General features: G+C 59.7%; 319 protein-coding genes, 8 tRNA genes and 7 pseudogenes (1 of these 334 only partly in view). 204 read left to right on the top strand and 130 right to left on the bottom strand.

The annotated features are described in order from the left end of the window. The 5 genes from FPK30_RS08185 to FPK30_RS02865 all read left to right on the top strand — a co-directional run. Positions 1-210, top strand: a 210-nt coding sequence (locus tag FPK30_RS08185; protein WP_222102857.1) for a hypothetical protein, incomplete at its 5' end; no start/stop codon positions are given. Between the two features lie 201 nt (positions 211-411). Next, the gene (locus FPK30_RS02850) at positions 412-1071 is read left to right on the top strand and encodes an SDR family oxidoreductase (RefSeq protein WP_186279348.1); all 660 of its coding nucleotides are present in this window, start codon (positions 412-414) and stop codon (positions 1069-1071) included. 194 nt (positions 1072-1265) lie between these two features. Further along, entirely contained in the window at positions 1266-2018 is a 753-nt protein-coding gene (locus FPK30_RS02855; RefSeq protein ID WP_144085224.1) for a tyrosine-protein phosphatase, read from the top strand. A gap of 69 nt (positions 2019-2087) precedes the next feature. Continuing rightward, positions 2088-3026 (top strand): aldo/keto reductase, encoded by a 939-nt coding sequence (locus FPK30_RS02860; protein ID WP_144085225.1) that lies wholly within the window; start codon positions 2088-2090, stop codon positions 3024-3026. A gap of 195 nt (positions 3027-3221) precedes the next feature. Then, positions 3222-3473, top strand: a complete 252-nt coding sequence (locus tag FPK30_RS02865; protein ID WP_045923847.1) for a hypothetical protein — start codon at positions 3222-3224, stop codon at positions 3471-3473. 182 nt (positions 3474-3655) lie between these two features. Here FPK30_RS02865 and FPK30_RS02870 read toward each other — a convergent pair whose 3' ends face one another. After that, on the bottom strand, positions 3656-4474 hold the full coding sequence (locus FPK30_RS02870; protein ID WP_144085226.1) for a nitroreductase family protein: 819 nt from the start codon (positions 4472-4474) through the stop codon (positions 3656-3658). A gap of 106 nt (positions 4475-4580) precedes the next feature. Next, complete coding sequence (locus tag FPK30_RS02875; protein ID WP_144085227.1) at positions 4581-4946, bottom strand: DUF4235 domain-containing protein; 366 nt, start codon at positions 4944-4946, stop codon at positions 4581-4583. A 65-nt stretch (positions 4947-5011) separates the two neighbouring features. Between FPK30_RS02875 and FPK30_RS02880 the strand changes: the two genes are divergently transcribed. Continuing rightward, entirely contained in the window at positions 5012-5722 is a 711-nt protein-coding gene (locus FPK30_RS02880; protein WP_144085228.1) for a histidine phosphatase family protein, read from the top strand. Between the two features lie 97 nt (positions 5723-5819). On the opposite strand, the gene FPK30_RS02885 is transcribed toward FPK30_RS02880, so the two are convergent. The 3 genes from FPK30_RS02885 to FPK30_RS02895 all read right to left on the bottom strand — a co-directional run bounded on the left by FPK30_RS02885 (position 5820) and on the right by FPK30_RS02895 (position 9204). Next, a complete protein-coding gene (locus tag FPK30_RS02885) occupies positions 5820-6860 on the bottom strand; it encodes a LacI family DNA-binding transcriptional regulator (protein ID WP_144085229.1) in 1041 nt (346 codons plus the stop codon). A 77-nt stretch (positions 6861-6937) separates the two neighbouring features. Beyond that, positions 6938-8686 carry a glycoside hydrolase family 13 protein gene (locus FPK30_RS02890; protein WP_144085230.1) on the bottom strand — a complete coding sequence of 583 codons (1749 nt, stop codon included), beginning with the start codon at positions 8684-8686 and terminating at the stop codon, positions 6938-6940. A gap of 284 nt (positions 8687-8970) precedes the next feature. After that, complete coding sequence (locus FPK30_RS02895) at positions 8971-9204, bottom strand: hypothetical protein (RefSeq protein ID WP_144085231.1); 234 nt, start codon at positions 9202-9204, stop codon at positions 8971-8973. 42 nt (positions 9205-9246) lie between these two features. Here FPK30_RS02895 and FPK30_RS02900 point away from each other — a divergent pair, with 42 nt between their 5' ends. From FPK30_RS02900 to FPK30_RS02950, 11 genes and pseudogenes are all read left to right on the top strand, one after another. Beyond that, a complete protein-coding gene (locus tag FPK30_RS02900) occupies positions 9247-10611 on the top strand; it encodes an ABC transporter substrate-binding protein (protein ID WP_144085232.1) in 1365 nt (454 codons plus the stop codon). Positions 10612-10778: 167 nt separating this feature from the next. Beyond that, positions 10779-11633: a carbohydrate ABC transporter permease gene (locus FPK30_RS02905; RefSeq protein WP_144085233.1), complete on the top strand. Its 855-nt coding sequence runs from the start codon at positions 10779-10781 to the stop codon at positions 11631-11633. Next, on the top strand, positions 11630-12469 hold the full coding sequence (locus FPK30_RS02910; RefSeq protein WP_420809426.1) for a carbohydrate ABC transporter permease: 840 nt from the start codon (positions 11630-11632) through the stop codon (positions 12467-12469). The genes FPK30_RS02905 and FPK30_RS02910 overlap by 4 nt, the downstream gene beginning before the upstream one ends. A gap of 3 nt (positions 12470-12472) precedes the next feature. Then, complete coding sequence (locus FPK30_RS02915; RefSeq protein WP_144085235.1) at positions 12473-14713, top strand: hypothetical protein; 2241 nt, start codon at positions 12473-12475, stop codon at positions 14711-14713. A 56-nt stretch (positions 14714-14769) separates the two neighbouring features. Then, complete coding sequence (locus FPK30_RS02920; RefSeq protein WP_144085236.1) at positions 14770-15891, top strand: glycoside hydrolase family 172 protein; 1122 nt, start codon at positions 14770-14772, stop codon at positions 15889-15891. Positions 15892-15907: 16 nt separating this feature from the next. Then, positions 15908-16507, top strand: coding sequence for a DUF624 domain-containing protein (locus tag FPK30_RS02925; protein ID WP_144085237.1), 600 nt, complete (start codon positions 15908-15910; stop codon positions 16505-16507). Positions 16508-16736: 229 nt separating this feature from the next. Next, a complete protein-coding gene (dnaK, locus tag FPK30_RS02930) occupies positions 16737-18635 on the top strand; it encodes a molecular chaperone DnaK (protein WP_144085238.1) in 1899 nt (632 codons plus the stop codon). Position 18636: 1 nt separating this feature from the next. Next, positions 18637-19362: a nucleotide exchange factor GrpE gene (gene grpE / locus FPK30_RS02935; RefSeq protein ID WP_232345834.1), complete on the top strand. Its 726-nt coding sequence runs from the start codon at positions 18637-18639 to the stop codon at positions 19360-19362. Between the two features lie 145 nt (positions 19363-19507). Next, the gene (locus tag FPK30_RS02940) at positions 19508-20512 is read left to right on the top strand and encodes a DnaJ C-terminal domain-containing protein (RefSeq protein ID WP_144085239.1); all 1005 of its coding nucleotides are present in this window, start codon (positions 19508-19510) and stop codon (positions 20510-20512) included. A gap of 52 nt (positions 20513-20564) precedes the next feature. Next, complete coding sequence (locus FPK30_RS02945) at positions 20565-21095, top strand: heat shock protein transcriptional repressor HspR (RefSeq protein WP_024627809.1); 531 nt, start codon at positions 20565-20567, stop codon at positions 21093-21095. 202 nt (positions 21096-21297) lie between these two features. Continuing rightward, positions 21298-22848: pseudogene (locus FPK30_RS02950) on the top strand (DEAD/DEAH box helicase); the annotation flags it as partial. Between the two features lie 289 nt (positions 22849-23137). Here the strand turns inward: FPK30_RS02950 and FPK30_RS02955 are convergent. Both FPK30_RS02955 and FPK30_RS02960 read right to left on the bottom strand, forming a co-directional pair. Then, positions 23138-23210: transfer RNA gene (locus FPK30_RS02955), tRNA-Ala, on the bottom strand. 83 nt (positions 23211-23293) lie between these two features. Beyond that, positions 23294-23977 (bottom strand): VTT domain-containing protein, encoded by a 684-nt coding sequence (locus FPK30_RS02960; protein ID WP_101431836.1) that lies wholly within the window; start codon positions 23975-23977, stop codon positions 23294-23296. Positions 23978-24189: 212 nt separating this feature from the next. Here FPK30_RS02960 and FPK30_RS02965 point away from each other — a divergent pair, with 212 nt between their 5' ends. Continuing rightward, positions 24190-25584 carry a GH1 family beta-glucosidase gene (locus tag FPK30_RS02965; protein ID WP_144085241.1) on the top strand — a complete coding sequence of 465 codons (1395 nt, stop codon included), beginning with the start codon at positions 24190-24192 and terminating at the stop codon, positions 25582-25584. Between the two features lie 65 nt (positions 25585-25649). Here the strand turns inward: FPK30_RS02965 and FPK30_RS02970 are convergent, their stop codons facing one another. After that, positions 25650-27206 carry a dolichyl-phosphate-mannose--protein mannosyltransferase gene (locus tag FPK30_RS02970; protein WP_144085542.1) on the bottom strand — a complete coding sequence of 519 codons (1557 nt, stop codon included), beginning with the start codon at positions 27204-27206 and terminating at the stop codon, positions 25650-25652. A gap of 223 nt (positions 27207-27429) precedes the next feature. On the opposite strand from FPK30_RS02970, the gene rsmI reads away from it, so the two are divergent. Beyond that, entirely contained in the window at positions 27430-28383 is a 954-nt protein-coding gene (rsmI, locus tag FPK30_RS02975; RefSeq protein WP_144085543.1) for a 16S rRNA (cytidine(1402)-2'-O)-methyltransferase, read from the top strand. Here the strand turns inward: rsmI and FPK30_RS02980 are convergent. After that, positions 28362-28700, bottom strand: coding sequence for a variant leucine-rich repeat-containing protein (locus FPK30_RS02980; protein ID WP_260804381.1), 339 nt, complete (start codon positions 28698-28700; stop codon positions 28362-28364). The genes rsmI and FPK30_RS02980 overlap by 22 nt on opposite strands. Before the next feature lie 104 nt (positions 28701-28804). Continuing rightward, positions 28805-29416, bottom strand: a complete 612-nt coding sequence (locus tag FPK30_RS02985; protein ID WP_144085242.1) for a hypothetical protein — start codon at positions 29414-29416, stop codon at positions 28805-28807. 294 nt (positions 29417-29710) lie between these two features. Between FPK30_RS02985 and metG the strand changes: the two genes are divergently transcribed. Beyond that, positions 29711-31582, top strand: coding sequence for a methionine--tRNA ligase (metG, locus tag FPK30_RS02990; RefSeq protein ID WP_144085243.1), 1872 nt, complete (start codon positions 29711-29713; stop codon positions 31580-31582). A gap of 227 nt (positions 31583-31809) precedes the next feature. Continuing rightward, positions 31810-34830, top strand: coding sequence for an HAD-IA family hydrolase (locus FPK30_RS02995; RefSeq protein WP_144085244.1), 3021 nt, complete (start codon positions 31810-31812; stop codon positions 34828-34830). Positions 34831-35155: 325 nt separating this feature from the next. Here FPK30_RS02995 and FPK30_RS03000 read toward each other — a convergent pair whose 3' ends face one another. Next, on the bottom strand, positions 35156-36220 hold the full coding sequence (locus tag FPK30_RS03000; protein WP_144085245.1) for an alpha-arabinofuranosidase: 1065 nt from the start codon (positions 36218-36220) through the stop codon (positions 35156-35158). Between the two features lie 198 nt (positions 36221-36418). Here FPK30_RS03000 and FPK30_RS03005 point away from each other — a divergent pair, with 198 nt between their 5' ends. From FPK30_RS03005 to gndA, 3 genes are all read left to right on the top strand, one after another. Beyond that, the gene (locus FPK30_RS03005) at positions 36419-37375 is read left to right on the top strand and encodes a TatD family hydrolase (RefSeq protein WP_144085246.1); all 957 of its coding nucleotides are present in this window, start codon (positions 36419-36421) and stop codon (positions 37373-37375) included. Between the two features lie 175 nt (positions 37376-37550). Then, a complete protein-coding gene (locus FPK30_RS03010; protein ID WP_144085247.1) occupies positions 37551-39872 on the top strand; it encodes a KUP/HAK/KT family potassium transporter in 2322 nt (773 codons plus the stop codon). 112 nt (positions 39873-39984) lie between these two features. Next, positions 39985-41451 carry an NADP-dependent phosphogluconate dehydrogenase gene (gndA, locus tag FPK30_RS03015; RefSeq protein ID WP_144085248.1) on the top strand — a complete coding sequence of 489 codons (1467 nt, stop codon included), beginning with the start codon at positions 39985-39987 and terminating at the stop codon, positions 41449-41451. Between the two features lie 69 nt (positions 41452-41520). Here the strand turns inward: gndA and FPK30_RS03020 are convergent, their stop codons facing one another. After that, a complete protein-coding gene (locus FPK30_RS03020; protein ID WP_186279349.1) occupies positions 41521-42555 on the bottom strand; it encodes a LacI family DNA-binding transcriptional regulator in 1035 nt (344 codons plus the stop codon). Positions 42556-42853: 298 nt separating this feature from the next. Here FPK30_RS03020 and FPK30_RS03025 point away from each other — a divergent pair. After that, positions 42854-43402 (top strand): annotated as a pseudogene (locus FPK30_RS03025) (carbohydrate ABC transporter permease); the annotation flags it as partial. A gap of 128 nt (positions 43403-43530) precedes the next feature. Then, positions 43531-44415 (top strand): family 43 glycosylhydrolase, encoded by an 885-nt coding sequence (locus FPK30_RS03030; RefSeq protein ID WP_232345831.1) that lies wholly within the window; start codon positions 43531-43533, stop codon positions 44413-44415. Here FPK30_RS03030 and gnd read toward each other — a convergent pair. The 3 genes and pseudogenes from gnd to FPK30_RS03045 all read right to left on the bottom strand — a co-directional run. Continuing rightward, positions 44405-45316 (bottom strand): annotated as a pseudogene (gnd, locus tag FPK30_RS03035) (phosphogluconate dehydrogenase (NAD(+)-dependent, decarboxylating)); the annotation flags it as partial. The gene FPK30_RS03030 and the pseudogene gnd overlap by 11 nt on opposite strands. A gap of 54 nt (positions 45317-45370) precedes the next feature. After that, positions 45371-46048 carry a gluconokinase gene (locus tag FPK30_RS03040; protein WP_101431849.1) on the bottom strand — a complete coding sequence of 226 codons (678 nt, stop codon included), beginning with the start codon at positions 46046-46048 and terminating at the stop codon, positions 45371-45373. A 36-nt stretch (positions 46049-46084) separates the two neighbouring features. Further along, complete coding sequence (locus FPK30_RS03045) at positions 46085-47530, bottom strand: GntP family permease (RefSeq protein WP_101431850.1); 1446 nt, start codon at positions 47528-47530, stop codon at positions 46085-46087. Between the two features lie 232 nt (positions 47531-47762). Between FPK30_RS03045 and FPK30_RS03050 the strand changes: the two genes are divergently transcribed. Further along, entirely contained in the window at positions 47763-48539 is a 777-nt protein-coding gene (locus FPK30_RS03050) for a FadR/GntR family transcriptional regulator (protein WP_198199088.1), read from the top strand. 29 nt (positions 48540-48568) lie between these two features. On the opposite strand, the gene pgl is transcribed toward FPK30_RS03050, so the two are convergent. The 3 genes from pgl to zwf all read right to left on the bottom strand — a co-directional run bounded on the left by pgl (position 48569) and on the right by zwf (position 51926). Next, positions 48569-49360 (bottom strand): 6-phosphogluconolactonase, encoded by a 792-nt coding sequence (gene pgl, locus FPK30_RS03055; protein WP_144085252.1) that lies wholly within the window; start codon positions 49358-49360, stop codon positions 48569-48571. Between the two features lie 80 nt (positions 49361-49440). Beyond that, positions 49441-50448 carry a glucose-6-phosphate dehydrogenase assembly protein OpcA gene (locus FPK30_RS03060; protein WP_144085253.1) on the bottom strand — a complete coding sequence of 336 codons (1008 nt, stop codon included), beginning with the start codon at positions 50446-50448 and terminating at the stop codon, positions 49441-49443. Further along, a complete protein-coding gene (zwf, locus tag FPK30_RS03065) occupies positions 50445-51926 on the bottom strand; it encodes a glucose-6-phosphate dehydrogenase (RefSeq protein ID WP_232341936.1) in 1482 nt (493 codons plus the stop codon). The genes FPK30_RS03060 and zwf overlap by 4 nt, the downstream gene beginning before the upstream one ends. A gap of 233 nt (positions 51927-52159) precedes the next feature. Between zwf and FPK30_RS03070 the strand changes: the two genes are divergently transcribed. Beyond that, positions 52160-52825 carry an HD domain-containing protein gene (locus FPK30_RS03070; RefSeq protein ID WP_045923884.1) on the top strand — a complete coding sequence of 222 codons (666 nt, stop codon included), beginning with the start codon at positions 52160-52162 and terminating at the stop codon, positions 52823-52825. Here the strand turns inward: FPK30_RS03070 and FPK30_RS03075 are convergent. From FPK30_RS03075 to FPK30_RS03090, 4 genes are all read right to left on the bottom strand, one after another. Continuing rightward, positions 52804-53685 (bottom strand): hypothetical protein, encoded by an 882-nt coding sequence (locus tag FPK30_RS03075; protein WP_144085254.1) that lies wholly within the window; start codon positions 53683-53685, stop codon positions 52804-52806. The two genes, FPK30_RS03070 and FPK30_RS03075, sit on opposite strands and share 22 nt — an antisense overlap. A gap of 82 nt (positions 53686-53767) precedes the next feature. Further along, a complete protein-coding gene (locus FPK30_RS03080; protein ID WP_144085255.1) occupies positions 53768-54763 on the bottom strand; it encodes an ATP-binding cassette domain-containing protein in 996 nt (331 codons plus the stop codon). Then, the gene (locus FPK30_RS03085; RefSeq protein ID WP_144085256.1) at positions 54760-55995 is read right to left on the bottom strand and encodes an FtsX-like permease family protein; all 1236 of its coding nucleotides are present in this window, start codon (positions 55993-55995) and stop codon (positions 54760-54762) included. Before FPK30_RS03085 ends, FPK30_RS03080 begins: the two co-directional genes overlap by 4 nt. A gap of 101 nt (positions 55996-56096) precedes the next feature. Next, positions 56097-57569, bottom strand: coding sequence for a DHA2 family efflux MFS transporter permease subunit (locus FPK30_RS03090; RefSeq protein WP_144085257.1), 1473 nt, complete (start codon positions 57567-57569; stop codon positions 56097-56099). 160 nt (positions 57570-57729) lie between these two features. Between FPK30_RS03090 and FPK30_RS03095 the strand changes: the two genes are divergently transcribed. From FPK30_RS03095 to FPK30_RS03100, 3 genes are all read left to right on the top strand, one after another. After that, positions 57730-61224 (top strand): SNF2-related protein, encoded by a 3495-nt coding sequence (locus FPK30_RS03095; RefSeq protein WP_144085258.1) that lies wholly within the window; start codon positions 57730-57732, stop codon positions 61222-61224. 72 nt (positions 61225-61296) lie between these two features. Then, the gene (locus FPK30_RS08190) at positions 61297-61470 is read left to right on the top strand and encodes a hypothetical protein (protein WP_180335336.1); all 174 of its coding nucleotides are present in this window, start codon (positions 61297-61299) and stop codon (positions 61468-61470) included. Beyond that, on the top strand, positions 61467-62237 hold the full coding sequence (locus tag FPK30_RS03100; RefSeq protein WP_144085259.1) for an MIP/aquaporin family protein: 771 nt from the start codon (positions 61467-61469) through the stop codon (positions 62235-62237). Before FPK30_RS08190 ends, FPK30_RS03100 begins: the two co-directional genes overlap by 4 nt. An 83-nt stretch (positions 62238-62320) precedes the next feature. On the opposite strand, the gene FPK30_RS03105 is transcribed toward FPK30_RS03100, so the two are convergent. Together FPK30_RS03105 and FPK30_RS03110 are read right to left on the bottom strand one after the other, a co-directional pair. Continuing rightward, complete coding sequence (locus tag FPK30_RS03105; RefSeq protein ID WP_045924232.1) at positions 62321-62737, bottom strand: hypothetical protein; 417 nt, start codon at positions 62735-62737, stop codon at positions 62321-62323. A gap of 236 nt (positions 62738-62973) precedes the next feature. Further along, positions 62974-68412, bottom strand: a complete 5439-nt coding sequence (locus FPK30_RS03110; RefSeq protein ID WP_144085260.1) for a Spy0128 family protein — start codon at positions 68410-68412, stop codon at positions 62974-62976. A gap of 205 nt (positions 68413-68617) precedes the next feature. Between FPK30_RS03110 and FPK30_RS03115 the strand changes: the two genes are divergently transcribed. Then, positions 68618-69868, top strand: a complete 1251-nt coding sequence (locus FPK30_RS03115; protein WP_186279350.1) for an MFS transporter — start codon at positions 68618-68620, stop codon at positions 69866-69868. Positions 69869-70023: 155 nt separating this feature from the next. Here the strand turns inward: FPK30_RS03115 and FPK30_RS03120 are convergent, their stop codons facing one another. From FPK30_RS03120 to FPK30_RS03145, 6 genes are all read right to left on the bottom strand, one after another. Beyond that, a complete protein-coding gene (locus FPK30_RS03120) occupies positions 70024-70392 on the bottom strand; it encodes a TIGR02328 family protein (RefSeq protein ID WP_144085262.1) in 369 nt (122 codons plus the stop codon). Between the two features lie 113 nt (positions 70393-70505). Beyond that, the gene (locus FPK30_RS03125; protein ID WP_144085263.1) at positions 70506-71246 is read right to left on the bottom strand and encodes an SDR family oxidoreductase; all 741 of its coding nucleotides are present in this window, start codon (positions 71244-71246) and stop codon (positions 70506-70508) included. A gap of 1408 nt (positions 71247-72654) precedes the next feature. Beyond that, positions 72655-73506, bottom strand: a complete 852-nt coding sequence (locus FPK30_RS03130) for an AraC family transcriptional regulator (RefSeq protein ID WP_144085264.1) — start codon at positions 73504-73506, stop codon at positions 72655-72657. A 133-nt stretch (positions 73507-73639) separates the two neighbouring features. Continuing rightward, positions 73640-75079, bottom strand: a complete 1440-nt coding sequence (locus FPK30_RS03135) for a sugar porter family MFS transporter (RefSeq protein ID WP_144085265.1) — start codon at positions 75077-75079, stop codon at positions 73640-73642. Positions 75080-75121: 42 nt separating this feature from the next. Continuing rightward, on the bottom strand, positions 75122-76180 hold the full coding sequence (locus FPK30_RS03140) for an aldose epimerase family protein (RefSeq protein WP_144085266.1): 1059 nt from the start codon (positions 76178-76180) through the stop codon (positions 75122-75124). Then, complete coding sequence (locus FPK30_RS03145) at positions 76177-79566, bottom strand: DUF5107 domain-containing protein (protein WP_144085267.1); 3390 nt, start codon at positions 79564-79566, stop codon at positions 76177-76179. The genes FPK30_RS03140 and FPK30_RS03145 overlap by 4 nt, the downstream gene beginning before the upstream one ends. 307 nt (positions 79567-79873) lie before the next feature. Here FPK30_RS03145 and FPK30_RS03150 point away from each other — a divergent pair, with 307 nt between their 5' ends. Continuing rightward, positions 79874-80620, top strand: a complete 747-nt coding sequence (locus FPK30_RS03150; protein WP_144085268.1) for an SDR family oxidoreductase — start codon at positions 79874-79876, stop codon at positions 80618-80620. An 18-nt stretch (positions 80621-80638) separates the two neighbouring features. On the opposite strand, the gene FPK30_RS03155 is transcribed toward FPK30_RS03150, so the two are convergent. Next, a complete protein-coding gene (locus FPK30_RS03155; protein ID WP_144085269.1) occupies positions 80639-81259 on the bottom strand; it encodes an isochorismatase family protein in 621 nt (206 codons plus the stop codon). 353 nt (positions 81260-81612) lie between these two features. Here FPK30_RS03155 and FPK30_RS03160 point away from each other — a divergent pair, with 353 nt between their 5' ends. Beyond that, entirely contained in the window at positions 81613-82383 is a 771-nt protein-coding gene (locus tag FPK30_RS03160; protein ID WP_144085270.1) for a GNAT family N-acetyltransferase, read from the top strand. A 26-nt stretch (positions 82384-82409) separates the two neighbouring features. On the opposite strand, the gene FPK30_RS03165 is transcribed toward FPK30_RS03160, so the two are convergent. Together FPK30_RS03165 and FPK30_RS03170 are read right to left on the bottom strand one after the other, a co-directional pair. Further along, positions 82410-84683, bottom strand: a complete 2274-nt coding sequence (locus FPK30_RS03165) for an ATP-binding cassette domain-containing protein (protein ID WP_144085271.1) — start codon at positions 84681-84683, stop codon at positions 82410-82412. Then, positions 84680-85117, bottom strand: a complete 438-nt coding sequence (locus FPK30_RS03170) for a MarR family winged helix-turn-helix transcriptional regulator (protein WP_144085272.1) — start codon at positions 85115-85117, stop codon at positions 84680-84682. Before FPK30_RS03170 ends, FPK30_RS03165 begins: the two co-directional genes overlap by 4 nt. 615 nt (positions 85118-85732) lie before the next feature. Between FPK30_RS03170 and FPK30_RS03175 the strand changes: the two genes are divergently transcribed. Both FPK30_RS03175 and FPK30_RS03180 read left to right on the top strand, forming a co-directional pair. Then, positions 85733-86182, top strand: coding sequence for a MarR family winged helix-turn-helix transcriptional regulator (locus FPK30_RS03175; protein WP_144085273.1), 450 nt, complete (start codon positions 85733-85735; stop codon positions 86180-86182). Between the two features lie 63 nt (positions 86183-86245). Beyond that, positions 86246-87679: an MDR family MFS transporter gene (locus tag FPK30_RS03180; RefSeq protein WP_144085274.1), complete on the top strand. Its 1434-nt coding sequence runs from the start codon at positions 86246-86248 to the stop codon at positions 87677-87679. A 607-nt stretch (positions 87680-88286) separates the two neighbouring features. Here the strand turns inward: FPK30_RS03180 and FPK30_RS03185 are convergent. From FPK30_RS03185 to FPK30_RS03195, 3 genes are all read right to left on the bottom strand, one after another. Further along, a tRNA-Ser gene (locus tag FPK30_RS03185) sits at positions 88287-88374 on the bottom strand. Between the two features lie 126 nt (positions 88375-88500). Beyond that, positions 88501-89943, bottom strand: coding sequence for a catalase (locus tag FPK30_RS03190; RefSeq protein ID WP_144085275.1), 1443 nt, complete (start codon positions 89941-89943; stop codon positions 88501-88503). Positions 89944-90264: 321 nt separating this feature from the next. Then, on the bottom strand, positions 90265-91707 hold the full coding sequence (locus FPK30_RS03195) for an Nramp family divalent metal transporter (RefSeq protein WP_218971711.1): 1443 nt from the start codon (positions 91705-91707) through the stop codon (positions 90265-90267). 176 nt (positions 91708-91883) lie between these two features. Here FPK30_RS03195 and FPK30_RS03200 point away from each other — a divergent pair, with 176 nt between their 5' ends. The 3 genes from FPK30_RS03200 (at position 91884) to FPK30_RS03210 (ending at position 95873) form a co-directional block, all read left to right on the top strand. Beyond that, a complete protein-coding gene (locus tag FPK30_RS03200; RefSeq protein WP_144085276.1) occupies positions 91884-92642 on the top strand; it encodes a metal-dependent transcriptional regulator in 759 nt (252 codons plus the stop codon). Between the two features lie 103 nt (positions 92643-92745). After that, a complete protein-coding gene (locus tag FPK30_RS03205) occupies positions 92746-94689 on the top strand; it encodes a DUF6541 family protein (RefSeq protein WP_144085277.1) in 1944 nt (647 codons plus the stop codon). 467 nt (positions 94690-95156) lie between these two features. After that, positions 95157-95873 (top strand): glycosyltransferase family 2 protein, encoded by a 717-nt coding sequence (locus FPK30_RS03210; protein WP_144085278.1) that lies wholly within the window; start codon positions 95157-95159, stop codon positions 95871-95873. A gap of 84 nt (positions 95874-95957) precedes the next feature. On the opposite strand, the gene FPK30_RS03215 is transcribed toward FPK30_RS03210, so the two are convergent. Together FPK30_RS03215 and FPK30_RS03220 are read right to left on the bottom strand one after the other, a co-directional pair. Further along, positions 95958-97394 (bottom strand): DUF2142 domain-containing protein, encoded by a 1437-nt coding sequence (locus tag FPK30_RS03215; RefSeq protein ID WP_186279351.1) that lies wholly within the window; start codon positions 97392-97394, stop codon positions 95958-95960. Positions 97395-97487: 93 nt separating this feature from the next. Then, positions 97488-98891 carry a DUF2142 domain-containing protein gene (locus tag FPK30_RS03220; protein WP_144085280.1) on the bottom strand — a complete coding sequence of 468 codons (1404 nt, stop codon included), beginning with the start codon at positions 98889-98891 and terminating at the stop codon, positions 97488-97490. Between the two features lie 103 nt (positions 98892-98994). On the opposite strand from FPK30_RS03220, the gene rfbB reads away from it, so the two are divergent. From rfbB to FPK30_RS03255, 7 genes are all read left to right on the top strand, one after another. After that, positions 98995-100014 (top strand): dTDP-glucose 4,6-dehydratase, encoded by a 1020-nt coding sequence (gene rfbB, locus FPK30_RS03225; RefSeq protein ID WP_144085281.1) that lies wholly within the window; start codon positions 98995-98997, stop codon positions 100012-100014. Between the two features lie 116 nt (positions 100015-100130). Further along, positions 100131-101588, top strand: coding sequence for a sugar nucleotide-binding protein (locus tag FPK30_RS03230; RefSeq protein ID WP_144085282.1), 1458 nt, complete (start codon positions 100131-100133; stop codon positions 101586-101588). 135 nt (positions 101589-101723) lie between these two features. Beyond that, positions 101724-102623 (top strand): glucose-1-phosphate thymidylyltransferase RfbA, encoded by a 900-nt coding sequence (rfbA, locus tag FPK30_RS03235; RefSeq protein ID WP_024628093.1) that lies wholly within the window; start codon positions 101724-101726, stop codon positions 102621-102623. Positions 102624-102686: 63 nt separating this feature from the next. Next, on the top strand, positions 102687-103514 hold the full coding sequence (locus FPK30_RS03240) for an ABC transporter permease (RefSeq protein ID WP_082067665.1): 828 nt from the start codon (positions 102687-102689) through the stop codon (positions 103512-103514). Continuing rightward, the gene (locus FPK30_RS03245) at positions 103515-104738 is read left to right on the top strand and encodes an ABC transporter ATP-binding protein (protein ID WP_144085283.1); all 1224 of its coding nucleotides are present in this window, start codon (positions 103515-103517) and stop codon (positions 104736-104738) included. Positions 104739-104755: 17 nt separating this feature from the next. Then, entirely contained in the window at positions 104756-106408 is a 1653-nt protein-coding gene (locus tag FPK30_RS03250) for a glycosyltransferase family protein (protein ID WP_144085284.1), read from the top strand. Further along, complete coding sequence (locus FPK30_RS03255; protein WP_144085285.1) at positions 106395-110486, top strand: glycosyltransferase; 4092 nt, start codon at positions 106395-106397, stop codon at positions 110484-110486. Before FPK30_RS03250 ends, FPK30_RS03255 begins: the two co-directional genes overlap by 14 nt. A gap of 12 nt (positions 110487-110498) precedes the next feature. Here the strand turns inward: FPK30_RS03255 and FPK30_RS03260 are convergent, their stop codons facing one another. After that, positions 110499-111527: a glycosyltransferase family 2 protein gene (locus FPK30_RS03260; RefSeq protein WP_144085286.1), complete on the bottom strand. Its 1029-nt coding sequence runs from the start codon at positions 111525-111527 to the stop codon at positions 110499-110501. A gap of 324 nt (positions 111528-111851) precedes the next feature. Here FPK30_RS03260 and rpsF point away from each other — a divergent pair, with 324 nt between their 5' ends. The 4 genes from rpsF to rplI all read left to right on the top strand — a co-directional run bounded on the left by rpsF (position 111852) and on the right by rplI (position 113639). Next, on the top strand, positions 111852-112148 hold the full coding sequence (gene rpsF, locus FPK30_RS03265) for a 30S ribosomal protein S6 (RefSeq protein WP_015021308.1): 297 nt from the start codon (positions 111852-111854) through the stop codon (positions 112146-112148). A 124-nt stretch (positions 112149-112272) separates the two neighbouring features. Further along, positions 112273-112890, top strand: a complete 618-nt coding sequence (locus tag FPK30_RS03270; RefSeq protein ID WP_045923912.1) for a single-stranded DNA-binding protein — start codon at positions 112273-112275, stop codon at positions 112888-112890. A 36-nt stretch (positions 112891-112926) separates the two neighbouring features. Continuing rightward, a complete protein-coding gene (rpsR, locus tag FPK30_RS03275; RefSeq protein WP_015021310.1) occupies positions 112927-113175 on the top strand; it encodes a 30S ribosomal protein S18 in 249 nt (82 codons plus the stop codon). Positions 113176-113189: 14 nt separating this feature from the next. Further along, positions 113190-113639, top strand: coding sequence for a 50S ribosomal protein L9 (rplI, locus tag FPK30_RS03280; protein WP_144085287.1), 450 nt, complete (start codon positions 113190-113192; stop codon positions 113637-113639). A gap of 125 nt (positions 113640-113764) precedes the next feature. On the opposite strand, the gene FPK30_RS03285 is transcribed toward rplI, so the two are convergent. The 3 genes from FPK30_RS03285 to FPK30_RS03295 all read right to left on the bottom strand — a co-directional run bounded on the left by FPK30_RS03285 (position 113765) and on the right by FPK30_RS03295 (position 116143). After that, the gene (locus tag FPK30_RS03285) at positions 113765-114112 is read right to left on the bottom strand and encodes a phenylpyruvate tautomerase MIF-related protein (RefSeq protein WP_101431892.1); all 348 of its coding nucleotides are present in this window, start codon (positions 114110-114112) and stop codon (positions 113765-113767) included. Positions 114113-114220: 108 nt separating this feature from the next. After that, a complete protein-coding gene (locus FPK30_RS03290; protein WP_144085288.1) occupies positions 114221-114727 on the bottom strand; it encodes a GtrA family protein in 507 nt (168 codons plus the stop codon). 78 nt (positions 114728-114805) lie between these two features. Continuing rightward, complete coding sequence (locus tag FPK30_RS03295; protein WP_144085289.1) at positions 114806-116143, bottom strand: MFS transporter; 1338 nt, start codon at positions 116141-116143, stop codon at positions 114806-114808. A 213-nt stretch (positions 116144-116356) separates the two neighbouring features. Between FPK30_RS03295 and FPK30_RS03300 the strand changes: the two genes are divergently transcribed. Beyond that, on the top strand, positions 116357-117013 hold the full coding sequence (locus tag FPK30_RS03300; protein ID WP_144085290.1) for a histidine phosphatase family protein: 657 nt from the start codon (positions 116357-116359) through the stop codon (positions 117011-117013). A gap of 81 nt (positions 117014-117094) precedes the next feature. After that, positions 117095-117955 carry a hypothetical protein gene (locus FPK30_RS03305; RefSeq protein WP_232345830.1) on the top strand — a complete coding sequence of 287 codons (861 nt, stop codon included), beginning with the start codon at positions 117095-117097 and terminating at the stop codon, positions 117953-117955. Between the two features lie 51 nt (positions 117956-118006). On the opposite strand, the gene FPK30_RS03310 is transcribed toward FPK30_RS03305, so the two are convergent. The 3 genes from FPK30_RS03310 to FPK30_RS03320 all read right to left on the bottom strand — a co-directional run bounded on the left by FPK30_RS03310 (position 118007) and on the right by FPK30_RS03320 (position 121015). Further along, the gene (locus FPK30_RS03310; protein ID WP_186279353.1) at positions 118007-119005 is read right to left on the bottom strand and encodes a DUF805 domain-containing protein; all 999 of its coding nucleotides are present in this window, start codon (positions 119003-119005) and stop codon (positions 118007-118009) included. A 121-nt stretch (positions 119006-119126) separates the two neighbouring features. Continuing rightward, a complete protein-coding gene (locus tag FPK30_RS03315) occupies positions 119127-119915 on the bottom strand; it encodes an ABC transporter permease (protein ID WP_144085292.1) in 789 nt (262 codons plus the stop codon). Then, positions 119912-121015 (bottom strand): ABC transporter substrate-binding protein, encoded by a 1104-nt coding sequence (locus tag FPK30_RS03320; RefSeq protein WP_144085293.1) that lies wholly within the window; start codon positions 121013-121015, stop codon positions 119912-119914. The genes FPK30_RS03315 and FPK30_RS03320 overlap by 4 nt, the downstream gene beginning before the upstream one ends. A gap of 314 nt (positions 121016-121329) precedes the next feature. Between FPK30_RS03320 and FPK30_RS03325 the strand changes: the two genes are divergently transcribed. From FPK30_RS03325 to FPK30_RS03385, 13 genes are all read left to right on the top strand, one after another. Next, positions 121330-122334: a LacI family DNA-binding transcriptional regulator gene (locus tag FPK30_RS03325; protein ID WP_186279354.1), complete on the top strand. Its 1005-nt coding sequence runs from the start codon at positions 121330-121332 to the stop codon at positions 122332-122334. A gap of 226 nt (positions 122335-122560) precedes the next feature. After that, on the top strand, positions 122561-123871 hold the full coding sequence (locus tag FPK30_RS03330) for an MFS transporter (protein WP_144085295.1): 1311 nt from the start codon (positions 122561-122563) through the stop codon (positions 123869-123871). A gap of 35 nt (positions 123872-123906) precedes the next feature. Further along, positions 123907-124773 (top strand): MBL fold metallo-hydrolase, encoded by an 867-nt coding sequence (locus FPK30_RS03335; RefSeq protein ID WP_144085296.1) that lies wholly within the window; start codon positions 123907-123909, stop codon positions 124771-124773. A 435-nt stretch (positions 124774-125208) separates the two neighbouring features. Beyond that, complete coding sequence (gene nrdD / locus FPK30_RS03340) at positions 125209-127605, top strand: anaerobic ribonucleoside-triphosphate reductase (RefSeq protein ID WP_101431959.1); 2397 nt, start codon at positions 125209-125211, stop codon at positions 127603-127605. 69 nt (positions 127606-127674) lie between these two features. Then, on the top strand, positions 127675-128397 hold the full coding sequence (gene nrdG / locus FPK30_RS03345) for an anaerobic ribonucleoside-triphosphate reductase activating protein (RefSeq protein ID WP_144085297.1): 723 nt from the start codon (positions 127675-127677) through the stop codon (positions 128395-128397). A gap of 56 nt (positions 128398-128453) precedes the next feature. Beyond that, positions 128454-129980 (top strand): glutamate--tRNA ligase, encoded by a 1527-nt coding sequence (gene gltX / locus FPK30_RS03350; protein ID WP_144085298.1) that lies wholly within the window; start codon positions 128454-128456, stop codon positions 129978-129980. Between the two features lie 68 nt (positions 129981-130048). Next, positions 130049-130121 (top strand) — tRNA-Glu (locus tag FPK30_RS03355). 41 nt (positions 130122-130162) lie between these two features. Next, positions 130163-130234 (top strand) — tRNA-Gln (locus FPK30_RS03360). Positions 130235-130549: 315 nt separating this feature from the next. Further along, positions 130550-131725 carry an NAD(P)/FAD-dependent oxidoreductase gene (locus tag FPK30_RS03365; protein WP_101431902.1) on the top strand — a complete coding sequence of 392 codons (1176 nt, stop codon included), beginning with the start codon at positions 130550-130552 and terminating at the stop codon, positions 131723-131725. Between the two features lie 281 nt (positions 131726-132006). After that, positions 132007-133059, top strand: coding sequence for a cytochrome d ubiquinol oxidase subunit II (gene cydB, locus FPK30_RS03370; protein WP_144085299.1), 1053 nt, complete (start codon positions 132007-132009; stop codon positions 133057-133059). A gap of 61 nt (positions 133060-133120) precedes the next feature. Then, the gene (locus tag FPK30_RS03375; RefSeq protein ID WP_232341915.1) at positions 133121-135091 is read left to right on the top strand and encodes an ABC transporter ATP-binding protein/permease; all 1971 of its coding nucleotides are present in this window, start codon (positions 133121-133123) and stop codon (positions 135089-135091) included. A gap of 67 nt (positions 135092-135158) precedes the next feature. After that, on the top strand, positions 135159-136970 hold the full coding sequence (gene cydC / locus FPK30_RS03380; protein WP_144085300.1) for a thiol reductant ABC exporter subunit CydC: 1812 nt from the start codon (positions 135159-135161) through the stop codon (positions 136968-136970). A gap of 260 nt (positions 136971-137230) precedes the next feature. Then, positions 137231-138724, top strand: a complete 1494-nt coding sequence (locus FPK30_RS03385; RefSeq protein WP_101431906.1) for a cytochrome ubiquinol oxidase subunit I — start codon at positions 137231-137233, stop codon at positions 138722-138724. Positions 138725-138971: 247 nt separating this feature from the next. Here the strand turns inward: FPK30_RS03385 and FPK30_RS03390 are convergent, their stop codons facing one another. Continuing rightward, positions 138972-139931: a polyprenyl synthetase family protein gene (locus FPK30_RS03390; RefSeq protein ID WP_144085301.1), complete on the bottom strand. Its 960-nt coding sequence runs from the start codon at positions 139929-139931 to the stop codon at positions 138972-138974. A gap of 228 nt (positions 139932-140159) precedes the next feature. On the opposite strand from FPK30_RS03390, the gene FPK30_RS03395 reads away from it, so the two are divergent. Continuing rightward, positions 140160-141629, top strand: coding sequence for a metallophosphoesterase family protein (locus tag FPK30_RS03395; RefSeq protein ID WP_144085302.1), 1470 nt, complete (start codon positions 140160-140162; stop codon positions 141627-141629). Between the two features lie 8 nt (positions 141630-141637). On the opposite strand, the gene FPK30_RS03400 is transcribed toward FPK30_RS03395, so the two are convergent. After that, complete coding sequence (locus tag FPK30_RS03400; RefSeq protein ID WP_045923929.1) at positions 141638-142426, bottom strand: IclR family transcriptional regulator; 789 nt, start codon at positions 142424-142426, stop codon at positions 141638-141640. A gap of 151 nt (positions 142427-142577) precedes the next feature. Here FPK30_RS03400 and leuC point away from each other — a divergent pair, with 151 nt between their 5' ends. The 9 genes from leuC to FPK30_RS03445 all read left to right on the top strand — a co-directional run bounded on the left by leuC (position 142578) and on the right by FPK30_RS03445 (position 154567). Beyond that, positions 142578-143981 carry a 3-isopropylmalate dehydratase large subunit gene (gene leuC, locus FPK30_RS03405; RefSeq protein WP_045923930.1) on the top strand — a complete coding sequence of 468 codons (1404 nt, stop codon included), beginning with the start codon at positions 142578-142580 and terminating at the stop codon, positions 143979-143981. Positions 143982-144033: 52 nt separating this feature from the next. After that, positions 144034-144720 (top strand): 3-isopropylmalate dehydratase small subunit, encoded by a 687-nt coding sequence (gene leuD / locus FPK30_RS03410; RefSeq protein ID WP_024627605.1) that lies wholly within the window; start codon positions 144034-144036, stop codon positions 144718-144720. 114 nt (positions 144721-144834) lie between these two features. Further along, entirely contained in the window at positions 144835-145794 is a 960-nt protein-coding gene (locus FPK30_RS03415) for a CPBP family intramembrane glutamic endopeptidase (protein ID WP_144085303.1), read from the top strand. 168 nt (positions 145795-145962) lie between these two features. Continuing rightward, positions 145963-148476, top strand: a complete 2514-nt coding sequence (locus FPK30_RS03420) for a CPBP family glutamic-type intramembrane protease (protein ID WP_186279355.1) — start codon at positions 145963-145965, stop codon at positions 148474-148476. 187 nt (positions 148477-148663) lie between these two features. Next, the gene (locus tag FPK30_RS03425; protein WP_186279356.1) at positions 148664-149632 is read left to right on the top strand and encodes a CPBP family intramembrane glutamic endopeptidase; all 969 of its coding nucleotides are present in this window, start codon (positions 148664-148666) and stop codon (positions 149630-149632) included. Positions 149633-149771: 139 nt separating this feature from the next. Further along, positions 149772-151103, top strand: coding sequence for a UDP-N-acetylglucosamine 1-carboxyvinyltransferase (gene murA, locus FPK30_RS03430; RefSeq protein WP_144085306.1), 1332 nt, complete (start codon positions 149772-149774; stop codon positions 151101-151103). A 14-nt stretch (positions 151104-151117) separates the two neighbouring features. Then, positions 151118-152011 carry a lysophospholipid acyltransferase family protein gene (locus FPK30_RS03435; protein WP_144085307.1) on the top strand — a complete coding sequence of 298 codons (894 nt, stop codon included), beginning with the start codon at positions 151118-151120 and terminating at the stop codon, positions 152009-152011. A 112-nt stretch (positions 152012-152123) separates the two neighbouring features. Then, positions 152124-153125, top strand: coding sequence for an NAD(P)H-dependent glycerol-3-phosphate dehydrogenase (locus FPK30_RS03440; RefSeq protein ID WP_186279357.1), 1002 nt, complete (start codon positions 152124-152126; stop codon positions 153123-153125). Positions 153126-153418: 293 nt separating this feature from the next. Then, positions 153419-154567 (top strand): D-alanine--D-alanine ligase family protein, encoded by a 1149-nt coding sequence (locus tag FPK30_RS03445; protein ID WP_186279395.1) that lies wholly within the window; start codon positions 153419-153421, stop codon positions 154565-154567. An 87-nt stretch (positions 154568-154654) separates the two neighbouring features. Here FPK30_RS03445 and FPK30_RS03450 read toward each other — a convergent pair whose 3' ends face one another. After that, a complete protein-coding gene (locus FPK30_RS03450; protein ID WP_232341916.1) occupies positions 154655-155530 on the bottom strand; it encodes a mechanosensitive ion channel family protein in 876 nt (291 codons plus the stop codon). Continuing rightward, positions 155527-155979: a GNAT family N-acetyltransferase gene (locus FPK30_RS03455; protein ID WP_144085309.1), complete on the bottom strand. Its 453-nt coding sequence runs from the start codon at positions 155977-155979 to the stop codon at positions 155527-155529. The genes FPK30_RS03450 and FPK30_RS03455 overlap by 4 nt, the downstream gene beginning before the upstream one ends. Before the next feature lie 195 nt (positions 155980-156174). Here FPK30_RS03455 and FPK30_RS03460 point away from each other — a divergent pair, with 195 nt between their 5' ends. Further along, positions 156175-156852 (top strand): sugar O-acetyltransferase, encoded by a 678-nt coding sequence (locus FPK30_RS03460; RefSeq protein WP_144085310.1) that lies wholly within the window; start codon positions 156175-156177, stop codon positions 156850-156852. On the opposite strand, the gene FPK30_RS03465 is transcribed toward FPK30_RS03460, so the two are convergent. Next, complete coding sequence (locus FPK30_RS03465; protein WP_144085311.1) at positions 156812-157621, bottom strand: ABC transporter ATP-binding protein; 810 nt, start codon at positions 157619-157621, stop codon at positions 156812-156814. The genes FPK30_RS03460 and FPK30_RS03465 overlap by 41 nt on opposite strands. A gap of 372 nt (positions 157622-157993) precedes the next feature. Between FPK30_RS03465 and FPK30_RS03470 the strand changes: the two genes are divergently transcribed. The 4 genes and pseudogenes from FPK30_RS03470 to rsmD all read left to right on the top strand — a co-directional run. After that, positions 157994-159019 (top strand): helix-turn-helix transcriptional regulator, encoded by a 1026-nt coding sequence (locus FPK30_RS03470; protein ID WP_144085312.1) that lies wholly within the window; start codon positions 157994-157996, stop codon positions 159017-159019. 124 nt (positions 159020-159143) lie between these two features. Continuing rightward, positions 159144-159338 carry a 50S ribosomal protein L28 gene (gene rpmB / locus FPK30_RS03475; protein WP_015021347.1) on the top strand — a complete coding sequence of 65 codons (195 nt, stop codon included), beginning with the start codon at positions 159144-159146 and terminating at the stop codon, positions 159336-159338. 100 nt (positions 159339-159438) lie between these two features. Beyond that, complete coding sequence (locus tag FPK30_RS03480; protein WP_144085313.1) at positions 159439-161916, top strand: ATP-dependent DNA helicase RecG; 2478 nt, start codon at positions 159439-159441, stop codon at positions 161914-161916. 10 nt (positions 161917-161926) lie between these two features. Next, positions 161927-162532, top strand: a pseudogene (gene rsmD / locus FPK30_RS03485) (16S rRNA (guanine(966)-N(2))-methyltransferase RsmD); the annotation flags it as partial. A 25-nt stretch (positions 162533-162557) separates the two neighbouring features. Here the strand turns inward: rsmD and trmD are convergent. Continuing rightward, entirely contained in the window at positions 162558-163508 is a 951-nt protein-coding gene (trmD, locus tag FPK30_RS03490) for a tRNA (guanosine(37)-N1)-methyltransferase TrmD (protein WP_144085315.1), read from the bottom strand. A 281-nt stretch (positions 163509-163789) separates the two neighbouring features. On the opposite strand from trmD, the gene FPK30_RS03495 reads away from it, so the two are divergent. Continuing rightward, on the top strand, positions 163790-165193 hold the full coding sequence (locus FPK30_RS03495) for an MFS transporter (RefSeq protein WP_144085316.1): 1404 nt from the start codon (positions 163790-163792) through the stop codon (positions 165191-165193). A gap of 30 nt (positions 165194-165223) precedes the next feature. On the opposite strand, the gene FPK30_RS03500 is transcribed toward FPK30_RS03495, so the two are convergent. Then, positions 165224-166240: a YdcF family protein gene (locus tag FPK30_RS03500; protein ID WP_144085317.1), complete on the bottom strand. Its 1017-nt coding sequence runs from the start codon at positions 166238-166240 to the stop codon at positions 165224-165226. A 356-nt stretch (positions 166241-166596) separates the two neighbouring features. Between FPK30_RS03500 and FPK30_RS03505 the strand changes: the two genes are divergently transcribed. Genes FPK30_RS03505 through FPK30_RS03515 form a run of 3 tightly spaced genes read left to right on the top strand, consistent with a single transcriptional unit; the run spans position 166597 to position 169618 of the window. Beyond that, entirely contained in the window at positions 166597-167415 is an 819-nt protein-coding gene (locus FPK30_RS03505; protein WP_144085318.1) for a (Fe-S)-binding protein, read from the top strand. Continuing rightward, on the top strand, positions 167412-168917 hold the full coding sequence (locus FPK30_RS03510) for a LutB/LldF family L-lactate oxidation iron-sulfur protein (protein ID WP_144085319.1): 1506 nt from the start codon (positions 167412-167414) through the stop codon (positions 168915-168917). The genes FPK30_RS03505 and FPK30_RS03510 overlap by 4 nt, the downstream gene beginning before the upstream one ends. Continuing rightward, positions 168914-169618, top strand: a complete 705-nt coding sequence (locus FPK30_RS03515) for a LutC/YkgG family protein (protein WP_045923943.1) — start codon at positions 168914-168916, stop codon at positions 169616-169618. The genes FPK30_RS03510 and FPK30_RS03515 overlap by 4 nt, the downstream gene beginning before the upstream one ends. A 91-nt stretch (positions 169619-169709) precedes the next feature. Here the strand turns inward: FPK30_RS03515 and rimM are convergent, their stop codons facing one another. From rimM to FPK30_RS03540, 5 genes are all read right to left on the bottom strand, one after another. After that, positions 169710-170315, bottom strand: coding sequence for a ribosome maturation factor RimM (rimM, locus tag FPK30_RS03520; protein WP_144085320.1), 606 nt, complete (start codon positions 170313-170315; stop codon positions 169710-169712). Then, entirely contained in the window at positions 170312-170545 is a 234-nt protein-coding gene (locus FPK30_RS03525) for an RNA-binding protein (RefSeq protein WP_015021362.1), read from the bottom strand. The genes rimM and FPK30_RS03525 overlap by 4 nt, the downstream gene beginning before the upstream one ends. A 35-nt stretch (positions 170546-170580) precedes the next feature. Then, complete coding sequence (rpsP, locus tag FPK30_RS03530; RefSeq protein WP_144085321.1) at positions 170581-171039, bottom strand: 30S ribosomal protein S16; 459 nt, start codon at positions 171037-171039, stop codon at positions 170581-170583. 217 nt (positions 171040-171256) lie between these two features. Continuing rightward, positions 171257-173572 (bottom strand): glycoside hydrolase family 31 protein, encoded by a 2316-nt coding sequence (locus FPK30_RS03535; protein ID WP_144085322.1) that lies wholly within the window; start codon positions 173570-173572, stop codon positions 171257-171259. A 28-nt stretch (positions 173573-173600) separates the two neighbouring features. After that, positions 173601-174980: an SLC45 family MFS transporter gene (locus FPK30_RS03540; RefSeq protein ID WP_198189626.1), complete on the bottom strand. Its 1380-nt coding sequence runs from the start codon at positions 174978-174980 to the stop codon at positions 173601-173603. A gap of 159 nt (positions 174981-175139) precedes the next feature. On the opposite strand from FPK30_RS03540, the gene FPK30_RS03545 reads away from it, so the two are divergent. Continuing rightward, on the top strand, positions 175140-176162 hold the full coding sequence (locus tag FPK30_RS03545; RefSeq protein WP_186279358.1) for a LacI family DNA-binding transcriptional regulator: 1023 nt from the start codon (positions 175140-175142) through the stop codon (positions 176160-176162). 17 nt (positions 176163-176179) lie between these two features. Here the strand turns inward: FPK30_RS03545 and FPK30_RS03550 are convergent, their stop codons facing one another. Beyond that, positions 176180-177250 (bottom strand): endonuclease/exonuclease/phosphatase family protein, encoded by a 1071-nt coding sequence (locus FPK30_RS03550; protein ID WP_144085324.1) that lies wholly within the window; start codon positions 177248-177250, stop codon positions 176180-176182. A 30-nt stretch (positions 177251-177280) separates the two neighbouring features. After that, the gene (gene ffh / locus FPK30_RS03555) at positions 177281-178897 is read right to left on the bottom strand and encodes a signal recognition particle protein (protein WP_144085325.1); all 1617 of its coding nucleotides are present in this window, start codon (positions 178895-178897) and stop codon (positions 177281-177283) included. A gap of 1069 nt (positions 178898-179966) precedes the next feature. Between ffh and FPK30_RS03560 the strand changes: the two genes are divergently transcribed. Next, positions 179967-181097, top strand: a complete 1131-nt coding sequence (locus tag FPK30_RS03560; protein ID WP_186279359.1) for a glycoside hydrolase family 172 protein — start codon at positions 179967-179969, stop codon at positions 181095-181097. A 119-nt stretch (positions 181098-181216) separates the two neighbouring features. On the opposite strand, the gene FPK30_RS03565 is transcribed toward FPK30_RS03560, so the two are convergent. Both FPK30_RS03565 and cysS read right to left on the bottom strand, forming a co-directional pair. After that, positions 181217-181465, bottom strand: coding sequence for a LacI family DNA-binding transcriptional regulator (locus tag FPK30_RS03565; protein WP_144085327.1), 249 nt, complete (start codon positions 181463-181465; stop codon positions 181217-181219). A 4-nt stretch (positions 181466-181469) separates the two neighbouring features. Continuing rightward, complete coding sequence (cysS, locus tag FPK30_RS03570; protein ID WP_144085328.1) at positions 181470-183047, bottom strand: cysteine--tRNA ligase; 1578 nt, start codon at positions 183045-183047, stop codon at positions 181470-181472. 91 nt (positions 183048-183138) lie between these two features. On the opposite strand from cysS, the gene FPK30_RS03575 reads away from it, so the two are divergent. Continuing rightward, positions 183139-183864 (top strand): type 1 glutamine amidotransferase, encoded by a 726-nt coding sequence (locus FPK30_RS03575; RefSeq protein ID WP_144085329.1) that lies wholly within the window; start codon positions 183139-183141, stop codon positions 183862-183864. Positions 183865-183866: 2 nt separating this feature from the next. Here the strand turns inward: FPK30_RS03575 and FPK30_RS03580 are convergent, their stop codons facing one another. The 9 genes from FPK30_RS03580 to coaD form a co-directional block, all read right to left on the bottom strand. Next, positions 183867-185813, bottom strand: coding sequence for an ABC-F family ATP-binding cassette domain-containing protein (locus FPK30_RS03580; RefSeq protein WP_144085330.1), 1947 nt, complete (start codon positions 185811-185813; stop codon positions 183867-183869). A gap of 63 nt (positions 185814-185876) precedes the next feature. Continuing rightward, positions 185877-186536: a sugar O-acetyltransferase gene (locus tag FPK30_RS03585; RefSeq protein WP_144085331.1), complete on the bottom strand. Its 660-nt coding sequence runs from the start codon at positions 186534-186536 to the stop codon at positions 185877-185879. Positions 186537-186566: 30 nt separating this feature from the next. Continuing rightward, positions 186567-187121, bottom strand: coding sequence for an acetolactate synthase small subunit (ilvN, locus tag FPK30_RS03590; RefSeq protein ID WP_144085332.1), 555 nt, complete (start codon positions 187119-187121; stop codon positions 186567-186569). A gap of 14 nt (positions 187122-187135) precedes the next feature. Next, a complete protein-coding gene (locus FPK30_RS03595) occupies positions 187136-189076 on the bottom strand; it encodes an acetolactate synthase large subunit (RefSeq protein ID WP_144085333.1) in 1941 nt (646 codons plus the stop codon). 217 nt (positions 189077-189293) lie between these two features. Continuing rightward, positions 189294-190055, bottom strand: a complete 762-nt coding sequence (gene rnc, locus FPK30_RS03600) for a ribonuclease III (protein ID WP_144085551.1) — start codon at positions 190053-190055, stop codon at positions 189294-189296. Positions 190056-190197: 142 nt separating this feature from the next. After that, positions 190198-190392 (bottom strand): 50S ribosomal protein L32, encoded by a 195-nt coding sequence (gene rpmF / locus FPK30_RS03605; RefSeq protein WP_015021378.1) that lies wholly within the window; start codon positions 190390-190392, stop codon positions 190198-190200. 64 nt (positions 190393-190456) lie between these two features. Continuing rightward, positions 190457-191077: a YceD family protein gene (locus FPK30_RS03610; RefSeq protein WP_144085334.1), complete on the bottom strand. Its 621-nt coding sequence runs from the start codon at positions 191075-191077 to the stop codon at positions 190457-190459. After that, positions 191074-191766 (bottom strand): SPFH domain-containing protein, encoded by a 693-nt coding sequence (locus FPK30_RS03615; RefSeq protein WP_144085335.1) that lies wholly within the window; start codon positions 191764-191766, stop codon positions 191074-191076. The genes FPK30_RS03610 and FPK30_RS03615 overlap by 4 nt, the downstream gene beginning before the upstream one ends. Further along, positions 191763-192272: a pantetheine-phosphate adenylyltransferase gene (coaD, locus tag FPK30_RS03620; RefSeq protein ID WP_045923959.1), complete on the bottom strand. Its 510-nt coding sequence runs from the start codon at positions 192270-192272 to the stop codon at positions 191763-191765. The genes FPK30_RS03615 and coaD overlap by 4 nt, the downstream gene beginning before the upstream one ends. 62 nt (positions 192273-192334) lie before the next feature. On the opposite strand from coaD, the gene FPK30_RS03625 reads away from it, so the two are divergent. Then, the gene (locus tag FPK30_RS03625) at positions 192335-192646 is read left to right on the top strand and encodes a DUF3039 domain-containing protein (protein ID WP_024627652.1); all 312 of its coding nucleotides are present in this window, start codon (positions 192335-192337) and stop codon (positions 192644-192646) included. Positions 192647-192671: 25 nt separating this feature from the next. On the opposite strand, the gene FPK30_RS03630 is transcribed toward FPK30_RS03625, so the two are convergent. Then, the gene (locus FPK30_RS03630) at positions 192672-193691 is read right to left on the bottom strand and encodes an aldo/keto reductase (protein ID WP_144085336.1); all 1020 of its coding nucleotides are present in this window, start codon (positions 193689-193691) and stop codon (positions 192672-192674) included. Continuing rightward, entirely contained in the window at positions 193691-195037 is a 1347-nt protein-coding gene (locus FPK30_RS03635; RefSeq protein ID WP_144085337.1) for a nicotinate phosphoribosyltransferase, read from the bottom strand. Before FPK30_RS03635 ends, FPK30_RS03630 begins: the two co-directional genes overlap by 1 nt. Before the next feature lie 106 nt (positions 195038-195143). Here FPK30_RS03635 and FPK30_RS03640 point away from each other — a divergent pair, with 106 nt between their 5' ends. The 9 genes from FPK30_RS03640 to FPK30_RS08275 all read left to right on the top strand — a co-directional run bounded on the left by FPK30_RS03640 (position 195144) and on the right by FPK30_RS08275 (position 213595). Then, positions 195144-195782 (top strand): Pr6Pr family membrane protein, encoded by a 639-nt coding sequence (locus FPK30_RS03640; protein ID WP_186279360.1) that lies wholly within the window; start codon positions 195144-195146, stop codon positions 195780-195782. Positions 195783-195848: 66 nt separating this feature from the next. Beyond that, positions 195849-196613, top strand: a complete 765-nt coding sequence (rph, locus tag FPK30_RS03645) for a ribonuclease PH (RefSeq protein WP_015021386.1) — start codon at positions 195849-195851, stop codon at positions 196611-196613. A 35-nt stretch (positions 196614-196648) separates the two neighbouring features. Further along, the gene (gene rdgB / locus FPK30_RS03650; RefSeq protein WP_144085338.1) at positions 196649-197335 is read left to right on the top strand and encodes an RdgB/HAM1 family non-canonical purine NTP pyrophosphatase; all 687 of its coding nucleotides are present in this window, start codon (positions 196649-196651) and stop codon (positions 197333-197335) included. Positions 197336-197511: 176 nt separating this feature from the next. Continuing rightward, complete coding sequence (locus FPK30_RS03655) at positions 197512-200466, top strand: hypothetical protein (RefSeq protein WP_144085339.1); 2955 nt, start codon at positions 197512-197514, stop codon at positions 200464-200466. Positions 200467-200855: 389 nt separating this feature from the next. Further along, a complete protein-coding gene (locus FPK30_RS03660; protein ID WP_232345828.1) occupies positions 200856-203759 on the top strand; it encodes a hypothetical protein in 2904 nt (967 codons plus the stop codon). 49 nt (positions 203760-203808) lie between these two features. Beyond that, the gene (locus FPK30_RS03665) at positions 203809-204102 is read left to right on the top strand and encodes a hypothetical protein (protein ID WP_143243343.1); all 294 of its coding nucleotides are present in this window, start codon (positions 203809-203811) and stop codon (positions 204100-204102) included. Between the two features lie 69 nt (positions 204103-204171). Next, positions 204172-207033 (top strand): hypothetical protein, encoded by a 2862-nt coding sequence (locus tag FPK30_RS03670; RefSeq protein WP_260804400.1) that lies wholly within the window; start codon positions 204172-204174, stop codon positions 207031-207033. A 1357-nt stretch (positions 207034-208390) separates the two neighbouring features. After that, complete coding sequence (locus tag FPK30_RS08270; RefSeq protein ID WP_260804401.1) at positions 208391-210247, top strand: hypothetical protein; 1857 nt, start codon at positions 208391-208393, stop codon at positions 210245-210247. Positions 210248-211762: 1515 nt separating this feature from the next. Next, positions 211763-213595, top strand: a complete 1833-nt coding sequence (locus FPK30_RS08275; RefSeq protein WP_260804402.1) for a hypothetical protein — start codon at positions 211763-211765, stop codon at positions 213593-213595. A gap of 53 nt (positions 213596-213648) precedes the next feature. Here FPK30_RS08275 and FPK30_RS03685 read toward each other — a convergent pair. Beyond that, positions 213649-213729, bottom strand: a tRNA-Leu gene (locus FPK30_RS03685). A gap of 40 nt (positions 213730-213769) precedes the next feature. Next, positions 213770-213842 (bottom strand) — tRNA-Thr (locus FPK30_RS03690). A gap of 122 nt (positions 213843-213964) precedes the next feature. Here FPK30_RS03690 and FPK30_RS03695 point away from each other — a divergent pair. From FPK30_RS03695 to FPK30_RS03790, 20 genes are all read left to right on the top strand, one after another. Next, positions 213965-215089 (top strand): mannose-1-phosphate guanylyltransferase, encoded by a 1125-nt coding sequence (locus tag FPK30_RS03695; protein WP_144085343.1) that lies wholly within the window; start codon positions 213965-213967, stop codon positions 215087-215089. 129 nt (positions 215090-215218) lie between these two features. Beyond that, positions 215219-216916 carry a glucose-6-phosphate isomerase gene (pgi, locus tag FPK30_RS03700; RefSeq protein WP_024627418.1) on the top strand — a complete coding sequence of 566 codons (1698 nt, stop codon included), beginning with the start codon at positions 215219-215221 and terminating at the stop codon, positions 216914-216916. A gap of 221 nt (positions 216917-217137) precedes the next feature. Next, positions 217138-217509: a 50S ribosomal protein L19 gene (gene rplS / locus FPK30_RS03705; protein WP_024627419.1), complete on the top strand. Its 372-nt coding sequence runs from the start codon at positions 217138-217140 to the stop codon at positions 217507-217509. A gap of 145 nt (positions 217510-217654) precedes the next feature. Then, positions 217655-218419 (top strand): signal peptidase I, encoded by a 765-nt coding sequence (gene lepB, locus FPK30_RS03710; protein WP_144085344.1) that lies wholly within the window; start codon positions 217655-217657, stop codon positions 218417-218419. A gap of 7 nt (positions 218420-218426) precedes the next feature. Further along, positions 218427-219134, top strand: coding sequence for a ribonuclease HII (locus FPK30_RS03715; protein ID WP_144085345.1), 708 nt, complete (start codon positions 218427-218429; stop codon positions 219132-219134). Positions 219135-219183: 49 nt separating this feature from the next. Then, positions 219184-220305 carry a LacI family DNA-binding transcriptional regulator gene (locus tag FPK30_RS03720; protein WP_144085346.1) on the top strand — a complete coding sequence of 374 codons (1122 nt, stop codon included), beginning with the start codon at positions 219184-219186 and terminating at the stop codon, positions 220303-220305. Between the two features lie 102 nt (positions 220306-220407). After that, the gene (locus FPK30_RS03725) at positions 220408-222021 is read left to right on the top strand and encodes a xylulokinase (protein ID WP_144085347.1); all 1614 of its coding nucleotides are present in this window, start codon (positions 220408-220410) and stop codon (positions 222019-222021) included. 64 nt (positions 222022-222085) lie between these two features. Beyond that, positions 222086-222778: an L-ribulose-5-phosphate 4-epimerase gene (locus FPK30_RS03730; RefSeq protein WP_144085348.1), complete on the top strand. Its 693-nt coding sequence runs from the start codon at positions 222086-222088 to the stop codon at positions 222776-222778. Positions 222779-222809: 31 nt separating this feature from the next. Beyond that, positions 222810-224324 carry an L-arabinose isomerase gene (araA, locus tag FPK30_RS03735; protein ID WP_144085349.1) on the top strand — a complete coding sequence of 505 codons (1515 nt, stop codon included), beginning with the start codon at positions 222810-222812 and terminating at the stop codon, positions 224322-224324. Between the two features lie 243 nt (positions 224325-224567). After that, positions 224568-226559 carry an LPXTG cell wall anchor domain-containing protein gene (locus tag FPK30_RS03740; protein WP_144085350.1) on the top strand — a complete coding sequence of 664 codons (1992 nt, stop codon included), beginning with the start codon at positions 224568-224570 and terminating at the stop codon, positions 226557-226559. 193 nt (positions 226560-226752) lie between these two features. Next, positions 226753-227580 (top strand): hypothetical protein, encoded by an 828-nt coding sequence (locus FPK30_RS03745; RefSeq protein ID WP_144085351.1) that lies wholly within the window; start codon positions 226753-226755, stop codon positions 227578-227580. 581 nt (positions 227581-228161) lie between these two features. Next, the gene (locus FPK30_RS03750) at positions 228162-229241 is read left to right on the top strand and encodes a class C sortase (RefSeq protein WP_186279361.1); all 1080 of its coding nucleotides are present in this window, start codon (positions 228162-228164) and stop codon (positions 229239-229241) included. A gap of 129 nt (positions 229242-229370) precedes the next feature. Beyond that, positions 229371-230219, top strand: a complete 849-nt coding sequence (locus FPK30_RS03755) for an aldo/keto reductase (RefSeq protein WP_186279362.1) — start codon at positions 229371-229373, stop codon at positions 230217-230219. 54 nt (positions 230220-230273) lie between these two features. After that, a complete protein-coding gene (locus FPK30_RS03760; RefSeq protein ID WP_232345826.1) occupies positions 230274-231071 on the top strand; it encodes an HNH endonuclease family protein in 798 nt (265 codons plus the stop codon). A gap of 205 nt (positions 231072-231276) precedes the next feature. Further along, positions 231277-233271 (top strand): family 43 glycosylhydrolase, encoded by a 1995-nt coding sequence (locus FPK30_RS03765; RefSeq protein WP_144085354.1) that lies wholly within the window; start codon positions 231277-231279, stop codon positions 233269-233271. A 122-nt stretch (positions 233272-233393) separates the two neighbouring features. Then, positions 233394-234719: an ABC transporter substrate-binding protein gene (locus FPK30_RS03770; RefSeq protein WP_144085355.1), complete on the top strand. Its 1326-nt coding sequence runs from the start codon at positions 233394-233396 to the stop codon at positions 234717-234719. Positions 234720-234741: 22 nt separating this feature from the next. Further along, positions 234742-235746, top strand: a complete 1005-nt coding sequence (locus FPK30_RS03775; RefSeq protein WP_420809427.1) for a carbohydrate ABC transporter permease — start codon at positions 234742-234744, stop codon at positions 235744-235746. Beyond that, the gene (locus FPK30_RS03780) at positions 235743-236711 is read left to right on the top strand and encodes a carbohydrate ABC transporter permease (protein WP_144085357.1); all 969 of its coding nucleotides are present in this window, start codon (positions 235743-235745) and stop codon (positions 236709-236711) included. Before FPK30_RS03775 ends, FPK30_RS03780 begins: the two co-directional genes overlap by 4 nt. 25 nt (positions 236712-236736) lie before the next feature. Next, positions 236737-238887 (top strand): beta-galactosidase, encoded by a 2151-nt coding sequence (locus FPK30_RS03785; protein WP_144085358.1) that lies wholly within the window; start codon positions 236737-236739, stop codon positions 238885-238887. A 49-nt stretch (positions 238888-238936) separates the two neighbouring features. Further along, positions 238937-239995, top strand: coding sequence for a LacI family DNA-binding transcriptional regulator (locus FPK30_RS03790; RefSeq protein ID WP_144085359.1), 1059 nt, complete (start codon positions 238937-238939; stop codon positions 239993-239995). Here FPK30_RS03790 and FPK30_RS03795 read toward each other — a convergent pair whose 3' ends face one another. Then, positions 239996-241567 (bottom strand): MDR family MFS transporter, encoded by a 1572-nt coding sequence (locus FPK30_RS03795; RefSeq protein ID WP_144085360.1) that lies wholly within the window; start codon positions 241565-241567, stop codon positions 239996-239998. 328 nt (positions 241568-241895) lie between these two features. Here FPK30_RS03795 and FPK30_RS03805 point away from each other — a divergent pair, with 328 nt between their 5' ends. The 5 genes from FPK30_RS03805 to FPK30_RS03825 all read left to right on the top strand — a co-directional run bounded on the left by FPK30_RS03805 (position 241896) and on the right by FPK30_RS03825 (position 246837). Continuing rightward, positions 241896-243044, top strand: coding sequence for a phosphate ABC transporter substrate-binding protein PstS (locus FPK30_RS03805; RefSeq protein ID WP_144085362.1), 1149 nt, complete (start codon positions 241896-241898; stop codon positions 243042-243044). Continuing rightward, the gene (gene pstC, locus FPK30_RS03810; RefSeq protein ID WP_144085363.1) at positions 243041-243994 is read left to right on the top strand and encodes a phosphate ABC transporter permease subunit PstC; all 954 of its coding nucleotides are present in this window, start codon (positions 243041-243043) and stop codon (positions 243992-243994) included. The genes FPK30_RS03805 and pstC overlap by 4 nt, the downstream gene beginning before the upstream one ends. Beyond that, positions 243991-244971, top strand: a complete 981-nt coding sequence (pstA, locus tag FPK30_RS03815; protein WP_144085364.1) for a phosphate ABC transporter permease PstA — start codon at positions 243991-243993, stop codon at positions 244969-244971. Before pstC ends, pstA begins: the two co-directional genes overlap by 4 nt. A gap of 31 nt (positions 244972-245002) precedes the next feature. Then, a complete protein-coding gene (pstB, locus tag FPK30_RS03820; RefSeq protein ID WP_144085365.1) occupies positions 245003-245782 on the top strand; it encodes a phosphate ABC transporter ATP-binding protein PstB in 780 nt (259 codons plus the stop codon). Between the two features lie 68 nt (positions 245783-245850). Beyond that, on the top strand, positions 245851-246837 hold the full coding sequence (locus FPK30_RS03825; protein WP_144085366.1) for an AEC family transporter: 987 nt from the start codon (positions 245851-245853) through the stop codon (positions 246835-246837). Between the two features lie 4 nt (positions 246838-246841). Here the strand turns inward: FPK30_RS03825 and FPK30_RS03830 are convergent, their stop codons facing one another. Continuing rightward, a complete protein-coding gene (locus FPK30_RS03830) occupies positions 246842-247057 on the bottom strand; it encodes a hypothetical protein (RefSeq protein WP_144085367.1) in 216 nt (71 codons plus the stop codon). A gap of 690 nt (positions 247058-247747) precedes the next feature. Here FPK30_RS03830 and FPK30_RS03835 point away from each other — a divergent pair. Beyond that, positions 247748-249025: a hypothetical protein gene (locus FPK30_RS03835; protein ID WP_144085368.1), complete on the top strand. Its 1278-nt coding sequence runs from the start codon at positions 247748-247750 to the stop codon at positions 249023-249025. Between the two features lie 922 nt (positions 249026-249947). Then, positions 249948-251348 (top strand): NCS2 family permease, encoded by a 1401-nt coding sequence (locus tag FPK30_RS03840; RefSeq protein WP_144085369.1) that lies wholly within the window; start codon positions 249948-249950, stop codon positions 251346-251348. A 191-nt stretch (positions 251349-251539) separates the two neighbouring features. Here the strand turns inward: FPK30_RS03840 and FPK30_RS08280 are convergent, their stop codons facing one another. The 4 genes and pseudogenes from FPK30_RS08280 to trxA form a co-directional block, all read right to left on the bottom strand. Further along, positions 251540-253468 carry an InlB B-repeat-containing protein gene (locus FPK30_RS08280; protein WP_260804407.1) on the bottom strand — a complete coding sequence of 643 codons (1929 nt, stop codon included), beginning with the start codon at positions 253466-253468 and terminating at the stop codon, positions 251540-251542. 126 nt (positions 253469-253594) lie between these two features. Continuing rightward, positions 253595-255355 (bottom strand): annotated as a pseudogene (locus tag FPK30_RS08345) (RCC1 domain-containing protein); the annotation flags it as partial. 286 nt (positions 255356-255641) lie between these two features. After that, on the bottom strand, positions 255642-256649 hold the full coding sequence (locus FPK30_RS03850; protein ID WP_144085371.1) for an aggregation-promoting factor C-terminal-like domain-containing protein: 1008 nt from the start codon (positions 256647-256649) through the stop codon (positions 255642-255644). A 149-nt stretch (positions 256650-256798) separates the two neighbouring features. Beyond that, positions 256799-257143 (bottom strand): thioredoxin, encoded by a 345-nt coding sequence (trxA, locus tag FPK30_RS03855; RefSeq protein WP_144085372.1) that lies wholly within the window; start codon positions 257141-257143, stop codon positions 256799-256801. A gap of 171 nt (positions 257144-257314) precedes the next feature. Between trxA and FPK30_RS03860 the strand changes: the two genes are divergently transcribed. The 19 genes from FPK30_RS03860 (at position 257315) to FPK30_RS03950 (ending at position 279823) form a co-directional block, all read left to right on the top strand. Further along, positions 257315-257944, top strand: coding sequence for an NUDIX hydrolase family protein (locus tag FPK30_RS03860; protein WP_144085373.1), 630 nt, complete (start codon positions 257315-257317; stop codon positions 257942-257944). A gap of 23 nt (positions 257945-257967) precedes the next feature. Beyond that, positions 257968-258825, top strand: coding sequence for an alpha/beta fold hydrolase (locus FPK30_RS03865; protein ID WP_144085374.1), 858 nt, complete (start codon positions 257968-257970; stop codon positions 258823-258825). Continuing rightward, positions 258822-259859 (top strand): NAD(+) diphosphatase, encoded by a 1038-nt coding sequence (gene nudC / locus FPK30_RS03870; RefSeq protein WP_144085375.1) that lies wholly within the window; start codon positions 258822-258824, stop codon positions 259857-259859. Before FPK30_RS03865 ends, nudC begins: the two co-directional genes overlap by 4 nt. Before the next feature lie 81 nt (positions 259860-259940). Beyond that, positions 259941-261545, top strand: coding sequence for a L,D-transpeptidase family protein (locus FPK30_RS03875; protein WP_144085376.1), 1605 nt, complete (start codon positions 259941-259943; stop codon positions 261543-261545). 39 nt (positions 261546-261584) lie between these two features. Continuing rightward, positions 261585-261998: a glycine cleavage system protein GcvH gene (gene gcvH / locus FPK30_RS03880; protein ID WP_101431993.1), complete on the top strand. Its 414-nt coding sequence runs from the start codon at positions 261585-261587 to the stop codon at positions 261996-261998. 10 nt (positions 261999-262008) lie between these two features. Further along, entirely contained in the window at positions 262009-263199 is a 1191-nt protein-coding gene (locus FPK30_RS03885) for an App1 family protein (protein WP_144085377.1), read from the top strand. A 7-nt stretch (positions 263200-263206) separates the two neighbouring features. After that, on the top strand, positions 263207-265630 hold the full coding sequence (locus FPK30_RS03890) for a S9 family peptidase (RefSeq protein ID WP_144085378.1): 2424 nt from the start codon (positions 263207-263209) through the stop codon (positions 265628-265630). 66 nt (positions 265631-265696) lie between these two features. Continuing rightward, positions 265697-266740 (top strand): 3-isopropylmalate dehydrogenase, encoded by a 1044-nt coding sequence (locus FPK30_RS03895; protein WP_144085379.1) that lies wholly within the window; start codon positions 265697-265699, stop codon positions 266738-266740. Positions 266741-266770: 30 nt separating this feature from the next. Then, a complete protein-coding gene (locus tag FPK30_RS08350; protein ID WP_415873697.1) occupies positions 266771-267745 on the top strand; it encodes an NINE protein in 975 nt (324 codons plus the stop codon). Then, positions 267742-268953: a lipoate--protein ligase family protein gene (locus tag FPK30_RS03905; RefSeq protein ID WP_222102858.1), complete on the top strand. Its 1212-nt coding sequence runs from the start codon at positions 267742-267744 to the stop codon at positions 268951-268953. Before FPK30_RS08350 ends, FPK30_RS03905 begins: the two co-directional genes overlap by 4 nt. Positions 268954-269077: 124 nt before the next feature. Then, positions 269078-269797, top strand: a complete 720-nt coding sequence (locus tag FPK30_RS03910) for a Crp/Fnr family transcriptional regulator (RefSeq protein ID WP_024627458.1) — start codon at positions 269078-269080, stop codon at positions 269795-269797. Positions 269798-269838: 41 nt separating this feature from the next. Continuing rightward, on the top strand, positions 269839-272100 hold the full coding sequence (locus tag FPK30_RS03915; RefSeq protein WP_144085381.1) for a transglycosylase domain-containing protein: 2262 nt from the start codon (positions 269839-269841) through the stop codon (positions 272098-272100). A 136-nt stretch (positions 272101-272236) separates the two neighbouring features. Next, positions 272237-273607, top strand: coding sequence for an NADH:flavin oxidoreductase/NADH oxidase (locus FPK30_RS03920; protein ID WP_144085555.1), 1371 nt, complete (start codon positions 272237-272239; stop codon positions 273605-273607). Positions 273608-273615: 8 nt separating this feature from the next. Continuing rightward, positions 273616-274359, top strand: a complete 744-nt coding sequence (locus tag FPK30_RS03925; protein ID WP_144085382.1) for a polyprenol monophosphomannose synthase — start codon at positions 273616-273618, stop codon at positions 274357-274359. Positions 274360-274578: 219 nt separating this feature from the next. Next, a complete protein-coding gene (locus FPK30_RS03930) occupies positions 274579-275436 on the top strand; it encodes a DeoR/GlpR family DNA-binding transcription regulator (RefSeq protein WP_260804409.1) in 858 nt (285 codons plus the stop codon). 82 nt (positions 275437-275518) lie between these two features. Next, complete coding sequence (gene galT / locus FPK30_RS03935) at positions 275519-276802, top strand: galactose-1-phosphate uridylyltransferase (protein WP_144085384.1); 1284 nt, start codon at positions 275519-275521, stop codon at positions 276800-276802. After that, entirely contained in the window at positions 276799-278061 is a 1263-nt protein-coding gene (gene galK / locus FPK30_RS03940) for a galactokinase (RefSeq protein ID WP_144085385.1), read from the top strand. The genes galT and galK overlap by 4 nt, the downstream gene beginning before the upstream one ends. A gap of 114 nt (positions 278062-278175) precedes the next feature. Further along, positions 278176-278448, top strand: a complete 273-nt coding sequence (locus FPK30_RS03945) for an ACT domain-containing protein (RefSeq protein WP_144085386.1) — start codon at positions 278176-278178, stop codon at positions 278446-278448. 10 nt (positions 278449-278458) lie between these two features. Next, a complete protein-coding gene (locus tag FPK30_RS03950; protein WP_144085387.1) occupies positions 278459-279823 on the top strand; it encodes a PFL family protein in 1365 nt (454 codons plus the stop codon). A 15-nt stretch (positions 279824-279838) separates the two neighbouring features. On the opposite strand, the gene FPK30_RS03955 is transcribed toward FPK30_RS03950, so the two are convergent. Then, positions 279839-280492 (bottom strand): tRNA (cytidine(34)-2'-O)-methyltransferase, encoded by a 654-nt coding sequence (locus tag FPK30_RS03955; protein WP_101432005.1) that lies wholly within the window; start codon positions 280490-280492, stop codon positions 279839-279841. Between the two features lie 111 nt (positions 280493-280603). On the opposite strand from FPK30_RS03955, the gene FPK30_RS03960 reads away from it, so the two are divergent. The 4 genes from FPK30_RS03960 (at position 280604) to FPK30_RS03975 (ending at position 290302) form a co-directional block, all read left to right on the top strand. Beyond that, a complete protein-coding gene (locus FPK30_RS03960) occupies positions 280604-281596 on the top strand; it encodes an HhH-GPD family protein (RefSeq protein WP_415873699.1) in 993 nt (330 codons plus the stop codon). Positions 281597-281626: 30 nt separating this feature from the next. Next, positions 281627-282292, top strand: coding sequence for a hypothetical protein (locus FPK30_RS03965; RefSeq protein WP_144085389.1), 666 nt, complete (start codon positions 281627-281629; stop codon positions 282290-282292). A gap of 194 nt (positions 282293-282486) precedes the next feature. Beyond that, on the top strand, positions 282487-286053 hold the full coding sequence (gene rpoB / locus FPK30_RS03970; protein ID WP_232345823.1) for a DNA-directed RNA polymerase subunit beta: 3567 nt from the start codon (positions 282487-282489) through the stop codon (positions 286051-286053). Positions 286054-286141: 88 nt separating this feature from the next. Next, a complete protein-coding gene (locus FPK30_RS03975; protein WP_144085390.1) occupies positions 286142-290302 on the top strand; it encodes a DNA-directed RNA polymerase subunit beta' in 4161 nt (1386 codons plus the stop codon). A gap of 173 nt (positions 290303-290475) precedes the next feature. Here the strand turns inward: FPK30_RS03975 and FPK30_RS03980 are convergent, their stop codons facing one another. From FPK30_RS03980 to FPK30_RS04000, 5 genes are all read right to left on the bottom strand, one after another. Beyond that, a complete protein-coding gene (locus FPK30_RS03980; protein WP_144085391.1) occupies positions 290476-292887 on the bottom strand; it encodes a transglutaminase TgpA family protein in 2412 nt (803 codons plus the stop codon). Continuing rightward, positions 292884-294131, bottom strand: a complete 1248-nt coding sequence (locus FPK30_RS03985; protein ID WP_144085392.1) for a DUF58 domain-containing protein — start codon at positions 294129-294131, stop codon at positions 292884-292886. Before FPK30_RS03985 ends, FPK30_RS03980 begins: the two co-directional genes overlap by 4 nt. A gap of 3 nt (positions 294132-294134) precedes the next feature. Then, complete coding sequence (locus tag FPK30_RS03990; RefSeq protein ID WP_232341924.1) at positions 294135-295649, bottom strand: AAA family ATPase; 1515 nt, start codon at positions 295647-295649, stop codon at positions 294135-294137. Continuing rightward, positions 295642-301116: an Ig-like domain-containing protein gene (locus FPK30_RS03995; RefSeq protein ID WP_144085393.1), complete on the bottom strand. Its 5475-nt coding sequence runs from the start codon at positions 301114-301116 to the stop codon at positions 295642-295644. The genes FPK30_RS03990 and FPK30_RS03995 overlap by 8 nt, the downstream gene beginning before the upstream one ends. Before the next feature lie 132 nt (positions 301117-301248). Beyond that, positions 301249-302754, bottom strand: coding sequence for a serine/threonine-protein kinase (locus FPK30_RS04000; RefSeq protein ID WP_144085394.1), 1506 nt, complete (start codon positions 302752-302754; stop codon positions 301249-301251). Positions 302755-302909: 155 nt separating this feature from the next. On the opposite strand from FPK30_RS04000, the gene FPK30_RS04005 reads away from it, so the two are divergent. The 7 genes from FPK30_RS04005 (at position 302910) to FPK30_RS04035 (ending at position 317217) form a co-directional block, all read left to right on the top strand. After that, a complete protein-coding gene (locus FPK30_RS04005; protein ID WP_198192000.1) occupies positions 302910-307385 on the top strand; it encodes a PD-(D/E)XK nuclease family protein in 4476 nt (1491 codons plus the stop codon). Continuing rightward, positions 307382-311422: an ATP-dependent DNA helicase gene (locus FPK30_RS04010; protein WP_144085396.1), complete on the top strand. Its 4041-nt coding sequence runs from the start codon at positions 307382-307384 to the stop codon at positions 311420-311422. The genes FPK30_RS04005 and FPK30_RS04010 overlap by 4 nt, the downstream gene beginning before the upstream one ends. Before the next feature lie 175 nt (positions 311423-311597). Then, positions 311598-312290, top strand: coding sequence for a GNAT family N-acetyltransferase (locus FPK30_RS04015; protein WP_222102859.1), 693 nt, complete (start codon positions 311598-311600; stop codon positions 312288-312290). Continuing rightward, complete coding sequence (locus tag FPK30_RS04020) at positions 312277-313584, top strand: MFS transporter (RefSeq protein WP_101432017.1); 1308 nt, start codon at positions 312277-312279, stop codon at positions 313582-313584. The genes FPK30_RS04015 and FPK30_RS04020 overlap by 14 nt, the downstream gene beginning before the upstream one ends. A 29-nt stretch (positions 313585-313613) precedes the next feature. Continuing rightward, entirely contained in the window at positions 313614-314351 is a 738-nt protein-coding gene (gene dapB / locus FPK30_RS04025; protein ID WP_144085398.1) for a 4-hydroxy-tetrahydrodipicolinate reductase, read from the top strand. A 40-nt stretch (positions 314352-314391) separates the two neighbouring features. Further along, positions 314392-315297: a 4-hydroxy-tetrahydrodipicolinate synthase gene (dapA, locus tag FPK30_RS04030; RefSeq protein ID WP_144085399.1), complete on the top strand. Its 906-nt coding sequence runs from the start codon at positions 314392-314394 to the stop codon at positions 315295-315297. 66 nt (positions 315298-315363) lie between these two features. Next, a complete protein-coding gene (locus FPK30_RS04035; protein WP_144085400.1) occupies positions 315364-317217 on the top strand; it encodes a ribonuclease J in 1854 nt (617 codons plus the stop codon). 86 nt (positions 317218-317303) lie between these two features. Here the strand turns inward: FPK30_RS04035 and FPK30_RS04040 are convergent, their stop codons facing one another. The 5 genes from FPK30_RS04040 to FPK30_RS04060 form a co-directional block, all read right to left on the bottom strand. Beyond that, positions 317304-318371, bottom strand: a complete 1068-nt coding sequence (locus FPK30_RS04040; protein WP_144085401.1) for a 2,3-butanediol dehydrogenase — start codon at positions 318369-318371, stop codon at positions 317304-317306. 204 nt (positions 318372-318575) lie between these two features. After that, positions 318576-319460, bottom strand: a complete 885-nt coding sequence (locus FPK30_RS04045; protein ID WP_144085558.1) for a carbohydrate ABC transporter permease — start codon at positions 319458-319460, stop codon at positions 318576-318578. Positions 319461-319493: 33 nt separating this feature from the next. Further along, positions 319494-320432 carry a carbohydrate ABC transporter permease gene (locus tag FPK30_RS04050; protein ID WP_144085402.1) on the bottom strand — a complete coding sequence of 313 codons (939 nt, stop codon included), beginning with the start codon at positions 320430-320432 and terminating at the stop codon, positions 319494-319496. Positions 320433-320542: 110 nt separating this feature from the next. Beyond that, complete coding sequence (locus tag FPK30_RS04055) at positions 320543-321844, bottom strand: ABC transporter substrate-binding protein (protein WP_260804413.1); 1302 nt, start codon at positions 321842-321844, stop codon at positions 320543-320545. Between the two features lie 190 nt (positions 321845-322034). Then, the gene (locus tag FPK30_RS04060; protein ID WP_260804414.1) at positions 322035-323105 is read right to left on the bottom strand and encodes a LacI family DNA-binding transcriptional regulator; all 1071 of its coding nucleotides are present in this window, start codon (positions 323103-323105) and stop codon (positions 322035-322037) included. Positions 323106-323481: 376 nt separating this feature from the next. Between FPK30_RS04060 and pepN the strand changes: the two genes are divergently transcribed. The 3 genes from pepN to FPK30_RS04075 all read left to right on the top strand — a co-directional run bounded on the left by pepN (position 323482) and on the right by FPK30_RS04075 (position 328254). After that, on the top strand, positions 323482-326097 hold the full coding sequence (gene pepN / locus FPK30_RS04065; protein WP_144085404.1) for an aminopeptidase N: 2616 nt from the start codon (positions 323482-323484) through the stop codon (positions 326095-326097). 97 nt (positions 326098-326194) lie between these two features. Continuing rightward, complete coding sequence (gene glmM, locus FPK30_RS04070) at positions 326195-327571, top strand: phosphoglucosamine mutase (RefSeq protein ID WP_144085405.1); 1377 nt, start codon at positions 326195-326197, stop codon at positions 327569-327571. 29 nt (positions 327572-327600) lie between these two features. Continuing rightward, on the top strand, positions 327601-328254 hold the full coding sequence (locus FPK30_RS04075) for a peptide deformylase (RefSeq protein WP_144085406.1): 654 nt from the start codon (positions 327601-327603) through the stop codon (positions 328252-328254). Between the two features lie 14 nt (positions 328255-328268). Here the strand turns inward: FPK30_RS04075 and FPK30_RS04080 are convergent, their stop codons facing one another. Beyond that, positions 328269-328952 carry an SOS response-associated peptidase gene (locus FPK30_RS04080; protein ID WP_144085407.1) on the bottom strand — a complete coding sequence of 228 codons (684 nt, stop codon included), beginning with the start codon at positions 328950-328952 and terminating at the stop codon, positions 328269-328271. 227 nt (positions 328953-329179) lie between these two features. Between FPK30_RS04080 and FPK30_RS04085 the strand changes: the two genes are divergently transcribed. Next, positions 329180-330298: a zinc-binding dehydrogenase gene (locus FPK30_RS04085; RefSeq protein WP_144085408.1), complete on the top strand. Its 1119-nt coding sequence runs from the start codon at positions 329180-329182 to the stop codon at positions 330296-330298. Positions 330299-330412: 114 nt separating this feature from the next. On the opposite strand, the gene FPK30_RS04090 is transcribed toward FPK30_RS04085, so the two are convergent. Genes FPK30_RS04090 through FPK30_RS04100 form a run of 3 tightly spaced genes read right to left on the bottom strand, consistent with a single transcriptional unit; the run spans position 330413 to position 332562 of the window. Then, complete coding sequence (locus FPK30_RS04090) at positions 330413-331543, bottom strand: glycerate kinase (RefSeq protein WP_144085409.1); 1131 nt, start codon at positions 331541-331543, stop codon at positions 330413-330415. 27 nt (positions 331544-331570) lie between these two features. Further along, on the bottom strand, positions 331571-331774 hold the full coding sequence (locus FPK30_RS04095) for a hypothetical protein (protein ID WP_144085410.1): 204 nt from the start codon (positions 331772-331774) through the stop codon (positions 331571-331573). A gap of 50 nt (positions 331775-331824) precedes the next feature. Further along, positions 331825-332562, bottom strand: coding sequence for a DUF4391 domain-containing protein (locus tag FPK30_RS04100; protein WP_144085411.1), 738 nt, complete (start codon positions 332560-332562; stop codon positions 331825-331827). A gap of 150 nt (positions 332563-332712) precedes the next feature. On the opposite strand from FPK30_RS04100, the gene FPK30_RS04105 reads away from it, so the two are divergent. Together FPK30_RS04105 and FPK30_RS04110 are read left to right on the top strand one after the other, a co-directional pair. Then, positions 332713-333747, top strand: coding sequence for an alpha/beta hydrolase (locus FPK30_RS04105; protein WP_232341927.1), 1035 nt, complete (start codon positions 332713-332715; stop codon positions 333745-333747). Between the two features lie 113 nt (positions 333748-333860). Further along, positions 333861-334064, top strand: a complete 204-nt coding sequence (locus FPK30_RS04110; protein ID WP_024627492.1) for a hypothetical protein — start codon at positions 333861-333863, stop codon at positions 334062-334064. 75 nt (positions 334065-334139) lie between these two features. Here the strand turns inward: FPK30_RS04110 and FPK30_RS04115 are convergent, their stop codons facing one another. Further along, complete coding sequence (locus FPK30_RS04115) at positions 334140-335510, bottom strand: sugar porter family MFS transporter (protein WP_144085413.1); 1371 nt, start codon at positions 335508-335510, stop codon at positions 334140-334142. 320 nt (positions 335511-335830) lie between these two features. Between FPK30_RS04115 and FPK30_RS04120 the strand changes: the two genes are divergently transcribed. Continuing rightward, on the top strand, positions 335831-336787 hold the full coding sequence (locus FPK30_RS04120; RefSeq protein WP_144085414.1) for a nucleoside hydrolase: 957 nt from the start codon (positions 335831-335833) through the stop codon (positions 336785-336787). Between the two features lie 51 nt (positions 336788-336838). Further along, on the top strand, positions 336839-338227 hold the full coding sequence (locus FPK30_RS04125) for an MFS transporter (protein ID WP_024627495.1): 1389 nt from the start codon (positions 336839-336841) through the stop codon (positions 338225-338227). Positions 338228-338425: 198 nt separating this feature from the next. On the opposite strand, the pseudogene FPK30_RS04130 reads toward FPK30_RS04125, so the two are convergent. From FPK30_RS04130 to FPK30_RS04160, 6 genes and pseudogenes are all read right to left on the bottom strand, one after another. Beyond that, positions 338426-342014: pseudogene (locus tag FPK30_RS04130) on the bottom strand (RCC1 domain-containing protein). A 526-nt stretch (positions 342015-342540) separates the two neighbouring features. Continuing rightward, positions 342541-346140 (bottom strand): RCC1 domain-containing protein, encoded by a 3600-nt coding sequence (locus tag FPK30_RS04135; protein ID WP_144085416.1) that lies wholly within the window; start codon positions 346138-346140, stop codon positions 342541-342543. A 564-nt stretch (positions 346141-346704) separates the two neighbouring features. Then, positions 346705-350142: an RCC1 domain-containing protein gene (locus FPK30_RS04140; protein WP_222102860.1), complete on the bottom strand. Its 3438-nt coding sequence runs from the start codon at positions 350140-350142 to the stop codon at positions 346705-346707. A gap of 375 nt (positions 350143-350517) precedes the next feature. Beyond that, on the bottom strand, positions 350518-354219 hold the full coding sequence (locus tag FPK30_RS04145; RefSeq protein WP_144085418.1) for an RCC1 domain-containing protein: 3702 nt from the start codon (positions 354217-354219) through the stop codon (positions 350518-350520). A 259-nt stretch (positions 354220-354478) separates the two neighbouring features. Continuing rightward, positions 354479-355378, bottom strand: a complete 900-nt coding sequence (locus tag FPK30_RS04150; protein ID WP_332460634.1) for an RCC1 domain-containing protein — start codon at positions 355376-355378, stop codon at positions 354479-354481. After that, positions 355299-357773, bottom strand: coding sequence for an RCC1 domain-containing protein (locus FPK30_RS04160; RefSeq protein ID WP_186279370.1), 2475 nt, complete (start codon positions 357771-357773; stop codon positions 355299-355301). The genes FPK30_RS04150 and FPK30_RS04160 overlap by 80 nt, the downstream gene beginning before the upstream one ends. Here FPK30_RS04160 and FPK30_RS08195 point away from each other — a divergent pair. Continuing rightward, positions 357742-358101: a hypothetical protein gene (locus tag FPK30_RS08195; RefSeq protein WP_198199090.1), complete on the top strand. Its 360-nt coding sequence runs from the start codon at positions 357742-357744 to the stop codon at positions 358099-358101. The genes FPK30_RS04160 and FPK30_RS08195 overlap by 32 nt on opposite strands. A 501-nt stretch (positions 358102-358602) precedes the next feature. On the opposite strand, the gene FPK30_RS04165 is transcribed toward FPK30_RS08195, so the two are convergent. The 7 genes and pseudogenes from FPK30_RS04165 to FPK30_RS04195 all read right to left on the bottom strand — a co-directional run bounded on the left by FPK30_RS04165 (position 358603) and on the right by FPK30_RS04195 (position 377633). Next, a complete protein-coding gene (locus tag FPK30_RS04165) occupies positions 358603-362319 on the bottom strand; it encodes an RCC1 domain-containing protein (RefSeq protein ID WP_144085421.1) in 3717 nt (1238 codons plus the stop codon). Positions 362320-362716: 397 nt separating this feature from the next. After that, positions 362717-366497, bottom strand: a pseudogene (locus tag FPK30_RS04170) (RCC1 domain-containing protein). 340 nt (positions 366498-366837) lie between these two features. Continuing rightward, positions 366838-370275, bottom strand: coding sequence for an RCC1 domain-containing protein (locus tag FPK30_RS04175; RefSeq protein WP_144085423.1), 3438 nt, complete (start codon positions 370273-370275; stop codon positions 366838-366840). Between the two features lie 620 nt (positions 370276-370895). Continuing rightward, positions 370896-371561, bottom strand: a complete 666-nt coding sequence (locus FPK30_RS04180) for a TetR/AcrR family transcriptional regulator (RefSeq protein ID WP_186279371.1) — start codon at positions 371559-371561, stop codon at positions 370896-370898. Positions 371562-371568: 7 nt separating this feature from the next. Beyond that, positions 371569-372336: an ABC transporter permease gene (locus FPK30_RS04185; protein ID WP_186279372.1), complete on the bottom strand. Its 768-nt coding sequence runs from the start codon at positions 372334-372336 to the stop codon at positions 371569-371571. A gap of 5 nt (positions 372337-372341) precedes the next feature. Then, positions 372342-373313, bottom strand: a complete 972-nt coding sequence (locus tag FPK30_RS04190; protein ID WP_186279373.1) for an ABC transporter ATP-binding protein — start codon at positions 373311-373313, stop codon at positions 372342-372344. Positions 373314-373814: 501 nt separating this feature from the next. Then, positions 373815-377633 (bottom strand): RCC1 domain-containing protein, encoded by a 3819-nt coding sequence (locus FPK30_RS04195; RefSeq protein WP_232345821.1) that lies wholly within the window; start codon positions 377631-377633, stop codon positions 373815-373817. Between the two features lie 323 nt (positions 377634-377956). On the opposite strand from FPK30_RS04195, the gene FPK30_RS04200 reads away from it, so the two are divergent. The 3 genes from FPK30_RS04200 to FPK30_RS04210 all read left to right on the top strand — a co-directional run bounded on the left by FPK30_RS04200 (position 377957) and on the right by FPK30_RS04210 (position 380434). Next, complete coding sequence (locus FPK30_RS04200) at positions 377957-378256, top strand: NAD(P)-dependent oxidoreductase (RefSeq protein ID WP_232345820.1); 300 nt, start codon at positions 377957-377959, stop codon at positions 378254-378256. Between the two features lie 793 nt (positions 378257-379049). Then, entirely contained in the window at positions 379050-379868 is an 819-nt protein-coding gene (locus tag FPK30_RS04205; RefSeq protein ID WP_222102862.1) for a hypothetical protein, read from the top strand. A gap of 137 nt (positions 379869-380005) precedes the next feature. Next, positions 380006-380434 (top strand): hypothetical protein, encoded by a 429-nt coding sequence (locus tag FPK30_RS04210; protein ID WP_144085429.1) that lies wholly within the window; start codon positions 380006-380008, stop codon positions 380432-380434. Between the two features lie 82 nt (positions 380435-380516). Here FPK30_RS04210 and FPK30_RS04215 read toward each other — a convergent pair whose 3' ends face one another. Continuing rightward, entirely contained in the window at positions 380517-380711 is a 195-nt protein-coding gene (locus FPK30_RS04215) for a hypothetical protein (RefSeq protein WP_144085430.1), read from the bottom strand. A gap of 380 nt (positions 380712-381091) precedes the next feature. Here FPK30_RS04215 and FPK30_RS04220 point away from each other — a divergent pair, with 380 nt between their 5' ends. Both FPK30_RS04220 and FPK30_RS04225 read left to right on the top strand, forming a co-directional pair. Next, positions 381092-381622 (top strand): HU family DNA-binding protein, encoded by a 531-nt coding sequence (locus tag FPK30_RS04220; RefSeq protein WP_144085431.1) that lies wholly within the window; start codon positions 381092-381094, stop codon positions 381620-381622. A gap of 185 nt (positions 381623-381807) precedes the next feature. Next, complete coding sequence (locus FPK30_RS04225) at positions 381808-382806, top strand: hypothetical protein (protein WP_186279375.1); 999 nt, start codon at positions 381808-381810, stop codon at positions 382804-382806. A 552-nt stretch (positions 382807-383358) separates the two neighbouring features. Here FPK30_RS04225 and FPK30_RS04230 read toward each other — a convergent pair. The 4 genes from FPK30_RS04230 to FPK30_RS04245 form a co-directional block, all read right to left on the bottom strand. Further along, positions 383359-383937, bottom strand: coding sequence for a hypothetical protein (locus tag FPK30_RS04230; protein ID WP_144085432.1), 579 nt, complete (start codon positions 383935-383937; stop codon positions 383359-383361). A 1094-nt stretch (positions 383938-385031) separates the two neighbouring features. Continuing rightward, positions 385032-386438, bottom strand: coding sequence for an MFS transporter (locus tag FPK30_RS04235; protein WP_144085433.1), 1407 nt, complete (start codon positions 386436-386438; stop codon positions 385032-385034). After that, positions 386435-386884, bottom strand: a complete 450-nt coding sequence (locus tag FPK30_RS04240; RefSeq protein ID WP_144085434.1) for a MarR family winged helix-turn-helix transcriptional regulator — start codon at positions 386882-386884, stop codon at positions 386435-386437. The genes FPK30_RS04235 and FPK30_RS04240 overlap by 4 nt, the downstream gene beginning before the upstream one ends. 257 nt (positions 386885-387141) lie before the next feature. Next, the gene (locus FPK30_RS04245) at positions 387142-388164 is read right to left on the bottom strand and encodes a LacI family DNA-binding transcriptional regulator (RefSeq protein WP_144085435.1); all 1023 of its coding nucleotides are present in this window, start codon (positions 388162-388164) and stop codon (positions 387142-387144) included. Between the two features lie 241 nt (positions 388165-388405). Between FPK30_RS04245 and FPK30_RS04250 the strand changes: the two genes are divergently transcribed. The 4 genes from FPK30_RS04250 to FPK30_RS04265 all read left to right on the top strand — a co-directional run bounded on the left by FPK30_RS04250 (position 388406) and on the right by FPK30_RS04265 (position 396739). Next, entirely contained in the window at positions 388406-389329 is a 924-nt protein-coding gene (locus tag FPK30_RS04250; RefSeq protein ID WP_144085436.1) for a carbohydrate ABC transporter permease, read from the top strand. After that, positions 389326-390294 (top strand): carbohydrate ABC transporter permease, encoded by a 969-nt coding sequence (locus FPK30_RS04255; RefSeq protein ID WP_144085437.1) that lies wholly within the window; start codon positions 389326-389328, stop codon positions 390292-390294. Before FPK30_RS04250 ends, FPK30_RS04255 begins: the two co-directional genes overlap by 4 nt. A 104-nt stretch (positions 390295-390398) precedes the next feature. Beyond that, complete coding sequence (locus FPK30_RS04260) at positions 390399-391754, top strand: ABC transporter substrate-binding protein (protein WP_144085438.1); 1356 nt, start codon at positions 390399-390401, stop codon at positions 391752-391754. 1067 nt (positions 391755-392821) lie between these two features. Beyond that, entirely contained in the window at positions 392822-396739 is a 3918-nt protein-coding gene (locus tag FPK30_RS04265; protein WP_144085439.1) for a YobI family P-loop NTPase, read from the top strand. Positions 396740-398047: 1308 nt separating this feature from the next. Here the strand turns inward: FPK30_RS04265 and FPK30_RS04270 are convergent. Further along, positions 398048-398120 (bottom strand) — tRNA-Arg (locus FPK30_RS04270). Between the two features lie 167 nt (positions 398121-398287). Between FPK30_RS04270 and FPK30_RS04275 the strand changes: the two genes are divergently transcribed. Further along, positions 398288-399313, top strand: coding sequence for an endonuclease/exonuclease/phosphatase family protein (locus FPK30_RS04275; RefSeq protein WP_144085440.1), 1026 nt, complete (start codon positions 398288-398290; stop codon positions 399311-399313). Between the two features lie 8 nt (positions 399314-399321). Here the strand turns inward: FPK30_RS04275 and FPK30_RS04280 are convergent, their stop codons facing one another. Both FPK30_RS04280 and xseA read right to left on the bottom strand, forming a co-directional pair. Continuing rightward, positions 399322-399657 (bottom strand): exodeoxyribonuclease VII small subunit, encoded by a 336-nt coding sequence (locus FPK30_RS04280; RefSeq protein ID WP_144085441.1) that lies wholly within the window; start codon positions 399655-399657, stop codon positions 399322-399324. Positions 399658-399752: 95 nt separating this feature from the next. Then, a complete protein-coding gene (gene xseA, locus FPK30_RS04285; protein WP_144085560.1) occupies positions 399753-401027 on the bottom strand; it encodes an exodeoxyribonuclease VII large subunit in 1275 nt (424 codons plus the stop codon). 507 nt (positions 401028-401534) lie between these two features. Between xseA and FPK30_RS04290 the strand changes: the two genes are divergently transcribed. From FPK30_RS04290 to FPK30_RS04300, 3 genes are all read left to right on the top strand, one after another. Further along, positions 401535-407015: an acyl-CoA dehydratase activase-related protein gene (locus tag FPK30_RS04290; protein ID WP_144085442.1), complete on the top strand. Its 5481-nt coding sequence runs from the start codon at positions 401535-401537 to the stop codon at positions 407013-407015. 83 nt (positions 407016-407098) lie between these two features. Beyond that, on the top strand, positions 407099-407752 hold the full coding sequence (locus FPK30_RS04295) for a sugar O-acetyltransferase (protein WP_144085443.1): 654 nt from the start codon (positions 407099-407101) through the stop codon (positions 407750-407752). A gap of 515 nt (positions 407753-408267) precedes the next feature. After that, complete coding sequence (locus tag FPK30_RS04300; protein ID WP_306820996.1) at positions 408268-408897, top strand: TetR/AcrR family transcriptional regulator; 630 nt, start codon at positions 408268-408270, stop codon at positions 408895-408897. A gap of 69 nt (positions 408898-408966) precedes the next feature. Here FPK30_RS04300 and FPK30_RS04305 read toward each other — a convergent pair whose 3' ends face one another. After that, positions 408967-411246, bottom strand: a complete 2280-nt coding sequence (locus tag FPK30_RS04305; RefSeq protein WP_144085444.1) for an alpha-L-rhamnosidase-related protein — start codon at positions 411244-411246, stop codon at positions 408967-408969. 170 nt (positions 411247-411416) lie between these two features. On the opposite strand from FPK30_RS04305, the gene FPK30_RS04310 reads away from it, so the two are divergent. The 4 genes from FPK30_RS04310 (at position 411417) to ileS (ending at position 420392) form a co-directional block, all read left to right on the top strand. Then, on the top strand, positions 411417-412826 hold the full coding sequence (locus FPK30_RS04310; protein WP_260804422.1) for an MFS transporter: 1410 nt from the start codon (positions 411417-411419) through the stop codon (positions 412824-412826). 207 nt (positions 412827-413033) lie between these two features. Then, positions 413034-415361, top strand: coding sequence for a glycoside hydrolase family 3 N-terminal domain-containing protein (locus FPK30_RS04315; RefSeq protein ID WP_144085445.1), 2328 nt, complete (start codon positions 413034-413036; stop codon positions 415359-415361). Between the two features lie 137 nt (positions 415362-415498). Continuing rightward, on the top strand, positions 415499-416773 hold the full coding sequence (locus tag FPK30_RS04320; protein WP_144085446.1) for a glutamate-cysteine ligase family protein: 1275 nt from the start codon (positions 415499-415501) through the stop codon (positions 416771-416773). A gap of 274 nt (positions 416774-417047) precedes the next feature. Then, positions 417048-420392 (top strand): mupirocin-resistant isoleucine--tRNA ligase, encoded by a 3345-nt coding sequence (gene ileS / locus FPK30_RS04325; RefSeq protein WP_186279377.1) that lies wholly within the window; start codon positions 417048-417050, stop codon positions 420390-420392. A 145-nt stretch (positions 420393-420537) separates the two neighbouring features. Here ileS and FPK30_RS04330 read toward each other — a convergent pair whose 3' ends face one another. After that, complete coding sequence (locus FPK30_RS04330) at positions 420538-421485, bottom strand: aldo/keto reductase (RefSeq protein WP_144085447.1); 948 nt, start codon at positions 421483-421485, stop codon at positions 420538-420540. 166 nt (positions 421486-421651) lie between these two features. Here FPK30_RS04330 and FPK30_RS04335 point away from each other — a divergent pair, with 166 nt between their 5' ends. Then, positions 421652-422620 carry an SPFH domain-containing protein gene (locus FPK30_RS04335; RefSeq protein WP_144085448.1) on the top strand — a complete coding sequence of 323 codons (969 nt, stop codon included), beginning with the start codon at positions 421652-421654 and terminating at the stop codon, positions 422618-422620. 8 nt (positions 422621-422628) lie between these two features. Here FPK30_RS04335 and FPK30_RS04340 read toward each other — a convergent pair whose 3' ends face one another. After that, the gene (locus tag FPK30_RS04340; RefSeq protein ID WP_121913983.1) at positions 422629-423480 is read right to left on the bottom strand and encodes a patatin-like phospholipase family protein; all 852 of its coding nucleotides are present in this window, start codon (positions 423478-423480) and stop codon (positions 422629-422631) included. Positions 423481-423548: 68 nt separating this feature from the next. After that, positions 423549-424334 carry a glutamate racemase gene (murI, locus tag FPK30_RS04345; RefSeq protein WP_144085449.1) on the bottom strand — a complete coding sequence of 262 codons (786 nt, stop codon included), beginning with the start codon at positions 424332-424334 and terminating at the stop codon, positions 423549-423551. A gap of 67 nt (positions 424335-424401) precedes the next feature. Here murI and dapF point away from each other — a divergent pair, with 67 nt between their 5' ends. Continuing rightward, positions 424402-425367, top strand: coding sequence for a diaminopimelate epimerase (gene dapF, locus FPK30_RS04350; protein ID WP_144085450.1), 966 nt, complete (start codon positions 424402-424404; stop codon positions 425365-425367). Here dapF and FPK30_RS04355 read toward each other — a convergent pair whose 3' ends face one another. Then, entirely contained in the window at positions 425368-425976 is a 609-nt protein-coding gene (locus FPK30_RS04355) for a vitamin K epoxide reductase family protein (protein ID WP_144085451.1), read from the bottom strand. Between the two features lie 71 nt (positions 425977-426047). On the opposite strand from FPK30_RS04355, the gene FPK30_RS04360 reads away from it, so the two are divergent. Beyond that, complete coding sequence (locus FPK30_RS04360) at positions 426048-426935, top strand: PHP domain-containing protein (RefSeq protein ID WP_144085452.1); 888 nt, start codon at positions 426048-426050, stop codon at positions 426933-426935. Positions 426936-426999: 64 nt separating this feature from the next. Here the strand turns inward: FPK30_RS04360 and FPK30_RS04365 are convergent, their stop codons facing one another. Together FPK30_RS04365 and FPK30_RS04370 are read right to left on the bottom strand one after the other, a co-directional pair. Then, positions 427000-427239 (bottom strand): DUF3107 domain-containing protein, encoded by a 240-nt coding sequence (locus FPK30_RS04365; RefSeq protein WP_144085453.1) that lies wholly within the window; start codon positions 427237-427239, stop codon positions 427000-427002. Positions 427240-427328: 89 nt separating this feature from the next. Beyond that, positions 427329-428963, bottom strand: coding sequence for a phosphotransferase (locus FPK30_RS04370; RefSeq protein ID WP_144085454.1), 1635 nt, complete (start codon positions 428961-428963; stop codon positions 427329-427331). A 103-nt stretch (positions 428964-429066) separates the two neighbouring features. Between FPK30_RS04370 and FPK30_RS04375 the strand changes: the two genes are divergently transcribed. Next, complete coding sequence (locus FPK30_RS04375; RefSeq protein ID WP_186279378.1) at positions 429067-430557, top strand: ATP-dependent helicase; 1491 nt, start codon at positions 429067-429069, stop codon at positions 430555-430557. Between the two features lie 45 nt (positions 430558-430602). On the opposite strand, the gene FPK30_RS04380 is transcribed toward FPK30_RS04375, so the two are convergent. Next, entirely contained in the window at positions 430603-432240 is a 1638-nt protein-coding gene (locus FPK30_RS04380) for a zinc-dependent metalloprotease (protein WP_144085455.1), read from the bottom strand. A 94-nt stretch (positions 432241-432334) separates the two neighbouring features. Here FPK30_RS04380 and FPK30_RS04385 point away from each other — a divergent pair, with 94 nt between their 5' ends. Both FPK30_RS04385 and FPK30_RS04390 read left to right on the top strand, forming a co-directional pair. Next, entirely contained in the window at positions 432335-433201 is an 867-nt protein-coding gene (locus tag FPK30_RS04385) for a S16 family serine protease (RefSeq protein ID WP_144085456.1), read from the top strand. Between the two features lie 51 nt (positions 433202-433252). Beyond that, the gene (locus tag FPK30_RS04390) at positions 433253-433669 is read left to right on the top strand and encodes a DUF3052 domain-containing protein (RefSeq protein ID WP_144085457.1); all 417 of its coding nucleotides are present in this window, start codon (positions 433253-433255) and stop codon (positions 433667-433669) included. 118 nt (positions 433670-433787) lie between these two features. Here FPK30_RS04390 and FPK30_RS04395 read toward each other — a convergent pair whose 3' ends face one another. Continuing rightward, positions 433788-435332 (bottom strand): MDR family MFS transporter, encoded by a 1545-nt coding sequence (locus FPK30_RS04395; RefSeq protein WP_144085458.1) that lies wholly within the window; start codon positions 435330-435332, stop codon positions 433788-433790. A gap of 131 nt (positions 435333-435463) precedes the next feature. Between FPK30_RS04395 and FPK30_RS04400 the strand changes: the two genes are divergently transcribed. The 9 genes from FPK30_RS04400 (at position 435464) to FPK30_RS04440 (ending at position 446024) form a co-directional block, all read left to right on the top strand. Further along, a tRNA-Val gene (locus FPK30_RS04400) sits at positions 435464-435537 on the top strand. A 101-nt stretch (positions 435538-435638) separates the two neighbouring features. Further along, the gene (locus FPK30_RS04405; protein WP_186279379.1) at positions 435639-437354 is read left to right on the top strand and encodes a DivIVA domain-containing protein; all 1716 of its coding nucleotides are present in this window, start codon (positions 435639-435641) and stop codon (positions 437352-437354) included. Continuing rightward, positions 437351-438625 (top strand): 1-deoxy-D-xylulose-5-phosphate reductoisomerase, encoded by a 1275-nt coding sequence (dxr, locus tag FPK30_RS04410; RefSeq protein WP_232345819.1) that lies wholly within the window; start codon positions 437351-437353, stop codon positions 438623-438625. The genes FPK30_RS04405 and dxr overlap by 4 nt, the downstream gene beginning before the upstream one ends. Then, on the top strand, positions 438622-439851 hold the full coding sequence (ispG, locus tag FPK30_RS04415) for a flavodoxin-dependent (E)-4-hydroxy-3-methylbut-2-enyl-diphosphate synthase (RefSeq protein WP_180335377.1): 1230 nt from the start codon (positions 438622-438624) through the stop codon (positions 439849-439851). Before dxr ends, ispG begins: the two co-directional genes overlap by 4 nt. A 101-nt stretch (positions 439852-439952) precedes the next feature. Then, positions 439953-441605 carry an alpha/beta hydrolase family protein gene (locus FPK30_RS04420; protein WP_144085565.1) on the top strand — a complete coding sequence of 551 codons (1653 nt, stop codon included), beginning with the start codon at positions 439953-439955 and terminating at the stop codon, positions 441603-441605. 15 nt (positions 441606-441620) lie between these two features. Next, the gene (recO, locus tag FPK30_RS04425; RefSeq protein WP_144085460.1) at positions 441621-442343 is read left to right on the top strand and encodes a DNA repair protein RecO; all 723 of its coding nucleotides are present in this window, start codon (positions 441621-441623) and stop codon (positions 442341-442343) included. 3 nt (positions 442344-442346) lie between these two features. Beyond that, on the top strand, positions 442347-443141 hold the full coding sequence (locus tag FPK30_RS04430) for an isoprenyl transferase (protein ID WP_144085461.1): 795 nt from the start codon (positions 442347-442349) through the stop codon (positions 443139-443141). A gap of 166 nt (positions 443142-443307) precedes the next feature. Continuing rightward, a complete protein-coding gene (locus FPK30_RS04435; protein ID WP_144085462.1) occupies positions 443308-444738 on the top strand; it encodes an amidohydrolase in 1431 nt (476 codons plus the stop codon). An 89-nt stretch (positions 444739-444827) separates the two neighbouring features. After that, on the top strand, positions 444828-446024 hold the full coding sequence (locus FPK30_RS04440) for an MFS transporter (protein WP_144085463.1): 1197 nt from the start codon (positions 444828-444830) through the stop codon (positions 446022-446024). Between the two features lie 240 nt (positions 446025-446264). On the opposite strand, the gene FPK30_RS04445 is transcribed toward FPK30_RS04440, so the two are convergent. The 4 genes from FPK30_RS04445 to FPK30_RS04460 form a co-directional block, all read right to left on the bottom strand. Beyond that, positions 446265-447788 (bottom strand): glycoside hydrolase family 32 protein, encoded by a 1524-nt coding sequence (locus FPK30_RS04445; RefSeq protein WP_144085464.1) that lies wholly within the window; start codon positions 447786-447788, stop codon positions 446265-446267. Between the two features lie 50 nt (positions 447789-447838). Then, complete coding sequence (locus FPK30_RS04450; RefSeq protein WP_144085465.1) at positions 447839-449131, bottom strand: MFS transporter; 1293 nt, start codon at positions 449129-449131, stop codon at positions 447839-447841. Positions 449132-449391: 260 nt separating this feature from the next. Then, the gene (locus FPK30_RS04455) at positions 449392-450465 is read right to left on the bottom strand and encodes a LacI family DNA-binding transcriptional regulator (protein WP_144085466.1); all 1074 of its coding nucleotides are present in this window, start codon (positions 450463-450465) and stop codon (positions 449392-449394) included. Between the two features lie 61 nt (positions 450466-450526). Next, complete coding sequence (locus FPK30_RS04460; protein ID WP_144085467.1) at positions 450527-450862, bottom strand: MTH1187 family thiamine-binding protein; 336 nt, start codon at positions 450860-450862, stop codon at positions 450527-450529. Between the two features lie 198 nt (positions 450863-451060). On the opposite strand from FPK30_RS04460, the gene FPK30_RS04465 reads away from it, so the two are divergent. The 9 genes from FPK30_RS04465 to dnaE form a co-directional block, all read left to right on the top strand. Continuing rightward, on the top strand, positions 451061-452578 hold the full coding sequence (locus FPK30_RS04465) for a glycine--tRNA ligase (RefSeq protein ID WP_144085468.1): 1518 nt from the start codon (positions 451061-451063) through the stop codon (positions 452576-452578). Beyond that, a complete protein-coding gene (gene dusB, locus FPK30_RS04470) occupies positions 452565-453743 on the top strand; it encodes a tRNA dihydrouridine synthase DusB (RefSeq protein WP_144085469.1) in 1179 nt (392 codons plus the stop codon). Before FPK30_RS04465 ends, dusB begins: the two co-directional genes overlap by 14 nt. Before the next feature lie 231 nt (positions 453744-453974). Continuing rightward, positions 453975-455147: a cell division protein FtsZ gene (gene ftsZ / locus FPK30_RS04475; RefSeq protein ID WP_045924073.1), complete on the top strand. Its 1173-nt coding sequence runs from the start codon at positions 453975-453977 to the stop codon at positions 455145-455147. Between the two features lie 18 nt (positions 455148-455165). Further along, entirely contained in the window at positions 455166-455633 is a 468-nt protein-coding gene (locus FPK30_RS04480; RefSeq protein WP_029677902.1) for a cell division protein SepF, read from the top strand. Positions 455634-455674: 41 nt separating this feature from the next. Next, positions 455675-455959 carry a YggT family protein gene (locus FPK30_RS04485; RefSeq protein ID WP_045924075.1) on the top strand — a complete coding sequence of 95 codons (285 nt, stop codon included), beginning with the start codon at positions 455675-455677 and terminating at the stop codon, positions 455957-455959. A gap of 91 nt (positions 455960-456050) precedes the next feature. Then, the gene (locus tag FPK30_RS04490) at positions 456051-457358 is read left to right on the top strand and encodes a DivIVA domain-containing protein (RefSeq protein WP_144085470.1); all 1308 of its coding nucleotides are present in this window, start codon (positions 456051-456053) and stop codon (positions 457356-457358) included. 12 nt (positions 457359-457370) lie between these two features. Then, complete coding sequence (locus tag FPK30_RS04495; protein WP_144085471.1) at positions 457371-457901, top strand: signal peptidase II; 531 nt, start codon at positions 457371-457373, stop codon at positions 457899-457901. Continuing rightward, on the top strand, positions 457898-458827 hold the full coding sequence (locus FPK30_RS04500; protein ID WP_144085472.1) for an RluA family pseudouridine synthase: 930 nt from the start codon (positions 457898-457900) through the stop codon (positions 458825-458827). Before FPK30_RS04495 ends, FPK30_RS04500 begins: the two co-directional genes overlap by 4 nt. A gap of 43 nt (positions 458828-458870) precedes the next feature. Then, positions 458871-461373 carry the 5' portion of a DNA polymerase III subunit alpha gene (dnaE, locus tag FPK30_RS04505; RefSeq protein ID WP_144085473.1) on the top strand. Its footprint extends 1055 nt past the window's final position, so the window shows 2503 of its 3558 coding nt (coding positions 1-2503); the start codon lies at positions 458871-458873; its stop codon lies beyond the right edge, outside the window.

Consider the following 461373-nt stretch of genomic DNA (forward strand, 5'->3'; position numbering starts at 1 on the left):
CCCATTCCGAACCCGGAAGCTAAGACCCAGCACGGCAATGGTACTGCACCCGGAAGAGTGTGGGAGAGTAGCACACCGCCGCCACTAAACGTGATTAAGGGAGGCATCTCCAGGACAATATCCTTGGAGATGCCTCCCTTTTTCATATCCGCAACAGACCTGGGCTTAAAGATTCATGCCTTCTCGCAAAGCCACATTCCAAGTAACTGAACGCGGTTAAGCGGAATATGAAAAAGCTGCTTCGTACTCATGCTGACTTGTATTTGAGCGGCCTGCGATTTGATATTCGAAATCACTGATCCGGAAGCTCTGGCTTGTTTTGCCGCCTGTTGTTTCTGGTCCAGGACATCTAGAATGAAAAGCAGCCGAATCTGGCGCACAAAAACACATATGCGAAGAAAGCGGATAAACATGGGCAAAAGAATCATTCTTGTAGGAGCCACAGGCAGAGTAGGTGCATTGACCTGCGCTGATCTGGTAAAAGCCGGTCATGAAGTGGTTGCCTGCGCACGAGGGGCCTCGAAGATTCCCGCCAGCCAGCAGGTGAAACCAATGACTCTGGATTTGCATGACCCGCTTTCCCAGGTAACCGACGCATTCCGCAAGTCGCATGCGGATGCTGTCGTCTTCACTGCAGGATCGCGTGGCAAGGACATCAACCAGATTGACGCCCTGGGAGCCATGAAGACCATAGAGGCCGCTAAAGCGGTCGGCATCACGAGGTATGTCATGCTGGGAGCCATGTATGCAGCCGATTGGCTGCGCTGGGAGCAGCCCCAGGTCAAACCTGCCATCGACGCCCTTGCTGACTATTACGTGACCAAGAACATGGCCGACCAATACCTGATCAGCTCCGGGCTGGACTACACCATTATCGAGCCAGGCAGCCTGACCGAGCAGGAAGGTACAGGAACCATCCAGGTCGAGCCAGACGGGCCCGGTCCCATACCGATCGCCGATGTGGCACAATGCCTGGCCGACTGCATCGACCTGGAGCAGACCATAGGCAGGATCTACAACATCATCGGAGGCAGCACGCCCATCAGCAAGGCCCTGACTGCAAACCAGTAACAGAACCCGCCAATTCCTCAAGAGCAACGTCCGCCTACAGACTATAGCGTGTCTGCAGAGCAACAGGAATGGTACCTTGGTTGCATTGCTTGTTGCCTTTATGCTGTTGATCGCGCGCTGGCGCATTGCGTCCCAGTGACCTTTATGAAGGTGGGGTTGACGTGGGGACTGGGCGCAACCGAAGGAGGTCGTCAATGAACATCACCAATTTTCGGGATCTGGGTGGCATGCGGACCATCCACGGCCGCCGGGTCCGCCAGCACAAGTTCATCCGATCAGGGCAGCTGGTCGGCCTGGACGAAGATACGAAGAGGGAGTTGGTCGACCGCTACCAGGTGACACAGGTTGTGGATTTCCGCCGGCCCTTTGAGAGACAAGAAAGTCCGGACGACAGGATCGATGGTGTGACCTTCACCAACATCGATCTGCTGGAGCAAAGTGGCACCAGCGGCACCAGTTTGGACGATTTCGCCTCGCTGGGTTTGGCGGATCAGGTCAACGGCCACATGTTGAATGTCTACCATGACCTGGTGATGAATCCTGCGGCCCAGCAGGGGTATGGGAAGTTCCTGCGCATCGTCGTGGACAACATCCAGGGGGCTACGCTCTTCCACTGCTTTGCCGGCAAGGACAGGACCGGGTTCGCCGCGGCCTTGGTGCTCTGGCTGCTGGAGGTGGACGACACCCAGGTATTCGCGGACTATCTGAAGACCAACCAAGAGAGGGTCGCGGCCAACAATCAGCTGCTGGACCGATTCCGCGCCAAGGGCTTCGACCAGGATTCGTTGGACGCGCTAGAGATTGCGCTCTGCGTCAAGAAAGAATACCTGGCTCATGCCCAACAGACCATGATCGAGGCCTATGGGGACGTCTTTACCTATGCGCGGCAGGCCCTAGGGTTCGGGCCAGACCAGGTGGAGGCCCTACGTCGCAACCTGCTTGAGTAACCGCATAAGGCTGGAAGGCGGCTGGAGCGGGTAGACTCGAGTCTAGACGTTAATTGCGAGGAGGACATTGTGCGATACATGAACTTAGGACGGTCAGGGTTCCGGGCCTCCCGTGTGGCCCTGGGGGTCATGCGGATCGATCAGAAGAGCCGCGAGGAAGCGCGGACCATTGTGGAGACGGCCATGAATGCGGGCGTTGACTTCTTCGACACTGCAGACTGCTACCATGCCGGGGCCAGCAGCCGAGCCCTGGGACAGGCTCTGAAGGATCTGAGCGTAGACCGTGACAGCGTGGGCATCCAGACCAAGTTCGGCATCTTCCGCAACCCGGACAGCGACCAGATCACCCGCTACGACTTCTCCAAGGATCACCTGCTGAAGGCCCTGGATGAGGAGCTGGTCAACCTGCAGACCGACCATGTCGACTTCGTGCTGCTGCATCGTCCCGACACCCTGGTCGACTTGGACGATCTGGCCGAGGCCTTCAATGAACTGCAGACCAGTGGAAAGGTTCGGCACTTCGGCGTCAGCAACGTCAACCCCATGCAGGTGGAGCTACTGCAGAGCGCGGTAAGCCAGCGGCTGGAGGTCAACCAGCTGCAGTTCGGCCTGGGGCACACCGGCATGGTCGACCAGGAGATCCACGTCAATATGGGCGACGATCCCAGCCTGGATCATGATGGCGGTCTTCTGGCCTATTCGCGGCTGAAGTCCATGACCATTCAGGCCTGGAGCCCCTTCCAGACTGGTTACTTCGACGGGGTCTTCCTGGACAATCCCCGCTATCCCGAACTCAATGCAGAGTTGGACAAACTGGCCAAGCAGCATGGGGTAGCCAAAAGCGCTATTGCTGTGGCCTGGATTCTGCGGCATCCCGCCGGCATACAGGTGCTTCTGGGATCTATGAACCCCGGGCGCATCACGCAGATGGCCGCTGGTGCGGATGTGGATCTGACAGCCCAGGAATGGTACGATCTCTACCTGAGCGCCGGTCACGACCTGCCCTGATCTGTGCTCTAGGGTCGCTCACGTCCACCCGGCTTTAACTGCTTCGGGTTATGAACGATTGCGCCCTGCCAGTCTGATCTTGCATCATCGGCTTGCGTCATCTGGCAGGGCCTGTCTGGCCGGGCGTTGGGCGCTATGAGTGTATAAGTGCGCAGAAGGAAAGTCAGATCGGTTTCGAGGTAGTCGTACGCTGTCATGCATTATTTCACCCCACGACGTTGCGCTGCTACGTCCAAGATCATGTATCACGATCGGGCCAAGGCCCAGCAGGCCGCCGACCGCAGCATGGTCGAACGCAACGTTCTTCTGTGGGTCTACCGTTGCGACTACTGCGGAAGATGGCATCTGACCAGTCATGAGCCGGGCTCCTACCAGCGCACGAGGATGGGCTCGCGAACTTTGAAACCGCATAGCCGCAAACGTGGGTACAAGCCTCGTCGCAGGTGAGGCAGTCATTGCCGAGTTGATGCTGATTGACTCTGCCGGCCCCTAACAGCAAGATCGGATTCCGCTGATCTCGCTGTTAGGGGCCGATTGGGCTTTGTCTGTTCACCTAAGGCCGGTGAACTAGGCTGGTGAACATATCAGGTGAACTCTGCAGTTGTCTGGCCAGCAGGGATTTCGTTGCCCTAGCAGGCTGGGTCGAAGCCCTGTCGGCGAATCGAATCCAGCATGGGTTCATGGCCGGAGGCGGGATTGCGAACCTTGTCAGCCATCATGGCGCTGAACGAGCGGTGGGGGTCGTCCAGGTGCCGGATGTCGCGATAATAGCGGGTGACCGTCTGATCGAAGTCAGCCAAGGCATCCTTCATGTCTGCATCATCGTCGGCCCGCTGATAGGTGTTGGTAAAGATTTGCGCCTGACGAGGCATCCTGGGCTTGGGATCCGGATCCTGGGCCGGATGGCCGATGGCAAGACCCAGCACCGGATAGACCAGTTTGGGCAGCTTCAGCAGATCAATCAATCTGTTCGTGTCATTGATGACGCTGCCCAGAATGACGCCGCCCAGGCCCAGCGCGTTGGCGGCGGTCTCCATGGCGTGCAGGGCCAGGACTGCGTCGTTCTGTGACTGCAGGAAGACATAACCAGTGTTGAGCAGGGTGGTGTCCGGATCCAGATCATCGGCGAATCGCCGGACCAGATCGGCATTGCGGCGCTGGTCGGCCAGGAAGATGTAGAGCAACGGGGCTTCGGCTACATAGCGCTGATGAGCCATATCGGCGATAGCCAGCGCCTCATCATGATCCGTGATCCTGACGGCCGACCATTCATGGAAATATCGGCTGGTCGCTGCATGCTGGGCCGCCTGCTCCAGCAGGGCGATAGTCTGGTCGTCAACCGGTTCGTCGGTGAATCCGCGGATGGAGCGTCGCTCAAGCAAGGTCCGTATGGTGGGATTGTCGGCCGGATTCGAGGCCGGGGTTTTCTGTGAATTTGATAAGGTCATTTTGACATTCTGGCCGTCAACGCCTGCCAATGCAAGACCTTGTCGTCAAAATCACGCAATCAGCGTTATCAGGACCAGCCTGGTTATCAGTCAGCGTCCTGTGCTTTCAGCTCTGATGGCGGCGATCGATCAGAGCCTGGGAACCACGCTCGAACAGGCCTGAGACCAGAGCGATAACGGCTGCCGACAGAACGCCGAAGAGAAGACCGTCAGTAGCACTCTCCTGATCCTCTTCAGGGCTGTCCACGCCTCCATTGCGCTTGCGGACCAGCCCGCTCCAAAAAGCCTGGAAGAGCTTGCCAGCCAGCAGTGCGGCGATGCTGGGAAGCGCAAACTTGACCAGCTTGTCTGTCAGCGATTCCGGGTCCGATTCAATCGAGTTGCGCATGTCATTCACCTTGCCATCCACCTGATGAAGCATGCCGACCACTTGGTCGGCCATCCCGCCAGGTTCCCGTCCTGAGTCCGTCATGGGTCCATTATCCCACACGCCTGGGTGTCTGGGGCGTGACCGGACCGTGGGTTAAACTGCTATCCATGGACATTGCGAAGAATACGTCGGGCAATGATGCCTCGACCGAGAGCGAAGGCTACGCTGTGCTGCTGCGGCATGGTCAGACAGTTTGGAGCGAAACCGGACAATATACGGGGCGCACTGATATCCCCCTGACTGACCAAGGGTGCGAACAGGCCAAAGAGGCGGGTCAAAGGCTGGCTAAGGCCTTCCCCAACGGGTTTGACCCTGACTGCATTTTTTCCAGCCCCCTGCAACGAGCCAGACAGACAGCCGAGCTGGCCGGTTTCCCTGATCCGGCGCCGATGGATGAGATCTTGGAGTGGGATTACGGTCCGGCCGAGGGGCACCGTCCTCAAGACGTGGTGGCCAGCCTTGGCCGTGACTGGAAACTGTGGATTGATGGTCCGCATGCTTTGGGCATCGATGAGCTGGCTGGCGACCGGGTGGTCGATCTGCCTTCGGGCAGCCCCGTTTCCGTACATGTGACTCAGGGCGAAAGTCTGGATCAGGTAGCTGCCCGTGCGCGTGGGATCGTCGAATGGCTCGAGCCCCTGGTTTGTTCGGGGCGGCATGTGCTCCTAGTAGCGCACGCCCACATCCTGCGTATCCTGACGACGCAGTGGCTTGACTTGGACCCCCATAAGGCCCAGCTGTTCAGGATGAATACGGCGCATTACGGTGTTCTCGGCATCTACCAGGGCAAGCGTGTGCTCAGGCAGTGGAACGCGTGATTGAGCTGAATATCGAATTGTCTCTTAGTGGGTTTGACGATTTCGATTGAGTCTGAACGGGATACATCAGCCTGGTCGAGCAGTAATTCATGGTGCGTTATGGTTGTCGTCCAGATGCGAGGCTTTCAGCCTCATGCCTTGGACGAGATGTACTGCTGCGTAGAATTAGCCTCGCAGGTACTGTTTCGCAAGGGTTAGTTATTTTCTTGCCCGCAATAAGGTCTAAAGCTTTCTTGGCGGCAATCTCTCCAAGTCGTATGGGATCCTGATGGATTGTAGTCAATCCGACTTCATGAGCGTACAGGCTGTCATCGAAACCTGTCACCGAGATCGTGACAGGTACCTCAATGCCGCTCTTCTGCAATTCAAACATTAAGGGCACGGCTATGCCATCCTCTTGGCAGGCTATAGCAGTGGGAAGGGATGAAAGGCTGAATATTTGCGTTAAAGCATCATCTATCTGGTCATGGCTGTCTGCAACCTTGATAATGGTGGGTTCCACTCCATTGGCTCGGCAGGTATCGAGAAAGGCATTAACGCGCTTTTGCGCACTGAAATGAAGTACCGAAGCATACATCTCCGTAATGATGAAGACAATATTTCGGTGCCCCAATGACAGGAGATGACGTGCCAGTAGCATGCCTCCTTGCACGTCATCAATATTGACTGCCGCGTCGAACAGCTCCGATAATGATGAATTGATGCCGACAAGAGGAACATCTACTGAATGAAGTCGTTCAACTTCGTCCTTGTCTATGTCAAACGAGGTTACGATGACTGCATCAGCGTTGCGCCTGATAGGGAGATCACGGAAGAAGTTTTGTCGTTCTTGAAGGGTCAGAATTCGACGTATAGCAATGTCATAGCCAGCCGGGTTAAAGATTGTGTTCAGCCCTTCCAAGATTGAAGAATTGAACCAGGACTGGATAGGGCTGTTAATCAGTAATGCGATACGTAGCGACTGTCCTGATTTCAGTACAGTCGCTGATCTCATGATGGAGAAGTTCAGTCGGCGCGCTGCCTCAAGTACCCGTGCCCTTGTCTTGTCGGATACCAATGAAGGGTTGTTGAAAGCTCGTGAGACTGTGGAAACCGATACGTGTGCCGAGGCGGCAACATCCTGAATTGTCGCATTCACAGGGTTGCCGCCTTTCAGTTGTTCCCAGCGCTCGCAGGCCGAGCTCTCCTTCTAATGCGGGGATCGGTCGTAAATGTTCACTCTAATAATATCCATGCAGTGGCATCTCGAGGAAGAAGGTTGTCTACGATTTCTACTGAAGCAAGAACTACGCTACCGGCAGGTAAAGGAATGGGGCGTTCGCCGAAATTGGTGATGACTGCTAGTTTGCCATTTCCGCTGCTGCATGATCGGGTGTACGCAATCACTTTCGGATCGTCATAGTCCGTCAGCCAGGTCAGAGATGTATTAGGCATCTCTGTCAACAATCGTGCACGTTTAGCTATGGCCTGTCTGTAGAGACTCAACATGGATGATGGATCTGACTCTTCGCGATTAACGCAGAACCTTGCGAACCACATGGGTTGGGGCAGGTGAGGCTTTACGAATTGCCCGGATTTGCATGTGGAGAATCCGAAGGTTCCATTCTGCCCGAATTTCTGATTCCATGATGCTGGCTCGGGGGAGTCATGGTCATCCCAAGGCAAGGGGACACGGCAGCCGTCACGTCCCTTTTCTTTTAAAGGTCCTTTGGAACGTACGGCTGTTGGATCCTCTAAGCGCTCCCACGGAATGTCTGCCACCTCAAAGAGACCTAATTCCTCCCCTTGATAAATGTATATAGACCCAGGCAAGCCCATTTCAAGTAGGATAGCGGCCCTTGCCCTCTGTGTACCTAGCACGCGGTTTTCTTCATAGGACTTGCCGTTTCGTAGCACCCAGTCCTTAGCTAATTGATGCTGTGTTCGGGAGTGGATCTGCGGCAACGCATAACGGCTGGCATGTCGAACCAGATCGTGGTTGCTCATTACCCATGTAGCCGTTGAGCGGGAGCGTTCGGCTGTTTGGAGACCATCCTCAATCGCATTCCGAATTTCTGAGGAATCCCAATTGGCCTTGGCAAATTCGAAATTGAATACCTGTCCTAATTCATTCTTGGAGGCATAACGGTATTGGTGATCCGGCTCGACCCAAGCTTCTCCAACCGCAAACCGAGCCGGTGTATATTCATCAAATACTTTTCTCCACTCGCGGTAGATGTCATGAACCTCCGGACGATCCCAGAGAGGATTGCTCCCATCTGGATTATCTTTGTTTTGCAGGGTCCATTGGTTTAGCTCTTCCAAAGGCCGGTTTAATACGTCTTTGGCCAGGCCATGTGCGACATCGATGCGGAACCCATCGGTTCCATGATCGGACCAGAAGCGAAGCGTGCGCTTGAAGTCTTCGCGCACATCCGCATTCTTCCAGTTTAAGTCGGGTTGTTCGGAAGCAAATATGTGCAGATACCATTGGCCGTCTTCAACTTGTTTCCATGCAGAGCCACCGAATTCTGATATCCAGTCAGTGGGAGGAATGGAACCATCAGGACCTCTGCCGTCACGGAATATATACCGGTTACGGGCCTCAGACCCTTTTGGTGAGGCAAGAGCCTCCTGAAACCAAGGGTGATGATCCGATGTATGGTTGGGCACAATGTCAACAATGACTTTGATCCCATGTGAGTGAGCTGTTGCTGTCATGGTATCGAAATCCGCCATAGTTCCTAGACGCGGGTCGACATTGCGGTAGTCAATGACATCATAGCCACCGTCGACCAGTTCAGAAGGATAGAAGGGTGAAAGCCAGATGGCATCGACTCCTAGGTAATCCAGATAGCTTATTTTACTCGTAATTCCAGCGATGTCGCCAATCCCGTCTTTGTTCGAGTCTTTGAAGCTACGTGGATAAATTTGATAGACGACCGCTTGTTTCCACCAGTCGTCCTGTTTCTGCATCTGCTGCATAATGCTCCTCCTGTGACATTGTGCTGCGGCAACAGGTAAGTGGCCTCACCGATATGCCTAGTCTCATGCCGGCTGCACTGCCAACCTGTACGATTATTGGATGGATGTCTCTATCGGATCGATCGAAAAGACATACCGATCCGTATTGCTTTTATTTGCCGCCTATGGCCTCCTCTTTCAGCAAGTGGTATACAGATAACCTATACTATAGAGATGACAACGATTGCAATTGAGAGTTGCAACAACTTATTATGCCATGCAATTATTATAAGGCATCTGATCAGCTATGAAGACTCATTACCGAAACTATAGAACAATAAAGGGGCTTGAATATAAAAATAACCCCGACTGACTGCCATTGAAGGCAATAAAATAGAGAAGTAATGGAACTGATGCATACGTTGTTTCTGTTTTTGATAGAAGCAAATAGCTGCAATATCAGCTAAATAAGAAGTCCTTTTGATTTTGAAGTGCTGATTATCTTGCTCATATTTGACAACGGTTGCAATAGATGCCATACTACAAGTGTCCATGAGAATTCGCAAAGGAGCGTGAGCAATATGCACAGCGGTATCGTGAAAAGTATGACTGTCATGACCACGGTAGCCATGCTGGCGGTTGGTTTGGCGGGCTGTGGTGGTGGTTCGTCCGCTTCCGGTTCCGACAAGGGAAGAGTCTATTTTCTAAATCACAAATCTGAAGTAGCCGATCAGTACCATCAACTGGCAAAGGATTTCACAAAGAAGACCGGCATCAAGGTTGACATTGTCACGGCCGCGACCAATACACTAGACCAGACCACACAGTCGGAGTTGGCCAAAAAGGATGCGCCGACCATTCTGAGTATTGGCATGGATAACTTCCCGAAATTCAAGAAGTATCTGCTGCCTATCCAAGACACTGATGTCTACAAGCTGCTGGATAAGAATGGCAAGGAGTATTCCATGAAGGATGGAAACGATTCCTTCACCTTCCCCTTTGCAGCTGAATATTATGGCATCATTTACAATAAAAAAATCATCAATGAATATGGGACTAAGCCCTACGCAGTAGTTAAAAGTGTCGACGAAATTAAGGATTACGCGACATTAAAGAAAGTAATTACTTCAATCCAGGAGCACAAAGACGATTTGGGTCTGCAAGGTGCAGTGACTACGCCGTCGGTAGACGCTTCCGATGAGCACAGGTTCGTATCCCATATGTCACGCATACCGCTTTACTACGAATATCGGGACTCCAATACAACTTTCAAACCTGAATTGAAAGGCACTTATTTGAAGAATTACAAGGATCTTTTTGATCTCGAAGTTGCTAGCAGTCCGTCAAATCCAAAGACAGCCAGCAATAAGACTTATGATGACTGCGTCGCTGAATTTTCCCAGGGACAGGTTGCTTTCTTCCCTGAAGGGGTCTGGGCCTACCCATTGATTCGCAATAACAAGGTAGCGGATGAGGATATGGGCATGCTTCCCTATTGGATGGGCATTCCTGGCGAAGAAAAAATGGGACCTGCGTCTGTATATGATGCTTCATGGGCAATTAACAAAAAAACCAGCAAGGCCAATCAGGAAGCATCCCTGAAGTTCATCAAGTGGATGGTTACTTCCGAAGAAGGCAAGGAAACTCTTTCGCATAAGATGAGTTTCTCTGTGCCTTTCTCAGCATTCAACGACAAATACCAGCCCAACAATGTTCTTACTTTGTCTGCGCGAGCCTATGAGAAGCAGGGTAAGCCGCTGGTTCGCAGTTTCAACCTCCCCAGCACTCAGTGGGGCGATAACCTGGCCAACGCGCTCTTGGAATATACCCAAGGTACCAAGGACTGGAACAATGTTGAGCACAGCTACATTAATGGTTGGCAGAAGGACTGGAAGCTGGTCAAACAGACAACCGGTGCCTTACCGACTGCCACTAAACTTCACTAATTGATCGCAGACGAAAGTGGTCGTCTGAATAACAGCATCGCCGACGGGGACAGACCCTTAATGCGTGCGAAACGCATGAATCTGCCCCCGGCTTTGTCATGAACGAAGGCTCATAGCTATTCCGAACAAAGTGGGCGACCACAATACGTCAGAAAGTCAGCAACATAATGATATCGATGATAGGCAAATCCATACGCAAATGGTGGATGTTGTTCTCCTTGCCGACCTTGGCAGCTTTTATGGTGGGGTTTGTAGTGCCTTTCATTCTCGGCATCTACTTAAGCTTCACAAACTTCACTACTATTACTGATGCTGAGTGGATTGGTGTCGGCAATTACTCAGGTGTCCTTAGTGATCCGGAATTCATACATTCCCTGGTCCTTACTGTTCTATTTACAGTGATAACTACCGTCATCATCAATGTTGTCGGGTTCATGATCGCCTATATGCTGACTAAGAAAATCAGCGGGTCGACATTGTTCCGCAGCATCTTCTTTATGCCTAATTTGATTGGCGGTATCATTCTGGGATACATCTGGCAGTTGCTGCTCAATGGCGTGCTGTCGTTCTGGAACCGGTCTATCACCTTCTCGGCGACGTATGGATTCTGGGGCCTGGTGATACTTACCTGCTGGCAACAAATCGGCTACATGATGATTATTTATATTGCCGGGTTGCAGGCTTTGCCGGGGGATGTCATCGAAGCTGCGCAGGTGGATGGTGCCAGTCAAGGTCAGACATTGCGGCGCGTGATTCTGCCCCTTATGATGCCCAGCATCACGGTGTGCACATTCTTGACCATAACCAACGGATTCAAGACATTCGATCAGAACCTTGCATTGACTAATGGTGCTCCATCCAATAATTCCGAGCTGATCACGCTCAATATCTATCGAACCTTCTACGGAACCGCTGGTATGGAGGGGGTCGGGCAGGCCAAAGCTGTCATATTCTTCATCATTGTCGCGATAGTGGCGATTGCTCAAAATCGCCTCTCTGCAAGGAAAGAGGTGGCATTGTGAGCAAAAGCACCCTGCGTCACGGCCGTTTGTGGACCGTGTTCTTTTCGCTGGTCTCATTGCTATGGATTTATCCGTTGATACTAGTGATTATCAACTCCTTTAAGAAAAAGGCATATATTTCCACAGAAACTTTCAGCTTACCCAATGCAGAAAGTTATGCAGGACTGGAAAACTATCGACGCGGCATTGATCGCACAAATCTTTTAGTCAGTTTCTGGTGGACCATTATTCTGACCGTAGGAAGTGTGTTGTTGGTCCTGCTATGCACATCTATGTGCGCCTGGTGGATAGTTCGCGTTAACAACAAATTCGCAAAGCTCATCTATGTGCTGTTCCTTTTCAATATGATCGTACCTTTTCAGATGATCATGTTCCCACTGTCCAAAATCACCGACATGCTCGGGTTGAACACGCCCTGGGGTTTGTGGGTAATCTATCTGGGCTTCGGTGCCGGTCTCGCAGTCTTCATATTTACAGGGGCTGTGAAATCGCTGCCAATGGAAGTCGAGGAATCAGCCATGATTGATGGGGCATCGGTTCCACAGACTTTCTTCAGAATCATCCTGCCCATGATGAAGCCGACGGTCATGAGCGTGGCCATTCTTGAAACCATGTGGATCTGGAATGACTTCTTGCTGCCATATCTGACATTGGATATCAGAAAATACAAAACAATATCGATAGCAGTGCAATATCTAAAAGGCGGCTATGGCGCTGTCGATCTGGGCGCCATGATGGGCTGCCTGGTCTTGGCCATCATACCGGTCGTCGTATTTTATGTGCTCTGCCAGCGATACATCGTTGAGGGTATCACTACTGGAGCTGTAAAGGGGTGAGCTGTGGGTGAAGTAACCAGTAGGAAATCGAGCGGAATAAGAGGCTTCCAACCAATAATGGGCCAGTCGGTCTCTATGGGCTATGATGCCAAAGGCGGTGCTCGTAACCGGTCCTCATTGTATGCTGCGGCAGGATTGGAATGGCCGAACGACTATATTCCAGAGGATGAGATACCTCGATATAATGATTACCCATTTTGTGTAGATGTTTCTAATAATCGACTTCTGGCTTCGCTAGATCGTTCGGCATTCGTTCGGCGTGCAGTAGTCGGTGTGGGGTCTCAGGATGCGCGGGGTTCTGATGCCCCAGGCGTATACACTAAAAAACAATTGGCTTACTTCGATGGTCATTGTGGATTGTGCATGTCGATTGACGGCAGACCTTTGCAACAGCCTTCCCTGAGCTTCGAGAAGGGGGTGGTTCCTGTTTTTGGCTTCTGCCGGCGCGACGTCGAAGTGATGCTGCGGGTATTCGTGCCAGCTGTCTATGAGGCAAAGGCGAGTGCTGTTTTCCTGCTGGCTGAGGTGAGAAATCAGAGTGATTCGTCCCATGCGCTGGGTATTGAGTTGGATTACGAAGAATCAGGTCAATCAAAGTGGCCGAATTTGGCAACGGACGTAACGCTGATTGTTGAAGGTAATACCGATAACCATGGCAGCTGTCAGATGAGTATTGATGCCGGACAGATAATACAGATCGGCTGCATTTGCAGATTCGGTGTAGGCGTGCTTCCACCACCTCCAGTGGTAACTCTTGAGGAGATGGATTGCGCACTTGCGAAAGTTTTGGAGTCCGTGGGCTCACAAGGAGTGCTAGAAGTACCAGAAGAGCCGTGGGCTGGTGAGGAGCTGACACGAGCGGCTGAACTTGCTAGGCAGAGTGTCCTTCAACTTGCTAACGGTGAGGTCATAGGCTCTTTCTGGGGGTCTAATGTCAATCCGAAGCCTGATGTATGGATGAGGGATTTTTCCTACACGGCTATTGGCTTAGTAGATACGAATCCACAGTTGGCATATAGGTGTGCTAAATATCTTTGCGCTGCCAGTGCTCCTGGCGAGCCGTGGGGCACCACTGAAGAAGGCCAAGCAGGTGAATTATCGTATCGGCACTCTTTGGGTAACGCCTGCATGGGCGCAGTTGTCCTCTCGATGATTTATCGACGTTATGGCTACGACTTGGTGGATCAGCCTGATTCGGTGATTGTCGATTATCTTCATCAGCTTGCAAGGTGCATGATCGTCGACCGGCCTGATCGAGGATCATTGTATGCCACGCGTTTTATTTCCGATGGCTTGTCTCGCGGGGACTTTCATACTGGTTCCAATATGCTTGCATGGAGAGCTGCAGATGCCTTAATTGAAGATTTTCGTGCTCTGTTTGATAACAGCACGATCGAGACGCTGTCGTCGATTCGTTCACAACTCGTGGAGACCATTGAAACGCTGTGCGTGGGGTCTTTCGGTCAGGGTGAGCAGTTCGTGGAAGGTGCATATGCCGATGGCACTCTAGTGCCAATTCATGATGCTGAGGAAAGTGATTTAGCGCTTGCAAGCGTTTATGGTTTTACCAAACGTGATGATCGCCGCATCATCAACCATATGTATTGGGCTCATAGCACAGGTAATCCATATTATGCCCGGATCTCCCGCGGCATTGATTTCTGGGATTTCGACGGAAGCAATGGCGTTTCATATCCTGGGCACCTGTGTTTACTGAAGCGGACAAGGAATCGTGAAGATCTTCGGCAGGCTTTTGCAGCAATACGTAGGACAACCGATTTAGATGGGTCGTTTTGGTGGTGGCCGTTTAAACATGACGAGACGGATGCGAATCGAGTAAAACGAGGTCTGGGAAAGTGCGGCTGGTGCGGTGGTGAATTCGTGAGTCTCATACTCCATGACATTCTCGGAATACAAACCGATGCGAAAACCAGCTCTGTAAGCTTTGCACCGTATCTGCCTTGGCGCAAGGCTAGCCTCACCGGTTTCGCTTTTCTGGATGGCACAGTGGATTTTGTGGTGGACGACAAAAAGCTTAGCCTAGTAAACAACACAGGTCGCGATATCCATGCTCGTCTACAACTTTGCATGCCCGCAAATTCCATGCTTGAAGATGTCAAAATCAATGGTTCGAGCAGGAGGATGGAAGCTCAGCTGGTCAGGCTGTTCGACAGTTCTTCAGTAGTTTTGAAAGAGATAGTGGGCCCACGGAAGCGGATTGATATGACTATCGCGATTTCCTAAGCGATCAATAGCCGACATACAAGTTTGGACGAATCAGAAAGCGAATGGTGCGATTGATGGTGCAAGCATACGAGAATGACCTGCTTTATCGCCTGCTGAGGCCCAGGCATGGTGTGACTAGGTGCATAAATGGGGAAAATCCTCAGGGGGGCAAAGGGGAAGCTGGAAATTCAAGCAGTCGTTTAGGGTTTACCAGAAAAGGGCATCCCAGTCTGCCAGTTCTGCGCCGCGGCGAAACAGTCACTATTGCAGATATTCAGGAGCCGGGGATCATCAAGCATATGTGGTTCACTGTCACGGATGCCACTTCGCCACAGGGCTTGTATGTTCTTCGGAATCTGTTAATTAAAATCTATTGGGATGGTGAAGAGAGACCGTCGGTCGTCTCTCCTTTGGGTGATTTCTTCTGCTGCGGACATGGACGGAGTGCTCTGGTGGATTCCTTACCTATCTGCGTTAACCCAACGAGAGGATTTAATTGCTACTTCCCCATGCCGTTCAGCTCGGCTAGAATCGTGCTGGTTAACAACCACGACGAGGATGTGCAATCAGTCTTTTATCAGATCGATTATGAACTTAATGATGCACTGCCTGACGAGCTGATGAGGTTCCACGCTCAGTGGCGGCGGGAACCTGTCACTACTAGACAACAGGATTACACCCTGCTTGACGGTGTAGCGGGTAACGGAATATACGTGGGTACCTATTTGGCCCTTACTGCTTTGCAATCACGATGGTGGGGCGAAGGTGAGTTTAAATTCTTCATCGATGGAGATAACCAATTTCCTACCTGGTGCAGTACTGGTGCTGAGGATTATTTCGGTGGTGCTTGGAGTTTTCGATCGGAAACAAATAAAGATGCCATGCATGAACAGACCTATAATAGGGCCTTCATGGGCTACCCATTCTATTCGCGGACATCTGGGGGTGAAGCCAGTGATTATTGGGATGACTCAGGTCCTGTAGTTCGGGGAATGTATCGATGGCACCTAATGGACCCAATTATCTTCCATCAGGATTTGCGGGTCACATGGCAGCAGATAGGAGGCCGCGAGAGCGGAATGTTCGAGCGGGAGGATGATGTGGCCACTGTGGCTTATTGGTATCAAACAGAACCGCATCTGCCTTTCCCGACTGTTGTCGAAAAGCCTGATCCAAATCTGCTGATGCCTAGGTGACGTCGAAAAGAACATCATGCATTTTCTGTCGCCAGAGTCTGCCTTCATGCGTGGACTATCTACGGTTATTGATGCAGTATGGATAACCATCTTGATGATTGTGGCATCGTTGCCCGCAATTACTGCAGGCTCTGCTCTGGTCGCTGCGAATTATGCGGCCAGGAGATCTTTGGCGGGCATCGGACATGTGACACGAGATTTTTTCGCTGCCTTTAAAAGCAATTTTATGCAAGCAACCATCCTGTGGCTGATTCTTGGTATTCCTGGTGCTGCTTTGATAGTCCTCTGGATTGTTGTGCGTTCATGGGCGTTACTGGCTCCACAGCTTATTGCTACCTGTTTTTGGATAATCAGTTTTGAGTGGGTTTGGTGGTTACAGGCGCGATTTGCCAACTCTCTTGTGGGAACATTGAAGAATTCATTGATTTTCGGGCTGACTAAATGGCCATATACCGTAGTGATCGTAATGCTTGACTGCTTCATTTTCGTACTTCTATTCGCCTCGATGGCTGTTATGCCCCGCGGTCTTTTTTTGCTTGCTCTGGTGGCGCCTGGAGGCTTGGTCATGGTTAAGAGCGCAATTTTAAATTATGCAATGCGTTCCTACGTCGCATAAGAAAGTGACCATCTGAAACTGATGCAGGAGTCGTTTACTTAGTTGGGAATAATATTTGCCAGAAGAAGTTGAGTGATGTAGGCTCAAGTTTCGGAGTGGTCATGATGGCTGCTTGCCCGGGCCGACGGGAGCCGGCCATCGGGACCACGAACGAAGCGCGAGCGGAGAACGTGAACGATGAGGTGCAGGGCCAGACCCTGCGCCCCAATTTCATCAGGAGGTAACGAGTATGGCACGTGCAGTTGGCATTGATCTGGGAACCACCAATTCCTGCATTGCAACCTTGGAGGGCGGCGAGCCCACCGTAATCGTCAACGCTGAGGGCGCGCGGACCACGCCATCGGTGGTGGCGTTCAGCAAGTCCGGCGAGATTCTGGTCGGCGAGGTGGCCAAGCGGCAGGCAGTCACCAATGTGGATCGGACCATCAGCTCGGTCAAGCGCCACATGGGCACCGACTGGTCCGTCGAGATCGACGGCAAGAAGTGGACCCCGCAGGAGATCTCGGCCCAGATCCTCATGAAGCTCAAGAGGGATGCCGAGTCCTACCTGGGCGAGCCCGTCACTGACGCGGTCATCACCTGCCCTGCCTACTTCAACGACGCACAGCGTCAGGCCACCAAGGACGCCGGCAAGATCGCCGGCCTGAACGTCCTGCGCATCATCAACGAGCCCACCGCCGCGGCCCTGGCCTACGGCCTGGAAAAGGGCAAGGAGGACGAGCGCATCCTGGTCTTCGATCTGGGTGGTGGCACCTTCGATGTCTCCCTGCTGGAGATCGGCAAGGACGACGACGGCTTCTCGACCATTCAGGTCCAGGCCACCAACGGCGACAACAAGCTGGGCGGCGACGACTGGGATCAGAAGATCATCGACTGGCTGGTCACTGAGGTCAAGAACAAGTACAACGTCGATCTGTCCAAGGACAAGATCGCTCTGCAGCGGCTCAAGGAAGCTGCTGAGCAGGCCAAGAAGGAGCTGAGCTCCTCTTCGTCCACCAGCATCTCCATGCAGTACCTGGCCATGACCCCCGACGGGACCCCCGTCCACCTGGACGAGACCCTGACCCGCGCCCACTTCGAAGAGATGACCTCTGACCTGCTGGGCCGCTGCCGCACGCCGTTCAACAACGTGCTGCACGATGCCGGCATTTCGGTTCAGGACATCGATCACGTGGTGCTGGTCGGCGGGTCCACCCGTATGCCCGCCGTCAAGGACCTGGTCAAGGAACTGACTGGCGGCAAGGAGGCCAACCAGACCGTCAACCCTGATGAGGTCGTGGCTGTCGGCGCTGCCGTGCAGTCCGGCGTCATCAAGGGCGACCGCAAGGACGTCCTGCTGATCGACGTGACCCCGCTCTCCCTGGGCATCGAGACCAAGGGCGGCATCATGACCAAGCTGATCGACCGCAACACCGCCATCCCGACCAAGCGCTCCGAGGTCTTCTCGACCGCTGAGGACAACCAGCCTTCCGTGCTGATCCAGGTCTATCAGGGCGAGCGCGAGTTCGCCCGTGACAACAAGCCCCTGGGCACCTTCGAGCTGACGGGCATCGCTCCGGCTCCGCGCGGCGTTCCTCAGATCGAGGTCACCTTTGATATCGACGCCAACGGCATTGTGCACGTCTCCGCCAAGGACAAGGGCACCGGCAAGGAGCAGTCCATGACCATCACCGGTGGTTCCGCCCTGCCCAAGGACGAGATTGACCGCATGGTCAAGGAGGCCGAGGCCCACGAGGCTGAGGACAAGCAGCGCCGTGAGGACGCCGACACCCGCAACGCCGCCGAGTCCGCCGCCTACCAGACCGAGAAGCTGGTCAACGACAACAAGGACAAGATCTCTGACGAGGTGGCCAAGGAGGTCACCGACAAGGTCAACGCTCTGAAAGAGGCTCTGAAGGGCGAGGACATGGACAAGATCAAGAACGCCCAGAGCGAGCTGATGACCTCTGCCCAGAAGATCGGCCAGGCCCTCTACGCCCAGCAGGGCTCCGCTGACGCTGCAGGCGCTCAGGGCGCTGCAGGTGCCGCCGGTGCTGCCCCGGGTGCGGACTCCTCCGCGTCTGCTGATGACGACGTGGTGGACGCCGAGGTCGTGGATGACGACGACAAGAAGAAGGACGGCGAGTGACATGTCGGCCTTCGACAAGGATGATACCGGGCCGCTGAAGGGCGACCCGGCCGCCGCCGGCGAACCGGACGGGAACGAGGCCAAGGCCTCCGACGCCGCTTCGACGCCCGATCAGGAAGCGGCTCGCGGCCGTCATGCCGGCAAGAGCGCAGCAGACGAGAGTCAGGCGGCCGACAAGGCTCCGTCGGATTCCTCCGCCAAGGACGCGTCGTCAGCGGATGCTCAGGCTGACAACAAGACTGATGCTGACTCGGCCAAGGAGGAGAGCACCGACAAGGGATCAGATGGGTTGACGCCCCTGGGACAGGCCAAGAAGGAGGCCGCCGATTATCTGGAGGCCCTCCAGCGTGAGCGGGCCGAGTTTGTCAACTTCCGCAACCGTGCCAAGAAGGAGCAGGACATCTTCCGCCAGCATGGCATTGTGGATGTGCTGACCGCCCTTCTTCCGGCCCTTGATGACATTGACCGGATCAAGGAGCACGGGCAGATGGACGACTCCTTCCAGGCTGTGGCCAAGAAGATCGACAAGACCTTCGAGAAGTTCGGCGTCGAGAAGTTCGGTGAAAAAGGCGAGGACTTCGACCCCACCAAGCATGAGGCCATCCTGCACAAGCCGGACCCCGAGGCCAAGAAAGAGACTGTTGACACGGTGGTTGAGGCAGGCTATCGGATCGGCGACCGGGTGATTAGGGCTGCCAGGGTAGTGGTGACCTCGCCCGGGCAGTAGCAGGGACGGCGATTGCGGACCTTCCGCAGGCTGAATCGACGCCTTCGCATGCGGCGGCTGGGTGGGGTACGGTCCCGCCCGCCGCCGCACGCGCAAGAGCGGATTCCAATTCGATATTCGTAGCTTATGAGGAAAGGAGACATGGATGGCTGAGAATGAATGGCTGAGCAAGGACTACTACAAGGTCCTTGGTGTCTCCAAGGACGCCAGCGAAGCGGAGATCACCAAGGCCTACCGCAAGCTTGCCCGCAAATACCATCCCGATCTCAATAAGACCAAGGAGGCCGAGGAGAAGTTCAAGGACATCTCCGAGGCCTACGACGTGCTCAGCAACAAGGAGCAACGTCAGAAGTACGACGCCATCCGCCAGTTCGGCATGGGGGGAGCCCGGTTCGCCGGGGGTTCCGGCCAGGGCGGCTTCAACACCGATGCCTTCTCGGACATCTTCGGCTCCATGTTCGGTGGGGCTGGAGCGCCTGGAGGCACCCGTATCCGTTTCGGCGATGGTTCGGGGCAGCCGGACTTTGCTGACATCTTCTCCTCCTTCGGCGGGGGTGCCGGTGGTGGCGGTCGGACCGCCTATCGGGAGAGCAGGCCCAGGCCAGTCAAGGGCGAGGATCGCAATTCGCGCATCGGCCTGTCCTTCCGTCAGGCGGTCAAGGGGGCCACGGTCTCCCTGAGCGTGGGCGGCAAGCGCTTCAAGACGCATATCCCCGCTGGGGTTCACAACGGCCAGCGGATCAGGCTGGCTGGCAAGGGTCGGCCTGGCAGGGACGGAGGCGCCAATGGCGACCTCTACCTGCAGATCAGCGTTCAGCCCAGCCAGCGGTTCACCATGGAGGACAGGGATCTGGTCATGGCCCTGCCGGTGACGGTATCTGAGGCAGCCCTGGGGGCCAAGGTCCAGGCCCGGGACATCGACGACCAGGTCGTCACCTTCAAGATCCCGGCCGGCTCCTCCAGCGGCGACGAGATCCGCATCGCCGGCAAGGGGGTTCAGGACCGGCGTGGCAAGGGCGACCTGGTGGGGCGGCTTGAGATCCGCATGCCCGGTCGGTTGGGCATGGCCCAGAAGAAGGCCATGCGTGACTTTGCCAAGTCCAGTGGCGACTTCGACGAGCAGATCGCCGGGGAACGCATGAAGATATGACGATCCTGATGCAGGATCAGGTTGGAACGAACAGCGGAGAGGAGTGATGATCATGGTCAGGGTGGATCCCGAGACCAGGCGGATCTATCTGGCCTGCGCTCGCGGGCTGGTGGCCGGGCGCATCAGTCTGGATGCTGCCGACGATGCCGGCTTGGACATCGAGTTGCCGGTCTTCAGCGTCGGTCAGGTCGGGCAGTTGGCCAACATCCATCCGCAGACCCTGCGCCAATATGACCGGCTGGGTCTGATCGTGCCGGAACGGACCGAGGGGGGTGCACGACGCTACTCCCTGCGGGATCTGGACCGGCTGGGTCAGGCCCAGCATCTGAGCCAGGACGAGTCCATCAATCTGGCCGGGGTGACCAGGATCCTGGCCCTAGCCGAGGAGAATCGTCAGCTGAGGCGCCAGCTGCGCCGCTCCCACCAGTCACAGGGATCCAGCATGTTCGCCGCCGCTGCCGACGGCCGGGTCGTCGAAGTCAGGCGGTCCAGCAGGGCCCGGCTCTGGCGGCAGGACACGACGCATGACGAGGCCGATCCGACCGAGTCCAAATCGCTGATCGTCTGGAGCGTACGCTCCTGAAGCAGGTGAGGGCCCTGTGCTATGGTGAACAGGTTGGCCGCTCGCTCCAGAGCTGCGGCTGATCGTCGCCTGAATGCTTTGAGTACGGGGAAACCGCTTGCGCGAAATTCGTCATTCTCTGCTTTGCACGCGGCCTGCGAACTGTCGACCGACAGTACCGTTTTCTTCCCTGTTGTGAAAGGTCATTGTGACTGCTTCATCCATGCCCGATTCCAATTCGTCCAATTCCGGCCATTCTGCTGCAGAGCCTATGGCTGCAGAACCTATGACTTTTGACCATCTAGGGGTGCCTGAACCCTTGGTTCGTGTCCTGCGCAAGGACGGCAAGACCAGCGCCTTCCCCATCCAACGCGACACCCTGCCTGATGCTCTGGCTGGCCGCGACATCCTGGGTCGGGGCCGGACGGGTTCCGGCAAGACCCTGGCCTTCAGCATCCCTCTGGTGGCTCGACTGGCTGACGACGAGGGGGGACGTGCTCGCCATGGCCGCGGGGATGCCGCCAGATCAGGCAGTCTGCCCCGCCCGCGCGGTCTTGTCCTGGCCCCTACCCGCGAGCTGGCCAATCAAATCGACGAGGTTCTCAATCCGCTGGCTCAGGCTTACGGCATGCGGACCTGCACCGTCTACGGCGGCGTTGGCCAGGGCCGTCAGGTCGATGCTCTTCGGCGCGGGGCCAAGATCGTGGTGGCCTGCCCGGGTCGCCTGGAGGATCTGCTCCGTCAGCGCAAGCTCAGCCTGGAGGACGTGGAGATCGCCGTGCTGGACGAGGCCGACGAGATGGCTGACATGGGCTTCCTGCCTGCCGTGGAGCGGATACTGGCCCAGGTTCGCCCGGGTGGTCAGCGCATGCTTTTCTCGGCCACGCTGGATCATGGAGTGGATGCCGTGGTCAAGCGCTTCCTCAAGGATCCCAAGATTCACGAGGTGGACTCAGCCACCCAGCATGTGGATCTGATGACCCACCACATCTTCCGCACCACCCAGGCCGTCAAGCATGATCTCGTGCGCAAGCTGGCCTCGGGCGCCGGACGGCGCATTCTCTTCACCCGGACCAAATTCCAGGCCAAGAAGCTGGCCAAGAATCTGATCGACAACGGCATCCCGGCCGCACAGCTGCATGGCAACCTTTCACAGAATCAGCGCGATCGCAATCTGGGGGCGTTCTCCCGGGGCGAGGTGAAGGTCCTGGTGGCTACCGACGTGGCCGCCCGCGGTGTGGACATCAGTGACGTAGACCTCGTGGTTCAGGTAGATCCACCAGCCGATCCCAAGTCCTTTCTGCATCGGTCAGGGCGTACGGCTCGAGCCGGCCGTTCCGGCGACGTGGTCACCTTGGTCCTGCCCGACCAGTGGCGCGACACCAGACGGATGCTGCGCCTGGCCCATATCGATGCCAAGCCGGTTCAGGTGACCGCTGACTCGCCCGAGGTTACCGAACTCGTAGGGCCCGTAGCCAAGCCGGTGCACGGCTGGTCTTTGCAGGCCGAGCAGCCGCAGGCCTCGGGCGGCCGGTCTGCCCATGGAGGCCGTGGCGGCCGAAGCGGACATCGGGATCGTCGGCCTTACCGTTCCCGGAGGTCAAGTGACCGACCGGCACTCGATCATGAGGATGGTCCCTTGGACGGCCGGACCAGAGGCCATCGTCATTCCGGCAGCAGCGAGCGGACCCGTGGTCACGACCATGGCCGTGGCAGCGGCCGCGCTGGCTCTCGTTTTGACGCGGACCGTCGTGGGTTCCGCCGCGGTCATCGTCGTCATCGTCGCGATGGCAACCCCTTCCGCTCTGCCGCCAAGCGTTGATCCGCTGATGGGCGTGTTTCAGTAATGCGCCCATCGTGGTTGTCGGCTTCGCTGAAGCTTTTCTCTGAGCGTTTGACGAGGAATCGCAATCCAATCCGGCCCTGGCCACGTGCCAGGGTTCTTGCTTATAAAGCTGCCTGATGCCGCTATGCATCTACCTGCCTGATTGATCCTGGCAGAAGAGCGATAGCGATGCAGTGAAAAACGGCATAGGAAAAGAAGAAAAAGTATCTCGACACTGTGGAGCTGAGGGTAGTCGAAACCCCGACCTCTTCGATGCGAACGAAGCGCTCTACCAACTGAGCTACAGCCCCATTCGTTGCCCGACCGTAGCCGAACAACAGAAGCTTACTTTAGCGCGTGCCCTGGCCAAACGCAAAATATCTCAGATCAGGTGTCAGTCCGCCTTGGCGCTGGTTTCCTCGGTGGTCGCCTTCTTGCGGCCGAACTTTGCCTTGAGCAGGCCGATGACCGTGGGCAGGACCGAGATGACCAGGATCAGGATGATGACCAGCTCGAAATGCTGTTGGACTGCGGGGATGCCGCCGAAGAAATAGCCCAGGAGGGTGAAGAGGGTGGACCATATCAGGCCTCCCAGGACACTGAAGGGGGTGAAGCGGCGCCAGCGCATTCCGGAGATGCCCGATATGAAGGGCATGAAGGTTCTGATGAAAGGGAGGAAGCGTCCCAGGACCACGGCCAGGGGGCCCCACTTGTCGATCAGGCCCTCGGTCTTGGCGATTCGTTCGGGGGTCAGTGACTTCACGCGTCCCGAACGGACGATGGCCCTGCCGAAGAAGTGTCCGATGAAGTAGTTGCTCTGGTCGCCCAGGATGGGGGCCAGCCAGACGACGGGCAGGAGCACGTCCAAGGCCATGCCGCTGGATGGGTCATGGGCGAAGACGCCGGCGGCGAAGAGCAGGGAGTCGCCCGGCAGGAAGGGCATGAAGACCACGCCGGTCTCAATGAAGATGATCAGGAAGATGAACCCGTAGGTCGGCACCAGCCCCATGGCGATCCAGCTCGCGATGGCGCTGCGCGGATCCTTGAGCAGGTGTATCAGCCAGTTGACGAACCCCATGAATCGTGTTCCATTCCGTCGATGTGTGCTTTTCCAGAACCGAGACACACTTTAACAAGCTGGCCTTGGTACTCGGTACTCCCCGGTCTGATTCCTTGCGAGGACAACACAACCCATCGATGCCGGACTTATCGGCTGTCGGCCACGGTCCTGTCGTCGGTCCTCCTGTGCGAAGATAGGCAGGAAGGGTCACACAATGGAGGAGTGGACATATGGTCAATGACGAACGGCTCGCCTTCCCTGAGGACTTCACCTGGGGCACGGCAACGGCATCCTTCCAGGTAGAGGGTGCGGCGTACGAGGACGGCAGGGGGGACTCCATCTGGGACGTCTACTGCAGGCAGCCAGGAAGGATAGCGGATGGATCCAATGGCGATGTCGCCTGTGATCAGTACCACCGCTACCCGGAGGACATTGCGCTGATGAAGCAGATGGGGGTGGGGGCCTACCGGCTGTCTGTAGCCTGGCCTCGTATTGTGCCCCAGGCAGGCGGTGCCATCAACCAGGCTGGCTTGGATCACTACCGGCGGGTGCTGGACATGCTGCTGGAAAACGGCATCAAACCTGTCGTCACCCTCTACCACTGGGATCTGCCTCAGTACCTGCAGGAGGCTGGAGGCTGGGCCAACCGCGACACCGCCCAACGGTATGCCGACTATGCAGCCGTCCTGGCCAAGGCTCTGGGCGATCGGGTGCAGACTTGGACCACCCTGAACGAACCCTGGTGCTCGGCCTATCTGGGTTACGGCAATGGCGGCCATGCTCCAGGCATCTGCGACTACGGGCAGGCTCTGGCAGCAGTCCATCATCTGAACCTTGCTCATGGGCTGGGAGCCCAGGCCATTCGTGCCGAACTGGGTGACAGGGCGCGCATATCGGTGACCCTGAACCTGCAGGTCAACCGGGCCGATAGCGACGATCCGGCGGATCTGGCGGCCAAGACCCGGGCTGACCTGTTCGCCAACGAGGTCTGGCTGGGCCCCATGCTGGCCGGCACCTATGACCAACGCATCCATGATGCCGCCGAGGGCCTCACTGACTGGAGCTTTGTTCGTGACGGTGATCTGGAACAGATCCATCAGCCCTTGGACGTGCTGGGCATCAACTACTATTCAACCAACCACGTGGGGGGTCGAAGCGGCGCTGGTTCCGAGCGCAACCCCATGCCCGCCCAGGATATGGTCGAGACTCTGCCTCCTCAGGGGCCGTTGACCGCCATGGGCTGGAACCAGGAGCCTCAGGGGCTGACCGATCTGCTCATGGAGGTCTCCGGCCGTTTCCCCAAGCTGGATCTTATGATCACCGAGAACGGATCTGCCTGGGAGGACCAGGTCAGCCTGGATTCATCCTTCCCTGGCGGCAAAGGGGTGCACGATCCCCAGCGGGTGGCCTATCTGGAGGAGCACCTGCGTGCCGTGGCCCGCGCCATCCATGCAGGTGCCCGGGTGACCGGTTACTTCGCCTGGTCCCTGCTGGATAACTTTGAGTGGGCCCTGGGCTACACCAAGCGCTTTGGGCTGATCAGGGTCGACTATGACACACAGGAGAGGATCTGGAAGGATTCCGGTCTGCGGTACGCGCAGATCATTCATGATCGTGCAGTCTGAGCACGACGGCATACAAACGTTGCTGCGAGGCGGTCGGGCGTCCCTGTCCGGCCGCCTCCTTTGTCTTAGATCCAGCTGGACAGCCACATGTGCATGCGCCAGAAGTCATAGGGGATGGGCATGGCGGTCCACAGCGGGTAGAAGAAGACTGAGGTCAGGCCTAGCAGGGTCAGGCCCATGATCATGGTCTGCCGGTAGAGGACGCTGTCCGAATTCTGCCGCAGCCAGTTGGCCACATAGCAGATTGCCAGAATCATCCAGGGCAGGATGACGATGGAATAGAAAGTGAAAGTGGTCCGGTTCATGTATTGGATCCAGGGCAGCCAGCCGGCCAGCATGCCTGCCAAGACCCCCCAGATCCGCCAATCTCCGTGCTTGACCACGACGGCGATGACGATGGCGAGAACCATGCAGATGCTTCCCAGCCACCAGGTCAGGGGATTGCCCAAGGATGTGACAGCAGCCACGCAGGGGGAGTCCTTGGCCAGTCCGCACAGGCCGGGGAAGCCTGTGATCTTCTGCCAGTAGAAGCTGGTGGGTCTGATCTGCAGGGGCCACGTCAGGGGATTGGCCATATATGGATGGCGGGTATGCAGGGTGGTGTGGAAGTGCCACATCTGCCGGTGGTATTCAGCCAGGGACCGCAACCCCTCCGGCAGCCAGGTCAGACCCTGTCCAGGGTGCTGGGCCGCCCAGTTGTGCATGAAGGAATCGCCGTGCAGGAACCATCCCGTCCAGGAGACCAGATAGGTGCCCGCCCAGACGGGGATCATAAGCAGGGCCGCCGGCAGCCCGTCCCTGAACACGGCGCTCTGCAGCCAGGATCCGTATCCTGCCTGATGGCGTTCCCAGCCGTCCCAGAGCACTGAGATCAGGGCGAAGACGGCAAAGAAATAGGCGCCTGACCACTTGGTGCCGGTGGCCAGGCCCAGGAGCAGGGCGGCTCCTGTCCGCCACCAGGACCAGGCGATGAAGGGGCCGGTAGTGGCCACAGGCAGTTCGACACGGCTTTGCTGTCCCTGCTGTCCATGTGACTGAATGACCTTCACCCGGTAGTGCAGACGAAAATCAGCCTGATCCTTGACCCAGGATTGTCGCAGCCTGGTCCGCGCCCAGTCCCGATGGCCCATCAGGCACAGCCAAGCTCCCAGGACGAAGATCATGACGAAGTTGTCCAGCAGGCCGGTACGGCTCATCACGATGCCCAGACCATCGATAGCCATGAGGAAGCCAGCTGTCAGGGCGATGGGCAGGTTATGGAAGAGGCGCAGGGCTACTCGGCAGAGCAGCAGGATGGCGATGGTGCCCGCCAGGGCAGTGGCCACTCGCCAAGCGAAGGGGTTCCCGGCTCCGCCGAACAGTTTGAGACCCAAAGCGATGCACCACTTGCCCACCGGCGGGTGAACCACGTATTCGGCCTGGGGCAGCCAGTCGCCTGTATGCCCCTGGGCAAAGAGCTGGTCGATGGGAAGGTCAAGGGGACCGGCTTTTTTTGGCCAGTTGCGCGGCTCGCCGGTCATGAGCATAGTCCAGGCGTCTTTGACGTAATATGTCTCGTCGAAGACGATGGCCCGAGGGCTGCCCAGCCGTACAAACCGCAGAAGCCCGCCCAGAAGAGCCATGAGTATGCATGCCAGCCAGCTGCTCTGCCTACGGGAGAGCCTGGGTATCGTGATCCCTCGTTTGGTGTGCTGACCCTTGGGCGTGCTGAAGATGGACAGCATGGCAGGGCGACCGGACCGGTGGGCGGCGTGCCTGCCGTGTCTGGAGGAGCGATGCTGCGAAGAAAGCCCTGCCAAAGATGTCATCACCCCTAGATTAGGCCATACTGAAGGCATGAGCAGCATGAATGGCCGGAGCGATGGACATATACAGGGTGGAGAAAGCCATGCAGGGTCGATTTCGCCCAGTGTTTCACGTGGAACAGTGGTGCTGGCGGCCACGCCTATAGGCAATGTCGCCGATGCCTCGACACGCTTGGTGGAGCTCCTGCAGTCGGCGGACCTGGTGGCAGCAGAGGACACGCGGCGGCTCTATGATCTGGCCAATCGTTTGGGGGTGCGCGTAGGCGGCAAGGTTATGGCCTATCACGATCATAACGAGCGGCGGATGGCCGATCCCATCCTGGATCAGGTGCGTGACGGAGCCTGCGCACTGGTGGTCTCAGATGCGGGCATGCCCACCATCAACGATCCGGGCATGGCCATCGTCAGGCGGGCTATTGAGCGAGGCATACCGGTCACCTGTGCCCCAGGCCCCAGCGCCGTGCTGGATGCCCTGGCCCTCTCCGGTCTGCCGACCGACCGATTCTGCTATGAGGGGTTTCTTCCCCGTCGACATCAGGAGCGGTTGCGGCATCTGCGCACCCTGCGCAGCGAGGAGCGGACCATGGTCTTCTACGAGACGCCCCACCGCATCGATCAGGCTATGCAGGACCTTCAGGAGGTCTTCGGCCCCGACCGGCTCATGGCCCTCTGCCGGGAGCTGACCAAGGAACATGAACAGATTCGGCGGGGCACAGTCGATGAAATTGTGCGTTCCCTCCAGGAGGATCCTCCCCGTGGAGAGATGGTTCTGGTCGTGGCTGGTGCATCCGCCTTGGAGGCCAGGCGCAACGATCCTGAGGCCATGGATGATCAGCAGCTGGCGGTTCTGGCACGTGATCTGGTTCGAACCGAGGGACTGCGCCTCAAGGAGGCCATCGCGCGGGTAGCTGCCGAGCACCCCCTGGCTGATGGCAGCCTGCCTAATCGCAAGCGGATCTATGCCTTGGCCGTTCAAGAGGATGAAGAGGACTGATTTCCGCTCCCCTCATTCAGTAACACCTCTAGTGCTCTGCGCACACCGGGCCCGCCCAGCTGGGAGATGGTCTCCAGCAGGGCTGGCGAGGCAGCGGGATTGGCCACCAGCCACCGGCGCAGCTGAGGCTCTTCTCGGGCGATGGTCCAGAGGATGCTCGGGTCGGTCGCGGGGTCTGTGGCCATCAGCGCCGTGGGCACCAGGGGAGGTTCTGGTGGTGGGGCGCGCATCTCGGCCATGGGTTGGATGCTGTTGGGTTCGTCTTGGCTCAAATCGTCTTCTGCCGAGGATCGCGACCGGCTGCTGATGGCAGTCATGAGTCGGACCATGCGTTCAGTGGCAGAGGACCCACGATGGCCCCGGACCCTGCCTCGGTGCCGATGATGGCCATGTGCACCTCGGGCGTCCCTCACTGGCAGACTCATAGGATCGCCTTGAGTCTTTTTATGGTCTCCAGCCCTTGAGCGTGGCCAGGCCAGCGGGGGTTGGAGGACAGAAGCGCCTCACAGGATCCGCAGCTGACCTGATATCGCTCCATGAGCTCATGCAAGACCGCTATGGTCTCTTCTCCGTTGCACTGGCCCGAGGGATCGCAGGCCAGATCGCAGGCCGTCCAGAGCGGCGAAGTCACCCAAAGTTTCCCAAGCTTCATCAGATAGCGGGCATCCAGCTGTCGCTGGTGGGGGTGCAGAGGCCTGCCGTGAACCGGCGTGCGGAAGTGGGAGTTGGAGATAATGTCCAGCGTGTCGGGGAAACGGCCGTTGATCCATATCCAGAGCGCCAGTCCGCCGCATGCTGCTGCGCCGTAAGGGACCATGGGCATGACGATGGAGGCGCGACCGTAGAGTCCCTCAGCCTGTTCGTTCAGGTAGCAGCAGGATCGGTCCAGACAGGTTACGATCCCCTCATTCACCAACAGGCTGAGACTGAGCGGGCCGGGCAGATCTCCGGTTTGGATCAGACTGGGCAGCGGTTTGGGATCGGGTGTCAGGGCCCCAAGTTCGGTCGTAGGAGGACGGCCGCGGGTGCGCATCGGCGCTGCTCCGGCTGGTGGTCCGGGCCACTGTTGAGCGGTGTCGGCGTGTGGTGTTCGGCCTGGCGGCTTTGTTGTAGCTCTGAGGGTGTGGCTGGCGCCATAGGCAGTGGTAGGCGTCCACGTCACTCCCCCGAGGACGTGTTCTCGATTCATGGTTCGACTGTAAACGGCTGGTCCCGAATTTGCCCGAGGGAGGGCCAAATTTGTGCACTTGTGGATAATCTGCTTGCTCGACGGCAGTCCTGTGGACGAGCAGGGGGATTGTAGGCCTGAGCCGATAATCTTGCTGGTATGAGTCATATCCTTGTTTCCGTCGCCTGGCCCTACGCGAATGGGCCCCGTCATATCGGCCACGTCGCTGGGTTCGGCGTCCCCTCGGACGTCTACGCACGCTACGAACGCATGAAGGGCAATGATGTCCTTATGGTTTCGGGGACTGACGAGCACGGCACTCCCATCCTGGTGGAGGCTGACGCCGAGGGTGTGGGTCCCCAAGAGATCGCCGACCGCTACAACCGGGTCATCGTCAAGGATTTGTGCGATCTGGGGCTCAGCTATGACCTTTTCACCAGGACTACGACCGGCAATCACGAGAAGGTGGTGCAGGAGCTCTTCCGCCAGTGCAGGGCCAATGGCTACATCTATGAAGGCCAGCAGAAGGTGGCCATCTCGCCTTCCACTGGCCGGACCCTGCCGGACCGCTATATCGAGGGGACCTGCCCCATCTGCGGTGCTGACGGCGCTCGCGGCGACCAATGCGACAACTGCGGCAACGAGCTGGATCCGGACGAGCTGATCAACCCCGTATCCAAGATCAACGGGGAGACCCCCCGGTTCGAGGAGTCCAAGCACTTCTTCTTGGACCTGCCCGCACTGGCCGAGGCCAACCTGGCCTGGTTGAAGACCCGCAAGGGCTGGCGCAGCAACGTGCTCAACTTCTCCCTGGGGCTGTTCAAGGAGGTCAAGCCGCGAGCCATCACCCGCGACATCGACTGGGGCATTCCCGTGCCTGTGGACGGCTGGGTCGACGACCCCAACAAGAAGCTCTATGTTTGGTTCGACGCCGTCATCGGATACCTGTCGGCGTCCATCGAGTGGGCCCGCCGTCAGGGCGACCCCGAGGCCTGGCGCAAGTGGTGGAATGACCCCAAGGCCCTGGGCTACTACTTCATGGGCAAGGACAACATCACCTTCCACTCGCAGATCTGGCCCTCGGAGATTCTGGCCTACAACGGCCAGGGGTCCAAGGGCGGACAGCCGGGATCCTACGGCGAGCTCAACCTGCCCGAGCAGGTGGTGGCCAGCGAGTTCATGACCATGGAGGGCAAGAAGTTCAGCTCCTCGCGGGGCATCGTCATCTACGTCAAGGACATCCTGGCGCGCTACCCGGTCGATGCAGTCCGCTACTACATTTCCATCGCTGGTCCGGAGACCTCGGACTCGGACTTCACTTGGGCGGAGTTCGTCCGGCACAACAACGAGGAGCTGGCCGCTTCCTGGGGCAACCTGGTCAACCGCGTGGCCAACCTGCTCAACAAGGACTTCGGCAGCATCCCCCGCATCGAGGAGGACTGGCTGACCGAGGAGGATACTGCCCTGCTGGCCCGCAGCCTGCAGGCCTTCGATACCGTGGGCTCCCTGATCGAGCACCATCGCCAGAAGGCCGCTCTGGTCGAGGCCATGGCTCTGGTGGGCGATATCAACAAGTACATCTCCGCCCAGGAGCCCTGGAAGATCAAGGATGACCAGAACCGACTGGCTGCCGTCCTGCACACCGCAGCGCAGGCCGTGCTGGACGCCAACACCATGCTGGCCCCCTTCCTGCCGCATGCTTCTCAGCGGGTCTGGGAGACCATGGGCGGCAAGGGCACCTTCTCGCCCCTGCCTCGTGTCGAGGAGGTTGACGACCTGGATCGGTCCGGCTTCCACTATCCCATCATCACCGGCGACTACCGGCTGGGGGAGACGGTCCACCCTTGGGCGCGTGAGCCCCTCAGGGACGGCACGCCGATCGAACGGCCCATACCCATCTTTCCGCGCATTCCCAAGGAGGCCGTGCAGGAGGAGCTGGATCGTTTCCAGGAGCAACTGGACCGCCGCAAGGCCAAAGAGCGCGCCCGATTCGAGGCGGAGCAGGCCAAGCTGGGCGACCAGGGCAAGTGACGGTCGACGCGCCCGTGACGGCATTCGTGATTCACAGAGAACTTTGAGGTTTTCGGGCACTTCCTCCAAGGTAGCGCTGGTTATATTTGTTCTGTCGGTTGAAGTACTGGCCGATGGGGGTCGTGCGGCCCCGATAACTGAACCCCTTCTTCTCTCTCTCTTCTCGCCCGGCGGCTCTTCGAACCGCCGGGTTCTTTCGTCATGGAAGACCCATAGGATGAGTAACCATGAAGATTGCCCAATTCGCCTGTGTGCTCTTCGATCTGGACGGGGTGCTGGTGCCCACGACCATCCTGCACAAGGCCGCCTGGAAGGCGTTGTTCGATCAGGTCCTGCCCGGGAACGTCCCGGCCTACACGGAGCAGGACTACTACGCCTATGTGGATGGCCGGCCCCGCTATGATGGCGTCGACGCCCTGCTGCGCAGCAGGGGCATTGAGCTGGACTGGGGCAACCCGGATGACGATCCGCAGCTGGACACCGTCTGCGGATACGGCAATCGCAAGAACATGACCTTTGAGCGGATGCTGAAGCAGAAGGGCATCGATCCCTACCCGGACACGGTGGATCTGCTCAGGCACCTGCGCGCCGACAAGAAGCGTCTGGCTGTGGTGTCCAGTTCGCGCAACACGGCCCAGGTACTCCAGGCCGCAGGAATCGCCGGATACTTCGATACAGTGGTGGACGGCAATCTCAAGGACGAGATGGGCCTTCAGGGCAAGCCGGCCCCGGACACCTACGCCTATGCGGCCAAGGTGCTGGGCCTGCGCAATGAGGATGCTGTTGTGGTCGAGGATGCCCTCTCAGGCGTGGCCGCTGGTCATGCGGGCAGGTTTGGCCTGGTCGTGGGCGTGAACAGGGGCGCCGGCCGCGAGCAGCTGCTCAAGGCGGGTGCGGACCTGGTGGTGGATCAGCTGATCGAGCTGATCGACGACGATGCCGGCGAGCGTGGGCAGGGGGAGGATCCCAGTCTGGATGAGGATCGCTTCCCTGTAGAAGAGTGGGGCCTGAGCGAGATCGGGCAGCCCGATGCCGTCAGCGCCACAGTCTTCTCGGTCACCAACGGCTCCGTCGGTGTCAGGGGCGAAGGTGGCGGGGAGCGCTGTCTGGGCAACGGCACCTTCCTGAGCGGCTTCCATGACACCTTCCGAATAGCTCACCCCGAAAGCGCCTACGGATATGCCAAGGTAGGGCAGCTGATTCAGGGAGTGCCCGATGCTTCGGACTTCACCCTCAAGGTGGAGGGACTGCCTCTGGGCAGGCCGGAAAAGACCACGCAGCGTCTGGACTTCCGAACCGGAATCGCGACCACCACCAATCTGTACGACCTGGGCCACAGCATCCACCTGAAGACCGTGCTCACCCGCATGGTCTGCCTCTATGACCGCAGCCTGAGCGTCTGCACGCTGACCGTTGAGTCGCCCGACCGGGACATGGCTGTGGTGGTCGAGGGCCCGGTCAACGCTGACAACCCCCGCCATGTCAACTCCAGTGACCCCCGCAAGTCGACCTTTGTGGACGGCTGTGGAATCCATGAGGTGCTGGACAATGCGGTCTATGGCGAGCTGAGCGCGGATTGCAGGGTCTTTCGCTGCAATAATTCACGGCTCAGCCTGGCCTTGGGTGTCCGGCAGTTCAGGGATGGTCGGCCTGTCGAGGGCTCCGGATGGCGCATGGACGTGCCCAAGGGCGGTTCCACCCGTCTGGTCCGTTACGCCGTCTACCGCAGCCACCCTATTCTTCCGGCTGGCACCAGCGGCAACGGTCTGGTCGTGCAGACCCGCGGCGAGGGGACCAGGAATCTGGTCGAGGACTGCAGAGATCGGCTGGAGGAGGTCAGCACCCTCTCTGTGGAGGAGCTGGAGCGGCGTCAGCGGGAATGGCTGGATCGGTTCTGGGAGCGTCAGGATATCCGCATCCAGGCCGACGATGGGGGTCGTACCCAGCAGATGGTGCGCTGGGAACTGTTCCAGCTGGCCCAGTCCACGGCCCAGATCGAGAACGGCGTGGGCGCCAAGGGTCTGAGCGGATCCGGCTACAGCGGCCACTACTTCTGGGACACCGAGATCTACATTCTCCCCTTCCTGATTTACTCGGCGCCTGCTCGGGCAAGAGCCGTCCTTCACTACCGCTACCTGATGCTGCCGGCGGCCAGGCGCAGGGCCTGCGCACTCAACCTGAACGGCGCCCTCTTCCCCTGGAGGACCATCGACGGTGAGGAGGCCTCCGCCTACTTCCCCACGGGCACGGCCCAGTACCACATCGATGCCGATATCGCCTACGCGGTGGCCCAGTACGTGCAGGTCACCGGGGATGAAGACTTTCTGCAAGCTGAGGGCATCGACATCCTGGTGGAGACGGCCCGTCTCTGGATGAGCCTGGGGCGTTACAAGGAGGACGGCCGCTTCCACATCCACTGCGTGACCGGCCCAGACGAGTACACGGTCCTGGTTGACGACAACCTCTACACCAACCAGATGGCCCGGTTCAACCTCCTGGCCGCTTACAAGGGCTACCAGCACCTACGCGAGAAGCATCCAGATCTGATCGGCGGCATACGCGAGAGGCTGCACTTCGACGATGGTGAGGCCGACAAATGGTCCAGCGCAGCTCAAGCCATGTTCGTCCCCTTTGATGATCAGGAGGGAGTCCATGCCCAGGACGCTCAATTTATGCAGCGACCCCGTTGGCACTTCGACCGGTTCACGGCCAGGCCCCTGCTGCTGCACTACCATCCGCTGGTTATTTACCGGCACAAGGTGCTCAAGCAGACCGACGTAGTCATGGCTCTCTACCTGCTCAGCTCCTGGTTCACTCCGGAGCAGAAGCGGGCCGACTTCGACTACTACGATCCGCTGACCACTGGGGATTCGACCCTGTCAGCAGCCTCCCAGTCCATCCTCGCCGCCGAGGTGGGGCATGACCAGCTGGCCATGCAGTACTTCCGTCGGTCCTTGTTTACGGACGTGGACGATCTGCATGCCAACACGACGGACGGCATCCATTTGGCTGCCTGTGGAGGCGTCTGGTCCAGCCTGGTCTGCGGCTTCGGCGGCCTGCGGGACACCGGCGGAACCGGGCTAAGTATTGACCCCCGCCTGCCTTCATCCTGGCGCTCGATGACCTACGAGCTGGAGGTGCGGGGCACCAGGTTCCAGGTTGCTGTAACGACAGACGGTGTCGATCTGAAGCGCGTGTCAGGACCCGAGCTGGATCTTCTGGTCCAGGGGCATCCACGCCATATATGATCTCCGGATTCTGGGCCTAGACACACCCGGGATCCGCAGGTGCACCTGATGCAGACTCCAATGGATTAAGTGGATGCCGGACGGATCGAGGATAACTGGGACTTGACGCTGGGGACTTGAGTGGGTCTGTAGCTTCGGGAACAGTCTCATGAAAAACGAGAAGTGAACATGTCCTGATTTGGCTCACTTCTAGCCCAGGTCTGAGTTTTACTGGCCGCGTTCCCTGTTGCGGTACAGGTGGAGGCATTGATTGGAGCACTTACGCACGATTATGGGATTTTATTCGTGTAAGGCTTCGTCATGGTTGCCTGCATGCTGCCGCCGCTCAGCGGGTCAGGGTCCGTTTCAGAACTCGGTACTCGCTCTCGGTGATGGGCATGATGGAGCCGTGGCGCTTGGTCAGCCGGCCGAAGTTCATATCTGTAACCAGGGCCCAGTCCTGCCGCCGTCTGGATGACAAATCCGCCGAGCGGAAGGGCAGATAGCCCCGGCCCTCGGCGAACTGGTCGCAGATCAGGCCGAAAGGCATGGTTCGGCCGTCGGGTCCTGCGGCGTCAGCATCGTTGTAGAGAAAGAGCTCGGGGCCCTCCAGATACCGCGAGGAGTAGCGCCCCTGGCCGAAGATGTCGGTCAGGTTGGACAGGTATGACCAGGCCTGGTCGTCGTCGGTACGCACCAGCTCATGGGTGACCGCATAGGGGTTGCGGGTGCGTTCCAGGGTGATCTGGTCATCCTTGGAGGCCCGGTACCACCAGCCGTCGGGCGCCTTGAGCATGGTCGTGTCGATGATCCCGTTGCTGCGGTCAATCCACTTGACCGGGCGGGAGAAGGACACCAGATCGGTGCTGGTGGCGTAGTACATGTTGATGCCGTCACCCAGCTCGTTGGCCAGGTCGGCTGCGGCCGGGTCCTCGGCGCTGTCGGCGGCCGCCGTGGCCCAGAAGACTATCCACTGCTCCCTGTCGGCGTCCCAGCAGGCCTCCGGCGCCCAGGCCATGCCCGCCTTGGGAATGGCCGAAGCCACGTCCACCAGGCGGGGTCTGCCCCAGTGGGCCAGATCCGGGGAATCCCAGATGACCAGGCCGGTGGATCCATCCACCGTGGACCGGCCCTCCTGCCAGCCACCCCTGTGGTAGACGGACAGGTCGGTGGCGATGATGTGGAAGAGGCCGTCAGGGCCTCGAACAATATAGGGGTCGCGTACGCCGCCCTCGCCCTCGCTCCAAGTCAGAACAGGGTCTCCCTGGGCGCGCAGGTCATGCCAGTGCAGGCCGTCCCGGCTGAGGGCGAAGTAGAGCTGCTCATCCGTCTCAGCCTGTTCATAGCCGGTGAAGTGGACGAAGAGGTAGGCGCTGGTCGCCTCGAACGAGGGCTGCCAATCCATAGACATAATCCACCTTTTCTGCCTTCGGCAACGGTACCGCGGCGGCGGGGGACTGGCAGACGGACGACGGCTGCTTCTTCGTTCTTCCTATCCGGCTGGTCCTGGGCCGTCAGAGGTGATTCTAGCTGCAGTCCTCCCTTTTGGCGGAGTCGGCCACCTGGGCGGGTCGAAGATTGGGCCGCACAAGACCTTAGACTGTGGACCATGAGCAAGCATCATCGCAACCGCAGCTGGGCTCCCGATCCCGAGCCACTGCCCGAAGGCATCGGAGTCATCGACGATCACACCCACATGGCCTCCGTGGTCCCTTTCGCCCAGGAGATGGACCGGCAGGCCAGGGAGCGCGGGCAGGATCCGGTCCCCGTCCGCACAGTCGACCAGCAGCTGGAAAGGGCCCGTGCTGTGGGGGTGGTTGGGGCCATCGACGTGGGCTGCGAGCTGCCCAACCTGCAGACGGCTGTGGATCTGGCGCTGGCCCATCCCGGGGTGGTTCACGCGGCCTTGGCCATCCATCCCAATGAGGCCGTCCTGCACGGCCATCGAGGGGTGCCGGGACCGGATGGACTGCCGCTGCAATATCAGCCCTGGCATGAGGTTTCTTTCGAGCAGGCGCTTGAGGAGGTCGCCCGCCTGGCTCGGGCATATCCCGACCAGGTGGTGGCCATCGGAGAGACGGGCATGGACCTCTTCCGAACCGGCCAGGGGGCCGAAGAGATCCAACGGCAGGCCTTCCGCGACCACATCGCCCTGGCCAAGGAGCTGGGCCTGCCCATGCAGATCCACGACTGCGACGCCCATCGGCAGGTTATTGAGACCCTGCTGGAGGACGGCGCTCCCGAACGCACGATCTTCCATTCCTATTCGGGGGATGCGCAGATGGCCCAGGTGGCTGCCGAGCACGGCTGGTATCTGAGTTTTTCGGGGACGGTCTCCTACAAGGGCAACGAGGGAATCCGCCAGGGCCTGTCCGTGGTCGGCATGGACCACATCATGGTGGAGACCGATGCGCCCTACCTGAGTCCCATGCCCTACCGGGGACGCACCAACTCCCCCTACATGATTCCATACACCCTGCGCGCTATGGCTGATGCCCTGGATCGCCCCCTGGCCCAAGTGGCCGAAGCGACAGCAGCCACCACGCGCCGGGTTTATGGCCTGTGAAGGATGTTCGACGCATAGTGCCAGGGCGGGATTAAGCTAATGGTGTGTCGCGGTCTGAATCGCCCCTGCCGAGTGTGGGGGGAGAGTGCTACGGTTGTCGTCGCACGTGTGCGCAAACAGCAACATACGGCACCCGGAAGTAGATGAGTGAAGGCTTTGGCCGATGGAGGGCTCTATGGCGGATGAGCGGCATGAGTTGGCGGCTCAGGATGATGGCAGGGGCGCTGACGAACCACCCCGGTTATCCGGTGAAAAAAGGGCGAAGCCGACGACGGCCCGTCGCAAGGGTCAGCCGACGAAAGAATCGATACTTCCTCAGGAGAGCTTCACCAAGGCTCCCAAGATCTCGGCCAAGTCCCGCACCCGGGAGGAGGAGAACGAGCTCAAGCGGGTCCGGCGCGAGGCCCAGCGGGCGGCCCAGCGTCGCCGCACCCCGCCAAAGGGCCCTCTGGGCCGCTGGTGGCGGCGGGTGCAGTCTTCGCCAGACAGGATCAGCCTGGGCATGTGCATTGTGGCCTTGGGCGTGGTCTACGGCGACATCGGCACCTCACCCTTGTATACCATGCAGGCCTTCGTGGCAGGGCAGGGCGGCATGGCCCGTGTGGACAGGGCGGCCGTGCTGGGCATGCTCTCCCTGGTTTTCTGGTCCATCACGCTGATCACCACGGTCAAGTACGTGCTGGTGGCCATGCGGATCGACAACAAGGGCGAGGGCGGCATCTTCGCCCTGTACACCCTGGTCCGGCACTATGGCAAATGGCTGGCCATCCCGGCCATGGTCGGCGGCGCGGCCTTCCTGGCTGATTCGGTGCTGACTCCTGCGGTCTCCATATCCTCGGCAGTCGAAGGACTCAAGACCATCCCCGTCCTGACTCCGATCTTCCGTGAAAACGGGAACCTAACCATGGTCATCACCTTCGTGATCATCCTGATCCTGTTTGCGGTCCAGTCGCGCGGAACCGAGCGGATCGGCAAGGTCTTCGGCAGCGTGGTCATGGTCTGGTTCGCCTTCCTGGCCCTGATCGGCATCTACTGCATCGGCAATGACTGGTCCATCTTTGAGGCCCTGAACCCGGTCTACGGGATTCGCTTCCTCTTCAGCCCGCAGAACCCGGTGGGCCTGACCATCATGGGCACGGTTTTCCTGTCGACTACGGGAGCCGAGGCCCTTTACTCCGACATGGGCCATGTGGGCCGTGGCAACATCTACGCCACCTGGCCCTTCATCAACATCGCTCTGGTCTTCAACTACTTCGGCCAGGGGGCCTGGATCCTGCGCAATCGCGACAATAAGGCCCTGCAGGGTGTGGATGGGCTCAACCCCTTCTTCCAGATGATGCCTACCACCGTGCGGTACGTGGCGGTGATCCTGTCGGTGACCGCTGGCGTCATCGCCTCGCAGGCCCTGATCACGGGTGCCTTCACCATGGTCTCGGAGGCCACCGGCCTCAACTGGATGCCCCATCTTCAGGTGCGCTACCCGGCGCGCACCCGCGGCCAGCTCTACATCCCCACCATCAACTGGGTCCTGTGCGTAGCTACGCTGACGGTGCTGGCCATCTTCAAGGATTCCGAGCACATCTCGGCCGCTTACGGACTGGCCCTGACTGTGACCATGATCACCACCACCGTTCTGCTGGCCGACTACATCTGGCACGACGGCAAGCGCGTGTTCTCTCTGCTCTTCGCCTTGGTCTTCCTGGCCATTCAAATCCTCTTCTTCATGGCCTCCATGGCCAAGTTCATGCACGGCGGCTGGTTCACCATGCTGCTGACCGCGGCCATCCTCTACATCATGTACACCTGGGATGTGGGCACCAAGGTGGAGCGCTCACAACGCCGGCATATGACGGCCAAGGAGTGCCTGCCCGCCCTGGAGATGCTCCACAACGACTTTCGCGTTCCTTATTATGCAGACAACCTGGTTTATCTGACCTCGGACGCGGAGATGCGGCGGCTGGACACCGACATCTTCTTCTCCATCTTCGCCAACCGGCCCAAGCGGGCCCGCGCCTGGTGGGCCGTCTCGGTCCAGACCACTGATGCCCCCTACACCCGCAAGTACTCGGTGGAGAACTTCGGTACCAACTACCTCTTCCGCGTGCGCATGAGATTGGGCTTCAAGGTGGATCAGAATGTGGCCACCTACCTGCACCAGATCATGCACGAGCTGATCGACAGCGGCGAGCTGCCCAAGCAGCCCTCCATCTACCCCAAGGTGGACGAGGACCCGCAGATCGGCACAGTCACCTATGTGCTGGTTCATAAGGCTCTGATGCCCGAGTCCAAGATCGACTCCCGCGGCGCCTTCTCGCTGAAGGTCAAGTACGCCATCCGCAAGGTGGCGGGCTCGCCGATCAAGTGGTTCGGCCTGGCTCCCTACAACCCCATTGTGGAGGTGCAGCCCCTGTTCGTCTCCACCAGGGCGGTTCCCAAGCTGACGCGCGTGGTTCTGCCCTCCCGCAAGATCAAGGGCGGCAAGCACCACAAGGGCTGAATGAGTGGAATCTCACCCCGGGGAGCTTGGCCCAAATCGAGTCCGGGCCATAGAATTGACGGCATGGAACCTGGTGCCCGGCCTTTCCGGGCTACCGTCGAAAGGTGATGTGATGACACAAGCTCAAGCCAATATCGGAGTCGTGGGTCTGGCCGCCATGGGTGCCAGCCTGTCCAGGAACCTGGCACGGCACGGCAATACCGTAGCGGTCTACAACCGCCACTATTCGCGCACCGAGACCCTGATCCACGATCATGGCCAGGAGGGCCGGTTCGTCCCGGCCAAGACCCTGCAGGAGTTCGTGGCCTCGCTGACCAAGCCCCGCACGGCCATCATCATGGTCAAGGCCGGGGATCCCACCGACCAGATGATCGATGACCTGGCCGACCTGATGGAGCCCGGTGACATCATCGTCGATGCCGGCAATGCCTACTTCAAGGACACCATCCGCCGGGAGAAGGCCATCAGGGCCCGCGGGCTGCACTTCGTGGGCTGCGGTGTCTCAGGTGGCGAGCAGGGCGCCCTCCTGGGGCCCTCCATGATGCCCGGCGGGACCGATGAGTCCTGGAAGACCCTGGGGCCCATCCTGGAGTCCATCGCCGCCAAGGTCGATGGCGAGCCCTGCGTCACCCATATCGGCACCGACGGTGCGGGCCACTTCGTCAAGATGGTCCACAACGGCATCGAGTACGCCGACATGCAGGTGATCGCCGAGTCCTATGACCTGATGCGCCGGGGCCTGGGCATGGAGCCTGAGGCCATCGCCCAGGTCTTCGAAGAGTGGAACCAGGGGGATCTGAACTCCTATCTGGTGCAGATCACCGCTGAGGTGCTCCATCACACCGATGCCGCCACCGGCAAGCCCTTCATCGACATCGTCACCGACCAGGCCGGCATGAAGGGCACCGGCACCTGGACCGTGCAGACCGCCTTGGATCTGGCCGTGCCCGTGACCGGCATCGGCGAGGCCGTCTTCGCCAGGGGACTGTCCTCCTCGCCCGAGCTGCGCAGCCAGGCGGCCCAGGAGGATCTGAAGGGGCCGCAGCCCAAGGCCGTCATGGCCGACCTGGCCACCGACCCTGAGGCTCGCAAGTCCTTCATCGAGGACATCCGCCAGGCGCTTTATGCCTCCAAGATCGTGGCCTATGCCCAGGGGTTCAACGAGATGCAGGAGGGCGCCCAGGTCTACGGCTGGAAGCTGGACATGGGTGCCATCGCCCGCATCTGGCGCGGCGGCTGCATCATTCGGGCCAAGTTCCTGAACCGGATCTCCGATGCCTACGCCGCTGGCCGTGAGCCGGGCTCCCTGCTCTTCGACCCCTTCTTCAAGCAGGCGGTCGAGCAGGCCCAGGATTCCTGGCGGCGTGTGGTGGCCCGCGCCACCCAGGCCGGCATCCCCATCCCTGTCTTCGCCAGCTCCCTGTCCTATTACGACGGGCTGCGTTCCGATCGGCTTCCCGCCGCCCTGATTCAGGGCCAGCGTGACCTCTTCGGTGCCCACACCTATGGGCGTGTGGATCAGCCAGGTGCCTTCCACACCCTCTGGGCCGAGGACAAGTCCGAGATCAAGCAGGACTGAGCTTCTCGCCAGAATCGCAAGGGTCCGCACAGCCGCTAAATCGGCAGCGCGGACCCTTTTGTCAACCTGTCAACGGATCTTGGCTGTGGATTCCCGGACCACCAGCCGGCAGGCTGCAGTCGTCCGAGTGGGAGGACGATTATCGTCGTCGCCCTGCAGACGGGCCAGGAGGGCATCCACCGCCTTGCGGGCCAGATCCTCCTTGTCGGTGCTGATGGTGGTCAGCGAGGGTATGTAGAACGCTCCTTCCTGGATGCCGTCGAATCCCACGACGGCCAGGTCCCGAGGGACCTCCACGCCGCATTCGTGCAGTCCTCGAATCAGGCTCAGGGCCAGGGAGTCGGTCATGCAGAAGACGCCATCAAAGGGCAGGTCGGACGTGTCCGCCAGATGATGGCCCAGGTCGCGGGCCATTTCCCCGTCCCAGCGATCCAGAGGAAGGAAGTCTTGGGGACGGGCCTTGATTCCGGCGGCCTTCAGAGCCTTCAGACAGCCGGCTACCCTGCGGCCGCGGACCGCGTGCCGCTGGGCCGGATCGGTGCTGGCCGTCATGTCGGCACCCACCACGCCTATTCGCCGGCATCCGCAGTCCAGCAGGTGCTGCACAGCCATGGCAGCTCCCTCGGTGCTGGCCGTCATGACCGAATCGAAGACCGGCTCGGCTGAGGGGTCGTCCAGCAGGACCAGAGGCTTGCCGTCGGCCAGCTCCTGCATCTCTTCGTTGGTAATGCTGCCTGGACTGAAGATGGTGCCGTCGCAGAGCTGGCTGGTCACATGCCGCAGGATGGAGATCTCGTCCTGCTTGGAGTTGGAGGTCTGCTGGATGATGGCTTGCATGCCGTGGGCGTTGATCTGCTGTGAGATAGCGGCACTCATCTGCGCAGGGTAGGGCTTGTCCAGCTCGAAGATGGCCACGCCGATGATGCCGCTCTTACCTGAGCGCAGGCTTCTGGCTGACAGGTTGGCCGAATAGCGGAGCTTGCGGGCGGCAAGCAGGACTCTGCGCCTGGTGTCATCCGCTATGCGTGTATCGCCTCGAAGGGCATAGGAGGCAGTGGCCCGAGAGACCTGCGCCTCCTTGGCTACATCGCTCATCGTCACCATCTCGCACCTTTCCCGGGGTTTAGCCATTATCTTAGGCACGCGGGGTGCCTTAGCAGAATGTGATTGACACGATTCAATCAACGTGCTATACCATATTGTGACAGCAATTGAATCGTGTCAATTCCCGGGTCTCGATGTTGAACAGCCCGGACGGATGTTCAGAGGATTGATTGCAAGGAGGAGTCATGAAGCTGAAGCGAGCATGGAAGGGCATAGCTGCGGCGCTGGGGGTCGGCATAGTGATATCGGCCATGGGTGCCTGCGGGGCTGGTGGCGCTGACGGGTCCAAGACCACGCTGGGATGATCCTGTGCAAGTCGATCTTCACCTCGGTCATCGGGGTGATCCTCATGATCGCCTTCGTTATTCCCACCCAGTCCACCCTGATCCCCCTCTACCGGATGGAGTCCAGCGTGGGGCTGGTCAACACGCTCCTGGGCCTGATCATCATGTACCTGGGCGGGGCAGTCTTCTGCTACTTCCTGATCGTGGGCTACATGCAATCCCTGCCCTTCGAGGTCATCGAGGCCGCCAGGATCGACGGGGCCGGTCCCTTAAGGATCTTCTGGAGCATCGTGCTGCCCCTGATCAGGCCCATCCTGACCACAGTGGTGGTCTTCCAGACCATGTCGACCTGGAACGACTTCATGACCGCCAACGTCTTCATCAGCAGCTCCAGCCTGCGCACCATCGTCCTGCAGGTCTACAACGCAGTTGGCCAGTTCACCACTGATTGGCCCAGCTTCATGACCATCACGGTCCTGGCTCTGATCCCGGTCTTCGTCTTCTTCATCTTCTGCCAGAAGTGGATCGTCTCCGGGCTGGTTGCCGGAGCAGTCAAGGGGTAAGGCGACCAGTCGGAAGGTCGCAGTCAATGGCGGCGGTCGGAGGTTCCGGCCGCCGCACTCGTAAGGAATCGGAGTCACAGTCCATGGAGGAATTCGCAAGCGCACATCAAAGATCGAAGAGGACGAGTTTGGCGAGCAACCCCCTGCATCGCTACTGCGCGGACCCGGATCTGGTCATGATCGGGGACCGCTGGTACCTGTACTGCACCGAGGACGGTCTGCCTGAATGGTCCTCGCACGCCTTCTATGTCTATGAATCCGGGGACCTTTGCCACTGGAGCCGCAGAAAAATCCTGGACTTGGACCAGGTTCCCTGGTGGCATGGGGGACAGGGTGCCTGGGCTCCCTGCCTGCTGGTGCGCCAGGGACGCTGCATCCTGTATTTTGTGGCCGACGGGCAGATTGGCCAGGCTGTCGCTCCTGGGCCGACTGGACCCTTCCGGGCGGCCCAGGAGCCATTTATCGCCCGGGGGGACTACGACTGCCTGCCCATCGATCCCTCGGTCTTTGTGGATGACGACGATGTGCCCTATCTGCTCTGGGGCAATGGCCGTGCCTACATGGGGCGGCTGAGCCCGGACGGCCTGCGTCTGGAAGAGGGTTCGGTGCGCTCCGCTGTGCCCGACAACTTCCGCGAGGCCGTCACCATCTGCCGACGGGCAGACACCTACTATGCCTCATGGTCGGAGAACGACACCAGGGATCCGAGCTACCGGATCCGCTGGTCCAGTGCGCCATCGCTGGACGGGCCCTGGACCGAGCCCCAGGTCTTGATCCAGGCTGATCATGCCAAGGGGATCCTGGCCACGGGACACCACTGCATCACCCGTGTGCCGGGCGGGGACGACTGGATTGTGGCCTACCACAGGTTCGCCAGGGACGGTCGGGGCGACGGCTGCCATCGCGAAATCGTCTTCGCTCCCTTGGATTTCGACGACGACGGCGCCATGGTCCAGGTTCGTCCGCAGGTGGGATCCTACTGGTACCCGGCTCGGGATCTGGTCACTCCCTGACGATGGGGTGGCCGCCGAAGGCGCTGCGCAGGGCGGACACCACCTTCATGGTCATGGGGTCCTCGATCTTGGAGGACTGGCGGGCGTAGAGGGCCGAGGTGATGGCCGGTGTAGGCACACCCAACTCCAGGGCATCCGCAATCATCCACTTGGTCTCGCCGGTCTCATCGGCCTTGCCGGCGATTCCGCTCAGGTGGGGGTCCTCCTTCAGGGCCTGGGCCAGCAGGTCCAGCAACCAGGACTGGATGACCGAACCCTTGCGCCAGGACTCCACCACTTCGCCCGGCTCCTTGATCAGGTCGGAGGCCTCCAGGACCGCATACCCCTCGGCCAGGGCCTGCATCATCCCGTACTCGATGCCGTTATGAACCATCTTGGCATAGTGACCCGCGCCGGTTCCTCCCGCGTGGACCAGACCGTAGTCGCCCTCGGGCTTCAGAGTGTCCAGAATGGGCTGAATCCGAGCCACGTCCTGATCCGAGCCGCCGACCATCAGGGCGTAGCCCTTTTCCTTGCCCCAGATGCCGTTGGAGGTGCCCACGTCCACCAGGCCTATGCCCTTGGCGGCCAGGGCTTGGGCGTGCTCCTGGTCCTGGGTGAAGCGGGTGTTGCCCCCGTCCACGACCAGGTCGCCGCGCTCCATTAGATCGCCCAGCTGATCGAGCGTGGACTCGATGGGCTTGCCGGCCGGGACCATGACCCAGATCACTCGTGGTGCCTGGAGGGCCTGGACCAGGGCTTGCAGGCTGTCGACATCCCTGCCCGAGTCCGGCGCGATGTCGTAGCCGACCACCTGGTGGCCACCGGTGCGCAGGCGGTCTGCCATGTTCTTGCCCATGCGTCCCAGGCCGATCATGCCAATCTTCATAGTGTCAGTTCCTCTCCCTTGACTGCAACAGTGTGAAGTTGACCGCGTAGGTTGGTGGTCGGCCGCGGTCGGGCCGAATTGTCGATGCTACTGGCGGGCTGCCTGCCGGGCGCGCTCGGCCTGAACCTGAGCGGTGTGCGCCTTGACGTCGCACTGCAGCCCCAGGGTGTCGATGACCTCCTCGGCCTCGATCTCGGGAGCCATGCGCAGACCCACGTCAATAGTCAGGTGGACCTCGTCCGGTCCCAGGGGCTCCAGGTCATCGAACTGGGAGCGCAGCATCTGTGGCTTCATGAAGTGGCCCTTCCGCTTGGAGAGCCGTTCCATGATGGAGTCGTAGTCCCCGCTCAGGTGAATGAAGACCACGCCCGGCATCCGCAGCCGGTCACGATAGATCCGCTTCAGGGCCGAGCAGGTGACGGTTCCGGGCACTCCTCGCCGCATATGGTCCTCGATCCACTCATGGATGCTGTCCAGCCAGGGCCACCGGTCTTCGTCGTTCAGGGGGATGCCGCGGGCCATCTTGTCGATGTTGGCCTGGGGGTGGAAGTCGTCGGCCTCGGCCATGTCCCAGCCCAGCTTGTTGCCCAGGTGCTCGTTCATGGTGGTCTTGCCGCAGCCGGCGACTCCCATGATGACCAGAACGGGGGTGCGGCCTTGGAAGTAGTCCGGGGGAACCGTATTGTCCACTGCCGAGGGGACCTGGGGCTCCGGGTGATCTTCTGCGCTCAGCGCGTCGGAATTCTTTGACGATGTGTCGACCATGTGTAACCTTTCTGAAAAGTAATCTGACAATGGCGCTCAGGCGGTGATGGGCACAAAGATGCTGGCGATCATGACCAGGACCAGAACCACTACCGACAGCAGGCATTCCAGAACCGACCAGGTCTTCAGAGTCTCGCCAACGCTCAGGCCGAAGTACTCCTTGATCAGCCAGAAGCCTGCGTCGTTGAGGTGGGAGAGGAAGATGGAGCCGGCGCCGATGGCGATGACCAGGAGCGTAGTGGCCGTGGAGCCGGCATGCATCATGGTCATGGCGTTGCTGAGGATGCCGGCCGTGGTCAGGATGGAGACGGTGGCCGAGCCTGTGGCGATGCGCACGAAGACGGCGATGACCCAGCCCAGCAGGAAGATGGAGATGTTGGAGTGCTCCACAAAGGTGCCGATGATCTTGCCGATGCCGGTGGAGACCAGTACGCCCTTGAAGCCGCCGCCTGCGCCCACGATCAGCAGGATGCCTGCCACAGCGGGCAGCGAGGCTCCCAGGGAGTCATTGACGGTCTTCCAGGAGATGCCCGAGGCGGCCTTGAGGACCAGCATGGAGACAATCAGTGCTATGGCCAGGGCCATGACCGGGTTGCCGATGAAGTTGATGGTCTGGGCCAGGCCGTCCGTGCGATCCTTGAAGCCGGGAATGGCGATCTCGAAGATGGAGGTCAGCAGCATGAGGACTGCCGGCAGCAGGATGCAGCAGACCGAGATGGCGAAGGAGGGCAGTCGGGTCTCCTCCTTGCCCGCCTGCTCGCTCTTGGCCACAAAGTCGGTCGGTGCCTGGATGGGCACCCAGCGGGAGGCCAGCCGGGAGAAGCCCGGGCCCACGACGACCAGGGTGATCAGGGCGAAGGGGATGCCGAACATCATGGTCAGGCCCACATTGCCGGTCTGCTTGAACTGGCTTAAAGCGGCCAAGGGGCCAGGGTGAGGGGGCACGCAGGCGTGCATGATGGACAGGCCTGCCAGGGTGGGGATGGCCACCCGCATCAGCGGGAGCTTGGTACGGCGGGCCACCAGAATGATGACCGGGACCAGGATGACCAGGCCAACCTCGAAGAACATGGGCAGGCCGATCAGGGCGCCGATCAGGGCCATGATCCAAGGGATGGTGGCGGGCTTGGACTTGGCGACCAGGGTGTTGACCACCTGGTCGGTGGCTCCGGTGTCCATGAGGACCTTGCCGATCATGGCTCCCAGGCCAATCAGAATGCCCACGGAGCCCATGGTGGAGCCGAACTCGCCGGTGAAGCTGGTCAGGGTGGCCACGGGACCATAGCCGGAACCGATGCCGACCACCAGGGCGGCACCCAGCAGGGAGACAAAGGGATGAAGCTTAACGACAGTGACTAGGAAAATGAGCACCGCCAGGCTGAGCACCAGACTGATGCCCAATTGGGTGGTGTTCAGGGAAACGGCCTGACTCGCCGCCAGGGTCAGGTACCCGCCGGCTGTCGGCTGCGACGCTAAAAGCATGGCTGCCTCTTCTCTGAGGATGCGAACCGTTCGGCCTGAGCAGCTTTCCGGCCCTTATTTTTGCATTACGTAATATCGACAGCGTGATATTACGTATGCCTTAACAGACCATATCTTACACGCACCTGGGACGGTTTGGAAGTTGAGATGCCAAGAGTTGGATTCAATTTCGGCTGGCTCGCTCATCCTTCTGAACCGTTTGAAAATGAGCCCGGTTGCTAGAGTGGCGTTTGTGGAAAGATCAAGGACACCTGATGACGGAACGGCTGCAGAAGGCACCCTGCATGACCGGCTCCTGGACCAGTGGGGGGCGGCCATCGTCGATGGCGCCATCGCCCCGGGCGACCGGCTGCCCGTTCCGGATCTGGATAGCCAGAGGCCTTCGCGCACGGTGACCAGGGAGGTCACCAGGGTTCTTGAAGCCATGGGTCTGGTCACCGTCAAACGCAAGGTCGGTGCCACGGTCAACCCCCGTCGGCTCTGGAATATCTATGATCCGCGGGTGATCGAGTGGAGGCTGCGCGGACCTGGCCGGGGGCGGACCCTGCATGAGCTGTCCGAGCTCAGGGCATGCGTGGAGCCCATGGCTGCCCAGCTGGCGGCCAGCCACGCTGATCAGGATCACTGGGCGAAGCTGACGCGGGCCGCCATTGACATGGTGGCCAACGCTGACCGGGCCGACGGGCCGGACTATCTTCGGGCTGACGAAACCTTCCATCGAACCCTGCTTGAGGCATCGGGCAACGCTATGTTCGCGGCCCTGGGCGATGTGATTGCTTCAGTGCTGTCTGGGCGGACCCGGCATGAGCTTATGCCCAGGAAGGCTGATGAGAAGGCGCTGCGGCTGCACGGGGACGTGGCTGCGCTGATACGGCGGGGCGATGCAGAGGGTGCCCGCCACGCCATGGATTGGATCGTCGACGAATCCGATCGGGCTATCGAACAAATGACTAGAAAAGACTCCGAAAGCTCCGTCCGTACTGCGGATGAGGAATCTTCGGATTCCTGAAATCTGTAGAGGCTCTTGTTGCTGAAGGCTCAGCGCAGTTTCGAGGCGGCATCAGCGTCCAGGAGCCAGAGGGTCTCCAGGGTGCCCCTGGCATACGAGGAGGGGACATGGGGGTCGTCTGTGGTTCCCAGGGCTGCAGCCACGGCCGAAGCCTTTTCAGTGGTTGAGGTGAAGAGCCAGACCTTGGGGGTCCGGCGGATGAATGGCGTGGTCATGGTGACCCTGAGCGGCGGCAGCTTGGGGGAGTTGCTGACGCCCGTCACCAGCAAATCATCGTCCTGTAGCTTGACCTCGGAGCGGTCGGGGAAGAGGGAGGCATAGTGGCCGTCGGGGCCCACGCCGAAGATGGCTAGATCCATGTGTCCATCAGGGCCGAGCTGGTCGATGATCTCCTGCTGATAGGTGGCTGCCGCCTGGGTCAGAGCCCGTTCGTTCTCCTCCTGGTCGGCGGCTTCAACTTGAGCTGGGCTGCGGGTATCCACGGGCATGGGATGCACGTTGGCCTGGGGCAGCAGCCCCTGGTCGATCAGCGAGCCATACCAGGCTCGCCGTGCCTGTTCGTCGTTGCGGTCCGGGTCTTCCAGTCCCACGAACCGCTCATCACTCCACCAGAGGTGGACCCGGCTCCAGTCCACGCTCTGGCTCAGGGGATCGGCACCCATCAGGGCATAGACATCCGCCGCGTCCCGGCCGCCGGTCAACGCCAGGTCGGCCCGATCCTGACGGGCCAGGAGGTCGCCCAGCTCCAGCAGGATCCGGGCTGCGGTGGCTTGATTGAGCAGCTTGGTTGTGGCATAAGTCACGACACGACGATCGGTCATCTGATCCTCCTTGCATGCAGGTGAAGCTGGCCTCAGCCTACACCCAGACGTTTGCATATGAATTGAGTCACTGCAGAGGTCTACTGGTGGTCAACCATTTCCCAGCCGGTGTGGATGACATCCTGATAGACCTCGTCAGGATCCAGTCGACCCAGTTCCTCGCTCATGCAGTCCACGGCAGAGCGCAGGGGCATGGAGATGGTCTGCGAGGCCTGACCGGGCTGGTTGATCCGGGCCTGGTCGTCATGGTGGCGCTCCATGCTCATGACCCCGTCCGGACGTTCGAAGTAGACGCCGGTGACCGCCTGAGCCTGCGGGTCGCGTTCGACTGTGACCGGCACCTTTAGCTTCAGGGCCAGCCAGGAGGCCAGCAGCTCCAACGGCAGGTAGTGGGCTTGGCCGGTTACCCTGACCGAACGGATGGGCAGGTGGGGCGGCTGCTGCACCATGGAGGTCAGCAGCGCTCGCCAGATGGTGATCCTGGTCCAGGACAGGTCCACGTCCTCAGCGTGCGAATGGGCCAGCAGCCCGGCGAAGGTGGCCTGGCGATCGTCGGCCTCCATGGCATCGGTGATTCTGCTGGCGGCCATGGTCCCGATGGGATCCTGCGAGGGATCCAGGGGCGGATTGGTGGGCCACCAGACTACCAGAGGCGCATCCGGCACCAGGAGGGGAATGACCAGAGCGTCGGAATGGTCCAGCAGGGCTGCCACTGGTCGCAGGACCACCACTTCGCCGGCACCAGCATCCGAGCCGAAGCGTATTTCGGCATCCAGCGTGCGATCCCCGTTGTGGTCGGTGTTCTTGTAGGAGACGCAGTCATCAGAGGTCTGTGCTGCAGCGGTCCTCTGGTCCGCATCCTGCCCGGCCTGATGGTCTTCGGCATCGGTCACTATGGCGATGACCCGGCAGGGATGTTCGCGGCTTGCGGCGTTTATGGTCTCCAGGGCTGTCTCCAGATGGGCCTGCTCGGTGATGATGACCAGGGTCAGCACCCGTCCCTGGGCGGCCTCCCCGCGTTCAACGTGGAGTTCGTCGATCTCCCGGGCGATGGCGGAGGTAGTGGTGTTGTTCAGTCTGACGATCATGGCATCCTCCAGTGGTATCCGTCGCGGGCCAGCATCAGATCAGCCTCCCGCGGACCCCAGGTGCCGGCGCGGTAGGGCTGGGGCTGGCCCTGTCCGGCCCAGAACTCCTCGATGGGGTCCAGGATCTTCCAGGAGAGATTAACCTCCTCGGTGGTGGGGAAGAGGGGCGGGTCTCCCAGGAGCACGTCCAGGATCAGCCGCTCGTAGGCCTCGGGGGAGGCCTCGGTGAAGGAACGCCCGTAGGAGAAGTCCATGTTGACGTCGCGCACCTCCATGGCCGAGCCAGGGGTCTTGGCCCCGAAACGCATGGTCACGCCCTCGTCGGGCTGTACGCGGATGACTACGGCGTTGGCGCCCAGTTCCCGGGTGGCTGTGGCCTCGAAGGGCAGGTGGGGGGCACGCTTGAAGACGATGGCGATCTCGCTGACCCGCTTGCCCAGGCGCTTGCCCGTACGCAGGTAGAAGGGGACGCCGGCCCAGCGGCGGGTGTCCACATCCAGCCTGATGGCCGCATAGGTCTCGGTGGTGGAGGAGGGGTCGATCCCGTCCTCGTCCAGGTAGCCGACCACATGCTGGGAGCCCTGCCAGCCTGCTGTGTACTGGCCTCGGGCGGTGTGGGCCGCCAGATCCTTGGGAATGCGGACCGCGGAAAGGATCTTGGTCTTCTCGGCCGTCAGATCCGACGCCGAGAAGGAGACCGGCTCCTCCATGGCTGTCAGGGCCATCAGCTGCAGGAGGTGGTTCTGGATGACGTCCCGGGCTGCTCCGATTCCGTCGTAGTAGCCGGCCCTGCCGCCAATGCCCATGTCCTCGGCCATGGTGATCTGCACGTGGGAGACGTAGTTGGAGTTCCAGACCGGCTCGAACATCATGTTGGCGAAGCGCAGGGCCAGGATGTTCTGCACGGTCTCCTTGCCCAGGTAGTGGTCGATGCGGAAGACCGAATCCGGTTCGAAGACCTCGGAGACCACCCGGTCAAGCTCCTTGGCCGAGGCCAGGTCGTGACCGAAGGGCTTCTCGATGATGACGCGGCGCCAGGCCCCTTCCTTGGAGTGGGAAAGCCCCGACTCGGCCAGCTGACGGGCCACCTGGGGGAAGGCCTTGGGCGGCACCGACATGTAGAAGGCATGGTTGCCGCGGGTGCCCCGGACCCGATCCAGCTCCGAGACAGTGGCCGACAGGCGGCGGAAGGCCTCGGCATCGTCGAAGCTGCCCTTGACGAAGCGCATGCCCTGGCTCAGATGCCGCCAAGTGGATTCGTTGAAGGGGGTGCGGCAGTGGGCGCGGACGTTCTCCTCCGCAAAGGCGACGAACTGCTGGTCGCTCCAGTCGCGCCGTCCAAAGCCGATCAGCCCGAAGCTGGCTGGAAGCAGCCCCCGGTTGGCCAGGTCATAAACAGCTGGCAAGAGCTTTTTCTTGGCCAAATCGCCGGTGACGCCGAAAATGACCAATGAGCTGGGGCCCGCGATGCGCGGCATGCGCAGATCGCGCGGGTCCAGCAGGGGGTTGTGCCAGGGCGCCTGTCGGCCGCCGTCCTCGTCTGGAGGAGCGGGCTGGTCGGCGGAGCGCACAAGTGGTGAAGTGTCCATAGTGCTCCTCGTGAAATACTGTGGCTCCTAGTGTACTGTCGGCGGCAGAAGGGCAGGGCCGATTATCCGCTGAAGTGTGCATAAGCGTCGCAAAGGTCACATTTGCGGCAGGAATCCCTAGAATGGTCGGTATGATTCCCAATGTTCCCATGGCCGAGGCCCTGCACCGTCAGTATGCGCCCTCCCAAGCCGCCTATGAACTGATACATACCCACTGCCAGATCATTGCCGCCCTCGCGGTGCGTATGGCCGACCAGGTCAACGAACGCCTGCTGCGTGATGATGATCCTGACGGGGTGCTGCCCGAGCGGCCTCTGGACCGTGACCTGGTCCGCACGGGTGCCTTGCTGCACGACATCGGTACCTACCGGATCCTCAAGGACGATGGTTCCCAGGGCCGCCCTCTGACCTTCCAGGGCGAGCGGTACATCGAACATGGGCTGGAGGGTTACCACTTGCTGCTGGACGCTGGGGTGGACGAGTCGGTGGCCCAGTTCGCCCGCAACCATACCGGGGTGGGGCTGACCCGCCGCCAGGTGGAGGAGGAACATCTGAATCTGCCGCCTGACGACTACCTGCCGGTCAACCCTGAGCAGGAGGTGGTCATGTATGCGGACAAGTTCCACAGCAAGCACCAGCCGCCCATCTTCGTCTCCGAGCCCACTGCCGCCAAGCGCACAGCTAAGTATGGTCCTGACAACCTGGCCCGCTGGAGGCAGCTGGTGGCCCGGTATGGGGTGCCGGATCTGCAGCCCCTGGCCAAGCACTACGGCATGACCATCGTCTGATCCGGCCGACCCGGCCCCCAGGAACTGCGGAAGCGGCCGCCGAATTCGCGCAGCATCCACGGGTCTGGTTGATAGGGGTCGACTGGATCGGTCCGGCAGGTCGCTACGGCTTTTAAGAACGAGACCATGCCCTGCGGCCCGTAAGCGTAAGGGGCTGCGCACCAGACCGGGTTTCCCTCCAGGATGAGAGGCCGATCCGATCCACGGAGGAAGGCCAGATCCACGCTGATCGGAGCAGGCGATCGACCTTTGGCTGCCTGGAGGGCGCAGTTCTCGGCGATCGTTCGATGCCTGGGATCGAAGATGGCGCCGTCGAAGACCGTGGTAATGGCTCGAGAGCCCTCGTCCTCATGCAGGCAGTATCCGCTGGAGGCCGCGATTCGATCCCTGTCGATGATGACCCGCCACTCCTCATGGATATTGGGCAGGTGGGTCTGGATTCGAATCAGCGATTGCGCAGGGGCTGTCCGCAGATGGCTCTGCAGGCCTTCAAGGGTCCGTCGGGCCGCAGGCAGGCCCGATACCCGGCCGGCAGCCAGCTGCGACCAGGGACGTTGTCCCAACCCCGATGGCAGCCGACGCCAGGTCAGGATGGTTGCTGCCGTCACAGTCAGAATCCGGCGTTCGGTCAGGGACTGATCCAGTTCATCCAGCCACATGGTTGGTGGTGCTGACAGGGCCCAAGGGGGACGGCCTTGGGATGCCAGCCAGGCGTTCTGAGCGATCAGCAGCCCTGGGGTAATCCATATGGCTTCCTTGACGCCGACCTCCCGAACAGGTCCGAATCCATGGTGATGGTGCAGGATGACCCTCCCTTGCCGGCGTGGGTCATTGTTGCATGAACCGATTTGGTCGGTCATGACCCGGGGTATCCACTCCTCATGGGTAATGACCGAACAAATCAGTGCAGTGCTGTCCGTCCCCGGTCGGGAAGGCTGGGGCTCAATCGACGATGAATCGGTCGTCGTAAGTGCCCTCGTCCACGGTGTCAGAACCGCCGGAGGTCAGGATGATCACTGCGCAGTCATGACGGCGGGAGACCCGCTTCAGGGTGGCCAGCAGGGTGTCCCAGTCGCTCGGCTCCAGCCCCTCGGTGGGTTCGTCGGCGATGAGCACGTCGCACTCGCAGCACAGGGCACGGGCCACGGAGGCCAAGCGGAAGTCCAAGTGGCCCAGATCAGCGGTCAGCTTGTCCTGCAGGCGCTCCGGGAAGCCCACTTCGTCCAGCAACTGACGGGCCAGATTGTCCTTGGGGCCCAGGAAGGTGCGTCCGCTGGCCTCCATGGTGTAGACAAGATTCTGTACGGCGGTCAGGTCGCGCCTCAGGGCATCGGTGCCGAAGATGGCTCCGATCTGATGGCCGCGATAGTCGGAGGCCAGCAATTGGCGAAGGTCCGTGCCCCGGAAGAGCACGCTGCCCTGGGTAGGAGCGCGCAGACCGGTCATTAGGGCCATCAGAGCGGCCCGTCCGGAAGGCGTAGTGGTCTCCACCGAATAGATGCGGCGGCGCTGGAATTCCAGATCGACATCGTCCAGGATCTGTTCGGGGCGACCCTGGACCTTGCGCGTGTAATCCACATGCTTCAGGGAGAGCACCGGGTAGCCGCCAGGAACCAGAATCCGCTGTTCATCGGTCTCCAGCAGCGGGTCCTCCTCCTGACCGCCGTCGGGATCTTCGGCATTTTCCTGCTCGATGACCACCTTGAAGGCAGCCATCGACACGTCCTCTTCAGAGGAATCATCCTCCTCGGACTGTTCGCCCGTCTGAGAAGCTGCTCCTTCCTCGGATTCGGGCAGCGGTTCGGTGCTGGTGTTCTCGTCGGTTTTGTGCTCAGCATCGGCCGTTGTCTGAGCGGCTTGCTTCTGATCGGTCTGTTTCTGATCAGTCGTTGCCTGGGACTCTTCGTCTGGCTGCTGGTCCGATGTCTTTTCGCTCATGCCTCGTCCTCCAGGTCGTTGGTGTATAGCTGGGCGGTTCTGAAGGCCGCTACCCTGGCGGCTGCTGCCAGAGCGAGGACCAGGCAGACGGCCAGGCCAATCAGGATCATCTTCCAGATCAGACCAGCATGAGGCATGCTGGCCAGGCTCCCCAGCCGGAAGAGCGACCGGCCCAGCGGCCGACTGATCGCGGTTCCCAGCGCCAGGCCCAGCACCAGTCCAGGCAGGGTGAGCAAGAGGGTCTCCAAGGCGAACTGCCAACCCAGCCGAGCCTTGTGGACCCCGATGGTGATGGCCATGCCGATTTCATTGGCACGGCTGCGCAGCATGAGGAACAAGCAGCCCAGCAGAACCAGCCCGCCCAGCAGGCAGACCAGGATAATGGTGGTCCGCGCCTGGTCGGCGGCCTGGTGGACAGGCTCCATCCGCCGCTGGTAGTCCTTCAGGCTGGGGGAGTCGATGTCATATTGTGAGGCCTTGAGCCCGTCCTTGCGCAGCTCCTTGATGAACTTCTGGTAGGTGCTTGGCGAATCCAGGACGAAGGCGACGAGCAGTTCATGGCCAGGGTCTCCAGGTTTGCTGGCTGCGTCCAGCCCCAGCATGGCAAAGGTGGGGTAGGCCGTGTAGATGGCCCGGTTGGCGGCCGGATCCACGGCCTTGCGATAGTGGTAGGTGCCGGAGATGGTCAGCTTGACCTGCTGATCCTGCTGGCGGGGATCCTTGATGGTCAGGGTGTCGCCCACCTTGAGCTTGTTGGCCTGCGCCATTTGCTTGGAGATCAGCACGGTCTGGGTGCCGGAGGCATTCTGGGAGGCGTAGTCCAGCCCCTTGCCCTGATCCACTGCGAAGGGGCCGTGAGGCAGAGTGGGTTCGGCCTCCTTGTCGGAGACCCCCACCAGGGAGTAAGCGCCTGACTGGGGCAGTCCCTCCGGGCTGATGTCGGCGGTCTCATGGAAGTAGGCCTTGTACTGCATGCCGTCCATCTGCAGGCGCTGGGCGTACTTGGAATACTCGTTCCAGCCCAGGGGAGAGGCCTTGGTTCCCTTGCGCGGGCTGATGACGGCATCCACCTGTTGGGATTCGTAGTCTGTGGTGCGTGCCTTGGTGTCAGCCTGGAGCACGGTGGCCGCCGTCGTGGCCAGAGCCGCCACGACCAGGCAGGCCAGAACCATGACCAGGCTCCGCGCCGCATGCCGCCTGATGGTGAACCAGGCGTTCTTGAGAACGAACATGACACCCTTCCTGATAGCGTTCCAGGGATGACCGGGCGGCCCACAATGGCGGGCCTAAAGTCCGGTCGCCGTCCTCCAGTCTAGCCAGGGACGCTCCCAAGCTAGCGGTGCGAACTTGGAGCTTGCTGAATGTCTCGCTCGGTCTCCGGCTGCTCGGCGTGGGAGAAGTTGCGCACCTTGAGGGAGACGGCCAAAGCAGCCAGAATCAGCACCAGGGTGAAGATCAATCCGTGGTGGGTGCCCCTGGTGAAGGCCTGGGCTTTATCAACCCCGGCTGCCTGCCCCTCGCCCATGGCCAGCAGGGAGGTGGTGATGGCCGTGGCCACGGCTCCCACAATCTGTTGCATGGTGTTGATGATGGTGCTTCCGTCGCCGGACTGCGGGCCGCTCAGAGAGTTGAGCGCATAGGTCTGGGCCGGTGACATGGCCAGTGGGCAGCCGATCATCAAAATGATATGGGCAGCCACCACCAGGGCCACAGGGGTGTGCGGACCGGTGAACAGGAGGATGACCGTGCCAAGCAGGGCGACAAGGAATCCGCAGCGGACGGGCATACGAGCCCCGAAGCCGTCGTAGAGCCGGCCGGCGAAGGCCGAGACCAGGGCGTTGATGGCTCCGCCGGGCAGCATGAGGATGCCGGTCATGGCCACAGGCAGGAGCAGCCCTCGCTGCAGGAACTGGGGCAGCAGATACATGGAGGAGAGGATGACTGCGAAGTCCAGCATGACCAGGGTGGCGCCGTAGCGGAAGGCCGGAATGGAGAAGATGCGCAGGTTGAGCACCGGGTGTTCCAGACCCAGCTGACGACGAATATAGAGGACCAGGGCTGCTAGGGCCACGACCAGGATGATCAGGGTGACAGGGGAGAGCCATCCGTACCGGCTGGCCAGGCTGACGCCTGCCACCAGTCCGCCGAAGCCGACAATGGACTCCAGAATAGAGGCCAGGTCGGGACGCTGGTGGGTGATGGTCCCCACATTCTTCAGGAAGCCGACGGCGAAGATCAGAGCCACCACCAGGAAGGGGGTGAAGAACCAGAAGATCCAGTGCCAGGTCAGCTTGCCTAGGATGATCCCGGTCAAGGTCGGGCCGATTGCCGGGGCGAACATGATGACCAGAGCGCACATGCCCATGACCGTGCCCAGACGGGCAGGCGGGAAGATCAGCATAGCCACGGTGAACATGAGCGGCAGGATCAGGCCGGTGCCGATGCCCTGGATCAGCCGTCCCGTCAGAAGGACGGGAAAGGTGGGGGCCAGGGCCGAGACCACCGAGCCCGCCAGGAAGGCGACCAGGCCGAAGATCACGGTCTGCCGGGTGGTGAACCACTTGGAGATCAGGCTGGAGAAGGGCAGGACGATGCCGATGACCAGCATGTACCCTGTGACCAGCCATTGCACGGTGGCGGCGGGGATCTGGAAGCTCTCCATCAGGTTAGGCAGGGCGATATTGAGCGAGGTCTCGCTCAGCATGCCCACGAAAGCCCCGATCATCAGCGCGGCGATGGCCGGCCAGGGATGGGGGACGGCCGGTCGTGACCGGTGAACAGAGGTAGAGGTGGACGTGTTGTGCACGATAATGATCTCCTTCTTCAGACAAACAGCACGCCATCTTAGGGAGGCGGCCATTTTTTCGTAAGTCGGCATGTCTACTCGCTTCGCCGAAGGCGTGCCCCATCGGGATGGAAAAGGTTATGCTCGGGAATGGTCGTCAGCGACCATAAGGAGGGTGCGTGTGGATTGGCATGCAGCGGTCTACGGGTCAAGAGCCGTTGGTTCAGGAGGCCATGGCTTCTATGATCCGGGCGACGACGAGGAGGGGCGGACTTTCGGTGATCCAGACATCATCTCTGATGCCGCTCTGCGTCGATTGGGCGGCAAGGCTTACTTCCGCGCCCACCAACTGCTGGATGACCGCCGCTTTACAGACCTGCGCCTGCGGCACCTGGGAGCTTTGACCGTTCTCAAGGGACGTGTGCCTGCCACCTATCAGCCGGACGGTGACTGCATGGTCCAGGCTCGGCTGGATGAGCAGGCCCATCGGGTCATTGACTCCTCCTGCACCTGCCGGGCCTTTGGGCGCCAGGGTCCTGCCTGCAAGCATGTGGTCGCCCTGATCATGGCCTACAACGAGTCCAGCCAGTCCTTTGCAGGATCGGATGACTGGGCCGGCGACCAGGGTCGGTCCGGTTCCGCCCGGTCGACCTCGGGACCCCTGGCAGCCTACATGCACCGGCAGGAGGGTCGGCGGCGGCAGGCCTTTCGTGACCGCCAGCTGAGCCTGCTCAAGCAGGAGAGCGGACCGGTTGGCGGCCGTCACCTGCCCATCGGCTCGGTCGGGCTTATCCCCGATCTGACCAGTGAGCGCGGCGGCTGGCTGGTCCGTCTGCACATCACCCTGTCCTCCCACGGGGTCGCCTACCTGGTCAAGGACCTTCCGGCCCTGCTGCGCGCCGTGGACCAAGGCGCATTCATGTCTTACGGACGGCGGCTGGCCTTCATCCATTCCCGTGACACCTTTGATGACCGGGCCCAGGCTCTGCTGACCATTCTGGAAAGGGCCGGCGCCATCCGCCGTAGCCTGGCCGAACAGGAGGGGGGCATGCGCCGCCGCCTTGCACGCGCAGGATTGGCGGGGATCCGGCTCAGCGACGACGAGGTGGCGCAGATCCTTGACCTGTTCGTAGACTCTGGACTCACCCTGGACTACACGCCTCCCGAGGACTCCTTCCTGCAGACCATGCCTGCCCCCGTCCTCGACGGCGACCCGGACCCTGGCATCGCGGTCAGCAAGGAGGCGAATGGCTATCGGATCACCCATGCCCTGGCCGTGGAGCGCTTCATCGTAGGCCAGGCCTCCTCCTTCGTTATCGTGCGCCCTTCGCAACCCGGCTTAGGGCTGGATCTGGGGCCTGTCATCCACCGCTGCAGCGCGCGTTTCATGCGTCATCGGGACCTGCTGGAGACCCTCTGCCGCCCTGGCGAGGATCGGGATCTGCATCTGGATGCCGACGATCTGGATCTGTTCGCGCGGACCGTCCTGCCTGACCTGGATCAGGGTGCCCAGGAAGGATCCGGGATCTCCGCCAGTCTGCCTGAGGAGTTGGATGCCAGGCGGCGGCCGCCCTGCAGGATCGAGCTTTACCTGGACAGGGATCGGCAGGGGGTCACCTGCGATCTCAAGGTCCGCTACGGGGACCGTTTTCTGTCCGTCGGCGCTGACCCTGCCTCGGAGGATGAACCCGGCAGGGATCGGGAGAGCGAGTCTTTGGCCCGGCAGACGGTCCGCCGCTATTTCCCCCTGATGGAGGAGGGGTTGGCCCGTATCCCCGAAGAGAACGAGGAGGCCATCCACACCCTGTTGACCCGGGGCCTGCCCGTGCTCAAAGGTCTGGGACGGGTCTTCTCCACCCCGGCCTTCGATGGGCTGAGCGTCGTCTCTCATCCGCAGATCCGCGTAGGTGTGCGGGTGCGTTCCGGACTGGTCGAGATCTCGCCCATCGCCGATGAGGTGCAGCCCGAGGAGGCTGCTGCCATCCTGGCCGACCATCGCCGTCGTCGCCGCTTCCATCGGCTGCGCAACGGGGCCTTCGTCGAGTTGGCTGATTTGAATACGGATGCTGTGGACACCCTGGCCGAAGACCTGGGCATCGACCCGGCTGATCTGGTCAAGGGGCCGGTCCGGGTGCCTGACTTTCAGCTCGGCTACCTGGATGCGCTGGTGCCCGAGCAGGACCGCGATTCCAGCTTCCGCAACTACCTGAAGGAGCGCAAGCCCGATCCTCAGGGGTTCAAGGTCCCCGATGGGCTGCGCGGGCAGCTCAGACCCTATCAGGTCGAAGGGCTGCGTTGGCTATGCACTCTGAGCGACCGCGGATTCGGCGGCATCCTGGCCGACGAGATGGGCCTGGGCAAGACCATACAGATGCTGGCCTACCTGCTCTCCCGTCGGGATCAGGCCAGGAATCGGGGACCTTCGCTGATCGTCTGTCCGGCCTCCTTGGTCTACAACTGGGAGGCCGAGTGCCGCCGCTTTACGCCGGATCTGCGGGTGGGGGTCCTGGCGGGAGGGCGCGGCCAGCGTCAGGCTCTGCTGGATCAGGCCGGGTCCTACGATCTGCTGATTACCTCATACGATCTGCTCAGGCGGGACCTGGACCGGTATCGGAGTCTGCCCTGGTATGCCTTGGTTCTGGATGAGGCCCAGTACATCAAGAACCATGCCACCAAGGCCGCGCGGGCCGTACGAGCTCTGGACAGCCTGCACCGGTTCGCCCTGACCGGCACGCCCATCGAGAACCGGCTTTCCGAGCTTTGGAGCATCTTCGACTTCCTGATGCCTGGGATGCTGGGTCCATACTCGCGGTTCAGGGACCGCTTCGAAATGCCCATACTCAGCGGCGACCAGGATGCCCAGTCCAGGCTCCAGGCTCTGGTGGGTCCCTTCATTCTGCGCCGGCTCAAGTCACAGGTGCTGACGGATCTGCCCGAGAAGATCGAAAACGTGATCAGCGTGCCTCTGCAGGGTCGTCAGCGCAAGCTCTACGCGGCCCTGGAGCAGGAGCTGAGGGCCACCCTCAACAAGGAAAAGGACCAGGAGTACGAGGTTGGCAAAATCCAGGTCCTGGCCCAGTTGACCAGGCTGCGGGAGGTCTGCTGCGATCCGCGTCTGGTCTACCAGGATCAAGGCCGGGATCGGCGCGGCGATTCGGCCAAGCTGGATGCCATTGAGGACCTGGTGGTCTCCTGCCAGGATGCAGGACGCAAGATGCTGATCTTCTCCCAGTTCACCTCCTACCTGGACCTGATAGCCCAACGGCTCCGTCGGCTGGACGTGTCCTACGATCTGATCACCGGCGCCACCTCCAAGAAGCGGCGGCTGGAGCTGGTGGAACAGTTCAACAGGGATGCCACGCCGGTCTTTCTGATCTCCCTGAAGGCCGGCAACACCGGGCTCAACCTGACCGGAGCCTGTGTGGTGGTCCATGCGGACCCCTGGTGGAATGCCGCTGCCCAGGAGCAAGCCAACGACCGCGCCCACCGGATCGGCCAGACCCAGGACGTCAACGTCTACCAGGTCGTAGCCAAGGACACCATCGAGGAACGCATCCTCAACCTGCAGCACAGCAAGAGCGACCTGGCTTCGCGCTTTGTCGATTCGGCCGCATCCACCGGCGCCGCCGGCGTAGCCAGGCTGAGCAGAAAAGACCTCCTGGCCCTTCTGAGCTGATCCCGAACAGCAGCTGATCTATTGGTCAGTGGTCATGAATGCAGCATCACCGCTGGCCGAGGCCCTTGGGTCATGGCTTCGGTTATTCTTGATGTATTAGTCAAATCGAAAGACTATATGGGTGAGCAGATTGACCGTTGCTCTACCGGTGGATTTGTCGATTTGGCAGCAGTCGACTATTCGGGTTATGGGAGTCTGGTCACCTTCAGCTCCTTTGATGGCAGGAAGCTTGGAGAGCAATCATGATCAGCGGCGTGCAGATGTTCTGCTCAGAGTTTATGGGCACGGCCCTTATGATGGCCATTGCGGTCATGGTCGCAGCCAGCAGGTCGCTCCCCAGGACAGGGGCCTATCGAGCCGACTGGATCAACGCTTCGGTGGGCTGGGGTCTTGCTGTATATATAGGCGTATATGCGGGGTGGAGAACGGGCGGGCATCTCAATCCGGCCGTGACCCTGGCCAGGGTGGTCGGTCACTGGATTGATCCACAGGCGACCTTGAACGGACTGGCCATGGGCAAGGGTGGCATTCCGGTCACCATGGCCAATGTGGCCACCTTCATTTCCGCCCAGTTCTTGGGGGCCTTCTTGGGTTCCTGCCTGGGCTACCTGGGCACTCGCAAGCATTTCGAACTTCCCACCGATTCAGATACCAAACTCATGGTTTTCTGCACCAAGCCGGCCATACGGTCGAATTTCTGGAATCTGACGTCGGAGGCCATCGGCACGGCCATTCTGGTTGCCTGGGTGTTCCTCAATGGGGGGACGCCTACCCAGGTCGGGCCCCTGGGCGTGGCCCTGGTCATCACGGTTCTGGTCATGGCCCTGGGCGGGGTTTCCGGTGCGGCCATGAATCCTGCACGTGACTTTTCCGCTCGATTGGCTTACTGCCTGCTGCCCATGTCCGGCAAGAAGGATGCGGACTGGAGCTACGCCTGGATACCCTTTGCCGGGCCGATCATCGGAGCCTGCATCGGTGTGCTAGCTCCTGCTTGGATGGGGCTGCTGCCCTGATTGTCAGCATGGAAAAGCCCTCGGCCCTGTCAGGGGGTTATTACGACAGGACCGGGGGTCGAGTTGGTTAAGGCAGCTCGAACTCAGTAGCTGGCTGAGGTGGGCTCCTGGAAGCGGACTGTCAGCCCGCGGCCGTGGTGAAGGAACATCTCTGCACCGTGGCGGTCGACGTCGCGATGGGTGAAGAGCATGCGGATGGCGAAGGCCGTCTGGACATCATCAGGCAGGTCCAGGAAGGCCTTGTGGGCATCCCATCCATCAGCTGCGACAGCCTTGTTGGGTACGTAGGCGTATCCATAGCCGTCCTCGTCCACGTAGCCCAGGAACGGCAGATCCCATGCCTGGTGGTAGCTCAACTGATCCTTGTAATCCTCGACCTTCTTGAGGGCCTCGTCGCTGATGCCGTATTTGCGTGCGACCTCGTTGGCCTTGGCGGTTTTCGCGTCGGCATCTTTTTCGAACATGGAAGTATCAACAACAATGACTGTATCGTCTGCCATGACTGACCTTTCTGTGTGACGGCCTGCACGTGTGGCAATCGACATCATGACCGTGCAGGGCCATGACCGTTCAGGTGACCGTCCATCGTCGACGGTGACCTCTGGATGCAAGATTCCTTCCACTTGCAAGAATAGCAAATTTCGTCTGCAGATAGGAGCAGGGAACCGTGAGGTTCACCATAGGTGCCTGTCACTAGTGAAGAAGAGGCCCAGCTGTGTTCTCATGCGGCGAACGATTAGCCCAGGTCAGCATCCTGATCCCTGCGATGCCGAAGCATGCACATCAGTGCCAGGCCGAGGACGGCAGTGCCGATAGCCAGCGCTACAGGCATGACTATGTCTGAGCCTGAGGCGGCTAGGGCTTGGGAATCTGCAGATGGCTTTGCTTGGTCATCAGAAGATTGGTTTCCTGCTGCCGGTTTTTGGCTATTGGAACTGGTTTGATCTGGTTTGTTGGATGCATGATCGGACTCGCTCGGCTTGTTCGGCTTGTTTGGTTCTACCGGCGGATTTGGCTTGTCACGTCCTCCAGAGTTGCCAGAGTCGTCGGGGTTATCCGGCTTGGCCTGGTAGGTGTTGGTGAAGGTGGTGTCCTTGCTGGTGATGGTGGCTTGGAGCTGGCCTTGCTGGTCGTCGGTGACGTGGACGTCGACCGTGGCCGTGTGCCGGTCGTAGGTGATGCCGGGCAGGCTGCCCTGGTCCTCGCGGATGGTGTAGTGGTAGTCGCCGGGCTGGTCCAAGGTCAGGTCGTTGAAGACGATCCTGCCCTGGGCGTCGTTGGATGCCGAGCCCGCTTCATGGCCGGTCTCCCCGTCGTACAGGTGGAAGGTGAACTCGTTGGCCTTCAGGTCCCGGCCCTGCAGGTGCTTGGTGGCGGTGATGACGGGCTTGGCCGGCTTGGCCTGGTATGTGTTGGTGAAGGTGGGGTTGTTGCCGTCGATGGTGGCTTGGAGCTGGCCTTGCTGGTCGTCGGTGACGTGGACGGTGATCCGGTGCGTCTTCTGGTCGTAGGTGATGCCGGGCAGGCTGCCCTGGTCCTCGCTCACGGAGTACGTGTAGTCGCCGGCCTCGGTCAGGGTCTGGTCGGGGAATGCGACGGCCCCGTCGGCCTTGTTGGATGCCTGGGCGAGCTGCTTGCCGTCCTTGGACAGTTGGAAGCTGAACTCATTGTCTTTCAGGTTTCGGCCTTGCAGGTGCTTGGTGGCGATGAGGTTCACCGTGGCCGGCTGGGCCTTGTAGTGGTTGGTGAAGACCGCCGTGTCTATTTTGTTGCCCTTGCTGTCAGTCCATTGCGCCTTGGCGGTACGGTGCAACTGAGCCGCATCGGTCGTCAAAGTGATGGTCAGGATTGCAGTGCTCTGATCATACGTCAGGCCAGGAATGGAGCCGGTTTCCTGGTGTATGCGATACTTGTAGCTGCCATCGTCGGGCAGAGCATACACATTGACGGGCACCTGGGAATCTTGATTATTGGCATTTACGATGATTCGGCTAAGCAGGGCTGCAGAGGGTGCACCATGCAAGGGTTCGACAGTCAGTGCGAAGGAGTCTGAGTTGAGCCAGTTCCTGCCTTGAATCTGTACTTTGACTCCTGCAGACACTTCATTGGTGTCCATTGGTCCTGTCAAGCCACAGTTGTTGAAATTCAGGGATTGGCTGGCTGCGTCCACCATATCCTCGGCCTTCTGGAACTTAATATCCTTGATGACGGCGCCGTTCATGGTTCCGTTCTCCAGTATGTCGCTGGCTGAGGAGTTTTCGCTCGGGCTGGCTCCGCTGGCCTTTTGGATTGTCGTAGACAGGTGGGTCCAGTTCGTATTCGGAGCGGGGTCGAACCGCAGGTGGAATTGCCCTGCCGGTATATTGGTCAGTTCGTACTTGCCCTGGGAATCAGATTTTGTGCTCAGATCATCATGTGGGGTGACGACCGACTTGGCGGGCTTGTCGTCAGAATCATTGAGCAGGGTCACTTTGACATTTTTAAGCAGAATATCTTCCGAAGAGCGGGTGCCGTCCCCATTGACGTCGTACCATACGATGCCACTGATGGAACGTTGAACAACCATGGCCTGGGCAGGCATTTGGTTCAGTGCATTGCCCCAGCGATTCCGATAGAGGTCGCCGGAGGAGTTGTTTCCGGGGTTTATATGGAAAGTAATGTCATAGCGGAATTGGTCGGGCTGCCCATCGATGATGAAGGCCCAGGCGACCACGTTTTCAGGCATTTTCACTTCGCCACTTGTTGTGTCCAAGTCAGCCTTGTCCCAAGAGAGGTATTCCTGGGATTGTATGGAACTCGTGTCATTCACCCGCCATCGAGAATCTGTGGTGTAGCGGATGGTGATTCGGCTCAGACTAGCCCCCGCCGAAGCTTTTATGCTCATATCGGCAAAAGTGGGTTCCCCGTGGAAGTCGGGTTTGCCGCTTGTCTGTTTGTACGGCATGATGTCGATGGCATAGTGATGTTGCTTGCCGCTGCCTGAGGTGCTGCTCAGCATGTTGGTGAAGCCGATTGGTGCACCGGCTTCATTCGTATCCTGTACGGCCGAAGTGGAAAGGCTGGTGGTGTTGGTCCGCCAAGCGTGGATAGTGAAGGAGTCGGCAGTCTTCAAGTATGTGTTGGGCTGGGACATATTCTGTTTTGACTGAACTGTGGCAGAGGTCGTCAGGTCTTCGTTGGAGCCGATGTCTTTGCTAGGGTCAGTCAGGTCACCCAGGGAGGTGGAGAAGTGGATGACGCGGTTGTTGCCGTCCACAGGGATGTTCGTCAGTGTCCAGGACAGAGTGGTGATTCCGGTTACGGAGTCCGTGCTCACTGATGGCTCACAGGCGGTTCCGCCCTCTATGTGGCCCATTTCAGGCGTGGCTTCCGTATATGTGCCACCCAATCGGGCGCTGCCGGGGATGTAGTGGAGCTTTGCCGGTAGTTTGTCGGTGATGTAGAGTTCAGTTTTGGCGCCCTTGTTGGCTTGGGAAGCTGATGTGCCGGTGTTGATGGTTAGCCGCCAGTCAACGAACCGTTGATCGCTGTCTATGTCAAAGTATTCTTTGGGTTTGGAATTGGTGCTTTTTTGTGCCACGGCGTTGGAGATGGTGTTGGTTTCGCCGGCTACATAGAGGCTGTCCCCGTGTTCATTGCCGCCGGTGTCTCCGCCCAGGTAACCGTTTATTTGGTCATAGCTGGCCTTGGTATAGCCTCCGACCGACGTGGCTAAGACGGGGGGTTTGGCTTTGGCCAGTTCGTAGGGGTTCTGTTGCTTGGCCCAGTCCTCCCATTCCTGATCGCTGGAGTTCTCGGGGCTTAGCCCGGCCATAGCTGCTAATTGGCTGCGGGTGAAAGTGCGTGAAACTGATGTCAGCTGGGCTACCGAACCTACTTTGGCATCGGGGAGGACGTTGATCACAAATCCGCCGAAGCCGAATCGGGAATTCTCTTCGGCAAAACTGGTGGGCGCGGCGGTGTGCCCGCCCAGCAGCATGCCTACAACCGTGCCATGCTTCTTTGCATCCTCCTGCGTGCTATAAAAGTTCAGATCCTCTATGTCGGCATTGGCTTGCTCAGTGTCGTTTTTCCAGTCCTTTCCGTCGGGTTTGGTGGCGTACATGACCAGTTCCTGTGATGGGTTTTGATCGCTCGTTCGCTCGTATTTATCGTATTTGCTGTTCTGCCAGATGCCATTGACCCAAGGAATATCCAGACCTGCGGGGTCTGGCAGTCTAACGACCTTTGGGTCGATCTTGACCAAGGACATTCCCAGCAGAGGCAGATCGGCCTTGCTGGTTTTGAAGTTGAAGCCGGCCGTTACCCGCACTTTGGTCCCTGCGACTGCTGAGTCGGTCCCCCGTAGGTTGTCAGGAGCATTCCACCACCCGCAGTCCACGCCGTCATCAAAATAGTTAGGAGCCGTCATACAACTGTACTGAATGATGTTGCTGATGCCTGCCTTTATTGTGCTGGAGCCTAGCGTGAAGATGACGTTATGCCACATGTCATCGGACTGGTCGGTTTGGTTTGACGTGTCCGTGGGGCCGGTGGCAGGGGGTAAAGACTGGTTTGATAGCGATTTCGCACTCAGGTTGCCGTCGTCGACCTTGCTCTGCAGGCTGAGGCCGGTCTGTCCATAGTAGTTGGCCACGTCCTTGCCGTCGACAGTGGAGGGGTTGAAGACATATAGGTAACCAGTGGAGATTTCGGCCACTTCTTGTCGCGTGCAGTCAGTCGAGGCCAGGGCAGGCGTGCACTTGGCGCCTGGTGCATAGGTGTGTCCCAGGTAGGGGAAGGGGTCGTTGGTTTTATAGTCCTTCAAAGTCAGGTCCAGCCTGAGGCCCTGGCTGTTCCGCTGTTCAGCCACGGTGTATTGACCATTGCCTTGGACTTGGTCCTTCCCGGCCGTGCCACCCGTGGATCGGGCATAGCCATAGTTGCTGAGAGTGGGTCTCCAGCCCTGATCACCGGTGTTGCGTCCGCTGTTGTTGAAGTCGCCGTCGATGGTGCCGATGTCCCAGAAGTAGGGTTGCAGATCCGCTATCTTCGGGTAGGCATCTCCGCCAGCGGTCTGCCACAAATTGCTCAGTGACAGGGAAAAGGTAATGGGGCCAGTGGGAACCTCCAGACCCTTGAGACCCTTGGTTCGATCGGGCCAACGCATGTCAACGGCCCAGTTGAACTTGCTGATGATCCCCTTGCGCTTACCCAGCTCATGGTTGGGGTAATTGCTGGCGGCTGGGGTGTTGAAGTCGAAGGTTTGGTTGCCGGAGCCTTCATTGGTTCCGCCAGTGATTCGCAGGTTCAGATTGAGCTTGGCTGATACGGTGACCGGATCGGACGTGGCCGAAGCAGGATCGGTCTTGGTGACAGTATCCGGAGCGCCCCAGGCCTGGATTTCGGGGGCGAATTTGCTGCCATTGGCCATGCTTCGGACCCGGAGGACCAGAGTGACGCTGGAGGATCCCGGAATAACGGTAGACAAAGTCGGTGTTGCGGTGAGTAGCCTGTAAACGGTAAGCACCTGTGTCGGATGACCGTCGATGGTCTCTGTGGTTTGCTTTGGCTGGTACCCCGGCGTATTGTCCACCCAGCCCATGGAATCCACATCAAAGGTGACCTGGTCTTCAGGCTGGCTCAGTTTGAATTGGAAGCCTATTCGGCCCCGGCGGTAACTGGTTGTCTCGTTGCGGGTATTTACGGCGAAAGAGTAGGTGTAGGACAACTTATCGAAAGTGCGCACTATGTCATTGTCCGCATCGTGGTCATTGCCGGGGTTGTTGTCGTTGTCGAAAGGAGCCGTGCCGGTGGAGCGTGAGGCCTGGGACAGTGTGGTGACCACGGCGTCGTCGGTGTCCAGCATGTCCTTGATGACCGATCTGGTGGTCGGCTTTCTGCTGGGTTGTACGGGCGCGGCCTGGTTCGAGGCGGTTGACTTCGACTGCTGAGTGGTTTGGGCTGCCTCGGATGCGGCGGTGTCTAACTGCGGAGTCGAGGTCTGGATCGATGTGGACGATGCCTGGTTTGTGGCAGTCGCTTGCTGTGCATGTGCCGTTGGAGATGTCGACGTGGAGGCCGTGGTCCGGGCATCCGCTGTTTGCCCGCCATCAGCCAAGGCCATAGTGGGTATCAACATGGCCATAGTCATCAGGCCGGCCAGGACTTTTCCGCTCAAATTACCCTTTGCCACGTTTCTCCTTTTGAGCGCCGACGACCGCCTGGGGCGTCGGGCCGGGCATCCCTTTCAGGTCATCCGGTCGACTGTCTACGATGGTTATTGAGTCATCCGATAATAATGCTATAGAGCAGTATACAAAATCACTGGTTATGATCCCGCTATTGATATGCGCCTCCGAAGAAAAAGGGTCAACAATGGACAGAGCAAGGAGGCCCGCATGAGTGAACGGGATCATCGTGAGCCTTCGGCGGTCGGTCCTCCAGGTCACGGAATGCGCGAGCGGTCGGTTGTTTACGGGTTTTTCATCATTATGGGTATCGGTACTTCGGCCTGGATTTCTCGTCTGCCAACAGTCAAGAGCAGTCTCGGTCTGCAGCCTTCGGGCCTGGCTCTGATGACCATCCTGGGCGGATGCGGCGCTCTGGTCGGCATGCTGGTCTCGGGAGTGCTGACTGATCGGCTGGGCGTGCGCCGGGCCATGCTGCTGGCAGCCTCCACCTGGTGCCTGGGGATGGTGATCGCGGCCTTGGCCGTCACTCTGCGTTCGGTGCCAGGGGTAGTTTTGGGCCTGCTCTTCAATTCGGCGGGAATCAGCCTCTGGGGGACGGTCAACACTGTCGAGGCCGGTGCAGTGGAGCGCTTCTCCTCTCGGTCCATAATGCCGCGCTTCCATGCCTCATATAGCCTGGGCATGTTTCTAGCCCTGGGTCTGGGTTCGCTCCTGTCTCATCTTGGTGTAGCCATAGGCGCGCACCTGGCGGTCAATGCGCTGGTCAGCCTGGCTCTGGTGGTCGCCTGCGTTCTGCTCTGCCCGGCTCAGCCTCTAGGGGATTGCAAGGGCGGCGCTGACGACGAACGTTCGGATCGGCAGGAGGGGTCAGGGCAATCGTCCGCCTTTGGCAAGCAGTTGGCGGCTTGGGGCGATGCCCTGGTGCTCATGCTTGCCCTGATCAACGTGGCCCTGGAGGCCAGCGAGGGTGCCGTCAACGACTGGAGCGGTATTGGCCTGGTCGATGCCTTCGGCGTCCCTGAGTCTCAAGCCGGTCTTGCTCCCACGATTTTCGCTGCGGCCATGATCGTCTCAAGGTTGCTGGGTACGCACTTGATCGAAGGATTGGGGGACATGCGCTCGTTGGTCCTGACCCTTCTGGTCTCAGCTCTGGGCATCCTGGTCTACGCTCTTTCGCCCTCTTTCGTGTTGAGCCTTGTGGGCACTGGGATCTGGGGCGTCGGAGCAGCTCTGGGCGTACCTATCGTCACCACGCTGGCAACCAAGGATCCGGCCATGGCAGCCCAGCGCGCTTCGGTCATCTCCACCGCCTACTACGGAGTCTCCTGGATCATTCCCCCGGCCATCGGGTTTTTGGCCGACCATACCGGTGTCAGGCCGGCGCTGTTGCCCTTGGCGTTCTTGCTGGTGGCGGTCACCCTCCTGGTGCCCCCGGTGTCCAGGCTCACTCGGGAATAATGCCCTTCGGTTGGCAAAACTCCGCCAACCGGTTGTCGGGCGAAGTACGGTCTTTGGGCAGATATTCGGATTCAAACAGCCGTTCCCAAATATTGCCGTACGTGTCAGCGAATCTTATGGATGCAGCATCCAGTCGGCACCGGCCCTGAGGATTGTCAATAGGTCAGATGGATGCCTTTCCCTGCCAGATTCTCCAAGCACTCCTGCAGATAGGTTGCATCGTGCTCGGGATAGATGGGGTCCGTCAACGGCGCTGCAGTTAAATTCTTGTATGGCGGGCAATGCCTGCCGCGGTAGAGCGGGTCATACCAAGCGGGATCAGGATGGTAGCCGCGCTCGCGCATCATTGCCATGACCAGCAGATGAAATTGAAAGAGCTTGTATGGGGAGTAGCAGAAGACATAGTCAACGGTGGCATGCCGTCGACCCCATCCAAGGCCCCGCAGGGCGGTGATCTCCCTATGCTGGCCCAGCAGCTGCTGTCTGGGAAGCAGTGGGATTAAATCTTGATGCCACAGTCGCATGACACCCCCCTCGTTGGGGGCATAAGTGAACCCCTCCCTCAGCCTAGCCGCTTGCATTGCTGTGAGGCGGACTGGCAGAAGAAGGGGTTGGGGCAAGTCCTTAATGGAATTCCTTACTGGGCGATGAATCCGCCGTCCACAACGAATTCGGCACCCAGCGCAAACTTGGATTCGTCGCTGGCCAGATAGACGCAGATCTCGCCGATGTCCTGAGGCTCGCCGATATGGCCCAGGGGCGTCAGCTTGCTCATTCTGTCTTCAAGGCTCTGGCTGATCAGAGGGGTCTTGATGAATCCAGGATGGACCGAGTTGACGCGAACGCCGTAACCATTGTTGGCGGAATCCAGGGCGGCGGACTTGGTGAGCAGCCTGGTGCCGCCCTTGCTGGCGTTGTAGGCTCCGGCCCGGCTCAGGCCCACGAAGCCCTCGATGGAGGAGATGTTGATAATGGATCCGCCCCGGCCTTTCATGACCCTCATGCCATGCTTGGTGCCCAGGAAGGTTCCGTTCAGATTGATGGCGATGATCTTCTTCCAGTCATCGTAGCTTTCCTCGTCCATGGTGACACCTTTGTCGCCGACGCCGGCGTTGTTGACCACGGTGGTCAGCTGGCCCAGCTTCTTTTCAACGGTGTCGATGGTGGAGACCCACTGGTCCTCGTCCGTCACGTCCAAGGTGTGGAAGACGACCTGCCCGGGATGCTCCTGCATGAAGCTGCGGGAGGCATCGGTCTCCTTGATGTCGGTAAGGGCCACCTTGGCTCCCTCGCGGACGAAGCATTCGGCGATGCCCACGCCCATGCCGCCGGTTCCTCCGGTAATGATGGCTACCTTACCTTGTAGACGATCAGTCATATCCACTCCTTTATAGAGATGTGCTGTCGTATTTCATCCTATGCGATGGCATGCCCACGCTGACGGCTGCTGTATGAGCCATTCCGGATGATACGTCTCCTGCAGTCGGTATGTGGATTTGCGTTATTGCTTTGTCAAGCCTGCTGGCTGTAACTCGATGAGATTTTTCGACCTCAAAAGCGATGATTTATGACGTGAATCAGCATGATGCCAACTGAATTGTTCACGAGTGAGTTTTGAATAATAACGTATCCGCACTCATCGACCTTTGTGGCTTTGTACCCTATCATTGAAAAGCAGCAATACAGCAATTACTGTAACAATGATTTCATGCATATATGTTGCCTTTCCTGTGGCCATCGACCAGCGGAAGAGAGCCAGTTGTCAGAGCTGCTACCATGATCAGCGCGCTCAAGATGAACAGTATGGCATAACCATGTGGCCGGTCAACAATTTTATGCCCCAGAGGATCGCTGCGACGGCTGAGGCTGCGGAACCGGCCATCTGTATGCAGGCATCAATCTCCGTATAGTCCAAGGTGCCGAAGACCGAGCGCACCAACAGAGGTGTTTCGACCGTCGTGCAGGTATATACGAATCCAAATCCGAAAGAGCCGAGCAGCAGCAGGATGCCCTGGTTGGGGAAAGCTCATATCGCAAAGATGCCCATCAGTCCGCTACTGATCCCCCCCCCCTAAACCAAGGATCGCATTCCGGTCGTTGATGAATCCAAGTGTGATCTCGCCGATTGCTTGTCCAATCATGCAGGAGGAGGCAATCAGACCTGCCATGGAGGCCATGGAGGGAATGGATGTCGCATAGGGGGGGGGGCAGGAATTGGTAGACAGTCTGATCAATGGTGATCAGTGCGGCAGAATATCTCCAAGGATTAGAAAGCCGGGGTACGCATGGCCTGATGTGCTGTTAGCCCTTGCTCGTGGGTTTTGCTGCAGATCTAGGTCTGATGGATGTGAACGGACGACGAATATGGTAAATGGAAGAGCGGCGACCTGGATGATAAGTCCAACGGTCAGGCATCTACGTCTCCATCCGTCGGGTGCGGATTGGATGATCAAGTTGCCTAATTGGTTGAAAATAGCACCGCCTACACCTGTGAAGACCATGCACAAACCTATATTGAATCCGATGCGCTTGCAGAACCATGCGTTGATCAAGATGGGTACGGCTAGGTAAAGTACAGCCGGCATGCCCACGCCTATGATGAATCCGCAGACGTAGAACTGCCAGACAGCCTAAAACCAGCAAAAGGATGCTTGCGCTTAGCATAGCGCGCAGGTCGAATTGCGTAGGATGATACCAGTATGTTGTTGCGGAATCTGCGATGAGGATGCCTATATGGGCACGAATTATTCTAATAAGATTTTTAAATGTTGAAGAGTAGCGAGCACTCAGTAATTACCGTTTTGACGGCGGTACTGTATAGGAGTCATGCCTACTTGATGTTTGAAAGTGTTGCACAGGATCGATATCGAGGAGAATCCGCACTGTTTGCGGATTTCGTCCAGGGAAAGATTGCTGTTGACGAGTAGGAACTTGGCCACATCAACACGTGAAGCCGTGATATATGCGTGAGGTGTCAGTCCTGTCTGTTTTTTGAAGATACGAATGAAGTGGTATTCGCTCATATATGCCCGTTCGGCCAGTGAGCTCACCGTTAGTGACTGATCGAGATTATCGGCGATGTATGCTATCGAGTCATCGATAGTACGTGAGCGCTTTGCTGTGACTCCAGGCTTGTTCTCTACAGCAAATTCCGTAAGCAGATCGGTAATATGACGAGCCATCTCCGGTTCGGAGTATCCACCTTGATCCGTCGCCATATCGTGGATCTCACGCAACTGAGTCCGCGCATACGAAGGGTTGCGAAGGCTAATTACGTTTCCAAGCTTAGCTGTGATCAAATCATAATAGGGCCGCGCAGTTATTCCGTCGAAATGCATCCACAGTACGTCCGTTTCAGTGTCAGTCCCATAACAATGACGGGAATAGCAGTCAACGAGAACGAATTGATCAGCCACGGCCCGTAAATGACCTGTAGGCAGATCCAAATCCATGGATCCTGAGAGCACTAGCATGACGAGAAAACTGTCAAAGGAACGGCGATCAAGGCGATAGCCGGGCTGGTAGCTGAACAGGCCAGATCTGAGCAGATAAAGAAATGTACGCCGGGCTGTGGCCGAAGGAATTCGCATGACGAAGTCCGACTTGGCCAAGTCGATGAAGTGCTCGGCGGGTTTCATGATTACTGTTCCTCTTTGTCCATATTCCTTAACGATAGGCTATAAGTCTGGTTCTTAAGTGGGTAAGGATGATGGCAGGAACCGTATGGCATGACCCCTGCCATCATCAAAATGCCCGTGTAGGGTCCCAGTTTCAGTTCTCGCTCATGTCTTCTAGCGCCACGCCGCTGGTTTCAGGCAGGGCCTTGGTGACCAGAAGGAAACCTACTACGCCGAAAAGGGCGAAGATCACATAGGACCAGCCCAGGCCAATCCCGTCACGCATGGAAGGGAACACCCAGTTGCAGGCGGCTGAAGCTATCCAGCAGAAGAATGTTGCCACTGACACTCCTATGGCGCGAATGGAGTTTGGCAGCACTTCGGAGATGACGACCCACATGCCAGGTGCCCAGGTCGCGGAATAGCAGAACCAGAATACATTGGCTACGATCAGCAGGAACCAGGCCCAGCCTGTGGTCACGTTCACTTCACCGTTGACCACTTTGCCGGTGAAGAACCCTACGGCCATAAGAGCCAGACCAATGGTCATGGTTACGGAGCCAATCGTCAGCAGCTTGCGCCGACCGATCTTGTCGATGTAGGCCATGCCGATCATGGTTGCAATCAGGGCAAAGATCGTGCGAATGAACGACATGTGCAATGCGCTTTGCTCGGAGAATCCGACCATCTGCCACATGGACGAATCGTAGAACATGATAACATTCGTCCCTTGGAGCTGCTGTAGCATGGCTACTCCGATTGCCACCCACATAACCTTGCGCAATCCGAAGCAATCGCCCCTCAGATCAGACAAGCGTGCCGGACGTTCGAGCATGGTTCCACGTATTTCCTGAACCTTGTCGTCGGGATCGGGCTCGCCTGTGATTTCGGAGAGGATAGTCCTGGCCTTCTCGTTCTGCCCTTTCATCACCAGATATCTCGGGGACTCCGGGAGCATCAGTGCCACCACGAACATAAGTATGCCCGGCAGAGCCATAGTCATCAGCATCCATCGCCAAGCCGCCAGACCCAGCCACCAGGTCTTTTCGGCACCGCCTGCGCCCATGGCATACAGATCATTGAGGCCTAAAGCTGCAATTTGTCCAAGAACGATGGCGAACTGTTGCATGGAACCTAGCATGCCGCGCAGATTCTGAGGAGCGATCTCCGAGATGTACGAAGGGCCGATGACAGAGGTAAAGCCGACTCCGATTCCTCCTAGGAATCTGAATATGAAGAACACCCAAACGTTGCTTGTCAGGCCCGATACCAGGGCGCAGGCCACGAACAGTATGGATGCGCCGATAAGAACCTTGGTGCGACCGTAGCGATCGGCGAGTTTGCCGGCAAACCAAGCTCCTACAGCGCAGCCGACAAGTGCCGATGAAACCGTGAATCCGGACATGAAGCCTGTGACGCCGAATCCGGAATCCGGACTGGTCAGTGCCTTGACGGCGCTGTTGATGACGGATGTGTCGTAGCCGAACATGAATCCGCCGACGGCAGCGGCTGCACAAACGATAATGAGTTTGATCCTATTGCCGTTGGATAAGCCTTTTGCCGGCGGTTTGCCGGTTTTAGTTGGATGAGACATGTGAGAAACTTCTTTCTATGTTGTTGACGGATCGCTGTTGTTTCAGGAGATGATGCTCGTTCGGTAGCAGATTCTGGCGGTAAAAATGTCGCCTGCTCTCAAGATGGGTTTTATGGGGTCGTCGCTGTTGATGGCGTTGGGTACAAATTCGCACTCAAGCGCTATGCCTTCCCTGGGCCCATAGCAGTGGCCATCCCTAGCTCGGGTGTTACTCAGATAGTCACCGGTGTACATCTGGATTGCGGGTAGATCGGAAAAGACGTCGAGCCGAATGCCGGTCTTCGCGCTGGCTAGTGTGGCCATATGGCCGAACTCACGGGGGCTTTTGTTGATCGGGTAGGCATGGTTGTAGCCGTGTCCAAGCCTGATCTGATCGAAAGCCGGATCGCGCCGCTCACTGATGCTGCAGGGTTTCCTGAAATCCATCGGAGTACCGGCCATGGCCTGTCGAGAGCCTGTTGGTATGGCATCCTCACTGAGGATCGGGCAGAACGTATCTGCATTTATCTGCAGTGTGTGATCCAGAATATTGCCAGATTCGTCGCCGTCCAGATTGAAGTAGGCATGATTGGTGAGATTGCATATGGTGTCTGCATCCGTGGTGCCTTCGAAGGTTATTTCGAGTCCGTCATCCTGAAGTCTGTAGCATACCGTGATCGACATGGCTCCTGGAAAGCCTTGATCGCCGTCTGGGGTATCCATCCTCAAGGTGACATGCCGGTCATCGTACGAATCAGTCGTCCAAAGTCGGTGCTCGTAACCGTCAGGACCGCTGTGGTTGTTATTCTTGCCGTCGTTCGCTGCTAATCGGTATGTGCGTCCATTCAGCTGGAACTGAGCATTGGATATCCTGTTGGCATTGCGTCCGATGGTGGCGCCCAGACAACAGGCGTCAGCGCAATAGCTCGCTAAATCCGGGCATCCCAGGACTATTTGCCTAAGTTCTCCTGCACTGTCCGGGGTGAGGAAAGAGACAAGCCGCGCTCCGTAATCGGTGATTGTTGCCGATTGCCCCTGTCCATTCCGGAGCTTGAACAGGTGTGCGGCTCTATCATCGTCTAATCTGCCGAATTCGTCGGTAGACATGTCCGTTGTCTTCATGCTGTCGCCTTAGTTGCAGCGGAACTGTTCATCAATATATGCCGATGGGAGAGTTCGTCGCTAAATAGGTTGACCTGGATGTGGCTGGGATCTTCGGACATAGCCTTGGCAAGCAGATCCGACGCCTTTTGTGCCTTCCCCAATCCGATATTGGCTAAGGCCATGACATACAAGCAATGAATATGGTTCATTCTTGTGTAATCTTTGTCATAGATTACGAAGTCAGGAAGGGATACTGCGAAGTATTCTATAGCTGCTTGATCGTTCAGATGCTGTTCGCCGAAGTCCAGCAGGCGGTAGAACCTGGCATTGGCAGGTCCGTGTTCACCCAGTGCAGCATGAGCTAGGCCCTGGTATAGGATCATTTCTGCAGGCTGATCGTTATAGAACATTGCACCCTTGACTTCGTCGGGTCCGATGGTTGCTTGACGGAATTGGGCTTTTGCCGCATCATCATGGCCCATGTGTGCCTCGATCAGGCCTAAGAGATAATGCAGATCGTTGTCTTTCTGTCCTTCGAGCTTGCCCTCGCCCAGATTTTCTGGATAGGACTGGGCCTTGGTCAGTAGATCCTTAGCTGTTTGCCAGTCTTGGGCATTCATTGCATCCTTTGCCATAAGCGTCAGGCTGATGCGGTATTGGGCTGTGATCTTTCCTTCTCCGCCTTCCCAAGGGTGGAAATGCCGTTTACCCATCAATTCATAGGCTTCGCGATAGTTACCGGTCATGTTGAGCACTGTCAGATACTCGATGTACAAGTCATCGCGCTCTTGAACGGCGTTGAGATTGCGGCGGTATTCGACCAGACGCTGGCTGTAGGTCCATCCAAGCATCCGGCGGAGTTGATCCAGCTCCAGGAAAATGCTGGAATCCGTTGGATCGAGGCTGAAGGCCTTTTCCATCTGCTCCAGGGCACCGGCTTCATCATGTCGCTTGTTATAGTATGCCAAGGATAAGTTGCGGTGGACGGTGGGGAAGTTCGGATCGTTTCGAGCGCTGGTCTGCCACAGCTCGATAGCCCTGTCTGATTGGAGCTTGTCGTAATAAAGGCATCCCAGATAATAAGGTGCCTTGGCGTTGGCGCCCATCTTCATCGCAGTCTGAAGGACCTGAATATCGTCCAAGGTGTTGGGGAAGCAGCAGTAGCTGTCGTCTTCTTCGCCTTTCAGGATCGCTTCTTTGGCTTGGTCGGGATGATTCATGGCTGCCAGGTAATAGCCTTTGTAGTAATCCAGCATCGGATCCTGGCCTTTGGCTTGGTTCAGCATGGCCAGGGCTTCATCGTAGGCTCCGAACGATGCGTATTCGCGAGCTGCCTTGATATGGTTCTTCGTGACTCCCCGGGTAAGGTCCAAGTCGCGTATGTTGCTTGTGCTCAGGTAGTGTTCATAACGTGAGACGAAGTCAAATGCGTCCAAGGCGAGGTTCTTCTCCACCTGGCTGGCGGCCTCGTCAGTTCGGCCCAATTTACGCAACAAGTAGGCTTTGAGCCCTCTAGCCCTGATGTTCTCGGAGTTCTTCACCAGGCTTCTATTGACGAAGTCCAAGGATTGAGACCAGTCGCCGCGGCGTGCGCTGATTGCGGCGAGATAGAAGAAGCCCATTTCTTGCTGGGAATCATCCCAGGTCGACTTGTAAAAGGCATCGTATGCCTGATCTTCCAGTCCCAGATACCAATTGGCCAAGCCGAGATTGAAGTATGGTTCTGAATCATAGGGGTTGGGGTTACGGCTGGTTATGCGATCGATGGCCTTTTGGAAATGTTCCTTTGCTTTTTCGAATACACCACGTCGTAGCAGAAGCAGGCCATAGGCATTGTTGATCCTGGCATCGCCGGGGTCACGTTGCAGTCCTTCCAGATAGTAGGGATCGGGACGATATGTGGCATGGCGGTATTGTTCGAGATGGGTGCCGATTAGGAATAGCTCCTCATTGGTGGCGACATCGCTCGGTTTGGGTGCGGCTTTTGCGGGGCTGGGCAGTTTGTCGATAGTATCTGGTTCCGGAGTGTAAGAGACGAGTTCCTTGCCGGTGTCTTGGTCAGTGACCGATACGGTCATGTCTGTGGGAGCCGCCCCATGAGTGTCGAACTCTTCAGTGAGGATATTGACGGGGCTCAGTCGAGTGGTTCGTTCGAGTAGGGTCTCGCCTTTACGATTCGTGACCTTGACCAGACCATGGTCTACAAGGTGTGTGGCGTACACGGTTACCCGGCCCTGCCCATCCGACAAGCCGCTGCCATCGACGCCTTCGGTCTCTCCGGCGGCTTTCGCGGGATCAACAGGGCCAAACTCCATGTTCACAGCAGCGTCTAACGTAGCGTTTTTTACCAGACCGCAGGCCTTATATGGCATGAAATACTGGGTGAAGCGTTTGGTTTCGAAGGGTTTGAGCCAGCTGAAATCCGGCTGGTTGTCGGTGAATACACCGGTCATGAGTTCGGCATAGGGGCCATTGTCATCGGTCAGGTTCCGATCCCAGGCATGTCCAAAATCACCGCTACCCCAGACCCACTGCTTCTTGCCGGGACTGATGTGATGGTCGGCATAATGCAGGATGCCGGCTTGAGCTGCGTAATCGTATCCGCCAACGAAGTCGTACTTGCTTCCAGCGGCCATGTAGGAGGTGGGAACGGGGACGTTCTTGTACCTGCCGATGTCCACGCCTTCTGAATAGTCGTGCTTGTAATAAGTGCCCGTGGCGATAGGATATCTGCTCACGTCACGTTTGCCGTGATCCATCACCGCTGTCACATCCGGAGGCATGACCGTCTTGGTATGGGCGTTGACGGATACGGCTGGGTTAGCCCACCAAAGGAAAGTCTGGGGAAGGCTTGTGCCATTGTAGAGATCTCCCGTGATGGCTATGTACGCCTTACCTGGATAAAGGGCGATTGTAGTGACGACCTCGGTGCCGTACATCTGGTCGACATCGTGGCATTGGACTCCCTTGCCGCCATTGGCGAGATCGACAAGACGGTAATCGACTGGACTGAAAGTAGTGGGGCGATGGTGCTGAGGCCAGTTAAATTCGATGCCTCCCGAGATCCACGGTCCCGTAAGGCCGACCAGTGCAGGCTTTATGACATCGTTTCGGTAGACGAAATCGTACCCGTTGGTCTTATCCTGGGCATATTGGATTCTGCCCCCTAGCTCGGGGAGTACCGTTACCTTTATATATTCATTCTCAATGATGACAGCTTTGTATGACTTGTCTTCCTTGGTGTCTTTGATGGAAGTGATTACCGGGTATGGATAGACCTTGCCCGAGGATCCCTGATAGACGCGTTTTTCAATAAATTGAGGATTCTTATCCGGTTTGCCGACTCCGTAGGTGGGGATGACCAAGGTGGTGTCCGAAATTTTGACCTGTCCGGTTGATGACATTACCTGCTCCTTTGTCTTTTAAGGTTATGTCTGGGGGAGTCGAGCGGCCCGAAGCAGCTCCGATGCTGTCTCCTTACGTCTCACACTAAGGCTGGATATTTGGGTTGCGACCAGTAAAATTGTCCTCTTATTTCGGATTCTTGCTCTTACAAGGAGGATTTGTGGCCTCGCGCCGGTTCGGTCTGTCGATTCTGAAATCACAGACTCTGATAGGTAAGTCACATGTGGCCCACTTTTAACTTGCACTTCCAGCGGCTCGAGGTTGTACCATCAGGCCGATTGAAGATCAAGGAAAGGTGGGACTGCTATGACAGTTGCAGATAAGACAGTGCTGATCACTGGAGCTTCGTCCGGCATCGGGGAGGCCACAGCGAGGCTGTTGGCACAGCGGGGGGCCAAGGTGGTGCTGGGCGCTCGCCGCAAGGATCGGCTGGATACAATCGTCAACGACATCGTTCAGGCGGGTGGCCAGGCGGCCTCCATGGCTCTGGATGTGACTGATCGACAGGCCAATGAGAACTTCGTGGCTTTCGCCAAGAAGCAGTTCGGCGGAGTGGACGTGGTATTTCTCAACGCCGGGCTCATGCCTAACTCGCCCTTGTCGGCTCTGCATGTGGACGAGTGGGACCGCACCATTGATGTCAATCTCAAAGGCGCACTGTATGGGATTGCTGCGGCCCTGCCGGAGTTCGTCGGGCAGCGTCACGGGCAGTTCATCGCCACCTCTTCGGTGGCTGGGCTTAAAGCCTATACTGGCGGAGCGGTCTACGGGGCAACCAAGTGGGGCCTGCGTGATCTGATGGAGGTGCTCAGGATGGAGTCCGCCCAGGAGGGGACGCATATTCGTACCTCTACCATTTATCCGGCGGCCATTAAGACTGAACTACTGGAGACCATCACAGACAAGCAGACCCTGGCTGATATGAACAAGACCTACGACAGCTACCAGATCGACCCCGAGCGAGTGGCTCAGGTGGTGGCCTTTGCCATTGATCAGCCTGAGGATACCAATGTATCGGAATTCACCGTAGGCCCCACCATCCAGCCCTGGTGAATTCCTCTGTCGTTGCCTTTAGTCGCCGTTGGAGGAAAGAAGACGAATGCCGGCTTGGGCCATGGCCTTTCGAGCCTCGACGCCCTGATCCTCGCTGACCGGGACAGTCATATCCTCGAAGACCGTGACCTGGTAGCCCAGCTTCGCGGCATCCAAGGCCGTTTCCTTGACGCAATGCGATTCGGCGATGCCGACTACATCCACTTGGTCGACGCCAGCTTGCGCCAAGGCATCGGCCAGGGTGACCCCTGATGACTTGGCCGCAGCGAATTCCTCCCTGCTCTGGATCCGATCAGTGTTGTCTTCGATGCCTTCGAACCCGGAGTAGGCAGCTGAATACTGACCTTTTTTGAAGTGATGGGTGATGCCCAGCCCACGAATACTCGGATGCAGTTCTGCCCCGGGCGAGCCCGCTACGCCATGTCTGGGCCAGGTGTCCACAAAATCCGGGTGATCGGACCAATGAGATCCGGGTTCGATATGCCAATCCTGGGTGGTGGCCATGTAGGCGTAGTCCTTGGCATGGCTGTGGACATAGTCGGCGATTTTGCCAGCTGTGGCGTTACCTCCCTCGACTCCCAGTTCACCTCCTTCGCAGAAGGTCGGTTGAACATCCACGACGATCAAAGCCTTGGACATGGTGATCACTCCCTTGGTCGATGCTGACGGTAGGCAGAGGGAATACCGGGTGAAGCTCCACGAACATTCCTCTTATGCAGCAGTTTACTTTTCGTGGACGGGTCAGGCTTTCGGCTTTGGGTCATGTGGACGAATATGCCTAAGAATTGCCCTCATGTGTACAAGATGGCAAGGCTGGTAACAACGGGGATTGAATGTGAGCCTTGTAGGTGGATTCATGCGGATTGCCAGGGTGTTTGCTTGGTATCCTGAGTGCCAGGATTGTACGGGGTTATGGCCGGTGCTTCTTTTTCAGCCTGTCTCTTCACTGCCAAGGCGGAGTCAAGCATCATCCCAAAGGAGAAGATGCGAATATGAGGATCAATGAGTTCGGACAGCCCATAGGTGACGCGGTTTCGTTTGCGGGGACCATGATGCCGAAACCTGTCGAGTTGATAGGCAGGACCGTTCTGGTGGTGCCTTTGGATGCGAACCAAGGCAATGCCTTCTATGAGCGGATTTTCGGTCCGGATTGTGACGAAGCCATCATGACCTACAGCACCCACGATCTCTACCCTGATAGACCAGCATTCGACTCAGACTTCACATCCATGATTGAAAGCCGGGATCCGCTCTTCTTTGCTATTGTCCGCAAGCGGCCTGCATCTGAACCTGGTGTCGGTCAGTCTGCAGGTGTGAAGGACGTGGATATACGGAAGCATGTGCAGTTTCATGATTCGTCGGATCTGTTGGGCATGTATGCTCTGATGCGGATTCGGGCGGATATGGGGAGCGTCGAGATGGGCCATGTCATCTATACCAGGGAGCTGCAGAGAAGCAGACAGGCCACCGAGGCCCAGTATCTGATGGCTCGGCATGTCTTCGAGGACTTGGGCTATCGCCGATACGAGTGGAAGTGCGACAGCCTCAACGCGCCCTCGCGGGCAGCTGCGCTGAGGCTGGGGTTCAAGGCTGAAGGCCGGTTCAGAAACGACATGGTCTATAAGGGCCGAACTCGCGATACGGATTGGTTTTCCATATTGGATAGTGAATGGCCGGCAGTGAAAGAGCGGTTGGAGACCTGGCTGGATGATGCCAATTTCGATGAGGATGGCAGGCAGAAGCGCCGTCTGCAAGATTGCTGAACTGTTGCTGATCTGAATGCAGCTTCTTATGATCGCACTGCTGCATCCTTGATAAAGTCAAAATAGGCATTCATGGCTCGGGCTGTGGGAGTGTCATTGCGGCGCATCAGTGCAAGCGGAGCCCCTTCAAACAGCACCTTGCCTCCATCGTTTCCAGCTCCTGGACCCATGTCGATTACCCAGTCGGCCTGACCTATGAAGCGCAGGTTATGTTCTATGGCGATGACAGTAAGACCTTTGTTGGCGATGAGGCTACGCAAGAGGGCAATCTGCTGCAGGATGTTGGATTCATGCAGGCCGCTGGTAGGCTCGTCCAAAATCATGGTCTCATGCATTCCTTCCTTGAGCAGTTTGGCCAGTTTGAGGCGTTGCAGCTCACCGCCCGAGAGCGTATCGAGGGCCTGCCCAATGGACAGGTAGGACAGCCCGACATCCTCCAGGGCCTGCATAGCTGGTCCCAGCGCCTCACAATATTGGTGCATGGCCTCGCTGGCAGTCAGTTTCAGCACCTGGGCGATGTTGAGACCGCGGTATCTGGCGGACAGAGCCTGCGTTGAATACCTGGTTCCGTGGCAGCTTTCGCAGACAGTGCTGGTATCACCCATGTAAGCAATATCCAGGGTGACGACTCCCTTGCCCTTGCAAACCGGACAGGCTCCAGCAGCGTTGAATGAGAAGAGTGAGGGGGAATTACCTGTAGCCTTGGCGAAGGCTTTGCGCAGCTGGTCGAAGACGCCCAAGTAGGTCAGCAAGTTGGAACGTCCGCTGGCCTTGATCGGCTTCTGATCCAGGAGTATGGCATCATGCTGAGCCATGAAGCCTTCCTTGATCAGGGTGCTCTTACCTGAGCCGGCCACTCCGGTCACCACAGTCAGCATATGCCTAGGTATCTTGGCGCGGGCTTCTCTGACGTTGTGGGCAGTGACCTTGTCTATTGCATAGAAGCCTTGTGCAGGCGCTGCCGGTTCGTTTACTATGCCTGGATCTGACAGGGCTCTGCCCGTGGCTGTGCCGCTTTCCAACAGAGACCGGTGGTCCCCCTCGAAGACGATCTGTCCGCCTTCCGTGCCTGCTCCTGGCCCCATATCGACGATATGGTCGGCGATGGCGATGAGTTCAGGGTCATGATCCACGATTACCACCGTATTGCCCTTGTCCCGCAAACCTTTGAAGATTTTCCTGATCCCGGTCAGGTCATGGGGGTGCAAACCAACACTGGGTTCGTCGAAGATGTAGAGCACGTCATTCAAGGGGCTGTTCAGACAGTTGGCGATTTTCAGACGCTGCGCCTCTCCTCCGGAAAGCGTAGATGTGTCGCGCTCCAGGCTCAAGTAGCCCAGCCCAACCGTTATCAGGTTGGCTATCTTGCGTTTCAGGTCCTGCAGAATGGTCTCGGCCTGATTGTCGTGAATCTTCCCGAGCCAGTCCTGCAGGTCGGTCACGCTCATGGCGGAGCAGTCAGCTAAGTTCAGTCCGGCGATCCTTGCTGAGCGGACCTTGGCGTTGACTCTGGTCCCCTGGCAGTCGGGGCACCGGGTGATTCGTGTAACCTCCTCCAGCTCATGCTGGTATTTGCCATTGCTCTGGTTGATGAAGGTCTTGGTGATTCGGGGCACCAATCCTTCATACATGGCCGTCTTGTGCCAGCTGGGGCCAGGGTGTGCCGGTTTTTGCTTCTTGCCATAGAGCAGGAGGTCAAGGTCGCTGCTGGTCCACTCCCGTAGGGGCAGATCGTTGTCAAAGTAGCCTGAATCCGTATATCTGGTCAGTCTCCAGCCGCCCGGCTGAAAGGTGGGAAAATTGATGGCTCCCTGGTTCAGCGAGAGACCCATGTTCAGCAGGCGATCAAGCACCAGACTGCGTACAGTTCCCAGGCCCTGGCAGGTCGGACACATCCCCGCAGGATTGTTGAAGGAATACATCATAGAGTAACCGATGAAGGGCTGGGCCATGCGGGAAAACAGCAGGCGTAGGGCAGTATAGATATCGGTGTAGGTGCCCACGGTTGAGCGGGCATTGCCTGAGAGCTGCTTCTGGGTTACGACAATGGAGAAGGGCAGGTTGTCGATGCGCGCGACTTCCGCAGGCTCATACTTGGGCATGAGCTGCTGAATGTAGGAGCTGTAGCTGCGGTTGATCATGCGCTGTGACTCGGCTGCCAGCGTGGAAAACACGAGAGACGACTTTTCTGAACCCGACAGGCCGGTGACCACGGTGATGGCCCGCTTTGGTATGGCCAGCGAGACTTGCTTGAGGTTGTGCGTGGAGGCCCGATCAATAAGAATGCACTCGGTCTTCATCGGTCGACCCGCTCCTGGCGCAGCTTGGCGATAAGGCTGTTGGCAAGAGCTGTGAACTCTTCCTGCTCGTCTTCGGACCAGACCTGTCGGGCATCCTCCTCGAGGGTCTTGTGCTGTTGATCGATGATGCCGAGCATGTCCCGGCCATCCGGGGTCAGGCTGGTTTCCAGCTCGCGCCGGTCATGAGTATCGGGCGTTTGTTTGATATATCCGAGGTCGCGCAGCGTGCTCAGGTTCTTGGAGATCTTGGATCGGCTCATGCTGAGCCGTTGGCCAATCTGTGAGGGAGTGGACGCTCCTGTGCGCAGAATGGTGAGGATGTCGAACTGTTGCCAAGTAATGTTCCCCGGATTGACCCTGTTGCGCTCTGCTACGAATTCGCACTGCAGATACATGAGCGCATCGTAGAGGGAGGACGGCTTATTTGATTTCATTATAGAAACTATATCATATCGGAAACTATCTATTGCCCGGATAGGCAGTTACGCTCTGGCTTCGGTCTTGTCTGACTGTATCGGACCGATGAAGTCGGGTCTCAGGAGGTTCGATATTCGCTGTGTTTTGTTGAAATAGCGCAGGATATTTCATGGAACGCTTAATCGACTTTCTGTGCAAAGGACGCTCTTGCATGCCTTCATTGTTGCTTGTAAGAGCTTCTTGCATGAGAGTAGGCGTGTGTTTGCCGGGTGGATCCCTTGAGGCGGGTTAGCGGTTCTTTGTGTCGGTTGCTCCAAGGCAAAGAGGGGCTATGGGACTCAAGGCTCGTGATTTGTTGACAGGGGGTGGTGGGACGGAGTGTCAACTTATCGCCCTATCAGTTTTGCTTAGTCGGTCGGTTATGCAGAACAACGATACTGACACCTCAATGCCAGGTAAGCCAGCATGTCCACCGGTCGGAGAGGCTGAGCTATGGCTCTTCTTTGGCTCGAGCATCCCCTTGCCTCCTGTATTACGAACGTTGTTGGATAGGTTTTGTAGTTCTTTGATTTGACAGCCAGGCTTTCTTTGTTAATAATGTAGCACGCTACATTTTAGGGAGGCGGTAACTTTTGGAGCTCTCGGAGAAGCGGCCAGAGGGACTGGTCAAAATAGCCAACACTCTGCTGGAAAAGCACATGAATGAGTGTGTGCGGAGCATCTTTCCCAATCTGACTGGTCCTCAGTTTGTCATGGTCTATTACCTGTATGAGCAGGAGGGCCTGGAGGTGACGCAGAAGACGGTGGGCGACAGGTTCCGTTTGAGCCATCCCACGGTTCGGGGAGTTGTCAAACGGCTGGTCAAGGCAGGATGGTTGACGGCAAAGCCTCAGACTGATGACCGACGTCAGATGGTTCTTGAGCTTACCGGACATGCGCGCAATGAGCTGGATGCCCACCAGGTCGAGATCCGGCATGCATTGGAGGCCACGGGCAAGCTTGCCTTGAAAGGGTTCGATGAGCAGGAGAGCAGACAGCTAGTCGGCTACCTGGAACGAATCATTAGAAACATGGAATCCTGATCTGCTTTTAGTTGGATCACGTAGGCTTCGGACCGAGTCGGTGAAGGACAGGGAGGATGCGGTATGAATAAGGATAGCGGCGAAGGGGAAGGCAGCCAAGGCGGGGCTGAGGGAAGTCGCACTGCGATGATGGGCACGCTTTTGGCAGGGGCTTTCCTGGCCTTGATGGCGGAGACTTTCCTTAACAATGCTCTGCCCACCATCATGGCGGAATTCCATGTGTCCCAATCCACTGCTCAGTGGCTGAGCACCTCCTACCTGTTGGTGGTGGGGCTGATGATACCCGTATCGGCTTGGGTGTTTTCCAACTTCCGATCCAAGCACACCTTTATGGTCCTGATGGCTATTTTTCTGACCGGCTCCCTGGTCTGTGTCTTCTCCGAAGGGCATTTCGCGCTGTTGTTGGCGGGCAGGATCATCCAGGCTGTGGCCGCTGGATCGTTGATGCCTTTCATTCAGAATGTGGTGCTGCTGCTTTTCCCGCCGGATAGGCGCGGTGTGGCCTTGGGCATGGTGGGCCTGGTGGTGGCCTTAGGTCCTACGGTTGGCCCCACGCTCTCAGGGTTTGTTTTGGAGCACTGGTCCTGGAGGGCTTTGTTTGTGCTGCTTGCTGCCTTGAGCGCTGCGATTCTGGTGGCCTCGTTCTTCTTGGTCTACACGGTCAACCGCCAGGTGAGAACCCGGCTGGACACGCCTTCCGTGGTTTACTCCTGCCTGGGTTTCGGGCTCATTCTGTACGCCCTGTCCGCCATTGGGGAGGCGGGCGGTGCCTCAGTGCTTGACCTCGGATTGCTTCTGGCCGGCTTGCTGGTGGTGGCCCTGTTCTGTCGGCGTCAGCTGCTTCTGGAGTCTCCGCTGGTGAATTTGCGAGTTTTCACGAATGCCATCTTCAATCTGACCAGTCTGCTGAGCACCCTGAGCAACATCGCCATGGTCGGTGTGGAGCTGGTCCTTCCTCTCTATTTGCAGAATACGCGCGGGTCAAGCGCGCTCACCTCTGGTCTGGTCATGCTGCCGGGAGCCATTGTCATGGGCATATTCAACCCTCTCTCTGGTCTGATCTATCAAAGAATCGGAGCGAGGAAGATTTCCCTTTTGGGGTACACGGTGCTGCTGGCCGGAACCTTGCCGATGATATGGTTCGGCACCACTACCAGTCTTATTGTGATCGCCTTCTCTTATGCTCTGCGCCTGGCAGGAGTGGCACTGGTCATGATGACCACTTTCACCGAGGGCATCAACGCTCTGCCGACGGAACTTACGGCTCATGGCAACGCGGCTGCCTCGACTGTCCGTCAGGTGGGCGGTTCGCTCGGTACGGCCGCCGCTATGATGATCGTAACCATCGGTTCCCAGCGTGGCAGTCTCAGTGGAGCCACGACAGCCCAGGCTCTCGACCAGGGCTACCAATGGGCTTTCATCTTCCTTGCAGTCATAGCCCTGATCGGCCTATGCGGCTCGCTCTTCCTTAAACCGAACAGAACTACGACTGAGTAAGAAAGGTGTCTTTTCGCTTTCAAAGCAGGGACCGTTGCTGACATCGATTGGCTCATGATGCCAACGAGCAGGGATACAGGCATCGGTCATAATTTGATACTTAAAAAGGTATGACGCTTATATAGATGTGCGAAATGGAAATTGATATGATGCCGATCATTACATTTGCAGATCGTATAACCTTCAGTCTGCTGTGGACGCACTCAGCGCTCAGACCAGAAGAGGCGCCTATCAGCCTGTCCAGGAAGCGACCGGTGATTCGCTTAAGTAAGATCACCCGTCGCAAAGATCTATGGGTGCCAACTTGTAGCCGGTGACGGGGCTGAGCGTATCCTCTCTCGCGTTTGCCGTAAGTCTTCAACGGCATGGCCTTGAACTTTCTTTGTCTCGCCCATGCTCGCAGCGTCTGGTCGCCTCCGGACATCACTGTCTTGCGAGGCACTTAGGTGATGAGGCCTCTTCTGGCAACAAGACCGCCTAGCTCACTATATTAAACGAACGGATAAGATCAAACAAAGTGGAAGATCAGGGGATCGATAGCGTAAAGGATGACAATACCGATATTCTGCATACAAAAAGAGTCTTGGGCCACTGTCCAAGACTCCGCTGGCGGAGGATACGAGATTCGAACTCGTGAGGGCGTGAACCCAACACGCTTTCCAAGCGTGCGCCATAGACCACTAGGCGAATCCTCCAAGGCTGCAATGAATGGGGCCGTAGCCTACGTGACCCTGATCAAGGCAACTAGGAAATAATAACACAGGGCGGGGATTGCAAGCCAGTTCAGACGTGTCGCCGACAGTTCCCGCCCTGTTCTTGTATTACTTGATCTGATCCATGGAAAGGCCAAGAGCCTCAGCCACGCGCTGGCCGTACTCCGGGTCAGCCTGGTAGAACTGCCTGGTCTCGAGAACCTGGATCTCCTGGTCATCGACAGAGCCCAGGGTGTTCTTGATGGTCTGTATCAGGCGGTCTTTCTCTTCCGGGCTCATCAGCCTATAGAGACGGCCGGCCGCGGAATAGTAGTCATTGTCATAGGGGCGGGAGTACTCGGTCTGCCCTTGGACGGCATCGCTGTGCATTTTGGCATCGTTGTCTTCCACGGGGCCGCCCTTGCTGTTGGGCTCGTAGTTGACCGATCCATCCTGACCCTGGGACATGAACCCATCGCGCTCGTAGTTGTGGACCTCATTGACTGGGCGGTTGATGGGCAGCTGTTCGTAGTTGGCGCCCAGACGGTAACGTTCGGCGTCCTTGTACCCGAAAAGACGGCCCTGCAGCAGCTTGTCGGGGGAAGGCTCAATGCCAGGGACGAAGTTGGCGGGGGAGAAGGCGGCTTCCTCCACATCATCAAAGTAGTTGGTCGGGTTGGTGTCCAGCACGAACTCGCCTATCTCAATGCGCGGATAGTCCTTCTTGGAGACCACCTTGGTCACGTCGAAGATATCGTCCTTGTAGTCCAGGCCCTCCTGGTAAGGAAGGATCTGCACGCAGACCTTCCACTTGGGGTAGTCGCCCCTGTCGATGGCATCGTAAAGATCATGCAGGAGGAAGTCCGTGTCCTCGGAGGCGACCTTGGCGGCGGTCTCGTCGGTCATGTTCTTCACGCCCTGCTCGCTCAGGAAGTGGTACTTGACCCAGAACTGCTCGCCTTTCGCGTTGACCCACTTGAAGGTGTGGCTTCCGTAGCCGTTCATGTTCCGGTAGCTGGCAGGGTTGCCCCTGTCACCCATCAGATAGGTGACCTGGTGGACAGACTCAGGGGAGTGCGACCAGAAGTCCCACTGCATCTCCTGGCTGCGCAGGTGGGTGGCCGGGTCGCGCTTCTGCGAGTGGATGAAGTCGGGGAACTTCAGGGGGTCGTTGACGAAGAATATGGGCGTGTTATTGCCCACCACGTCGTAGTTGCCCTCCTGCGTGTAGAAGCGCAGGGCGAAACCGCGCACGTCACGCAGGGTGTCGGGATAACCGGATTCACCGGCCACCTGGGAGAAGCGCAGCAGAATGGGCGTGGTCTTGCCGGCTCCGTTGAATACGTCGGCCTTGGTGTAGGCGCTCATGTCCTTGGTCAAGGTGAAGGTTCCCTTGGCCCCAGCCCCCTTGGCGTGGACTACGCGCTCTGGTATGCGCTCGCGGTTGAAGTGGGCCAGCTTTTCGAGGAGCTGGTAGTCCTGCATGAGGATGGGTCCGCGGGTGCCCGCCGTCTGGCTATGGTTGTTGTCTGCCCAGGGCTGCCCTTCGTTGGTAGTAAGTTTGTCGTTCATGTTTGCTCGATTCCTCTGACCTCTATGAGTTTTGCGATTGACAGTCCCAAGCTGGCCAGGTCTGCGACCCAGCTCCTGGTTGACCACTCGATCGCTGATGACAGGACTCTTGATAAAATCCTGCTATTCTCCACCGTATCTGACTGGGGATTGAGTTGGTGGATATGCGCGCTGAGCGAGAGTCAGATATGTCACTAATCGAGCAAGATGCTCATGACGACGAAGAGTGATGTGTCTGTTGCGGGCGGAACTGCAAGAGAGCCGCCGACGATGCCTCATTCAATCGGCAAACGGCGACGGCTCTCATCAGAGCACTGGTGCTCAGAGCATCTGTATCAGTTCGCCCACATCCTGGATGACCAGCTGGAGGTTAAGCCCGGTCAGGATAGCCACGACAATCCAGGCCAGGAAGGCCATCCATCGAGGGTTGGCATACTTGCCCATGATCTTCTTGGAGGAGGTGTACCAGACCAGGGGGATCATGGATATGGGCAGGGCCACGCACAGGAAGACCTGGGAGTAGACCAGCAGACTATCCAGGGCGGACTCCTTGCCGCCGAAGGCGATGGTGCAGATCAGCACGGGGATGATGGAGATCACACGGGTGACCAGCCTGCGCAGCCAGAGAGGAATCCTCATGCGGATGAAGCCCTCCATGACGATCTGTCCGGTCAGAGTGCCGGTAATGGTCGAGTTCTGACCGGAGGCCAGCAGGGCCACAGCGAAGAGGGTGGAGAGCAGACCGGAGGCGACCGGGCCGGCGATGGTCTTGTCGCCGAGAGCGTTGTAGAGGGCAGTGAAGGTATCCAGCCCCTCGCCGTGTCCGAAGAACATGGCTGCACCCAGCATCAGCAGCAGGCAGTTGACCACGAAGGCGGCGGACAGCTGGATGTTGGAATCCCAGGTGGCGAAGCGGACCGCGTTGGCAACCTGACGGTCGTCGCTGCGGTCGAAGTCGCGGGTCTGAACGATGGATGAGTGCAGGTAAAGGTTGTGGGGCATGACCGTGGCGCCCACGATGCCCAGAGCCATGGTCAGCTGTCCGTTGCCCAGGATGGCCTTGTCGGGGATGAAGCCGCGGAAGACTGCGGGCATGTCGGGCCTGGCCAGGAAGACCTCGTAAAGGAATACCGCCATGATGACCAGGATCAGGGTGGCCACGATGGCTTCGATGCGGCGGAAGCCGATCTTGGTCAGCAGCAGGAGGATGAGCACATCCAGCACGGTCAGCGTCACGCCCAGGATCAGCGGAATGCCGAAGAGCAGTTTCAGGGCGATGGCCCCGCCGATCACCTCGGCGATGTCGGTAGCCATCACAGCCAGCTCCGTGCAGATCCAGAGGACGAAGCTGAGCCGGCGGCTGGTGTGCTGGCGGGTGGCCTGGGCCAGGTCCAGACCAGTCACGATTCCCAGCTTGGCCGACATGTACTGCAGCATCATGGCGATCAGGCTGGAGATCAGGATGACGCTCATGAGCAGGTAGCCATACTGGGCGCCGCCGCCAATGGAGGTGATCCAGTTGCCGGGATCCATGTAACCGACTGCCACCAGGGCGCCCGGGCCGGAGAAGGCTGCCAGGTTCTTCCAGAAGGAGGAGGTCGAATTGGGTACGGAGACCGTGGCGTTGATCTCCTCCAGGGAGCGCCCATTGGCCGTCTCAATGATGGGATGGGATTGGTGCTGCCGACTGGACGGCGGAGTCCTGACTTCGGATCCGGCTGGACTGGCGGACCCTGAGGCGGGTCGGGTCTGAGTGTTCGGCATGTCACCTTCCTTGATTCTGGACCGTGGTGGTCGTGTGGCTGGCTATAGACTTCGACCCTTCGAAGTCTAGTGGCGCTCGATGAAGAATACCAGAGGTGATCTGTGACAATCTCAAAATATGCCTGCGGGGGTTGCTCGCGGGTCGCGCCATGGATCTGTGCTATAGACTGTGGAACATGGGAATTGCCGAACTGTCTTCTAGCGCCCAGGATTATCTCAAGGTCATCTGGGATCTTCAGGAATGGGACAAGGGCCCTGTCCAGCCCACTGCGGTGGCCGAAAGGACGGGCATGAAACAGTCGACGGTCTCGGGCGCGCTGGGTCGTCTGGTCGATGCCGGTCTGGTCACTCACAGGCCTTACGGCAAGGTGGAGCTGACCCAAACCGGTCGTCGCTATGCGGTCACCATGGTCCGGCGCCATAGGCTGCTGGAGACCTTCCTGGTGCAGGTTCTCGGTTACGGATGGGATGAGGTGCATGAGGAGGCGGACAGCCTTGAGCACGCCGTCTCTGACAAGATGGTGGACCGCATCGACGAATATCTGGGACACCCCACTGCGGATCCACACGGGGATGCCATACCATCGGCTGACGGAGATCTGCCTGATATGCCGGCTACCAGTCTTCTATCCGAGGTGCCGATAGGCTCAAAGGTCTGCATTCAACGAGTCAGCGACGAGGATTCGGACATCCTCAGGTATCTCGTTCGTCTCGGTCTCGTGCCTGGGAGTATTCTGCGTGTGGAAAGCAGGGAAAACAAGGACGGGATTGCGAAGTTTCAGGTGAGTACTCTTGCGCCTGCTGCTCCGGCAACTTCTCCCACGGAGTTGGGCAGTAATCCGGCGACGAATTTGGAAGCGCAGAATGAGGATGCTCAGAATGTCGTCGATGTGGACTTAAAAGCCGCTGATCTGATTCAGGTCAGTATGGCATGATGGTGATGGCTATAGTCAGATGCCAAGAATCTGTGCGGGTCAAATCCAATGCCAAGGAACAGTCAGTCGGGCAGATTCCGGCGTAATCCTTAAGGGTGCAGGTATGGATGCAGATACGAGAAAAGATCGCGACCTGGGCCAAGAAAAAGTGGTTGGCTCATCTGCCTTGGTAGCATGCCCGCTGGCACGTGATCGTGCCATTCGCAGATCGGCAGATACAAGTTCCTCTTCGTTTTCTCGGTTGCATAGACATGCCCATATATATGCGGGACTGTTCGGAATTCTGATCGCCTTGACACTGGTGCTGGTTTGGTTCTCTCGCACTGGAGATATTTGGTTGTCTCCGATTCAGGAAATCGATGCCCCTTCTCATTATTATTTCATTCGTAAGCTGCTTAGGAATGGTCTATCGGTTGCGCTGACTCTGAATCCCAATGACTCGTTTTATCCGCCTTTGTTTCATCTTCTGGTTTACGGGATCATGCGGTTGTGCGCATTGTTTGGCATCGACATCACTATATTTGCTGGTGTCAATCTGATTTGGATTGCTTATGCCGGTTTGATTTTTCCTATGGGCATGCTGCTCTGGACCTCGTATTTCCTGGATGGGCTGTGTACTTGGCAACGTTGTCTGCTTTCTGCCGCTGTGCCCATATTGTCCGTCATTTCAGCGGCTTTCCCATATTGGACTCTGAGTGCTGGTCCCCTCTTTGCCTATGGTCTGGGGACTGCTTTGCTGCCTTTTGCGCTTTATGCCGGTCTGCGACTCATTGATGCTGTGACTGCTGAACGTGCAGATGGCCCTCGTCATATATTGCAGTGGGCGATCGTCAACATCGTTTTTGGATTGCTTGTCATGCTGGCTCATCCACGTGTTGCCTTTACCTACCTGGTGCTGATAGGGTTTTTCGTTCTCTTCAGATTGCCGTGGCGTTGGATTCTTGCGGCTCTCGGAGGTCTGGGAGTCGCGGTTCTGTTCTTTGCCTTGTATGTGATGCGCCGTGATCATGGGAAGGATTTCCTGCATCCGTCCAATTGGTTTCACACTTATCAGCCTACGCGGAGCCTGTCTGAAGCCTTCCGAATTGTCATTACTGATTTTCTGCCTGGTATTTCCGGCCTGGCAATGGCTGTCTGCCTGGTGCTTTCCATTGTGTCTGCACTGGCTCTGAGCGGCAGACGGTTCAAGGATGGTTTGGCACTTGTTCTCTCATATGTACTGATAGGGGTGATTTTCGTATGTGCAGCTGCGGTTAAGGGGCCACTGGCTAATGTGCTTACCGCTGCTTGGTACCGAGGAGAGACTCGGCCATTGACAATGATCCCGCTTGGCGTTGTGCCTCTGTTGGTTTTCGGTATGCGATGCCTATTCCAATACAGACCGGACACAAATAAGAGGTCTTTCGTGTCGGTTCTCTATAGAGAGTACGGATCGAATTTTGTAGTAGTTCTTCTCTTGGTCTGCTTGACAACTGCGGCCTGCTTCTTTAACCCCACTCGGGAGGCGGTAGCATCGAGCGTGGCTCGAAACACGGGTTTTACTAAGACTGACCAATCGGAGCAGCTTACCGACCGGAAACGTCAAGTGCTTTCTCAAGTCAACCAATTGGTGGGGCCGCATTCCACTGTAATTGCTGATCCGCTCAACGGATCCATGTATGGGATGACACTGTATGGCATAGACATGCTGTACCCGGTATATAACCCCATGGATACCAAGAATGGCAAGGTCTTTGGTCAGGTAGAACACGCGTTCGCTTCCGGGGATCCCGAGCTCATGTTGAGCACGACTTGTCCGGTCACTACCAGCTATGACAAAGGGGCCGAAAACAGGACTGCAACTCCAACGAATAAGTACCTGCTTACTATGGGCGATCAGGCATCTGATCTGCAAATGTTCACCTATAAAGCCCAGTATTATCCGTTCCATAATCAAGCACTTTTCGATAGATACATAAAATCGGGGGCTCTTCAGAAGATCAAGGACTTCGGGTCACCTGTTGGAGGTAGTCAGCCTTGGGAACTCTACCGTTTATCGTGCAGCTAATAAATGCCAACACCAGGCGGTGCGTGTTCATTGATGAGGGTAATGAGTGTACAAGATCACTGTGGCCTATTCCGGGATATGCCTAGATCAATGAAATTGGGCTTCTGAGGAAAGACGGCAATAGCAGTTAGTGCCGCTTCGATAAAGTGCAATAATCAGTTGTATTGCCTGTTAATAACACTACGGGATATGGTACGCTATAATCAGTTAATTCACGAACATGGTCGTTAGCAGATATAGGCAAGTATGTTTTATCATTCCGTATACTCTTCGAGAGTAGCTGAAGCAGGGATGAACTATTGACCAGGGTAGAAGTCGTGCAGTGTTTCCGGCCGGTCAGGCTGAGATAGTACTTCATTCCGGTAAAGGGTAGATTATGATAGTCGAAGTATATTTGCCTTGTTATTGTGCTGTCATTAGCGGCTTCCCTTGCAGGGCGAAGAGAAGATGCGAAGGAGTAACAAGCGATGCTGTACGGTTTGACGATATCTCTGGTTATGCCATGCCGTAATGAGGCAAAGCATCTGGCTCGGATGGTTGCCGCTATTCCCGATTTCTACGACGAGATAATCTGCGTCAGCAATAAATCCACTGATAATACGGTTGCAATTGGTCGACAGCTTGAAAAGTTGTATCCACGTTTCCATTTACTTGTTGATGATCGTGTAGTCTCTGGAATCGGTTATGGGTTTGCTCATATGACTGGAATCAGTAGAGCCAAGAGTTCGATTATCGTATGTGCAGATTCCGACGGTACTTATCCTATCGAAGATCTTCCGCGTATCTTAGGCATTATGAAAAACCGTAGTCTGGTCTTTGCTTCCTGCTCACGGTATCCAGATAAAAACATTCCTTTCACCCTGCAACTGGGGGTAAAAGTCCTGAACCTTGAAATTTTCTTTCTTTATGCAATCATCATTCATGACTCCCTGTCTGGGATGTGGGTATTCGAGCGTAGTGTTGTCCCTTCCCTGCATTTGACGGAGGGCGACTGGAACCTTTCTCCCCAGATCAAACTTAATGCTCATAAATATCTGGGTGATCGTTTCGGCGAAATTAAAGTTACTCAGCGAACTAGGCTTGGAGAGACAAAACAGTCCTACGTAAAAACCGGGCTGGGTCATTTGAAATGGATCTTCAAAAACCGCTTTACTCAGCGTGAGGGTATCCAATCTGCCGATTAAAACGGTAATGTAACTACTCACATCGATATCAAAAATTACAGGCCATAATCTTCTACGAAGCTGGACGTCCTTGGGTCATTAATTTTAGATCGCCTCGGTATTCTGACTTTTCTTCGTGGTTTCCTCTCCAGTTTCCTTTATTTTTGGCGGCTGTGTCTTATTGGATTCTGCTTTGGAATCTTTTGTGGCAGTGAGGTTTTCGCCAGGGGCATGGAAGACGATGCAGACTAGGAGGGGAAGAAAAGGTTCAAAGTACCTGGCCTGAATTCCCTTGATGGAATCACCAATCCTCATCAGAGGCAGTGTGTTCCAAGTGAGCATCATTGCTGCATAGACCATATAAATAAGGAGGAGGAAAGCAAAAGCCGAGGTGATCTGGTATCGATATATGCTTATAAATTCTCGAGTTGAAGTAACTTTGTATCGGGGACGGGGGAAGTTGTGGATGAGCAATCCCAAGGCCAGACCAATTATGACTACTAGGAGGATTGAGGGAGCGCCTAGTCTAAGCAGCTGCATAGGTTCTCTCATGAAGTTCCACGCCACAGCTATGAACATCCTCAATGGATGGCGAATCATGAAGATTAAATTCTGAGAGACGGATGCTTCAGCCCAAACAGTTGAGTACAAGGATGACCAGGTACTATACACTGCCAGTATGATGAGGGCGGAGAAACCCAAATAAAGAGCTTTCCGTTTGGTCGAGAGAATCCGTCGAGGCAGGACGAGAATCAATATAACAAGACTTGCGTAGACCGTTTTGCACATGAACAAGAGCACTGTGAGCACCGATACGGCTATCATCTCCGTCCTTGTGGCGGGCTGGTTACGTGTGGTGATGGCCATGAAGAGGGCGATAAATACGGCGCACAGGCTGATAAAAAGAGAATCTGCCATGAGACTCGATGCGATGAACATACCATGTGGCAGTGCACCGATGATAGCCAAAAATATTTTCCCTCTAGGGATGATAACAATGGCTAGGCAGAACATGATGGTGTAAACCAGCAGGTTGCTCATCCGACCCAATTGCCAAGTCTGGTAAGGGGATTGATGCGTATGAAGGCCCATCCAGATGCCCATAGCCTGCGGCAGGAATACAGCCGGGAAATATTGGTTGGCGCGGTTCGTGAGTTTAAGGGAATCTGTGGTGACTTCCCTGCTTGGTGCCGAATTATTAACAGCCTTTTGAGCCTCAATTGCTGGATCATAGTCTGCTGTCTGGTTCAGAAGAGTCGCTACTAATGCGTTCTGGCATCCCTGAAGACTTAGAAAGCGGGAATCGCCGTGAAGCTGCTGGATTTTGGTTGTATTACCGTAGTGATCTACGTGTAGATCGGGTTTGTTGAGAATTTGTCCGGTGGCAGCGGCGTACGAGGCATAGGCATGAATATTTGGATCGGGTAAGGACAGCGCACCCACTGTCGTGATATAGAAGCTGCCTTGGAGCAAGGCGAACATAAGAAAGAACAGCAGAGCCCCTTTGCTCTTTTTCAGGGCTCGTATTGGTTGCTTTTGCATGTTTGGGCTCCTGCCGATAAGCATATTAGAAGATAATAAGTATGCGCTGATGCTGGACGATAAAGTAGGCATTGACGATGCCGAGGATCACGGCTATTGCATTGGAGAAGCATTCTCTGCTCTGGGAGTTTCCTCAATAGAATCGGTCGGTGTCTGCGGGGCTCGAGTGGTTGATGTCTTCTCGGGCGGGAAGAAACAGATACTGGTCATGAGGGGCAGAAGCGGGGTGAGATACCTCCCCTGAAACCCCTGTATCGCATGGACGGTCCTCATGACAGTCATATCGTTCCAAGTGAGATCAATGAAGAGGAAGGCCAGGAAAGCTGCGCAGAAGAACGCGACGATGGAAACCCAGACGTACCGGTATCGACGTATAGAAGCAGACGGAGAGTTCTGGCCCGCCGCCATATATCTGTCGGAAGTGAACAGAATGATCCAAGCCGTCAGCACGACGAGTGTAGGAACCAAGGCAGTTGGACCGATTTTCAAGAGCTTTTTGGGGAACTCTATAAGATTCCAAGAAATAGTGAATATGACCTTTAAGGGGTGCCTGAACATGAAATGGGTGTTGTCAGCAATGCTAGCGATTGCCGGTACAATCTGATAGAACGAACTCCACAAGCCATAAATTGGGAGTGCAATCAGGGCTGATATGCCTGTGAATTTGGCCTTGCGTTTCGTTGTCATTAGTGACTTAGGTAGTGCCCATACCAACAGAGCCAGTGCCACGTACACCGTTTTAAAGAGGAAAAGGCAAACAGTGAGTCCTATAAGGATTCCCATCTGACCTCGGGTTACCGGTTTATCGTGGGTTGAGAGGGAGAAGAAATAGGCGATGAAGCATGTACAGATACTGATGAACATGGCATCTGCCATGAGGCTGGATGCTATGAATATGGTTGGGTAGAGCGAACTCAGTATGGCTATGAAATACTTCCCTTTGGGAATCATTGTGATGGCCAGGCTGATTAGGAGGAGGTAGAAGGCAAAATTCGCTATTCTCCCGCATTGCCAGACGTTGTAGGGACTAAGGCCCGTGTGGAGTCCGATCCATACACCTATCCCTTGTGGCAAGTAGACCAGAGGGAAGTATTGGTTTGCACGCGAAGGAAATGTCTTGTCAGGGAGAGTGACTTGGGAAGACGGCCTCTGATCGGCCAAGCGTTGATTGCCTATGTAAGGGTCGGTGGCCATGGGGTCACCGATGATGTCCATCACTAACGCGTTGTTCATGCCCTTGTTGTGGAGGAATCGGGAGTCACCTGAAATATGCTGGCTCTTTATTGTGTTTCCGAATGTGTCCGTATGACGCTCTGGCAAATTCATTATTTGCCCGGTTGCCATGGCATACGAGGCGTTGGCATGCATGTCACCATCTGGCAGGGTCAGGGCTCCGACATTGGTCAGAAAGACCATGCCCTCGAATATGGAAATAATGAGGAAGAACAATACCGCAAAGGTGCTGTGACTGTTTAATCGTTTAGCTTGCAGTTTCACGCAGGCCCCCTTGCTTAGCGACCATAGAGGCCCGTAGCTGAATACAACAGAGGTACATTAGCACACCTAAAAAAGGAAGTAGCATTATCGTATAATAGTTCGCATGGCAGATTTCTTTTCACCCAGTAACATCCTTGTGACCGGCGGCTGTGGATTTATAGGCTCCAACTTTGTTCACTATGTAGTTGATCATCATCCTAATGTGCACGTCACCGTATTGGATGCGCTTACCTATGCCGGCAACCTAAAGAATATAGAGGGGCTACCGAAAGACAGGGTCGAGTTTGTTCATGGCAATATCTGCGATGAAGAGCTGTTAAATAAAATCGTACCCGACCATGATGCTATCGTGCATTATGCTGCAGAGTCCCATAACGACAACTCGATAATGAATCCCGAACCCTTTGTACAGACAAATGTTGTGGGTACTTTTAGACTCCTCGAAGCTGCTCGCAAGTACGATGTCCGTTATCATCATGTGAGTACAGACGAAGTTTATGGCGACCTGGCCCTTGATGATCCATCTAGGTTCACAGAAGAGACACCCTATCGTCCTTCAAGCCCATATTCGTCAACGAAAGCTTCTTCGGATCTTCTGGTCCGTGCCTGGTACAGAACCTTTGGGGTTCGAATGACTATTTCCAACTGCAGCAACAACTACGGTCCTTACCAGCACGTGGAGAAGTTCATTCCCCGTCAGATCACCAATATTCTGGATGGAATTCGCCCAAAACTCTACGGCGACGGTCTCAACGTCAGGGATTGGATTCATACCGAAGACCATTCAAGTGCTGTCTGGACTATTCTGACCAAGGGTCGTCTGGGGGAGACCTACTTGATTGGAGCAGACGGGGAACGCAACAACATCGATGTTCTCCGCGACATCCTTAGAGTAATGGGCCAGCCTGAGGATGCCTTCGACAAAGTCAAGGATCGTCCGGGGCATGACCGCCGTTATGCAATTGACTCCACCAAACTTCGTACCGAGCTTGGGTGGAAGCCTGTGCATACAGATTTTGAAAGTGGCTTGGAGCAGACAATAGATTGGTATAGGAATAACCGGGATTGGTGGGAGCCTGCTAAGGCAGCCACCGAAGCGAAATATCGTCGCAACGGACAGTGACCGTGAGGACAACACGTCGGGATGCGAAGTTGCTTTCTGCGTTGCTCGAGTGATATTCGCTTCCCCCTAGTGATGAAAGATGATCGATCCCGTAAGAAAGTGACTAAATAGTAACCATGTCTTTTGATTTCGAAAAAGAGTTGAAGGTCACCAAGACCAACATTCCCGGGCTTTTGGTCTTTGACCTGCCAGTGCACGGTGACAACCGAGGCTGGTTCAAGGAGAACTGGCAACGGGCCAAGATGACGGAACTCGGTCTGCCTGATTTCCACCCGGTGCAAAACAACATCAGCTTCAATGCCAGCCGTGGCGTTACCCGCGGTATCCATGCCGAGCCCTGGGACAAGTTCATTTCCATCGGGAGCGGTGAGATTTTCGGTGCCTGGGTGGACCTCCGCCCAGGCGAAGGGTTCGGACAGGTGTTCACCACCCGGCTGGATCCCTCCAAAGCCATCTATGTACCTAGGGGAGTGGGCAACAGTTTCCAGGCCCTGGCCGATAATACGGTCTACACCTATCTGGTCAATGCCCACTGGTCCCCGGAGCAGAAGAAGACCTATACCTTCGTTAACCTCGCTGACCCCCGGCTCGGCATTGAGTGGCCCATACCGCTTGATCAGTGCGAACTGAGTGAAGCGGATAAAAACCACCCCATGCTGGCCCAGGCCAAGCCCATGGCTCCGCGCCGAACCCTGGTGACCGGCGCTAGCGGCCAGCTGGGGCGGTCCATCCGTCAGTATGTGCAGGACCACGATCTTCAAGGGTTCGAATTCACGAACATCGAGGACTTCGATTTCTCCGATCCTGAGGCATACGACCAGTTCGACTGGAGTCTGTACGGTACCATCATCAATGCGGGTGCCTATACCGCGGTCGATATGGCTGAGACGGACCAGGGGCGGCAGGATGCTTGGAAGTCCAACGCCGTAGGGCCGGCAATGCTGGCCAAGGTCGCGGAAGAACACAACATGACCTTGGTGCATGTCTCCAGTGATTACGTTTTCGATGGGCATCAGGAGGAGCACACTGAGTCCGAGCCCTTCGCCCCTCTCGGCGTGTACGGTCAGACCAAGGCCGCAGGGGACATAGCGGTTTCGAATATACCCCGCCATTACATTCTCCGCTCCAGCTGGGTGATTGGTCAGGGGCATAATTTCGTTAAGACCATGATGAGGCTTTCCGACCGAGTGGCTAATCCTGATGACGGTCTCGACTCAGTTACCGTCGTAGACGACCAAGTTGGCAGGCTGACCTTCACCGATGATATGGCTGCAGCCATCTTCCACCTCCTGGATTCGCGGGCGCCATACGGTACCTACAACCTGACCGGCTCGGGGTCTATCGCCTCTTGGGCCGAAATTGCAAGTCGCGTCTTCGAGCAGACCAATGGCAACGGCGACAAGGTGAAACCGGTATCGACCGAGGACTACTATGCGGGAGCCGCCGGCCCTATTTCCCCGCGTCCGACAAACAGTGCCCTCTCTCTGGATAAAATCAGAGCCGCCGGCTTCCATCCCAAGGATTGGGAGGGCGCCCTAACGGATTACATCCAGTCCATTCTCGACTCCCGCTGAGTATCCTGCTCCCGGCCAGACCGCTATGCGGGGGAACCGCAGAGATTTTGTCACTCATCGATTCCTGCTGGCGGTCGGCAGTAAGCTGTCTTAAGTTTGACACGGATGTAAGAGTCTTAAGAAAGGCGTCACGTGATGAGAGGCATCATTCTTGCAGGCGGTTCGGGCACGCGGCTGTATCCGCTGACCACCGTCACTTCCAAGCAGCTGCTTCCGGTGTATGACAAGCCTATGATCTATTACCCCCTGAGTGTTCTCATGATGGCGGGAATAAACGAGATACTGATCATTTCCACCCCGATGGACATAGGTAATTTCCAGCGACTCCTAGGCGATGGGAGCCGGTATGGCATTAGACTCTCCTACAAGATCCAACCCAGCCCGGACGGTCTGGCCCAGGCATTCATCCTGGGTGAGGACTTCATCGATGGCGAACCCTGTGCCTTGGTTCTGGGCGACAACATCTTCTACGGGAACGGCCTTGGTCGCACTTTGAGGAGTGCAGCCGGCAACCAGCACGGGGCAACGGTGTTCGGCTATTACGTGGACGATCCGGAGCGGTACGGCGTGGTCGAGTTCGACAAAGACAACAAGGTCGTCAGCATTGAGGAGAAACCAGAGCATCCGGCCAGCAACTATGCGGTGACCGGACTGTACTTTTATGACGAGAGGGTCACTGAGTTCGCTAAGCAGGTTAGGCCCTCGGCACGCGGTGAGTTGGAAATCACTGATCTGAATCGTCTTTACCTTCAAGATGGATCACTATGTGTTCAGACACTGGGACGCGGCTATGCATGGCTGGACACAGGGACCATGGATTCCCTCTATGAAGCCGGCGAATTCGTCAGAACTGTTCAAAAGGCTCAAGGCCTGCCTATCGCTGTTGTGGAGGAGGTGGCCTATGAGAATGGCTGGATCACCCGTGAAGAATTGGTTGAAGCAGGCCAGAGGTATGGCAAGTCTCCATACGGGCAGCATCTGTTGGATGTTGCCAACAACAAGATCATCTTCAAGAAACATGTGGATCAAGCCTGACGATTCAGGAACCTGCATCGAGAGGTGCAGATTCTGTGCTCAGGAACCACTGGGGAGATAGCATTGAAGATTACAGAAATTTTCAACAAAAAGAATCGACTGTTGCTCAAGGCCATGGTCTCCACAGACTTTAAGTTGCGGTATCAGGAATCTGTCTTGGGGTACCTGTGGTCGGTTCTCAAGCCTCTTATGCTCTTTGCCATTATGTATGTTGTCTTTGTGCGCTTCATGCGTTTCGGAGCAGACGTGCCGCACTTTGCAGTGGCGCTCTTACTTGGCATCATACTATGGAACCTCTTCAATGAAACAACGACAGGAGGTATGCTCTCGATTGTAGGGCATGGAGACCTTCTGCGTAAGATTTACTTCTCCAAGTATGTGGTTGTTGTCGCATCATCTATGAGTGCCCTGATCAATTTCGGATTCAACTTTATCGTTGTCATCGTCTTCGCCTTGATCAATGGTGTCAAACCATCGTGGTCTAACCTGCTCATTGTACCAATTGTATTTGAACTGTATCTCTTGGCCTTGGGCATCGCTTTCTTTCTTAGTGCGCTCTATGTTAACTTGCGCGACCTGAACCCTATCTGGGAGGTCGTGACTCAGGCCGGGTTTTATGCAACGCCAATCATCTATCCGATTAGCATGATTTCCTCCAAGGCTGGCATCTATGGCCCTATTTTTGCCAAGCTGGACCTCTTACTGAACCCTATGGCCCAGATAGTGCAGGATGCCCGACATGTGCTGATTTCCCCGGCTAACCCCACATTATGGGAATGGGAAAGCAACTTTTTTATCGCCTGCTGGCCCGTCGTTTTTTCCCTGCTGATCTTCCTGTTAGGCCTGAGGTTCTTTACTGTTAAATCTAAGTACTTCGCGGAGCTGGTATAAATGAAGTTTTCAAATAAAACCGACAGCTTGCCTGAGGATGTGGCTCTGAGGGTTTCCCATGTGTCCAAAGACTTTAAACTGCCCTATGAGAAGACCAACAGCCTTAAAGGTGTCGTCTTCAACACTATTCGTCGTCAGAATGGATACACCATTCAGCACGTGCTCAAGGACATTTCCTTCGAGATAAAGAAAGGCGACTTCTTCGGTATTGTCGGCAAGAACGGTTCCGGAAAGTCCACCCTTCTGAAGATCATCTCCCGGATTTACTCTCCCAACAGCGGTAAAGTCCAGGTCAATGGGAAATTGGTGCCTTTTATCGAGTTGGGCGTGGGATTCAACCCTGAACTTACGGGCAGGGAGAACGTATACCTGAATGGCGCCATGCTTGGGTTTACCAGGGAAGAGATCGATGATATGTACGATGATATCGTCGACTTTGCTGAGTTGGGTGACTTCATGGAGCAGAAGCTGAAGAACTACTCCAGTGGCATGCAGGTGCGGCTTGCTTTCTCTGTAGCAATCAAATCTCAGGGTGACATCCTTGTTTTGGATGAGGTACTGGCTGTAGGAGACGAGGCTTTCCAAAAGAAATGTCAGGATTATTTCTTCGAAGCCAAGCGTGAGAAGAAAACCATAATCCTGGTCACCCACTCTATGAGCGATGTGCGCAAGTTCTGCAATAAGGCCATGCTGATACAAGATGGAGTAATCTCCAAGTTCGGCATGCCGGATGACGTGGCCAGCGCATATTCCGATTACTTCCTAGAGCAGCAGCAGAAAGCCGTGCAGAAAGACAATGAAGCCGTTCGCCTGGAGCATGGTAACGGAATCCGGATGGTTGATGTACAGGTCACAACCAACGGGAGGAGCACACAGCTCCTCGATATAAACCAGAACTTCACTATAAAGATCGTGTTCGAGTGTGATCGGGATATACCTCGTGGAGTCTTCGCCATCAACCTAATTGATCAGCAGGGCAGGGTGGCTCTGGCCACCTCGAACAAGGTCAATTCGGACAAAGACACCTTCACTAAGGGACGTCATGAAATTGTATTCGAAATCGAGAATGTGTTGGCTTCTGGAGATTATCACGTCAATATCGCAGCCGCCTCAGGAAACGACCTTCTACTCAAGCAATCGACTGTGTATCAGTTCCAGGTTCGCAAGGCTAAGCTCTATGACCAAAGCTTGACTCACCCTAGGATCAGTGTAAAGCTGATTTGATGATGACATCTAGGCGAATGCAGGGCAAACGTGTACTCATTACCCAGAGCTCTTTGGATCGCATAGGAGGTAGTGAGGTCCAAGCTCTAGAGCTGGCCCGATATCTTCAGAGTGTCGGATGTATCGTTACGGTCTATGCCTGGATTGTCGATGATCTTGTCGGTTCCTTATTCGCTCAGTCCGGTGTTCGGATCATTACCAGCAATATGGTGGATTCTGCAGACTTGCACATGACGGATTTTGACCTCATCTGGGTACAGCATGAGGTCCTGCCTAAGACCTTTTTCCAACAGCTCGAAGGACTGGGTTCCGGTCCGCGCCCGTGCGTGGTCTTCTCTCATATGTCTCCTTATCGTGAAGTCCATCTGGAGCAGCCCTATACATATGATTTGGAGAACCGGATTGCGGATCGGATCGTATTCAATTCCTCAGGAACTCTCGAGGCTCAGCAGGGGTACTTTTCCAAGGACGATTCACGCCTTGCCATATATCCCAACCCTGCACCGATGAGCTTCGTCGAGAAGCGTCATACCATTCGACCTGACTTGGGCAGAATTCTCATTGTCTCAAACCATACACCGTCCGAACTTCTCCGAGCAGTTGACTCCCTCAAAGCGCGGGGCCTAATGGTGGACCGGCTGGGCGATGTGACCGAGCAAGCCAACTCTTTGACGACGCCGGATCTGCTGGACAGATATGATTGCGTCGTAACCATCGGTAAGACCGTGCAATACTGCCTGGTTCAGGGCATACCAGTCTTCATCTATGACAGATTTGGCGGACCAGGCTATTTGACGGCGGAAAACTATGAGCAGGCTGCTCGGTTCAATTTCTCTGGCAGAATGGAGGGGTCCTGCCCATCCTTGGTTGATGAAATCAATCGCCGGAGCATAATCGATGGCCCGACCTTAGCGGCTCAGATTCTTGAGGGATATACTGCCGCCTGCGATTTTCAGACAGCTCGGCACGATGAGTTCATTCGTCGCTTTGCCATTGACGGGGCCGTGGACCGGGTAGTTGGCGACATGTCTGCCAGACCAGAGTCTTTAACAGGCATAGATAAGGGTTATGTCGATTATCTATTTCGGAACAGCCAGATGGTCGAGGATTATGTCCGCTCCAACCAACTAGCCAACAACCCCAGATTGGCTTTTTACCGGCAACAGATCCAACTGTTCCGAGGTAAGAATAGAGCTTTTTCTATTGACGACCAGACGACACTTTGTGAATCCATGCATGAGGAGAACCATCTTGAAATACCGGCGGGGGATCATAGCATCTTTCGAATCGATTTTGGCGAACTGCCATGCCTGATTACCGATCTAACTGTCCATGCAGCTGCTGCAGCCAAGGTGAAAGTTAGCTCAAATGCCTCTTTTGAGAATGCGGGTACTCTGTTCTTTCTCTCTGCTGATCCTCAACTTTATATTGAAACAGATCCGCCGGGCAGGGAGGTATCACTGACTGCTCGCGTATATCCTCTTGACCATGTCCCTCCTCAGCCTCTGGCCATATTGACCGAAAGGATCCGAAGGCATCAGGACAGCGACCGTGCTGATCTTGAGCGGTGGCAACGATTCAGGAGTCAGACGCTTGTGGCCTTATTGATCAAAATCCGTAGGGCTCTCAGAAGTGCGAAGACGAGGAAGAAAAAGGATGATCGTTCATAGCGCCACAAATTATGAGATTTCCATTGAGGATCTGGTGAGAAACCCCACGGCTGGCACCGTAACGGTGTCCGGTTGGGCTGTGGATACCTATCGCAAGATCGAGTTGGGCATGCGATCAAAAGATAAGGATGTAACCGTTGAACGGCAGGCCAGACCGGACATCACCACGACTTTTGAGCTGGAATCGTCGGCTCGACCAGGATTTGCTGCTGTAGTTCCCGCTGACAAGAAGTCATTCAGTCTTTTCTTCATGATTAATGGTGCTGAGCGACCGATTCAGATAGACCTGTCCCGCTTGGAACAGAGACTCAGAAAAGATAGGAAGAGGCAACGCCTGAAGCAGATTGCCTACCGTCTTATTCGAGATTCCTTCTCGGCCAATGTGAGGGCTTTGTTGAAGCATTTGAAGAGAAAGGTTACCAAGCGGCAGAAGTTCTATGACGAGTGGATACGGACCCACGAGGTAGAAAATCCCGAGACGGCGAAGCGTGCCATAGAGGGGTTTGCCGAGAAACCACTAATTTCGATAGTGATTCCCGTGTACAACGTGGATGAGCAATGGCTGCGCAAGTGTGTGGACTCCATGAGAGACCAATGGTACTCAAACTGGGAACTGTGCTTGGCTGACGACCACTCTTCTGATGGGTCAGTGCGGACACTGCTGAAAGACATATCCGCCAGTGATCCTCGAATCCACGCAGTGTTCAGGGAGAAGAATGGTGGCATAGCTGCTGCCACGAACTCTGCAATCGAGCTAGCCAAGGGGCAATATATCGGCTTCATGGACAATGACGATGAGCTTGCCCCCAACGCCCTCTACGAAGTGGTCGTGGCGATCAATTCAGATCCCACCATTGATTTTATCTACACGGATGAGGATAAAATCACAGAAAAAGGAATCAGATTTGATCCCTTCTTCAAGCCGGATTTTTCTCCACACCTCTTGCTGAGCCATAACTACATTACCCACTTCGTGACCGTTTCTAGAGCCTTACTGCAGAAAGTCGGAGGCTTGAACCCAGCCTTCGACGGGAGCCAGGACTACGACTTCGTTCTCAGAGCGACCGAGCAGGCGAAGAAGGTTCACCACATTCCACAAATTATGTATCACTGGAGGACCCTTTCCAGCTCCGTGGCGGGGGACCCCCGTAGCAAGATGTATGCTTATAAGGCTGGCAAGTCTGCGCTCGAAGATGCTCTTGAGCGTCGGGGGATCGATGGCAATGTCAGTATGCTCGATAACCTGGGCACTTACAAGATCGACTACCATGGCGAAACACCCTCAGTGGCTGTTGTTGCTTCAGGATATTCGGAAGAAATGCTCCATGAACTTGAGGCAAGAACAGACTATCCTCGGGTGAGGTTTGTGCCGACTGGCGGGAAAAGTTGTGACGAAGTTTCGCGCGGCTGCGACGAGGACCTCTTGGTTTTCTTGGATAGGAAGAGCCCCAAGAGAGCTGACTGGCTGACCGAGATGGTCAACTATATCCGTGACAATAAGGTTGGCGTAGTCGGTGGCAAAATCATGGATGATCAAGGCCGTGTTGCCAATGTGGGGGTTACTCTTCGGGCAATGAAAGCAGGCCGGCCTTTTGAAATGCGAGGAGATTGGGATCAGGGCATCGGTTACTACTTCCGTGACCTTCTACCTCGAGATATGTTCGCCGTTACGGAGGACTGCATGGTCACTAGACGGCAGGATTTCGAGAGAATGAGAGGGTTCGATGAGTCTCTTCCTGCAGGTCTTCAGGGCATTGACTACTGTGCGAGACTGCAGCAGGAGCATGGGCTTACCGCTCTCTGGCAGCCTTATTCCCTCTTTGTCGACAAAACAGAAAATCTGACGGAGATATCCCGCGACGACTTGGATAGATATCTGGCTGCTCATAAGGACTTGGTTGATCCTTTCGCCTCGGCTTTCTTCCCCTCCCTGGAGCCAGGCCACGCCCCCGTCGAGGGATCCATTGACCAGATTCTGATTTCTTCGGATTCCTCCGCCATTACGGTTACAGGTTGGGCTGCTGACTTAGAAGCGCATGAGCCGGCGTTGATCGACATATCACCCGATGAGAATGTCCGTCTGGAAAAAATGGAGCGGGTACTTCGTCCAGACGTGAATATGGCCATGGCCATGCCCATCGATTCAGAGCTTGGGTTCAAGGTAAGGATCGGTTTGCCAAACGGGCTGGCGGCCTTTCGCGCTGAGCGCCCCGCGCTGGTCTTTTCAGGCCCTTCCGGTCAGGTTTCAATGGCTTTGAAAGTGCCTCACTCACGGGCGATGTCAAGGTTCGAGGATCTGCTCAGACGGGCTGCTGCTATAAGGCATCCGCGTCGTCTTGCCCGGCGCATTTCTGATCGCTTCTTGGCACCTCGCCGGCAGAAGAAAGCTTACAGAAAGCTCATCGCTCGCACAGAGCATTACGATAGAGCGGTTGTTGAGTCCAATATCGAAGGGTTCGCATATAAGCCTCTGATCTCTATCCTGGTACCTGTCTATAACGTCGAGCCACGGTGGTTGCGTGCCTGTGTGGATTCCGTCCGCAACCAGTATTACTCCAACTGGGAGCTCTGCCTGGCTGATGATTGTTCCACGGATCCACGTGTGGCTGAAGTTCTCAAACAACTGAGCACAGAGGACGAGCGTATCAAGGTTGTGTTCAGAACAGAGAACGGGCACATATCGCGGGCAACCAACTCAGCCCTCGATGTTGCAACCGGAGAATTCATAGCTCTAGTCGACAATGATGATGAACTGTCTCCTCAGGCCCTTTTTGAGGTGGTTAAGCGACTCAATGCAAAACCTGAAACGGACTTGGTCTATAGCGATGAGGACAAGGTGGACGAGCAGGGTCATCGGTTTGATCCGCATTTTAAGCCTGACTACGAGCCTGATCTTCTCCTGAGCACAAACTACATCAGTCATTTGGGTGTTTACCGAAGGTCTATTGTCAATAAAATCGGTGGTTTTCGGACGGGATATGAAGGTTCCCAGGATTACGACATGCTTCTGCGGTTCATTGAGCAGACCGAGTCTTCAAGGATCCAGCACATAGCAAAGGTGCTCTATCACTGGAGAACTCTGCCCACCTCGACCGCCTCCAGCAGTGGTGCCAAAGATTATGCATCCGAAGCAGGAGTACGTGCGCTTCGCTCGGCCATGGGACGCAGGGGAATTGACGCCGAGGTGGTATCCGCGGGCCCAAGTGGCATTTACGACGTCCACTATGGAATTGACAGCTCGGCCTTGGTGTCAGTGATTATTCCCACCAAGGATGGCTATGACAATATTGAGCGGTGCATGGATTCGCTGATCGGGAAGACCCAATACCCCAACTATGAGGTGCTCATTGCCGATAACGGCAGCAGGAACCCGGCCATGAAGAAGCTGTATGCCAGGTACAAGGAGCGCCTGGGCGACCGGTTCAGGGTGCTGGAACTGGATATTCCCTTCAACTTCTCCCGCATCAACAACCTGGCCGCCAGGGAGGCGAGAGGGGAGTACCTTCTCTTCCTGAACGACGACACCCAGGTCATCAGTCCGCTCTGGATGACGCGCATGGTCTCCTTCGCCCAGCTGCAGCGGGTGGGGGTTGTTGGCGCGAAGCTCTATTACCCCGTCAACACCATCCAACATGCCGGCATTGTTCTGGGGCTTGGAGGCGTGGCCGGGCATATCATGGTCGGTACGCCGCGGACCCACCTTGGCTATTTCGGCAGACTCATCGAGAACGTCAACTACTACGCCGTAACGGCGGCATGTTGTATGGTCAAGGCCAAGGATTTCCAAGCTGTGTCCGGTTTCGACGAGGATCTCGCGATTGCATACAACGACGTTGATTTGTGTGCGCGGATTCATGATCAGCTGGGCAAGGACAATGTCTGGGCCCATGAGGCTGAGCTCTACCATTTCGAATCGGTGACCCGGGGAAGCGATGCCAAGGACAAGCAGAAAAGGGCGAGGTTGGAAAGAGAGTCGGAGGTTTTCCGGCGTAAACACGTCGAGGCGGTTGAAAACGATCCCTACTACAATCCCAATCTCTCCAGAACTTCAGGTAACTTTTGGATCCGAGAGGACTGAACATCCAGCCGGCTAGGCCATATTCTTGATCCGGGCGTCATAGACCAGCTTTTCTAGATGCCTGACCCAGGTCGAGATGGTGCAACGGATTCTCTGGAAAAGCCCCATGCTCTGGAAGAGGGCATCGGCTCGCTTCCGGTCTAGACGCAGTTTCTGCTGGTTTTTCGGGTCTGACCCTGCTGCAGCGGTTTCCGACCGGAGTCCATCCCAAATAGAGTAGTAGCTACGCATAGGGGTGATCCCACTGTCCAGAGCTAGTTTGAAATTTGTCAGGCCTGCAGCGACGTTATCTCGGTAGAAGTTCATACTGCGGAGGGCATGCGTTACGGACGAGGGAGACTGCAGCCAGTAGTACAGAACCGTATCAATGTCTGCTACCTTAGACATTCGTCGGTATAGCGGGCCAGCCACCATGATGTCCTGCGCATAGCGGCCGGGGGGGAAGCGGATGCCTTCCCACAGCCCAGCTTTGTAAAGTCTGCACCAATTGGCCTCGTTGAAATACCTGGCCTCACCAGATTTGCCCGTCATGTCCATAAAGATCCGAAGACTCTTGCAGAAGTAGGTTTGATAGGCCTTGAGGGGGTTAGTGAAAACCTGGATGCTTCGGGGTGTGGCAGCACCGTGAGCAGCTTCATTGACAATAGATCCTATTTGGGAAGAGCCAAATTGCTGCCATCTGGCTTTGCTCATGTCGGCATCAGTAGATTTCAGGGCGTGGAGAAGTAGCTCGATGTTTCTCCTGTCAAGGACATCGTCGTTGTCAGCGAAAGCCAAATAGCGGCCCTTGCTGGCATCAAGACCTGCGTTTTGGGCTATGGAGATGCCTTGGTTTTCCTGGTGTATCACCTGGATGCGATGATCTCGGGCCGCGTATCGGTCACAAATGTCGCTGGATCCGTCTGTGGATCCATCGTCCACGAGAATAATCTGCAGGTGTTGGTAGGTCTGCCCGCAGATGGAATCAAGGCAGTATGGCAAGTACTGGGCCGAGTTGTACACAGGGATGATGATGGATACCAGGTCTTGGCTAACTGTCATAGCAGCCAGTCTAGTGGAGCCTTCTCATGATCTTGCACTGTGCGGAGAACCGACCGGTATTTAATGCTTGTAAGCTTCCTCCTTCTCCATACCGATTTGTCTCTGTTTTACAGCGGCTACGGCAAATCGTAGATGGATGGTTTCTAATGGGATGTGAAGCAAATGGTTTTTGTTCAGCATCCTTGCCGTGGTTCAGTCCGGCTAACGGTATATTATAGAAACATTGTTTGGTGGTTCCGGCGTTACATACAAGCCGGTCCGCCGGCTTTAAACACCCTCCTGTCACGGAAGGTCCGTGACCTGTAAGTCCAAAGGAGGTGGGTGATGTCTGCGCACAAGTATGAATTGATGTTCATTGCCGATCCGGCCATGGATGAGCGCTCGCTGAAGAAGCTGACCGACCAGTATCTCGAGGTGGTCACCAAGGAAGGCGGCTCCGTCGACAACATCGATGTCTGGGGTCGTCGCAAGCTGGCCTACGAGATCGACAAGCACAAGGAAGGCAACTACGTGGTGGTCGAGTACACCTGCGAGCCCTCCGCCAGCGCTGAGCTCGATCGTGTGCTCAACCTGAACGAGTCCGTCATCCGCACCAAGATTCTTCGCAAGGATGACAAGTAAGCAAACAGCAAAAGGACATAGAAGCGTCGGCTGACGTCCGGCCCTCGCGTCGAAAGTCCAAGGGTGCGGGATTCGCCCCCAGGAGGCCCATTCCCAAGTCCTCACTCCGAGGAAAGGTCGTGACATGGCGGGAGATACATACATCACCGTGGTGGGCAATCTCACTGCGGATCCGGAGGTGCGTACGACCTCCAACGGAGGCACGGTGGCCAACCTGACCATCGCGTCCACGCCCAGACAGTTCAATAGGAACTCGGGGCAATGGGAGGATGGCGACTCGCTCTTCATGCGTTGCTCGGCTTGGGATTCCACCTACAGTCCCATGGCTTCCAACATTCAGGCCAGTCTGACTAAGGGCATGAGGGTAATCGCCCAAGGTCGTCTAGTGCAGCGCTCCTATCAGGATCGTGAGGGCAACAACCGCACGGTTGTGGAGCTGCGTCTGGATGAGATCGGACCTGCACTGACACGGAACACCGCTCAGGTCACCAGGAACGCCAACACCGGTGGCGGAGGATCTCGCGGCGGTTTCGCCGGCTCCAACAACGGCGGCTACCAGGGTGGGGCATCCTACCAGGGTGGCGCCGGCGCGGCATCGGCCCCTATGGGTCGTCAGCAGCCAGCGCAGAGCCAGCAGGCCCCGGCCCAGGATCCTTGGTCATCGACCGGATCCGGCGATTCCTTCGGATCCTTTGGGTCCACCGGCGAGTTCGGTGGTTCTGGAGACGATCCCGAATTCTGAAGTTTCATAGCGTCATCATTTATTTAAGGAGTACCAATGTCACGTAAAAGGCCGCAACCGCCGGTCAAGCCCTTCAAGAAGAAGCCGAATCCTCTGAGGGCTGCCAAGATTCATACCATTGATTACAAGGACGTGGCTCTGCTGCGCAAGTTCATCTCGGACCGGGGCAAGATCCGTTCCCGCCGCATCACCGGTGTTACCGTCCAGGAGCAGCGCGAGATCTCCAAGGCTATCAAGAACGCCCGCGAGATGGCCCTGCTGCCCTACGCCACCAACGGTCGCTGAGGGAGGTCCGGATTATGGCAAAGGAAACCAAGGTAATTCTGACCGATACCGTGACCGATCTGGGTCATAAGGGCGACGTTGTCGGGGTCAAGCCCGGCTATGCGCGCAACTTCCTGATCCCCCAGGGACTGGCTTTCGCCTGGTCCAAGGGCGCAGCTGCACAGATCGAGTCCCTGCAGCGGGCACGCCGTGCCAAGTCCATGGCCACCCGTGAGGATGCCGTGGCAGCCAAGACCGCCATCGATGGCCAGACCGTCGAGATCGCAGCCAAGGTGTCTGATTCAGGCAAGCTCTTCGGCGGCATCTCCAATGATGCCATCGCCCAGGCTCTTCGCCCCTTGGCCGATGTGGATCCCCGAGCCATTTCGGTGGAGACCATCAAGACCACTGGCGAGTTCCCGGCCACTGTGGCCCTGCACCCCGAGATCTCGGCCGCTTTCACGGTCAAGGTCGTCGCCGAGTAGTAAATCTGATCTACTATCCCATAACGATTCTTTTTGCAATAGGGATCTGGGCTTAAGCAGGAGGCCTTCCCGCAGCAGATATATGCGCGGGAAGGCCTCCTTATGTGTTACGGCGGTTCGTTCGCCTAGAAATTGCCGCCATTCCAGCCCCAGTCGGTGGTGGCCGTATAGCGGATGTAGGTGCGGTTCTTGGGGATGGACAGCTCAGATTCCAGCGTGTCCATGATGGTCTTGGTCAAGCTTTCCCAGGCGGACTTGGGTACGTCGCTGCCGAAGACGTTGACCTCGACATAGGCTGCAGGCTTGCTGTCGTCACCGCCGAAATAGATGGGCATGTCCGACTCGAAGGGGCACATGAGCCAGCCCTCGGACTTGCCAGGGACAGCGGTGATGGCCTTGCCGTAGGCGGTCTTGATCCGTTCGCGCTGTTCTGCAGTGATGGGTGTGCTTACATGGGTGTGGATGACGGGCATGGTGCTTCCTTTCCGGTCCGTCCGGCATGACCAATCAGAATGATTCGGTTCGTCTGGCGGATGGCTGACTATTCCCGTCCCATAGTAGCCTCGACCGGGCCGGCTGGCTTAGCGCCAGCCGAAGGGACGATGACTCAGGGACCAGGCCCCCAGACGGTGAGCCACAGAACGGGGGTCGACCGGCTTGCCGGGGGCGGGAGCATCCAGCAGCCACTTGCGGATCAGGAAGTTCCAGATAGCCACCACCACGGTGGCTGTGATCTTGGCGATGTTGGCGTAGAGCAGGTAACGGGCGTGCATGGTGGTGATGGCGTCCGGCGGCAGCATGGCAGTGCCCATCCACAGGATCACCTCATTGATCCCCAGGCCGATCACCGAGGAGACCAGAAAGACCGCCATCTCCATCCACCGGGCCATGTCCTCCCTATGCTTGAAGACGTAACGCATGCTGGCCAGATAGTTGAAGACCAGGGAGATCAGGAAGGAGATGGCCCCAGCTAGGACATTGTTCAGGTGCGGCCCCATGATTAGCAGATTCATGATGCCGATGTCAATCAGGAAGGCGATGACGCCCACGATGCCGAACTTGAGCAGCTGTCCGATTAATCTACGCACGATAGCCCATTCAATCATTCCTGCTGTGCTCGCGGGGTAGCGGGAGCCGCTTGTGCGCAAAAGCCTTACGTTGCGCCCTCAGGCGGGCAGTTCGGTCAGAATGGGTTCCTCGGTGCTGTTTCGGATTTGACGGAACCCTACAAAGGCGATGGCCAGCGAGGTCAGAGCCAGAGCAGTGACCACCCCGAACCCGCCTTGGGATCCGTAACGGTCGATGAACTGCCCGGCCACAGCCGAACCCGCTGAGGACCCGATCGAATTCATGGCGCTCAGCCAAGCCATGCCTTCGGTGAAGCGGATGGGCGGCACCAGGTGGAGCATGAGCTGGTTGCCGTTGATCCAGGTGGGTGCCTGGCAGACGCCGATGATCAGGTAGATGATCATGATGGTCCACAGATTCCTGGCGAACATGAAGGTTCCGATGCCCAGGTTGACTACCAGCAGGCAGAAGTAGAAACGCTTCCAGAGGGGGATGGTCCAGTTCTTGGCCCCGTAAAGCAGGGCACCGACCAGGGAACTGAAGGAGAAGCAGGCGAAGACGAATCCGGTCATCTGCTTCATCCCCTGTTCGGTGGCGAAGGCGATGATAGAGATGGATGCGGCGCTCTGGAAGGCTCCCAGGCCGAACCAAGTGGCGCAGACGGCAATCATGCCGGCGCTCCAGAAGGCCCCGCTGCGGCTGTTCCCACCCTCCTGGTCCCGCAGACGAGCCACCTGTTGAGCCTGATGCTCCCGGTACTCCTTGCGGGTGATGCCCTGGGCGCGGGACATGTCCGTCTGCGAGGGCGGCTCGGTCTCTCGGCAGGATAGGAACATAAAGGCCCCGACCAGCACACAGATCCCGGTAAAGGAGAAGGCCAATACGCCTGAAATGACCGCCAGGATGGAGGCCAGCGGGTTGCCGATCACCCACATGGCCTCGTCGAAGACCCCTGACAGGGACAGGGCCTGGTTGGTGGCTCGGTGGTCGCCGCGCAGCAGATGCGTCCACCGACTACGGCTCATGGCTCCCCAGGGCGGAATGGCCGCCATGAACGGGGTGACCAGGTAGAGCACCCAGGTGGGGGCGTGGGCGGTGATGGCTGTGATCAGGACCGTGGCTGCGACGATCCAGACCAGAACCGTGGGGATGGAGACCTGTCGCTGGCCGAACTTGTCGACCATCTTGCCCAGCATGGGGCTGACCAGGGCCAGGGCCACGGCCTGGATGGCGGTCAGGGCTCCGGCCAAGGAGTAGCTGCCGTAGTAGTGCTGCACCGAGATGGTGATGGTCATGCCCACCATGGGGAAGGGCATGGAGGCGATAACCGACCCCACTGCGAACCGTGCCGTGTGAGGCAGTCGCAGGAGCGCCGAGTATCCCCCGAAGACCCTGTGACCGGCTTCGACCAGAGCCGCTTTCAATTGCCGTGGCATGGGTTGTTCACCTCACATTCCTTAAGTGTTTTCGCAGTCCCGAAGCATGTTTTCTCCAGAACCTTCCAGATGCATGAAAGGGATATAGGGCTGCTGGGGGACTGCTACAGTGGTAACCATATCGGCGCCTGATGGGCGCCATTGGGATACTGATAATTCTACCCCCCGCCATGGTCTCTAATCGGGTCTGCCGGGGAGCTTGGGAGGTGGGTCGTGCCTGCGACGACCATTCATTTCGTCCGTCATGGCCAGGTTGATAATCCCGATCATATTCTCTATGAGCGATTGCCGGGATTCCATTTGTCCGACAGAGGCAGGGCCATGGTCGAGGCGACGGCCCATTTTATGGCCGAGGCTCCTGGCATGCGCGATCTGGAAGCCGTTTACTCCTCTCCGCTGGACAGGACCAGGGAGACCACAGCCATCCTGCTTGAGCAGATCAACCCAGCTCGTGTCCAGCACGGTTTGAAACCATTGGAGCCTGTCTATGACCGTCGTCTGATCGAGGCCGGCAACGAATTCCGCGGCAAGCGTATCGGACGCGGGCAGGGGGCCCTCTGGCGGCCCTCCAACCTGCGGCTGATCCTGGACCTGCGCCGACCCAGCTGGGGGGAGTCCTATCGGCAGATCGCCCGGCGAGTGGGGGATTTCGTCCGGCAGGTGGTCCGTAGCCATCCTGATGCGCAGATCCTGGCCGTCTCGCATGAGTCGCCCATCTGGTCGTACCGTCATCTCTTGGAGACCGGCCACCCCGAGCACAACATGTTCCTTCGAGCCACCGCTCTGGCCTCGGTGACCTCCATCACCCTGGATTGTGACACCGGCAAAGTGCTGGGAATCACCTACGCGGACCCGGCGGCAGGCGTGTGAAGACTGCTTGCACGGCCTAGGATGGCTGAGGATACTGTCGTGGATGACTGTCCGAGAACCCGATGAAGGAGCGTGATGATCATGGTGGCTGTAGAGGGAAGCCTGGAGGCCATAGCCGGGCGGCCCGCCGTGGCCCAGGCGGCTGAACAGGGGGCCAGGCTGGTAGACCTTTGGCCCTTGACGAATGCCGAACATCTGGCCAACGACGCCAAGTATGCGGAGGACCTGCAGGTGCGCATCAGCATGGTGCTGGCGCAGTTGATGACGGGAGAGGATGTGACCATCCCCGACGCTGAATACGTCTATGAGGGCGCTGAGGACATTCCTGGTCGTCCGCAGGATCTGGTGGATGCCCTTATGGCGGCCAATGATGCCATCGAGGCGGCTGCACAGGCGCAGGAAGACCGGTCCAAGATGCTTGCGGATTTGGCTGAAACCTTGGGCAGCGGCTGGGATCAGGCTCGGCAGCAGGATATGGCCGCCGGCGTGGCCAAGGTCGAACAGTCCTTGGATGGCCAGAGCACATCCCCAAAATCTCCGCAAAGCAAGGAGGGAGTGGCCCGGGCCCTGGCCACCAGCCTGGCGATTTGCCGTGATCTGCTTCGGCGTGCAGGCGCTGACCCTGATCACGCTGCGGCCGCTGCGCCAATACTGGTCTATGTCAATGAGCTCAACGAGCGGCTGGGCATTCCCCGGGCTTTCCTGTCCGGCGAGGATGTCGTCCGAGCGTTGGGGTTACTGGATGATCCGGAGGCTTTCGCAGACCTGCTGGCTCCTCTGGCAGGTGCCGAGTGGGACCATCATCGTCAGGAGGTGCTCTGGGATCCCGAGGAGGCCAAGCGCAAGGCCAAGGAAGATGACGAGCGCAAGAGCCGCGAAGCCCTGCAGGCCAAGTTCGCCCATGTGCCCGAGGATCCCAACAAGCCTCCTGTGGAGCTCTGAGACCTTCTGCCCTTCGCCTTGCTATCGTCCAAGGCGAAGGGCTGGCTGGACTCAGCGATCGAAACGGGCTCCTCGTGGATCGCTGGGTCGGGCCAGCAGAATGATCCCGGCGACGGTTCCGGCGATCATGATCAATGCGCCCAAGCCAAGCAGGGAGAGCGAGGATCCCGGATGCCCATCAATAATAGCCAAGATGGCGAAGACCAGAGGGATGGCGCCCACCAGCTCGCTTGCAAAGGGCAGGAGTATCCAGTAGCCGGACATGTTGGTGTCGTGAAGCCGCCGTATGCCTACAGCCAGATTGGGTATGAAAAGTCCAAGGGTGACCAGGAGGGACAGAATCCGTCCCACAAAGATGGATCCTGAGGTGATGATCGAGATCGCAAGGTCGATGAAAAAGATCATCAGAACAACCCACCAGAATTCTCCGCGGGAGGCCCTCCCGGAGAAGACGGAATATTTGACGAAGAAACGCTTGCAAGCGTTTACGAAGTCAATGCCGTACCAGGGTGCGTTCAGTGGCGGCTCGCCGTTGAATCCGGCATCCGCATAGGGGTAGGCCGGATACTGCGGGACCTGGGGGCCGGGTTGGTAGCTGGCCTGTGGCCAACCCGCGGGCGATTGATAAGGGTTGCCCGGCGCATAGCCAGTCGGAGGGGTTGCGCCATTGGGCTGACCATTGGCCTGGCCGGGATTCGGCCCTTGACCATAGGGTGCCTGCTGCTGCCCGTAGTACTGCTGACCATAGGGCTGTTGCTGGTTGTAGTCTGGCTGTTGACCCTGCGGCTGTTGACCGTATGGCTGCCCTTGGTACGGCTGTTCCCGGCGGTAATCGTCGGCAGGTCTTTGGGCTTCGCTGATCGGATGGTACACGTCGCTTTGGTCTGAAGCTGCCGGCGCATGGCCGGATTGTCCTGGCTGAGGCTGATTCAGGTAGACTGCGGGCCCTGAGCCGGTTCCGTCTGTGTGGTCATTCTGGGGCCAGCCGTTGGCCGAACCTTGGTCATTGGGGGTCTGGTTCCCGTTGTTCGTATCATCTGGATGGCTCATGGATGTCGTCCCTCTCATCTTCTATTGATATTCCTGAATCTGACTTTTCCGTATGTTCCTATTATGGCAGGCCGGTTCTTCCGCTTGATAGCCATGAATAGTGCAGGGGATGGGGGACTCTTCACTCGTCGTCCGGATTGACCATATGATCATCGCCGGCATCGCCCAGCAGTAGCCGTTCGGTCAGGGTGATCAGGGCCAGTAGGACGGCGGTCAGCAGGATGATGACCAAAGTTGCTGAGAAGATCAACGGGGTTCTAAAGGAATTGAAGGCCGACTGCAGCCATATGCCCAGGCCGTTTCTGGCGCCCAGATACTCTGAGGTGGCCGCTGTGGCGAAGACATAGGCGGCGCTGATGCGCAAGCCGCCGAAGATCTGCCCGGCGGCCACCCGAAGCTTGACGTGCCAGAGGGTCCAGGTCCGAGTTGCCCCGCAGTTCAGGGCCACGTCCTGGTAGAAACGGGGCACGGACTTGAGGCCTCGGTAGGTCTGGACCACGATGGGAAAGAGGGCGAAGACGGCCACGATGACCACCTTGCCCAGTGGCTCGAATCCGAACCAGATCACGAACAGGGGGGCGATGGTGATCAGCGGGATCATCTGGGCGCCGGCGATCAGGGGGTAGAGGGCATCATGCAGGGTGCGCCAGCTGTAGAGTGCCAGGCCGATCACTATTCCCAGGACCGAGGCCAGCAGGAAGCCCAGCAGACCCTCAAGGGCGGTGATGGCGGTAGCGGGCAGCAGATCCTCTCGGGACTGCACTGTGGCAACCAGGATTCGGCTGGGCGCCGGTAGGGCCTGTTCGCTGACTCCTCCCAGGCGGGCTGCCAGCTCCCAGATGATCAAGAGCGCCAGCAGAGTGAGGGTCGGAGGCAGCGCCCGGGTTCTGCCCTGCTTCCCTACCTTCATCGACCGGCTGCTTCCCGAACGTAGCGATCGGTCCACAGGTCAGTGGCCTGAGGGGCTTTATTGGGATCGCCCTTCTTGGCGCCCTTGTAGGTGCCCGCCTTGAACTGGAAGTCCAGATAGTCCTGGGCATCCTTGACATTGATCAGCCCGCTGATGCTCTTTTGATCCGGGCTGTCGACCCAGTACCCCTCCTTGACGATGCTCTCCATGGAGCGCTTGGCCAGGGTCGGGTCGATGGCTGATCCCTTGGTCTCCTTGACCAGGATGTCCGCCGCCTGGTCGGGATGGCTCAGGGCGTAGTTGTATCCCTTCAGACAGGCCTTGACAAATGCCGTCAGGGCGCGACGGTGACCGGCCTGCTGCAGCCAGGAATTCTTGACCACGAAGCCCAGCTGGTCGGGGTTGCCGGGCACTCCCCAGTCGGCCTGGGTGAAGCAGTGCAGAGCCGGGCCCTTGAGCTCGCTCTCCACTCCCTCCCAATTGGCGTAGAAACCGGCGAAGTCGCCCTTGCCGCTGGTCAGGGTGGCGAAGGTGTTGGTGCCGCTGGTCACCCGCTTGAAGTCGCCCTTGCCGCCCGCATAACGGATCATCTGCTTGACTACGGCTGTCTGCTCAGCCGAACCGAAGCTGACGAAGGTCTTGTCGTCGAAGTCCTTGGGGGTCTGGATGTCGGTGCGCGAGGCCAGCGAGCACCACCGCGCCACGGAATGCTGGCCTATGTTGAAGACCTGCCGCAGGTCGGCTCCCTGGGAGTTGAAGGTGGCCAGGTTGCTCAGCTTGGAGAAGCCCACGTCGGCGACCCAGTTCTGGACGGAGGTCTCGGCTCCTGCCTGGGCCGTCGGCAGGATGGTCAGCTTCAGGCCGGCCTTGTCGAAGTAGCCCAGGTGCCGGGCCACGTAGATGCCCACATGATTGGTGTTGGGCGTCCAATCCAGCATGAAGGACAGTTTGGAGCCGTCATCGGCCTTGTCGTCTGCCCCCTTGGCCCCGCAGGCTGCGCTCGTGGCTGCCATGCAGAGCGCAGCTGTTAGGGCGAGCGCCCGCACGATCAGGTTGTGGCCGGGAACTCTCCTGAAGCCACTGTTCCTCGACATGCTCATCACTGTCACCTTGCCTCTCCGGCACCCCTGGTGCCCATCCGCATCGGGGCCGCTACGGGAAGGTGAGGAGCCCGCGCGACGATCCGGTACGGTCTTGACCGATGGAATTCTGCGATATGTGCCACGGCTGCTGCCACCAGCCGCGCGAACAAGACCACTCTAGTCCAAGCCAGCCGATCCTGCCTCGCCGTGATGAAAGGTTGCATCATATGCCTCTATACTGGGAACTCACGAGAGGTTCGTGCAGGCCGGCCGCTGTCGGTCTCGTCCGAAGCAAGACAACCGATCTCGGTAGGGGTCGACGGAGGGTTCCCATGTCGGTGACCATCAGTGATGTGGCCAAGCAGGCGGGCATGTCCGTATCCACGGTCTCCCAGGCGCTCAACGACAAGGGGCGCATTTCGCCGCCCACCAAGGACAGGGTCCGCAGGGCGGCCATGGAGCTGGGCTATATCCCCGACAGCCGCGCCCGTTCCATGCGTTCCTCGCGCTCGCATGCCGTTGGCCTGCTGGTCCCCGACATCCGCAACCCTTATTTCTCCGAGCTGGTCTATGCCGTCCAGGACCAGCTCTACTCGGCAGGCTATGCGCCCCTGATCGGCGTGTCCTCTTGCCAGGCCAGCAGGCAGGAGGACTATTACCGCATCCTTCTGTCTCGGCATATGGACGGCGTTTTGGTCGTGCCTGACGGGCCCACCTCACCCATGTTGCGCACCATGTTGGCAAGGGAATTCCCTGTGGTTTTCGTGGATCGTCCCGACCAGACCCTGCCCGGTGTCCCTTTGGTGGATTCCGATCCTGTGCCTGGCATGGAGGCTGCCCTGGACGCTCTGGTAACAAGAGGAAGCAGACGAGTGGCCTTTGTTCCGGGCCCGGAGAGCCGCTCCTATACTTTTCGCGAGCGTGAGCAGGCTTTTCTGGACTGCGTAGATGTCCGTCAGGGGCTGACAGGATTGGTGGTCCGCCAGGGGTTTGAGGATCGTCCCCGGGCGGCTGCGACCATGCACGGCCTGCTTGGCCAAGGGGTTGACGCTGTCATCTTCGGATACTCGGCTGATGCCATCAAGGCCGTCGCCATGGAGTGGGACGGCGATCTGCGCTCGCGCGTGCCCATGGTCTCCTTCGACGACTTGGAGGTTTTTCAACTGATCAGCCCCCAGGTGTCGGTCATCTCCCAACAGGTGGATCGCATGGGCCGCCAGGGCGTTGATATGCTCCTGTCCATGATCGAGCCGGGGCGGCAGGCTCCGGAGGGCATGGGCGTGGATCGCCGTCTGCGCACTCAAACACTCTTCGTGCCAAGGGGTCTGTTGGCTTAGTAATCTCTTGCGTTCATACGTTCTCTTCTGTTCGTTTATAAAAACCTGACTGTTTGGATATTGTCGGACCGTGCCGTGTCGGGGGGGGGGTAGCTTTTTGCCCTGTGAACCAAAAGGGTTCACGACTCCACGGGATCGAGTGATCTGAAGCAGAGTCACTCTTACGCGGATGGGCGGTGTCGCCCGGGTGCGTTGAAGCACCATCAACCTTATAAGGAGATTTGCAATGAAGTGGCTCTTGGACTACTTGGGTATGTCTCGAAAACAGTTTGGTATTTTCATAGTCATTACCTTATCCACCTGTATCTATTGGTTTTCCAGCATCAAGAGTGTAATTTACGAACCCTTTCGCCAAGCTCTGGGGGTTTCTAATGCCCAGCTTGGATTTTTGCTGGGTCTCATAGGTTTCGTGCAGATATTCGGTTACGCCCTGCTGGGTTGGTTGCAGGATCTGCTGCCTATCCGCAAGCTCATCGCCGTGGATCTATGGGGTTATGGAATATTCGCCCTCATTCTCGGCCTAGTGCCCCATCTGCCATACTGGTTCCTGGTACTGGCTTTCGCGGCCTTCGGCTTTTTCGGCGATGCCATCTATTGGCCAACCATTCAGAAGTCGACTAAGAGTTTGGCCACGGAACGGACGCAGGCTGCCGCTTTCAGTACTCAGGAATGTATCCGTTCCGCCATCGGACTGGTGCTTAATGCCTGCACCTTAGGATTGTTCACTCTCGGCGGTTCGCAGATCTTCGGTGCTCGCATCGCTATGTGCACCTACCCGGTTTGCATGATGCTCTTCTCTTTTGTCGTGCTTCGGTTTATCCCGAAGGACTTCCTGCATGAACAGGCTGGCACAGTCAAGAGCAAGGCCCACAAAAGCAACGGGGCTGCGATGGTCTTGCAGGCTATGAAGCTGCCAATAGTTTGGACTACCGGCTTCGGTGCTGCTGCCACTTATTTGATCTATGTGGCTGCCAACACTTACTTCCTTCCTTTCGTGCAGGCCTCATTCAAACTGTCTGATGCGGCTGCTGGTCTTTTCGGCATAGTCAATTCCGGGCTTATGGGTCTGATCGCAGCGGCTTTGTCCGGTGTGCTAGCCACAAAGAGGTTTAAGACAACTCCCCAGTGGATGGCGCTGCTCTATGTCATTGTTTGCGTCATCAGCATATTGGTCATCTTTACGCCCCGGAGCTCGGGATGGATGATCCCCGTGGTTGTCCTCTGCTGCCTCGTGACTTTCATCTGTGTGGCTTTGCGCGCCGTTTACTATGCACCAATAGGTGAGTACGGGGTAGATTCAGAGATCTCGGCCACGGCCATGTCCATTGCATCCTTCATCGGGTATTGCCCATCGTTCTTCGCTTACATGCTTTTTGGAGCCATTATCGACAATTTTGATACCCAAAAGGCATACAACCTGATCTTTGGCATGCTGGCGGTCTTCAGTATTTTGGGGATTCTGGTCTGCATGGTCGGCAACAGGGTCATACTTCGCAAACGCCATGCCGAGTCGCATGACGTCTCTGCCCAAGCATGAATATTTCCATCCATCACAAAGGAGTATGAGCAATTATGAAATTTGAACATCTAGGGACAGCTGCAGCCGAAAGAATCCCTGGCATTTTCTGCATGTGTGATCTGTGTAAGCAGGCTAGACGCATTGGAGGCAAGGAAATTCGTACCCAGTCCCAGGCATTGGTCGACGATGCACTCCTGCTCGATTTCCCTGGTGATACTTACTGTCATTATATTAATAATGAGAACTTTGATCTGCCGGCAATCACCCAACTCTTCATCACTCACTGGCACTCTGATCATTTTTACGGTGAAGATCTGGCTTATCGCATGGATTCATATGCTGATGACAATCCCACCCATATGGATGTCTATGGCTCTGAAACCGTCAAAGGCTTCTACGAGCGAGCTTTCTTCCTGGAAGAGCATTACGATTACGGCAAGTTGACATATCACGCTCTTCATCCTGGTGACAGTGTCACTGTGACGGCTGGGAATGGCAGGACATACACGGTATACGCTTTTGAAGCCAAGCATGGCCATCATTTCGGCGATTGTCTCTTCTATGGGCTGACAGACGGTCAAGTGGGGCTGCTGTATGCGCATGATACGGCCTACTTCTACGAATCAACCTGGAAGGATCTGGCCAAAGCTGGGCTAAAATATGACTACGTTTCCTTGGATTGCACTCATGGGTTGACTGATTTCAGTTCCGACGTCCACATGAACTTTTCTGACAATCTGCGAGTTAGGGATCGCATGGTGAAGATGGGACTGGCCGATTCGCACACTATGTTCGTGTGCAACCATTTCTCTCATCACGGCAATGCCAGTTATGAACATATGCAGGAGGCTGCTGTCAGAGAGGGGTTTGTCAGCTCTTATGACGGAATGGTGACGAACATCCAACCTCAAGCAGTGTAAGCGTTAGGTTTTGCAGGCGGCGCTGGCCATTTTGGACAGGGCCGCCTTTCTATGTCTGCACCCATGGAAGCTGGGGTGGAGACGATGGACGCCTTGTAGCGAGGCCTCGACAAAAGAAGTACATACCGTGCGGAGTGTCGGGCGGCTGTGTCGTCTCTGTCAATGACCTCTACTGACCTTTCGGCCATTTGCCGCCCTTGTCCAGACCCTGCTATTTGTGATGCAGTTCACAAAACACGGAAATTACTACATGTAGGCTACGAATCATCCTCAGGCACTACATATGGTGGTCACGGCGTGATAGAGTGAGTCTTGTCAGCAAAGAATGACATCCATGTGATTCGCCGTTCCCAGCATGGAATTTGGGAACGCCAAAGCAACTGCACATGAGTAACCGTATGAATCGTATGAGGAGTGACGATGGATACTGAGGTCATGACCGATAGCGTGAAGGAGCGTGGCATTTCGGATCGCGATGCTGTCGATGGCATTCTGGTCGAGAAGCGCGACGGCCGGATCGTCGATTTTGATCCCGTCAACATTATGAACGCCATCGAAGCCGCCTTCAAGGATGTCAAGCACGAGGTCAGCCCTGAGGATCGCCAGCAGATTCGGGACATGGCCCTGACCGTCCAGTCTGAGATCACCGATCGCTACACCAATCCGGTCAAGATCGAGGACATCCAGACCTTGGTCGAGCACGCCCTGGTCAATGCTCATCTTTACGAGATCGCTCGCTCCTATACCTCCTACCGTCTCGACCGCGACATTCAGCGGGCTAAAGCCACCGATGTCAATGAGGCTGTCCACCGCCTGACCAGCAAGGACGAGACTCTGGTGCGCGAGAACGCCAACAAGGACGCCAACGTCTACGCCACCCAGCGTGACCTGCTGGCCGGCGCGGTCTCCAAGGCTTCAGCCTTCGCCATGCTGCCCAAGGATGTCTCCAACGCCCACATGAAGGGTGACATCCACTTCCATGACGCGGACTATTCGCCCTTTACGGCTGAGACCAACTGCTCCCTGCCTGACTTCGGCGACATGCTGGCCCACGGTTTCGAGCTGGGCAACGCCATGATGGACTCGCCTAAGTCCATCGGTACGGCCGCCACGCAGATCACCCAGATCATCAAGGACATCGCCGGCTCCCAGTACGGCGGCCAGACCGTCAACCGTTGCGATGAGATGCTGGACAAGTACGCGCGTCTGGACTACAAGAAAAACTATTCCATGGCTGAGGCTGTCCTGCCGGACGAGGAGCCCATCGACGTGGCCAAGGATGTCGTCCGCGGCCTCAAGGCTCGGGAGGCTGACTGGCTCCACCTGGACGATCGTGCTCCCATCGGCGAGGATGCCCCCTTCGATCTGGACGCTCCCCAGATTGTTCGGCTGCGTCAGGTCTATGCCAAGATCCTGACCCGGAAGAACATCTACGACGCCATGCAGACCATGGAGTACCAGATCAACTCCAACCGTGTCTCCAACGGGCAGACCCCCTTCGTCACTGTGGGCTTCGGCCTGGGCACCTCCTGGTTCGCCAGGGAGATCCAGCGGGCTATCTTCCTGATCCGCATCCGTGGACTGGGCAAGGATCGCCATACCGCCATCTTCCCCAAGCTGGTCTTCACCATCAAGCACGGTCTGAACGCGGACGAGGGCGATCCCAACTACGACATGAAGCAGCTGGCTCTGGAATGCTCGACCAAGCGCATGTACCCTGACGTGGTCTTCTATGAGAACCTGGTCAAGATCACCGGCTCCTTCAAGGCCCCCATGGGTTGCCGCTCCTTCCTGCAGGCCTGGACCAACCCCGAGACGGGCGAGGACGAGGAGGACGGCCGCATGAACCTGGGCGTCGTCACCGTCAACATCCCTCGGATCGCGCTTGAGTCCCGCGGCGACAAGGATCGCTTCTGGAAGATCTTCGACCAGCGCATGGAGGTGGCCCATCACGCTCTGCAGTTCCGCATCATGCGCTGCAAGCAGGCCACGCCCATCAACGCCCCAACCCTCTACCAATACGGCGCCTTCGGCAGGCTGAAGCCGACTGACAGCGTGGACACCCTCTTCCGCAACAGCCGCTCCACTGTTTCCTTGGGCTACATCGGCCTTTATGAGGCCACCAGCGTCTTCTACGGCAAAGACTGGATGAAGGACCACTCCTGGGATCCAGAAGGCAAGGAATTCGCCCTGAGCATCGTGCGCCGGATGAATCAGCTCTGCAAGCAGTGGGAGAAGGCCGAGGGATACCACTACTCGGTCTACTCCACTCCGGCCGAGTCGCTGACCGACCGCTTCGCCAGGATGGACAAGGAGAAGTTCGGCGTAGTCGACGGCGTGACCGACCACGACTTCTACACCAACAGCTTCCACTACCCGGTCTGGCTGCGGCCCACGCCTATGGAAAAGCTCAGCTACGAGCGAGACTTCCCCTACCTGGCCTCGGGCGGGTTCATCAACTACTGCGAGTTCCCCTCCATGCAGCAGAACCCCAAGGCCTTGGAGGCGGTCTGGGACTACGCCTACGACATCGGCATCGGCTACCTGGGCACCAACACGCCCATCGACCATTGCTTCGTCTGCGGCTATGAGGGCGACTTCGAGCCTACCGAGGAGGGCTTCAAGTGCCCCGAGTGCGGCAACGACGACCCTGACAAGTGCAACGTGACCAAGCGCACCTGCGGCTACCTGGGCAACCCCGTCCAGCGGCCCATGGTTCACGGCAGGCACGAGGAGATCGCCCACCGCGTCAAGCACATGGAGGGCGAGACCGGTCACGTGGTCCTCAAGGACGGATCCACCAAGGAGTGGTTCGACGACAAGGCCGAATAGGCTCTGACAAGACGCAGTTGATGGCGGGCCAGGTAGTTTGCGGCCCGCCATTGTCATGAGGAGGACCAGATGACGGACAAACAGGGGGTCATGAGAAAGACGGGTGGCCACCGTGACTTCGCAGCTGATGAGCAGGGGCGCGGTCCGGGGGTTCCTTCCGCGCTGACCAACAATCCCAGGGCCGGTCAGTGGGACGGTCGCAGGCTCAGTCGGGGAATCGTGGCGGACTACAAGCGTCTGGTCATGACCGACGGCGAGGGGATCCGCTGCTCCCTCTACGTCAGCGGCTGCCCCTTCCGCTGCCAGGGGTGCTACAACGCCTCCATATGGGACTTCGGCGCCGGGCACCCCTATACCCAGCAGCTTGAAGACCGCATCATCAAGGATCTATCGCTGTCCTATGTGCAGGGCATCACCTACCTGGGCGGGGAGCCCCTGCTCAACACCCCCATGCTGCTGGGCCTTTCGGAGCGGATCCGGCGCGAGTTCGGCCACGAGAAGGATATCTGGTGCTGGACCGGCTACACCTGGGAGGAGCTGAACCGGCCGGGGGAGACCCCGGACAAGGCCCAGCTGATCTCCTACCTTGACGTGCTGGTGGACGGACGCTACTTGGAGAATCGGAAGAACAGCCTGCTCCAGTTCCGAGGCTCGGACAACCAGCGGATCATCGACGTGCCACGGTCCTTGGAGCAGGGCCAGGTGGTCATCTGGCCTAAGCTGCATGACCAGACCAGGTTCATCCCGGAGACCTACAGCAAGGACCGGCAGCAGGAGCAGCAGCGGGGCTGATACCGGCTTCCTCTCTGAATTGGTCTACGTCGCCTTGCCGGGGCACAATGGGTGTCATGACTGATGAGCATGATCATGACGCCAAACCCGACCTCCCCAAGGATCTGAGGGTCCGCTTCTGCCCTTCGCCGACCGGCACCCCGCATGTGGGCATGGTTCGAACCGCACTCTTCAACTGGGCCCAGGCCCGGCACTCGCACGGCACCTTCGTCTTCCGCATCGAGGACACCGATGCCAAGCGCGACAGCGAGGAGAGCTACCAGCAGATCCTGGACGCCCTCAAGTGGCTGGGGCTGGACTGGGACGAGGGTGTGGAAGTCGGCGGTCCGGATGGCCCCTACCGGCAGTCCCAGCGCGGCGACATCTACCGCGATGTGGCCCGACAGCTGCTGGATGCCGGCTACGCCTATGAGTCCTACTCCACCGCTGAAGAAATCAAGGAGCGCAACCTGGCCGCTGGCCGTCCGGCCGCTTTCGGCTACGACGGCTACGACCGCGACCTGACTGAGGAACAGCGCCAGACCTTCCGCGAGCAGGGCCGGCAACCCGCCCTGCGCATCCGTATGCCTGACGAGGACATCGCCTTCGACGACCTGATTCGCGGGCATATCGAGTTCAAGGCCGGGTCCGTGCCCGATTATGTGATTGTGCGTCCCAATGGCGACCCACTGTACACCCTGACCAATCCGGTCGATGATGCCCTCATGCGCATCAACGTGGTCCTGCGCGGCGAGGACCTGCTCAGCTCCACCCCCCGGCAGATCGTTCTCTACCGGTACCTGATGAAGCTGGGCATCGCTCGGGCCATGCCCCTGTTTGGGCACCTGCCCTACGTCATGGGTCAGGGCAAGAAGAAGCTGTCCAAGCGCGACCCTGAGTCCAACCTCTTCCTGCACCGTGAGCATGGCTTCATTCCCGAAGGTCTGCTCAACTATCTGGCCCTGCTGGGCTGGTCCATCGGCCCCGACAGCGATGTCTTCTCCATGGATGAGATGATAGAGCACTTCGATATCCGCGACGTCAAGGCCAATCCGGCCCACTTCGACATCGACAAGGCCGTGGCCATCAATGCCGAGCACATCCGTATGCTGGAGCCGCAGGACTTCCTGAACCGGTCCCTGCCCTACCTCAAGCGCGACGGGCTGGTGAGTGCCGAGCGCTGGCAGGATCTGAGTGATCGGGAGCAGCGAATTCTGAGTGCTGCCGCCCCCTTGGTCCAGCCTCGCGTGCGTCTGCTGGGCGAGGTGTCCGGCATGGTAGGCAGTCTGCTCAGCCAGGAGGAGTACTTGGAGCCTGAGCCGGATGCCCGCAAACAGCTCAAGGACTCCGCAGGACAGGTTCTGGACCTGGCTATTGCCGCCCTGCAGGATGTGCCTGAACAGGATTGGAAGACCGATCACCTGCACGACCTGCTCACTCAGGCGCTGGTGGATGAGGGCGGCTATAAGCCCCGCCTGGCCTTTGGCCCGGTCAGGGTGGCGGTCTCGGGGAGGCGGGTCTCCCCACCTCTGTTCGAGTCCCTGGAGATCCTGGGCAAGGGCACAACACTCCGAAGGTTGGCTAACTTGCGCCAAAACCTCTGAGCGGGTATATTTCTTTTTTGTTGTGCTACTGACCTGCTGAACCGGGTTCGTACGCGGCGAAAAGTGAAGCCCCCGTCGTCTAGCGGTCTAGGACTACGCCCTCTCACGGCGCCAACACCGGTCCAAATCCGGTCGGGGGTACGACATGTGGCAACCGTCCAAGCGGTTGTCGCACAGCCAATTGGGGTATGGTGTAATTGGCAACACAGGTGATTCTGGTTCATCCATTCTTGGTTCGAGTCCAGGTACCCCAGCAATAGAGACATAAGGTCTCAAGGAGCGGAACACCGACACAGTGTTCCGCTCTTCTTGTTTACGCATTACCATGGATTCTAGGAATGCTTCTGGTCTGCAAAGCGGCGGACGGAGGCGTCCACGAGAGTTGCTCACGGTGTGAGCAAGCAAACAAAAAGAGGAGGCCCGACAGACTGCTATGTCAGAGTTTCCGATGATGGAATCTGATACTTTGAGCATAGAAGCTTGAGTGATGAACCCAATCATCGGCTGATCGGGCAACATCACCCGGTATATGAATCATTGTACGATTTTTTCGGTAAAGGTGTGTGATTATGACGACAATCATGGTGTTGGGAGCTGGTTACGCGGGTCTTCGCGTGGTCAAGAAGCTGGCTCATGCAAAGACTGATGCCCATATAGTCCTGGTCAACAAGAACGAGTACCACTACGAGTCCACCCAGCTGCACCAGGTGGCGGCGGGAACCAAGGAGCCGGCGGACGTGGTCTTCGACCTGCGCAAGTCCCTGCCTGATTCGGTGGAGCTGATCGTCGACAAGGTGGTCGGCATCGATCAGGACAACCGCCGGGTCAGCCTGGAGCATCACGATCCTCTCTCCTATGATTACCTGGTCAATGCCTTGGGGTTCGAGTCCGAGACCTTCGGCATCAAGGGTGCCGAAGAGTACGGATGGCCGCTCGTTGACGTGGATACCGCTCTGGCGGCCCGCAAGAAGCTGGAACAGACGCTGGCACGCTACCAGACCAGCCATGATCCGCTGGATCTGAGCATCGTGGTCTGCGGTGCCGGCTTCACCAGCATCGAGTACTTAGGCGAGCTGGTCTACCGGTTGCCTCAGCTCTCAAAGCGTCTGGGCTTCCCCATGGATCAGGTCAAGGTGGACTGCATAGAGGCTTCGCCCAAGATCCTGCCCATGTTCAGCAAGGACCTGGTCGACTGGGCTGTGGATTACCTGCGCAAGCGGGGAGTCAACTTCCACACCTCGACCCCCATCACCGAGGTCAGGCAGGATGCCGTGGTCTCCAATGACCAGGAGTTCAAGGCCCATACAATCATTTGGACAACGGGTGTGCGTGGTAGCCACGTTATTGCCGATTCCGGGTATAATCAGAAGCGTAACCGTGTAGTGGTCAGGGATGACCTGTCGGTGGAGCAGCATCCAGAGGAATTCCTGGTGGGTGATGTCAGTGCCGTTCCCGACCCCCAATCGGGTCGGCTCTATCCAACCACTGCGCAGATTTCGATGGCCCAGGCTGATACCGCGGCCGCGAATGTCCTCGCCAGAATGCGGGGACAGGAGCCCCAGCGGTTCACCTTCCGAAGCCTGGGGACCGTGTGCTCTCTCGGTCCCCACGACGGGGTTGCCGAAATCGACCGTATGGGCACGCTGAAGCTCAAGGGCAAGGTGGTCTCGGTTCTGAAGTGGATCGTGAACGAGCGGTCGGTCCTGGAATTGGCTGACGTGCGTACCATGTTGGAGAGCAACTGAACCAGCGTCTCAAGGGACGCAAGGGGCTAGACGACGAGGGAGAGGAGGACGAACATGATTCAGGTCATGAGAATGCGGCGCATGTTCGTCCCGTTCCAGCCTCGGATTGGATCGTTCTGGGCGACGATGGCCATCGGCCCTGCGTCCATCGACATCATTGACTACCTCCTGCTCCTCCTCATTCCGGCGAAGACCGTGGCCGACTGTGGCCTCCGCCAGAATGTTGGAGGCCCCCGTGCCCGTGCGCGGATCGGCAGGAGCGAGAGGAGAGTGGCATTAGCATGAGTTTTCTACAAGGTTTGTGGTTCTTTGTCATCGGCCTGCTTTTTGCGGGATTCCTTCTGCTTGAAGGATTCGACTTCGGCGTTGGCATGGCTACCAGGTTCGTGGCCCGCGATGGTGATGAGCGCGCCACCTTCATGAGGGCTATTGGCCCCCACTGGGATGGCAACGAGGTCTGGCTGATCACCGCCGGCGGCGCTATGTTTGCTGCTTTCCCACTCTGGTACGCCTCCCTCTTCTCCGGGTATTACCTCCTGCTCTTCCTGGTGCTGGTCTCCCTGATCCTGCGCGGCGTCTCTTTCGAGTTCGCCTCCCACGCGCTGACCAGCCGTGAGCGTGGTGTCTGGCAGTGGGCCAACTTCATCGGCTCGCTCTTTGCGCCATTCTTCCTGGGCATGATGCTGACCAGCCTGATCCAGGGCATTCCCATGGATAAGAACGGCGATGCGTGGCCCGGGTTCTTCGACGTGTTCAACTGGCTGTCTGTGGTCGGTGGCATCGCTGTCGTCTTCTTCAGCTTCGTTCATGGCCTGCACTTCCTGAGCCTGAAGATGGGGGTCATGGATTCCCGTCGGATGCTCAACGTCAGCGAGAAAGCTTACTGGATCGCCTATCCGGCTCTGGTCGTCTTCGTGCTCCTGGCCATCTTCAACACCGACTTCTACAAGGCTCGTCCGCTGTCCACCTGGCTGATCACCGTCATCATCCTGGCATCGGTTATCGGAGGCCACGTTGCCGTCTTCAAGAAGCGTGGCGGCTACGCCTTCACCTGCTCGGGCATCACCCTGATGGCCATCATCGCTTTCATCTTCAACGGGCTCTTCCCGCGCGTGATGATTGCTGATGATCCGGCTCACAACCTGCTGATTCAGGATGCCTCGGCATCACCGCTGACCATGAAGATCATGACTGTGGTGCTCTGCATCTTCCTGCCCATCATGCTGGCCTACTTCATCTGGAGCTATTTCATCCAGCGCAAGCGGCTGGACACCGATGGTGCCCATCTGACCTCGCCTGTGGCCCCTTCGGCCACCGTGGCTGAGACCGTCTGAGCGCCAAAGGAGGCAGGGGGGCAGTGCTGGCAGGACCGGAGCGCATCCTGAGGATAATGCATTGATTGACAAAAATCTTTTCCGTTTCGACGGAGTCCGGTCTACCTTGGGCCTGCTGGCCGCACTGTCCCTGTTCCAGGGAATAGGTGTGGTGGTTCAGGCCTACGGGTTGACCTTGGCTCTGGTGCGTATTTGGCACCTTCAGAACCTCAAGGTGTTGGTGGTGCCAGTGCTGATCTTTCTGGCTGCCTACACCTGCCGACAGCTCTGCGATGTGGCCAAGGATCGTTGTGCCACTGACCGTGCCGATGCCATCGTAGCTGAGCTGCGGCCCAGCATTCAGGACAAGGTCTTCTCGCTGGGGCCATCGGCTCTGGCTCGGCGTGGCACAGGCTCGGCCGTCACCATGTTGGTGGATGGACTTGATCAGGTACGCACCTACGTACTGACAGTCCTGCCAAAGATGATGGATCTCATTTTCATTCCATTAATCGTTCTGGTGGTGGTTTGGACCCAGGATGCAGGTTCAGGGCTGATTCTCCTGCTCATGCTGCCCCTGCTCATCTTCTTCATGGTCATCCTGGGTCTGGCAGCCAGGGATCGCTCCAGCCGGCAGTATGCCCAATTTCGCAAGCTCAACACCAGGTTCATGGATACAGTCTTGGGCCTGCCGACTCTGAAGATGCTGGGTATTGACAAGGAATACGAGGACGAGATCTATTCGGTCTCGGATCGCTTCCGCAAGAGGACCATGAGCGTTATCCGGGTGGCCATGACTTCCACCTTTGCTTTGGACTTCTTTGCAACCTTGGCCATCGCCATCATGGCCGTCTTCTTGGGCAACAACTTGATCAATGCCAAGGTGGAGCTCTTTCCAGCCCTCTTGGCCCTGATTCTGGCTCCTGAGTACTTCATGCCCATCCGCCAGTTTGGCGATGATTTCCACGCCACGCTGAACGGCAAGAACGCCTTGGACGATATTGCGGATATGCTGGCCCAGCCAGAGCCGAAGCGCATGGAGGAACTGGACTGGTCCGGATGGAAGGAAGACAGCCACCTGCGTCTGGAAGGAATAGACTTCGCCTATCCTGGCCCCAAGCCGGTAGAGAGCAGTGCTTCAGCCGGGGCACAGATGGATGCCATGGCCAAGTCCGAGAGCCAAAAGACCAGCAAGAAGAGCCGCAAGCGCAAGTCTTCCATAGTTCAAGGCGGTAACGGGGGGGCGGTCTCGGCTGAGTCCGGTTCTACAGCACCACAAGGAACTGCAGTCGAGGCGGTCGCGGATTCACGGATCAGTGAGTCCGAGGAGGGGTCGCAAGAGCAGCCTCTGGCTCTGAGCGGTCTGGACTTCAACCTGCATGGTTTTTCCAAGGTGGCCATTGTCGGTCGTTCTGGAGCTGGCAAGTCCACGCTGATGGATCTGCTGGCCGGCTTTGACCAGCCCAAAGCGGGCACCATCGACCTGGATGGTCATCAGCTGGAGCATTGCAACGTGGCTGCCTGGCAGCGGCACATCAGCTATATTCCCCAGAACCCCTTCATCTTCCATGGCACCGTATCCGACAATATTCGCTTTTACAACCAGGAAGCAGACGATGCCCAAGTGGCCCGTGCAGCCGACCGGGCTGGACTGACCGACTGGCTGACAACATTGCCCGACGGTCTGGGCACTCAAATCGGCGAGGGCAACCGCGGCATCAGCGGCGGCCAGGCACAGCGAATCGCCCTGGCCAGGGGCATCCTGGACCCCTCACGCGAGATTCTGTTCTTTGACGAGCCCACCGCTCACCTGGACATCGAGACCGAATACGACCTGAAGCAGACCCTGCTGCCCATCATGGACGGGCACCTGGTAGTCCTGGCCACCCATCGGCTGCACTGGCTGGCCAACATGGACTGGGTGATCATGCTGGAGCATGGACGAATTGTAGCCCAGGGCGATCCGCGCGAGCTGATCGGTCAGGGCGGGCCCTTGGATGCGCTGATCGATGAGATGGGAGGGAACCAGATTGCCGACTACCAGCAGGACTGAAACCGCCGGAAGAGAAGGCGCGGGGACATCGAAGACCTCCCGCCGCGGCCGTGGGTTGTCGGGCTATATGCATATCTGGCACCGGGATCATTGGTTCTGGCCCTACCTGCGTGAGAACAAGGGGCTGCTTGCTCTGATCTTCTTCCTGGGGACCATCACCTTCGTGTGCGCGGCCGGACTGATGTTTACCTCGGGCTTTCTGATCAGCAGGTCGGCCCGTCATCCCTTCAATATCTTTGCCGTATACGTGCCGGTAGTGCTGACCAGGGCCTTCGGCATTGGGCGGCCCACATTCAAGTACCTGGAGCGCATCAAGAGCCATGACTGGGTGCTCCGGGTGGTTTCCAAGCTTCGGGTTCAGCTTTACCGCACCCTCTCGCAGGACGCGGCCTTCCTGAACGAGCATGAGCGCACGGGCACGGTCCTGGGCATGCTTTCGGACGACTTGGACCATCTGGAGAATTTCTACCTGCGCACCATCTTCCCCACGGTCGTGGCCTACATGATGTGGGTGGTGGTCACCATCGCCGTAGGCGTCTTTTCCTGGCTGACCTCGCTCCTGCTTTTCCTGCTTTTCGCCCTGATTCTGATCCTGGTACCGCTGGTCTCGCTGGCTTATTCGGACGGGCGGTACGACATGGAGAAGGCACGGCGGCAGGATCAGTACACGGCAGTGACCGAGAGCTACATGGGCCTGGGAGATTGGGTGATCACTCGCCGTCGCCACCGCTTCGTGGACACGGCGTCCGGCGACTTCAACGACATCGCCGCCGGCCGCAGAGAGCAGAAGCGGTTCGAACGCTGGCGCAACTGCGGCATCCAGATGATTTTCGCCCTCATGGTGGTGGCTCTGATTGTTGGAGCGGATCTACGCATGACCAGCTCCACCTCCATAGCTGACTTCGCGGCAGCCGTGGTCCTGGCGGTTTTCCCCCTGGTTGACTGCTTCATCGTGGTCTCCCAGGCTGTGGCTGAGGTTCCCCTGTATACTGACTCGCTGGACCACCTCAATGATCTGACCGAGCGCGTCGAGTCCCGGCGGATTGAGCCGAGTGCCCAGACCAAATTGGAGGGGCCGATCAAGTCAATTGTCTTCGACCATGTCAGCTTCTCCTACGGCCCTGATGACCCCCTGCTGCTGGACGACTTCAGCCTGCGAATCGAAGGTGGGCAGCGTGTGGCACTGCTCGGTCCCAGCGGCGAGGGCAAGACGACGGTCCTGCAGCTGCTTCTGGGCGATCTGCGCCCAACCAGTGGCCGCATCCTGATCAATGGAATACCGGTCGATGCCTTGCAGGATCAGCGTCCTGAGCTTTTTGGCTACCTGAACCAGCAGGCCTTCCTCTTCAACACCACCATCGCCTCCAATGTGCGTCTGGGCGCCCCCCAGGCTGATGATGATCAGGTTCGCCAGGCTCTGAAGGCTGTGCAGCTGGATCAGGTCGTAGATGACATGCCCCAGGGAATCGACACGCCGGTGGATGAAGCTGGTGGCCGTCTTTCGGGCGGCCAGCGCCAGCGTCTGGCCTTGGCCAGGATTGTGCTCAAGCACACGCCGATCATCCTTCTGGACGAGCCCACCATCGGTCTGGATCCCATAACCGAGCGGCGGCTCATGGCCATGATCTTCAAGGTCAGCCAGGATCGCACCCTTCTTTGGGTGACCCACCATCTTCAGGGGCTGGAGGAGGCCGACCAGGTGATCTTTATGCAGGACGGGCACATCGCCATGCAGGGGCGCCCGGTCGATCTGTATCGGGAGAACGCCCGTTTCCGTGAACTTTATCGCATGGACGTCTCGGACGTGGACAAGGGTGCCGGTCAAGGGATATACTTGGAGAAGCAGTCAGATTCAGATGGACGGAACCCTGTTGAATGACCATCAGGCTGTTTCCCGAGCAATGAATGTTGCACGGTTGTCGGGTCGCCGATCTTGGCGGATGGCTTCCCGGCCGGTTGCTGTGCGCCGTCGGTTCATGGACTGGGCGGCATGGAAACCGGAGCCCGTGGAAGCGACCAGGTGGCGAAGTCGGGGAGAGCTGAAGGTTCTCGTGGGCACAAGCTTGGTCATATCTGAATCCGTCCGGATTCGACCCGTGTACCCGCGCCCGACGAACCCTGCAGAGATTGGGAGGAACGATGTTCACTGTATTGGGATTGTCTAGATTCCAGTTCGCCATGACGACGATATTCCACTTCTTCTATGTCCCTATGACCATCGGTCTGGCCCTGGCGGTCGCCATCATGGAGACCACCTATGTAGTGACCAAGAAGGATGTCTACAAGAAGATGACCATGTTCTGGTCCAAGATCTTCCTGCTTTCCTTTGCGGTCGGCGTGGTCACGGGCATCATCCAGGAGTTCCAGTTCGGCATGAACTGGTCCAACTACTCCAGGTTCATGGGTGACATCTTCGGCGCCCCCCTGGCCATCGAGGCCCTGCTGGCCTTCTTCCTGGAGTCCACTTTCATCGGCGTGTGGATGTTCACCTGGAATAGGTTCAAGCCGGCCGTGCATGTGATCTTCATCTGGCTGACCTTCCTGGGTTCCTCCATGTCGGCAATCTGGATTCTGGCTGCCAACAGCTTCATGCAGCACCCGGTTGGTTTCGAGATCAACCAGGCCACTGGTCATGTGCGGTTGCGCAGCTTCGGTGACGTCATGTCCAATCCCCAGCTGTGGATCGAGTTCCCCCACGTCTTCTTCGCCGCCGTCTGCACAGGGGCTTTCGTGGTCATGGGCTGCAGCGCCTTCAGCCTGCTGAGAATGCACATGGGGAACAAGGACCAGGCCGTGGCCGCTGTCGAGGCCGACTCCGAGAAGCAGGCCAAGGTCAACCTGTTCACCAAGTCCATCCGCCTGGCCGCTCTGCTTGGGCTTATCGGTTCCATCTGCGTGATCACCTACGGTGATTTGCAGGGCAAGTTCATTGTGACCGATCAGCCTATGAAACTGGCTGCCACCGAGGCCATCTACGAGGATACCGGCGATCCCGCCCCTTGGAATGCCGTGGCTCTGATCAATGAGAAGGACCATAAGATTGAGGGGTCCGTCGAGATTCCCGGAGCCATGTCGCAGCTGGCTTACGGCAAGAAAACAGGCGCCGTCAAGGGCATGAACACCGTGAACAAGGAGCTGCACGAGAAGTACGATGCCAAGTACGGCAAGGATATGAACTACTACGTGCCGGTCACCACCCTATTCTGGGTCTTCCGCCTGATGGTCGGAATCGGGTTTGCCTTTGCCCTGATATCGGCATTGGTGCTCTGGTTCACACGCAAGAAGAAGAATACGCTCTTTACCACACGTTGGAAGCTCTGGATCATGGGCATCTTCACCTTTGCCCCCTTCGCTGCGACGACCAGTGGCTGGCTGGTGACGGAGCTTGGACGCTATCCTTGGCTGGTCTATGGTTTCCAGACCATTGCCGATGGCGTTTCGCCCACCAGTACGGTGCCGAACCTGCTCTTCACCTGCATTGTCTACTTCCTGCTCTTCCTGGTTCTGGGCGGCGTCATGGTCTTCTACACCAGGAGGACCCTGCACCAGGGACCCTTCTACAAGCCGGATGACGGCAATGGGCCGCAGCCTGCCAAGGTGCATGGCGCACCGGCTCGGGTAGCCTTGGCATAATGGCCAGCTGACCTCAAACCCTTCCTTCCCTTCGGTAAATCCCCCGTTTCGGACCGTATGGTTCGGGACGGGGGATTTACTGTCATAGGGTGTTTGCCACCAGCGGCAGCCAGCGGTGGTGAGATGCACAAAAGAGAGCAACGCCTAGCATGGAACGGGGTTGTGATGCCTATTCGACGTATAGCTGAAACCGTACTGACTGCACTCGTTCAGGATTGGCCGAGCTGGCTCAGTCGTGCGAATTCGGTCAGATCTGGGCGGTCAGCTTGACGGTAATCCGCTGCAATAGGGAACGTACGTCTTTGTTCATGGGGGAGTCCTTTAGGCTGTCCGCAGCCCGTTGCAGATAGTCCTTGGCGGTTTGCCGGCTGCCCTCCATCAACTGGGGATGGGCTTTGAGGTAGTCGATCACCCGGTCGGGATCGTCTTGCTGCACCAGTGTTCTGAAGTCCTCATCCTCCTGGAATCCCAGCAGAACCGGCAGAGTGTAGATTCCGTCGCGAATATCCTCCAGCTTGGGCTTGCCGGTGTCACGATCCAGATCAAAATCGTTGATGTCGTCGATGATCTGGAAGGCCATGCCTAGATTGCCGCCGAAGTCTCTGGCTGTCTGCTCCAAGGCCGGGTCAGTTGGCTGGCCATCAAGGCGGATCCCGGTCAGGCAGGCCAGGCGGAAGAGGGCTGCGGTCTTGCCTGAGATGGCTCGGTCGTAATCGTCAATCGTGATGTGGGTGTGGTGGCGGTCTGACTCTTGGTAGAGTTCGCCGCCTACGATCTCGCAGACCGTACCGGCCTGTTCGCGGATAAAGGCTGTGTCAGGAGCGATGGAGGCCATGATCTCCATGTAGCGCGAAAGGATCAGGTCTCCTAGATAGATGGCAGCCTTGTTGCCTCGGATGGTGTGGACCGTGGGCTTGTTGCGGCGGATGGGGGCGTTGTCCAGAACGTCGTCGTGGACCAAGGTAGCCAGATGAAGCATTTCGATGGCGGCGGCGCCAGTGATGACGGTGTCGTCCAGGCGTCCTCCGTTCCGTGCTCCGGCCCGGGCAAAGAGCACCACCATGGCGGCTCGAATCATCTTGCCGTGGTTATCCAGCAGTCGACGGTAATCCTCTTGATAGGGTGCTACATGGGTACGCTCCTGGTGCAGGCGGTCGACAACCCTCTCAAGATCCTTGCGCAACAGGAGCTCTTGTCCTTCTGCCATGGAGGTACGCTCCCTCTATCTCGTTAAGAATCGCAACGTATCCAATATACCAAGACCGGAGCCAGGTCTGAAGATTGTCCGCCCGGTCCTGGCTGTCGTCGTAACCACTGTGGTCAAGCTAACACCAGGGTGTCGCTGTGCTGGCATGACGCCTAGGTCTGCATCCGATTCGTAAGGGGGCTGCACTGATGGTCCTAGGAGCGAAGCAGGGTGAAGTAGGCTAGACGTATGAGTCAGCATTACCACGCGGATCAGGTCTCCCCACAAGGCGGCGAGGGAGAGCATGATCGACCGCTGTCCGTTTCGGCCCGGCTGGGGCGACTTCAGTTCCACTACTCGGGCAAGTTCAGACTCCTGCAGCTGGCTGACGTCCAGGAGGGTCCCAAGGTCTCTGCGGACACAATCAGGCTGATAGCTGCGGCTTGCGATGCTGCAAAGCCCGATCTGGTGGTCTTCTCGGGCAATCAGGTAGCCGGTTACGACACGGCCTACGAGCGCACCTTCCGTAAGAGGCGCTGGAGCACCCCCTTGGACGGCATCTACTCGGCTGGTCTGAGCATGGGTGGCGCTCTGGGATTTGGGGGAGCCTCCCTGAAGCGCTCTTCCAAGCCTGAGGATGGTCAAGCAGCCGGCGACCGCCGGGAACCAGACCGCAGGGATGCCGAGCGTGTACGCCAGCAAAACATCAAGCACACCGAAGATCTGGTCCGCAGAACCGTTGGCCTGATCACCGGCCCACTGGTTGAACGCGGGATCCCCTTCGTCGTCACCTATGGCAACCATGACTTCCAGTGTGGGCTGGACACCGATCAGATGGACGCCATCTATCGGGAGGTGCCCGGTTGCCTGAACCCGGAGGCTACGGTCGCCCATCCTGATCGGGTCCATGCGCTGATCGGGTCGGCCCTGCCCTCCCAAACAGCCTTCGTCTGCGCTCCGGGCACCTTCGCGCTGCCTGTAGCGGATTGCGACGGTCACGGGGTGGTCATGGGACTGGTCCTGCTGGACTCTGGCGACTATGCCCGGGCAGGCGGCTATGGCTCACCGTCGACGCAGGCCCTGGACTTTCTGGCGGCCGCTCCCGATCTCCTGGGCAACCGATCCATCGTCTTCCAGCACATGCCCATTCCCCAGTTCTACGATCTGCTCAAGCCGGTGCCAGCCACCACAGCCTATGCGGTCCAGGGCTACCGAAGTTTCGACTCCCGTTGCTACATCCTGGACGAATCGCGCACCTGCCCCGGCTCCTACCTGGGCGAGGGAGTCTCCTGCCCGGATGAGGACAGCGGCGAGTATGACCTGCTGACCCGGAACCGGGGCTATTTCGCCCTCTTCGCCGGGCATGACCACCGCAATGGCTTTGTTGGTCGTAGTGGAGATCTGACACTGGGGGCCACGCCCACCTGCGGATTCGGCTCATACGGTCCGGTGCCCAGCAAGCGGGCGGCACGGCTCTTCGAGTTCGATATCCGCCATCCCCATCATCCTCGCACGCAGCTCCTGGAGTTCGGGCAATTGGTGGGGCGGCCAGGATCCCACAAGGTCTACACCTTCGCCATGAGCCATATGCCCACTTCTACCGGGGACGCGGTCAACCTCTTGCGTCGGCCCGGATTCTTGGCGGGCGGCCTGACGGCTCTTGCCGGGTTGATCGCCTCCTGGGGATCAACCAGACGGCGATCAGGGCCAAGGGGTTAAATTCCCGCTCAGACCCTACGACGGGCGGGAGATGAGGCTCGCAGCAGGGCTTCGGTCAGATATTTGCCGGCGGCCATGACCAGGGGGGCGTAGCGCCTTCCCGGCGTGGTGGACATGCGGTTGACCGGGCCGGAGATGGATATGGCGGCCATGACCTGCCCGGATCCGTTGCGGATGGGGGCCGAAATGGAACAGACGCCTTCTTCCCGCTCGTTGATGGATTCGGCCCAGCCGCGCTTGCGGACCGTGGCCAGGGTCGCTGCGTTGAACTTGGCGTGTCGCAGACCCTGATGGAGGCGCTCAGGTTCCTCCCAGGCCAACAGAATCTGTGCTGCCGACCCGGCCTCCATGGACAGCAGGGCGCCTACAGGGATGGAGTCGCGCAGGCCGGAGGCGCGTTCCACCGCGGCGATGCAGACACGGACTTCGCCTTGGCGGCGGAAAATCTGGGCTGACTCACCCGAACGGTTGAGCAGTGTATGCAGGATGGGTCCCGAGGCGGTCAGCAGTCGATCCTCGCCAGCGGCAGCGGCCAGCTCGGCGAAGCGGGAGCCCAGGACGAAGCGGCCGTGTGCATCCCGCAGCACGAAGCGGTGGCGCTCCAAGGCGATGGCCAGTCGGTGGGCTGTGGGTCGAGCCAACCCGGTGGCGTTGACCAGCTGGCCCAGGGTCATGGGCCCGGTCTCCAGGGTATCCAGAATTCGCACCGTCTTGTCCAAAACGCCGACGCCCGAATGAATCTCCTCCTGATGCATGTTCGGATCATTTGCGGAGGGATATCTGTCGTCGTCGTTCATAGAAGGTGTGTCCATGGTTGAATTATGCCATCTCAGTATATGAAATGCAAAAGTTCATAACAGTTGGGCAGTTCCATACTCGGTGGTAGGAGGCCGGCGGGGTGCCGATGAGATTGGTGCCCCGGCCGGTCCTAGGTTTTCAGGAGGCGATATGGGACGCACAATGGCGGAAAAGGTCTGGGCCGATCATTTGGTCAGAAAGGGCCAGGGAGGCGAGCCCGATCTGATCTACATCGATCTGCAGCTTATGCACGAGGTGACCAGCCCACAGGCCTTCGAGGGGCTGCGCCTGGCAGGCCGCAAGATCCGTCACCTGGACCAGGTCATCGCCACCGAGGATCACAACACCCCCACCATCGACATCGATCGGCCCATCGCCGACAAGGTCTCGGCCCTGCAGATCTCCACCCTGGAGCGCAACTGCCGGGAGTTCGGGGTTCGTCTGCATCCCTTGGGGGATGCCGATCAGGGCATTGTCCACGCTTTTGCACCCGTCCTGGGACTGACGCAGCCCGGCATGACCATCGTCTGCGGCGATTCGCATACCTCGACCCACGGGGCCTTCGGGGCCCTGGCTTTCGGCATCGGCACCTCCGAGGTGGAGCATGTTCTGGCCACCCAGACCCTGAGCCTGAAGCCTTTCAAGACCATGGCCATCACCGTCCGCGGGCAGCTCAAGCCGGGCGTGGGCGCCAAGGACGTCATCCTGGCCGTCATCGCCAAGATCGGCACTGGCGGCGGCCAAGGGCACGTTCTGGAGTACCGGGGCGAGGCCATTCGGCGCATGTCCATGGACGCGCGCATGACCATCTGCAACATGTCCATCGAGGCCGGGGCGAGGGCCGGGATGATCGCGCCGGACGATACCACCTTCGCTTACTTGGAGGGCCGGCCGCACGCCCCCAAGGGAGCCATGTGGGATCAGGCACTGGACTACTGGCGTACCCTGCCCACCGATCCGGACGCAGTCTTCGACAAGGAGGTCATCCTGGATGCCGACCAGCTGACCCCCTACGTGACCTGGGGCACCAATCCCGGACAGGGTCTGCCCATTGCCGCTGATGTGCCTGTGCCCGAAAAGATCGCCGACCCGGCCAAGCGCCAGGCGGCCCAGGAGGCCATCGACTACATGGGGCTGAAGCCGGGGATGCCCATCCGGGACATCGCCGTGGACACCGTGTTCATTGGCTCCTGCACCAACGGGCGCATCGAGGATCTGCGCGCGGCTGCGGCCATCATGAAGGGGCATCACAAGGCCAAGAACCTGCATCGCGTCCTGGTGGTTCCGGCCTCTTCGCGAGTTCGCATTCAGGCCGAAAAGGAGGGGCTGGATCGCATCTTCGAGGACTTTGGAGCCGAATGGCGCAACGCTGGCTGCTCCATGTGCCTGGGCATGAACCCCGACCAGCTGGTGCCGGGGGAGCGCTCCATCTCCACATCCAACCGCAACTTCCAGGGTCGTCAGGGCAAGGGCGGCAGGACGCATCTGGCCTCGCCCGAGGTGGCTGCTGCGACGGCTATCAGGGGAACCATCTGCTCCCCGGCCGATCTGTAAGCCCATCAATCATTCGTCATCGTCATCGCCATCCAGCAGGCAGGAGGTCATCATGGAGCCACTTTCCGTTGTCACCGGGGTCGGGGTGCCCTTGCGCCGCTCCAATGTCGACACTGATCAGATCATTCCCGCTGTATTCCTGAAGCGGGTGCAGAAGACCGGCTTTGAGGATGCGCTCTTCTACGCCTGGCGAAGGGATCCGAATTTCGTGCTCAACCGGCCCGAATATTCAGGTGCCCGAGTTCTGGTGGCCGGGCCGGACTTCGGCATCGGCTCCTCGCGCGAGCATGCGGTCTGGGCTCTGCGGGACTACGGCTTCCGCGTGGTCATCGCCCCCCGCTTCGCCGATATCTTCTATGGGAACACCGCCAAGAACGGTGTTCTGGCCGCCATCATGCCCCAGGAATCAGTGGAGTTGCTCTGGAAGCTCCTGGAGGAGGACCCCGGCACCGAGATGACCGTGGATCTGGGCGCTCGCACGGTCACCTGCGCGGATGTGACTCTGCCCTTCCAGGTAGACGACTACGTGCGGTGGCGGCTCATGAACGGTTACGACGACATTGATCTGACCCTGCAGCACGAGGATGACATCCGTGCCTATGAGCGTATGCGGGCCGAGCGATTCCCCTTCAAGCCGCGTACTCTGCCGGCCCAGCACATGCCAGAAGAGCCGGTCACTTCAGCCAGGGAGGGTCAAATCGACTGGCCTGGACCCCTGGCTGACCGCGGCATCATTTGACCGACGGGCCGTGAGCCCTCATATGAAAGCCGTTTGCTCCCTCTTCGCTTACCATGGAATGAGACAGCCATTGATCGCCTGTGACTAGTTGGCGAGTGAAGAGGAGCGGTTATCATGAGGCACAGCAGCGGCGATGTGCACGACTGGGGCGTTAGACGGGCAGTGAATACCCTAAGTGCTTTTGCCTTCATTTACGTGGCCATCGAGACCCTGGCAGGTCTTGTGGGGGGCAAGGTGGTTCTGCCTGCTCTCTTTCCGCACGCTTCCAAGGCGCAGATCAACGGCCCTCTGGGGGACTGGTCAGTGGCCACCTCCGTAGTGCTGGCCCTGCTGTTTGCCTTGATCAGCCAGTGGCCGGTCATCGTAGGCCGTGAACGACATGGCCAGGATCAGGTGCGGTGGGTCACTGCGCGCCGATTCAGCCTGTTGGCCTTGATCATTGCCTTAGCCTGCTTCTTCCTCAGTCAGCTGGTGGCAGGGGCGGCCAACTCCGGACTGAGCGCCGTTCTGTCCAGTACCGGGCTGCATCCGCCGTCCGCACCGGGTGATGGCGACATGGAAACGCCGATCATGCTCTTCTATGGCATTCTTTTGGGGCCCTTTGCCGAGGAGCTGGTCTTTCGCGGGGTCATCATGAACGGTCTGCGCCGCTTTGGCCGAGTCTTCGCCATTATTACTTCTTCCCTGCTTTTCGGCTTCATGCATGGTTCCTTGGTTCAGGGTCTGTTCGGTTTCATTTCCGGCCTGGTTCTGGGCTATCTGGCCATGGAGTATGGGCTGGTCTGGTCCCTGCTGGTGCACATGCTCAACAATGCTTTCTCTTCAGGCCTGCTGGCCAAGTACATGCCTCTGGCACCCGAGGTGGTTCGCATCGGCTTGGGCTTTCTCATGATCCTGGTACTGCTGATTGGTGTTATCGGGCTGCTGTTCAAGATCAGGACTCTCCGTGATTACTGCCGCAGCAATCGCGCTCCCAAGGGAATCTACGCTTCCTGGCGGGCGCCCTGGTTCCTGCTCTTCTGCCTGGCATGTCTGCTGATGGCCCTGAGCGAATTCGTACCAGGGCTGGCCTGACCAGACAGTCGGTGGTGCCGGGCCATTGTCGGGATTCTGTCGAAGAAGGGCGGGGTCGGGCTAGACTCGGACATGTAGTGTTGTGATATGAACGTGGGGAAAGGTTCGTGTCGCTGGACGCCCTTGACGGTCGTACGGTAGTGCATGAAGGGGAAGGATCATCGACGGATGAGGGATGATGAGGATCGCGACAGCGGCAGCGAGTCCGCCGATGCCCATAGCGATCAGGGGCGCTGGAAGGTGTCGCGCTCCTCTCTCGCCCTCATGACTGCAAGCCACAGTGCCAGCAAGGACTACGCCCGTCATTGGGATTATGAGGAAGGATCCATCGACCTGCCGCCCTTGAGCCTGCCGGGGGAGGCCGTGGATGATGGCTTGGCCTACCCGGGAAGGATAGCCCATAGAAAGACCGCGGTTCTGGGTGATGAAGGAGCTGGCGGCAAGGGTGCCAGGCCAGTCGGCGAACGACCTTCAGTGCTTCCAGGATCTTATGATTTTTTGGACTCGGTCACCATGGCCAGTCAACCGGGAGTTCCCGCATTTCCTCCTGAGGATCTGCCAGCTGACGGGCACGGCGGAAAGGAACCTGACAAGGAGTCGTCTCCGCGGCGTGTGGTGGTTCATCGAGAGCCGGAGGTTGCCAAAGCCGCGGAGACCTCGGGGCAGCCGGGGCAGCCTGCGGCCAAGGTCGTCTGGTCCTGGACCAAGCCCGAGACGAACAAGGGCCCGGTCTTCTCTTGGAATATGCACAAGCGCCGTAAGCCTTCCGCTGCCAAAACGCCATCCGTTCCCGCTTCTTCTGCAGTCGAACCAGCTGTGCCCAAGTCGGCTACCCCGGCCGGGGTGTCCACGGCCGGGACCCCCCCGGCCTCTGTTCATGCGTCAGCGGCCCCTGTGGTATTCGCCGACCGGCCAGTCGTAGTCCGTCGCTCGGATGCCGACTGGGATTCCCTGGTCACTGGTTCATCGGCTTCTGTGGAGAACGGTGCTGCTGTACAAGCCGCGTCCAGCGAAGCCGATCATCAGGGGCGTCGGGTCTGTTCGACTCCACGGGTAGTTGCCCAGCCTGCTGCAGTCGCCGGTGACGGTACCGGCGGTCGGGTCGTTTCGTCAAAGACTATTGACGGACAGGAGTCGGCTGTCGCACAGAGGGATCATGTCGGCCAGCCTATGCAGACTGGCCAGGCAGAAATTGCCGTTCAGCCTGCCCCATCCGAATCTTCAGAGGCTGTGAAGGCAGCTCCAGCGACGCAGTCGGTCGTCCAGTTCGCGTCTTCGTCGACATCTGTATCCGCTCCAGGCGCTTCTGTGGCTCTCGCCGCCAAGGCTGCCGAGGCTGCAGCAGCTGCTGTGGCCGCCAAGGCCAAGTCCTCAGAGACCGAGGAAGCTGCGACGAACGCAACCAAGCCGACCCGTTCTTCGCATGGTCTTCATTTCGGCCTTTCTGTCAGAGGCCGTGAAAGGAAGAGAGGAGTCCGTCGGTCGTCCAAGCGGCGGGCTGCTCGCAACCGTACCCGTCCTTCAGCCGAGTTGGCAGCCCCGCGGGTCGTTTCCAATGCTTCGGCAGGACCGGTCACAGGAACAAGCCGACCGGAGTCGGTCAACTCGCAGCCGATCGCTGTTCCAAGTGAACTTAATGCGGTCACGCCAGCTGCTGAAGTTGCGGCCCAGCCCCAGCTTCAGGCTCAGGCACGACCGCAGGCGGCCAAGCCCACCACCGGCAAGTCCAACACCTACACAGCCAGTTCCGGGGTCCTCCACGCCGTCAACGGACAGGCTGCCTTCGCCTTCGTCTATCTGGCCATATCGGTTCTGGTGCTCATGGTCGGTTCGGGGATGATCCTGCCAGTCATCATGGAGCAGGTCAAGGACCCCAGATCCATCGCCTTCCTATCCGATGGGATTACTCTCCTGTCAGTCCTGCTGGCGCTGACCTATGCCTGCATTTCAGAGTGGAGCGTCATTCGAGGTGTGGGTCAGCGAGGACAGGACGCCGTCCGCTGGCGAACAGATAGAAGAATGACTCTGGCGGCTCTGCTGGCCCTGGTCGCGGTGCTCCTGCTGGGCCAGGGGATGGTTCATGAACTGAATAAGTTCTTCAATCACTTCGGTCTGCTCCTGCATATTCCCTCCCTGGCCTCGCACAGCCTGCTGGTCACCGGCGCTTCCTCGCCGATGATGGCCCTGTATGCCCTCCTGGCGGTTCCCCTGGCTGAGGAGCTGGTTTTCCGTGGCGTCATCCTCAACGGGCTGCGTCGGTATGGCCGGGTTTTTGCCATCCTGACCTCATCCCTGCTCTGCGCCCTGCTGCAGAGTGACCCGGTCTCTGGGCTTTGGATCTTCCTGCTGGGGCTGGCGCTGGGATACTGCTCCCTGGAATATGGTCTGATCTGGGCCGTCGGAGCCCGTGTGCTCGGTGATCTGCTCTTCAGCGGCCTGCCCAATCGATATCTGATGAGCGCTCCGAGAACTGCTCGTCTGTCGATTTTGGCAGTGGCGCTGGTCTTGGTTCTGGCTGGGTTGCTCATGTTCTTCCTGCACCGCGCCAGCCTCTTGGACTACCGGCGGCGCTATCGAGCCCCTAAGGGCACATACGTTTCCTGGAGGCAGCCTTGGTTCTTGCTCTATTTGCTGCTCTGCCTGCTGCTGACAGTCTTCAAATTCGTGCCTGGTCTGCTCTAGAGCATGACGCATTGATGCCACCGGTGGTGGCGTAAACTTGGACCATCTGGAGGTCAATGCCGGATGGCCAAACCTGCAGAGGATCATGAAAGGGCATGGTGACATGGGGCAGACAGCGACGACAGCCGACGCGTCAGGGACTGGGCAGACTCAAAAGCCCAGACGAGGCATGGCGGATCGCGCATGGATGAGTAAGGCCAGAGGTATGCTCAACCGCCAGGCCGCCCTGCTGCTGGTCTACCTGCTCATCATTAACAGTGTCGGCCTTCTGTTCGGTGTTCTGGCTCAGATGGAGTGGAATGCCGTGTTTGATCCAGTGCCTGCCCACTCGGGATTTATCTATGTGATGAGCCATGCCGACAAGGAGTATGGGGGCATCATCAATCTGATCGCCGCCTGCACCGGCCTCTGCTTCCTGGTTTTCACACGACGTCGGCAGATCTGCGATTCCGGTCCCTTGGGCATCTTCCACACGGATCTGCACCCCATGACCTGGCAGGTGCTGCTGGGATGCTTTGCGCTGACGCTGACCGGGCAGACCCTGGCCGACTGGTATCAGTCAGGCATGGACTGGACCACGGTGCGGCTGGGAGTGCAGCAGTCCTGGACCACGACTGAGCAGATCCAGCAGGCCTCGGGTACCATTCCCATGTTCATCTACGTCAGCCTGCTGGCCCCCGTCATCGAGGAGCTGGTCTTCAGAGGTGCCATCCTGCATGCGCTGAAGCCCTACGGCCACGTCTTCGCCATCGTCACCTCCGCGGTCATGTTCGGTTTCTTCCATGGCGACCTTGGCCAGGGGTTCTTCGCTTTCATCATGGGTCTGCTCCTGGGCTATCTGGCCTGCGAATACTCCATCTTCTGGTCCATAGCCCTGCACGTGTTCAACAACCTGGTTGTCAGCGACGGGCTGGAACTCCTTCTCGGGTTTATGAGCGACAACATGGCCTCCTACGTCAACGTGCTCATGATGCTGGCAGGATTGCTGGCGGCCGTCCTGGTCCTCTACTTGGGCCGTCATCGGATTGTCGCTTTTCTGTGTGAAAACCGCACCTATACGAACGTCTACGGTGCCTGGGCCTGCCCATTTTTCATCATGCTGCTGCTGATCATGGGCTTCACGATGCTGACCCCCTTCGTTTCAGCTGGCGCCTGACCAGTATCTGACTGGGTGGACGCTCTATGCCCGAGGCGACAATTCACGGTGTCCCCACACCCCTTGTGGCAGACTTGCAGATAGGGCCGATGATGTGCCAAAGCCCGGCTCTGAGCAGATATGAGAAGGAAGCCGATATATGCCCAAGGTGAATACACAGAATGATGTGCTGCATGTGGTGGGCGGCAGACCCCTGCACGGTACCATCCAGGTCCGCGGGGCCAAGAACTTCGTCAGCAAGGCCATGGTGGCGGCCCTTCTGGCTCCTGGTGTTTCAGTGCTGAAGAACGTTCCCGAGATCCGCGATGTCCATGTGGTCTCGGACCTGCTGAGGCTGCACGGGGTCAAGGTGGATGTTCGTCCCCAGGAGGGTGTGGTCACCATCGATGCCAGTCATGTGGAGCTGGCCGACGTGGCTGATGTAGACACCCTGTCGGGCTCTTCCCGTATTCCCATCCTCTTCTCCGGACCGCTTCTGCACCGGATGGGGGAGGCGTTCATCCCCGTTCTGGGTGGATGCCGCATCGGCAGCCGGCCCATCGATTTCCATCTGGAGACCCTGCGCAAGCTGGGGGCTAATGTCGACAAGGAGCATGAGGCCGGCATACACATCACAGCGCCCGATGGTCTGCATGGGGCCAAGATTCACCTGCCCTACCCCTCGGTGGGCGCCACGGAGCAGACCCTGCTGGCAGCCGTCATGGCCGAGGGACGCACTGAGCTGTCAGGGGCGGCTACCGAGCCCGAAATCATGGACCTGGTGGCGGTCCTGCAGAAGATGGGCGCGCAGATCTCCGTGGACGTGGACCGGACCATCCGCATCGAGGGTGTGCCCTCCCTCAAGGGATTCACCCATACCTCCCTGCCCGACCGGATCGAAGCCGCCTCCTGGGCCTCCGCCGCCCTGGCCACCCATGGCGACATCATGGTCAAGGGCGCCCACCAGCCCGACATGATGACCTACCTGAACGTCTTCCGCAAGATCGGCGGCCAGTTCGACGTGCGCGACGACGGCATCCGCTTCTGGCATCCGGGCGGCGACCTGCGGCCCGTGGCCATTGAGACCGATGTGCACCCCGGGTTCATGACCGACTGGCAGCAGCCCCTGGTGGTCGCTCTGACCCAGGCCAAGGGTCTTTCCATCGTTCACGAGACCGTCTACGAGAACCGCTTCGGCTTTACCGAGCCGCTGATTCAGATGGGCGCCACCATCCAGCTCTACAAGGAGTGCCTGGGATCCCTGCCCTGCCGCTTCCAGCAGCGCAACTTCAACCACTCGGCGGTCATCTTCGGTCCCACCCCCTTGACTGGCCAGGACATCGACGTGCCCGACCTGCGTGGCGGCTTCAGCCACCTGATCGCCGCACTGACGGCATCCGGCCCCTCCACCGTCCACGGCATCTCCCTGATCGACCGCGGCTACGAGGACTTCCGCGACAAGCTGCTGGCCCTGGACGCGCAGATCGACTGATCCGGCAGGCATAGATGGCTTCCAAAGGCAAACCCTCTCCACGGTCTGCGGTGCCCGCTCTGTCCGACCAGCAGGTGGCGTTGCTGGCGCAGCGGCACAGGTTGATGGATCCAACCCGCTACTATCCCACCGGACACCGCATACCGGCCCTGGACGAGATAGACGGCCAGCACCCTGTGGGGACCACCCGTCTGTTGCGCGGGGTCTCCCAGGTGGTGCGTGACTCCTGCCGGGTCTATGCCTGGGGGTTGGAGCGGGTGCCGGAGACCGGGCCCTTTATCACCGCAGCCACCCATGTGACCCAGTTCGACGTGTTCATTCCCATGATGTCCCTCTTCCACCTGGGTCGTCGTCCCCGCTATATGGCCAAGGCCGAGATGGCCCATTGGCCCCTGATCGGCAGCTGGTTCCGCATGGTGGGCATGCAGCCGGTGGAGCGCAAGTCCGGCAAGGCCAGGTCGATTGAGGAGGAGTCGATCAGCATCATCACCTCGGGCAGGCCCCTGACCATTTGGCCTGAGGGAACGGTGACCCGTGATCCTCTGAAGTGGCCCATGTCGCTCAAGCCTGGTGTCGGATTCATCGCCCTGGAGGCCTCGCGGCAGTTGGGTCGCATGGTTCCCCTGTATCCCAGCATCACCTGGGGGGCGGCTTCGATCAACCACAAGTGGCCCTGGCCTCGGAAGAACGTGGTCATGTGCTATGACCGGCTCTTTGACTATGCCGACCTTCTGGAAGACATGGATCAGTGGGGCGCGGAACCCCCCAAGCAGTCCGTGCATGCCCTCTGTGTCCGCCTGCGCAACCGAATGGAGGAGGTCATGGCCGAGATTCGCGGCGAAGAGCCCCCAGCGGCTGGGTACTTCGACTACGTGACCATGACCCGTCGGCCTAGAAGCGAGCAATAAGGCCGGAACCCACATCCAATTCCCCTGTCCGGCGGTCGTGTCATAGGATGGTAGAGACAAGAATGAGGCTGCTGGTCGGCGTTCCCGTGCGCACGGCATTATGCAAAGGAGAATGATGACGAAGATCGCGGTATTGGGAGCAGGCGCATGGGGAACCGCTTTTGCCCAGGTATTGGCTGACGCAGGCAATCAGGTGGTCATGTGGGACATCGACCCGGATGTCGTGGACGAAATCAACAGTAAGCATTCGAATGCCCGCCGCCTGCCGACCGTGGAGAAGCTGCCTGATGCCATCAGCGCTGAGAGTGACCGGGCCAAGGCTGTCTCGGGGGCAGCAATCGTGATCGTGGCCATAGCCGCGCAGCACGCCTGTGAGGCCTTGACGGAATTCAAAGGGTTGCTGGGTCATGATGCCATTGTGGTCTCCCTGATGAAGGGGATTGAACGGGGCACTGACCGGCGGATGGATCAGGTGGTCTGTCAGACGCTGGACCTGGACCCGGTCAGGTTTGCGGCCGTCTCCGGCCCCAACCTGAGCAAGGAGGTGGCCGCACGTGAGCCCAGCGCTACCGTGGTCGCCAGCGCTGATGCCGATGCTGCCATGAGCGTGGCCCGTGCATGTACGACCGACTATTTCAAGGCCTTCGTCTCTGACGATGTGATCGGCCTGGAGATGTGCGGGTCGCAGAAGAACGTCACTGCACTGGCCGTGGGGATGTCACGGGGGGCTGGGTTCGGGGAGAACACGGCCGCCATGATTCAGGCCAGGGGTCTGGCTGAACTCACGGCCCTGGGGGAGGCCTGCGGGGCCAAGTCCAAGACCTTCGCCGGTCTTGCCGGAGTCGGCGACCTGGTGGCCACCTGTGGTTCGTCCTTGAGCAGGAACTACACCTTTGGCTTTAATCTGGGTCAGGGCAAAAGCATTGAAGAGGCTACCCGCGTCAGCAAGGGTGTCGCCGAGGGCGTGCCCACCACCGATGCTGTCGTCGCCCTGGGCAGGCGTTACCAGGTGGCGACACCGCTGGCTACGGCCATGAGCCATGTGCTGAGTCAGGGTCTGAGCTGCCGGGGCATGATCGACGAGCTCTTCGGCGGGCAGATCACCACAGAGTGAGTCTGGTGGCCGTCAGAACATTCTGAAGGCTATCGAGGGTGCGAAGGCTTTGAAGCCGGTGCTCTCAACCTTCTGCTCGATGATAAACGGTTTTCCAAATCAATCGCGTGTCTGACTTATCTGGTCCTTGCTTCTGCCCCGTTACGTCCGTTCGTGCCAAGCTTGTGGATGAGCGACCCTGACCAGGCCTTGCTGCCCGCCAAGGGGATATTCTGCTGTCTTGAGTGGTGTATCTGCCCGAGCAGATGCGTGAGGTTCGAATGCATGTCCAGGATGAGGAAAGCCGAGGGATGATGGTCAGGAAACGTGTTGTGGTGCTCTATGGCGGGCGTGCTGACGAACATTCCATATCCTGCGTGTCAGCGGCCGGCGTGCTCAATGCCATTGATACCGACCGATACGAGCCTATTCCTATCGGCATCACCAAGGACGGTCGATGGACCATCGGCGGCCAGGATCCCAGGCAGTGGGGTCTGGGCGATGCCAGTCTGCCAACCGTACAGATAACCGAAGGCAGCCGTCCGGTCATCCTCGACATGGCTCGCGGCAGGGATGGGTTTCTGATTGGTGACCATGCCGATCTGGTTTCTGGAGCAGAGCCTTCCAGGACCGTCGGTTCCCTGGAGCCTTTAGGGTGTGTTGACGCGGTCTTTCCGGTGCTGCACGGCCCATACGGTGAGGACGGCACCCTGCAGGGCCTGCTTGAAATGATGGGCCTGCCCTACGTCGGATGCGGGGTCTTCTCCTCTGCTGCATGCATGGACAAGCACTACACCAAGATTCTGCTCAGCCAGGCCGGCATACCTGTGGCTCCTGGCATCACTGTTGACTCCCGTGAACAGCGATCCGGAGCCGACCTGCTGGCCGCTGTGGAGAAGGCAGAGCTGCATTACCCGCTCTTCGTCAAGCCCTCCCGCGCAGGATCCAGCTTTGGTGTGGTCAAGGTAGAAGAGCCCAAAGGCAAAGCCCTGGCTGCTGCGGTCGCCGAGGCTGCAAGGCATGACTGGCGGGTCCTGATAGAGGAGGGCATTGAAGGGCGGGAGATCGAGTGCGCCGTGCTCGCCTCAAGCAAGGACAGAAAGCCCCGTACAGCCTGGCCTGGCGAGGTGGTGCTGGACAAGGCTGATCGGGACGAGGCCTTCTACGACTTCGACAGCAAGTATGTGGACTCCTCCGCCTCTCACGTGGAGGTCCCCGCAGACCTGCCAGAGGAGACTCTTCAGAAGGTTCGCGACCTGGCTGCCAAGGCCTTCAGAACCGTGGATGGCGCCGGTCTGAGCCGTGTCGACTGCTTTGTGACGCCTGAGGGCAGAGTCATTGTCAACGAGATCAACACCATGCCTGGTTTCACGCCTATCTCCATGTATGCCAAGGCCTGGGAGGCCACTGGGATCACCTACACCGATCTGATTACCGATCTGATTGAGGGTGTATCTGCCTGACGCGGAGTCGCCTGCGGAGTTTGAGGCGTCTCGTGAGAGGAAAGATGCCGTTTTGCATTTCTTCCGCAGGATGAGAGGATCATCTGGTTAATACTCAACGTCTTTTGTTTGGAGCTCGGCCTCCTGGACCAGGTAGTCCTGGCCGGCCAAAGCGCGGGTGGCGGCATCCTGCATATCGGCGGCGATGACACCCTGCTTGGCGAACATGACCACCTGGCCCTTGATGCCGTAAGGGGTGAAGCCCTGGAGCTGAACGATGGGTGGGTTGGCTGGCATGGCCATGCCCTTGGTTGCCTGGGCCACCACCTGTGCAATGGAACGGGAGGACTTGGCTATATTGGCATCCCCCCGCAGGGTGAAGGGAACCGTGGTGGCGGCCTCGCCGGCCTCGGTGATCTTCTCAAGCGCCGTGGTGTTGAGGATGGAGTTGGGGATCAGCAGCTGGTTGCCGGTCCTGTCGATGACGATGGTGTGGCGCCAGGTCACGTCGCGGACTGTTCCGGTGGTGCCTTGGATGGTGATGATGTCACCGGGCTGGACCACCTTGCTGACCATGAGCCCGAAGCCGCCGACGATGTTGGCGATTGTATCCTTCAATCCGAAAGAGAGCGCCAGGCCGCTGACGCCTAGGGCGGCGACCACCGTGGATGGGTTGATTCCGAAGACGGGTTGCAGGATTGTGGCAGCGGCGAAGATCCAGATCAGGGCGCGGACGATGTTGACGAAGATGGAGGCACTGGGCAGGTTGGTTCGTTCCAGGGCACGTCGCATGGCCGCCGCTACGATCTTGGAGATCAATGCGGCGCAGACAGCCACGACGATCAGAAAGATGATCTTTCCGAAATTCTGGCGGAACCAGTAGATGACGGCATCGCTGAAGCTGGAAATGGCCTGTTCGGATCTTCCCATGGGATCCTTGTCCGGATTGACGCTTGTGCTGGCAAAGTTGACGGTCTGGTTCATGAGGCTCTGTCCTCTGACTCGCAGCCAGCATTGTTCGTTAGAGGCTTGTCCATCCACATATGCGGGCATCCCTCGTCCTGGTCGTGAATGCCCATGTCCCTATAGCCTAAAGACTTATAGAAGCCTGCTACCCGTTCCTGGGCATGAAGTGTGAGCTGGTCGGCCCCGTGGCTCCGAGCGGTTTCCTCAGCCTTGGCTACCAAATTGGCGCCTAGATGCTGACCGCGGTAGGATTTCAGCACCGCCAACCGGCCAAGGGTCCATGTCTGGCCCTGGTCGGGGAAGACTCGGCATACTCCGACGGGTTCATCCCCTTCATAGGCCACGATATGGAGGCTGGCATCGTCGGTTCGGTCGAATTCGTTGTGAAAGCCCTGCTCCTCTACGAATACGGCCTTACGGATGGCCTTGGCATCCTCGGGAATGGCCTCGCTCACCTCATACCACATGCTTCCTCCTCGCCATGGTCCTCCGCTGTCTCCAATCTACCAAGCTTGACCCTCGGCATGAACGGATGTCCGCAACCGGACGACGAACGATCCCTGCGACTGTCGGCTGTCTGACCTAGACGATTACATGGATGAGGACTCTGCAAGCAGTGTGAGCTTGCAGCAATGACACTGAAGTGACGCGGGAACGATGGGATGGCCATGGACAAGGACTGGAAACTGACAGGTGCGACTGCCGGAGCCGCTAAAGGGAATCGGCGCTCGCAGCGGGAGCGGATGCTATCTGGCGAGCTCTATGATGCCTCGGATCCTGAATTGAGCCAGCTGCGGGTCAAGGCCCACGAACTTTGCCGTCTTTTCAACGCATCTTCTGAGCAGGAGCGGGACCTGCGCAGCCGGCTTCTGGATGATCTGGTGCCCGAACACGGTCAGGATGTCGACTGTATGGGGCCCATCTACTTCGACTACGGATGCTTCACCAAGCTGGGCTCGCGCATTTTCGCCAATTTCAACTTCACTGTTCTGGATACCTGCCCTGTACTGATCGGCGATGATGTGATGATCGGCCCCAATGTCACACTGGCCACCCCCTTGCATCCCCTGCGGTGGCAGGAGCGGAATCTGAGGCGCCATGAGGATGGCTCCCTCTATGACTACGAGTTGGGCGCTCCAATAACCATCGGATCCAACTGCTGGCTGGCATCAAACGTGACTGTGGCCGGGGGAGTGACCATCGGCGATGGTGCGGTTATCGGGGCCGGATCCGTGGTCACCCATGACATTGCGCCCGGCTCCCTGGCCGTGGGTGTGCCCTGCCGGGTAATTCGTACCATCACCGAGGCTGATCGGATGGAACTGCCAGAGGAGGGCTGAAGGCCTCCTGGTTTGGCGCAGCATCCATGCTGGCCAGCTGCTGGGCTATGGTCTGTGGGTCTCCGCCCGGGCAAGCAGCCTGAATGCGCCCGTCCTGGAGGAAGATGACCCGGTGGGCGCGGGCGGCGATGTTGGGGTCGTGGGTCACCATGAGAATGGTCTGGCCGCTGCGGACGGCCAGGTCGAACAGGTCCATGACCTCCCGCGAGCTATGGGTGTCTAGGGCGCCGGTAGGCTCGTCGGCCATGATGATCTCCGGGCTGGCGGCCAGGGATCTGGCGATGGCCACGCGCTGCTGCTGGCCGCCGCTCATGTCAGCTGGATAGGTGTTGGCATATCCCTCTAAGCCGACGTTCGACAGGGCAGACAGGGCCGCTTGGGTGGAGATTTTCCTGCCGCCGAAGAGACTGGACAGCATGGTGTTCTGTAGACAGGTGAAGGCGTTGACCAGGTTGTAGTCCTGGAAGACGAAGCCGATATGGTCGCGCCGGAGTCGGGTCAGCTCCTTCTCTTTCATTCGCGTCAGATCCTCCCCGGCGATGGCCACCCTGCCCTGTCTGATCTGGAGCAGGCCCGCGGCGCAATAGAGGAGGGTCGATTTGCCGGCGCCCGAAGGACCCATGATGGCCGTCCAGGTCCCCGCCTGACATTCCAGACTGATTTCGTCCAGCACCCGGGCGCCCTGCTTCTGCCGCGTTCCGTAGTCGTAGCAGATCTTGTCCAGAATGAGCGGTTGCGCGTATGGATCCTTGATCGCCCGATGCTGCATCGTTGCCTTCCTTTCAGTCATCATCTGCCTGGTTCCTACCTCTATAAGACCATGGACAGAGCTCCTGTCAGGGTGTTTTCAGGGTCGAATCGGGGACGATTCAGGGTCGTGGTCTGCAGGATTCGCATTCCCTCCTGAAGGGTATGTATCGTGAACATAGAGGGGACGTATTGCTTGCCGGAGGGGGGCTGATAGGGATTCAGCGACCACCTGCTTCCTTGGAATTGCAAGGATGCAACCGTCGGTTGACAGAAAATATTGGTGTCTTTGTCGGGTGCAACCCAAAGCTGGTGGCGGTCGGAGCCCTGCACGTTTCATCATGGTCTCGTTGCTGGTTGAATCGGCAATCTGCCGATCTGGAGAAAGAACATTATGAGTTTCAGAACCAATGTGCAATATCTGCGTTCGCAGCGCAACATGACTCAGGAGCAGCTGGCCATGCTGGTGGGGGTATCCCGTCAGGCGGTGTCCAAGTGGGAGTCGGACAAGGCCTATCCTGAGATGGACAAGCTCCTGGCCATCTGTGACCTCTTCGGCTGCACTCTTGATGACCTGGTTCTAGGCGATGTTCGGCATCCGGGTTCCGGGCAGCGTGCGTCCAAGCCTGACCATCAGGATGCCGCGCAGACGACTTCGACAACGCACACGACTATACCTGTTCAGTCTGCTGCGGAAGACGTGACCGGCTACGCCTCCTTCAGCAATGCCTACAGCCTGCGGATGGCTTTCGGCATCGCCCTTATCATGCTGGGACTGGCTTTCGGTGGTCTCTTCGCCGCAGTCAGCCAGCCGACCGACGCACAGAATGGTCTGGCCTTCCTTGCTCTGATGATCGGCATCGTCCTGGGCCTGGCCTGTCTGATACCGGCGGTTTCCGCTAGAAGGGATTTTCGCCGCCGGCATCCCTATGTAGCGGATTTCTACACCGATGAGGAGCGCTCGCGAGTTTACCGGCAGGCAACCTGGGAGCTGGTCTGCGGTCTGGCTGTCGTGCTCTTGGATGTGGGGATCAACTCTGCCGGATACCTGATCTGGGGCTGGTCCGATCAGGTCAGAGGGTTTGTCTTCTTCCTCCTTCTGGCTCTAGGGATCTTCCTGCTAGTCCATGCGGGAACGAGCCATAGAATGATGAACCTCCGGGCCTACAACAGGCAGATTGATTCCGTTGATGACGGTCGCTGGGACACCTATCGGTATGAGCACCGGATAAGCAATGCCATCAGCGGAACCATCATGGGTCTTTGCACGCTGGTGGCCCTGACCATGCTCTTCTCCGGCAATTACGACAACCTCTTCGGGTGGCGCATCCCATTCTGGGCCATTTGGATTATCGGCGGGGTATTTTGCGGAGTGCTTCAGTCCCTGATTGGCATCTTCCGCAAGCCTCCTCGTGCCTGAGACAGCTGATTTGCCTTCTTTGATGGGATGTAGTAGTCTAACAAAGTTGTGTGTTCATCTGCAGCCTTGCGTTGCGGGCAAGAACACCTGGGACGACTTGGAAAACAACGTAAAGGAAGTCAACATGGCAGCTCGTTGCGCGGTGTGCGGCAAGGGCCCGCAGACCGGTTACAGTGTTTCTCATTCGCATATCCGGAACAAGCGCATCTTCCGCCCCAACCTGCAGTCGGTGCACACCACCGTTGATGGCCAGAACGTGCGTCTGCGCGTCTGCGTCAAGTGCCTCAAGGCAGGCAAGGTGCAGCGCATCGCCGCCTGAGTGCGGTTTGTCGGTCGTATTGGGACCCCCGGGGGCAAAGCTCCGGGGGTTCTTGTCATCCTGAGGGATGATGGTCGGCGCATGCGGGAGGTGATCGGGTATGTCGGCAGTGGCTCGTGTTGGTCTGCACAGCACCGTGGCCTCGCTGGTGGCCAACAGGCGTAGGGTGAGTGCTCTCAAGGCTCTGGGCGTGGTCACAGTCGGGGATGCGCTGACCTACTATCCTTTCCGCATCACTGATCCTATGCAGGTCACCACTATTGCCGGCATTCGCCTTGGCGAGCCCTGCGCCTTCGCCGCCCGGGTGGATCAGGTGCGTCTGGTGCCACTGAGTGGCCACCGGGGTTTTCGGCTGGACGTGATGGTGGACGATGCAGCCTTCGTCAGTAGCCAAGGCGGCACTCCGCTGGCGGTCAGACTGGTCTTCTTCTCCCATAAAAAGCCCTATATGGACTGGATGGTCCGTCGGCTGCAGGTAGGGGCGGATCTGGTCGTGGCCGGCGAGCCCGGTGTCTACATGGACCAGCTCCAGTTCACCCATCCGGAGACCCTGGTTGTTGCCGATGCCGATCGGGAAGTTTTGGCAGAGGCTTCCCGACCCGATGCAGCCAGCCTTGACGAGGCCTTGGAACGCGTCCGTCGACCGCGGCCGGTGTATCATGCCAGCTCCCGCATTTCCTCGGACCATATTCACGACGTCATTCTGGGGTTTCTGCGTCTGCTGGCACAGGCTGGTGATTCACCTGAATCCTTGCCTGTAGCGGGTGCCCTCGAAGAGGGGCAGCCCAATGCCGAGGTCCGCATTAATCCGGAAGCCCTGGGCCGAGCCATACCTGATGTGCTGCCCGAGCAGGTCCGTGTCGACCAGAAGCTGATGCATCGTGCCCGCGCCCTCTTGGGCATGCATGCGCCCGACAGCCCTGACGACTTCGCTGCGGCGCGCAAAACCCTGCGCTACGAGGAGGCTTTCGTCTCGCAGACGGCGCTTCTGCAGACCCGTCGCCAGACCCAGCAGCAGCCTACTTATCCATGCGCGGATTCGGGCGCCGACCATCCAGACACCCTGCCTGCCCGTTTCATCGACTCCCTGCCGTTCCAGCTAACCGATGGCCAGCGTCAGGTCATCAATGATATCGGTGTCGACATGGCCAAGGATCAGCCCATGCAGCGGCTTCTGCAGGGCGAGGTCGGCTCTGGCAAGACCGTGGTGGCCCTGGCGGCCATGCTCCAGGCGGTCCAGGCCGGTCATCAGGCTGTCTTGGTGGCTCCCACCCAGGTGTTGGCCGAGCAGCACTATGCCTCCATCGGCGGCATGCTTAAGACCATGGGCACTGATGTGACCGCCACTGCCGTAGAAGGCCGCCATAAGCCTGTGGACAACGTCACCATGATTCGTATGACGGATCAGCTGGTTCTTCCTCTGGTGCTGTTGACCGGCGGTATGAGACTGGCCCAGCGCCGTTCTGCCCTGGCTGTCTCGGCTTCGGGCCGTCCCTGCATTGTCATCGCCACCCATGCGGCCTTCTCCAAGACCTTCCAAGCCCCCAATCTGGCTCTTACCGTCATCGACGAGCAGCATCGTTTCGGGGTTGAGCAACGTGAGGAGCTGCGTCGCAAATCCGAACGCGTTCCCCACCTGTTGATCATGACCGCCACGCCCATCCCGCGTACAGCCGCCATGACCTGGTTCGGCGACCTTGACATCTCTACCCTGACCGAGCTGCCCAGCAACCGCAAACCGGTCCGTACCCACGTCATCGCCGAGTCCGACGGAGCGACCATGGGTGCCATGTTCCTGCATCTGCGCCGACGGATCGAGGCTGGGGAGCGGGCCTATGTCATCTGCGCCCGCATCGACGAGGAGGACGACCTCTCGGCCGCCTCTGACCGACCTGGTCAATCTGGCGGATCCGATGCTCAGCCTGAGCTTCTTGTTGAGGAGGGCCAAGGTGATGGCCAGCGCCCGCCTCTGCACTCGGTGGTCGAAATGAGCCAGCGCCTGGCCGCCCTGCCGCAGTTCCAAGGCATTGCCATGGCCACGTTGACCGGACGAGATGACGATGCCACCAAGAATGCCGTCATGGCGGACTTCGCCTCGGGTCGCACGCCCCTGCTGGTAGCCACCACTGTGGTGGAGGTGGGGGTGGATGTGCCACAAGCCTCCTGCATTGTCATCTTCGATGCCGATCGGTTCGGACTCTCCCAGCTTCATCAGCTGCGCGGCAGGGTGGGGCGCGGCGGCACCGATTCATGGGCCTTCCTGATCTCGCGCGCTCCTGCGGATTCCCCGGCTGCCGAGCGGCTCGAGGTCATTCGCGACACTACTGACGGGGCCAAAATCGCCGAGGAGGACATTCGCATCAGGGGTGCCGGCGACGTGCTGGGCGATGCCCAGTCCGGCGGTCATTCCTCCCTGAAGCTTCTGCGGGTGGTCACCGATGCGCCCATGATCGTCCGTGCAAGGACCCAGGCAGGCCAACTCCTGGAGTCCGACCCCACCCTGGCCGGACAGCCCGAGCTGGCTGGCGCCGTTCTGGATTTCATGAGGGGCAACGAAGGTTTCCTGGTCTCCAGCTGAAAGGACAACAGACCATATGCACATCATCGCCGGCCGCTTCAAGGGATTCCCCATTCCCACAGCCCTCAAGGGCACCCGGCCCACCACCGATCGCACCAAGGAGGCCATCTTTTCCCACTTGGAGTCCGAAGGCCTGCTGTCCGGTGCTCGGGTCCTGGACCTGTTCGCCGGCACCGGGGCTTTGGGATTCGAGGCCCTTTCCCGCGGTGCCCAGAGCCTGGTGGCTGTGGAGTCTTCTGGTCGTGTCGCTGGGCTGCTGTCACGTTCGGCCGCAGGGCTGCGTCACCATCCGGCTTGGGACCCAGCCATGGATATTCGTGTCAGCAGAAATCGTGCCGAGCGCTTTGTTCGTCCCCTCTCTTCTGGCCATGAGGATGCCGGTCTGTCCGAGGCCTGTTTCGACCTGGTCTTTATGGACCCGCCTTATGACCTGTCGACTGAGGATTGCCAAAGTATTATGACCGGTCTGACTGGCCGAGGAATGGTGGACGATAGGGGCATGATCGTTCTGGAACGATCGACACGCACCCCGCCGCCCACAGCTCCTGAAGGATGGGCGATTGATCAGGCTCGCAGCTATGGGGAGACAGCAGTCTACTATCTGACGGCCCGCTGATAAGCCCTGCAAATTTGACGGCTAATCAATTTGAAGGCTGGTCCACAGGTCTCGGATGGGTTTCCCTTGTATCCCAGCCCAGGTCCTCCAAGAGACGGCGGTCATGCTTATCCAGGGTAGGGCAGTCCAATCGGGCGATCAGGTCGGGACGGATCCGACTGGTTCGCTTGATGGCTTCATCGCGTCGAAACCGGTCCACCTTCCCGTGGTCACCGCTGGTCAGTATCGCGGGCACGGTCATGCCACGCCAGGTGGTGGGGCGTGTGTACTGGCGATATTCCAGCAGCGGCTCATCACCTGTGTAAGATTCCTGCACGATGGATTCGGGATTGCCCATGAATCCGGGCAGAAGACGGGTGATCGCCTCCAGCATCACCGAAACGGCCACCTCGCCCCCATTGAGCACATAGTCGCCGATGGAGTACTCCCGGACGTCGACCCCCTGATTCCGGTAGTAGTCGGGGATGCGTGCGTCATAGCCTTCGTAACGGCCGCAGCCGAATATCAGCCTCTTCGCCCGTGACAGCGCGGTCGCATCGGCCTGGGTGAACAGGGGTGCGGATGGGTTGGGGAAGATCAGGACTGGACCGGCCGCACCAGCCTTGTAGCTGTCTGCCGGTGAATCGGCCTCGGCTGCTGTGCCATCGCTTTTCTCGCCGGACCTCTTCATCGCTTCTTTTTGTCCATTAACATCAGCGGTGTTGGCTGTCTGGCCCGAAGGCGGTTGTTGCTGAGTCGGTCCATCTGGCATGCCCAGCAGATCGTCCAGGCACTGACCCCAAACTTCGGGTTTCATGACCATACCTGCTCCGCCGCCAACCGGCGTATCGTCCACGGAATGGTGCACGTCATGGGTCCAGTCGCGCAGATTGTGGGCGCGGATGGTTACCAGGCCTTTTTCCTGGGCCTTGCCAAGCAGGCTGAGTCCAGTCACGTCAAAATACTCGGGGAAGACGGAGACGATATCGATTTGCATGTCATCAACTCTACCCAAGCCTGTTTAGGTCCGAAGTGGACACGGATTGGTGCCTTTGCGGGTGCTACACTAGCTGGGTCTTCAAAAGTCGTGGAGGTGAACCGGCTCGCCGCAGCATGCGGCTGTCAGTCCGGCGCCACTTTGGGAGACGTCATCAACGCAGCCAGAGAGCTATAACCGTTGCGTAAACAGCAATGAGAGCGGCATCTGATGATGCCATGCCGTACGGATCCGTGGTGATGGCTATGCGAACAGTCTGATGCGTGAGGAGCGGACGGTCCATGGTCGACCATGTTGATAAGCGAACACAACTGCTGATTACCGGCACTGCCGGGCTCGCCTTCTGCGGGGTCCTTTTGGAGACCTCGCTCAATGTCACCTTTCCGGAGATGACCCGGTACTTCAACACCGGGCTGGGCACGGTCCAATGGCTGACTACCGGCTATCTGCTGGTGGTGGCCTTGACGGTTCTGGCCGCTGCCTGGCTGGAGCATTCATTCACCACCCGCGCATTGATTCTTGCCAGCGTGGGAATATTCCTGGGCAGCGACCTGATGTGCATCCTTGCTCCATGTTTTCCCCTCCTTATGGCGGGGCGCCTCCTGCAGGGCATCAGCACTGGTATCGTTCTTCCTCTGGTCTTTTCCCTGATCATGAAAAAGATACCTCTTCACATCCAGGGTCGTTACGTGGGCAGCGCCGGCATGGCGGTAGCCCTGGCGCCCTCACTTGGGCCGACCTTTGGTGGAGCCGTTATCCAGGCCTTATCCTGGCGGGCCATCTTTCTGATCGTGCTGCCCATCGAGCTGGTCTTCGGGCTCATCGCCCTCATCTCTGTAGACAGGGAGAGCGCCCATGTCGGCCCCTTCGCCTGGCTTCAGTTCCTTCTTCTGGGTACGTTCCTGACCGGTCTGACCCTGTGTCTGAGCACCTTGGATGTGCACGGTCCTATCACCTGGCTGTCCATGTTCGTCGGCGTTTTGGCCCTGGTCGCAGGGGTTTGGATCCTTGGGCATCAGCGCACCAGGCTGATCAACATTGCGGTCTTCCGCAACCGCACTTTCACCCTTGCTCTGATCCTCTACTTCCTGGTCCAATTCGTTCAGATTGGCCTGACGTTCATCCTGCCCAATATGGCCCAGTCCGTCCTAGGGGAGACCTCCACCGTGGCCGGCCTCTTGCTGCTGCCGGGGAGCCTGCTCTCAGCCCTCTGCCAGCCCATCACAGGCGGTTATCTGGACGGTCATGGCCTGCGTGAACTGCTCGCTGTGGGAAGCACGGCCTTCATCCTCTCCGCCTTAGGCTTCATGATCCTCAGTCGGCGCTTGTCTGTCCCCCTGATGGTTCTTCTCTACGCCTGCTACATGGTCGGTCAGGCTTGCGTCTTCAACAACCTGCTTACGGTCGGTCTGCAGCATATCCCTGCGAAACTGGTGCCTGACGGCAACGCCCTCTTCAACACCCTTCAGCAGTATTCAGGCGCGGCTTCGACTGGGGTTTTGGCCGCCATCATCACTGGCGTGCCCAAGGCCAGAGGAATCCATGGCGGCCCTCAGGCCTTCCAGTTCGGAGCCGTCTGGGCTTTCGTTTTCGTCTTGCTCATCGTCCTGGGCATCCTTCTGGTGGCATGGTTCCTAGAGCGCAGCCTGGCCGGTCAGGATAGGGAAGAGGTTCAGGTTGTATGACCGCTGATTCCTTCTGGAAAGCCACCGGTGTCAATTCAGGAATGAGATGCCGACCCAGACGGCCCAGCCCAGTGCAAGGACCAGGTAGGGCCACCAGTGCATGCGGGTGATGGCCACGAACTCTCGGATGAAGGCAGTCGGCCAGTAGTAGCCCTTGGTGTGCGAACCGATGCCGTCGGCATTCAGCCCGACCTTGCTGGCGTATTCGCTGGCCCGGAAGACGTGGTAGTCGCTGGTGACCAGGGCCACCCGGTAATGCTCAGGCCCGGTGCCCGTCTCGTAGCGGTCATCGAGGATCTGCTTGGAGTAGCGCAGATTCTCCAGGGTTGTGGTCGATCTGTCCTCCATGATGATGGCCTCGGCTGGCACCCCGCAGGAGTTACGCAAATACTGAGCCATGGCCCTGGCCTCGCTGATGACCTCGTCCGGGCCTTGCCCGCCGGAGACCACGAAGCGCCCCAGGCGTCCCTGCCGCTTCCAGAGGTCTACAGCCTTGTCCAGCCGTCCGCGGAGCAGAGGGGTGGGTTCTTCGCCGCGCAGGCCGGCTCCGTGGATGATGATGTAGTCGTAGCGGCGCTTGCGGGGCAGCAGCCTGTACAAGCTGGAATAGAGCAGCAGGGCCAGGAAGGAGAAGAAGAACCAGGTGGCTTCCAGGTCGATCAGCCCAGCCAGCTTCTGCAGCCATGAGGGGGCGCCAAACCCAGCCAGGAGGGGCGAAAGAATCATGTAGGCTACCACGGCCAGTGCCAGCAGTCCGGGCAGCAGGGTGGTCAGGGAAATCCCCTCATGCCGGATGACGATGACCGTGTTGGCCAGCAGGAAGGCGACCACCAGCAGGGGCGAGGCAATGAGCAGGATGACCAGGGGCAGAATCAGCCAGCGCATCCCAAACTGCAGAAGAAGCGCTCCGCCCAGGGTCAGCAGCAGGAGCAGGAACCAGATGGCATTGCGGAACTGCCGTGGCTCCTTGTGCAGGTCCCAGAGGAAGAGCAGGCCGAAGATGATGGCGGGTGCATAGAGCAGGAGGAGCTGCAGGTAGTTGGTCATGCCGTGATTCCCCTTCCCGAGGACGAACTGGCAGGGTTGTATTCCACTGTAGCGAATAGATGAGCCGCCGCTCGTCCTTGACATGCCACCGCTTCCCAGCCTGCCGTGGTACCATATATGTGGTAAATCTCACACGTTCAAAAGCTGAGGGTGGGCGATTCCCGACGGTGCGAATTCCAAGTCGAGACCATGATAATGATGGGTCCTCTCAGGATTGCACATCGGTGCCTGCATGGGCGTGGTTGGTCGCAAGGCAGCGATGCGTTGGGAGGATCAGGGGTTCAAGTGATGTTGGGTTCCTCCGCGCTCAGGAGATGGTTCGGACCTGGCGTACAAGGCTGTAGAGAGGTGTGGTAATGAAAGTAGTGATATTCTCCACCTGCGTGGTGGACCTCATGTTTCCGAACGTGGGGAAGGCCATGGTGGAAGTGTTGGAGCGGTTTGGCTGCGACACCTACCTTCCCAAGGAGCAGATCTGCTGCGCCCAGCCCACCTTCAACAGCGGGTATGTCAAGGAGAGCATGCAGGTCATGCGCAACGAGGTCGATGCCTTGCTGAGCGTGGATGCCGACTACATCGTGGGTCCAGCGGGCTCCTGCGTGAATATGCTCAAGGAGCTGCCCTTCCATCTCAAGAACGACCCGGTCTATGCCGCCAAGGCCCAGACCATGGCTGACAAGACCTATGAGTTCTCGCAGTTCCTCTATCGTGTGCTGGGTGTGCTGGATGCGGGCGCTGAGCTTGATACCGTGGCCACCTACCACCGCTCCTGCCACATGACCCGGTTGCTGGGGGAGCGGACCAGTCCCTTCGTCCTGCTTGACCATGTCAAGGGCCTGACCATGATCCCCCTGCCCCATATCGAGAACTGCTGCGGATTCGGTGGCATGTTCTCCATGAAAGAGCCTGAGATCTCCAAGCAGATGGTGGATGAAAAGGTGAACGACGTGCTCAGCACCAATGCCAGCGTCCTCATCTCCTGCGATCCGGGCTGCCTGATGAACATCGGCGGCCGATTCAACCGGCGTGGCGAGAAGATCACCATCATGCACCTGGCTGAGGTGCTCAATCACAACGTGGACATGAGCCGCGTCAAGTACGTGGAAGGCCGCTCTGCTGGCGATGGGGCTGTGGGTTCGGTCAGGGCTGCCAAGGAAGAGGGGGCTCTGGTATGAGCAGCATGGTCAATGGCAAGAAGGCCGCGCAGTATCTGCGGACCAGCAAGGCTCCCTTCCTGACCAGGGTCAAGGAGTCCGAGCAGGACAAATTCGCCCAGCAGGCCGTGGCCAAGGCCCAGGATGCGCAGTGGGTCAAGCGCGAGGCCGCCCGACAGGAATTGGGCAACTGGGAACAGTGGCGCGACCTGGGCGAGCAGATTCGCCAGCATGTCATCCGCTACCTGCCTGACTACCTGGAGGAGTTCTCCGACAACGTGGAGAAGCGCGGCGGCCATGTCTTCTTCGCCCAGACCGACGACGAGGCTGCCCAGTACATCAAGCAGATCGCCATCGAAAAGAAGGCCAAGCACGTCGTCAAGAGCAAGTCCATGGTGACCAGCGAGATCAACCTGGACCCCACGCTGATGACTGTGCCCGGCCTGGAGGTGCTGGAGACCGACCTGGCCGAGTTCATCCTGGAGGAGGACGACTGGGACCAGCCCACACACCTGGTCTTCCCCGCCCTGCACAAGAACCGCGAGCAGGTTCGGCAGGTTTTCGAGAAGAAGCTGGGTTACAAGGGTGACAACGACCCCCAGCACATGGCTCGCTTCTCGCGCAAGGTTCTGCGCAAACACTTCCTCGAGGCGGACATGGGCATCACCGGCTGCAACTTCGCCGTGGCTGACACGGGCATGATCAACCTGGTGACCAACGAGGGCAACGCCGACCTGGCCATGTGCATCCCCAAGACCCAGGTGGTGGTCATGGGCATGGAGCGCCTGGTGCCGACCATGAAGGAGGCCGAGACCATGGACAACATGCTGGCCCGGTCCGCCGTCGGCCAGAAGCTGACCTCCTATTTGACCTACACTGCGCCGCGCACCGGCCAGGAGTCGGACGGACCGGACGATGTCTATGTGGTCATTCTGGACAACGGCCGCTCCAACGCCCTGGGGACGGTCTTCGAGCCCATCCTCCAGTGCATCCGCTGTGCCTCCTGCCTGAACGTCTGCCCCATCTACCGGCACATCGGCGGTCATGGCTACGGATCCATCTATCCGGGTCCTGTGGGCTCGGTGCTCTCGCCGGTATTGGATGGTGGCTACGACGACTTCGGGGACCTGCCCTACGCCTGCAGCCTGTGCGCAGCATGCACGGCCACCTGCCCGGTCAAGATCCCCCTGCATCAGCTCATGATCGAGCACCGGCGGATCATGATGGACGACCAGTCCCAGGCCAATCTGATCGACGACACGGTCATGAGGGTCATGGGTCTGGGCACCGGCCACTCCTCGCTCTTCCGCACTGCCCTAGGGGTGGATCACACCATGTTGACCCCCATATCCAAGAAGCAGCCGGAGACGGCCAAGAACCTTTTTGCCAGCGATCGGCACGTGGAATGGATGCCCTTTGTCTTCGGCGGATGGACCAAGGTTCGTGATCTGCCGGATCCGCCTAAGCACGGGCAGAACTTCCGCAGTTGGTTCGCTCATCATAAGAAGGAGCAGCAGGCATGACCGATCGTGAGGTATTCCTGGACTACCTGGCCAAGAAGAGCGGACGGCCCCGCCACCAGCTCAAGGACCACCCTCTGGTGCCGGTCAACGATCTGCCGGAGACCACCCTGTCAGGCCACACCCAGGACGAGCTGCTGGAGATCGCCCGGAAGAGCAGCGAGGCCGTCCATGTGGACTTCCGCACCTGCACCAAGGCCGAGTTGCCCACCGCCCTGGACGAGTTCATCGATTCGCGCAAGGACGACAGCGATCATGTGATGCTGCCCACCTCCGACCTGTTTGCGGATTTCGGTCTGGAGGAGTGGAGGGACGGTCTGAACCCGCCCGCCACTTTCTGGAAGCCGGGAGCCAGCCGCGAGGAGAACATCAAGACCGCCGACGAGTCCGGCACAGCCATCGCCTTTGCAGATTTCCTGCTGGCCGAGTCCGGCACCATCACCGTGGCTACTACACCGGGTCAGGGTCGTGCCTTCCACTTCCTGCCAGTGCACTATCTGAGCATCATCCGCAAGTCCAAGATCCTGCCCCGAACCCGGCAGGCCATGGACTACTACGACCCGGCTCTGGTCTCGGGCGAGCTCAAGACCTCCAACATCAACTTCATCACGGGTCCCTCCAACACGGGCGACATCGAGATGGTGATCGTGGTGGGCGTACATGGCCCCCTGGATATGACATATCTGGTGGTTGAAGATATGTAGCTCTAATAACATTTCCTGCTTAGGCAGGCGCATTTCCCGTAAGTGGGGAGTCAGCGGCTCGAAGAAGGACGCTGACTCCCCACTTACGGTTTCAGCCCAGACCGGGCAGAAGCCCTCCAGGCGGATCGATGGCCACGTACCCGTTTTCAATGTCAACCTGGGGCACCAGGGCTTCGACGAAGGGTATCAGCCCTTCCGCATCGTCGTCGCCTTCTTCCGTGGTCATGCGGATCTGCAACTGCTGCTGGGCTATACCATCCAGCACGTCGCTGATGTGGCCGACCGCTCGCCCGGACGGTTCACCCAGCGAGTTGCCCGGGGCCATGCGAACTTCGAGCCCGATCAGATCCTCGGGATACCAGGCATCCTCCTGCGCCAGCTCCTCGGCTGGATCAGCCTGGACATACAGTTCGAGGCCGTTCAGCGCTTCGGAGGCGTTCCTGTCTTCCACCCCTTTGAAGAGGACGATCCAACGCTGTTTGAAGCGGCGGGAGGAGACCACCGTAAAAACCTGTCCGTCCTCGGTCTGCAGCTGGGAGCCGGGGGCGAAGCGTCGCTCGGGCTCGTCGGTGTAGGCATATACGTTGACCTCGCCCTTGAGTCCCTGGGCGCGGCCAATACGGCAGACCCTCAGCAACCTTCGCTGCTGAGGGTCCGGACCCTGCGGGTCGTGATTGGTGGACCGGCTGGGGCTCACCGGCGCACGTCCATGATGTCGACGCGCACCTTATGGTCGGCCAGCGCCTGGATCACGGTGCGGATGGCATTGGCGGTCCTGCCGCCTCTGCCGATCACGCGGCCGATGTCCTCAGGGTTGACCCGCACCCGCAACAGCTCTCCGCGAGAGTTCTCGTGGGACTTGACCGACACGTCATCGGGAAAGTCCACGATGTTCCTGATCAGGTGCTCAACGGCCTGTGCAAGCATGATAGCCGGTCCTTCCAATCCTCAGTAAATGTGCCTTACTCAGCTGCCTGCTCGGCCTGGGCGGCATCTGCCGACTCATCGGCCTTGGGGGCTTCCTTCTCCGCCTGGGCCTTGGCCTTGGCGTCAGCCTCGGACTTGGCAGCCTTGAGCTTCTGCGCTTCGTTCTGTGCCTGCTCGATGCGGGCCTGGGCGTCGATCTCGGCCTGCGGCACCTTAAGGGTGCCTTCCTTGCCGGGCAGATCCTTGAACTTCTGCCAGTCGCCGGTGATCTTCAGAAGGTTGAAGACAGGCTCGCTGGGCTGAGCGCCTACACCCAGCCAGTACTGGGCGCGCTCGGAGTCGATCTTGATTGAAGAGGGCTGGGTGTTGGGATCGTAGGTGCCGATCTCCTCGATGACCTTGCCATCGCGCTTCTTGCGGGAATCGACCACGACCACGCGGTAGAAGGGGTAGAACTTCTTGCCCATTCTCTTCAGACGAATTCTGGTTGCCAAAACGGCTCTCCTTGGTACTTGGTGTGCCCGGCGGCGTCTCCATGTGGGGCATGGTGGCGCTCCTGGCGTGTTCCTCACGGCCGTCGGAATGAGAGGGCTCCTCCGGACATGAATAACAGCAAAAGTATACCTCAACCGTAGGATTAAGGGTCTGCCGGGGCATATGCCTCAACAGACCCTTAATCTGGTTTTCCTCCAACCTGTGCTGACCTAAAGTCTAGGCCTCGGTCTCCCTGTAGACCGGGGCCTGGCTCTTGTCGTCTAGGCTCAGGGTCAAGGTTCGCTCAGGCAGGACCAGTCGGATCCTGCGATAGACAGGCTTGAATCCATGATGGGTCACGGTTACCGAGCACTGGCCCTGGTTCTCCATATGGATCTGATAGAGGTTGTAGGCCCCCTGCTCGTAGTCGAAGCTGTATCCGTCATCCTGATAGTGGGTATAGTCGCCATGTTGGCCGAAGAGTCTGAACGTCATGGACTCCTCGGGCTGGTCGTCCATGTGCTCCACCAGTCGACCCCAAGGCAGCACGGAGTCGGCCCTGACGAAGACGGGCAGTTGGTCCAGAGGGGCCTCAACCAAAATATCTCGGTGGCCGCCGTAAGTGACCATGGTGCGTAGGTCCACCCAATCGCCTTCGGGCAGATAGACCATTCGTGAGACCTGCCCTTGCTCTACCACGGGTGCCACCAGAACCTGGTCGCCGACCATATATTCGTCGTTCAAGTTCCGCGTGCGTGCATCCTCCGGGTAATTCAGGACCAGGGGACGCATAACCGGCAGGCCATCGTTCATTTGCTTGGCGAAGCAATCGTAGAGGTAGGGAATGAAGTGATACCTCAGGTGCAGGAAATGCCGGTAGATGTCCAGGACTTTCGGACCAAAGACCCAAGGCTCCTGGTCTCGTGCCTGGAGAGCGGAATGGTTGCGCAGAAGCGGGCTGAAGATGGCGGCCTCAATCCATCGGGTCAGCAGCTCCGGGGTCGTATCGGCGCTGAATCCACCGATGTCGGCCCCGGCGAAGCTGAATCCGCTCATCCCCATATTGCAGAGCTGAGGGATCGACATCTGCAGATGTGGCCAGAGGCTTTGGTTGTCGCCGGTCCAGACCGTTGAGTACTTCTGCGTTCCCGCGTAGGCCGCGCGTGTGATGACGTAGGGCCGTCTGCCGGTGGCTTTTTTCAGTCCCTGATAGGTGGCCTTGGCCATGTTGTGACCGTAGACGTTGTTCATCCTGGCAAGGTCGGACTTCTGATCTTCATCGCTGAAAACGGTGTCCTCTGGTATCTCTCCGTCGAATACGGCGGGTTCGTTCATGTCTGTCCAGATGCCGGCTGCCCCGCTGTCAACCAGGAAACGGCAATGCCCGGCCCACCAGTCGCGGACCTCGGGTCGACCGAAGTCAGGAAATACCGATTTGCCGGGCCAGACCCTGTTGACATAGACGCTGCCGTCCGGGTTGGTCGCAAAGTATCCCTTATCCAGACCTTCCTGATATATCCGGTAGTCGGGATCCTCTTTGACTCCTGGGTCCAGGATGGGAATGACCCTGACTCCCCGCTTTTTCACGTCTGCCAGGAACCCGGCGGGATCCTTGAAGATGTTCTTGTTCCAGGTGAAGACGCGGTAGCCGTCCATGTAGTCGATGTCGAAGTGGATAGCTTCCAGGGGGAGGTGATACTTGGCAAAGGTGTCGACGATCTGCTCCACCCGGTCCTGGCTCATGCTGTAGCCCCAACGAGACTGCTGATAACCCAGCATCCAACGCTGGGGGAGAGGGACCCGGCCGGTCAGATAGGTGTAGTTGGAGACCACCTCCTTCAAGGAGGACCCGCCCAGTATGTAATAGTCCAGGTTTCCATCCACGGCCGAGTAGAAGTAGTAGTCAGCGTTCTCCCTGCCCAGGTCAAGATGGCTCCGGTAGGTGTTGTCGAAGAAAATCCCCCAAGGGCGGCCTTTTTTCAGTCCGAAGAGGACGGGGATGGACTTATAGAGGTTGGTGAAGGTCTCGATGTGCGGGCGCGGCTCGTCATAATTCCAGTTGTCATAGTGATAGGACCGCTTGTTCAGATAGCCGGTCTTGTCGCCCAGACCATAGAATTGCTCGTCGGGATCCAGGGCCTTGACCACCTGGTAGTAACGGTCCTCGGTTTGGCTGACGCCAGAGACCTCGTGGCCTTCGGCCCGCATGATGCTTTGGTGGGCGGCATCAATCGTCTTGGCGATGGGGCGCCTCTTGCCACGGTAGTCCAGGATCAACGGGTTGCCCTGAGCGTCGAAGACGTCCAAGAGCAGATCAGGCCCGACTGTGACGGTCAGTTGCCCTGTGGACAGTTCCAGATGGTCGCCGACCTCTTTCAGATCGAAGGGAGTCTCTACCTTCTTCTCGCCTTCGATGGCGTAGGAGTTGGTGTGACGGCCCCGGTCCTGGAAGACCCGGATGATCTGGTCCGTCAGTACGGTCAGGATCAATGCTCCCTGGTCGGAGGTCAGGGTGACGGTCTGACCTTTCACGGTGTAATGCAGGTTCATCATGACAGACGTTTTCCTTTCGTAATATTCCTTAGGCCTCGTTGGGTTCGGGTTTCCGGCTCTTGATGATGTCCATCAGGGCTGCGCCGATCAGCCAGGAGATGCCCCCGATCAGGAGCATGGTCGGCATCGATCTGCCCACCAGCGGGAAGATCGCGAAGCTGCTGACTGAGGCGATTATCTGCGGGAGGCAGATGAAGATGTTGAAGAGTCCCATGTAGGCCCCGTCGTTGGCCCCGTCGGTTTCCGTGGTGAAAATAGCGAAAGGCTCGGCATGCATGGTCAGGAAGCAGATGCCGATCAATGTGAAGGAGCCGATCAGAGCGTACTGGTTGTGGGAGAAAGCGGTCCAGATCATTCCCAGACCCCCGCAGAGCAGGCCAATCCGGTACCAGAACTTGCGCTTGTACTGGCTGGTCCTGGATAGAACCAGGAATCCGTAGATGATGCCCACGATGGACTGTACGAAGGTGAGGATGCCATACCAGTTGCCGGCGGCCTGGAATCCGGCTGAGGATGAGTCGGCCGTGTGCCAGACGTTTTGGGCGATGGCTCCGGTGGTGTAGGTCCAGAGGTACTGGACACCGAAGTAGGCGAAGAACTGAATGACTGCAACCTGCCAGAAAGTGCTAGGAGCCTCCTTGAGAAGGGTCCAGTAGGACTTCTGCGGCTTCTTCTCCTCATATTCGAAGTTGTGGTATTGGGCGTAGGTCTTAGGATCGTATTCCTTGACCGAGAGGATGGTGTAGATGGAGGTGGCCAGAAGGACAGCCGCCGCGATGTAGAAGGAGAGCCGGACAGACATGGGGACCACTCCCTTCTTGTCGATGTTGGCTATGCCCAGCCCGGTCAGGAGGAAGGGGCAGAGGTTGGCTAGGACGCCTCCCAGATTGCTGAAGGACTGTTGCCAGGACCAGGCCTGATCCTTCTGCTTCTCGTTGACCATGTCGCCGATGATCATGCGGAAGGGTTGCATGCAGGCGTTGTTGGACAAATCCATAAGGACGATGGCTGCCGCCCCGAAGCATAGAGCAGTCAGGGATCCGTAGCCGAAACCGAAGGAACCGGAATTTGGCAGCAGGACCATGACGATGGCAGCCAGAGGGGCGGCCCAAAGCAGGATGGGCATCCGGCGGCCGAAGCGTGGAGACCAGTGGCCGTCGGAAAATCGCCCCAGAATAGGTTGAATGATCATTCCGATCAGGGGCGGCAGTATGAAGAAGAATCCAAGCTTGCTGGGGTCGGCTCCAAGCGTCTGGAATATGCGGCTCATCTGCGAGGTCTGCAGGGAGAAGGCCATGTTGACGCCGCAGTAGCCGAAGGTAATGGCGAACATGGTCTTCATGGTGATATCGGGTAGCGAATGCCGTTTCTTGGTAGAGGCATCACTCGTCATTTGAGGTGCGCTCAAGGTATCTCCTTTGATCTTTTGTAAACAATTACTGTAAACGTTTACGGTATGAGTATACAGCCTCATTTATCCTTTATCATGCCCGGGCGTGTGGCTATGATGGCCGATGACATAGCAACTGGGTCCGGCATGGGTTCGGCAGAGGGAAAGATGGAGGTCATGGCTGAAGCTTCCAGAGTGACCTTAAAAGACATAGCACAGCGGTTGGGGCTGTCGACGGCCACTGTCTCGCGTTCGCTTTCCGACACCGGTGAACACAGGGATCAGACCGTACGTCTGGTCAAGGAGACCGCCAAGGAGATGGGGTATATCCGCAACACAGCGGCGGCCGACCTCGTACAGGGCAAGAGCCATGCTTTGGCTGTCATCCTCTCCAACACCAAGACCAATTTTGATTCTTCAATCATCGAGGGGATCGAGCAATCGGCTGCGGAGCGGAATTTGGATGTGCTGATCCTCCATGCGGGCAACGCTGATCTGCAAGCTCAGCGGCGGGCTATCACCACTGCGGTAGAGCGTGCCGTCAGGGGAATCATTCTGGTCTCCCTAGAGCTCCAAGAGTCATTGATCGCCACCATAGAGCAGGTGGGGATGGACTGCATATCGCTCTCATCCTTTGTGGGTGGTGGACGGCTGCCCTGCATTACTTCAGACGACTATCAGATGGGGTATGAAGCCACACAGTTTTTAATTGACCAGGGTCACCGACGGATTGGATTGGCTGGCATTCCTCAACATGGGTCAATAACCCTGCGCATCAGCGGGTACCGGCAGTGCCTGGAGGACAACAGCATTCCTTATAGGGAAAGTCTGGTTTTCCGTGGGGGATGTCTCTACCAGGATGGGATAGCCACCATGAAGCACTGCCTCAAGTCGAAGGAACCAATCACCGCCCTTATCGGTGCCAGCGATCTGGTGGCCATGGGTGCCATCAATCAGGCCAGGGACCAGGGGTTGGATGTGCCCAGTGACGTGAGCGTCATGAGCTTTGACGGCACGGACATTGTGGACATGGTCAGGCCGACCATAACCAGCGTCACTCAGGCCTTTCATCGTATGGGGGTGGAGGGGGTCAAGGCCCTTCTGTCCGCAGACAAGCCGAGTTCGCGTTTTCTGCCTTTCAGGATAATCAGCAGACAGTCCACCGGACCGGGCCCTTGCCTGCACGGTGATCATAAGTGAGCAGCCTCTGCTCAGGCTCACAGGCGCAGTTGAGCCAAAAGGCCACAGTGGTCGGTGTGCGGGATTTTCATGACCTTCATTGATGTGATCCTGATGCCTTGGCTGACCAGGATATGGTCGATTTCGATCAGCGGTGGCAACAATGCCTGGCAATGCGGAAAGGTCGGATGCATGCCGCGACTCAAGGACAGGGAGGCATCGCACAGCCTGCCGGACTCCAGCATGGCCCGAAAGGTGGGGTGGTGCAGGTTGGCGTTGCAGTCGCCCATGATGATGGTGAATGCAGGCGATTCCATGTCTGGGGCGGCCGCCAACTTTTCGCTGTTCAGTAATGCCAGGCGCTCGATGCCTAGGCCCCATTGTCTGGCGCCGCGCTGGGGCGACTTGGGATGGACTGAAGCCAGGCGGATGGTTCCAGCTTGGGTATGCAAGAGCATTATGGGGACGGCGGAGGCTTCCAAATCAAGGCCTGCCGGCTGAGACCACATGGGCTCCCGACGAGAGAAGAGGGCGTTCCTGCCGCCATTGTCATTCTGGGTCTGCGGTCCCTCCACGAGGTATGGCATGGTCTGCCTCATCCCTGCCTTCCGCAGACGAGTTAGCAGCGTCGAATTCACCTCCTGCAGGGCTAAAATGTCGACATTCTGGCTTTGAACTTGTTCCAGGATGGACTGCGCATCCGCCTTGCCATAGCGGCAGTTGAGTGTCATGACTTTCAGGCTGAGCGCAGGATCAGTTATATCCCGATTGGACTGATGCGATCCGGGAATGTCGGCATCAGCGTCTGCTTGGTTCTTTGTATCAAGCAGCCCATCTTTGTGCCCCGAGCCCATGGGAGAGGGCAGGTGAAACCTGTATTGCAGTCTCCACAAGGTGACCAGAGTCAGCTCGATCATGGCCAGGGCGGACTGTGGCCAGGCCTGGATCACCAGGGCGCAGACCAAGATGGCCAACAGGGGAACGGCCAACAGGTCGATCAGGGCGATCAGCTCCACCAGAGGGCGGTGCCGGTCAGCTCCGGCAGGCAGGAAGCGCAGGGCCATCCACAAGGCGATGAGCCCCAGGAGAATCCAGAGAAGGGTGTTCACGTGCCATTGTCTCCTGCATGAGGGAGGGGGTTAGCGGCCGCCGAAGAGACCGCCCAGTCCACCGCCAAGGTTGGGGGGCAGGTCAGGCAGGCCTTCAGGCATCTGCGGAGTCTCGGGCCGCTTGGCGAAGGCCGAGCCGCCGGAGGATTTGCCCTTGCCGGACAGGCGCTCGCGTAACGCCTTCTCTTCGGCCTCCCGCTTCATGGGATTGCCTGAACGGGAGCCCTTGCGGCCTTTCTTGCCCTTTTTGCCCTTCTTGCCGCCGCCAGCGCCCATGCCGCCCATGCCTGGGATTGAGCGGCTGCCATTGGTCATCCGCTTCATCATCTTGGCTGCTTGCTCGAACCGCTGCAGCAGGCCGTTGACGGCCGAGACCGTAGTGCCGGCGCCATAGGCGATCCGGGCCCGTCGTGATCCGTCGATGATGCTGGGGTCGCGTCGTTCCTGGGGAGTCATCGACTGGATGATGGCCTGGGTCCGGTCCACTTCCTTTTCATCGAACTGTTCGAGCTCCTTGCGGTGCTGGGCCATGCCTGGGATCATGCCCAGGATGCTCTTGAAGGAGCCCAGCTTGCGAACCTGCTGGAGCTGCTCCAGAAAGTCGTCCAGGCCGAAGCTGCCCTCGGACATCTTCCCAGCGGCCTTGCGGGCCTCCTCCTCGTCGAACTGGCGTTGCGCCTGCTCGATCAGCGTCAGGATGTCGCCCATGTCCAGAATGCGGGAGGCCATGCGGTCGGGGTGGAAGACCTCGAAGTCCTTGAGGCCCTCGCCGTTGGAGTCGAAGAGGATGGGCTTGCCGGTCACCGATGCTACCGACAGGGCTGCGCCGCCGCGTGCATCGCCGTCCAGCTTGGACAGCACCACGCCGGTGAAGTCCACGCCCTGGTCGAAGGCCTTGGCCGTAGCGACCGCGTCCTGGCCGATCATGGCATCGATGACGAAGAGGATCTCGTCGGGGTGGACGGCATCGCGGATATTGCGCGCCTGCTCCATCAGCTCCTGATCCACGCCCAGTCGACCGGCCGTATCAATGATGACCACGTCGTAGAGCTTGTCCTTGGCCACCCTGATCGAGTCGGCTGCCACCTTGACCGGATCGCCAGTGACCTGTCCGGGGGTCGCCAGCTCGGATCCGCTGGTCTGCACGCCTGGCTCGGGTGCATATACCGGTACTTCGGCGCGTTCGCCGACCACCTGGAGCTGGGTGACCGCGTTGGGCCGCTGCAGGTCGGCCGCCACCAGCAGGGGGGTGTGGCCGGCATCCTTGAGCCAGTAGCCCAGCTTGCCGGCCAGCGTGGTCTTGCCTGCACCCTGCAAGCCGGCCAGCATGATGACTGTGGGCGGGTTCTTAGCGAAATTGAGTGGTCGATCCACTCCCGCGCCCAGGATGTCAGTCAGTTCGTCGTAGACGATGGAGACCACCTGCTGGGCCGGGTTCAGGGCCTTGGAGACCTCCTCGCCCAGGGCGCGTTCCCTGATGCGCCCGGTAAAGGAGCGCACAACGTCCAGGGAGACATCGGCATCCAGGAGGGCGCGGCGGATCTCGCGGATTGTGCCGTCGATGTCGGTTTCGGTCAGCTTCCCCTTGGAGCGCAGATGGGTGAAGGCCTGGGAGAGCCGATCGGTCAAAGATGAAAATGCTGCCATAATGCCCCAAGTCTACCTGTCAGCCGGGAGATTGGCCGGTAGCTGCTGGCAATAAGCCTTCCTACCCCAAGCATAAGGCGATAGTGACTGCTTTCTTGTGCTCCTGCTTGTTGCTGGCTGTTGGCTACCTATTGCTTTCGCGGCTGTCTTAAGCGCAGAAAATGAACGTTCTCGAGCTTACAAAACCGTTTGAGCACATCTTGTTTATTGACATAGACCAGGTTCAGACGTTATACTGAATCGAAACGATTCGATATTGTTGTTGCATATTCCGAGGATTGCCATCCTGTGATGTATTCCCCTCGAAAATTTGTTGACATCTTGAATCGTAGTCGATGCATGCGAGGGAGCAGGGAGCCGGCATGAAAGCCAGAAAAAGGCCCGGAATGGCCTTGAGCTTGACCGGATTGTTCCGGAAGGAGATCGGCTACGTTGCTTCTGGTACTTTTCGGGTTTTCCGCTACGGACTTCAGGGCCCGCCTGGAGTCGTTGCCATCATCGTAAGCCTGCAATACCAAGCCGAAAACGGCACGATTACTGGCAGCTTGGGCACAGTCGAACCGAGCAATCTCGTTCGGCACTGCTCATGGCCTGGGTTCCGTGTCATCATTTCTTTTACCATCTTTGTTGAACCACGGACAGTTCCTCTGGCCTCATCGAACGAGTCGGTAATGTCTTTCGTTTTGACCTGTATGTCGACAAAGAGCCGACCAACTGCTTTGGCTCGGTTTCCTCTAGCTGTTGCAGCGAATCGCTCTTTTGGGTACAGCGTGAGGCATGCAGTGCTGCTGGATCGACCCCCTTGACTTTCTGTGTTGCTATGGTACCCAGCTGTTTTCTATGGTATACGGGTCCTTCCCTCCCAGATTGCCTTGAAATCGGCCATTGTTGTGGGTGCCTTGGTAGACTGTCGGCACCTTCTTTATCGTATTTCCGCAAAAGTGTTCACAAGGAATAGTGGAGGGCGCTGTCAAGCAACTCACAAGCTGTAAGTACACTGAACATGGCCGTCCGCTACAAAAGCAGGGGAGAAGAGCAGAGGGCCCGAACACGAAAGGCAACCATAATCATGGGTATGACCATGCCGAACAATGCAAACGGTCTAGAGGCACTGACTCGCACAACCACGGACCGAACTCGCTGCGTCAATGCTGAGAACCCTCAGGGTGGCAAGGGCAGGGCAGCTATGACGGCCAGTCAATTGGGTCCCTCTAGGAAAGGGACTCCCTGTCTCAAAAATATTCCCTCGGGACAGGACGTCATCCTCGCTGACTTGTCCGGTGCGGGAGAGATCCGTCATATCTGGATGACTGTGACCGATGCCACCTCGCCCACCGGACCCAACGTATTGCGTAATCTGATCTTGGAATGCTACTGGGATGGTGAACAGACACCGTCCGTCAGCGTCCCCCTTGGCGACTTCTTCTGCTGTGGCCATGCCCAGGCCTGTCGGGTGGAATCCGTTCCCGTGGCAGTCTACCCGCGCCGCGGGTTCAACTGCTTCTGGCCCATGCCCTTCCATAACGGGGCACGGATCGTCCTGCGCAACCGACACAACGAGCCAATTGAGGCTTTCTTCTACCAAATCGACTATGTGGAAAAGGACGAGCTGCCCGAGGATGTCATGACCTTCCATGCCCAGTGGCGCCGTCAGCGGGTCACCGAACTAGGCCAGGATTACGTCATCCTGGATGGAGTGCATGGTCGGGGCTCCTACGTGGGCACCTACCTGGCTCTAACTGCTCTGGAGAGTCGTTGGTGGGGCGAGGGTGAGGTCAAGGTCTACCTGGACGGAGACAAGGACTATCCTACCTGGTGCTCCACAGGCAGCGAAGACTACTTCGGCGGTGCCTGGAGCTTTGCCGGGCAGGACCCGGATGGCCGGATGCACGAGGCCACCTACAGCGGGGCCTACATGGGCTTCCCCTTCCACTCCAGGCAGTTGGACAACCGCGAATCCCAGTACTGGGATGCCGACACCCCGGTGACTCGGGGGTTCTACCGTTGGCATATACCCGACCCCATCATTTTTGCCAGTGATATCAAGGTGACCTTGCAACAGATAGGTGTGGATGAGCAGGGATACTTCGAGCGTCAGGACGACTTGGCCAGCGTGGCGTATTGGTACCAGCAGGAGCCCCACCAACCCTTCCCGCAAAAGGTGCTGGAGACAGGGGAACGGGATCGTCGGCCTCGTTGAGGGATTCTGATTAAGCCCGATTGTTGGCTTTTCGATTCTGGCATCTGATACAAGCGGGCCTGATGGCTGGGCGCTGCTCCAGGTTGTCTCGGATCGGTCAGGGTACCCTTGGCCAAGGTTCAGGTCAGCAGGCCCGAAGCTTTAGAGCACAGAGGACGGGGGGGGGGTACGTCCCGAAGATGTCCTGCAGTCAAGAGCGGGCTGGGGCCGACCTTGCCTCCTGAAACCGTGACCAAGCCCAGCTTATTGGTAGTCTGCATGATCCGCTGGTAGGTTTCCGGAGAGACGGGACGTTTGCCGGAGAAGGCATAAGATACTGTGCTGACCGAGACCCCGGCCCTTCTGGCGACGTCGCGTATGTCGGACATGGGTTCAGCGGCTCAGGTCCCAGGTGCTGCCAGCGGGTGTGTCCGCCACGGTCACGCCGGCCGCCGTCAGTTGATCTCTGATGGCATCGGCCCGGGCGAAGTCGTGATCCTTTCGCGCCTGATCGCGTTCTTGCAACTGTTGGCTTACCAAGGCATTCAGGGTGTCCAAGGCCCTATTGTCGCGGTTGGCTGCGGCTCCATCCCAGTGGGGATCGAGGGGATCAAGGCCGAAGACATCCAGCATGGCTCTGACCTGGAGCAGGGCATTGGTCAGCCAGTTCCGGTCCAGAGTTTCAGAATGGGCATCCATGGCCGCGTTGGCTTGACGGATCAGCGCATAGAGGGCAGCCATACCGCCTGAGACGTTGATGTCGTCATTCATGGCCTGCACGAAGTCTTCTGGCAGATCATCCGCACTCAGCTCCGTCACGCAGGCGCGCTCGGGCTGCGCTCCAAGGATCCGACCGGCCCGGTCCACAAAGTTGCTGATGCGCTCGTAGGCGCCCTCGGCCTCCTGCAGGGACTGGTCGGACCACTCCAGCATGGACCGGTACTGCACCGACACCAGGGCATAGCGCACCACCCAGGCCGGATGCTGCGACAATACCTGGTCCACGGACAATCCGTTGCCCAGGGACTTGCTCATCTTCTCGCCCTTCTGGGTCACCCAGGCCGTGTGCATCCATCGGTGGGCGAACCCCCAGCCGGCCGCGTGCGACTGGGCCATCTCGTTCTCGTGGTGGGGGAATCGCAGATCCAGTCCGCCTCCGTGGATGTCGAACTCCGCGCCCAGATAGCGGTGACTCATGGCTGAGCATTCCAGATGCCAGCCCGGCCGACCTGTGCCGAAGGGTGTTTGCCAACGAGCTGTGGGCGGATCGGTGGGCTTGGGTGCCTTCCATAGGGCGAAGTCGCGGGGGTCTCGCTTGCCGGGCTCCTCATCGGCGTCGGCAGCCTGCTCATCGGTGTCGATGCTGGGCCCTAGCCGGTCGTTGGCGGCGGCCTGCTCGTCAGCGGGCTGGGTGCCGGTCTGCTGGTGGGTCAGGGCACCATACTCAGGCCAGGAGGCCACGTCGAAGTAGACGTTGCCTGATGGACGGCCCTGTTCGTCAGGCACTACATAGGCATGGCCGCGGTCGATGATGCGCTGGATCAGGTCGATCATCTCGGGGATGTGCCCGGTGGCTCGAGGCTCGTAGGTGGGTGGCAGGACTCCCATGGTCTCATAGGCATGGGTGAATTCGCGCTCGTAAATGTAGGCCCGCTCCCACCAGCGCTGGCCGTTGGCCGCCGCCTTGGTCAGGATCTTGTCGTCGATGTCCGTCACATTGCGGATCAGGGTCACCTGGTAGCCCAGCCTGAGCAGCCAGCGCCTGATCACGTCGAAGGCCAGCGTGGTTCTGATGTGGCCCAGGTGGGGCGAGCTCTGCACCGTAGCCCCGCACACGTAGATGCCAACCTTGCCCGGTTCGATGGGTCGGAAGGGGCTCACCTGGTGATCAGCCGTGTCGTACAGACGCAGACCAGCTGCGGCGAGGCTGACTGAAGCCTTGGAATCATGCGGTTGCGAACTCGTATCCATATCCTTGAGCCTACCAAGGCTTGCTGACCGTCCAAGAGGAAATGCCGAGCCTGCAGACCCGGTCCGGCGGCATGTGTGCAAGAATGGAATCATGGCGAAACCAAGGGTGCTGATAGTCCAGCATGTGGATTGGGAGAAGCCGGGTCGCATTCTCGACAACCTCCAGGAGTGCGGGCTGGACACCGAGATCACCAATATCGTGGACGAGAAGAAGCCCAAGCTGCCGCGCTCGCGTGAGTTGGCGGGACTGGTCATCATGGGCGGGCCCATGTCGGCTGACGATTACGCGCATCACCCTGGACTCAAGGCTGAGACCAAGCTGGCCAAGGCGGCAATGGCTGCCAACAAGCCCATTCTGGGGATTTGCCTGGGTCATCAGATTCTGGCGCGGGCCCTGGGCGGCACCCTGATGCGGGACCAGGAGCCCGAATACGGCATGGGGCCCATCCGGTGGGTGGGGCAGGACGACGACGTGGCCATGTGGAGCAAGAACACAGATGTGCTGCACTGGCACGCCGACCAGGTCACCCTCCCGCCGGGGGCCAAGCTCCTGGCCCGCTCCCAGGCAACCAAGGTTCAGGCTTTTCGGCTTGGATCAGCCTTGGGCCTGCAGTTCCACCTGGAGGTGACGGCGCCCATTTTCGAGGAGTGGATGCAGGTGCCGAGCATGGTCGGCACGATGAAGAAGTCCAAGATCGCTAAAATGCGCGACGATTTTATGAAAGGGATGCCGCAGATGCAGCCCCTGGCCGATGCCATCTTTTCTGCCTTTGCGGCCAGGTGCTCAACCCAGGCCGCCCAGCTGGCCGCTGCCTGAGGCTACTCCAGCTCCTCCCCGATGGTCAGCCACTCCTCCTCAAGCTGGTCCGACTGCTCGGTCAGATCCTTGAGTTTGCTGTTGAGCTCGTTGAGACCCTGATAGTCGCTGGGGTCATGCTCAGCCATCTGTCGTTCAAGATCCTTGCGTTGATCAGCCAGTTTGGCCAGCTTGCGCTCGATGGCAGAGGCCTGCTTGCTCAGATTTCGCTTGGCAACACGTTCGGCCTTGGCCTGGTTGTGATTCCCGGTCTCCTTGGCTGATGCCTGATCCGGTGCATCAGCAGCTTCCCGGTCGGCCGACTCGACCATGTCCAGGTAGTCCTGGACACCGCCGGGCAGGTGAACCACCTTGCCGTTGATCAGCGCGAACTGCTGGTCGGTCACCCGCTCCAGCAGGTAGCGGTCGTGGGAGACCACGATCAGAGTGCCCGGCCATGAATCCAGCATGTCTTCCATGACGGCCAGCATGTCGGTATCCAGGTCGTTGCCTGGCTCGTCCATGACCAGCACGTTGGGCTCGTTCAGCAGGATGAGCAGGAGCTGCATGCGGCGCTTCTGTCCGCCAGAGAGGTCGCCGATCCTGGTCATCAGCTGGGAGCTTTCAAAGCCCAAGCGCTCCATCAGTTGGCTCGGGGACACCTCCTTGCCCTCCACCAGATAGGTGGGCTTGTAGCGGCTAAGGACCTCTTTGATCCGATAGCGGCCCAGCTTCTCCAGTTCATCCAGACGCTGGGTCAGCACCGCGAAGCGGACCGTCTTGCCCACCTTGACGTGTCCTGCTGTGGGAGCCACGCTGCCGTCAATCAGACCCAGCAGAGTGGACTTGCCAGCTCCGTTGGCGCCTACGATGCCAAACCGGTCGCCAGGGCCGATCAGCCAGGTCACATCGTCCAGGACTTTGTGTCCGCTGATGGTCAGGGTGTCGGCCGCTGCAGTGCCCGGACGGTCCTTGCCGGGATCGGCGGCCACGGTCACCGAGCCCATCAGAGGCCGTTCGGCATGGGGGGAGGGGACCCGGTCGTTCTGGTTTCCGTCGGCATCAGAGTCGGCCCCTGGATAGATCTTGGTCACGTCGACCAGGTCCACCACCTGCTTGCCCAGGCGGGAGGTGGCCATCCGCTTAAGCTCCAGGCTGTTGCGCATGGGTGGCACGTCGGCGATCAGCTCCTGCGCGGCCTTGACATGGAACTTCTGCTTGGTCGAGCGGGCCCGGGCGCCTCGGGTCAGCCAGGCCAGTTCCTTGCGGGCCAGGTTGCGGCGCTTGGTCTCGGCCAGATCAGCCTGGCGCTCGCGTTCCACCCGCTGGAGCATGTAGGCGCTGTAGCCGCCCTCGAAGGGGTCGATGGTTCCGTCATGCACCTCCCACATGGAGGTGCAGACTTCGTCCAGGAACCAGCGGTCGTGGGTGACCAGCAGGAGGGCTCCGGAATTCTTGGCCCAGCGGTTCTTCAGATGCTCGGCCAGCCAGTGTATGGTGAGCAGATCCAGATGATTGGTCGGCTCATCCAGGGCCAGGATGTCCCAATCCTGAAGCAGCAGCCGGGCCAGATCCACCCTGCGGCGCTGACCGCCTGACAGGGTGCCCACCTTGGCCTCCAGCTCCATGCCCCCCAGAAGGGACTCGACGATCTCGCGGGATCTGGGGTCGGCAGCCCATTCGTAGTCTTGTCGATTCTCCAGGGCCGCCTTGCGGACCGTGTCCTCGTCCTTCAGGGGATCACGTTGGTCCAACATGCCAAAGGTGAGTCCATTGCGCATGGTCACCCGGCCCTGGTCAGGTTCCTGGCTGCCTTTCAGCAGGTGCAGCAGGGTGGACTTGCCGTCGCCGTTTCGGCCCACGATGCCGATCCGATCACCCTCGAAGATGCCCTGCGTCACATCCGTAAAGATGGTTTTGGTGGCGAAGGATAGAGCGACGTGTTCCAGACCGAGATCATAGATGGGCATGATTCCCCAATCTACCGCCAACCTTGGATGGAATGAGCTGTGGGCTTTCCAGAGGGAGGGGGTTTATTGGTCCTGGTCGTTCTCCTGGTCACGTTGACGAATTCTGTCCAGGTAACCGGTTCCGTCCGCATCGGTGATAGGTCGCAGGACGGTGCAGGGGTTGCCGACCGCAACTACCTGATCCGGTATGTCATGGGTGACGACAGACCCCGCTCCGATGACGGCCCCACGGCCAATCCGCACTCCTCCCAGGACGACCACGTGGCCACCCAGCCAGGCACCCTGGCAGATTTCGATGGGTCGGGCCTGGCAGGCGCCAGCCTTCCGTTCCTCATAGTCCAGGGCATGGTTGGTGCAGAAGAGCCCTGCGCCGGGGCCTATCCACACGTTCCTGCCTATGGTGATCGGAGCGTTGTCCAGCATGACGGCTCCATAATTGATCAGCGTCTGGCTGCCAATTCGTATGTTGCAACCGACTTCGCATCTGAAGTCGGGATTGATGACGACATCCTGCTCTACCCGGCCCAGCAGGTCTTCCAGAATCCGTCGGCGTTCCTGCTTCTGTCCGGGGCCGGTCCTGTTGTATTCAAGGAAGAGATTCTCGGCCCGTTCCCTTTGGCGATCGATGTCGGGATGGGTGTCCTGATAGACCTGGCCGGATACCATCCGCTCCCATTCGATTCGGCCGGTCCGGCTCATTCCCGCCGTCACATCGTCAGTCATGCGCACCGCCTTCCAGGATAACGGGTTGAGTCAGCGGTCGGTGATCTGGGAGCCCAGCACCTTCTCGCTCAGGGCCCGGGGTCCCCGAGTCACGGCCACGGCGCCCGACCTGACCAGCTCGATGATGCCGAAGGGCTGCAGCAACCGCAGCAGGGCTTCCAACTTGCCTTCGGCCCCGGTGGCTTCGATGGTCAGGGACTCGGGGTGGACGTCGACTACGCGTACGCGGAAGAGTTTGACGATCTCCAGCACGTCGGAGCGGTTGCGTTCGTTGGCTTTGACCTTGATCATGACCAGTTCGCGTTCCACGGCCTCGTCGCCCTTGAGTTCGACGATCTTGAGGACATGCAGGAGCTTGTTGAGCTGCTTGATGATCTGTTCCAGAGGGACGGCTTCCACATCTGCTGTGACCGTGATCCGGGAGATGTCGTCTCGCTCAGTGGACGAGACGGACAGGGAGTTGATGTTGAAGGCGCGCCGGGCGAACAGGCCGGCCACCCTTGCCAGGACGCCGGGGCGGTTCTCGACCAGAACGGAAAGGGTGTGCCGTTCGGAACCGGGCTTGGATGCTGGATAATTGGCCATGTGGTGCCCCTTTCCTACTTGTTCATGCGACCGGCGGCGTCGCTGGCCATGGCTGCCCGATCGGCTCCGGTCTGCTCATGCGGCTCGGGCTGCTCCTGCTCAGGACGGATGCCGGCCAGGGGCTGCACGCCCGGCTTGTAGATGATGGTGTCGTTGGAGGCGCCTGCCGGGACCATGGGCCATACCATGGCATCCTTCCAGACGCGGAAGTCGATCAGGACCGGTCGGTCGGTCACTGCGTTGGCCTTATCGATGGCCTCCAGGGCCTGTTCCTGGGTAAAAGCCCGCAGTCCCAGGCAGCCATAGGCCTCGGCCAGTTTGACGAAGTCGGGGATGCCGTTGCCGTCTGTGGGCTTGGCGCCGCCGTCCTCCAGGTTGGTCTGGGAGTAGTGGCTGCCGTAGAAGAGGGTCTGCCACTGACGGACCATGCCGTAGACCGAGTTGTTGAGTATGGCGATGCGGATGGGCAGTCCCGCCTGCCCGGCCGTGGCCAGCTCCTCGGAGGTCATCTGGAAGGAGCCGTCCCCGTCAATCAGCCAGACGGGCCGCGGATCCTCCTCTTCCCTGGTGCCGATGGCTGTTCCTATCGCGGCGGGCAGGCCGTAGCCCATGGTCCCCAGCCCGCAGGAGGAGACCCAGGAGCGGGTGCGTTCGAAGTCGATGAACTGGCTGGCCCACATCTGGTGCTGGCCCACGCCGGATACCCAGATAGTATCCGGATCGGCCTTGTTGCTCAGGGTCTGGACCACCCACTGGGGGGCCAGGGTGCCGTCCGGGCTGGGCTCAAAGGTGGTGGGGTAGTCGTGCCGCCAGCCGTCGATCAGCCGCCACCAGGGCTTGAGGTCGGGCTTGCCCCAGGTGCGTTGGGCCGCCTTGAGCGCCGGGATCAGATCGTCCAGTACCTGGCCCACGTCCCCGACGATGGGTACATCAGCCTGCCGGTTCTTGCCGATTTCGGCCGGGTCGATGTCGATGTGGATGACCCGAGCCACCGGGGCGAAGTCCTCCAGGCTGCCGGTCACCCTGTCGTCGAAGCGAGTGCCCACGGCCACCAGCAGGTCGGAGTGCTGGATGGCCCCGTTGGCGGCCACCGTGCCGTGCATGCCGGGCATTCCCAGAACTGCTGGATCGGAGTCGGGTACGATGCCTCGCGCAGGCAGGGTGGTGACCATGGGGGCACCGGTAGCTCGGACGAGTTCTTGGACCTGCCGACGGGCGTCGGACCGGACTGCGCCGCCGCCCACATAGAGGACCGGTCTGTGCGACTGGACCAGGAGCCGGGCGGCATCGTCCAGGACGTGCCCGTGGGCCCGCGTCACCGGGTTGTAGCCGGGCAGAATCATCTCCTGGGGCCAGGAGTAAAGCATTTTGCCGTTCTGGGCCGTCTTGCTCAGATCCACCACCACCGGGCCGGGCCTTCCCGAGCGGGCGATGTGGTAGGCCTCGGTCATGACACGGGGGATGTCCTGGGCCTTGGTCACCAGATAGGAGTGTTTGGCGACCGGGTAGGTGATGCCCACGATGTCGGCTTCCTGGAAGGCATCGGTGCCGATGGAGTCCACACCCACCTGGCCGGTCACCACTACCAGGGGAACCGAGTCCATCATGGCATCGGCTATGGGGGTGACCATGTTGGTGGCCCCGGGTCCGGAGGTCACCAGGCAGACCCCCACCTTGCCCGTGGAGACGGCGTAGCCCTCGGCTGCGTGGCCGGCTGCCTGCTCGTGGCGGGTCAGTGTGAAGCTGAAGCGCACTTGCTCGTCAATGGCGTCGTAGGCGGGCAGAATAGCGCCTCCTGGAACGCCGAAGACCTGGGTGACACCCAGATCCTCCAGGGACCGAATCAGCGCCTGGGCTCCCGTCATGGGCTCGCCCTGGGCGGGGACATCCTTGTCGTCATGGTCCCAGTTCTTGGGTACCGAGCTGAATGCTTGCAGAGGTGTCGGCAGACTCATGTTTCCTCTCGACCTCCAGACTGCGCGCCGACCTGCGGCCGTGCATGTCGAAATACGAACCTGTCGGAGCGTCGGCGGGGTGGGCGGACGATTCCCGATCAGGAGGAGGCACCTGTGCCGTTCGTGACGGCGTGCCTCCGGGTTATGCCCATAGTCTAAACAGGGGTCTGGTCGGGGCGTTGGCGCAGTACCGCATGCCGGAATTCCGTCTGAGATCTCAGGAGGATTGCTCGGCGCGCAGGGTCGCAAGCAGATCCTGGTCGTCCAGCCGATTCCACCCTTGGGCGGCAGCAGCCAGCTGGGCCTTCCGCTTGCTGCTGGCCTGGCCCTTGCCGATCACGGTCCCGCCGTCCTCCAGGCGCAGTTCGGCGGTGAAGACTTGGGCGTATTCCGGCCCGGAGACCGCCATGGCGTACCGGGGCTCGCCCAGGCCCAGCTTGTGGGCCTTGACGGTGATCGAGGTCTTCCAATCCAGTGCCGGTCCCTCAGTGGCCACTTCGGCCAGGGTGTCGTCAAGAAGGGTATGGACGGTGGTCCTGGCCCCCTCGATGCCGTGCTCCACGAAGACCGACCCGATCAGCGATTCGACGGTGTCGCAGAGTATGGAGTCCTTGTCAGCCCCGCCGTTTTCGCTCTCTCCGCGGCCCAGAAGAATATACCGGCCCAGGTGCAGTTTCTCCCGGGCGATGGCCGACAGGGCCTCCTCGGAGACCGCTTTGGCCCGCATCTTGGCCAACTGGCCCTCGGTCATGTCTGGATGAACCTTGTACAGGGTCTCAGTGGCCACTAATTCCAGAACCGCGTCGCCCAGGAACTCCAGCCGTTCGTTGTTGGGCATGCCCGGGTGCTCATGGGCGAAGGAGCGATGGGTCAGGGCGTGTACCAGCAGCTCCGGGCTGATCCTGCCGCCCAAGGCCTGGAAGAGCTCCTCAGCCGCCTGGTTGCCGGAGTCCACTTGCTCCTGTTCCTCCTGCCGCATGTGGTCTTCCTGATCCTTCCTGGAGTGCCCTGTCTGCATAGCCCTTCTCGCTTTCTCGGCCTTGCCGTCTGATGATATGGAAAAACCCCTGCCACCCGTCGATGGCCGGGGTTTTCTCATTGCGTGTCGATCGCCGATTGGCTCACTTGCTGAACTGCGAGCGAATGGCGTCGCGGTAGACGCGCCCACGGTACATGCCGCAGCTGGGGCATGCCATGTGCGGCAGCGCAGGAGCTCCGCAGTTGGGGCAGGTCACCGTAGCGGCGGCCTGGGTCTTCCAGTTGGCGCGCCGGGAATGGGTGTTGGCGCGCGAGGTCTTGTACTTTGGCAGTGCCATATTGTCCTCTGTTTCGATCGAATACTTCGAGCTTAAGCGTAGAGCAGTCTACCGCAACCTCCGGTCATTCGCCAGCCTGGCCGTTGTTGCCGGGGTTCTCCTCCTGCTCCAGACGCTGCTTGAGTCCCTCCAGGGCCGCCCAGCGGTCGTCCATTATCTCGTGGTGGTGATCGGGATGGTCGTTCAGATCCATGCCGCACTGGGGGCACAGGCCTCGGCAGTCGGGTCGGCACAGGGGTTGCAGGGGCAGGGCCTCCACCAGGGTGTCACGCAGCAGGGCTTCCAAGTCCATGAAAGCGCCCCCGCTGGCCAGAGGATAGGTCTGGCCGCTGGCCTCCTCCTGCTCGGCCAGAATCTCCTCCTTGCCATGGGTTGGCTCCGGTTCGGGATCCTTGTAGGGGAAGAAGACCACCGGATCGTCCTGGATGCTGGTATCCACAGGCCTCAGGCAGCGCGTGCATTCGGTCTTCAGCGGTACGCTGATGTGGGCCTGCAACAAGAGTCCATCCACCAGGGAGTCGATGTCGCCCTCCACATGCACGGGTGTTCCTGCCGGGATGCCCACTACCTGGTCGCCGATGCCCTCCGGAGCTGGAAAATCACGGTCCACCCGGGTGCTCTGCCCTGCCCGCGTTGACACTTGGGCCACTGAAACCGCCCAGGGGGAATCCTCCGGTCTGCTCATCCCTGCGTCTCCTTTCCCTGGTCCGAGACTGACGCGTTCATGCTACGCGCTGCCTCCTGCTCACGCTGCTGGAGAACCTCCAGGCCGGCACGCACATCCTGGCTCATCTTGCCCAGCTGGGTGTCAAGCTCGCCCATGACCTGGGCGGCATACCCATCGGCTCCCTGGACCAGACGGTCTGCCTGGGCCTGGGCCGTGTCGATGATGGTCTGGGCCTTCTGTCGGGCTATGGCCACCACATTCTCCTGGCCGGCCAGGAAGCGGGCCTGCTCGCCGGCCTCCTTGACGATGTCTGCAGCCCGGCTCTGGGCGTCGGACATGGTGGCGTTGGCCTGGGTCTGCGCCGTATTCAGCCTACGCTCCGCCTCCCTCATGAGCGCCGAGGCTCGCTCCAGCTGCACTGGCAGCATTTTCTTGAGCTCGTTGAGGTCGTCGGCCAGCTCGTCTCGGTCAACCTTGACCAGTCCCGGACTGAAAATGGGGGCCTTGGCCTCATCCAGCATGGCCTGGATCCGATCGATGATGTCATAGACGGTGGTGAATTCCGATCGGGGGTTCCCGCTCTCGTTGCGGTCCTCCTGCAGGTCGGGCAGGTCCTTCATGTCGACTGCTGGCTTGGGCGCGCTCGCTCTGGTCGAGTCGTCGATAGGCTCGTCATCGTCCCTTTCCTGGGTCTGCTCGTTCATCATTGGCTCTTTTCCGTGTGCGGTGTGTCCCTGTGCAATGTGTCTATCAGTGCATCCACGACGCTGTCAGGGACCATGCCGGTGATGTCCCCTCCATGTCTGGCTACGTCCTTGACGATGGTGCTGGAGATATGCTCCCGCACCGGATCGGCTGGCAGGAAGAGCGTTTCCACCCCGGACAGCTTGCGATTGACCAGGGCCATGCCCAGCTCGGCCTCATAGTCCCCGTTCTGCCTGAGTCCCTTGACGATGACCGAGGCGCCCACCTTGCGGCAGTAGTCGGTGATCAGGCCGTCGGTAGAGGCTACGGTGATGTTCGGGTATCCGTCCTCGTCCAGGGCCCGGCGGATCATGGCCACCCGCTCCTGTTCGCTGAACATGGGGGTCTTGGCGGCATTGACGGCCACAACCACGTGGACCGTCTCGAAGAAGCAGGCGCAGCGTTCGATCACGTCCATGTGGCCGGAGGTGACCGGATCGTATGAGCCAGGGCATACAGCGATAGTCATGATTCTCAGCGTAGCGCGTCATAGGGAGCGAACGTGCAGCTCGCCGCCGTACCATGGATGTCATGACTGCAAGCAAGAGCATTCGCATGGAGGATCCGGAGCGGGAGCAGAACCCCGACCAGGGCACTGGCACGGCCGTGCTGGATCGTCCGGACACCGAGACCGCCGAGAAAACCCGGCTGAACGATCAGGGCGATGCCGACCGGTTCGCCCACTACGTCTCCCGTGAGCGCATCGCCGAGTCCAAGCTGACCGGCCGACCGGTCGTGGCCCTCTGCGGCAAGGTCTGGGTGCCCAAGCATGACCCCTCCCAGTATCCGGTCTGCCCGGACTGCAAGCGCATCTACGAGCAGATGACCGGCGGCAGCCACTGAGCGCTACTGAACGGTTCAGGCTGCTTCAGGACTGCTTGTCCAAGGCGATCCGGTCGATCATCTCCAGTTCTTCCTGGCTGAAGTCGGCCGACTGGACGGCCTTGAGATTGTCCAGGATCTGCTCGGGCTTGGAGGCGCCGATGAGCACCGAGGTGACAGCGGGGTCCCTGAGCAGCCAGGCCAGGGCCATTTCTGCCAGACTCTGGCCGCGTTGGTGGGCCAGATCGTTCAAATCCTGAATCTGCTTCAGCCGCCGGGGGGTCAACGCAGACTCTTTGAGGAAGCGGCCGTCGGCCCGAATCCGGCTGTCCTCGGGAATCCCGTGCAGGTAGCGATCGGTCAGCAGCCCCTGGGCCAGCGGGCTGAAAGTGATCAGTCCCTTCTTCTCTTTCATCACGGCCTCTTTGAGCCCGTTGTCCTCGATGGTTCTGTCGAAGATGGAGTAGCGGTTCTGGTTGATGACGAAGGGGACGTGCATCTCGGTCAGGATGGCCGCAGCCCGTGCCATGGTCGGCCCGTCGTAGTTGGACAGTCCCAGGTAGAGGGCCTTGCCGCTGGTGACCGCCTGGGCCAGAGCGCCCATGGTCTCTTCAAGAGGCGTGTCCGGGTCGGGGCGGTGGTGGTAGAAGATGTCCACATAGTCAAGTCCCAGCCGTTTCAGGCTCTGGTCCAGTCCGGACAGCAGATGCTTGCGTGAGCCGAGGTTTCCGTAAGGGCCAGGCCACATTTCATAGCCGGCCTTGGTGGAGATGACCAGCTCCTGGCGGTGGCGGCTGAAGCACCGGCGCAGGATGATCCCCATGTTGCGCTCGGCGGCGCCCGGTTCAGGGCCGTAGTTGTCGGCCAGATCGAAGTGGGTGATGCCGTGGTCGAAGGCTGTCGTGCATAGTTCCTGCATACGATCCAGGGGCGTGGTGTCGCCGAAGTTGTGCCAGCAGCCCAGGCAGATGGGCGGCAGTTTCAGACCGCTGTCGCCACAGTGCCGGTAGGTTGTGGCATCGTATCGGCTCGGGTCGGGCTGGTAGGCTTCGGATTGTGTGCTCATCAGATGGTCCTCACTAGGGTGGGCAGGACCGGTTCGCCCTTCATCAGGCTGAGGGCGTTGATGGGCATCTCCTCCAGGGCCTTGGCCCGGTGCTCCCGGGCATCCAGGACTGCCTGCTCGCCTTGGAACTCCGGCCTGCTTTGGCCATGGTCCACGTAGGTGACCAGCAGATCCCGCCAGTCCTGCTGGGGCGTAAAGGCTGCCAGCGCATCCTCAGCACCCGAGATGATGTGCTCGGCATCGGCCACCCCGTTGTGATAGGAGCGGTAGGCCAGCTTGCGTCCCGGCACCGAGGCCTTGCCCACCGACTTCTTGGCGACGGCCTGCATGACCCCGTCGGAGTTCTCGCGCTCGGTCAGCTTGTAGACCATGGCGCACGTGGGGGCTCCCGAACCGGTGACCAGCATGGTGCCCACCCCGTAGGAGTCCACTGGGGCATCCTGCAGGGAGGCGATGGCGTACTCGTCCAGATCATTGGTGACGGTGATGGTGGCCTTGGTGGCTCCCAGGGAGTCCAGTTGGGCGCGGACCTGCTGGGCCAGCGAGCCAAGGTCTCCGGAGTCGATGCGGACCCCGCCCAGCTCTGGTCCGGCCACATCGACGGCTGTCCTGACGGCCTCCTCGATGGAGTAGGTGTCGGTCAGCAGGGTGGTTCCCTTGCCCAAGGCCTGGATCTGCCCCTGGAAGGCCTCGCGTTCATTGTCATGAAGGAGGGTGAATGAATGGGCTGCGGTTCCGATGGCCTTGAAGCCGTATCGCTTGGCCGCCAGCAGGTTTGAGGTCCCTTGGAATCCGCCGACTATGGCCGCTCTGGCTGCTGCCACGGCTGCGTATTCGTTGGCCCGGCGCGCGCCCATGTCCATGCAGGGCCGGCCCTTGGCCGCGGTGACCATACGGGAGGCGGCCGAGGCCACGGCGGAGTCGTAGTTGAGTATGGACAGGATCAGGGTCTCCAGCAGGGTGCACTCGCCGAAGCCGCCTTCGACCTGCAGGATGGGGGAGTCGGGGAAGAATATCTCGCCCTCCCGGTAGCCGCGGATGGTTCCGGTGAAGCGGAAGTGTTCCAGCCAGTCGATGGTGGTCTGGCTGACGATGTGACGGTCGGACAGGAAGCGAAGCTCGTCCTCGCTGAGGTGGAAATCCGCCAGCGCATCCAGAATCCGCCCAGTGCCTGCCACCACTCCGTAGCGGCGCCCCGCCGGCAGGTGCCGAGTGTATACCTCGAAGACGGATCGTCGTCCGGCCGTACCGTCCTGCAAGGCGGCATCCAGCATGGTGTATTCATACATGTCGGTCATCAGAGCCGTAGAGGTTCCGGTGTCCTTGCTATTGTTTTCAGCGTTCATATCTTCCCCTTTGTGGGTGGAAAAGCCCTTGGTTGGCCCCCAGTCTAATCCTCTGCCGACCTACTGGCTCGCCCTGCCCTCCCAAGGTCGGGCTAAGCTGATCCGCATGAGATTCGTCGTGGGCATCTACCGATTGCTGATCGCCTTTTTCTGCCTGGGCGGCACCTACGAGGCCTGGCTGCTGGGAATCGGCAACAAGTGGGTCTATTTTACCTTCCAGACCAATATCGCCCTGGGTCTGGTCATGCTCTGGGCCGGAGCGGCCACCCTGCTCAAGGGCATCCAGCCTCCCGCCTGGCTCAAGGGCTGCCTGACGCTCTACATCGTCATCACCGGGCTGGTGGCCATCCTGGTTCTGGGGCTGAACAGCACGGACTACCAGCTGGTCCTGGGCATCCGGACCACATGGATGATTCACGTCATCAGCCCCATCCTGGCATCGGTGGACTTCCTCTTGTTCGACCCTCATCGTCGTTTCCACTGGCACAACGTGCTGACCTGGCTGATCTATTTCCCCTTCTACGTAGCCTTCGTGCTGATCAGAGCCGCCATCTGGCCTCATTCGGGACCGGAGGCGGGCGGTAACCCTTATCCCTATGCCTTCTTGGACCTCGGGCACTTGGGATGGGCCCAGTTGACGGTCAACCTGGCTGAGTATCTGGTCGTCTTCTTTGCTCTGTCGCTGGTCATCTTCCTGATTGATCGCATCCTGCCGGCCAAGACACCGCTGACCATTGATCGGTAGACGGCTGACGGAATAATAGGGACCAGACCAGGGGAGCCTGGGCGGAACGGGAAAGGATCATCACTGATGGTTGCTATCAAGGACATGCTCCAGGAGGGTGCCGTGCTGCGGCCTGACGGCAGGGCGGCTGATGAGTTGCGACCGGTCGTCATCACCAGGCATTGGACGGAGGCTCCCGAGGGGTCGGTGCTGATCGAGTGCGGCAAGACCAGGGTCATGTGCACGGCTTCCTTTACGCCGACGCTGCCCCGTTGGCGCAAGGACTCCGGCCTGGGCTGGGTCACGGCCGAGTATGCCATGCTCCCCAGGGCCACCAGCGACCGGACTGCACGCGAGTCAGTCCGAGGAAAGGTCGGCGGCCGCACCCAGGAGATCAGCCGGCTGATAGGCCGTTGCCTGCGCGGTGTGGTGGATATGAAGGCCCTAGGCGAGAATCAGATCCAGCTGGACTGCGATGTGCTTCAGGCCGATGGCGGCACCCGTACAGCCTCGGTCACCGGCGCCTATGTGGCCATGGTCGACGCCCTCAGATGGGCCCAGGACCACCATCACATCCGCAGTGCCGACAAGGTGACCAAGGATTGCGTCTCGGCCGTCTCGGTGGGCATCATCGATGGCAAGCCCATGCTTGACCTTCCCTATCTGGAGGACAGCAGGGCCATGACCGATATGAACGTGTCCATGACCGGCTCCGGCGATTTCATAGAGATACAGGGAACGGCGGAGCATCGTCCCTTCAATCGTCAGGAGCTTGGCATCTTGCTGGACCTGGCAACCAAGGGGAACAAGGAGCTTCAGGCCGCTCAGCGCAAGGCTCTGGCATCCGACTGACGTCCGGAACAGGCATTTCAGCGAGGAGGATTGGTATGGGGCAGGCCAGAAAAGTGGTTGTGGCCACGCACAACAAGGGCAAACTAGCTGAGCTTCGTCACATACTCGACGGTTTCCTGGCCGATGAAGGTCAGAAGATTGAGCTGGTTTCGGCGGGGCAGCTTGGATTGCCCGATCCGGTAGAGACCGGCACCACTTTTCAGGAGAACGCCCTTCTCAAGGCTGGGCAGGCCGCTCGGGAGTCAGGCCTGCCCGCGCTGGCGGACGACTCGGGACTGATCGTTGATGTGATGGGCGCCGCCCCGGGGATCCTTTCGGCAAGGTGGAGCGGCCGCCACGGCGATGACCAGGCCAACTTGGAGCTCTTGCTGAACCAGCTGAACGACATTCCCGACAATCACAGGGGAGGTCGGTTTGTCTGTGCTGCCGCCCTGGTCGTTCCGGATGTGCCGGGGTACGCCGTCCGTGGATCTCAAGTGACCAGGGTCGGCGAGATGCCTGGAAGCATCATCCGTCAGGCACGAGGGGACAATGGCTTCGGTTACGACCCGATCTTCGTGCCCCGTGATCAGCCTCGGCGTGTCAGCGACCGGCAGCCGTTGACCTCGGCGGAAATGACCTCGGATGAAAAGAACGCTATTTCACACAGGAGCAAGGCCCTGGCGGCCATCATGCCGATTCTTGTCAGCTGGGTGCTGGGCGACGGCCATATTAGAGGCTGATAAATCCTTATAGATTCCGTACGGCGAACGGTCGTGAAGCGTCGATAATTATGCTCTGAGCGCCCGGTTATGCTTGATTTATGTAAAAAAAACGCGAAGGTGCGATTTTTTTATCTCTGTGATACAGTCGGCGGTATTGGGGACAACTTAAAAACAGAGCTGATCTGTTCTAGCAGATGATTCCATCGGGATTTGGGGGTTTCGTATTGAAGCGATTGCAAGAACGGAACAATAAGGGATCGCTGCACGTGAACCGTTCGATCATCGCCGTTTTGGTAACCCTTCTGGCGACACTGGCCATGGTCGTTCCGCTTGGGCTGAGTGCTCTGTCGGCCAGTCAGGCCAATGCCGTTGATGGACAGGACGAGACGGCGAGCAGGAAGCCTCTGCTCTATAGAATGATGGCCTTCAATGACAGGATCGATACCTATCAGGATGAGCTGCGCATGGACTTCATCCTGCGCGTGAAACACAACGAGTTCAAGCCGGATTGTGTCGACCTTGGTAAGGCAGACACCGGTGGTAAGTCAAATTGCAATTTATCTTTTGTATATCAGTATGTTGGTTCTGATAACCCTGCAGATTATCATCGTGTAAAGTATATAAACACTATAACTCCAGATGATTATCTTGAAAATAACAAAACTGGGTATGCATATGATGGAGCTACAGCGTGGGCTGATAATCATCTGCAGCGCTTTACTGTTCATAAGATAATCAATTCGGGTTTATACGACTACTTGACCATATCTATCGAAGGCGACATGAACATTGCGGATAAGTCTAAAGATCCCGCAAAGTTCGTGGCTGGTGGTCACCCTGAGCCCTTGAATGTCTTTGCTATCGTTGGTGATCAGAATACCATCCTGTCTTGCGGTAGTTCTTCGTGGGCATGGGGTACCGAAACCTGCTCAACTTTCGATCCAGCCTCCATGAGCAACTTGCAGGATAGATATTCAAATATCACCGCGAGTTTATCGAAGGATAAACAGATGAAAGTGTATATGGGTGACTGCTTGGGTAGCGGAGGAGACGACCTGCAATGCAGCGGCCCATATTCCTGGGTTGGGTGGGACAGCAACCCATATCTCTATCGAAACCATCAGGCTAATTGGGGTATGGTGACCGATTATGGTTTTCCGGCTTATAGCGATGGTACGGTTGGAAATATAAATGCCACAGCCCCGGGCACGGCCCCGGCACGGTCTTTCTTCGTGTATTGGATGAACTTGCGTGGTCCAGGCAACAAAACCAATGGCATATGTTCTGAGACCAGTTCCTATTACTATCAGTGGGTGGCTCTTAAGGACAGCCAGTGGGTGCCTGTTAAGGAACTGACTCCTGAGCCGGTCCTGGTGACAGGCCAGCAGCCGAGTCCCAACACTTTGACTACCACCTACGGACTGCAGGGCATGGTCAATACCAATGGCGCTTATAACGTTAATCCGACCGACCCAAAGTATGCGAATACCACCAACGTGCTTTTTGCGACTGATAAGGATGGCAATCCTATGCCTGCTCAGAAGGCTGATGGCGGGATTGATTTCAAGGAGGCCAAGGAGAAGCAGGATCTTGACGGCTATTTCAAGCTGGTGACCTGGCCTGACACCAGGAATTCTGATGGCACGGAATGTACAGCCGTCAGCCCTGAGGTGTACAGCCCCAAGAGCGCTGGTCTTGTGGGGATTGACGATAACATGTCCGCCGCGCAAAAGGATACGAATCTCTCTGCGGGTTGGACGATTGATACTGCTTTTTATAAGTATAATGTGCCGCGTCCTGATGATCCGACGATCACGAAGATCGAGAATGATGGGGATGCCGGTTTGGATGCTTCGGGGAGCGTGTATACGACCAAGCTTGACCCGGTAATCAGTGGTGAGTGCACGCCTTCCAAGGATGACAAGCATCCTAATACGGTTGTTCTGTATGGAGAGGACCCCACCAATCCGATTGCGGATGGGCAGGGCACAAATGGCGATGACCTGGTGAAAAGCTCGGACACGTGGGGGTTCAGGCTGGGGGAAGCTGTTTGCGAGACCGACACTGGCAGCAAGCAGGGAGGGTCCTGGTGGATACAGGACACCAATAAGCAGTATCCGTCGCCGGATCCCGGCAATAAGTACAACAGCTACAGGCGCTATCACGCCTGGGTGGTTGAGTCCACGTCAGGGTTCGGCCTGACCTCCTACTTCTCGAATGTTGGCACGGCTTATTTCGTCTCGGGCGAGAACGTGCCGGATGCGGCCAAGTTCTCGGTGGCGGTGCCCCATACGGTCAACGGGAGCCTGCCTGCGGATTCGGTGGTCACATTCAAGGGTGAGGTGTCGCCTGTGTATACGGCCTGGTCCTCGGGGAAGTTGGGGATGACTGATTCCAAGATGGCCATTTCCATGAAGCAGAACACTGCCTCGGACTGGACCAGCTTGGTAACTACTCCGGCCAACACTTTCCAGAGGGATGCAGCAGTCGGCACCGCATCTTCCATTTCAGATTCTACGACCGGCCTCACGCTTAGCCTGACCAAGACGGCGGCTTCTACCTGGTCCTGGTCGCTGAACATTCCTGCTGACAAGTTCACTGGTTACGACGGTAGCGACGAGACGCAGACCTATGCCTTCCAGGTTGAAATGGTCAACCCGATGAACCTCCGTTCGGGCCCGGCTTCCATCGAGCGGAAGGTCGATATGACGCCCACCACGCTGACCGTTGATCGTCATGATGTCTTCCAGGTGGCCGGCAGGGCCTACAAGTATGTGGACGGGGACAGGAAGATTCCTGAGACCAAGGGGACCATGGTGCATGTGACCTGGCCTGACAATACCGGCACGGATGTGGCTGTGGGGAGCCAGGGCATTTGGCAGGCGGTTCCTCCTGAGGGGATGAAGCAGGGGGATGTCGCCGTCCAGGTGCTTTCGGATGATGCCGAGGGCCCTGACGCGCAGGGCAGGTTCCAGGGCGGGAACCAGTCGGCCTCGGTGTCGCAGGAGCTGGAGTTCCGGCCTTCGACATCCTCCCTGCCGCTTACCGGCGGATGGCCGCTTTCCGTGCTCAAAATCCTGCTGCTGATAGCCCTAGGCCTGGTGGGCTTCGTGGCCTGCCTGAGGAACAAGCAGGAGAGTCGCCACTGACCCTCGCGGCATAAGACAGGGCTCGCACTCATCTCTCCAATTCCATGGAGATGAGCGCGGGCACTGTTTTTTTTTTAATTTCCGTGACGCTGCCGTTGCGTCACTTGCGCCTGCAGCGTGCCCTCCGTAGAAGGCAGCTTGTTGCTTCTCGTTAGCTGATTGCTGGGCCTGGTGGAGTCAAGATTTTGGAAAGCCGCAAAACACCCTATCTGAATCCCAAATCACGCCTTCTATCTCTGTACGATTTGGAGCGGTAATGAAAAATTGAAGATGCATTGTTGTGCTCTATATGCAGTTGTCTTAATTGGGGATAAGTCAAAAGCGGAGTTGATCTGTGCTATCTGGTCTGGGGCATGATTTCATTGTGGTTTGGGGGGGGGGGTATTGTATTGAAGCGTTTGCAGGAACGGAACAATAGGGGATCACTGCATGCACGTCGTTCGATCATCGTCGTTCTGGTAGCCCTTCTGGCGACGCTGGCCATGGTTGTTCCTCTTGGGCTGAGCGCGCTTTCGGCCAGCCAGGCCAATGCCATTGATGGGCAGGATGAGACGGCCAGCAGGAAGCCTTTGCTCTATAGGATGATGGGCTACAACAACAAGGTAGATGCATGGCAGGATGAGCTGCGCATGGATTTCATCCTGCGCGTGAAACACAACGAGTTCGACCCTTCCTGCGCCAATGGTACCGGGGGTGCCGACACCCAGGGCAATTGTAGGTTGGCCTTTGTCTATCAGTACAAAGGCTCAGATAACGCTTCCTATTATCGCAGGATAAAGTATCTGAACACCATAGCTTCAGCATCATCCTCGGATCAGCCCTGGTCGGGAGCCTACAAGTGGGCACAGAACAGGGATGAGTACTTCACCGTGCACACGATAATCAATTCCGGTTTATACGATTATCTGACCGTTTCCATTGAGGGTGATCTGGCGTTCAAGAACTCTGCTGATGTACCTTATTATCAACCTGGTGGTGCCGTCGAACCTCTTAATATCTACGCGGTTGTTGGACAGCAGAACGGGGCATTGTCTTGCCGTAGCCCTGGTAATTCGTGGAACTGGTATAGCGGAATCGATGACTGTACCATTTTTAACCCTGAAACTATGATTAATGCCCCAGATAGGGTATCGAATATTACAGCATCGTTAGCAGCAGATGGTAAGTACATCAAACTATTTATGGGCGACTGCCTGGGCAAAGGTGCTGATCTTCAGTGCAGTGGCCCGTATTCTTGGGTAGGCTGGGATAACAATCCATTACTCTATGGAGGCAATCAGTCCAACTGGGGTATGGTGACCGACTATGGTTTTCCTAACTATTCGAGCCTTGGCACTGGGGCGATCGCCGGCACTGCTCCTGGCACAGCTCCGGCACGGTCATTCTTCGTGTACTGGCTGAATGCTCGTGGCAGCACTGTCTATAACCCGGACGGGATATGTTCTGAAACTAATTCCTATTACTATCAGTGGGTGGCTCTGAAGGATGGCCAATGGGTGCCTGTTGATGAGCTGACTCCCGAGCCGGTCCTGGTGACAGGCCAGCAGCCGTCTCCCAATACGGTCACCACCACGTCAGGCAAGCAATTTCAAGCCTCTAATTATTCGGCTTTCAACGTACCCAAACAGCCGAAAAACCCCAATGAGATGTTTGCTACTGATAAGGATGGCAATCCTATGCCCGCCCAGAAGGCTGATGGCGGGATTGATTTCAAGGAGGCCAAGGCCAAGCAGGATCTTGATGGCTATTTCAAGATGGTCACCTGGCCTGTCACCACGAATAGGGATGGCAGCGCTTGTACCGTCGGTCCTGAAGTGTACAACCCTGAGCGGAAAGGTCTTGTCGGAATACGTGACGGCATGAACAGCTCGGATATAGAACGAAACCTTTCTGCTGGTTGGACGATTAATAGTGCTTTTTACAAGTATGATGTGCCTCGCCCTAAGGATCCGACGATCACCAACATCCAGAATGATGCAGATGGCAGCTTGGATGCTTCGGGGAGCGTGTATACATCGAAGCTTGATCCGGTGGTCAGTGGCGAGTGCACGCCTTCCAAGGATCCTGCGCATCCCAACAAGGTTGTTCTCTACGGGGAGGATCCCGCCAATCCCATCAGTGACGAGCAGAGCCAGAACGGCGGGGACTTGGTGAAGACCGCGGACACGTGGGGGTTCAAGCTTGGTGAAGTTGAGTGCAAGGTCGATCCCAAGAGCAAGCAGGGAGGGTCTTGGCAGATACAGGACACCAACAAGCAATACCCATCGCCGGACCCAGGCAACAAGTATGACGGGTACAGGCGCTATCACGCCTGGGAGATCGAGTCCACGTCCGGTTTCGGCTTGACCTCGTTCTTCTCGAATATCGGCACGGCTTATTTCGTCTCGGGGGAGAACGTGCCGGATGCCAGCAAGTTCTCGGTGACGGTGCCCCATACGGTCAACGGGAGTCTGCCTGAAGGTTCGGTCGTCGTGTTCAAAGGTGAAGTGTCTCCTGTATATACGGCCTGGTCCTCGGGAAAGCTGGGGATGACGGATTCAAGGATGGCCATTTCCATGAAGCAGAAGACCGCCTCGGACTGGACCAGTCTGGTGACTACTCCGGCCAACACCTTCCAGAGGGATGCGGCAGCCGGCACCACGTCTTCCGTCTCGGATTCCACGACGGGCCTCACGCTTAGCTTGACCAAGACGGCGGATTCCAATTGGTCGTGGTCGCTGAATATCCCCGCTGACAAGTTCAGCGGCTACAACGGCGGCGATGAGACTCAGATGTATGACTTTCAGGTTGAGATGATCAACCCGATGAACATCCGTTCGGCCCCGGCATCCATCGAGCGGAAAGTTGACATCACACCGACCACGCTGACCTTGGAGCGGTACGATGTCTTCCAAGTAGCGGGCAAGGCATACAAGTATGTAAACGGTGACACGAAGGTTCCGGAGACCAAGGGGACCGTGGTACATGTGATCTGGCCTGACAATACTGGCACGGATGTGACTGTTGGTGATCAGGGCTTGTGGCAGGCGACCCCTCCTGAGGGCGTCAACCAGGGGCGGTTCACTGCTCAGGTGCTTTCTGATGATGCTGAGAGTGCTGACCCCAAGGGCGGGTTCCAGGGCGGCAATCAGTCGGCTTCGGTGTCGCATGCGTTGGAGTTCCGTCCTTCCAACTCGGCTTTGCCCTTGACCGGCGGCTGGCCGCTTTCCGTGCTCAAAATTCTGCTGCTGGTGGCATTGGGCCTGGCTGGCTTTGTGGCCTGCCTGAGGAACAGGCAGGAAAGCCGGCACTGACCCCGCAGCATACGACAGGGCCCGTGCCCATCTGCAAGCAATTTGGCAGATGAAGGCAGGCCCTGTTTTTCATTCCTGTGCCGCTGCTGCCAAGGCAGTATTCGCCCCCAATCCGGAACGACCCGAAGAAGACAACATATTGCTTCTTACCAGCTGGGTGCTGGTCCTGCATGGTCGAGAACTTGAACCGCCGCAAAACACCCGATTTGAATCCCAGATTTTGCCCTTCATTTCTGTAGCCTTGAAAAGGCAAAGAACAATTTATATGCATTGTTGTGCTCTATGTGCAGTTGCCTTAATTGGGGGTAGGTCAAAAGCAGACTTGATTTGTTCTGGAGCATGATTTCATTGTGGTTTGGGGGGTATTGTATTGAAGCGTTTGCAAGAACGGGGCGCTAAGGGTTCACAAGGTGTGAACCGTCCGATAATTGCCGTTCTGATAACCCTTCTGGCGACGCTGGCCATGGTTGTTCCGTTGGGGCTGAGCGCACTTTCGGCCAATCAGGCCAACGCCATTGATGGGCAGGACGAAACTGCCAGCAGAAAGCCCAAACTCTATAGGATGTTGGGCTACAACAACAAGCTTGATTCCTATCAGGATGAGCTGCGCATGGACTTCATCCTGCGGGTAAAACACAACGAGTTTGACCCTTCTTGTGCCGACGCCACTTCTGGTGCCGATACCAAGGGCAATTGCAATCTGGCCTTTGTCTATCAGTACAAGGGTTCAGATGACACTTCCTTTTATCGCAGGATAAAGTATCTGAACACCATAGCCTCAGCGTCATCCTCGGATCAGCCCTGGTCCGGAGCCTACAAGTGGGCACAAAACCAAGATGAGTACTTCACTGTACACACGATAATCAATTCCGGTTTGTATGATTATTTGACTGTGTCCATTGAGGGTGATCTGGCGCTTAAGAATTCTGCCGATGCGTCATATTACCAACCTGGTGGGGCCAGCGAGCCGGTGAATATCTACGCGGTTGTTGGTAAACAGGACGACGCACTATCCTGCCTGCGCCCTAGCAACTCATGGAGTTGGTCTAGCGGAATCGATAATTGTCGCAATTTTGACCCTGACACCATGATCAATGCGCCGGACAGGGTATCCAACATTACCTCAGCCTTAACGGCCAACGGCAAGAACTTCACCCTGTATATGCAAGAATGCCTGGGCACGGGTGCTGATCTTCAGTGCAGCGGCCCGTATTCTTGGGTTGGCTGGAACAGCAACCCAAATCTCTACGGAGGCAATCAGGCTAATTGGGGCATGGTGACGGATTACGGTTTTCCTGATTATAAGAGCAATGCTACTGGGCCAATCGCCGGTACTGCTCCGGGAACAGCTCCGGCACGGTCGTTCTTCGTGTACTGGCTGAATGTGCGCGGCAGCACTAGAGATAATCCTGATGGCATATGTTCTGAGACCAATTCCTATTATTACCAGTGGGTGGCTCTGAAGGATAGCGAGTGGGTGCCTGTTGATGAGCTGACTCCCGAGCCGATCCTGGTGACAGGCCAGCAGCCGTCTCCCAATACGGTCACCACCACGACTGGCAAGGCGGCCCAAGTCAGCAAGTATTCCGCTTTCAACTTGCCTAAACAGCCGGATAATCCCAATGAGATGTTTGCCACTGACAAGGATGGCAATCCTATGCCTGCTCAGAAGGATGATGGCGGGATTGATTTCAAGGAGGCCAAGGAGAAGCAGGATCTTGACGGCTATTTCAAGATGGTCACCTGGCCTGTCACCACGAACCGGGATGGCAGCGCTTGCACCATCAGCCCTGAAGTGTACAACCCTGATCAGAAGGGCCTCGTAGGAATACGTGACGGCATGAACAGCTCAGATATAGAACGAAATATTTCAGCGGGCTGGACGATCAACAGTGCCTTCTATAAGTATGATGTGCCTCGCCCCGATGATCCAACGATTACGAAGATCGAAAATGACGCCGACAGCGCTTTGGATGCTTCGGGGAGCGTGTATACGTCGAAGCTTGATCCGGTGGTCAGTGGTGAATGCACGCCTTCCAAGGATCCTGCGCGTCCCAACAAGGTTGTTCTCTACGGCGAGGATCCAGCCAATCCGATTGCAGAGGGGCAGGGCACGAATGGCGATGACCTGGTGAAAGCCGCGGACACGTGGGGGTTCAGGCTGGGCGAAGTTGAATGCCAGGTCGATCCCAAGAGCAAGCAGGGAGGGTCCTGGCAGATACAGGACACCAACAAGCTGTATTCGTCGCCGGGCCAAGGCAACAAGTACAGCGGCTACAGGCGTTACCATGCCTGGGTGATCGAGTCTATCTCCGGATTCGGTTTGACCTCCTACTTCTCGAACATCGGGACGGCCTATTTCGTTTCGAGTGAGAATGTGCCGGATGCGAGCAAACTCTCGGTAACTGTGCCTCATACGGTCAACGGGAGCCTGCCGGCGGACTCGGTCGTCGTGTTCAAGGGTGAAGCGTCTCCTGTATATACGGCCTGGTCCTCGGGAGCACTAGGGATGACGGATTCAAGGATGACTGTTTCGATGAAGCAGAAGACCGCCTCGGACTGGACGCCCCTGCTGACCACTCCGGCCAGCACCTTCCAGCGGGATGCAGCAGCCGGCACCACGTCTTCCGTCGCGGATTCCGCAACAGGCCTTACGCTGGGATTGACCAAGACGGCGGCTTCCACCTGGTCTTGGACGCTGAACATCCCTGCTGACAGGTTCAGTGGCTACGACGGCAGCGACAAGACGCAACTGTATGATTTCCGCATTGAAATGGTCAACCCGACGAACATCCGTTCGGACCCGGCATCCATCGAGCGGAAGGTCGACATGACTCCGACTACGCTGACCATTGACCGCCATGACGTCTTCCAGGTGGCAGGCAAAGCCTATAAGTATGTGGATGGGGACAGGAAGGTTCCTGAGACCAAGGGGACCATGGTGCATGTGACCTGGCCCGGCGGCAGCGGCACGGATGTCGTTGTGGGGGATCAGGGTTCATGGCAGGCGACCCCGCCTGAGGGCGTCAATCAGGGGCGGTTCTCTGCTCAGGTGCTTTCGGATGATGCCGAGGGCCCTGATGCCCAGGGCCGGTTCCAGGGCGGGAACCAGTCGGCCTCGGTGTCGCACGCGTTGGAGTTCCGTCCTTCCAACTCGGCTTTGCCTCTTACCGGGGGATGGCCGCTTTCCGTGCTCAAAATCCTGCTGCTGATAGCCCTCGGCCTGGCCGGCTTCGTGGCCTGTCTGAGGAACAGGCAGGAAAGCCGGCACTGACCCCGGCAGCATCAGACAGGACCCGCCCCCGCCCCATGAAGTTGAGAGGATGAGTGGGGGCCCTGCCGCTGCCAGTAACCCCTACCCCTAATTCAGACCGTCCTTAGTCAAGATGGTGGACGGTCGCGAAACACCCTATCTGAATCCCAGATCACGCTTTCAGTCTCGGTACTCTTAAAGCATGTAAAGGGGACAAGAAGATGCCATAAGTGAGGATACGGTACTTGTGCTCCAGGGTTTCGTGGCCTGCACCGGGGACCAATCAAGCGTGCAGTCCATCTGATTCTGGAGATGGTTGCATTGAGGTGTGGGGGGTAGCGTGTTGAACCGATTGCAAGAAGGGGTCAATGAGGGTCCACGGCATGTGGATCGCCCTATAGTGGCTGTTTTGATAACCCTTTTGGCGACGCTGGCCATGGTTGTTCCGCTAGGGCTGAGCGCCCTGTCGGCCAATCAGGCCGATGCCATCGATGGGCAGGGCGGGACGGCCAGCAGGAAGCCTCTGCTCTATAAGATGTTGGCCTACAATGACAAGATTGATTCATACCAGGATGAGCTGCGCATGGACTTCATACTGCGCGTGAGACATAACGATTTCAATCCGCAATGCGTTCCGATGCGTGATACTTCTCCCTATGATTCAGTAAAGTGCAATCTGTCTTTCGCATATCAATATGAAGGAGCGCAAAGTCCGTCCCACTATACCCGGATTCGGTACCTGAATACTATTTCAACAAATCCCAACGACCCCACTGGCGGTGCTGAGCAATGGGCGGAAAATGAGGAGCAGTTCTTTACGGTTCATAAAGTGATCAACTCTGGTTTATATGATTTCCTGGCTGTATCCATAGAGGGTGATTTGTCCTACATGGATACCTCCTTGGATCCGAAATATTATGTGACTGGCGGTTATCCGGAGCCTTTGAACGTCTTCGCAATTGTTGGTCAACAAAACAATACGCTCTCGTGTGGAGGTTCTCCATGGGACTACACTACGAATGACTGCACATCCTTCGATCCGAGCTCTATCGGCAGCAACGTCCAAGACAGGGTCGCCAATATCACTGCAGACCAGGGTAAGGGCATCAAGCTTTACATGGGCAACTGCCTAGGTAACAGTCCCCACCCTCAGTGCAGCGGACCTGCTTCTTGGGTTGGCTGGAATGGTAATCCCCCTCTTTATGGTGGTCACCAGGCCAATTGGGGCATGGTAACGGATTATGGATTTCCTATAGGAGCCAATCCGGTTCCAGGAGTAGCGCCCCCCAAGTCCTTCTTTGTATACTGGTTCAATTTGCGTGGAAATAACAGCGCTGGTGGAATATGTTCCACGACCAACTCCTATTACTACCAATGGGTGGCGCAGAAGAATAGCCAATGGGTGCCTGTCGATGCGCTGACGCCTAAACCGGTGCTCGTAACTGGTCAGAAGCCAGCAGTAAACGGCTTGACCAGTTCCTGGGGTCTTCAATATCAGGTCAATGACAATACGGCTTACAACGTCGATCCGACTGACCCCAAGTATGCGAATACCACCAACGTGCTTTTTGCGACTGATAAGGATGGCCAGCCTATGCCTGCCCAGAAGGCTGATGGCGGGATTGATTTCAAAGAGGCCAAGGAGAAGCAGGATCTTGACGGTTATTTCAAACTAGTTACTTGGCCTGTCACTACTAATGCCGATGGCACCCAGTGCAAGCCGACGGCAAGCACTCCTGAAGTCACCACTAAGATATATGACCCTCAACAGGATAGCCTTGTTGGGATAACAGACGATATGTCTACAGCCCAGAAAAACACGAATCTGGATGCAGGATGGGCTATCGATACTGCCTTCTATAAGTATGATGTGCCTCGTCCCGATGATCCGACCATCACCAACATTCAGAATGACACCGATGGCTCCTTGAATGCCTCAGGAAGCGTCTATACCGGCAAGCTTGATCCGGTGGTCAGCGGTGAGTGCACTCCCTCCAAAGACGCCACGCATCCCAACACGGTTACTCTGTTCGGCGAGGATCCCGGCAATCCTTTCAAGGAGGAGCAGGGCAAGAGCAGTGATGACCTGGTGAAAAGCTCGGACTCCTGGGGGTTCAAGCTGGGAGAAACGGTGTGCAAGGTCGATCCTAAGAGCAAGCAGGGAGGGTCCTGGCAGATACAGGACACCAATAAGCAGTATCCATCGCCGGATCCAGGCAACAAGTATGACGGGTACAGGCGCTATCATGCCTGGGTGACCGAGTCCGCTTCCGGGTTCGGCCTGACCTCCTTCTTCTCGAATATAGGAACAGCCTATTTCGTCTCCAACGAGAATGCTCCGGATGGCAAGCTCTCCGTCACAGTGCCGCATACGAAAAACGGGATTCTACCGGCAAATTCGGTCGTCACCTTCCAGGGCTCGGTTTCACCTATATATACGGCCTGGTCCTCGGGAGGGCTGGGGATGACTGATTCCAGGATGGCCATTTCCATGAAACAGAACACTGCCTCGGACTGGACCAGTCTGGTGACCACTCCGGCCAACACCTTCCAGAGGGATGCGGCGGTCAATACCACGTCGCCTTCCGTCACTGACCCCACATCGGGCTCTGTGCTCAAGGTCGTCAAGACAGGGGCTTCGACCTGGTCCTGGACCTTGACCATACCTGCTGGCAGGTTCACCGGCTACAACGGTGACGATGAGACAGAGAAGTATACTTTCCAGGTTAAGATGATCAACCCTCTGAATGTCCCTTCGGATCCGGTTTCCACCAACCGGACGGTTGACATGACGCCGACCACGCTGACCTTGGAACGGTACGACGTCTTCCAGGTGGCGGGCAAGGCATATAAGTACGTCAATGGCAACACGAGGGTTCCTGAGACCAAAGGAACAGTGGTTCATGTAACCTGGCCCGGCAACAGCAGTACGGATGTTGTTGTGGGGAACCAGGGTTCATGGCAGGCGACTCCACCTGAGGGCATCAATCAGGGACGATTCACCGCTCAGGTTACCTCCGATGATGCTGAAAGCACTGATCCTCAAAGTGGCAGCTTCCAGGGAGGAAACGAGTCGGCTGCGGTGTCGCATGCGCTGGAATTCCGGCCCTCCACCTCATCCCTGCCCTTCGCTGGAGGATGGCCGCTTTCCGTGCTCAAGATCCTGTTGATGTTGATACTGGGTCTGGCCGGCTTTGTGGCCTGCCTAAGGAACAGGCAGGAGAGCCGATACTGATTCTCCGGCGGGCATAAGGCAGGGTCTGTGCTCATCTCCAAGGAATTTGGGGGTGAGGGCAGGCCCTGCTTGTGTTTCCTGTGAATGAGATTGGACTCGTGCCCAGACGTCTGAAGGCCACTGGTGGAAGAGTCGCTTGACAGAAGCGAACAGTCGACCTTTCCATGACAAAGTGGCCTCCACCTCCAACCCAGACCAGCCAGATGAAGACCATAAACTGTTGCGCAATACCGGTCGTGACACACCCTATCGGAATCCCGGATAATGCTTGCAATTCCAGTGCTCGTGGAGCATGTATGGAAAAAGCGAAGATGCTATTTTTTTATCGCTATGATAGAGTCGAAGTAATTGGGGACAGATTAAAAGAACAAAGTTTAGCCGCTCTTAAGCATAATTGTAACTTGATTTGGGGGTATTGTATTGAAGCGTTTGCAAGAACGGATCGCCAAGGGTTCGCAGCATGCGAGCCGTCCGATCATCGCCGTTCTGGTAACCCTTCTGGCGACGCTGGCCATGGTTGTTCCGTTGGGGCTGAGCGCCCTTTCGGCCAATCGGGCCAACGCCGTCGATAAACAGGACGAAACAGCCAGCAGAAAACCCCTGCTCTATAGGATGATGGCCTTCAACGACAGGATCGATGCCTACCAGGATGAGCTGCGCATGGACTTCATCCTGCGCGTGAAGCACAATGAATTTAATCCGGATTGCGTCGGTGTTGGTGGGACTGATACCAAAAATCCGTCACAATGCAATTTGTCTTTCATATATCAGTTTGTTGGTTCTGAAAATCCTGACTATTACAGACGCGTGCGGTATATGAACACTATTACCCCGGATGATTACGTAGACAGCAATAAAAATGCCAACGCTTATGATGGCGCCCTAGCCTGGGCCAGGAATCAGGATGAGTTCTTCACCGTTCACAAGATAATCAATTCTGGTTTGTATGACTACCTGACCATATCCATTGAGGGTGATATGAATATTAAGGATAAGTCTCCAGATCCCGCAAAATTTGCGGTTGGCGGTCACCCTGAGCCCTTGAATGTCTTTGCCATCGTTGGTGACCAGAATACCGCCCTGTCTTGCGGGAATTCTTCCTGGTCCTGGACTACCAATAACTGTACAAGCTTTGATCCGGCTTCCATGAGTGATTTACAGGCTCAGGATAGATATTCAAATATCACAGCGAGCATGTCCCAGGACAAACAGATGAAAGTGTATATGGGTTACTGCTTGGACAGCAAAGAGGATATGAAGTGCAGTGGCCCGTATTCCTGGGTCGGTTGGGACACCAACCCTAATCTCTATCAAAACAATCAAGCCAACTGGGGCATGGTGACGGATTACGGTTTTCCTGATTATAAGAGCAATGTTACTGGGCCAATCGCCGGTACTGCTCCGGGAACAGCTCCGGCACGGTCGTTCTTCGTGTACTGGCTGAATCCGCGTGGCAGTACAAATGACAATCCTGATGGCATATGTTCTGAGACCAGTTCCTATTATTACCAGTGGGTGGCTCTGAAGGATAGCGAGTGGGTGCCTGTCGATGAGCTGACCCCTGAGCCGGTTCTGGTGACAGGCCAGCAGCCGTCCCCCAATACGGCGACTACCACGACCAGCAAGGCGGCCCAAGTCAGTAAGTATTCCGCTTTCAACGTGAGTCCGAAGGATCCTCAATATCTCGACAACCCCAACGTGCTTTTTGCCACTGACAAGGATGGCAATCCTATGCCTGCTCAGAAGGATGATGGCGGGATTGATTTCAAGGAGGCCAAGGAGAAGCAGGATCTTGACGGTTACTTCAAGATGGTCACCTGGCCTGTTACCACCAATCGGGATGGCAGCGCTTGCACCGTCAGCCCTGAAGTGTACGACCCCAAGAGCGCTGGTCTTGTAGGGATAAACGATGGTATGTCCACCGTGGAGAAGGATACGAATATTTCTGCGGGGTGGACTATCAATACCGCTTTCTATAAGTATGACGTGCCTCGTCCTGATGATCCTACGATCACCAAGATCGAAAACGATGCTGATGCCGGTTTGGATGCTTCTGGAAGCGTGTATACGACCAAGCTTGAGCCGGTAATCAGTGGTGAGTGCATGCCCTCCAAGGATGCCGCGCGCCCCAACAAGGTCGTTCTCTACGGCGAGGATCCCAATAATCCCATTGTGGAGGGGCAGGGCACGAATGGCGATGACCTGGTGAAAGGGACGGACACGTGGGGGTTCAGGCTGGGCGAGACCGTGTGTGAGGTCGACACTGGCAGCAAACAAGGGGGTTCCTGGCGGATACAGGACACCAACAAGCTGTATCCGTCGCCGGATTCTGGCAACAAGTACAGCGGCTACAGGCGTTACCATGCCTGGGTGACTGAGTCTGTCTCCGGGTTCGGCCTGACCTCCTACTTCTCGAATATTGGCACGGCTTATTTCGTTTCGGGAGAAAACGTCCCGGATGCCAGCAAGTTCTCGGTCACGGTGCCCCATACGGTAAACGGGAGCCTACCGGCGGATTCGGTCGTTGTGTTCAGGGGTGAGGCGTCGCCTGTGTACACGGCCTGGTCCTCGGGAAGTCTGGGGATGACGGATTCGAGGATGGTCGTTTCCATGAAGCAGAATGCTGTCTCGGGCTGGACCAGTCTGCTGACCACTCCGGCCAACACCTTCCAGAGGGATGCGGCGGTCGGCGCTGTTCCTTCCGTCACTGACCCCACATCAGGCCTCACGTTGGATCTCACCAAGACAGCAGCTACCACTTGGACCTGGTCGCTGAACATCCCTGCTGATAAGTTCACTGGTTACAACGGTGACGACGAAACGCAGACATACACCTTCCAGGTTGAAATGGTCAACCCGATGAACCTCCGTTCGGGCCCAGCCTCTGTCGAGCGGACAATCGACATGACGCCCACCACACTGACCATTGACCGCCATGACGTCTTCCAGGTGGCCGGCAGGGCCTACAAGTATGTGGACGGGGACAGGAAGATTCCTGAGACCAAGGGGACCATGGTGCATGTGACCTGGCCTGACAACACTGGCACGGATGTGGCTGTGGGGAGCCATGGCATTTGGCAGGCGGTTCCTCCTGAGGGGATGAAGCAGGGGGATGTCGCCGTCCAGGTGCTTTCGGATGATGCCGAGGGCCCTGACGCGCAGGGCAGGTTCCTAGGCGGAAACCAGTCGGCCTCGGTGTCGCAGGAGCTGGAGTTCCGGCCTTCGACATCCTCCCTGCCGCTTACCGGCGGATGGCCGCTTTCCGTGCTCAAAATCCTGCTGCTGATAGCCCTTGGCCTGGTCGGCTTCGTGGCCTGCCTGAGGAACAAGCAGGAAAACCGCCACTGATCCCCGCAACGTAAGACAGGGCCTGTTCTTGCAGGCCCTGTTCTTAATTCCTGTGCGCGAGATGGGACTCGAACCCACACGTCCGAAGACACAGGAACCTAAATCCTGCGCGGCTACCATTACGCCACTCGCGCGTACGACATGCCCTGCCGTTGAAAGGTCAGCTGGTGAAAGAGCCACTTGACAGAATCGAACTGTCGACCTTCTCATTACGAGTGAGACGCTCTGCCAACTGAGCTAAAGTGGCCTTCGCCTCCCGTCCGGACCTGCCGGAAGAAGACAACATGCTATATCATACTGGATGCGCGCGATAAAAACGCCTTGAGCTTCGGGCCGAGGGTGTACAAGCTTCTTGACACAATGGAGGGCATGGATCTCAATGATTTCTATGCCGTCATTCCGGCCGGTGGCGTGGGCACCCGGCTCTGGCCATTGAGCCGACAGAACCGGCCCAAGTTCCTTTACGATCTGTTGGGGTCAGGCAGAACAATGATCCAAGGCACCTTTGACCGGCTGGCTGGCATCTGCGGGACCGATCATGTGGTCGTCTCCACTGGCCAGCGGCATGTGGATCAGGTGCGTCAACAGCTTCCTGATCTGGCTGAGGACGCGCTCTTCGCCGAGCCTGTTCCTCGCGATTCCACGGCGGCCATTGCCTTGGCGACTGCTGTGCTGGCACAGCGGCACGGCGGGGAAATCATCGTGGGCTCCTTCGCCGCCGACCACGTCATCCGAGACGACAAGGCGTTTGCGGCCTCAGTGGGGCAGGCGGTGGCAGCGGCCCGAGCCGGGTATGTGACCACCATCGGCATCGCCGCCTCCCGTCCCTCCACCGCCTTCGGCTACATCCACCAAGGCCCTTCCCTGGCCGATCGCATTCCCGGGGCCCCTGATGCCCGCCTGGTCAGCGAATTCGTCGAGAAACCGGATGCCTCTACGGCACAGGCCTACCTGTCAACAGGAGAGTATCGCTGGAATGCCGGCATGTTCGTCATGCAAGCGCAGGTGCTTCTGGACTGCCTGCGTCGTTACAAGCCGGAGCTCCACGCCGCCGTCATGGCCATCGCCCAGGTCTGGGATCAGGGTGAGCAGGCCCGCAGCCAGGCTATGGAGGAGCATTGGCCGGGCATCGAGAAGATCGCCTTTGACTATGCCGTGGCCGAGCCCCTATCGGCGGCTGGCGGCGTGGCGGTTGTTCCCGGGGGTTTCGATTGGGATGACATCGGCGACTTCAATTCAGTGGCGGGTCTGCTGCCGTCCTCCAACAGGCGCAACATCAAGATTCTTGGGGATGCCGACCGGGTCATGTATCTGGATTCCGCTGGAGACATGGTCGTGCCAGGCTCCGAACGCACGGTCGCCCTTCTTGGTGTGGATGACATGATCGTCGTCGACACTCCCGATGCTCTCCTGGTGGCCCCCCGGGCCCGCAGTCAGGAAGTCAAGGACATGGTGGCCAAGCTGGCCCAGTACGGCTGTGACGACATACTCTGAGAGCGATTCGGCTCAGTCAAGTAGATTGACTGATTTTGTTGTCTTCTGTCTGCTTTTGTGAGTAGTTTGGGGTACAGAACCGGGTGCTCGGTAGACCGGGCATCACCTCATGAAAGGACCCGAACAACCATGGCCATCAATCCTCCAGTGGACGCTACCAGCACCAAGGCCTGGGCGGCCTTGCACCAGCACTTCGACGACATGCAGCGCCAAGGGATCGATCTGCGCGCATGGTTCGCCAAGGACCCGCAGCGCACCGAAAAGCTCAGCTTCGAGCTGGGTGATCTCTATATTGATCTGTCCAAGAACCTGATTCAGCCCGAGACCCTGTCACTGCTGGCCCAGCTGGGCCGCGAGGTCGGCCTTGAGGAGCGTATCGAGGCCATGTTCAACGGCGAGCACATCAACAACACCGAGGACAGGGCCGTCCTGCACACAGCCCTGCGCCGTCCCGAGGAGGATCGCGGCCGGCTGATCGTGGACGGCCAGGATGTTGTCGGCGACGTCCGCGACACCCTCAAGCGCATCTATGCCTTTGCCGACCAGGTCCGCTCGGGCAGCTGGACCGGTCTGACCGGCAAGCGGATCACCACCGTGGTCAACATCGGCATCGGCGGCTCCGACCTTGGCCCGGTCATGGCCTACGAGGCCCTGAAGCCCTACGCGGATGCCGGCATCAGCGCCCGCTACATCTCCAACATCGATCCCAACGACCTGGCCGAGAAGACGCGCGATCTGGATCCGGAGACCACGCTCTTCATCATCGTCTCCAAGACCTTCACCACCCTGGAGACCCTGACCAACGCCCGCCAGGCCCGCGCCTGGCTCCTGAAGAGCCTGGGGGAGCGCGGTCTGCTGTCCAAGGACGGCGAGGACCTCTCGGCCGAGGCCATCCGTCGGCACTTCATCGCCGTCTCGACCGCACTGGACAAGGTGCGCGACTTCGGCATCGATCCTGACAACGTCTTCGGCTTCTGGAACTGGGTCGGCGGCCGGTACTCGGTGGATTCCGCCGTGGGCACCTCCCTGGCCATCACCATCGGCCCCGAGCGCTTCGAGGAGTTCCTCAAGGGCTTCAACACCGTCGATCGTTACTTCCGCGCCACTCCTCTGGATCGGAACGTGGTGGCCTTGATGGGCCTGCTCAACGTCTGGTATGTCAACTTCTTCGGCGCCCACTCGCACGCCGTGCTGCCTTATGACCAGTATCTGCACCGCTTCCCGGCCTATCTGCAGCAGCTGACCATGGAGTCCAACGGCAAGTCCGTGCGCTGGGACGGCACGCCGGTGACCAGCCTGACCGGCGAAATCTTCTGGGGGGAGCCCGGCACCAACGGCCAGCACGCCTTCTACCAGCTCATCCACCAGGGCACCCGTCTGATCCCCGCCGACTTCATCGCCTTCGCCAACACCCCCAATCCAGCCAAGGACGGGGACCAGGACGTCCATGAGCTCTTCCTGGCCAACTTCCTGGCCCAGACCAAGGCATTGGCCTTCGGCAAGACCGCCGACGAGGTCCGCGCCGAGGGCACTCCGGAGGCCATCGTTCCGGCCCGGGTCTTCACCGGCAACCGGCCCACCACCTCCATCTTCGGCGATGCGCTGACTCCGGCCGCCCTGGGCGAGCTGATCGCCCTCTACGAGCACATCACGCTGACCGAGGGCACGGTCTGGGGCATTGATTCCTTCGACCAGTGGGGTGTTGAGCTGGGCAAGAAGCTGGCCCGCGAGATCACCCCGGCCATCTCCCGGGATGACCAGGCGCTGGCCGAGCAGGACCAGTCCACCAAGTCCCTGATCGCCTTCTACAGGGCCCACCGCCGCTGATGTCATGCCGGGCCCCAGCGGGTCCGGTTGGTGGTATATTATTGGACAGTTGTTTGCCGGAAGGGCAGCTGCCGCATGGGCTCCCTTCCTTTCAGGTCCAGCCGGATGCTCCGGCGGATCGGCACCCCCGACGGCAGACCGTCGGGTTCCGTCAGGATCGCCTCCTTTGGTGGTTGCGGTCCATGTCATGGGTCGATGTGCGGCGGCCATGGAGGAACAGCATGAACGCGATTCAGGAATTTGACGCCAGCCACATGAAGCCTGCGGAGCAGATCCCAGACTTCCGCCCCGGCGATACCGTCGAGGTCAACGTCAACATCACTGAGGGCAACAACTCTCGTATCCAGGCTTTCACGGGCGTGGTGATCGCTCGTCAGGGCTCCGGCGTGCGCGAGACCATCCTGGTGCGCAAGGTCAGCTTCGGCGTGGGCGTCGAGCGTCGCTTCCCTCTGCACTCCCCGCAGATTGATTCCATCAAGGTGCTGCGCCACGGCCGTGTCCGCCGCGCCAAGCTCTACTACCTGCGTGGTCTGCACGGCAAGGCCGCCCGCATTGTCGAGCGTCGCGACAACAAGGCCGAGTCCAACAAGTAGGATTCAGCCAGGGCGACCCAGCCCAGGCCTGGCCGCTAACACCCGGGATGTAATGCTCCCGGGTTTTTCCATGCTTGGGTGTGTACGCTATGAGGCATGCGGAACCTTTTTGCGTGTGGGTTCCGGCGGATGACAAGGAGTGGATATGGCCTTTCGGGATGAGGAAGCGACCTCGTCGGGACTTTGGTATCCGGACGGCAGACAGGCCACCTCAGCCCCGGTGCCGCCCCGCCATGCCTTTGACCGCCCTGGCGGACGCGGCTCCACCAAGGGCAGCCACCCGCGTCTGGGCGAACGCGGTTTCCTGCCCGAGTTTCTGTTCGAGCTGGTTGCTCTCTTGGCTGTCGTCGCCGTCCTGCGCATATTTTTGTTCAGCATCTACGTCATCCCCTCTGGCTCCATGGAGAACACCCTTGGTGTCGGAGACAGAATCCTGACCACTCACCGGCTGACCAGGTCCATGATGGCCCCCCGTCGAGGGGATGTGGTGGTCTTTACTGACCCTGCTAACTGGCTAGGCGAAGAGTCCACTCCGAGCTTCCGCGGCAGTCACCTGGTAAAGCGCCTGATCGGCATGCCCGGCGACACGGTGGCCTGCAAGGGTCATGGCGCCCCAGTCACCGTCAACGGCGTCGCCTTGGATGAGAGTTCCTACCTGCGCCCAGGAGTGGAGCCCAGCTCCTTTGCCTTCAAGGTCAAGGTGGACCCTGGGTACGTCTTCGTCATGGGCGACAACCGTTCCAACTCCGCCGATTCCCGTCTGCACAAGGACGACGGCCACAATGGCCTGGTCCCCATGGACAACATCAAGGGCACTGCACTGCTGACCTACTACCCGGTGGGCAGCTGGAAGCTGCTCAACAACCAGCACAAGGTCTTCGACGCTGTGCCCGAGCCTACCCAGGACTGAACCGGCTATGAGGCGGATTCTGCCGACCCTGGCCACTGAGGCTGCCTTGGCTGATCAGGGAGCCGAGTATGTGCTGGGGCTGGATGAGGTCGGCCGCGGAGCCCTGGCGGGTCCGGCCATGGTCGGCGTGGTGGCGATCCGTTCCGCTGACCTGCCCCATTTGAAGGTCCCTGACGGGGTGGCGGATTCCAAGATGCTGACCCCTGCGCGTCGGCTGGCCATGTACCGTGACTTGGAGGACTGGGCTGCCGGCTGGGCGGTGGGGGCCTGCTCCAATCATGAGATCGATCAGTGGGGCATCGTCCACGCCCTGGGCATCGCTGCCCTGCGTGCACTGGCCGAGTTGGAGCATGGGATGAACCTGGGGGCAGACTGCAATCTGGCTGCCATCCTCGACGGTCCCCATGACTACATCACCCCGGCCGCCGACAGCTTTGACGCCCCCGACCTCCCGGTTTTGCCCGAGGTTTCCACCCAGGTCAAGGGTGATGCCCACTGTGCCAGTGTGGCCTGCGCAGCAGTCATCGCCAAGGTCACCCGTGACCAGCTCATGGTTCGGCTGGCTGCCTCCGATCCTGCCCTGGCCCCCTACCAGTGGGAGCACAACAAGGGCTATGGGTCGCCTGCGCATCTGGAGGCCATTCGCCGTCTGGGGCCCAGCCGTCTGCACCGGGTCAGCTGGCATTTGCCTTCATCCGATCCCGGCAGGGGCTAATATCGGAACGGTTGACACGGCTATCGTACGGCTATCGGAAGAAGGTCACATGCCCGCAGGCAGCGGGGGCAGGTCACGGTCCAAGCGCCCCTCCATGTTCGAGGTTGCCCGGCTGGCCGGGGTTTCCCACCAGACCGTGTCCAGGGTCATCAATAATTCCAAGGACGTCTCGCCGGCAACGCGGATCAAGGTCCAGCAGGCCATCAGGAAGCTGGGCTACCGACCCAGCAACTCTGCGCGGGCCCTGGCATCCAGCCGTAGCCGGACCATCGGACTGGTAGCCGGCGGTGTCAGTCTCTTCGGGCCTGTTTCGTCAATCACGGCCATCGAGACCGTGGCCCGTTCCCATGGGCTGTTCATGTCGGTCATGATGGTGGACGAGTCGGCCTGCACCCTTGCCGGATTCCAGGAACTCTGCGGCACCTTCCTGGAGCAGAATGTGGATGCCTTCATCTTTCTGACGCCCACTGACACCATGTTCCAGGCCGCCTGCCAGGTTGAGGTGAGCCAGCCTCGGGTCATCGTCACTTCCACTCATGGCATCACCAGCGTCGAAGAGGCTTTGAGCCGCCGACGGGGCGACGGTCAGATAGCCCTGACCGGAATCGACCAGTGGGGTGCCGTGCAGCGCCTGGCTCGGCTGCTGGTCTCTCGGGGCCACAGGCGAGTGCTCTATATGGCCGGTCCCGATCAATGGCGGGATGCCGCCACCCGACTGGCCTCCTGGAAGGTGGCCTGCGCCCGCTGCCGCATACGAACGGCCGTGGTCCACGCCCGCAGCTGGGAGGCCGGGGAGTCCTACACGCTGATGAACCACCTGATCGATCAGCGGGGCATGAGCGGCACCTCCCTGCCCTCGGCCGTGGTCACCGCCAACGACAACCAGGCCGTGGGCGTGGCCCGGTCCCTGAAGGAGCATGGCATCCGCATTCCCAGTGACATCAGTCTGGTGGGCTTCGACGACGTGCCTACGGTAGACAACATGTTCCCGCCGCTGGCCACGGTCCGTCCCCGCTTTGAGGATCTGGGGGTGGCCACCATGCGGCAGGTCCTGGCCCTGCTTCACCAAGGGCAGCCGGTGGATTTCCCGGTCACCCATCACGGCGTGGGGCTGATCCAGGCGGACGTGATTCAGCGTCGGTCCCTGGGCTACGCAATCAAGCGCCTCTGACCACTGTCGGCCCGCATCCCGCGGGCTTGCCTGATGCTCTGGACTCAGTTACAATCGGAACCAGACTATGTGAGCGTTAACATATCAGGCAAAGGAGCAGACATGGTTGTTGGCGAACAAGGCGTCATCGTGAGCGAATTACAAGAGGGCGCGACCAGTCTGGGCATCGAATTCGGCTCCACCCGTATCAAGGCTGTGCTGATCGACCATGACTACCGGACGCTGGCCACCGGGGACGTCGAGTGGGAGAACCGGCTGGAGGACGGCCTCTGGACCTACTCCATGGACCAGATTCATCAGGGTCTGCAGGCGGCCTATGCGGCCATGGCCGAGGATGTCCGTCGTCAGTACGGGGTGACGCTGACCAAGATCGGCGCCATGGGAATTTCGGCCATGATGCACGGCTACCTGGCCTTCGACAAGGATGGTCAGCTGTTGGTGCCTTTCCGCACTTGGCGCAACACCAACACCCGCCAGGCCCATGAGGAGCTGTCGCAGGTCTTCAGGATCAATATTCCCGAGCGCTGGTCCATCGCCCACCTCTACCAGGCCATTCTGAACGGCGAAGAGCATGTGCCCAGGGTGGCCTACATCACCACGCTGGCCGGCTACATGCACTGGAGACTCTCAGGTCGCAAGGTCATCGGCATCGGCGATGCTTCGGGCATGTTCCCCATCGACTCCTCCCGCAAGGAGTTCGACCAGGGCCTGCTGGACATCTTCTCCCGACTGCCCCAGGTTCAGGCCCAGCCCTGGGACATCCATGACCTGCTGCCGAAGCCGTTGACCGCCGGCAGCGATGCGGGCGCACTGACTGCAGAAGGGGCCGCCCTGTTGGATCCCAGTGGCCAGCTGCAGCCCGGCGTGCCCATGGCCCCGCCCGAGGGCGACGCGGGAACCGGCATGGTGGCGACCAACGCGGTTCGTCCCCGCACTGGCAACGTGTCTGCGGGCACTTCCATCTTCGCCATGGTGGTGCTGGAGCATCCCCTGCGTGACTTCCACCCCGAGGTGGATCCGGTCACCACACCGGCTGGGGATCCGGCCGGCATGAGCCATGCCAACAACTTCACCTCGGACCTGAATGCCTGGGTGGGGCTGTTCGGGGAATTCGCCAAGGCCGCCGGTCTGGACCTGAAAGGGGATGCGCTCTATGCCACCCTGTTCAACCAGGCCCTTCTGGGAGATAAGGACGCCGGCGGGCTGATCAACTACTGCTTCTATTCCGGGGAGTTCCTGGCTGGCCTGGAGGAGGGCCGGCCCGTCTTTGCCCGCGGCCCCGAGGGGCGGATGACCCTGGCCAACTTCATGCGGGCCCAGCTCTTCTCGGCCTTCTCGCCGGTCACCATCGGCATGGATGTGATGACCCGCCAGGAGCATGTCCAGGTGGACACCATGGTCGGGCACGGCGGCATCTTCGCCACCCCCAAGGTGGCCCAGCGAATCCTGGCCGCCGCCTTCGATGCCCCCATCAAGGTCATGTCCACCGCTGTGGAGGGGGGCGCCTGGGGCATGGCCGTCCTGGCCGACTACCTGGGCCATGCCGACCAGACCCTGGCCGACTACTTGGATGCCAATGTCTTTGCGGGCGTCCAGTCCACTACAGAGCAGCCGGATCCGGCTGATGTGAAGGGCTTCAGAACCTTCTTCGACCGCTTCACCAAGGGCCTGCCCATCGAGCAGGCGGCCGTGAAGACCATCCCCCTGCAGGGATGAGGCCCGGAGCTGAAAACGTCAAGCGGCCGGATCAGCGGGATCGGGCCGGGAAAAGGAGTTGCTGATGGTGTCCTTGGCTGATTATTCGCCCGAGGTGCGCGACGAGGTGAAACTGGTGCGCGAGCAGGTGGCCACCCTGCATGCGCAGTTGACCAGGTGGAATCTGGTGGTCTGGACGGCGGGCAACGTTTCGCAGCGGTTGCGCTCTGCCGATCTGATGGTCATCAAGCCCTCGGGGGTGCGCTATGAGCACCTGACCCCGGGATCCATGGTGGTCACCGATCTGGATGGCAATGTGGTTGACGGTGCCGAGGCTCCCTCTTCGGACACGCTATCCCACGCCTATATCTACAGGCACATGCCTGATGTCTACGGCGTGGTCCACACCCATTCCACCTATGCCACCGCCTGGGCGGCCACCGGCAGGGACATTCCCTGCGTGCTGACCATGATGGGTGATGAATTCGGCGGTCCCGTGCCTGTGGGGCCCTTCGAGCTGATCGGCTCCGAGGCCATCGGTAAGGGCGTGGTTGACACCCTCAAGGATCACCCGGGTTGCCCGGCTGTGCTCATGCGCAACCATGGGCCCTTTACTGTGGGAGCGGATGCGGAGGCTGCAGTCAAGGCGGCGGCCATGACCGAAGAGGTGGCCCACACGGTCTGGGCAGCTGAGCAGATCGGCACGCCCAAGCCCATCGAACCGGCCGACATAGCCAAGCTCAACGACCGGTACCAGCACGTCTACGGCCAGCACTGAGCTGGAAAGCATAAGCAAAGGAGCAAGAAGTATGAGCATGAACAATCCCTTCGAGGGCAAGGAGCTTTGGTTCGCCGTTGGTTCGCAGGACCTCTACGGCGAGGAGACCCTGCGCCAGGTGGGCGTCCAGGCGGCGGACATCGCCAAGTCCCTCAATGACTCGGGTCGGATCCCGGTCAAGCTGGTCTTGAAGCCCACGCTGAAGGATTCGGATTCCATCCTGAACTTCATGGTCGATGCCTCGTCGAACCCGGCCTGCATCGGCGTGGTGGCTTGGATGCACACCTTCAGCCCGGCCAAGATGTGGATCAGGGGTCTGGAGAAGCTGCGCAAGCCGCTGCTGCAGCTGAACACCCAGCACCATGTGGAGATCCCCTGGGACACCATCGACATGGACTTCATGAACCTGAACCAGTCGGCCCATGGCGACCGTGAGTTCGGTTACATCCTGACCAGGCTGGGAATCCCGCGCAAGATCGTGGTCGGCCATTACACCGACCCCGAGGTTGCCGACAAGATCGGCGTCTGGGCGCGTGCCTGCGCCGGCTGGGATGCCGCCAACAACATGAAGGTCTGCCGCTGGGGCGACAACATGCGCGACGTTGCCGTCACCGAGGGCGACAAGACCGAGGCTGAGCGGGTCTTCGGCGTCTCTGTCAACACCTGGCCGGTCAACGAGCTGGTGGAGCATGTGAATGCCGTCACCGACGACCAGGTCAAGGACCTGATCGAGGACTACAAGCGCAGCTATGAGGTGGCTCCCGAACTTCTGGACTCCCGGTACGACTCCCTGGTGGTGGCCGCTCGCGAGGAGCTCGGCATGCGGGCCATGATGGAAGAGGTGGGCGCCACCGCCGCCGTGGACAACTTCCAGGATCTGGGCGGACTGCATCAGCTACCCGGCGTGGGAGCCCAGCGGCTGATGGCCGACGGGTACGGATTCTCGGCAGAGGGCGACTGGAAGACCTCGGTTCTGATCCGGATCGGCAACGTCATGGGCTACGGTCTCAAGGGCGGCTGCTCGCTCATGGAGGACTACTCCTACAACTTCGTGCCTGGCCATGAGGAGATCATGGGCGCCCACATGCTGGAGGTCTCGCCCACGCTGCTGACCGAGGGACGGCCCCGCCTGGAGATCCACCCCCTGTCCATCGGCGACAGGGAGGATCCGGTGCGTCTGGTCTTCACGGCCACCCCCTGCACTGATGCTGTGGTGGTCTCCCTGGCGGATGTACGCGAACGCTTCCGCCTGGTCATGAACGTGGTGGATGTGGTCGAGCCCGGCGGGTCCCTGGCCAAGCTGCCTGTGGCACGTGCCCTCTGGAAGCCCCGGCCCTCGCTCAAGGTCTCGGCTGAGTGCTGGCTGCGCGCCGGCGCGGCCCACCATACCTGCATGACCACCACCGTGGGTCGCGAAGCCTGGGAGGACTTCGCCCGGATGGCCGGCGTGGAGCTCGCTGTCATCGACGAGAACACCGAACCGCGCCGTTTTGAGGCCGATCTGCGAGCCGCCGAGCTCTACCATCGGCTGGACAACCGGCACTGATCGCCTGTTTCAGAAAAGGTTGCAAGGCCCTGCCACTGCACATGTGGCGGGGCCTTTGATATTCGGCTTGTCGGTTTGCGTTGTCCCTACTTTGTCGGTACAGTGATGATTAGGCAATGGGAACAGTGGCATGTCCCAAAGTTGACATATTGCCCACCCCCCTGAGTCGGGGAAGTGATCGGTTGGGGAGGCGAAGATGTGCCTGGCCATCCTGTGCCTATTAACAAAGAAGGGAATGCGTGCATGCACATGCAACGAGATAATGAAGGGATAAGGCTCCCTAAGCTTTTAGGCTTGGCGGTTGCCGGAGCGACGCTCCTGGCGGGCATGGTCGTTTTGCCAGCCACCCAGGCTTCGGCCGCTACTGACTATGGATATAATGCCGAAGATGACTTCAGGCCGGGTCCGCTGCAATCAACAGTGAGTCCTAAGCTGACAGTTACCAAGTACCTGTCGCTTATCCCGGGGTATAACCCCACGGGTTCCTCTGTGGATGCTGCAAAAATAAATGCGAACGCTGACATGGTTCCTGCAAAGGACGTTACGTTTAATGTCATGGAGGTCAAGTCTGCCACAGATAATTTGGCTGACATTGATCCAATGAATAATACTACGTACACTGTTCAGAAAAACTATGTCGGTGTGACCGACGGCCAAGGTGTAATCAATAAGTGGTATCCGGCTGCTGAGGACGGCGGTATGCCGGCTAAAGGCACGGCAGAAGCCGCCTTCCCAGGAGGTGCCAACCATTGGTACATTCTGCAGGAAAATCGCGCTAAGTCATGGGCTTTCAACCCGGACAATCCGAACAAGCTTGATGCGTTGAAGTACCAAGATGCGGCGCCATCTTTCTTTGGCCTGCCTTATGCAGCCACTTCGCTCACGGACGACACGAATACTGCAAACAAGGTTCAAGGATACATTTATAATCTGCATCTGTATCCGAAGAACTTAAACTCCACTCAGTTCTCCAAGACTGTGCAGTCTATTACGGGTTCAAATGGCGACGTAAAGACTCAGCGGACTGCCGTTGCCGGCGATACCATCAATTACAAGCTTTCACAGAAGCTCTACAAGGGCGACGCGAAATCTAACGATGGTAAACTTGACGTGACAGAGTTAAAGGGCGAAGGAAACGATGTTATCATTGCCGACCGTATGTCTAGCTCATTGCGACTGGACGGTGATTTCACTGTTGTGCTCCGTTCCGATACCGGTTCTCCTAAAGACGTACCACTGGTCAAGGATACGGATTATACGGAGTCAACTCCAACAGAAAATCCTGAAAGCTTGGTTTCTGGTAAGAAGATGTTTACTAACGATGCACCTACTAGCAATGTCTCTTACTATGTTTTTAAGTTCTTCACTAGTCTTGACAAGGTAAAGGGCTTCGATGCTCCATCCTTCTCGATTGTCATCACCTATAATGCCAAGGTCACTGGAGATGGTGATTCTACTGGCACGGATGGTGTTGCCAACGATGCAGCTTCAGATTTCAGCGAAAACTTTGATACAAGCGGTAACCGTCTAGATCCTATTCCTGAACATACGAATGTGATCAACGGAGTCGTTGCCTTCGGTAATGTGAAGAATGAAGCATCAAAGTATGCGGCTCTGCCAGGGTCCGAGTTCCGTCTGGTTAAGGATCAAACGGAACCCGACAAGTATCTCGGTTCTGATGGCAACTTCTATACTGCCGATGACGCGACTAAGCCGACAAACGTCGAACTCTATAAGGCTACGGCTAACAACAATGGTGTGGTAGCATTCGCTGGTTTGCCCATATTTGGTGATACAGCGAAAGCTGCTGATGGGAGTAAGAAAGTACTGCAAGGTAATTGGTGGCTGGTAGAAACCAAGACCCCCAATGGCTGGCGTAGTCCTGGTGTCCCCTTCCAGAAGGTGACATTTGGGGATGCGGGTAAGACTGAGCAGGAAATTGCACAGCAGTATGGTCCCCATGCTACGGTTCAGCCCACGTACAGTGAGTTGCATTTTGCCAAGTTCGGAAGGACTCCTCAACAGATTACCGATGCTGGCGGTTCGGCGATAAAGTTTAATAATGTGCCAGTCGAAACTTATCTGATGCATTATGCGACTACTGATGGTGATTCACCATTGGCCCTGCCTCTGACTGGTGGTCGTGGCATCCTGCTGCTGTTGGTTGTCGGTGCCCTGATCATGGGTGGTGCCCTTTACGCCCGTAGTCGGCGCAATAACGCCGCCCGGGCCTGATGATCACGGTCACATCAAGAATCATGTGAGGTGACCCGATGGCGGACGGTTCCTCCGTGAATCGTCCGCCATTTTCATACGGACCGTTGAGATCTTCTTCAGTCCGAGTATGTTGGGACGTTGGTTTTGATTCATTTGGACCAGCGGATCTGACGCAATTACGTCGTCGAAAGGCGGCCGGAAGGGAAGGTTTATGAAGGGAATTGCCTTGCCGAAATGCCTCACCCACCGGGTTCTGCCCTGTCTGATTGCGGCCTTGGCCTGTTTAGGCCTTACCGCTTTCGATATGACGCCGGCGGCAGAGGCGGAGACGGTCAACCCGACCCTGACGGTGCAACTCAAGAGAGGGCATTCAGGTCAAGGAGGTCAGAATGACATCCTGCCGAGTGCTCCTGTATCGGCTGGAGCAGGGTATGTGTTTCGTGCCCTGAGGCTGGATGCCAGTACTCTGAAGAGCCGGGTGGAGGCATTAGACCATAATCCTGGCGCTGATAAGGCACAAGCGGCCGTCAGCAATGAGGTGGCAGCCAACCCAGATGCTTTCAAGGACAAGGCGCAACCCGCTGAATACTACGGTGTCTCTGATCAGGGAGGCACCATAACCAACTCATCAGAAGCAAAATCTCAAGGTGTTTGGCTTACAGGAGCTCAACTCGATTCAGATGTACCCAGTCTGACAGGCGGAAGTCCTGCTGTTTTCGACGGTGACTATTTCCATGCCTCGTATTGGCTGGTCACTCTGGTGGCCACACCCAAGAATGCAAAGGTAAAAGCCGACCCAGTGGTCGTGCAGTTGCCGCTTTACCGCGAACAGGGTGAAGTCCATCCGCTTTATGATGTGACAATAAGCCCCAAGCTTGTGGACGTGCCTCAGGTCGTGCCAGTAGTGCGACCAGGACCAGGCAAGCTTGCCGCTACCGGCGTATCCATGGTAGCGCCTGGCATTCTGCTTATGATCTTGGCCATGATGGGCCTCTACTTGGCGGTAGTCGCACATTCCTGGAACAGGGATGAACACTAGGTATTCTCCTGCCCATGTCGGTGTGATGCTAGCAAATGGCATCGTAGGCATTTGTGAGGATGCCTAAGGACCGGCGGTATCATATAGGTGCCGCCGGTCTTTGTATGTCAAAAGGTAGTAACGGGACTATTTGAAGTGCTGTGCGAGGAAGGCTATAGATGGACCAGAACACTGACTCCGCTACTATGAGCCCAGTTCATACCGCCGGCAACGGTGATGTTGCATACGAGTCCATTCCGACAGAATCAACCTCGTCAGACATACCTGCTGGGCAAGCAGATATGCCGCCTGCCTATGCTCCAAGTTCCGATATACCACCCTCCTATCCGCCTTCGGCAACACCTGAGGATAGAGGAGCTTCAGCATCGGATGATTTAGATACAATAGCAGCTCCAGTGTCTGTTTCAGGCCAAGCTACAACGTCGGCTCCCATAATTGTAGTTTCAGGACATCATTCCCAGGAAACAAGTCAACAAGGCAACGCTGGTCAGGCAGCTGCGGCAGCCTCCAAACAGGCCAAGAACGGTGGTAAGGCTCGCAAGTCAGGGCGGGGGTTCGGCCTCCTGGAGACCTTGGCCTTCATGATTGGTCTGGCAATCTTCCTCTACCCGCTATTGGCGGCATATGTAAACTATTCCAAGGATTCCACCGCAGTCGACAACTACGACCAGATCGTGGATGCACTTTCACCTGCACAGCGCAGAGCCATGTGGCGTGATGCCAAGAAGTACGACGAGGAATTAGGCAAGCCTACGCTGAGGGACCCCTTCAAGTACAAGGAAGTCAAGGAACCACTGGGTCGCTACTACAAAATCCTCAATGTAGACGGCAAAGGCATGATGGCCTATGTGGAGATCCCCAAGATCAATGTCAAGCTGCCCGTGCGGCACGGCACCAGCGATGTTGTGCTCAAGGATGGCACGGGGCACATCGCCACGACCCACGTGCCTACCGACAACAGAACCATCCACTCCGTCATTACGGGGCACACCGGCGAAGTCGGCTACATGCTGTTCGACAACCTGACCCAGCTGCGCAAGGGTGATGTCTTCCAGATACGTGTCCTCAAACGGCATATGAGCTACAAGGTGGACCAGATTAAGATCATCTTGCCTACCGATGTCAGTGCACTGCAGCCAGTCCAGAATTCCAACTATGTGACCCTGCTGACCTGCTATCCCTATGGCGTCAACTCCCACCGACTGATAGTGCGTGGTCACTATATCGGCGATGACGTGCCTCCCACCCAACCTGAGGGGGCGCCCATTTACATGGTCTGGGTGCTGCTGGCCCTGTTTTTGGCCTGCCTGGTGGGTTGGTACCTGCTTTCACGTCGCCGGCGCAACTGCCGTCATGAGCTGGAGCAGATGGAGCATCTGGAATCTCGGGCGACAGGACCGGGGGCCATGGGGGAGCCGCTGGCCACGATCATGGTCAGCCATGAGCAGGAGACCCGTTCAGAAGCCACACGCCGTCGCCGGTTGATCAAAACCCGACGAATCTGCAGCGCTTTCATGTGGCTGTTGGCTGTGCTCGGCCTCTTCTTCGCCTGGGGCACGGTCGGCATGATGATGAAGATCAGCCTGCTGCCCGTATTCGACCTTGGCTACCACTGGTTCGATACCCACGTGCTGTACTTCTTCAGCATCAGCAAAATGTAAGTCGGTGCATGAGCGGGCAGGTTTGACCACATAGGTCTGTTCTGTTGCAGCCGGGCTTTTGCCTGGCTCTAAAATGGAGCGAGCATGGCCCGGCAGACTGCTGGGCGGCATCCTGGGAAGGTGTGGACCATGACAGCAGTTCCTGACATCCAATTGTCTGACGGCAATCGCATTCCGCAGGTGGGCCTGGGCGTGCTCAGGATCGACGATGATCAAACCGCCGGGGTAGTGCGTTCTGCCCTGGAACTGGGTTATCGCCACATCGATACAGCAGCGGGCTACCTCAACGAAGGAGGCGTGGGCCGTGGCCTCAAAGCCTTCGGTTGCCAGAGCGGACCTGAGCGTGCCAACCTGTGGCTGACTACCAAGCTTCGTGACTCCGAACAAGGTTATGACAGTGCCCTGCGGGCCTTCGACCGCCAGCTGGCTCTGCTGGGCACCGACTATGTCGACATGTATATGATCCATTGGCCCACGCCGTTTGATTGGCGGGCCGACCAGGTTTGGCGTGCATTCCATCGGCTGCGCGATGAGGGGCGGGTGCGGACCCTGGGGGTCTGCAACTTCCTGCCAGAGCATCTGGAGCGGCTGCACCGGGAGACGGGGGAGTACCCTGCCGTGGATCAGATCGAGCTGCACCCCAGCTGGCAGCAGCGCACGGTAACGGCCTTCTGCAAGGAGCATGGCATAGCCGTCCAGGCATACTCTCCATTGGCACGTGGCGCAGATCTGACAGCCGGAGGCGGAAGGCTGGAGCAAATCGCCCAGGCCCACGGGGTCACGCCGGCCCAGGTGGTGCTGCGCTGGCACATCGAGAACGGGACCATCATCATTCCCAAGTCTGTTCACCGGGAAAGGCAGGCGGAGAACCTGGACCTGTTCGGCTTCAGCCTGACCCCTGAGGAGCATGCCGCCATCGATGCCATGGACTCCCCGGTGCGTGCAGGACACGACCCGATGACCTACGCCTACGCCTGACCGCTATGATGGATGATTCATGCAAGCAGTCGACATAGGAGGTATCGGCGGTAGATGACCGGTCCGAGACGCAGAAGATATCGGTATCGAGGCCGCAGCCGGTACGGTTCGGTTTGGAGGAATCCCGCCCCGGCCCGCTTCCGTCGTGAATCGCTCACGGAACGGGTGCTGATCCTTCTGGTGGTGGCTGTGGTCTTGGGCATCACCATCGGTCTGATATTGCCAAGGGTCAATGGTGGAGTCGGACGGCTGACCGGCCGATATACGGCAACCGGCGATGCGGCCCAGACCCTGCAGAGTCTGACAGTGGACGATCATTCCCGCCCTGGTCGCCAGTACCGGCGTGAGTCCTTCGGCTTCAAGGAGACCGATGCGGACGGCAACGGCTGCAATGTGCGCGAGGATGTGTTGACCCGCGACCTGACTGACCTGCGTACCACTACTCCCGGCGGGTGCAAGGTGGCCAGCGGTCGTCTGCAGGATCCCTACACGGGGCGAACCATCGAATTTGTCAGAGGCCCGAAGACCAGCTCGGCCGTGCAGATCGACCACGTGGTCGCTCTGGAGAATGCCTGGCGGTCAGGAGCCAGCAAGTGGGACACGGCCCGCCGCTATCGGTTTGGCAACGACCCCTACAATCTGCTTGCTGTGGACGGCCCGGCCAACCAGGCCAAGGGGAGCGCTTCGGCCGACTACTGGCTGCCCGAGAACAAGGACTATCAGTGCTCGTATGTGGCCCGTCAGATAGGAGTCAAGGACAAGTACTCCCTGAGTGTCACCAGCTCGGAAAAACAGGCCATGCTGGCCGTTCTGCACACCTGTCCGGGCCAGCCCCTCCCGCAGGATCGTTGATCGCTGGCCTTGGCTGACAAACGGAATTGACTGCCATGTAAGGGTCTATTCGCGTAGGTGCTTGATAGCCTGACTTTCTGCACTGAACTGGACCTCTTAAGGTGTGATAGCATTGTTGCAGTTTGATACACAGTTGTATCAACAGCATAGATTTCGATTTGATCAGGGTCTATGACCGCAACAATCAGCAACAGAGAGGTTGACTATGAATGAGAATATCGGCTCGGATATACCCGGAACCGGAAACCGTATTCGGGATCATACGCGGGCAAAGCACAGATTGACCATTCTGTTTGTCGCCCTAGCGATGATTTTGGGCTTGTCCTTTGGAGCGCCAAAGGCGGTTGCTGCTCAGGGAGCAGGGCAAAAGTCCGATTCTGCAGGCGGAAGCGGGCTGATCGTCAATGACCGTTTTTGGGATGACGCTGACGGTAATCCAATGTATATGCAGGGCGGAGGGATTTTCGATTTCCCGGATCCTGCTACGGGGAAGGTCTCTCATTTTTGGTATGGTGTTCACTTTTCCCAGGCTGAAGCTTATCGCCAGGACCCAACCCATGCGCTCACTGGCAATGATTTCATCTCTGTGGATGTCTACAAATCCGCGAATCTGACCGATTGGCAGTATCAAGGCGTGGCGTTGGACAGGGCGCAGGCTGATGCATTCTCCAGTGACTTTGGTGGCCGTAGTGCGGGTTGGGTATGCAGAATGGGAGTTGCTTATGTCCCTGAGTTGCACACTTATGCCATGCTTATCCAACATGAAATGCCAACGGATGCAACGGGTCGCAATTTCGACAAAAAGGTGATGATCGCTACAGCCGATTCGCCTGCTGGACCGTTCAAAGCCCAGAGGCGTATTGACATGCGAGATTACGGGCTGGGCACCAGCAATACCGGTGACCAGAGTGTCTTCCAGGATGAGGATGGCACAGGTTATCTGATTTATTCCTATGGCCGTGGCCGGGGCAGTGTCTGGGCGGCCAGAATAGGCGCTAAAGGGGGTCAGGTGGATCTGCTTGAACCTACCAAGCTCTACCAGGGCTTCGGGCGTGAAGGCAATGCGCTTTTCAAGTATGCTGGCCGGTATTATCTGGCTGGTTCCGATCTATTCGGGTGGGATGCATCCCGAATTCATTTTCAGGTAGCAGATCATCTGTTTGGTCCCTATCAGCCCGTCAATCAGACGGTGATCATGGATGGCAGCCGAGCGGATTTCGGCCACATCACTCAGACCGGTTTTTACTACACCTTGCACGGCAGCCGAGCAGAGACCGTCATTCACTGCGGCGATCGATGGGCTGACTTTGCGGGTAATGGGCTTGGATACAACCAGTGGAATCCGCTGAGTTTTGATGATTCCGGCACGCCTCGCTTCAATTCCATGAGTCGGTGGAAGCTGGATGCCGATACCGGCCTTTGGTCGGTTGGTGATGCCAATGACTATGTGCTCAACGGTTCCTTCGAAGCGGACAGGGTTTCGGTGGGTGAACAGGGGTATCGGGACAAGGACGGCAAGGTGATTGCCGATATCGCCGGATGGCGGCGGGTCAATCCAGATGCCGTGAACAATGTAGCCGATGCCTATGGGCGAGTGGGCGACTATGATCTGCGATTCGCCCCTGGACGATCCCGGAGCGCCTCCATTGTCCAGGATTTGGATGAACCAGGGCATGTTCCCCTGCACGCCGGCCGTTTTCTTCTGAAACTCTCCTATGTGAACCCCAAAGGCATGGATCATGCCAGGATCGCGATTGAATCCGGCGGGAAGACCTCGGAGATTGACCTGGCTGCCTCTACCGGCACAGACTGGAAGCAGGCCTCCTTGCCGGTCGATCTGCCAGGCGGGCATACCAAAATCACTATTGAAGCCTCCGGCAGTTTGGGCCAGACCCTGCATGTGGATGACGTGTCCCTGACAGGTGTGCCTGAAAAGGGCGATGAGACCAATGACCTGGTCGATCACGACGGAAATGGTACGCCGGCAGGCCCTGGAGGTTCCGCGTCCGGTTCTGTGAATTCAGACCAATCTCTACCCGTCCGTCCTACAGCTGGCAGCGGCGGTCTATCCTCCACTTTGGCTGCCACGGGCATCGCTATCGGCCGCACTCCAATTTTCGTAGCGAGCTGCCTGTTGGCGGGCATTCTGTCCATGGTCGTAGCCGTGTACTGTCGGCGACGTCTCATTGAGCGGAATTGACAATCCGAGGCTATGGATTATACTGAGAGGCACGTTGGTACACAGTTGTACCAACATTGGAAGGAGTAGGGCGCCAAAACCTTATCAAGGACGTGGTTTTTACAAACATCGAAAGGTTCATCATGAATTCTGCAAGGAAAATCCTGACCATGGGCGTCACCGTGGTCGCCTTGGCCTCGTTCGCTGCCTGTGGAAGCAGCGGGTCTGGATCAACATCGAAGCCAGCGGACACCAGCAAGGCCTCTGGGCGCATAGTCTTTTGGGGCTGGGGCAATGGTATCAAGGAGACCATTGCTGCTTTTGAAAAGGCCAACCCCGGCATCACTGTGAAGTACAACAACACGGGCACTGCCGGTGACACCCAAGTGGCCTTGTCCAACGCAGTCGCTGCAGGCAAGGGCATCCCCGATGTCACCATGCTGGAGGATCCTACCGTCCAGCAGTTCGCAATTGAAGACAACCTGGAAAACCTGTCGGATTATGGGGCCGACAAGTTTGCTGACGACTTCACCCCAGGGCCCTGGAACAAGGTCCAGTACGACGGCAAGCCCTACGCTCTGCCCATTGATGCCGGTCCCGAGGTTTTCTTCTACAACAAGGCGGTCTTCGACAAGGCTGGTATTCCCGAGCCCCCAAAGACCTGGGATGAGTACTACCAGGATGCCAAGAAGATCCGAGCTGTGGGTTCCTACATCACCAACAACGCCGGCGACAAGAACGCCTATCAGCCATTCACCGCACAGGCCTGGCAGGCTGGGGCCCACCCATGGAAGGTCGATGGTGACAAGATCACCATCAACATGACCAAGGATGCCGGCATGAAGCGGTATATCGACTTTCAGCAGAAGCTGATCGACGAAGACCTGCTCGATACCAAGACCGCCAACTGGTCCGATGACTGGAACAGGGCGCTTAACGATGGATCGGTGGCCTCGCTGACCATCGGTGCCTGGATGCCCACCAATTTGGAGTCCGGTGCACCCGACCAGAAGGGCAACTGGAGGGTCGCGCCTCTGCCTCAGTGGAAAGAGGGAGACAGCGTGTCCGCAGAGGACGGCGGTTCGGCTCTTGTTGTGCCAAAGAAGGCCAAGAACAAGGCGGCCGCCTGGAAGTTCGCAGAATACCTGACGCACGGCAAGGGAGCTCAGGTCATGGCCGACCAGGGCAGCTTCCCCTCGCTGAAACGCATCCTGAGCTCGACTGAATTCACCAGCAAGAAGAACGAGTACTTCGGAGGTCAGGAAGTCAACAAGGTGCTGACCGATGCAGCCAACCTCAAGGTCTCCAAGTTCCAGTATCTGCCCTACAACCCCTTCGCCCAGTCGACCTATGGAGATTCCATCGGCAAGGCCTACATGAAGCAGACCACACTGGAGAAGGCTTTTGAGGACTATCAGCAGAAGCTAGTGGATCACGGCAACCAGCAGGGGTATCAGGTCAATAAGTGAGTGATGACGGAGGCGGCTGACCATGGCCGTCTCCGGGCAGCGACAGGAAAGAAGGAGAGGCATCATGAGTGAAGCCGAAGGTTCGACTGCGCGGGTTCCGGCCCCCGCGCGGGCTCAAGGCCCTGGCGGAACCAGCGAGAGCCGCACTGGGGAGCGGCCTCACAGGCCCGACTGGCGTGGATGGAAGTTCATGGGACCCTTTGTCCTGGTCTTCGTATTCGTTTTCGTCCTGCCTGTGCTCTATGCCATCTACCTGAGTCTGTATGAGAAGCGCATGATCGGAGGGAACGTCTTTGTGGGTCTGGCCAATTACGCCAGGCTGATCAAGGACGGGCAGTTCTGGTCATCAGTTGGCCGTGTGGCGCTCTTCACTGTGGTTCAGGTGCCCATCATGCTCCTTCTGGCGGCATTGATGGCGCTGGCCCTGGACTCGCTCAAGCTGCACGGCACGCGCTTCTTCAGAATCACGACCTTCTTGCCCTATGCGGTGCCTGCTGTGGTGGCAGCGCTGATGTGGGGGTTCATCTACGGCACTAAGTACGGAATGGTGGGTTCCTTGAATCAATGGCTGGGCACGCATATCGATGTTCTGCAGCCCAGCGTGCTTCTGGCCGCCATTGGCAACATCAATACCTGGGAGTTCACGGGCTACAATATGCTGATTTTCTATTCCTCGCTGTCGACTGTGCCGCACTCGCTCTATGAGGCAGCGGCCATCGACGGGGCCTCGGAGTGGCAGATCGTGCGCAGCATCAAGGTTCCTGAGCTCAAGAGCTCCCTGGTCATCACGGTCATCTTCAGCATCATCGGCAGTTTCCAGCTCTTCAATGAGCCCTCGGTCCTGCAGACCATGGTTCCAGGTAACGCGATCACCACCTATTACACCCCCAATATGTATGCCTACAACCTGAGCTTCATGGGCGGTCAGAGCAATTACGCGGCGGCCCTGGCCATCGTCATGGCCATCATTACCATGGTCGCTGCCTACGCCGTCCAGCTCAGGGGTATGAAGGAGCAGATGCAATGAGCACGGTTGATTCGAGGACTACCAACGGGGCCAAGGCTGAGCGTATGCGTGCTCGGCGCGTCGCACGTGATGAGCGCGCGGAGCGTCGAAGGGCAGCTCGAACGGGATTCTCCAATCCGGACAATCCGCGGCGCAGCTGGCTGTTGACCCTGGTTGCGGGAATCTTCGCGCTCTATTGCCTGTTTCCCCTGATCTGGCTGGTCATCAATGCCACAAAGACCCAGTCGGACTTCATTGGCACCTTCGGCTTGGCCTTTGGGCACAAGTTCGCCCTCTGGGACAACCTGCGTGAAGTGTTCACCTATGAGGGCGGGATCTTCGGGCGTTGGCTGCTCAACACCCTGCTTTACGTGGTTGTGGGAGCCGGTGGCGCCACCTTGCTGGCTGTGCTGGGTGGATATGCCCTGGCCAAGTTCCGCTTTCCTGGCCGTCGCCTGGTCTTTGCTGTAGTCATCGGAGCCATCAGCGTGCCGGGTATTGCTCTGGCTGTGCCTCAGTTCCTCCTCTTTGCCAAGATCGGACTGACCGATACGCCTTGGGCCATGATCATTCCCAGTCTGATCTCGCCCTTTGGGCTATACCTGATGTGGATCTTTTCCGACCAGGCGGTGCCTACTGAGCTGCTGGAGGCTGCCCGAGTCGACGGGGCCGGGGAGTTCCGTACTTTCTGGCAGGTCAGTCTGCCTCTGCTGGCCCCCGGCATCGTAACCACGGCGCTTTTCACTATTGTGGCCACTTGGAACAATTACTTCCTGCCCTTGATCATGCTCAAGGATTCCAATTGGTACCCGCTGACAATCGGGCTCAACAATTGGAAGGATCAGGCATCGACAGCTGGTGCCCATGCCATTCAGAACCTGGTGGTGACGGGCAGCCTGGTCACCATCATTCCCATCATCGTCGCCTTCCTGCTGCTGCAGAAATACTGGCAGTCCGGCTTGGCTGCTGGTGCTGTCAAGGAATAGCAGAAACACGCAGACGGGATTAGGCATGAGCAAAACGGACCATCATGACCGTCGGCAGCCCCAACCATATAGACCTTACCGATGGCCGAAGGAGCCCAACGGTCATTCGGGAGGAATCTGGTTCGGCGGGGATTACAACCCGGACCAATGGCCAGAGCAGGTATGGACCGAAGATGTTGCGCTGATGAAACGGGCCGGCGTCACCATGGTGACACTGGGCATTTTCTCGTGGGCACGTCTGGAGCCCAGTGACGGAGTCTGGGATTTCGGATGGCTGGATCGGGTGGTGACCTTGCTAGGAGAAGCCGGTATCGCCGTAGACATGGCTTCGGCTACGGCTACGGCCCCATACTGGCTTTACCAGGCACATCCTGAGGTGTTGCCCGTGGAGGCGGATGGAACCCTGGTCCATCCGGGGGCTCGACAATCCTGGAGGCCCACCTCACCTGTTTTTCGACGCTATGCCCTTCGCCTTTGCAGGGTCATGGGCGAGCACTTCCGTGACAATCCGACTGTGGTTGCCTGGCATGTAGGCAATGAATATGGATGGAACAACGCTGCTGACTACTCGCAGGATGCCTTGAAGGCCTTCCAAGGCTGGTGCCGCCGGCGCTATGGCAGCATCGAGGAGCTGAACCGGGCCTGGGGCAACGATTTCTGGTCCCAGCGTCTGCAGAACTTCGATCAGGTTCCCCTGCCTGAACATGCTGGCGTGCGTGATGCCTTCATCAATCCGGCCCTGCGTCTGGATTTCCGTAGATTCTGCTCAGATGCGCTGATGGATTTTTTCTGTGCAGAACGTGATCAGCTGCAGGAGCTCACCCCTGATAAACCGCTGACTACCAACTTCATGGTCTCGACAGACCAATGCGTCCTTGATTATGAGCGTTGGTCCCGCCAAGTCGATTTCGTGGCAAACGACCACTATTTCGCCCATGGACCTGGACACCTGGATGAGCTGCTCTGCTCGGATTCACTGGTGGATGCCTATGCCCAAGGTCATCCTTGGTGCCTGATGGAGCATTCCACATCAGCCGTCAACTGGCGCAATTTCAACGCCTCCAAGCGTCAAGGCGAACTGATCCGGGACGCTCTGGCCCACGTAGCTATGGGGGCGGATGCAATCAACTTCTTCCAATGGCGGCAGTCCGCCTTCGGTGCAGAGGCCTTCCACTCGGCCATGATCCCCCACGCAGGGCCGGATTCGGCGATTTATGCACAGGTTGCCGATTTGGGAGGCATTTTGCGCGGACTTTCCCGGAGTGGACTGGCCGGGACCCAATTGGAACCCTCGTCCATTGCCCTGCTTTTTGATGCCGACTGCCAGTGGTCTATGGCTGATTCAACTCTGCCCGATTGTTCTGTAGATCATTGGCAGCAGGTCTATATCTGGTATCAGGCTCTGCTTGATGCCGGATACAGGGCGGACGTAATGCCGCTGAAAGGGCAGTGGGCGCGCTATGACGTGGTGGTGTTGCCGGCCCTGATTCTGCTGGATCAGAAGCAAGCCGGCCGTCTGCGAGACTATGTGAGCGGCGGTGGCCGGCTGGTGGTGGACTTCGCCAGTGGCATTATGGACGACCATATGCACGTCGGCCTGGGTGGATATCCTGCGGTTTTGCGTGATTTGACAGGTATCGCTTCCCAAGAGATGATCGCCTTGGGTACCAGTGACCAAGGTGGTGGATCCATCCTGGTGTCGGAGGGTATTGAGGGCCGTATATGGGTTAACGAGCCCTTGCGCGTAGAGGATTCGGTAAGGGTGCTGGCTCGTTACCAAGGGCTTCGTTCCTATGATCTCGACATGGCTGGGAAACCTGCGGTGACCATCCATGGGTACGGTCAGGGCTGCGTTCTCTATCTGGGGACGGGCTTCACCAAGGAATCGCTGGTTTCGGTGATCAACCGGATTGTTCCTTCTGATTTCCTCACTGGCGCAGCAGGGGCAGGGTTGCACAACGGACGTGACGGCGACCCGCGGTTGGTGCACCTGATCAGATCCGGGCCACAGGGCCGTTATCATTTCTATTTCAACCGGGGGTCGACAGTTGTCAGAGATGTGTCCACCATGGGTGAGGCTTTAGTGGTTCAACGAGCAGCCCGGCGCAGTGGGGGTGGTTTATCCGGCAATCGGTACACTATAGGAGTGCATGGTGTGGTGGTCACCCGTCAGTAGATGTGATCGCCATAGTGCCTTGGAGGTTGTCGCATTCTAGGGGGTGTCTATGGCTACGGATGAAGAACGTCCAGGTAAACGGATCACCCTGCGCGAGGTGGCCAGCAAGGCGGGTGTCTCGCTGAAGACCGCATCCAACGTGATCAACGGCAATGGTCGTATGTCCAATGCGACCCGTGCGCGAGTGCAGCAGGTGATCGACGAATCGGGATACAAGGTCAATGCTGCGGCCCGTAATTTGCATCGGAACAAAACCGGTATCATTACGCTGGCTGTGCCTTCGCTGACACCTCCCTATCTGGCCGAATTGGCTAATAGGGTCATCGACAGCGCTCGCCTGCGGGACTATGCAGTGTATGTCAGCACCTATGCCGAGGGGTCTGCCAAGGGAGCGCATGAGATTCTGGCCTCCTTTAACAGCACTATCAGCGACGGCATAATCCTGTCCATGTCGGAGCTTGAGCGGTTCGCCGTGGAGGATCTGGATGTGCGCTACCCCCTGGTGTGCGTAGGCGCGCGGACTACCCATGGGGTGGCGGATCATGTCATGGTCGATGATGCCGAGGCAGCTCGGATGGCCGCAGAGTATCTATTTGATCGGTCGGTGCGTTCACTGGCGGTCATCGGCCTGCATGCGCCGCTTGACCAGAATCAATTGGAGGCTGCAATCGAAGGCAATGCCGAGTTAAGGATGAAAGGCGTGCTTAAGGCGGTCCATGCCAGGGGACTGCAGCTGGATGATCGGCTTCTGGGGGTTACCGGTTATGACTGGACCTTGGGCAGTGGGTACCTGACCATGCAGAGGATATTAGAGACAGGGGTGCCCTTCGATGGGGTGGTTGCTCTCAATGATCAGCTGGCTATCGGCGCACTCTCGGCTCTGACTGCTTACGGCAGAGCCGTACCCGACCAGGTTCAGATTATCGGGTTTGACAATATCGAAGAGTCGGCTTATCTGCAGACTCCGCTTACTACCATGGATTCCTGCTTGGGATGGATCTCGCGAACCTGTGTCGACCGCGTCCTGGGACGTATCGGAGGCAGAGCTACGGCTCCCCAGGATCTTGTCATAGGATCGCAGGTCATAGCCCGCAAAACAACTCGGTGATCAGTCCTGGGCCTTGGATTCGGCGGGGGAGGCAGTGACGGCAGGTGTGTCGGTGTGGATGATGTGCATGTGGCGCAAAAGCATGCGGGTCATCTGACGGCCGGAGCCGGCGCCGTTTCCGCGAACGCCGAAGTAGACCAGCAGGACCATGCCCAGGCAGATCAGTGCCGAGATGCGCAGGGCCCACTGCACGCCAAAGATGTTGGCTGCGATCTGCGTGGAGTGACCGCCGCCCATGGCGTTGTGGCGCAGGGTGGTGATGGTCTCCATGAGGATGACCAGGATGGGTGCGCCGACAGCGCCGGCGATCTGCCGGGCCGTGTTGGTGACGGCCGAACCGGCTGAAACGTCCTTGGGAGCCAGGTTGTTCAGGGACCAGGTGGTCAAGGGCATCAGAGTGAAGCCCATGCCGATCTGGCGGATGAACTGGCAGATGGAGACCAGACCGATCCAGGTATTGGCGCCGATCAGGCTCATGGCGATAGTGCCCAGTAGCAGGACCGAGCAGCCTGTCATAGCCACGGGCCGTGCGCCCCAGCGGTCCAGCAGCCGCCCGCCGAAGAACTGGGCGATAGCGGTGCCGATGGCTCCAGGCAGCATGACCAGGCCGCTCATGGTGGCTGAGAAGCCACGATCCGTCTGGATGTACATGGGCAGGATGACGGTGACCGAGCTGAAGGCGAAGAAGGACATGGAGGCGATGATGGTGCCCACGGTGAAGTTCTTGATCCGCAGCACATGCAGGTCCAGCAGGGGCTTGTCGTGGTGGAGCTGGCGCAGAACGAACCAGATGATCCCGATCAGGCCGACCAGCATGAAGGGCCAGGTCATGAAGGAGGTGATGGGGAAGTTCTCGATGTTGGTGAAGCCGAACATAAGGCCGCCGAATCCGAAGATGGACAGAGCCACCGAGAAGAAGTCCGCCTTGACGCTGGTGTCGCGCTGGCCGAAGTTGCGCAGGCCGAAGATGGACAGGAGCAGCGCCACGGCCCCGCAGATGCTCAGTGTCAGGAAGATGGAACGCCAGCCGTTGGCGTCGGTCTGCCAGCCGCCCAGGGTTGGGCCGATGGCCGGGGCCACGCTCATGGCCAGTCCCACAGTGCCCATGGCCATGCCGCGCTTGGACAACGGATAGATGGAGAAGACGGTGATCTGCAGAACGGGCCACATGGTTCCCGTGCCTATGGCTTCCAGGATGCGGCCCAGCAGGACCAGGGCGAAGGTCTGCGACTGCCAGCTCAACAGGGATCCCAGGGTGAAGACGGCCATGGAGGTGATGACGATCTGCCTGGTGGAGAAGCGCTTGGTCAGAAAACCGGTCAACGGCACCATGACGCCCATGACCAGCTGGAATACCGAGGTCAGCCACTGGCCGGTGGTCAGGGTGATGTGGAACTCGTCCACAATGGTGGGCAGGGCCGAAGCCAGCTGCAGCTGGGTGAAGTTGCCCAGGAAGGTGATGACGGTCAGGATGGCCAGCGACAGGAAGGCCTCATGGGTGAGCTTTCCGTTGACGAAGGCTCCATCCTTGCTGAGGGTCCGCCCTTGCTTGGCGAGCTCCTGCTTCCTCATGCACCACCACTTCCTTTGGGTTAGTCCTCACTGCGCATACCGCTCCCTGCGGTGCCGTCCTAGAAAGCAAATCAGGGCATACCGATACCGGTGACACTAAGAAAAGAACAAGAGAGCTAAGCGTCTGACAATGAACTTATGATATACCAGTCTGCGGATTGCGATTGGGTTTTTCCACATGGCTGACGCGGATGTCGCGACCTTTTTCGGCGGTCAGCGTTTCCAGTATGCTGTGTGAGGCGAGCTTCGGTAATGTGAGTACGGGAGGATCCGACACGGGCTGATGAGGACGGACGTTTGAAATGCAACGGCGGTCGAGGTAGGTAGCATGCATGCACATGGTCATGGTCGTGGCAGAGTCCCGGCCCTCCTCATGTCCCTGGCAATGATGATTCCCTTGGCGGCCTGCGGTGACAACGTCCCTGCCGCAAGCAGCGGATCAGGCAATACTGCAGATCAAGCCCTCTTCCAAGGCGAGTTCGCCGGATCTGGCGCATCCTCCCAGCAGAGTGCTGACGAGGCATGGATAGCCGGCTTCCGCAAGCAGCATCCGGGGGCGCGCATCTCCTATGATCCGGCAGGCTCCGGTGCTGGTGTCAACGCCTTCCTGTCAGGTTCGACCATCTGGGCCGGCACCGATGCGCCGTTGACCGCCGATCAGCTTGAGCACTCGCGTCAGGTCTGCGGTTCCGGTACGGCCATTGACCTGCCCGTTTACGCCACTCCAATCGCCGTAGCCTACAATCTTCCTGACCTGTGGCCCAAGGGCTCAGGCGGCCATCTGCGGATGGACCCGGCTCTGATCGCCATGATCTTCTCCGGAAAGGTCACCAATTGGCGGGATCCGCGCATCGCAGCCCTCAACCCGGGGGTCAACCTGCCCGACTTGGACATCACGGTGATTCATCGTTCGGACAAGTCCGGCACCACGAAAAGCTTCCTGTCCTACCTGCACGACACAGCCGGGTCTGCCTGGCCTTATCCAGCGGGCGAGAATTGGCCCAACGACCTGGGGCAGGGCGCCAAGGGCACTGCCGGCGTGGTCATGACCATGAACCAGGCGGAGGGCACCTTTGGCTATGCGGACGCGGCCCAGACCACCGGGCTGGGCACGGTGGCCGTCCAAGTGGGGAAGACCTGGCAGCCGCCTACAGCCAAGACCACAGCCAACCTGCTTGATCTGGCCCAGCGGGATCCCCAGGCCAGCCAGCCAGGACGGGTGGTCCTGGCTGTGGACCATCGCACCAGCCGGGAGCATACCTATCCCATCGTCCTGGTCTCCTACGATGTGGTCTGCACCGCCTATCGACATGATCCGGACGGATCCAAGGCCCGGTTCGCCAAGGCTTGGCTGACCTATCTGCTGAGCGAGCAGGGCCAGCGCATGGCTGCGGCCAATGCGGGCAGCGCCGAGCTGGGGCAGGGGCTGCGCAGCCAGGCCATGGCCTCGGTGAAGACCATCGGGGGGAAGGCATGAGCGAGAAACCGGACGAGACCGCAACCCTGCACCAGGCCAAACGGGTGGATCGAATCTTCAAGGCCTGCGCTACCGGGGCGGGCATCCTGATCCTGCTGGCCCTGGCTGCGGTCACCCTCTTTCTGATCCTGCGGGCCTTTCCGGCCTTCACCGGGGACCCGGATTCCCGCACCCAGGCCATACGCTCCCTGAGCGGTGGACGGGCAAGCAGCTTCCTGGGCTATGTGGGCCCGCTGGTCTTCGGCACCATTCTGATTGCCGGCCTGGCCCTGCTCTTGGCCTTCCCAGTCTCCCTGGGCATCGCCCTTTTCATCGGCTACTACGCCCCCGCCCGCCTGTCTACGCTGCTCAGCACGGTGATCGACCTGCTGGCCGCCGTGCCCTCGGTGATCTACGGGCTCTGGGGGGCTCTGGTCCTGGTTCCCAATATCACCGGCTTCTGGCGTTGGCTGTCTGTTCATTTGGGATGGATTCCGCTCTTTTCCGGACCCGTTGCAGCCCCGGCCCGGTCCGTGGCCACCGTGGCCCTGGTGCTGGCGGTCATGATTCTGCCCATCATCACCTCGGTCACCCGCGACATCCTGATCCAGGCCCCTCGACTCCAGCAGGAGGCCGCCTTGGCCCTGGGCGCCACCAAGTGGGAGATGATCCGGCTCGCGGTCCTGCCCTTCGGTCGCTCGGGGATCATTTCTGCTTCCATGCTGGGGCTGGGCCGCGCCCTGGGCGAGACCATGGCGGTGCTGATGATCCTCTCGCCGGGCCTCAGCTACTCCCTTCGGCTGCTGCAGGCTTCCACCAGCCAGACCATCGCCGCCAACATCGCCGCCCAGTTCCCTGAGGCGGACTCCCAGGGCGTGGCCCTCCTGGTGGCCACCGGTCTGGTCCTCTTCATCATCACCTTTATCGTCAACTATCTGGCGCGCAGGATCACAGCAAAGGCGGGTGCATGATGGCAAGCCGAACTGATCGCGGACCGGTTATCGATTTTGACCGCTTCAGGCCAACCAGATCCTCCATCCGGGCGCGCAAGCGCAAGGACCGGCTGATGACCGTCCTGATCGGGCTCTCCTTCCTGGTGGCCCTGATTCCGCTGGTTTCGGTGCTCTGGGTCAGTCTGTCCAAGGGGGTGCGACGGCTGACGCCGGACTTCCTCACTCATAACATGAGCGGTGTGGTAGGGGGCAACCCCACGCCGACCGGAGGCTATGGCGGCATCTTGCACGCGGTAATCGGGACCCTGGAGATCACCTTTGGATCCATGGTCATCTCCATTCCAGTGGGTGTCATGTGCGCGGTCTACCTGGTCGAGTACGCCCACGGAGGCCGCCTGGCCAAGGCCATCAGTCTCATGGTGGACGTGATGAGCGGAATCCCCTCCATCGTGGCCGGCCTCTTCGCCTTCTCCATGTTCGCCCTGGTGGTCGGACCGGGCACAGTCAACGGCCTGGCTGGTTCGGTGGCCCTCTCCCTGCTCATGCTGCCCACGGTGGTCAAGACCTCTGAGGATATGCTGGCTGTGGTGCCCAACGACCTGCGCGAGGCCGCTTATGCCCTGGGGGTGACCAAGCAGCGTACCATCACCAGCATTGTTCTGCGCACGGCCCTGCCCGGCATCGTCTCGGGCACCATCCTGGCTGTGGCACGGGTCATCGGTGAGACGGCGCCCTTGCTGATCGCTTCGGGCTTCATCGCCACCACCAACCCCAACCTCTTCTCCGGGAGGATGACCACCCTGCCGGTCTTCGTCTACAACGAGTATTCCCAGGGGCTGGCCGTCTGTGGACCGAGCGCCGACCCGGGATGCCTGACTGATATCCACATGCAGCGGGCTTGGGCTGCGGCCCTGGTGCTGATCCTTATCGTCCTGTTGCTCAACCTGCTGGGGCGGCTGGTCTCGCGCATCTTTGCTGTTGGGCGGACCCATTGAGTGCCGCCATGAGAGAAACGGAGGCCGGAACATGGGCCAACGCATAGACATCAGCCATCTGAACGTCTACTACGGCGACTTCCTGGCCGTTCAGGACGTGAATATGCAGATCCAGGCCAACAAGGTCACCGCCTTCATCGGTCCCTCCGGCTGTGGCAAGTCCACGGTTCTGCGCACCCTGGACCGCATGCACGAGATCACTCCGGGGGCGCATGTGAGCGGGCAGGTGCTGCTGGAGGGTCGCGACCTCTATGGACCGGATGTGGACCCGGTCGAGGTGCGGCGGGATGTGGGCATGGTCTTCCAGAGGGCCAACCCCTTCCCGACCATGTCCATCCGGGAGAACGTCCTGGCTGGTATCCGGCTCAACAAGAAGCACATCGCCAAGTCGGACGCCGACGACCTGGTGGAGTGGGCCCTGCGCGGGGCCAACCTTTGGAACGAGGTCAAGGATCGTCTGGACAAGCCGGGCATCGGGCTCTCGGGCGGTCAGCAGCAGCGGCTCTGCATCGCCCGTGCCGTGGCCGTCCACCCCCAGGTCCTGCTCATGGACGAACCCTGCTCGGCCCTGGACCCCATCTCCACCCTGGCTGTGGAGGATCTGATCAACGAGCTCAAGCGGGACTACACCATCGTCATCGTCACTCATAACATGCAGCAGGCCGCCAGGGTCTCGGACTATACAGCCTTCTTCAATCTCAAGGCCCTGGGTCAGCCCGGCCATCTGGTGGAGATGGACGACACCACCACCATCTTCTCCAACCCGCACGAGCCGGACACCGAGCGCTACATCTCCGGTCGCTTCGGCTGAGACAGAACCGGTCTGCGCCTCCGCCCGTCAGGTATCATGGTTCCGGCATCCACGGAAGGAGCGAGGGCATGGGAGTACTGCTGGAACCAGCCACTCTCTTGGGCATCATCCTGGTGGGCTACCTGTTCAAGCGCTTTGGTCTCTTTCGCCCACTGGACTATCGGGTGCTGCAGACCGTGGTGTTCGACCTGGTCCTGCCGGGGGCTATCATCTACTCCTTCGCTACCAACCCTCACGATCCCAGCCTGCTGCTGGTCTCGGCCTTCGCCTTTGTGGCCTCGCTGATTCCGCCCCTGGCCATCTTCCTGACCAGCAAGCATCGGCCTACGGCTCAGCGGGCTTTTCTTATGCTCAACGGATCGGGTTTCAACATCGGATGCTTCTGCTTCCCCATGCTTCAGTCGCTGCTTGGCACGGCGGCCCTGGTTCCCGCCGCCATGTTCGACATCGGCAACTCGGTCATGGTTTCCGCTGGAACCAATGTCATGACCCAGGGGCTTCTGCATATTCGCCCCGGCCAGTCCCTGGATCCCGATGCAGGAGAGCCGGTCAAGCTGGATGACCCTGATGCGCGCAAACTCCATCGCAAGGCGGCAGCCATCTCCATAGCCAAGGGTTTCCTGAGCTCGCCATCCTTCGACACCTACATGGTCATGGTGGGCTTTACGCTGGCCGGGATCTCGCTGCCAGACTGGTCGGCCCAGATCACCCGTCCACTCTCGGCAGCCAACGCCTTCTGCTCCATGCTTATGGTGGGCATGCTCATGGACTTGCCTGGCGGACGGGATGATGTCAAGTCCGTATTGCAGATTCTGGCCTGGCGACTGCCCTTCGGCATCCTGTTCGCGACGGCCGCATGGTATCTGCTGCCCTTCGAACCCTTGATCCGTCAGGCGGTGGCCCTGTGCTGCCTGGCTCCTACGGCGGTTTTCGCCACCATGTTCACCGACAAGGTCCTGGGCAACGCCCGTCTGGCCGGATTCACCTTGGCCCTGACTGCGGTGATCGGTGCGGTCCTCATGGTCTTGGCGCATCTGCTGATGGGCGCCCTCTGAGGATTCAGTCCTTCTTCTCGTCCTTCTTGACGTCTGTGCCCTGGTCGCGGCGCGCCTGCTCCTGGCGCAGGGTGCGGCCCTCACGGGTGCGCTGCTTGTTGACCGTCGCTGCTGCAATCCGCTCGGCAGCACGTTCATCCTGTCCGCGATCGACTTCGCTGTCGTGGACATGCTGATACTGCTTCTGATCGTCCTGGTCCCAGTGATTGTTCCTGGCCATATACCCCTCCTAGAAAGCGCCGTGCCCTTCAACTCATCCCCAGGTAAGGAAGGCTTCAGGGCCCTGCCGGTATGCCGATTATAGGTGGGCGGACAGCTCTGCGGCGGTATTGGAACTCGGGCTATACGCCAAAATGTGTGCGTTTTTCATCCTCTAAGCCCTTATCGGGGTGGGGCTAGAAGCATCCAGTAGATGCCTGCTCTCCTTAGAAAGCATGAAGACACCGAATTGCCTGGTCTGGGCACTACCAGCACAGGTCGCACCCAGTGGCGGTGCTAGCGGTGCGGGGCCCCGATTCCCACGAATAACAATCTGCTCGAATCATGAACTAACGACTGCGCGCCTTGCCCAGGAACCACAATGGGCTGGGCTCGGAACACGAAATCAGAGCCATCTGCCAGCGGGGTCATCAACACGCCGCCGACCCCCAGAGAGATGTCCGGCCGGCCACCCACACTTGCAGTGACCAGAATTTCGAACGGTTGAACGACCTCGCTTGGCAACACAGCCAACAAGATCTGCACCAAGCCACCGCTATCGACTAGAACGAACTGCACACCCCCGTCAGATACCCCAGCAGCACCGACTAACCTGCGAATATTTTGGCATATGACCCAAAAAATACGACGCCCCCACATCTCGCGATGTGAGGGCGAAGAACTTATTGCTCTTATATAGTATCATGGCCTTATGCAGACTGCAACTCACTCGATTATGGATCTGGCGATATCAGAGAAGCGCTTGGAACCCTATAAGAACGAGGCTCGGAAACACCCGGGAGTGGAAGCCGCGGACTTATACCGTTGGAATACCTTATTCTCCGGAGTGGCAGTCACGCAGATCTCCTTTGTCGAGATGAGTGTGCGCAATGCAATGGACAAGGAGCTGATGCTTTGGGCTCATGCTAACGGATTCGACGACTGGCTTGGGGAAACGCCGCCGTCCGAATGGTTCGAAGGTCATAAGACCGCTCCTTTGAGCCAGGTGCCGCCTCTTATTGAGGAACTACTGGGCGCAGGCCATATAAGGAAGCTGTGGGACTCATGCCGCAGGGTATACCGGATATGGGAAAAGAATCCTAATCACAAAAAGCATGGCCAATACCCGAACAGGAATGATGCATTCGCGCAATTGATGTTCGGAGGTTGGCAACGGTTACTCGGACCTACGGATTTCACAAGCAAAGACCCAACAGTCCTCAAGTGGGCAGCGGATGCACGACAGCTCTGGAAAGAGGCTTTGTATAAGGCCTTTCCGGAGATGACCCATAACAAGGTCAATGATCGACAACGGGTGAAACTCCTGCTTGACATCGATAGAATTCGCCGCCTACGTAACAGGGTCTCCCATGGCGAGAACGTCCTAAGTATTCAAACGGACCAGTATCTGGATAAGATGCTCGCAGTCCTGTCGGCCATCGACCCCCACATTAGCGACTGGGTCATGGGCCAAACAGGCCGCACCTACCGGACAGTGGCCAAACTCAAATATTACCCGGGGCTGCTGCAGTCCTACCAGCAAAACGATCCACTCCCCTCTAGTAAGGAAATCGTGGCCTACAAGCTGACCTCCAGTGGTTCCTACAGCGGGGCAGAGGTCATTGAAGCCCAATTGGAGAACTCACAGAGTCATGGAGGACGCACCTTTATGACCGTCGGGAAACCACCGCTAGAAAAGAACAGGTCCCAGCTCAGGGAAATCCTCCTGGTTGATGCTGGAGGCAAGAAAGCGGCCGTAGGTGAAATCGTCGCCTACGGCTATGGGAACAACGCACAGCCGCCGAAAGGATACGAGCCTCCGGCATACGAGAAGCGGTATCAAAAGCGAAAGGCTTGGTTCGCTGTGAGGAATCTATACGAAGTCGACTGCCAAGGCGGACGGGTCATCGGTTACCAAACCAAAGACGGCCAGAAGGTGCCCGGCTGTTTCACAGGGCAGGTAACAATGAGATATGTCTGCCACGACTAATAGTCCTAACACTCCTATTCCCAAATCAGACTAACCTCATAGCCTCATATGTTTCCTGCATGGCTTAATGGAACTATAAGAACGTTGCAGGCGCTTTCCCAGAAGGCTCCATAAGTCATCACCCCTTATCTCAGGTTTTTAACCAACACTAGGATTTCGGCCTTCCAGACCAAACACAACGAAGCCCCCATGCTTCCTCATCCACGGCAGCCTCTATTAATTTCCAGTCTCAGATCATGCAAGCTGCTGATAGGTACCGAGATTCCGTTCAGAACGTGAAAGAATCCGTAGACTTCAACACCACGGATTCAACTGGAGCAAAGTGCTGTGAATTGTAGGGTCATACCTTGAAGCATGGCGATAAGGCGCACTCTGCTTAGGCGGTAGCCTTTCGCATATTGCACGATTAGTCCGGGCCATACTGGGTATGGCTTGTGGTCATATATTAAAGGAGTCTGTGAATCACAGATCAGGATACGAGTTAGAACTTCCTGGTTTCGTTGGAAGGATCCGAAGCCGATTTAGATCAAATCATGTACCCGGCAACACGGTCCTTCATCAGCAGCATCATTTCACGAGCCAAGCTGCAACAGTCTGGACAGGCATCGCACAAACTCTGTATTTCATGGAAACAAGTTTGCGCACCATTGAAAACAGAGATGAAAGCTAGAACACTTCTGTCGTGGAAGCTTTTGACATCCCAATAGCTTCTGATTTCACTAGCACAACACCTAGGCACCGCCAGTGACTGGACCGAATCCCACATATCAGTCAAATACTCTGAAATCGCAGACTAACGTGCACAAATCTTGGCGTATAACTCTAGAGCTCAATAGGGTGGGGGACTTGTAACAGAAAAAGCCGAGTGCTCGTGATATTCTTTCCTTGTCTCATCGCCAAATAAGACAATAAGGAATCGAATATGCATAAGCTATTTCGGCTTTCGGATAATAATACCACAGTCTCTACGGAAGTGGTAGCAGGCATCACCACCTTCTTCGCCATGGCCTACATCATCGTGGTGAATCCCTCAGTGCTCTCTACAGCGGGCATGCCTTGGGGCGCCGTTTTTCTCGCCACTCTGATCGCTGCCATCATCGGCACTCTGATCATGGGGCTGGTGGCCAACGTGCCCTACGGCGTGGCGCCAGGAGTCGGACTGGATGCCTTCTTCACCTTCACCGTGGTCAAGGGGCTGGGCTTCACCTGGCAGCAGACCATGTGCATGGTCTTCCTGTGCGGCCTGATCAACATCCTGGTCACGGCCACCAAGCTGCGCAAGATGATCATCCAGGCTATTCCGCCCCTGCTCCAGCACGCCATCGGCGGCGGCATCGGCGTCTTCATCGCCTATGTGGGTCTGCTCAATGTGGGCATCATCAAGTTCACGCCTGACAAGACCTCGGCGGCCGGCGCCAACCCTGGGCTGACCACCTTCAACACCCCCGGGGTCATCCTCTTCGTCATCGGCTTGTTGCTGACCGTCTTCCTGCTGATCTTCAAGTTCAAGGGCCATCTGGCCTTCATCAACAAGGGCGCCTTCGTCATCGCCATCATCGCGGTCACGCTCCTGGGCATTCCCATGGGGGTCACCAGCATGGCCAAGTCGGTCGATCTGGGTCAGGCCTGGTCACAGTTGCCGCAGACCTTCCTGGCCATTTTCAGTCCGGAGGGCTTCCCTGCGCTCTTCTCAGACCCGGCCAAGCTGCCAGTGGTTCTGGTGACCATCTTCGCCTTCTCCCTGTCGGACACCTTCGACACCATCGGCACCTTTGTGGGCACCGGCCGGCGCTCAGGCATCTTCTCAGCCGAGGACGAGCAGGCTCTGGAAAGCGGCCGAGGCTTCAGCTCCAAGATGGATAAGGCCCTGTTCGCCGATGCTACGGCCACCTCCATCGGTGCTCTCTTCGGCACCTCCAACACCACCACCTACGTGGAGTCCGCAGCGGGCATCGCAGCTGGCGGCCGGACGGGACTGACCTCGGTAGTCATCGCCGCCTGCTTCGCGCTCAGTGCCGTCTTCGCTCCCTTGATCTCGGCTGTGCCTTCGGCGGCCACTGCGCCCGTCCTGGTCATTGTGGGCTGCATGATGATGAGCTCCTTCGCCGAGATTGAGTGGGGCCAGCTGTCTGAGGCCATACCGGCCTTCTTCACGGCCATTTTCATGGGCTTTGCCTATTCCATCTCATACGGCGTGGCCGCCGGCTTCATCACCTACTGCCTGACCATGGTCTGCAAGCGCAAGGGCAAGGAGGTTCACCCCATCATTTGGGCGGTCTCTGCCCTCTTCATCCTGGACTTCGTGCTCCAGGCTGTTCTCTAAGCCAGTTTTAGAATTACGAGCTCTCCACAAGCAGCATTCTTCAGGACCATTGCTCAGCAGTGCGGTTCGTCGTCATGCTGTTGTCAGGTTGACCTGACTGTTTGAGGGTGCGCAGAGAGCAAATCAGGCACAGAGACCGCAGCAGGGCCCCGCCACCTTTGTAGTGACGGGGCCCTGCTCGTTCGTGCCTGTCAGTGCTTGTGCCGAGCGGCTGCTTTTCCGCCTTGTGCGCTTTGTGCTTCAAGGCGTTGCCGGTTGGCGGCCAGGCCAGCGACTGCGGCCAGCAAGCCGGTTAGAATGGTCACTAGGATGCCTTCCTCTCCGGTCAGGGGGAGGATGCCATAGTGGATGAAACGGAAGGCATTGGTCTCATCGTTGGGTTGTGGAGCCCCATTGAGCGTCCAAGCGATGCTGACAGCCGTGTCGCCGGCCTGGTGGTTCGGCGTCAGCACAGTCCAGGCGCCGTCCTTCTGCCCCGTGGAGCTTAGGCTGGTTCCTGAGGTATCTCCGAATTGCACTGCAGACGGAGTACCGAGTCTGAAGGGGAAGAGCACATTGACAGGAGAATAAGTCGTTTGTGTCGCGTTGTTCCCCAGCCCTCCTTGGCTGTTGTTTCCCCACCCCAATGTGCTGCCGTTGGAGGCGATGGCCAGGGTGTGGCCAGTGCCGGCGCTGACCTTGACGAAATGGTCAATGCCTGATGGATTGCTCATCCTGGTTGGTTTGTTTAGGCTGCCTGTGCCTCCAGTCCCCAGCATACCTGTTGAGTTTTGACCCCAGCCCCAGATGTTTCCGTTCTGGTCCAGAGCCAGCGAATTGCCGCTAACTCTGCTGCCTGTCAACTGCGTGAACGTGCTGACGTTTGCAGGCATGGCTACCAAGGATGGGGCAGTCCTTGTGGTGGTGTCGCCCAGGCCGAGCTCTCCATTGCTGTTCCCGCCCCAGGTCCATAGACGTCCCAGATCATCAAGGGCGGAGGAGTGGCCGTTGCCGGCAATGATCTGAACAGGCTTGAAGCCGCCTGTCGGATTGGTGCCCGGCTTGGCCTGGACAGGTGTGAAGGTGTAGCTATTAAGCGCCACATCGCTCGTATTGCCCAGGTCACCGTTCTGGTTTGATCCCCAGCCCCAGGCACGGCCCTGGGTGTCGGTCGCCAAAGAATGTGAGCCGCCCGCACTGACCTGTGCATAGCGGAATCCCGTCGTCTCACCTTGCGGGGTTGCGACCTGGACGGGTCTGGTGGTGATTCCTGTCATCGCCACAGTGCCAGAGGAAATACCCAGTTTACCGAATTCATTGGACCCCCAACCCCAGGCTCTGCCCTGCCCGTCTACGGCGAGGACATGAGTGATTCCTGCACTGATGCCGGTGAGGCTGAAGCTTGTTGCCGTCATCCCGCTTGGGGCTTGCACGCGAATCGGGCTTGAACTGTATGCAGATGAGCCATTGGTAGCAATGGTATTGTTGCCCAGCTGTCCGGAGCTGTTAAGACCCCATGCCCAGACGTGGCCCTGGTCATCCAAGGCCAATGAGAAGGCTTTTCCTGCACTGACCTGTGTGAATCGGTTCACGCCTGTCGGCTTGGGAATCTGAACCGGGGTCAAGCGGTCCGTTGTGGTCCCATCGCCAAGCTGTCCGTATGTATTGGCACCCCAGGAATAGACATTTCCATCCGATCCGAGAGCCAATGAATGATCATCGCCGGCACTGACTTGGCTGAACCTAATGCCTCGCGCTGCAGGTGGAACCAGGGTCACCTTGGTCTGACCACTGTCGGGACCCTGCTTGGGAGAGATGTTCCATTGCCCGGTGCCTGCCGTCCAGTGGGCTGTCAGTTTCGTGGAACCCTTGACGGGGGAAGAAAAGTCGTAGGCCGCATCGCCGTTGAACCAGCCATCAAATAGGAAGCCGGGACGGGTCGGGTCTTGATCCGGTCTGGAAGCCATCTGGTCTTCGATGACCGACTGACTGGTGGGCTGGCTGCCGTCGGCCTTGTCGAAAGTGACAACATAGGTGAGCGGGTCATAGGTGTAGTCCAGGATCTCATCGGGCTGCGGACCATAGAGATTCCAGGTGATGGTCGCTTTTACTTGACCCTTCCTATGAGCTGGCGTTGCCACCTGCCAGTTTGTACCCGATTTTTTCAGATTGCTGCCCAGGGTTTGATCGAATTTGACCGCAGTAACATCCGGTGTAAGAGGGAAGGCCGCCAAACCGGGAGTCAGCCTCCTCGCCTGGCTATTATCGCCTATGGGAACGGCTGGATCACCTAGCTGTCCGCCGTTGTTCCATCCCCAGGTGTACAGGTTTCCATCTGATCCTAATGCAGATGATTCTCTCCATCCTGCATTGATCTGAGTCCAAGTGAATTTTTGGGCAGTTGAGGTAGTTGATTGATCGACAATATGCGGTCTATTGATGTACGAACCATCGGTGTTTATATCTTTGATCCCTAGTTGGCCGTATTCGTTAAGTCCCCAGGAATAGAGATTGCCGTCCGAGCCAATGGCCAGGACGTGATCGTCTCTCACCATGACTCGAGCCCAGGTGAATCCTGCCGATGCCCCGTCGGGCGGGGATATGAGAGTGGGCGTCTTTCTATCTTCAGCATTGCTGCCATCTCCTAGCCGTCCGTACCCGTTCCATCCCCAGGCGTAAAGATCCCCATTCGTGCTGATTGCGAAACAAGATGTATCTCCTGCGCTGAACTGTGAGAAGATAACGCCGGCGGGTTGGTGGACCGGAACAGGAGTAAATCGCTGAATCTCGGTTCCGTCACCCAAGCGGCCGCTGGCGTTTAAACCCCAGGCGTACAATTGCTTATCTGAGCCTAGGGCCAAGGAATCATACCGTCCAGCACTTAACTGAGTGAAAGTGACTCCGGCTGGCGTGCTGACAAGTACAGGCTTGCTACTGTACGCAGCTAGATTATCGCTGCCTGTAGGGATGCTGGTGTTGCCGAGCTGGCCGTACCCGTTCCAGCCCCAGGCGTACAGATTGTGATCTGAGCCTAATGCCAGGGTGTGATCCCATCGGGCGCTTACTTGTGTCCAGGTGAATCCATTTGAAACACCTGCAGGCTTCGGAACCTTGACAGGAGCCAACTTGTTTTCAGTAGTTCCGTCACCAAGTTGTCCACGGGTATTGTTTCCCCAAGCGTAGAGATTTCCGTCAGAACCGATAGCAAGAGAGGAATGGTCGCCAGCGGCAATGGTAGTGAATGTGAATTGGTCCGATGTATTGGCCGGCTTGTTTATTTTCACTGGAGTTTGTCGCAAAGTGGTGCTGTTATCGCCCACTTGCCCTGAACTATTATCACCCCAGGCATAAAGACTTCCATCCGACCCAAGAGCCAAGGAATGGGTTGCTCCTGAAGTAATTTGAGAGAATTTGATGTTACGGGTCGCTGGGGGAGTCAGTGTCACTGTGGTGCCTCCCAATGCAGTTCCGTGTGCAGGCGCCAAGGACCAATGGCCGTCGCCAGCTGTCCATTTTGCGGTCAACTTCAAGTTGCTGGTGACGGGCTGGTTGAAGTCGTAGGCTACTTGACCGATGAACCAGCCATCGAAGAAGTACCCGTGCCTGGTTGGATCGGTCGGACGTTTTGCCAGACCTCCCGAAGGCATAGTCTGAGTGGCAGGGGTCGCTGTGTCAGCCTGAGTCGTGTCAAAGGTGACTGAACATTGATTATTGGCGCAGGGGCTTGCCGACCGGGTGGAAGTGGCAGAGCTTGCTGAGGTTAGTGCAGTGGGGGATGGAAAAGTAGGGGAGGGTGTTGTTTGGATACGGAAATCTGGCGTTTGGGCCACTGTTGGCGTGGGAGTATTAGAGGGAGTTTGAGTTGAACCAGGTATGCTTGGGATCAGCCCCCCCCCCCCCCCTGATTTTCTTTGCTTTGCGATGCCGTTGGGGATGCGGTAGCATCCGCTTGTGCCAGGTCGATTCCAGAGAGATTTGCCAATACGAGCCCTGAGGCGATAATAGCTGCAAGAGAAGCTATGCAGCACGCACGACTCCTAGATGAGGATTGCATACAGTCTCCTTCGAAAGCAACAGTGCATGCAACGTGGCACCTGCGTCCCCGACTCAATCCCCAAGACCAGCTTGCATGACGTTCAATCGGAATTAGTCTATCACTGCCTTGGAATATAGGGGTTTCATCCGGGCTTTGCTCTTGCCTTTACGATCGAATTGTAGGCAGGTAATTAACTGATTGCTTCTTAGGCAAAAAAGAACTTCCAGCAAACTGAAGAAGCCTGCCGGAAGTTCCTGATTGAGTTTTATGAAAAGGGATCAGTACCAGTTGGATGACTGGGATTGGGCCCACGCGCCACAGGGATTCCCGTAACGGCCCTGGATGTAGCCCAGTCCCCAGACGATCTGGGTGTGGGCATCGGTCTGCCAGTTGGGGCCAGCCGAGGCCATCTTGCTGCCGGGCAATGCCTGGGGAATGCCATAGGCGCCTGAGGGGTTGGCTGCGTTGGTCCGCCAGCCGGACTCCTTGTTCCACAGCTGCACCAGGCAGGTGAATTGGTCCTCGCCCCAGCCGCGGGAGGTGACCAGATCATGGGCGATGCTCTGGGCTTCGCCTACAGGGGTCGTGGTGGTGGTCGAGCCGGACTGCGCAGGGGTGCCGCCGCCAGTGCCCACCAGGATCACCTTGTCCACGGGGACGGTCTTGACGAAGGATGCGAAGATGTTGCTGGTCAGGTGCTTGTTGCCGGCTGCGGTGACCAGGCTGGTGGTCTCCATGACGCCGTTCTGTCCCTCGGTCTTGACCTTGGTGGTGCCTGCAGGCAGGGAGTCGGTCTTCTCCTCGATGGTGTTGAAGGGGATGGGCGATTCATCCGTCTTGACCTGCGCGTTGGCCCGGTCGATGCGGATGACGGTCTTCTCGCTGACCCGGCTGGTCAGCGAGGGAGTAATTTGGTCGCCCGGCTGCAGGGTGATGTCTCCGGCCTCCAGGACCGATTTGACATTGGTGAAGCCGTTGCCCAGCACCACCTTGTTCTTCCCGTTGATCTGCACATTCACGTAGGAGGTATCGGAATTGGCACCGCCCGCACCATTGCGGATAGCCTGTCTGGTGCTCCCACGGGACACTGTGCCCAGATTCTGGGTAGCGGAATAGGAAGTTACGCCTGACTTGGCCGAGCTCTCAGTGGATGTATAGAAGTCGCGCGAGACGAAGCCTGCGCCAATAACCATGCCGAGAACGGTAACGCCGGCGGCTAGCCGCAGCCACTGACGCTTGGTCAGAGCCTTGACCGCACTCATCCGTCCTCTACGGTGGTTCGCCATTACTCTCCTCTGTTGGACCGACAGATCCTCAGTGATCAGTCGACTGGTCAGTTCCTATCGACCGCACGCTTCCGGCAGTGCCGAAAGGGTCACTGGACACACACGGCTCTACTTTAGTGCAAACCTGTTGTGGAACCAACTCGACTGACTCAGACCTGTGCCGGGGTTGACAAATCGGCCTTGCGTGCCTGGTCGATCAGGTCATCCAGATCCGAAGACCTGAGCGCGCCGGCCTGCTTGAAGATGATCTGCCCCTGCTTGGTGATCATCAGGGTGGGCACCGCCTGGATGTCGGCGGCCGCGGCCAGATCCTGGTTCTGGTCGATGTCTACCTTGCCGAAGACGATGTCGGTGTTGGCCTGCGAAGCCTTCTCGAAGATGGGGCCGAAGGCCTTGCAGGGTCCGCACCAGGTGGCCCAGAAGTCAATCAGCACCAGATCGTTGTCCTTGATGGTCTGCTCGAAGTTTTCCGAGGTAATAGTCGTGGTGGCCATGATAACGCTCCTTAAAGTAGTTTGACTGTCGCGCGGGAAGCTCCCGTGCTTAGCAACCGCTTTCAATCATCAGCATTCCATCAAGGCTGGAGAAAGCGCCCGAATATGCTCTGGGTGGAGATGTCCGGCGGGGTCCCGTGGGCAGTCAAGCCTGGTACGGATAATGGAACCATGCCAGTGCTGAACGACGAGATTCCCGATGATGACGACTTCGATGCCGATCGCGACCGTGGTGCCTTCTCCCACATCACCCCGGAGGACTTCAACCGAGGCTTTTCGGGTTCGAATCCCCCTGGATGGCTGGATCGAGACGCCATCGAGCGTGCGCGGCGCTGTCTGCCCATGCCCTACGTGGAGGTAGTGCCGGTTCGCGTGGATGAGATGAGCGCCGTCACCCAGGTGGGCACCCTTCTGCGCATGGATGATCAGGGCAACATCGAGCGCACCCTGATCACCGGGCGGATCCTCTACCATGAGACCATCAGGGAGGCTCTGGCCAGAAATATCGCCAAGGATCTGGGCCAGCTGGCCCTGCCTGTACTGCCTGCCAGCCCCCAGCCCTTCACCGTGGCTGAGTTCTTCCCCACGCCAGGGGTCTCGGAGTACTACGATCCGCGCCAGCATGCCATTGCTCTGTGCTATCTGGTGCCGGTGGCCGGGGACTGCAAGCCCCAGGATGAGACCCTGGATGTGGAGTGGATCGATCCCAAGGGTGACATGCTGGAGTCCTTCATTAGCCAGATGCCCGGTGGGCACGGCAAGGTGCTGATGAGCGCCCTGACCTGGGCCGGTGCGCTGTGAGCCGCGAATCCTTGGAGGCGAGCATGGCCATCGCCAATACCGTATATCGCCATGGGGAGGGCTTGCCGCTGGTGTTGGTCCATGCTTTTCCTGTGGACCACCGCATGTGGGATCGCTGTGCGGCCTCGCTGATCGCCCAAGCGGACCGTGCAGGCATGGCACCCTTCCCTGTCTATGCTCCGGATATGCCCGGGGCAGGCAATTGCCCCCTGCCTGAGCCGGCGTCCTCTGGTCCGGCTGACTCTGATGGCGCCCTGCCTGGCGCCCTGGATGCCATGGCTCAGGCCTTTGTAGACATGATCGCCGCTACGGGGACGCAGAAGGCCATCTGGGTCGGACTTTCCATGGGAGGCTACCTGGTCGAGGCCGTGGCCAGGCTTTATCCGCAGACGGTGGCCGGGCTGGCCCTGTGCGACACCACCATGATGGCTGACCGTCCGGCCTCCAGGGCCAACCGCCTGCAGATCGCCAGAACCTGCGAGGTGGAGGGGACGCTGGATCCGGTCATGCACTTCGCCAGGCCCCAGGAGGGCGATTCCACGGTTAAGCGCTCGCCCGCCTTCGTGCAGACCATGACCGAATGGATACAGTCCCAGGACCCCCGGGGCATCGCCTGGCGGGAACGGATGGCTGCAGGCCGCCCGGATCAGAGCGGCCTGGCCGGCAGCATCAGAGTGCCCGTGGCCCTGGTCAGCGGCCGCTGCGATCCCTCCAGCCCTCCACACGCCATGGAGCCTCTGGCTCAGGCCATGCGCCAGGCTGGAACCGACGTGACTTTCACCGCCATCGATGACTGTGGCCACTTCAGCGCCGTCGAGCATCCAGATCAGGTGGCCGCTGCCCTGCTGGACCTGGTTGATCGTGTAAGGAGGCAGGCATGAGCGATCCTGAAACGGTCTTTTCCCCGCTGGCCCTTACCGGGCCCTTGCCCTTCCTGCCCCTGGTTCAGGGGGACGTGGACTATGACACGGCATCGCGGCAACAGCCTGGGCTGCTTGACCGCCTGCTGGACCAGGAGGGCACTGGGGTCATCCTGGTGCGGGGCGAGAAGGTGGCCGTGCCTAGGGGTAAGGGGGCCTTGGCTGGTCGCACCGGGGCCAGCATCCGTCTGGCCACCCTGCCCGCTGCCTACTTGCGGGGTCCTCTGGCAGGCTCGACGGGCCAGTTTGAGCCGCCCTGCTACTACCTGGGGACGGCCGACCGTCAGGCCTGGCTGGCTCTGGATCTGGATCTTGCCTGCGCTGGTCGGGCTGTCCAGGACCCTCTTCGTGACCTGGCCCAGGCCGCGGACCAGCGCTTCGATTGGCTCGCCCTGCGCGAGTACGCCCCTCATGGCCGTCCGCGGCAGGTGGGCCTGGCAACCTGCGCAGTCGCTCTGTCCGTGTGGCATGGACGCCAGGTCTTCTGCCCACGCTGCGGCGCTCCGGTCCATCCTTGCCAGGCCGGATGGGCTCAGATCTGCCAGGGGCGTGCATCAGGAGACAGGCACACGCTCTTTCCCCGCATCGAACCCGCGGTGATCATGGCTGTGGTGGACAGCCGCGATCGGCTTCTGCTCCAGCACAATCGGCAGTGGGCTCCAGATTTTCGTTCAGTCACTGCCGGATTCGTCGAGGCGGGGGAAAATCTGGAGCATGCAGTCCGGCGGGAGACCCTGGAGGAGGTGGGCCTGAACCTGGGGGAGATGCGGTACCTGGGCTCTCAGCCCTGGCCCTTCCCATCCTCCCTGATGGTGGCCTTCAGAGCCAGATCCTTGAATACGGATATCCGGGTGGATGGTCAGGAGACCGATGACGCCAACTGGTTCACGCGGGAGGAATTCGGCGCGGCCCTGGCCTCAGACCGGTTGCGCATACCCCAGGCAGCCAGCGTAGCCAGGTACATGATTGCACAGTGGTACGGCAGCGAGCTCTGACCCGTTTGGCAAGTCCCGTGCTTTCGGACCCGGTCCTGTCGTAAGATATTGCAGGGAACTGTATGCAGCGAAAGGTGTGCTATGGCCATGGAGGGGCAAGAAGAGCCTCGTATCTCGGACGTCGACCAGGCCGAAACTGTGACCATGCCGCCGACGACCGGCGACGGGCCCGACCCTGTGGACCTGTCCGCTGATCAGCAAGCAAATCGGGCACTGGGCGCAGGTCCTGCCCACGAGGCCTCGTCGGGCCGTCATCGGGGGCGTACCATCCTGGCCCTGCTGCTTCTGGCTGTGTTGCTTCTGGTAGGGTGCTGGCTCGGTGCTCGTGCCTTCTTCCGTGATCGGGTGGCCCCCGGCGTCACCTTGGGCGGAAAGATGATGATGGGCCGGACCAGCGACCAGGTCCGTCAGATCGTCGATCAGCAGGTGCGTGACTCCCAGGTGGAGCTTAAAGGCGAAGGGGCCTCCGCGCGGGCTGGGCTCAAGGATTTGGGTGTGAGCGTGGATCAGGATGCCACGGTCACAAGGGTCATGACTGCCAAGGGCTCCGCAGGTATTTCCCGGCTCAACCCTTTCCATAGCGAATCTGTACCCTTGGTGGCCGAGCAGGACCAACTGGCCATGAATAAGTATCTGACCGAGCACTTCATCGACCGCCAGGACCGTTCCGTTCCCTCCACTATCGTCTTTGATTCCGGCGCTCACGCTTTCAGGGCCCAGGAGGGGCGTGGCGGCAAGGGGCCCGAGCTGGGCCGTGTGCAAAATGCTGTCTCCTCCCTGATAGACAAGCCCGGCAGGCGGCTGGCCGTTGGGCTGGTCTACAAGGACGTGGGCATGCCCATCAGTCTGGATACCGCCAATCAGGTGGCTGCTCAAGCCAATCAACGGCTGGCCAAGGATCTGGTCATCAAGGGGACCGATGACGATGTCATGACTGTTCCGGCCGCCACCGTGGCCACCTGGGTCAAGCCGGTGACAGACCTCGGCAAGGGGACCATGGAGCTGGGCTTCGATCGGCAGGCCATCCAGCAGTATCTGGATCAGGAGCTGGCCCGGCATCTGGATCGGGATATGGTCACCGCCGTCAACGTCAAGAACACCAAGGGCGAAGTGGTAGCCGAGACCACCAAGGGTGTGGACGGGGTTCGGGTTTCGGATGTACCCGCCACAGCTGATCTGGTCGTCAAGGCCCTGGTCCAGGGTGACACGAACCCGGTCCAGGCGCGTGCCGAGGTCACCCCGCATAAAGAGCAGACGCGTGTGGCCCGCTACGACGTGCCTGACGGCGACATCTGGATCCGGGTCAACCTGAGCGATCAGACCGCCACCGCCTACCATGGCACCACCGAGGTCAAGACCTTCCCCATCTGCTCGGGCAGCCCCTACGACGGCGACTGGTCAGATACAGGCACCTTCTTCATCAATGTGCGTTACACTGTCCAGACCATGCGCGGCCCCGGCTACGTCTCGCCCAATGTCAGATGGGTCTCCTACTACAACGGCAGCGAGGGCTTCCACACGGCCGACTGGAACTACGGGGGCATCGCCAAGGGCGACCCCACCCACTACGGTTCCCACGGCTGCATCAATATGTACGAGCAGGATGCCAAGTGGATCTACGACAACGCCCCGGCCGGGACCATGGTCAAGGTGGAGGGTCAGGTTCCGCCAGGTCCGGCCCGGTAGATGCACCTGTCGCGGCAGACGGTCGAGTAGGCTGGAACCATGAGCGATGAACACAGTGATGGAACCTCCCGTTTGGACGTGCCCGACCACCTGCGGTATTCCCAGGATCACGTCTGGATCGACCCCAGTCAGTCTCCTGCGCCTATGGGCGTGACCGAGTATGCGGCGAACCAGTTGGGAGACCTGGTATTTTTGGATCTGCCTGAGACCGGCACCCACGTCGATGCTGGCGACGAGGTCATCGAGCTCGAGTCCTCCAAGGCGGTGGAGCCGGTGGTCTGCCCAGTGGCGGGCACCATCGCCTACGTCAACAGGGCGGCCTCGGATGATCCGGAGGTCATCAATGCCGATCCTTATGGGGAGGGCTGGATAGCCAAGATCGACCTGGAGGATGACGAGCCCGATCTGATGAGCGCCGAGGAGTACGGTCAACTGCTGAAGAGCCTGAACTGACGGTTCGGACATGACTAGGCGATCCGGCCGTGATGAAGGGCCCCTGCGGGTCCGATCGGTCAGCACCACCTTCGATTCAGCCGCGCCTGGGGAGGACATCGAGAGCAGACCTGCTCCGGTGCGTCTGCTGAGGCATCTGGTAACGGGCGCCTTCGACCTCTGGGTGGGGCTGTCCATCAATATGACCGGCCGCATGGGCTGGTCGGCCGACGTTCAACCCTATGTGGGTTATGGTACCGAGTCATACTCCCGGCTGATTTGTCGCACTATCCTGACCGACGGCCGCAGACGCGAGGATCCGGCCATCCGGGGCATTCGCGGTCTGCTGACCGTACCCGCGCCCCGGACCAGGGTCAGGCTGGCCATCGACAGCACCGCCATCGGGAGGGTCCAGGTGGGCGATTCCTCGGTCTACGATGCCGTCGATCCCAGCCGCAGCCTGAGCGCGGATGCGGTCTTCTCCGACCGATCGGGCTACCTTGATCTGGTGGCCGAGCATCGGCTGACCCCAGGCGTGCACCGGGTCTCCTACCAGGTGCGGGGCCGCAGGCCTGTGGACGCGCCGCTGTACATCGTGCCCGGCCAAACGCCGGTTGGCGTCATATCCGACGTGGACGACACCATCATGATCAGCCAGGTGCCCAATCATTGGAAGGCTGCTTGGAACCTGCTCCTGTCAAATCCGCACCGCAGGTCCTCGGTGCCCGGCATGGCCGTGCTCTACAACCGCATCCGCGACCTGGACCCCCGGATGCCCTTTTTCTATCTGTCGGCCTCGCCCTGGAATGTGGAGGGGTCCATACGCGGCTTCATTCGCGACCACGGCTTTCCGGCCGGCCCCCTGCTGCTGCGGGATCTGGATCCCAGGCCCAAGACCTTCGTGCCCTCTATCGTGCAGCACAAGATGGAGTTCATCCACCAGCTCATGGCCGACTTTCCTCGGATGCGCTTCGTGCTCATGGGCGATGACGGGCAGAGCGACCCCGCCACTTTCGCCCAGGTGGTGCGCCAATATCCGGACCGGGTCCTGGCCATCGGCATCCGCCAGTTGAGCCCCCAGGAGACCGGGTTGGGATCCTTGTTTAAGCGCACGGCCACCCAGCCGATGCCGGTGACGCAGGTGCCGGTCTTCTACGGGACCACGGGCGCCAACCTGATGCGAACCCTGCTGCCCTATCTGCGTCGTCGCGCCAGAATATAATCGCCCCATGAGTTTTTCGGCCGTCAATCCCGCGCCTCCTCGTGCACAACGCCGTCCCACTGATCGATGCTTCCATGGGGATCACTTCGAAGATCCCTACGAGTGGATGCGCAACCGGGAGGATCCTGCCACCAAGGCCTATGTGCGCGACCAGAACAGCTACTGCCAGGAACGGCTGGCCGGCCAGAAGGGTCTGCGGGCCACCCTGCTCAAGGAGTTCACCGACCGGGTGCAGCAGACCGACATGTCGGTGCCAACACGGATGCACGGCTACTGGTACTTCTCACGGACGCTCAAGGGCCAGGAGTACGGGGTGCAGTGCCGTCTGCCGGTGCGCGGCCAGAATGACTGGGATCCTCCAACGGTTCAGACTTCATCGGCGCCCGGGTCCATGCCAGGCGAGGAGGTCATCTTCGACGCCAACGCCGAGGCTGAAGGCCACGACTTTTTCTCCCTGGGTTGCCTGGATCTGAGCGACGACGGTCAATGGATGCTCTACGGACTGGACACCAGGGGCAACGAGCGTTACGACCTGCGCATCCGGGATCTCTCCCAAGGCCGAGATCTGCCTGATCGGATCGACCAGGTCTCCTCCGGGGCAGTGCTGACCCCCGACGGCCGATGGGTCTTCTACACCGGCCTGGACAAGGCCTGGCGTCCGGACACGGTCTGGCGGCATAAGGTGGGCACTTCGGCCGACCAGGATGTCCTGGTCTACCAGGAGGGCGACGAGCGTTTCTGGGTGGGGCTGGGCCTCAGCTACGACGAATGCGCCATGCTGATTGCCACCGGGTCCAAGACCACCAGCGAGGTGCTCATGCTGGACCTGAAGGATCCGCAGGGCGAGTTTGTGCCCTTGATCCCCCGCAAGGAGGGGGTCGAGTACGACATCAGCCTGGCCAGATTCGAAGATGCCGGTCCGGCAGGGGAGGACCTGCCGGTGGCTGTGGTCTACCACAATGTAAACAACCCCAACTTCGAGGTGGATCTGATCGATCTGCGCAGCCACCGTCCGCCGTTTCGCCTGGGAGAAGGGGTGCGGCTGGCCCAGGGCAGCCCCTATGGCTGCGAGCGCTCCGGAGGCCTGGCCTCCCTGCCGCCCGAAAAGCCCTACCATGACCCGTGCAATCCCGCCATTCTTCAAGGCGCTCGTGGGCTGGGCATCGAGGGGCTGGGCATCCACCGCAGCTTTGTGGTTCTGACCTACCGGGCCGACAGCCTGCCTCATATGGCTGTCATCGCCAAGGATCAGGCACTTGAAGATCTGCGGGCTGGTCGGCCCTGGCGCTTCCATGAGGTCCTGCCCGGCCAGGCCAGGGACGGCATTGACCGTCTCTACAGCATCGGCCCCACGGACAACCCCTCCTACCAGGCCCCCGGGCTGCGCTACATCCGGGGCAGCTATGGGACCCCGGCCGAGCTGCGCGAGCTGGACCCGGTCCGGGGCGTGGACCGGTTGCTCAAGCGGGCCCGGGTGCTGGGCGACTTCCGGCCCGAGCGCTATGCCGAGCGTCGGGTTCTGGTCCGTGTCAGGGATGGCGCTCTGGTGCCGGTCTCCCTGGTCTGGCGGCGGGGCATGCATCCGGAGCTGGATGCCTGCGGGAGGACCGGGTCCGACGATACGGTCATCCAGGCCCCCGACCATCCCGAGCGCCGTCCCTGGCCGGACCATGATCCGGACAGGTCTGCACCCATGTTCATCACCGGGTATGGAGCTTACGAGATCAGCCAGGATCCGGGCTTCTCCACCGGCAGGCTCAGCCTGCTGGACCGAGGCGTGCTCTACGCTGTTCCCCATGTGCGCGGTGGCGGGGAGATGGGCCGCGCCTGGTACGAGCAGGGCCGCCGGCTGCACAAGGTCAACACCTTCCTGGACTTCATCGACGTGACTGCCGCCCTGCAGGCCCAGGGTTGGGCGGATCCACGTCATACGGTGGCCAACGGCGGGTCGGCCGGAGGGCTGTTGATGGGGGCCGTGGCCAACATGGCCCCTCAGCTCTATGCCGGCATCGAGGCGGATGTGCCCTTCGTGGATGCGCTGACCAGCATCCTGGATCCGGACCTGCCGCTGACCGTGACTGAATGGGACGAGTGGGGAGACCCCCTGCACGATCAGCAGGTCTACCAGTACATGCGCTCCTACTCGCCCTACGAGAACGTGCCTGACGCTGATAGCAGGCGCCGGCTCTTCGGCAGCGACCACTTCCCTGCCATCCTGGTGACCACATCCATGAACGACACCCGGGTGCTCTACGTGGAGCCGCTCAAGTGGGTGGCCAGGCTGCAGGAGCCGCAGGTGGGGGCCGATGCGCTGATCAGGATCGAGGTCCAGGCAGGCCACGGAGGCATCAGCGGACGTTACCGGCAGTGGGAGGAGCTGGCCTTCGAGAACGCCTGGTGTCTGTCCATCATGGTCCCTCAAAGCTGCTGAACCTGGCCTGTCCGGGATTCGGTCGGGGTCGGGAAAGGGCCCTGGCAGGCTCGTTATGCTCGGGGTATGACAAATAGCAAGCAGAAAACATATCACATTGCGGTCATTGCCGGTGACGGCATCGGCAAGGAGATCGTTCCCCAGGCTCAGGCTGTTTTGGAGAAGGTGACCCGAGGCAAGGCTGATATCCGCTATGAGGACTTCGACCTGGGCGCTGAGCGCTACCTGCGTGATGGAGCCGTTCTGCCCGACGAGGATCTGGACCGGCTCAAGCAGCAGGATGCCATCCTCCTGGGGGCCATCGGCGACCCCCGGATCAAGGCCGGCATTCTGGAGCGGGGACTGCTGCTCAAAATGCGTTTCGAGCTGGACCAGTATGTCAACCTTCGTCCATCCAAGCTCTACAAGGGCGTGGTGTCGCCCCTGGCCAATCCGGGTGACATCGACTTCGTGGTCGTGCGGGAGGGCACCGAGGGGCTTTATGCCGGGGCCGGAGGCTCCATTCGCCGGGGCACCCCCCAGGAGGTGGCCACCGAGGTCTCCATCAACACGGCCTACGGGGCGGAACGGGTCATCCGCTACGCCTTCCAGCTGGCCATGAAGCGTCGCCGTCGCCTGACCTTGGTCCATAAGAAGAACGTGCTGACCAACGCGGGAGACATGTGGCAGCGGCTGGTCGACCAGGTGGGCCAGGAGTATCCCGATGTGGAGCGCGAGTACCTGCACATCGACGCCTCCACCATATTCCTGGTGACCGAGCCCAGCCGCTTCGACGTGATCGTGACCGACAATCTCTTCGGCGACATCCTCACGGACGAAGCGGGGGCTGTGGTGGGAGGCGTGGGCTACTCGGCCTCCGGCTGCATCAACGCCTCGGGCACCTACCCATCCATGTTCGAGCCCATCCACGGGTCCGCCCCCGACATCGCCGGCAAGGGGATCGCCAACCCCACGGCGGCCATCCTCTCGGCCGGGATGCTCCTGGATCATCTGAGCTTCGAGGATGAGGCGGCCAGCATCGAACGGGCCGTGGAGGACGACATCGAACGCTCCGGCTCCACCCAGCGGAGCACGGAGCAGATCGGCAGGGATATCCTAAGCCGTCTGTGATCGGGCCGGATGGCGGCTAGACTGGAGGGCATGACTATGGATGATGTCCCCCAGCCGGACGACCGGCAGTCCAGCGATATGCCGACAGGGAATCCCGGCTTCGGTCCCTCCCCGTTCCCGCAGGTTCCGCCCGAGCATCAGGAACCTGCCGGGGAAGATGCCGCTGCCAGCGCAGCCCAGCCGGGCCAGTCAGGTCCAGATGCAGCCGACGGGCAGCAGCAGGATTCGGGCTATCCAGCTGGCCATGATGTCGGCGGGGGGAACCAGAGCCCCTATCAGACCGGGCAGTTTCCCGCCAGTCAGTATCCCCATGATGGGTATCCGACAGGGCAGAGGGGCAATGCCAGATACCCGTTTGCCCCTCAGGAGGGCGAACAATATCCTGGGGCGTATCAGGCAGGGCCCTATCGGCCCAGTCAGTATCCGACGGCCGGGTATCCAGCTGGTCAGCAGTATCCGACCGGTCAGCAGTATCCTGCTGGGCAGTATTCCGGTGGCCAGTATCCTGGGGGCCAGAATCCTCCAAGTCCCTATCAACCGGGACCGGGCTATCCCGGCCAGTACCCATCTGGCCAGTACCCACCGAGTGGGTACCCGGGCAATCGATACCCAACAGGCCAGTATCCAGGCAATCAGTATCCTGGCGGGCAGTATCCGCCGCAGGCTCCTATGCCTTGGCCCTACCCGGGCATGCCCCAGGGCGGGTATCCCGGGGCTATGCCCAGCGGCAGGAGTCCCTATCCGATATCACCCACTCCGCACAGCAAGTTGGCAGCCGGACTGCTCAGCATCTTTCTGGGCTGCTTCGGCGTGGGCAACTTCTACCTGGGCAGAACCGGCCGGGGTGTGGCTCAGCTCATGCTCACCCTGATAGGGTTCCTCTTCTTCTTCATTGGGCCGACCATCGCCATAATCTGGGGGCTGATCGAAGGTATCCTGATTCTGTCATCCTCAACCGGCTCCTTCTGGCATCGTGACGCTCGCGGGTGGGAGTTGACGGATTGAATCCGGCCCTTCTGCGCGGCGTCGGCAAGCAGATGGGCGGTAAACTTGCGGCCGTAACCCTGACCTTGGGCCAGGGGCCAGACTCCCGTCCAGTCATTGCTTCCTGCAGGATTGACGGCGACTTCTTTACGGAGCCGGCCCCGGCAGCCTCCCGTGAATACGAGGAGGATCATAGGCCGGTATCCCGGCTGGAATCCGCAATTTGTGGTATCCCGCTGCCCTTGGATCCTGGTCTGGCGCTGAAGAGGCTGGACAAGGTCATGGCAGAGGGGGATGGTCAACGAGTAGTCGGCGTGTCCCCATGGACCCTGGTGACCGCACTGGAGCGCGCCCTGCCGGATGGCCTGGTCAGCCATGGGCGCGAGGAGCCCGAACAGACGTCTTTTCAACAGTCGCAGCTGGACGAGGTCGAATGCCGCCGCCGTTGGTCCGGCCTGAAGCTGAATCTGATCAGGGACCGCCCACGGGAGCCCGTCATGCAGATGGCCATGGATCAGGCTCTCAATGATGCCGTAGCCCAAGGCCGGCTGCTGCCCACCCTGCGCATTTGGAATTGGTCGGCGCCGGCAGTGATCCTGGGGCGCTTCCAGTCCCTGAGCCAGGAGGTCCACGCGGATCGGGCGCGCAGTCTGGGCTTTACCCTGGTTCGCCGATGCACCGGCGGTGGCACCATGGTCATTCAGCCCGACCGGGCCATCACCTATTCGCTCTATCTGCCCCTGGACTTCGTCAAGGGGACCGATCTGATCGACTCCTACCGGATCTGCGACTACTGGCTGGTTCGCGGTCTGCGCATGCAGGGGATTCAGGCCGGATGGCAGGGCATGAATGACATCGCCTCCCCGCGGGGCAAGATGGGGGGCGCCGCCCAGCGCAGGCTGCCGGCAGGTTCCCGCGGACCGGGCGGACTGCTCCACCACACCACGCTTTCCTACTCAGTGGATCCTGATCTGATGGCCCAGGTGCTTAATGTGGATCCGGCGAAATTCCACGACAAGGCCGTGGCCTCGGTCAGAAGCCGGGTGGATCCCATCGACAGGCAGACCAGTCTGTCCCGTCGATCCCTGATCGATGCCCTTCTGGACACCCTGCCCTCCCTGGTGTCGGATCTACGCATATCAAGTCCTCCGCCCGAGATTGAGCAACGGGCCCGCACTCTGGCCCGGCAGCGCTACGGCCGTGGGGAGTGGACCGCCCAGATCGCCTGACCGGCAAGGGGGGTTGATGTGTGTGGGTATAATCGTGCTCAGTCGCGTCGAACCCGGCGCGAGGTCATCAACCATGCGTGAGTCGGTGCAGACCCGCCAGACATGGCGAAAAGGAGTGCGGAGTATGGCGGTTCACAAGCCCAACGAGATTCCCGATGACGGGAACGCCCTCAGGCAGACCGCCCTATTCAAACAGGTGCCCAGGCAGGACGCCGACCAGCTTTTGGACACCATGCACGAGTCCACTTATGCCAAGGGGTCCACGGTCTTCCGGCAGGGGGACACCGACCATCGGATGTATCTGCTGGAGGAGGGCAGGGTCAAGCTGGTCCGCCAGTCGCCCGACCGCCGCATCCAGCTGCTCAGCATCCATGGGCGCGGGGAGATCCTGGGCGAGATTCCCGTCTTTGACCCCTCCGGCGGGCCGCGTACCGCCTCGGCTGTGGTCATGGTCAACAAGACCAAGGTGGCTGCCTTGGATCACGATGCCCTCTTCGACTGGCTCAACCAGCATCCCAAGGTGGCTGTGGACATGCTTCAGGTGCTGGCCCACCGCCTGCGGACCGACAACGAGCGCATCTCCGACCTGGTCTTCCTGGACGTGCCGGCCCGTCTGGCCAAGACCCTGCTGGATCTGGCCACACGCTTCGGCGAACCCTTCGAGCAGGGGCTGATGGTCCCTTACGATCTGACCCAGGAGGAGCTGGCCCAGCTGGTCGGTGCCTCACGGGAGACCGTCAACAAGGCCCTGATGGACTTCTCCAACCGGGGATGGATCTCTCGCAAGGGCCGCACCATCATCATTTTCCAGCCCGGACCTCTGATTCGACGCTCACGCATGTGAACGCCGCTGCCCGGTAGAGCCGACGGCCTAGGATAGAGACCATGCCCGAACAAAAGAAATCCATGTCGGTCAGGCGCTTCTTCACGCTGCTGCTGGCTTACCTCATCTTCTGCGTCGCAGGTGGCGTGGTCGTCTCTGGTTTCCTGTTCCCCGCAGTCTTCGGCATCAACGCCGTCTCCAGGAATCTGATGCCCGCCCTGAAGACGGAGAACATCGACTTCAACGTCAACGATCTGCCCCAGCAGTCCCGCCTCTACGCCTCCGACGGGCATACCGTCATCGCCACCTTCTATGCGCAAAACCGGATCGTGGTGCCCATCAAGGACGTCTCCGACTACATGCAGAAGGCCGTGGTGGCCCGTGAGGACCGTCGTTTCTTCGAGCATGCAGGCGTGGATACCCAGGGCGTGCTCAGGGCCTTCATCCAGACCTACATCAAGCAGGGCGACACCCAGGGCGGTTCCTCCCTGACCCAGCAGTACGTCAAGAACGTGCTCATGAACCAGGCCGAGGAAAACAACGACCCCATCGCCGAGTACCACGCCCAGGAGGAGACCATAGCCCGCAAGATGCGGGAGATGCTGATCGCGGTGCAGATGGAGAAGAAGTACTCCAAGGCCGAGATTCTTCAAGGGTACTTGAATATCGCCCAGTTCGGAACCAACGTCTACGGGGTTGAGTCGGCTGCCAGGCGCTACTTCAGCAAGTCGGCCAAGGAGCTGGATCCGGGCGAGTCGGCCACCATCGCCGCCGTGACCAAGAATCCCGCACGCTTCGACCCCACCGTCAATATCAAGGCCGCTCAGGAGCAGCGGAACATCGTCCTGGATCTGATGAGGCAGGAGAACTACATCAGCCAGCGCCAGTATGAAGAGAACAAGGCCAAGCCGCTGGATCAGATGCTGCATGTGCAGTCTGCGGACGCCGGCTGCCAGGCGGCCGGGGACGCGGCCTTCTTCTGTGACTACGTGACCAAGCAGATCCTCAACTCCAAGGAGTTCGGCAAGAGCCAAGAGGATCGCAACAAACTCCTCAAGGAGGGCGGCCTGGACATCTACACCACCATGGACGTCAATGCCAACGCCGCAGCCATGAAGGCGGCTCGGGACACCATCCCAGTGGATGATCCGACCGGCTTCGAGGTCACGATGGCGGCCATTCGCCCGGGCACCGGCGAGGTTTTGGGCTTCGGCATCAACCGCATTTACGACGCCACCCAGAACTCCGGCGGCGGCACCCGCACGGCCATCAACTATGCAGTGGACCAGCAGGACGGCGGCGGCTGGGGTTTCCCCGTGGGCTCCACCTGGAAACCCATCAACCTGGTGGCCTGGATGAAGGCCGGCAAGTCCATCAATCAGCCCCTGCGCACCTCTACCAGCTATCCGCAGACCGCCTTCGCCTGCAAGACGGCTGACGGTACCTCCTATGGATTCGGCACGGGCAGCTGGCACGTTGAGAACTCGGGCGGCGGCACCACTTCACCGGAGAGCCCCCTGCAGGGCCTGATTCGCTCGCACAATACCACCCAGGCCTCCATGGCCCAGCAGATTGGCCTGTGCACCATAGCGGATACAGCCAAGGACATGGGCTACCACAATTCGCCCAAGGACCAGATGGACATCCACTCAGACAACAGCTTCCAGCCGCCCATGACCATCGGATCGGTCCAGGCCTCACCGCTGACCATGGCCAACGTCTACGCCACCATCGCCGCCAAGGGCGTGGCCTGCAGCCCTATCGCCATGACCAAGGTGATCGATAAGAATAAACGGTCCATCAAGGTGCCCAAGGCCAACTGCCATCAGGCCATCGACCCGGGCATCGCCGAGACCACCGCCTATGCCCTCAACCAGGGCGTGGTCCAGCCCGGAGGTGAGGCGGCCGTGACCCAGCTGGACGGGGGTCGCAAGACCTTCGCCAAGACGGGCACCCATGAGGACAAGTACATGCTGACCGGCGGATTCGTGCCCCAGGTGGCCTCCTTCGTCACTGTGGGCAATGCCGAGGGCCAGGTCTCCTTCAATGGCAAGGTCATCAACGGACGGTCCATGGGTACCTGGTACGGCATGTACATCGCCACCCCGGCATGGAAGGAGTTCATGAACACCTACCTGGCCGCTGCCAACATTCAACCGGACAACTCCTATGGCAATCCCGATGCACGCTTCACAGGCGGGGTCCAGCCTCAGCAGCCGGCTCCGATGCAGCAGCGTCAGGTGACCCGTGGCGTAGAAGCGCAGGAGCCGGAGATCGGGGAGTTGACCTCGGAAGAGGCTCAAACAGTGCCCGCGGCCGACTAGTACCTGGCTGGATGACTGCTTGTCGGGCCTCGGCTGGGATCCGAGCGAGGCTGTGCCTACAATGGAGACCATCAGGGATTCGTCGACGGGCGGGACCACGAGGGGTACGGCCGTCCGCCGGGAGAGGCAGGAACAGATGGTCCAGGAATATTCAGAGCTGGATGACAAGGCCCCTCGGGCCGACGGCCGGGTTCATGAGGATCAGGCCATGCCGGGGCCGGTGAGCGGCTCTGGCAGGTTGGATGTGTCCAAACCGATCTGGTCCTTTGAGTCGGATGCCGCCGACGGCAAGAAGAAGACTGGCAAGGCTGCCAAGGGGATCAAATCGTCCAAAAAGGACAAGAAGGCCAAGAAGGCGAAAAGCGTCAACAAGGCCAGGAAACCAAAATCGGGAAGAAGACGGGAGAAGGCCCTGCCTGCGCTCTTCCAGCCCATGGAACTGCGCGACCAGCACATCCGCAACAGGATCTGGATGCCGCCCATGGACACTTATTCGTCCCTGCGGCATGACGGGGTTCCTACCAACTTCCACTATCAGCACTATGTGTCCAGGGCCCTGGGCGGCTTCGGAGTCGTCATCGGGGAGGCCACGGCCGTAAACCCCCAGGGGCGGATCTCTCCCTGCGACGTGGGGCTGTGGGATGACGAGCAGACCAGGGCCTGGCAGGGCATCGTCCGGGATGTCAAGGCCGCTGGAGCCGTCCCTATCGTCCAGCTCAACCATTCGGGGCGCAAGGGCTCCTCCGGGTGCTCCTCCATGGGCTATATCAACGCCACCGTGCCCGTGGCCGAAGGAGGCTGGCAACCTGTGGGCCCCAGCCCCATCGCCTTCGGGAGGATGGCGGTCCCGGTCCAGCTCTCGCGGGCGCAGATAGCCTCCATTGTGGCCGACTTCCGTTCCGCTGCCGTGCGAGCCGTTCAAGCCGGCTTCCTGGGCGTGGAGCTGCATGCCGCCCACGGCTACCTGCTCTCCCAATTCCTGGATCCACTGATCAACCGCCGCAGCGACGAGTACGGGGGTGACCTGTCCGGCAGAATGCGCCTGCTGATCCAGGTGACCGATGCCGTGCGCGAGGTCATTCCCTCGGGCATGCCCCTGCTGGTGCGCATGTCCGCCACCGACTGGGCCACTGGCGGATGGGGCCTGGACGAGACCATCCGCACCGCCAAGGTGCTCAAGCTGCACGGGGTGGACCTGATTGACGTTTCCACCGGGGGTCTGGTGCCAGGCGTGAATATCCCAGCCGCTCCCAACTACCAGGTGCCCTTCTCCTACCAGGTGCGCAGCCAAGTGCTGATTCCCACCACAGCCGTGGGGCTGATCACCAAGCCCAGGCAGGCTGACCGGATCGTACGCAAGGGTCTGGCCGATGCGGTCGAGATCGGTCGAGCCAGTCTGCGCGACCCCTACTGGCCGCTCAGGGCCGCCTACAAACTGGGGCTGTCCGCTCAGCAGGCCCCCTACCCTGAGCCTTACCGGCGCGGGGCCTACGGCGTCGCACGCTGAGAGCGGCCATGGACGCTGTTGGTGGCAGAGCAGGGACCATTGTGGTCATGCCCACCTATCAGGAGGCCGACAATATCGGGGTGATCCTTCCGCAGCTCTTGGCCTGCTGCCCGGAAGTCGATGTCCTGGTCGTCGACGACAACTCGCCGGACGGCACCGGTGCCAAGGCCGAGGACATGGCCAAGCGCGACCCTCGCGTGCACGTCATCCATCGGCAGGACCGCCGCGGGTTGGGCCCTGCCTACGTGCAGGGTTTCCGCTGGGCTTTGGGGCATGGCTATGGCCTGATCTGCGAGATGGACATGGATGGTTCCCATCGGCCCCAGGATCTGGCCAGGATGCTGGCGGTGGCCCGAGGCAAGGCGCATCCGGATCTGGTCATCGGCTCGCGCCGGGTGCGCGGAGGCTGCACCCAACATTGGCCCTGGTATCGGGACCTGATCTCGCGTGTGGGATCCTGGTATGCCCGCACCGCCCTGGGATCCTCCGTGCGGGACATGACCGCCGGCCTGCGGGTCTATCGAGCGGATGTGCTCAGGCGGATCGACATGCGAAGGGTCCGCTCCAGCGGCTACGTCTTCCAGGTGGATATGCTGCGTCGGGTCCAGGCCATGGGTCTGAGCGTCGTCGAAGTGCCTATAGTCTTCGTGGAGCGGGTTCGCGGCAGCTCGAAGATGGATGTCGGGATCGTTCTGGAGGCCATGGTCCAGGTGACCCTATGGGGACTTGAACGGTTGACCCATCGAAACTGACATTGCATCGCCATCGTGTTCGCTTTCTCGGGCGACCCCGCAGGCCCTTGTGGGCGACTTGGAGACAGAATGTGCCATGGCTGACCGATTGCCGCAATAGCCGCGGCAGGCCTCTGGCGTATGGAAGAATGGTCGGGGTATCGAAGAAACATCGATTGTTCGCCCCTGCTTTTGGACGGCGACCGCAGTCCCATGGCCGGCTTGCCAATTTGGGCGAATGTGTGCGATAATGTTCGAATGATATCGTCACAACGCCAACACCTGATATTGAACCGGTTGCGTACTCGTGGCGCAGTCCGTATCACCGCCCTCTCCAAGGAGTTGGGCGTTTCCGCCATGACCATCCGTCGGGACATTGCCGACCTGGCGGACAAGGGCCTGCTCAAGAGGGTCCACGGAGGGGCCGTCACCACCAGCTCGCTGCTGGCTGAGCCGCTCTTCTCGGTCAAGTCGCAGATGGACATGGGCCTCAAGGACACCATCGCCCGTCATGCCATCGACTATGTCTCCCCGGGCGACGTCATCGCCATCGGCGGCGGAACCACGGCCTATGTCTTCGCCCAGCACCTCCTGGAGAGCCGTCAGTGCGCCGGCGTGACCCTGCTGACCAATTCCATCCCTGTGGCCGAGCTGGTTCAGGCCATGGAGAGCAAGGACGTCGAAGTCATCGTCACCGGCGGCGTCATCACCCGATCCAACTCCCTGGTAGGCCCCATTGCGGATAAGGTCATCGCCTCCCTGCGGGTCAACACGGTTTTTCTGGGGACCCACTCGGTCTCCATCCCACGCGGCTTCCTGATGCCCAACTCCCTGGAGGCGGCCACCGACATGGCGCTCATGGACATCGCCGACCGGACCATCATCCTGACTGACCATACCAAGTGGAGCTGCACCTCCCTGTCCCTGTTCGCCTCCTTCGACCAGGTGGACACCGTCATCACCGACGACCAGCTGGACCAGGAGTCGGCCGAGGCCACCCGCTCCCTGGTCAAGCGGCTGGTGTTGGTGCCGGTCAACCCCGAGGAAGGCCAGGCTCAGGACGGAGCCTCAGACGGGTCTGGGGACCAGGTTCAATGAGAGGTAGGTCACACAGGGGTGTGCGGGTTGCCATAGCTGGTTGCCATGGATTGTCAATCATCACGGACGATGAAGGAGCAGCATGAAGTCAGAGCAGTATGTCCCTCAGCGGTATGTTCCTGGCGACTACGCCAGGGAGCACATCCGCATCACCCCCACCAGGCTGGCCGACGGGCGCCGGTTCTTCTACCTGGACGACGATCCTGAGTACGTCTCCGGCCGCAGGACCAGGCGTCTGGACGATCCCCGTCCGCTGACCGACCGGTTCGCCCCCCATCAGGATCAGGAGGGCAGGACGGTGCCCTTCCAGCCGCCGCAGATGCGCCGGGACCCTCTGACCGGCGACTGGATTCCCATGGCCACGGCCCGGATGAACCGGCCCATCACCGCCGGACCGCAGGCCACCGCCAAGGGCAACCCTCTGGCAGCCAGAAAGCCCGGGGACCCCTACCAGGACGGGGAGATCCCCGATGTGGACTACAACGTGGCGGTCTTCGAGAACCGTTTCCCCTCCATGATGCAGGTGCCCAATACCCAGGCGGCCGACCAGCCCTCCCTGGTGGACGGTAACCCCCTCTGGCCGGTGCGCGAGGCCAACGGGCGCTGCGAGGTGGTCTGCTTCGACCCTGACGAGCACGCGTTGCCTGCCGATCTGCCGGTTTCCCGTCTGCGGACGGTGGTGGAGGCCTGGGCCTTCCGGACTGCTGAGATCTCGACCATGGAGGGCATCGAACAGATTTTCCCCTTCGAGAACCACGGCCAGGAGATCGGCGTCTCCCTGGCCCACCCTCACGGACAGATCTACTGCTACCCCTTCATAGCCCCCCGGCTGGAGCAGGAGTTGAGGCAGTGCGCCGACTACCGGGAGCGCACCGGCGGCAACCTCCTGGCGGACATCCTCAAGGCCGAGCTGGACTCCGGACGGCGGGTGGTCTTCCGCAACGCCACCTGGGTGGCCTATGTGCCTGCCGCCGCCCGCTGGCCCCTGGAGGTCCACGTGGCCCCCATCCGTGACGGGATCCTGAGCCTGGATCAGCTCAACGACCAGGAGCGCTGGGACCTGGCCGTCATGTATTCCACCCTGCTCAAGCGGGGCAACGCCTTCTTCGACAAGGGCGACGGCAGGGGGATGGATCTGCCCTACATCGCCGCCTGGCACCAGGCACCGCTGCACGATCCGCGGCGGGAGGACTACCGGCTCAACCTGCAGTTCTTCTCCTTCCGTCGAGCCGTGGACAAAATCAAGTATCTTGCCGGATCCGAGTCAGGCATGGCTGCCTGGGTGTCGGACACCACCCCCGAGCGGATCGCCGACCGTTTCCGCCAGCTGGGACCCCTGGATCTGGAGAATGGAGAGAATCAATGACGACGACAGTGGAATTCATGCAGGCCTGGACCCAGGGCGCCGACGGCCAAGGCGCTACCAAGGCCCGGGAGCTCTTCCAAAAGGTCTATGGGGAGGATCCTCAGGGCGTCTGGAGCGCGCCTGGCCGGGTCAACCTGATTGGCGAGCACACGGATTACAACGCTGGACTCTGCCTGCCCATCGCCCTGCCCACTCGTACCTATGTGGCCGCCAGCCCCAGGACGGACAGCCGGGTTCGCCTGGTCTCCACCATGGATCCCGAGCATCCGGTCCAGGCTGATCTGGATGGGCTTCAGGCTCGAGGGGTGAGCGGATGGGCGGCTTATCCGGTCGGCGTGGCCTGGGCCCTGCAGCGGGATGGCTTCCCTCAGGTCCAAGGCTTTGACCTGGCGCTGGCCTCCTGTGTGCCCGTGGGGTCCGGGTTGAGCTCCTCGGCGGCCATGACCTGTGCCGTGGCCCTGGCCCTGGATGACCTGTTCGCCTTGGGGTTGGGAGGCGACGAGGCTGGCCGGGTCAGGCTGATCCAGGCCGCCATCACTGCTGAGAACGACATGGCTGGCGCTTCCACCGGCGGCATGGATCAGAGCGCCTCCATGCGCTGTCGATCAGGCTGCGCCCTGCGGCTGGACTGCCGGCCAGAACTGGATGCCATGAGCAATGTGCGCCAGGTCCCCTTCGATTTGGAGGCTGCGGGGCTAGAGCTGCTGGTGGTCGACACCAGGGCCCAGCACCAGCTCAACGACGGCCAATACGATCAGCGACGGGCCACCTGCGAGCAGGCTGCACACCTGTTGAGAGTAGCCAACCTGCGCCAGGCGGCAGACCAGGTCAATGGTGCCGCTGATCCCCCATCTGCCCTGGCTGCCCTGCTGGAGCAGCTGCCGGATGAGACCATGCGTCGGCGGGTACGCCACGTCATCAGCGAGATAGGACGGGTGGACCGCTTTATCGAGGCCTTCGGCAGGGGCGATTACGTCCTGGCTGGTCGCCTGTTCAACGCCTCCCATGACTCCCTGAGGGACGACTACGAGGTCACCTGCCCGGAGCTGGATGAGGCCGTGGATGCGGCACGTCAGGGCGGGGCCTATGGGGCTCGCATGACCGGCGGCGGGTTCGGCGGATCCATCATCGCCCTGGCTGATGCCGGCAAGGGCTCCGATCTTGCCCGTGAGATAGCCGAACGATTCGTCTCCAAGGGATTCAAGTCCCCCAGAGCCCTGATCGCCCTGCCCTCCTCGGCGGCCGCGCGCGAATCCTGAATCGGACTGCAGACTCTTACGACCCCGCTTCTCCCGGCGCTCCTCTAAGCTGGGGGAGCGGGGTCCCGGTTTTCAGGGGTCCAGTCAAGGGCGAGGTGGATGAGGAGGACGGTCATGGACAAGGCGATCATCACAGTGGTGGGCAAGGATGCCATCGGCATCATCGGCAAGGTCTGTACAGACCTCTCCCAGCAGGGGATCAATGTGCTGGATATTTCGCAGACCATTCTGGATGGCTTCTTCACCATGATGATGATCGTGGACTGCACCGCCTGTAAGGATGATTTCGACGCGCTGAGCCAGCGGATGGATTCTTTGGGAGAAGAGATCGGGGTCTCCATCCGTTGCCAGCGCGAGGAGATCTTCACCAGGATGCACCGGGTCTGAGGAGGCGGCCATGATCACACGCGACGAGGTCCTCGAGACCAACGACATGATCGACCGGGAGCGCCTGGACGTGCGCACCATCACTATGGGCATCAGCCTGCTGGATTGTGTGAGCGGTGATGTGGACATGCTCTGTCGGAACATCCATCGCAAGATCGTCTCCCTGGCCGGCGATCTGGTGTCCACAGGCGATGCCATCGCCCGTGAGTACGGCATTCCCATCGTCAACAAACGCATCACCGTCACTCCTATCTCTCTGGTGGCCGCCGGCGCCTGCCACACGGTGGAAGACTATGTAGCCGTGGCCAAGGCCCTGGATCGTTCGGCCCAGGAGGTCGGGGTCAACCTGATCGGCGGCTACTCGGCCCTGGTAGGCAAGGGCATGACCCCGGCTGAGCGGCTGCTGATCAAGTCCCTGCCCAGGGCGCTGAGCCAGACGGAACGCGTCTGCGCCAGCGTCAACGTGGGCTCCACCAGAACGGGCATCGATATGGATGCCGTCGCCCTCATGGGGCGGGTCGTCAAGGCCACTGCTGAGAGCACCGCCGACTCGGACAGCTCTGGCTGCACCAAGCTGGTGGTCTTCTGCAATGCTCCGGACGACAACCCCTTCATGGCCGGTGGTTTCCATGGGGTCAGCCAGGGGTCGGCCGTCATCAACGTGGGGGTCTCCGGACCCGGCGTGGTCAAGACCGCCCTGGAATCAGCCAAGGGAGCAGACTTCGGGCAGCTCTGTGAGACTATCAAACGTACGGCCTTCAAGATCACCCGCGTGGGGCAGCTGGTGGCCCAGGAGGCCAGCCGTCGCCTGGAGGTGCCCTTCGGCATCATCGACCTGTCCCTGGCGCCCACCCCAGCTGTCGGAGACTCAGTGGGGGAGGTCCTGCAGACCATGGGCCTGGAGCAGGTGGGCGCCCCCGGGACCACTGCGGCCCTGGCCATCCTCAACGATCAGGTCAAGAAGGGCGGCATCATGGCTTCCAGCTCGGTGGGCGGGCTGTCCGGGGCCTTCATTCCCGTGTCGGAGGACGCCGCCATGATTCAGGCTGCACAAGAGGGGAGCCTGACCCTGGAGAAGCTTGAGGCCATGACCTGCGTCTGCTCGGTGGGGTTGGACATGATCCCCATCCCCGGCGACACCTCTGCCGAGTCCATCTCCGGCCTGATCGCCGACGAAGCGGCCATCGGCATGATCAATCAGAAGACCACTGCAGTCAGGGTCATTCCTGTCATCGGCAAGCAGGTGGGCGAGTGGGCCGAGTTCGGCGGGCTCATGGGCGGCGGGCCGGTCGTGCCCGTCAATACCCGTTCCTGCGCGGACTTCGTCAATCGAGGCGGACACATCCCAGCGCCCATTCACAGCTTCAAGAACTGAGTGCGCTCGCGGGGTTCAGCGACCGCCTTGGAATCCCAGTTGCCGCCAGGCCTCGTAGATGGCGATGGAGGCGCAGTTGGTCAGGTTCAGGCTGCGCAGGCTGGGCCGCATGGGCAGCCTGACCTGCTCGGCTACATGAGGGCCGGCCATGATGTCCATGGGGTCGGGGATGTCGCCCGGTTCGGGGCCAAACAGGAGGATGTCGTCCGGCCGGTAGCTGACCTCGGTGTAGAGCTTGTCGGCGTGGGCGGTGAAAGCGATGATCCGGCTGTCGGGCATGGAGCGGACCAGGTCGTCGAAGTCCGGGTGCAGGACCACGTGGGCCATGTCATGGTAGTCCAGGCCGGCCCGGCGCAGCTTGGTGTCCTTGAGGTTGAAGCCCAGGGGCTCTATCAGATGCAGGATGGTCCCGGTCACGGCGCACAGGCGGATGGCCGAGCCGGTGTTGCCGGGGATCCGCGGCGAGTAGTAGCACAGGTGGGGCGTGGAGGTCTTGACCCGGCTGGCCTGATCGGCCTTCATCATGGCATCCACCACGGAGATGGGGTTGCCGTGGGCGTCGGTGACCAGCTCGTCAGGGCCATAATTCGATTTGCGGTATCCGTACTCGTACATGCTTTCGACGGCCTTTGATGGGTCGCCGGACCGCTCCTGCTCCTGCCTGTTCATGAGGCCAACCTACCGTCGCCAAACGACAGGCCAGGCAGTGACGGTCGGCACCGTCGGGCAGAATACGGCGGTTGAATGAGGCAGGATCCAATGGCGAAGGGCGGTGTGACCATGGAGAAGACGGAAACGGCCTTGGCGGAGACTGAGCCCATCCGCCTGCGGCTATTCGACTGGTGGAGCCGGTATGCCCGCGACCTGCCCTGGCGCTTTGGACGAACCACGCCTTGGGGGGTCCTGGTCTCCGAGGTCATGAGCCAGCAGACCCAGATGAGTCGGGTGGTGCCCTACTGGACGGCCTGGATGAACGCCTGGCCGGATGCGGCCTCACTGGCCGCCGCCCCCAAGGCTGAAGTCATTACGGCCTGGGGCCGGCTGGGCTACCCGCGCCGAGCCCTGCGCCTGCAGGAGTGCGCGCGGCAGGTGGCGGGCCAATATGCAGACCGGCTGCCTCGGGATTACGACCAGCTGGTGGCCCTGCCCGGCATCGGCGACTATACGGCCAGCGCTGTCATGAGCTTTGCCTACGGCGAGAGAATTGCCGTCATTGATACCAATATCCGCAGGGTGCTCTCCAGGGTCTTTCTGGGGCGTGAATCCACCGGGGGTGCTGCCAACCGAGAAGAGCGCCAGCTGGCCTGGCATGTCCTGCCCGAAGACGAAGATCCAGGGGCTTCCGGTCATCGCGTGACCGGTGATGACCGCTTGGGAACGGCTGATCCGCAGATCCCTTCTGCGGCTTGGCGGGAGCCGCCTTCGGCCCGTTGGAACCAGGCCGTCATGGAGCTGGGCGCCACGGTCTGTGTCGCCCGCAAGCCGGCCTGTGACATCTGCCCTCTGGCCGGTCACTGCCGTTTCCTCAAGGCTGGGCTGCCCGGTCTGGGCGCAGGCAGGACCAGACCCCGGCAGCGCTTCGCAGGTACCGACCGGCAGATCCGCGGATCCATCCTCCAGGCGCTGCGGCAGGCTTCGGGGGCGCCCGTCTCCAGGAAGGATCTGAAATCCCTGTGCGACGACGAAATCCGACTTGATCGGTGCATCGCCTCCCTGGACGAGGACGGCCTTCTGGAGATCGGACAGGACGGCAGCCTGAGTCTGCCGCAGTGAAGGCCGCCCTGGCGATTAGAGTGGAGAAGTATGGCCAAGCGACGCATGAGCGAGAAGAAGCGGCGGATGTACCGTCGCCGGAGGATTGCGGCTGCTCTGCTGGCGGTGCTCTTCCTGCTGGTCTGCGCCGGTCTGGTCTGGGGCGTGGGGGCCGGCATCAGAGCACTGCGTGGAGGCAGCGGGGCCCAGGGAGCCTCGACCAGCGCCCAGCAGCAGACTCCAAAGACCAAATCCAAGGACAAGGACAAGCAGAAGAAGGATCAGAAGAAGGACTCCGGCAAAAAGCGTTCTTCTGGAGCTCCTGACTGTGGCAAGGGGGACCTGGCTCTGGAGCTGGCCGCGCCCGATCCAAGCACTGGGGTCGGCGGATCCATCGACTTTACGGCGACCATTCGCCACAAGGGAACGGGGTCCTGTCTGGTGGACGGCTCCGACGGCGGCCGGGTGCTGATCATCACCAGCGGCCAGGAGACCATCTGGCGTTCCGATGCCTGCCCGGTTGGGGCGCGCACTCTGCTCATGGCCACCGGCGACAAGGACGTGCAGACCATCACCTGGAATGCTGACAGCAGCCAGGACAGCTGCCTGCCCGACGATCAGCTGCCTCGGGTCAATGCCGGCTCCTACCAGGCCAAGCTGGTCCTCAAGGCCAATCCCCGGGTGGTTTCCCAGCCTGTGCCGGTCATGGTCCAATAGCAGCTTTCCAAAGACGACACGCCGATTGCATCCATGGTTCTTGTCTGCTATAGTTTTGTCTTTGCATGAGGTGTGTCATATAGCGGGCATGCATCATCGAGGAGATGCCCGCGAATAGGCATATGGCGGCCATTCGGCATCTCCCTGGGGTAACAGGAATGATCGAGTACGGCGAGCGATAAGGAACGTCCATTTTGGCTGCCAATAAAGCTGTAAGAAGTATCACCACTACGCAGGCACGCGCTGACGAACACGACATCAAACTGCACAAGGCCACCGACCGTGTCAACTTCGGATCCATCCGCGAACCCATCGAGGTGCCCTACCTCCTGGGTGTGCAGACCGACAGCTTCGACTGGCTGGTCGGCAACGACCGCTGGAAGAAGCGGGTCGAGGAGGATCAGGTCAACGGAACCCATACCGTGGCCCCGGTCTCGGGCCTGGATGAGGTTTTCCAGGAGATTTCTCCCATTGAGAACTTTGCCCAGACCATGAGCCTGACCTTCTCGGATCCCTACTTCGAGGAACCCCGGCACACGGTCCAGGAGTGCAAGGAGAAGGACTATACGTATTCCGCTCCTCTGTACGTGAACGCCGAGTTTGAAAACGGGGACACCGGCGAGATCAAGTCGCAGACCGTCTTCATGGGCGACTTCCCGCTGCAGACCCCCCACGGCACCTTCATCATCGGCGGCTCGGAGCGCGTCATCGTCTCCCAGCTGGTCCGTTCCCCGGGCGTCTACTTCGACCGGACCCAGGACCGCAACTCCGACAAGGAGATCTTCGGGGCCAAGATCATCCCCAGCCGGGGCGCCTGGCTGGAGTTCGAGATCGACAAGCGCGATGTGCTGGGCGTGCGCGTGGACCGCAAGCGCAAGCAGTCCGCCATCGTCTTCCTCATGGCCATCGGCATGACCAAGCCGCAGATCCGCAAGGCCTTCAAGGGCTACCCGCTGGTGCTGGACGCCCTGGAGAAGGAGACCATCGAGACTCAGGACGAGGCCCTGACCGACCTCTACCGCAAGATCCGGCCCGCGGACACCGCCTCGCCCGAGGCCGGCCGCAACCTGCTGGACTCCTTCTACTTCAATACCAAGCGCTACGACCTGGCCCGTGTCGGCCGTTACAAGATCAACCGCAAGCTGGGCCTTGAGGCCGACTTCAACGATCGCAGCCTGCATCCCGAGGACATCATCGCCACCCTGAAGTACCTGGTGACCCTGCATGCCGGCGGGCAGACCTTCCCCGGCCGCCGCAACGGACAGGACATCGAGCTGCGGGTGGACGTGGACGACATCGACCACTTCGGCAACCGCCGCATCCGCCAGGTGGGCGAGCTGATCCAGAACCAGCTGCGCACCGGCCTGAGCCGTATGGAGCGCGTGGTCCGCGAGAGGATGACCACCCAGGATGCGGAGGCCATCACCCCGCAGTCCCTGATCAACATCCGCCCGGTCAACGCCACCATCAAGGAGTTCTTCGGAACCTCCCAGCTGAGCCAGTTCATGGATCAGAACAACCCGCTGGCCGGCGTGACCAACAAGCGTCGTCTCTCGGCCCTGGGCCCCGGCGGCCTCTCCCGCGACCGCGCCTCCATGGAGGTGCGCGATGTGCACCCCTCCCACTACGGACGCATGTGCCCCATCGAGTCCCCTGAAGGCCCCAACATCGGTCTGATCGGCTCCCTGGCCACCTTCGCCCGGGTCAACCCCTTCGGCTTCATCGAGACCCCCTACCGCAAGGTCATTGATGGCCAGGTGACCGACGACGTGGTCTACATGACCGCCGACCAGGAGTCCGAGCACACCATCGCCCAGGCCAACCAGGAGATCGACGAGACCGGACACTTCGTCGAGGACGAGGCCCTGGTGCGTGACGCCGAGGCCGAGGCCAAGGATGTGCCCGTCTCCCAGGTGGACCTGATGGATGTCTCCCCCCGGCAGATGGTTTCGGTGGGTGCCTCCCTGATCCCCTTCCTGGAGCACGACGAGGGCCACCGAGCACTGATGGGCACCAACATGCAGCGTCAGGCCGTCCCCCTGGTCAAGTCCGAGCGTCCTCTGGTGGGCACCGGCTCCGAGTGGCGCTCCGCCATCGATTCTGGTGACGTCATCCTGGCCGAGAAGCCGGGCGTGGTCACCTACGTCTCCGCCGACATCATCCGTGTCATGAACGACGACGGCACCCAGTCCTCCTACAAGCTGGCCAAGTTCCAGCGGTCCAACCAGACCACCTGCTACAACCAGGTTCCCCTGATCAAGGATGGGGAGCGGGTCGAGGCCGGCACGGTCCTGGCCGATGGCCCCGCCACCCAGAAGGGCGAGATGGCCCTGGGCAAGAACCTCCTGGTGGCCTTCATGCCGTGGAACGGCTACAACTACGAGGACGCCGTCATCATCTCCCAGCGGCTGGTCCAGGACGACACCCTGAGCTCCATCCACATCGAGGAGTATGAGACCGACGCCCGCGAGACCAAGCTGGGCGCCGAGGAGATCACCCGGGACCTGCCCAACGTGGGCGAGGATGCGGTGGCCAACCTGGACGAGCGCGGCATCATCCGCATCGGCGCCGAGGTCGAGGCCGGCGACATTCTGGTCGGCAAGGTCACACCCAAGGGCGAGACCGAGCTGACTCCCGAGGAGCGGCTCCTGCGGGCCATCTTCGGCGAGAAGAGCCGCGAGGTGCGCGACACCAGCCTGCGGGTTCCCCATGGCGAGACCGGCACGGTCATCGAAGTCAAGGAGGTCACCCGCGAGGATGCCGAGGAGGACGGCGACGAGCTGCCCAACGGCGTCAACCGGATGATCCGGGTCTACATCGCCCAGCATCGTAAGATCACCCAGGGCGATAAGCTCTCCGGCCGCCACGGCAACAAGGGCGTCATCTCGAGGATCCTGCCCGAGGAGGATATGCCCTTCATGGCCGATGGCACCCCCATCGACATCATGCTCAACCCTCTGGGCGTGCCCTCACGTATGAACCTGGGCCAGGTTCTGGAGCTCCACCTGGGGTGGATCGCCCACTCCGGCTGGGACATCAGCCTGGATCCCAACCTGGAGGCCGAGTGGAAGAAGCACATCCCGGCAGGGGCCGAGAAGGCCGAGCCCGGCACCGCTGTGGCCACCCCGGTCTTCGACGGCGTGCGGCAGGACGCCCTGAACGGCCTGCTCAAGACCACCCTGCCCAACCGTGACGGCGAGCGTCTGGTGGGCGATGACGGCAAGGCCGTGCTCTACGACGGCCGCACCGGCGAGCCTTTCACCAAGCCGATCTCCGTGGGCTACATGTACATGCTCAAGCTCCACCACCTGGTGGACGACAAGATCCACGCCCGGTCCACCGGCCCCTACTCCATGATCACCCAGCAGCCCCTGGGCGGCAAGGCCCAGTTCGGCGGCCAGCGCTTCGGCGAGATGGAGGTCTGGGCCCTGGAGGCCTACGGTGCCGCCTACACCCTGCACGAGATGATGACCACCAAGTCCGACGACGTGGATGGCCGTGTGCGGGCCTATGGTGCCATCGTGCGCGGGGAGAACCTGCCGGCGGCCGGCATTCCCGAATCCTTCAAGGTGCTGCTCAAGGAGATGCAGTCGCTCTCCTTGAACGTGGAGGTGCTCAACGCCGAAGGCAACGTCATCGAGATGAAGGACGAGGACGACGACCCCAGCGCCGCCTCCGACGACCTGGGCTTCAACATCGGCGCCCGCCCGGACGCCGCCGCCAAGGCCGACCAGTCAGCTCCCGAGCCGGAGTACCGCTGAACCACCAGTCACAGGGATGCCCGCCTGACGGGCATCCCGCTAAAAGGCAAACTTCAGAGCAGTTACAAGATCAGAGACAGGACATAGAGTGCTGGACGTCAATGCATTTGACAAACTGAGAATCGGACTGGCCACGGCCGACGACATCCGCGGCTGGAGCTATGGCGAGGTTAAGAAGCCCGAGACCATCAACTACCGTACCTTGAAGCCCGAGAAGGACGGCCTGTTCGGCGAGCAGATCTTCGGACCCACCCGCGACTGGGAGTGCGCCTGCGGCAAGTACAAGCGCGTCCGGTTCAAGGGCATCGTCTGCGAGCGCTGCGGCGTGGAGGTCACCCGCTCCCGCGTCCGCCGCGAGCGCATGGGCCACATCGAGCTGGCCGCCCCCGTCACCCATATCTGGTTCTTCAAGGGTGTGCCATCCCGGCTGGGATACCTGCTGGACATCGCGCCCAAGGACCTGGAGAAGGTCATCTACTTCGCGGCCTACATGGTCACCAAGGTGGACGAGGAGCAGCGCCACAAGGATCTGCCCGACCTGCAGGACGAGTTCGACAACGAAATCAACCAGCTGGAGAAGAAGCGCGACCTGGAGATTGACAAGCGCGCCAAGAAGCTGGAAGAGGACCTGGCCGAGCTGGAGAAGACCGACGAGGTCAAGGGTTCCATGAAGGCCCGTCTGCGCAACGGGGCCGAGCGGGACATGACCGCCATCCGCAAGCGCTACGACGACCAGATCCAGAGGATCACCGCCGTCTTCGACCGTTTCAAGACCCTGAAGCCCGGCGACATGGAGGGCGACGTGGATCTGTGGCGGGAGATGCAGGACCGCTACGGTGACTACTTCGAGGGCTGCATGGGCGCCGAGGCCATCAAGAAGCGCCTGCAGGACTTCGACCTGGAGGGTGCCGCCAAGGAGCTCCGTCACGAGATCGACACCGGCTCCGGCCAGCGCAAGGCCCGTGCCTTGAAGCGGCTCAAGGTGGTCTCCGCCTTCCTGAACACCGGCAACAAGCCCGAGGCCATGGTCCTGGATGTCGTCCCGGTCATCCCGCCCGACCTGCGCCCCATGGTGCAGCTGGACGGCGGCCGCTTCGCCACCTCCGACCTGAACGACCTCTACCGGCGCGTCATCAACCGCAACAACAGGCTCAAGCGCCTGATCGAGCTGGGTGCCCCCGAGATCATGCTCAACAATGAGAAGCGCATGCTTCAGGAGGCTGTGGACTCCCTCTTCGACAACGGCCGCCGTGGCCGTCCCGTCACCGGAGCCTCCAACCGTCCCCTGAAGTCCTTGGCAGACATGCTCAAGGGCAAGCAGGGCCGCTTCCGTCAGAACCTGCTGGGCAAGCGCGTGGACTACTCCGGCCGTTCCGTGATCGTGGTCGGACCCTCCCTGCGCATGCACCAGTGCGGCCTGCCCAAGCCCATGGCCTTGGAGCTCTTCAAGCCCTTCGTCATCAAGCGGCTGGTGGACCTCAACTACGCGCAGAACATGAAGAGCGCCAAGCGCCTGGTCGACCGCGGCGATCCCGAGGTCTGGGGCGTGCTGGAGGAGGTCATCTCCGAGCACCCCGTCCTGCTCAACCGTGCGCCTACGCTGCACCGTCTGGGCATTCAGGCCTTCGAGCCCATCCTGGTCGAGGGCAAGGCCATCCATCTGCCCCCGCTGGCCTGCGCAGCCTTCAACGCCGACTTCGACGGCGACCAGATGGCAGTCCACCTGCCCCTGTCGGCCGAGGCCCAGGCTGAGGCCCGTTCGCTCATGCTGGCCTCCGACAACATCCTCAAGCCTGCCGACGGCCACACGGTCACCATGCCCTCCCAGGACATGATTCTGGGTCTGTACTATCTGACCACCGTGGTTGACGGCGCCAAGGGCCAGGGCCGGATCTTCTCCAGCCTGGCCGAGGCACGGATGGCCCTGGACCTGGGCGAGATCGACATGCAGGCCAAGATCCTGCTGCGGGTCCCCGCCGACTTCGTCATGCCCAAGGATTGGGAGCCCGGCGACCTCAAGGTCGTCGACCCCGAGCCCGGCAGCCCCGACGTGGTCAAGGAGGAGGTCTTCAAGGACGGCTCCAGGCTCTTCGCCACCAACTACGGGCGGGTCCTGTTCAACCGGACGCTGCCTGTGGACTACCCCTTCATCAACGAGCAGGTGCCCAAGGGCAAGCTGTCCGGCATCGTGGACGACATCGCCACCCGGTACTCGACCGCCCAGGTCGCGGCCACCCTGGATGCCCTGAAGGATCTGGGCTTCACCCGGGCCCAGTGGTCCGGCGTGACCATGGCCTTCTCCGACATCGTGGTGCCGCCCGAGCGCAGCGAGATCGTCAACGAGTACCAGGGGCAGGCCGCCAAGGTCAACTCCCAGTACGACATGGGTCTGCTGACTGACGAGGAGCGCCGCCAGGAGCTGATCAACCTGTGGACCGAGTGCACCGACAAGGTGGCTGACGCCATGCAGGAGCATTTCACTCCGGACAACAACGTGAACATCATGGTCCAGTCCGGGGCGCGAGGCAACTGGATGCAGATCCGCCAGATCGCCGGCATGCGAGGCCTGGTGGCCAACCCCAAGGGCGAGATCATCCCCCGACCGGTCAAGTCCAACTACCACGACGGCCTGTCGGTGCTGGAGTACTTCATCTCCCAGCACGGCGCCCGCAAGGGTCTGGCCGACACCGCACTGCGCACCGCCGAGTCGGGCTACCTGACCCGTCGTCTGGTCGACGTCTCCCAGGACGTGATCGTGCGCGAGGAGGACTGCGGCACCATGCGCGGTCTGACCATGAAGGTGGCCGAGCGCGACGAGCAAGGCAACCTGGTCCTGGTCAAGGCCGCCGACGGCGGACCCTACTCCAGGCTCCTGGCCGCTGATGTCATCGATCCCAAGGATGGCAAGACCGTGCTCTACAAGCGCGGCGACGCCTTGTCCATGGATGTCCTGCGCGACATGGTCGCCCACGGCGTGGAGGAAGTCAAGGCCCGCTCGGTCCTGACCTGCGAGTCCACCCGCGGAGTGTGCGCCAAGTGCTACGGCTGGTCCCTGGCCACCAACAAGCTGGTGGATGTGGGCGAGGCTGTGGGCATTGTGGCCGCCCAGTCCATCGGCGAGCCCGGCACCCAGCTGACGCTGCGTTCCTTCCACTCCGGCGGTGTGGCTTCGGCCTCCGACATCACCCAGGGTCTTCCCCGTGTCACCGAGCTCTTCGAGGCCCGTACCCCCAAGGGCGAGGCTCCCATCGCGGAGTTCCCCGGCACCGTCAAGGTGGAGGACACCGACCGCGGCCGTCAGGTAACCCTGACCCCGGACGATACCTCTGTGGAGGCGCTGACCTACCCGGTCACCCGCCGTGCGCCCATGATGGTCAAGGACGGGCAGCACGTCGAGGCCGGCACCCAGCTGATTGAGGGCTCCGTGGATCCCAAGAAGATCCTGCGCATCCTCGGCCCGCGCGCCGCCCAGGTGAACATCGTCAACGAGGTGCACACGGTCTACCGCTCCCAGGGCGTGGACATCCACGACAAGCACATCGAGGTCATCGTCCACCAGATGCTCCGCCGTGTCACGGTCATCGACTCGGGCGACACCGACCTGCTGCCCGGCGAGTTGGTTGACCAGGCCAAGTTCAAGGCCGCCAACATGAAGGCCGTCAAGGCCGGAGGCAAGCCGGCTGCGGGACGCCCCGAGCTCATGGGCATCACCAAGGCCTCCCTGGCTACCGACTCCTGGCTGTCGGCCGCATCCTTCCAGGAGACGACCCGCGTGCTCACCGAGGCCGCCCTGAACCAGAAGGTCGACGACCTGAAGGGCCTCAAGGAGAACGTGATCATCGGCAAGCTGATCCCTGCCGGCACCGGCCTGGCCAGGTACCGCAACGCCACTGTGGAGCCCGACAAGGCCATCCGCGACACCATCTACCCCAACTTCGGTCTGGGTGGCGGCGACGTGGATCTGAGCGACGCCGACCTGAACGATGTGGACTTCTCCAACATCGACTTCGGGGATCTGAAGCTGGGCGACGACTTCAACCCTGACGACTTCCTCAACGACCAGGGCGGCCAGAGCCATCTGGATACCCCCAACGTGCAGGATCCGTCAGCTGAGACCGGCGATCAGACGGCTGCCGCGGGCACCGGATCTTCGGATGCCGCCGATGGCAGTGACTCCGATCAGAAGCCGTCCCAGCAGCCTGGTTCGGCCACCTTCTCCTCCTCGGAGGACCAGCACTCCAACCAGTGAGTGCATGCACGGCCAGTAGCCGCTGATCCGCTTGGGCCGGATGACCCGGCCCAGACGGATTCGGCCGCCGGATATGTGATAAAGGATGAGGGCCCGTACGATCATAGCGATCGCACGGGTCCTCATCTTGTTTTTCTCGCGGTCTAGGTTGCCGGAAGACAGTGGCAGATAGGTCAGCGCAGGTGCCTAGGGGAAAGCAGGGTCCGCCAGCGTCGGGTTCGTGGCAGGGATGCCAGGATGGCGGATCGCAGCTTGTCTACCAGCTGCCAGCAGTCTTCGACCTCCTGCTCATCTGAAGGGTGACGGTCGAACGAGGCCTGATCCGCCATGCTGCGCAGTCGATTCAGATCCCGACGCAGCCCAGCCGACGAGGACCCTGGGGGGTCGGTCAGCAGGGTCTGGGCGATCAGGGCTGCCTGCTCGCTACGGGTGCCCTCCAGGGACAGGCCGGTCTGTCTGCCCAGGTTGCCGATCTGCCGCCAGCCGGCGCGGATGCGTGTCTTCGGATCGCCGGTCGACCGGGCCCGTCGGCGCAACCAGGCCTTGACGGCCAGCAGGGCCAGAACCAGGAGAGCCGGCAGCCAGAGCGGCATGGTCCAGAGCGTCACTCTGGCTATCAAAGGTCCGTACCGTTTCCAGAAGGAGGGTGAAGATTGTCGCGATGCTTCCTGTCCGCCGACGGTAGTTCGACCCTGGGTGGCCCGGTCGTCGCGGGGAGGATTGACCAGTGGGGGCGGCGGCTGGCGGACCAGGGTGCGCGGATTGGGTGGCGTGGAGTCCAGGGACCTGTCCGGGGTCTTGGTCTCCGGTGGCGTGGGATAGAAGGGGACCCATCCTAGACCCTCTAGGTTGACCTCCACCCAGGCCTGGGCATCGCGCCCTGTGAAGTCGACTCGGGTGCTCCCGTCCGCTTGGGTCTTCGTCCGTGCCCGGCTGATGGAGCCATCGCGGTTCTTGGGCAGGAATCCCAGTACCACCCGGGATGGCAGACCCATCTGCCGGGCCAGGAGGGCCATGGCCGAGGCGTATTGTTCGCTGTCGCCCACCATGGCCTGACCCTGCAGGAGCTGATTAATCCGATAGTCACCATGGCCGGATGCCGAGGGGTAGTCGCCGGCCAGACCGTGGGAGAACCACCCCTCCCGGTGCAGCCGTTCCTCGATGGCCAGAGCCCTGGCACCGCCGCGCACCTGCATGGAGGTCATGGAGGCAGCCGCCTTGGGCAGGCTCTCAGGAGCATCCGCCAGGGGAGGCACCTGCACATCGCCCGGATCGCTGTCGGCGATGCGACGGGTTGCGGGTCTATCTTCGGCCACGCCGTGCACTGTATAGTTGGTCCCTTTCTGCAGGGTCTGATCGGTCAGGGCGGTGTCTGTGGCCTTGTTGAAGTAGAGGTCCTCCCGTTGCAGGCCCTTAGCCGTATCGATGCCGTTGACCTGTCCGGCGGAAGGCAGCCAGGCGTGGTTGAATCCCTCTCGAATCTGGAAGGTCGCTGTAAAAGGTCGTCCGGTCGATTTGGTGTCTTTGGCCTTCTCCTGGTGTGTTTCTGTCCGGATCTGGGCGCCAATGCGCCGATAGTCGGCGGCTCCTGCGCCTGAGGAGTCGGACAGATTCCAGACCTTGCCGTCATAACGGTCCATGACGGCCATGCGGACCGGGGTGCCAGCGGGCAGGTTGCGGACCGTGACCAGGGTATCGTCGCGGTGGCGTTTGATGTAGGCGCGGTAATCGCTCAGAGGGCTGGTGAACTGGTAGGGGTCTATGGGCGGCTGGTAGTGGTCGCGAATGACCAGTCGGGTCGGGGCAGTCAGGAGTCCAGCGGAGCAAATCAGTCCGGCTGCCAGGACTAGGGTCAGGAGGGTGGATGCGGGCCCCTGCAGACGCAGTAGCCCCAGCCCGCTGGCGCACCAGATCAGCAGGAGCAGCCAGAGGATGCCACCTGTCAATGCCGGATAGAGGCCTCTGCTGGTGCCTAGGGCTGCTGACAGAGCCATGGTGGCCAGGATGGGCAGGGTGGCTGTCAGGACGGCTACGGGGTGCGCTGGCCGTCCCAGGTTGCGGCCCAGGCCATGGCGGGCCAGCAACACGGCCAGGTAACAGGTCCAGAGCATCAGCGTCCACAGGGCCATCAGTCCGCCTGCCTCCTGTCCAAGGGGCGGATCGATGGCTGCCAGGGTCTTGAACGCGCCGAAGGTGGCGGACCACCCTTGTGTCAGAGTTGCCCAGGTGGGCAGGACATGGGCCAGGGTGGTCCCGTTCAGAGCGAGGATGGGCCCCAGCAGGAACTGGGCTGCGATCAGCAACAGAGGCTGCAGGAGGGCAGTGGCGATCCCACGGCGGGGGAGCATGGCGATCAGCAGTCCGGTCAAACAGGCGGCGGCTCCCACTGTCAGCCAGAAGGGCAGGCTGCCATAGACCGGCAGCAGCTGGAGTCCGGCCAGCAGATCAAGTGGGGCCAATGCGGCGACCAGAATAGCGGGTGAGCGGCGCCTGGTCGGATCGACAGTGGATTGCAGACCAGACCGGTCGATCAGGCGGATAGGTTTCCTCTGGGCTTGGTCCATCCATGATGCGGATGTGCTCATGGCAGGTTCTCCAAGAGGATGGGAAGGTCCTTCCTGTTGCCCACAACAGTGTTGACCAACCCCGGTTGCGTCTGCAGGCTTGGATTGGCATCCAGGTCAGCAGCTAGCAGCATGACCGGGGATGCGTTCTGGGCCGATCCGTCCGCTAGGACTGAGGGTTGGCGGTCACCCAGCGAACCGGTCACCAGGATGGTCAGACTGGTTTGCTCGGGAGTATCAGCCAGATCGGGCTTGTCGTAGCTGTCCTGGCGGGGGCGGATGGCGCTGCAGGCATCCAGAAAGCTTCGGGGATCCTCCGTGGGCAGGGTGGTTCCATGGGCATCGGGATCGTCCGGTTCCGGGGCCAGCGCTTGCAGCCGACGGCCGTCAAGCAGGCATCGGCAGCCCAGAGAGGCATAGATTTCGACTGCCAGCTCGAACTCATCCGCGTTCCGGTAGGAGGCAGCCTGGCCGTCCAGGATCAGTTTGATTCTGGTGCGCAGGGTGGGCTCGTACTGGCGGACCATCAAGGTGCCGGCCCGGGCGGTGGACAACCAGTGGACCCGTTTGATGTCGTCGCCTGGAACGTAGGGACGCAGGGCATGGAATTCCAGATCGTCGTCGACAATGCCGGGGCCAGGGTCCCCCTCCAGGTCGCGCTCCAGCCCGGCTTCGAGGGGCGGCAGTGCCACGGTGCGGGGATGGATGTAGAGTTTTCGGGCGCCGGTCAGAATTCGGCGGCGACGGATGAGCCCCAGCGGATCGCCGGCCTCCATGGTCACCGGGCCCAGGTCAATCACGCCACGGGACCTGGCTTCCAGCTTCAAGCGGATCTGGTGACTCTGGCCGGGGGCCAGGGCTGGCAGGGGCGCAATGACCGTTCCTTGGCCTAGAGCCAGACCGATTCGGCCGCGACGGGTGGAACGGCTGCCTGGGTTGGTCAGAATCAGAACCAGCTCGGCCTGGCCACCCACCTCCAGATGGCCTTGGTTCAGACTCGTTTCAGCGTTGCAGGACAGGTTGCCCAGGCTCGTCAGCAGCCCAAACAGCAGCATGCCCGCGCCCAGCAGAGCGCCCGCCAGCAGTTCACGCCAGCCTGTAGGGACGAAGGCCAAAGCGCACAGAAGCGCGGCCAGAGCCATAGCCCGGCCCAGGGCAGTGATCGACTGCCATAGGCCGACGGCCCGGGATCGCAGGCTCTGTTCGGATCCTGTCGAGGATGCCGGTCTCGCTTTCGGGGCAGTTCGGCTGGCGAAGGCGGTCATGGCTCACTGCTCTCCTGTGGGGACGGGGACCTTGGCCAGGGCTTCGGCCAGCGCCTGGTGTTCATCCATGTCCGCCAACCTGCTCTGGGAGGTCAGGATCAGCCGGTGGGCCAGGATGGGGTCGACCAGTTTCTTGACATCATCGGGGATCACGTAGTCGCGGCCCTGGGCGCAGGCCCGGATCCTGGCACAACGGACCAGAGCCAGCCCGCCTCTGATGGAGGAGCCGACCTGGATGGCGGGACTGTGCCGTGTGGCTTCGATGATGTGGATGACGTATTCCATGATGGAGGAGTCGCAGAAGACCTCGGAGGCGCAGGCGGCCATGGCCTCCACCTGGGCGGCGTCGACCACCGGTTCCACCAGGCCTGCCCGGTCGCGGATGTCGGCCTCTTCAAGAATGCGCATGCTGGCATCGTGTCCAGGCGCCCCAAGCGAGGTGCGGATCAGGAAGCGGTCCATCTGAGCTTCGGGCAGGGCATAGGTGCCCAGCTGTTCGATGGGATTCTGAGTGGCCATAACCATGAATGGCCGGGGGAGGCGGTAGGTGCGGCCATCCACGGTCACCTGACCCTCCTCCATGACCTCCAGCAGGGCCGATTGGGTCTTGGGGGAGGCTCGGTTGATCTCGTCGGCCAGAACCAGGGAGGCGAAGACCGGGCCGGGCCGGAAGGAGAATTGTCCTTGAGCCTGGTCATAGAAGGTCACGCCCAGCAGATCGGAGGGGAGCAGGTCCGGGGTGAACTGGATCCGCTTGCAGTCCACGGCGATGGAGGCGGCCAGGGCGCGTGACAGCTGGGTCTTGCCAGTGCCCGGATTGTCTTCCAGGAGCACATGGCCTCCTGCGATCAGGGCGGTGACGCACAGGGCGATGGTATCCTCCTTGCCCAGCACCGCCTGGCCGACGTTGTCCACGATGGAGCGGAAGAGGTTGGCGAAGGTCGACACATCCACTGCGGCCTGGCCGGATCGTCTTGGCTGCCTTGTCCCTGCTGCCTGATCTCCTGCTTCGGTGGAAGACCGCCTGTTCTGTCCTGTCTGGTCTACCTCCCCTGGTTCGTCGGTCCTGACTGCGTAAGTGGGGGTCGAGGTCTTCTCCAGCGGGGGGCGACGGGACTGATTGGTGACATCGACAAGGTCAGGCCTTGCAGGAGCTGATGAGGGCCGGTTGAACAGGTCACGGACCGGCTGGCGGCCGGGGATGGTCCCGTCTTCCACCATGGTGCGGTCCGATGGGATGGATTCCGTCCCGGACTCCTGAGTCCTTTCCTGCCTGGCAGCCACAGGGATGTGACCGGGCCGGGTCCGGTCATCGCTCACCGCCGGAGTGGATTCCTGCTGGCCCAGACCGGCCATGAGGGCCTGGCGCTGTCGCTTGAGTACATCCAGTCGGTCGGCAGGGATCCGTCGGCTCTCGCTGCTCTCCTCGCGGGCGGCTTTGGGGGTACTCCTCCTGGTCGCGTCATCCGGGATGGTGCCGTCCTGCTGGATGGGTTCCTGCGCGTTTCGATCATCCATGGTCATTCATCCTTGTCTGCTGAGGGGACCCCTGACGGGTATGAGTCTTGTCGCTTGGCTTGTCGGCATCCTTAGGCAGGGTCAGCTCCTTGGTGGCAGCGGGCGAATGGCCTTCAGACCCCACTCCACGGATGCGAGCGACTGCCCGGAAGGTCAGCGTGTCACCTGGCTTGGCGGATCCAGCAGGCAGGGTGATGACTTCACTGACCTCCGGCTGGTTGCAGGGCAGGGTCCAGGAGGCCTTGTCGGAGTCGAGGCCATCGATGCTCACCTGGATGTCTGCGCAGGACCGGCCGTGTTCGCCCCCGGGGGCAAGGACCAGCTTGACCTGGTCCTTGCCCTGGTACTCCAGAGTCTGGAATGTAGGGGGATCCGGATGTGACCAGGTGGCTCCAGAGGCTGAGGCCACAGGTCCTGATCCGGCCATATTGGACGGGGTCACGCTCACTGTGCAAGTGCCGCCTGCCTCGTCATGGCCCACATCGAAGACCGCCTTGGTGGCGGTGGCCGACCGCCATCGTGGCGAACCGCAGCCTGAACCCTCGCCGTGGACCGTATAGCCCTGGATGGGTGAGCCGTGATTCTCCGGTGGGCGCCAGGTGACGGTCAGGGTTTCCTTGCTGCCGCCGTCCACGGTCAGTGCCTGCACGCCTCCTGGGATCGCGTCCGGCCTTGCTGCTGCCGGCGAGGAGGCGGGGGACCAGCCCACCTGGTTGTGGGCTTGGACAGTAAAGGAGTAGTCATGGCCGTTGGCCAGCCCGTCGATTCGGCAGGTGACGGCATTGCCGCAGGAGCGTTGTCCTGAGCCTGCCGATGAGGTGTAGGAGACTCGATACTCGTCCACCGGACTGCCGTTGGCTGCACCCGGCTCCCAGGCCAGGAGAACCGTTCCGTCGCCTGCCTGGGCCGCGCCCGCCAGCATTCTGGGGGCCTGCGGGCGGTCGATGATGCCCACGGTGATGGTGGCGCTGACCCGGCGTCCCGGGTCACGGCTGCCATCCTCGACCGTGGCCAGAATGGTGTTGGTAGAGGCGCCGATGTCACGATCGGCTTTGATGGCGATCCTCCCGTCGCCCAGGTTGCTGGCTGTCAGACGTGAGGTGTCGTCGCTGACCAGGCCCACCAAGCGCAGCGGAGTGTCGGGGAAGGGGTTGAGGGCATCGTCGAATAGGTTCAGTTCCAGGCTCTGCCCGGCCTTGAGCCCCACATGACGTGAGGGGACCGAAGCCAGGGGCCGAGTGGTGGCGATGATGCGGAAGGCCAGGACCGTATGCGCCTCGCCGGATGAACTGGCGATGGTTACCGGCAGGGTGGCCTTGGTGCCAGGTGTTGCGGTCTTGTCGGCGGCCACGTTCAGTTGCCCCCGAGGACTCAGCTTGGCATGGATCGGCCCCTGGGGGTCCCCGGAGGAGAAGGTGCTGTCTGCCGGGTCGCTTCCCTGGGGCCAACGGGTCATGGCAGGCAGGGATATGGTCTGTGCCGGCTCCCCGGCCACCAGATCGATGACCGGTGCCGAGAGGACCGGCGGGGCTGCTCTGCCGCCCACCACGGTGATGGGCAGGGTCAGCACTGACTCGTTGACGATGGCCTGACCGCCCGGATCCCCGTCACGGACGGCAAAGGTCAGTGAGGCTGGACCGGCATAGTCCTTGGCGGCGGTGAACCTCAGGGTGTGCTCGTCCACATAGGGGTCGGATCCGTCGGACTTGGTGGCCGAAACGGACTGGCGGGAGGAGATCCGTGCGGTCTTGCCTGCGCCCACCCTGACCTGATCGGCGATGTCGATGGTGATGCTCTGACCAGCCCGCACTTTGAGGGCCGGAGCGCGGGGTCTTAGAACCGGAGGGAACACCCCATAGGCGGGGACCTTCACAAAGGCCATTGAAGTGATCTTGTACCGGGTATTGGTGACAGTGTAGGGCACGGCCTTGGCCTGGTCGGTCAGGTCGATGACCAGCTTGGTGGAGCCGGCTTCGCCTGCGGTCCTGGCGTGGGCCCTGGCTCCAGGATGAATCCCAAGGCGCAGGTCATCGAGGGTGCCGGATGGATTGCTGATGGAGTCGGCCAGATTGACTTCCACGCTGCGCTTGTCCACCGTGTCCTCGGGAGCCACCTGGTAATCCTGGGCTATGGGCGGCTGGATGGGGGCTTGAGGATCCGAGATCACGGTCAGGGTGGCCTGGTCGCTCAGTCCCGCCCGGTTGCGTGCCCGGTAGACCAGATAGGAGGTGCCTGGCTGTGAGGGGGCAGTCAGCCGGATCATATCGTCCTTTACGCTGGCTTGGTCCAGGCCCTGGCACTCCAGGTGGGGGTCCAGACTCAAGGAGTCGTCATCCCCAGAGATGTCGTTGAGCAGGACCGGAACGTCGGCCACGGTCCCGGGCCGCAGCCTGACCTTGTCGTCCCGGGCGAAGACCCCGGTCACCGAGGAGTCAGGGAAGACGCCGATGCGCACGTGTGCCTGGGCGCGCTGCCCCATCCAGTCCTCCACGGCGTAGGTGAACTCGTCAGTGCCATGCGAGTCGGGATAGGCCTCATAGATCAGGTAGTCGGCCCCGGCTTTGACGATCCTGCCCAGCCTGGGCGCCTGGTTGCCCAAGCCGGACAGGGTATCACAGTCTCCGTCCGGGTCGATGCCGGTCAATGGGACGGGGATGCGCACCTTGGTCCCGGCAGCCACCTGGGCCCGCAAATCCTTGGGTGTAGGCGCGGGCTTGCTGGCCGGGTCGGAGGCATGCACCCGGAAGGTGATGGTGCCTGAGGCCGCGTTGCCCAGATCGTCCCTGACCGTATAGGTGGCCGGGAAGTCCCCGGTGCGCTCGCTGGCCTGATATCTGACCGTGTCCCCGGATACGAAGGCCAAGCCCGCAAAAGTCTGCTGATCCGTAGCCAGCTGCTGGTCCAGGGTGACGCTGGTCCCGTCAGCGTGAGCGACCTTGTCCATGACCGAAACCGTGACCAGGCCCGATGAGCGGACCCCAACCGTCAGATTCGGGGCCTTGGGCGCCGAGGCCGCCCTGCTCAGGGAGGGGGGCTGCAGGACGATGGTCCCCTGAGCCGTACCATCGGCGTTGGCAACTGTGTAGGCGATGCTCAGCGACCGTGTGGGGATTTTTCTGGCAGACAGGTAGACCCGGCGGTGGTCCACGATGCCGACCTTGATGCCGGAGTCCGGATCCACGCGCACATCGGTCAGGGCCAGCACTCCGCCCATGGGATCCAGGTCGTTGTCAAGCGGATCGACGATGGCGGTCTGGTCGGCCCCCAGCAGGGCTACGTCGTTGACAGGAACCGGCAGCGCGGATCCGCCCTGGCTGTGTTCTACCTCCAGCCTGACCAGCCCCTGGGTCTCCTGGTCACCCTGGGCCACCCGGTAGGGGACATAATAGGTGCCCGGGTTGGCGGCGGTGGCAGTGAAGGAAAGGCTTTCGGCGTTGACCTTTACCTGGATTCCGTCGGGCTTGTCGACCCGGACCAGGCGGAGTGGCTGAGCGGCATTGGCGTGTACGCTCCTGCTCAGGTCCACGGTGGCCTCTCGGCCGGCAGTGGCCTGGCGTATGACCGGATCGACCAGTGGAGCCAGGGTATTGACAGGTTTGACGGTGAAGTAGATCAGTCCCTGACCGCTCATGACTCCGTCCGAAACAGTGACTTTGACAGCCAGCCGACCGGAGGTGGCCGACCCGGCGCTCATGGTCAGCTGTCCGTCAGCCCTGGTGGACAGGGATATCCGATCGGCGTTGACCGGTTCGGCGCCGGTCAGGGTCAGCGGATCCCCATCAGGATCCTCGAAGCCGGCCAGGGCATTGACAGTGGTCGTGGCGCCCTGCTCCACTTCGTATTCGGGAGGGGTGTCGTTCTGGACCGGTGCCTGGTCGCCTCGGTCCATCTTGGCAGGGGCGATGTTGAGGTCGATGCCAGCCGAGGAGACCTGGCCGCGTCCATCGGTGATGGAGTAGTTGATTCGGGCTCGGCCGACAGGTGCGTCGCTGGCATCCACCTGCAGGTAGCGGCCGTTCATGACCGGGGTCAGGCGCAGATTGCCTTGCGAGCTGCGCGCATCCTCGATTCGCAGAACCGAGCAGTCGGTCTGGCGATCGTTGCGCAGGGGATCCAGCAGGGCTCTGGATCCGGCCCGAATGCCCAGACTGTCGTCCTCGGCCTGGATGGGTTGGGATCCTGATCGACAGGTGGCCGCGAACCGCTGACGATTGTCGGCCGAGTCCTGACGCTGATCGGTCCTGTCCGCGTGCTTGACCTCCATGGTCTGCCACTGTGGCCGAATCACCTTGGTGGAGGTTCGGGGATTCCAGACATCGCCAGTCAGTACGTCGTTGAGGATGACCCTCCGGTGGTTGGCCCGGAAGACCAGATCCGAGGTGGGACCGATGGCCTCCAGAGTGGAGGGACGCGGCTGCGGTGACCGAACCTGTGGCATGGCTGTCCCTGTTGCGCACAGTCGCAGGAAATTGTTCCCCGAGGAGGCCCAGGCCGTCCACAAGCATCCGCCCGAGGAGACCGGCTGGGCGGGTTGGCCGCTGCCGCCGGTGCCTAGAGTCTCAACCTGATTCCGGGGGTGATCCAGATCAACCAGGTGGACGCTTTCTTGGTCGGTCAGGCCCACCCAGGGCCCCTGGCGGTCCATATCCACTGGAGTGGACTGGAGCTGCAGGTCTCCCCGGTGTGGAATCCGGATGGATCCTTGGGGCCAGTAAAGCCGGTCGCCTGCCAAGAGGACGGGTCTTCCGTCGATGACGCTGAAGGCAGTGGCCCGGACGGGGGTGTGGTCCGTCAGAGAGTCAAGCTCACGATGGGCCCGGGAGTCAGGTCCGTCGATCCTTAACACGACCCCGTCCGAGGGCCGGTAGGCGTAGACAGCTCCGGAGGCATCCACAGTGACGGCGGCCCCGGAGCCCAGGGTCAGCACAGGGTCTCGGCGCTGCGGGTCCAGATCTCCCGGCGAAGCGGCCCGGCCTACCCAGATTTTGCCGGTCCGAGCCTGGAAGAGAGTCAGGGTGGGCCCGTTGACCATCCGCTGGACCCTGGCATCCGAACGGGTGGTGTCCCCAAGGGTGGCGGTGGAGGCCGCTATGGGTGCCATGCCTCCCTCCCGACCCAGGATGACCGCGTATCCGCTCTGGGCCAGATCGAAGTGGTCGGTGCCCGTCGACAGGGCCACATCCGCCTCTCCGATGTCGGGTTTGAACCGGGCGACCTTGCGTTCATTTTGGGAGGTGATCCAGATGCTGCCGTCATCCACCTGAACGGCACGGCGGTTCACCCCATGCATGAACAGGGCTCCGAGGATGAGCAGGACCAGCGCCGTCAGCGTGATGGCCAGGATGGCGGCAGGGTTCCTGGCGCGGACGGCCAGAGCACGCCGCAGGCGCAGCCCGGCCCGGCGCATCCGCAGGAATCGTCCCTGCAAGTCCATAATCCCCTGGGTTCCTTTCCTGTCCTGCCACACAGGCTTGGCTTCTTAACTCGTCCCGGACCGCCGTCAATGCTCTCTCTGAGGACTGATTTTAGCTGGTTTGCAGGGTCTTGGCGGTCTGTGAAAGTCGGGGTGGTCGAATGTGAAAATTCATCCACCGAGGGTTTACTGAACGGCGCAGATGATGGTCGGTTCCTGGGACATGCTCCGGTCGGCCCGCACCAGGGTGACGCTGATGCAGGTCTGGCCCCCCTGCGGATCGTCGATGCGGGCGGTCGGCTGTCGGGTCTGCACGCTGCGGCCACGGTCGCCGCTGCCACCCTGGTCCAGGGGATGCCAAACATAACTGTCTCCCGGTTTGGGGTCAGGATTGGACCAAGTGAAAACTGCCGTGGTGCCCTGGTAGTGGCCCTGACCCTGGGTGGGCGAGGGAACTGAGCCCTCCTGCAGGTCATGAGGGTCGCTCGAATCCGTCGGGTCCGGGGACTGCGCCTGCTGGGTTTGGACCGGGGAGGAACCTGCAGTCGGCTGTGAACCTCGCTCGGATCCGTTCGGCAGGCCGACAACCAAGGCCCAGACCAAGGCAACGGCCAGGACGGCAGCGAGGATCAGCGCCAGAAGAATCACACGGCGGCGGCCGGCAGGAAACCGCTTGGCTTGGCTGCCTGCATGGTTGGCCTCCGCCTCTCTGCCCGGTTGCAGACGCGATTCGGAGCTGACCCCGGTCCCGGTTCGGGCGTGCGGGCGTACATCCCCCTTGGGATAGGGGTCGATTCCCTCGCCGATGAAGGGCGTCGCATGGCCGTAGAGCTGCTGCTGGACCTCCTGCAGGGCGCGGCCGAACTCCAGCGCCGAGTAGTAGCGGTCGTCCCGGTCATGGGCCATGGCCTTCTCCAGAACCGCAGCCAGCATAGGGGAGGCCTCACCCATGTGCAGAACCGGGGTCTGCGCTGTCAGGATCAGCTGTGCCAGGTGATCCTCATCCCGGGCCCGGTAGGCGTACTCGTAGGGGGAGCGGCCGGCCAGCATGCCAAAGAGCGAGGCGCCCAGGGAGTAGATGTCGCTGGCCTCGGACCCTCCCGAGCGGTTGGCCAGGATCTCCGGGGCCGCCCAGGGTATGGAAAGCCCGCCGGTCCGTTCGCCTCCATAGATGCCAGAGGAGATGCCGAAGTCGGCCAGGACGGGCAGGCCCTGGTCGGTGATCAGAAAGTTGCTGGGTTTGACGTCCCGGTGCAGGATCCCCCGCTCATGGGCGCAGCAGAGGGCCGAGGCCATGCGCACTCCCAGGTCCAGCACGTCCTCCTGGTCCATGCCTCCCTTGAGCATGATGGTCTTGCAGCTGCCTCCCGGAGCGTATTCGAGCACCAGGCAATCCCGTCCGTCATCGCTGACCAGGGCCTGGTGGATGCTCAGGATGCAGGGATGGGTGGAGAGCTTGGCCAGGGTCTTGGCCTCGCGCAGAAAGAGTTGATGGGTCTGCTGGTCCATGCTGCCTTGGAGGGCCACCTTGACCGCCACAGGTCGGTTGAGCCCCTCCTGCTCGTACAGATAGACGGCGGCGGTGCCTCCCAGGTCCAAGGGTCGCAGGAGCCGCAGCCCGGACAGCGTCGGCGCCTGGTCCATGGCTGGAACCGCACCCGGGCGCCGGGCCTGGGAACCATTCTGCTGCAAGGGACATCACCTCCTGGGGACTGCCTGAGAACTGTAATCCACGATAACAGCACGCCGTTCCCGATCAGGCATCGATTGAGCCTCTTGCGGACGGTTCCGGATCAGCTGGTTCCGGGGCCTGTAGATGGACCATGCCGGACCCTATTCTTGTAGCTATGAGCAAGCAGCCACCGGTGGATCCGCAAGAGGCCATGGAACCGGTCCGCGCCCTTATCGGCGATCGGCTCCAGAACGAGGAGGGTCGGCCCACCCGGGTCCTGGTGGTGGCTGGTCCTCCCCGCAGCGGCAAGACCAGGCTGGCCACCCAGGCCCTGCTGGCAGGCATGGAACGGTTCGGTGACGGTGCCAGCATGGCCGTATCAGGTCGGACCGCTGCCGACCAGGTCAGCCGCCAGGTCATTCTGGAGAGGGGCAGCGCCGACCGCACCCGACCTGTGGGCACCCTGCAGGCTCTGGCCTTCCGTATGCTGACACGGTCCAGGCTGGCCCAGGGAGGCCACGATCCACTCCTGCCCAGACTGCTGAACGGCGCCGAAGAGGATGCCCTGCTCAGGCAGGTCATGACCGTCCATCTGGAGCATGTACAGGCCGGGGATGACTGTGCGGTCTGCCGACTCCTGGAACGCTACTTCCGCAACGGGGCAGGCTGGTCGGCCGTCCTGGTCGGCGACGGTCAAGGACGGGTCGTAGGGGTCGCCGACAGGTTCATCGCCCAGCTGCGGGACATGTTCGCCCGCATGACGGAATTAGGCCTGGACAGGGGTGACCGGGACCAGCTTCTGGATGCCTTGGCCGTACAGCCCATGGATCCTGACCGTCGCGACCGGCTGGGCCTGCAGTGGCGGCTGGCCTTCGCCCTGGAGGACGAATACCGCCAGAGCATCACCGAGAGCTACCCGGACGAATTCCGTCTGGATCCCTCCATGCTCATGGTCGAAGCCTCCCGCAGCCTAGGCGGGCTGGCTGATGGCGATCTGCCTGACCTGCTGGTCGTAGACGACTGGCAGGACATCACCCTGGCCGGGATGGGCCTCTTGCAGGGCTTGAACCAGGCTGGCTGCCGACTCCTTCTGGTGGGCAACCCCGATCAGTCGGTCCAGTCCTTCCGCGGCTCCTATCCTGAGTTTCTGGCCACTCGCCTGACGGCCCTGTCCAAGCCCATGCCAGGCGTCGCCGCCCCCCTTCTGGCCCAGGACTTCGCCTGCCTGGGCGCTGCCACCGTGACCCTGAAACCCCGGAGGATGGTGGTTCCTGAAGCGGCCGCAGAGCATGCCGAAAGCGTCCAGGGCTCTTACGCCGATCTGGTGGCTGCCAGGGTCAGCCTGGGCATCGCTGGGGTTGAGGAGAACGACACCCCTCTGCCCGACAGACCCGGCAAGCTGCCCGCCTGGCCCGGCGCCGGCCCGGTGGCGCCCCTGACCGCCGGCGACAGTCTTATTCACGACGGCAGCGTGCAGACCAGGCTCTTCCACTCCCCTGACCAGGAGGACGATGACCTGGTTTGGCAGATCAAACATGAGTTTCTGGCCAACGAGCGTGACTGGAACGACATGGCCGTCATCGCCCACGACAACATGACCCTGCGCACCCTGGGCCGCAAGCTGCGCGTCCAGGGCGTGCCGGTGCGCTTCTCCTCGGTGACCCGTCCGCTCAGCCAGGAGCCCGCCATCCAGGGTCTCTTCGCCCTGGTCGAGCTGGCCCAATCGGTGCTGGACCCTGGCACCGCCGGAAGCGACCCGGACGATCCTGACCAGGTGGCCGCCTGGATCCGTTCGCGCCTGCGCACCCTGATGGCTGGCCCGCTCTTCCGAGTTCCCGCCACAGCCGCTCGTCAAGAGCGTCCCGTCAGGATGGAACGCCTGGAGTCCATCATGGAGACCATGGCCGCCTTGGCCCCCTTGTCCGGCCAACAGGGGAGCCATCCGGACTCATCAGGCTCCTTGGACGACCTGCCGCTCCTAGGACAGGCCTGGCAGACCTGGGTCGAGGATCTGGCCGAGCGGCGGGCTCAACAAGAGCGTTCATCCGGCATCAGCGTCGACGATTCCCTGCTGGCCAGGCACGATTCCGTCGAGCCAGGGGGCGGGTCCGGCCCCTTCTCCACTTCCTCGGCCCCCGACCAGCCGGTGGATCTGGGCGACCGGGATGCTCAACGGCCAGCCCTTCTGTCTGTTCAGGCCCTGGAGACCCTGCTGGTGCTGGACCCGGATGACCGATCCTCGGGAATCATTCTGGAGGCCATGACCGCCATCGCCGGAGGCCGCCGTGAGGATCCTGACGTACAAGCCCTGGACAAGGCCCTGCAGGTTCTGCGCCTGACGGCCACCCGTATCAGCGCCCTGGAGGACCGTCAGCCCCAATACGTGCTCTGGGAGGCCTGGCGGAGCCTGAACCTGGCCGACGACTGGCAGCGGCGGGCCCTGATGGCCACCCAGGAGGGGGAGGAGGCCAACGACCGTCTGGACGCGCTCATGCGGCTCTTCCAGTACGCGGCTGGCTCCCGTCGTTTCCCCACGGTCGAGGCTTTCATGGATCAGGTGCGCACCATGCAGATCGAGGCCGATTCCCTGGCGCGGATCGGGCCCATCGAGCACGCCGTCACCCTGACCACACCAGCCGGTGCCGCCGCCCTGGCCACCGACTGGCCCCTGGTCTGGCTGCCCGCCGTCCAGGACGGGGTCTGGCCCAATCTGATTCCCCGCGACACCATGTTCGGCGCCGAGGAGCTGGCCGACCTGGTTCTGCACGACCGCATCGGCGACCCCCTGGCGGACACGCTCAGCCATGATCCTGCCCTGCGCTCCATCCTCTATGCCGAGAAGAAGGGCTTCCTGGAGGCGCTGACCCGGGCCCAGACCCAGGTGCGCATCAGCGCGGTCTGGAACGATGACCTGGTTCCTTCGGACTTCCTCTACGGCTACCTGCCCGAACGTTATCCGCACACCGCCGATATGAGCCAGGCCGAGTTCAGCATGGTCGGCGCTGGCTCAGGCGGCAGTGAGCGCTACGGAGGGCTGGAGGTGTCTGCCAGGGGCCTGACGGCGGCCGCCCGGTCCATCCTGGCTGTTCAAGCGCTGCTCCCGGAAGATCAGGTCGACCGTGAGCGAGTGGACGATGCCGTGCAAGCCCTGCGGCTGCTGGCCGACCAGGGCCAGGATTCGGCCGATCCCAGGCATTGGCCCTTCCTCTATGACTATGGCCAGGATGGCGCTGCTGAGCCGGCCTCGGAGGAAGAAGTTCATACTGCACAGGCCGCCGCCTCAGGCGTCGCATCGGTTGCTGAAAGGGACCGTGCTTCTCGGCCCGCACCTGTTGCCGCCGGGCAGGCTGAGCGATCGGATCGGACCCACGACCGTGACCATCGCCATGAACGCCGGTCCGACCGCCAGGTGGTCCTCCTTTCGCCCTCGGCGGTCGATGCCATCTGGAACTGCCCCCTGGAGTGGGCCCTAGGAGACCAGTTCTCCGGCCCCTCCCCATCCAGGGTGCCTACGGAGTTCGGCTCGCTGATTCACAAGGTGGCCAGCGAGGGCACAGCCCAGGGTCTGGATCGCCCTGGCCAGGGCGATCCAGATGTCCGCCAGCAGCAGGTGCGGGATGCGCTCCTGGACATCTATCAGGAACTGGCTCCCCAGGAACAGCGCCTGCGGGACCCTGACGAGCTCTATGACCAGCGCGGCCGCAGCAGCCGGGTGGAGTCCATCCTGGACAACCTGGCCTCTTATTTCGTCCGCTCCTCGGATTCCGAATACGGTGTGGAGGGCAGGAGCCCGGTCCCGGTCGGCGACCTGCTGGGGGTCCAGAGCGAGCGGTCCTTCGACGTCAGCCTGTCCGTGGAGGACCTGGTCCCACTTTGGAAGGCCACCTTCCCTGACAGGCCTTTGGATGCCGACGGGCTCTTCGCCCTGATGTCCGGCCTGGTCGACGGCTTCCCCACAGCCCTGGATGCCAGGACAACGGTCAGGCTGACCGGCCGCATCGACCGTCTAGAGGTCAGGTCCCTACCCGAGGGCATCCGTCTGCGGCTGGTGGACTACAAGACCGGCAGAGTCCCCTATACCCAGGGGCAGCTCTTCAACGACCTGCAGCTGGTCTGCTATCAGCTGGGACTGGCCTTCCCGCCCACGCCCGGCAGCAGTCCGGAGGTGGGGGCGGCCTGGAGCCTGTCGCAGGCCCCCGACCTGGAGAGGACCGAGGGGATGAAGCTGAGCCAGTCCCTGCTCCTGCAGCTGCAGGCCCCGCCCAAGGATGCGCAAACGGGGCTGCGCCGGGAGGAGATGGCCTACCAGCCGCCCCTGTTCGAGCGTGACAGGCTGGTCACTGTCGCTCAACCGAGAACCGGCATGCCCTCCCCGCTCAAGTCCAAGGCCGAACCCACGGACCTGCCTGATCAGGTGCCGCCCGGGGTGGATGCGGACCTGTGGGCCATGGTTCGAGCAGCCAGGGTCTCCTCCCAGGCTGTATGGGGGCTGACCATGATAGCCAGGGTCTTTTTCGCCGCCGGGGTCAAGCTGACGGCTGGCCGGGATGACGCGGTCTTCGATCCGGCCCGCTGTCATCGGGCCGGCAATGGTCAGGAATGTCAGGCATGGCAACTGGTGGCGCCCAATCTACTGGAGGATCAGGAATGAAGCAGACTGCCGAACAGTCCGCCATCGTCGATGCGGATGTCAATGAGGATCTTCTGGTAGTGGCTGGGGCCGGCTCGGGCAAGACCATGACCATGACCAGCCGGATCATTGCCCTGATCCGTCGGGGCGTGCCCTCCGAGCAGATTCTAGGGCTGACCTTCACCCGCAAGGCCGCCTCCGAACTTCAATCCAGGGTGGGGGCGGCGGTCATTCGACGCGACCAGGGCAGAGGCGCCTCGGCCGTGGATCCCGAACGCAACTTCCTCAAGCCGACCGTGTCCACCTATGATGCCTTTTTCCAGTCCATCGTGCGCCAGTATGGCCTGCTGGTGGGCATGGACCAGGACACCCGTCCCCTGAGTTCGGCAGGGGCCTATCAGCTGGCCTCCCAGGTGGTCGCTGACCATCTGGATCTGATCTTTCCCGCTGGTTCCTCGGCGCAGGATGGCCAATCCGACGACCTGGGCTCCGCGACCTTCTCGACCACCGTCAACCGGGTCCTGGGGCTGACCGGGGCGGTGACCACCTCCATGATCAGCAGCGACTGCCCTGATTTCGACCAGGCTGTGGAACGGATCCGTGCCTGGGACCGCGCCTTTGTGGATCGTGCGGACCAGCTCATCGGCGACCAGCCCGTGCCGGCCGCCGAGCCCAGAGCCAGCCAGACGCCGCCCAAGCGCAGCAAGAAAGAGACCGACGAGCACTATCAAGGTAAAATCAAGGCCTTCCAAGACAAGCGGCAGAGCATTCGCCTCTACCGGGTGGATGCCATGCGACGGGCGGTTCTGACACGCGAGAAGCTGCTGACCCTGGTCCAGGACTACCAGCGTGCCAAGAGGCAGGCCAACATGGCCGAGTTCGGCGACTTCACCCTGGCCGCCTTCCAGCTGGTCGAGCGTTTCCCCTCCATCAGCGCCCAGCTGCGACGCCGCTACAGCCACGTCTTTCTGGACGAATACCAGGACACCTCCACCACCCAGGCCCTGCTGCTGGCGGCTATCTTCCATCCACAGAATCGGCAGGAGGATCAGGGGAGTGCGGACCAGGCTCCCGGCAGGTCGGCCGTGACCGCCGTGGGCGACCCCTTCCAGTCCATCTATGCCTGGCGCGGGGCCAGCCCCGGGGCCTTCCGCACCTTCCAGGCCCAGTTCGGCATGCTGGCCGACCGGCCCGCATCCGGCAGCGGTCCCTTGTCTGGAGTGACCGCCTTTGGGCGCTCGCAGGACCAGGACCCGCTGACTCTGTCGCGCACCTTCCGCAACTCCAGCTGGGTGCTCAAGGCCGCCAATCAGCTGACCGTTCCCCTGCGCCACCGGGACCAGGGGAGCCGGTCCGAAGCGGAACTCCGCGAGGTGGACGTGGCCAGGCTCCGTCCCCGTGAGGACGCCGACTCGGGCACCGTGGGCCTCCTGGGCTACAGCACCGGCGGACAGGAGATCGACGGCGTGGTCAGGTTCGCCCTCAAGGCACGCGAGCTCTATGGCAATCACGGCGATGCGCCGCACGTGGCTGTTCTCTTCCGTTCCAAGGCCGCCCTGCCCAGGTACCGCCAGGCCCTGGAGGCTGCTGGGCTGAGCTGCCAGGTCGTCGGGTACTCCTCCCTCTTCGACCGGCCCGAGGTCATGGACCTTAGAGCCCTGCTCTCCCTGGTCTGCGACCACACCGACAGCGATTCCCTGATGCGTCTACTGGCCTCGGCCCGGTTCGGCATGGACGCGGCCGACCTGAGCGCTCTTGCCTCCCTGGCCGCCAAGGTCAATGAGGACAGCCAGTACCGGGCCCTGGTTAGGGCCGGCCTGGTCGAGTCCGACCCCGACCCGCGCCGCCGTCGCGAGGATCTGCACCGTTACCGTGACCAGGTTCCCAACGATGTCTTCCTGGTGGACCTGCTGCTGCGCGACGATCTGCCAGACCTCTTGAAGGGCTCAGGCCTATCCGCCAGGGGGCGGGTCCTGGCCGCCGAGGCCGCCCGGGTCATCTGCCAGGTCCAGGCCGAGTCATCGGCCCCCCTGCGCCAGGTGGTCATCGCCGCCATCCGTGCCTTGGATCTGGACGCGGACCTGGTGCTGGCCCGCTCCCTGGCCAATCCTGAACGGCCTCTGGAGCCCAGTCAGGCCAAGGCGGGCATCCAGGCCCTGCTGGACCAAGTGGATGTCTACCTGTCCGAGCTGCCACAGGGTCTGGGGCCCAGCCTGCGCGGGTTCGTTTCCTGGCTGTCCTCCCTGGACCAGAGCCCCGAAATGCCCGCTGATGGGGACGACCGGCAGGCTGACGTGGTCCTGATGACCGTCCATCAGGCCAAGGGACTGGAGTGGGATGCCGTGGCGGTGGTCGGGCTCAAGCGGGGAGCCTTCCCCAGCAGCCAGGGCGACCGGCTCGCGGTCAAGCCCGCCTTGGACAAGCCGGTGGTCCAATCCCCGGACGGCCCGGTCTACCAGTACAGCTGCACGGCCCGTACCTGGCTGGTCGATCCCGAGTCTGTGCCGGTGCCGGTGCGGGCTGATGCCATGATCCTGCCTCGCTTTCCTCACGACGCTCCCTTGGGAGCTGACCCTGAGGATCTGCTGGGTCGTCTGGATCTGGCGGGTCTGGAGGAGGAGGCCATGGGCCTGTCTCGGGAGAGCGGGCTGGACGACCAGGCCCGCCCGGTCAGGGCCGATGCCATCGCCCCCTCTCAGCGCGAACAGTACGGCCGTCGGCTGCTGGACGACGAGCGACGGCTGATCTATGTGGCGGCGACCAGGGCCCGGCATGATCTGCTGCTGACCTTCAGCCAGGATTCCCAGGCAGAGTCGGCGGCCCTGAATACCCCGGCTCCGGACCCGGATAAGGCCTCCAACTTTTGGAGCGAGCTGGTGGAGCTCTTCCAGGAAGAGCCTGATGCGGTCAAGCTGGAGCAGGCAGAGGATGCCCAGGAGGGCCAGCCAACGCCGCCCTTGGGGCTCTTTGTCGGCGAGCATGCCCAGTCCTACCGTCAGGCCATCGTCGACCGTGCGCTGGATCAGGTGGATCAGGTCGCTGCTCGAGACGGTCAGCGTGACCAGGCGCTTTGGCCGCCGGTGCTGAGTGTGCGCACTCGTGAAGCCCTGAATCGTTCGGCCGCCTGGGTGCGCGCCGGGCAACCCGGCGATCCCGTAATTGATGAGGAGGGCGATGACGGGCTCTACGCCAATGCGGTCCGCGTCCTGCAGGTCAGCACCGGCCGCCTGGGGGTAGCTGACGACCAGCTGCTCACGGACCTGGATCTGCTGCGGCGCACCGGCCGTCGGATCCTGGGGCATGGGGCTAGCAGCGTCACCGCCATCCAGGCCGGCTCGGCAGGGGGCGATCCCAAGATGGAGAGGGATTACTGGCAGGGGCTGGTCAGACCCATACCTCAGGTGGCCTCCCCGCAGGCCGAGGCGGGCACCCGCTTCCACGACTGGGCCAGGCGCTTCATCCTGCCCGATATCTCCGCCCCTGAAGGACTGGTGGACCTGCCCGATCAGGCGGAAGCACCGAATCTGCTCGATGGTCCGCTGGGTCCCGGAGCCATGGCCGAGCGGGCCCGCATGCTGGCTGAGCTTGACCAGGAGCGGGAGTCCCTGGACCCCCAGGCCGACCCCGTGCAGGCCCGTCTGCTGACCTGGGAACAGCGGCTGGCCGAGTCTGACTGGGCCCATCGCACTCCTGTCTGGGTGGAACGGCCCATCGTGGCGGTGCTGGCAGGCCAAATCGTCAAGGGCAAGCTGGACGCGGTCTTTGCCGGCGGACTGGACCCTGAACGCACGGACCTGCGCTACAGCATCGTGGACTGGAAGACCGGAGCCCGACCGCGCGGAGAGGAGTCGACCAAGCGCCGTCTGGTCCAGCTGGACTTCTACCGGCTGCTCCTGTCACGCTTGGAGGGTATCGGCCTGTCGACCATCGACGCCTGCCTTTATTATGTAAGCGAAGACCGGCCCCAGGATCGACTCATCAGGGCCCGTGCCAGGACCGAAGAAGAAATTCTCGCATCCCTGGCCGAGGGCATACCCGAGCAGTCGGACGAGGACTGAGTCTGCGGCAGACCCCGCCAGATAAGGCGATGGGTGCCGCGCATCAGCAATCATGAACAGCAGGCGATCGGCAGACGGCCAAGTGCCGTCGTTGGGCCGGGCACGCCCGAATGGAGCAATGAGACAGATGACAACGTCCAGTATTCACGACCAGGCCTCCCGGCGGAGGGGGAGCGTGGCGATACGACCTATGGTCTGGGCGGATATGCCCGACCTGGTGGGGACTTTCGACGCTACTTGGAAGGTGCAGGAGGATCCCGAGGGCACCGTGTCCCGGCTGAGCGCTGCCCACTTCATCCTGCACTACCTGGTGGGCGCCACCAGGGCCCGGATAGCTGTCGATGGGCAGGATTTTCTGGGGGTGACCCTGCTTGCTGAGGGGCGTGGCGAACTGTGCTTCCCTCAGGCCGAAGAGGAGCTGGAGCAGGTCGATCAGCAGCTGTCTGCCACGACCTTGGGCGCCCAGACCCTGGACCGGGCGCGCCAGTGGCAGCAAACCGAGGTCAAGCTGGAGGAGCAGTGTGGTCTGGCTGTTCCGCCCCAGGCAGAACTGAGGCTCTTCCTGGTCTCCAGCCGTGCCCGGGGACGAGGCGTGGGCGGCGCCCTATGGCGGGACACCCTGGAGCATCTGGACCAGGCGGGGATCGAGCGCTTCTACCTGCACACGGACTCCTCCTGCGACGTCGGCTTCTACGACCACCAGGGCATGGAGCGGCTGGCCGAGCTCAGGGGGAGGGACCATGCGGCTTTCGCCGGGCGCGACCCCTCTGACGATCCGCAGTTCTTCGAGGGTATCGACGACATCTTCATCTACGGAGGCCGTGTGAGCGACCAGCTGGGCAAGGACGGTGATCATGGCGGCCGCTAAATCCCCCTTCCTGCGCCTGTTCACCTACCCGGGCGCCGCCGGCTTCTGCCTGTCGGCCGTCCTGGCCCGCCTGCCCCTGGGCATGATGGGTCTGGGCATTGTACTGGCCTTGAACAACATCTATGACAACTGGACCTCAGCCGGGTTGATGAGCGCCGTCTACACGCTCTGCGCGGCCCTGGTCACCCCCTTCTACGCCCGTCTGTTCGACCGGTTCGGCCAGCGTCGGGTCGGAGTGACCGCCCTGCTCGTGCAGGCCCTGGCCATACTGGGATTTGCGGTGGGTGCCATGCGCCGGGTTCCCTTGGGGGTGCTCTTTGTGCTGGCGGCCCTGATGGGCCTGACCCAGTTCGCCTTCGGAGCCCTGGTGCGCACCCGCTGGGCCTGGGTGCTGCGCGACGACAAGACCAATCTGCTCAACACCGCCTACGCCCTGGAGTCGGGCCTGGACGAGTGCGTCTTCATCCTGGGACCCATCCTCTCCGCCTACCTGGCCACCTCGGTCAGCCCGGTCTCCCAGCTTTACCTGCCTGCCCTGGCTCTGCTGGTCGGCGGGCTGACCTTCTTCGCCATGCGTTCCACCGAGCCTCCGGCCGTCGTTCGCATGGAGGCCGTCAGCCAGTCTGCAGCGGATCATTCCCCGGTGGACGCCCATGGGGACGTCCTGCCAAGCGACACTGACGGTCACCAGGGTTCTCGTTCGGCTCTGGTCTACCCGGGCATCCTTCTGCTGGTGGTGATCTTCGTCGTCTTCAACATGAGCTTCTCGGCGGTGGACGTCTCGGTGACCGCCCTGACCAAGTCCATGGGACGAGAGGGTGCGGTAGGCCTGCAGCTGGCCCTGTTCGCCCTGGGCTCCCTCTGCGGAGCGCTGATCTTCGGCTCGGTCAAGCTCAAAGGATCCCGCTGGCGCTATCTGACGACCTTCCTGGTGCTGCTGACCCTGGGCTACGTGGTCTTCCGCCTGGTCATGGACAACCTGGTCCTGCTGGGTCTGGCTGAGGTGCTGACCGGCCTGTGCGTCTCGCCCATCTTCGCCACCGGCAACCTGATTGTACGCGAGAATGTGGATGCCCGTGCCCTGACCGAGGGGCTCTCCTGGCTGTCCACCGGCGGATCCATCGGCACCTCCCTGGGATCTACCCTGGCCGGAGTCGCCCTGGATCAGTTCGGGCCCCACGGCGGCATGACCATCCCCGCGGTGGTCACCTGCTGCGCTGTTCCTCTGGCCCTGCTGGGCTGGGCCAGGAGCCGCAGGAGGGGTATGGTCGTGGAAAAGACCGAAAATGCATAGTGAATGAACAGTCGAGAAGGAGGCAGCCGATGATCCGCGTATCGGTGCTGGGCGCAGGCGGACGCATGGGAACCGAGGTGGTGCGTGCTCTCAAGGACGCGCAGGATATGCAGACGGCCCTGTTGCTGGGGCCGGATGACGATCCGTCGTCCATCAATCCGAGCAATACGGATGTGGCGGTCGACTTCACCAGCCCCGATGCCGTCCTGCGCAACACCCTGACCCTGATAGGGCAGGGGGTCCATTCCGTCATCGGCACCACCGGATGGACCAAGGAGCGCCTGGACCAGGTCAGGCAGGCCCTGGACGGGCATCCTGGACTCAGCGTCTTCATTGCTCCCAACTTCGCCATCTCCGCAGTGCTGGCCGACCGGTTTGCAGCCATGGCGGCCCGCTACTTCGAGTCGGCCGAGGTGGTCGAGCTGCACCATCCCGACAAGGTCGATGCCCCCTCCGGCACGGCTCTGGGAACCGCTTCCGCCATCGCCGAGGCCCGCCGTCAGGCTGGGATGGGTCCCATGCCCGACGCGACCCAACAACCTGATCCCTCCAGAGGCCGGGTGGTTGACGGTGTCCATGTCCATGCCGTCCGGCTGCGGGGACTCAATGCGCATGAGGAGGTGCTCATGGGCAACCCCGGCGAGCAGCTGACCATCCGCGCAGACAGCTTCGAGCGTGTCTCCTTCATGCCTGGAGTTCTCCTGGCCGTGCGCCGTGCTGGAAGCATCCCCGGACTGACCGTAGGCTTGGACCACTACCTGTTCTGATATTCGCAAGAGCGTCCCCATCTGCAAGTAGCGTGAAGATATGACTGAGACCGTTACCCATCTGCTTCCTTCTGCACCCTTCGGACGGGTGATCCCCGCCATGATCACGCCTATGAATAAGGACGGATCCGTGGATTACGAGGCTGCCGCCAATCTGGCCCGCACCTTGGTGGCCGATGGGGCCGACGGCATTCTGGTCAACGGCACCACAGGCGAGTCTCCCGTCACCCATATGGAGGAAAAGGTCAACCTGGTCAGGGCCGTCAAGGATGCTGTCGATGTGCCCGTCATCTCCGGAGCTGGCTCCAATGACACAGCACACACGGTACGCATGGTGGAGATGACCCAGGAGGCCGGGGCCGATGCCCTGCTGGTGGTCATGCCCTACTACTCGCGGCCCTCCCAGGACGGGGTGGTGGCCCACTTCCGCTCGGTCTGCCAGTCGGCTCAGCGACCGATCATTCTCTACGATGTGCCCGGACGGACCGGACTGCACGTCGAGCTGGACACCTACCGGCGGCTGGCTGAGCTGGATGGGATCGCAGCCGTCAAGGATGCCACGGGCGATCTGGCCTCCATGACCCGCAAGCGCCAGGAGACCGGCCTGACCTGGTATTCAGGCGACGACGGGCTCTATCTGCCTTTCCTGGCCCTGGGCGCGGTCGGCGTCATCTCGGTCATCGCTCATGTGGCATCCGGGCCCATGAAGCGTCTGGCCGACGACTTTGATGCCGGCGATCTGAATGGCGCAAGGGAACTGGCCGCACGTCTGGATCCGCTGGTCCAGGCTCTGAACGGTCAGGGTCAGCAGGCCGTCATGGCCAAGGCCGCTCTGAAGGTGGCAGGCAGACTGGATCAGACGGCCATGAGGCTGCCCAATCTGGGTCCCGATGAGGACCAGGTGGCTCTCGCCCGCAAGGGAATGAAGGCCGCGGGGCTGATCTGAATCAGTCCTGAAAGCAACGTCGCCCCTGTATAGGCAGGGGCACAGATGATAGAAACACAAGTGACAATGGCAAGAAAACAAGAAGAATCAAACGCGACCGGCAAGAGCAGAAATCGTCGGTCCTCCTCCAAGAACGGCAAGCAGGGGTCAGGCAGGTCCCGGGGCGAATCCCGCAGCCGCCGCAATGGCACCATCGCCCGCGGCAAGGGCACTCAGACTGAGCAGCGTCTGGTGGCGCCCCCAAAGTACCGCAAGGGCTCCATGCGCATCGTCCCCCTGGGTGGCCTGGGCGAGATCGGCCGCAATATGAATGTGATCGAGTACAACGGCCACATTCTGCTGATCGACTGCGGCGTGCTCTTCCCCGAGGAGGAGCAGCCGGGCGTGGACCTGATTTTGCCCGACTTCAGCTACATCAAGGACAAGTTGGACCAGGTGGATGCCCTGGTGCTGACCCACGGGCATGAGGACCATATCGGCGGCGTGCCCTACCTGCTCAAGCTGCGTCCGGACATCCCCCTGATCGGCTCCAAGCTCACCCTGGGATTCGTCGATGCCAAGTGCGAAGAGCACCATCTCAAGCCCACCGAGGTGGAGGTCAAGGGCCGCGACAAGCTCAAGGTAGGCCCCTTCAACCTGGAGTTCGTTGCGGTCACCCACTCCATTCCTGACGCTCTGGCCGTCTCCGTGCGCACCCCGGCAGGCCACATCATCGACACCGGCGACATGAAGATCGACCCGCTGCCTCTGGATCACAGGCTGACCGATCTGCGCGAGTTCGCCAAGCTGGGCGAGTCCGGCGTGGATCTGCTCATGGTCGATTCCACCAATGCCGAGGTCCCCGGCTTCGTCAAGCCCGAGATCTCCATCGCCCCCGCCCTGGACAAGGCCTTCGCCGAGGCCCAGCGCAAGATCATCGTGGCCTCCTTCTCCAGCCACGTCCACCGGGTGCAGCAGGTGGTCGACGCCGCCCACAAGTTCGGCCGCAAGGTGGTCTTCGCGGGCCGGTCCATGGTCCGCAACATGTCCATCGCCTCCGACCTGGGCTACCTGCACCTGCCTGAGGACACCGTGGTCGACCTCAAGGATGCCCACAGCATCCCGGACGAGAAGATCGTCTACATGTGCACCGGCTCCCAGGGCGAGCCCATGGCGGCTCTGGGCCGCATCGCCGACGGAACCCACCGCGACATCACCATCAATGAGTTCGATACGGTCATCCTGGCCAGCTCGCTGATCCCCGGCAATGAGCATGAGGTCTACAAGGTCATCAACAAGCTGGTGCGCCTGGGGGCCAAGGTGGTCAACCGCGACAACGCGGCCATCCACGTCTCCGGCCACTCCGACGAGGGCGAACTGCTCCACTTCTACAACATCGTGCAGCCCAAGTGCGCCATGCCCATCCACGGCGAGAACCGGCACCTGGTGGCCAACGGTCTGATCGCGGTCAAGACCGGCGTGGACCCGCAGAACGTGGTGCTGGCCGAGGACGGCGACGTGGTGGATCTCTACCATGGCCAGGCCGCTGTGGTCGGATCAGTGCCCTGCGGGTACGTCTATGTGGACGGCGACTCCGTGGGCCAGCTGACCGACGACGAGCTGGAGCAGCGCCGGATTCTGGGCACCGAGGGCTTCGTCTCCGCCTTCGCCGTGGTCGACACCGAGACCAGCAAGGTTGTCTCCGGCCCCAAGCTCTACCTGAACGCCGTAGCCGAGGACGAGAGCGAGTTCAAGTCCATCAACGCCCAGATTGTCGATCAGCTTGAGGATGCCATGGCCAAGGGCACCACCGGCACCTACCAGCTCCAGCAGATGATGCGCCGCACCCTGGGCGGCTGGATCTCTCGCAAGCTGCACCGCCGGCCCATGATCGTGCCCGTGGTGGCCGACATCGCCACCGACGTGCAGCCGCAGGACTGATGCCACTGCCTGCATACTGATACCGAAGGCTCCGGTCGCCCAGATGGACGGCCGGAGCCTTCAGTGTTATCAGTAAAAGGGAGCGCTTACATGCTCACGATGATCTTGACGTGGTTTTCCGCGTCCTCACGCAGCTGACGGAAGCCCTTGTCCACGATGTCCTCGACCTTGATCCGATCGGTGATGAAGGTGGACAGGTCGATGTTCCGGTCGTGGATGAGCTTGATGGCGTCAGGATGGTCGTTGGCGTATCCCATAGTACCGCGGATGAACTTCTCGCCGAAGCCCAGCTCCTTGGTCAGGTTCAGCGTAATGGGCTTGCCATGCAGGGCTACGACCATGAGCCCGCCAGTGGCCTTCAAGGCCTCCAAAAGCTGGTGGTCGACCGGTTCGGCTCCAGCTGCATCGAAGGCCAGATCAGCCCCGGCTCCGTCGGTCTCGTGGCGGACCCGCTCCGCCAGGTCCTCCTTGCTGGGATCGACCACAATGTCGGCCGAATGAGACTGCAGGGCCTTCTCCTTACGGGCCGAGGAGAGCTCGGACATGATCACCCGGACTCCCTTCGCCCGCAGGATGGTGCCGATGAGCAATCCTACGGGCCCGGCGCCGCCGACCACTGCGGTCTGTCCTTCGTGGGGATCCATGGCGCGGATGGCGTGGTGAGCCACGGCGAAGGGCTCGATCATGGCAGCCTGATCCAGAGGGATGTCGCCCACGGGGAAGACGTGCTCTGCCGGAACCACGATGTGCTCGCTGAGTCCGCCGCCGCCTCCATTGATGCCGATGCCGGCCAGCTTGTCGCAGTCATTGTAGTTGCCGGCCTTGCAGGCTGGGCATTCGCCGCAGGCGATTTCGGCCTCGACCACCACCGAGTCGCCCACTTTCATGTCAGTGTGCACGTCGTCGGCGATGGCCTCGACGGTACCAGAGATCTCATGGCCGAAAACCACCGGCAGGGTCTCTCCCGTCAGAGGATGGGGATGGTCGGGCGAATTGCCTCCGCCGTTGACTGCTCCGTCGTAGTACAGATGGACATCGGAACCGCAAATGCCGGTGAAGGCGGGGTGGATCTTGATGGTCCCGGGTTTGAGCTCAGGCTCGGGCACGTCCTCCAGACGCACATCTTCCTTGCCGTAGTACATCAATGCTTTCATATCGTATATCCTCTCTGATATGCGTAAAGGTCCTGCATGGACGAAGTTGAATACCCAACATGACATCCTTGCGGGTGGGTGACGCTCCCTCGTTGGAGACCGCCCGATTCTCATATTACCGCTGATATGCAGCCGCAGTAAGGGGAGTTTTGGGACGGTTCCCGATGAAGGGATCGTCCCAAAATGCAACAGAAGAAGCGTCGTCTACTTGACAGCGCCTGCTACGATCCCTTGGTTGAGCTTGCGCTGGAAGATCACGTAGAAGATGATAGTCGGGATGATGCTGAGCAATGAAGCTGCAGCCAGGGAAGTAGCATCCATGGTGTGCTGTCCCTGAATGGTGGCCAAGGCCAGAGGGACGGTTTGCACTGAGTCGTCCATGAGGAAAGCCATGGGAATCATGTACTCGTTCCAGGTCCATACGAAGAAGAACACGAACAGTACGCTGATGGTTGGCCACGAGATGGGAAGGACGATCTTGCTCAGCACCTGTCGGCGGTTGGCGCCATCTATGGAGGCTGCTTCAAGAATGGCTTGTGGGAAAGTGCCATATACCGCCGAGAGAAGATAGGTGCCGTATGCGCTCTGAATCACGGTGAAAATGATGATTATGGAGAGCTGAGTGTTATAGAGACCGATGTCTTTAAAGACGGTATAGAGCGGGTAGAGCAAGGACTCTTGAGGCAGCATATTGGCCAGCATAATCAAGAGTATGATCCACCGGTTACCTTTGACGCGCCCGATGCCCAGGGCGAACGAGTTGAGAACCGAGAGCACAACCCCCATCACTGCGACAACAAGAGAGATAACCAAGCTGTTGACAAATTTCATGGGGAAGTTGCTGCTGACCCAGAAAGATGTGATGCCGCTCATTGTCGGGTGCGCTGGAAGAGAGAGCGGCCCTGTTGCGTTATAGTCTCCGATGGTCTTAAAGGCATTCATGGCCAAGATGAGCAGAGGGAAGAGCATGATGACCGCGCCCAGAACAAGGAGGATCAGAGCCAGCCAGTTGCCCCAACTACGAATATGCTTGCTTTTCTTGTCATTGGATGTGATTGGAAGTGTAGAGCCTGACTGTTCGGTTACCATTTCCGCATTTGCTTGTGTCATGGTTTCCCCTCTCTAGTCCATGTTCTTTTCGACGCGTCCCTGAATCAGGGTGAACACGATAGAAAAGACGATAATCACAATGGTCAGGGCTGTGGAGATTGCAGCACCGTAACCCACTTGATGAAGTTGGAAGAACTGATTGTAGGAGTAGTAGGAAGGCACAATGGTGCTTGTGCCGGGTCCGCCCTTGGTCAGCAGGTAGACTGGCCCGAAGGTTTTCAAGGCTCCAATGGTGGCGGTCAGAATGACTACCAGGAGTTCTGGGATAATGGATGGGAGGGTTACTACTCTGAACTTCTGCCACCAGTTGGCCCCATCTAGGCTGGCGGCTTCGTAGAGTTCGGGGTCAACGCGCTGCAGCCCGGACATGAAGATGACAATTGGGTAGCCCAGCTGTATCCAGATCAAGATGAACATGAGTACGGGTAATGCGCTGCCTGGGTCTCCCAGCCAGTTGTGCTGGAGACCGCCAAGTCCTATTTTTTGTAAGAGTGCGTTGAACGCGCCATCCTCCGGCCGGAAGATCCAACCCATAATGATGGAAGCCACGGCCACTGGAAGCAACTGGGGAAGATAGTAAAGCGCCCTGATGAAAGAGGCACTGCCGGAGTTGAACTTTTTCTGAATCACATCTGTCAGGACAGAAGAAATAAGTAGGCCCAAAATAGTGGGAATGACGACTATTGCCACGATGATCCAGAAAGAGTTGATGAACGATTTCCAGAAAGTCGCGTCACCGATCAGCCGTTGCCAGTTGTGCAGGCCCACGAATCGAACGGGGCCGACACCCCGCCAGCGCGTAAAGCTGAGATAGATATTCCAGATGAAGGGAACAATGATGATTACAGCCAAGGACAATATCCCTGGAATCAGATAGGGGATGAACTTGGTCGATTTGTTGCCGGGCAGTCTTGACGCTGTCGACTGTTTACTGCTAGCGCCTTGGGACATGGCAGCCTCCCGATCTCCTTATTTGCTAGTTAATATTGGGAAGGATGGACGGTGCTTTCCGAACATGACAAGCACCGTCCAGCCCAGATAATGATTGGATTGCGTGGAGCCTAGTCCTTGACGTCCATGTCTTTGACGCCTGAAGTATAGGCATCCTTGATGGCGTTCAGGGTTTGATCCGGGTTCTTGGTGCCATTGACAAGCTCCTGAAGGGCGGCAGGCATGGCATCTGTCAGATTGGCAGCTGGGTAATCAGGGTAATAGGAGAGTGCATTCTTCTTGGAGAATTTTGCGTACTCTTCGGCCATAGCCTTGTTCTTGGGGTTGTCGATGCTGTTGTTATCTGCGGCAACAGGGATTCCACCATGCTTGGCGATTCCATTCTGCTCTTTTTTGGACAGGACAATGTCGATCAGCTGAGCGGCCAGTTCCTTATGCTTGCTCTTCTCAGGAATAGTCAGCAGATTGCCGGTGCATCCCTGTGCGAACTTGGAACCAGGCAGAATAGAGGCATCCCAGTCGAAGTTCTTAATCTGCTCCACAAAACGACCTTGGTTCCAAGTGCCGGTCTGATAAATCGGGTAATCACCTTTGATGAAGGAAGTTGTGGTGTCCTCGGCCTTGAGACCGGTGGCATTACGGGAGATGTATCCTTTGTTCAACCAATCATTCAAAGTCTCAGTGGCATAGGACAGGGCTGGATCTTTCCAATTTACTGGGTGCTTATACATCTGCCAATCTTGAATCAAGCCCTTATCTGCCTTGGTGGAGACCAGCTGCCACCAGAGCCAGAGCACGCCGAACTCACCGGCATCAGCTGCGATGGGTGTAACGCCTGCATCCTTGAACTTTTGGCACGCTTCCTCGAACTCGGCTAGAGTAGTTGGTTCCTTGATGTTGTGCTTGGCAAACAGATCCTTGTTGTAATAGACGCGCTGGTACTCGGCATAATTGGGGGCACCGTACCAAGTGTCGCCGTCCATGACACCTTTGTCGTTGTACCTGGCCATGGAGGAATCTGCTTTGGTCACTTTCTTGTCCCATCCATACTTCTTGACATAGGGACCCAAGTCACTGAGGAGTCCCATGGAGGAGAGCATGCCAGCGCTTCCGTTTCCTCTATTGGATTCCATAATGTCTGGAGCTTGGTCAGAATTCAGGAATTGGCTGCTATTCTGTGCGATCTGGGCGAAGGACTTGACTTCGAATTTGACCTTGACCCCTGTCTTCTTCGTAAAATCGGCTGCAGCCTCTTTCCAAGCCATGGTTTGAGCGGAGGTCTCTTTGTCATAGTGCCAGAAGGAAATGCTCTCAGGCTTTTGTTCTTCCGACTGGCTTCCACCGCTCCCGCATGCTGCCAAGGTCGCTACCGTCGATGCGGCAACTAATAAAGTAGCTAGCGCTTTCTTCATTCTCATATTCTTCACTTTCCTTTTTGCGTTTGACGAAAACTACTCTGTGATCGAAACGTTTCGATTCAAAAAAATATACCTCCCTAATTGTGATATTTATGGACACAAACTTGTGAATGTCGGTCGGAACTTATAAAACTGAGGAGCTTCATCGCTTTGCCTCGTTGATGCAAGGAGCTGATTGATTATTTCATACTGTACCTCCTTCAGTGATGGACCGAACACTGGCCAAGGAACCACGATCGACCAGTTCTGGTTCAAATAGACGGACAGCCCCCCGTATATCGCGTTTATCCTCGATAGCATTCCGCAAAATGCTGACGGCTCCAGTGCACAGTTTGCCAGGGGTAAATGGGATTTCACTGATGGGCTGATGAACAAGTTCCTTTTCTAAGTAGGTTCCACAGGAGAGAACAGAACAGTCATCTGGTATAGAGATTCCGGCATTCTGCATGGAATCCAAAACGGCATTGAGTATATCCGAGCCGGACTGATTGATAAGGGCTGTGGGATGTTCTGGACCATTGATAATCCTTTGGGTAAATTGATTAGCATCGAAGTTGTGATGATCCACCTTTTCCGATTCGATCAAAGTAATACCTAGAGCTTGTGTCTCCTTGAGAAGTGCTTCGTAGAACAGAATCATGTAACCTGCACCGCGCTGATAGTCCTCTTCCAGACCCCTGAGAAAGGCGATGGTACGGTGTCCAAGGCGGTAGAGGGTTTGCGCGGCCATTTGTCCCATTTTAGTGAAGTCAATGTCAATACAGGCACAGTCCTGATGCTCGACAGGGTAGCCGATGGCCACACATGGTTTGCTATACAGATGAGCTAGCGCAGCCCGTTGATCGTTGTGCATCAAGTCGAGAAGGATTACCCCTTCGACTAGATTGCTGCCCGTCACTCGTTGGATGTCGATCACAGCCTCTTCACTGGTCAATATGAGTACGTCGTACCCAGCGTCCTTAGCCTGTTTGGCAGTTTCCAGAAAATACGCATTGTATTGGGTCTGGTTCATTTCATCGCGGATGGGCTCACTTATAGCAATGATCCGATTATGTCCGCCCCGCAGGCGCTGCGCGCTGGCATTCGGGATGTAGCCTAGCTCTTCTACTGCTTGACGAACTTTTTCAGCGGTTTTTGGAGAAATGGAGCGTTTGCCTGAAAAGACATACGAGACTGTGCTCACGGATACTCCAGCCAGTCGAGCCACATCCTTTATGCCAGGCATCTCCACCTCGTTGTTTATGCTTACGATCATCGTCGAAACGTTTCAACAAGTTACCATAGCATAACTTTCCGTAACAAGTCAATATGCTTAGAATCATGCTTGTGTTGACGTGAAATAGCCAATTTATGGCTGAGGCATAGAAAGATCCCAACATACGTGTCGAGAAGAGCACTGTGGCAAACGAGGTTGGTTCTATGCTCCTCACGGGGCATGTGGCTTTGGATGGATTTAAAGCGTCGATTCATGACGATGCCGAGCAGGTAGCCCTGTTTCTCATGCGCTGATTCCTGCTCGGCATGGTTGGCTAAACTTGTTCTACATGAGCAGTGATTGGCTCGGAGGAGCCTCGGCCCCCTTGTCGGTCCATACGCCTAGCGGCACAAACCGCATAAAAGGAAAGGAACCTATGCCTGGAGCAAATTTGACTCGTGTGGAAGCCGAAGAGCGAGCCGTCGTCGTATCCAATGTCAGCTACAAGGTCAATCTGGACCTGACCAAGGGGCCTGCCACCTTCCCCTCCACGGCCCTGATCGACTTTGATGCCCGGCCGGGGGAGCCCACCTTTGTGGATCTGATCGCCGACCAGGTCAGCCTGATCGAGCTCAACGGCCAGCGCCTGGACCCGGCCCTGGCCTTCCGGGACGACCGGATTGAGCTTAACGACCTGCACGAGCACAACCAGCTGCGGGTGGAGGCCCTCTGCCGTTATTCGCGCACAGGCGAGGGGCTGCATCGCAGCGTGGACCCCTCGGATGGCAACGTCTACCTCTACTCCCAGTTCGAGGTGCCTGACGCCCGCAGGGTCTACGCGGTCTTCGACCAGCCGGACATCAAGGCCGTCTTCGACTTCACCGTGGACGCCCCGGCGTCCTGGACGGTCCTGTCCAACATGCCTCCCGCCTCCCATCAGGACCTGGACAGCCGCACCGCCGAGGGAACCCTGGAGGGCGGCCGCATCGAAGGCGTGACCCGCTGGGTCTTCCAGACCACACCGGTCATGAGCTCCTACCTGACCGCCTTCGCCGCCGGACCCTATGCCCAGTGGACCAGCGAGTATCAGAACGAGGATGGGCGGACCATCCCCATGGGCCTGTACTGCCGCCAGGCGCTGAAGGACTCCCTGGACGGGGACGCCGAATACCTCTTCGATGTGACCAAGAAGGGCTTCGCCTTCTACGCCAAGACCTGGGACTTGCCCTTCCCCTGGGCCAAATATGACCAGATCTTCGTGCCCGAATACAATGCGGGCGCCATGGAGAACATCGGCCTGGTCACCTTCCGCGACTCCTACGTCTTCGAGTCCAAGGCCACCGGTGCCCAGATCAACCGCCGCGTGGAGACTGTCCTGCACGAGCTGGCCCACATGTGGTTCGGCGACCTGGTGACCATGAAGTGGTGGAACGACCTGTGGCTGAACGAGTCCTTCGCCGAGTTCATGTCGACCCTGGCCACTGCCGAGGCCACTGAGTGGACCGACGACTGGGCCACCTTCTGCTCCGGCGAGAAGAGCTGGGCCCTGACCGAGGATCAGCTGCCCACCACCCATCCTGTTGTCGCCCCCATCCGCGACCTGCACGACACCGAGGTCAACTTCGACGGCATCACCTACGCCAAGGGCGGTTCCGTCTTGAAGCAGCTGGTCGCCTACGTGGGCCGTGAGCGCTTCTTCCAGGGCATCCACAACTATCTGACGGCTCATGCCCATGGCAATGCCACCTTGAAGGATCTGCTGACCGAGCTGGAGAAGACCAGCGGCCGCGATCTGGGCAACTGGTCCCGGCTCTGGCTTGAGGAGGCCGGCATCACCACGCTGACCAGCCGGGTGCAGACCGACGAGCAGGGGATCATCACCGCCATGCGGATCGACCAGACCGCCCCCGAGGAGCATCCGGTCCTGCGCCCGCACCGTCTGGCTGTGGGCTTCTACGACGAGGCTCAGTCCGGCAAGGTGGTGCGTACAGACCGGTTCGAGCTGGATCTGGAGGGCCAGGGAGCCGAAGTGCCCCAGGCTGTTGGCAGGAAGCGTCCGGCCCTGATCCTGATCAACGACGATGACCTGACCTATGCCAAGCTGCGCCTAGACCGGGACTCTCTGGAGTATGCCACGCAGAACCTGTACCGGATCGAGGATCGCCTGGCCCGGGCCGTGGTCTGGCTCAGCCTGTGGGACATGACCCGGGATGCGCAGTTCCCTGCTGAGCGCTTCATCAGCCTGAGCCTGAAGGCCCTGGCCACCGAGCACCAGTCCACCACCTTCCGCTACGCCCTGTCGCAGATCTCCACGGCCGCCCACCACTTCACCGCCTCCCGTCGCCGCCAGCCCATGCTGCAGCTGGTGGCCAGCACGCTCTGGGATCTGGCCATGAAGGCCCAGCCGGGTTCTGACGAGCAGTTCCAGCTGGTCCGCGCCTACCTGGGCTATGGGGACGATGCCGACTTCGAGGATCACGCCCGTGGCCTGCTGAGCGGCGACCTGAAGCTGGAGGGGCTGACCATCGACAACAACACCCGCTGGCTGATCATTCACGCCTTGTCCGCCCACGACCTGCTGGCTGACGGCGAGATCGACCGGGAGCTGGCCGCTCGAGACACCACCGAGAACCGCGAGTTCGCCATGGGCGCCCGGGCCGCCCGCCCGACGGCTGAGGCCAAGGCCTGGGCCTGGGATCAGGCCCTGCACAACGAGGATCTGACCAACTCGCAGATCGAAGCTGTGGCCGACGGCTTCTCCGGCTCGGGGGACCAGGAGCTCTTCACACCCTACGTGGACCGCTTCTTCACAGCCGTGGACGAGGTATGGGCCCAGAAGACCTTCCACATCGCGGAGACCCTGCTCAACCCCCTGTCTGCAGGCGGACTCTACCCGTCCAAGGCCGATCCGGCCGCCCTGGTCAAGGCGGGCGATGCCTGGCTGGCCGACCACGCCGAGGCTCCCAAGGCCCTGCGCGGGATGATCATCCAGAACACGGAGTCCTCCAGGCGCATTCTCAAGGTCCGCGAATACAACGAGCGTCTGCGCTGAACACCCTGCCTGCCCCGATCCGAGTGGCGACGGGTCAGGGGCGGGGCCATAATGAATCTGTCGCCTGTATGCAGAATGGTAGGTTCGGAGGAGAGCAATGCCCAGATTATTCGGTACCGATGGTGTACGCGGTTTAGCCAATAGAGACCTGACTGCACAGCTGGCCCTGGATCTGGGCGATGCAGCGGTCCGTGTCCTAGGTCGTGGCGCGGATCGGTCCGCTGGTCGCCGACGGGCCCTGATCGGCCGCGACACCCGGGTCTCCGGGGACTTTCTGGCATCAGCCTTGGCTGCCGGTATGTCATCAGGCGGCTTCGACGTGATCGATGTGGGCATCATCCCCACTCCGGGCATCGCCTACCTGACCAGCGTGCTGAACGTGGAGATGGGTGCGGTCATCTCCGCCTCCCACAACCCCATGCCCGACAACGGCATCAAGTTCTTCGCCCGGGGCGGCTTCAAGCTCCAGGATTCCAAGGAGGACGACATCGAAGCGGTCCTGGGCCAGGATTGGGAGCGTCCGGTAGGCGAGGGCGTGGGCCGCGTCTCCCATGACACCGTGACCGCCACCAACATGTACATCGACCACCTTGTTGAAGCAGTTGCCCCTGTCGCCCCCGACAAGACCCAGACCAAGCCCTTGGATGGTCTGCGGATCGTGGCCGACTGCGCCAACGGAGCCACCTCGGTGGTAGCCCCCGAGGCCCTGCGCCGGGCCGGGGCGGACGTGGTGGTCATCAACGCCTCGCCTGACGGCTACAACATCAACAAGCACGCCGGATCCACCCATCCCGAGCAGTTGCAGGCCATGGTCCGGGCCTCGGATGCGGTCATGGGCGTGGCCTTCGATGGGGATGCCGACCGCTGTCTGGCGGTGGACGAAGAGGGTCACATGGTCAACGGCGATCAGATCATGGGCATCCTGGCTCGTGCTAAGCAGCGCGAGGGGAAGCTGGCCAACGACACCCTGGTGGTCACTGTCATGAGCAACCTGGGACTCAAGCTGGCCCTGAAGCAGATGGGCATCGTCACCGTCCAGACGGCTGTGGGCGACCGCTACGTCCTGGAGGAGATGCTGCGCGGAGGCTATACCTTGGGCGGCGAGCAGTCCGGGCACGTCATCAACCGGGAGTTCGCCACCACCGGCGACGGGACCCTGACGGCCCTGACCCTGGCCAAGGAGGTTGTGCGCTCGGGCAAGAGCCTCAAGGAACTGGCCGCCGACTTCCCCCAGCTGCCCCAGCAGCTGATCAACGTGCCCGGGGTGGACAAAAACGCGGCACGCACCAACGCCAAGGTTCAGGATGCGGTCGAGGCGGAGGAGCGGATGCTGGGCAGCACCGGCCGGGTTCTGCTGCGGCCATCGGGCACCGAACCCCTGGTCAGGGTCATGGTCGAGGCGGCCACCCAGGAGCAGGCCGACCAGGTCTGCCAGCGGCTGGCGTCGGTCGTGGCTGACGAGCTGGCCATCTAAAGCGACGAACCAGAAAGGCGGAATCATCCATGTTCGGCAGAAAGGCGGCCTTCGACGCCGACCTCAACCACCGGGTGGAGTCCATGCTGGCCGAGGCCGGCAAAGAAGAGCTCCTGCCCATCGTGCAGATGGGCGAGCCCGTCCTGCGCCAGCAGACTCAGCCCTACCAGGGTCAGCTGGCAGCCAAGACGCTGAACAGGCTGCTCAAGGCCATGCGCACCACCATGCTTGAGGCCCCGGGCGTGGGACTGGCAGCGCCCCAGGTGGGCCTGGGGCTGGCCATCGCCGTCATCGAGGACCATGTCCGCGACGACGAGGATGATCCGCGCCAGATCGACGAGTTGCCCTTCAGGGTCATCATCAACCCCTCCTATGAACCTATCGGGCAGGAGACCGCGGCCTTCTATGAGGGATGTCTGTCCCTGGAAGGATTCCAGGCGGTCCGGCGGCGTTGGCTGGACATCACTGCCAGCTGGGAGGATCGTTCCGGGCGCAAGCACCGCCAGCACATGCACGGCTGGCCGGCCCGCATCTTCCAGCATGAGACCGACCATCTGTCGGGCGAGGTCTACATCGACAAGGCCGAGATTCGCAGCTTGTCCTCCGACGACAACCTGAGCGAGTACTGGGCCTACGACCCGGTCCCCACCGAGGCGGCGCGGGAGCTGGGATTCACCATCTGAATCCTACAAACCTTCTAAATTTTCTTCACCCTCTGATCCAGAGCTATATCCTCAGTCAGTTCCGGTCCGTCACCCTTCAGGGGTGCCACCGGGTGCATGGTCAGTGTCTCGGAGGCATGGCGGCCAGGCTCCACGGCTTTGGGCAGGATCTCCTGGCCTCCTATGCTCGGATCCAGCCAGGAATCCAGATTCTCACCAGTGATCAGCAGGGGCATCCGATCGTGTACCCGGGCGGCATCTGGCGTGGCTTGTGTCGTCAGGATGGTGGCCGTCAGCAGCCAGGGCTGGCCAGGTCTGGCGCGCCACCAGGAGTAGAGGCCGGCGATGCTCAGGGTGTGGCCGTCGGGAGCCTGGAAGTAGTAGGGCTGATGGTCTGGTGTCCACTCGTAGTAACCGCTGGCCGGAATGATGGCCCGCTGATTTCTGGCTGAATCCGCATAGGTCCGCTTGGTCAGAGCGCTCTCGACTCGGGCGTTGTGGGTGGGATAAGACATCTGATCGGTGTCCGACCAGGAGGGGACGAGGTTCCAGCGGGCCGTATGCAGGTGTCGCTGCCCATGTCGGTCCTGGGCCACCAGGGCGATGACCGACCCGGGGCTGATGTTCCAGGAGGGCTTGGGCAGTCCCGGAGCCTGCCGGGCACCGTAGTCTTGGGCCAGACTGGAGTAGTCCAGGTCAGCCGCGAATCGTCCACACATGAAGCCCATTCTATGGATGCTTGGAGCCCCCGTCGAGGAAACGCCGGAGGCCTCTTCCAGGGAAAGTTTGCATGGTAGTTCAGGCCTTTCCCTGCTACCATAGAAAGTGGTCTGCAACAATGGTGTCTGCATTGAAGACCGCTGTGGCTGCAGTACAGTATTCAACGATATATATATTTGTCCTGCCGGATGGAACCGGCGGGAACATGGTTATTAGGAGATGGCTTATGCCTCAGAAGATCAAGGCGTCGATTGCTTACGGTATCGGCAAGGGATTCGCCCAGCCCGAGGAGGTCATCATTGACGACCCCATCGGCGCGGAGGTTCTGGTGGACGTGCAGGCCTCGGGTCTGTGCCATTCGGATCTGCATCTGGTCGAGGATGACGACAAGTTCTTCCCATTCCCGGCTGTGATCGGCCATGAGATCTCGGGCATTGTCGAGGCTGTGGGCCCCGAGGTGTCCGGCATCAAGGTCGGCGACCACGTGGTGGCCTCCCTGGAGCAGGTCTGCGGACACTGCGCCAACTGCCTCAAGGGCCAGCCTCAGTCCTGCACCCAGCAGCAGGAGTGCGTGCGTGGCGCGGATGAAAAGCCTCGTCTGTCCTTCCCCGACGGCCGGCCCATCACCCAGGCTTTCGGCGTCGGCGGCTTCGCCGAGAAGGCACTGGTCCACGAGAACCAGCTGGCCGTGGTCAACAACCAGGTCAAGTGGGATGAGGCAGCCTGCATCGGCTGCGCCACCATCACCGGAGCAGGAGCAGCCATCAACACCGCCCATGTGCGCCCCGGCGATACCGTGGCCGTGATCGGTACCGGCGGCATCGGTCTGAACATCATCTCGGGAGCCCGGATTTGCGGCGCCAAGCGGATCATCGCCATCGACCTGCTGGACAACAAGCTGGAGTTTGCCCGTAAGTTTGGTGCTACCGACGTCATCAACTCTAAGAACGAGGATCCGGTGGCCAAGGTGCGCGAGCTGACCAACGGCGGCGTGGACAAGGCCTTCGAGGCCATCGGTCTGCCCGTCACCATGAAGCAGGCCTGGGACATACTGGGTGTGGGCGGCACTGCCTACCCGATCGGCTTGGCCAAGCCGGATGCCACGATCTCTCTGGAGATCAACCCGGCCGACCTGCTGGTCCATCAGCGTGGCTTCAAGGGCGTGTGGATGGGCTCCACCAACATCAAGCACGACATTCCTATGTATGCCGACTTCGCTGTGGATGGACGGCTGAACATGCATGACATTGTCAGCCAGCACATCAAGCTGAGCCAGATCGACGAAGCCTACAAGCAGCTGGTCAACGGCGAGGTCATTCGTTCGGTCATCACCGAATTCGACTGATCCCTTCCAACTTAACGGCATGACTGCTGAAGGTTATGCCGAACAGATTACAGGGGCTCCGGGTGCGCAAGGCATCCGGAGCCCCTTTGTTGTTCTGCTGATCCGAGAGCCGGATCAGGCCAGGAGCCTGCCGATGTTCTCGGCCACTGCGGCGAGATTGTCGGCGGCCTTGGCCATGGCCTCCTCAAGGCTGACGGCTCCGGGGCTGATGCTGAAGATGGCGTCGATGCCCAGCTTGTAGAGCTCTTCGGTTCCTGCGCCCACGCTGCCCGCCAGGGCGATGACCTTGCAGCCGGGGGAGGACTCCTTGACGGCCTGGGCTGTGCCCAAGGGGGTCTTGCCGAAACCAGTCTGGAAGTCGATGCCGCCCTCGCCGGTGAAGCAGAGGTCGGCGCCGCGGGCCAGCTCCTTAAGACGGGTGGTCTCCACGACAATATTGACGCCTGAGGCCATGACGGCCGGAGTGAAGGCCAGGAATCCTGCGCCCAGGCCACCGGCGGCCCCCGCGCCCGGCTTGGTTTCCACCTCCCGGTGCAGGTCCTTGCGAATGACGGCTGCATAGTGAGCCAGGGCCGCATCCAGGGTGGCCACCATGGACGGGTCTGCTCCCTTTTGCGGGCCGAAGACGGCCGAGGCTCCTTCGGGGCCGGTCAGGGGGTTGGTCACGTCCGAGGCCAGACGAATGCGGGTGCGGGCCAGACGGGGATCCAGCCCGGAGATATCAATCCGGTCCAGCCGGGCCAATGCCGCTCCTCCCTGGGTCAGCTCATGTCCGTCAGCGTCCAGGAGCCGGGCTCCCAGGGCCTGTGCCATACCGGCGCCGCCGTCGTTGGTGGCCGAGCCTCCAAGGCCGACGATGATCTCTTGTGCGCCTTGGTCCAAGGCCTTGACGATCAGCTCGCCCGTGCCGTAGGTGGTGGTGATCAGAGGGTCGCGAGTCTGTTCGTTGACGAACTGGATCCCGCTGGCTGCAGCCATCTCGATGGCGGCGGTCCGTCCGTCGCCCAGGATGCCGTAGCTGGCCATGACGCTCTGCCCTAGAGGTCCAGTGACCTGGGCCTGGATCATATGGCCTCCGGTGGCATCGACCAGGGACTGGACCGTGCCCTCGCCGCCGTCGGCCATGGGTACCAGGACCGTTTCGGCCTTGAGGGGGCTGCGTCGCAATCCGCGTTCGATGGCCTCTGCAGCCTCCTTGGCGGTCAGGCTGCCTTTGAAAGAGTCGGGTGCAATGATGATTTTCATGGTTGTGACCTTTCCTGACCCGTCGTTTCAGAAGACCAGATAGACCAGCATGGCCACCAGAGTCATAGTAAGGCCTACCCGCAATTCAAAGGGGGCCGCCCTCACCGTGCTCGCCCAGGTCATGTTCAAGGACTTGGTGAGGGAGCTGCTGCCCAGGATGACGCTTGTGGAAGTGGCGGCGACCATGAGGATGCCGGCGATGGGTGACAGCATGGGTTCGGGCACGACCATGGAGCAGATGAGGTTTACGATCCGCTTGGGCAGGTATGGACTAGGTCAGACTAGGCCTGGCTCGGCCCTGCAGCTTTCGCTGCCTGGTTATCGGCGGAAAGCTGTTTCAGCTCGGCGCGGACCTTTTGGAGCTTGGCAAAGGCTGTGTTGCGGTCCTGGGTGGTTTTGGCCCGGCCATGGTCTCCGGTCAGCTTGACCTCCTGGGCCTTGAGCAGCTCGATGCGCTCGCGGACGGCGAGGCGGCTGTCCAGATCCGTACCGTCGGTCTGGTCCAGGGTCACCTGGGCGCACAGGCTGTCCCAGAGCTGGTCCATATTCTTGCCGACCAAGGTCAGACTGGTCTGATCAGCAGGGCGGGGCCTGCCCAGGTGGAGCGTATGCCTGGTTTCGTGACCGGCCTTGGTGGGCAGGGCCCGGCGGATGGCCGGCGTGCAGACGAGTCCCTCTTCACCCTGGTGAATGGTGATGAACACCATGCCTGATGAGCGCATGGCAGCGATGTGTTCCAGCACGTCCTCCGGCACATCGGGGGTCTTCAACCCGATGGCCATGACCAGCACCTCATGGCAGTGTGCGCCATCCGCTGCAGGGATGGTTCCGGGCCGCAGCAGGGCCAGCATGACAATCTTGTCGACGCTGGTGGAGAAGTGCTGACGCAGCCGTGAGGAGACGGGCGGCCGCGTGGTGAAAGCGCGTATAGGCAGTTCGCCCCTGGCTGCCGGAATGGCGGTGGTGGGCGGCAGGCCCAGGGAGCGCGCGGATACGCCTTCGTAGCTTGCGATTGTCATCCTTGGCCTTTCTGTCGCTGTTGCCGTTATTCTACCGGCAGGAGTGCGACCAGGGGCAAGAGTGTCCGTCTGCCGGCAATGTATATTGGCTGTAAACCCGCAGGACCGGATGCGAGGAGCTGTGCGGGTTGGAGTGATGAGGGCTGAATGATGAGCAACGATGCAGAGATGACGGTAACCGACGAGGAACGTGAACTCCTGGAGGGCTGGACCGAGGTCGACGGGGACCTGGAGGGCTGCAGTCCGGATATGGTTCGGGCCGTTCTGGGGTCCCGGCTGACCTTCGGGCGCATGGATGCTCCCCGCTCCCGTCACTGGCAGGTGCCCGAGGGAGTGGACTGCTTCAACGACATCGCCTATGTGGACGATGGTTTGCGCGCCCACAAGCTGGATCTGTACCTGCCTCATGATGCCCTGCTGCGCAACGGCAGGGTGACCCCGGTTTACATCGATATCCACGGCGGCGGGTTCATGTACGGCTACAAGGAGCTCAACCGGAACTTCTGCACCCACCTGGCCAAGCGTGGCTTCGCGGTCTTCTCGGTCAACTACCGGCTGATCCCCAGCACGGACTTCATGGGCCAGCTGTCTGACGTGCTGATCGCTCTGACCTGGATAAAGAACCACCTGGACGAGTATCCGGTCTCGCCCGACCGGATCTTTCTGACGGGAGACTCGGCCGGAGGCACCCTGGCACTCTATACGCTGGCCGTCGAGTCCGATGATCAATTTGCGCAAAGGCTGGGTCTGAAGCCTGCCGGTCTGCGGCCTCGGGGGGCTGCTTTCGTCTCAGGCCTGCTTGATCTGACTCCTTACTTATCGGTGGATTTGGAAGACTTCCATCCAACCGGTTCGCCCACCGATGACCTGACAAGGGTCGCACCATCTTTCTTCAGGAGCTTCGTGCAGGCTGGGGGCGATCAGGTGGCCGACCTGAGGACTATGGTCGACATGGTCCACCTGCCGCCGGTATTCCTGAACACCAGCGCCGACGACTTCCTGCAGGGTGATGCGCTTAAGATGGCCGAGATTCTGTGCAGGAAGGGCCGCGACTTCGAGCTGCACGACCTGAGGCCCAACCGTTTGCAGACCCTGGGACACGTCTATCCGGTGGCCATGACCTGGCTGGAGGAGAGCCGGCAGGCCCTGGACCAGATCCACGATTTCTCCTACGACCTGATTTGAGCCTCTGTGCGCGCCCGGTTCATCCGGTTGCTGGCTATGATGGGAGGAGAAAGGTGGGCATCGATGGCGCAAGGCCCCCGGTGTCTGCACCGCCGCTTACAGAGGAGTGATTCATGGACGAGAAGACCTTGGTAGAGAAGCTAGGCAACCTGGAGACCATCGACCAGCTGGTTGATCTGTCCAAGGAGATCGGCCAGCCGCTGTCGTACAACGACGCGGACCAGCTCTTCGGCAGGATCAACCAGTGCAAGAATGATGTCGCACAGCTGGGCGGCGACACCATCGCCAAGCTGGCCAAGAAGGCCTTCAACATCTGAGGCATCAGAATCTGAAGTATCAGATTCCATAAGGGCGGGCTGGTGTTCGGTTCCGCCCTCTTTTTATGCCCGATTTCATGCCCGGGCCCGGGCCTCCTGCTCGATCTGGGCCAGGCTCTTGCCTCGGGTCTCGGGCACCATGATCCAGGCGAACACCAGGGCGCACACATTGATCAGGGCGAAGAGCAGGTAGGTGCCGGTGCCGCCCAGACGGGCCAGCAGGGTGGGGAAGACCAGGGAGAGCCCGAAGTTGGTCAGGTTCATGGCCACGTTGGCGTAGCCCATGCCGCGGCTCTTGATCTGCTGGGGGAAGATCTCGGACAGGAGCAGCCAGGTGACCGGGGCCACCAGCCCCTGGACGAAGACCACATAGATCATCATCATGCCGATCATGATCCAGGCGGCCGTCCGTGACCCGGAGCCCGGGGTGCCGACGAACCGGTAGCAGACCCCGATAGCGGCCAGGAAGACGATGGTGCCTGCAAGTCCTACAGCCAGAATGGCGCGACGGTCGAAACGGTCGATCAGTCCCAGCCCTCCGATGGTGGCCGCTACGGCGGAGACCAGGATGACGGGCACGGTGGCGATCATTGATAGTGAGGGGTCGAAGCCCAGGGTGTCAGTGAAGATGGTCGGCGCGTAGTAGTTGACGATGTTCAGTCCGGTCAGCTGGTTGATCATGGCCACGCCGATGCCCACGATCAGCACCCGCCGCAGCCAGGGGGTCTTGAAGCTGGGGGTCTTCGCGCTCGCCGGCTGCGACAGCTTCTGCATGGTCACCCGCGCCTCTGCCTGGTCGCGGGTGGACTGAAGGAAGGCTGCTGCCTGGTCCGGCTGGCCTCGGCGGATCAGGTGGGCCGGGCTGTCATGCAGGAAGCAGGCCAGCAGGGCCAGCAGGATGGCCGGCGGCACGAGGGCCCAGAGCATGGTTCGCCAGTCGGCACCCATCCGGTCCAGGATGGCGTTGACGCTGACCGCCAGCAGCTGCCAGACCACGATCATGACCGAGTTGACCGAAACTACCCGTCCGCGTTCCGCCGTGCCGACCATGTCGGCCAGGTAAATGGGCACGATGGTGGAGGTCATGCCGATGCCGGCTCCGATGATCAGTCTTCCCAGTCCCAGCACGGCCAGGCTGGGGGCCAGGGCGCTCAGCAGGGCTCCCGGGATGGCCAGCAGGGCGCCGGTCAGGATGATGTGCTTGGGGCCGAAACGGTCGTTGAACTTGCCTGCCAGGTAGGATCCCAGTGCGGCGCCTATCAGCAGGGCTGAGGTGACCATGCCCTGTTCTCCGGCCGTCAGGTGTCCGCCCGAGCCGGAGCCCAGGTTCATATTGACCAGCGCTCCGGAGATGACGGTCAATGTATAGCCGTAGAGGCCGCCGGCCAGCACGCCCAGGGCGGTCATCAGTTGCAGATTGCGCCGCCGTCCTTGAATCGCGGTCATGGGTTCCCCTTTCGCCTGTTCATCCGGGCTGAATCAGAGTCATCATAGGCACCTGGGGGAGCGGTCCGTCGATCCGGCTCGCCATTGTGGACAGGGCAATCGGCCGGAAAACCAGCTGTTGGATTCGCTGTCTGGATTCGTCATCCGGGCCCTGGTCGCCGGCTGCATGAACATTTGGGGATATTGTCCACGACTTGCGCATGTCATGGGCAGCGAAACTGCTCAATTTCGCATATGATAAACAAGCATTCACCACAAGGACATCGTGGATGCATACGGCCATGGTTCCATACAGCCATGGCAATGAAAGGAAACATTGTATGCGCAAGCTGATTCTGGATCTGGACACTGGTGTCGACGACACTCTGGCTATCTCCTATGCCCTGGGCAGCCCCGAAGTTGAGCTGATCGGCATAACCGGAACCTATGGCAACGTGCTGCTGGAGCAGGGCATCCGCAACGATCTGGCCATCACCGACCTGCTGGGTCACCCCGAGGTCAAGGTCTACCCGGGCCTGTCCCACGCCTCCAAGGCGGACTCTTTCGAAGTGCTGCCTGTCTCCGCCTTCATCCACGGACAGAACGGCATCGGCGACGTGGCCATCCCCGACTCGGACCGCAAGGCGGAGACGGAGTCGGCCGTGGACTTCATCATCGATGCGGTCAACACCTATGGCAAGGATCTGGTCTACGTGCCCACCGGCCCCATGACCAATATCGCCGCCGCCCTGGCCAAGGAGCCTGACATTGCCCAACGCATCGGTTCCATCGTGCTCATGGGCGGGGCCCTGACCGTGCCGGGCAATGTGGACGCCTGGCAGGAGGCCAACATCTCCCAGGATCCGGACGCGGCCGACGTGCTCTTCCGCTCCGGCGCGCCCGTGACCATGGTCGGCCTGGACGTGACCCTGCAGACCCTGCTGACCTACAAGGAGACCGCCCGCTGGCGGCAGCTGGGCACCGCGGCAGGCAACTTCCTGGCGGACATGACCGACTTCTACATCAAGGCCTACGAGACCACCTCGCCCCACCTGGGTGGCTGCGGCCTGCACGATCCGCTGGCCGTGGCCGTGGCCGTGGACCCGACCCTGGTCACCACCCTGCCCATGAACATGAAGGTGGAGACCGAAGGCGCCACTCGCGGGCGCACCATCGGGGACGAGCAGCGGCTCAACGACCCCAACAAGACCATGCGCGTGGCCGTCGGCGTGGACGTGCCCCGCTTCCTGGACGAGTTCATGACCCGCATCACCCGGCTGGCCTCCCAGGCTGACTGAGGTCCGCCATCCCCGGCAAGTTCACGCAAGAGAAAGAGAACTGAAGACATCATGTCCGAAAAGCAATCCACCGAGGATTCGACAGCGGTACGATCGCTGATCCTGCTGTTGATCACCTTCGTCCTGGGCACCCTGTGCCTGCAGGGCTTCAACCTGGTCTTCCAGCAGGTCGGCAAGGACGCCGGCGCTCCCGACCAGGCCTCGCTGATCACGGCCCTGCCCAGCATCGTCCTGGGCATCGTCTGCTTCATCTACGGGTCCCTGGGCGACTTCGTATCCCTGCGCAAGCTGGTCACCTTCGGCCTGTGCATACTGTTCGTCGGGTCCGTGTACGGATACGTGGCCAATACGATCATGGCCCCCAACATCTGGAATGTGATCGCGGCCCGGCTGCTGCAGACCGCCGGCGAGCAGGTGGCTGGCTCGGCCTACCTGGTCGTGGCCACCAAGTATCTCAAGCCCTCCCTGAAAGTGATCTTCTTCGGCATCTTCACGGCCGGATACCAGGTGTCTGCAGCCATCGGCATCTTCGCCGCCGGTCTGCTCAGCTCCATAGCCTGGCAGTACCTCTTCCTGATTCCCGCGGTCACCATCGTCTTCCTGCCCATCCTGCTCAAGAGCCTGCCCACCGGCGGCGGCAACGGCGAGAAGGTGGACTGGCTGGGCTTCGTCATCTTCGGACTGGCCACGGCCCTGCTGACCCTCTTCTTCTCTTACACGGCCTGGTGGCTGCTGGCGGCCTCCGCTGTCTGCTACCTGATCTTCGCCGTGTACATCAGCCGGGCCAAGAGCCCCTTCATCACCCCGGACTTCTTCCGCAACAAGCGCTGGCTGATGGGCATCGGGCTGATCCTGATCTTCTACTTCATGAACTACTGCATGTCGCCCATCTTCAACGCCATCGGTCGTGACGTCTACAAGGTGTCGACCACCACGGTCTCCCTGCACGTGGTCTGGGCCTTCCTGGTGGCCGCCGTGCTGGGCACCACCTCAGGCGCCATCGTGGACAGGATCGGCCGCAAGCCCGCCATCATCATCGCCGCCTGCCTGATGATCCTGGGCTTCGCAGGGACGGCCCTGGTGGTCAACTCCGGCCTGCTGGCCCTGACGCTGACTGCCTGCGTCTACTATGCAGGGGTCGGACTGATGTATTCGCCCATCGTCTCCACCGTGCTTGACACCCTGCCTCAGGATCAGTCAGGCCGCGGCGTGGGCATGAACGATCTGGTCATGAACGTGACCGGCTCCATCGGCATCGCCATCATCGGCGGCCTGATGGGCAAGCCCAGCCTGGAGGGCTTCAGCATCATGGGCGCTACCGGCCCGGCTGCCAACTACAGCAACCTGCTGCTGATCGGGGCTGCGGTGTCCCTGCTGGGCCTGGTCGTGTATTTGGCCTGCAAGAAGACCATCTACGCCACGACTGCTGACCAGCAGTAGAACTGTTGCAGTCGACCGTCCGGGCGTGGCAAGAAGAGTTGCCTCCTCTGTTGCGCTTGGGCGGTCGACTTATATGTGTGGTGGGGGCGCGGGAGGAGTGTCGGCTCACTTGGGGTTTGAGCCTTCAGTAACACGTTTCCTCCCTGCTCCCCCTGTATGGGCCGGGGGCGGGGGGATTGATACGCCGCCCGGCCGCTCTTACTCGTGCGAAGCGTGTAGCAGTCGGTGTATTTCTTTTCGGTGGCGGCGGGATGCCAGCACCCCGCCCATGCCGGTCATGCCCGTGGCCAGGGCGAGCAGGATGCCCTCACCACCGGCCCTTGGGAGCACGCCCAGGGGGGTGTACGTGTAGGTCAGGGACTTGTCCGTCAGGGTGCTTCCTGCTCCGCCCATCGTGTAGTCCACGCTGACCCTGACCGGGCCCGGCTGATGAGCGGGCGTGGTTACGGTGACGCTGTTGCTGTTGCTGACAGGGTTCAGGCTCTTGGCTGGGCTGGTGTCAAACCTGACTGCGCTGATCACCGGCTGCAGGTTGAACGCTACCGGCACAGGAACAGTCGATTCCCTGGTGGTGCCGTCGCCAAGCCGCCCATAGTTGTTGTATCCCCATGCTTTGATGTTCCCATCCGTGTTGATGGCCAGTGAATGATGGTTTCCGGCGCTTATTTGTACGGCATTCAGCCAGGGGCCGGCCGAGTTCGTAGATTGTGAAGATGTGAAAACTTTCACGGGGTATGAATACTGAATGTACATGCCCCTGCCAAGCTGACCATGATCGTCGTCTCCCCATGCCCAGGCGTTCCCGTCCTTGTCGAGGGCCAGCGAATGAAAGCCTCCGGCGCTGACCTGTGTGGCTTTCAATCCTTTGCTTGCGTCTGTGGGGCTGTTGGGGTCGCGTACGCGCACAGGAGCATACGAAGAGCTGGAGCTGTTGTTGCCGAGCTTACCAAACCCGTTGTTTCCCCAAGCATAGGCATATTCGTTGCTGCCCACAGCCAGCGAATAATAGTTTCCGGCGCTGACCTGTGTGGCTTTCAATCCTTTGCTTGCGTCTGTGGGGCTGTTGGGGTCGCGTACGCGCACAGGCACATACGAAGAGCTGGAGCTGTTGTTGCCGAGCTCACCATTGCCGTTGCTTCCCCATGCCCAAGCGTTCCCGTCCTTGTCGAGTGCCAGCGAATGATAATTTCCGGCGCTGACCTGTGTGGCTTTCAATCCTTTGCTTGCGTCTGTGGGGCTGTTGGGGTCGCGTACGCGCACAGGAGCATACGAAGGGCTGGAGCTGTTATTGCCGAGCTGGCCAGTGTTGTTTAATCCCCAGGCGTAGGCGTATCCGTCGCTGCCCACGGCCAGCGAATGATAGCCTCCGGCGCTGACCTGTGTGGCTTTCAATCCTTTGCTCGCGTCTGTGGGGCTGTTGGGGTCGCGTACGCGCACAGGCACATACGAAGAGCTGGAGCTGTTGTTGCCGAGCACACCATTGGGGTTGCTTCCCCAGGCGTACACGTATCCGTCACTGCCTAGGGCTAGCGAATGATATTGTCCGGCGCTGATCTGCACATAGGTGAAATCCTCTGGCAAGTCCGGATACGTCTTGCGGTCAGGCGTCTTCACTTTGACCGGCGTATACCGGTAGTAGGTGGTCGTCCCGTCGCCGAGCTGTCCATACGTGTTGTTTCCCCAGGCGTACGCGTCCCCGTCGCTGCCCACAGCTAAGGAAAAGCCGTACTCGTAGTTTTCTTTTGACCCGCTTATTTGATTGACCCGTATGCCTCGGCTGGTGTCTGGTGGGGTGATGGTGGTGGTTTCGTTGCCGAGCTGGCTGCCCTTGTCGGGGTTGATCCGCCATTGGTTGTTTTGCGTGTTGGGTGTCCAGTGGGCGGTGAGGGTGAGGTCTGTGGTGACGGGTTTGCTGAAGTCGTAGGCGATGCTGCCGGTGAACCATCCGTCGAACTGGTAGCCGTCGCGTGTTGGGTCGGGGGAGGGCCTCTGGACCCGGCCGTATGGGTAGGAGACCTGCTGGTCTGCTGGTGTGGGGGTTCCGCTGTCAGTGTTGAAGGTGACCGTGTGGGTGGTGTTTGGTTCCGTGTCTCTGACCAGCTGTTGGTCGACCGTGTAGTTGAGGCTTCTGGTGAAGGGCTGGCCGTCCTGCCTGCCGGTGATGAGGATGGCGGCTGGTCCGGGCTTGCGTGCGGGGATCGGCGTCTGCCATACGTCGCCGGTCTTGGTGAGTTTGAGCGGCTGGCTGTCCAGGCTGGCTGATTCCAGGGTGGGCGCGGTGTTGATGTTGAGTCTGGCTGGCTTCCCGGGTTTGCCTTGAGCGTCCAGGCTCCACGCGACTATGCTGCCCTGCCTGCCGATGGCGGTGATCCTGCTGCCCACGCTGACGGCTTGTATGTACTGTTTGTTCCCGTTGTCTGCGCGTACGGGCGTATCGCCGGGCTTCCACGTCCAAACGCGTCCTTCTGTGTCCGTGATCAACGCTTGGTCATTGTTAGCGATGGCTCGGCTGGTTTTCGCGCCGTCCGGCAGGCTGAGAGCTGTAGGGCTGGTGGTGCTGTCGGCCAGGTACCAGGCTTGCCCGTCCGCGTCCAGCAGGAGGAACCCTTGGTTGAGGGCTTGCGCTTGGATGATGCGCATGCCTAGGTTCTGTCTGACGCGTACGGGTTTGGCTTTTCCGGTGTTGTTCGCGTCCCAGGTCCAGGCTTGTCCGTTCGCGTCCACGATGAGGATCCGGCTGCCGAAGGCGAGGGCGGTGATGGCCTGTGCCTGTCCGGGCAGGACTGCTGCCGTTTGCTCTCCGGGCTTTGCAGTCGGATCCTGTGTGCCGGGCTGGCTGGCTTGGAAGGTGTGGACCTGTCCTTGCTGGTCCACGGCTAGGAGTCGGTCATCGTTCAGGCTGACGCTGGTGAATTGGGTGTTCCGGCCAGTGTCGAGGATGGTGGGCGTGGCCTGTCTGCTGTCCCATGTGTAGAGGTGCTGGTCGGATCCTAATGCGGCCTGCGATTGGCTGCTGGTTGCGACTTGCAGATAGTGGAACCCGTCGGGAGCCTGGGTGGGGAAGGGGACCTGTTTTGGTGCACTGTCTTGCGCCCAGGTGTAGATGCGACCGTCGCCGGTCAGGCCCACGATTTGGTCTCTTGTGGCTTGGATGCTGGTGTAGTAGGGCTCCTGCTTGTCGGGCGGGTTGATGGTCAGTTGGGCGCCGGTGGAGGGCCCATGGTTCGGGCTCAGCGTCCAGTCTGCAGTTTTGGCCCATTTTGCAGTCAGGGTCATGTCTTGGAGGATGGGCGTCTGGAAGTCATAGGGCTGGTCGTCAAGCGTCCATCCCTCGAACCGGAAGCTTTCACGTGCAGGGTTGTGTTCTGGAGGGATGACGAGAGTGCCGGTTTTCACGGTTGATTGTGTTGGCTTGTTTCCATTATTCGGATCGAAGCGCACCGTGTGCGTGACTTGATCATTCGTCTTGCCGGATGGCTTGGCTGAAGCGGAATTCGTACTGCCGGTAGTAGCCGTCGGCGATGAGGGAGCAGACGGATCTGTTGTTTCGGGATTTAATGGTGATGCGGTTGTCAGTGGTGATGGGGTCGGAAGCGGAGTGTGTGTTGCGTTGCTGGGGAGAGTGCCGGAGGTTCCGTTAGCTACGCGAGGGGTCTGACGACCCCCCCCCCCCGGTGAGTACAGGAGCGTCCGCCGCGTTTGCGGACGCGACGCCCAAGCCTGCCAGCAGGCCCAGTAGGATGATCATCATCGCCAGCGCGCGACGCAGACGGGAAATCACATGCATGAAACCAAAACCCCTTACCAACACCAAACGAATTCAAATGCCGCTTGCTTGTTTAAAGTTCTGTCCGTCGGAAAGCCCTTCTGTCCTTCAGCGCCAGCCCTGCATCGGATTGCATGAGCCAATGGCGGAAGCCAGTTGTTTTCTCGACGCCCCCACGTTTTTCACCATACCACCGGATTAACAAGCAACACACACGAGCCAGGTCTGAGCCCTGGGTGGTGATGACCTCGATGGTGGGTAAAGGCGGCTGCTCGCCAAATCATGAGGAGGGAGGGGGAAGAGAAATGAACAGCGGCCAGGCTGGCTTGGGTTTCTGCCCGTGGCCGGCCTGGCCGTGTTTCCCTCTCTCCCAGGCTGGGACGGGGGCGTGCATGCCTGCCCCTTGGCTTCCCGCCTGCAGAAGTGTGATGGGGGCGCGGGAGGGAAGTGTCGGCTCTCTTGGGGTTGAGCCTTTAAGTGGCACTGTCCTGCCTGCTCCCCCTTGATGGGCCGGGGGCGGGGGGATTGATACGCCGCTCGGCCGCTCTTACTCGTGTGAAGCATGTGACAGTTGGCGTGTTTCCTGCCGGTGGCGGCGGGATGCCAGGACGCCGCCCATGCCGGTCATGCCGGTGGCCAGGGCGAGCAGGATGCCTTCCCCTCCGGCCTTGGGGAGCATGCCTGCTGACAGGTACGTGTATCGGAGGGAGGTGTCGGGCGTTTGGGGTGCGCCGCCCAGCGTGTAGTCCACGCTGACGGTGACCGTGCCCGGCTGGTGTGCGGGCGTGAGCACGCTGACGCTGCTGCCATCGCCGCGCGTGAGCCCTGATGCGGGGGTCTGGTCGAATCTGACGCCGGTGATCACCAGAGCCAGGTTGAACGACACCGGCACAGGAACCGACTTGGCGTTTGTGCTGCCGTCGCCGAGCCGACCATAGTTGTTGTTTCCCCATGCCCAGGCGTTCCCGTCGCTGCCCACGGCCAGCGAATGAGCGTATCCGGCGCTGACTTGCACGGCTTGCAATCCTTGGCTCTTGTCGGTGGGGCTGGCGGGGTCGCGCACGCGCGCAGGAGCAGGATTAAAAGTGGAGCCGCTGCTGTTGTTGCCGAGCTGGCTCCAGTAGTTGTGTCCCCAGGCGTAGGCGTTGCCGTCGCTGCCCACGGCCAGCGAATGCCAGTATCCGGCGCTGACCTGCACGTAGGTGAAATCCTTTGGCAGGTCCGGGTACGTGTTGCGGTCGGGCGTCCTCACCCTGACCGGCGCATACCGGTAGCTGGCACTCGTCCCGTCGCCGAGCTGGCCATAGCCGTTGGCTCCCCAGGCGTAAACGTTGCCGTCGCTGCCCACGACCAGAGAATGATCCAATCCGGCGCTGACCTGCAGGTAGGTGAAATCCGCTGGCAGATCCGGGTACGTGCTGCGGTCGGGCGTCTTCACCCTGACCGGCGCATACCGGTCGATGCTTGTCCCGTCGCCGAGCCGGCCACTGCTGTTGTATCCCCAGGCGTAAACGTTGCCGTCGCTGCCCACGGCCAGGGAATGATAGGTTCCGGCGCTGACCTGCAGGTAGGTGAAGTCCGCTGGCAGGTCCGGGTACGTGCTGCGGTCGGGCGTCTTCACCCTGACCGGCGCATTCCGGCTGCTGGTTGTCCCGTCGCCGAGCTGGTCATAGTTGTTGTCTCCCCAGGCGTAAACATTACCGTCGCTGCCCAGGGCCAGGGAATGTTGGTTTCCGGCGCTGGCCTGCAGGTAGGTGAAGTCCGCTGGCAGGTCCGGGTACGTGTTGCGGTCGGGCGTCTTCACCCTGACCGGCGCATACTGGTAGCCGCCGGTCGTCCCGTCGCCGAGCTGGCCATCGCTGTTTGATCCCCAGGCGTAGACGTTCCCGTCGCTGCCCAGGGCCAGGGAATGAGAGGTTCCGGCGCTGGCCTGCAGGTAGGTGAAGTCCGCTGGCAGGTCCGGGTACGTGTTGCGGTCGGGCGTCCTCACCCTGACCGGCGCATGCTTGTCGTCTCTCGTCCCGTCGCCGAGCTGGCCATAGTAGTTGTTTCCCCAGGCGTAGGCGTTGCCGTCGCTGCCCACCGCCAAGGAAAAACCATAGCTGGAGCCTTTTGATCCGCTGATCTGGCTGAACCGGATGCCCCGGCTGGCGCTGTCGGGCGGGGTGATGGTGGCGGGTTCCCTGCCCAGCTGGCTGCCCTTATCAGGGCTGATGCTCCACCTGCTGTTCCTGCCTGCGGGCGTCCAGTGGGCGGCCAGGGTCAGGTCCTTGTCGACGGGCCTGCTGAAATCATAGGCGACATCCCCGGTGAACCAGCCGTCGAACAGGAAGCCCTCCCGCGCAGGGTCGGGGGAGGGGCGTTTCACCCTCCCATACGGGGAGGGGACAGTCTGGTCCGCTGGTTTCGGGTTTCCGCCGCCCGTGTCGAAGCGGATCGTGAACGCGGATCCTGGCTCCGCAGCTCGTGCCAGCGGCTGGTCGACCGTGTACGCAAGGCTCCTGGCGAAAGGCTGCCCGTCCTGCCTGCCCGTGATAAGGATGACGGCTCGTCCCGGATTGCGGGCGGGCATGTCCGCCTGCCAGGCGTTGTTCTTTGCAGTGAGGTTGAGCGGCTGGCCGTCCAGTCTGGCTGATTCCAAGGTGGGCGCCTGTGTGGTGCCTAGCCTGTCGGGTTTGCCGGGCTGGCCCTGCTTATCCAGGCTCCACGCGAACATGCCGCCCTGCCTGCTGATGGCGGTGATCCTGCTGCCGGTGCTTGTGGCCTGCATGTAGGCTTGGTTCCTGCTGTCCGCGCGTTTGGGGGTCTTGCCGGGCTTCCAGGCCCAGACATGGCCGTCGGTGCCGACGATCATGGCCTGAGCCTTGTTGGCGGCGGTCGAGCTGGCCTGCGCGCCGTCCGGCAGGCTGAGCTGGATCATGGCGGCAGTGCCGTCTGGCAGGTACCGGGCCTGCCCCTTTGCATCCAAGAGCAGGAACCCCTGGTTGAGGGCCTGCGCCTGGACGGTGCGCATGCCCGGATCCTGCTTGACGCGTTCGGGCTTGGCTTTCCCGAGGTTGCTCATCTCCCAGGTCCAGGCTAGCCCGTCAGCGTCCACGATGAGCGCCTGGCTGGCGGAGGCCGCAGCGAGGACGGCCAGCGCCTTTCCGGGCAGGCTGATGGCGGCCTGCTGTATAAGTTCCGGGTTCTGGCTGTCGGCCTTGCTGGCCTGATAGGCGTGGACCCGGCCCTGCCGGTCCACCGCCAGCAGGAGGTCATTGTCCGTGCTGATGCTGGTGAACCCGGCATCCTTGCCGGTGTCGAGGAGCGTAGGTGCTGTTTGTCCGCTGTTCCAGGTGTATATCCGCTGGTCGGATCCTAACGCGGCCTGCCGGCGGCTGCCGGCTGCAACCTGCAGGTAGCGGAACCCGTCGGGGGCCTGGGCGGGGGAGGGAACTGGTTTGGGTGTGCTGTCCTGCGTCCAGGTGTAGATCCGCCCGTCGCCGGCCAGGCCGACTATCTGGTTTCCTGCGGCGTGGATGCTGGCGAATTGAGGCTCCTGCAGGTTGGGCGGGCTGATGGTCAGCCGGGCGCCGGTGGCGGGACCATGGTCAGGGTTCAGCGTCCAGTCCGTGGTCTTCGACCACTGGGCTTTCAGGGTGGTGTCCTGGAGGATGGGGGTCTGCAAGTCGAAGGGCTGGCCGTCGTGTGTCCACCCGTCGAACCGGAAGCCCTCACGTTGAGGGTTCTGCTGCGGGGCAGCGGCGAGCGTGCCGGTTTTCGCGCTCGTTTGTGTGGGTTTGCTGCCGTTGTTCGGGTCGAAACGCACTATGTGCGAAGCCTGATCAGCTGTCTTCTCTGCTGGTCTGGCAGGTGCGGCGTCTGTGCTGCCGGGTGTTCCCGTCGTCGATGACGGGGTTCCCGGATTTGCTGTTGGGCTTAACGGTGTGGCGGCTTGTATCGGCGAGGGCGAGGATAGCGGGGTGTCTGGTGCGCTGCTGGGGGGAATGCCGGGGGTTTGCTCAGCTACGCGAGGGGTCTGACGACCCCCCCCCCCGGTGAGGATAGGAGCATCCGCCTGGGCGGATGCGACGCCCAGGCCCGCAAGCATTCCCAGCAGGATGGTCGTCATCGCCAAGGTGCGACGCAGACGGGAAACCAGATGCATCAAACCAAAACCCCTTCACCAAACACCAAACGGAATCAACACCGCCTGTCTATCAAAGTTCTGCCTGTCGGAAAGCCATGCTGCCTATCAGCGCCAGGCCTGCATCAAATCGCAGGAGCTAATGGCGCAAGCCAGCCGTCTTCTCGACGTCCCCCGTTTTTCACCATACCACCCAGCCCGCCGACAACACACACGAGCCGGAACCATGCGTTCGAATGTAGAGACCTTTTTTTTTTTTAGCTTTCTGCTAAGCGTCGCTTCGCTAACAAGTGCTTCAACTTTCAGACTCTTATCTGTCTGGAAGCAAATCGAGCTTACTAATAAAACGAAGGAAAGCGAGGCATGACCGAGGGCACCAATCTGATCGGCCGCCCTTCTCGGCGGCTTATCCCCAGTTTTGCGAGGATCGGAAGGGGCAAGCCGCTAGTTAGAGATAAGGCCAATGCCGTTCTGACGGAAGTATATGGGTGGCCCCATTGCGTTGGGGGAGTTGGGGCCACCCGTGTGGTCCGGGAGTGTGTTGGGGATAGTGATAACCCGGACCTGCTTACACGAGGGAAGTCTTTATTGTTGCCGGCTGAGAGTTTCCAGCCTGTGGCGCCTGGCTGCTGCGGCGCATGCGAAGGCGATCAGTCCTGCGATGAGCAGGGGAAGCAGGCCGCCTCCGCCGGCCCTGGGCAGTACGCTGATGGAGTTGTACCGATACGTGTTGCTGGTGTCGGGGGTCTGGGCTGCTCCGTTTAGTCTCCATTCGATGGTGACGGTTGACGTACCGGGCATGTGTGCCGGCGTGGTCACCGTCCAGGTGCCGTTGGAGTTCTTGGTCAGGTCGGAGGCTTCCACATTGTCGAACTGGACGTGTGTGGGGATGCCAGGCCTGGGGAAGGTGTCCTTGGCCGGGCTGGCGGCCTGAGTATCGGTGGTGTCGCGGCCGAGCTGGCCCTTGGCGTTGTCTCCCCAGCTGTAGAGGTTGCCGTCGGATCCCAGGGCCAGGCAGTACGATGCTCCTGCGCTGGCCTGAGTGAAGGTGATCCCTGCCGGCGTATCCACCTTCTTGGGCCTGTCTGACGAGGTTTTGCCGCTGTCTCCCCAGATGTAGAGGCTGCCGTCGGATCCCAAGGCGATGGAACGCGCGCCTCCTGTGCTGGCCTGGGTGAAGGTGACCCCTGCCGGGGTGTCGGCCTTGCCGGGCTTGTCTGCGGGGGTGCTGCTGGTGTCGCGGCCCAGGCGTCCGTTGGCGGCATTGCCCCAGGTGTAGAGGCTGCCGTCGTCGCTTGCTGCCACGGAGTGGCTTGCGCCTGCGCTGGCCTGGGTGAAGGTGATGCCTGCCGGGGTGTCGGCTTTGCCGGGTTTGTCTGCGGGGGTGCTGCTGGTGCTGCGCCCGAGCTCGCCGTGGGTGTTGTCTCCCCAGGTGTAGACGTCGCCTTGCGTGTCCACAGCCACCGTGTGGCCCCAGCCTGCACTGACACTGGTGAAGGTGACATCTGCCGGGGTGTCGGCTTTGCCGGGCTTGTCTGCGGGTGTGTTGCTGGTGACGGTACGGCCCAGCTGGCCAGCGCTGTTGTCTCCCCAGGTGTAGATGTTGCCATCCGAGCTTAGGGATACGACATGGGATCCGCCTGCGCTTGCCTGGACGAAGGTGATGCCTGCCGGGGTATCCACCTTGTGGGGCCTGTTGGCTGGGGTGTTGCTGGTGATGGTACGGCCCAGCTGCCCAGCGCTGTTGTCTCCCCATGTGTAAAGGCTGCCATCCGAGGCCAGGGCCACGGAAAATCCGTAGCCTGCGCTGACATGGACGAAGGTGACGCCTGCAGGAGCCTCCGCCTTGCTTGGATGACTGTCCTGCTTGTCAGCGGTGTCGCGGCCCAACTGACCGTGGGTGTTGTCTCCCCAGGTGTAGAGGCTGCCGTCGGAGCCCACGGCTGCGGAATGGAGGTCTCCTCCGTCAGCCTGGCTGATGCGGATGCCGCGTGCTGGCGGTGGAGTCAGCGTGATGGTCTGGCCGCCTGACTCGGGCCCGTTGTCCTTGTCGAGCTTCCACTTGTTGCTGTCGACACTGCTCCAGTGGGCGGTTAGGGTCACCTTGTCGGTGACCGGTCTGCTGAAGTCATAGGCTGTGTCGCCGATGAACCAGCCGTCGAACAAATAGCCCCTCTTGGTCGGATCCCTATCGGGGCGTTTCATTGGGGTGCCCTCAGTCACGGACTGCCAGTAGAACCCAATGCCTTGGGCGGTGTCGAAGGTGGGATGGTAGGTTTCCAGGTACCTATAGGGCAGGTGCGCGTCCGGTCGTTCGCCGTTCATCCTCCAGGTAATGACTGCATCCACCTTGCCGTGTTCGTGTTGGGGCGTGGTGACGCTCCAGGTGCCGTCCGGGTTGGCGTCGAGGTTGGTGCCGGGTGTCCCGCCGAAACTCACATTATCGGGCTTGGGATCCTCGGGGAATGTGACCATGCCGGGGCTGCTGTCGTACTTGCCGCTTGTGGGGCGTCCAAGTTCGCCGTACTGGTTGTATCCCCAGCTGTAGAGGTTGCCGTCCGAGCCAATGGCCAGGGAGTGGGAATAGCCGGCGCTGATCTGGGTGAATTGTGCGATGCCCGTCGGCATGATCACCTTACCGGGTTTGGTGTCATATTTGGCTGATCCGGTGTCGCGACCCAGCTGGCCGCAATCGTTGTTTCCCCAGCTGTAGAGGTTGCCGTCCGAGCCCAAGGCCAGTGTATGCCTGCGTTCTGTACTGATCTGGGTGAATTTCTTGACGCCTGCCGGCATAGCCACCTTGCGTGGTCTGCGGTCTTGTGTTGCTGATCCGGTGTTTCGTCCCAGCTGACCGTATTCGTTGTATCCCCAGCTATAGAGGTTGCCGTCCGAGCCTATGGCCAAGGATGTCCAGTCTCCAGTCGTGATCCACGTGTATTTCTTGACACCTAGCGGGGTGGAGACCTTGCGTGGTGCGGGGTCTTTTTCTGCCAAACCGGTGTCGCGTCCAAGTTCGTAGTAAGCATTGTTTCCCCAGCTGTACAGGTCACCGTCCGAGTCCAGGGCCATGGAGTAGAAAGTCCCTGCGCTGATCTGGGTGATTTTCGCGACACCTGCCGGCATCGACACCTTGCCTGGCTTGGCATCATATGTGGCTGAACCCGTGTCGCGTCCCAGTTCGCCGTAGCTGTTGTTTCCCCAGCTGTAGAGGTTGCCATCTGAGCCCAATGCCAAGGAATGCCAGGCTCCTACGCAGGTCTGGGTGAAGCGGACGCCGGCCGGAGGAGTCACCAGCCCCGGCTGATTGTCTGTCTTAGAAGGGGGAGTGGTGTCGCTGACGATTTCGCGTCCCAGTTGGCCTTGTTTGTTGTATCCCCAGCTGTAGAGGTTGCCGTCCGATCCCAGGGCCAAGGAATGAGAGGAACCTCCGCTGACCTGGGTGAAGCGTACGCCGGCCGGCGGGTTGACCAGGCTCGGTGTGCGTTTTTCTTCTTCAGAGGTTTCCAACTTGTAGTTGTTGTCTCCCCACCTGTAGAGGTTGCCGTCCGAGGCTATGGCCTGGGAGCCTTCTTCTTTTGCTGGGACGATGTGGCTGAAGCGTATGTCTGGTGTGGTGGGCGGGGTCAGGGTGATCCTGGTGTATTCTGTGGCTTTCCCTGAGGTGGGGGAGAGGCTCCAGGCGCTGGTGCCCTTGGTCCAGTGGGCGGTCAGGGTGAGGTCTGTGGTGACGGGCTGAGTGAAGTCGTAGGCCACCTTGGAGTCGCCCTTGGCATCTTTGGTGAACCAGCCGTCGAACAGGTAGCCGTCCCTGGTCGGGTCTTGCGCGGGACGGCTGGCCTGGGCGCCTTCGGCAATGGTCTGCGGGTCGACACTGCTGCCGTCGGCGCTGTCGAAGACGACCTGGTATGAAGTTGAACCTGGCTGAGCTCGGGCGGTGGTTGTGCTGACGGATGCGTCTGTTTGCTGGGCCGGGCTGATCGGATTTGCGATGGCATCGGCTGCAGTGAGCCCGCCGAAGATCATGCTGGCTGGAAGAATGACGATAACCTTCAAAAGGTCTACAACAATGGCTGACCGGGAAGACGCATCCGGATGGCACATGATCGCTACAAACCCCTTTCCCAAGGTAAGGCAATCCGATGATGAAAACCCCAAGTTTTTTCATCGGTCGCATGCCGGGCACGTTCCCGGTTGCTAAAAAGTACGCTAGCATGCAGGTTCGGGTCTGAAGGGGAGCAACACTCGGATAAAGTGAGCGAAAAATATTATGTCAAGTTGGGATGCCGATATTTTCCTCTAGGCGCAGAGGTAAAAATGAAAATGGGTGGCTCCCTGATGTTGGGGGGGTGCGGAGCCACCCATTATGGCTGGGCCGTTCTTGGGATGCGGCCCGGCCGTTTACTCGAGCGAAGTGAATTCATGCCTGTGGCGTCCGGCTGCCAGAGCACCGGCGGCGGCAAGCAGGCCGGAGGCGAGCAGAAGGAGTACCCCCGTGTTGCCTGTGAGGGGGAGGATGCCTTTGAAGGTGTAGCTGAGGTGGGTCGGGGTCTGGTTGGCGGTGCCCAGGGACCAGTCCACGATCACATCAGACAATCCCGGATTGTGGGCTGGCGTGGTCAGGGTGACCGACCCGTCCGCGTTCTGCTGCAGGCTGTTGGCTGCTGTTTGGTCGAACCTGACGCCGGTAATCAGCGGCGGCGGATATAGCGCCACCAGGGTCGGCGTAATGATCTTCGTATCGCTGTTGCTGCCGGTGCCGAGTTGCCCACGGTAGTTGTATCCCCAGCCGTAGCTCTTGCCGTCCTGACCGATGGCCATGGAACAAGCCGATCCTGCGCTGATTCGTGCGACCGCGAACCCCTTGCCTGCGTTGTCCTGGCCCGCTGGGGGTGACACTTGTGAGGGGACGAGCAGCTCGGAGGTGCCCTGGTTGCTGCCCAACTGATCAAAGGTGTTTTCTCCCCATCCCCAGGCTGTGCCGCTCTGGTCGATAGCCAGCGAATATGTGGCTCCGGCGATGATTTGGGCGGCCTGGAATCCCTGGCTGGCATCGGCAGGGTTTTTTACCTGCGTGGGTGTGGACCGGTCGGTCAGCGTGCCATCGCCGATCTGGCCATCCGCGTTCATTCCCCATGCCCAGGCTGTGCCGTCCTGACCGATGGCCAGTGCGTGGACTTCACCGCTGCTGATCATCCTGGCCTTAAAGGTCTTGCTGGCGTTCTTGGGATCGGGCACGGGAGCTGGGTCGGCAGCATATGCGGTGCTGTATTTTCCTGTGCTTTGGCCGTTGCCGAGCTGTCCGTGGTTGTTGTATCCCCAGGTGTATACGTTGCCGTCGGCGTCCAGGGCCATGAGGAAGCTGTATCTTGCGCTTACCTGGACCGCCTTCAGCCCATTGTCGGAGCTGCTCGGATCCTTGGCCAGGGCCGGCGTCAGTTTGGGCGCGCTATAGGTGTCCGGGCCGTAGGTTTCGCTGCCCCAGACGTAGACGCGCCCATTCAGGTCGATGGCTGCCGAGTCGGTGAATCCGGCGGTCACCTGGGTGGCCTTGAAGGGTTGTCCGTCTGGGCCCTTGACGGGCTGTGGCTTGGAGTGGTCTTGCCTGCTGCCGTCGCCAAGCTGGCCATATTGATTGTGTCCCCAGCTGTAGACGGTCTGGTCGGAGCCGATGGCCAGCACGTGGGTTCCGCCTGCGGCGACCTGCGTGTAGGTGAACCCGGTAGCTGCGCCGTCAGGCAGGGGGACCTTGGTCGGCGCGTACTGTGTGGCCGTCGTACTCGGATCCTGGCCCAGCTGCCCGTAGTCGTTGCCGCCCCAGGCGTAGGCATTCCCATCGCTGGTCACCCCTATAGAAAAACCGGCAAAATTATCGCTGGCGCTTATCTGGTTGAAGCGGATGCCCCGGCTGGTTTTGGGCGGGGTGATGGTCACATGCTGGCCGCCCTGGGCATCACCATTATTCGGGCTGATTGCCCAGCTGCCGATGTCTACAGGGCTCCAATGGGCGACCAGGGTGATGCTGCTGGTGACGGGCTGGCTGAAGTCATAAGCCACCTTGGATTCGCCTTTTGAGTCCTTGAGGAACCAGCCGTCGAACAGGAAGCCGTCTTTGGTTGGGTCTGCGATCGGGCGTGTGGCCTGCCTGCCTTCGGTGACGGACTGGGGTCCGGGCATGCCCGAGGGTGCTGTAGGGGAGTCACTGTCGGAAGAGAAAGTGACATGGTAGGCGTTCACGTATTGGTAGGTCAGGTGGGTGTCGGGCTGCTGGCCGTTCATGCCCCAGATGATGGTGACATCGGTCTTGCCTGCTGCATGCTGGGGCGTGGTGACGCTCCAGGTGCCGTTTGACTGGGCGTTGAGGTTGGTGCCGGGCGTCCCGCCGAAGCTGACGCTGACGGGTCTGGGATCCTCGGGGAATGTGACTGTGCCGGGGTGGGCGTCAGAATGACCAGTGGTCGTGCGTCCCAACTGGCTTCGGCTGTTGTCTCCCCAGCTGTAGAGGTTGCCGTCCGAGCCTAGGATCAGGGAGGAGGTATTCTCTGCGTTGATCTGGATGCAGCTGATGCCTGCCGGCAGGGATACTTTGCCCGGTGTGGCATTTCTCAAGCTGCTGGCGTCGCGTCCCAGCTGGCCGAATTTGTTGCTTCCCCAGCTGTAGAGGTTGCCGTCCGAGCCTACGGCCAGGGTGTGTTGGTTTCCTGCGCCGAACTGGGTGAATCTCGTGACGCCTGTGGGCAGCGTCACTTTGCCTGGATCGATGTTTTGTGTTGGCGTGTCGGTATCTCGTCCCATCTGGCCGTAGCTGTTGTAACCCCAGCTGTAGAGGTTGCCGTCTGAGCCCATGGCCAGAGAACACCATCCCTGTGCGGCAATCGCGGTGTATTTCGTAACGCCTGTCGGCAGGATCACTTTGTTCGGCAGGGTTCCTGGCTGTTCGCTGTTGGTGTTGCGTCCGAGTTCGCCCTGAGTGTTGTCTCCCCAGCTGTAAATGTTGCCGTCCGAGCCCAGAGCCAAGGAATAGAAGGTTCCCCCGCTGATCTGGGTGCAGGTGATGCCTGTCGGCATTGACACTCTGCCTGGCGTGGCGTCGTAGGTCGCTGATCCCGTGTCGCGTCCCAACTGGCCTCGGCTGTTGTCTCCCCAGCTGTAGAGGTTGCCGTCCGAGCCGATGGCCAGGGATTGCGAGTATCCGGCGGTGAACTGGGTGAAGTGGACGCCGGTCGGCGGGGTGACCAGGCCCGGTCTGTCAGCTGGCGTGCTGGTGGTGCTGCGTCCCAGCTGCCCGTTGTCGTTTAGTCCCCAGCTGTAAAGGTTGCCGTCCGAGCCCATGGCCAGGGAAAGGCTCATTCCTGCGCTGGTCTGGGTGAAGTGGACGCCGGTCGGCGGGGTGACCAGGCCTGGGGTGCCTTCTGGCGCCTTGCTCGGTGCGGTGGCTGGTATCTCATTGGTGTCGCGTCCCAGACTTGCTTTGTTTTGTCCCCAGCTGTAGAGGTTGCCGTCCGAGCCCATGGCCAAGGTATGCCATAGACCCGAGCTGATGTGGCTGAATCGTACGCCGGGTTTGGCGGGTGGGACCAAGGTGATCTTGTCGCCTCCGGCGGCTGACCCGGAGGTGGGGGAGAGGCTCCAGGCACTGGTTCCCTTGGTCCAGTGGGCGGTCAGGGTGAGGTCTGCAGTGACGGGTTGGGTGAAGTCGTAGGCAAGATTGCCGGTGAACCAGCCGTCGAACAGGTAGCCGTCCCGGGTCGGGTCCTTGGCGGGCCGGCTGGCCAGTGCGCCGTCATCGACGTTTTGAGGGTCGATGCTGCTGCCGTCGGCGCTGTCGAAGGTGACGGTGTGCCTTGTTGAGCGTGCTTGGGGGCGACTGTCAGGTGTTTGATCGTGTTCGGGTATGGTGTTCAGTGGCGAGGGTGTTGGTGTCAATGGGGACTGGGGTGTCGTCGGCGTGGCCTGCAGCGTTGGCTGGCTTGTGTCGGTGTCGGTGTTGGTGTCAGTGTCGGCTGTGGCGAGGCTGCCCATGATCAGACTTGCGATCAGGATGATGGCAAGCAGAAGGCTCACGGCAATGCATGGCTGGGCAGAAGCATCCCTATGGTGCATGATGGCTGCGAACCCCTTTCCCCAAACAGGTGGCTCGATGATGAAAATCCCCAAGTCGCTTCACGAGACGTGTGCCGGGGACCATCCCGACAGCTGTATTGCAGTCTATCACGCGCGGACGGGCAAGAGTAGGAGCAACACCAGGGCGAATAAGAAGGGTGGCTCCGCTGTGTTGGGGGATTGCGGGGCCACCCTGTAGGGCCAGGATCGTCATAATTTGGGGATAGACGTAATCCGGGCCTGCTTACTCGTGCGAAGTCTACTGATTCAGGCTTTTGGCCTTTCTCAGGCGTCGCGCTGCCATGGTTGCTGTGATGATGAGCAGACCAACGGCGAGGGGCAGGAATATGCCGGCGCCGCCGGCCCGGGGCAGGACGCTGATGGAGGTGTACAGGTAGGTGTTGCTGGTGTCAGGAAGTTGCTTAACCCCGTTCAGCGTCCAGTTGATGGTTACCGTAACCGGCCCTGGAGTGTAAGGCGGTGTGGTCACCTTCCAGGTACCGTCATTGTTGTCGGTCGGATAAATTCCGCTCGTATTGCCGAATTGAACGAGTTTGGGAATGCCGACTCCAGGGAAGATGACCTTGCCTGGATGCGAATCCTGGTTGCCGCTGATGTCGCGTCCCAGTATACCTTGGTCGTTGCTTCCCCAGCTGTAGGTGTTGCCGTCTGATCCTATGGCCAAGGAGTGGTTTCTTCCTGCCTTAGGCTGGGTGAGGGTGATGCCCGTTGGAGCGTCCATTTTGGTGGGCAGATAGTCGGATTTGCCACTGGTGGTGCGTCCAAGTTGTCCGCAATCATTGTATCCCCAGCTGTAGGTGTTGCCGTCTGATCCTGCAGCGAGGACAAAGTAACTTCCCGCCGCAAACCGGGTGAAGTGAACGCCTGAAGGCATGACGACCCTGGAAGGGGTCGCAGAAATCGGTTCCATGTTCCCCAACTGGTCTTTGCCGTTGCCTCCCCAGCTGTAGAGATTATTGTCGGAGCCCAGAGCCAGCGAGAAGTTCAGTCCCGTGCTGGCTTGCGTAAATGTGACGCCGGTTGGGGCCTTTACTTTGTAGGGCAGGGGGTCATATAGATCAGTTATCGTAGTACGTTGGCGGCCCAGTTGGAACGAATCGTTGTATCCCCAGCTGTAGAGGTTGCCGTCTGAGCCCAGGGCGAGGACATGCCTGCTTGAATGGACCTGTGAAAACCTGGGTGAATGTGACGCCTTCGGGTGCAGCTACTCTAAGAGGGGCTCTGTTCTTGAATACGGATTTGCCTTGCCCTAGTGCGCCTCCTTGATCGTCTCCCCAGGCGTAGAGGTTGCCATCGGAGCCTAATGCCAAGGCGAAGCGATCACCCGCGTAGACTCGAGTGTAGCGGATGCCCGCAGGCGGCGCGACTTTGTCGGGGGCATTGTGATCGTTGCCGAAGGTGTAGCGTCCCAGCTGTTCATAAGTGTTGTTTCCCCAAGTATATACATAGCCGTCTGAACCGAGTGCCAAGGCGAACTTTTGTCCTGCAGCGGCCTGGGTATAGCGGACTCCGGCTGGAGTCTCCACCATGACAGGCTTATCTGAAGTGGTGTGTCCAAGCTGGTAATCGTAATTGATTCCCCAGCTGTAGAGGTTGCCGTCTGAACCGAGAGCCAGGGAAAAATCATCTCCTGATTGGATCCAAGAGAAGCGAATTCCGCGTGTGCCTTGCGGTGGGGTCAGTTTGATGCTCTGGCCGCCAGTTTGGGGCCCCTCCTTCTTGTAGATGGTCCAGTGCGAGACGGGACTGAAGTGGGCGGCCAAGGTAATGTCGTCGGTGACAGGCTGGTTGAAGTCGTAGGCTATATTGGAGTCGCCCTTGGAGTCTTTGAGGAACCATCCGTCGAACAGATAGCCGTCCTTGGCTGGATCCTTGTCCGGGCGAGCAGCCTGATCGCCATCCATGACCCGCTGGGTATCTGGTGTTGGTGTACCGCCCGCGCTGTCGAAAGCGACTGAGTACGTTGAACCATCATACTTGTAAGGCAGGTGTGCATCGGGCTGATGGCCGTTCCTGGCCCAGGCGACTGTTACCTCCACCTGGCCCTTTTCGTGCGCAGGGGTGCGGAAACTCAAGGTGCCGTTCTGGTTCCTGGTCAAGTCGGTGATCGGGGTTCCATCCAGCTTGGCGCTGATGAATGTGAATGCTTGTGGGAAGTCTGCCTTGTTCGGTGTGATAACTGGCACACTGCTGGTATTTCCAGCGCCCAGCTGGCCGCTGCTATCGTCTCCCCAGCCGTAGAGGTAGCCGTCCGAACCCATGGCCAGGATGTGCCTGTACCCTGCACTGAATTGAGTATAGGTGATGCCGTCGGGCATGTTCGCTTTGTCCGGCTGGTTGGTGGTCTCTCCACCCGTATCCCGTCCCAGCTGGCCGCTGCTGTTGTCTCCCCAGCTATAGATGTTGCCGTCGGAACCAGTCGCCAGGGAGTAGTCGTATCCCGCGCTGACATGCCTTGTTTTGACGCCGTCGGGCAGGGTTACCTTGCTGGGCTGGCTGGTGCTGCCGTACCCCCAGCTGTATGCATTGCCATCTGAATCAATAGCCAGTGTGTGGCGGTATCCTGCGCTGACCTGGCTAAAGCTCATGCCGTCCGCCGTATTCATTCTGTATGGCTGATTGGCAGGTTCGCTGGCGTTGGGTGTGCGTCCCAGCTGGCCGTTGCTGTTGTCTCCCCAGCTGTACACGCTGCCGTCGGATGCGAGTGCAAGGGAGGCCTTGCCGCCTGCGGTCACCTGGGTGATCTTTACGCCTTTTGGCAGCGGCACAGGGTTCGGGTACGTGCTGTCACCTCCCTTTCCGGTAGTGTCGCGTCCCAGCTGGCCGCTGCTGTTGTCTCCCCAGCTGTACATGATTCCGTCCGAGCATGTGGCCAGCGCATAGTTTGGTCCTGCACTGACTTGAACAAAGCTTTTGGAGGAATTTACAGCTGGGACCACCTGATTTGGCACTGAACTTGATGAGTGGATGGGTCCAAGTCCTGACTGGCCTTTTTCATTGCTTCCCCAGCTGTATAGATGGTTAGTGATATCGATGGCCACAACATATTCGTCTCCTGCGCTGACCTGGATGAAGCGGGTGCCATCTGGAACGTCTACTCGTCCAGGCCGATCGGCAGGTTCGCTGGCGCTTGGTATGCGTCCCAACTGCCCCTCGCTGTTGTTGCCCCAGCTGTATAGCGTTCCTACCGAGTCGATGGCTATCGAAAAGTCTTTTCCTGCGCTGAACTGGCTGAAGCGGATATCCCCTATGGCCGGCGGGGTCAGGGTTGCTGTCGTGTTGCCGGCGGCAGGACCATGGCTAGGGCTGAGACTCCAGGAATTGAGACCCTTGGCCCAGCGGGCTGTCAGCGTGAGGTTTGAGGTGACGGGCTGGGTGAAGTCATAAGCGGTATTCCCAATGAACCAGCCGACAAAGGTATAACCTTTGGAGTAGGGGTCTGGGGGACGTACCACTCTACTTCCTGGGTCGAGTGTTGACGGTAATACTGACGAACCTATAGTGCTGTCGAAAATTACTCTGTATGAGGACAAGCGTGGCTGGACTGAGTTTCCGCTGTTTTTGCTGGCCTTGTCAGAATCCTTGGAATTGGTTTCAGGCGGGGTGGTCGTCGGCGCTGGGGAGGAGTCGGAAGAAGGATTCGGCTTGGTGGGATTCTGGGGCGCGGTAGTACCCGACGGGGAATCTGAAGTGCCTGGAGCGGTGGAAGGCGCTGTTGAAGTGTTTGGGGTTGCTGTAGGTGAAGACGGTGTCGCAGGTTTTGTTGACGGGCTCTGCGAGTTTACGGTGCTGGAGGAAGTTCCAGGGTTTTGTTTATCTACCCGAGCGGTCGGTCGACCCCCCCCCCCCGGTGCCATTTAGAGCAGTCTGCGCGCTCGCGCTGGCTGCTCTAGACTCGTTCGTGACTGGCTCGGCAGTAGCAGCAAGGCCAGTCAGAAGGCTGGTAGGCAGGATAATCGCGAGTAGAAGGCCAGCAACAGTGGATGACCGAATCTGCTTTTTTCGACGATGACGCATGATGGGTGCGATCCCCTTCCTCAAAATCAGCAGCTCTCCAATAAAAACCCCAAGAAAAACGAGCTGTCTGCCGAGAACTTCCCCGGCTTATAGGTCTTCATGCTACCACGCTCTACACACATTGACTGCCGGACTGGAATTTGGCGGGGTTGCAGGCAACTAGTTGCTGCCTTGCGGATGTCAAAATTACGTTGTTTTTCCTTTTGGCTTGGTGCTGTAGTTGATGTGAGAGGGAAATGAGGTGAAGAGGGGGTGGGTGGCTCCGCTGTGTTGAGGTCTGCGGGGCCACCCTGTTTGGCCGGGCCATCTTGGGGTATGGTCCGGCTGCTTACTCGTGTGAAGTCATTAGACTTGCAGGCTGCGTGTCTCCCGTTGGTGACGCCCGGCTGCAATAGCGCCGGCTGCGGCCAGTAGCCCGGCAGCCAGCAGAATCATGGTTCCACTGCTGCCAGCATTGGGCAGCATGCCTTCGTAGGTGTAGGTCAGGTGCGTCTGGGGCTGGCTGGTCCCGCCTAGGGTCCAATCCACGATCACCTCAGCCTGCCCTGGATTGTGGGCAGGGGTGGTCAAGGAGACAGAGCCGTCTGAGTTCTGTTGCAGGGCGCCGGCCGTCGTCTGGTCGAAGCTGACACCTGTGATCAGCAGCTCCGGGTTGAAGGCCACCAGGGTCGGGATACTGTTTTGTGTCGTGCTCCCATTGCCAATCTGGCCATACTGATTGTTGCCCCAGGCATAGGCCTTGCCGTCCTGGCCGATGGCCACGGAATGGCCCCATCCTGCACTGATTCGCACTGATGTGAATCCTGACTTGGAGCTGCTCTGACCAGCAGGGGGCGAGACTTGCCGGGGCGCGGTACGTCTGCTGGTGGTGCCGTCGCCGAGCTGGCCGTAGGCGTTGTTGCCCCATCCCCAGGCTGTGCCGTCCTGGCTGATGGCCAGAGAATTCCATGTGCTTGCGCTAACCTGCTGGGCTTTGAGATTAGGCACCTGCTTAGGCAACGTCTGATAGTCGGTACTGAAGCCGAGCTGGCCGTTGTTGTCCATTCCCCAAGCCCAGACCGTACCGTTCTTACCGATGGCCAGGGCGTGCCATGCGCCCGTGCTGATCTGAGTGGCCTGCAATCCTTTGCTGGTGTCCGTGGGATCGAGCACCTGCGTGGGAATGGAGGAGTAGGCCGACCAGGTGCTGTTGGTCGAGGTTCCGTTGCCGAATTGCCCCCAATTGTTGTATCCCCAGGCGTATATGTTGCCATCCGCGTCCAAGGCCATGATGAAGCTCCAGTTGGCGCTGACCTGGACCGCATGCAGACCCTGGTCGGTGCCGCCAGGATCGGCCACTAGGGTGGGCTTCGGCTTGGCAGCGGAGTTTGCCGTATTGACGCTATCACCGAGGGTTGTGGTTTCGCTTCCCCAGCTGTAGACCTTGCCCGTAGTATCGATGGCGACCGAGTCGCAGGCTCCGGCGCTGACTTGGATGGCCTGGAACGGTTGGCCCGTACTGGGGTTGATGACGGCTTCCGGCTTGGTGTGGACGCTCGTGTCCGTGCTGCCGTTGCCCAGCTGGCCGAAATCGTTGCGCCCCCAGCTGTAGAGTATGCCGTTGGAGCCGATAGCCAGAGTGTGTGCTCCCGCTGACGAAATCTGTGTGTAGGTGAAACCTTCTTTGACACCCTCCGGCTTGAGAACCTCGGTTGGTGTGCTCTGCTGCTTGTTGTCGCCGGTTCCCAGTTGCCCGTAATTGTTGTTACCCCAACCGTAGGCGTTTCCGTCGCTGGCCACGCCTATTGAGAAGCCGCGCATCTCTCTGTTTTTGGAGCCGCCTGCGCTGATCTGGTTGAAGCGGATGCCCCGGCTTGTTTTGGGTGGCTTGATGGTCACCTGTTGGCCGCCCATCGAACTGCCCTTGACCGGGTTGATCGACCAGCCGCCAGTATCTGCAAGACTCCAGTGCGCGACCAGCGCGACGTTCTTGGTTACGGGCTGGCTGAAGTCATAAGCCACATTGGAATCCCCTTTGGCGTCCTTGATGAACCAGCCGTCGAACAGGCACCCGGCCGCTTGCGGGTCAGGATACGGGCGTTTGACCTGCTCGCCCTCCGCTGCAGTCTGATCTTTGGACATGCCTGAGGGTGTTGGGCAGGAACTGTCATTGGACGAAAATGAGACATTATAAATGCCCAGGTATCGGTAGGTCAGGTGCACATCAGGCTGCTGGCCGTTCATGCTCCAGGTGACGGTGACGTCGATCTTGCCTGCTGCATGTGGGGGTGTGGTGACGCTCCAAGTGCCGTCCGTGTCGGCAGTCAGATTCGTTCCCGCTGCTCCGCCGAAATCGACGGAGCTGAGAATGGCTGTTTCAGGGAAGGATGTGAGCTTTGGGGTTCGGGTACCTGTTGATGTGCCGACATTGTCGGTGAGTCCTAGCTGGCCGTAATTGTTGTTGCCCCAGCTGTAGAGGTTGCCGTCCGAGCCTAAGGCCAAAAGATAATCGTCTCCAGCGCTGACCTGTGTGAAGCTGACCTGGCTGGGAGCGCCGGTTATGGGCGTCCCCCCGTACTTTCCCCAGCCGTAGAGCTTGCCATCGGATCCCAAAGCCAGGGTGGTTCCTCTTCCGGCACCGGCCTGTGTGAAGCTGACTCCGCTCACGCTGAGCTTGTCTGGATTTACATAGAAGGCGCTTGATCCTGTAGCTCCTCGTCCTATCTGGCCATTGTCGTTCCATCCCCAGGCGTACAGGGTGCCATCAGAGGTGAGAGCGAGGGAGGAGTCGCTTTTTGCGCTGATTTTGGTAATGGTGGCGGCATCGGGCAGTTGGGCTTTCACGAGTGTAGTGCTCCAGTAGGAGCTTGAGTCACCGTTGCCCAGTTGACCATGGTTGTTGCCGCCCCAGCTGTAGACGCTGTTATCTGAGCCTATGGCCAATGCATGGTCGTATCCTGCGCTGACCTTGCTCCATGTGATGGTTGCTGTTGATGGCTCTTTGATGGGGCTTGGCGTGATATGGGTCTGCGAGTCTCGGATGCCGATTCCCAGCTGTCCCCATTGGTTGTTTCCCCAGCTGTACAAAACGCCGTCGGAACCGATTGCCAGAGAAAATGCGCCGCCTGCGCTGACCTGCGACCAGGTAAAGGTTTTTGAAGTTCCTGCGGGTTTGGCGACCAGACCTGGCTGGGCATCGTTGGCTGAAGCGATGCTGCGGCCCAGCTGACCGAAGCTGTTGATGCCCCAGCTGTAAAGGTTGCCGTCCGAGCCTATGGCCAAGGAGTGATCGTATCCTGCGCTGGCCTGCACCCAGGTAAAGTCTTCTGATGCTCCTGCGGGTTTGGCGACCATGCCTGGCTTGGCATCGTATGAGGCCGATCCGATGTTGCGGCCCAGCTGTCCGTTCTGGTTGCTGCCCCAGCTGTAGAGGTTGCCGTCCGAGCCTATGGCCAGAGAGTGGCTGTTGCCTGCTTGGATTTGGCTGAATCTGATGTCTTGCCTTGTAGGCGGCGTAATAGTGACCTTGTTATTGCCGGTTTCGGGCCCGTGATCAGGGCTGATGCTCCAGGTTTCAGAACCCTTGGTCCACCTGGCCGTGAGGGTCAGATTGCCGGTGACTGGCTGGTTGAAGTCATAGGCGACCGGGGTGTCGCCGATGAACCATCCGTCAAAGAGGTAGCCGTCCTTGGTCGGGTCGGCCGGTCGTATTGCGCGCTCGCCGTCTGTTGTTGTCTGAGTTGTATCGGTGCCTTGGGGATTGCTGAAAGTGACGGTGTATTGGGTGTTCGAACGTGTTTGTAAGAGGCTATGGGCGGAGCTGCCTTCGGTGCTTGTTTTCTCTGGCGTGGAATGCAGAGGGGAAGAAGTGGCTAGTGGAGAGGATGTGGTCAGCGGAGATGGTGAAACTAGTGGAGATTCGGGTGTTGACGGTGTGGCCTGTGATGTTGTCTTGCTAGAGGAAATGCCGGAATTTTGCTTAGCTACGCGAGGGGTCTGACGACCCCCCCCCCCCGGTGCCTCCTGTTGTGGTGGGCGCGCTCGCGCCGGACACAGCAGGTTCGCTGGCCTCAGTGCTGGCATCGGCGCTGGAGCCGACAAGCAGGCCTAGAGGCAGGATGACAGCCAGCAGTGTGCTGAGAGCCATAGCCGGTCCGATAGACGTGTGCTGATGCTGACGCATGATAAGCATGATCCCCTTCCCCAGGAACTGCGGCTACATGCCCGGAACTCCCCAGTCCGGATCCCCCGCCGCATGCCGGGCACATTCCCGGCCTCATCTGCAACAACTTTATCACCCTGGTGGACATGCCTAGGCGCAGGCGCCTGAGAACTGTTTGTTCTAACTGGCTTATCGATTCTTCTGGGCGGACGGGTGCTAAAGAGAATGGGTGGCTCCGCTGTGTTGGGGACTGCGGGGCCACCCTGTTTAACCTGGCCATCTTGGGGTATGGTCCGGCTGCTTACTCGTGTGAAGTCTTCAGGCTTGCAGTCTGCGGGTCTCCCGCCTGTGGCGTCCGGAGGCTGCGGCACCAGCTGTTGCCAGCATTCCGACGGCCAGCAGGATCATGATCCCGCTGCTGCCGGCGTGGGGCAGGATGCCTTCGTAGGTGTAGGTCAGGTGTGTTTGAGTCTGGGCGATTCCGCCCAGGGTCCAATCCACGATGACATCAGCCTGTCCCGGGTTATGGGCGGGCGTGACCAGGGAAACAGAGCCGTTAGAGTTCTGTTGCAGAGTACCAACTGCTGTCTGGTCGAAGCTGACACCGGTGATCAGCAGGACCGGGTTGAAGGACACCAGAGCCGGAGTACTGCTCTGCGTCAGGCTTTGCTCGACGCCAAGCTGGTTGTACTGGTTGTCACCCCAGGCGTAGGCGTTGCCATCCTGACCGATGGCCAGGGAGTGGTTTCGTCCTGCATTGGCACGTGCGGCTGTGAGCCCGCCGTCGGCCTTGCCTTGGCCCGCGGGCGACGATACGCGCGTGGGCGTGGGCTGGTCGCTGGTGGTGCCGTTGCCGAGCTGGCCGTCGGTGTTCCATCCCCAGGCCCAGGCTGCGTCGTTCTGGTTGACGGCCAGGGAGTGGTGCACGCCGGCGCTGATCCATGCGGCCTGGAATGCTTGGCTGGAGTTCGTAGGATCCGGGATCTGCTTGGGGGAGGGCTGGCTGGTTGTCGTACCGTCGCCTAGCTGCCCGTGGTCGTTGTATCCCCATGCCCAGGCTGTGCCGTCCTGGCTGATGGCCAGGGCGTGGTTGGCGCCTGCGCTGATCTGCGCGGCTTTGAAGGCCTTGCTGGTGTCTCCGGGGTCGGGTACGGGTGCCGGGTCGGCGGCGTATGTGGTGCTGTATTCTCCTGTGGCCGCTCCGTTGCCGAGTTGCCCGTAGTTGTCGTATCCCCAGGTGTAGAGGCTGCCGTCCGTGTCCTTGGCCATGATGAAGCTCCAGCCGAGGCTGACCTGGGCCGCGTGCAGTCCCAGGCCGGAGCCCTTGGGATCCTTGGCTAGGGCTGGCGCCAGTTTGGACGTGCTGTATGCGGTGTAATTGTTGTTTTCGCTGCCCCAAGTGTAGACGCGCCCCTGCGGGTCGATGGCGGCCGAGTCGTAGGCACCGGCGCTCACCTGGACGGCTTTGAAGGGCTGACCGTCCGGGCCTTTGACGGGCTGCGGCTTGGAATGGTCGCTGGTGGTGCCGTCGCCCAGCTGCCCGTGGTCGTTGGCCCCCCAGCTGTAGACGATGCCGTCGCTGCCAACAGCCAGCACGTGGTAGCCGCCAGCTGCAACCTGCGTGTAGGTAAAGCCGGCGGCCACGCCGTCGGGCAGGGGAACCTTGACCGGCGTTTTCTGCGTGGTGTTGTTGGCGGTGCCTTGGCCAAGCTGGCCGTGCTGGTTGCTGCCCCAGGCGTAGGCGTTCCCGTCGCTGGCCACGCCCAGAGAGAAGCCGCGGAAGTCCCCCGCATGGTAGCCGCCGGCGCTGACCTGGTTGAAGCGGATGCCTCGGCTTATCTTGGGCGGCGTAATGGTCACCTGCTGTCCGCCCATCGAGCTGCCCTTGATCGGGTTGATCGACCAACCGCCGGTGTTGGCAGGGCTCCAGTGGGCGACCAGCGTGATGTCTGCGGTGACCGGCTGGCTGAAATCATAAGCCACATTGGAACCGCCTTTGGCATCCTTGAGGAACCAGCCATCAAAGCGATGGTCATTCCAGATCGGATCGGCTGGTCGTTTAACCCGGTAGCCGTCGTTGACGGTTTCGCTATTTGCCGCACTGCCATTGGCTGGGTCGAAGGTTACGGTGCGCGGTGTTCCTATGTAGGTGTAACCCAAATATACTGTCTGGTCTGGCTGCGGGGCACTCAGCCTCCATGTCACGGTGATGGGAACCCAGCCTTCCGCATGCTGCGGCGTAGCGAAGGTCCAAGTGCCGTCGATATTGAATGTCGCTTCCGTAATGGCTGTTTCATCGAAGGTGACGCTGGTAAGTATAGGCGATGCAGGGAATGTCAATTGACCAGGTGAATAGGCATCGTTGCCGATTGCGCCCCTGCCGATTTGGCCGCCATTGTTAAGTCCCCAGGTGTAGAGGTTGCCGTCCGAGCCGATGGCCAGACAATGGAAGTTTCCCACAACGGCCTGAGAGGCGGTGATGTTCGTTGGCATAGCGACTTTGCCGGGTTGCATGACTGAGCCGGAAGCGGTACGTCCCAGTTCGCCGGCATCGTTGAATCCCCAGGTGTAGAGGTTGCCGTCCGCGTCCATGGCCATGCTGAACCAGTATCCGCCATAGGCTTTGACGATTTGTGTGCCTTCAGGTATACCCACAAGGCCTGGCTTGCTTCTAGGTATGCTGTCGGTGTCCCGTCCCAGCTGCTTGCAGTCGTTGTTTCCCCAGCTGTACATCTCGCCTTTCTGGTCAATGGCCATGGAGTGGAAGACACCTGCAACGGCTTGAGTGAAAGTGACGCCTGCAGGCGTTTCCACTTGATCTGGCTGGCTGGTTGAAGAACTCCCGATGTCCCGTCCCAGCTGGTCGTAGTCGTTGTTTCCCCAGCTGTACAGCTTGCCGTCCGAGCCCATGGCCAGAGTATGATTCATTCCTGCGCTGGCCTGTGTCCAGGTGAAGCCAGGCTTGGCATCTGCAGGTTTTCCGGCCACTCCCACGGGAACATTGTTGTCGGCATCGGTTGGACGTCCTAGTTCGCCATATTCGTTGTCCCCCCAGCTGTACAGGTTGCCGTCTGAGCCGAAAGCCATGGAGAATCCGTTTCCTGCGATAGCCTGGGTAAATTTGACTCCTGTCGGCGCTTTCACCTGGCCTGGCTGATCGGTTGAGGCTCCTCCGGTATCGCGTCCCAGTTGGCCATCCTGATTGTCTCCCCAGCTGTAGAGGTTGCCGTCTTTATCAATGGCCAAGCAATAGGCGCCAGCCGCGCTGACTGAAACGAAAGTATGATGAGCGTTGCCAGGTATAGTCACCATCCCTGGCCGGTTATCGGCCAGTATGGCGAGTTTTCGACCCAGCTGTCCATTTCTGTTGTAACCCCAAGTGTACAGGTTGCCGTCGGAGCCAAGGGCCAGAGAGTGGTTCTTTCCTGCACTGACTTGGCTGAATCGTATGCCTCTTGTGGCAGGCGGCGCAAGCGTGACATCGGTGTTGCCGGAAGTGGGGCCATTATTCGGATTAATGCTCCAGTCGCCTGATCCCTTTGTCCAGTGAGCTTTGAGAGTCAGATTGTTGGTGACGGGCTGGCTGAAGTCGTAGGCGATGGGCGTATCGCCGTTGAACCAGCCGTCAAAGAGGTAGCCGTCCTTGGTGGGATCGTCGGGCCGTTTTGCCTGTCTCCCGTCTGTGACGCTTTGCTGTATATCGGCGCCCTGCAGGTTTGTGAAGGTGACGGTGTATTGCGTGGATGAGCGAGCCAGCTTCTGGCTGTCAGGACTTTTATGCTTGTCGGTTCCGTCGGGTTCGACGTGCGTGGGGTTCAGGGGAGAGGGTGTGGATAAGGGAGATGCTGGTGTTGCCAGCGATGTTGCCTTGCTAGAGGAAATACCGGAATTTTGCTTAGCTACGCGAGGGGTCTGACGACCCCCCCCCCCCGGTGCCTCCTGCTGGGGCAGGCGCGCTCGCGCCGGCCACAACAGGATCGCTGGCGGTCGTGTCGGCCGCAGCGAGGCCACCAGCGATCAGACTTGCCGGCAGGATGACGGCGAGCAGAAGGCTGACGGCCATGACCGGACGACTGTGCGTGTTCGTATGCTGACGCATGGTAAACATGATCCCCTTCCCCAGGACCTGCGGCTACATGCCCGGAACTCCCCAGTCCGGATCCCCCGCCGCGCGCCGGGCACAATCCCGGCCTCATCTGCAATAATTTTATCACCCTGGTGGACATGACTATCCACTCTTCGCCAAGGTCAGTGATGTGTGCCAGGAAATCGATCCTGCTTTGTCTAAGGAATGTTTATTCTGTTCGACTTATCGATCCTCCTGGGCGAGCGGTTGCAAAAGAGAATGGGTGGCTCCGCTGTATTGGGGGAGTGCGGGGCCACCCTGTTTAGCCGGGCTGTCTTGGGATGCGGCCTGGCTGCTTACTCGTGCGAAGTCTTCAGGCTTGCAGGCTGCGTGCTTCCCACCTGTGGCGTCCGGCTGCTGCAGCACCCGCAGCTGCGAGTAGTCCTGCGGCCAGCAGGATCATGATCCCGCTGCTGCCGGCGTGGGGCAGCATACCTTCGTAGGTGTAGGGTAAGTGCGCTTTGGTCTGGACTATCCCGCCCAAGGTCCAATCCACGATCACATCGGCCCGTCCCGGATTGTGGGCAGGAGTGGCCAGGGTGACGGAGCCGTCGGTGTTCTGCCGCAGGGTGCCGATCACTGTCTGGTCGAACCTGATCCCGGTGATGTTCAGGGGGGTGGGGTCGAACATGGTCTGTATGGGTTTGGGGCTGTTGCCTGTTGTGGGGATGCTGGTGTTGCCGAGCTGGTTGTAGTCGTTCTTGCCCCAGGCGTAGGCGTTGCCGTCCTGGCCGATGGCCAGGGAGTGGTTGTGGGATGCGCTGATGCAGACGGCCTTGAATCCCTGGCCTGCCTTGTTCGGACCGGTAACTTTTATCGGGGTTGCCTGTTGGTCGCTGGTGCTGCCACTTCCGGTCTGCCCATAGTAGTTCCAGCCCCATCCCCAGGCGTTGCCGTCCTGGTCGATGGCCAGGGAATGCCATGTGCCGGCGCTGATCTGGGTGGCTTTGATGGTCTTGCCGGTGTTGGCGGGGTCGTTCGTGGGCCTTGTGTAGTTGGTGTCGTTGATCCTGCCCCAGGTGTAAAGGCTGCCGTCCTCCTTTCCGATGGCGAGGGCGTGCCTGGTGCCTACGCTGATCTGGGTGGCTTTGAAGGTCTTGCTGGCATCCTTGGGGTCCTGGACCGGCTTCGGGTCGTTGGCATAATCCTTGTTGTGCTCCCCTGCGGCTGTTCCGTTGCCGAGCTGGCCGTTGGTGTTGTATCCCCAGGCGTATACGTTGCCGTCCTCGTCCAGGGCCAGGATGAAGCTCCATTTGACGCTGACCTGAACTGCATGCAGCCCTTGGCTGGAGCCGTTGGGATCTTTGGCCAGGGTCGGTGTTGATCTGACTGTGCCGTAGTCGGAGTAGCTGGTGTGCTCGCATCCCCAGGTGTAGACGCGGCCCTGGTCGTCGATGGCGGCTGAATCGTAGGCACCGGCGCTAATTTGCACGGCTTTGAAGGACTTGTCTGTATAGGGGTTGTTGACGGGCTGTGGCTTGTATCGGTCCGTGGTGCTGTCGTCGCCTAGCTGCCCGTGATCGTTACGGCCCCAGCTGTAGAGGATTCCGTTGGAGCCTATGGCCAGAGTGTGGGCGCCGCCTGCTGCGATCTTCATGTAGGTGAAGTCGGAACCCACGCCATCGGGCAAAGGAACCTTAGTAGGGGTGTTCTGCACAGTCGTCTTGGCTGGGTCTTGACCCAGTTGTCCATACTGGTTGCTGCCCCAAGCGTAGGCGTTCCCGTCGCTGGCCACACCCTCGGAGAAGCCGAGGATATTGGCCTGCTCGCCACCGGCGCTGAGCTGATTGAAGCGGATGCCACGGCTGTGATCAGGAGGGGTTATCGTCGTCTGCTGGCCGCCAAGCACGTTGCCTTGGCTAGGATTGATCGACCAGTGTGTGTCAACTGGAGACCAGTGCGCGACCAGACTGATGCCGCCGGTGACGGGCTGGCTGAAGTCATAAGCCACATTGGAATCGCCTTTGGTGTCTTTGATGAACCAGCCGTCGAACATGCAGCCGTCTGATTTTGGATCGGGATAGGGGCGCTTAGCTTGTTCGCCTTCAACGACCGATTGGTTTCCGGGCATGCCTGAGGGTGTCGGGCAGGAGCCGTTCTTGGAAGTGAACCCGACGCTGTATTTGGGGCCGATATACGTGTAGAGCAGGTGTGCGTCAGGCTGCTGGCCGTTCATACTCCAGGAGATGGTAACATCTACTTGGCCTTTGCGATGTGACGGAGTAGAGACGCTCCATGTACCGTCTGAATTTCTGGACCGGTTGGTACCGGATATCCCATCAAACTTAATATCGGAGATTTCTGGCTGTTCAGGGAAAGGAATCTTGCTGGCCCATATGCTGTTTTTGGCTGATCCAGTGTCGCGTCCCAGCTGGCCGCTGCTGTTATCTCCCCAGCTGTACAGGTTGCCGTCCGAGTCCAGGGCCAGTACGTGTTGGTTTCCCGTTCTGACCTGGGTATAGGTGACTCCAGAGGGTGTGGATACTTTGGTAGGGTCAGCAATAGTGCTATAGTCATTTGGGTCTTTTGCCAGCTGGCCCTTGCTGTTGTCTCCCCAGCCATACAACTTGCCATCAGATCCGATCGCGAGTGAGTATTCCGATCCTGCACTGATCTGTTTCCAAGCGAAGTCTTTTGCCGTGCCAGATGGATGAGCAATATTACAGTAGTCGTGGGCATTGCAACCTACCGAGCTGTATAGCTGGCCATTTGCGACAAGGCCCAGTGAATGCATGTATCCTGCCGAAACCTGCTTCCAAGTATTTCCAGAAGGACCGAATTTTGTTATTTGGGTCGGTGTACTGGCTCCGGTACCGAGGCCGGGCATTGTTTGTTGTTGACTCCATCCGGGCAAGTCCAATCCATTCCACCCCCAGCCGTACAGTTTTCCGCTCGTGTCAATGGCTAAAACGTGTTGGAAGCCTGCGCTTACTTGGGTGAAGTGAACTCCTGAAGGCATAGTGACCGGGCTGGGTTTGCTGGACGGTTCACTGCCGGGTTTATTGCCGGAAGGGCGTCCCAGTTCGCCGTTGTAGGCGTCGCCCCAACTGTATAGCTTGCCATCAGAGCCGAAGGCCAGAGCAAAGTCAGCTCCAGCAATGACCTTGGTCCAAGTGAAACTTGAATCAGCCTTTGTCGGTTTGTCGACTGGTTTGGGAGTAGGGTCACCCTTCATGGTGTTGGAATCATCCTTGTCTGTTATGCGCCCTAGCTGGCCGTATCCGTTGCTTCCCCAGCTGTAGAGGTTGCCGTCGGTGCCAATGGCCAAGGAATAACCTCCTCCAGCCACCGCTTGAACCCAGGTAAAGCCGGAGGATGCTCCCTTGGGCCTTGTGACCAGATTTGGCTTGCCGCTTGGTGTTTCATTGGTAACAGCGCGCCCTAGCTGCCCGCTGCTGTTGCTTCCCCAGCTGTAGAGGTTACCGTCTGAGGCAAGGGCGAGGGAATGAGCCCCTCCTGCACTGATTTGAGTGAAGTGGATGCTGTTTGCTGACGGCGGGGTGATGGTGATTTTGGTGCTTCCGGCTGTTGGCCCATTATCAGGGTTAATAGACCATGTGCTTGATCCTCTGGTCCATTGGGAAAGCTGCTTGGTCCAATGCGCATTAAGGATGATGCTGCTGGTGACTGGCTGATTGAAATCGTAGGCAAGGTGTGCGCCATCCTTGAACCAGCCTTCGAAAACGTAGCCGTTCCTGGTCGGATCAGCGGGTCGCTCCGCCAGTTCACCAGCTTTGACGTTTTGCCTCATGCTGGTGTGCTGGTTGGGGTCGTTGAAGATGACAGTGTACTGAGAGTCCGGGGTCTGATCGGTTTTAGTGGATTCTGTCGGCGTGGGGTTTAGGGAAGATGGTGTGGATAAGGGGGATTGTGGTGTACTTGGCGCTGATGTTGGAGTCGCGCTACTGGGGAAAGTGCCGGAATTTTGCTCAGCTACGCGAGGGGTCTGACGACCCCCCCCCCCCCGGTGCCTTCTAGTGTCGCCGGCGCGCTGGCGACATTAGACTCGTTGGTGGCCGTGTCTGCTGCGGCGAATCCACAGATAGCCAGGCTGGCTGGCAGGATAACGGCCAACAGTAGGCTGACAGCCCTTATTGGACGGCTTGGCATGTTCGTATGCTGACGCATGATAAAGCAAAATCCCCTTCCCCAAAGACTGACTCACCGGCCCCTACCGGTAGAGATACCCTTGGATGCTTCCTGACATAGCGCATATCCCCATCCCTCTGTGCGAGGGTGCGAGCAGGAAGCCTTGCGTCTTTCAACTATACTACCTGCTGATAAGGTTCTCTCAGATGGAATGTCGGGGAAGCACTCCTAGGCAGGATTAATGGTGCGGTGGTTTTGCTGAACTGGTTCGGCAGCCCCAAGTCAGGCAGGCCAACCGGCGATCAGGGCGTGCAGGCCCTTGCGGTAGCTGGCCTCCATAAGGGCGCTAATGCCGTCGTCCGTAGAAGCGAAGAGTGCCTTCAAATCATCGAATCCTTGGGTGTTGTCGGCCAGTCTTTTGGCCAGATCCGTATTGGTCTGGCCGCCCGCCCCGCCGACCGGGGGAGAGGCCTGGGCGATGGCGCTGCCCAGGGTCAGTCCTGCAAGGCTGTTGAGCAGGTGGATGGTGTCGGAATCGACCTTGAGCCCATGGGCGGTCAGCTGGTTCAACCAGGTGCTGACCATGTGGAAGGACTGGTCCGTGTTGATGGGGTGCGTGGCCATGAGCGGGAGTGCCCGGGGATGCGAAAGCAGTGTCCGGTGAACCTGGAGCATGACCTCTTCCAGCGCTTGCCGCCATCCCATGCCTTGGGGTATGGAGTCGAGGTCGGTGGCTGACTGCCAGATGAGCTCGACGATCCCATCGAGCAGAGCGGCCTTGCTGGGCACGTGACGGTAGATGGCCGGCCCCGACACTCCCATCTGCTTGCCCAGGGCGCGGATGTTCAGGGCCTCCAGTCCGTGCTCGTCGACGAAATAGAGGGCGGAACGCAGAACGTAGTCGCGGTTGAGCGTCGTCTTGACGGGTGCCTTGGGTGGGTCAGCCATGCTTTCCTCACTCCTTCCGCTGTACTCCTCTCTTGAATAGTACCGTTGCCAGGAGAGCCAGGGCGAGCAGGAAGGCCAGCAGGATACGCAGGTCAGGCCATACATCCGCCATTCCGGCATGGTCGAAATTGATTTTTCCTACCGCATCCATGGCCCAGTAGACGGGGCTGCCCTTGGCCAGCTTCTGCGCCCAGTCCGGGAATCCGGAGACAGGGCTGAGCGCGCCGCCCATGCCAGCCAGGAGCATGCCGAGGATATTGTTGAAGGACATGGCCATGTTCTGGGAGGACGAGAAGATGTAGAGCAGCAGGCCGAAGAGGGTCAGCACAATCGAAATGACCAGGCAGACCGCGGCCAGGGCCAGGACTGATCCATTGGGCCGATAGTGGTAGAGCGCCGTCCCGATCAGCATGACCAGAGCGACCTGGACCACCTGCACCATGGAAGACACGCTCAGCTTGGCCATGACCAGGTCGAGGAGGGAGACCGCTGACACCCGCATCCTGTCCCAGGTGTGCCATTCGTGCTCCTGGAAGAACAGTTGGAGGACCAGCTGCAGGGAGAACATGGCGAAAAGGATGGCGAACCCCGGAAGCGCCTGCTCGGATCCATTGGCGCCCAGATGCCCCTGGGCTCGCAGTGAGTCCCGGTAGGAGGGCAGCATGAAAGGAATGATGATCAGGGGAATGGCCACGATGACCGCCTGCAGCCAGATGCTCCGCAGCTCGATTTTGAAATTCAGGCGGAATGCTGCCAGGTAACCGTTGAAATGCATGACACTCACCTGTCTTCCCATGCTCGTGACCCGGTGGGATCGCTTGAGGATGTATCCATGACGGTCATGTAGGCCGATTCGATGTCCGGCTGGACGATGGTGATCGATGCCAGACGGGCCTCTTTCATGACTGGCTCCTGCAAAAGGCGGGCCAGCTCCTGCTCCGGACTGGATACCGGGTGGTCGGGCTCCAGGACGCCCTCGATCATCTGCCATCCGGGGATCTGGCCTGGGGTCTGACCGACGAAGGAGATGCGCAGGGATGCCCGGGCATATTTGTGGAGCACCTCCTGCAGAGAGCCATGGACCTGGATCCGCCCGTCGATCAGGAAGGCCAGGTCCGCGCCCATCTCTTCCAGCTCCTTCAGGTAGTGGGTGGTGTAGATGATGGTGGTGCCCTGTCGGCTCATGGCCTTGACCATGTCCAGTATTCTGGCGCGCGCCTCCACGTCCGCTCCGACTGTCGGCTCGTCCAGGAAGAGCACTGGGGGATTGTGGACCATGGCCATAGCAGTGTGAAGGCGTCGTTTCTGCCCTCCCGATAGATCCTCGGCTGCTGTTCCTGACTGGGATCCCAATCCCATGAGCTCTATCAGCTCGTCGGCCCTTTTGCTGCCCTGTTTGGTGCCCAGTCCCTGCAGGCCGGCCATGCCGCGCAGGTTGTCTCGGACGCTGAGATGGGGATAGATACCCAGGTCTTGGGGTGCGAGTCCGATGACCCGGCCGAAGATGCGCGAAGGGGTTCGATAAGGGTTGTGCCCCTCGACTGTGATGTGGCCTGAGTCCGGCTCGCCCAGCCCGGTCAAGGCCGAGATCAGGGTTGACTTGCCTGCCCCGTTCCTGCCCAGCAGGCCCAGGATGCTGCCGCGCCTGACTTCAAGATCCACACCCTTGAGCACCTGCCTGCTGCCGAACGATTTGCGCACCTGGCGACAGGACAGGGCGTATTCCCCTGAGTTGTTTTTTGCAGGTTGCAAGGTATACCTCCTGACGATTGTTGGTAGTTAACAATGTAAACTATAATAACATTGTTAACTACTCAGTCTCACCATGATTCTTGTGGACTGCGTCAGCTCTCGGATATTCTGACGTGGCGTGGTGGGGATATACGCCTCGCATCGTCTTGGAAGTATTATGCTTACCTCAGCAGTGTTGGGAATCCGATAATTACTCTTCAACGAAGAAGACCCGGGGGATTGTTCAAGTGCGAGCGGGGCAGGATGCTGTCTATGCCGCTATGCCTTGGTTGGCCGTAGCCTTGGCTTAGTGATTCCGCAGGCGCCGGCCTTCAGGGTCCCGGTGGGCGTGGCAATAGCTGGCGTATACAGTAGCTGGCCTATGACAGAAGAATGTTGGCCCTGCATAAGAGGAAGCTCCAGTTGGTGAGCAAAGCAGGAGATTGAAAGAGATTAAAGAAATGGGGTGACCCCGCAATCTTGGGGGTTTGCGGGGCCACCCCGCTTACTCGGGCAAAGAGCTCAGTGGCGGCGGCTGCTGGTTTCCCGCTGGTGGGAGGTTGCTGCTGTGGCGCCTGCAGCGGCCAGCAGTCCTGTGGCGAGTAGGACAAGGAGGCCGGTGCTGCCGGCCATGGGCAGGATGCCCTCGTAGGTGTAGCCCAGGTGTGCGGTCGTCTGCGCGACTTGGTCGATGGTCCAGTCGACGGCCACATCGACGTGTCCTGCGTCATGGGGTGGGTTGGTGATGCTCCAGGTGCCGTCGTCGTTCCTGTACAGGCTGGTCCCGGGGATGCCGCCGAACTTGACGCCAGTGAGAACCACAGGCGCCGGATCGAAAGCAACCGCCAAGGGGGTCGTGCTTTTGGCTGCCGTTTGATTGTTGCCCAGCTGCCCGTACTGGTTGTCACCCCAGGCCCAGAGATTCCCATCCTGCCTGATGGCCAGTGAATGGAGTTGTCCCGCGCTGCTTCGAACGGCCTTGAATGCTTGGGCCTTGTTGGCGGGGTCCTTGATGAGCGCGGGCTTTGTCTGATTGACGGTGCTGCCGATGCCCAGCTGTCCGTTGCTGTTTAATCCCCATGCCCAGAGATTGCCGTCCTGGCCGACCGCAAGGGAGTGATTCACACCCGCGCTGATCTGAGTGGCTTTAAGACTTTGGCTGGTATTAGTAGGGTTCTGCACGGTTTGAGGTTTGTATTTATCACTGGTGCTGCCGTCGCCCAGCTGGCCGTATCCGTTGTATCCCCAGGTCCAGGTGTTCCCCTCCGTATCGATGGCCAGAGCATTCCAGCTTCCTGCGCTGATCTGGGTGGCCTGGAAGGACTGGTTGGGCAGTCGGGCCGGATTGGATGCGTAATTGGTGCTGTTACTGGTGTTGTTGCCGAGCTGGCCATTAGTGTTGTAACCCCAGGTGTACACGTTGCCATCGGCGTCCAGGGCCATGGCGAAGCTCCAGTTGAGGCTGATCTGGACCGCACGCAAGGTCTGTCCCGGATTGTCCGGGTCAGCGGCCGGTGTCGGGTTCTTCCTGGTTGTGCTGTATGCAGGTGTCTGCCCCTTGCCTGTGCTTTCGCTTCCCCAGGTGTAGACGCGGCTTTCAGAGTCGATGGCGGCCGAGTCGGCGACGCCGGCGCTGACCTGTACGGCTTTGAATGGCTGGCCGCTGGTGTCCTTGACGGGCTGAGGCTGGTACCGATCCGTGGTGGTGCCGTCACCAAGCTGACCATGGTCGTTGCGTCCCCAGCTGTAGAGGATGCCATTGGATCCGATGGCCAGAACGTGCGAGTCGCCGGCTGCAACCTGCGTGTAGGTAAAGCTGGAATCCACGCCGTCGGGCATGGGGACTCTGACAGGGGCCTTCTGCATGTTGGCATCGGCCGGTTTCTGAGCCAGCTGCCCGTACTTGTTGCTTCCCCATGCATAGGCGTTTCCGTCGCTGGCGACTCCTATGGAGAAACTGTCGGCGCTCGCGGTCTGGTAGCCTCCGGCGCTGACCTGGTTGAAGCGGATACCTCGGTTGATTGTGGGCGGGGTGATGATCACGTGCTGGCCGCCGAGCACGTTGCCTTTTTCGGGGTTCAGGGCCCAGTGCGTGTCCATCTTGGTCCAGTGGGCGACCAGGATGACGTTGCCGGTGACGGGCTGACTGAAGTCGTAGGCGATCTTGGAGTCGTTGTTGGTGTCTTTGATGAACCATCCGTCGAATAGGCAGCCGTTTGCTTTCGGGTCGGGGGAGGGACGTTTGGCCTGTTTGTTCTCGGCGAGGGTCTGGTTTTGGGGCATGCCGGAGGGTGCAGGGCAGGAGGTGACCGCACTGGTGAAAGTGACGGTGTAGGAGTCTAGGTATCTGTAGGCCAGGTGGGCGTCCGGCTGTTGGCCGTTCAACGTCCATGAGACGGTCGTGTCCACTTTTCCTCGCGCATGTGCGGGCGTGGTGACGCTCCATGTGCCATCCGCGTTCTTGGTTATGTTCGTACCTGCTGACCCGCCGAAGCTGACGGCGGTGACTGTGGTGGTCCCGGGTAGGTTCACTCGGCCGGGGACGTGTCGTTCGCTGGTAGTGTTGTCGCCCAGCTGGCCGTTGGCGTTTTTGCCCCAAGAGTACAGGTTTCCGTCTGAGGCCAAGCCGAAGGAGTTGTTGTCCCAACCGGCGCTTGCCTGAACCCAGGTCAGTCCCGTTGGCGTATCGGGCGGCGCTGCAACTTTGACAGGGGTGTTTCGCTGCGTAGTGGTGTTATCGCCCAGCTGGCCATTGTCATTAGCACCCCAGGAATAGAGATTCCCGTCTGAACCAATCGCCAGTGATGCAACAGATAGGAGGCTTACTTGTTTCCAAGAAAAGTTAGGTAGTACCCCATTAGGTGTATGCGCCCGAGTTGGCCCGTACGCGTCAGCGGTGAGCCCATTGCCAACGTTGCCTCGTCCGCCGTAACCCCATGTATATATGTTGCCGTCGGATCCGATAGCTTGCGAGTAGTAGTCCCCCATTTGGAACTGTCCCCAGGTGAATCCAGAGGGAGCCCCTTGCGGCCAGGCGATTGGGACGGCCGTGATTTTATTGTCGGTGATTGATCCTGTGCCCACTTCACCACGGGTATTTGCGCCCCAGCCGTAGATCCAGTTATCTGATCCCAAGGCCAGAGAATGCCATCCCCATCCGCTCATCTGCTTCCATACGAACCCGGAGGACGCTCCTTTTGGCATCTTCACCAGGACTGGGGCATGCCGTTCAGTGGCAGTGCCGTCCCCCAGTTGGTTATGATCGTTGCTGCCCCAGCTGTAGAGGTTGCCGTCAGATCCTAGGCCAAGAGCATGTAGGCTACCAACCGCTTCCTGCTTCCATGTGAACCCAGATGGAGCATTTTGTGGCATATTAACAGGTTCGGGGGTGTGATGCTCGGTTGTAGTGTTGTTCCCCAACTGACCATAGGTGTTGTCACCCCAGCTGTAGAGCTTGCCGTCTGATCCCAGAGCCACGGAGAACAAGTATCCGGCTGAGGCCTGGACCCAGGTAAAATCCTGGGACACGCTTTGGGGTTTCTTTACCGGGACCGGCTCATGACGTTCAGTGGTGGTCCCGTCGCCGAGTTGGCCATGATCATTGCTTCCCCAAGAGTAAAGGTTGCCGTCCGAGGCGATTGCAAGGGTGTGTCCTCTTCCTGAGCTGACCTGGCTGAAACGAACTCCTCGGGATCCCGGCGGGGTCAGGGTGACTTTTGTGCCGCCTGCTACCGGCCCCTGCACAGGGCTCATGCTCCAGACATCTGCCCTGGTCCAATGGGCGGTGAGTTTCAGATCTCCGGTGACGGGCTGGCTGAAATCGTAGGCGACGGGTGTTGAGCCAATGAACCAGCCGTCAAAGAGGTAGCCGTTTCGAGTCGGATCTGCCGGACGTTTTACACGCTCCCCGTCCACTACTGTTTGTGTCGTGTTGGTGCCTTGGGGACTGCTGAAGGTGACGGTGTGCGGTGTGGAGGCGCGTGCCTGTAGCTTGGCGTTGTCTTTGTCTAGCGTGGCAGCGATGGAGGGGGTCGGCTGTGTGGGATTCAGCGGGGAAGATGTAGCGAGGGGGGATGGCGAAGTAGGAGTTGTTGCTGTATCTGTTGGCTGGGTAGTGATATCGGGAGAGTTACTGGATTGTTGTTGAGCTTCACGATCCGCCTCCTCCCCGCTATTTGCTTGTGTGGTCGGTGCTACTGTGTGGGTCGCGCTGGACTCGTTTGCGGTGTTGTCTGCCGTGGCATAGGTGCAGGCTAGGAGACTTGCGGGCAAGATGATGGTCAGCAGGAGGCTGATCAACAAGGCCGGTCGAGCCGCTATATTCGAGTGCTGACGAGGCATAAGCAGATCCCCTTCCCCAGGAATCGCAGCCGCGTTGTCATCAATCCCCAACATTCGGCGAGACATGCGCCGAAGACAACCTTGGCTACTTATACAAATTTACCATATATGTGAAGGCAAAGTGAAAATGAAACATGGAAAAATATCGCCAGTCATACGGTGTATGACTGTATTTTTGCCTCTTATGTGTAAATGAATACATGATTTCAAGTTGTTAGCGATTATGGATCCATCCTATTGGTCAGACCGCTTACTTGATGTAGCCGCGGGCTGTTGCAACAGTCACGGAGAGAAGCCCAAAAAGGAGCTGAAGAAGGATTCCGATGCTGTCCGTATGGCCCGTTGCCCTCCTAGGCATGAGGCTAATTGGGCTGGAGCATGATTGCAAGGCGCTTGAAGGCCTACACAACCGTTCCGATGCTAAGTGGACCTACATCAGCCCTGCTGCTGATTTCCAAGCCGATGGAAAACGTACCGGTTCATACGGGTTAGCAGGCGAAGAATTGACGACAAATGCCAAGGGGGAGAGTTTCATCAGCTATGCCGATTATGCAATCGCTGTGGTGGATGAGGCCGAGTCAGGCAAACATGTAGGTGAACGCATTTCCGTTTATGCCAAGTAGCTGCATCGAGTTGAAGCCCTTCAATTGAGAAACCGGTATTAATCTGCTTCTTTTCCGACATCGCCGATTCCGTCGTGAGAAGTTGAAGGAGATGCCTATACCAAGATACCTTCGTAGATGTATCCCATTAGTGCGGTCGTCTGTAAGGCTCGGTCTAAGGTTCAGTCGATGGTCATGCCGACAGATCCTACGTCGTGGGGCGGGTCGGTGATGCCCCGGGTACCGTCGGTGTTTCGGTAAAGTCTGGTACTAGATATGCCGCCGAACATGATACTAGTGAGAACCACAGGTGTCATTTCGGATATTGCTTGGGCGGACATAAGGCTGTTCGCTGCATTCCCGATTCCAAATTTGCCTGTACTAGTTGTCAACACAGGCCCAGATCGTAAGCCTTCTACGCTGATAATGGCTGCTGGGAACTAGTTGACTGGTGGGGGGGGGGGGCACTCCTCTTCAGACACTGATGTATCCCTCATCCTTTTGATGCCTAATTGGTTACGATAGTCAACTTCTCACACGCCGTTTTTGCTGATGCATCCTCTCGAAAAGTTCTGGGGGTGTTGATTGCTTGGCACCCTCGACGCTGTCCTGGTTGAAGTGGATAAAAGATTGATTGCGCGCGCGGTGGCGTTCAATGTGTGTCCGCGTTTTAGCTGTGTCCGTGCCTGCCGATCCGCCGAGTCCGGTGGACTTTGAATCACCATCTTGCGCAAGATCTGACTCTTGAGAACAATATCTGTCCGTTAATATGGTTTGTCTATTTCCAAATAATTGATCAACGTATCGTAAGTGTATGGATAGAAAGATAGTACAAAGCAGAAAAGCTCGAAGAAGGGCTGCACGAAAATGGGGAGCACGCAGGACGATCGTACCGATCGTACAAGGACGAGTGCTTGATCGATTCAGGGATAGCGTGAAGTTGAAAGGGAAGAGTCGTTCGGAGAAAGCAGAGGCGATAAGCTTTATCAACGACATTGTGATCGCAGTTGTAGCAGGTATTTTGATTATATTTATGTTTATCTTGCAAGCTAGCTTGGTCTCGCAGCTGAGCTACCGTCTTATGATCGCAATAACCTATCTTTTACCGCTAGTTCTTCTAGTTTGTCTTTTTCTAACCCTCATATCGCCTATGGACCTGACTGTCAATTTGTCTTTTGCTGCCCATAGCCTCTATGCTTTTTGCCTTACAATTTCTGGGATTTATTTTGTTAATCTATTTGCTGACAAGCTAGTAAAATTGAATCATCAAAAGGAATCTGCAGCTTTGCTGAATCTACTGGCGCCTTGTATGTGTTTTACGTTTATGGAGTCGGTCGAAATAGTTGCCTTATTTTGCTGTATATATGATATCGTTCATGGTCGAGTTGGGCGGTCATGGGCCAGATGGTGGATTCGTACTGCTGCTTACCCCCTTCTGGGTATAGTACTCTTAGTTGTCTTCTGGACAGTGGTGAAGGATATTGGCGTAGCAGGCATTTATAGTTCAAATATCTACTCTGTCCTCATTCCTTTGCTTGTTGTCGGCTTTCTACCACACATCATCAAACAACGCCTATCCTTGAAAGATGATAAATTCAAGCAGAAACAAATTAACCTGCTCTCTATTCGTTAACCTTTGAGACAACGCGGGTTCATCCTTGACTTAAGGTTAGTTAGAATGCTGCTGCACAGACTGATGGTTTGTCTGGAATTCTAGAGCAGAGAATAACTAGAAGCCTTGACGCTCTTTGACGATGTGACTTGTCTTAGATGCTCTTCTCCTACGAAGGTTTCGGGACTCAGCTCAAGGACTATGGTCTTTTCCTGATGGCAGCGATGATATCGGTAGGTCAGTACGTTGCCGGGGTACATTTTACTGCTGAGAACTTGAATCACAACCAATCATACGAGAGTGAAACCAAGGGTTACCAGCATCCTGGCTGGATAGTAATAGCCAACGGTATGAGCAATTTCAACATAAGACATCACTTTCCCAAAGGGGCTCTCAATAATGTCCCGGGCCAAATGGTGTTCTACAGCATGGATCCAGATTTGGTTGATGCAAACATCCGGTTCGAGGTGCACAGAGACTTCCAGCCCACAGTTACCACTGAGACGTCGTTCAAAGAGTTTCCGCGCGGGCAGAAGATGACCGATCGGATCATTTCCGACCTCAATGCCGCCAATGGGGACGAGTAAGTGATCGACCCGCAGACCTTCGTCGCGGCCAGAGTTGGGGCAGTGGTGATGACTTTACATGCGCGGGTGCTGTTCTTGTGATTCATGGGGTGGGAATGCTAGCGGTGCCTAGCTGGGTGGGTGCGGGTGTGCTCTCTAGGAATCCAGGCTGGTCTTTGTTGTCTTGCTCGAATTCTCGGCCATGGTTGATCTCGTCCATGGCGAACTGAACCTGAGCATCGTCCGTGCCGGCATCCGGCCGTGGATCAGCGACTGACTGGGAATCCTGCTCCGGCATCCGGTTAAGGTCAGCGTTTTCGAGGAACTGCTCCCAGAGATTTTCTTCTGTTCTTCAGATCAGCTGAGGATCCTTACTGGCTCTATAGTCTTTGCTAAGGCTTAATTCGGCGCTGTCAGATAGCTGCTCGGCAGATCTCCGTTCTTTGACAAACTTGTTTTCTCCGGTCTTGGTGAGGTCTTTATCGTCGTGTCATGAGGGATGATTGTGCTCTTCTTCCTGAGCCGAAGTCAGCCAACGAAAAACAGCTCAGAGGAAAATTATTGTTTGAAACAATATAGATCTCGTGATACAATAATGGTAATAATAAAAATTGAGAGTGGTAAGGATAAATAATGTTATCAATATTATCATCTACAACGGCGAATGCTAACGATGCTGTGAAAGAGGCGAGGAACCGCCTCAATGAAACCATGAAGCTGGCCTATGAGGAGCGGGCGACCATCCAGAGTATTGCTGAGGCTGCTGGACTGTCAAAAGCTGAGGTTGAACGAGTGGTCAAAGGCATGGACTTATCCTGGAAAAATGTATCGTTGGTTGTGAAAGCGCTAGCGAAAAAATCGCCTCTCCGGCTGACTACATACTCTGCAGTCGCCAAGGCGCTGGGCAGAAAGGGGCAAGGGGCAATAGCCGTCGGGCGAGCCCTCGCTACAAAAGGTAAAGTGACTCCTCTGGAAGGGGCTATTGTGCTTACTTCCAACTGGAGAAATCCTGACTACGGTGGGTACCTAGTCCCATTCGAGGAGCCGGACTGGGACATTGTCCGTGGTTCTAATTGTCCACGCTACAGGTTGCTTGCTGATCAGGGGATCGACGTGCGCGAAGGGCCGGATTCCGGTCACTACCTGATCCCTGATAATCAGGTCATTACCGTTCCTAACGAGTTACGCCTGATCGCTGGATTGGATTAAAAGCGGTTTGGCACATTCCTGCCGATCATATGATGGATGCTGGATGGTTGATCTGTCCGTCGTGGCCTATTTCTTACGTGCGTGATGGACAGACTGATCAGCCATCCTGCATTCATATGATCGGCAGAAATCATGACTTACAGATTCTGAAACGAGGTAGGGGTTGAGGGCAAGAAGGAGTTTTTATGGCGGATCAAGGAGAGGATGGGAACACGGGTCTGCAGAGCGTATCTGATCCTGTAGAAGGCGAGTCCTCGGATCTGCCGGCGATTGTGCCTGAGGATGGCGGAGAACCTTCGGGTGGGGGGCATCATCCGAAGTGGATGGTTCCGCTGATTGTCACTGTCGTGGTAGCCGTTGTGGTTGTGGCTGGTCTTGTGGGCTGGCGCGTGTTTGAGTCCCGTCGGCATGATGCGGCGCTGGACTCCTGCAGCCGAGCTGTAAAAGCCCTGCAGGGGAAGACCGGCTCGGCCCGGATGGCCGTTTACCGTGAAGCTTCCGGAGTGAATAAGAATCAGGTCAAGGATGCTCAGGCCGTCAGGGCCTTGGCCCGCAGCGTGAAGGCAGCCGACGGGCTCAGGCCGCAGACTGTGCAGTGCGAGGCTTCCATGTCCACGGGTGCTTTGAATGCTGCCGCTGACAAGGCGGGCAAGGAGAGCGGCGCATATGCAGCTGTGGGCAGGGATGCCAGGGCGGTTTTGGCTTCCCGGGATGCGAAGATCCTGGATGATGCGAAGGCGGCCTTGAATGCGAAGAAGGGCGAGGCGGCCAAGCTGCTGGGTGATTCGGAGGGGAAGGTCGCTGACAATGCGACTCGTGACGGCTTGCAGAAGGCCATAGACCGGGCCGGCCAGGTCAAGGGGGCTGAGGCGAAGACCTACCAGGATGCGGTGAACGACTTGCAGTTGGCCATCGACCAGGTGAACGCCTCCGTGCAAGCCAAGAGCCAGGCTGACCAGCTGGCTGCCCAGCAGGCGGCATCCTCCAATAACAGCGGCCGAAGCGGCTACACGCCCTCCTACCGGCCGTCCTTTGGGCGGGGCGGCAGTGGAGGCGGATATGCACCAGCACATGAATCGGCGGCACCACAAAGCGGCGGTAGTGGGGTTAACTGGGATCAATGGGTTCACGACCATCAGACCCCTAGCCAATGTCGTGCCGGGGAAGCATGCCCTATTGGCTGACTGATTCGAAAATTGAAGAATTTGCCAGTAGAAACGGTTGCTTGGTAGGTCTCCTGTCCCGCTGGTTCTGTTTGCGGGCGACCAAATTGATTGGCTATTCTTTCATGGTATGGGGAGAGAAACATAAATGATGACACCAGGAAAGATCAGGTGCTGGGCCGGACGGTTTCTGTGCCTGGGATCCTGATGGGCCAGCAGGGCGGCGGCCACTACTACCGCCGCCACGCAGGTGCTGAATCGCCAGTATATTTTTCACAGTAGAATTTCAGCCATTCATTGCTGCATTCGCCGGAGAATGCAATATGGTTCGGTTTAGGTCTAAATGTTGTAGACGTGGATTCTTTACGTTTTACGGTTTCTTCAGATGCTATTTTGTTTTCACCACAAGCCTTAATCCAAGAAAACCTAGTTGAAGCATACTGATCGACCCATGAATCGGGACAGACCCAGCGACAAGAGATTCATTGTTTATAGAGGCACTTACTGATAGGACTCGAGCGATTAAAGCCGGAATCGACGTGTCGTAACAGCGCGGAAAGGCAATAACCGGAATTATGCGGCTTGCTTTGGCAGGCTTCGAACGTGAGGATCGAGCAATGCAATCATTTCGATACCATCCTGCTGGTTGCATGAGAGCTTGTGCGAGTTGCCCTTTTTAATGTCGATTTGTGCAAATGGGAAGAAATTCTGCCCGTCGCCTGCAGGATAATTCAAGTTTGAAGAAGATCGATGCATGGATTGCCCATTTACCTTGCATTGCTCGGGTTTTGCCTGCTTAAGGTCGGCCCGCCGTGCAAGTACATACAGGGTTCCAGATTTACTTGCAGAGATGGGTTCGGTACTGCCGACAACAGGAATGTCGTACTTTGTCAAAGATGACAAATATTCGGAGGCCTGTTTCACTGACGGCTCTGACTGATTCGATCCTTGGCATCCCGAGAATAGGGCCACACTCATCAATACTGCTATCAGGGCAATTACTTGTTTTTCCCAAATAGCCGCAGCCGTCCTTGCTTCGCTATGGAATCGGGCTGGCAATGTCGCCAACTGTCCCATGCGTCTATGGGAATCCCCCTGAGATGCTTCTGCCGGATCAAAGTCTGTCTGTCCAAAAGCCTTTGTCTTCTTCATCAGTTCTCCTTAGGGAGGTGAGGAGGGTTCACGACATTGTTAGTGAGATTTGTGTTTCACAAGCCAGAAAGCAGTTATTAGCTAGTAAGCCAAGCTCTTTATTTAAATTATACATGTATTTACAGATTGGCAACGTCAGAGGTCAAATGCTGGCTATGTGTACCCGATTAGTCGTCGCCCTGCCTGCCAATCGTTAGCATCACGTGTGCGGTACACACCGTTTTAAGATCTGAGATCTTAACAGGAGCGGCGATCTGCTTTTGGGAAAGTCTTAAAAGACGAACCTTCGTCGTTATGTTCCGGTCATCCGCCAAGCCGGGAACAGTTGCTAGGGAATTTTCTGAGACTGGTTGCATCTTGAAGTCGCTTGGCCAACTCACTCAATGTTTTCTGCCCTCTGATCATTTCTTGCATCCAGCGATACAAGCTATTGCGCTTAGAACATCTAAATTGTCAATATTCAACTCTTGCCTGCCTAAGCGAAGCGCCGGTTTTCTGAGCTCTCTAGCAGCTTCAACGCATTTGCGAATCGCTCATCGACTGCAGAAGCATCTCCTCCAGCCGGGGCTCTCAGCAGACCAGGATGATCAATTCTGATGTGAGAGCATGGCAGGGCTCTTTTCAGTGATTTCGGTATTCTCGCTGGGTTCATACACTGCTTTCCAGGCTGCGCCGTCGCGATGTGAATAGTCTGCATGTTCAAAGGCTGCCGGTCCGTATAAGGCGGCATGAAGAATCGATTTGATCGGGATTCTCGGTTGCAGTCGGACAGCTATTCGATTTAGGCCATACTGTTTGCATGCAGCATAAACGTTCGGTTTCACGGGGCCGCATTCTCATGCTTGTATGGGTTCGTCGAATAGCTCATGACCATGTGTCAGGAGGCCCTCAATCCGTGCGCAATACAGCGGTGTGTTAATTTTCATATTGGACAGATGTAGGTGCGACTGACTATAGGTGATCAACAGACGGGCAATAGCAATGCAAGCATGTGTCTACCAACCACAGCCACTCCTGACTCCCTATTGTGTTTGTTCCGACTCCTGAACAATGTATGAGCATTGTTCAGGACGTGGACTGAAGGTCACCGTCCCTCAATCGAGTTGTTGTTTGCGAGAGCGACGCAGGGCGGCCAGGATCAGCAGGACCTCCAGGGTGCCGATGACCAGTAGCAGGATCAGGGCGTGCTGGGAGCCGTTGATGGTGCCCAGCCGTCGATCTGCGACTGCGGCCTGGCCTGCCGCGACGATGGTGGCTGCCAGGCTGCTGCCGATGGCTGCGGCGAACTGCTGGACGGTGTTGAAAATGGCGTTGCCGTCAGCCTGTTGTTCCTGGCTCAGCCTGTGCAGGCCGTTGGTCATGATGTTGCCGAAGCTCAGCCCGATGCCCAGCATGAAGAAAATATAGAGTATCAGGATGGCAACGGCTGTCAGCTGACGTGCAGTCAGGGCAAATCCCAGGAGGCCGATCAGGGCGACACAGCTGCCGCTGATGATGGGAATGCGCGGGCCCAGCTGATCGTAGAGTCTGCCGGAGAGCGGTGCCAGGACGGCTCCGATCGCCGCGCCCGGCAGCACCACCAGTCCTGCCTGCAAGGAGGTGCAGCCATCGACCAGTTGCAGGTGGTTGGGCAGGATGAACGAGAGGGCCAGGGCGCTGATCTCGAAGAGGATGTAGGCACCAACATGCAGGGAGAAGCGGCTGTCGGTGAATAGGCGCACGTCGATGATCGGTTGGGCCTGATGCCGGGCGCGGAGGGTGAACACTGCAAGGGCGATAAGGCCCAGGGCCAGCGCCCCGCCGAATCTCCAGGAGAGCCATCCTGCCGAGGCATTGCTGATGCCGAAGATCAGACCGGCAAAGCCCAGAACCATCAGGAACACGTCAAGCGGACCCAGTCCGGCCTGGTCACCATCTGCCGCTATCGGAACCGAGGGTATGCAGGCCAGGCCGGTCACCAGCGAGACGAGCAGTACGGGAATCAGGATGATGAAGACGAAACGCCATCCGATGGTGGTCGCTATCAGACCGCCGAAGGTGGGGCCGACAGCCGGTCCGATGGCTGTGATCAGGGTGCCTACGCCCATCATGGTGCCGATGCGCTTTGTCGGAACCTCTTGAAGGATGATGTTGAACATCAGGGGCAGGGCGATGCTGGTGCCCAGTCCTTGTATGGCCCTTCCCAGCAGCAGGAGCGGGAAGACCGGAGCCAGCGCGTCGATGACCAGTCCGGTCAAGAAGAGTAGGTTGGCGCACAGAAAGAGGGTCCGGCTGCGGAATCGGCGCTTAAGAGCCGCCGAGAGCGGGGTGATGGAGGCGACGACCAGCAGGTAGAGGGTGGTCATCCATTGCACGCTGGAGGTTCCGATGCCGAAATGGCTCATGAGGGCAGGGAATGTGATGTTCATGGCCGTTTCCACGATCACGCCGCAGAAAGACATGATGCCAGTGGCTACCACCGCGCCGATTACCCTGCGGGGGATTGCTTGGGTTGCGCTCATGAGCGAGACTCCTTTCCGGCTTGGGAGGATTCATCGGAATTCAGGGTGATGAAATAGGCCAGCACACGGTCGAAGGCAGCTAGATCGCGTTGGTCGAACCGGCGTGCCATGGCTGTTTGCTGGTCAGTGATATAGGCCCGCACTGCTGTCTGCAGGCCCCGGGCCTTGGCGGTGAGAGCGATGATGCGTTGACGGCCGTCCCTGGGATCCCGCTTAATGGCAACCAGTCCGCTGGTCTCCATACGCTGCAGGATTTTTGTCGTTGTGGACGGACGGATGTCGAATTCCATCTCGATGTCCCGCTGGGTGTGGTTCTGGGCTTCGCCTAGGAAGTCAATGATGGACATCTGGGTGCCGGTCAGTCCGTACCGGCCCGCGTAGGCATCCATGGATCGTGACATGAGGTTGGCTGCCCGTTTGATCCGCTTGCCATAGTCTTCGCTCAAAGACTCTCCTTAGATAGATAGTTAGCTACCTAATGAATAATCTCGCGGGTATAGACAAGCGTGCGTGTCGGCTTGTTGAAGGTGGCGATAAGGTCTTTGGGCCCTTCTGCGGGCATTGCAGAAGTCCGTCGCATCATTGCAGCAAAGATCAAGGTACCTGTGATCTGATATCTACTTGGTACTTGGGCCAAGGCAGTGAGGCCGAGTCAGATGGTTCAGATGTGTGTGTGGGGGGGGGGGGGGCGACCTAACCGCGATTATTCATGACGCTGGCTGATGTCGATGACCGAGCCGCGCTGGATCAACTTTGCCGGAATAAGCGTCTTGGTGTTTGTAGGAACGTATTCTCCCTCGCACTGGAGTTTGACCTTGGCAAAGGCCTCACGCCCGATGGTTTCAAAATCCATGCGCATGGTGGTTAGGCTTAACCTTGGAACCGTTCCGATCAGAGAATCGTCGACACCGATCACGCTGACATCCTCAGGCACTCTTTTGCCGGAGTCTTTGAGGCCCTCAATGGCTCCATAGGCCATCTGGTCGTTGGCTGCATAGATGGCTGTGCAATCAGCTTCATGCGCCAAGGCGCGACCTGCCTCATATCCGCTGTCTGCTTCCCAGTCGCCTATATAGGTCGGCGGTACCGGGATGCCGTGAGCATGAAGGACGTCTCTCCATCCCTTGGCCCGGCTTTCCGCAGCCCGTGAAGTCGAGGGGCCTGAGATGTGGTAAACAGTGCGGTGGCCTTTGTTGAGCAGATATTCGACGGCCGAAGTCGAGCATCCGTATTGATCGGCATCGATAGTGGGGCAATGAGCGGAAGGCTTCTCGGTGATGAGCACCACAGGTAGCTCCTTGCTGGGTCTGAAACGATCGAAATCGACGACCCTTTGTTCGAGCACCACGATAACGCCGTCGACAGGCAGCTGCTTCATCTGCTCTACGATGTCCGCCAAGGTAATCTCCGATGAGTGGTTGACGATGTGGACGGTTGCCGCATATCCGAATTCTGATGCGGCTTCCACAGCGCCGTCCAGGATGCGTGCATTGCCAAATGTGGTGATGTTGAACAGGACGATGCCAATGTTGTTGAACCGGCCGTGTTTCAATGCCCTGGCGGCATAATTCGGTCGATAGCCCAAGGCTTCCATGGCGTTCAGCACTTTTTGCCTGGTGTGGGGGCGCACAGCCGTGCTGTCATTGACGACTCGCGACACCGTTTGCGGCGATACCTCGGCAAACTGTGCAACGTCCTGTATCGATACCTGTTTCTTCCGTCCCATGCCTACCTGATCCAGCTCATGGGAGCTTGCCGTCCTTAGCGCCGGTTGCTCCTTGGTGGCAGACAATATGTTTGCGACACCATTTTATAAACACCAGTATATCAAAGATTGAGAGAATACTGGATTCTCTGATTCATGCTATTATGGTAACGAAAACATCCGGTGAACGTCCATTGCAGTTCGATATGGTCGGAGCTTGATTGTTTGTGTTGTTGCAGAGCTTCGAGGGAGAAGGTCAGATATGGCTGCTGTCACTAGCGGCGCTGCTACCCAATCGAGTAGTGCGCCCCGGGGCCACATGGGTTCTCGTTGGCGTGGTTGGTTGTTTATGGGGCCGTTTGCGCTGGTGTTTGTGGTGGTGTTTGTGGTGCCGGTGTTGTATGCGGTGTGGATTTCCTTGTTTCAGCATCGGATGGTTGGTGGGACGGTGTTTGTGGGGTTGGCGAATTATCGTCGTCTGCTGGCTGATGGGCAGTTCTGGTCGTCGGTGCGCCGGGTGGTGGTGTTCACGGTGGTGCAGGTGCCTATCATGCTGTGCCTGTCGGCGTTGATGGCCCTGGCCTTGGATTCGCTGCGTCTGCATGGGATGCGGTTCTTCCGTATTTCGACGTTTCTGCCCTATGCGGTGCCGGCGGTGGTGTCGGCTTTGGTGTGGGGGTTCATGTACGGGGCGAAGTACGGGCTGGTGGGCTCGTTGAACGCGTGGCTGGGCACGCATGTGGACGTGTTGCAGCCGTCGGTGCTGCTGGCGGCGATCGGGAACATCAATACGTGGGAGTTCACGGGGTATAACATGCTGATCTTCTATTCGTCGCTGTCGACGGTGCCGCGCTCCTTGTATGAGGCGGCGGCGATCGACGGGGCGGGCGAGTGGCAGGTGGTGCGCCGGGTGAAGCTGCCGGAGCTGCGGGGCTCGCTGGCGATCACGGTGATTTTCAGCATCATCGGCTCCTTCCAGCTGTTCAACGAGCCGAGCGTGATGCAGAACATGGTGCCGGGCAATGCGATCACGACGTATTACACGCCGAACATGTATGCGTATAATCTGAGTTTTTCGGGCAATCAGTCCAATTATGCGGCTGCGCTGGCCATTGTGATGGCGGCGTTGACGATGCTGGTGGCGTATGCGGTGCAGCTGCGGAGCATGAGGGAGCAGATGCGATGAGCGTGCTGGATGCCGGGGGCCGCCGGGTGCGGGCGGCGGAGCGTGCGCGGGCCAGGCGAGTGGCGGCGGACGAGCGGGCTGAGCGGCGTCGTGCGGCGTCGAGCGGCTTCTCGAACCCGTCGAACCCGCGCCGGTCGGTGTGGCTGACGCTGGCGTGCGGCGTGTTCGCCCTGTACTGCCTGTTCCCGTTCGCCTACCTGCTGGTGAACGCGACGAAGACGCAGGCGGATTTCACGAGCACGTTCGGCCTGGGGCCGGGCCGTTCGTTCGCCTTGTGGGACAACATCCGGGAGGTGTTCTCCTACCAGGACGGGATCTTCGCCCGCTGGCTGGCGAACACGCTCATGTACGTGGTGGTGGGCGCGGGCGGCGCCACGCTGCTGGCGGTGATGGGCGGGTACGCGCTGGCCAAGTTCCGGTTCCCGGGCCGCAAGGCGGTGTTCGCGGTGGTGCTGGGCGCGATCAGCGTGCCGGGCATCGCCCTGGCGGTGCCGCAGTTCCTGCTGTTCGCGAAGCTGGGGCTGACCAACACGCCCTGGGCGATGATCGTCCCCAGCCTGATCAGCCCCTTCGGCCTGTACCTGATGTGGATCTTCTCGGACCAGGCCGTGCCCGGCGAGCTGCTGGAGGCGGCGCGCGTGGACGGCGCCTCGGAGTGGCGCACCTTCCGCACCATCAGCCTGCCCCTTTTGGCGCCGGGGATCGTGACCTGCGCCCTGTTCACGATCGTGGCGACCTGGAACAACTACTTCCTGCCCCTGATCATGCTCAAGGACGCGGACTGGTACCCGCTGACCATCGGCCTGAACCAGTGGAAGGACCAGGCCAGCACCGCGGGCGGGCAGGCCATCCAGAACCTGGTCATCACCGGCAGCCTGATCACCATCATCCCCCTGGTCATCGCCTTCCTCCTCCTGCAGAAATACTGGCAATCCGGCCTCGCCGCAGGAGCCGTCAAAGAATAACCAAAGAAACCAAAACCGTGCTATAGGCCTTGAGCCATAGGACAGTGAAAGATATCAGTAGTCATGTGTTGTTGCCAAGGACAACAGAAAAGGAGATAGGGACAATGAGGTTCGAAAAGATGACGAAGGTCATAGCCCTGACAGGTGCTGTGGCCATGGCGTTCGGACTCGCCGGCTGCGGCGGATCGGGCAGCGGTTCCTCTGCGTCGGGCAAGGGGGGGAAGACCGAAATCTTGGTCTGGTCCTGGGATTCGACTCTTCCTCGGACAGTCAAGGGATTCGAAGCCAAGAATCCCGACATCAAGGTGAAGGTCACCAATGTCGGCACCAACAAAAAAGAGTACACGGCCTTGAACAACGCTTTGTCCGCCAACAAGGGCGCCCCTGACCTTGCACAGGTCGAGTATTATGCTCTGCCTGAATACGCCACTCAGGACAAGCTGCAGGATCTGTCTGACATGGGCGCCTCCGGATACAAGAGCTTCTATACGCCGGGCACATGGAATTCAGTGAATCTGAATGGGGGCGTCTACGCGCTGCCTATGGATTCGGGCCCCATGGCTCTGTTCTACAACAAGGAGGTGTTCGACAAGGCCGGAGTGACCGAGGTCCCCACTACTTGGGATGAGTATTACGAGGCAGCGAAGAAGATCAAGGCTGTTGGTTCCTACATCACCTCGGACTCAGGCGATGCAGGGTTCTTCGATTCCATGACCTGGCAGGCCGGCGCCAAGCCCTTTGCCACCAGCAAGGACGGCAAGACCGTCACCATCAATCTGACCGGTGATTCCAAGGTCAAGAAGTGGGACGACTACTGGCAGAAGATGATCAATGAGGACCTGATCAACACCAAGATTCCCGGATGGTCTGATGATTGGAACAAGGGCCTCAATGACGGATCAATCGCTTCTTTGCTCATGGGCGCTTGGATGCCCTACAACCTGCTGTCCGGTGCCCCTGATGCCTCCGGCAAGTGGCGTGTGGCGCAGATGCCGACCTGGGAAAAGGGCGGAACAGAGAATTCTGAGAACGGCGGGTCTTCGCTGGCTATGATCAAGACCAAGGACGACTCGAAGAGCAAGGCTGCATATAAGTTCTTGGAATACGCTTGCCATAACGCCGAGGGCATTAAGACCCGTGTCGATGGCGGCGCTTTCCCGGCTGACAACAACACGCTGAAGTCCAACGAGTTCCTCTCTATGACCAGCTTGAAGGATGCCGACGGCAAGGACAACGCCTACTTCGGCGGCCAGAAGTTCAACGAGGTCCTGTCGCAGGCCGCCAAGAACGTTCTGCCTGGCTACAAGTTCCTGCCCTTTGAGGTCTACGCACGTGGAATCTACGGTGACAAGATGACCGCTTTCACCTCCAAGTCGGCCACGCTGGATCAGGGGATCGCGGCTTGGCAGAAGGATCTGCAGAACTACGCCAAGCAGCAGGGCTACACGGTGAAGGAATAAGGGTAACTCTCATCGAGCCAGCGCTGTAGAGCAGGTTCCTTAATAAGGTATACCGGCCAGAGGGGTCCCGGGGTGTTCCCTTGGTCTTTCCCTGGCCGGTTTTTTCATGCACATCGTCGTGCAGGCTTGCAATATTCAATACAATGCGGACCAGTATGGACTTTTGTGATCATTGACTAATAGCAGGGTGTTAATCCAAATATGAGCTTTATCTATCCGATGGGATAATTCTCTTAACACAATTTCGCGATGTTTCCCTTTTATAGATCTGTCCCGCTTGCAGTTGACTCGCCCCCGACCTTGATGCCAAGACTGCCGATACAACGTTGATTTATACCGGCTTGGAGTATGCGGAAAAATGGCTGCCCTGTGGCGAAGCCTGTACCGTATGGAATCGATACCAGTGCTTCTTGACTGATTGATACTTGTTCTCCAATTGCGCGAACAATATCTTTCTGTCAACTGTTGGTGTGCAAGTTCTCCTATGGACTTGGCTATAGGCTGGGGCGACGATTCTATGGCAGCTATCTGATATTCATATGGATGATAGTAAAACTGACTCTGGGTCTGCTTGAAGGTCCGTCAATGTGTCGTTCTGTTTGTATGAGCTGCACGCCGTCTTTTAGATGGCCAAATCGGTCTTTCTACTGACATTTCATTCGATTGTTAAAGTAGGAGATTGGCACCACACCCTATGTCTACCTGGAGGATTCCCGTATCCATGCGGTGCAGTATTTGCTGGTAAACATTGGGATGTCTCTATGGCAGATTTGTCAGCAGCGCAGTTTCACATGTGCACCCTTCAAAAAGGCATATATGCATGTCACCCATTAAGTATCGCAGGCAAGCAGAGTTGTGGCGACACTTCAGAAGAAATAAGTTTAATGCTGGCTTCGTACGTGATTTGGACATTGTGCGGCGGCTTTCCGCCTATGATTTTGAGGCATAAGGCTCATGGGTGTGGGGTGTCAGGCGGGGGATGAAGTCTTCAGTAACAATTGAAATCGTTCATATCTTTAGACTTATACCGTGTAGAGTCGGCTGACGTGGTTCCGTATAATGTATTTATGTGTGAGATAAGGGGTCAGTCTGAAGGTTATCCTACCGACGAGGTTTTAGAACCTTTAACAGAACAGTATGACGAAGCAAAGCATAGCGGGATTTATAACCTGCTATCCAACGTTCTTTGCGATGCTTTGGAATCGGACAAGAGTCCTACAAAAAGCTCTGTTTTCTCAAAAGTCCGCAATATCGCCTTATCTGGAGGATATGGAACCGGCAAAAGCAGCGTTCTTTGTGCATTTAAGGATGATTCAAGATTTCAAGATGATAAAGGTAATAGTAATTGTCTGTTCATCTCTTTGTCTTCCTTGAATGGACAGGATGATGAGTCACCTGATAATGGGCAAAGTTATTCAGATCAAACTGACTCGATTGAAAAAGAGATAGTCAAGCAGCTTTTATATCAGGAAAGCAGTGCTATTTCGCATTTTCGCAGGTTGCGCAGCATCAAGCCTAAAAGACGTTGGTTGTACAGCATCATGTTCGGTTTGTTGATGTTTCTATTGTGTACGGGTCTTGGATGGACAGGGAAAATCAGATCGTTTTTCTCGCCTAATCCTCAGTTCTGGCCTTCTGTTATGGTTGCCTTGGCGTTGGCTGTCTTCTTTATTCTTGCTTGTTTTGTCTTTATACCCTCAACCGTACAGGGTCGTATGCGATTGAAATCTTTGACTGCAGGTTCTGCTTCATTATCACTAGACGGAGACGATGGTGAGACTTATTTTGATAAGTATTTAGACGAGATTGCTTACTTCTTTAGCTCATCAAAGAAGCGAGTTGTTATATTTGAGGATATTGATCGGTTTGATAATACTCGTATATTTGAAGATCTCAAGGAACTCAACACTATCCTCAATCAAGATCCCTCCAACGAAGGTAGATCGATTTGCTTTGTCTACGCAGTACGAGACAGCATTTTCGACACCTTTAGCGAAAACGATGTATCGGAATCGATGAATTCAGTGAATGGCTCTTACGTGAGGAACGAAAATGTCGAGAGAGCAAACAGAACAAAATTCTTTGATTTGATTATCCCTATGGTTCCGTTCATGTCACCTACAGCCGCTAAGGGATGGATTAGTAGCGAATTTAAGAATGATGGAATTGATCGGCGACTCATTCGTATATTGTCAAAGCATATAACTGATATGCGTCTTATAAAAAACATTCATAACGAGTTTCTGATTTTCCGATCTAAGCTAATGTTTGGAAATCTAGAGCCTGGTGGGCAGTCTTCACTTGATGTGAACCATGTTTTAGCTATGGTGGCGTATAAAAGTGTGTATCCACGAGACTTTGAAAAGCTGCGCTTGGGAACAAGCCACTTGGACGATATTTACAGATTCAAACTTCAGATTGTTGAACATGTTAGAAATGATGCCTTACGCAAAATTGTGGCATTAAAAAACCAATTAGTAGATAGTCATGGATTCACGGAGAAAAGCAAAAGACTAGGCGAAATTTTAAAGAGGGCAATAAAAGTGAAGGCTTCCGCCTACCGTACTCCTCCCGATATTGTGCCTCTTACAGTAGGCCAGTTTACATACGAGGATGAAGAGCAATTGGATTCTGTCGATTTTTGGCAGAACGTAGAAAATAATTATCAGACGAATGAAGAGCTAGAATTTGTTTTGTCGGGCGGTATAAGCATTGATTTTAGTGATCTATATGATCTTATCGCCATTGCGGTTGATGACCAGGATTGGATGGATAATCTAGATACGGCAGAGCAGACAGAAATCGACCAACTGAATTTTCTGCTTCGCAGAACGGCACATTCCAGTATCCAAACAGTAATGAACGAAAGCGACTGGACGGCTCCTCCTTCCTCCAGTGATTTAAAGGTACCCTGTAATCTGAGTAAGTTTGTTGAGATGTGTTATGGGCACACTCTAGGCAGTGATCTCATAGCAGAGGGCTACATTTCAGACGATTATCAGCTTTATGCCGCGTCTCGTAATAGCCAGTGGATTTCAAATGACGGGGTTAATTTTGAAATTCATAACCTTGCTCAAGGTGAGCATTCTTTGGATTGGAAGCTAACAAAGGATGATTGTGAAGCTATATATACAGACTTCGGACCGGAAATAACGAAAAGCAGGGACGCTTATAATGTGCAGTTCCTCGATTGGCTGCTTAACAAGTATCCTGACCAAGCAGAGAATATGCTGAGATCCCCTTCCAGCTATGACGATTGGGATCAGGAATTCTATGCGGCATATTTGAACGATGAGAGCGTAAGTGCAGAGAATAGTAGACGAATTGTCGGTATCATGGCTGAAAAGTCGGACAAAATTTTCAATTTCCTGGTTGGTTCTCAAGAATTGAGTGACAATCAGCGAAAACAATATACAAGTGTAGCTTTGAACAATCTCCGGAAAGAAACATCAAACGGAGAAAGAATGGATGAGATTGTGCGTAAGTACCTCCGAAAATGCGATTCAGACTTGAAGTGTATGCAAGATCCTGGACTTTCAAAAGAGCAAGCAGAGCTGATTGCTAATTATTATGCATATGCGGGGATATCTTTGCAGAATGTAAGGCCGCTGTGCGCTAACATGCTAGAAGCCATAAGGCAACGTCATAACTATATAGTGAATAGAATAAACCTTGAAACCATTTTTGGAGCTAGTTGCGATTTTTCTCTTAATGCGATTCGCAAACAAGATACTGAGGAATACAATGTGATAAGTAATACTTGTTTGTCTGACTACTTGAAGATGAATACTAAGGTCACCATAAATGGGGATAAAAGTGAATATGCTCAAATAGTTCGTGAAATAATTGAAACTTTTGGTAGCAGGGATATTGACAATCAGACACTTGATAATATCGCATCTTTAATCAAAAGGTCTAAACCTAATCAACGTATTACAGATTTAAGTGGAATTTTACCGACTACGGAAAATGGCAAGGTGAGGAAGATTGCGCAAATTGTAATCCGTACCATGGCGCAACATCGGCTATTCATACCGACACCAAACAATATTTTCGTTTATTTGAGTGTAAATAATCCAGAATTCAAGACTTCTGCAACGGTCGACATAGATTTTGACCAATTAATGGAATATATGCCCCTCTCCGTGAGAGACTTGGAGAATAACGACCTCAATGATGAGGATTTAGTTTTTTTGGCTACGCTGATTTTGAATTCTGATGCGTCAGGTTTCGATTTGCCAAAGAAAATTCAACTGGTGCAGAGCTTAAAATTATCATCTGAATCTCTCGATGCCGGCAGCCTAACGGATCGTAATAGTATTATGTTTGCTGAACTTATGAAAGATGGGCTTTTATCTTCGACGGCTGATAATTTCAATCTACTTGAAAGTGGAGGTGCTCGTACGGCTTGTATCAGGGAGTGGGAAAGTTTAATGGAAGGAGCCAATATACCAACAAACGAAATTCCTTCAGTAATAGCAGATCCGCAGGTATCGCTTGCAGTTAAATCAGAATTGTATCTAGAACTGCCAGAATACCTTAAGAATGCAGATAAAGAAGTGTTAGAATCCGCTGTTAAAGAGGTGGCCAAGCAAGATGCGAAACTTGGATTAGAAGTTGTAGATTGGATTGCGGAGCATCTTTTCAACAAATCTGAGGAGAAGGCTGACTTCTCTGAACATGCTTCCGATGTGGCTCTTGAGCCTTTTATCCACCTGCTTGCAAAGGCTATTCCGATGTATGCGAACCTTGATAGTCCCGAAAATAAGGATGAAGTGAGGAAGAATCTCGTTTCTATATTGAGGGCGCTACCCAATCCGTACCCGAAGCTAACTGACAAGACGGACGAAACTATATATCTCCCTCTTGATGATGACAATAGGAGTATTGCTTATGGGGTTCAGAGTTTTCTCAAGACAATAAAGAGTGTAAAGGGCTATGCAGGTAAAAAAACATTGCAGTGCGTTATGTGTCATAACGATTGATGTTTATCTTCCATATATAAAAGCAAGCTAAGGGGAAGTCTCTTAATGTCATCGTGACATTTTCAGACGTGCTCATGGAGTTAAAGAGAGCGGGTAATGAAGGATTCGTCTTCACTATTTACCTTGAGTTAATTGTTGCGATCTTTAAGGGCTTAGTAAATAGTTTAAGGTCGTTCGAACATGCCAGTAGGTTTAGGAAAGTTATCAGCTACGTCTAAATTTTTATGCAAAAGATTATGAATTGGCCATATGTTTCGTAATTAGCGGAGAATAGCCAACAAAAATTATTTTGAACTTGAAGAAGCGGTCCAAAATATATAGCGGTTGAAAACGTGCATGAGCAAGTGGCTATAGCGAGCTGCCAAGTAACGTGTGGGTCCTTCTCATTTACTGTCCTGCGTGCTCGAATGGTTTCAGCCGCTTTCAGATATCGGAGACGTTTTTTCGTACTAGTAAATGCTGAGTGATTAATTTTCAAACCGACTATAGTTTCTTGTCTCTACTTGGTATAGATCAGACGGATGAGTACCTTCTTTTTAGGGTTCTGTACAAGAGTTGACTAATGTCATTTTGTGAAAGACATCAATTTAAAGTTTGAATGCGCTATGGCGATAGAGACAAGTTTGCTTCGTAGCGAATGTGATCTTGTAATGGTGCACAATCCGCTAGATGGAATATGATCCGAACGCACTAACTATCGGAGCAGTTGTTGTTTAGCTCAAAGACAATACGTAACGTGTGCCTTGCTAAGCTGACGAAAACGATTCAGAAAATACGCATGTCTATTTGTTGTTTCAATCAAGATTCAGCCGCTTGGCAAGGCAGTGATGGAATGACATTTTCACCATGACAAACAGATTGCCAACTTAAGATGACTTTCATTCATCGTTTTTATTCAAGATTCAGACTGGACTGGCTTATCTGAAGATGGGGAAAGATGGTCTATATGACAATCAGACAATGACTGGCAACGGCTTGTAAGGATTAAGCCGCGGATCTGACAGGAAAAGAAAAAAAGATTGTATCTGTTTTCCGCCGTCAAAGTGGAGAATTCTGCTAATTCATGTTTCAGCTGAGGTAATTTTATTGCAGTTATCGCGCAATACCATATTTGCATATATTTGTTATCGGTTGTCGTTCGTGTGATTTGTCTTTTTTCTCGAACACATTTCGTCACATAAGAAAGGTCGCTCGAGCATCGCTGAATATCGAGTGTCTTCATTCATTGCATATTTTTGACTTTGACGAGTCATACGAATATGCGACCCGGCTATATCCTGAATACCCACTTTGTTAGTAAATACAGGGTGCCCCGGATGCGATTCGAACGCACGACACCTTCTTTAGGAGAGAAGTGCTCTATCCCCTGAGCTACCGGGGCAACGGAAACTACTGTACCACGAAGTGCGACTCGGGCAGGTCGCTGATGTGCAGGCTAGGACCGTGTGCCTCCTGGAGAACATTAGCCTTTTATCCCTGCCCGCCATGCGGTCATGGTTTACAATTGCTCAACGGTCAAGCTGACTGTGCATTCCTTGGGAGGAGACCATGGCGAAATTCAGACAGTCCTTCCTGGTGAAGCATGTCTTTGGGTGGACGGCCAGACTGCTGGCGTTGGCCAGCTTGCTGGCCCTGGCGGCGCGTGCCTGCCCGGCATGGCTGTCATCGATACCCTACCTGCCGGATCTGGCCGCTCTGACACCCTGGTTCATCTTCTTGAGTCTGCTGGCCCTGATCCTGGCTTTGATGGCTTCACGATGGTTTACGGCTTTGGTGCTTATCGCCGCCTTGGCCCTGAATGTCTACTGGCAGTATCCCTTCTATCAGGAAGGATCCGAGCTCAATGGGCAAGCCGATCAGCTCATGGCGCTTGAGCATCCCGACCGGTACGACGACGTGGCCCGGGTCATGACGCTGAACGTCTACAAGGGTCAGGCCGATGCCGATCAGGTAGTCAAGACGGTCAGCGAGAACCGGGTCGAGGTGCTGGCTCTGCAAGAGGTTAGCAAGGATTTCGTGGATCGTCTGCACAAGGCCGGCATCGACCGCTATCTGCCCCACGAGCAGCTTTCCACATCTTCAAAAGAATACGCCAACGGTCTTTGGACGGCTGCGCCTATGCAGTCGCCCTCAAAGGACGACGTGGGCTCTCGCTCTTCCATGATGCCAGCGGCCAGCATCGATTTCGGCAGGGGCAAGACCAATGTCAGATTCGTCTCGGTCCATACCACCTCGCCGCAACCTGGCAGTTGGAATGCCTGGCGACGCAGTGTGTCCGACCTGGGAAAACTGCGGAAGCACGAGCACACGCGATACGTGCTCTTAGGCGACTTCAACGCTACCTACGATCATGCAGTTTTCCGAGACATGCTGGGGGAGCGGTTCAGTGATGGGGCACGTCAGGCCGGGCATGGCATGAGCATGACCTGGCCGGCCAATAGGGCCCCCTTGCCCAGGTTGGTGGCCATCGATCATGTTGTGGTGGACCGTGACATCAGAGCCAACCGGCTGCAGACCATAACCATCGATGGCTCGGATCATGCAGCTCTGCTTGCCACGGTGATGGTGGAATAGGGGGCTCTTCAGGCATCCAAGTTGGACTGGGTGCCAGCCTGGGCTCCGGCGCTGGCCTGCTCCTGCTGGGCGGCATCGAGCTTGGCACGAACCTGGCCCAGCAGTTCCTGGGCACGCTTGGCCAAAGCCTCGCCGATCTCCCACTGACGCATGGAGGCATCCAGGTCCAGGCCGCCGGCCTCCAGCGCCTGAACCGCCTGGATCAGCTGATCCCGTGCCTGCTCATAGGGCAGTTTGGCGATGGTCTCGCGTTCCTTCTGGCTCAGGGCCGAGGCCAGTACCGGCTGTTCCTTGCCCTGCTCCGTCTCCTTCTGCTGGGTCTGCTCCTCGTCGGTGTCGCTCATTCCTGCTCCTCTTCTTATACGGTGTGTTATCAAATTTTTAATTAATAAGGAAGATTATCGCTGATGATTATATGTGGCTGACCACGTGGGATCGGTCACTGCCCGCTGACGACCTTGGTCTCGATGCGGCCCTCTTTGACAGTCAGGGTCAGATCCTGATCGGCCTGAACCTGCTGTGGGCTGACGACTACCTTCCCGTCCAGGGTCTGCACGACTGCGTATCCGCGGTCCAGCGTGGACTGGGGAGAGAGTGCGGTCAGCGAGGACTGGAGTTTCTCCACGGTCAGGGAGGCATCGTCCACGATCCGCCGCAGGGCGATGTCCAAGCGAACCAGGGACTCGTCGACAAGTCGCTGTGGCTTGTCCAGCATGGTCTGCGGCTTGGTCAGGCTGGGGCGGTTGGCGTATCCCTCAATCAGCCGTGTCTCGCCTTCGACCATATTCTGGATGCGCGCGTTTATGCGCATCCGGGCCTCCTGGATGATCCCCTCCTGCTCAACCAGGTCGGGCACCACCCGCTTGGCTGCGTCAGTGGGGGTGGAGGCGCGCAGGTCTGCGGCCAGGTCAATCAGGGTCCAGTCATCCTCGTGGCCGATGGCCGAGACGATGGGAGTGACGCAGGCCGCCGTGGCGCGGACCACGGACTCGTCCGAGAAGCCCAGCAGATCCTCGAAGCTGCCGCCACCCCTAGCCACGATGATCACATCCACAGCCGGATCGGCGTCCAGCTTCTGGATGGCCTCGACCACCTCGGGGGGGCACTGAGGTCCCTGGACGTGGGCATGCACCACGGAAAATTCGATGGTAGGCCAGCGCAGACGGGCGTTGGTGATCACATCCCCCTCGGCTCTGGCCTTGGGTGCGCAGATCAGGCCGATGCGCCGGGGAAACTCAGGCAGGGGAACCTTGTTTTCTGCATCGAAGAGGCCCTCCCCCTTGAGCTTGCGCCTGAGCTGGTCAATCTGCTCTTTCAGGTCGCCGGTACCGACACGCTTGATCCGGTCGGCCATGAAGCTCAGGCGGGTTTGTTTGATCCACAGGTCGGGCCGCCCGTGCACCACCACGCGGTCGCCCTGGCGGAATTCCCTGGCTTGGGTGGCGAATGCGCGGAAGCCCATGACATTGATGGAGATGTCCTCGAAGTTGTCACGCAGAGTCAAATATGCTGAACCGGTCCGGCGGGTGTTGATCTCCACGATCTGACCCTCCACCCAGGCTCCGGGCCAGCGGGCCACGGCGTCGTGGTACTTCTGGCTGAGCACGCTGACCGGCCAAGGGTCTTCTTCGGTGGTATCGCGTGCCAGGCGGGGCAGCTGATCCAATGGTTTGGGAGCCAGTCCTGAAGGCGCTGGGCCGACCGGCGCACCCATCGACCCGCGCATGTTCGAACCCATGTATGCTCGCACCTGATGCCTCCTGACCATCGGTTCCGCCAGTCTGACCAACTCACCTGGCATAGCCTGTACAGGATGGTATTCGGGTTGGTCAGCGAAGGAAACGTCCTCTCAGGGTCTCTCAATACGGGGACAATTCCATATACTTTGCAGGCTCTCTGAAGGCCCTCTGTCGATTGCTCCCGAGCCAATTTCGCCAAGGGCACAGCGGCTTTTCTTCCATGTGCGATTCGGCTGGGATTGAGGGGAAAGTGTGGAGGACAAGGGTTGGAACCAACGCCCTAATGTACCTGCCCTAGTCCGCGGCTTACCTGCAGCAGAGGCGGTTTTGCTGGAAGATGTGTCGAAGGCGACAGCCTCGATTCCCTGATATCGCAAAAGTTATTCACGCTCTGGCGTTAGCATAAATAGAGTAAGCCGGATATGATGTGGTGTCTGCTTTTGGACCCATCATGCGGCGGTCTCACGGATTGAGGTTGTTTCATGTCTGATGGCGTCGACATAGCGGGTCGATATAAGGGCACAGGACCGCGGGATCTCCTGCGTGTGGGTTTGGATATCGGGTCCACCACAGTCAAGGCCGTGGTTCTTGGCACGGGTGACAGGCTGGATCAGGCGCTGTTCAGCGACTATCGCCGCCACCATGCCAATGTGCGCCAGTGCGTGGCGGAACTGGTTACGGACATCAAGCTTTCCCTATCCCGGGTTGGGCTGGCCGGCAATCCCATCAGCCTGGTGATCACCGGTTCGGGCGGGCTGGAACTGGCCAGCCAGCTGCAGGCCGAATTCGCCCAGGAGGTCATCGCCGAGACCGAGGCCATCAACGCCACCTATCCCGAGGGGGATGTGATCATCGAGCTGGGCGGCGAGGATGCCAAGATCACCTATCTGAAGCCCACCCCGGAGCAGCGGATGAACGGGTCCTGCGCAGGCGGGACCGGAGCCTTCATCGATCAGATGGCCACCCTGCTCAACACCGATGCTTCCGGCCTGAACGATATGGCCGCCAAGTACAAGACCATTTATCCTATTGCTTCACGCTGCGGGGTCTTCGCCAAGTCCGACCTCCAGCCCCTGATCAACGATGGGGCTGCCAAGGAGGATCTGGCCGCTTCCATCTTCAACGCCGTGGCCACGCAGACCATTTCCGGTCTGGCCTGCGGACGTCCCATCCGTGGCAACGTCATCTTTTTGGGCGGTCCCCTCTTCTTTATGAGCGAGCTCAGGGAAGCCTTCAAGCGGATCCTCCAGGACAGGGTCAGCCGCTACATCATTCCCGAGAATGCACACCTTTATGTGGCTTACGGCGCTGCCATCATGGCTGGTCGTCACGACCAGGATGACCAGGACAGCGCAGCGCAGGTCAAGACCGACTATTCGCCAGAAACTGATGTGAACGACCCCTTCGGTCCGGCTTGGGGGCTGGACCAGGCAGAGGTCGACAAGGCACGGTCCGAGAAGGCTTCGAACCTGGACAAGATGGCTCTGCAGGATGCCATGCAGGGTGGCCGCACCACCACACTGGTCGATGGTGAGCAAAAGGCTTCTCTGGCCGAAACCGCCAAGGATGCTCGCCAAGATCAAGACATGCACTTTGACCTGACTTCGCTGGATGGCGTTCTCTCCGCCCTGAAAGGCCTGGAGAACATGCCCTCCACGGCCAGAACGATCCGCCCGCTCTTCTTGAACGAGGAGGAGCGCAAGGAATTCAACGACCGGCATGGGGCCCAGGTCATCCCTACTGGAGATCTGTCTGGGGCCAAGGGGCCGCACTTCCTGGGCATCGATGCGGGCAGCACGACCATCAAGGCCGTGCTGATCAACGACGACAAGACCATCGTCTGGTCCACTTACGGGGTACATAAGGACAGCCCGTTGATCGCCGCCGCCAACATCGTCAAAGAGGTCAGAAAGTCCCTGCCGGAGGGCGCCTACATTGCCCGCGCCTGCGCTACTGGTTATGGTGAGGGCCTGGTCAAGGCCGGCCTGCATGTTGACGAGGGCGTGGTCGAGACCATGGCCCACTACCGGGCAGCCGAGGAGATCAGCCCCGGCGTCACCTCGGTCATCGACATCGGCGGGCAGGATATGAAGTACATCGCCGTCAACGACGGGGTCATCGATTCGATTTGCGTCAATGAGGCCTGCTCGGCAGGCTGCGGATCCTTCCTGCAGACCTTCGCCCAGTCCATGGGCATCAGCATCCAGGAGTTCACCAAGCAGGCGCTGGCCTCCGAGGCCCCGACCGATCTGGGCTCCCGTTGCACGGTCTTCATGAACTCCTCGGTCAAGCAGGCTCAGAAGGAGGGCGCCTCCCCGGAGGATATCGCCGCCGGACTCTGCTACTCGGTGGTCAGGAACGCCCTCTACAAGGTCATCAAGCTGCGTGACGCCAACGCCCTGGGGCCGGTGGTTGTGGTCCAGGGAGGTACCTTCCTCAACGATGCCGTCCTACGGGCCTTTGAGCTCCTGACCGGTCGCAAGGTGACCAGGCCCAACATTGCCGGGCTCATGGGGGCCTACGGCGCCGCGCTGACGGCCCGCATGCACTGCCCGCAGAATGATGAGGTCGAGGATTTCGTTGCGGCCAGCTCCCACATGGCCGACGGGGTGAAGTCCGTGGGCAGCACGCCCACAACCCCTAATATGACTCCGACTCCCACCAAGTCACAGTTGTCGCCGGCCGCCGTCAACAAGATTGCCTCTAAGAACGACCAGGGGTTCAAGACGACCCTGCCTGACCTGAAGGTGCAGGACGGCCATGTGGTCAGCTCCATCCTGGCAGGGGAGGATCTGGACAACCTCTCCATGACCACCACCCACGATGTCTGCAAGCTCTGCCAGAACCACTGCAAGCTGACCATCACCGAATTCGAGGACGGCGGCCGCTACGTGACCGGGAATCGCTGCGAGCGCGGCGGCGACAAGAACAGGAAGCGCTCCGACAGGCCCAACCTCTACGACTTCAAGTACAAGCGGGCCTTCGCCTACCGCCGTCTGACCCCGGACAAGGCCACCAGGGGCGATATCGGCGTTCCCCGTGTGCTCAACATGTATGAGGACTACCCCTTCTGGTTCACCCTGCTGACCTCTCTGGGCTTCCGGGTCATGATCTCCGGGCGTTCCAACCACGAGCTCTTCGAGAGCGGCATGGAGTCCATCGCCTCCGAGAACATCTGCTACCCGGCCAAGCTGGTCCACGGGCACATCCATTCTCTGGTCGACAAGGGCATCAAGACCATCTTCTATCCCTGCGTCACCTACGAGCAGGAGCTGGTTCCCGACACGGACAACCATTACAACTGCCCCATCGTGGCCAACTATCCGGTGGTGATCGAGGCCAACATGGCCGAGCTCAAGGAGAACGGCGTCCGCTTCATGCGACCCTACTTCAATCTGTCCAACAGGGAGAAGATGGTCGAACGGATCGTCAAGGTCTTCGACTGGGCCCAGGTGAGCGAGGATGAGGCCCGGACGGCCGTCCAGGAGGCCTACCGTGAGGATGCCCGGTTCAAGGAGGACGTCCGCCAGGAGGGGCTTCGTGCCCTGGCCTACATGCAGGAGTACGGGGTCAAGGGCGTGGTCCTGTCGGGACGCCCCTACCATGTGGATCCCGAAGTCAACCACGGCATTCCCGAGACCATCTGCTCCTTGGGCATGGCCGTGCTCTCCGAGGACTCCATATGCGAGCTGGACGTGCATAAACTGCCCAAGCTGAGCGACTACATCATCCCGGCCGCGGGGGAGCGGGCCTTGGCCTCCAACAACCCCACGGCCGCCAAGTTCCGCAAGACCGTGCCGAGCTTCGGCGACGACCATCAGAAGATGCCCTTGAGGGTGACCGACCAGTGGGCCTACCATTCCAGGCTCTATTCCGCAGCCAGGTTCGTCTCCGAGTATCCCGACCTGCAGCTGGTCCAGCTGGTCAGCTTCGGATGCGGCGTGGATGCCATCACTACCGACCAGGTCCAGGAGATTCTGGCCGACAAGGGCGATGTCTATACGCAGCTGAAGATCGACGAGGTCTCCAACCTGGGTGCAGCCAAGATCCGTCTGCGCTCGCTGAAGGCCGCCATGGACGAACGCCATCAGCGGGATCTGGCCCAGGAGGACAGCAAAGACCAGGAGGAAGCTCCCGCCAGGGAGCAGGCGCCTGCGAAGGTTGCGGTCAAGGATGCCCACCCATTGCCTGACCTGGCTCGGGCGGGGGATTCATCCGATTCGGAAGGTTCGCAAGATTCTCAAGAGCCAGCCGGACATATCGAAGCAGCGGATGCGAATGCGTCCGACCAGCCGAAATCCGATGGGTTCCGGTCCACCAACGCGCAGAAGATCAGCCTATCCCAGCGCAAGGCCGACATTGTGGCTCTGGCACGGTTCGTGGCTTTGCACGATAAGAGCGATCAGGGTCTGATCGGTCTTCATCCCGTGGGCATCAGGCCCATCCGGGAGACCATGGCCTCGCGGCGGAAGGAGCAGGAAGCTGACAGCAAGTCGACAGACACTCTCGCCGAGCAGGGCAAAGACGTCCAGGCCAACGGAGCCGCCGCCAAGCCGACCCTGTCCAAGTACGCCACCGAACACCGCTTCACCAAGGAGATGGGGCACAAATTCACCGTGGTGGCGCCGCAGATGTCTCCTGTGCACTTCTCCCTCTTGGAGGCGGTCTTCTCCAGCGCCGACTACCACTTCGAGCTCCTGAAGCATGCCACGGCGGAAGACATCAACACCGGAGTCAAGTACGTCAACAACGATGCCTGTTTCCCCGCTATCATCGTGGTGGGGCAGCTGGTCAACGCCTTCCTGTCCGGCCGGTTCGACCCGCACAAGTGCGCGGTCATCGTCACCCAGACCGGAGGCATGTGCAGGGCCACTAACTATTATGGCCTTCTGCGCAAGGCCCTGGCTGATGCGGGCTACGGCTACGTGCCGATCATCACGTTGAGCGTGCAGGGGTTCAAGGCCAATCCCGGCCTTCAGGTGACCCCGGCCCTGCTGCACCGCGCCGTCAAGGCCTTCTACCTGGGCGATGCCATGATCGAGTGCCTGCTCAGGGTCCGCCCCTATGAGCAGGAGCCCGGCTCGGCCAACAGGCTCTACAAGCTTTGGGACACGATCTGCAAGGAGACCATCGAACACCACGGGTACTCCAAGACCGCCAAGAAGGTCTACGGTCATGGATATCTGCCTTACCGCACGCTGATGAAGCGGATGATCCGGGCCTTTGACCAGCTGCCCCTGCGCAATATCCCCCGCAAGCCTCGAGTGGGCGTAGTCGGGGAGATCCTGGTCAAGTACCATCCCGATGCCAACAACCACGTGGTCGACCTGATCGAGAGCCAGGGCTGCGAGGCTGTGCTCCCCGGCGTCTGCGACTTCATGGTCAACGGCATCTCCAACGCCGAATGGAACGAGGAGATGCTGGGCACAGGCGGATCAGTAGGCGTCAAGAAGATCGTCCTCAAGGCGTCGGATGCCTACCGTGCCCCCATGATCGCCGGCTTCAAGGCCTCCCATGGGAAGTTCGACATTCCCGCTCATATCACCGACCTGAGGGAGAAGGCCGCATCGGTCACCTCCTTGGGCGTTCAGGCCGGAGAGGGTTGGCTCCTGACTGGCGAGATCATCGAGCTGATCCAGTCCGGCGCCCCCAACATCGTCTGTGCGCAGCCCTTCGCCTGCCTGCCCAACCATGTGACAGGACGTGGCATGTTCGGCAAGATCCGCAGGACCTATCCAGAGGCCAACATCGTCTCCATCGACTACGATCCCGGCGCCTCGGAGGCCAACCAGCTCAACAGGATCAAGCTGATGATCGCCGCCGCCAAGAAGCCGGGCGACCAGCAGAAGCTCAGCCAGGACCACAAGACCAACGTGGAATCCCAGGCATCTGGATCGACCGGCCTGGATGCGGGGCAGGCAGCACCCGTCCAGGACGAGGAGAAGGTTCTGGAGAGCCTGTAGCCGCCAGGCCGAGGCCGGTTCCGGGGCTCACCCGCCGGCCTCGGAACTGCTGAACCACGAGGATCAAGGAAAGAGGGGCTCCCATGACCAGCCGCGAGGAGATCAAGGCTCTGCTGGACACCGATCAGATCTATATTGCCGATACACCCGAAATGAAGCAGGTCCAGGACGCCCAGCAGGATCTGGTCTTCGAGTTCAACGCCTGCCGTCCCAGCCAGGTGGAGCAAAAACAGGACCTCTGCAAACAGATGTTCGGTTCATTCGGCCAAGGCAGCTGGATTGAGGGACCAGTGCGGGCCAACTGGGCCTGCAATACCTACTGGGGAAGCAAATGCTATGCCAACTTCAACCTGGTTCTGGTCGACGATGGACGCATTGACATAGGCGACCACACCATGTTCGGACCCAACGTCACCATCGTCACCACCGGGCACACCATTCGCCCTGATATACGCGTCTATGGTACGCCCCAGTTCTCGGTCCCGGTCAGCATTGGCAGGAATGTGTGGATCGGAGCAGGCGCCATCGTCATGCCGGGAGTAACCATCGGAGACAACACGGTCATCGGGGCAGGGTCCCTGGTCACCAAGGACATTCCTTCCAACGTGGTCGCCTATGGCCATCCCTGCAAGGTTGTCCGTCCCATCGACGATCACGATTATGAATACTTCTGGAGGGATCGTCGGTATCAGGCGCCTTATGATGCCCGGCCTTTCAGGATGGATCAGGAAGGCTAATGTTCATTTTATCCGCATAGCTGTCCAATGCGGTTTGGTCCGTGTCATTGGCTCAGCAGCTGTCATGATAAGGATGTCACGGCTATGCTGGCTAAAAATATTAGCAAGCAATATCCAGTTGAGATATTCTCAACCAGTGCTACTTATTCCAGACTAGGACGGAGATGTTCAATGGTATGAGTTACTGACTTTTCTGAATTCACTTGTCATGAAGATATTCAGTGGTGATATACGAATAATGTTCATGTGACCCATGTTCATTGTTGTCAAAAGCAAAACTGACTGGAATTCCGAAGACCCGTGCCTCCGGCGCTATATGTTGTATTTGCTATTGCAGTCAAATCTGTTGCATGAGATTATAGGACTTCATTCTTATTGTGAACACCTTCTAGTGATGGCTTAAAGTAAGCAGTTTACAAACACTGAACATACTATAATTTTGGCATGGTCTTGCAGCGGGAGTTGCTGACATGACTGATGGAGTTTGGGTCAGATGATGCAAGGAAATAACATTGGTGAATAAAAGGCACAAGGTTCGCAGACCGACGGAGGTTCGCAGACGGGAAATCCTTGATGCTGCAACAAAGCTATTTAGCGAGCGTGGATACAACGGTATTACTTTGACCGATGTTGCCAAGGAGGTTGGTATTTCCCAGCCGGGACTCATGCATTATGTCGACAGCAAGGAAAGCTTGCTGTCCTTCGTTATTACGGAAGTCTATGATAAAACGGGAACACCGGAGGAATTCTTGAGTTCTGGTTTGCCCGGCAGTGATCCAGAAGGTCCACTGTTCCCATCTTATATGCGATATCTAATATGTTGTAATTCGCGACGACCTACATTAGTGCAATTATATAATGTTCTAGGAGCTGAAGCAGTGAACCCGGAGCATCCTTTACATGACATGTTTACCAATAGGCCGGCTTCAATTTGGGAACATTATTCCGAGATTCCTTGGAGCATTCCCCCTGCAATAGGCCCGTGGGACAACATGCGCCCTTATGTGCGTCATTGCATGGAGCTGTTTGACGGTATCCAATTCCGTTGGCTGCGCAATCCCCCAATTGACATGTACGCCGAATGGCTCGATTTAGAGGGGATGCTCTTTCCGTCACCCCTTTGGGATGGGTATGTATCACGGTAAAGGCCTGCTGCCACAGCAATGTGTATCAGGTGGCTCGATTTGTCAGGCCTTTACCTGTTGTCGCGATAATTAGTTTTCACGGATAATCAATTTTATTTTCTCGGGTCCCTTGGCTGTAATAATCGGACGGTTATTAAGGCTCTCCCTTGACCAAGAAACTGATATTTGGCCTAATGGGGTTGCGACAGTTCCTCTGGCGTGGAGCATTCCAGCCGGATGGGGATCAATAATGGCTGATCGATAACCAGGCTCTGCCGGTCTGACGCCTAATATTGCTGAAGGTAATTCGTACAACGCCACTGATCCCCAAGCATGGCAGTCACTCCGTTGGCTCAGATTATCTTCCGCACTTGTCGTCAAATGATTAGCCAACATGTCTTCCCACGGTTTCCAAAGCTCGGTAGTGCGGTCATATAGACCAGTCATTTCTAGGGCTCGGAAGAGATAGTAGGTCATGGCGATGGAGCACTGAGCATAATGCTGTGTGTCATCCAGTGTTTTGGATAGGTTGCTGCGACCTTCTTCAGAGCTGATTGTGTGGGTTAGGATCGCAAAGACCTGGCAGTGCTGGCTTACGTCGCTGCAGTCTGGACCATCGGTATACATACCCTCGTCATTCCGGCAAAGACAGTTGATGGCTTTTTGTAGCCGTGCGGCCTGTACTCGATATTGTTTTGCCGTTGAGGATTCTCCAAGATGATCGCAGATTTGAGCTGCATACTGGTATCCCATAACGGCGAGCAAGCTTTCCATGGTCAGAGGACCTTGATTGATTGCTGGTGGAACGCCGCGTGTTTGTTTCCATTCAGGTGTCCAATCAATAAACGACCATCTTGGATTAGGTGCGTCAATGCCTCCTATGACATCTATCAGACCATCAGATCTGCAATTCCTATTGAAGAAATTCAATATTCGTTTGATCGTAGGTAAACTCCGCTTAAGCAGGTCTTTGTCGTCAAAGTACATCATGTGATCGAAGAGAGTGGCAATGAAATAAATCGAATATCCGGGAATGATATTCAGTGTGTTGCTGGGCGAGCAGGAGTTGAGCAAACCATCAGGCTGTTGTGAATCCATGAAGGCTTCAATTGCCTGGCGAGCCAGCTTGTCATCGGCACTGACCGAATAGGTGTAAAGGATTTCGCTTCTTGTGTCCATGATGTACTGCAATTGTTCATAAAAGGGGCAGTCCTCGTAGGTTTCATGCATGCAGCGTCGTAGTGTGCGCAGTGACATATTTTGGATATCGGACAGCAGATCGTTGTCGATGTCAACCGTAGTCGAGACCTGGAGGGGATATTCGCAAATTCTGTACGTACAGGAGAGCAGATCAAGGGGCTGATCTCCGGTTGTGATGTGAAGTCTTACGTATCGGAAAGTTCTGAACCAGAAGGGTTCAAAAACCTCAGGTGTCTCTTTCGTGCCAAAACCTGCCACAGTATACCTATCTGTGAATCCGGCCAGTGTTCCATTGACAGAGTCCGTTCTGTCTCCTTTGACGGGCTGATCTTCAAAGCTCTTTGGGTTTTCAGGTGCGTATTTCACGTACCCTTCGGATTCCAGGATATTCAGCTTAGCCCCTTTTCCTCGGGCCACGGTAATCCGTAGGAATCCCGTCATCAACTCTCCTGCATTAAGGGTGACTTCTTTTGCAGAGTGGGCAGGTATTGTTTGCTTTAACAGATCTGCATCCTGGAACTCGCATTTTTCGTTCTTCATAAACGGAATGCTTCGGGGGTGTAGGGACTCGGGCAAAAGAATATCAGCTAGGTTATCCCTGGAATATTCGTATGAATCTCTCCACTGGTCGGCTGCGGAATTGATACTGGTTGTCCAGTCGTCATCTAAGTCTATGGGCGTATAGCTTTCCATGATCTGCAAGGGGGCATAAAAAGCATTTTCGCTGATAATTTGTCTGCTCGGCTCGATGACCGATTTCCATGACGAATCGGTATTCAGAATGGGAGAGCTCATCCATAAGCCAGGTGTCGAAGTGGAGGCAATACTATAATTGCCCGGTTGATCGGCAGGATAGTGAAGGACAATAACGGCGATGATATTGCATCCTTGGCGTAGGTGATCTGACAAATCGATTTCATCGTAGCAGCGGATGGTTCGGCAGGTTTTTGCTGGTCCGGTCTGAATTACTTCTCCATTCACAATGAGTTTGTATCGTGCGTCCGCACAGACAGTGACAGTGAAAGACTCGGGCACTTTGGCGAGATTAATCGTAGTTCGGAAATTCGCGAAAACTGGGTGATGCTTTGCTGAATCCAGATCCGCATGACCGTCCGCTGTACTCGGCCAAATCCAATGAGCTTTGGCGGACCGCGAGGTTGTTTCGTTCATACTTGCTCCCTTGCTTGAACTGTTACCGCTTTATCTACTATCTTAACATGGCTAAATAATATGATTGCTGCTGAATGTAGCTATAGACACCAGTAATACTGGTGTATTTATTGGCTAACCACCATTAATTTGACAAAGGTTAAAGACAGATATAATGTCCTGTATCTTAGATGACAAAGATAATAGTCATCCCAAGAAGAGATAAATCAAAGGTGATGTTTTGTAGAAAGAAGAAAGATATGTCAGGTACTAATGAAGCTACCGAAGATATCTCGCGTGAGCAACGATTAGAAAAATATCGTGTCGCTATAGAAAAAGCGGAAAAAGATCCGAGTCTGTCACCAGAAACCGGGTTGCCCTTTTCGAAGACGACTATCATCCGTTACGGAATTGCTTTTCTGGGTTTTGGTATTTTTTGGATGGTCGGGATTAACGCTGTTTCAGCCTTCATCATTCCTCTTCGTTTGAAGGCCATGGTTCACAACCCGGAGAGCGTCATAGCTATCAATGGTGTGGTGTCTTCGGTGTTTTCGCTTCTGTCCAACTTGATCTTCGGCAATTTCTCTGACCGAACCAGATCTCGCTTCGGCAGAAGGACGCCTTGGATCATAGTGGGAGCCATTGTCGGTGGCGTCTTCATGTTTTTGACGGGTATAGCTCCCAACGCGTTCTGCATAGTTGCTTTCTTCGGACTTGCCATGGCTGGCTTAAATATGATGATTGCACCTGTTGTTGCTTTTCTGTCCGACAGAGTGCCTTCAGGTATTCGTGCAACGATGAGTGCTTTTTATGGTGCCGGTTCCACTGTCGGTGCTCCTTTGGGTACACTTTTGGCGACGCAGCTTATGAACAACCGGACCATGTCTGCTGTTTGCGCTGGGGCGTTTATGCTGGCCAGCGGAATCTTTGTCATTCTTATTATCCCCAGGGAGCATTCTGCTGATTTTCTTCCTCAAGACAGCGGAACTTTGAAAGATATTGCAATGTCTTTCAAGCCTCCAGTCTTTAAGGCCAATCATGATTTTTACAAGGCGTTTTGTGGTCGTCTTTGCATGCTTATGGGTTATCAGATGATTTCCGCCTATCAGCTTTATATCGTCACAGATCATGTTGGGCAGGATACTAAAACGGCGGCCAAGACTATTGCAGTCATGTCGGTCATATCAATGGTGGTTTCACTGCTTGGCCCTGTTGTTTCCGGGCCGCTTTCGGATATTTTGAATCGTCGCAAAGTCCCGGTCTTCATTGCATCAGTACTCTTTGCCATAGGTATTGCTATGCCATGGATCATGCCAACAACGATGGGTATGTATCTTTATGCTGGTCTGGCAGGTTTGGGATATGGTGTGTACTCGTCTGTAGATCAGGCGTTGAACGTCGACGTGCTATCCAATAAGGAAGAGGCCGGTAAGGATCTCGGCATTCTCAATTTGGCTACAACTCTGGGACAAATGATTGGGCCAGTTGTCACATCGACTATTGTCAATATAACTGGCGGATATCCTGTGGCTTTTGCAACTTCTATCTGCCTGGCAATTCTCGGTTCTGTGTTTATCTTGTCCATTCGGGGCGTTCGTTGACTCCAGTTTGGGACAAATTAAGGAGAATATCATAGGCACTAGAGGGATTGCATCGAAGCCGTTGATTCTGCTGCTTGCTCAAGAGATGCTGCTTGGCTGTGCCTTTGTTGATCTAAACCCTAGTTATCGGCATTTGTGCTTCATGCAGGGAAACCGTATGAAGCACAAGGATTTCTCTAGTATGTAGAAGTATTTGTAGCTTCAGTAATGGTCATTTGGAAAAGAGAAACTGGTTTGGTCGTGCAAGCGAACACGCAGAATATGCCCTATAGAAATGTGCGTCTTGGAGTGAACGAGCGGGTGTCTGATTTGCTGGTCAGGATGACCCGTGAGGAAAAAGTGGGTCAGATGATGCAGCTCGATGCTCGCCAGGGGGTGGACAAGGAGGTGGTGGATCAGCACGTCGGCTCCCTGCTCCATGTCTCTCCGAAGAACATGATCAAGGCTGACAAGGCCGTTCATCGCACACGACTGGGCATCCCCCTGCTGATCGGCGACGACTGCATCCACGGCCATTCCTTCTTCCGCGGGGCCACCATCTTTCCCGAGCAGCTGGGCATGGCGGCCTCCTTCGACCCGGAATTGGTTCAGCGGATGGGACGGGCTACGGCCCAGGAGGTCGCCGCAACAGGCATCCATTGGACCTTCTCCCCGGTGCTTTGCATCGCCAGGGACACCCGCTGGGGCCGGGTGGATGAGACCTTCGGCGAGGACCCCTTCCTGATCGGCGAGATGGCCTCGGCCATGGTGCGCGGCTACCAGGGCGGATCAGCCATGACCGGGACCCTGCCTAAGGATGCCGTGCTGGCCACGGCCAAGCACTTCGCCGGCTACTCCGAGACCCAGGGGGGGCGCGATGCCTCCGAGGCCGACCTCTCGCACCGCAAGCTGCTCTCCTGGTTCCTGCCGCCCTTCGAGCGCCTGGCCAAGGAGGGCGTGGCCACCTTCATGCTGGGCTACGAGTCCATCGACGGGGTACCGGTCACCATCAACAACTGGCTGCTCAACGACGTGCTTCGTGGGGAGTGGGGCTACCAGGGTACCCTGATCACCGACTGGGACAATGTGGGCCGGATGGTCTGGGAGCAGAAGGTGCAGCCCGACTACACCAGGGCCGCCGCTGCCGCCGTCAAGGCCGGCAATGACCTGATCATGACCACGCCCGGCTTCTACCAGGGGGCCTTGGATGCACTGGATGCCGGGCTTCTGCACGAGGAGGACCTTGATCGGGCGGTCAAGCACATCCTGGCCCTGAAATTCCGCATGGGGCTCTTCGAGGATCCGCGTCTGCCCGACCCCCAAGCCCAGAAGGCGATCATCAACTCTAAGGAGCACCAGGAGCTCAACCTCCAGGTGGCCCAGGAGTCGGCGGTCCTTTTGAAGAACGACGGCATCCTGCCTCTGTTCGGCGGGGTTGATGCCGATGGCCGCCCTGGCGATGATTCAGCGCATAGTATCGCCCTGGTGGGTCCGCTGATCGACGATGCCCAGAACCAGCTGGGGGACTGGGCTGGCGGTTCGGGTCAGTGCGACTGGATCAAGGACCAGCCTCGGGAGATGATCTCGACAGTGGCCGACGGTCTGCGCCAGGAGCTGCCTGCAAACTGGCGGCTCGACTGCGAGCAGGGCGTCGATGTGCTCCGTCTGGTCGACGACCCTGCGGGTCCGCTCTTCCCCGATGGCCAGCCCAGGCCCAAGGTGGCGGCCCCGGCCAGGATCGATCAGGGCCGCTTCGACAGGGCCGTAGACCTGGCCAGGCAAAGCGACCTGGTGGTGGCCGTGGTCGGCGACGTGGTCCAGCTGGTGGGCGAGGGCCGTTCGACTGCCACCCTGGAACTCTACGGTCCTCAGCGCGATTTGCTGGATGCCCTGGCGCAGACGGGCACGCCCATGGTCATCGTGCTTATGTCCTCCAAGCCGCTGATCCTGCCTCCGTCCGCACGGGCTGCCAGAGCCCTGATCTGGCAGCCCGATCCTGGTATGCAGGGTGGTCGTGCCCTGGCCAGGATTCTCACCGGCAAGGTTGAGCCCACAGGCAGGCTGCCCATCACCTTCCCCAGGCATGCCGGGCAGCTGCCGGTCTACTACAACCAGATCCGGGGCCAGCATGGTGACCGCTATGCCGATCTGACCCAGGATCCGACCTTCGCCTTCGGCCAGGGGATGGGCTACACCACCTTTGCCTACGGAAAGCCCCAGATCGATGGACCGGATGCCGTCGGCCCTGAAGACAGGGTCAGGGTGACTGTGGACCTGACCAACACCGGCCAGCGCCCAGGCACCGAGGCGGTGCAGGCCTACATCAGCGACCTGGTGACCTCCGTCAGCTGGGCCGACCGCGAGCTCAAGGCCTTCCAAAGGATTCAGCTGGATCCAGGGCAGACCCGGAAGGTGGTTTTTGATCTACCGGTGTCTGAGTGGACCCTGGTTGATGCCGACTGCAACCGCAGGGTCGAGCCCGGTCAGTTCCAGGTGCTGGTGGGATCCTCCTCGCGCAGGGAAGACCTGCAGGCCGTGACGGTGACCGTGGGCTGAGCCTGAAATCGACCGGGTTGCGGTTGCTTTAGGTTTCGGTTGTTCTGGATTGCCGCCGGTCGACTGACCGATACCTTGTTGTGGAACTCCTCGCGTGTTGGTTGCCCATGGCCCTCGGCCGCTCTTACCATGACAGCATGAGGAAAAGCGTAGGCGCTGGGTATGCGCACCTGTTGACGGTCCCCAATCCTCGGCATGTGGCCAGCCTGGTTGACTACTTCACACGCGGATCCAAACCACGGTCCCAGTGGCGGTTCGGTATTGAGATCGAGCATCTGCCGGTGCGCAATGATGGTTCCGATGCCCCGGTTCCCTATGAGGGGGAGCGGGGCATCGAGGCCCTGCTGTCTGCCTTGGAGCCCTGCTATGACGGCGATGCAGAATACCGGGAGGATGGTCACCTGGTCGGGCTGAGCAGGCCGGGTTGCGTGGTCTCCCTGGAGCCCGGGAGCCAGGTGGAGTGCTCCCTAGGTGTGGTACGTGACAGCCGAGAATTCGAGGATCTCTACCGTCGCTTCCGTGCCGAGGTCGACCCCATCGCCGAGCGACTGGGGTTCCGTCTGGTCGAGTACGGGTACCGTCCGGCTGGGTCCTATGCGGATGTGGGCGTCAATCCCAAGGAACGTTATGCGGTCATGAACAACTACCTGGGTCGCATCGGCCAGTGCGGGCCCATGATGATGCGCAGCACCGCCTCCACCCAGATCAGCATCGACTACCAGGACGAGGATGATGCCATCGCCAAGATCCGTCTGGGCACGGCCATCGGGCCTATTGTGGCCTACTTCTTCCGCAACACTCCAATCTTTGAGGGGAAGCCCAACCGCATGCCCCTGCGACGCCAGCGGATCTGGGACTGGCTCGACACCCAGCGCACAGGCCTGATTCCTGGGCTTTTCGAGGACGGCTTCGGCTGGGAGGACTATGCCGTGGACATGCTCTCCACCCCGCTCATGGTGGCCGATATCTCCCACACTCCTGAGGTGGACGGGCCACAGGGGCAGCAGGTCTTCATCGCCTGGCACGAAAACGCCGGGGAGATCTATCCTGACCGCCGGCTCAACGATGCCGAGATAGCGCACATCCTGACCACGCACTTCAATGACGTCCGCCTGAAGAACTACATCGAGCTCAGGCACTGGGACTCCCTGCCCATGGAACGGGCCAGCCGGCTTATGGACGTTATCGGCGGCATTTTCTATGACTCTGATAGATTCGCCGGACTCCTCGGCTTCTTGGATGGCGTGAGCGAGGGGGATGTGCTCCTGGCCAAGGCCGACCTGCAGGTTCGCGGCGGCCAGGCCAGCCCCTATGGCCGCTCCCTGGATTTCTGGCGACAGGCGCTCGGTGCCCAGGACACTCTGGATGATCTGCCGGGTGACCCGCGCCATCCCGATCGCCTCCAGTCCTGACGACGGTTTCGTTATGCGAACGGGTGGGTCCGGTTTCCTGAGGATGGTATAATCTGGTCACCAATGGGCCTTGATCCGTCATCAGCGGGGAGCCCTCGGAAGAACGGGCTCGCTTGCGGCGATCCTCAGTAGAACCGACGGGCGGGCCCGCACAGCCCAGTTCAAGCGGTCCGGCGCAGATCATGGCCGGGCAAGCGAGGTGGTACCGCGGTGGGCCCCATGGGTCCCTCGTCCTCGACATGGCGACATGAACGACCAGCGAGGAGCGTGAACGGTGAATCAGACCACTGATACCTCAGATGCGACAAAACGGGATGGCGAAGTCTATCCCAAGGCGGTGGTGGACCCGGCTCTGGCCAAGGTGACGCCCAATCCCTCCTTCCCTCATATGGAGGAGTCCGTTCTGGACTACTGGGACCATGACGACACTTTCAACAAGTCAGTGGATCGTCGTCCGTCCGGCGATCATGCCGACAATGAGTTCGTCTTCTTCGACGGCCCGCCCTTCGCCAACGGCCTGCCCCACTATGGGCACCTGCTGACCGGCTACGTCAAGGATGTCATTCCCCGCTACCAGACCATGAAGGGCCACAAGGTCAAGAGGGTCTTCGGCTGGGACACCCACGGCCTGCCCGCCGAGCTGGAAGCACAGCGCGAGCTCGGCATCGACAGCGTGGATCAGATCGAACAGATGGGCATCGAGAAGTTCAATGACGCCTGCCGCGCTTCTGTGCTCAAGTACACCAGCGAGTGGAAGGACTACGTCCACCGGCAGGCCCGCTGGGTGGACTTCGACCACGGCTACAAGACCCTGGACGTCTCCTACATGGAGTCGGTCATGTGGGCCTTCAAGACCCTTTACGAGAAGGGCCTGGCCTACGAGGGCTACAGGGTGCTGCCCTACTGCTGGAAGGATCAGACCCCGTTGTCCAACCACGAGCTGCGCATGGATGCCGATGTCTACCAGGACCGGCAGGACACCACCGTCTCCGTGGCCGTCAAGCTCAGGGACGAAGACGCCTATGCGGTCTTCTGGACCACCACCCCCTGGACCGTCCCCACCAACCTGGCCATCGTGGTCGGCGCTGACATCGAGTACTCGGAGGTCAGTCCGGTGTCGGGGCCCTTCGCCGGCAAGCGCTTCTACATCGCCACGGCCCGTCTGGGCGACTACGCCAAGCAGCTGGGGGAGGACTACCAGGTGGTCCGCACCCTCAAGGGCTCCCAGATGGAGGGCTGGCGGTACTGGCCGGTCTTCCCCTACTTCGCCGGAGAGCAGGCCGAATCCGAGGGCGGCACTCCTGGCCCCAATGCCTATACCATCTACACGGCCGACTACGTCGACACCGTGGAGGGCACCGGCCTGGTCCACCAGGCTCCCTATGGCGAGGACGATATGAACACCCTGAACGCCAAGGGCATCCGCAGCGTGGACGTGCTCGATGCAGGGGCCGTCTTCACCGAGCAGTGCCCGGACTACCAGGGCCTGCAGGCCTTCGAGGCCAACATGCCCATCGTCCGCAACCTACGCGCCGGCGACGGCCCCCTGGCACAGATCCCGGCCGAGCACCGGGCCCTCCTCTTCCAGGAGAAGAGCTACGTCCACTCCTACCCCCACTGCTGGCGTTGCGGCACCCCGCTGATCTACAAGCCGGTCTCCAGCTGGTTCGTCTCCGTGACCAAGATCAAGGACCGCCTCCTGGAACTCAACCAGCAGATCAACTGGATCCCCGGAAACGTCAAGGACGGCCAGTTCGGCAAGTGGCTGGCCAATGCCCGCGACTGGTCCATCTCCCGCAACAGGTTCTGGGGCTCGCCCATTCCGGTCTGGGTCTCGGACGATCCCAAGTATCCTCGGGTGGACGTCTACGGGTCCTTGGATGAGCTCAAGAAGGACTTCGGCCGCTACCCGACTGATGACAAGGGGCAGATCAACATGCATCGGCCCTGGATCGACCAGCTGACCAGGCCCAACCCTGACGACCCCACCGGCAAATCCACCATGCACAGGATCACCGATGTGCTGGACTGCTGGTTCGAGTCGGGTTCCATGCCCTTCGCCCAGTTCCACTACCCCTTCGAGAACAAGCAGTATTTTGAGGACAGAGATCCCTGCGATTTCGTGGTGGAGTACATCGGCCAGACCCGTGGCTGGTTCTATACCATGCACATCATGTCCACGGCCCTCTTCGACCGCCCGGCCTTCAAGAATGTGATCTGCCACGGCATCGTCCTGGGCTCCGACGGCCAGAAGATGAGCAAGCACCTGCGCAACTATCCGGATGTGAACGAGGTCTTCGACAAGTACGGATCCGACGCCATGCGCTGGTTCCTGATGAGCTCGTCCATCTTGCGCGGCGGCAACCTGGTCGTCACCGCCGATGGCATTCGCGACACGGTCCGCCAGGTCATGTTGCCGGTCTGGAGCTCCTATTACTTCTACACGCTCTACGCCAACGCGGCCAACAAGGGCGCCGGCTACCAGGCCCAGGCGCTGACGCCGGACCGGGTGGCGAGCCTGCCGGAGATGGACCGCTTCCTGCTGGCACGCACCCGTCGGCTGATCCAGTCAGTGCAGAAGGCCCTGGACGACTTCGCCATCTCCGAGGCCTGCGATGCGGTGACCGACTTCATCGATGTGCTGACCAACTGGTACATCCGCAACAACCGCGACCGCTTCTGGGGCGAGGACCACCAGGCTTTCGATACCCTCTACACGGTTCTGGAGGCCTTCGCCCGCCTTCTGGCCCCCCTGGCGCCCATGGAAGCCGAGCAGATCTGGCGGGGCCTGACCGGTGGCGAGTCTGTCCATCTGGCCGACTGGCCCTTCCTGGCCGACGAGGCCACCGGGCAGGAGACCGAACTGGGACAGGTCCTGCGTGACGATCCTGCCCTGGTAGCCGCCATGGAGAAGGTCCGCGAGGTGGTTTCGGCCACTCTGGCCCTGCGCAAGGCCGAGCAGATTCGCGTCCGCCAGCCCCTGTCCCTGCTGACCGTGGTGGTTCGTGACCCCGACGCGGCCCGCCCCTACGTGGACGTGCTCAAGTCCGAGCTCAACATCAAGGACGTGGAGTTCTGCACCCTGGACCAGGCCGGCCGGCATGGTCTGCGGATCATCCACGATCTCAAGGTCAATGCCCGTGCGGCCGGACCCCGGCTGGGCAAGCAGGTCCAGTTCGTCATCAAGGCTTCCAAGCAGGGCGACTGGTCCGAGCAGGACGGCCACGTGGTCGTCACCACCCCCGACGGAGCGGTGGCCCTGGAACCCGGCGAATACGAGCTGGACAACCGGATCGAGCAGGAGGATGGCTCCCAGGCCGACCGGTCGGCCTCTGCGGCCCTGCCCACCGGCGGCTTCGTCATTCTCGACACCCAGCTGGACGACGATCTCCTAGCGGAGGGCTATGCCAGGGATCTGATCCGCCAGGTTCAGGATGCTCGGAAGACCGCTGGCCTGGACATCGCTGACCGGATTCGGCTCACCCTGACCCTCCCCAAGGAGGATGCCTCCAAGGCTCAGCAGTTCAGCGACCTGATCGCAGGCGAGACCCTGGCCACCAGTCTGACCGTCAATGCTGGCGATCTGGACCAGCCGCAGGTCGACCTGGTCAAAGCCTGATCATCGTTGCATACAAAGGGCCTCCATCCTGTATCGGATGGAAGCCCTTTGGAAGCCCTTTGCTACAAGCTCTGCCTGGCTCGGTGCTCGTCTGCGCCACGCTTGGCCGTGCTGCCGGCAACCGCGATGGAGCGCCGGCTGCTGATCAGCCCTTGACCTTGTCGCTGACCTGGTCCAGGGTCTGCATGTCCTGGTCGCTCAGTTCCAGATGGGCAGCGGCCAGAAGGGCCGGCAGCTGCTCGGGGGTGCGTGCAGAGGCGATGGGGGCTGCGATCCCAGGCCTGTGGTTGAGCCAGGCCAGGGCTACGGTGGCCAGCTCGACCCCGTGGGCCTTGGCGATGCCGTCCATGGCAGCGACCACGTCCAGCCCCTCCTGGGTGAAGAAGTCCTTGACCATGCCCTCGCGCTTTTTGCCCTTGAGGTCGTCCATGGTCCGGTACTTGCCCGTCAGGAAGCCCGAAGCCAGCGAGAAGTATGGGAAGACCGCCAGATCCTCGTCCTTGGCGACCTGCATGAGGCCATTCTCATAGTCCTTGCGGTAGACCAGGTTGTACTGGGGTTCCAGGGCCACCGGCAGGGTCAGGCCCTCCTTGCGTGCAATGCTGAACCATTCGCGGATTCGGTCCGGGGTGTAGTTGGACAGGCCGATGGCCCGGACCTTGCCCTCCTTGACCAGCTTGTCGAAGGCTGCCGCAGTCTCCTCCAGGGGGGTGGAGCTGTCGTCGAAGTGGGCATAATAGAGGTCGATCACATCCAGGCCCAGCCTGAGCAGGGAGGCGTCGGCAGCGGCCTCGATGTTCTTGGCTGAAAGACCGGAGTACTGGGGGTGCTGGCTGACCTTGGTAGCCACCAGGACCTTGTTGCGGTTGCCGTTCTTGGCCAGCCAGCGGCCCAGGACGATCTCGGACTCGCCACCGGAGTGGCCTGGGGCCCAGGCCGAGTAGACGTCAGCTGTATCGATCAGGTTGCCCCCGGCTTCCGTGTAGGCGTCCAGGACCTGGTCAGACACAGATTCGTCGCTGGTCCATCCGAAGGTGTTGCCGCCCAGGACCAGGGGGAAGATTTCGGCGTCGATGCCGCGTAGTTTTGCCATATTCATCCTTTCGGGTTGAAGGCTTGTTAAACCGAGTCTATTACGGCTTATGCGCCCGAACCGATTATCCAGACGAGTCCATCATGTATGGTGATGAGAGGATAGGCTGGAATGGTGCGGTTCTCAGGTCCGGCCCCAAGGGTTTTAAGCTCGAAGGAGAACACTCATGCATCTGGGCATCGCCATTGTGATCGCCGTGCTGGTCCTGGCGCTGATCATCTTCCTTCTGGGGATTTTCGTGGTGCCCCAGCAGCAGGCGGACGTCATTGAGCGCTTCGGCAAGTACCACCGGGTGGCGCTGGCGGGCATCCACGCCAAGATCCCCTTGGTGGACCGGATAGCCGCCAAGACCAACCTGCGGGTCAACCAGCTGAACGTCAAGCTGGAGACCAAGACCAAGGACAACGTCTTCGTCACTGTGGAGGTCTCCACCCAGTTCCGGGTGGAGGCGGCCAACGTGTCTACGGCCTACTACGAGCTGGTCGACCCGGCGGGCCAGCTGCGCTCCTATATGGAGGACGCCCTCAGGTCGGCCATTCCCGCCCTGAGCCTGGACGACGCCTTCGCCCGCAAGGACGATATCGCCTCCGATGTGCAGCAGACCGTGGGCCAGGAGATGCAGCGCTTCGGGTTCTCGGTCATCAAGACCCTGGTCACGGCTATCGACCCCTCCGCCCAGGTCAAGCAGGCCATGGACTCCATCAATGCGGCCCAGCGTGAGAAGGAAGCCACCAGGGAGCGCGCCGAAGCTCGTCGGATCGAGATCGAGACCCAGGCCAGGGCCGATGCCGAGAAGACCAGGATGCAGGGCGAGGGCCAGGCCAACTACCGGCGGGAGATCGCCAACGGCATTGTGGACCAGATCAACAGTCTGCGGGCCGTGGGCATGGATATCGATGCGGTCAACAATGTGGTGCTCTTCAACCAATATCTGGATGTGATGCGCTCGCTGGCCGAGTCCGACAATGCCAAGACCCTGGTTCTGCCGGCGGCTACCCCCGGCGGTTACAACGAGCTCTTCAACCAGATGACCGCAGCGCTGATGACCGCCCAGAGCACCCAGGGCAGTGCGGATCCCCGCCACGGCCGCAGGAGTGCGGGCGCAGAGGGCGGGGCCGGGACGCCGGTTCTGTAAGGCCTTGCTCAGCTTTCCAGGAAGTCGGCTATGGCCTCGGCGGCCCGATAGCCCTTGTCGTACATGGCGTTGAGTCCCTTGAGCGACTTGCTCAGCGTGGTCAGCCCACACAGGCTGTCCGGGGCCAGGATGAGCACTTGGCCCTTCTTCTCGGCCTGCTTGGCCAGGGCCACCTCGTCGTTGTAGGTGCGGTAGCGCTCCATCAGGCGCTCGCCGGCCGCCGGATACGTCCTGGCCAGGATCCGTGCCGGCAGGACATCCTTCTTCTGCTCGCGCAGAATGTCCCTCTGACGGGTCAGGACCAGGACGATGCGCTCGTAGCCCTCGTCCATGGCCTTGCGGACCGGGACCGGGTCGGCGATGCCGCCGTCCAGATAGGGCACCCCATCGATCATGTAGGGCTTGTTGGCCACGGGCACGGTGGATGAGGCCTTGAGGATGTCGTAGTTGTCCTGGGCCAGGTCGGACTTGTCGAAGTAGACGGTGGATCCGTCAGTGGCCTTGCAGGCCACTACGGTGAACAGGGCCGGATTGGCCTTCAGCGCCTGGTAGTCCAGCGGGCATTCCCCGTCGTGGGCTGACAGTTTGCCGTAGACGTAGTCCAGATCGACAAAGGTGTGCTTGGTCAGGAAGTTGCTCACGCTCGCGTACTCCTTGCGGGAGGAATACACCGTGTAGAAGCGGTAGCAGCGCCTGAGCTGGCCCGACAGGAATGAGGCCAGATTGGCGCTGCCGGCCGAGACCCCGTAGCAGTGATCGAAGGTGATGCCCTGCTCCATGCAGCGGTCGAAGACGCCGGCGCCGAAGATGGACCGGTAGCCGCCGCCTACGTCGATGACGGCTGTTCTTTTGCGTGCCATGGGCACCTCGTTTCCTGACAAGTATCCGCGCTTGATGTCAGCTTATGCGTGAACGTAGGACAAGCCGTTCAGGGGCGGCAGGAGGCCAGCAGCCGCTTGGACAGATCCAGCATGGCCGGTGAGGAATCAGAGTTGGCGATCTGTACGCTGCCGGGGCCCGGGCCCGGGTTGAGGGCATCGGCCTGGGCCAGCAGATCCTTGAGGTGGCGGGCCGTTCCAGGGTTGCCGTCGACCAGTGCCAGGCCTGGCGGGCAGATGTGGGCGATGGATTGTCGGAAGAAGACGAAGTGGGTGCAGCCCAGGACCAGGGCATCCAGGGTCTGCAGGTCATAGGGATCCAAATAACGGTGCAGGGTGGCATCGACCAGGGCCTGGTCATTCAGCCTGTCAGACTCCACAATGGTCACCAGGTCCGGGCAGGGCTGGGTGAGGATGGTGTGCCTGCCGGAGAACCGTGCCATCAGGCGTGAGAACTTGGCCTCCTTCAAGGTCAGCGGGGTGGCCGTGACCAGAACCCGCTGGGGTCTACCTCCGCCGCGCATGCAAGCGAGTTTCAGTGCCGGCTCCATGCCGATGACCGGGACCGGGTAGCGCCGGCGCATGTCATCCACGCAGACGCTGGTGGCGGTGTTGCAGGCGATGACCATGGCCTTGACGCCCTGGTCCATGAACCGGTCGCCGATGACCTGGCAGCGCTGGGTGATCTGGTCCGGCTTCTTGATGCCGTAGGGGGCGTAGGCGGAATCGCCGAAGTAGAGCAGATTTTCTTGGGGGAGGAGGTTGCGGATGGCTGCAGTGACGCTCAGACCGCCGAGTCCGGAGTCGAAGATCCCGATCGGTGCAACTGATGTCATCTGATCCGCTCCTTTCGCAGCCGAAGAACCACCCTAGCCTGTCGCCGAAGGGCCGTACGCTACAAGCATGAGTATTCCCCGGACTGTTTACAAAATGCAAGCCACCGGCAACGATTTTGTGGTCTACGCCGATCCCCGGGGGGATTTGGAGCCTACGGCCGACCAGGTGCGCTGGCTGTGCGACCGTCATTTCGGGGTCGGGGCCGACGGGGTCATCCGGCTGACCCATCCGGCTGATGTCAGCGACTTGAATCAGGACCAGGTGGATGCCTGTGATCGTTTCGGCTGTCAGTGGTTCATGGACTACCGCAACGCGGACGGATCACTGGCTCAGATGTGCGGCAACGGGACCCGGGCTGTCACCCTTTTCGCCCAGAAGCAGGGGCTGACACCGACTATGGAAGGTTCCTCCTTCCTGCTGGGGACCCGGGCCGGGGTCAAGCGGATCGTCTCGCGCAGTCCGATGAAGTGCGACGGCGAGCATGTGTTCAAGGTCAAGGTCGGGGCCTGGCGGATGGGCCCGGTGGGGCAGCAGCTGGTCGACGGCGGCGCCCTGGGAGGCTCGGCTCCTGGCACCATGGTGGATATGGGCAATCCTCATGCAGTCGTTCTGACTGCAGTCGCTGCCGAATTGGAGTCCAGCGAGCTGCCCGGGACCGTGACCGATCTGCTGGCTAGGACCGATCTGCCCGATCCGGGCGATCTGGACCTGTCGGCCCCGCCGCGGGTCAGGCCCGGGCTGGCCGAAGGTCAGAATGTGGAATTCCTGCGTCTGGATGCCCTGGATGCCGACAACGGTAGCGGTCGGGCCACCATGAGGGTCTATGAGCGTGGCGTGGGCGAGACCCTGTCCTGCGGGACCGGTCTGTGCGCCAGCGGCGTGCTGTTGCGAGCCCTGACTGGGGTTGACCATTGGACTGTCCAGGTGGGCGGGGGCCGTCTGCAGGTGGATGTGGATCCGCAGGATGTGTGGCTGACTGGACCGGCCAGGATGGTCGCTCGTCTGACCCTGGAGCATGTGCCAGACTGTTGATCAGCCGAAGAGGGCGGATCCTTCCACAGCCAGGACGATAGTGGCCAGGGCGACCAGCCAGACCAGGTCGACCATCAGATCGAAGTGCCGCTGATAGTATGTCTGCAGCCATCCCGACCTCTTGCGCGGTAGACCCTGCTGGATGACCGTGGCGTGGCTGAAGGCCATGAACTGCAGACTGGTGGCGAAGGTCATGACCAGGCACCAGGGGCAGAGGGCGTGGATGACGAAGAGCGACTGGGTGAACAGCCAGAGCGCGTAGGCCAGAGCGGCAAGCGAGGCCAGCCAGGTCCCTGCCGCCAGCAGCGTAGGCATCTTGATTCGGCACAGGCCCACTACGGCCAGCGTCAGGAAGACGGCCTCGGCGATCAGCCCCAGGAAGGCATTGGGGATCGGCAGGGTCCCCAGGCGGATCAGTTCGGCCTGGGGGGACTGGGCCACGGCTGAGCAGGAGACCACCGAGTTGATGTCACAGCTGAGCTGGCCCTGGGGGTGACGCGCCAGTTGCAGGGTTTCCGCTGACAGGGCCAGGCTGGCGTAGAGCGCCGCAAACGAGGTCAGGGCGGCAATCAGATAGCTGGAAGGGGCTGACGAGGTCGGTTCGCTCATGGGGTCCATCACCTCAATGGTCGGGAGGGTTCTCTGAGACGGGAACGCGTTCACGAGTTTAGGATGGAGGCATGACGCATGAGGATACTGGCACGGCCTCCGGCTGGGACCTGCACTGCCACACCGTGTTCTCCGACGGCACCGTGACGCCCCGGGGGATGGTCGAGCAGGCGCAGCAACTGGGACTGGAAGGTCTGGCCATCACCGACCATGACACCAATGCGGGCTGGGATGAGGCCCGTCAGGCGGCCCAGGACCTGGGAATGCCCCTGCTGCCGGGCACCGAAATCACTGCGCAGGACGGCCGTGTCTCGGTTCACATGCTGGCCTACCTCTACGATCCCAAGGATCCAGTCATCGCCGGGCTCTTTGCCAAGACCAGGGAGGCCAGGCTGAGCAGAACCAGGACCATGGTCGAGCGGATCTCCCGGGATTATCCGATCACCTGGCAGGATGTGCTGGACCAGGTCAAGGAGGGGTCGAAGACCACGGTGGGCCGCCCGCATATCGCCGATGCCCTGGTCAAGGCCGGTGTCTATGCCGACCGGAGCCAGGCCTTCGCCGGGGTCTGCTCCTCCAGGAGCGCCTACTACCTGCCTACACCCTCGCCGACTACCCACCAGGTGCTGGCGGCCGTCAACCACGCAGGCGGTGTCCTGGTCGTCGCCCACCCTGGTGCGGTCAACCGTAATCCCGTCCTGCTCTCCGACCAACAGATTGCCACGCTGGCCAGAGAGGGACTGGGCGGACTGGAGGTCTGGCATCGGGACAATCCGCCTGAGCAGCGTCGACGGCTCATGGCCCTGGCACAGCGTTGGGGGCTGCTGGTGACCGGAGGATCGGACTGGCACGGCCAAGGCAAGCCCAATCGCATGGGGGAGAACAGCACCAGTAGCGAGGTGGTGGCCCAAATCGTGGACAGGGCCCGGGGGAGCCGTCCGGTGGCCTGGAAGGGTTAGCGGATACGGATCGGGGGCGGTCGGACCACAAGGATCCAGCCGCCCCCGTCAGGCGATCACAGTCTCAGTCGGCGGAGCCTCCCAGGACACCGAAGCCGACCGGATGGGTGGTGTCTGAACCAACCACTGCGTAGCCCAGGGACTCCTTGGGAACGATGATGTGTCGGCCCTTGTCGTCCACCAGATCGATGGGTCCGCCCTCGTTCAGGGCCTGGGCGATGTGGGCAGCCACCTCATCCGCCTTGGCATTGGTGCTGAAGTTGACCGTGCGGGCCACATTTTTGATGCCGAATTCGATATCCATTGCTACCTCCAAGGTTGTTCTCCGTCGCCCAGACCGGCCGGTTCACGGATCTTCCGGTCTCATTATTCGCTGGCCCGGGTGATTACGCTCTAAGCGTCTCCCTGACGCTCCTCTTGCGCAGACCCGGGTTCCGACGGCGATGCCGAGGTCTGTCCGTCTGCAGTGAGCGTAGGGGTCTGCTCGGGCAGAGGCTTTCTGGGAATGACGACGGTCTCAGCCTGATCGCTGGCGAGGGTTTGTGCTGACGAGGCATCATGCGGCTGGGAAGCGGCCTCCCCTGACTGAGCGGGGTTCGAGGACTGGTTGTCTGCGGCCGGGTCGCCCATTGAGGCCTTCGGATTCGCCTCGCCATCCGCATCCTCGTCGCTAGTGGCTGGGTTGCCGATGCCGCGGAAGTGATCGCTCAGGCCTGACTGCTCCTCTCGGGGAGTAGGGGTAACAGCTGGTGGCTTGGATTGATCGTCGGTGCCGATGTCTATGCTCTGGGCCTGTCTGATGGGCTTATTCCTGGCTTCGGAATGGTCCATGGCGGTCTGGGTCTGAGCCAGGTCAGCCATTTCTGCCCTGCTGATGGCGATGGTGGCCGAGCTCTCATCCGAGGGTTCAAAGGAAGGTTCCCTGGACGGGGCAGTTGCATCTGCCGCGGCGGGGCCCTGCGCTGAGGCCGGATTCTCGGCATTGTCGTCGCCCAGCAGGGTGCCCACGGTGATGGTGGAGGGTGCGTCAGTGGGTGACGGACTCGGCGTCTGCTGCTGCCGACGGGTGCGTTGATCCTGCTCGTGGTCGCCCAGCTGCTGGGCCAGGCGCTCCACCTGGGCCTTGAATTGGATGATCCGTTCGTTATCCGCATGATCCAGGGCGGTGATGAAGTCGCCCACCTGTTCCATCTGCAGCCAGAGGTTGGCCCTGAGCATGATCAGGTCGTCCAGCCGGGCCCCCATCATCCTGCCATAGGCTGCGATGACGGCGTTGCGGCGGGACCCGTCCAGCTTGGCGAAGATCCAGGCCAGGTCACGGGCAGGATCGTTGACCTGCATGTCTTGCCAGCCGTAGACCCCGCTGAGTCCGGAGCCCGCGTAGAGCAAATCGCCGTCGGAGAAGCCTCCGTGCACGGTGCAGGTTTCAAAGGACCAGAGCCCGTCGGTTGCCACGATGGAGGCCCAGGAATCGGTGATTTCCTTGGGCACGTGGCCATCCATGCGCAGCCGCTTGATCCATCCCCGCAGCTGGGCCGCGATCTGGGCAGTGGAGAAGGCCGGATAGCCGTGGGTTTTCAGAAAATCAGGGCGCACCCGGTGGATGGCGCCGATGGCGGTGCCCGCGGCGGTGCATTCGTTCAGGGTCAGCAGGTGGAGGGGACGGATTCGGCCTGGGCAGTGGGTCATGACGGCAACAGCGGTGGTGCCGGTCGGACTGTCCGCCTTCTCGCCGGGCTGGTAGGCCAGGATGTGCTCGACCTTGAAGCCCATGGCCGCCATCTCCTTGGCATCGGCCAGAGCCTGAGCCGCTTTGACCCGAGCGGCCAGCCGGCGTTTGCCGGCTTCCGAGCTGGTGGCCCAGACGTCGTAGACGTTGCCGGTCGCGTCCTGGACCACGGCGCAGTCCACGCCCTGTGCATGGTCCAGGCTGCTGAGCTGGTCGCAGTCCCGCGCGCCGGTCATGGGCACCTCGGGCATGGCGGCCGACGCCAGGGCGGCCAGGGTCAGCTTCGTTCGTTCACTCACATTCTCAAGGATAATACAAGGACCGTTGTGGATACGGTTGTCCACTTGACCACATGGGCACGCCGCCGCCGGTTCCGGTACCGGCCTTTGACACAATGGGGGTGTGCATGAGGATGAGGAACGATTGCTGGAGGGTCTGGACCCCGCCCAGCGGCAGGCGGCCACCGTGCTCGACGGGCCTGTGCGAATCGTCGCTGGCGCCGGGGCTGGCAAGACCAGGACCATCACCCGGCGGATGGCCTATGCCTGCGCCAGTGGAAGCTGGGAGCCCTCCAGAACCTTGGCAGTGACCTTTTCGGTCCGTGCTGCAGCCGAGATGCGTGATCGTCTCACCAAGCTTGGCGTGTCGGCCTCCCTGAAGGCGGCGACCTTTCACTCGGCGGCCCTGCACCAGCTCAGGCGGGTCTGGCCCCAGGTCAGCGAGACTTACCCTCCCGACCTGATTGAGGATGTGGGCCCCCTGGTGTCCTCCGCCTACCAGCGGGTCTGCGGGCAGGAGGCCGACCCGGGCCAGGTCAGGGACCTGACTGCGGAGATCAACTGGGCAAAGGTGGGGCTGATCGCCCCCCAGGATTACGTTCGGGTCTGTGCGGCCAGCCACCGTCTGCCGCCGGCCGGTCTGGAGGCTGATCGGATGGCCGACCTGTACACGGTCTTCGAGAGCTCCAAGGCCGCCCATAATCAGATGGACTTCAACGATATTCTTCTGCTGGTCTGCCACATTTTGGAAGAGGGCGGCCAGGCTGCTGCTGACATTAGAGACCGCATCGGCTGGCTGACTGTGGACGAGTACCAGGATGTCTCGCCCCTGCAGCACCGCCTGCTCAAGCTTTGGCTCAACGGCAGGCAGAACCTGTGCGTGGTGGGGGACCCGGCCCAGACCATCTACTCCTTCGCTGGAGCCACCTCCTACTATCTGCTGAACTTCCCCCAGGAATTCCCGGGAATCAAGGCCGATCTGGACCTGTCCACCGACTACCGGTCCACGGGAAGGGTGGTTCACTACGCCAATGGCATTCTGGCTCGCTCGCCGGTGCGTGACGACTATCTGAAGCTGACCTCGGCCCGTCAGGAGGGCAGCAGGGTCGCGATGACCCGTTACGAGGACGATGGTGATGAGGCTGGGGCCGTGGCCTCACGTATATCCTCCATGATCCGGAAGGGGGCCCGGCCAGGCCAGTTTGCAATCCTGACGCGGATCAACGCCCAGCAGACCCTGATCTGCCGTGCCCTGCACGAACGCGGAATCGGCTACCGGGTGCGTACAGAGTCGGGCTGGCAGAACCAGTCGGTCGATATGAGCAGGCAGGAAGTGCTGGAACAGCTGGAGGGCGGCATGGGTCAGGGGAGGGTCACGGTCTCCACCATTCACGCTGCCAAGGGATTGGAGTTCGCCCATGTCTTCATTGTTGGCTGCGCCGAGGGGCTGATTCCCTTTGGCTCACCACCCGAGGGGGACGCTCTGGAAGAGGAGCGCCGCCTTATGTATGTGGGAGTGACCCGGGCCGAGGACACCCTGCACCTTTCCTATGCGGAGCACAAGGACGGCAGCGCCTTCGTCCGGCGCGCCCCCAGCCGGTTCATCCACCGCTGAGTGCCATTGTCTCGACCCTTGGAAGGCGGGGAAAGCGAGTGCGATTCAGGCCTGGTCGCCGTCCGAATCGCCGCTGTCTGAGTTGTGCTGATCCGGATGACCGTCATCAGTGTCCTTGGAATCGTTGCCGGTGCTCTTCTGGTCGCCCGGAGCTTCCTGGCCCGAATGTTCCTGGTCATTTGAAGTGCTGGAATCAGCAGTATCGGAGTCTGCAGGGGTGGCCGGATCAGCAGAGGAATCCGTTTCCTCGGCGTTCAGCAGTTTGTCCAGCTCGGCATCCCAGTCCACCGAGGTGGCGGGAGTGTCGGCCTTCTGCTCGGATTGCCCCTCTGCAGAGGTCGATGCCCCACCCTGATCGGCTTCCGCTTTGACGGGCAGGGAGGGCAGCAGGTCAGGATGGGACCAGTGGCCGTCACGGCCCTGAACTCCATCCTCGGCGGTGATGCGCTCCCAAAGGTCGGCGGCCTCGCGCAACCGCTTGGGGTGAAGATGCAGGCCCAGCAGGGACTCGAAGGTCTGTTCGGCCGGCCCTCCCACGGCGCGCTCGCGTCGGGTCATCTCCCTCAGCTGCTCCAGGTGGGGCAGGTGGGCCATGCCGGCGTTCCAGACCACGCAATCCACCCAGCCGTCCACCAAGGCCAGCAGGTCGCCCAGGCTGTGCAGGGCCTCCTTCTGCTCAGGAGTGTCCTCAATGCCGACATTGCTGAGGTTGATGGCGCCGGCGATGGATTCGGGGTTGATTTGTTCGGCTTCGCGCAGCTGATCCTCCACCGCGTCCAGGTCGATGGAGACCCCCCGGGCGTACTTGCCGATCAGGGCCTCGAAGCGCGGCATCAGCCAGGGGACGGCGGCGTAGAGCCGGGCGTGGGCGGCTTCCTTGAGGGCCATGTAACGGGTGACCTCGTCCTGATCCAGTTCTAGGGATTTGGCATAGGCTTTGATGTTCTGGGGTATGAGGGCTCCGGCGGGATTCTTGAGCAGCGGGATGCCCTGATCGAATCCTCCGCGGACCTCCTTGGCCAGCTCTCCAGCGGCTTGCCCCAGCTGCATGGCGAATGAGGTGTTCCCCAGCAGCTTCATCAGCGTGGTCGGATCCTTGAGATTGTCGGGCAGGGGGATGGGCACAGGTCCAGCGAACATTCCTGAAATCTCGCCTTGGTCGAAACCTTGGAAGCGCTGGTTGATGACGGAGGTCAGGGCCTCGCTGACCGCCTGGGCCACCGGCGAGGCGAACTGGACCCAGGCGTCTATGCTGCCCTCGATCCATCCGGCTCGGGTCAAGGCTTCGGTTTGGCCTGGGGCGGGGTCAAAGGCGCAGACGGTGTCCAGCCAGAGGTTGGCTTCGCTCATGACCCGGGCCACCCGCTCGCTGTCCTCGGCTGTGACGGTGGTATCGGACTGGTCGGCCCTGGTGCGTCCCAGGGCGATGTTCTTGGCCAGGGCAACGTTGATGGGCCCCTGATCGGCCTGGGCCTGCATGTCAGCCGGCGTGTTCAGCCCTCCGGCCGTGAAAGCCTGAATCAGGGCCTGGACCTCGGCGGGTTTGGGCAGCTGATCGGCTCCCTGGGCCGCCATCTGGGAGCGGATGGACTCAGGCAGCTGTGAGAACTGACTCCAGGCCAGCTCGCCCTGCACCGGGCCGAAGCACTCGATGAGCCATTGGTGGATTGCATTCTCGTCCATTGCTTTGTTTCCAGTCCTCGCCAAGGCAGGTCGTCCGCCATCAAGGTTGACGTCTGCCGGGATTATCGTCTTCATCAACCATAATATTGGAGCTATGACACTTCCGCACGGGAAATCGGATCACTGCGCCACAGGCGCACCCGAAGGGCAGATCGGAACGCTTGGCGGACCCACCCGCAAAATGCTGGTCGGTGGTCTTCTGGTCATTCTGGCCCTCTTGGTGTTGTTCCTCCCCTCGCCTTATACCATCGAGACGCCCGGGCCCACCCAGGACGTTCTGGGAAGCTCACAAGGATCACCGGTCATTAAGGTCAAGGGCGGCCGGGTCCACCATGACCAGGGCCGTCTGCTGATGACCACGGTCAATGCCCGCGGAATTCCCGGCTATCCGGCCTCAAATCTGGATGCCCTGGTGGGCTGGGCCGACCCCCACGCCACGGTGCTTCCCCAGGAGGCCGTGGTGCCTCCCGGACAGAGTGTGGAGGAGTACAAGCGCCAGGAGCAGGGTGATATGCACGGCTCACAGAAGGCTGCCTCGGCCCAGGCTCTGGCCTTCCTCAAGGCCCGGGGATATGACGTATCGGGCCTGCAGTTCAGCATGAGGGTGGCCGACATCGGCGGTCCCTCGGCCGGACTCATGTACACCCTGGGAGCCATCGACAAGATCACTCCGGAGCAGGAGACCGGTGGTCTGACCATCGCAGGAACCGGCACTATGGATCAGAAGGGACGAGTCGGGGCCATCGGCGGCATCCAGCTGAAGATGCTGGGGGCCAGGCGGGACGGCGCCACCTGGTTCCTGGCACCAGCGGCTAATTGCTCACAGGTGGCAGGCCATGTGCCACAGGGCCTGCGCGACGTGCGGGTATCCACCTTGGACGAGGCCTACAAGGCCCTGGTGGCCATCGGCCATGGCCAGGGGGAGGGGTTGCCCCGCTGCACAGCCGCCAAGGGCAGATAAGACAAGGCCGGTCCAATTGGTGAATTCCGGCAGTCTTGTTATGCTGAAACCGTGGCTGAGACTACAACCTATACAGCGGAAGAGTTCGGTTTTCATCCCGGCGATATCGTTCAGGAATGGATGTGGGACGACGATGTCGACGACGGGATCCGGACCAGGATCGAGGATCTGACCGGCGAAGAGCTGGTGGACGAGGACTATGGCGCAGCCGTGGATGGGGTCATCATCTGGTGGCGGGACGGCGATGCCGAGGATGATCTGGCAGATACCATCATGGATGCCTCGGCCATGGTCAACAAGGGTGCGCCCTTCTGGGTGTTGACTCCCAAACCCGGCAGACCGGGGGCATCGGCGCCAGGGGTCGTTTCCAATGCGGCCAAGACCGCGGGCATGAATGCCCTGATGCCCACCACCGTCAGCAAGGATTGGAACGCCACCCAGCTGCGGGCTTTCGGCAAGGGCAAGTAAGACTTCTGGCTGCAGAAGCGCCAATGAACGAGGTGGTGGGCATCAGGATCAACCGTGCCCACCACCTCGCTCTCTTTCATCAGGGATTCCCTGAGGAATCCAATCTGGCCGGCAGCCCTTACTGCTCGCCCTTCTCAGCAATGGCCGGAGAAGTCGTCGTGGCCTTGTTCTGATATTCGGCCAGCAGGGTGCGCGAACGGATATCGCAGAGGTTGGCCACCAGGGCCACGATCAGAATGACCAGGCCCACCAGGAAGATCCAATGCAGGCCGTCGAAGACGATGGTGCGGGCCGGGCCCAGCAGACGCGAGGGAATGCTTCCTGCCGTGGCCGGGTTGATCATGCTGTTCATCATGTCCTCGGTCAGTCCCTTATGCTGAGGCACCTCCCGGGCGATGACCGTATTCATGACGATGCCGAAGATGGAGACCATCAGGGTCTGTCCCAGGGAACGGGCCAGGGTGTTGAAGCTGGTCGAGGCGCCCACGTCACCTGCAGGCACCACACTCTGGGCGGTGATGGTCGAGGTGGTGATGGTCAGGCCGAAGCCGAAGCCGACCACGGCGGAGATGACCAGGAAGATCCAGTAGGCAGTGGCCTGGGGGACGGCTATGTAGCAGAGGCAGGCCGTCAGAATGAAGGCCAGACCGATGTTGGTGGCCCGGTGCGGCGGGTGGTGCATGGTCAGCGGTCCGGCCATGTAGGCTCCCAGGAGCCAAAGGATGGAGGAGGGGGTGACCACGAAGCCGCCCAGCGAAGGGTTCATTCCCAGAACAGACTGCATCCAGATGGGCATGTAGGTGTCAAAGCCCATGAGGAATCCGGCCACCAGGAGCATGCAGATGTTCTGGATGACGAAGGTTCTGATGCGGAAGAGCCGCAGGGGCAGGATGGGATCCTCCTGGCGCCCCTCCACATGAAGCAGCAGGGCAAAGGTGACCAGGGTGGCCGCAGCCAGGACCAGGGTGATTCTGATATCGCCCGCCGATCCCAGGCTCTGCAGGCAGAGCATCAGGCAGATCAGACAGACGCTGAGCAGTCCGATGCCGATGTAGTCGACGCGGGTTTCACGCGCCTGGATATGCTCGCTCAGGAAGATCTGGATCATGATGATGACCAGCAGGCCGATGGGCACGTTGATGGCGAAGACCCAGTGCCAGCTTATCTGCTGGACGATGAAGCCTCCCAGCAGGGGGGCGATGATGGAGGCGATGCCCCAGGCCGAGCCGTTCAGGCCGATCATGCCCGCCCGCTTGTCCAGGGGATAGATGTCGGCCAGAACCGTGTAGGTCAGCGGCTGGATGGCGCCGGCCCCCAGGCCCTGCAGAAAACGGGCGCCTATCAGCTGGGGCATGGACTGGGAGAGGGCGCACAGGGTGGATCCGATCACGAAGACCAGCAGACCGATGGTCAGCAGCGGCTTGCGGCCAAAGCGGTCTGAAAGCTTGCCGTAGATGGGCGTGGTGACCGCCGTCATGAGCAGATAGATGGAGTAGACCCAGTTCATGATAGACAGCCCATGCAGGTCCCCGATGATGGTGGGCATGGCGGTGGAGACGATGGTCCCCTCGATGGCCGTCATGAAGGTGGCGATGAAGACCGCCACCGTCACCAGGGTGCGGTTGGTCTTCCTGCCGCTGCCTGTATCGACTGTCTGTGACAATCCGAACCCCCTCTTTATATGGTGTATATGGAGTGTTGCTCTGCTTTTGCGGACCAGGCCCGCGAATTCCTAGTGGATTATAGCCGCACCGTGCGGCCTTGTCACCGTGTATTCTGCTAAGGTAGTGTGCTGGTCCCGTGGCTCAGTTGGTTAGAGCGCCACCTTTACACGGTGGATGTCCCCGGTTCGAGTCCGGGCGGGACCACAGGGGTTTTTGAGGGGGCGTGCCCGAAGTCGCGTCTTAGCGCTCACGTAGAATCGATGCACGACGATCGTTGGCAAGAAAGGTCAGGAGGTCGATGCCTGATGTCAGCTAAGCCTGATGCCCGTGGAACCGAGGCGACCATCGCGCGCTCGGGCAAGCGCAAGTGGGGATATGACACCAAGCAGGTGGATGCCTTCCTGGAGCGGGCGCACTCGCTCTATGAGAGCCAGGACCCTGATCTGACCCAGGAAGAGATAGCCAACGCCTCCTTCGACCTGTGCAAGAACGGCTACATCATCACCCAGGTGGATGCAGCCCTCTCCCGGCTGGAAAGGGTGATTTCCGACAGGCAGACCAGCCTGGAGATAGCCCGGGTGGGCGTGGATGGTTGGACGACCAGAATGGTCAGTCTGCAATCCGAGCTGACTACTCATGCCGGCAGGCCTTCGGGCAGCGTCTTCAAGCGCGGGGATCCCGGCATGCCTTCATACGACTGCAAGCAGGTGGAGCGGCTGATCGAGCAGGTCCTCAACAAGACTTCTGACCAGCTCAACCTGCAGGAGGGGCGGAAGACGGATTCGGGCAAGTCAAAGAACACCGACATCACGGCTGACCGCGTCTCCAACGTCATCTTCACCCAGCGGCGGGGGCCCAAGGGTTATGACGAGCGCCAGGTGGACTTCTTCCTGGCCAAGGCCGTCGAGCTTCTGGAGCAGCTGGAGTCCTTCGCCAGGGTCAGCGAGAGGGCCAAGAGAGCAAGTGCGAGTTCAACGGCGCCTGCCGCTGTTCCTGCGCAATCGCAGCTTCCTGTGCAGGACTCTTCAGTCTCGGGCGTTCAGCCGCTGATCGGACAGAGTCAGGAACCCGCTTGGAGCATCCCCAATGCTTCCCCTGTTGCGGAGGACCAAAGCAGTCAGGACGATTTCGCTCAACTGCATCAGGCGGAACGGGCCATCTTCGATGCTCCCGCTGCCAGCACGCAGACGGTGCCGACGGCCCAGCCCAACAGCTCCCTGAGTGCCCTGGCTTCAGCGGTCAACCAGCGACTGGCTCAGGACGGCGCTGGAGCGGCTGTGGATACCGGCGTCACAGGTGCCGGTGCAACGGATGCTGGTACACCTTCAACAGCTTCAGCTCGGTCTGCATCCTCGGTCGATGTCGGCGCTGGAGCGGCCGCTGCTCCTGCAAATCCGGCTGTCTCCGGTCGGCCTGAATCGGTTATGCCCACCTCTGCGCCAACCAGCTATACTCCTGCAGGCTCAGCTGCACCCGCGCCGGCTGCGCAATCCATGCCTGTCAACTCGACGGCCTCTTCTTCGCCTTCCCCAGCACCGCAGACTCCTGAGCCGACGGTATTCCAGCCGACCCCTTCGACACCTGCCGCATCCGCCCCGTCCACATCGACAGGGGCTGCGTTCGTTCCTTCCACAGGTCCGGCATCGCCGGTGCCCCCCTCAACCGATGCTGACGCTGACAACTCGTCTGCGCCAGGATCCACCTCAGTTATCTCTTCGCCGTTCGTTGACGGCCCTCTGGGCGCAGGCGGGCCCTTGGGCAGCTATGCGGAGCCGGCGCCAGCAGCGCCTGAGACCCAGGAGCGTCCCTGGGCCGAAACAGCCGAAAGCAGCACGGATACGCCCGACTGGGCCAAGCCTCGGTACTCACAAAACACGCAGGGGAATAAGCAGGCCCAGGATCCGGATTCCTACCTGAACTCCCTGCTCAACCAGGATCTGCCCAAGATGGATCTGGACATCCCCGATATTTCATTCCCAGCCTTCGGTGACGAGGGAGAGCAGGATAAAGGCGGTCGATGAGTCATTTGGCAGTGACGAGTGAAGGAGGGCAGGCCGGTTTGTCGGTCGAGCGTGAACGCACCTTGGCGGATTGGTCGCCCAGGGCCGATGCTGACCAGTCTCGCAGTCTGGTCATCCTGGGATCCACAGGATCCATCGGTACACAGGCCTTGGATCTGATCAGTCGTCATAGGGATCGGTTCCAGGTGACTGGATTGGCTGCCGGTGGCGCCCATGTCGAACTGTTGGCCCGTCAGGCCCGTGATTTTGGCGTGACCCGTCTGGCTCTGGCCGACAGGGCCCAGCTTCCGGCCCTGCAGCAGGCGCTCAAGGCCTTGGGATTGACTGGTATCCAAGTAGAAGCAGGCATGGAGGCGGTCCAGGCTCTGGCCGGCTCCGGAAGTGATCTGGTCCTCAACGGCATCACCGGATCAGTCGGTCTGCGCCCGTCCATTGCGGCCCTGCAGGCCGGATCCCAGCTGGCTCTGGCCAACAAGGAGTCCGTGGTGGCCGGCGGCCATCTGCTCTTTGATGCCGAGATACGGCCGGGTCAGATCAACCCGGTCGACTCCGAGCATTCGGCCATCTGGCAGTCCCTGCGTTCAGGGCAGCACGGAGAGGTGGCCCGTCTGGTGGTCACCGCTTCTGGCGGTCCCTTCCGGGGCTGGAGCCGTGACGCTATGCGCCAGGTCACCCCTGAGCAGGCCCTGAACCATCCGACCTGGTCCATGGGGCCGGTGGTCACCATCAACTCCTCCACCATGGTCAACAAGGGTCTGGAGGTCATCGAGGCCAGCAGGCTCTTCCGGATCGAGCCCGAGAGGATCACCGTGGTGGTTCACCCCCAGTCCGTGGTTCACTCCATGGTCCAGTTCCAGGACGGGGCCACCATAAGCCAGGCTTCCCCTCCGGATATGCGTCTGCCCATCGCCCTGGGCCTGTCGGCGCCCGTCCGTCTCGACCATGTGGCTGCGGCCTGCGACTGGTCCAAGTCCAATACCTGGACTTTCGAGCCCTTGGACGACCAGGCCTTCCCGGCGGTCAACCTGGCCAGGCGGGCCCTGGGCAGCTGCGAGCCCATGACCGCGGTCTTCAATGCCGCCAATGAGCAGGCGGTCAGGGCCTTCCTGGATCACCGGCTGCCCTACCTGGGCATCGTCGAAACCATCCGTTCGGTCATGGATGCCATGGAAACGCATCTTCCGGGAACATTCACATCCGTGGAGGTAATGGAGCAAGTCGAGCATGAGGCACGCCAAAGGGCTGATGCTTTGATAGACATGACAGCGTGAGTAGCATTCCCAAGACCGAACAGTCAACATCCTCCCAGGGGTTCCGCAAGACAGGCGAGCAGGCCATCAGCCAGACTCCGCTGCATCCTCGTCGCCGCTCCCGTCGGATCATGGTGGGGCCTGTGCCGGTCGGCGGGGGAGCCCCCATATCGGTGCAGTCCATGACCAACACGGTCACTGCTGACATCAATGCCACCCTGCAGCAGATCGCCGAGCTGGCCGCCGCCGGCTGCGACATCGTACGGGTGGCCGTACCCAGCCAGGACGATGCCGACGCGCTGCCCATCATTGCCAAGAAGTCGCCCATCCCGGTCATCGCCGACATCCACTTCCAGAGCAAGTACGTCTTCCAGGCCATCGATGCCGGCTGTGCAGCCGTCAGGGTCAACCCGGGCAACATCCGCAAGTTCGACCAGGTCGGCCCCGAGATCTGCAAGGCCGCCACGGATGCAGGCATCTCCCTGCGCATCGGGGTCAATGCGGGCAGCCTGGACAAGGACATCTACGCCCGCTACGGCGGACCCACCCCCGAGGCCTTGGTCGCCTCGGCCTTGAAAGAGGCCCACATGTTCGAGGACGTGGGCTTCCATGACTTCAAGATCTCCGTCAAGCACCACGATCCCGTCACCACGGTCCAGACCTACAGGCTCCTGGCCTCCAAGGGCGACTGGCCCCTGCACCTGGGCGTGACCGAGGCCGGGCCCTCCTGGCAGGGGACCATCAAGTCCTGCCTGGCCTTCGGCGCACTGCTGGCCGAGGGCATCGGCGACACCATCAGGGTATCCCTGTCCGCGCCGCCTGTGGAAGAGGTCAAGGTGGGCTGCAAGATCCTCGAGTACCTAGGGCTGCGCCAGCGCCACTTCGACATCATTTCCTGCCCCTCCTGCGGCAGGGCCCAGGTGGACGTGATCGAGCTGGCCAAGGAGGTCACCGAGGGGCTCAAGGACATCACCGCCCCCATCCGGGTGGCCGTCATGGGCTGCATCGTCAACGGACCTGGCGAGGCCAGGGAGGCCGACCTGGGGGTGGCATCGGGCAACGGCAAAGGCCAGATCATCATCAAGGGCAAGGTGGTGCAGACCGTGCCCGAGGATCAGATCGTCCCCACGCTGCTGGAACGGGCCAAGGAAATCGCCGCCCAGATGGATGCCAAGGCGGCGGCCCAGGGTGAAACCCTGCCGGAGGCAGGGCCCATGGTGGTCCCGGTCACCGGCCGTGCCAGCTGAGGGCGTAAGCGCCATCCCCGCCACCGGCTACAATGGCCGACGTGTCCCAAGAGGTTGAGCGTTCCCTCCCTGCAAGCGGGTGGAGCAGGGTCAGGCGGCTCATGACCAGCCTGCCCGTCTTCATCATCCTCATGGGTCTGCTGGCCTCGGTCTCCCACTTGACCGCTGTCCCCTGGAAATACGAACCGGTGGATCAGAATTTTCCCACCCTGACTTCGGACACCGCGGTTACCTTCGACTGGCCTGCCGGGGTTGACAGGGATAACGTGGGGCAGTACGAGGTCGAATCCCGTCACCAGGAACTGAACGTGGAGCGGCCCTCCACTGGCGAGCACCAACGCATCCGAATACTGATTCGCGCTCCCAAGGAGGCTTCAGGGCATCGGCCGGCCGTGGTCTTCATGCACGGCGCAGGTTACGGCACCTGCGACAACTCCTTCGGGGACGTGGCTCGTACCTTGGCCTCTGCCGGGTTCGTCACCGTCGTGCTGGACAAGCCGGTCTGGTCCACCACGGACGCAGACCGGGACTATCCTGCCTCGGCCAAGGCTTACGAACGGGTTGCCAATCTGTTGCGCGACCGGGACGATGTGGATGCATCCAAGGTAGGCATCTATGCCACCAGCGAGAGTACTTGGATCGCCGCCATGCTGCTGAGCATGGACCACCGGATCGCTTTCCAGATCCTGCTGAGCCCCATGGTCTATTCCCCGCGGCACGCCATGGGCTTCTTCGTAGCCCAGGATTTCGCCATTGCCGGAGCCAACCAGGGCTACCAGTCGGTGGTCCGTCGGCTCTTCAGCACCGATGCCTCCCTCTTGGGCCTGAATAATCTGGATATCGATCCCACCGACCGCAACACCTATGCCATTCCCACCCTGCTGGCCTACGGGGCCAAGGATGTCATGACTGCCCAGGTGGAGGGGGTGCAGCGCGTGCTCTCCCAGGCCCATGCCTCGGGCAACGAGAACGTCACTGTGCGGTCCTACCCGGTCTCCAACCATGTGCTGCGGCTGGGGGATGAAGCCCGGACCGGCACGCCCCTGGCCGACCACTACCAGCAGGACATGGTCGACTGGGCGGTGGGTCAGGTCCATGGCCTGCACCAGACCAGCCCCAGCGTGGGTGGGGCCACCATCCACCAGTCCATCGCGGTGCCCACTGACCTGCGGGGTCGGCGCTCGCTGACCGTGTACATGCTGGTCCTGCACCTGCTGACCCTGGTGCTTTTGCTGGCATCCCTGGTCATGGCCCTGGTGGCCGGGCTGATGAAGTTGTTCCGTCTGCGCCGACGCAAGGATCCGGTCCTGGGCTTCAGCCATGGCTTCGGCGGCACCTTGGTCACCATTACCGGCACCACCCTGGCTACCCTGGTCCTTTTCGGAGCTGGTCTGGGTCAGGTCATCATGGCCGTGGTACGCCTGGGCTGGGGCGGCGTGCCCGACCAGGCTGGAGTCAGCTACTGGAGCTGGCCGGTCATCCAGGTGGTCTGTGCCCTGGTGATCTGGGCCTGGTCGCGCACTTTCGCCCGCATGGTCGAGGTAGCCTCACTCAGGGGATTGGACCGGCTGCCCGACCAGGTGCGCACAAGCAAGGCCGGCGGCCCCAGTCTGCGTCAGCAGATGCGGAGCATGGATCCCAGGCCTGTGCTGGCCTCCACCCGCTTTGGCGTTGCCCTCTTCACCGTTACCACCCTGGCCATGTTCGGGGTCCTGCTGATCTTCGCCTTCTGGGGTCTGTTCATCTACCAATGAAAGGACGGGGCCGTCGTGGCCATCTATCGTGACGAGGGCTTGGTCCTCAGAACGGTCAAACTGGGCGAGGCCGACCGGATCGTCACCATGCTGACCAGGGGACACGGCAAGGTCAGGGCCGTGGCCAAGGGGGTGCGACGGACCAAGTCCCGCTTCGGCGCGCGGCTGGAGCCATTCATGCGTGACGATCTGCTCATCTCTCGCGGCCGCAACCTGGACATCGTCTCCCAGGCGGTCTGCATAGCCGCCTATGCGGATGCCATATGCGCCGACTATGACCTCTATGCCAACGGGGGCGTCATGCTGGAGACCGCTGACAAGCTGGTGGTGGGCGAGCACGAGCCGGCTCCGGAGCAATATCGTCTGCTGGCCTCCGCCCTGGCCAGCCTGGCAGGTCACCGGCATGGTCCACGTGACATCGGCGCCTCCTATTTGCTGCGGTCCCTGGCGCTGGCTGGCTGGAGGCCCCGGCTGGATTCCTGCATCGTCTGCGGCCGGACCGACCAGCTGACCCATTTTTCGGTGCCTGGCGGTGGGGTGGTCTGCAGCCGGGACAGGCCTACCGATGCCGTGGCGGTGGATCCCGCCACCCTGGCACGCTTCCGGGCCCTGAGCAGCGGGGACTGGTCCAAGCTGGACGGCAGGGGCTCCACCCCCCTGTGCGACGGTCTTGTTGAGAAATGGGGCGAATATTACCTGGAGCGACCCATCAGATCCCTGAGGCTATTAGATTCTTGAAGCATGAGCTTTGACCCCGTCGACTACACCTCCCTGGATGTGCCCGCAGCCCCTTTCTCCGATCCCACGCGTATCCCGCAGTTCCCCAAGGGCTCAGTCCCGCGGCACCTGGGTGTGATCATGGACGGCAATGGCCGCTGGGCCAAGCAGAGGGGCATGGAGCGCACCCAGGGTCACCGGGCCGCCGAGCCGGTGGTCTTCGACACCATAGCCGGGGCCATTGAAGCTGGGGTCCGGTACCTGAGCCTGTATACCTTCTCCACGGAGAATTGGAAGCGCTCGCCGGCCGAGGTCCGCTTTCTGATGGGCTTCTCCCGGGACATCATCCACCGTAGGGTGGCCCAAATGGATGACTGGGGGGTGCGCGTGCGCTGGGCTGGCCGTCGGCCTCGACTCTGGAAGTCGGTCATCGACGAGCTGGAAGCGGCCATGGAGCGCACCCGGCACAACAGCAGAATCGATGTGATCTTCTGCATCAACTACGGGGGCAGGGCTGAGCTGGCCGATGCGGCCACAGACATCGCCCGAGAAGTTGCGGCCGGGCAGATCAAGGGTTCCAAGGTGACCGAAAAGATGATCGCCCAGCACCTCTACAACCCCGACATTCCGGATTGCGACCTGGTTATGCGCACCTCTGGGGAGCAGCGCACCTCCAATTTTCTGCCCTGGCAGGCGGCCTATGCGGAGCTGGATTTCGTCCCTGAGCTCTTCCCGGACTGCGGGCGTGAGGTGCTCTGGCGCGCCATCGACGATTACATCCACCGGGACAGGCGCTTCGGCGGCGTGGAGAATGCCTGAGAAGACAGAGCTTCCAATTTTGTGAGGTTAGCCATAATAGTCCAAATTTACAGGTCTGAACACTCTCGTAACGCCCATGAAAGGTAGTCTGTGACGTATCACAGCGGAGCAGGCCATGTCCGCCGTGGAAATCAGCGCAGCAAACGAAACGAAGGAGTCGACAGGCGTGGACGACAAGCAACGCATCATGCAGATCATCGAAGACAAGTCACAGGAGTTCATCGAGGCAGCCGATCATATTTGGGGCACCCCCGAGACCAGGTTTGCAGTCAAGGAGTCGGTCCAGCAGCACTACCAGGTGCTGGAGCAGGAGGGCTTCGAGATCGAAAAGGGCGTGGGCCATATGGACTATGCCTATGTGGCGACCTGGGGTTCGGGCCGTCCGGTGATCGGCATCACCGGCGAATACGATGCCCTGGGAGGACTCAGCCAGGTGGCCGACCTGGGCGAGCATAAGCCCCTGGTCGAGGGCGGCAACGGGCAAGGCTGCGGCCACAACATCCTGGGCATGGCGGCCGTCGCGGCAGGCGTGGGCATCAAGACCTTCATGCAGGAGAAGGGACTCAAGGGGACCATCAAGGTCTTCGGTTGCCCAGCTGAGGAGTCGGGTTACGGCAAGGCCTTCATGGCCAGGGACGGGGTCTTTGACGGGCTGGATCTGGCCCTGTCCTGGCATCCCTCGGATGTGACCCAGGCCTGGGGTTCCTCCAGCCTGGCGGTCCTGCAGGCCTACTTCGACTTCACCGGCGTGCCGGCGCACGCGGCTGCGGCCCCCGAGCTGGGCCGGAGCGCCCTGGATGCCGCAGAGCTGATGAATGTGGGTGTGCAGTTCCTGCGCGAGCACATGATTGATCAGGCCCGCGTGCACTACGCCTTCATCGACGCAGGCGGCGAGTCAGCCAACGTGGTGCAGTCCCATGCCCGGCTCTACTACTTCGTGCGCGCCCCCAGGATGGACCAGGCTCAGGATCTGTTCAAGCGTGTTGAGAAGATCGCCCAGGGTGCGGCCCTGATGACCGAGACCCAGGTCAAGGAGGAGTTCGACGCGGCCTGCTACAACTTCATTCCCAATCATCCGCTGACCGAGGCCATAGACAGGAACCTGGACCTCGTCGGCCCCCTGCCCCTGGATCAGCAGGAGTTGGACTACGAGCGCCGCTACACCGATACGGTCCCCGAGGCCGGCAAGCAGCGGGTGCTCAGCCGCACCAAGGAGGCCTTCCCTGATCTGACGGATGAGGAAGTCAGGAAGATGGCCGAGTCGACCATGGCCCTGAAGAAGTACCCGCTGGTCTTCACCGATACCGCATCGGGGTCCACCGATGTCGGCGATGTCAGCTGGCAGACGCCCACCGCCCAGTTCAGCGGCGGATTCGAGCCTCAGGGAACCTCGGCCCACTCCTGGCAGTGGGCGGCCAACGGCAAGTCCTCGGTGGCCCACAAGGGTCTGCTGGCTGCGGGTAAGACCCTGGCCCTGACCGCCTATGATGCGTTTACCGACCCGGATCTGGTCAAGGCCGCCAAGGAGGACTTTGACAAGACCTTCGCCGGCCAGGAGTACGAGGTCGTCATCCCTGACGATGTGATGCCCCACTGACCCACTGTTCGGCTGCCGCCAGGCCCTGTGATCTTTGCGGGATCACCTTGCCCGGCGGCGGCCGGTTTCTACTGAAGGATGACAGACCAATGGCAATCAAGCGATCCTCAAAAACGGCGAGCGGAACGCTGATCTTTTCCCTGATGGCCGGTTACTCGATCGTGTACATGGACAAGAACATGATCTCGACCGCCATCATCCCCATCTCCGAGCAGTTCCACCTGGACTCGGGGCAGACAGGCATCATCATGTCGGCCTTCTTCCTGGGCTACTCGCTCATGCAGATTCCCAGCGGCTGGCTGGCCGACCGGCTTGGGGCCAAGCGTGTGCTGATGGCCTCCATGATCATCATCGGTCTGTTCAGCTACCTGTTCGGCCTGGCCAATGGTCTGGCCTTCTTCATCATCGTGCGGTTCTTCGCTGGCATGGGCCACGGCGGCTACCCGCCCTCCTGCTCCAAGTCGATCGCGGAGAACTTCCCCCAGGAACGGCGCACCTTCGTCCAGTCGCTGATCCTGTCGACCTCGGGCATCGGCGGCATTCTGGCCTTCGTCCTGGGCGCCAACCTGGTCGCCATCAACTGGCACCTGGCCTACGCTGTGCTGGGCACCCTCTACCTGCTGGCCTTCGTCTGCATCCTGATCTTCGTGCCCTCCAAGCCCCGCCAGCCCGAGGCTGACCAGAAGCCCGGAGCCAAGGGGGCAGGGTTCCTCGAGGTTCTGAAGAACAGGAACGTGCTGGTCCTCTTCGTGGCCATGCTGCTGCTGAACATCCTCCTGTATGGCAATATCTCCTGGATGCCCACCTTCATCAAAAACACCTTCGGTCTCTCGATCGGCCAGGCTGGCATCCTGCTGGCGGTCAATGCGGTCTTCACGACCGTCGCCACCATCTACGCCGGCCAGTTGCTCTCGAAGCTCTTCCTGGGCAGGGAGAAGTTGGCCATCCTGGGTGCCGGGGTGATCAGCGCCGTCCTGGTCGTATGCTTTGTCTTCTCGCGCAACATCTGGCTCTCCCTCCTGCTGCTGATCCTGGTATCCTGCGTCTCCGTGGTGGCCTTCACCGGCATCTTCACCTGGCCCCACAAGATCATGGACCCGCATATCATCGGCTCCGCCATCGGCATCATCAATACCGGCGGCACCCTGGGCGGATTCCTGGCCCCCATGATCATCGGCTACCTGGTCAAGGCGGCCGGCGGTTCCTTCGTCGGAGCCTTCCTCTTCATGGGCGCGGCAGCCATCGCCTCCGGGCTGATGGCTCTGCTGGTCAAGGTCGGCAAGTAAAGCCGGGGCCGAGGCAGCCTCGTACAGGCTTCCGGTCCCGAAGCTCAAAGGTCTGAGACCGAGTCGTGGCTGACTATCTATGGCAAGGAGTCACTGTGAAAGGACCGGTATCTCTTCTAGGATCTCCGATTCTTTGGTTTTGACCATGGCTGCTTGAAAGCGATGCTTGCAAGATAAAGGGCCCGCCCCCTGAGGGATTTCAGGGGGCGGGCCCTTCCTATGCCGACTAGAGGAGTAGGATCAGCGATCCGGCTCTTCCCAGATGGTGCCCAGCCTGGCGATGGAGAGGGAGTCGATCAGGGCCTTGCCCTCGCCGGATTCGGCGATCAGGCGGATGCCGCGGGGCCCTTCGGCGGGGAAGGAGTAGGAGGACATGATCTCCAGCCCGTCGTTGATGACGACCTCGATCGAGCCCCGGTCCACGATGATGCGCAGCTTGAGCTTGCCCGAGGACTTGTCGACTGGAGCAGTGCGGTAACCCCGGTCCCCGTAGGTGTTGCAGTGGCGGTCGAGCACCACGCGGCCCAGCTGGTCGTCATAGCAGACCAGCGTGTGGTCGCCGGATTGCGTCCGGTGAATCTCCAGACCGATGCGCTCTGCCTGGGACTTGGCCAGGTCGATTTCCATAGCGATGTCGGCGGTCTGCGCGTCGTCAACCAGATCCTGGCTGCCGTTGACCTCCAGCTCGATGGAGCCGAAGTCCTGCCTGTCCTGGTCCAGGTCGGAGAACTCGCGTACCGGCAGGCAACGCAGGTGATCGCCGGCCAGGGTGACCTCGCGGGGTACCGTGAACTGGCCGCACCAGCCGTCCTCCTGCATGGGGATGGGCTCGGTGAAGGGGCTCATCCAGCCGAAGACCAGCCGGCGGCCGTCAGGGGCTTGGAAGGTCTGCGGGGCATAGAAGTTATGGCCGTCATCCCAGAGGTGGAACTCAGTCTCCTGCTGGAAGTCGCCGCCGGGCTGCCAGCTGCCGATCACGTAGCCGGCGTTGTTGTGGTTGCGGGCTTCGAATCCATGAGGTTTCAGGCCCATGGCCGAGTAGCAGATCACCCACTTGTCCTCCAGGGGGAACATGTCGGGGCATTCCAGCATGAAGACCTCAGGGTCGGGGTGCCGGTAGACGACCCGGTCAAAGGTCCAGTGCTCCATGTCATTGGAGGTATACATCCAGATTTCGCCTCGATGGGCTGGGGTGCTGACTCCGAAGACCATGTACCAGAGCCCGCCCATCTTCCACACCTTGGGATCGCGGAAGTGCAGGATCTTGTCGTCCGGGCAGGGGATCACGACCCCCTTCTTTTCGAAGTGGATCCCGTCTGAGGAGACAGCCATGCACTGCTCCTGGAGGTTGCCTTCATCTTCGTTGACCCCGTTGCGCCAGCGGTGACCGGTGTAGTAGATGGTCAGGCGGCCGTCGTCGCCCACAACGGCCGATCCGGAGAAGACCCCGTCCTTTTCGACCTCCAGGGTGGGCGCCATGGCCAGGGGCTCGCGCCGCCAGGTGACCAGATCGGCGCTGGATACGTGCCCCCAGTGCATGTTTCCCCACTCGCTCCCATAGGGGTTGAGCTGGAAGTAGGCATGGTAGCGGCCCTTGTAATAGCTCAGGCCGTTGGGGTCGTTGATCCATCCGGCCTTGGAGGCGATGTGGCACTGGGGATACCAGCGGTCATTGCGGGTGGCGAAGAGCCGGTCGATGCTCTTCTGGGCCTTGTCCAGCTGAGCGCTCATGTCGGCGTTTTCCTTGGTTGTTGGCTGGTTCATCCGTGAATCCTTTCGGGTTGGATGGGTGCTGATGATGGTTGGTATGGGGATCAGCCCTGGGTTACGGCGGACTTCTGCGAATCCCTGATGAAGGGATCGCCGTCCACCTGCTGGTCGTCGCGCTTGAGCACGAAGATGCCGTAGATCAAGGCGGCCAGCACTACCAGTGAGATGGTGTAGAAGGTGACCTGGTCGCCGGCGCGGTCGTGGAGGATGCCCAGCGGGGTGGACATGGCCACCTGGCCGACCTGGGAGGCGATCTGGAAGCCCACCATGTACAGGGTGGCGGACAGCTTGGGGTTGAAATGCAGAGTGAAGTAGCGGAAGGCAGGCAGGCTGAAGAGCGGGACCTCAATGGAGTGGAAGAGCTTGACAACGGAGACCATGACCGGGTCGTGGAAGAAACCGCACAGACCGATCCTGGCGAACATGACCGTAGCTCCCAGCAGAAGGGAGTTACGCACGCCGATCTTGCGCATGATGATGGGAACCACGCCCATCATGGCTGATTCCAGGAACACTTGGATGGAGTTGAGGATGCCGTAGACCTCGTGACCCTGTTCCGGGGTGGGGAAGAGGTTGGCATAGTAGTTGGGGAACATCTGCTGGTCGAAGACCGTGTAGAAGGTGTTGGTGAAGATCACAAAGACGATCAGGAGCCAGAGGGCAGGCATGCCCAGGACATGGATCATGTCGCGCAGGGAGGGCTGGGACTTTTCGCCCTCGGGGGTGGACTCTCGCTTGATCTCCTCGCGTTGCTCATCGGGGATCCAGAAGGCGTAGACCAGGAGCATGCACGCGCCGAAGGCGGACCCCAGCCAAAAGTTGATCATCGGGTTGATGTTGAAAGTGAACCCTGCGATCAGAGCCACAATGGCGTAGCCGAAGGAGCCCCAGGCGCGGGACTGGCCGTATTCGAATCCGAATTTGCGGCTGTACCGCTCGGTGATGGCCTCGATCAGGGAGCAGCCTGACATGAAACCTGCGGATAGAACGATTGAACCGAGTACGGCGCCCAGGATCAGGTTGGAATGCATGAGGGGGGCGTAGATAAATTGCACGAAAGGTCCAACCAGCGCTGCAATGGCCGCGATGAAGATGGCGAGTCTACGCTTGACCCCCAGTTCGTCCTGTATTACCCCGTAGACAAACATTATTATCAGCGTGCCCACGGAGTTGATGGAGTAGATGTTGCCGACCTGGGTGTTGGTCATGCCAAGGCCGTTGATCAGCCATGGCGAGTAGAAGGACCACCAGATGCCCCAGGCGCAGAAGAAGAAGAATATTCCGGTAGAGGATTCCAAATATGATGGATTCCTCCATGCTGATGATTTGGCGGCCATGCTGCCCCTCCCTCACTTGTTGTGCACCGCTTCTCCGCAGTGCCTTCCGGTTCGATGCACTTACTGTGTGCAGAGCGAATCCTGGTAGGTATAGTAAGCTGTCAATCGATTTACGTCAAACGATTGACGATTGTTGTGCATGCCTTTGAGCACGATTAGCGACCAGCAAAGGGTGCTGGCCGATTGGTAATTGGCGCGAAGCCCTCCGGAATTCGACCTTGTTTTACCATCTTGCGATGAGGAGGGAGTGTGATTCGGCTTTAGTCGCTGGTCGGGGCCGAGTCTGAGGCGGCATCGAGGCGGGTGGAACCTTTGCGGATCAGGGCGCAATGGATGCGCACCCCGCCAGCCTGATCGAGCGGCGGCAGGACGGCACGGGTTTCAGGCAGAGGCAGGGCAACGCGACGGGGATTGATTTGCGCCAGCAGTCGTCGCACCGCCCAGAAGCCCATCTCGTAGTGGGGGAGTTCGATTGTGCTCAGGGGAGGTGCCATTGTCTCGGCTATGACCTGGTGGTTGTCCACGCCCACCAGATTGAGGTCCCTGCCGATGACCAGATGGCGGGCTGCGGCCGCCTGGTAGAGGTAAATGGAGCGCGAATCATTGAAGCAGAAGACCCCATCGGGGTGCTGGTCGTCCATCAGGTCGTTCGCCTGATCCATGGCATCCTGGTTGAAGCCCACCAGTCGGATCAAGGACTGGCCTGCAGGTAACCCAGCTTCCTTGAGAGCGGCCTGATATCCGCGCATTCGCTCTTCTTGCGCGGGCAGATCCTGTGTGGTGCCCAGGTAGGCCACCCGGCGGCAGCCTGATTCAATCAGGTGACGGGTGGCATCGTAGCCGATCAGGAACTCGTCAGGGGCGATGCTGGGACAGCGGTTGGCCCGCTCCGCCGCGTTGACCACCACGGCAGGGCAGGAGCGCAGAGCCTGGGGCAGGTCAACATCCTGGTCATACATCTTGGCGAAGAGGAATCCGTCCACCCCATAGCGCTTCAAAGCCCGGATCTGCTCTGGTTCCCGGATGCCTCCGTCGGTGGAGACGGTGAGAAGCACATATCCGCGCTCAGCTGCCGCATCCTGTGCGCCCTGAATGATGGCGCCGGCGTAGGGCGTGGTGGCCACCTCTTCGCTGATGAAGCCCAGGATGCCGGTCTTGCTGGTGCGCAGCGACCGGGCCATGGGATTGGGCCGATAGCCCAGGGTCTTGGCTGTGCTGCGCACCTTTCGGGCGGTCTCCGACTTGACTCTGCCCTTGTCGCGGCCGTTGAGCACCAGAGAGACTGTGGAGACGGACACGCCTGTGCGTTCGGCGATCTGCTTCATCGTGATCATGGGCACACCTTAACTTGCTCAGGCGATTTCAGCCCGGCTGATCGTCAGTGACAGGGAGCTTTCAGCGGCTTTCCCCGCCCAGGATCCGGTCGACCCGCTCCACCTTCTCGTGGATCTGATCCCGCTTGCCGGGACGGATGTCCAGCCTAAGGCTGACGCCGGTCCTGTATCCCTGCTCGGCCAGGACCCGTGTGGCTTCTTCCACGACCTCCATGACCCGATGCAGATCCCCTTCGACGACGGTGCTCATGGCATTGGTCTGGTTGGGCAGCCCCGAATCCCTGATGACCTTGATGACCTGGGCCACATAGGTGGACAGCTCCTCACCCTGACCAGAGGGCGCAATGGTGACCTCGGCTACGGTGTTCAGGTAAGATGGATCGTTCATGTCGGGCATATCGGGAACCTTTCCTCGTCGACTGGGGTTGGCAGGCAGGACGTCCGGTGTCCCCCTGCGGTCACCTGCGCGGCCTCCCGCACCTGCCTCGATGGTAGGCCTCCACGCTGACAGCAGGTCACCCGCCGAAGGTATGCTGGAGGCCGGTCATCAGGTCGTATGTCCCCAGGAGGGGCTCCCGAGCAGAAGGTGTGATCAGTGGCAGTATCGAAACTGGATGAGGTCATCTCCCTGGCCAAGCGCCGAGGATTCGTCTTTCCCGCAGGGGAGATATACGGCGGGACGCGCTCGGCCTGGGACTATGGCCCCTTGGGCGTGGCCCTCAAGGACAACATCAAGCGTGAGTGGTGGCGGACCATGGTGGTCACCCGCGACGACGTGGTCGGCGTGGATACCTCGGTCATCCTGCCCACGGCGGTCTGGGAGGCCTCGGGCCACGTGTCCGTCTTCAACGACCCCCTGATCGAGTGCCTGAACTGCCACAAGCGGCACCGGGCCGACACCCTGGAGGAGGCCTACGTCGAGAAGCACGGCCATGATCCGGAAAACGGCCTCAAGGACATCCCCTGCCCGGACTGCGGCACCAAGGGCCAGTGGACCGAGCCGCGCGACTTCAACATGATGCTGCAGACCCACCTGGGACCCGTCCAGGACGAGAAGAGCCTGCACTACCTGCGTCCCGAGACCGCCCAGGGCATCTTCGTGGACTTCAAGTCCGTCATGGCGTCCTCCCGTTCCAAGCCTCCCTTCGGCATCGCCAATATGGGCAAGAGCTTCCGCAACGAGATCACACCCGGCAATTTCATCTTCCGCACCCGCGAGTTCGAGCAGATGGAGATGGAGTTCTTCGTCCACCCCGGCACCGACGAGCAGTGGCATCAGTACTGGATCGACGCCAGGACCCGCTGGTACGTGGACCTGGGCGTCAAGCCCGAGAACCTGCGCCACTACGAGCACCCCAAGGAGAAGCTGGCCCACTATTCCAAGCGGACCGTGGACATCGAGTACCGGTTCGGCTTCCAGGGCTCCGAGTGGGGCGAGCTGGAGGGCGTGGCCAACCGCACCGACTACGACCTCAAGGCCCATGCCGAGCACTCGGGCGAGGATCTGAGCTACTTCGACCAGGCCAGCGGGGAACGCTACATCCCCTACGTGATCGAGCCCGCTGCCGGCCTGACGCGCTCGCTGATGGCCTTCCTGGTGGATGCCTATGACGTGGACGAGGCCCCCAACACCAAGGGCGGGGTCGACCGGCGCACCGTGCTGCGCCTGGATCCGAGGCTGGCCCCGGTCAAGGCAGCCGTCCTGCCCCTGTCCAAGAAGCCTGATCTGCAGCGGATCGCCCATGACCTGGCTGCCGACCTGCGCCAGAACGAGTGGATGGTGGACTACGACGAGTCCGGCGCCATCGGCCGTCGCTACCGTCGTCAGGACGAGATCGGTACACCCCTGTGCATCACCGTGGACTTCGACACCTTGGACGACAAGGCGGTCACCATCCGCAGCCGAGACTCCATGCAGCAGGATCGGGTGGCCCTGGACCAGGTGGAGGACTATGTGCGCCGGGTCGTCGGCGAGCGGCGGGTGCGCTACCCCATGGGGCCGTCTGACCTGACCGGAGCGCGTGCCGCTGACGGCTACACGGACCTGGCCAGCGAGCCGGGCACGGACGAGAGCGAACCCATCAAGGTGGCCGAGGCCGGTGGCCGGTACTGAGACTGATCGCCCGACCCCGAAGGTTGCCCCGGTGCAGCTGGGCCCGATAACCGTGCCTGTGCCCGTCATGCTTTCGCCTATGGCGGGCGTGACCAACTGGCCCTTCCGCCTGCTCTGCCGGCAGTATGGTCCCGATGGACTGTATGTGGGGGAGATGGTGACGGCCCGGGCCCTGGTGGCGCGCAACCCCAAGGCCTTCCGTCTCTGTCGCTTCGCCCCGCAGGAGAAGGTGCGCTCCCTGCAGCTGTACGGGGTGGACCCGCAGATCATGGAACAGGCCACCCGGATGGTGGTTGATGCGGGCTGGGCCGATCATATCGACATGAACTTCGGCTGCCCGGTTCCCAAGGTCACCAGACACGGCGGCGGGTCCGCCCTGCCATGGAAGACCGACCTCTTCGCCGAACTGGTCCATCGGGTGGTCGCCGTCTGCTCGCCTGCCGGGATCCCCGTCACCGCAAAGATCCGTGTGGGCATCGACCACCAGCACGAGACCTTCCTGGAGGCGGCGCACATCGCCCAGGAGGAGGGATGCGCCGCCGTGACCCTGCACGCCAGAACCACGGCTGAGTACTATGGCGGCCATGCCGACTGGGACCGGATCGCCCAGCTGGTCCAGGCCGTTGATATCCCCGTCTTCGGCAACGGCGACATCTGGACCGCCGAGGATGCCTTGGCCATGTTCGCCCAGACCGGCTGCGCAGGCGTGGCCATCGGCCGGGGCTGCCAGGGCCGTCCCTGGCTCTTCGCCGACATCGCGGCGGCCCTGGCTGGCTCCCCGGAACGGCAGGAGCCCACCCTGGGCCAGGTGGGGGCCATCATGGCCCGCCATGCCCGGCTTCTGGCCGAGTTCTACGACGGCGACGAGCGCATGGCTGTCCACGACATGCGCAAGCACGTGGCCTGGTATTTGAAGGGTTTCGCGGTTGGAGGCCAGGTGCGCCGCGACTTCATGGCCTGCGAGAGCCTGGAGGAGCTGGACCGCTGCATCGCCGATCTGGATCAGGACATGCCCTATCCACGAGCCGTGGCCGGCAAGCCCCGTGGCCGGGTCCGCTATGCCAAGAAGGTCCGTCTTCCCTATGGCTGGCTGGATTCGCGGACCACCACCCATCAGGAGCGCGAGACGCTCTTCGGCAACGACCCCATGGACGCCTCCTACTGAAGCCGGAAATATTCTCGTCACCAACCATGCGCATCCGGGTCTAGAATCAGGGTTTAGAATACGGACAGAACGGCGTGGAGGTTCTTTCGGAAGGCTGGGGCGGTTGGCTCTGACCTCCCGGACCCTAGGCCCACGGCCGTCAGGGAGGGTCGGAACGCCTGTGGGCAAATGCGTGTTGGCGTATACGACCTGCGCTAGAGTTGAGCGTAACGTGAGTGACGGGAGCATACTGTGAGCGAGATTGCCCAGAATGACAATTTCAACGACAAGACCAACATCAAGGTCGTTGGTGTTGGTGGAGCCGGTGGCAATGCTGTCAATCGCATGATCGCCGAGGGTCTGCAGAATGTCGAGTTTGTTGCCATCAATACCGATGCCAAGGATCTCCTGCGCTCAGAAGCCGATGTGAAAATCTCTCTGTCGGATGCCAACAGCCGCGGCCTTGGGGCCGGGGCTGATCCAGAGAAGGGCGCCAAGGCTGCCCAGGACCACCAGTCCGACATTGAAGAGGTTCTCAAGGGCGCCGACATGGTCTTCGTCACTGCAGGGGAGGGCGGCGGCACAGGCACTGGCGCCAGCCCACTGGTGGCGCGTGCAGCCCGTCAGCAAGGCGCGCTGACCATCGCCGTAGTCACCCGGCCGTTCACCTTTGAGGGACCCAGGCGCTCCGCTTCCGCTGAATCGGGCATCGAGAACCTGCGCAAGGAGGTCGATGCCCTTATCGTTATCCCCAATGACCGGCTTCTGGACCTCTCGGATCGCACAGTCTCGGTCATGGATGCCTTCAAGACCGCCGACACGGCCCTGCTGGCCGGCGTTCAGGGCATCACTGACCTGATCACCATGAACTCCTATATTCACGTGGACTTCTCCGATGTCACCGCCATCTTGAAGGATGCAGGCACCGCCCTCTTCGGCATCGGCGCAGCCAGGGGCGAGGATCGAGCCACCCAGGCCGCCGAGATCGCCATCTCCTCCCCGCTCCTGGAGGAGAGCATCGAGGGTGCCCACGGGGCCCTGATCAACGTGGCCGGCCCCACCGACCTGAGCATGCAGGAGGCATCTGCCGCCGCCCAGCTGGTTCAGGATGCCATCCACCCCGAGGCGCAGATCATCTGGGGCCTGGCCTTGGACGACGCCTACGGGGACGAGGTGCGGGTCACGGTCATCGCCGCCGGATTCGATCCCACACCAAAGAAGGACGAAACCCCGGCCCCTGCAGTGGACACGACCACCACGCCGGCAGCGGCCGCCCCGGTCCAGCAGCCCCAGCAGCCGCTGACGACCCCTTCCGCCCAGGCGGAGTCAGATGAGACTTCCGAACACGATGTGGTGCCCCCCGCCTCCGGCGACGACGGCACCTCCGACCCGGGATATCTGGATATCCCTGACTTTCTGCGGTAATCAGGCGAAGGAGCAGGTATGGCAGGATTGATGAAGAACGCAATGTCCTTTTTCGGCATGTCGGACGTCGTAGACGACGATGACGACGACCTGGCCGACGATGACGAGGCCCGCGATGGCTTCGACACCGATCACTCTGTGACTCCCATGGCTCCGCAATCCACGTCCAGCAGCCAGGAGGCCGAGTCCACGCCCTTCCAGAGCCGGATCAACCGCATCACCACCATCCATCCCAAGTCCTATGAGGATGCCCAGATGGTCGGCAGGGCCCTGCGGGACGGAGTGCCGGTGGTCCTCAACCTGACTGGCGTGTCCGAGTCGGTGGCCTACAGGATCGTCGACTTCTCGGCAGGCGTGGTCTTCGGGGTACGCGGGTCCATCGAGCGGGTCACTCCCAGGGTCTTTCTGCTCAGTCCTGCGCAGGTCAACATCAAGGTGGAGGAGCCCGAGTCAGGCTCTTCGGCCAAGGGGCTTTTCGCCCAGTGAGCGATGCCCTGGCAGCCGTGGCTGCAGGAGCCTAGAGACGCATGCTTCTTCTTTTTATTCGATATCTGATAGACATCTGCATTGAGACCTACCTGCTGATCCTCTTCGTGCGGATGATTCTGGACTGGGTTCTGGTTCTGTCGCCTCGCTGGTACCCTCGTGGCTTCGTGGCCTCGCTCATTCGGGTCATCTATGCCTTGACTGAGCCGCCCCTGCGCTGGCTGCGCCGGTACATTCCGCCTCTGCCCATGGGCAGGATCCAGCTTGATGTCTCCTTCATGGTGCTCTACGCGGCCCTGATCATCATCCAGGTGCTGTTGGGGTAAGAGCAAGAACGCGGATACGGCAGACTCCGTGCTAGCATGCAGTAAGAGAACACAATCGGGCTGGTTGGCCTGAAGCGAGGTGGAGAAACATATGGCTCTATTGACGCCTAATGACATAAGGGAGCATACCTTCCAGACAGTGCGGTTTAAGGAAGGCTACGACGTCGACGAGGTCGACGACTTCCTGGATCAGGTCACCGATACGGTTGAAGCTCTGGGTAAGCAGGCCATGCAAGGCAACGCCGCTTCCACCCAGTCCCTGGGTACCGATGTGGCCTCGCTGAACTCGAAGATTTCCGACCTGACGGCTCAGGTCGAATCCCTGCAGAAGGAGAACCGGGATCTGAAGCAGCAGGCCCAGGGGTCCGCCGCCCAACAGCCTGCCGTGGATGCCCAGACCAAGCGACTGCTGGCCGAGTCCCAGAGCCAGGTCAAGACCCTGGCCTCCCAGAACGACCAGCTCAAGCGTCAGGTCGAGCAGCTCAACTCCCAAATCGACCAGCTTACCGCCCAGGCCGCCGCGGGCAACAACACCCAGGCGCTGACCAACCAGCTGACGGCCATGCAAAAGGAGCGCGACCAGGCCCGCCAGCAGGTCCAGGCTCTGACCAACCAGCTCAATGCCTCCCAGCAGGGCATGGCCACGGCCCGTCAGCAGGTCACCCAGGCCCAGAAGGCTTCTCAAGAGCAGCAACAGCGCACCGAGCAGCTGAACAAGGAGCTGGAAGAGTCCCGCAAGCGCGAGGAGCAGCTGCGTCAGCAGGTCTCTAAGGCCGAGCCCTCCACCGAAACGGGCAGCCTGCAGCGGATCGCGGGCGCTGGCGCCGAGGCCAGCAGCGAACCCGAGAGGGCCACCGCCATGCTCACCCTGGCCATGCAACTGCACGACCAGTACGTCGACAAGGGCAAGGCCAATGCCTCCCAGCTGGTGGCCGAGGGCCACGCCCAGCACGACGACATCGTCAAGAAGGCGGAGGATTACTCCAAGAGGACGCGCGCCGAGGTGGACGAGTACTCCAAGCGAGTCCACTCCGAGGCCGATGGCTACTCACAGCGTGTACGCTCCCAGGCTGACGAGTACTCGGTCAAGACCCGTTCCGATGCCGACGCCTATTCCAAGCGCCAGCACAGCCAGGCCGACGAGTACGAGACCCAGGTGCAGACCCGGGCCCAGGAGTACGACAAGAACACCCGCGACAGCGCCGACCGCTATGCCGCCGATGTCAAGAACAAGCTCATGGATCAGTCCAAGGTCCTGGAGGAGAACATCCAGGGTCTCAAGCAGTTCGAGGCGGGCTACCGCAGCAAGCTGACCGAGTTCCTCAACCAGCTCATCAACCAGATCTCGGACACCAGCAATTACCAGTCCATGGAAAAGAAGTCCGAACAGGCCCACTGATTCCATCCGGCAATGACCAAGAACACATACAAGAGACGGCTGCGCGGGCGCGTGGCCGTCTTCGTCGCTCTGGCGGCAGTGGCTATAGCCCTGGATCAGGTGACCAAGGCCTTGGCCTTGGCCCGGCTGGGCAACGGGGTCAGTGTGGCTCTGCCGGGGCCCCTGCACGGTCTGCGACTGGTGCGCAACCCCGGGGCTTCTCTGGGATTGGGGTCAGGGAGTACCTGGGTCATATCCCTGATCGCCCTGGCCGCCTGCCTGCTCATCATTGTTCTGGCTCTGCGCACCACCTCCATGGTCTGGACCCTGGCCCTGTCCCTGGCCTTTGCCGGGGCGGCAGGCAATCTGATCGACCGGGTGGCCTATGCATCAGGCTTTCTTGACGGTGCCGTGGTCGACTTTCTGGACTACGGCTGGTCGGTGGGCAATGTGGCCGACATCTATCTGACTCTGGCCGGTGTTGTCGTGGTGGTGCTCATTGCCTGCAATGTGCGCTTCAGCGGCAGGCCCCAAACCACAGAACACGGGGGAGCGGCCAAGTGACCCGGCTTCTTCCCGCGCCGGATGCCCTGGTGGGTCGGCGCCTGGATATGGCCCTGTCCAAGATGCTGGGCCTGTCCAGGGCCAAGGCCAGCGATCTGGTGGCCCGGGGCCATGTGCGGATCATGGGCCGTCGGGTGAATAAGGCCACCACCCTGATGAGCGGCGATCTGATAGAGCTGGACGAGCCCGAACCGGCCAAGCAGGTGGAGCCCGTGGCCGAGGACATGCCCGTGGTCTATGAGGACGAGGACGTGGTCGTCGTCGACAAGCCAGTGGGGGTGGCAGCACATCCCTCCATCGGCTGGACTGGACCAACCGTTCTGGGCAGCCTCCTGCAGCGGGGCACCCACATCACCTCCATGGGTGCCCAGGGCCGTCAGGGCATCGTCTCCCGCCTGGACGCAGGCACCAGCGGCCTTATGCTGGTCTGCAAGTCCGATCTGGCCTACAAGGAGATGCGCCGGCAGTTCGCCCGGCATGAGGTGGTCAAGATCTACCACGCCCTGGTTCAGGGCAATCTTTCCGAGGACAAGGCCACCATCGAGGCCCCCATCGGACGGGCCCGGGTCTCGGACTTTCGCTTCACCGTCACCCCCGCAGGCAAAGAGGCCATCACCCACTGGGACGTACTGGAGCGCTTCGGCTCGGCCACCCTGGTCAGCGTCAATCTGGAGACCGGGCGCACCCATCAGATACGCGTGCACTTCTCTTCCATAGGCCATCCCCTGGTGGGCGACCACATGTATGGGGCCAACCCCGACCTGGCGGACAGGCTGGGCCTGAAGCGGCAGTGGCTGCACGCCATGCGCCTGGAATTCCGCCATCCCCGCACCAAGATCTGGACCAAGGTGGTCTCCTCCTATCCGGCTGACCTGCGCCGCTCCCTGCAGATCGAACGCCAGAGCGCCACTGGTATACGCAGCTAGCGGACTCCGGCGATTCGGCCAGGGTCCTGGGTAAGTTGGAGATATGTCCTCAACCCGGTCAGACTTCGTTCACCTTCACACCCATACCCACTATTCCACCCTGGACGGGGCCAGCAGGATCCCCGACCTGGTTGCCGAGGTGGGGCGGCTGGGGCAGCCGGCTGTGGCCATCACCGACCACGGCAACATGCACGGGGCCTACGAGCTCTGGCGCACGGCTGTGGATGCCGACATCAAGCCCATCATCGGCATCGAGGCCTACGTGACCCCTGAGACTGCCCGCCAGGACAAGAGCCGGGTCCACTGGGGAACCGACGAGCAGCGTTCTGACGATGTCTCCGGCGGCGGCTTCATCACCCACATGACCCTCTGGGCCAGCGACGACACTGGTCTGGTCAACCTGATCAAGGCCTCCTCGGTGGCCAACCTGGAGGGCCTGGTCGGCAAATGGCCCCGCATGGACAAGGACCTGCTGTCCACCTACCACCAGGGGGTCATCGCCACCACCGGCTGCCCCTCGGGCATCGTCCAGACCAGGCTGAGGCTGGGCCAGTTCGACGAGGCCCTGCGTGCCGCAGGTGAGTTCCAGGACATCTTCGGCAAGGAGAACTACTACGTGGAGCTGATGGACCACGGGCTGGAGATCGAGCATCGGGTGACCAAGGAACTGCTGGAGATCGCCCGTCGTCTGGATGCCCCCCTGGTGGCCACCAACGACTCGCACTATGTGCGCAAGGAGGACGCCTCGGCCCAGGATGCCCTGCTCTGCATCAACTCGGGGTCCCGGCTGACCGACCCCGGCCGCTTCAAGTTCGACGGCACCGGCTACTACATCCGCTCGGCCCAGGAGATGCGCGAGATCTTCAAGGAGTTCCCCGAAGCCTGCGACAACACCCTGGAGATCGCGGAACGCTGCAACGTCATGTTCGACGACCACGAGGACGGGGCCTTCATGCCCCGCTTCGACTGCCCGGAGGGCTGGGACGAGACCTCCCTCTTCCTGAAGAAGGTGGACGAGGGACTCAAGAACCGCTATCCGGATGGGGTGCCCGAAGAGGTCTCCCACCAGGCCGACTACGAGTGCGGGGTCATCTGCCAGATGCAGTTCACCGGATACTTCCTGGTGGTGGCCGATTACATCAACTGGGCCAAGCAGCATGGCATCATGGTGGGGCCGGGCCGTGGATCGGCGGCAGGATCCATGGTGGCCTACGCCATGGGCATCACCGAGCTGGACCCGCTCAAGCACGGGCTGATCTTCGAGCGCTTCCTCAACCCCGAGCGCGTCTCCCTGCCCGATATCGACGTGGACTTCGACCCCGAGGGGCGCATGAAGGTCCTGGACTACGTGGGCCGCAAGTACGGCTCCGACAAGGTGGCCCAGTGCGTGACCTACGGCACCATCAAGACCAAGCAGGCCCTGAAGGACTCGGCCAGGATCATGGACTACGAGTACTCGGTGGGCGACCAGGTCACCAAGGCCCTGCCGCCCACGGTCAACGGGAAGGACATGAGCCTCAAGGAGATCTTCGATCCCCAGTCCAAGCGCTACCCGGAGGCCAAGGAGTTCCGCGATCTGTACGAGTCCAACCCGGACGTCAAGCGGATCACCGAGGAGGCCAAGGGCATCGAGGGCATCATCCGCCAGACCGGCGTGCACGCCTGCGCCACCATCATGGCCTCCAACCCCATCACCAACACCTCGCCCTTGATGGAGCGCACCGACGGCACGGTGACCACCACTTTCGAGTACCACACCTGCGAGACCTTGGGGCTGGTCAAGATGGACTTCCTGGGGCTGTCCAACCTGACGGTTATCAGGGACACGGTCACCAACATCAAGCGCAATGGCAAGGAGCCCATCAGCATCGAGAAGGTCCCCCTGGACGACAAGGAGACCTATCAGCTGCTGTCCCGGGGCGACACCCTGGGCGTCTTCCAGCTCGATGGCGACGGGATGCGATCCCTGCTGCGCATGCTCAAGCCCGATAACTTCAACGACATATCCGCCCTGATCGCCCTCTACCGACCGGGGCCCATGGATATGAACTCGCATATCAACTATGCCAAACGCAAGAACGGGCAGCAGAAGATCGAGCCCATTCATCCGGAGGTAGCCAAGCCCCTGGCGGGCGTGCTTGACGAGACCTATGGTCTGATCGTCTACCAGGAGCAGGTCCAGTCGGCAGCCCGGATTCTGGCTGGATACTCGCTGGGCCGAGCTGATGTGCTGAGAAGGGCCATGGGCAAGAAAAAGCCCGATGTCCTGGCCAAGGAACAGGTGCCCTTCTTCCAGGGCATGAAGGAGCACGGCTACTCCCAGGAGGCTGCCCAAGCGGTCTGGGACGTCCTGGTGCCCTTCTCCGGCTACGCCTTCAACAAGGCTCACTCTGCGGCCTACGCCCTGATCGCATACTGGACCGCCTACCTGAAGACCCACTATCCGGTGGAGTTCATGGCCGCTCTGCTGCAGAACGAGAAGACGAACAAGGACAAGACCGCCCTCTACCTGGGTGAGGCCAGAAGGATGGGCATCCGCATCCTGG

Source organism: Bifidobacterium apousia (assembly GCF_007559275.1).
Taxonomy (GTDB): domain Bacteria; phylum Actinomycetota; class Actinomycetes; order Actinomycetales; family Bifidobacteriaceae; genus Bombiscardovia; species Bombiscardovia apousia.

Excerpts from the sequence above, each read along its gene's own strand:
- FPK30_RS02850 (WP_186279348.1), top strand. The coding sequence starts at position 412 with ATGGGCAAAAGAATCATTCTTGTAGGAGCCACAGGCAGAGTAGGTGCA.
- FPK30_RS02855 (WP_144085224.1), top strand. The coding sequence starts at position 1,266 with ATGAACATCACCAATTTTCGGGATCTGGGTGGCATGCGGACCATCCAC.
- FPK30_RS02865 (WP_045923847.1), top strand. The coding sequence starts at position 3,222 with ATGCATTATTTCACCCCACGACGTTGCGCTGCTACGTCCAAGATCATG.
- FPK30_RS02870 (WP_144085226.1), bottom strand. The coding sequence starts at position 4,474 with ATGACCTTATCAAATTCACAGAAAACCCCGGCCTCGAATCCGGCCGAC.
- FPK30_RS02875 (WP_144085227.1), bottom strand. The coding sequence starts at position 4,946 with ATGACGGACTCAGGACGGGAACCTGGCGGGATGGCCGACCAAGTGGTC.
- FPK30_RS02880 (WP_144085228.1), top strand. The coding sequence starts at position 5,012 with ATGGACATTGCGAAGAATACGTCGGGCAATGATGCCTCGACCGAGAGC.
- FPK30_RS02890 (WP_144085230.1), bottom strand. The coding sequence starts at position 8,686 with ATGCAGCAGATGCAGAAACAGGACGACTGGTGGAAACAAGCGGTCGTC.
- FPK30_RS02895 (WP_144085231.1), bottom strand. The coding sequence starts at position 9,204 with ATGGCATCTATTGCAACCGTTGTCAAATATGAGCAAGATAATCAGCAC.
- FPK30_RS02900 (WP_144085232.1), top strand. The coding sequence starts at position 9,247 with ATGCACAGCGGTATCGTGAAAAGTATGACTGTCATGACCACGGTAGCC.
- FPK30_RS02905 (WP_144085233.1), top strand. The coding sequence starts at position 10,779 with ATGATATCGATGATAGGCAAATCCATACGCAAATGGTGGATGTTGTTC.
- FPK30_RS02920 (WP_144085236.1), top strand. The coding sequence starts at position 14,770 with ATGGTGCAAGCATACGAGAATGACCTGCTTTATCGCCTGCTGAGGCCC.
- FPK30_RS02925 (WP_144085237.1), top strand. The coding sequence starts at position 15,908 with ATGCATTTTCTGTCGCCAGAGTCTGCCTTCATGCGTGGACTATCTACG.
- dnaK (WP_144085238.1), top strand. The coding sequence starts at position 16,737 with ATGGCACGTGCAGTTGGCATTGATCTGGGAACCACCAATTCCTGCATT.
- grpE (WP_232345834.1), top strand. The coding sequence starts at position 18,637 with ATGTCGGCCTTCGACAAGGATGATACCGGGCCGCTGAAGGGCGACCCG.
- FPK30_RS02940 (WP_144085239.1), top strand. The coding sequence starts at position 19,508 with ATGGCTGAGAATGAATGGCTGAGCAAGGACTACTACAAGGTCCTTGGT.
- FPK30_RS02945 (WP_024627809.1), top strand. The coding sequence starts at position 20,565 with ATGGTCAGGGTGGATCCCGAGACCAGGCGGATCTATCTGGCCTGCGCT.
- FPK30_RS02960 (WP_101431836.1), bottom strand. The coding sequence starts at position 23,977 with ATGGGGTTCGTCAACTGGCTGATACACCTGCTCAAGGATCCGCGCAGC.
- FPK30_RS02965 (WP_144085241.1), top strand. The coding sequence starts at position 24,190 with ATGGTCAATGACGAACGGCTCGCCTTCCCTGAGGACTTCACCTGGGGC.
- FPK30_RS02970 (WP_144085542.1), bottom strand. The coding sequence starts at position 27,206 with ATGGCTCTTCTGGGCGGGCTTCTGCGGTTTGTACGGCTGGGCAGCCCT.
- rsmI (WP_144085543.1), top strand. The coding sequence starts at position 27,430 with ATGAATGGCCGGAGCGATGGACATATACAGGGTGGAGAAAGCCATGCA.
- FPK30_RS02980 (WP_260804381.1), bottom strand. The coding sequence starts at position 28,700 with ATGACTGCCATCAGCAGCCGGTCGCGATCCTCGGCAGAAGACGATTTG.
- FPK30_RS02985 (WP_144085242.1), bottom strand. The coding sequence starts at position 29,416 with ATGCGCACCCGCGGCCGTCCTCCTACGACCGAACTTGGGGCCCTGACA.
- metG (WP_144085243.1), top strand. The coding sequence starts at position 29,711 with ATGAGTCATATCCTTGTTTCCGTCGCCTGGCCCTACGCGAATGGGCCC.
- FPK30_RS02995 (WP_144085244.1), top strand. The coding sequence starts at position 31,810 with ATGAAGATTGCCCAATTCGCCTGTGTGCTCTTCGATCTGGACGGGGTG.
- FPK30_RS03000 (WP_144085245.1), bottom strand. The coding sequence starts at position 36,220 with ATGTCTATGGATTGGCAGCCCTCGTTCGAGGCGACCAGCGCCTACCTC.
- FPK30_RS03005 (WP_144085246.1), top strand. The coding sequence starts at position 36,419 with ATGAGCAAGCATCATCGCAACCGCAGCTGGGCTCCCGATCCCGAGCCA.
- FPK30_RS03010 (WP_144085247.1), top strand. The coding sequence starts at position 37,551 with ATGGCGGATGAGCGGCATGAGTTGGCGGCTCAGGATGATGGCAGGGGC.
- gndA (WP_144085248.1), top strand. The coding sequence starts at position 39,985 with ATGACACAAGCTCAAGCCAATATCGGAGTCGTGGGTCTGGCCGCCATG.
- FPK30_RS03020 (WP_186279349.1), bottom strand. The coding sequence starts at position 42,555 with ATGGTGACGATGAGCGATGTAGCCAAGGAGGCGCAGGTCTCTCGGGCC.
- FPK30_RS03040 (WP_101431849.1), bottom strand. The coding sequence starts at position 46,048 with ATGGTCGACACATCGTCAAAGAATTCCGACGCGCTGAGCGCAGAAGAT.
- FPK30_RS03045 (WP_101431850.1), bottom strand. The coding sequence starts at position 47,530 with ATGCTTTTAGCGTCGCAGCCGACAGCCGGCGGGTACCTGACCCTGGCG.
- pgl (WP_144085252.1), bottom strand. The coding sequence starts at position 49,360 with ATGACCGATCGTCGTGTCGTGACTTATGCCACAACCAAGCTGCTCAAT.
- FPK30_RS03060 (WP_144085253.1), bottom strand. The coding sequence starts at position 50,448 with ATGATCGTCAGACTGAACAACACCACTACCTCCGCCATCGCCCGGGAG.
- zwf (WP_232341936.1), bottom strand. The coding sequence starts at position 51,926 with ATGCCGCGCATCGCGGGCCCCAGCTCATTGGTCATTTTCGGCGTCACC.
- FPK30_RS03070 (WP_045923884.1), top strand. The coding sequence starts at position 52,160 with ATGGTCGGTATGATTCCCAATGTTCCCATGGCCGAGGCCCTGCACCGT.
- FPK30_RS03075 (WP_144085254.1), bottom strand. The coding sequence starts at position 53,685 with ATGACCGACCAAATCGGTTCATGCAACAATGACCCACGCCGGCAAGGG.
- FPK30_RS03080 (WP_144085255.1), bottom strand. The coding sequence starts at position 54,763 with ATGAGCGAAAAGACATCGGACCAGCAGCCAGACGAAGAGTCCCAGGCA.
- FPK30_RS03085 (WP_144085256.1), bottom strand. The coding sequence starts at position 55,995 with ATGTTCGTTCTCAAGAACGCCTGGTTCACCATCAGGCGGCATGCGGCG.
- FPK30_RS08190 (WP_180335336.1), top strand. The coding sequence starts at position 61,297 with ATGGCTTCGGTTATTCTTGATGTATTAGTCAAATCGAAAGACTATATG.
- FPK30_RS03100 (WP_144085259.1), top strand. The coding sequence starts at position 61,467 with ATGATCAGCGGCGTGCAGATGTTCTGCTCAGAGTTTATGGGCACGGCC.
- FPK30_RS03105 (WP_045924232.1), bottom strand. The coding sequence starts at position 62,737 with ATGGCAGACGATACAGTCATTGTTGTTGATACTTCCATGTTCGAAAAA.
- FPK30_RS03115 (WP_186279350.1), top strand. The coding sequence starts at position 68,618 with ATGAGTGAACGGGATCATCGTGAGCCTTCGGCGGTCGGTCCTCCAGGT.
- FPK30_RS03120 (WP_144085262.1), bottom strand. The coding sequence starts at position 70,392 with ATGCGACTGTGGCATCAAGATTTAATCCCACTGCTTCCCAGACAGCAG.
- FPK30_RS03125 (WP_144085263.1), bottom strand. The coding sequence starts at position 71,246 with ATGACTGATCGTCTACAAGGTAAGGTAGCCATCATTACCGGAGGAACC.
- FPK30_RS03130 (WP_144085264.1), bottom strand. The coding sequence starts at position 73,506 with ATGAAACCCGCCGAGCACTTCATCGACTTGGCCAAGTCGGACTTCGTC.
- FPK30_RS03135 (WP_144085265.1), bottom strand. The coding sequence starts at position 75,079 with ATGTCTCATCCAACTAAAACCGGCAAACCGCCGGCAAAAGGCTTATCC.
- FPK30_RS03140 (WP_144085266.1), bottom strand. The coding sequence starts at position 76,180 with ATGAAGACAACGGACATGTCTACCGACGAATTCGGCAGATTAGACGAT.
- FPK30_RS03145 (WP_144085267.1), bottom strand. The coding sequence starts at position 79,566 with ATGTCATCAACCGGACAGGTCAAAATTTCGGACACCACCTTGGTCATC.
- FPK30_RS03150 (WP_144085268.1), top strand. The coding sequence starts at position 79,874 with ATGACAGTTGCAGATAAGACAGTGCTGATCACTGGAGCTTCGTCCGGC.
- FPK30_RS03155 (WP_144085269.1), bottom strand. The coding sequence starts at position 81,259 with ATGTCCAAGGCTTTGATCGTCGTGGATGTTCAACCGACCTTCTGCGAA.
- FPK30_RS03160 (WP_144085270.1), top strand. The coding sequence starts at position 81,613 with ATGAGGATCAATGAGTTCGGACAGCCCATAGGTGACGCGGTTTCGTTT.
- FPK30_RS03165 (WP_144085271.1), bottom strand. The coding sequence starts at position 84,683 with ATGAAGACCGAGTGCATTCTTATTGATCGGGCCTCCACGCACAACCTC.
- FPK30_RS03170 (WP_144085272.1), bottom strand. The coding sequence starts at position 85,117 with ATGAAATCAAATAAGCCGTCCTCCCTCTACGATGCGCTCATGTATCTG.
- FPK30_RS03180 (WP_144085274.1), top strand. The coding sequence starts at position 86,246 with ATGAATAAGGATAGCGGCGAAGGGGAAGGCAGCCAAGGCGGGGCTGAG.
- FPK30_RS03190 (WP_144085275.1), bottom strand. The coding sequence starts at position 89,943 with ATGAACGACAAACTTACTACCAACGAAGGGCAGCCCTGGGCAGACAAC.
- FPK30_RS03195 (WP_218971711.1), bottom strand. The coding sequence starts at position 91,707 with ATGCCGAACACTCAGACCCGACCCGCCTCAGGGTCCGCCAGTCCAGCC.
- FPK30_RS03200 (WP_144085276.1), top strand. The coding sequence starts at position 91,884 with ATGGGAATTGCCGAACTGTCTTCTAGCGCCCAGGATTATCTCAAGGTC.
- FPK30_RS03205 (WP_144085277.1), top strand. The coding sequence starts at position 92,746 with ATGGATGCAGATACGAGAAAAGATCGCGACCTGGGCCAAGAAAAAGTG.
- FPK30_RS03210 (WP_144085278.1), top strand. The coding sequence starts at position 95,157 with ATGCTGTACGGTTTGACGATATCTCTGGTTATGCCATGCCGTAATGAG.
- FPK30_RS03215 (WP_186279351.1), bottom strand. The coding sequence starts at position 97,394 with ATGCAAAAGCAACCAATACGAGCCCTGAAAAAGAGCAAAGGGGCTCTG.
- rfbB (WP_144085281.1), top strand. The coding sequence starts at position 98,995 with ATGGCAGATTTCTTTTCACCCAGTAACATCCTTGTGACCGGCGGCTGT.
- FPK30_RS03230 (WP_144085282.1), top strand. The coding sequence starts at position 100,131 with ATGTCTTTTGATTTCGAAAAAGAGTTGAAGGTCACCAAGACCAACATT.
- rfbA (WP_024628093.1), top strand. The coding sequence starts at position 101,724 with ATGAGAGGCATCATTCTTGCAGGCGGTTCGGGCACGCGGCTGTATCCG.
- FPK30_RS03245 (WP_144085283.1), top strand. The coding sequence starts at position 103,515 with ATGAAGTTTTCAAATAAAACCGACAGCTTGCCTGAGGATGTGGCTCTG.
- FPK30_RS03250 (WP_144085284.1), top strand. The coding sequence starts at position 104,756 with ATGCAGGGCAAACGTGTACTCATTACCCAGAGCTCTTTGGATCGCATA.
- FPK30_RS03255 (WP_144085285.1), top strand. The coding sequence starts at position 106,395 with ATGATCGTTCATAGCGCCACAAATTATGAGATTTCCATTGAGGATCTG.
- FPK30_RS03260 (WP_144085286.1), bottom strand. The coding sequence starts at position 111,527 with ATGACAGTTAGCCAAGACCTGGTATCCATCATCATCCCTGTGTACAAC.
- rpsF (WP_015021308.1), top strand. The coding sequence starts at position 111,852 with ATGTCTGCGCACAAGTATGAATTGATGTTCATTGCCGATCCGGCCATG.
- FPK30_RS03270 (WP_045923912.1), top strand. The coding sequence starts at position 112,273 with ATGGCGGGAGATACATACATCACCGTGGTGGGCAATCTCACTGCGGAT.
- rpsR (WP_015021310.1), top strand. The coding sequence starts at position 112,927 with ATGTCACGTAAAAGGCCGCAACCGCCGGTCAAGCCCTTCAAGAAGAAG.
- rplI (WP_144085287.1), top strand. The coding sequence starts at position 113,190 with ATGGCAAAGGAAACCAAGGTAATTCTGACCGATACCGTGACCGATCTG.
- FPK30_RS03285 (WP_101431892.1), bottom strand. The coding sequence starts at position 114,112 with ATGCCCGTCATCCACACCCATGTAAGCACACCCATCACTGCAGAACAG.
- FPK30_RS03295 (WP_144085289.1), bottom strand. The coding sequence starts at position 116,143 with ATGCCACGGCAATTGAAAGCGGCTCTGGTCGAAGCCGGTCACAGGGTC.
- FPK30_RS03305 (WP_232345830.1), top strand. The coding sequence starts at position 117,095 with ATGGTGGCTGTAGAGGGAAGCCTGGAGGCCATAGCCGGGCGGCCCGCC.
- FPK30_RS03310 (WP_186279353.1), bottom strand. The coding sequence starts at position 119,005 with ATGAGCCATCCAGATGATACGAACAACGGGAACCAGACCCCCAATGAC.
- FPK30_RS03315 (WP_144085292.1), bottom strand. The coding sequence starts at position 119,915 with ATGAAGGTAGGGAAGCAGGGCAGAACCCGGGCGCTGCCTCCGACCCTC.
- FPK30_RS03320 (WP_144085293.1), bottom strand. The coding sequence starts at position 121,015 with ATGAGCATGTCGAGGAACAGTGGCTTCAGGAGAGTTCCCGGCCACAAC.
- FPK30_RS03325 (WP_186279354.1), top strand. The coding sequence starts at position 121,330 with ATGTCGGTGACCATCAGTGATGTGGCCAAGCAGGCGGGCATGTCCGTA.
- FPK30_RS03330 (WP_144085295.1), top strand. The coding sequence starts at position 122,561 with ATGAAGTGGCTCTTGGACTACTTGGGTATGTCTCGAAAACAGTTTGGT.
- FPK30_RS03335 (WP_144085296.1), top strand. The coding sequence starts at position 123,907 with ATGAAATTTGAACATCTAGGGACAGCTGCAGCCGAAAGAATCCCTGGC.
- nrdD (WP_101431959.1), top strand. The coding sequence starts at position 125,209 with ATGACCGATAGCGTGAAGGAGCGTGGCATTTCGGATCGCGATGCTGTC.
- nrdG (WP_144085297.1), top strand. The coding sequence starts at position 127,675 with ATGACGGACAAACAGGGGGTCATGAGAAAGACGGGTGGCCACCGTGAC.
- gltX (WP_144085298.1), top strand. The coding sequence starts at position 128,454 with ATGACTGATGAGCATGATCATGACGCCAAACCCGACCTCCCCAAGGAT.
- FPK30_RS03365 (WP_101431902.1), top strand. The coding sequence starts at position 130,550 with ATGACGACAATCATGGTGTTGGGAGCTGGTTACGCGGGTCTTCGCGTG.
- cydB (WP_144085299.1), top strand. The coding sequence starts at position 132,007 with ATGAGTTTTCTACAAGGTTTGTGGTTCTTTGTCATCGGCCTGCTTTTT.
- cydC (WP_144085300.1), top strand. The coding sequence starts at position 135,159 with ATGCATATCTGGCACCGGGATCATTGGTTCTGGCCCTACCTGCGTGAG.
- FPK30_RS03385 (WP_101431906.1), top strand. The coding sequence starts at position 137,231 with ATGTTCACTGTATTGGGATTGTCTAGATTCCAGTTCGCCATGACGACG.
- FPK30_RS03390 (WP_144085301.1), bottom strand. The coding sequence starts at position 139,931 with ATGGCAGAAGGACAAGAGCTCCTGTTGCGCAAGGATCTTGAGAGGGTT.
- FPK30_RS03395 (WP_144085302.1), top strand. The coding sequence starts at position 140,160 with ATGAGTCAGCATTACCACGCGGATCAGGTCTCCCCACAAGGCGGCGAG.
- FPK30_RS03400 (WP_045923929.1), bottom strand. The coding sequence starts at position 142,426 with ATGAACGACGACGACAGATATCCCTCCGCAAATGATCCGAACATGCAT.
- leuC (WP_045923930.1), top strand. The coding sequence starts at position 142,578 with ATGGGACGCACAATGGCGGAAAAGGTCTGGGCCGATCATTTGGTCAGA.
- leuD (WP_024627605.1), top strand. The coding sequence starts at position 144,034 with ATGGAGCCACTTTCCGTTGTCACCGGGGTCGGGGTGCCCTTGCGCCGC.
- FPK30_RS03415 (WP_144085303.1), top strand. The coding sequence starts at position 144,835 with ATGAGGCACAGCAGCGGCGATGTGCACGACTGGGGCGTTAGACGGGCA.
- FPK30_RS03420 (WP_186279355.1), top strand. The coding sequence starts at position 145,963 with ATGAGGGATGATGAGGATCGCGACAGCGGCAGCGAGTCCGCCGATGCC.
- FPK30_RS03425 (WP_186279356.1), top strand. The coding sequence starts at position 148,664 with ATGAGTAAGGCCAGAGGTATGCTCAACCGCCAGGCCGCCCTGCTGCTG.
- murA (WP_144085306.1), top strand. The coding sequence starts at position 149,772 with ATGCCCAAGGTGAATACACAGAATGATGTGCTGCATGTGGTGGGCGGC.
- FPK30_RS03435 (WP_144085307.1), top strand. The coding sequence starts at position 151,118 with ATGGCTTCCAAAGGCAAACCCTCTCCACGGTCTGCGGTGCCCGCTCTG.
- FPK30_RS03440 (WP_186279357.1), top strand. The coding sequence starts at position 152,124 with ATGATGACGAAGATCGCGGTATTGGGAGCAGGCGCATGGGGAACCGCT.
- FPK30_RS03445 (WP_186279395.1), top strand. The coding sequence starts at position 153,419 with ATGGTCAGGAAACGTGTTGTGGTGCTCTATGGCGGGCGTGCTGACGAA.
- FPK30_RS03450 (WP_232341916.1), bottom strand. The coding sequence starts at position 155,530 with ATGAACCAGACCGTCAACTTTGCCAGCACAAGCGTCAATCCGGACAAG.
- FPK30_RS03455 (WP_144085309.1), bottom strand. The coding sequence starts at position 155,979 with ATGTGGTATGAGGTGAGCGAGGCCATTCCCGAGGATGCCAAGGCCATC.
- FPK30_RS03460 (WP_144085310.1), top strand. The coding sequence starts at position 156,175 with ATGGCCATGGACAAGGACTGGAAACTGACAGGTGCGACTGCCGGAGCC.
- FPK30_RS03465 (WP_144085311.1), bottom strand. The coding sequence starts at position 157,621 with ATGCAGCATCGGGCGATCAAGGATCCATACGCGCAACCGCTCATTCTG.
- FPK30_RS03470 (WP_144085312.1), top strand. The coding sequence starts at position 157,994 with ATGAGTTTCAGAACCAATGTGCAATATCTGCGTTCGCAGCGCAACATG.
- rpmB (WP_015021347.1), top strand. The coding sequence starts at position 159,144 with ATGGCAGCTCGTTGCGCGGTGTGCGGCAAGGGCCCGCAGACCGGTTAC.
- FPK30_RS03480 (WP_144085313.1), top strand. The coding sequence starts at position 159,439 with ATGTCGGCAGTGGCTCGTGTTGGTCTGCACAGCACCGTGGCCTCGCTG.
- trmD (WP_144085315.1), bottom strand. The coding sequence starts at position 163,508 with ATGCAAATCGATATCGTCTCCGTCTTCCCCGAGTATTTTGACGTGACT.
- FPK30_RS03495 (WP_144085316.1), top strand. The coding sequence starts at position 163,790 with ATGGTCGACCATGTTGATAAGCGAACACAACTGCTGATTACCGGCACT.
- FPK30_RS03500 (WP_144085317.1), bottom strand. The coding sequence starts at position 166,240 with ATGACCAACTACCTGCAGCTCCTCCTGCTCTATGCACCCGCCATCATC.
- FPK30_RS03505 (WP_144085318.1), top strand. The coding sequence starts at position 166,597 with ATGAAAGTAGTGATATTCTCCACCTGCGTGGTGGACCTCATGTTTCCG.
- FPK30_RS03510 (WP_144085319.1), top strand. The coding sequence starts at position 167,412 with ATGAGCAGCATGGTCAATGGCAAGAAGGCCGCGCAGTATCTGCGGACC.
- FPK30_RS03515 (WP_045923943.1), top strand. The coding sequence starts at position 168,914 with ATGACCGATCGTGAGGTATTCCTGGACTACCTGGCCAAGAAGAGCGGA.
- FPK30_RS03525 (WP_015021362.1), bottom strand. The coding sequence starts at position 170,545 with ATGCTTGCACAGGCCGTTGAGCACCTGATCAGGAACATCGTGGACTTT.
- FPK30_RS03535 (WP_144085322.1), bottom strand. The coding sequence starts at position 173,572 with ATGATGAACCTGCATTACACCGTGAAAGGTCAGACCGTCACCCTGACC.
- FPK30_RS03545 (WP_186279358.1), top strand. The coding sequence starts at position 175,140 with ATGGCTGAAGCTTCCAGAGTGACCTTAAAAGACATAGCACAGCGGTTG.
- ffh (WP_144085325.1), bottom strand. The coding sequence starts at position 178,897 with ATGGCAGCATTTTCATCTTTGACCGATCGGCTCTCCCAGGCCTTCACC.
- FPK30_RS03560 (WP_186279359.1), top strand. The coding sequence starts at position 179,967 with ATGGGTATGACCATGCCGAACAATGCAAACGGTCTAGAGGCACTGACT.
- FPK30_RS03565 (WP_144085327.1), bottom strand. The coding sequence starts at position 181,465 with ATGTCCGACATACGCGACGTCGCCAGAAGGGCCGGGGTCTCGGTCAGC.
- cysS (WP_144085328.1), bottom strand. The coding sequence starts at position 183,047 with ATGGATACGAGTTCGCAACCGCATGATTCCAAGGCTTCAGTCAGCCTC.
- FPK30_RS03575 (WP_144085329.1), top strand. The coding sequence starts at position 183,139 with ATGGCGAAACCAAGGGTGCTGATAGTCCAGCATGTGGATTGGGAGAAG.
- FPK30_RS03580 (WP_144085330.1), bottom strand. The coding sequence starts at position 185,813 with ATGCCCATCTATGATCTCGGTCTGGAACACGTCGCTCTATCCTTCGCC.
- FPK30_RS03585 (WP_144085331.1), bottom strand. The coding sequence starts at position 186,536 with ATGACTGACGATGTGACGGCGGGAATGAGCCGGACCGGCCGAATCGAA.
- ilvN (WP_144085332.1), bottom strand. The coding sequence starts at position 187,121 with ATGGCCAATTATCCAGCATCCAAGCCCGGTTCCGAACGGCACACCCTT.
- FPK30_RS03595 (WP_144085333.1), bottom strand. The coding sequence starts at position 189,076 with ATGAGTCTGCCGACACCTCTGCAAGCATTCAGCTCGGTACCCAAGAAC.
- rnc (WP_144085551.1), bottom strand. The coding sequence starts at position 190,055 with ATGCGGCAGGAGGAACAGGAGCAAGTGGACTCCGGCAACCAGGCGGCT.
- rpmF (WP_015021378.1), bottom strand. The coding sequence starts at position 190,392 with ATGGCACTGCCAAAGTACAAGACCTCGCGCGCCAACACCCATTCCCGG.
- FPK30_RS03610 (WP_144085334.1), bottom strand. The coding sequence starts at position 191,077 with ATGAGCAGACCGGAGGATTCCCCCTGGGCGGTTTCAGTGGCCCAAGTG.
- FPK30_RS03615 (WP_144085335.1), bottom strand. The coding sequence starts at position 191,766 with ATGATGAACGAGCAGACCCAGGAAAGGGACGATGACGAGCCTATCGAC.
- coaD (WP_045923959.1), bottom strand. The coding sequence starts at position 192,272 with ATGACTATCGCTGTATGCCCTGGCTCATACGATCCGGTCACCTCCGGC.
- FPK30_RS03625 (WP_024627652.1), top strand. The coding sequence starts at position 192,335 with ATGACTGCAAGCAAGAGCATTCGCATGGAGGATCCGGAGCGGGAGCAG.
- FPK30_RS03630 (WP_144085336.1), bottom strand. The coding sequence starts at position 193,691 with ATGAGCACACAATCCGAAGCCTACCAGCCCGACCCGAGCCGATACGAT.
- FPK30_RS03635 (WP_144085337.1), bottom strand. The coding sequence starts at position 195,037 with ATGAACGCTGAAAACAATAGCAAGGACACCGGAACCTCTACGGCTCTG.
- FPK30_RS03640 (WP_186279360.1), top strand. The coding sequence starts at position 195,144 with ATGAGATTCGTCGTGGGCATCTACCGATTGCTGATCGCCTTTTTCTGC.
- rph (WP_015021386.1), top strand. The coding sequence starts at position 195,849 with ATGGTTGCTATCAAGGACATGCTCCAGGAGGGTGCCGTGCTGCGGCCT.
- rdgB (WP_144085338.1), top strand. The coding sequence starts at position 196,649 with ATGGGGCAGGCCAGAAAAGTGGTTGTGGCCACGCACAACAAGGGCAAA.
- FPK30_RS03655 (WP_144085339.1), top strand. The coding sequence starts at position 197,512 with ATGATTCCATCGGGATTTGGGGGTTTCGTATTGAAGCGATTGCAAGAA.
- FPK30_RS03665 (WP_143243343.1), top strand. The coding sequence starts at position 203,809 with ATGAAGGCAGGCCCTGTTTTTCATTCCTGTGCCGCTGCTGCCAAGGCA.
- FPK30_RS03695 (WP_144085343.1), top strand. The coding sequence starts at position 213,965 with ATGGATCTCAATGATTTCTATGCCGTCATTCCGGCCGGTGGCGTGGGC.
- pgi (WP_024627418.1), top strand. The coding sequence starts at position 215,219 with ATGGCCATCAATCCTCCAGTGGACGCTACCAGCACCAAGGCCTGGGCG.
- rplS (WP_024627419.1), top strand. The coding sequence starts at position 217,138 with ATGAACGCGATTCAGGAATTTGACGCCAGCCACATGAAGCCTGCGGAG.
- lepB (WP_144085344.1), top strand. The coding sequence starts at position 217,655 with ATGGCCTTTCGGGATGAGGAAGCGACCTCGTCGGGACTTTGGTATCCG.
- FPK30_RS03715 (WP_144085345.1), top strand. The coding sequence starts at position 218,427 with ATGAGGCGGATTCTGCCGACCCTGGCCACTGAGGCTGCCTTGGCTGAT.
- FPK30_RS03720 (WP_144085346.1), top strand. The coding sequence starts at position 219,184 with ATGCCCGCAGGCAGCGGGGGCAGGTCACGGTCCAAGCGCCCCTCCATG.
- FPK30_RS03725 (WP_144085347.1), top strand. The coding sequence starts at position 220,408 with ATGGTTGTTGGCGAACAAGGCGTCATCGTGAGCGAATTACAAGAGGGC.
- FPK30_RS03730 (WP_144085348.1), top strand. The coding sequence starts at position 222,086 with ATGGTGTCCTTGGCTGATTATTCGCCCGAGGTGCGCGACGAGGTGAAA.
- araA (WP_144085349.1), top strand. The coding sequence starts at position 222,810 with ATGAGCATGAACAATCCCTTCGAGGGCAAGGAGCTTTGGTTCGCCGTT.
- FPK30_RS03740 (WP_144085350.1), top strand. The coding sequence starts at position 224,568 with ATGCACATGCAACGAGATAATGAAGGGATAAGGCTCCCTAAGCTTTTA.
- FPK30_RS03745 (WP_144085351.1), top strand. The coding sequence starts at position 226,753 with ATGAAGGGAATTGCCTTGCCGAAATGCCTCACCCACCGGGTTCTGCCC.
- FPK30_RS03750 (WP_186279361.1), top strand. The coding sequence starts at position 228,162 with ATGATTGGTCTGGCAATCTTCCTCTACCCGCTATTGGCGGCATATGTA.
- FPK30_RS03755 (WP_186279362.1), top strand. The coding sequence starts at position 229,371 with ATGACAGCAGTTCCTGACATCCAATTGTCTGACGGCAATCGCATTCCG.
- FPK30_RS03760 (WP_232345826.1), top strand. The coding sequence starts at position 230,274 with ATGACCGGTCCGAGACGCAGAAGATATCGGTATCGAGGCCGCAGCCGG.
- FPK30_RS03765 (WP_144085354.1), top strand. The coding sequence starts at position 231,277 with ATGAATGAGAATATCGGCTCGGATATACCCGGAACCGGAAACCGTATT.
- FPK30_RS03770 (WP_144085355.1), top strand. The coding sequence starts at position 233,394 with ATGAATTCTGCAAGGAAAATCCTGACCATGGGCGTCACCGTGGTCGCC.
- FPK30_RS03775 (WP_420809427.1), top strand. The coding sequence starts at position 234,742 with ATGGCCGTCTCCGGGCAGCGACAGGAAAGAAGGAGAGGCATCATGAGT.
- FPK30_RS03780 (WP_144085357.1), top strand. The coding sequence starts at position 235,743 with ATGAGCACGGTTGATTCGAGGACTACCAACGGGGCCAAGGCTGAGCGT.
- FPK30_RS03785 (WP_144085358.1), top strand. The coding sequence starts at position 236,737 with ATGAGCAAAACGGACCATCATGACCGTCGGCAGCCCCAACCATATAGA.
- FPK30_RS03790 (WP_144085359.1), top strand. The coding sequence starts at position 238,937 with ATGGCTACGGATGAAGAACGTCCAGGTAAACGGATCACCCTGCGCGAG.
- FPK30_RS03795 (WP_144085360.1), bottom strand. The coding sequence starts at position 241,567 with ATGAGGAAGCAGGAGCTCGCCAAGCAAGGGCGGACCCTCAGCAAGGAT.
- FPK30_RS03805 (WP_144085362.1), top strand. The coding sequence starts at position 241,896 with ATGCATGCACATGGTCATGGTCGTGGCAGAGTCCCGGCCCTCCTCATG.
- pstC (WP_144085363.1), top strand. The coding sequence starts at position 243,041 with ATGAGCGAGAAACCGGACGAGACCGCAACCCTGCACCAGGCCAAACGG.
- pstA (WP_144085364.1), top strand. The coding sequence starts at position 243,991 with ATGATGGCAAGCCGAACTGATCGCGGACCGGTTATCGATTTTGACCGC.
- pstB (WP_144085365.1), top strand. The coding sequence starts at position 245,003 with ATGGGCCAACGCATAGACATCAGCCATCTGAACGTCTACTACGGCGAC.
- FPK30_RS03825 (WP_144085366.1), top strand. The coding sequence starts at position 245,851 with ATGGGAGTACTGCTGGAACCAGCCACTCTCTTGGGCATCATCCTGGTG.
- FPK30_RS03830 (WP_144085367.1), bottom strand. The coding sequence starts at position 247,057 with ATGGCCAGGAACAATCACTGGGACCAGGACGATCAGAAGCAGTATCAG.
- FPK30_RS03835 (WP_144085368.1), top strand. The coding sequence starts at position 247,748 with ATGCAGACTGCAACTCACTCGATTATGGATCTGGCGATATCAGAGAAG.
- FPK30_RS03840 (WP_144085369.1), top strand. The coding sequence starts at position 249,948 with ATGCATAAGCTATTTCGGCTTTCGGATAATAATACCACAGTCTCTACG.
- FPK30_RS03850 (WP_144085371.1), bottom strand. The coding sequence starts at position 256,649 with ATGGCGAACCACCGTAGAGGACGGATGAGTGCGGTCAAGGCTCTGACC.
- trxA (WP_144085372.1), bottom strand. The coding sequence starts at position 257,143 with ATGGCCACCACGACTATTACCTCGGAAAACTTCGAGCAGACCATCAAG.
- FPK30_RS03860 (WP_144085373.1), top strand. The coding sequence starts at position 257,315 with ATGCCAGTGCTGAACGACGAGATTCCCGATGATGACGACTTCGATGCC.
- FPK30_RS03865 (WP_144085374.1), top strand. The coding sequence starts at position 257,968 with ATGGCCATCGCCAATACCGTATATCGCCATGGGGAGGGCTTGCCGCTG.
- nudC (WP_144085375.1), top strand. The coding sequence starts at position 258,822 with ATGAGCGATCCTGAAACGGTCTTTTCCCCGCTGGCCCTTACCGGGCCC.
- FPK30_RS03875 (WP_144085376.1), top strand. The coding sequence starts at position 259,941 with ATGGCCATGGAGGGGCAAGAAGAGCCTCGTATCTCGGACGTCGACCAG.
- gcvH (WP_101431993.1), top strand. The coding sequence starts at position 261,585 with ATGAGCGATGAACACAGTGATGGAACCTCCCGTTTGGACGTGCCCGAC.
- FPK30_RS03885 (WP_144085377.1), top strand. The coding sequence starts at position 262,009 with ATGACTAGGCGATCCGGCCGTGATGAAGGGCCCCTGCGGGTCCGATCG.
- FPK30_RS03890 (WP_144085378.1), top strand. The coding sequence starts at position 263,207 with ATGAGTTTTTCGGCCGTCAATCCCGCGCCTCCTCGTGCACAACGCCGT.
- FPK30_RS03895 (WP_144085379.1), top strand. The coding sequence starts at position 265,697 with ATGACAAATAGCAAGCAGAAAACATATCACATTGCGGTCATTGCCGGT.
- FPK30_RS08350 (WP_415873697.1), top strand. The coding sequence starts at position 266,771 with ATGACTATGGATGATGTCCCCCAGCCGGACGACCGGCAGTCCAGCGAT.
- FPK30_RS03910 (WP_024627458.1), top strand. The coding sequence starts at position 269,078 with ATGGCGGTTCACAAGCCCAACGAGATTCCCGATGACGGGAACGCCCTC.
- FPK30_RS03915 (WP_144085381.1), top strand. The coding sequence starts at position 269,839 with ATGCCCGAACAAAAGAAATCCATGTCGGTCAGGCGCTTCTTCACGCTG.
- FPK30_RS03920 (WP_144085555.1), top strand. The coding sequence starts at position 272,237 with ATGGTCCAGGAATATTCAGAGCTGGATGACAAGGCCCCTCGGGCCGAC.
- FPK30_RS03925 (WP_144085382.1), top strand. The coding sequence starts at position 273,616 with ATGGACGCTGTTGGTGGCAGAGCAGGGACCATTGTGGTCATGCCCACC.
- galT (WP_144085384.1), top strand. The coding sequence starts at position 275,519 with ATGAAGTCAGAGCAGTATGTCCCTCAGCGGTATGTTCCTGGCGACTAC.
- galK (WP_144085385.1), top strand. The coding sequence starts at position 276,799 with ATGACGACGACAGTGGAATTCATGCAGGCCTGGACCCAGGGCGCCGAC.
- FPK30_RS03945 (WP_144085386.1), top strand. The coding sequence starts at position 278,176 with ATGGACAAGGCGATCATCACAGTGGTGGGCAAGGATGCCATCGGCATC.
- FPK30_RS03950 (WP_144085387.1), top strand. The coding sequence starts at position 278,459 with ATGATCACACGCGACGAGGTCCTCGAGACCAACGACATGATCGACCGG.
- FPK30_RS03955 (WP_101432005.1), bottom strand. The coding sequence starts at position 280,492 with ATGAACAGGCAGGAGCAGGAGCGGTCCGGCGACCCATCAAAGGCCGTC.
- FPK30_RS03960 (WP_415873699.1), top strand. The coding sequence starts at position 280,604 with ATGGAGAAGACGGAAACGGCCTTGGCGGAGACTGAGCCCATCCGCCTG.
- FPK30_RS03965 (WP_144085389.1), top strand. The coding sequence starts at position 281,627 with ATGGCCAAGCGACGCATGAGCGAGAAGAAGCGGCGGATGTACCGTCGC.
- FPK30_RS03980 (WP_144085391.1), bottom strand. The coding sequence starts at position 292,887 with ATGAGCACATCCGCATCATGGATGGACCAAGCCCAGAGGAAACCTATC.
- FPK30_RS03985 (WP_144085392.1), bottom strand. The coding sequence starts at position 294,131 with ATGACCGCCTTCGCCAGCCGAACTGCCCCGAAAGCGAGACCGGCATCC.
- FPK30_RS03990 (WP_232341924.1), bottom strand. The coding sequence starts at position 295,649 with ATGGATGATCGAAACGCGCAGGAACCCATCCAGCAGGACGGCACCATC.
- FPK30_RS04005 (WP_198192000.1), top strand. The coding sequence starts at position 302,910 with ATGAGCAAGCAGCCACCGGTGGATCCGCAAGAGGCCATGGAACCGGTC.
- FPK30_RS04010 (WP_144085396.1), top strand. The coding sequence starts at position 307,382 with ATGAAGCAGACTGCCGAACAGTCCGCCATCGTCGATGCGGATGTCAAT.
- FPK30_RS04020 (WP_101432017.1), top strand. The coding sequence starts at position 312,277 with ATGGCGGCCGCTAAATCCCCCTTCCTGCGCCTGTTCACCTACCCGGGC.
- dapB (WP_144085398.1), top strand. The coding sequence starts at position 313,614 with ATGATCCGCGTATCGGTGCTGGGCGCAGGCGGACGCATGGGAACCGAG.
- dapA (WP_144085399.1), top strand. The coding sequence starts at position 314,392 with ATGACTGAGACCGTTACCCATCTGCTTCCTTCTGCACCCTTCGGACGG.
- FPK30_RS04035 (WP_144085400.1), top strand. The coding sequence starts at position 315,364 with ATGGCAAGAAAACAAGAAGAATCAAACGCGACCGGCAAGAGCAGAAAT.
- FPK30_RS04040 (WP_144085401.1), bottom strand. The coding sequence starts at position 318,371 with ATGAAAGCATTGATGTACTACGGCAAGGAAGATGTGCGTCTGGAGGAC.
- FPK30_RS04045 (WP_144085558.1), bottom strand. The coding sequence starts at position 319,460 with ATGGTAACCGAACAGTCAGGCTCTACACTTCCAATCACATCCAATGAC.
- FPK30_RS04050 (WP_144085402.1), bottom strand. The coding sequence starts at position 320,432 with ATGTCCCAAGGCGCTAGCAGTAAACAGTCGACAGCGTCAAGACTGCCC.
- FPK30_RS04055 (WP_260804413.1), bottom strand. The coding sequence starts at position 321,844 with ATGAAGAAAGCGCTAGCTACTTTATTAGTTGCCGCATCGACGGTAGCG.
- FPK30_RS04060 (WP_260804414.1), bottom strand. The coding sequence starts at position 323,105 with ATGATCGTAAGCATAAACAACGAGGTGGAGATGCCTGGCATAAAGGAT.
- pepN (WP_144085404.1), top strand. The coding sequence starts at position 323,482 with ATGCCTGGAGCAAATTTGACTCGTGTGGAAGCCGAAGAGCGAGCCGTC.
- glmM (WP_144085405.1), top strand. The coding sequence starts at position 326,195 with ATGCCCAGATTATTCGGTACCGATGGTGTACGCGGTTTAGCCAATAGA.
- FPK30_RS04075 (WP_144085406.1), top strand. The coding sequence starts at position 327,601 with ATGTTCGGCAGAAAGGCGGCCTTCGACGCCGACCTCAACCACCGGGTG.
- FPK30_RS04080 (WP_144085407.1), bottom strand. The coding sequence starts at position 328,952 with ATGTGTGGACGATTCGCGGCTGACCTGGACTACTCCAGTCTGGCCCAA.
- FPK30_RS04085 (WP_144085408.1), top strand. The coding sequence starts at position 329,180 with ATGCCTCAGAAGATCAAGGCGTCGATTGCTTACGGTATCGGCAAGGGA.
- FPK30_RS04090 (WP_144085409.1), bottom strand. The coding sequence starts at position 331,543 with ATGAAAATCATCATTGCACCCGACTCTTTCAAAGGCAGCCTGACCGCC.
- FPK30_RS04095 (WP_144085410.1), bottom strand. The coding sequence starts at position 331,774 with ATGGTCGTGCCCGAACCCATGCTGTCACCCATCGCCGGCATCCTCATG.
- FPK30_RS04100 (WP_144085411.1), bottom strand. The coding sequence starts at position 332,562 with ATGACAATCGCAAGCTACGAAGGCGTATCCGCGCGCTCCCTGGGCCTG.
- FPK30_RS04105 (WP_232341927.1), top strand. The coding sequence starts at position 332,713 with ATGAGCAACGATGCAGAGATGACGGTAACCGACGAGGAACGTGAACTC.
- FPK30_RS04110 (WP_024627492.1), top strand. The coding sequence starts at position 333,861 with ATGGACGAGAAGACCTTGGTAGAGAAGCTAGGCAACCTGGAGACCATC.
- FPK30_RS04115 (WP_144085413.1), bottom strand. The coding sequence starts at position 335,510 with ATGACCGCGATTCAAGGACGGCGGCGCAATCTGCAACTGATGACCGCC.
- FPK30_RS04120 (WP_144085414.1), top strand. The coding sequence starts at position 335,831 with ATGCGCAAGCTGATTCTGGATCTGGACACTGGTGTCGACGACACTCTG.
- FPK30_RS04125 (WP_024627495.1), top strand. The coding sequence starts at position 336,839 with ATGTCCGAAAAGCAATCCACCGAGGATTCGACAGCGGTACGATCGCTG.
- FPK30_RS04135 (WP_144085416.1), bottom strand. The coding sequence starts at position 346,140 with ATGCATCTGGTTTCCCGTCTGCGTCGCACCTTGGCGATGACGACCATC.
- FPK30_RS04140 (WP_222102860.1), bottom strand. The coding sequence starts at position 350,142 with ATGATCTTCGGCGGGCTCACTGCAGCCGATGCCATCGCAAATCCGATC.
- FPK30_RS04145 (WP_144085418.1), bottom strand. The coding sequence starts at position 354,219 with ATGCACCATAGGGATGCTTCTGCCCAGCCATGCATTGCCGTGAGCCTT.
- FPK30_RS04165 (WP_144085421.1), bottom strand. The coding sequence starts at position 362,319 with ATGCCAGCACTGAGGCCAGCGAACCTGCTGTGTCCGGCGCGAGCGCGC.
- FPK30_RS04175 (WP_144085423.1), bottom strand. The coding sequence starts at position 370,275 with ATGAGGCAAAACGTCAAAGCTGGTGAACTGGCGGAGCGACCCGCTGAT.
- FPK30_RS04180 (WP_186279371.1), bottom strand. The coding sequence starts at position 371,561 with ATGGCTGACCCACCCAAGGCACCCGTCAAGACGACGCTCAACCGCGAC.
- FPK30_RS04185 (WP_186279372.1), bottom strand. The coding sequence starts at position 372,336 with ATGCATTTCAACGGTTACCTGGCAGCATTCCGCCTGAATTTCAAAATC.
- FPK30_RS04195 (WP_232345821.1), bottom strand. The coding sequence starts at position 377,633 with ATGCCTCGTCAGCACTCGAATATAGCGGCTCGACCGGCCTTGTTGATC.
- FPK30_RS04200 (WP_232345820.1), top strand. The coding sequence starts at position 377,957 with ATGCTGTCCGTATGGCCCGTTGCCCTCCTAGGCATGAGGCTAATTGGG.
- FPK30_RS04205 (WP_222102862.1), top strand. The coding sequence starts at position 379,050 with ATGGATAGAAAGATAGTACAAAGCAGAAAAGCTCGAAGAAGGGCTGCA.
- FPK30_RS04210 (WP_144085429.1), top strand. The coding sequence starts at position 380,006 with ATGCTCTTCTCCTACGAAGGTTTCGGGACTCAGCTCAAGGACTATGGT.
- FPK30_RS04215 (WP_144085430.1), bottom strand. The coding sequence starts at position 380,711 with ATGCCGGAGCAGGATTCCCAGTCAGTCGCTGATCCACGGCCGGATGCC.
- FPK30_RS04225 (WP_186279375.1), top strand. The coding sequence starts at position 381,808 with ATGGCGGATCAAGGAGAGGATGGGAACACGGGTCTGCAGAGCGTATCT.
- FPK30_RS04230 (WP_144085432.1), bottom strand. The coding sequence starts at position 383,937 with ATGAAGAAGACAAAGGCTTTTGGACAGACAGACTTTGATCCGGCAGAA.
- FPK30_RS04235 (WP_144085433.1), bottom strand. The coding sequence starts at position 386,438 with ATGAGCGCAACCCAAGCAATCCCCCGCAGGGTAATCGGCGCGGTGGTA.
- FPK30_RS04245 (WP_144085435.1), bottom strand. The coding sequence starts at position 388,164 with ATGGGACGGAAGAAACAGGTATCGATACAGGACGTTGCACAGTTTGCC.
- FPK30_RS04250 (WP_144085436.1), top strand. The coding sequence starts at position 388,406 with ATGGCTGCTGTCACTAGCGGCGCTGCTACCCAATCGAGTAGTGCGCCC.
- FPK30_RS04255 (WP_144085437.1), top strand. The coding sequence starts at position 389,326 with ATGAGCGTGCTGGATGCCGGGGGCCGCCGGGTGCGGGCGGCGGAGCGT.
- FPK30_RS04260 (WP_144085438.1), top strand. The coding sequence starts at position 390,399 with ATGAGGTTCGAAAAGATGACGAAGGTCATAGCCCTGACAGGTGCTGTG.
- FPK30_RS04265 (WP_144085439.1), top strand. The coding sequence starts at position 392,822 with ATGTGTGAGATAAGGGGTCAGTCTGAAGGTTATCCTACCGACGAGGTT.
- FPK30_RS04275 (WP_144085440.1), top strand. The coding sequence starts at position 398,288 with ATGGCGAAATTCAGACAGTCCTTCCTGGTGAAGCATGTCTTTGGGTGG.
- FPK30_RS04280 (WP_144085441.1), bottom strand. The coding sequence starts at position 399,657 with ATGAGCGACACCGACGAGGAGCAGACCCAGCAGAAGGAGACGGAGCAG.
- xseA (WP_144085560.1), bottom strand. The coding sequence starts at position 401,027 with ATGGGTGCGCCGGTCGGCCCAGCGCCTTCAGGACTGGCTCCCAAACCA.
- FPK30_RS04290 (WP_144085442.1), top strand. The coding sequence starts at position 401,535 with ATGTCTGATGGCGTCGACATAGCGGGTCGATATAAGGGCACAGGACCG.
- FPK30_RS04295 (WP_144085443.1), top strand. The coding sequence starts at position 407,099 with ATGACCAGCCGCGAGGAGATCAAGGCTCTGCTGGACACCGATCAGATC.
- FPK30_RS04305 (WP_144085444.1), bottom strand. The coding sequence starts at position 411,246 with ATGAACGAAACAACCTCGCGGTCCGCCAAAGCTCATTGGATTTGGCCG.
- FPK30_RS04310 (WP_260804422.1), top strand. The coding sequence starts at position 411,417 with ATGACAAAGATAATAGTCATCCCAAGAAGAGATAAATCAAAGGTGATG.
- FPK30_RS04315 (WP_144085445.1), top strand. The coding sequence starts at position 413,034 with ATGGTCATTTGGAAAAGAGAAACTGGTTTGGTCGTGCAAGCGAACACG.
- FPK30_RS04320 (WP_144085446.1), top strand. The coding sequence starts at position 415,499 with ATGAGGAAAAGCGTAGGCGCTGGGTATGCGCACCTGTTGACGGTCCCC.
- FPK30_RS04330 (WP_144085447.1), bottom strand. The coding sequence starts at position 421,485 with ATGGCAAAACTACGCGGCATCGACGCCGAAATCTTCCCCCTGGTCCTG.
- FPK30_RS04335 (WP_144085448.1), top strand. The coding sequence starts at position 421,652 with ATGCATCTGGGCATCGCCATTGTGATCGCCGTGCTGGTCCTGGCGCTG.
- FPK30_RS04340 (WP_121913983.1), bottom strand. The coding sequence starts at position 423,480 with ATGGCACGCAAAAGAACAGCCGTCATCGACGTAGGCGGCGGCTACCGG.
- murI (WP_144085449.1), bottom strand. The coding sequence starts at position 424,334 with ATGACATCAGTTGCACCGATCGGGATCTTCGACTCCGGACTCGGCGGT.
- dapF (WP_144085450.1), top strand. The coding sequence starts at position 424,402 with ATGAGTATTCCCCGGACTGTTTACAAAATGCAAGCCACCGGCAACGAT.
- FPK30_RS04355 (WP_144085451.1), bottom strand. The coding sequence starts at position 425,976 with ATGAGCGAACCGACCTCGTCAGCCCCTTCCAGCTATCTGATTGCCGCC.
- FPK30_RS04360 (WP_144085452.1), top strand. The coding sequence starts at position 426,048 with ATGACGCATGAGGATACTGGCACGGCCTCCGGCTGGGACCTGCACTGC.
- FPK30_RS04365 (WP_144085453.1), bottom strand. The coding sequence starts at position 427,239 with ATGGATATCGAATTCGGCATCAAAAATGTGGCCCGCACGGTCAACTTC.
- FPK30_RS04380 (WP_144085455.1), bottom strand. The coding sequence starts at position 432,240 with ATGGACGAGAATGCAATCCACCAATGGCTCATCGAGTGCTTCGGCCCG.
- FPK30_RS04385 (WP_144085456.1), top strand. The coding sequence starts at position 432,335 with ATGACACTTCCGCACGGGAAATCGGATCACTGCGCCACAGGCGCACCC.
- FPK30_RS04405 (WP_186279379.1), top strand. The coding sequence starts at position 435,639 with ATGTCAGCTAAGCCTGATGCCCGTGGAACCGAGGCGACCATCGCGCGC.
- dxr (WP_232345819.1), top strand. The coding sequence starts at position 437,351 with ATGAGTCATTTGGCAGTGACGAGTGAAGGAGGGCAGGCCGGTTTGTCG.
- FPK30_RS04420 (WP_144085565.1), top strand. The coding sequence starts at position 439,953 with ATGACCAGCCTGCCCGTCTTCATCATCCTCATGGGTCTGCTGGCCTCG.
- FPK30_RS04430 (WP_144085461.1), top strand. The coding sequence starts at position 442,347 with ATGAGCTTTGACCCCGTCGACTACACCTCCCTGGATGTGCCCGCAGCC.
- FPK30_RS04440 (WP_144085463.1), top strand. The coding sequence starts at position 444,828 with ATGGCAATCAAGCGATCCTCAAAAACGGCGAGCGGAACGCTGATCTTT.
- FPK30_RS04445 (WP_144085464.1), bottom strand. The coding sequence starts at position 447,788 with ATGAACCAGCCAACAACCAAGGAAAACGCCGACATGAGCGCTCAGCTG.
- FPK30_RS04450 (WP_144085465.1), bottom strand. The coding sequence starts at position 449,131 with ATGGCCGCCAAATCATCAGCATGGAGGAATCCATCATATTTGGAATCC.
- FPK30_RS04455 (WP_144085466.1), bottom strand. The coding sequence starts at position 450,465 with ATGATCACGATGAAGCAGATCGCCGAACGCACAGGCGTGTCCGTCTCC.
- FPK30_RS04460 (WP_144085467.1), bottom strand. The coding sequence starts at position 450,862 with ATGCCCGACATGAACGATCCATCTTACCTGAACACCGTAGCCGAGGTC.
- FPK30_RS04480 (WP_029677902.1), top strand. The coding sequence starts at position 455,166 with ATGGCAGGATTGATGAAGAACGCAATGTCCTTTTTCGGCATGTCGGAC.
- FPK30_RS04485 (WP_045924075.1), top strand. The coding sequence starts at position 455,675 with ATGCTTCTTCTTTTTATTCGATATCTGATAGACATCTGCATTGAGACC.
- FPK30_RS04490 (WP_144085470.1), top strand. The coding sequence starts at position 456,051 with ATGGCTCTATTGACGCCTAATGACATAAGGGAGCATACCTTCCAGACA.
- FPK30_RS04495 (WP_144085471.1), top strand. The coding sequence starts at position 457,371 with ATGACCAAGAACACATACAAGAGACGGCTGCGCGGGCGCGTGGCCGTC.